Source organism: Pseudomonas sp. HR96 (assembly GCF_034059295.1).
In the GTDB taxonomy this organism is placed as follows: Bacteria; Pseudomonadota; Gammaproteobacteria; order Pseudomonadales; family Pseudomonadaceae; genus Aquipseudomonas.
Window position 1 is genome coordinate 4,080,042 of record NZ_CP139141.1, and the last position, 461,373, is coordinate 4,541,414.

General features: G+C 63.3%; 390 protein-coding genes, 13 tRNA genes and 6 pseudogenes (2 of these 409 running past the window's edge). 124 read left to right on the top strand and 285 right to left on the bottom strand.

The window, feature by feature from the left end; all coding sequences use genetic code 11:
• The 3 genes from SFA35_RS18245 to SFA35_RS18255 form a co-directional block, all read left to right on the top strand.
• Positions 1–236, top strand: the 3' end of a protein-coding gene (locus tag SFA35_RS18245) for a DUF6708 domain-containing protein (protein ID WP_320571930.1). Its footprint begins 571 nt before the window's first position; 236 of the gene's 807 nt are visible here — the last part of the coding sequence; its start codon lies beyond the left edge, outside the window; the stop codon is at positions 234–236.
• 215 nt (positions 237–451) lie between these two features.
• On the top strand, positions 452–1,048 hold the full coding sequence (locus SFA35_RS18250; RefSeq protein WP_320571931.1) for a DUF6708 domain-containing protein: 597 nt from the start codon (positions 452–454) through the stop codon (positions 1,046–1,048).
• 200 nt (positions 1,049–1,248) lie between these two features.
• A complete protein-coding gene (locus SFA35_RS18255; RefSeq protein ID WP_320579106.1) occupies positions 1,249–1,857 on the top strand; it encodes a DUF6708 domain-containing protein in 609 nt (202 codons plus the stop codon).
• 166 nt (positions 1,858–2,023) lie between these two features.
• Here the strand turns inward: SFA35_RS18255 and SFA35_RS18260 are convergent, their stop codons facing one another.
• Both SFA35_RS18260 and SFA35_RS18265 read right to left on the bottom strand, forming a co-directional pair.
• Complete coding sequence (locus SFA35_RS18260; protein ID WP_320571932.1) at positions 2,024–2,332, bottom strand: hypothetical protein; 309 nt, start codon at positions 2,330–2,332, stop codon at positions 2,024–2,026.
• A 147-nt stretch (positions 2,333–2,479) separates the two neighbouring features.
• A complete protein-coding gene (locus SFA35_RS18265) occupies positions 2,480–3,919 on the bottom strand; it encodes a transglycosylase SLT domain-containing protein (RefSeq protein WP_320571933.1) in 1,440 nt (479 codons plus the stop codon).
• Between the two features lie 123 nt (positions 3,920–4,042).
• Between SFA35_RS18265 and SFA35_RS18270 the strand changes: the two genes are divergently transcribed.
• Both SFA35_RS18270 and SFA35_RS18275 read left to right on the top strand, forming a co-directional pair.
• Positions 4,043–4,885, top strand: coding sequence for a TatD family hydrolase (locus SFA35_RS18270; RefSeq protein ID WP_320571934.1), 843 nt, complete (start codon positions 4,043–4,045; stop codon positions 4,883–4,885).
• A gap of 98 nt (positions 4,886–4,983) precedes the next feature.
• Positions 4,984–5,199 carry a hypothetical protein gene (locus tag SFA35_RS18275; RefSeq protein WP_320571935.1) on the top strand — a complete coding sequence of 72 codons (216 nt, stop codon included), beginning with the start codon at positions 4,984–4,986 and terminating at the stop codon, positions 5,197–5,199.
• On the opposite strand, the gene SFA35_RS18280 is transcribed toward SFA35_RS18275, so the two are convergent.
• The 6 genes from SFA35_RS18280 to SFA35_RS18305 form a co-directional block, all read right to left on the bottom strand.
• A complete protein-coding gene (locus tag SFA35_RS18280; protein WP_320571936.1) occupies positions 5,168–5,962 on the bottom strand; it encodes a thioesterase family protein in 795 nt (264 codons plus the stop codon). The two genes, SFA35_RS18275 and SFA35_RS18280, sit on opposite strands and share 32 nt — an antisense overlap.
• Before the next feature lie 129 nt (positions 5,963–6,091).
• Positions 6,092–6,856 (bottom strand): CHAD domain-containing protein, encoded by a 765-nt coding sequence (locus SFA35_RS18285; protein WP_320571937.1) that lies wholly within the window; start codon positions 6,854–6,856, stop codon positions 6,092–6,094.
• A gap of 6 nt (positions 6,857–6,862) precedes the next feature.
• Positions 6,863–8,872, bottom strand: a complete 2,010-nt coding sequence (locus tag SFA35_RS18290) for a DUF3488 and DUF4129 domain-containing transglutaminase family protein (protein ID WP_320571938.1) — start codon at positions 8,870–8,872, stop codon at positions 6,863–6,865.
• Positions 8,869–9,819 carry a DUF58 domain-containing protein gene (locus SFA35_RS18295; RefSeq protein WP_320571939.1) on the bottom strand — a complete coding sequence of 317 codons (951 nt, stop codon included), beginning with the start codon at positions 9,817–9,819 and terminating at the stop codon, positions 8,869–8,871. Before SFA35_RS18295 ends, SFA35_RS18290 begins: the two co-directional genes overlap by 4 nt.
• Positions 9,816–10,733, bottom strand: coding sequence for a MoxR family ATPase (locus SFA35_RS18300; protein ID WP_320571940.1), 918 nt, complete (start codon positions 10,731–10,733; stop codon positions 9,816–9,818). Before SFA35_RS18300 ends, SFA35_RS18295 begins: the two co-directional genes overlap by 4 nt.
• Positions 10,734–10,787: 54 nt before the next feature.
• The gene (locus SFA35_RS18305) at positions 10,788–11,066 is read right to left on the bottom strand and encodes a hypothetical protein (protein WP_320571941.1); all 279 of its coding nucleotides are present in this window, start codon (positions 11,064–11,066) and stop codon (positions 10,788–10,790) included.
• A gap of 141 nt (positions 11,067–11,207) precedes the next feature.
• Between SFA35_RS18305 and SFA35_RS18310 the strand changes: the two genes are divergently transcribed.
• On the top strand, positions 11,208–12,257 hold the full coding sequence (locus SFA35_RS18310) for a patatin-like phospholipase family protein (protein WP_320571942.1): 1,050 nt from the start codon (positions 11,208–11,210) through the stop codon (positions 12,255–12,257).
• 21 nt (positions 12,258–12,278) lie between these two features.
• On the opposite strand, the gene SFA35_RS18315 is transcribed toward SFA35_RS18310, so the two are convergent.
• The 6 genes from SFA35_RS18315 to kdpF all read right to left on the bottom strand — a co-directional run bounded on the left by SFA35_RS18315 (position 12,279) and on the right by kdpF (position 20,343).
• Complete coding sequence (locus SFA35_RS18315; RefSeq protein ID WP_320571943.1) at positions 12,279–12,965, bottom strand: response regulator; 687 nt, start codon at positions 12,963–12,965, stop codon at positions 12,279–12,281.
• Positions 12,966–15,599 carry a sensor histidine kinase KdpD gene (locus tag SFA35_RS18320; protein WP_320571944.1) on the bottom strand — a complete coding sequence of 878 codons (2,634 nt, stop codon included), beginning with the start codon at positions 15,597–15,599 and terminating at the stop codon, positions 12,966–12,968.
• A 325-nt stretch (positions 15,600–15,924) separates the two neighbouring features.
• Complete coding sequence (gene kdpC / locus SFA35_RS18325) at positions 15,925–16,473, bottom strand: potassium-transporting ATPase subunit KdpC (protein WP_320571945.1); 549 nt, start codon at positions 16,471–16,473, stop codon at positions 15,925–15,927.
• A 10-nt stretch (positions 16,474–16,483) separates the two neighbouring features.
• On the bottom strand, positions 16,484–18,535 hold the full coding sequence (gene kdpB, locus SFA35_RS18330; protein ID WP_414058553.1) for a potassium-transporting ATPase subunit KdpB: 2,052 nt from the start codon (positions 18,533–18,535) through the stop codon (positions 16,484–16,486).
• Between the two features lie 16 nt (positions 18,536–18,551).
• Positions 18,552–20,246, bottom strand: a complete 1,695-nt coding sequence (gene kdpA / locus SFA35_RS18335; protein WP_320571947.1) for a potassium-transporting ATPase subunit KdpA — start codon at positions 20,244–20,246, stop codon at positions 18,552–18,554.
• A gap of 1 nt (position 20,247) precedes the next feature.
• Positions 20,248–20,343, bottom strand: a complete 96-nt coding sequence (kdpF, locus tag SFA35_RS18340) for a K(+)-transporting ATPase subunit F (protein WP_320571948.1) — start codon at positions 20,341–20,343, stop codon at positions 20,248–20,250.
• 233 nt (positions 20,344–20,576) lie between these two features.
• Here kdpF and SFA35_RS18345 point away from each other — a divergent pair, with 233 nt between their 5' ends.
• The 3 genes from SFA35_RS18345 to xopAW all read left to right on the top strand — a co-directional run bounded on the left by SFA35_RS18345 (position 20,577) and on the right by xopAW (position 23,408).
• On the top strand, positions 20,577–21,338 hold the full coding sequence (locus SFA35_RS18345) for a response regulator (RefSeq protein ID WP_320571949.1): 762 nt from the start codon (positions 20,577–20,579) through the stop codon (positions 21,336–21,338).
• Positions 21,338–22,423: a sensor histidine kinase gene (locus SFA35_RS18350; RefSeq protein WP_320571950.1), complete on the top strand. Its 1,086-nt coding sequence runs from the start codon at positions 21,338–21,340 to the stop codon at positions 22,421–22,423. The genes SFA35_RS18345 and SFA35_RS18350 overlap by 1 nt, the downstream gene beginning before the upstream one ends.
• Positions 22,424–22,532: 109 nt before the next feature.
• Positions 22,533–23,408, top strand: coding sequence for an EF-hand domain-containing protein (xopAW, locus tag SFA35_RS18355; protein ID WP_320571951.1), 876 nt, complete (start codon positions 22,533–22,535; stop codon positions 23,406–23,408).
• 126 nt (positions 23,409–23,534) lie between these two features.
• On the opposite strand, the gene SFA35_RS18360 is transcribed toward xopAW, so the two are convergent.
• The 7 genes from SFA35_RS18360 to SFA35_RS18390 all read right to left on the bottom strand — a co-directional run bounded on the left by SFA35_RS18360 (position 23,535) and on the right by SFA35_RS18390 (position 29,198).
• A complete protein-coding gene (locus SFA35_RS18360; RefSeq protein ID WP_320571952.1) occupies positions 23,535–24,575 on the bottom strand; it encodes an AI-2E family transporter in 1,041 nt (346 codons plus the stop codon).
• A 41-nt stretch (positions 24,576–24,616) separates the two neighbouring features.
• Positions 24,617–25,420, bottom strand: coding sequence for a DUF4892 domain-containing protein (locus tag SFA35_RS18365; protein ID WP_320571953.1), 804 nt, complete (start codon positions 25,418–25,420; stop codon positions 24,617–24,619).
• A gap of 91 nt (positions 25,421–25,511) precedes the next feature.
• Complete coding sequence (locus SFA35_RS18370; protein WP_320571954.1) at positions 25,512–26,366, bottom strand: alpha/beta hydrolase; 855 nt, start codon at positions 26,364–26,366, stop codon at positions 25,512–25,514.
• Positions 26,367–26,378: 12 nt separating this feature from the next.
• On the bottom strand, positions 26,379–27,200 hold the full coding sequence (locus SFA35_RS18375) for an alpha/beta hydrolase (RefSeq protein WP_320571955.1): 822 nt from the start codon (positions 27,198–27,200) through the stop codon (positions 26,379–26,381).
• A gap of 143 nt (positions 27,201–27,343) precedes the next feature.
• Positions 27,344–27,799: a phosphohistidine phosphatase SixA gene (sixA, locus tag SFA35_RS18380; RefSeq protein WP_320571956.1), complete on the bottom strand. Its 456-nt coding sequence runs from the start codon at positions 27,797–27,799 to the stop codon at positions 27,344–27,346.
• Entirely contained in the window at positions 27,796–28,143 is a 348-nt protein-coding gene (locus tag SFA35_RS18385; RefSeq protein WP_320571957.1) for a DUF4389 domain-containing protein, read from the bottom strand. Before SFA35_RS18385 ends, sixA begins: the two co-directional genes overlap by 4 nt.
• 44 nt (positions 28,144–28,187) lie before the next feature.
• Complete coding sequence (locus SFA35_RS18390) at positions 28,188–29,198, bottom strand: NAD(P)H-dependent glycerol-3-phosphate dehydrogenase (RefSeq protein ID WP_320571958.1); 1,011 nt, start codon at positions 29,196–29,198, stop codon at positions 28,188–28,190.
• A 139-nt stretch (positions 29,199–29,337) separates the two neighbouring features.
• On the opposite strand from SFA35_RS18390, the gene SFA35_RS18395 reads away from it, so the two are divergent.
• From SFA35_RS18395 to SFA35_RS18410, 4 genes are all read left to right on the top strand, one after another.
• Entirely contained in the window at positions 29,338–31,239 is a 1,902-nt protein-coding gene (locus tag SFA35_RS18395; protein WP_320571959.1) for an ATP-binding protein, read from the top strand.
• Between the two features lie 256 nt (positions 31,240–31,495).
• Positions 31,496–32,011: a 3-hydroxyacyl-[acyl-carrier-protein] dehydratase FabA gene (fabA, locus tag SFA35_RS18400; protein ID WP_320571960.1), complete on the top strand. Its 516-nt coding sequence runs from the start codon at positions 31,496–31,498 to the stop codon at positions 32,009–32,011.
• Positions 32,012–32,021: 10 nt separating this feature from the next.
• Positions 32,022–33,242 carry a beta-ketoacyl-ACP synthase I gene (gene fabB / locus SFA35_RS18405; protein ID WP_320571961.1) on the top strand — a complete coding sequence of 407 codons (1,221 nt, stop codon included), beginning with the start codon at positions 32,022–32,024 and terminating at the stop codon, positions 33,240–33,242.
• Positions 33,243–33,386: 144 nt separating this feature from the next.
• A complete protein-coding gene (locus SFA35_RS18410; RefSeq protein WP_320571962.1) occupies positions 33,387–33,794 on the top strand; it encodes an OsmC family protein in 408 nt (135 codons plus the stop codon).
• Between the two features lie 98 nt (positions 33,795–33,892).
• On the opposite strand, the gene SFA35_RS18415 is transcribed toward SFA35_RS18410, so the two are convergent.
• Together SFA35_RS18415 and htpG are read right to left on the bottom strand one after the other, a co-directional pair.
• A complete protein-coding gene (locus tag SFA35_RS18415) occupies positions 33,893–34,618 on the bottom strand; it encodes a dienelactone hydrolase family protein (RefSeq protein ID WP_320571963.1) in 726 nt (241 codons plus the stop codon).
• A 75-nt stretch (positions 34,619–34,693) separates the two neighbouring features.
• The gene (gene htpG, locus SFA35_RS18420) at positions 34,694–36,598 is read right to left on the bottom strand and encodes a molecular chaperone HtpG (protein WP_320571964.1); all 1,905 of its coding nucleotides are present in this window, start codon (positions 36,596–36,598) and stop codon (positions 34,694–34,696) included.
• Positions 36,599–36,854: 256 nt separating this feature from the next.
• Here htpG and SFA35_RS18425 point away from each other — a divergent pair, with 256 nt between their 5' ends.
• Entirely contained in the window at positions 36,855–37,154 is a 300-nt protein-coding gene (locus SFA35_RS18425) for a hypothetical protein (RefSeq protein ID WP_320571965.1), read from the top strand.
• A gap of 296 nt (positions 37,155–37,450) precedes the next feature.
• On the opposite strand, the gene brnQ is transcribed toward SFA35_RS18425, so the two are convergent.
• Positions 37,451–38,764: a branched-chain amino acid transport system II carrier protein gene (brnQ, locus tag SFA35_RS18430; RefSeq protein WP_320571966.1), complete on the bottom strand. Its 1,314-nt coding sequence runs from the start codon at positions 38,762–38,764 to the stop codon at positions 37,451–37,453.
• A gap of 351 nt (positions 38,765–39,115) precedes the next feature.
• Here brnQ and SFA35_RS18435 point away from each other — a divergent pair.
• Positions 39,116–40,497: pseudogene (locus SFA35_RS18435) on the top strand (IS3 family transposase).
• 169 nt (positions 40,498–40,666) lie between these two features.
• Here the strand turns inward: SFA35_RS18435 and sucD are convergent.
• The 9 genes from sucD to sdhC all read right to left on the bottom strand — a co-directional run bounded on the left by sucD (position 40,667) and on the right by sdhC (position 52,075).
• Positions 40,667–41,554: a succinate--CoA ligase subunit alpha gene (sucD, locus tag SFA35_RS18440; protein WP_213877489.1), complete on the bottom strand. Its 888-nt coding sequence runs from the start codon at positions 41,552–41,554 to the stop codon at positions 40,667–40,669.
• A complete protein-coding gene (sucC, locus tag SFA35_RS18445) occupies positions 41,554–42,720 on the bottom strand; it encodes an ADP-forming succinate--CoA ligase subunit beta (protein WP_320571967.1) in 1,167 nt (388 codons plus the stop codon). Before sucC ends, sucD begins: the two co-directional genes overlap by 1 nt.
• Before the next feature lie 205 nt (positions 42,721–42,925).
• Positions 42,926–44,362 carry a dihydrolipoyl dehydrogenase gene (gene lpdA / locus SFA35_RS18450; RefSeq protein ID WP_320571968.1) on the bottom strand — a complete coding sequence of 479 codons (1,437 nt, stop codon included), beginning with the start codon at positions 44,360–44,362 and terminating at the stop codon, positions 42,926–42,928.
• A gap of 111 nt (positions 44,363–44,473) precedes the next feature.
• Positions 44,474–45,700, bottom strand: coding sequence for a 2-oxoglutarate dehydrogenase complex dihydrolipoyllysine-residue succinyltransferase (gene odhB / locus SFA35_RS18455; RefSeq protein WP_320571969.1), 1,227 nt, complete (start codon positions 45,698–45,700; stop codon positions 44,474–44,476).
• Positions 45,701–45,742: 42 nt separating this feature from the next.
• Entirely contained in the window at positions 45,743–48,574 is a 2,832-nt protein-coding gene (locus tag SFA35_RS18460; protein ID WP_320571970.1) for a 2-oxoglutarate dehydrogenase E1 component, read from the bottom strand.
• A 275-nt stretch (positions 48,575–48,849) separates the two neighbouring features.
• Positions 48,850–49,554 (bottom strand): succinate dehydrogenase iron-sulfur subunit, encoded by a 705-nt coding sequence (locus SFA35_RS18465; RefSeq protein ID WP_320571971.1) that lies wholly within the window; start codon positions 49,552–49,554, stop codon positions 48,850–48,852.
• Between the two features lie 11 nt (positions 49,555–49,565).
• Positions 49,566–51,335 (bottom strand): succinate dehydrogenase flavoprotein subunit, encoded by a 1,770-nt coding sequence (gene sdhA / locus SFA35_RS18470; protein ID WP_320571972.1) that lies wholly within the window; start codon positions 51,333–51,335, stop codon positions 49,566–49,568.
• A 3-nt stretch (positions 51,336–51,338) separates the two neighbouring features.
• Positions 51,339–51,707, bottom strand: a complete 369-nt coding sequence (sdhD, locus tag SFA35_RS18475; protein WP_320571973.1) for a succinate dehydrogenase, hydrophobic membrane anchor protein — start codon at positions 51,705–51,707, stop codon at positions 51,339–51,341.
• Entirely contained in the window at positions 51,701–52,075 is a 375-nt protein-coding gene (sdhC, locus tag SFA35_RS18480; protein WP_320571974.1) for a succinate dehydrogenase, cytochrome b556 subunit, read from the bottom strand. The genes sdhD and sdhC overlap by 7 nt, the downstream gene beginning before the upstream one ends.
• Before the next feature lie 374 nt (positions 52,076–52,449).
• Between sdhC and gltA the strand changes: the two genes are divergently transcribed.
• A complete protein-coding gene (gene gltA / locus SFA35_RS18485) occupies positions 52,450–53,739 on the top strand; it encodes a citrate synthase (RefSeq protein WP_320571975.1) in 1,290 nt (429 codons plus the stop codon).
• Positions 53,740–53,826: 87 nt separating this feature from the next.
• On the opposite strand, the gene SFA35_RS18490 is transcribed toward gltA, so the two are convergent.
• The 6 genes from SFA35_RS18490 to SFA35_RS18515 form a co-directional block, all read right to left on the bottom strand.
• Positions 53,827–54,438, bottom strand: a complete 612-nt coding sequence (locus tag SFA35_RS18490) for an START domain-containing protein (protein ID WP_320571976.1) — start codon at positions 54,436–54,438, stop codon at positions 53,827–53,829.
• A 61-nt stretch (positions 54,439–54,499) separates the two neighbouring features.
• Positions 54,500–54,757 carry a YkgJ family cysteine cluster protein gene (locus tag SFA35_RS18495; protein ID WP_320571977.1) on the bottom strand — a complete coding sequence of 86 codons (258 nt, stop codon included), beginning with the start codon at positions 54,755–54,757 and terminating at the stop codon, positions 54,500–54,502.
• 112 nt (positions 54,758–54,869) lie between these two features.
• Positions 54,870–55,346, bottom strand: a complete 477-nt coding sequence (locus SFA35_RS18500) for a translation initiation factor 2 (protein ID WP_320571978.1) — start codon at positions 55,344–55,346, stop codon at positions 54,870–54,872.
• 102 nt (positions 55,347–55,448) lie between these two features.
• Positions 55,449–56,909 carry a PLP-dependent aminotransferase family protein gene (locus SFA35_RS18505; RefSeq protein WP_320571979.1) on the bottom strand — a complete coding sequence of 487 codons (1,461 nt, stop codon included), beginning with the start codon at positions 56,907–56,909 and terminating at the stop codon, positions 55,449–55,451.
• 161 nt (positions 56,910–57,070) lie between these two features.
• Positions 57,071–58,015 carry an electron transfer flavoprotein subunit alpha/FixB family protein gene (locus tag SFA35_RS18510; protein WP_320571980.1) on the bottom strand — a complete coding sequence of 315 codons (945 nt, stop codon included), beginning with the start codon at positions 58,013–58,015 and terminating at the stop codon, positions 57,071–57,073.
• A gap of 2 nt (positions 58,016–58,017) precedes the next feature.
• On the bottom strand, positions 58,018–58,767 hold the full coding sequence (locus SFA35_RS18515) for an electron transfer flavoprotein subunit beta/FixA family protein (RefSeq protein ID WP_320571981.1): 750 nt from the start codon (positions 58,765–58,767) through the stop codon (positions 58,018–58,020).
• A 447-nt stretch (positions 58,768–59,214) separates the two neighbouring features.
• Here SFA35_RS18515 and SFA35_RS18520 point away from each other — a divergent pair, with 447 nt between their 5' ends.
• On the top strand, positions 59,215–60,879 hold the full coding sequence (locus SFA35_RS18520; protein ID WP_320571982.1) for an electron transfer flavoprotein-ubiquinone oxidoreductase: 1,665 nt from the start codon (positions 59,215–59,217) through the stop codon (positions 60,877–60,879).
• 96 nt (positions 60,880–60,975) lie between these two features.
• Here SFA35_RS18520 and SFA35_RS18525 read toward each other — a convergent pair whose 3' ends face one another.
• From SFA35_RS18525 to SFA35_RS18560, 8 genes are all read right to left on the bottom strand, one after another.
• Positions 60,976–61,725, bottom strand: coding sequence for a hypothetical protein (locus tag SFA35_RS18525; RefSeq protein WP_320571983.1), 750 nt, complete (start codon positions 61,723–61,725; stop codon positions 60,976–60,978).
• On the bottom strand, positions 61,722–62,900 hold the full coding sequence (locus SFA35_RS18530) for an AAA family ATPase (RefSeq protein WP_320571984.1): 1,179 nt from the start codon (positions 62,898–62,900) through the stop codon (positions 61,722–61,724). Before SFA35_RS18530 ends, SFA35_RS18525 begins: the two co-directional genes overlap by 4 nt.
• A 174-nt stretch (positions 62,901–63,074) precedes the next feature.
• The gene (locus SFA35_RS18535) at positions 63,075–63,830 is read right to left on the bottom strand and encodes an IclR family transcriptional regulator (RefSeq protein WP_320571985.1); all 756 of its coding nucleotides are present in this window, start codon (positions 63,828–63,830) and stop codon (positions 63,075–63,077) included.
• Between the two features lie 47 nt (positions 63,831–63,877).
• Complete coding sequence (locus tag SFA35_RS18540; RefSeq protein ID WP_320571986.1) at positions 63,878–65,188, bottom strand: MFS transporter; 1,311 nt, start codon at positions 65,186–65,188, stop codon at positions 63,878–63,880.
• A 131-nt stretch (positions 65,189–65,319) separates the two neighbouring features.
• Positions 65,320–66,468: a galactonate dehydratase gene (gene dgoD, locus SFA35_RS18545; RefSeq protein ID WP_320571987.1), complete on the bottom strand. Its 1,149-nt coding sequence runs from the start codon at positions 66,466–66,468 to the stop codon at positions 65,320–65,322.
• A 59-nt stretch (positions 66,469–66,527) separates the two neighbouring features.
• On the bottom strand, positions 66,528–67,148 hold the full coding sequence (locus SFA35_RS18550; RefSeq protein ID WP_320571988.1) for a 2-dehydro-3-deoxy-6-phosphogalactonate aldolase: 621 nt from the start codon (positions 67,146–67,148) through the stop codon (positions 66,528–66,530).
• 14 nt (positions 67,149–67,162) lie between these two features.
• Positions 67,163–68,158 carry a 2-dehydro-3-deoxygalactonokinase gene (locus SFA35_RS18555; protein ID WP_320571989.1) on the bottom strand — a complete coding sequence of 332 codons (996 nt, stop codon included), beginning with the start codon at positions 68,156–68,158 and terminating at the stop codon, positions 67,163–67,165.
• A 150-nt stretch (positions 68,159–68,308) separates the two neighbouring features.
• A complete protein-coding gene (locus SFA35_RS18560; protein ID WP_320571990.1) occupies positions 68,309–69,601 on the bottom strand; it encodes an MFS transporter in 1,293 nt (430 codons plus the stop codon).
• 121 nt (positions 69,602–69,722) lie between these two features.
• Between SFA35_RS18560 and SFA35_RS18565 the strand changes: the two genes are divergently transcribed.
• Entirely contained in the window at positions 69,723–70,253 is a 531-nt protein-coding gene (locus SFA35_RS18565; RefSeq protein WP_320571991.1) for a PaaI family thioesterase, read from the top strand.
• Positions 70,254–70,587: 334 nt separating this feature from the next.
• On the opposite strand, the gene SFA35_RS18570 is transcribed toward SFA35_RS18565, so the two are convergent.
• Together SFA35_RS18570 and SFA35_RS18575 are read right to left on the bottom strand one after the other, a co-directional pair.
• Complete coding sequence (locus SFA35_RS18570) at positions 70,588–71,304, bottom strand: MgtC/SapB family protein (protein WP_320571992.1); 717 nt, start codon at positions 71,302–71,304, stop codon at positions 70,588–70,590.
• 154 nt (positions 71,305–71,458) lie between these two features.
• A complete protein-coding gene (locus SFA35_RS18575; RefSeq protein WP_320571993.1) occupies positions 71,459–76,315 on the bottom strand; it encodes an NAD-glutamate dehydrogenase in 4,857 nt (1,618 codons plus the stop codon).
• Positions 76,316–76,702: 387 nt separating this feature from the next.
• Here SFA35_RS18575 and SFA35_RS18580 point away from each other — a divergent pair, with 387 nt between their 5' ends.
• Positions 76,703–77,065: a hypothetical protein gene (locus tag SFA35_RS18580; RefSeq protein ID WP_320571994.1), complete on the top strand. Its 363-nt coding sequence runs from the start codon at positions 76,703–76,705 to the stop codon at positions 77,063–77,065.
• Between the two features lie 281 nt (positions 77,066–77,346).
• Here SFA35_RS18580 and SFA35_RS18585 read toward each other — a convergent pair whose 3' ends face one another.
• The 22 genes from SFA35_RS18585 to SFA35_RS18690 all read right to left on the bottom strand — a co-directional run bounded on the left by SFA35_RS18585 (position 77,347) and on the right by SFA35_RS18690 (position 106,387).
• Positions 77,347–77,616: a hypothetical protein gene (locus SFA35_RS18585; protein ID WP_320571995.1), complete on the bottom strand. Its 270-nt coding sequence runs from the start codon at positions 77,614–77,616 to the stop codon at positions 77,347–77,349.
• Between the two features lie 92 nt (positions 77,617–77,708).
• A complete protein-coding gene (locus SFA35_RS18590) occupies positions 77,709–79,214 on the bottom strand; it encodes a contractile injection system tape measure protein (RefSeq protein WP_320571996.1) in 1,506 nt (501 codons plus the stop codon).
• Complete coding sequence (locus SFA35_RS18595; RefSeq protein ID WP_320571997.1) at positions 79,211–80,194, bottom strand: Pvc16 family protein; 984 nt, start codon at positions 80,192–80,194, stop codon at positions 79,211–79,213. Before SFA35_RS18595 ends, SFA35_RS18590 begins: the two co-directional genes overlap by 4 nt.
• A 27-nt stretch (positions 80,195–80,221) precedes the next feature.
• Positions 80,222–82,303, bottom strand: a complete 2,082-nt coding sequence (locus SFA35_RS18600; RefSeq protein ID WP_320571998.1) for an ATP-binding protein — start codon at positions 82,301–82,303, stop codon at positions 80,222–80,224.
• A gap of 30 nt (positions 82,304–82,333) precedes the next feature.
• On the bottom strand, positions 82,334–83,053 hold the full coding sequence (locus SFA35_RS18605) for a hypothetical protein (RefSeq protein ID WP_320571999.1): 720 nt from the start codon (positions 83,051–83,053) through the stop codon (positions 82,334–82,336).
• A 44-nt stretch (positions 83,054–83,097) separates the two neighbouring features.
• The gene (locus SFA35_RS18610) at positions 83,098–83,832 is read right to left on the bottom strand and encodes a hypothetical protein (protein ID WP_320572000.1); all 735 of its coding nucleotides are present in this window, start codon (positions 83,830–83,832) and stop codon (positions 83,098–83,100) included.
• Between the two features lie 43 nt (positions 83,833–83,875).
• The gene (locus SFA35_RS18615; RefSeq protein ID WP_320572001.1) at positions 83,876–86,632 is read right to left on the bottom strand and encodes a hypothetical protein; all 2,757 of its coding nucleotides are present in this window, start codon (positions 86,630–86,632) and stop codon (positions 83,876–83,878) included.
• 25 nt (positions 86,633–86,657) lie between these two features.
• Complete coding sequence (locus SFA35_RS18620) at positions 86,658–90,035, bottom strand: hypothetical protein (RefSeq protein WP_320572002.1); 3,378 nt, start codon at positions 90,033–90,035, stop codon at positions 86,658–86,660.
• A gap of 49 nt (positions 90,036–90,084) precedes the next feature.
• Entirely contained in the window at positions 90,085–90,510 is a 426-nt protein-coding gene (locus tag SFA35_RS18625; protein ID WP_320572003.1) for a hypothetical protein, read from the bottom strand.
• A complete protein-coding gene (locus SFA35_RS18630) occupies positions 90,507–90,926 on the bottom strand; it encodes a GPW/gp25 family protein (protein WP_320572004.1) in 420 nt (139 codons plus the stop codon). Before SFA35_RS18630 ends, SFA35_RS18625 begins: the two co-directional genes overlap by 4 nt.
• Before the next feature lie 8 nt (positions 90,927–90,934).
• A complete protein-coding gene (locus SFA35_RS18635; RefSeq protein ID WP_320572005.1) occupies positions 90,935–92,485 on the bottom strand; it encodes a phage baseplate assembly protein V in 1,551 nt (516 codons plus the stop codon).
• Entirely contained in the window at positions 92,482–93,267 is a 786-nt protein-coding gene (locus tag SFA35_RS18640) for a hypothetical protein (RefSeq protein WP_320572006.1), read from the bottom strand. The genes SFA35_RS18635 and SFA35_RS18640 overlap by 4 nt, the downstream gene beginning before the upstream one ends.
• Positions 93,264–93,488 (bottom strand): hypothetical protein, encoded by a 225-nt coding sequence (locus tag SFA35_RS18645; protein ID WP_320572007.1) that lies wholly within the window; start codon positions 93,486–93,488, stop codon positions 93,264–93,266. The genes SFA35_RS18640 and SFA35_RS18645 overlap by 4 nt, the downstream gene beginning before the upstream one ends.
• The gene (locus SFA35_RS18650) at positions 93,485–93,958 is read right to left on the bottom strand and encodes a phage tail protein (RefSeq protein WP_320572008.1); all 474 of its coding nucleotides are present in this window, start codon (positions 93,956–93,958) and stop codon (positions 93,485–93,487) included. The genes SFA35_RS18645 and SFA35_RS18650 overlap by 4 nt, the downstream gene beginning before the upstream one ends.
• Complete coding sequence (locus tag SFA35_RS18655; RefSeq protein WP_320572009.1) at positions 93,955–95,265, bottom strand: phage tail sheath C-terminal domain-containing protein; 1,311 nt, start codon at positions 95,263–95,265, stop codon at positions 93,955–93,957. The genes SFA35_RS18650 and SFA35_RS18655 overlap by 4 nt, the downstream gene beginning before the upstream one ends.
• A gap of 42 nt (positions 95,266–95,307) precedes the next feature.
• Positions 95,308–96,678 (bottom strand): phage tail sheath C-terminal domain-containing protein, encoded by a 1,371-nt coding sequence (locus SFA35_RS18660; protein ID WP_320572010.1) that lies wholly within the window; start codon positions 96,676–96,678, stop codon positions 95,308–95,310.
• Between the two features lies 1 nt (position 96,679).
• Positions 96,680–98,017, bottom strand: coding sequence for a phage tail sheath family protein (locus tag SFA35_RS18665; protein WP_320572011.1), 1,338 nt, complete (start codon positions 98,015–98,017; stop codon positions 96,680–96,682).
• Between the two features lie 27 nt (positions 98,018–98,044).
• A complete protein-coding gene (locus tag SFA35_RS18670; RefSeq protein WP_320572012.1) occupies positions 98,045–100,651 on the bottom strand; it encodes a phage tail sheath C-terminal domain-containing protein in 2,607 nt (868 codons plus the stop codon).
• A 47-nt stretch (positions 100,652–100,698) separates the two neighbouring features.
• On the bottom strand, positions 100,699–103,275 hold the full coding sequence (locus tag SFA35_RS18675) for a phage tail sheath C-terminal domain-containing protein (RefSeq protein ID WP_320572013.1): 2,577 nt from the start codon (positions 103,273–103,275) through the stop codon (positions 100,699–100,701).
• A 43-nt stretch (positions 103,276–103,318) separates the two neighbouring features.
• A complete protein-coding gene (locus SFA35_RS18680; protein ID WP_320572014.1) occupies positions 103,319–104,611 on the bottom strand; it encodes a phage tail sheath family protein in 1,293 nt (430 codons plus the stop codon).
• 50 nt (positions 104,612–104,661) lie between these two features.
• Positions 104,662–105,879 (bottom strand): phage tail sheath family protein, encoded by a 1,218-nt coding sequence (locus SFA35_RS18685; protein ID WP_320572015.1) that lies wholly within the window; start codon positions 105,877–105,879, stop codon positions 104,662–104,664.
• 55 nt (positions 105,880–105,934) lie between these two features.
• Entirely contained in the window at positions 105,935–106,387 is a 453-nt protein-coding gene (locus SFA35_RS18690) for a phage tail protein (protein WP_320572016.1), read from the bottom strand.
• A 543-nt stretch (positions 106,388–106,930) separates the two neighbouring features.
• On the opposite strand from SFA35_RS18690, the gene SFA35_RS18695 reads away from it, so the two are divergent.
• From SFA35_RS18695 to SFA35_RS18735, 9 genes are all read left to right on the top strand, one after another.
• A complete protein-coding gene (locus SFA35_RS18695; RefSeq protein ID WP_320572017.1) occupies positions 106,931–107,260 on the top strand; it encodes a hypothetical protein in 330 nt (109 codons plus the stop codon).
• Positions 107,261–107,634: 374 nt separating this feature from the next.
• A complete protein-coding gene (locus SFA35_RS18700; protein WP_320572018.1) occupies positions 107,635–108,594 on the top strand; it encodes a MoxR family ATPase in 960 nt (319 codons plus the stop codon).
• A 3-nt stretch (positions 108,595–108,597) separates the two neighbouring features.
• Positions 108,598–109,581, top strand: coding sequence for a DUF58 domain-containing protein (locus tag SFA35_RS18705; RefSeq protein WP_320572019.1), 984 nt, complete (start codon positions 108,598–108,600; stop codon positions 109,579–109,581).
• Positions 109,578–110,075, top strand: a complete 498-nt coding sequence (locus SFA35_RS18710) for a DUF4381 domain-containing protein (RefSeq protein ID WP_320572020.1) — start codon at positions 109,578–109,580, stop codon at positions 110,073–110,075. The genes SFA35_RS18705 and SFA35_RS18710 overlap by 4 nt, the downstream gene beginning before the upstream one ends.
• Complete coding sequence (locus tag SFA35_RS18715; RefSeq protein ID WP_320572021.1) at positions 110,068–111,168, top strand: VWA domain-containing protein; 1,101 nt, start codon at positions 110,068–110,070, stop codon at positions 111,166–111,168. The genes SFA35_RS18710 and SFA35_RS18715 overlap by 8 nt, the downstream gene beginning before the upstream one ends.
• A complete protein-coding gene (locus tag SFA35_RS18720) occupies positions 111,165–112,925 on the top strand; it encodes a VWA domain-containing protein (RefSeq protein ID WP_320572022.1) in 1,761 nt (586 codons plus the stop codon). Before SFA35_RS18715 ends, SFA35_RS18720 begins: the two co-directional genes overlap by 4 nt.
• Positions 112,925–114,553 carry a BatD family protein gene (locus SFA35_RS18725; protein ID WP_414058554.1) on the top strand — a complete coding sequence of 543 codons (1,629 nt, stop codon included), beginning with the start codon at positions 112,925–112,927 and terminating at the stop codon, positions 114,551–114,553. Before SFA35_RS18720 ends, SFA35_RS18725 begins: the two co-directional genes overlap by 1 nt.
• Before the next feature lie 62 nt (positions 114,554–114,615).
• Positions 114,616–115,854, top strand: coding sequence for an exonuclease SbcCD subunit D C-terminal domain-containing protein (locus SFA35_RS18730; RefSeq protein ID WP_320572024.1), 1,239 nt, complete (start codon positions 114,616–114,618; stop codon positions 115,852–115,854).
• Positions 115,851–119,486, top strand: coding sequence for an AAA family ATPase (locus SFA35_RS18735; RefSeq protein WP_320572025.1), 3,636 nt, complete (start codon positions 115,851–115,853; stop codon positions 119,484–119,486). The genes SFA35_RS18730 and SFA35_RS18735 overlap by 4 nt, the downstream gene beginning before the upstream one ends.
• 36 nt (positions 119,487–119,522) lie before the next feature.
• On the opposite strand, the gene SFA35_RS18740 is transcribed toward SFA35_RS18735, so the two are convergent.
• The 6 genes from SFA35_RS18740 to SFA35_RS18765 all read right to left on the bottom strand — a co-directional run bounded on the left by SFA35_RS18740 (position 119,523) and on the right by SFA35_RS18765 (position 128,116).
• Complete coding sequence (locus SFA35_RS18740) at positions 119,523–119,702, bottom strand: hypothetical protein (RefSeq protein WP_320572026.1); 180 nt, start codon at positions 119,700–119,702, stop codon at positions 119,523–119,525.
• Positions 119,703–119,873: 171 nt separating this feature from the next.
• Positions 119,874–121,019, bottom strand: a complete 1,146-nt coding sequence (locus tag SFA35_RS18745) for a lactonase family protein (protein WP_320572027.1) — start codon at positions 121,017–121,019, stop codon at positions 119,874–119,876.
• A gap of 65 nt (positions 121,020–121,084) precedes the next feature.
• A complete protein-coding gene (locus tag SFA35_RS18750) occupies positions 121,085–121,384 on the bottom strand; it encodes a DUF5629 family protein (RefSeq protein ID WP_320572028.1) in 300 nt (99 codons plus the stop codon).
• 2,790 nt (positions 121,385–124,174) lie between these two features.
• Positions 124,175–125,746 carry an aldehyde dehydrogenase (NADP(+)) gene (locus SFA35_RS18755; protein ID WP_320572029.1) on the bottom strand — a complete coding sequence of 524 codons (1,572 nt, stop codon included), beginning with the start codon at positions 125,744–125,746 and terminating at the stop codon, positions 124,175–124,177.
• Between the two features lie 39 nt (positions 125,747–125,785).
• Complete coding sequence (araD1, locus tag SFA35_RS18760; protein ID WP_320572030.1) at positions 125,786–126,778, bottom strand: AraD1 family protein; 993 nt, start codon at positions 126,776–126,778, stop codon at positions 125,786–125,788.
• Positions 126,779–126,802: 24 nt separating this feature from the next.
• Complete coding sequence (locus SFA35_RS18765) at positions 126,803–128,116, bottom strand: MFS transporter (RefSeq protein WP_320579108.1); 1,314 nt, start codon at positions 128,114–128,116, stop codon at positions 126,803–126,805.
• 186 nt (positions 128,117–128,302) lie between these two features.
• Between SFA35_RS18765 and SFA35_RS18770 the strand changes: the two genes are divergently transcribed.
• On the top strand, positions 128,303–130,051 hold the full coding sequence (locus SFA35_RS18770) for an IlvD/Edd family dehydratase (RefSeq protein ID WP_320572031.1): 1,749 nt from the start codon (positions 128,303–128,305) through the stop codon (positions 130,049–130,051).
• A gap of 195 nt (positions 130,052–130,246) precedes the next feature.
• Positions 130,247–130,969 (top strand): FadR/GntR family transcriptional regulator, encoded by a 723-nt coding sequence (locus SFA35_RS18775; protein ID WP_320572032.1) that lies wholly within the window; start codon positions 130,247–130,249, stop codon positions 130,967–130,969.
• A gap of 3 nt (positions 130,970–130,972) precedes the next feature.
• Here SFA35_RS18775 and SFA35_RS18780 read toward each other — a convergent pair whose 3' ends face one another.
• From SFA35_RS18780 to SFA35_RS18835, 12 genes are all read right to left on the bottom strand, one after another.
• Complete coding sequence (locus tag SFA35_RS18780; protein ID WP_320572033.1) at positions 130,973–133,357, bottom strand: efflux RND transporter permease subunit; 2,385 nt, start codon at positions 133,355–133,357, stop codon at positions 130,973–130,975.
• Entirely contained in the window at positions 133,354–134,325 is a 972-nt protein-coding gene (locus SFA35_RS18785; protein ID WP_320572034.1) for a WD40/YVTN/BNR-like repeat-containing protein, read from the bottom strand. The genes SFA35_RS18780 and SFA35_RS18785 overlap by 4 nt, the downstream gene beginning before the upstream one ends.
• 146 nt (positions 134,326–134,471) lie before the next feature.
• A complete protein-coding gene (locus SFA35_RS18790; RefSeq protein ID WP_320572035.1) occupies positions 134,472–135,830 on the bottom strand; it encodes a DUF1329 domain-containing protein in 1,359 nt (452 codons plus the stop codon).
• 11 nt (positions 135,831–135,841) lie between these two features.
• The gene (locus tag SFA35_RS18795) at positions 135,842–137,815 is read right to left on the bottom strand and encodes a DUF1302 domain-containing protein (RefSeq protein ID WP_320572036.1); all 1,974 of its coding nucleotides are present in this window, start codon (positions 137,813–137,815) and stop codon (positions 135,842–135,844) included.
• A gap of 561 nt (positions 137,816–138,376) precedes the next feature.
• Positions 138,377–141,034, bottom strand: coding sequence for an aminopeptidase N (pepN, locus tag SFA35_RS18800; protein WP_320572037.1), 2,658 nt, complete (start codon positions 141,032–141,034; stop codon positions 138,377–138,379).
• Positions 141,035–141,072: 38 nt separating this feature from the next.
• Positions 141,073–141,870 carry a DUF2797 domain-containing protein gene (locus SFA35_RS18805; RefSeq protein ID WP_320579110.1) on the bottom strand — a complete coding sequence of 266 codons (798 nt, stop codon included), beginning with the start codon at positions 141,868–141,870 and terminating at the stop codon, positions 141,073–141,075.
• Between the two features lie 38 nt (positions 141,871–141,908).
• Positions 141,909–142,169, bottom strand: coding sequence for a YeaC family protein (locus SFA35_RS18810; RefSeq protein WP_320572038.1), 261 nt, complete (start codon positions 142,167–142,169; stop codon positions 141,909–141,911).
• Positions 142,170–142,306: 137 nt separating this feature from the next.
• Positions 142,307–143,230, bottom strand: coding sequence for a tetratricopeptide repeat protein (locus SFA35_RS18815; RefSeq protein WP_320572039.1), 924 nt, complete (start codon positions 143,228–143,230; stop codon positions 142,307–142,309).
• 10 nt (positions 143,231–143,240) lie between these two features.
• The gene (locus SFA35_RS18820; protein ID WP_320572040.1) at positions 143,241–143,729 is read right to left on the bottom strand and encodes a hypothetical protein; all 489 of its coding nucleotides are present in this window, start codon (positions 143,727–143,729) and stop codon (positions 143,241–143,243) included.
• Positions 143,729–145,078, bottom strand: a complete 1,350-nt coding sequence (locus tag SFA35_RS18825) for an ATP-binding protein (protein ID WP_320572041.1) — start codon at positions 145,076–145,078, stop codon at positions 143,729–143,731. Before SFA35_RS18825 ends, SFA35_RS18820 begins: the two co-directional genes overlap by 1 nt.
• A 27-nt stretch (positions 145,079–145,105) precedes the next feature.
• Positions 145,106–146,092: a metallophosphoesterase gene (locus tag SFA35_RS18830; protein WP_320572042.1), complete on the bottom strand. Its 987-nt coding sequence runs from the start codon at positions 146,090–146,092 to the stop codon at positions 145,106–145,108.
• Complete coding sequence (locus SFA35_RS18835) at positions 146,092–146,982, bottom strand: NAD(+) kinase (protein WP_320572043.1); 891 nt, start codon at positions 146,980–146,982, stop codon at positions 146,092–146,094. Before SFA35_RS18835 ends, SFA35_RS18830 begins: the two co-directional genes overlap by 1 nt.
• Positions 146,983–147,118: 136 nt before the next feature.
• On the opposite strand from SFA35_RS18835, the gene SFA35_RS18840 reads away from it, so the two are divergent.
• Together SFA35_RS18840 and SFA35_RS18845 are read left to right on the top strand one after the other, a co-directional pair.
• Positions 147,119–148,072: a DUF1853 family protein gene (locus SFA35_RS18840; protein ID WP_320572044.1), complete on the top strand. Its 954-nt coding sequence runs from the start codon at positions 147,119–147,121 to the stop codon at positions 148,070–148,072.
• A gap of 28 nt (positions 148,073–148,100) precedes the next feature.
• On the top strand, positions 148,101–148,655 hold the full coding sequence (locus SFA35_RS18845) for a cytochrome b (protein WP_320572045.1): 555 nt from the start codon (positions 148,101–148,103) through the stop codon (positions 148,653–148,655).
• A 615-nt stretch (positions 148,656–149,270) separates the two neighbouring features.
• On the opposite strand, the gene SFA35_RS18850 is transcribed toward SFA35_RS18845, so the two are convergent.
• The 3 genes from SFA35_RS18850 to SFA35_RS18860 all read right to left on the bottom strand — a co-directional run bounded on the left by SFA35_RS18850 (position 149,271) and on the right by SFA35_RS18860 (position 152,843).
• On the bottom strand, positions 149,271–150,149 hold the full coding sequence (locus SFA35_RS18850; RefSeq protein ID WP_320572046.1) for a 1-aminocyclopropane-1-carboxylate deaminase/D-cysteine desulfhydrase: 879 nt from the start codon (positions 150,147–150,149) through the stop codon (positions 149,271–149,273).
• Between the two features lie 30 nt (positions 150,150–150,179).
• Positions 150,180–152,216 carry an NADPH-dependent 2,4-dienoyl-CoA reductase gene (locus SFA35_RS18855; protein WP_320572047.1) on the bottom strand — a complete coding sequence of 679 codons (2,037 nt, stop codon included), beginning with the start codon at positions 152,214–152,216 and terminating at the stop codon, positions 150,180–150,182.
• 198 nt (positions 152,217–152,414) lie between these two features.
• Complete coding sequence (locus tag SFA35_RS18860; RefSeq protein WP_320572048.1) at positions 152,415–152,843, bottom strand: methylglyoxal synthase; 429 nt, start codon at positions 152,841–152,843, stop codon at positions 152,415–152,417.
• A gap of 206 nt (positions 152,844–153,049) precedes the next feature.
• Here SFA35_RS18860 and SFA35_RS18865 point away from each other — a divergent pair, with 206 nt between their 5' ends.
• Positions 153,050–154,477, top strand: a complete 1,428-nt coding sequence (locus tag SFA35_RS18865; protein ID WP_320572049.1) for a PLP-dependent aminotransferase family protein — start codon at positions 153,050–153,052, stop codon at positions 154,475–154,477.
• Between the two features lie 34 nt (positions 154,478–154,511).
• Here SFA35_RS18865 and SFA35_RS18870 read toward each other — a convergent pair whose 3' ends face one another.
• From SFA35_RS18870 to SFA35_RS18900, 7 genes are read right to left on the bottom strand one after another with little or no spacing between them, the layout of a single operon-like run.
• On the bottom strand, positions 154,512–154,805 hold the full coding sequence (locus SFA35_RS18870) for a hypothetical protein (RefSeq protein ID WP_320572050.1): 294 nt from the start codon (positions 154,803–154,805) through the stop codon (positions 154,512–154,514).
• A 22-nt stretch (positions 154,806–154,827) separates the two neighbouring features.
• Positions 154,828–155,610, bottom strand: coding sequence for a methyltransferase domain-containing protein (locus SFA35_RS18875; protein ID WP_320572051.1), 783 nt, complete (start codon positions 155,608–155,610; stop codon positions 154,828–154,830).
• Between the two features lie 49 nt (positions 155,611–155,659).
• Positions 155,660–156,559 carry a DMT family transporter gene (locus SFA35_RS18880; RefSeq protein ID WP_320572052.1) on the bottom strand — a complete coding sequence of 300 codons (900 nt, stop codon included), beginning with the start codon at positions 156,557–156,559 and terminating at the stop codon, positions 155,660–155,662.
• A gap of 41 nt (positions 156,560–156,600) precedes the next feature.
• Positions 156,601–157,224 carry a 2OG-Fe(II) oxygenase gene (locus tag SFA35_RS18885; RefSeq protein ID WP_320572053.1) on the bottom strand — a complete coding sequence of 208 codons (624 nt, stop codon included), beginning with the start codon at positions 157,222–157,224 and terminating at the stop codon, positions 156,601–156,603.
• A gap of 2 nt (positions 157,225–157,226) precedes the next feature.
• Positions 157,227–158,438, bottom strand: coding sequence for a hypothetical protein (locus tag SFA35_RS18890; protein WP_320572054.1), 1,212 nt, complete (start codon positions 158,436–158,438; stop codon positions 157,227–157,229).
• Positions 158,438–159,637, bottom strand: coding sequence for a hypothetical protein (locus tag SFA35_RS18895; protein ID WP_320572055.1), 1,200 nt, complete (start codon positions 159,635–159,637; stop codon positions 158,438–158,440). Before SFA35_RS18895 ends, SFA35_RS18890 begins: the two co-directional genes overlap by 1 nt.
• A gap of 4 nt (positions 159,638–159,641) precedes the next feature.
• Entirely contained in the window at positions 159,642–160,382 is a 741-nt protein-coding gene (locus tag SFA35_RS18900) for an SDR family NAD(P)-dependent oxidoreductase (protein WP_320572056.1), read from the bottom strand.
• 225 nt (positions 160,383–160,607) lie between these two features.
• Here SFA35_RS18900 and SFA35_RS18905 point away from each other — a divergent pair, with 225 nt between their 5' ends.
• Positions 160,608–161,612: a carbon-nitrogen hydrolase family protein gene (locus tag SFA35_RS18905; RefSeq protein WP_320572057.1), complete on the top strand. Its 1,005-nt coding sequence runs from the start codon at positions 160,608–160,610 to the stop codon at positions 161,610–161,612.
• The gene (locus tag SFA35_RS18910; protein WP_320572058.1) at positions 161,603–162,655 is read left to right on the top strand and encodes an AraC family transcriptional regulator; all 1,053 of its coding nucleotides are present in this window, start codon (positions 161,603–161,605) and stop codon (positions 162,653–162,655) included. The genes SFA35_RS18905 and SFA35_RS18910 overlap by 10 nt, the downstream gene beginning before the upstream one ends.
• Positions 162,656–162,832: 177 nt before the next feature.
• Here the strand turns inward: SFA35_RS18910 and SFA35_RS18915 are convergent, their stop codons facing one another.
• Entirely contained in the window at positions 162,833–163,684 is an 852-nt protein-coding gene (locus SFA35_RS18915; protein ID WP_320572059.1) for a DUF2242 domain-containing protein, read from the bottom strand.
• Between the two features lie 243 nt (positions 163,685–163,927).
• Between SFA35_RS18915 and SFA35_RS18920 the strand changes: the two genes are divergently transcribed.
• The 4 genes from SFA35_RS18920 to SFA35_RS18935 all read left to right on the top strand — a co-directional run bounded on the left by SFA35_RS18920 (position 163,928) and on the right by SFA35_RS18935 (position 167,821).
• Entirely contained in the window at positions 163,928–164,413 is a 486-nt protein-coding gene (locus SFA35_RS18920; protein WP_320572060.1) for a DUF2938 domain-containing protein, read from the top strand.
• A 158-nt stretch (positions 164,414–164,571) separates the two neighbouring features.
• On the top strand, positions 164,572–165,441 hold the full coding sequence (locus SFA35_RS18925) for an oxaloacetate decarboxylase (protein WP_320572061.1): 870 nt from the start codon (positions 164,572–164,574) through the stop codon (positions 165,439–165,441).
• A gap of 22 nt (positions 165,442–165,463) precedes the next feature.
• Positions 165,464–166,873, top strand: a complete 1,410-nt coding sequence (locus SFA35_RS18930) for a DUF2252 domain-containing protein (RefSeq protein ID WP_320572062.1) — start codon at positions 165,464–165,466, stop codon at positions 166,871–166,873.
• Between the two features lie 495 nt (positions 166,874–167,368).
• Positions 167,369–167,821: an REP-associated tyrosine transposase gene (locus SFA35_RS18935; protein ID WP_320572063.1), complete on the top strand. Its 453-nt coding sequence runs from the start codon at positions 167,369–167,371 to the stop codon at positions 167,819–167,821.
• 1,020 nt (positions 167,822–168,841) lie between these two features.
• Here SFA35_RS18935 and SFA35_RS18940 read toward each other — a convergent pair.
• Positions 168,842–170,223: pseudogene (locus SFA35_RS18940) on the bottom strand (IS3 family transposase).
• 445 nt (positions 170,224–170,668) lie between these two features.
• Here SFA35_RS18940 and SFA35_RS18945 point away from each other — a divergent pair.
• The gene (locus SFA35_RS18945) at positions 170,669–171,238 is read left to right on the top strand and encodes a sigma-70 family RNA polymerase sigma factor (RefSeq protein WP_320572064.1); all 570 of its coding nucleotides are present in this window, start codon (positions 170,669–170,671) and stop codon (positions 171,236–171,238) included.
• A 2-nt stretch (positions 171,239–171,240) separates the two neighbouring features.
• Positions 171,241–172,221 carry a FecR family protein gene (locus tag SFA35_RS18950; protein ID WP_320572065.1) on the top strand — a complete coding sequence of 327 codons (981 nt, stop codon included), beginning with the start codon at positions 171,241–171,243 and terminating at the stop codon, positions 172,219–172,221.
• 61 nt (positions 172,222–172,282) lie between these two features.
• On the opposite strand, the gene SFA35_RS18955 is transcribed toward SFA35_RS18950, so the two are convergent.
• Positions 172,283–173,158, bottom strand: a complete 876-nt coding sequence (locus SFA35_RS18955) for an SDR family oxidoreductase (protein WP_320572066.1) — start codon at positions 173,156–173,158, stop codon at positions 172,283–172,285.
• 101 nt (positions 173,159–173,259) lie between these two features.
• On the opposite strand from SFA35_RS18955, the gene SFA35_RS18960 reads away from it, so the two are divergent.
• The 3 genes from SFA35_RS18960 to SFA35_RS18970 all read left to right on the top strand — a co-directional run bounded on the left by SFA35_RS18960 (position 173,260) and on the right by SFA35_RS18970 (position 178,879).
• Positions 173,260–174,078, top strand: coding sequence for a helix-turn-helix transcriptional regulator (locus SFA35_RS18960; protein WP_320572067.1), 819 nt, complete (start codon positions 173,260–173,262; stop codon positions 174,076–174,078).
• A 46-nt stretch (positions 174,079–174,124) separates the two neighbouring features.
• The gene (locus SFA35_RS18965) at positions 174,125–176,527 is read left to right on the top strand and encodes a TonB-dependent siderophore receptor (protein ID WP_414058422.1); all 2,403 of its coding nucleotides are present in this window, start codon (positions 174,125–174,127) and stop codon (positions 176,525–176,527) included.
• Positions 176,528–176,725: 198 nt separating this feature from the next.
• Positions 176,726–178,879 (top strand): TonB-dependent siderophore receptor, encoded by a 2,154-nt coding sequence (locus SFA35_RS18970; protein WP_320572068.1) that lies wholly within the window; start codon positions 176,726–176,728, stop codon positions 178,877–178,879.
• Positions 178,880–179,055: 176 nt separating this feature from the next.
• Here the strand turns inward: SFA35_RS18970 and tssE (SFA35_RS18975) are convergent, their stop codons facing one another.
• The 35 genes from tssE (SFA35_RS18975) to leuC form a co-directional block, all read right to left on the bottom strand.
• Positions 179,056–179,493 carry a type VI secretion system baseplate subunit TssE gene (tssE, locus tag SFA35_RS18975; RefSeq protein ID WP_320572069.1) on the bottom strand — a complete coding sequence of 146 codons (438 nt, stop codon included), beginning with the start codon at positions 179,491–179,493 and terminating at the stop codon, positions 179,056–179,058.
• Positions 179,490–180,029, bottom strand: a complete 540-nt coding sequence (gene tssJ / locus SFA35_RS18980) for a type VI secretion system lipoprotein TssJ (protein WP_320572070.1) — start codon at positions 180,027–180,029, stop codon at positions 179,490–179,492. The genes tssE (SFA35_RS18975) and tssJ (SFA35_RS18980) overlap by 4 nt, the downstream gene beginning before the upstream one ends.
• Positions 180,016–181,110 (bottom strand): type VI secretion system baseplate subunit TssG, encoded by a 1,095-nt coding sequence (gene tssG / locus SFA35_RS18985; RefSeq protein ID WP_320572071.1) that lies wholly within the window; start codon positions 181,108–181,110, stop codon positions 180,016–180,018. The genes tssJ (SFA35_RS18980) and tssG (SFA35_RS18985) overlap by 14 nt, the downstream gene beginning before the upstream one ends.
• Entirely contained in the window at positions 181,074–182,843 is a 1,770-nt protein-coding gene (gene tssF, locus SFA35_RS18990; protein ID WP_320572072.1) for a type VI secretion system baseplate subunit TssF, read from the bottom strand. The genes tssG (SFA35_RS18985) and tssF (SFA35_RS18990) overlap by 37 nt, the downstream gene beginning before the upstream one ends.
• The gene (locus SFA35_RS18995; RefSeq protein ID WP_320572073.1) at positions 182,843–186,184 is read right to left on the bottom strand and encodes an ImcF-related family protein; all 3,342 of its coding nucleotides are present in this window, start codon (positions 186,182–186,184) and stop codon (positions 182,843–182,845) included. The genes tssF (SFA35_RS18990) and SFA35_RS18995 overlap by 1 nt, the downstream gene beginning before the upstream one ends.
• 22 nt (positions 186,185–186,206) lie before the next feature.
• On the bottom strand, positions 186,207–187,424 hold the full coding sequence (locus SFA35_RS19000) for a hypothetical protein (protein WP_320572074.1): 1,218 nt from the start codon (positions 187,422–187,424) through the stop codon (positions 186,207–186,209).
• Position 187,425: 1 nt separating this feature from the next.
• On the bottom strand, positions 187,426–187,689 hold the full coding sequence (locus tag SFA35_RS19005) for a PAAR domain-containing protein (RefSeq protein WP_320572075.1): 264 nt from the start codon (positions 187,687–187,689) through the stop codon (positions 187,426–187,428).
• A gap of 320 nt (positions 187,690–188,009) precedes the next feature.
• Positions 188,010–189,281, bottom strand: coding sequence for a sel1 repeat family protein (locus SFA35_RS19010; RefSeq protein ID WP_320572076.1), 1,272 nt, complete (start codon positions 189,279–189,281; stop codon positions 188,010–188,012).
• Positions 189,278–190,564 carry a sel1 repeat family protein gene (locus tag SFA35_RS19015; RefSeq protein WP_320572077.1) on the bottom strand — a complete coding sequence of 429 codons (1,287 nt, stop codon included), beginning with the start codon at positions 190,562–190,564 and terminating at the stop codon, positions 189,278–189,280. Before SFA35_RS19015 ends, SFA35_RS19010 begins: the two co-directional genes overlap by 4 nt.
• Positions 190,564–192,315 (bottom strand): phospholipase, encoded by a 1,752-nt coding sequence (locus tag SFA35_RS19020; RefSeq protein WP_320572078.1) that lies wholly within the window; start codon positions 192,313–192,315, stop codon positions 190,564–190,566. Before SFA35_RS19020 ends, SFA35_RS19015 begins: the two co-directional genes overlap by 1 nt.
• Positions 192,312–194,999 (bottom strand): type VI secretion system tip protein VgrG, encoded by a 2,688-nt coding sequence (locus SFA35_RS19025; protein ID WP_320572079.1) that lies wholly within the window; start codon positions 194,997–194,999, stop codon positions 192,312–192,314. The genes SFA35_RS19020 and SFA35_RS19025 overlap by 4 nt, the downstream gene beginning before the upstream one ends.
• A gap of 117 nt (positions 195,000–195,116) precedes the next feature.
• A complete protein-coding gene (locus SFA35_RS19030) occupies positions 195,117–195,611 on the bottom strand; it encodes an Hcp family type VI secretion system effector (RefSeq protein WP_320572080.1) in 495 nt (164 codons plus the stop codon).
• A 35-nt stretch (positions 195,612–195,646) separates the two neighbouring features.
• Positions 195,647–197,221 carry an OmpA family protein gene (locus SFA35_RS19035; RefSeq protein WP_320572081.1) on the bottom strand — a complete coding sequence of 525 codons (1,575 nt, stop codon included), beginning with the start codon at positions 197,219–197,221 and terminating at the stop codon, positions 195,647–195,649.
• A gap of 9 nt (positions 197,222–197,230) precedes the next feature.
• The gene (gene tssL, locus SFA35_RS19040) at positions 197,231–197,872 is read right to left on the bottom strand and encodes a type VI secretion system protein TssL, short form (protein WP_320572082.1); all 642 of its coding nucleotides are present in this window, start codon (positions 197,870–197,872) and stop codon (positions 197,231–197,233) included.
• A gap of 20 nt (positions 197,873–197,892) precedes the next feature.
• On the bottom strand, positions 197,893–199,263 hold the full coding sequence (gene tssK / locus SFA35_RS19045) for a type VI secretion system baseplate subunit TssK (RefSeq protein ID WP_320579114.1): 1,371 nt from the start codon (positions 199,261–199,263) through the stop codon (positions 197,893–197,895).
• Positions 199,264–199,277: 14 nt separating this feature from the next.
• Positions 199,278–200,810, bottom strand: coding sequence for a type VI secretion system contractile sheath large subunit (gene tssC, locus SFA35_RS19050; protein WP_320572083.1), 1,533 nt, complete (start codon positions 200,808–200,810; stop codon positions 199,278–199,280).
• Between the two features lie 36 nt (positions 200,811–200,846).
• A complete protein-coding gene (tssB, locus tag SFA35_RS19055; RefSeq protein WP_320572084.1) occupies positions 200,847–201,347 on the bottom strand; it encodes a type VI secretion system contractile sheath small subunit in 501 nt (166 codons plus the stop codon).
• 282 nt (positions 201,348–201,629) lie between these two features.
• Positions 201,630–201,706, bottom strand: a tRNA-Asp gene (locus SFA35_RS19060).
• A 95-nt stretch (positions 201,707–201,801) separates the two neighbouring features.
• A tRNA-Asp gene (locus SFA35_RS19065) sits at positions 201,802–201,878 on the bottom strand.
• A 55-nt stretch (positions 201,879–201,933) separates the two neighbouring features.
• Positions 201,934–202,009, bottom strand: a tRNA-Val gene (locus SFA35_RS19070).
• A gap of 92 nt (positions 202,010–202,101) precedes the next feature.
• Complete coding sequence (locus SFA35_RS19075) at positions 202,102–202,869, bottom strand: SDR family oxidoreductase (RefSeq protein WP_320579116.1); 768 nt, start codon at positions 202,867–202,869, stop codon at positions 202,102–202,104.
• Between the two features lie 5 nt (positions 202,870–202,874).
• On the bottom strand, positions 202,875–204,086 hold the full coding sequence (locus SFA35_RS19080) for an O-succinylhomoserine sulfhydrylase (RefSeq protein WP_320572085.1): 1,212 nt from the start codon (positions 204,084–204,086) through the stop codon (positions 202,875–202,877).
• Between the two features lie 49 nt (positions 204,087–204,135).
• Positions 204,136–205,641, bottom strand: coding sequence for an amidophosphoribosyltransferase (purF, locus tag SFA35_RS19085; protein WP_320572086.1), 1,506 nt, complete (start codon positions 205,639–205,641; stop codon positions 204,136–204,138).
• A 45-nt stretch (positions 205,642–205,686) separates the two neighbouring features.
• Positions 205,687–206,247, bottom strand: a complete 561-nt coding sequence (locus SFA35_RS19090; RefSeq protein WP_320572087.1) for a CvpA family protein — start codon at positions 206,245–206,247, stop codon at positions 205,687–205,689.
• Positions 206,248–207,792: 1,545 nt separating this feature from the next.
• Complete coding sequence (locus SFA35_RS19095; RefSeq protein WP_320572088.1) at positions 207,793–208,452, bottom strand: SPOR domain-containing protein; 660 nt, start codon at positions 208,450–208,452, stop codon at positions 207,793–207,795.
• Positions 208,436–209,743 carry a bifunctional tetrahydrofolate synthase/dihydrofolate synthase gene (gene folC / locus SFA35_RS19100; protein WP_320579118.1) on the bottom strand — a complete coding sequence of 436 codons (1,308 nt, stop codon included), beginning with the start codon at positions 209,741–209,743 and terminating at the stop codon, positions 208,436–208,438. The genes SFA35_RS19095 and folC overlap by 17 nt, the downstream gene beginning before the upstream one ends.
• Before the next feature lie 8 nt (positions 209,744–209,751).
• Positions 209,752–210,672 carry an acetyl-CoA carboxylase, carboxyltransferase subunit beta gene (gene accD / locus SFA35_RS19105; protein WP_320572089.1) on the bottom strand — a complete coding sequence of 307 codons (921 nt, stop codon included), beginning with the start codon at positions 210,670–210,672 and terminating at the stop codon, positions 209,752–209,754.
• A gap of 87 nt (positions 210,673–210,759) precedes the next feature.
• Complete coding sequence (locus SFA35_RS19110) at positions 210,760–211,383, bottom strand: phosphoribosylanthranilate isomerase (RefSeq protein WP_320572090.1); 624 nt, start codon at positions 211,381–211,383, stop codon at positions 210,760–210,762.
• Positions 211,384–211,431: 48 nt separating this feature from the next.
• On the bottom strand, positions 211,432–212,253 hold the full coding sequence (gene truA, locus SFA35_RS19115) for a tRNA pseudouridine(38-40) synthase TruA (protein ID WP_320579120.1): 822 nt from the start codon (positions 212,251–212,253) through the stop codon (positions 211,432–211,434).
• 140 nt (positions 212,254–212,393) lie between these two features.
• A complete protein-coding gene (locus tag SFA35_RS19120) occupies positions 212,394–214,973 on the bottom strand; it encodes a FimV/HubP family polar landmark protein (protein ID WP_320572091.1) in 2,580 nt (859 codons plus the stop codon).
• 110 nt (positions 214,974–215,083) lie between these two features.
• Positions 215,084–216,088: an aspartate-semialdehyde dehydrogenase gene (locus SFA35_RS19125; protein ID WP_320572092.1), complete on the bottom strand. Its 1,005-nt coding sequence runs from the start codon at positions 216,086–216,088 to the stop codon at positions 215,084–215,086.
• Between the two features lie 139 nt (positions 216,089–216,227).
• Positions 216,228–217,340 carry an aspartate-semialdehyde dehydrogenase gene (gene asd / locus SFA35_RS19130; protein ID WP_320572093.1) on the bottom strand — a complete coding sequence of 371 codons (1,113 nt, stop codon included), beginning with the start codon at positions 217,338–217,340 and terminating at the stop codon, positions 216,228–216,230.
• An 85-nt stretch (positions 217,341–217,425) separates the two neighbouring features.
• The gene (gene leuB, locus SFA35_RS19135) at positions 217,426–218,508 is read right to left on the bottom strand and encodes a 3-isopropylmalate dehydrogenase (RefSeq protein ID WP_320572094.1); all 1,083 of its coding nucleotides are present in this window, start codon (positions 218,506–218,508) and stop codon (positions 217,426–217,428) included.
• A gap of 37 nt (positions 218,509–218,545) precedes the next feature.
• Positions 218,546–219,190, bottom strand: coding sequence for a 3-isopropylmalate dehydratase small subunit (gene leuD / locus SFA35_RS19140; RefSeq protein WP_320572095.1), 645 nt, complete (start codon positions 219,188–219,190; stop codon positions 218,546–218,548).
• Positions 219,187–220,632, bottom strand: a complete 1,446-nt coding sequence (leuC, locus tag SFA35_RS19145) for a 3-isopropylmalate dehydratase large subunit (RefSeq protein ID WP_320572096.1) — start codon at positions 220,630–220,632, stop codon at positions 219,187–219,189. The genes leuD and leuC overlap by 4 nt, the downstream gene beginning before the upstream one ends.
• Before the next feature lie 177 nt (positions 220,633–220,809).
• Here leuC and SFA35_RS19150 point away from each other — a divergent pair, with 177 nt between their 5' ends.
• Both SFA35_RS19150 and SFA35_RS19155 read left to right on the top strand, forming a co-directional pair.
• Positions 220,810–221,694, top strand: a complete 885-nt coding sequence (locus tag SFA35_RS19150; RefSeq protein WP_320572097.1) for a LysR family transcriptional regulator — start codon at positions 220,810–220,812, stop codon at positions 221,692–221,694.
• Positions 221,695–221,734: 40 nt separating this feature from the next.
• Entirely contained in the window at positions 221,735–224,272 is a 2,538-nt protein-coding gene (locus SFA35_RS19155) for an EAL domain-containing protein (RefSeq protein ID WP_320572098.1), read from the top strand.
• Between the two features lie 51 nt (positions 224,273–224,323).
• On the opposite strand, the gene SFA35_RS19160 is transcribed toward SFA35_RS19155, so the two are convergent.
• The 9 genes from SFA35_RS19160 to uvrB all read right to left on the bottom strand — a co-directional run bounded on the left by SFA35_RS19160 (position 224,324) and on the right by uvrB (position 230,751).
• Positions 224,324–224,770, bottom strand: coding sequence for an Hsp20 family protein (locus SFA35_RS19160; protein WP_320572099.1), 447 nt, complete (start codon positions 224,768–224,770; stop codon positions 224,324–224,326).
• Between the two features lie 115 nt (positions 224,771–224,885).
• Entirely contained in the window at positions 224,886–225,845 is a 960-nt protein-coding gene (locus SFA35_RS19165; protein WP_320572100.1) for a tRNA-dihydrouridine synthase, read from the bottom strand.
• Between the two features lie 48 nt (positions 225,846–225,893).
• Entirely contained in the window at positions 225,894–226,334 is a 441-nt protein-coding gene (locus SFA35_RS19170) for a thioesterase family protein (protein ID WP_320572101.1), read from the bottom strand.
• 108 nt (positions 226,335–226,442) lie between these two features.
• Positions 226,443–226,518 (bottom strand) — tRNA-Glu (locus tag SFA35_RS19175).
• 44 nt (positions 226,519–226,562) lie between these two features.
• Positions 226,563–226,638 (bottom strand) — tRNA-Ala (locus tag SFA35_RS19180).
• 53 nt (positions 226,639–226,691) lie between these two features.
• Positions 226,692–226,767: transfer RNA gene (locus SFA35_RS19185), tRNA-Glu, on the bottom strand.
• Positions 226,768–226,838: 71 nt separating this feature from the next.
• Positions 226,839–226,914 (bottom strand) — tRNA-Ala (locus SFA35_RS19190).
• Positions 226,915–227,055: 141 nt separating this feature from the next.
• On the bottom strand, positions 227,056–228,537 hold the full coding sequence (gltX, locus tag SFA35_RS19195) for a glutamate--tRNA ligase (protein ID WP_320572102.1): 1,482 nt from the start codon (positions 228,535–228,537) through the stop codon (positions 227,056–227,058).
• A gap of 198 nt (positions 228,538–228,735) precedes the next feature.
• The gene (gene uvrB, locus SFA35_RS19200) at positions 228,736–230,751 is read right to left on the bottom strand and encodes an excinuclease ABC subunit UvrB (RefSeq protein WP_320572103.1); all 2,016 of its coding nucleotides are present in this window, start codon (positions 230,749–230,751) and stop codon (positions 228,736–228,738) included.
• A 274-nt stretch (positions 230,752–231,025) separates the two neighbouring features.
• Here uvrB and SFA35_RS19205 point away from each other — a divergent pair, with 274 nt between their 5' ends.
• The 8 genes from SFA35_RS19205 (at position 231,026) to SFA35_RS19240 (ending at position 239,240) form a co-directional block, all read left to right on the top strand.
• Positions 231,026–232,222, top strand: coding sequence for an amino acid aminotransferase (locus tag SFA35_RS19205; protein WP_320572104.1), 1,197 nt, complete (start codon positions 231,026–231,028; stop codon positions 232,220–232,222).
• 80 nt (positions 232,223–232,302) lie between these two features.
• A tRNA-Asn gene (locus SFA35_RS19210) sits at positions 232,303–232,378 on the top strand.
• Positions 232,379–232,758: 380 nt separating this feature from the next.
• On the top strand, positions 232,759–233,340 hold the full coding sequence (locus SFA35_RS19215) for a fimbrial protein (protein WP_320572105.1): 582 nt from the start codon (positions 232,759–232,761) through the stop codon (positions 233,338–233,340).
• A 70-nt stretch (positions 233,341–233,410) separates the two neighbouring features.
• Positions 233,411–233,980 carry a fimbrial protein gene (locus tag SFA35_RS19220; protein ID WP_320572106.1) on the top strand — a complete coding sequence of 190 codons (570 nt, stop codon included), beginning with the start codon at positions 233,411–233,413 and terminating at the stop codon, positions 233,978–233,980.
• A 76-nt stretch (positions 233,981–234,056) separates the two neighbouring features.
• Positions 234,057–234,821, top strand: coding sequence for a molecular chaperone (locus SFA35_RS19225; RefSeq protein WP_320572107.1), 765 nt, complete (start codon positions 234,057–234,059; stop codon positions 234,819–234,821).
• 63 nt (positions 234,822–234,884) lie between these two features.
• On the top strand, positions 234,885–237,425 hold the full coding sequence (locus tag SFA35_RS19230) for a fimbria/pilus outer membrane usher protein (RefSeq protein WP_320572108.1): 2,541 nt from the start codon (positions 234,885–234,887) through the stop codon (positions 237,423–237,425).
• Positions 237,426–237,489: 64 nt separating this feature from the next.
• On the top strand, positions 237,490–238,455 hold the full coding sequence (locus SFA35_RS19235) for a hypothetical protein (protein ID WP_320572109.1): 966 nt from the start codon (positions 237,490–237,492) through the stop codon (positions 238,453–238,455).
• Between the two features lie 5 nt (positions 238,456–238,460).
• Complete coding sequence (locus tag SFA35_RS19240) at positions 238,461–239,240, top strand: molecular chaperone (RefSeq protein WP_320572110.1); 780 nt, start codon at positions 238,461–238,463, stop codon at positions 239,238–239,240.
• On the opposite strand, the gene SFA35_RS19245 is transcribed toward SFA35_RS19240, so the two are convergent.
• The 4 genes from SFA35_RS19245 to SFA35_RS19260 form a co-directional block, all read right to left on the bottom strand.
• Positions 239,204–239,773 (bottom strand): DUF1285 domain-containing protein, encoded by a 570-nt coding sequence (locus SFA35_RS19245; protein ID WP_320572111.1) that lies wholly within the window; start codon positions 239,771–239,773, stop codon positions 239,204–239,206. The genes SFA35_RS19240 and SFA35_RS19245 overlap by 37 nt on opposite strands.
• A gap of 20 nt (positions 239,774–239,793) precedes the next feature.
• On the bottom strand, positions 239,794–240,411 hold the full coding sequence (locus SFA35_RS19250) for a DUF4823 domain-containing protein (RefSeq protein ID WP_320572112.1): 618 nt from the start codon (positions 240,409–240,411) through the stop codon (positions 239,794–239,796).
• 75 nt (positions 240,412–240,486) lie between these two features.
• Entirely contained in the window at positions 240,487–241,455 is a 969-nt protein-coding gene (locus SFA35_RS19255) for a GTP 3',8-cyclase MoaA (protein WP_320572113.1), read from the bottom strand.
• A gap of 120 nt (positions 241,456–241,575) precedes the next feature.
• Positions 241,576–242,211: a TetR/AcrR family transcriptional regulator gene (locus SFA35_RS19260; RefSeq protein WP_320572114.1), complete on the bottom strand. Its 636-nt coding sequence runs from the start codon at positions 242,209–242,211 to the stop codon at positions 241,576–241,578.
• A 78-nt stretch (positions 242,212–242,289) separates the two neighbouring features.
• Between SFA35_RS19260 and SFA35_RS19265 the strand changes: the two genes are divergently transcribed.
• The gene (locus SFA35_RS19265) at positions 242,290–243,438 is read left to right on the top strand and encodes an aminotransferase class V-fold PLP-dependent enzyme (RefSeq protein ID WP_320572115.1); all 1,149 of its coding nucleotides are present in this window, start codon (positions 242,290–242,292) and stop codon (positions 243,436–243,438) included.
• Positions 243,439–243,656: 218 nt separating this feature from the next.
• Here the strand turns inward: SFA35_RS19265 and SFA35_RS19270 are convergent, their stop codons facing one another.
• The 13 genes from SFA35_RS19270 to SFA35_RS19330 form a co-directional block, all read right to left on the bottom strand.
• Positions 243,657–244,442, bottom strand: a complete 786-nt coding sequence (locus SFA35_RS19270) for a TatD family hydrolase (protein ID WP_320572116.1) — start codon at positions 244,440–244,442, stop codon at positions 243,657–243,659.
• Positions 244,443–244,451: 9 nt separating this feature from the next.
• Positions 244,452–244,817: a PilZ domain-containing protein gene (locus SFA35_RS19275; RefSeq protein WP_320572117.1), complete on the bottom strand. Its 366-nt coding sequence runs from the start codon at positions 244,815–244,817 to the stop codon at positions 244,452–244,454.
• 52 nt (positions 244,818–244,869) lie between these two features.
• Positions 244,870–245,853, bottom strand: coding sequence for a DNA polymerase III subunit delta' (locus SFA35_RS19280; RefSeq protein WP_320572118.1), 984 nt, complete (start codon positions 245,851–245,853; stop codon positions 244,870–244,872).
• The gene (gene tmk / locus SFA35_RS19285) at positions 245,846–246,481 is read right to left on the bottom strand and encodes a dTMP kinase (RefSeq protein ID WP_320572119.1); all 636 of its coding nucleotides are present in this window, start codon (positions 246,479–246,481) and stop codon (positions 245,846–245,848) included. Before tmk ends, SFA35_RS19280 begins: the two co-directional genes overlap by 8 nt.
• Positions 246,482–246,490: 9 nt before the next feature.
• Positions 246,491–247,606, bottom strand: a complete 1,116-nt coding sequence (gene mltG, locus SFA35_RS19290; RefSeq protein ID WP_320572120.1) for an endolytic transglycosylase MltG — start codon at positions 247,604–247,606, stop codon at positions 246,491–246,493.
• A gap of 2 nt (positions 247,607–247,608) precedes the next feature.
• Positions 247,609–248,424, bottom strand: a complete 816-nt coding sequence (gene pabC, locus SFA35_RS19295) for an aminodeoxychorismate lyase (RefSeq protein WP_320572121.1) — start codon at positions 248,422–248,424, stop codon at positions 247,609–247,611.
• On the bottom strand, positions 248,424–249,668 hold the full coding sequence (gene fabF / locus SFA35_RS19300; protein ID WP_320572122.1) for a beta-ketoacyl-ACP synthase II: 1,245 nt from the start codon (positions 249,666–249,668) through the stop codon (positions 248,424–248,426). The genes pabC and fabF (SFA35_RS19300) overlap by 1 nt, the downstream gene beginning before the upstream one ends.
• A gap of 111 nt (positions 249,669–249,779) precedes the next feature.
• Positions 249,780–250,016: an acyl carrier protein gene (gene acpP / locus SFA35_RS19305; protein WP_004371293.1), complete on the bottom strand. Its 237-nt coding sequence runs from the start codon at positions 250,014–250,016 to the stop codon at positions 249,780–249,782.
• Between the two features lie 195 nt (positions 250,017–250,211).
• A complete protein-coding gene (fabG, locus tag SFA35_RS19310) occupies positions 250,212–250,952 on the bottom strand; it encodes a 3-oxoacyl-ACP reductase FabG (RefSeq protein WP_320572123.1) in 741 nt (246 codons plus the stop codon).
• Between the two features lie 31 nt (positions 250,953–250,983).
• Entirely contained in the window at positions 250,984–251,922 is a 939-nt protein-coding gene (gene fabD, locus SFA35_RS19315; RefSeq protein ID WP_320572124.1) for an ACP S-malonyltransferase, read from the bottom strand.
• 113 nt (positions 251,923–252,035) lie between these two features.
• Positions 252,036–253,046, bottom strand: a complete 1,011-nt coding sequence (gene plsX / locus SFA35_RS19320; protein WP_414058423.1) for a phosphate acyltransferase PlsX — start codon at positions 253,044–253,046, stop codon at positions 252,036–252,038.
• A 4-nt stretch (positions 253,047–253,050) separates the two neighbouring features.
• Positions 253,051–253,233 (bottom strand): 50S ribosomal protein L32, encoded by a 183-nt coding sequence (gene rpmF / locus SFA35_RS19325; RefSeq protein WP_003179396.1) that lies wholly within the window; start codon positions 253,231–253,233, stop codon positions 253,051–253,053.
• A 13-nt stretch (positions 253,234–253,246) separates the two neighbouring features.
• The gene (locus SFA35_RS19330; RefSeq protein WP_320572125.1) at positions 253,247–253,774 is read right to left on the bottom strand and encodes a YceD family protein; all 528 of its coding nucleotides are present in this window, start codon (positions 253,772–253,774) and stop codon (positions 253,247–253,249) included.
• Positions 253,775–253,872: 98 nt separating this feature from the next.
• Between SFA35_RS19330 and SFA35_RS19335 the strand changes: the two genes are divergently transcribed.
• Positions 253,873–254,451, top strand: coding sequence for a nucleoside triphosphate pyrophosphatase (locus SFA35_RS19335; RefSeq protein ID WP_320572126.1), 579 nt, complete (start codon positions 253,873–253,875; stop codon positions 254,449–254,451).
• Positions 254,452–254,480: 29 nt separating this feature from the next.
• Here SFA35_RS19335 and SFA35_RS19340 read toward each other — a convergent pair whose 3' ends face one another.
• From SFA35_RS19340 to rluC, 3 genes are read right to left on the bottom strand one after another with little or no spacing between them, the layout of a single operon-like run.
• The gene (locus SFA35_RS19340; protein ID WP_320572127.1) at positions 254,481–255,473 is read right to left on the bottom strand and encodes a S49 family peptidase; all 993 of its coding nucleotides are present in this window, start codon (positions 255,471–255,473) and stop codon (positions 254,481–254,483) included.
• Between the two features lie 30 nt (positions 255,474–255,503).
• On the bottom strand, positions 255,504–256,160 hold the full coding sequence (locus tag SFA35_RS19345) for an HAD-IA family hydrolase (protein ID WP_320572128.1): 657 nt from the start codon (positions 256,158–256,160) through the stop codon (positions 255,504–255,506).
• Positions 256,150–257,106 carry a 23S rRNA pseudouridine(955/2504/2580) synthase RluC gene (gene rluC / locus SFA35_RS19350; RefSeq protein WP_320572129.1) on the bottom strand — a complete coding sequence of 319 codons (957 nt, stop codon included), beginning with the start codon at positions 257,104–257,106 and terminating at the stop codon, positions 256,150–256,152. Before rluC ends, SFA35_RS19345 begins: the two co-directional genes overlap by 11 nt.
• Positions 257,107–257,876: 770 nt before the next feature.
• Here rluC and rne point away from each other — a divergent pair.
• Positions 257,877–261,389 carry a ribonuclease E gene (rne, locus tag SFA35_RS19355; RefSeq protein ID WP_320572130.1) on the top strand — a complete coding sequence of 1,171 codons (3,513 nt, stop codon included), beginning with the start codon at positions 257,877–257,879 and terminating at the stop codon, positions 261,387–261,389.
• A 102-nt stretch (positions 261,390–261,491) separates the two neighbouring features.
• On the opposite strand, the gene SFA35_RS19360 is transcribed toward rne, so the two are convergent.
• The 10 genes from SFA35_RS19360 to SFA35_RS19405 all read right to left on the bottom strand — a co-directional run bounded on the left by SFA35_RS19360 (position 261,492) and on the right by SFA35_RS19405 (position 269,930).
• Positions 261,492–262,067, bottom strand: a complete 576-nt coding sequence (locus tag SFA35_RS19360; protein ID WP_320572131.1) for a nucleotidyltransferase family protein — start codon at positions 262,065–262,067, stop codon at positions 261,492–261,494.
• Positions 262,064–263,017, bottom strand: a complete 954-nt coding sequence (locus SFA35_RS19365) for an XdhC family protein (RefSeq protein ID WP_320572132.1) — start codon at positions 263,015–263,017, stop codon at positions 262,064–262,066. Before SFA35_RS19365 ends, SFA35_RS19360 begins: the two co-directional genes overlap by 4 nt.
• 76 nt (positions 263,018–263,093) lie before the next feature.
• Entirely contained in the window at positions 263,094–264,122 is a 1,029-nt protein-coding gene (gene murB, locus SFA35_RS19370; protein WP_320572133.1) for a UDP-N-acetylmuramate dehydrogenase, read from the bottom strand.
• Positions 264,119–264,583, bottom strand: coding sequence for a low molecular weight protein-tyrosine-phosphatase (locus SFA35_RS19375; RefSeq protein ID WP_320572134.1), 465 nt, complete (start codon positions 264,581–264,583; stop codon positions 264,119–264,121). The genes murB and SFA35_RS19375 overlap by 4 nt, the downstream gene beginning before the upstream one ends.
• Positions 264,583–265,347 (bottom strand): 3-deoxy-manno-octulosonate cytidylyltransferase, encoded by a 765-nt coding sequence (gene kdsB / locus SFA35_RS19380; RefSeq protein WP_320572135.1) that lies wholly within the window; start codon positions 265,345–265,347, stop codon positions 264,583–264,585. The genes SFA35_RS19375 and kdsB overlap by 1 nt, the downstream gene beginning before the upstream one ends.
• Complete coding sequence (locus SFA35_RS19385) at positions 265,344–265,529, bottom strand: Trm112 family protein (RefSeq protein WP_320572136.1); 186 nt, start codon at positions 265,527–265,529, stop codon at positions 265,344–265,346. The genes kdsB and SFA35_RS19385 overlap by 4 nt, the downstream gene beginning before the upstream one ends.
• Before the next feature lie 37 nt (positions 265,530–265,566).
• A complete protein-coding gene (gene lpxK, locus SFA35_RS19390; protein ID WP_320572137.1) occupies positions 265,567–266,577 on the bottom strand; it encodes a tetraacyldisaccharide 4'-kinase in 1,011 nt (336 codons plus the stop codon).
• Positions 266,577–267,005, bottom strand: coding sequence for a biopolymer transporter ExbD (locus SFA35_RS19395; protein WP_320572138.1), 429 nt, complete (start codon positions 267,003–267,005; stop codon positions 266,577–266,579). The genes lpxK and SFA35_RS19395 overlap by 1 nt, the downstream gene beginning before the upstream one ends.
• Positions 267,002–267,667, bottom strand: a complete 666-nt coding sequence (locus SFA35_RS19400; RefSeq protein ID WP_320579125.1) for a MotA/TolQ/ExbB proton channel family protein — start codon at positions 267,665–267,667, stop codon at positions 267,002–267,004. Before SFA35_RS19400 ends, SFA35_RS19395 begins: the two co-directional genes overlap by 4 nt.
• Positions 267,668–267,701: 34 nt before the next feature.
• Positions 267,702–269,930: a DNA internalization-related competence protein ComEC/Rec2 gene (locus SFA35_RS19405; RefSeq protein ID WP_320572139.1), complete on the bottom strand. Its 2,229-nt coding sequence runs from the start codon at positions 269,928–269,930 to the stop codon at positions 267,702–267,704.
• 145 nt (positions 269,931–270,075) lie between these two features.
• Here SFA35_RS19405 and SFA35_RS19410 point away from each other — a divergent pair, with 145 nt between their 5' ends.
• Complete coding sequence (locus SFA35_RS19410; RefSeq protein WP_320572140.1) at positions 270,076–270,582, top strand: DUF2062 domain-containing protein; 507 nt, start codon at positions 270,076–270,078, stop codon at positions 270,580–270,582.
• Here SFA35_RS19410 and SFA35_RS19415 read toward each other — a convergent pair.
• From SFA35_RS19415 to SFA35_RS19425, 3 genes are all read right to left on the bottom strand, one after another.
• Positions 270,579–271,358, bottom strand: coding sequence for an ABC transporter permease (locus SFA35_RS19415; RefSeq protein WP_320572141.1), 780 nt, complete (start codon positions 271,356–271,358; stop codon positions 270,579–270,581). The two genes, SFA35_RS19410 and SFA35_RS19415, sit on opposite strands and share 4 nt — an antisense overlap.
• Positions 271,355–272,287 carry an ABC transporter ATP-binding protein gene (locus SFA35_RS19420; protein ID WP_320572142.1) on the bottom strand — a complete coding sequence of 311 codons (933 nt, stop codon included), beginning with the start codon at positions 272,285–272,287 and terminating at the stop codon, positions 271,355–271,357. Before SFA35_RS19420 ends, SFA35_RS19415 begins: the two co-directional genes overlap by 4 nt.
• Positions 272,288–272,406: 119 nt before the next feature.
• The gene (locus SFA35_RS19425; RefSeq protein WP_320572143.1) at positions 272,407–273,030 is read right to left on the bottom strand and encodes a glutathione S-transferase; all 624 of its coding nucleotides are present in this window, start codon (positions 273,028–273,030) and stop codon (positions 272,407–272,409) included.
• 170 nt (positions 273,031–273,200) lie between these two features.
• On the opposite strand from SFA35_RS19425, the gene SFA35_RS19430 reads away from it, so the two are divergent.
• Together SFA35_RS19430 and SFA35_RS19435 are read left to right on the top strand one after the other, a co-directional pair.
• A complete protein-coding gene (locus SFA35_RS19430; RefSeq protein WP_320572144.1) occupies positions 273,201–275,648 on the top strand; it encodes an acyl-CoA dehydrogenase in 2,448 nt (815 codons plus the stop codon).
• A 61-nt stretch (positions 275,649–275,709) separates the two neighbouring features.
• Positions 275,710–276,120: a PA2817 family protein gene (locus SFA35_RS19435; RefSeq protein ID WP_320572145.1), complete on the top strand. Its 411-nt coding sequence runs from the start codon at positions 275,710–275,712 to the stop codon at positions 276,118–276,120.
• A gap of 33 nt (positions 276,121–276,153) precedes the next feature.
• Here the strand turns inward: SFA35_RS19435 and tssM are convergent, their stop codons facing one another.
• The 3 genes from tssM to vasI are packed head-to-tail and all read right to left on the bottom strand — an operon-like array spanning position 276,154 to position 281,798.
• Entirely contained in the window at positions 276,154–279,720 is a 3,567-nt protein-coding gene (gene tssM, locus SFA35_RS19440; protein ID WP_320572146.1) for a type VI secretion system membrane subunit TssM, read from the bottom strand.
• A gap of 15 nt (positions 279,721–279,735) precedes the next feature.
• Positions 279,736–281,163 (bottom strand): type VI secretion system protein TssA, encoded by a 1,428-nt coding sequence (gene tssA / locus SFA35_RS19445; RefSeq protein WP_320572147.1) that lies wholly within the window; start codon positions 281,161–281,163, stop codon positions 279,736–279,738.
• Entirely contained in the window at positions 281,151–281,798 is a 648-nt protein-coding gene (gene vasI, locus SFA35_RS19450) for a type VI secretion system-associated protein VasI (protein ID WP_320572148.1), read from the bottom strand. The genes tssA and vasI overlap by 13 nt, the downstream gene beginning before the upstream one ends.
• Before the next feature lie 424 nt (positions 281,799–282,222).
• On the opposite strand from vasI, the gene tssB (SFA35_RS19455) reads away from it, so the two are divergent.
• From tssB (SFA35_RS19455) to SFA35_RS19535, 17 genes are all read left to right on the top strand, one after another.
• Positions 282,223–282,747 (top strand): type VI secretion system contractile sheath small subunit, encoded by a 525-nt coding sequence (tssB, locus tag SFA35_RS19455; RefSeq protein ID WP_320572149.1) that lies wholly within the window; start codon positions 282,223–282,225, stop codon positions 282,745–282,747.
• A 72-nt stretch (positions 282,748–282,819) separates the two neighbouring features.
• A complete protein-coding gene (gene tssC, locus SFA35_RS19460; protein ID WP_320572150.1) occupies positions 282,820–284,304 on the top strand; it encodes a type VI secretion system contractile sheath large subunit in 1,485 nt (494 codons plus the stop codon).
• A gap of 2 nt (positions 284,305–284,306) precedes the next feature.
• A complete protein-coding gene (gene tssE, locus SFA35_RS19465) occupies positions 284,307–284,717 on the top strand; it encodes a type VI secretion system baseplate subunit TssE (RefSeq protein WP_320572151.1) in 411 nt (136 codons plus the stop codon).
• Positions 284,718–284,734: 17 nt separating this feature from the next.
• Positions 284,735–286,501 carry a type VI secretion system baseplate subunit TssF gene (tssF, locus tag SFA35_RS19470; RefSeq protein WP_320572152.1) on the top strand — a complete coding sequence of 589 codons (1,767 nt, stop codon included), beginning with the start codon at positions 284,735–284,737 and terminating at the stop codon, positions 286,499–286,501.
• The gene (gene tssG, locus SFA35_RS19475; protein ID WP_320572153.1) at positions 286,465–287,478 is read left to right on the top strand and encodes a type VI secretion system baseplate subunit TssG; all 1,014 of its coding nucleotides are present in this window, start codon (positions 286,465–286,467) and stop codon (positions 287,476–287,478) included. The genes tssF (SFA35_RS19470) and tssG (SFA35_RS19475) overlap by 37 nt, the downstream gene beginning before the upstream one ends.
• Positions 287,475–288,038, top strand: coding sequence for an FHA domain-containing protein (locus SFA35_RS19480; protein ID WP_320572154.1), 564 nt, complete (start codon positions 287,475–287,477; stop codon positions 288,036–288,038). Before tssG (SFA35_RS19475) ends, SFA35_RS19480 begins: the two co-directional genes overlap by 4 nt.
• Positions 288,035–288,814 (top strand): type VI secretion system lipoprotein TssJ, encoded by a 780-nt coding sequence (tssJ, locus tag SFA35_RS19485; RefSeq protein ID WP_320572155.1) that lies wholly within the window; start codon positions 288,035–288,037, stop codon positions 288,812–288,814. The genes SFA35_RS19480 and tssJ (SFA35_RS19485) overlap by 4 nt, the downstream gene beginning before the upstream one ends.
• A gap of 52 nt (positions 288,815–288,866) precedes the next feature.
• Positions 288,867–290,207, top strand: a complete 1,341-nt coding sequence (tssK, locus tag SFA35_RS19490; protein ID WP_320572156.1) for a type VI secretion system baseplate subunit TssK — start codon at positions 288,867–288,869, stop codon at positions 290,205–290,207.
• Entirely contained in the window at positions 290,204–290,986 is a 783-nt protein-coding gene (gene icmH / locus SFA35_RS19495) for a type IVB secretion system protein IcmH/DotU (RefSeq protein WP_320572157.1), read from the top strand. Before tssK (SFA35_RS19490) ends, icmH begins: the two co-directional genes overlap by 4 nt.
• Before the next feature lie 42 nt (positions 290,987–291,028).
• Positions 291,029–291,547, top strand: coding sequence for an Hcp family type VI secretion system effector (locus SFA35_RS19500; protein WP_320572158.1), 519 nt, complete (start codon positions 291,029–291,031; stop codon positions 291,545–291,547).
• Between the two features lie 73 nt (positions 291,548–291,620).
• Entirely contained in the window at positions 291,621–293,651 is a 2,031-nt protein-coding gene (locus SFA35_RS19505) for a type VI secretion system Vgr family protein (RefSeq protein ID WP_320572159.1), read from the top strand.
• On the top strand, positions 293,648–294,583 hold the full coding sequence (locus SFA35_RS19510; protein ID WP_320572160.1) for a hypothetical protein: 936 nt from the start codon (positions 293,648–293,650) through the stop codon (positions 294,581–294,583). The genes SFA35_RS19505 and SFA35_RS19510 overlap by 4 nt, the downstream gene beginning before the upstream one ends.
• Positions 294,580–297,741 carry a T6SS effector BTH_I2691 family protein gene (locus SFA35_RS19515; protein ID WP_320572161.1) on the top strand — a complete coding sequence of 1,054 codons (3,162 nt, stop codon included), beginning with the start codon at positions 294,580–294,582 and terminating at the stop codon, positions 297,739–297,741. The genes SFA35_RS19510 and SFA35_RS19515 overlap by 4 nt, the downstream gene beginning before the upstream one ends.
• Before the next feature lie 26 nt (positions 297,742–297,767).
• The gene (locus SFA35_RS19520) at positions 297,768–298,571 is read left to right on the top strand and encodes a DUF6708 domain-containing protein (protein WP_320572162.1); all 804 of its coding nucleotides are present in this window, start codon (positions 297,768–297,770) and stop codon (positions 298,569–298,571) included.
• 50 nt (positions 298,572–298,621) lie between these two features.
• Positions 298,622–298,879: a PAAR domain-containing protein gene (locus SFA35_RS19525; RefSeq protein ID WP_320572163.1), complete on the top strand. Its 258-nt coding sequence runs from the start codon at positions 298,622–298,624 to the stop codon at positions 298,877–298,879.
• A gap of 321 nt (positions 298,880–299,200) precedes the next feature.
• The gene (locus SFA35_RS19530) at positions 299,201–303,271 is read left to right on the top strand and encodes a DEAD/DEAH box helicase (protein WP_320572164.1); all 4,071 of its coding nucleotides are present in this window, start codon (positions 299,201–299,203) and stop codon (positions 303,269–303,271) included.
• Between the two features lie 101 nt (positions 303,272–303,372).
• Positions 303,373–304,341 carry a class I SAM-dependent methyltransferase gene (locus SFA35_RS19535; RefSeq protein ID WP_320572165.1) on the top strand — a complete coding sequence of 323 codons (969 nt, stop codon included), beginning with the start codon at positions 303,373–303,375 and terminating at the stop codon, positions 304,339–304,341.
• 66 nt (positions 304,342–304,407) lie between these two features.
• Here SFA35_RS19535 and SFA35_RS19540 read toward each other — a convergent pair.
• From SFA35_RS19540 to SFA35_RS19555, 4 genes are all read right to left on the bottom strand, one after another.
• Positions 304,408–304,483 (bottom strand) — tRNA-Gly (locus tag SFA35_RS19540).
• Between the two features lie 3 nt (positions 304,484–304,486).
• Positions 304,487–304,562 (bottom strand) — tRNA-Glu (locus tag SFA35_RS19545).
• Positions 304,563–304,664: 102 nt separating this feature from the next.
• A tRNA-Gly gene (locus tag SFA35_RS19550) sits at positions 304,665–304,740 on the bottom strand.
• 2 nt (positions 304,741–304,742) lie between these two features.
• Positions 304,743–304,818, bottom strand: a tRNA-Glu gene (locus SFA35_RS19555).
• Positions 304,819–305,049: 231 nt separating this feature from the next.
• Here SFA35_RS19555 and SFA35_RS19560 point away from each other — a divergent pair.
• Positions 305,050–305,832, top strand: a complete 783-nt coding sequence (locus tag SFA35_RS19560; RefSeq protein ID WP_320572166.1) for a hypothetical protein — start codon at positions 305,050–305,052, stop codon at positions 305,830–305,832.
• 92 nt (positions 305,833–305,924) lie between these two features.
• Here the strand turns inward: SFA35_RS19560 and SFA35_RS19565 are convergent, their stop codons facing one another.
• Entirely contained in the window at positions 305,925–306,416 is a 492-nt protein-coding gene (locus tag SFA35_RS19565) for a GAF domain-containing protein (RefSeq protein WP_320572167.1), read from the bottom strand.
• Positions 306,413–307,303: an ATP-binding protein gene (locus SFA35_RS19570; RefSeq protein ID WP_320579127.1), complete on the bottom strand. Its 891-nt coding sequence runs from the start codon at positions 307,301–307,303 to the stop codon at positions 306,413–306,415. The genes SFA35_RS19565 and SFA35_RS19570 overlap by 4 nt, the downstream gene beginning before the upstream one ends.
• Positions 307,304–307,418: 115 nt before the next feature.
• Here SFA35_RS19570 and SFA35_RS19575 point away from each other — a divergent pair, with 115 nt between their 5' ends.
• A complete protein-coding gene (locus tag SFA35_RS19575; RefSeq protein WP_320572168.1) occupies positions 307,419–309,746 on the top strand; it encodes a response regulator in 2,328 nt (775 codons plus the stop codon).
• A 6-nt stretch (positions 309,747–309,752) separates the two neighbouring features.
• Here SFA35_RS19575 and SFA35_RS19580 read toward each other — a convergent pair whose 3' ends face one another.
• Together SFA35_RS19580 and msrB are read right to left on the bottom strand one after the other, a co-directional pair.
• Complete coding sequence (locus SFA35_RS19580) at positions 309,753–310,238, bottom strand: glutathione peroxidase (protein WP_320572169.1); 486 nt, start codon at positions 310,236–310,238, stop codon at positions 309,753–309,755.
• A 38-nt stretch (positions 310,239–310,276) separates the two neighbouring features.
• Positions 310,277–310,669: a peptide-methionine (R)-S-oxide reductase MsrB gene (gene msrB, locus SFA35_RS19585; RefSeq protein WP_320572170.1), complete on the bottom strand. Its 393-nt coding sequence runs from the start codon at positions 310,667–310,669 to the stop codon at positions 310,277–310,279.
• A gap of 188 nt (positions 310,670–310,857) precedes the next feature.
• Here msrB and SFA35_RS19590 point away from each other — a divergent pair, with 188 nt between their 5' ends.
• The 4 genes from SFA35_RS19590 (at position 310,858) to SFA35_RS19605 (ending at position 314,858) form a co-directional block, all read left to right on the top strand.
• Positions 310,858–312,069 (top strand): pyridoxal phosphate-dependent aminotransferase, encoded by a 1,212-nt coding sequence (locus SFA35_RS19590; RefSeq protein ID WP_320572171.1) that lies wholly within the window; start codon positions 310,858–310,860, stop codon positions 312,067–312,069.
• Between the two features lie 298 nt (positions 312,070–312,367).
• Positions 312,368–313,255 (top strand): protease HtpX, encoded by an 888-nt coding sequence (gene htpX, locus SFA35_RS19595; protein WP_320572172.1) that lies wholly within the window; start codon positions 312,368–312,370, stop codon positions 313,253–313,255.
• A gap of 97 nt (positions 313,256–313,352) precedes the next feature.
• Positions 313,353–313,988 carry a DUF2959 family protein gene (locus SFA35_RS19600; RefSeq protein WP_320572173.1) on the top strand — a complete coding sequence of 212 codons (636 nt, stop codon included), beginning with the start codon at positions 313,353–313,355 and terminating at the stop codon, positions 313,986–313,988.
• Between the two features lie 102 nt (positions 313,989–314,090).
• On the top strand, positions 314,091–314,858 hold the full coding sequence (locus tag SFA35_RS19605) for a class III extradiol ring-cleavage dioxygenase (protein WP_320572174.1): 768 nt from the start codon (positions 314,091–314,093) through the stop codon (positions 314,856–314,858).
• Between the two features lie 89 nt (positions 314,859–314,947).
• Here the strand turns inward: SFA35_RS19605 and SFA35_RS19610 are convergent.
• Both SFA35_RS19610 and SFA35_RS19615 read right to left on the bottom strand, forming a co-directional pair.
• Positions 314,948–316,646: pseudogene (locus tag SFA35_RS19610) on the bottom strand (DEAD/DEAH box helicase).
• Positions 316,647–316,928: 282 nt separating this feature from the next.
• Entirely contained in the window at positions 316,929–317,630 is a 702-nt protein-coding gene (locus SFA35_RS19615; RefSeq protein ID WP_320579129.1) for a spermidine synthase, read from the bottom strand.
• 216 nt (positions 317,631–317,846) lie between these two features.
• Between SFA35_RS19615 and SFA35_RS19620 the strand changes: the two genes are divergently transcribed.
• Positions 317,847–319,202, top strand: coding sequence for a class II 3-deoxy-7-phosphoheptulonate synthase (locus SFA35_RS19620; protein WP_320572175.1), 1,356 nt, complete (start codon positions 317,847–317,849; stop codon positions 319,200–319,202).
• A gap of 3 nt (positions 319,203–319,205) precedes the next feature.
• On the opposite strand, the gene SFA35_RS19625 is transcribed toward SFA35_RS19620, so the two are convergent.
• Positions 319,206–319,418: a DUF1127 domain-containing protein gene (locus SFA35_RS19625; RefSeq protein ID WP_320572176.1), complete on the bottom strand. Its 213-nt coding sequence runs from the start codon at positions 319,416–319,418 to the stop codon at positions 319,206–319,208.
• A 95-nt stretch (positions 319,419–319,513) separates the two neighbouring features.
• On the opposite strand from SFA35_RS19625, the gene SFA35_RS19630 reads away from it, so the two are divergent.
• From SFA35_RS19630 to SFA35_RS19640, 3 genes are all read left to right on the top strand, one after another.
• Positions 319,514–320,368 carry a LysR family transcriptional regulator gene (locus SFA35_RS19630; RefSeq protein WP_320572177.1) on the top strand — a complete coding sequence of 285 codons (855 nt, stop codon included), beginning with the start codon at positions 319,514–319,516 and terminating at the stop codon, positions 320,366–320,368.
• Positions 320,369–320,554: 186 nt separating this feature from the next.
• A complete protein-coding gene (locus SFA35_RS19635; protein WP_320572178.1) occupies positions 320,555–321,028 on the top strand; it encodes a MarR family transcriptional regulator in 474 nt (157 codons plus the stop codon).
• Positions 321,029–321,160: 132 nt separating this feature from the next.
• Positions 321,161–321,580: an organic hydroperoxide resistance protein gene (locus SFA35_RS19640; RefSeq protein ID WP_320572179.1), complete on the top strand. Its 420-nt coding sequence runs from the start codon at positions 321,161–321,163 to the stop codon at positions 321,578–321,580.
• 96 nt (positions 321,581–321,676) lie between these two features.
• On the opposite strand, the gene efp is transcribed toward SFA35_RS19640, so the two are convergent.
• Complete coding sequence (gene efp / locus SFA35_RS19645; RefSeq protein WP_320572180.1) at positions 321,677–322,246, bottom strand: elongation factor P; 570 nt, start codon at positions 322,244–322,246, stop codon at positions 321,677–321,679.
• A 48-nt stretch (positions 322,247–322,294) separates the two neighbouring features.
• Complete coding sequence (earP, locus tag SFA35_RS19650; protein WP_320572181.1) at positions 322,295–323,428, bottom strand: elongation factor P maturation arginine rhamnosyltransferase EarP; 1,134 nt, start codon at positions 323,426–323,428, stop codon at positions 322,295–322,297.
• A gap of 112 nt (positions 323,429–323,540) precedes the next feature.
• Between earP and SFA35_RS19655 the strand changes: the two genes are divergently transcribed.
• Both SFA35_RS19655 and SFA35_RS19660 read left to right on the top strand, forming a co-directional pair.
• Positions 323,541–324,023 (top strand): hypothetical protein, encoded by a 483-nt coding sequence (locus SFA35_RS19655; RefSeq protein WP_320572182.1) that lies wholly within the window; start codon positions 323,541–323,543, stop codon positions 324,021–324,023.
• A 65-nt stretch (positions 324,024–324,088) separates the two neighbouring features.
• Positions 324,089–324,583: a transcription elongation factor GreAB gene (locus SFA35_RS19660; protein WP_320579131.1), complete on the top strand. Its 495-nt coding sequence runs from the start codon at positions 324,089–324,091 to the stop codon at positions 324,581–324,583.
• A gap of 102 nt (positions 324,584–324,685) precedes the next feature.
• Here the strand turns inward: SFA35_RS19660 and SFA35_RS19665 are convergent, their stop codons facing one another.
• The gene (locus SFA35_RS19665) at positions 324,686–324,940 is read right to left on the bottom strand and encodes a hypothetical protein (protein WP_320572183.1); all 255 of its coding nucleotides are present in this window, start codon (positions 324,938–324,940) and stop codon (positions 324,686–324,688) included.
• Positions 324,941–325,441: 501 nt separating this feature from the next.
• Here SFA35_RS19665 and SFA35_RS19670 point away from each other — a divergent pair.
• Positions 325,442–326,482 carry a DegT/DnrJ/EryC1/StrS family aminotransferase gene (locus SFA35_RS19670; protein ID WP_320572184.1) on the top strand — a complete coding sequence of 347 codons (1,041 nt, stop codon included), beginning with the start codon at positions 325,442–325,444 and terminating at the stop codon, positions 326,480–326,482.
• A 181-nt stretch (positions 326,483–326,663) separates the two neighbouring features.
• Here the strand turns inward: SFA35_RS19670 and SFA35_RS19675 are convergent.
• Positions 326,664–326,753: transfer RNA gene (locus SFA35_RS19675), tRNA-Ser, on the bottom strand.
• Positions 326,754–326,966: 213 nt separating this feature from the next.
• On the opposite strand from SFA35_RS19675, the gene SFA35_RS19680 reads away from it, so the two are divergent.
• Both SFA35_RS19680 and SFA35_RS19685 read left to right on the top strand, forming a co-directional pair.
• Positions 326,967–327,659 (top strand): crotonase/enoyl-CoA hydratase family protein, encoded by a 693-nt coding sequence (locus SFA35_RS19680; protein ID WP_320572185.1) that lies wholly within the window; start codon positions 326,967–326,969, stop codon positions 327,657–327,659.
• 129 nt (positions 327,660–327,788) lie between these two features.
• Positions 327,789–328,760 carry a magnesium and cobalt transport protein CorA gene (locus SFA35_RS19685; RefSeq protein WP_320572186.1) on the top strand — a complete coding sequence of 324 codons (972 nt, stop codon included), beginning with the start codon at positions 327,789–327,791 and terminating at the stop codon, positions 328,758–328,760.
• A gap of 57 nt (positions 328,761–328,817) precedes the next feature.
• On the opposite strand, the gene SFA35_RS19690 is transcribed toward SFA35_RS19685, so the two are convergent.
• From SFA35_RS19690 to SFA35_RS19735, 10 genes are all read right to left on the bottom strand, one after another.
• Positions 328,818–329,528: an amidotransferase gene (locus SFA35_RS19690; protein WP_320572187.1), complete on the bottom strand. Its 711-nt coding sequence runs from the start codon at positions 329,526–329,528 to the stop codon at positions 328,818–328,820.
• A 576-nt stretch (positions 329,529–330,104) separates the two neighbouring features.
• Positions 330,105–330,980 carry a transglutaminase family protein gene (locus SFA35_RS19695; RefSeq protein ID WP_320572188.1) on the bottom strand — a complete coding sequence of 292 codons (876 nt, stop codon included), beginning with the start codon at positions 330,978–330,980 and terminating at the stop codon, positions 330,105–330,107.
• Positions 330,977–331,927: an alpha-E domain-containing protein gene (locus tag SFA35_RS19700; protein WP_320572189.1), complete on the bottom strand. Its 951-nt coding sequence runs from the start codon at positions 331,925–331,927 to the stop codon at positions 330,977–330,979. The genes SFA35_RS19695 and SFA35_RS19700 overlap by 4 nt, the downstream gene beginning before the upstream one ends.
• 13 nt (positions 331,928–331,940) lie before the next feature.
• Entirely contained in the window at positions 331,941–333,350 is a 1,410-nt protein-coding gene (locus SFA35_RS19705; RefSeq protein ID WP_320572190.1) for a circularly permuted type 2 ATP-grasp protein, read from the bottom strand.
• A gap of 323 nt (positions 333,351–333,673) precedes the next feature.
• Positions 333,674–334,015, bottom strand: coding sequence for a ribonuclease E inhibitor RraB (locus SFA35_RS19710; protein ID WP_320572191.1), 342 nt, complete (start codon positions 334,013–334,015; stop codon positions 333,674–333,676).
• 193 nt (positions 334,016–334,208) lie between these two features.
• Positions 334,209–334,448: a hypothetical protein gene (locus SFA35_RS19715; protein ID WP_320572192.1), complete on the bottom strand. Its 240-nt coding sequence runs from the start codon at positions 334,446–334,448 to the stop codon at positions 334,209–334,211.
• A 293-nt stretch (positions 334,449–334,741) separates the two neighbouring features.
• The gene (locus SFA35_RS19720) at positions 334,742–336,820 is read right to left on the bottom strand and encodes an LTA synthase family protein (protein ID WP_320572193.1); all 2,079 of its coding nucleotides are present in this window, start codon (positions 336,818–336,820) and stop codon (positions 334,742–334,744) included.
• Between the two features lie 217 nt (positions 336,821–337,037).
• Positions 337,038–337,229: a PLDc N-terminal domain-containing protein gene (locus SFA35_RS19725; RefSeq protein ID WP_320572194.1), complete on the bottom strand. Its 192-nt coding sequence runs from the start codon at positions 337,227–337,229 to the stop codon at positions 337,038–337,040.
• A 112-nt stretch (positions 337,230–337,341) separates the two neighbouring features.
• On the bottom strand, positions 337,342–337,872 hold the full coding sequence (locus SFA35_RS19730) for a hypothetical protein (protein WP_320579133.1): 531 nt from the start codon (positions 337,870–337,872) through the stop codon (positions 337,342–337,344).
• An 81-nt stretch (positions 337,873–337,953) separates the two neighbouring features.
• The gene (locus SFA35_RS19735; protein ID WP_320572195.1) at positions 337,954–338,478 is read right to left on the bottom strand and encodes an ankyrin repeat domain-containing protein; all 525 of its coding nucleotides are present in this window, start codon (positions 338,476–338,478) and stop codon (positions 337,954–337,956) included.
• Positions 338,479–338,855: 377 nt separating this feature from the next.
• Here SFA35_RS19735 and SFA35_RS19740 point away from each other — a divergent pair, with 377 nt between their 5' ends.
• Positions 338,856–339,134 carry a DUF3509 domain-containing protein gene (locus SFA35_RS19740; RefSeq protein WP_320572196.1) on the top strand — a complete coding sequence of 93 codons (279 nt, stop codon included), beginning with the start codon at positions 338,856–338,858 and terminating at the stop codon, positions 339,132–339,134.
• 177 nt (positions 339,135–339,311) lie between these two features.
• On the opposite strand, the gene SFA35_RS19745 is transcribed toward SFA35_RS19740, so the two are convergent.
• Both SFA35_RS19745 and aroC read right to left on the bottom strand, forming a co-directional pair.
• A complete protein-coding gene (locus SFA35_RS19745) occupies positions 339,312–339,857 on the bottom strand; it encodes an acireductone dioxygenase (RefSeq protein WP_320572197.1) in 546 nt (181 codons plus the stop codon).
• Between the two features lie 4 nt (positions 339,858–339,861).
• Positions 339,862–340,959 (bottom strand): chorismate synthase, encoded by a 1,098-nt coding sequence (gene aroC / locus SFA35_RS19750; RefSeq protein WP_320572198.1) that lies wholly within the window; start codon positions 340,957–340,959, stop codon positions 339,862–339,864.
• A 161-nt stretch (positions 340,960–341,120) separates the two neighbouring features.
• Here aroC and SFA35_RS19755 point away from each other — a divergent pair, with 161 nt between their 5' ends.
• Together SFA35_RS19755 and SFA35_RS19760 are read left to right on the top strand one after the other, a co-directional pair.
• On the top strand, positions 341,121–342,074 hold the full coding sequence (locus tag SFA35_RS19755; RefSeq protein WP_320572199.1) for an alpha/beta hydrolase: 954 nt from the start codon (positions 341,121–341,123) through the stop codon (positions 342,072–342,074).
• Between the two features lie 117 nt (positions 342,075–342,191).
• Entirely contained in the window at positions 342,192–342,995 is an 804-nt protein-coding gene (locus SFA35_RS19760) for a hypothetical protein (protein WP_320572200.1), read from the top strand.
• Positions 342,996–343,003: 8 nt separating this feature from the next.
• Here SFA35_RS19760 and prmB read toward each other — a convergent pair whose 3' ends face one another.
• A complete protein-coding gene (prmB, locus tag SFA35_RS19765; protein WP_320572201.1) occupies positions 343,004–343,912 on the bottom strand; it encodes a 50S ribosomal protein L3 N(5)-glutamine methyltransferase in 909 nt (302 codons plus the stop codon).
• Positions 343,913–344,087: 175 nt separating this feature from the next.
• Here prmB and SFA35_RS19770 point away from each other — a divergent pair, with 175 nt between their 5' ends.
• The 5 genes from SFA35_RS19770 to SFA35_RS19790 all read left to right on the top strand — a co-directional run bounded on the left by SFA35_RS19770 (position 344,088) and on the right by SFA35_RS19790 (position 346,755).
• Positions 344,088–344,678 (top strand): cysteine hydrolase family protein, encoded by a 591-nt coding sequence (locus tag SFA35_RS19770; RefSeq protein WP_320572202.1) that lies wholly within the window; start codon positions 344,088–344,090, stop codon positions 344,676–344,678.
• A gap of 146 nt (positions 344,679–344,824) precedes the next feature.
• Complete coding sequence (locus tag SFA35_RS19775) at positions 344,825–345,145, top strand: hypothetical protein (protein ID WP_320572203.1); 321 nt, start codon at positions 344,825–344,827, stop codon at positions 345,143–345,145.
• A gap of 55 nt (positions 345,146–345,200) precedes the next feature.
• A complete protein-coding gene (locus SFA35_RS19780) occupies positions 345,201–345,758 on the top strand; it encodes a Smr/MutS family protein (protein ID WP_320572204.1) in 558 nt (185 codons plus the stop codon).
• A gap of 71 nt (positions 345,759–345,829) precedes the next feature.
• On the top strand, positions 345,830–346,378 hold the full coding sequence (folE, locus tag SFA35_RS19785) for a GTP cyclohydrolase I FolE (RefSeq protein ID WP_320572205.1): 549 nt from the start codon (positions 345,830–345,832) through the stop codon (positions 346,376–346,378).
• 11 nt (positions 346,379–346,389) lie between these two features.
• Positions 346,390–346,755, top strand: a complete 366-nt coding sequence (locus tag SFA35_RS19790) for a glutaredoxin family protein (RefSeq protein ID WP_320572206.1) — start codon at positions 346,390–346,392, stop codon at positions 346,753–346,755.
• A gap of 58 nt (positions 346,756–346,813) precedes the next feature.
• Here SFA35_RS19790 and SFA35_RS19795 read toward each other — a convergent pair whose 3' ends face one another.
• Together SFA35_RS19795 and SFA35_RS19800 are read right to left on the bottom strand one after the other, a co-directional pair.
• Entirely contained in the window at positions 346,814–347,413 is a 600-nt protein-coding gene (locus tag SFA35_RS19795) for a glutathione S-transferase family protein (protein WP_320572207.1), read from the bottom strand.
• A gap of 9 nt (positions 347,414–347,422) precedes the next feature.
• Complete coding sequence (locus tag SFA35_RS19800) at positions 347,423–348,589, bottom strand: PLP-dependent aminotransferase family protein (RefSeq protein WP_320572208.1); 1,167 nt, start codon at positions 348,587–348,589, stop codon at positions 347,423–347,425.
• Positions 348,590–348,685: 96 nt separating this feature from the next.
• Here SFA35_RS19800 and SFA35_RS19805 point away from each other — a divergent pair, with 96 nt between their 5' ends.
• Together SFA35_RS19805 and SFA35_RS19810 are read left to right on the top strand one after the other, a co-directional pair.
• The gene (locus SFA35_RS19805; protein ID WP_320572209.1) at positions 348,686–349,138 is read left to right on the top strand and encodes a MarR family transcriptional regulator; all 453 of its coding nucleotides are present in this window, start codon (positions 348,686–348,688) and stop codon (positions 349,136–349,138) included.
• A 99-nt stretch (positions 349,139–349,237) separates the two neighbouring features.
• The gene (locus SFA35_RS19810; RefSeq protein ID WP_320572210.1) at positions 349,238–350,428 is read left to right on the top strand and encodes a benzoate/H(+) symporter BenE family transporter; all 1,191 of its coding nucleotides are present in this window, start codon (positions 349,238–349,240) and stop codon (positions 350,426–350,428) included.
• Positions 350,429–350,521: 93 nt separating this feature from the next.
• Here the strand turns inward: SFA35_RS19810 and SFA35_RS26800 are convergent, their stop codons facing one another.
• Positions 350,522–351,403 carry a methyl-accepting chemotaxis protein gene (locus SFA35_RS26800; protein WP_414058555.1) on the bottom strand — a complete coding sequence of 294 codons (882 nt, stop codon included), beginning with the start codon at positions 351,401–351,403 and terminating at the stop codon, positions 350,522–350,524.
• 27 nt (positions 351,404–351,430) lie between these two features.
• Positions 351,431–352,486, bottom strand: a pseudogene (locus SFA35_RS26805) (methyl-accepting chemotaxis protein); the annotation flags it as partial.
• A gap of 266 nt (positions 352,487–352,752) precedes the next feature.
• Between SFA35_RS26805 and SFA35_RS19820 the strand changes: the two are divergent.
• A complete protein-coding gene (locus tag SFA35_RS19820) occupies positions 352,753–353,517 on the top strand; it encodes an SDR family oxidoreductase (protein WP_320572213.1) in 765 nt (254 codons plus the stop codon).
• A gap of 103 nt (positions 353,518–353,620) precedes the next feature.
• Here the strand turns inward: SFA35_RS19820 and pyrF are convergent, their stop codons facing one another.
• The gene (gene pyrF, locus SFA35_RS19825; protein ID WP_320572214.1) at positions 353,621–354,322 is read right to left on the bottom strand and encodes an orotidine-5'-phosphate decarboxylase; all 702 of its coding nucleotides are present in this window, start codon (positions 354,320–354,322) and stop codon (positions 353,621–353,623) included.
• Between the two features lie 228 nt (positions 354,323–354,550).
• Here pyrF and eat point away from each other — a divergent pair, with 228 nt between their 5' ends.
• The 3 genes from eat to SFA35_RS19840 all read left to right on the top strand — a co-directional run bounded on the left by eat (position 354,551) and on the right by SFA35_RS19840 (position 356,839).
• Entirely contained in the window at positions 354,551–355,915 is a 1,365-nt protein-coding gene (gene eat / locus SFA35_RS19830) for an ethanolamine permease (protein WP_320572215.1), read from the top strand.
• 103 nt (positions 355,916–356,018) lie between these two features.
• Entirely contained in the window at positions 356,019–356,186 is a 168-nt protein-coding gene (locus SFA35_RS19835; RefSeq protein ID WP_320572216.1) for a DUF2897 family protein, read from the top strand.
• Positions 356,187–356,278: 92 nt separating this feature from the next.
• Complete coding sequence (locus tag SFA35_RS19840) at positions 356,279–356,839, top strand: TetR/AcrR family transcriptional regulator (RefSeq protein ID WP_320572217.1); 561 nt, start codon at positions 356,279–356,281, stop codon at positions 356,837–356,839.
• Positions 356,840–356,857: 18 nt separating this feature from the next.
• Here the strand turns inward: SFA35_RS19840 and fabF (SFA35_RS19845) are convergent, their stop codons facing one another.
• Together fabF (SFA35_RS19845) and SFA35_RS19850 are read right to left on the bottom strand one after the other, a co-directional pair.
• Positions 356,858–358,132: a beta-ketoacyl-ACP synthase II gene (gene fabF / locus SFA35_RS19845; protein ID WP_320572218.1), complete on the bottom strand. Its 1,275-nt coding sequence runs from the start codon at positions 358,130–358,132 to the stop codon at positions 356,858–356,860.
• 556 nt (positions 358,133–358,688) lie between these two features.
• Positions 358,689–359,009: a ComEA family DNA-binding protein gene (locus SFA35_RS19850; protein ID WP_414058426.1), complete on the bottom strand. Its 321-nt coding sequence runs from the start codon at positions 359,007–359,009 to the stop codon at positions 358,689–358,691.
• A gap of 200 nt (positions 359,010–359,209) precedes the next feature.
• Between SFA35_RS19850 and SFA35_RS19855 the strand changes: the two genes are divergently transcribed.
• A complete protein-coding gene (locus tag SFA35_RS19855) occupies positions 359,210–360,418 on the top strand; it encodes an O-antigen ligase family protein (protein ID WP_320572219.1) in 1,209 nt (402 codons plus the stop codon).
• 14 nt (positions 360,419–360,432) lie between these two features.
• Here SFA35_RS19855 and SFA35_RS19860 read toward each other — a convergent pair whose 3' ends face one another.
• The 48 genes and pseudogenes from SFA35_RS19860 to acs form a co-directional block, all read right to left on the bottom strand.
• A complete protein-coding gene (locus SFA35_RS19860) occupies positions 360,433–361,299 on the bottom strand; it encodes a glycosyltransferase (protein WP_320572220.1) in 867 nt (288 codons plus the stop codon).
• 51 nt (positions 361,300–361,350) lie between these two features.
• The gene (locus SFA35_RS19865) at positions 361,351–362,247 is read right to left on the bottom strand and encodes a glycosyltransferase family 2 protein (RefSeq protein ID WP_320572222.1); all 897 of its coding nucleotides are present in this window, start codon (positions 362,245–362,247) and stop codon (positions 361,351–361,353) included.
• A 426-nt stretch (positions 362,248–362,673) separates the two neighbouring features.
• Positions 362,674–364,668 carry a nucleoside-diphosphate sugar epimerase/dehydratase gene (locus SFA35_RS19870; protein ID WP_320572223.1) on the bottom strand — a complete coding sequence of 665 codons (1,995 nt, stop codon included), beginning with the start codon at positions 364,666–364,668 and terminating at the stop codon, positions 362,674–362,676.
• A 42-nt stretch (positions 364,669–364,710) separates the two neighbouring features.
• Positions 364,711–365,763, bottom strand: a complete 1,053-nt coding sequence (locus SFA35_RS19875) for a glycosyltransferase family 4 protein (protein WP_320572224.1) — start codon at positions 365,761–365,763, stop codon at positions 364,711–364,713.
• Positions 365,760–366,722, bottom strand: a complete 963-nt coding sequence (locus tag SFA35_RS19880) for an NAD-dependent epimerase/dehydratase family protein (protein ID WP_320572225.1) — start codon at positions 366,720–366,722, stop codon at positions 365,760–365,762. The genes SFA35_RS19875 and SFA35_RS19880 overlap by 4 nt, the downstream gene beginning before the upstream one ends.
• A 175-nt stretch (positions 366,723–366,897) precedes the next feature.
• Positions 366,898–367,110, bottom strand: coding sequence for a UDP-N-acetylglucosamine 2-epimerase (locus tag SFA35_RS19885; RefSeq protein WP_320572226.1), 213 nt, complete (start codon positions 367,108–367,110; stop codon positions 366,898–366,900).
• A 396-nt stretch (positions 367,111–367,506) separates the two neighbouring features.
• Entirely contained in the window at positions 367,507–368,727 is a 1,221-nt protein-coding gene (locus SFA35_RS19890) for a hypothetical protein (protein ID WP_320572227.1), read from the bottom strand.
• A gap of 109 nt (positions 368,728–368,836) precedes the next feature.
• A complete protein-coding gene (locus SFA35_RS19895) occupies positions 368,837–370,003 on the bottom strand; it encodes a glycosyltransferase family 4 protein (RefSeq protein WP_320572229.1) in 1,167 nt (388 codons plus the stop codon).
• Entirely contained in the window at positions 370,000–371,031 is a 1,032-nt protein-coding gene (locus tag SFA35_RS19900) for an NAD-dependent epimerase/dehydratase family protein (RefSeq protein ID WP_320572230.1), read from the bottom strand. Before SFA35_RS19900 ends, SFA35_RS19895 begins: the two co-directional genes overlap by 4 nt.
• Before the next feature lie 2 nt (positions 371,032–371,033).
• Positions 371,034–372,314: a Vi polysaccharide biosynthesis UDP-N-acetylglucosamine C-6 dehydrogenase TviB gene (gene tviB, locus SFA35_RS19905; protein WP_320572231.1), complete on the bottom strand. Its 1,281-nt coding sequence runs from the start codon at positions 372,312–372,314 to the stop codon at positions 371,034–371,036.
• Between the two features lie 41 nt (positions 372,315–372,355).
• Entirely contained in the window at positions 372,356–374,311 is a 1,956-nt protein-coding gene (gene asnB / locus SFA35_RS19910) for an asparagine synthase (glutamine-hydrolyzing) (protein WP_320572232.1), read from the bottom strand.
• Positions 374,312–374,319: 8 nt separating this feature from the next.
• Positions 374,320–375,522: an O-antigen polymerase gene (locus SFA35_RS19915; RefSeq protein ID WP_320572234.1), complete on the bottom strand. Its 1,203-nt coding sequence runs from the start codon at positions 375,520–375,522 to the stop codon at positions 374,320–374,322.
• Positions 375,519–376,433 (bottom strand): glycosyltransferase family 2 protein, encoded by a 915-nt coding sequence (locus tag SFA35_RS19920; protein WP_320572235.1) that lies wholly within the window; start codon positions 376,431–376,433, stop codon positions 375,519–375,521. The genes SFA35_RS19915 and SFA35_RS19920 overlap by 4 nt, the downstream gene beginning before the upstream one ends.
• Positions 376,426–377,700: an O-antigen translocase gene (locus tag SFA35_RS19925; RefSeq protein ID WP_320572236.1), complete on the bottom strand. Its 1,275-nt coding sequence runs from the start codon at positions 377,698–377,700 to the stop codon at positions 376,426–376,428. Before SFA35_RS19925 ends, SFA35_RS19920 begins: the two co-directional genes overlap by 8 nt.
• Before the next feature lie 106 nt (positions 377,701–377,806).
• Positions 377,807–378,925 carry a DegT/DnrJ/EryC1/StrS family aminotransferase gene (locus SFA35_RS19930; RefSeq protein ID WP_320572237.1) on the bottom strand — a complete coding sequence of 373 codons (1,119 nt, stop codon included), beginning with the start codon at positions 378,923–378,925 and terminating at the stop codon, positions 377,807–377,809.
• A complete protein-coding gene (locus tag SFA35_RS19935) occupies positions 378,922–379,770 on the bottom strand; it encodes a GNAT family N-acetyltransferase (protein WP_320572238.1) in 849 nt (282 codons plus the stop codon). The genes SFA35_RS19930 and SFA35_RS19935 overlap by 4 nt, the downstream gene beginning before the upstream one ends.
• A gap of 95 nt (positions 379,771–379,865) precedes the next feature.
• The gene (locus SFA35_RS19940; RefSeq protein ID WP_320572239.1) at positions 379,866–380,798 is read right to left on the bottom strand and encodes a hypothetical protein; all 933 of its coding nucleotides are present in this window, start codon (positions 380,796–380,798) and stop codon (positions 379,866–379,868) included.
• A 15-nt stretch (positions 380,799–380,813) separates the two neighbouring features.
• Positions 380,814–381,485 (bottom strand): acetyltransferase, encoded by a 672-nt coding sequence (locus SFA35_RS19945; RefSeq protein ID WP_320572240.1) that lies wholly within the window; start codon positions 381,483–381,485, stop codon positions 380,814–380,816.
• A gap of 781 nt (positions 381,486–382,266) precedes the next feature.
• Positions 382,267–382,680 carry an FdtA/QdtA family cupin domain-containing protein gene (locus tag SFA35_RS19950; RefSeq protein ID WP_320572241.1) on the bottom strand — a complete coding sequence of 138 codons (414 nt, stop codon included), beginning with the start codon at positions 382,678–382,680 and terminating at the stop codon, positions 382,267–382,269.
• Positions 382,681–382,697: 17 nt separating this feature from the next.
• Positions 382,698–383,072, bottom strand: a pseudogene (locus tag SFA35_RS19955) (sugar phosphate nucleotidyltransferase); the annotation flags it as partial.
• A 1,032-nt stretch (positions 383,073–384,104) separates the two neighbouring features.
• The gene (locus tag SFA35_RS19960; protein ID WP_320572242.1) at positions 384,105–384,311 is read right to left on the bottom strand and encodes a hypothetical protein; all 207 of its coding nucleotides are present in this window, start codon (positions 384,309–384,311) and stop codon (positions 384,105–384,107) included.
• A 399-nt stretch (positions 384,312–384,710) separates the two neighbouring features.
• A complete protein-coding gene (locus SFA35_RS19965) occupies positions 384,711–386,072 on the bottom strand; it encodes a phosphomannomutase (protein ID WP_320572243.1) in 1,362 nt (453 codons plus the stop codon).
• Between the two features lie 151 nt (positions 386,073–386,223).
• Positions 386,224–386,760: an adenylyl-sulfate kinase gene (gene cysC / locus SFA35_RS19970; RefSeq protein ID WP_320572244.1), complete on the bottom strand. Its 537-nt coding sequence runs from the start codon at positions 386,758–386,760 to the stop codon at positions 386,224–386,226.
• 94 nt (positions 386,761–386,854) lie between these two features.
• Complete coding sequence (locus tag SFA35_RS19975) at positions 386,855–387,121, bottom strand: LapA family protein (RefSeq protein WP_320572245.1); 267 nt, start codon at positions 387,119–387,121, stop codon at positions 386,855–386,857.
• Positions 387,122–387,142: 21 nt separating this feature from the next.
• On the bottom strand, positions 387,143–387,436 hold the full coding sequence (ihfB, locus tag SFA35_RS19980) for an integration host factor subunit beta (protein WP_320572246.1): 294 nt from the start codon (positions 387,434–387,436) through the stop codon (positions 387,143–387,145).
• Positions 387,437–387,600: 164 nt separating this feature from the next.
• Positions 387,601–387,909 carry a hypothetical protein gene (locus SFA35_RS19985; protein ID WP_320572247.1) on the bottom strand — a complete coding sequence of 103 codons (309 nt, stop codon included), beginning with the start codon at positions 387,907–387,909 and terminating at the stop codon, positions 387,601–387,603.
• Between the two features lie 137 nt (positions 387,910–388,046).
• Complete coding sequence (locus SFA35_RS19990; protein WP_320572248.1) at positions 388,047–389,963, bottom strand: acyltransferase family protein; 1,917 nt, start codon at positions 389,961–389,963, stop codon at positions 388,047–388,049.
• Positions 389,964–390,167: 204 nt separating this feature from the next.
• Positions 390,168–391,862 (bottom strand): 30S ribosomal protein S1, encoded by a 1,695-nt coding sequence (gene rpsA, locus SFA35_RS19995; protein ID WP_320572249.1) that lies wholly within the window; start codon positions 391,860–391,862, stop codon positions 390,168–390,170.
• Between the two features lie 120 nt (positions 391,863–391,982).
• Positions 391,983–392,672 carry a (d)CMP kinase gene (gene cmk / locus SFA35_RS20000; protein ID WP_320572250.1) on the bottom strand — a complete coding sequence of 230 codons (690 nt, stop codon included), beginning with the start codon at positions 392,670–392,672 and terminating at the stop codon, positions 391,983–391,985.
• A gap of 47 nt (positions 392,673–392,719) precedes the next feature.
• Positions 392,720–393,622 (bottom strand): annotated as a pseudogene (locus SFA35_RS20005) (prephenate dehydrogenase/arogenate dehydrogenase family protein); the annotation flags it as partial.
• Positions 393,615–394,724 (bottom strand): histidinol-phosphate transaminase, encoded by a 1,110-nt coding sequence (hisC, locus tag SFA35_RS20010; protein WP_320572251.1) that lies wholly within the window; start codon positions 394,722–394,724, stop codon positions 393,615–393,617. The gene hisC and the pseudogene SFA35_RS20005, both read right to left, overlap by 8 nt.
• Positions 394,725–394,738: 14 nt before the next feature.
• The gene (gene pheA / locus SFA35_RS20015) at positions 394,739–395,833 is read right to left on the bottom strand and encodes a prephenate dehydratase (protein WP_320572252.1); all 1,095 of its coding nucleotides are present in this window, start codon (positions 395,831–395,833) and stop codon (positions 394,739–394,741) included.
• Positions 395,833–396,915, bottom strand: a complete 1,083-nt coding sequence (gene serC, locus SFA35_RS20020) for a 3-phosphoserine/phosphohydroxythreonine transaminase (protein WP_320572253.1) — start codon at positions 396,913–396,915, stop codon at positions 395,833–395,835. Before serC ends, pheA begins: the two co-directional genes overlap by 1 nt.
• 143 nt (positions 396,916–397,058) lie before the next feature.
• Complete coding sequence (gene gyrA, locus SFA35_RS20025; RefSeq protein WP_320572254.1) at positions 397,059–399,695, bottom strand: DNA gyrase subunit A; 2,637 nt, start codon at positions 399,693–399,695, stop codon at positions 397,059–397,061.
• 459 nt (positions 399,696–400,154) lie between these two features.
• Positions 400,155–401,147 carry a succinylglutamate desuccinylase gene (gene astE, locus SFA35_RS20030; RefSeq protein ID WP_320572255.1) on the bottom strand — a complete coding sequence of 331 codons (993 nt, stop codon included), beginning with the start codon at positions 401,145–401,147 and terminating at the stop codon, positions 400,155–400,157.
• A gap of 19 nt (positions 401,148–401,166) precedes the next feature.
• The gene (locus tag SFA35_RS20035) at positions 401,167–401,454 is read right to left on the bottom strand and encodes a topoisomerase II (RefSeq protein WP_320572256.1); all 288 of its coding nucleotides are present in this window, start codon (positions 401,452–401,454) and stop codon (positions 401,167–401,169) included.
• 21 nt (positions 401,455–401,475) lie between these two features.
• Positions 401,476–402,819: an N-succinylarginine dihydrolase gene (astB, locus tag SFA35_RS20040; RefSeq protein ID WP_320572257.1), complete on the bottom strand. Its 1,344-nt coding sequence runs from the start codon at positions 402,817–402,819 to the stop codon at positions 401,476–401,478.
• A 34-nt stretch (positions 402,820–402,853) separates the two neighbouring features.
• Positions 402,854–404,320: a succinylglutamate-semialdehyde dehydrogenase gene (gene astD, locus SFA35_RS20045; RefSeq protein ID WP_320579137.1), complete on the bottom strand. Its 1,467-nt coding sequence runs from the start codon at positions 404,318–404,320 to the stop codon at positions 402,854–402,856.
• Positions 404,317–405,348, bottom strand: a complete 1,032-nt coding sequence (gene astA / locus SFA35_RS20050; RefSeq protein WP_320572258.1) for an arginine N-succinyltransferase — start codon at positions 405,346–405,348, stop codon at positions 404,317–404,319. Before astA ends, astD begins: the two co-directional genes overlap by 4 nt.
• A gap of 82 nt (positions 405,349–405,430) precedes the next feature.
• Positions 405,431–406,471: an arginine/ornithine succinyltransferase subunit alpha gene (gene aruF, locus SFA35_RS20055; RefSeq protein ID WP_320572259.1), complete on the bottom strand. Its 1,041-nt coding sequence runs from the start codon at positions 406,469–406,471 to the stop codon at positions 405,431–405,433.
• 94 nt (positions 406,472–406,565) lie between these two features.
• Complete coding sequence (locus SFA35_RS20060; protein ID WP_320572260.1) at positions 406,566–407,786, bottom strand: aspartate aminotransferase family protein; 1,221 nt, start codon at positions 407,784–407,786, stop codon at positions 406,566–406,568.
• Positions 407,787–408,112: 326 nt separating this feature from the next.
• Positions 408,113–409,102: a transcriptional regulator ArgR gene (argR, locus tag SFA35_RS20065; RefSeq protein ID WP_320572261.1), complete on the bottom strand. Its 990-nt coding sequence runs from the start codon at positions 409,100–409,102 to the stop codon at positions 408,113–408,115.
• A 25-nt stretch (positions 409,103–409,127) separates the two neighbouring features.
• Positions 409,128–409,892 carry an ABC transporter ATP-binding protein gene (locus tag SFA35_RS20070; protein WP_320572262.1) on the bottom strand — a complete coding sequence of 255 codons (765 nt, stop codon included), beginning with the start codon at positions 409,890–409,892 and terminating at the stop codon, positions 409,128–409,130.
• Between the two features lie 18 nt (positions 409,893–409,910).
• Entirely contained in the window at positions 409,911–411,020 is a 1,110-nt protein-coding gene (locus tag SFA35_RS20075) for a M14 family metallopeptidase (protein ID WP_320572263.1), read from the bottom strand.
• A gap of 4 nt (positions 411,021–411,024) precedes the next feature.
• Positions 411,025–411,723 (bottom strand): ABC transporter permease, encoded by a 699-nt coding sequence (locus SFA35_RS20080; protein WP_320572264.1) that lies wholly within the window; start codon positions 411,721–411,723, stop codon positions 411,025–411,027.
• Positions 411,720–412,409, bottom strand: a complete 690-nt coding sequence (locus SFA35_RS20085; protein ID WP_320572265.1) for an ABC transporter permease — start codon at positions 412,407–412,409, stop codon at positions 411,720–411,722. The genes SFA35_RS20080 and SFA35_RS20085 overlap by 4 nt, the downstream gene beginning before the upstream one ends.
• A gap of 82 nt (positions 412,410–412,491) precedes the next feature.
• Positions 412,492–413,268: an ABC transporter substrate-binding protein gene (locus tag SFA35_RS20090; protein ID WP_320572266.1), complete on the bottom strand. Its 777-nt coding sequence runs from the start codon at positions 413,266–413,268 to the stop codon at positions 412,492–412,494.
• Positions 413,269–413,617: 349 nt separating this feature from the next.
• Positions 413,618–415,573 (bottom strand): acetate--CoA ligase, encoded by a 1,956-nt coding sequence (acs, locus tag SFA35_RS20095; RefSeq protein ID WP_320572267.1) that lies wholly within the window; start codon positions 415,571–415,573, stop codon positions 413,618–413,620.
• Between the two features lie 400 nt (positions 415,574–415,973).
• Here acs and SFA35_RS20100 point away from each other — a divergent pair, with 400 nt between their 5' ends.
• The 6 genes from SFA35_RS20100 (at position 415,974) to SFA35_RS20125 (ending at position 420,658) form a co-directional block, all read left to right on the top strand.
• A complete protein-coding gene (locus tag SFA35_RS20100) occupies positions 415,974–416,234 on the top strand; it encodes a DUF2790 domain-containing protein (protein ID WP_320572268.1) in 261 nt (86 codons plus the stop codon).
• A gap of 189 nt (positions 416,235–416,423) precedes the next feature.
• Positions 416,424–417,239: a phenylalanine 4-monooxygenase gene (gene phhA / locus SFA35_RS20105; protein WP_320572269.1), complete on the top strand. Its 816-nt coding sequence runs from the start codon at positions 416,424–416,426 to the stop codon at positions 417,237–417,239.
• Positions 417,236–417,592 (top strand): 4a-hydroxytetrahydrobiopterin dehydratase, encoded by a 357-nt coding sequence (locus tag SFA35_RS20110; protein ID WP_320572270.1) that lies wholly within the window; start codon positions 417,236–417,238, stop codon positions 417,590–417,592. Before phhA ends, SFA35_RS20110 begins: the two co-directional genes overlap by 4 nt.
• 50 nt (positions 417,593–417,642) lie before the next feature.
• Positions 417,643–418,785 carry an amino acid aminotransferase gene (locus tag SFA35_RS20115; protein WP_320579139.1) on the top strand — a complete coding sequence of 381 codons (1,143 nt, stop codon included), beginning with the start codon at positions 417,643–417,645 and terminating at the stop codon, positions 418,783–418,785.
• Between the two features lie 364 nt (positions 418,786–419,149).
• A complete protein-coding gene (locus SFA35_RS20120) occupies positions 419,150–419,344 on the top strand; it encodes a hypothetical protein (RefSeq protein ID WP_320572271.1) in 195 nt (64 codons plus the stop codon).
• A 114-nt stretch (positions 419,345–419,458) separates the two neighbouring features.
• On the top strand, positions 419,459–420,658 hold the full coding sequence (locus tag SFA35_RS20125; RefSeq protein WP_320572272.1) for an MFS transporter: 1,200 nt from the start codon (positions 419,459–419,461) through the stop codon (positions 420,656–420,658).
• 9 nt (positions 420,659–420,667) lie between these two features.
• On the opposite strand, the gene arfB is transcribed toward SFA35_RS20125, so the two are convergent.
• The 7 genes from arfB to SFA35_RS20160 form a co-directional block, all read right to left on the bottom strand.
• Positions 420,668–421,081, bottom strand: a complete 414-nt coding sequence (gene arfB, locus SFA35_RS20130; protein WP_320572273.1) for an alternative ribosome rescue aminoacyl-tRNA hydrolase ArfB — start codon at positions 421,079–421,081, stop codon at positions 420,668–420,670.
• Between the two features lie 9 nt (positions 421,082–421,090).
• On the bottom strand, positions 421,091–422,323 hold the full coding sequence (gene rluB, locus SFA35_RS20135) for a 23S rRNA pseudouridine(2605) synthase RluB (RefSeq protein WP_320572274.1): 1,233 nt from the start codon (positions 422,321–422,323) through the stop codon (positions 421,091–421,093).
• A 121-nt stretch (positions 422,324–422,444) separates the two neighbouring features.
• Entirely contained in the window at positions 422,445–422,636 is a 192-nt protein-coding gene (locus SFA35_RS20140) for a DUF1289 domain-containing protein (protein ID WP_320572275.1), read from the bottom strand.
• 4 nt (positions 422,637–422,640) lie between these two features.
• On the bottom strand, positions 422,641–423,456 hold the full coding sequence (gene scpB, locus SFA35_RS20145; RefSeq protein WP_320572276.1) for an SMC-Scp complex subunit ScpB: 816 nt from the start codon (positions 423,454–423,456) through the stop codon (positions 422,641–422,643).
• 26 nt (positions 423,457–423,482) lie between these two features.
• On the bottom strand, positions 423,483–424,181 hold the full coding sequence (locus SFA35_RS20150; RefSeq protein ID WP_320579142.1) for a ScpA family protein: 699 nt from the start codon (positions 424,179–424,181) through the stop codon (positions 423,483–423,485).
• A gap of 129 nt (positions 424,182–424,310) precedes the next feature.
• The gene (locus SFA35_RS20155; protein ID WP_320572277.1) at positions 424,311–424,940 is read right to left on the bottom strand and encodes an L-threonylcarbamoyladenylate synthase; all 630 of its coding nucleotides are present in this window, start codon (positions 424,938–424,940) and stop codon (positions 424,311–424,313) included.
• Positions 424,941–424,956: 16 nt separating this feature from the next.
• Positions 424,957–425,817 (bottom strand): PHP domain-containing protein, encoded by an 861-nt coding sequence (locus SFA35_RS20160; protein WP_320572278.1) that lies wholly within the window; start codon positions 425,815–425,817, stop codon positions 424,957–424,959.
• A gap of 73 nt (positions 425,818–425,890) precedes the next feature.
• Here SFA35_RS20160 and SFA35_RS20165 point away from each other — a divergent pair, with 73 nt between their 5' ends.
• From SFA35_RS20165 to SFA35_RS20185, 5 genes are all read left to right on the top strand, one after another.
• A complete protein-coding gene (locus SFA35_RS20165) occupies positions 425,891–426,484 on the top strand; it encodes a septation protein A (protein ID WP_320572279.1) in 594 nt (197 codons plus the stop codon).
• Between the two features lies 1 nt (position 426,485).
• Positions 426,486–426,785 carry a YciI family protein gene (locus SFA35_RS20170; RefSeq protein WP_320572280.1) on the top strand — a complete coding sequence of 100 codons (300 nt, stop codon included), beginning with the start codon at positions 426,486–426,488 and terminating at the stop codon, positions 426,783–426,785.
• Positions 426,786–426,790: 5 nt separating this feature from the next.
• Positions 426,791–427,468 (top strand): response regulator transcription factor, encoded by a 678-nt coding sequence (locus SFA35_RS20175; protein WP_320579144.1) that lies wholly within the window; start codon positions 426,791–426,793, stop codon positions 427,466–427,468.
• A 134-nt stretch (positions 427,469–427,602) separates the two neighbouring features.
• On the top strand, positions 427,603–428,046 hold the full coding sequence (locus tag SFA35_RS20180; RefSeq protein ID WP_320572281.1) for an LTXXQ domain protein: 444 nt from the start codon (positions 427,603–427,605) through the stop codon (positions 428,044–428,046).
• A gap of 75 nt (positions 428,047–428,121) precedes the next feature.
• Positions 428,122–429,456 (top strand): HAMP domain-containing sensor histidine kinase, encoded by a 1,335-nt coding sequence (locus tag SFA35_RS20185; protein WP_320572282.1) that lies wholly within the window; start codon positions 428,122–428,124, stop codon positions 429,454–429,456.
• Positions 429,457–429,608: 152 nt separating this feature from the next.
• On the opposite strand, the gene SFA35_RS20190 is transcribed toward SFA35_RS20185, so the two are convergent.
• Positions 429,609–430,166: an NAD(P)H nitroreductase gene (locus SFA35_RS20190; protein ID WP_320572283.1), complete on the bottom strand. Its 558-nt coding sequence runs from the start codon at positions 430,164–430,166 to the stop codon at positions 429,609–429,611.
• A gap of 123 nt (positions 430,167–430,289) precedes the next feature.
• Between SFA35_RS20190 and SFA35_RS20195 the strand changes: the two genes are divergently transcribed.
• Positions 430,290–430,604, top strand: coding sequence for a DUF962 domain-containing protein (locus SFA35_RS20195; RefSeq protein WP_320572284.1), 315 nt, complete (start codon positions 430,290–430,292; stop codon positions 430,602–430,604).
• Positions 430,605–430,610: 6 nt separating this feature from the next.
• Here SFA35_RS20195 and SFA35_RS20200 read toward each other — a convergent pair whose 3' ends face one another.
• The 11 genes from SFA35_RS20200 to recQ all read right to left on the bottom strand — a co-directional run bounded on the left by SFA35_RS20200 (position 430,611) and on the right by recQ (position 444,746).
• Complete coding sequence (locus SFA35_RS20200) at positions 430,611–430,892, bottom strand: SelT/SelW/SelH family protein (protein ID WP_320572285.1); 282 nt, start codon at positions 430,890–430,892, stop codon at positions 430,611–430,613.
• A 72-nt stretch (positions 430,893–430,964) separates the two neighbouring features.
• Positions 430,965–431,627 carry a DUF6708 domain-containing protein gene (locus tag SFA35_RS20205; RefSeq protein WP_320572286.1) on the bottom strand — a complete coding sequence of 221 codons (663 nt, stop codon included), beginning with the start codon at positions 431,625–431,627 and terminating at the stop codon, positions 430,965–430,967.
• 405 nt (positions 431,628–432,032) lie between these two features.
• Positions 432,033–432,803 (bottom strand): DUF6708 domain-containing protein, encoded by a 771-nt coding sequence (locus tag SFA35_RS20210; RefSeq protein WP_320572287.1) that lies wholly within the window; start codon positions 432,801–432,803, stop codon positions 432,033–432,035.
• 185 nt (positions 432,804–432,988) lie between these two features.
• Positions 432,989–433,678, bottom strand: a complete 690-nt coding sequence (locus SFA35_RS20215; protein WP_320572288.1) for a DUF6708 domain-containing protein — start codon at positions 433,676–433,678, stop codon at positions 432,989–432,991.
• Positions 433,679–433,970: 292 nt separating this feature from the next.
• Entirely contained in the window at positions 433,971–434,135 is a 165-nt protein-coding gene (locus tag SFA35_RS20220; protein ID WP_320572289.1) for a hypothetical protein, read from the bottom strand.
• Positions 434,136–434,418: 283 nt separating this feature from the next.
• Positions 434,419–435,081 (bottom strand): DUF6708 domain-containing protein, encoded by a 663-nt coding sequence (locus SFA35_RS20225; RefSeq protein ID WP_320572290.1) that lies wholly within the window; start codon positions 435,079–435,081, stop codon positions 434,419–434,421.
• Positions 435,082–435,428: 347 nt separating this feature from the next.
• Positions 435,429–436,220: a DUF6708 domain-containing protein gene (locus SFA35_RS20230; protein WP_320572291.1), complete on the bottom strand. Its 792-nt coding sequence runs from the start codon at positions 436,218–436,220 to the stop codon at positions 435,429–435,431.
• Positions 436,221–436,232: 12 nt separating this feature from the next.
• Positions 436,233–439,424, bottom strand: coding sequence for a T6SS effector BTH_I2691 family protein (locus SFA35_RS20235; RefSeq protein WP_320572292.1), 3,192 nt, complete (start codon positions 439,422–439,424; stop codon positions 436,233–436,235).
• A gap of 220 nt (positions 439,425–439,644) precedes the next feature.
• Positions 439,645–441,930, bottom strand: coding sequence for a FimV/HubP family polar landmark protein (locus tag SFA35_RS20240; RefSeq protein WP_320572293.1), 2,286 nt, complete (start codon positions 441,928–441,930; stop codon positions 439,645–439,647).
• A 93-nt stretch (positions 441,931–442,023) separates the two neighbouring features.
• The gene (locus tag SFA35_RS20245; RefSeq protein WP_320572294.1) at positions 442,024–442,461 is read right to left on the bottom strand and encodes a MarR family transcriptional regulator; all 438 of its coding nucleotides are present in this window, start codon (positions 442,459–442,461) and stop codon (positions 442,024–442,026) included.
• A 143-nt stretch (positions 442,462–442,604) separates the two neighbouring features.
• Positions 442,605–444,746 (bottom strand): DNA helicase RecQ, encoded by a 2,142-nt coding sequence (gene recQ, locus SFA35_RS20250; protein ID WP_320572295.1) that lies wholly within the window; start codon positions 444,744–444,746, stop codon positions 442,605–442,607.
• A 293-nt stretch (positions 444,747–445,039) separates the two neighbouring features.
• Here recQ and SFA35_RS20255 point away from each other — a divergent pair, with 293 nt between their 5' ends.
• Complete coding sequence (locus SFA35_RS20255; protein ID WP_320572296.1) at positions 445,040–445,627, top strand: YecA family protein; 588 nt, start codon at positions 445,040–445,042, stop codon at positions 445,625–445,627.
• Between the two features lie 508 nt (positions 445,628–446,135).
• Here SFA35_RS20255 and SFA35_RS20260 read toward each other — a convergent pair.
• The gene (locus tag SFA35_RS20260; RefSeq protein ID WP_320572297.1) at positions 446,136–455,423 is read right to left on the bottom strand and encodes a retention module-containing protein; all 9,288 of its coding nucleotides are present in this window, start codon (positions 455,421–455,423) and stop codon (positions 446,136–446,138) included.
• A 625-nt stretch (positions 455,424–456,048) separates the two neighbouring features.
• Here SFA35_RS20260 and SFA35_RS20265 point away from each other — a divergent pair.
• The 4 genes from SFA35_RS20265 to SFA35_RS20280 form a co-directional block, all read left to right on the top strand.
• On the top strand, positions 456,049–457,404 hold the full coding sequence (locus SFA35_RS20265; RefSeq protein WP_320572298.1) for a TolC family outer membrane protein: 1,356 nt from the start codon (positions 456,049–456,051) through the stop codon (positions 457,402–457,404).
• Between the two features lie 54 nt (positions 457,405–457,458).
• On the top strand, positions 457,459–459,627 hold the full coding sequence (locus SFA35_RS20270; protein WP_320579146.1) for a type I secretion system permease/ATPase: 2,169 nt from the start codon (positions 457,459–457,461) through the stop codon (positions 459,625–459,627).
• A 1-nt stretch (position 459,628) separates the two neighbouring features.
• Entirely contained in the window at positions 459,629–460,996 is a 1,368-nt protein-coding gene (locus SFA35_RS20275) for an HlyD family type I secretion periplasmic adaptor subunit (RefSeq protein WP_320572299.1), read from the top strand.
• Between the two features lie 336 nt (positions 460,997–461,332).
• Positions 461,333–461,373, top strand: partial view of a carboxy terminal-processing peptidase gene (locus SFA35_RS20280; RefSeq protein ID WP_320572300.1) — the beginning only. The gene runs 2,041 nt beyond the window's last position; the window shows 41 of its 2,082 coding nt (coding positions 1–41); the start codon lies at positions 461,333–461,335; the stop codon falls past the right edge of the window.

Below are 461,373 nucleotides of genomic sequence, written 5' to 3' on the forward strand. Positions count from 1 at the left end.
CCGGGACCAATATCGCCAAGGATCGATTCAAGTTTGCCGGCAGCCAAGAGGATGGCGAGTCCTTCTGGACCATCGCCCAGCTGTTCATGCAACAAGGTCCAGAAGCCATCCCCGCCTTTGACCGCTCGCCCCGCGACTGGAACAACGAGGATGACACCCTGAATATCGCCCGTCGCCTGGCGCCCAAGGTGAAGTGGCCGGAAGATATCGATCTTGAATCACGGACGGCTCCGTGATGGAGAGCATAAAAACACCGCTATTGCATCCTCGTCAACCAGGCTGGAAGAAAGATCTTCCAGGCCCGAACGAAGCACCCGGCGAAATAATTACGACAAAATACTTGTCAAATCCACCCAACTCTTTAAACAGAGTGTATCTGGAATTACCTCGAGGGACTTTGAATTTTCGCGGACCTATAGCTATTTTATCGATTGTCCTTATGATATTTAACATGTCCATGGCTGTATTCTTCACCTACGCTTTAGCCATTCACTTTCTAAATTTCAAAGGCTTACCTATGTTGGGCCTTGCTCTCGGCTGCTTTCTATTCGGCACTGCTAGCGCAATTTGGGGTTGGCGACTCGACACCGAATGCCCCCGAGACGAACCCATCCGCTTCAACAGAGCGCGTCGCAAAGTCTACGTTTACCGCTTCCGCAGCAACGCCTTCAAATTGTTCAGCCGCACCGAATGGGGCGTGCAGGTCGATGTCTTCGATTGGGACGATCTGCATGCTGAATACTGCAGCGCCTACGGGCCCATGGGAACCGGTGGCAAGATCGAGATGGTCATGCTGGCCGTCCGCGAACCCGGGACCAATATCGCCAAGGATCGATTCAAGTTTGCCGGCAGCCAGGAAGATGGCGAGTCCTACTGGACCATCGCCCAGTTGTTCATGCAGCAAGGTCCAGAAGCCATCCCTGCCTTTGACCGCCCGCCCCGCGACTGGAACAACGAGGATGACACCCTGAATATCGCTCGTCGCCTGGCGCCCAAGGTGAAGTGGCCTGAGCATATCGATCTGGAATCGCGGACGGCGCCATGTTAGGTCTCGGAGCTAAGCCGTTATTGCAGCCTCGTGCTCCTGGCTGGAAAAAAGACCTCGCCGCTCCAAACGACAGGCCTGCCGACTTGATAACCACAAGATATATATCGAATCCGCCCAACTTCTTTGACGCTATATGCTTAGAACTACCGCGCAGCACCATGAATTTTCGCGGACCGATAGCTATTCTTTCTATAATCCTCATGATATGTAGCTTACTGGGGGGGATATTTTTTTTCTATGCTCTAGCCCTACCTATACGAAATATAGAAGACTTCATCAGTGACCTCACGCTTATCTGTACTTTGCTATTTAGCGCTGGTAGTGCACTCGGGGGCTGGCGGCTCGACACCGAATGCCCCCGAGACGAACCCATTCGCTTCAACCGAGCGCGTCGCAAAGTCTACGTTTACCGCTTTCGCAGCAACTACTTCAAGTTGTTCAGCCGCACCGAATGGGGCGTGCATGTCGATGTCTTCGATTGGGACGATCTGCATGCTGAATACTGCAGCGCCTACGGGCCCATGGGAACCGGTGGCAAGATCGAGATGGTCATGCTGGCCGTCCGCGAACCCGGGACCAATATCGCCATGGATCGATTCAAGTTTGCCGGCAGCCAGGAGGATGGCGAATCCTACTGGACCATCGCCCAGCTGTTCATGCAGCAAGGTCCAGAAGCCATCCCTGCCTTCGACCGCCCGCCCCGCGACTGGAACAACGAGGATGACACCCTGAATATCGCTCGTCGCCTGGCGCCCAAGGTGAAGTGGCCGGAGGATATCGACCTGGAATCCAGGACCGCCCCGGATTGAAGCGACTCCGATTGCCAAGCCCCGGCGTCAAGGTAACGGCTTACCGGCCGCTCGCACACTCTACCCGCTCGCACCGGCAAAACGTCCGCATTGTCCACCCCCCCGCCAATACGCAGCTTCCAACCCCCACAAGCCCAGCTCCCAACACCCAGGCCTCAGCCCCACATCAACGCCGCGTAATCAAGCCCTGCCGCGCGATGCGGGTCAGGTGGGCGATCGCTTCCGCTGCCTGGCCAGCTGGCGGCGACTGCAGTACGGCCAGGTCGAAGCGGCCATCGGCGAAGCCGGCCAATTGGTCCAGGTCATCGATGAACTGCGCCATGAACGCCACTGCCTTGCCCTGGCGCCGTGGCCAGCCGTCCAGGCAGCGCAGCAGGCTGGGTTGGTGGGCGCCGACGAGAAGAATGCGCGGGTTGCGCAGGGTTGGGCTGGAGGGCAGCGGGGCCAGGCATACGGCGGGACGGGGGCAACTCATGGCAATGTTCTCGGCCTCGACTGCTGAAGCTGGGCAGCGGTGGGAGGCGTCACCGAACCAGCGCTTTAGCGGTATTTCGAGGAATCTCTTGGGTTCCCCTGGCGCCCCGCAAGTAGCTGTTTAAATCGGCGCAGGTGGGCATCCTAGTCAAGGCCCGGTGGCAGTGTCAACCCAGGCCACGCGGCGGCTCTGCGGTTCCAGCGAGTCGCGTTCGCGGTTGTAGGCCAGGTAGTACTTGTTGACGCTGGTGACGTAGTTCACCGCGTTCATGCCGACCTGTTCCATGGCGATGCGCTCGACCTGGAAGAACCATTGGTTGGGGTTCAGCCCGCGCTTGCGGGCTTCGGCGCGCATGGCCTGGACGCGTTCGGGGCCCATGTTGTAGGCGGCGATGACGAAGGCCATGCGCTCGCGCTCGTTGATGGCGCGGCTGGCGAAGAACTTCTGGCGGATCAGGGCCAGGTAGCGGGCGCTGGCCTGGACGTTGTTGTCCAGGTTCTGGATGTTGCTCACGCCGACCCGCTGGGCGGCGGCCGGGGTCATCTGCATCAACCCGGTGGCGCCGCTGCCGCCGCGTGCGGCGCTGTCCAGCGCGGACTCCTTGAAGGCCAGCGCGGCAAGGTCGAGCCAGTCCATGCGCTGTTCGCGGGCGTTGCGTTGCAGCACCGGGCGCAGTTCTTCGAGGCGCTGGCGGTCGGCTTGCTTGAGCGGGTCATGCACCTGATAGAGCCCGGCGTAGGCGCGCTTGAAGTTGGCGTCGCCGTCGGCGGGGGCCTTGTAGCTTTGCAGGAACTGCTCCAGGCCGCCTTGCAGCTGCGGCGCATCGCTGCGCACGTACCAGTTGAGCCGGGCTGGGCCGGGAAAGGCCACGCGGGCGTCGACGCGCAGCCTGGGCATGACTTTCAGCCAGCGCTCGGCAATCGGTCGCTCGACCACGGTCTGCGGGTAGATGCCGGCCTGGACCATTTCGAGCACGTCTTCAGCGGCAAGGCTGGGGTCGACCCACTCGATCTTCACCGGAGCCTGATGGTGCTGGGCCAGGCGCCGATTGAGGGCGTCGATCGCATCGCCCGCAGCGCTGCCGCTGGCCAGGGCGACGCTGTGGCCGGACAGCTGTTCGACCCGGGCCAGGTGCCGGGCGCCCTTCTGCCCTACCAGCACCAGCGGCGCCTCGCCTTGCAGCGGGGCGCTGGCGACGATGCTGGGCGGTGGCGCGGCGTCCATCAGCTCGCCAGGGGCCATCAGGTCGCCTTCACCACGCTGCAGTGCGGCGAACAGTTGTTCCTTGGCTTTGGGGATGACCTTGATATGAACCTTGCCGGCCTTGGCCGGGCCCTGGTTGTTGAGGTATTTCTCCAGCGCGGCCAGGCGCGGGTATTCCACGCCGATGGGCTGGCCCTTGACCTCGCCCGAGCTGTTGCGGCTCTGGTTGACCAGCACGCGCAACACGTGGCTGCTGCGAATGGCCGGCAGGTCGTGGGTCTTGCCCGGGTGGCCCGCAGAGGGTGGGCCGGCCGGACGAGCGGTCGCGTTCAATGGCATCAAAAAGCCTGCTGCGACCAGCAAAAAGAGAGTCGATCGAATCATACGCGCCCCGGGCATAGCCCCAATTGGCCCCAACAGACATCCTTAAGCTGTTGAAGTTTCAGTATTTATTTTCCAATACAAAGCTCTGGTATGCTGTCGGGCCTCCCCGCCCGAGCGAGAACCATGCAACTCATCGACATTGGCGTCAACCTCACCAACCCCAGTTTCGCGCAGAACGCTGCGGCGGTGGTCGAGCGCGCCCAGGCGGCGGGGGTAGTGCAGATGCTGGTCACCGGCACTTCGGTCGAAGGCAGCGAGCAAGGGCTGCAGCTGTGCCGCGAGCTCGATCCGCGTGGGCAGCGGCTGTTCGCCACGGCGGGCATCCACCCCCACAGCGCCAGCGAGTGGAACGCCGACAGCGAAGGCCAGCTGCGGGCCTTGCTCGGTGAACCACAGGTCAAGGCGGTGGGTGAATGCGGGCTGGATTTCAATCGCGACTTCTCGCCCCGCGCGCAGCAGGAAAAGGTGCTGGAGCTGCATCTGGCGCTGGCGGTGGAGCGCGGCTTGCCGGTCTTCCTGCATGAGCGTGACGCCAACGAGCGCCTGTTGGCGATCGTTCGCGAGTTTCGCGACAGCCTGGTCGGCGCGGTGGTGCACTGCTTTACCGGCGAGCGCAAGGCGCTGTTCAGTTACCTGGACCTGGACCTGCACATCGGCATCACTGGCTGGATCTGCGACGAACGCCGTGGAACCCACCTGCACCCGTTGATGGCCAGTATCCCCCGGGGCCGGCTGATGCTGGAGAGCGATGCGCCGTATCTGCTGCCGCGCAGCCTGCGCCCCAAGCCGAAGAACGGACGCAACGAGCCGGCCTATCTGGGCCAGGTGCTGGCCGAAGTGGCCAGGCACCGAGATGAAAGCCTGGAGGATCTGGCGGCGCACAGCACGGCGTGCGCGCGGGCGTTCTTCGGTTTGCCGGGCCTGGACTCGCCGGGCGTGGAGGTTCAAGAGCAGGACGCGCGCTGATCAAGCGCGGCTATCGCAACCATAGCAACGCTTGATTCGCCGCCGACCAGCAGGCGCTTTAACCTTCAGCCATGAGTTACCCACTGAAGGAAGCCAGCATGAATCCGCAAAGCCCCAACATCGTCAAACCTCTGATCATGCAACCCCTGGTCGCCCCATTGCTGGCCCTGGCCTTGCTGCTGATCGGCTCCGGCCTGCTGGAAATGAGCGTCGCGCCCCTGGCCGAAGGCTCTCTGGCGCTGGTCGCCGCGTTCGCCATGCAGCGCAAGGCGCGCAATGACCTCAACCGAAAACCGTCACCGTTTGTCTGCTGAGGGCCAGCAACTGGCCGTCGCTGCTCCAGACCCCGGCGGCAGTGTGGCCATAGCCGTCGCGAGCATGCTCGATGACTGCGCAATAGCGGCACCAGTCCTGCGTCGTCAACGCCGCTAACGGCTGCACGAACTCGATGGTCCAGCTCAGGCTGCTGCCCGGCGCAGGGGCCTTGAGGTGTGGCAACAAGGCGGGTGGCCAGGCGTCGGTCAGGACCAGCAGGCGGGCTTCGTCCAGCGGGCGGGTCGCCTCCCCGCGCAGGCGCATCCAGCCGCCCATGGCCGGGGCCGGGGTGTTGCTGAAGGGCAAGGCACCGACCCCCCAGCGCATGGCCAGATGGCGCATGTAGTGTGGAGTCACGCCTTCCAGGTAGGGCAGCTCGCGGGCCTCGTCCAGCGCCAGCATCGGCGCCACCGGGCGATTGGTCAGGGCGATGCTCGAACTGCGCGGCGCGCCGAAGCTGCCTTGCATCAGGGTCACCACCTGGCCGCCCTGGGTGGCCCGCCCGAGCAGCGAACTGACCCCCTTGCCTTCGCGCAGCACTTCGATGGAGAAGCTGATCGGCTCCTCGGCCTGGGCCGGCCCTACGAAGGTGATTGCCAGCGACCGCACGCTGCGCTCGGGGCTGACATGCTGGCGCATGGCTTCGTACAGCAGGGCAGCCATCAGGCCGCCATAGCAGGCACGGCCCTGGGTCCAGTCCTGAGGGATGCAGACGGCATCGGGCTGGGCGCGCACGGCGGCGAGCAGGTCTTCTAGATCCATGGTGGGCTCTTGTTGTTTTGTGGTTGGAGTTCGCGGGGCAATGGTGCCACGGCAGCGCGGCCACTGGTCGATGGCCGCGCCCATCATTTCCCAAGCCGAGCCTGCCGACAAGCAGCGTTCAATGCCCCTTCAACGCCCTTTCAATGCCAACAATCCATCCAGCACCTTGTCCGCATGCTTTTCGGCGTCGTGGAGCGCCACCTGCCAGCCTGGCACGCAAGGCTGCAGGTCGGGCTCCTGGCCGGCGCGGGCCAGCCATTGCCAGGCGTCGTGCCAGTCGCCAAGGGCGGCCTGGGCTTTTTTCAGGCGATTGGCGGCCTTGTCAGGCAGGCGATCGTATTCGGGGTAGGCCTCGGCCGAGTAGCGCACGCGCTTGATCAACAGGCGCAGGCGATGGCGGTCGTGGGCCGAGTCCTTGAGCGCGGCGCGCAGTTTGTGCCACTGCTTGTCCAGGCGTTTGTGCAGCTTGCCGGCCAGGCCTTTGAGCAGCCCCTGGCGTTGGGCACTGCGCACGAAGGACGGGAAGGCATCGAGTACAGCCAGCAACAGTGCCAGCTCCTGGGAGTCGGCCACCTGCACGAACACCCCGCGCATCTGCTCCAGGCGGCGCTGGCCCAGGGCGGTCTGGCCGTGCGCCAGCAGGTGCGCGGCCAGCACTTCGCGGTCACGCAGCGGCGTGGTCAGGTCGCCGACGCCTTTGGCGGCCGCTTCCAGGCGGTCGACGCCAGGCAGCTCGCGCAAGGGTCGCAACAGGCTGCGCAGGCGCCGTACGCTGGTGCGCAGGTCGTGCAGGGCTTCGGCGTCGGTTTCGGCGCGCAACCGCGCCTGGCAGGCCAGTAGCTTGATGTGCAGGCCCAACAGACGGGCGATCAATGAGTCGACGGGGGCCGACATAGGCAGTTACTCCTTGCTGGGGCCATGGGAAGAAGATCTCAGACGTTTTTTCAGTGCCCGCAACGCCTGGCCAAGGGCGTCGGGGCGCTGGTGATCAGCGGGCAGACCAGCATAGCGCTGCCGATTGAAAGCGTCGGCAAAGGCGCGGATGGCCTGGCCATGGGCCGGCAAGGCCAGCGCCGCGCGGGCGGCGAAGGCGCTCGCGCCCTCGCCGGGTACGCGGACCAGGCCGCGCCGCTTGAGCAAGCGTTCGAAGGCGTGAAATTCGCGCAGCTGCGGGTCTTCACGGCGCTGCCAGGGTTTGAGCAGCCACAGCGACAGCACCAGCAGCAAGCCGACGATGCCCAGCGGCAACAGCCACAGCTGGCGCCCGGACAGCCAGTGCTGGAAGAACTGCGACTGCTGCTCGCCCTGATAGCCCAGCACCCAGCGCTGCCAGTTGTAGTTGAGGTTGTCCCAGCCCAGCTGCAGGCCACTGAGCCAGGCCTGGCCGGGATAATGGCGGCTGGCGAACGGCGAATCGGCCAGTGACTCCTGGTCATCCTGCAACGCCTGCTCGGGGCCCGACTCGATGCGCTGCGGCGCCACGGCGGCGGTTGGGTCGGCGTTGCGCCAGCCCACCCCGGCCTGCCAGTACTCGACCCAGGCGTGGGCCTGGTACTGGCGCACGATCAGGTAGTTGCCCGCCGGGTTGAGCTCGCCGCCTTGATAGCCAGCGACCACCCGCGCCGGCACGCCGGCGGCGCGCAGGACGAAGGTCATGGCGCCGGCGTAGTGCTCGCAGAAGCCGCGGCGCGTCTGGAAGAGGAAATCGTCGATGCTGTCGCGGCCCACGGCCGGCGGCTTGAGCGTGTAGTGGTAGTCCTCCTGGTGAAACTGTCGCAGCAGCGCCTGGACGATGGCCTCCGCCGTGGCGTTATGCGCCTTGAGCTGTTCGCCCAGAAGCCGGGCCTGGGGATTGCCGGTGGCCGGCAGGCTCAGGTCGATCTGCCGTACCTGCGGGTCCAGGTCGGGCTCGCGCTGCGCTTGCGGCCAGGACTGCACGCCGTACAGCAGCGCCTGCTCCACCGGGCGTTGACGCTGCAAGCGAAAGTCGCCCAGCTGGCGCACTCCGGCCAGCGAGGTACGGCCCAGGTCGAGAGCAAACAGCCAGGGCGAACCGCTGGGCTGCTGAATGATCTGGTAGTCCAGCTGCGGCCCGCGGGGTTGCCAGGCCGGCGCGCCACGGGCCAGGTTATAGTTGGCCTGGCTCCAGCGCCTGCCGTCGAAGCGCTCCAAGGTCAGGCCGCGCCAGTACAGCAGGGGCTTGGGCGGCACCGGGCCGGCGAAGTCGGCGCGAAAGGCAATCTCGCTGGAGCGCCCCAGCTCGACCATGTCCCCGGGCTCCATGCTCTCGGCCAGCCCGGTGAGGTGCTTGCTGCCGGGCATGGGCAGCGACCACAGCGGGTCCAGCCTCGGGAACAGCACGAACAGCAGCAGCATCAAGGGCAGCGCCTGGGCGATCAGCTTCAGCGCCAGGCGCCAGGTCGCCCAGCGCTGGCTGGTCAGGCGGGTCTGTTGCAGGCCGATCAGGGCGGCGAGCAAGGCGCTGACCGGCAGCAGGCTGTACAACGCCCACGGCAGGCTGGAGTCGAACAGGTAGCCGACCACCACGCAGAACAGCCCGAGGAAGATCAACACCCGCGCGTCTCGGCTGCTGTGCATCTCCAGCAATTTCAGCAGAAAGGCCGCCACCAGCAGCGCCGCAGCGGCGTCCAGGCCGATCATGCTGCCGCGCGAGGCGTACACGCCCAGGGCCACCAACAGCACCAGCATGAGTTTCAGCGCCCGCCCCGGCACCGGTGCGCGCATGCGCAGCATCTGCACGCGCCAGGCCGTGCAGGCCAGCCACAAGGCCGGCAGCCACAAGGGCACGTACAGCCACAAGGGCACCAGCACCAGCGCCTGGGCCAGCAGCAGCCAGCCCAGGCTGATGCGCGGGATGGCCGCCACCGGCGCCGGCGCGGCCTTGCTCATGGCCGCTGCCCGAACAGGGCCAGGGCCTGCAGACAGGCCAGGCGGTGCTCGTCGCCGCTGGCCAGGGGCAACTGCTGGCCAGGCAGCTGCAGGGCAAAGGGGATACTGCGGCGCGACAGCTCCAGTACCCAGTAGCACAGCCGCGACAGGCGCTGCTCGGCATCGCCGCCCAGGGCGAGAAAATCCAGGCACAGTTGCTCGCCGCGCAGGTCGGCGAAATCCTTGAGCAGCAGCGGACCGCCGCGGGACCAGGCCTTCCAGTGCATGCGCCGCCAGGAGTCGCCGGGCTGGTACTCCTTGAGGCCCTGAAAATCGTCCACGCCCTGGCCATGGGCGATCACGCTGTGGGCCTCCAGCGGCGGATCGCTGCTCGGCACCCCGGGCAACTCGCCCTGCAGGGGCCGCGGGTAGACCAGCGCACGCTGGCCCGGGTCGACCCAGCTCCAGGCGATCAATACCCCCAGGGGAAAGGTGCTTTCGATGCGGATCCTGGGCGCGCGCAGCCAGCCGCGCCGCTCGGCGGGCAAGTGCAGTTCAAGCTGCTGGACGTGCTGGGCGTCGATGTCCACCCGTTGCAGCTCGGCCGCCGTCCAGCCGGCCGCGATGGCCTGATGTTCGCGTCCCAGGCTTTCCAGGCGCAGGGTGAAGCGCGCGTGCTCGCCGGCAAACACCGCCGGCGCAGCGCCGGCGCTGAGCACCAGGCCGGCCAGGTTGCGGTAGGTGTGCAGGATCGCCACCACGAACACCGAGCCCAGCAGAAACACCAGGCCATAGGCCATGCTGTTCTGGTAGTTGATGGCTGCCAGCAGGATCAGCAGCAGCGCCAGGCCGAACCCGGCGCCGCTGCGGCTGGGCAGGATGAAGATGCGCCTGCCGTCCAGTTCGATGCGCGCAGCACTGGGCGTGCGTCGGTCCTGCCAACGCCGCCAGCGCTGGCGCGCGGTCACAGCGCAGCGACCTCGCGTAACAGCCACTGCACCAGTGGCCCGCCACCGGCACCCGCCGGGTCGGCCTGCTCGCGCAGGCGGTGGCTGACCACCGCCGGCAGCACCGCCTGGACGTCTTCGGGTATCACGTAGTCGCGACCCAGCAGCAAGGCCCAGGCCCGGGCCGCGCCCAGCAGCGCCAGGCTGGCGCGCGGCGACAGGCCCCAGGCAAATTGCGCCTGGCTGCGGGTGGCCTCGACCAGGCGCAGCACGTAGTCGACCAACGCATCGCTGACCCGCACCGCGCGCGCCTGCGCCTGCCAATGGGCCAGCTGCGCGTGATCGAGCACCGCCGCCAGACGCGGCAGCAGATCGCGCCGCGACTCGCCAAGCAGCAAGGCCTTTTCCGCCGCGCGGGCCGGGTAGCCCAGCGACAGGCGCATAAGGAAGCGGTCCAATTGCGATTCCGGCAGGGCGAAAGTGCCACCCTGGGTGCTGGGGTTCTGCGTGGCGATCACGAAGAACGGCCGCGGCAGGGCCCGCGTGGCGCCCTCGATGGTCACCTGGCCCTCCTCCATCGCCTCCAGCAGCGCGCTCTGGCTCTTGGGGGTGGCGCGGTTGATCTCGTCGGCCAGCACCAGTTCGGCGAAAATCGGCCCTTCATGAAAGACAAACTGACCGGAATCCTTGTCGAACACCGAGGTGCCGAGGATGTCGCTGGGCAGCAGATCGGAGGTGAACTGAATGCGCTGGAAACTCAAGCCCAGCACCCGCGCCAGGGTGTGGCTGAGGGTGGTCTTGCCCATGCCGGGCAGGTCTTCGACCAGCAGGTGGCCGCCGGCGACGATACAGGTCAGCGCCAGGCGCACCTGCTGTTCCTTGCCGAGCAATACCTGGTTGATGACGCCCAGGCATTCTTCCAGTTGACTGCGCATGCGTGAACGCTCCCTGCAGCAGGCCCGGCGCCGAACGCGCCGGGCCAAGGCCGATCAACGACCGGCGCGGGACTCGCGAATGTAGAAGCGAGCCTTCTCGGCTTTCTCGTCGCAACCCTGGAAGGCTTCGAATTGTTGCTGGGTCTTGGCCCCCGTCAACAACGACAACGCCTTGGAGTAGCTGACCGTCCCGGCAAAGCCTTCGGCCTTGGCCAGGTCCAGTTCATGCCAGGCGGCATCGAGCTGGGTGGCGCAACTATCACGGTAAGCAGTCTTACCGGCACAACCTGTCAAGACCAACGCTAACAACGGCAGACAGACCCAGGCTTTCATCGATGACACCTCAAAAGGGAGAACGCGGATAGACGACGCACTTAGGACCGATGCGCAACATGAAAAGTGCCACATCCCGCATTGAGCCGACCGTCCATCGGGTGCATTGTAGAGGCCTGATGGCTCTTGGGGGAAAACCGCGTGCATAACGACAAACGAGTGGCCCTGGTGCTGGGCTCGGGCGGGGCCCGCGGCTATGCGCATATCGGCGTGATCGAGGAAATCGAACGGCGCGGCTACAACATTGCCTGCGTCGCCGGCTGCTCCATGGGCGCGGTGGTCGGGGGCATCTATGCCGCTGGCAAGCTGCCCGACTACCGGCGCTGGATCGAGAGCCTGGACTACCTCGACGTGCTGCGGCTGGTCGACGTGAGTTTTCGCCTGGGCGCGATTCGCGGCGAGAAGGTGTTCGGGCAGATTCGCAAGATCGTCGGAGAGATGAACATCGAAGACCTGCGCATCCCCTACACCGCCGTGGCCACCGACCTCACCAACCAGCAGGAAATCTGGTTTCAGGAAGGCGACCTGCACCAGGCCATGCGCGCCTCGGCGGCGATCCCCAGCCTGTTCACCCCGGTGATGCAGGGCAATCGCATGCTGGTCGATGGCGGCCTGCTCAACCCCTTGCCGATCGTGCCGGTGGTCTCCAGCCACTGCGACCTGATCATCGCCGTCAACCTCAACGCCACCAACCAGAAGCAGTACGTGCTGCCGGTGATCGAGCGCCCGGCGGCGTTCAAGCAGCGCTTCAACAGCGTGCTCAGTTCCCTGGGCTCGCGCCTGCCGTTTCGCCGCCAGCCGGCCGAGCAGCTGCTGCGCATCGAACAGGAGACCCTGCAGGTCGCCGCTGGCGACCCCTGGCTGGGCGGCCCGTTGCCGCCCTCGGCCCGCGCGGCGGCGCCCGAAGCACCCGGCGCGCCGGCGTCGGCAACCGGCTCGGTGACCATCGACAACGTCGGCCCGGCGTCGCTGCTGGACCTGATCAACCAGAGCTTCGAGGTGATGCAGACGTCGCTGGCGCAGTACAAGATCGCCGGCTACCCGCCTGATGTGCTGATCAACGTGCCCAAGCGGGTGTGCCGCTTCTTCGAGTTCTACAAGGCCCCGGAGCTGATCGAGCTGGGGCGCATCATTGCCCGCGATACCCTGGACGCGTATGAGCGCGAAAGCGAACATCAAACCGCTCGCTGATGCGCCTTCCACGGGCGGCCCTCACCCCATCAACCGATACCCCACCCCCGCCTCGGTGACGATATACCTCGGCGCCGCCGGCTCATCCGCCAGCTTCTGGCGCAGGTGCGCCACGACGATGCGCAGGTAGTGGCTGTCATCGACATGGCTCGGCCCCCAAACGTCCTTGAGCAGCTGCTGCTGGGTGATCACGCGCCCCGGATGCCGGGCCAGCTGCGCGAGCACCGCGTACTCCTTGCGGGTCAAGGCCACCTCGGCGTCGCCCAGGCTGACCCGGCGCAGGGCCAGGTCGATGCGCAGCTGGCCGACCTGCACCAGCGCCGGCGCCGCCTCGCCGGCCGGCGCCTGGCGCAGCAGGGCGCGCAGCCGGGCGAGAAATTCCTGGATGCCGAACGGCTTGGTCACGTAGTCGTTGGCGCCGCCATCCAGCGCCAGCACCTTGTCGGCCTCGCCGGCGCGCACCGAGAGCACCAGCACCGGGACCTGCGACCACTCGCGCAGCTCGGCCAGGGCCTGCTGGCCGTCCATGTCCGGCAGGCCGAGGTCGAGCACCACCAGGTCGGGCTTGTTCAGCGCTGCCTGGCTCAGGCCCTCGCCAGCGGTCGCTGCCTCCAGCACCTTGTAGCCTTGGGAGCTCAGGCTGATGCGCAGGAACTTGCGGATCTGCGGTTCGTCGTCGATGACCAGGATGGTCGCGGTCTGGCTCATTCAGCTGTCTTCGTCCGCGCCGGGTTGGCGCTGCAGCGGCAAGCATAAGGTGATCCGCGTGCCACGGCCATCGATGCCGTCGGCAACGACGATCTGCCCGCCATGGGCACCGATCATGCCTTGGCATATGGCAAGGCCCAGCCCGGTGCCCTGGCCGCCGCGATCACCACGGGCGGCGGTGTAGAACATGTCGAAGATCTGCGCGCGTTCGGCCTTGGGAATGCCCGGGCCCTCGTCGGCCACCCGCAGCTCCAACTGCTCGCCGTGCACCTGCGCCGCCACCTGCAGACGCCCGCCCGGCGGCGAGAAACGCGCGGCATTTTCCAGCACGTTGACCAGTGCCTGTTCGATCAGCGCGGCGTGCACGAACAGCAATGGCAGCTCGGCCGGCACCTGCACGCTGACCTGCAACGGCGCCAGCACCGCCCGCAGGCGGTGGGTGGCGCTGGCGACGATGTCGCCGGGGGCGACCCAGTCGCGGCTGAGCTTGAGCGCGCCATGGCCCAGGCGCGTCATGTCGAGCAGGTTCTGGATGTAGCGGTCCAGGCGCTCGGCTTCGTCGCGGGTGCCTTCCAGCAATTCTTCGCGATCGGCCCGGGGAATGGCTTCGCCCAGCGCCAGCAGGCTGTCGATGCTGCCGCGCATGGCCGTCAGCGGCGTGCGCAGGTCATGGGACACCGAGGCCAGCAAGGCGCTGCGCAACTGTTCGGTTTCGCCGTGCAGGCGCGCCGCTTCGAGTTGGTCGGCCAACCGCGCCCGCGCCAGCGCCTGGGCCAGTGGCTGGCCGAGGGCGGTGAGCAGGCGCCGACGCGGCGCCGCCAACGCCTGGTCGCCCTCGCCGCGCACGCCCAGCAGCGCCAGGGGTTGACCCTCCAGCGCCAGCGGCCACCACCACCAGCGGCCGGCGGGCAAGGTGCCGGTGCCCTGCCCCGCTGCCTGCTGATGCTGCCAGGCCCAGGCGGCAGCGGCCTGTTCGGTCTCGCTTAAGGCCAGCAGCGGGTGCCACAGGGTCTCGCCCTGGCGTTCCAGGACCTGCACCTCCACGTCCTGCCAGGCGGCGAAATGCTGGCGGGCGGCGGCCAGTACCGCCTGGTGGTCGGTGGCCGCCGCCAGGCGTCGCGACAGGTCGAGCAGTTCGCCGGTTTCCCGCCGGGTTTCCCGCAGGGCCTGCAACTGCCGGCGCTGGCGCGCGGCGAGGTTGCCGGTCAGCAGGGCCATGAGCATGAAGAACAGCAAGGTCAGCACGTCTTCCTCGCGCTGGATGCTGAACGAGAACAGCGGCGGGATGAACAGGAAGTCGTAGGCCAGAAACGATAGCCCCGCGCACAGCAGCGCCGGCCCGGGGCTGCTGCGCACCGCCACCAGCAGCACGGCGCCGAGGAACACCAAAGAAATATTCGGCAGCGGCAACAGGCTGGCCACCGCCCAGGCCAGGGCGCTGGCCAGCACCGTGGCCACCAGGGCCAGGGCGTAGTCGCGCCAGGGAGCGCTGGCGTGCAGGGTCAGGCGGGCGCTGTCGGTGCTCTCGCCGGCGCGGTCGAGCACGTTGATCTCCATGCCCTGGCCATCGCGCAGCAGGCGCCCGGCCACCCCGCCGCGCCAGCGCGAGCGACGCGACTGGCCGACCAGCAGCAGGCTGGCGCGTCGCTCGCGGGCCTGGCGCAATAAGGTCGCGGCAACGTCTTCGGCGCGCAGCTCGAGCACTTCGCCGCCCAGGCGCTCGGCCAGTTGCTGGGCGTTCTGCAGGTAGGTGCGGGCCAGCTCGTCGCGCGGCTTGCCGTCATCGACGAAGACCAGGCTCCACGGCAGGTGCCGGCGCTGCGCCACCCGGCTGGCGTGGCGCACCAGGCGCTCGGCCTGCCCGTTGCCTTGCACGCCCACCAGCAGCCGACCGCGCACGCTGGGCGGCGCTTCGCCGCGCTGGTGATAGCCCTGGGCCAGGTCGGCATCCACCTGGGCTGCGGCAGTCTGCAGGGCCAGCTCGCGCAGGGCGTTGAGGTTGGTCTGGGAGAAGAAGGCGTCAATCGCCGCCCGCGCCTGCTCGGGCACATAGACCTTGCCATCGCGCAGGCGCTCGAGCAGCTCGCGCGCCGGCAAGTCGACCAGCACCAGTTCGAAGGCCTCCTGCACCACCCAGTCGGGCAGGGTTTCGCGCACCCGCACGCCGGTGATATCGCGCACCTGATCGTTGAGGCTTTCCAGGTGCTGCACGTTGACTGTGGTGTAGACGTCGATGCCCGCGCCGAGCAGTTCCTGGACATCCTGCCAGCGCTTGCTGTGGCGGCTGCCCGGCGCATTGCTGTGGGCCAGCTCGTCGATCAACGCCAGCTGTGGAGCGCTGGCCAGCAGCGTATCCAGGTCCAGTTCCTCCAGCCAGATGCCGCGATGCTCGCGGCGCAGCAGGGGCAGTTGCGGCAGGCCGGCCAGCAGCGCCTCGGTCTCGCGCCGGCCGTGGGTCTCGACCACCCCGGCCAGCACCCCGAGGCCCTGGCGCTGGCGATCATGGGCGGCCTGGAGCATGGCGTAGGTCTTGCCCACGCCGGGAGCGGCGCCGAGGAAGACCTTGAGGCGGCCACGGCCGGGGTGCGGCAGGTCGGCCAGGAGGGCGTCGGCGCGTTGCGGGTTGGGGGGCATGCTGGGCGGGGCCTTGGGTTGAGTTGGGGGTGGGTGGATTGAGGTTGAGTGCATGTCTGGAGGCTCAATAGGGCGACCAACGGCCGCCCGCGCGGCCTATCGCCAGCTACGCCGGCTCCTACATTTGCTTCGAACGTGCCATTCCAGACAGACCACCTATGACCGCCTTGAACATCAAAGGCGGTCGGAGGCGATGCCACTGGATGCCTATGAATCAAAACAGACGTGGGAGCGCGCGCAGCCCGCGATAGGCCGCGCGGGCGGCCGGTGGTGGCCCTATTGAACCTCTCGACGGACACCAACGACCCTATTGAACCTCAAGGACCTACCGTAGCCCATCCAGCGCCAGGTTCAAAGCCAGCACATTGACCACCGGCGGGCCGACCAGGGGCGACTCGGTGTGGGCCTGCACCAGCGCCTGCAATTTCTCCTCGGGCAGGTGGCGCGCGGCGGCTACGCGCGGCAGTTGCCAGGCGATGGCTGCAGGCGGCAGGTGCGGGTCCAGGCCACTGCCCGAGGTGGTCAGCATGGCCAGCGGCACCGGGCCCTGCCCGCTCGCCTGCAACTTGGCCGCATCGGCATTGATGCGTGCGGCCAGCGCCGGGTTGCTCGGCGCCAGGTTGCTGGCGCTGCTGGACACAGTGGCGAAGGCGCCTGCCGAGGGGCGCGGGTGGAACCAGCTGTCGCCGGTGAAGTCCTCGGCCAGCAGCAGAGAGCCGCGCACCTTGCCGTCGGCGTCGCGCACCAGGCTGCCGTTGGCCTGATCGGGAAAGGCAAACTGGGCGATACCGGTCACCACCATTGGGTAGGCGACGCCGGTGATCAGGGTCATCAACACCATCAGGCTCAGGGCCGGACGCAGATAGTTGGACATGTCGTACTCCTCAAACCAGGTGCAAAGCAGTGAGAATCAGGTCGATCAGCTTGATGCCGATGAAGGGCACCAGCAGCCCGCCCAGGCCATAGATCAGCAGGTTGCGGCGCAGCAGCTGGGCGGCGCTGGCGGCCTGCACGCGCACCCCGCGCAGAGCCAGGGGCACCAGCGCAATGATGATCAGGGCGTTGAAGACGATGGCCGAGAGGATCGCGCTGCGCGGGCTGCTCAGGTGCATGACGTTGAGTACGCCCAGCTGCGGATAGATGGCCGCGAACAGCGCCGGCAGGATGGCGAAGTACTTGGCCACGTCGTTGGCGATGGAAAAGGTGGTCAGCGCGCCACGGGTCACCAGCAGCTCCTTGCCGATCTGTACTACGTCCAGCAGCTTGGTCGGATCGCTGTCCAGGTCGACCATGTTGGCCGCCTCCCGCGCCGCCTGGGTGCCGTCGTTCATGGCCATGCCGACATCGGCCTGGGCCAGCGCCGGGGCGTCGTTGGCGCCGTCGCCGCACATCGCCACCAGGCGGCCGTCGTCCTGTTCCTGGCGAATGCGCGCCAGTTTCTTCTCCGGCGTTGCCTCGGCAATGACGTCATCGACCCCGGCCTCGGCGGCAATGGCCGCTGCCGTCAGCGGGTTGTCGCCGGTCACCATGACTGTGCGGATACCCAGCCGGCGCAGCTCCTCGAAGCGCTCGCGGATGCCGGGCTTGACCACGTCCTTGAGGTGAATGGCGCCCAGCAGGCGTTGGTCCTTGCACACCAGCAGGGGCGTGCCGCCGCTCTGGGCGATGCGCTCGATGTCCTGGGCCAGGCCCACGGGCAGGTCGCGGCGGGTCTTGCCGATGAACGCCAGCAAGGAATCGACTGCGCCCTTGCGGTACAGCTGCGCGCCCAGGTCGATGCCCGACAGCCGGGTCTGCGCGCTGAACGCCACCGCGGCATAGGCCTCGCTGTGCGGCTCGGCGATGTCGTGCAACTGGCGCACGTAGTCGGCGATCGACTTGCCCTCGGCGGTTTCGTCGCCCAGCGACGCCAGCAACGCGCCCTCGGCCAGCTCCAGCGGACCGACGCCGGGGGCGGTATGCAGGGCGGTGCAGCGGCGGTTACCGAAGGTGATGGTGCCGGTCTTGTCCAGCAGCAGCACGTGCACGTCGCCGGCCGCCTCTACCGCACGGCCGGAGGTGGCGATGACGTTGAGGCGCACCAGGCGGTCCATGCCGGCGATGCCGATGGCCGACAGCAGGCCGCCGATGGTGGTCGGAATCAGGGTCACCAGCAGCGCCACCAGAAACACCAGCGGCAGGCTGCCACCCGCGAAATGGGCGAACGGCTGCAGGGTCACCACCACCAGCAGGAAGATCAGGGTCAGGCCGATCAGCAGGATGTCGAGGGCGATCTCGTTAGGGGTCTTCTGCCGACGCGCGCCCTCCACCAGCGCGATCATGCGGTCCAGGGTCGACTCGCCGGGGTTGGCGGTGATCTGCACCAGCAGCCAGTCCGACACCAGCCGGGTGTTGCCGGTGACGGCCGAGCGGTCGCCGCCGGACTCGCGGATCACCGGCGCCGATTCTCCGGTGATGGCCGCCTCGTTGACAGCGGCGATGCCTTGAATCACTTCACCGTCGCCGGGGATCATCTCGCCGGCCTCGACCCGCACCACGTCACCACGGCGCAGCGCGGTGGCGGCGACTACCTCGAAGCTGCCCTGGGCGTTGCGCCGCCGCGCCGTCAGGCCCTGGCTACCCGCCTTGAGGCTGTCGGCCCGCGCCTTGCCGCGGCCTTCGGCCAGGGCTTCGGCGAAATTGGCGAACAGCACGGTGAACCACAGCCACAGCGCGATCTGCACGGCGATGTACAACGGCACCTGGGCATCCGGCACCAGGCACAGCAGCGTGGTGAGGATGGCGGTCAGCTCGACCACCAGCATCACCGGCGCGCGCTTGAGCTGCCGCGGGTCGAGCTTGACGAAGGCCTGCAGCAACGCTGGGCGCCACAGGCTGGAGATTGCAGTGGCCGACGAGGTCGAGGCGTCGACCCGCACGGCATTCTTGACGGGCATGTTCATCATCGATTCCTTAAAAGGCCAGGCTCAGGTGTTCGGCGATCGGCCCCAGGGCCAGGGTCGGCAGAAAGGTCAGGCCGCCCACCAGCAGGATGGTCACGCCGAGCAGGGTCACGAACAGCAGGCCGTGGGTGGGAAAACTGTTGGGTCCCACCGGCGCGGTCTTCTTGATGGCCAGGCCGCCGGCCAGGGCCAGCACCGGCAGGATGTAGCCGAAGCGGCCAATGAACATCGCCAGGCTGAGCATCAGGTTGTGGAATGCGGTGTTGGCGCTGAACCCGCCGAACGCCGAGCCGTTGTTCGCCGACGCCGAGGTGTAGGCATACAGCAGCTGGCTGAAGCCGTGCGGCCCGGGGTTGCTCACCGCGCCCGCCGGCCCCGGCAGGCTGGCGGCAATGGCGCCGAGCACCAGTGTGCCGATCGGCATCACCAGCAGGGTCGCCACCAGCAGCTGAACCTCGCGGGCCTGCAGCTTCTTGCCGAGGTATTCCGGGGTGCGACCGATCATCAGCCCGGCCAGGAACACCGCGATCAGCACGTTGAGCAGCATGCCGTAGAGGCCGGCGCCGACGCCGCCGAAGATCACCTCGCCGACCATCATGTTGGCCATGGCCACCAGCCCGGTCAGCGGGTTGAGGCTGTCGTGCATGGCGTTCACCGAGCCGTTGGACGCCGCTGTGGTGGTCACCGCCCACAGGGCGCTGGCGGTGGTACCGAAGCGGGTTTCCTTGCCTTCCAGGGGCGCGGCCTGCTGCACCAGGCTGGCATCGCCACCGGGCACCGGCTGGTATTCCGACCAGACCGCCACTGCGCCGCCGATCAGCAGCAGCGCCAGCATGCAGCCCATGATCGCCCGGCTCTGGCGCAGGTCCTTGACGTAGTGGCCAAAGGTGAACACCAGCGCCGCCGGGATGAGGATGATCGCCACCAGCTCAAACAGCCCGCTCCAGGCCGTGGGGTTTTCGAACGGGTGCGCCGAGTTGGCGCCGAAGAAGCCGCCGCCGTTGGTGCCCAACTGCTTGATGGCGATCTGGCTGGCCGCCGGGCCGAGCGGGATCACCTGGTCGACGCCTTGCAGGGTGACGCTGCTTATATAGTGGCTGAAGGTCTGCGGCACGCCCTGCCAGACCAGCACCAGCGCCAGCACCAGGCACAACGGCAGCAGGCCATAGAGGGTGGCGCGGGTCATGTCGACCCAGAAGTTGCCGATGCTGCTGGCCGAGCGTTGGCCGATGCCGCGGCACAGGGCTACCAGCACCGCCAGGCCGGTCGCCGCGCTGACGAAGTTCTGCACCGTCAGGCCGGCCATCTGGCTGAGGTAGCTGAGCGAGGCTTCACCGCTGTAGGACTGCCAGTTGGTATTGGTGACGAAACTCACCGCCGTGTTGAACGCCAGGGTCCATTCCAGCCCGGGCAGATTCTGCCCATTGAGTGGCAACACGCCCTGCCCCAGCAGAATGGCGAAGAGGATGACGAAGCCGGCCAGATTGAAGGCCAGCAAGGCCAGGGCGTAGCGCTGCCAGCTTTGCTGTTCCTTGGGGTCGACTCCGGACAATCGGTAGCAACTGCGCTCTACGGGGCCGATGATCGGGCTCAGCCAGGTGCGCTGGCCTTCCATCACGCGGAAATAGAAGCGCCCGAGCAGCGGCGCGGGAAGCAATACCATGGCCAGGAAGGCGATGATCAAGGCATAGTCGTAACTGTGCATGTCAGACCTCACCCCGGCCAGCCTGCAACAGCGCCACCAGCAGATAAATAAACAGTGCCACTGCCAGCAGCAATGACACACCGTCCAGAACGCCCATGATGGTTTTCTCCGTTAGACCAATGACGGCATCTGCCGCTGGGGCTATTCTCGGAGGGAGGGCTGTAAAGGTTCGAGAACACGAGCCGACGATCGGCATAAAGATTTCGTAAAAAAGCCGACTTTTGTATCAATCTCGATACATTCCGGAAATGCCGGCAACATGCGCGGCCGCTACTGTCGCCGCACGCGACATCCCACCCCCCGGCATTTTCCCAGGCAGACGAAACAAGCATGCAGACCAACCCGCAAACCCCCGCCGACGCCAGCAAAGGCCTGGCTGACGAAGACAAACGCTGGAATACCCGCGCGCTCATCGTCGATGACGACGTGCCGATCCGCGAGCTGTTGATCGACTACCTCGCCCGTTTCGGGATCTTTGCAGTAGGTGTCAGCGACGGCGAAGGGATGCGCCAGGTGCTGCAGGAAGAAACCTTCGACGTGGTGGTCCTCGACCTGATGCTGCCGGGCGAAGACGGCCTGTCGCTGTGCCGCTGGTTGCGCTCGGAGTCGGACATCCCGATTCTCATGCTCACCGCGCGTTGCGAGCCGACCGACCGCATCATTGGCCTGGAACTGGGCGCCGACGACTACATGGCCAAGCCGTTCGAGCCCCGCGAACTGGTGGCGCGCATTCAGACCATCCTGCGCCGGGTACGCGACGACCGCACCGAGCAGCGCGCCAACGTGCGCTTCGACAACTGGCGCCTGAACAGCGTGCTGCGCCAGCTGATCGCCGCCGACGGCCTGGTGGTGCCGCTGTCCAACGCCGAATTCCGCCTGCTGTGGGTGTTCCTTGAGCGCCCGCGCCGGGTACTCAGCCGCGAACAGTTGCTGGACGCGGCCCGTGGCCGTTCCATCGAGGCGTTCGACCGCAGCATCGACCTGCTGGTCTCACGCCTGCGCCAGAAACTCGGCGACGACCCCAAGGCTCCGCAATTGATCAAGACCGTCCGCGGTGAGGGCTACCTGTTCGACGCGAGAGAAATTGGCTAATGAGAAGCCCCGATACGCTGTTCGCCCGCCTGTTCGGCGTGTCGTTGATCGCCATTCTCTTTGCCCACGTGCTGGCCTTTCTGTGGTTTCAGGAATACGGCTTCCCACCGCCCCCGCCGCGTCCCGAGCAGATGCAGATGCAATCGGAGCACCGCCAGGCAGGTGCCGATGAGGACGGCGGCGCCATCGCTGCCCAGCCCTACCCGCGCGATGAACGCCCGCCACCGCCCCGGCGCCTGTTCGGTGGGCCGATCGTGCCGCTTATGTTCCAGCTGATCACTCTGGTGGTGGCCGCCTGGTACGGCGCCAAGCTGCTGTCGCGACCGATCCAGCGCTTCAGCAATGCCGCCGAGCGCCTGAGCGAGAACCTCGACAGCCCGCCGCTGGAAGAAACCGGCCCGCGTGAAGCGCGCCAGGTGGCTTCCACATTCAACCGCATGCAGCAGCGCATCCGCGAACAGGTGCAGGCCCGCGCGCGCATGCTCGGCGCGGTCTCCCATGACCTGCGCACGCCGCTGTCGCGGCTCAAGCTGCGCCTGGAGCAGCTGGACAACGAAAAGCTGCAGAATCAGATGCGCCAGGACCTGGACGACATGATCGGCATGCTCGATGCGACCCTGACCTACCTGCACGAGCAGCGCACCAGCGAAGTCCAGCAGATGTACGACGTACAAGCGCTGGTCGAATCCCTGTGCGAGAACGCCCAGGATCATGGTGCCGACGCCCAGTACAGCGGCCATTGCGCGCCCCTGCTGGTGCAGCCCATGGCGCTGCGCTCGTGCATCGGCAATCTGCTGGACAACGCCCTGCGCTATGGCGGCGCGACCTTGATCGACATCCAGGACAGCCGTCGCGAGCTGCTGATCCGCGTTATCGACCACGGGCCCGGCATCAGCGCAGAGCAGCGCGAGGCCGTGTTCGAGCCGTTCTATCGCCTGGAAGGCTCGCGCAATCGCAATTCGGGGGGCGTGGGCCTGGGCATGACCATCGCCCGCGAAGCGGTGCAGCGGCTGGGCGGCGAACTGCGTCTGGAAGAAACACCTGGCGGCGGTTTAACGGCAGTGGTGCGCCTGCCAAGGGCTTGACGTCAGTAACCCGGGCGATACACAAGACGCACACGCCTGACAAATTGTTACCAGATGCTACGCAAGTCGACACGCAGATGTCGGCCGACCTAGCCTCCGGAGCATTCACATGATCAGCAGCGTCAGCAGTTCCCTGTCGAGCTATCTCTCCTCGACCAGCACCACGAGCACCATCACTGCCAATGCCAAGAAATTTCAGCAACAGTTGCTGAGCAAGCTCGACACCGACGGTGACGGCAAGATCACCCAGGCCGAACTGAAGACCGCGGTGTCCGACAGCTCCAGCAGCAGCTCTACGTCCGGCCAGGGCTCGGACGGCGTGCTGGTCAGCCTGAGCAAGGACTTCAGCAAACTGGACAGCGATTCGGACGGCAGCCTCAGCCTCGACGAACTGGCCGCCATGACCCCGCCACCGATGCCGCCTCAGGGCGACAGCGGCGCACCGTCCACGGACGCTGTCGACCAACTGATGAGCGCCATCGACAGCAGCGGCGACGGCAGCATCAGCAGCGACGAACTGAGCACGGCCCTGACCAAGGCCGGCGACACCACCGACAGCAGCAGCGCCGTGTTCTCGCTGCTCGACACCAACCAGGACGGCACCGTCAGCTCCGACGAACTGGCGGCCGCCATGACCCCGCCACCACCACCGCCGGCCCAGGCCACTTCGTCCAGCGCCGCGGCCAGCGACCTGTTCAGCGCCCTGGACAGCGATGGCAGCGGCAGCATCAGCGAAAGCGAACTGGCCAGCGCCTTGAGCTCGTCCAGCGACAACTCCTCCAGCGACAGCTCCAGCTCGTCTTCCAACACTTCGAGCGACAGCCTGGCCAGCCTGCTTGGCAGCACCTCGTCGACGTCCACCGACAGCGACACTGCCAAGAGCATCGAAGCTGCCGCCCTGGCCAAGATGATCGCCAGCCTGAGCAAGCAGTATCAGCTCAACGCCACCCAGTCGCTGGGCAGCCAGGTGACTACGGCGGCCTGATCGGCGCCGCTGCACGCTCTTGTGGAAGGGGGGCGCAGGCCGGTTTGATCTGCAGGATCGCCTGCAAAAAGCTTTGTGGCTGCGCCCCCCTCCCACCTATGGCTGAACCGCGCGCCCTTGAGCGGCCTAGGTCGGCTGCCGTTTGCGCGTCCAGTCCAGCAGCAAGCTGTAGGCCACCGCCAGCAGCGTCGGCCCGATGAACAGGCCAATGAAGCCGAAGGCCAGCAACCCGCCAAACACCCCAAGCAACACGATCACCAGCGGCAGGTTGCCGCCGCGGCTGATCAGGTAAGGTTTCAGCACGTTGTCCACCCCGCTGATCACCAGCGTGCCCCAGATCGCCATGAACACCGCCATGCCGTAATGGCTCTGCCACACCAGCCAGGCCGTCACCGGCAGCCAGATCAGCGGCGGGCCCATGGGAATCAGGCTGAGCAGGAAGGTGCCGATGCCCAACACCAGGGCCCCGGGCACTCCGGCGATGAGAAAGCCGACCAGGGCCAGCAGGCCTTGCGCTGCGGCCGTGCCGATCACCCCGTTGACCACCCGCTGCACCGTACCGGCCACCAGGTCGAGATAGTAGGCGGCGCGGTCGCCGATCAGGCGCTCGAGCAGGCCCAGCACGAACGCCGCCAGGCGCGGGCCGTCGCGATAGAAGAAGAACACGAACACCAGGCTCAAGGTCAGCTCCAGCAGGCCGCTGCCGATCTGCGCGCTGCGGGCCAGGAGGAAGTTGCCGACCTGACCGAAGTACGGCTTGGCGCTGGCCAGCATCGCCGCACCCTGGTGGTCAAGGGTGTCCCACACCGACACCAGCCGTTCGCCGACCAGCGGGATGCCCGCCAGCCAGTCCGGCGCTGCCGGCAGACCGTCAACCCGCACGTCGCGGATGAACAACGTGGCATCGCGAATGTGATCGGCCAGGTTGAACCCCAGCCACACCAGCGGCAGCACCACCAGCAGCATCCAGCACAGGGTCAGGATGCCAGCGGCAAGGGTCTCGCGGCCGCCCAGCCAGTGCGTCAGGTGGCGCATCAACGGCCAGCTGGCATAAGCCAGGATGGCGCCCCACAGCAGCGCCGAAATGAACGGCGCGAGCACCCACAAGCAGGCGCCAAACAGCGCCAGCAGCAGAATCTGCACCAGCAGTCGATCGTTGTTGAACATTGCAGTTGCTTACCCGGTAGAGACGGTCAGGGGATCGGCCATCAGCGTAGCCATTCTACATGCAGCCCCGGTGTGTCCGTGGTGCCGTCTTCCAGCCTGGCCGCGCGCACGCCCGCGGCGGCGAGCGCCTGACGCCAGGCATCGGCGTGGGCCCCGGAGAGGCTGACGCGCATCGTCACGTCCTGATTGAGCGTGCGCGCCAGCAGGGCCGACCAGTTGGGCGACGGCTCGCCGGCCAGCGCCGGATAGTCGAGAACGCCGGTGCTGCGCAGTTCGCGCAGTACGGTACCGGAGGTCGGCAGCAACTCGCCCAGCGGCAGGTTGCCTTGCCATTGCTCGGCATGCAGGTAGGCGCGGCGGTTGCCGCGAGTGATGCTGTACAGAGCGACCAGCTGATTGTCATCGGGCGCGGCCCGCCGCAGCAGGAGAAACGCCTGCTGCTCGTCGGCGCCATACAGGCGCGAATTGCCGAAGATCTCGTTGGCCCACAGGCTGCTCTCGCCGCACTCGCGGGCTTCGCACCAGTACAGCAACTGTGCGCCCTCGGCCTGCAAGGCCGTGCGCGCCGTGGTGAAGGCCTGCACGGCGCTGTGCTCGGCGGGCAACTCCCAGGTGAAGGAGGTCAGCTCGCCCTTGCCGGCGACCTGGGCGTCCATGCGCAGCTGGCCGCTGATCTTGCGCACGGCGCCCATCGGGTACACGCGGTCCTGCTGGCTGGTCGCGCGCGGGTCGACCACCGTGGCATCGGCTGGGGCAAGCGCGTCGAGGCTGGCGGCCTGGCTGAGGCCGGCCCAGGCGAGGGGCAAGGCCAGGGCTAGCCAGGGCAATCGGGAGAACAGACTCATCGGCGCAGGACGCCGGCTGAAGGATAAGGCAGAGGTCGCATGGCAGGCTCCGTGAATGACTGGCCAAGCCTCGACACTTGCCCGATGCAAGTCAAGGAACTGCAAAGAAGCTATTGATACAACGTGCTACAGAAGCCGCACCGGCTTCATCGTTCAAGTGCAGGTGGTGGTCACCGGGCAGCCGCTGCACGTCGAACGGCAGGCGTGCCAGCAGGTCCTGGCGCGCGGCCAGAATGCCCTGCTCGGCGACGATCAGGCACGTCGGGCAGCGCACCTGGTCGACATAGGCCAGGGCCTGCTCCTCGGTCAGCCGGGCGGGCGACGGCAGGGTCAGGCGGCTGTCACTGCGCCAGCTGTAACCACCCGGCACCGGCGCCAGGCCGCGTCCGGCGAGCAGCTCGGCGGCTTCGCGGCTGACCGGCACCTTGCCGTGCATGCGCGCCTGCACGGCGCGGTCCATGTCCACGTAGACGCCCTTGCGCTTGTTGCGCCACTGCAGTTGCGCCTGCAAGGCCTCGCCCAGGCGCTGCGCCGCCCCAGTGGCGTCACCGGTGGGCGGGATTACACCGTCGATCAAGGCCAGGCGCTCGACGCGGTCAGGCATGGCCGCTGCCAGCAGTACCGAGATGATCGCCCCCAGGGAGTGCCCAAGCAGGGCAAAGCGCTGCCAGCCCAGTTGCTCGGCGACCTGCAACACGTCATGGGCATAGTCCCACAGGGCATAGCCGGCGCCCGCCGGGCGATGGTCGGAATACCCGTGGCCGGCGAGGTCCAGCGCGACGATGCGCAGGCCGTGCAACTGCGGCGCCAGGCGCGCGAAGCTGTTGGCGTTGTCCAGCCAACCGTGCAGGGCGATCACCGGCGCGCCGTCGGCAGGCCCGTGCAGATGGGCCGCCAACTCGATGTGCGGCAGGCTCAGGCGGATTTCTTCAAGCGCATTGGGCATGGGTCGGCTCCTTCAAGCGCAGCGCGCAGCCTGCACCTGCCAGCGGCCGATGATCTGGCTGATCAACTGCGCGGTATCCTGCGGCCGCTCCAGCGGAAACATGTGCCCGCCAGGCAGGCTGTGGTGCTCGGCATTGGCCAGCCGGCGCACGGCGCTGGCGTGGTGGCGCATGATGACATCGCTGTGAGTACCTTGCACCATCGCCAACGGCACCGGCAACTGGCGAACTCGCCCGGGGCGCAGGTGCGGCACGCTGCGGTAGATGCTGATCTCGGTGGCCGGGTCGAAGCGCAGGCGCAGCCGGCTCGGCGCGTCACCCGGGCCAGCCACGGCCACCAGGCCATGGGCCAGGTAGGCTTCGAAGCATTCGGGGTCGAACTGGCGAAACAGGCGTTTGCTGGCAAAGTAGCTGCGCGCCGTGGCCAGGTCGCTGAACTCTTCGCGCCGACCCAGGGTGCGCCCGGCCGGGGTGATGCGGTCGATGAAGCCCAGGCGCTTGGCCGCCCGGATCACCCAGCGGTCGGCGAAGGTCAGCAGCGGCGAGTCGAGCATGATCACCCCGCGATAGTACTGCGGGCAACGCAACGCTGCGTGCAGGTGCAGCACGCCACCCAGCGAGTGGCCGACGCCCCACACCGGGCCGGGCTGCGCGGCCAGGTGATGGAGCAGTTCGTCGACTAGGTTGTGCCAGTTGTCATCCACCGGAAAGCGCGGGTCGTGGGCGTGTTGCGGCAAATGGGCGACACTGAACTGCGGCGCCAGCGCGTCGAACAGCTTGCCGTAGGTGCCCGATGGAAACCCGTTGGCATGGGCGAAGAATACCGCTTGCGACATGCGCCGAGCTCCTTGTTCATTCACGCAGCGATTGTCGACAAGGTGCCGGCCGCCAGCAATGACCGGATCGGCCATCGACGGCGGGATACCGGTCAGGTTGGTGGCCGGGAGCCTGGACACGGCCAGGATGCTGCGCGCGGCGGTCAAACGTGGCGGGCGCTGACCAGGGTCATCGAGCCCGCCTGCGGCGAGTCGCCGGTCAGGTGCGCCAGGCTGGCGGTGTCCATTGGCTGCGGCTGGCGATAATGACCGTGTTGCAGCAGGCCGATCAAGGCGCCTGCCAGGGGCTGGTGGCTGACCAGCAGGACGTGCTCCCAGGGCAGCTCTTCGAGTTGTTCGATGACTTCGGCCGGTTCGCTGTCCGGGGTCAGCCAGGGCATGGTGACCAGCTCGGGTGCAAAGCCCAGCACCTCGCGCACCAGCGCTGCGCTTTGCTGGGTGCGCAGGTAGGGGCTGACCAGGATGGCCTCGAGCGGCTGGCCGATCAGGTGCGCTGCGCTTTCGCGGACCTCCTCGCGGCCGCGCTCGGTCAGTTCGCGCTGGGCGTCGCTGGCCGCGCGGTTCTGTGCCTGGCCGTGGCGCAGTACCCAGAGGTTCACGGCTTGGGCTCTTCGTGGCGCTCGGCGATCGGCGGCGTGGCCACGCGGTGCGGCGCTTCGCCGTCGCTGCTACGCGGTTGCGGCCACTCGGCGAATGGCCACGGCTTGACGTCGGTATGAAAGCTGCCGAAACGGCCGATCTGCGCCAGGTACTGGCTCAGGCTGTCGCCGAAATTCATCAGGCCGCCACTCGGCGCGCCGTATACCAGGCGGTACACCAGCTGCACCAGGACCAGGGCGCCCAGCAGAAACTGCGCCACTTGCCAGACCAGGGCGAACACCAGCATCCACAGGATGCGCAGCGCCAGGGTCTCGTGTTCAGGCTCGCGGGGGGATTGGTTCATGTCCTGCTCCTCTTGTAATGATCTGCGTTGATCGCGCCGCGCGTTCAGGAAATGAAATCGACATCGGTCTTGGGCTCGGCGCGCATCAACAGCTCGATGACCTGGGCCAGGGTGCGCCCTTCGAACAGAATGGCGTGCAGGCCGGCCACCAGCGGCATGTACACCTGCAGCTCGCTGGCCTTGGCCTTGAGCACCTTGAGCGTGTTGACCCCTTCGGCCACCTCGCCCAGGCGGGTCACCGCCTCTTCCAGGCTCAGGCCCTGACCCAGGGCATGGCCGACCTGGTAGTTGCGGCTCTTGGGCGATGAGCAGGTGACGATCAGGTCGCCGACCCCGGCCAGGCCCATGAAGGTCATGGGGTTGGCACCCTGGCTCACGGCAAAGCGGGTCATCTCGGCCAGCGCCCGGGTAATCAGCATGCTCTTGGTGTTTTCGCCCATGCCCAGCGCGACCGCCATGCCGGCGATGATCGCATAGACGTTCTTCAGCGCCCCGGCCAGCTCGACGCCGAACCGGTCGCTGCTGGCGTAGACTCGAAAGGTACGCCCATGCAACGCCGCTTGCACGCGCTGACACAATACTTCGTCTTCACTGGCAACCACCGTCGCGGTCAGCGCATGCTCGGCGATCTCGCGCGCCAGGTTCGGCCCGGACAGCACGCCGATGCGCGCGGCCGGCGCGACCTCTTCGATGATCTCGCTCATCAGCTTGAAGCTGTGCGCCTCGATGCCCTTGGTCAGGCTCACCAGCAGCTTGCCGCTGAGGCGTTCGGCGTGCGGGGCCAACACGGCGCGCAAGGCGCTGGAGGGCAAGGCAACGAACACCAGCTCGCACTCGGCAAGGGTCTCGGCCAGCTCGGTGACCGGCTCGACCGCCGCATGCACCTTGATACCCTTGAGGTAACGGGGGTTCTCGCGCTGGGTACGGATGGCCTCGGCCTGCGCCGGGTCGCGCATCCACTGGCGCACGCGCAGGCCGTTCTCGGCCAGCAGGTTGGCCACTGCGGTGCCGAAGCTGCCGCCTCCCAGAACCGCCACAGGCTGCTGTTCAGTCATATCCTTTCCATTGAAGTGCTTGATGGCGATGCCGGCATTATACGGCTCGACCTGAAAATGTCGCGCGACTCGGTTAACATGCGTCGTTTGGCCCGCCCCCTAACCCTCCTCTAGAACCCGCCGGACCCCGAAGGTGCCCATGTCGCTGCGACTGAGTTGGGACATCCATACCCGCACCCAGATCCTCTGCCTGGGGCCCGCGCTGCTGCTCAGCCTGCTGCTGATCTCCTTCTTCACCTTCGTGCGCATCCAGGACCTGCGTCAGGAGCTCAACCACACCGGGCAGCTGATCGCCGGCCAGCTCGCCCCCGCCGCCGAGTATGGCGTGCTGATGCGCAACACCGACGTGCTCGAAAGCCTCATGCGCGCGACCCTGAGCACCCCTCACGTGCGCTTCCTCGAGGTCCAGGACCGCAACGACCAGATCCTCATGTACATCGAGCAGCCCAACCACGGGCAGACCCCGGCGCAGCAGGTCGAGGTGTTCCAGGCCAACATTCGCCTGCAGGCGGCGCGGCGCAACGAGGAGCGCATGCATCAGGGCGGGGCCTTGCCCAGTGCGCCCGAGGACGACTACCTGGGCCGGGTGATCGTCGGCATGTCCGACGACGCCTTCAGCCAGCGCCAGCAGGAAATCCTGCTCAAGGCCGGGGTGCTGGCGCTGTTCGCGCTGCTCTTCACCTTTCTCCTGGCCCGGCGCCTGGCGCGCAGCCTGTCGCAACCTATCGGCGCCATGGGCCGGGCGGTCGAGGCCATTCAGGAAGGCGACTACGAGGCGCCGCTGCCGATCGTCGACGACTCCGAGCTGGGCAGCCTGGCGCGCCACATCAACAACCTGGCCAAGGGCCTGGACCAGGCCGGCCGCGAGCAGCGCCTGGCCATGCAGGCCCTGATCGAAACCCGCGAGCAGGCCGAGCGCGCCAACAGCGCCAAGTCGGATTTCCTCGCCATGATGAGCCATGAACTGCGCACGCCGATGAATGGCGTGCTGGGCATGCTGCAGCTGCTGGAAACCACCGAGCTGACCCGCGAACAGCAGGAATACGCAGCCCTGGCCAGCGAGTCGACCGAGCACCTGCTCAAGGTCATCAACGACATCCTTGATTTCTCGCGCATCGAGCGGGCGGCGCTGGAGCTCGAGCACATTCCGTTCAATCTCGGCGAGCTGGTCGACAGCTGCGTGCAGTCCTTCCAGCACCCCGCGCGCCAGCGCGGTCTGGAACTGCTGCTGCGCAAGCCCGTTAGCATCGACGCCCTGCGCGTGGAAGGCGACCCCACGCGCATCCGCCAGGTGTTGGTAAACCTGATCGGCAACGCCTTGAAGTTCACCGAAGCGGGCAGCGTCGAGATCGAGGCCAACTGGCACGAGCTCGACCATCAGCTCATCTGGCTGACCTGCTCGGTACGCGACACCGGCATCGGCATCAGCGCCGAACGCCTGGAACTGATGTTCGTCGCGTTCCAGCAAGCCGACAGTTCTATTTCCAGACGTTACGGCGGTACCGGGCTGGGCCTGCCCATCGCACGCACCCTGGCCGAACGCATGGGCGGCACCCTGCAGGCGCAGAGCCAGGAAGGCCAGGGTTCGCTGTTCACCCTGGAGCTGCCGCTGGCGCTGTGTCAGCAGGTGGCGGCGCCGCCCCTGCCCAGCTATGCCCGCCAGCACGAAGGCCACGGCCTGCAAGTGCTGCTGGTGGAAGACAATCCAGTCAACCAGACGGTCATCGAAACCATGCTGCGCAGCCTGGGCTTCGCCGTCCAGGTGGTGGGCGACGGTGCCCAGGCCATCGCCCAGGCCGGCGCGCAATCCTTCGACGCCATCCTGATGGATTGCCGCCTGCCGATCGTCGACGGCTACGAGGCCTCTCGGCAGATTCGCCTGCACGCCGACAGCGCCCAGTTGCCGATCATCGCCCTCACCGCCAACGCCTTGCAGGGCGACCGCGAAGCCTGCCTGCAAGCCGGAATGAACGACTACCTGGCCAAGCCGTTCAAACGTGCAGACCTGCAACGAGTGCTGGGCCGCTGGCTGGTGTTCTGAAGCCGAGCCAAGATCGCCACCGTTGGCGGCATAACTGGCGATAAATGTTAAAATGCGGCACTCTTGACGTTTACGTCCGGCAAGGATCACCGTCGGGTAAACAATTTCAGTGCACAGGTGTACATCTTCGTCCCTGGCGCTGTGACTTTCACCACAACGCAATAGTCTATGAGTAGGCTGCCGGCCCAAGGCGCGACATGCGTTGCCGGACGGGAAGACTTGCCCCCTGCCACCCAGGGACTATTGAGGAGCTCGCATGACCAAACAACACGCCTTTACCCGGGAAGACCTGCTGCGCTGCAGTCGCGGTGAGCTGTTCGGCCCAGGTAACGCGCAATTGCCCGCGCCGAACATGCTGATGGTCGATCGCATCACCCACATCAGCGAAGAAGGCGGCAAGTACGGCAAAGGTGAATTGGTCGCCGAGCTGGATATCAACCCGGACCTGTGGTTCTTCGCCTGCCATTTCGAGGGCGACCCGGTGATGCCAGGCTGCCTGGGCCTGGATGCCATGTGGCAGCTGGTCGGCTTCTTCCTCGGCTGGCAGGGCCTGCCGGGCCGTGGCCGGGCACTGGGTTCGGGCGAAGTGAAATTCTTTGGCCAGGTGCTGCCGACCGCCCAGAAAGTCACCTATAACATTCAGATCAAGCGCGTGCTCAAGGGCAAGCTGAACCTGGCCATCGCCGACGGTTCGGTGACCGTTGACGGCCGCGAGATCTACACCGCCGAAGGCTTGCGCGTCGGCGTTTTCACCTCCACTGAAAATTTCTAAGGGTATTCGCATGCGCCGCGTCGTTATCACTGGTCTGGGCATTGTTTCCTGCTTGGGCAATGACAAAGACACCGTTTCCGCAAACCTGCGTGCAAGCCGCCCTGGCATCCGTTTCAACCCGGAATATGCCGAAATGGGTTTGCGCAGCCATGTTTCCGGTTCCATCGACCTCAACCTCGAAGAGCTGATCGACCGCAAGGTGTTCCGCTTTGTCGGTCACGCGGCTGCCTACGCCTACCTGGCGATGCAGGACGCGATCAAGGATTCGGGCCTGACCGAAGACCAGGTGTCCAACCCGCGCACCGGCCTGGTGGCCGGCTCCGGCGGCGCCTCGACGCTGAACCAGATGGAAGCGCTGGACATCCTGCGCGAGAAAGGCGTCAAGCGCGTTGGTCCGTACCGGGTGACCCGTACCATGAGCAGCACGGTCTCCGCCTGCCTGGCCACGCCCTTCAAGATCAAGGGCCTGAACTACTCCATCGCCTCGGCCTGCGCCACTAGTGCGCATTGCATCGGTACGGCCATGGAACAGATCCAGATGGGCAAGCAGGACATCGTCTTCGCCGGTGGCGGTGAAGAAGAGCACTGGAGCCAGTCGTTCCTGTTCGACGCCATGGGCGCGCTGTCGACCCAGTACAACGAGACCCCGGAAAAAGCCTCGCGCGCCTACGACGCCAAGCGTGACGGTTTCGTCATCGCCGGCGGTGGCGGCATGGTGGTGGTCGAGGAACTGGAACACGCCCTGGCCCGCGGCGCGAAGATCTACGCCGAAGTTGTCGGCTACGGCGCCACCTCCGACGGCTACGACATGGTCGCACCAAGCGGTGAAGGCGCCATCCGCTGCATGCAGATGGCCATGTCCACCGTCGACACGCCCATCGACTACCTGAACACCCACGGCACCTCGACCCCGGTCGGCGACGTCGCGGAAATCAAGGGCGTGCGTGAACTGTTCGGCGACAAGGCCCCAGCCATCAGCTCGACCAAGAGCCTGTCCGGCCACTCGCTGGGCGCCGCCGGCGTGCACGAGGCGATCTACTGCATGCTGATGATGGAAGGCAACTTCATCGCCGGCTCGGCCAACATCGACGAACTGGACCCGGCCGTGGCCGACATGCCGATCCAGACCAAAACCGTCGAGAACGTCGAGCTCAACACCGTGATGAGCAACAGCTTCGGCTTCGGTGGCACCAACGCTACGCTGGTACTCAAGCGCTGGCAGGGCAAATAGGCTCCTGCTGTAGACAAAAAGCCCCTGACCCTTTGGCAGGGGCTTTTTTCATGGCGGTTCGGTTGATCGGCTAGCATATTGAACATCGGTGCAAACTCCGCACTCTACAAGCATAGGATCCAGTGCCTCGCAAAGGAGTAGCCTATGACCATAGACGTCAAGACCCAATCACCCGACAGCTTTGTCCACAGCATTCAGATCAACGACCACCAGCTGTTCACTGACCTTCCCGAGGGCCTTGGCGGACATGACGAAGCGCCCTCCCCCCACGACTACTTCGACGCCGCCCTAGGGGCCTGCAAGGCCTTGACGCTCAAGCTCTACGCCCAGCGCAAGGGTATCCCGCTGACGGGCGTGCACGTACAGGTCAACCGCGACAATGCCGCCGAGTCCACGGGGAAATACGTGTTGAACGTCACGCTGCGCCTGGAAGGCGACCTGACCCATGTGCAGCGCAAGGAGCTGGATCGGATTGCCGATCACTGCCCGGTGCACAAGCTGATGACGACGGCCGAAGTCAGTATCGAAACCACCCTGGTCGATGGTCAGTAGGACCGAGCTTGCTCGGGAAGCGGTGCGAGCCCGTTCCCGAGAGAGCTCGGTCCTACAGGAACCGGTGTGGCGTCATTCCGAGCTCGGTCCTACAGGCTTCAAGCCTTGAACACTTCTTCCAGCAAGTTGTACATGGTCTTGAACGCGCGGTCGGAGACCTTCTGGTCGAACATCTGCACGCCCGGGTTGTTGGCTTCGGGATCGGTGAACGAGTGATAGGCGCCGCCGTAGGAGATCAGCGTCCAGTCGACCTTGGCCTCGTTCATTTCCTGAGTGAAGGCCGGCAGTTGCTCCTTGGGCACCAATGGGTCGGCATCGCCGTGCATCACCAGCACCGCGCCATCGATTTTGGTCGCCGCCGGGTTGGGCGTGTCCAGAGTGCCGTGGAAGGACACGGCAGCTTTGAGCGGCTCGCCGGTACGTGCAAGCTCCAGGGCGCAGCAGCCGCCGAAGCAGAAGCCGAAAGCAGCGAGCTTGGCCGAATCCACAGCCGCCACGGTTTGCGACTTGAGCTGTTCCAGGCCGGCCTTCATGCGCTTGAGCAGCAAGGCACGATCATTCTTGAGCGGCATCATCGCCGCGCCCGCCTGGTCACCGTTGGTGGGACGTACAGCCTGTCCGTACAGGTCCACCAGCAATACCACGTAACCCTGAGCCGCCACCGCGTGAGCGATACGCTCGGCGCCTTCGCTGACCCCCATCCAGTTCGGCGCCATGATAAGGCCCGGACGTGCCGAGACGATGTCGGCGTCATACACCAGGCGGCTCTCGAACGCCTGGCCGTCGATCTGGTAGCCCAACGATTGCACTTGTGGATTGCTCATGGATTTTTCCCCAATTAAAAAGACATCGACGAGAAATGCAAAAAGCCCGCCGAAGCGGGCCTTTCGTTCAACTGCTTAAACGGACAACTCAACCAGCAACTTGTTCAGGCGCCGCACATAGGCGGCGGGATCCTTGAGGCTGTCACCGGCAGCCAGCGCCGCCTGGTCGAAGAGGATGTGCGAGAAGTCGGCGAAACGGTCTTCACTCTGCTCGTGATCCAGCTTCTCGATCAGCGGGTGGCTGGGGTTGAATTCGAAGATCGGCTTGGAGTCCGGCACCTTCTGCCCGCTGGCTTCGAGGATCTGGCGCATTTGCAAGCCCAGATCCTGTTCGCCGATGGCCAGGATCGCCGGCGAGTCGGTCAGGCGATGGGACACGCGCACTTCGCTGACACTGTCACCCAGCGCGGCTTTCAGACGCTCGACCAGGCCTTCTTTGTCCTTTGCCACCTCTTCCTGGGCTTTCTTGTCCTCTTCAGAGTCCAGCTTGCCCAGATCGAGGTCGCCACGGGCCACGTCGACGAAGCCTTTGCTGTCGAAGTCGGTCAGGTAGCTCATCAGCCACTCGTCGATGCGGTCGGTCAGCAGCAGCACTTCGATGCCTTTCTTGCGGAAGACTTCCAGGTGCGGGCTGTTCTTGACCTGCGCGTAAGACTCGCCGGTGAGGTAGTAGATCTTGTCCTGGCCTTCCTTCACCCGGCCCAGATAATCGGCCAGGCTGACACTCTGCTCGCCGCTGTCGTCGCTGGTGGACGCGAAGCGCAGCAGGCCGGCAATCTTTTCCTTGTTGGCGAAGTCTTCGGCCGGGCCTTCCTTGAGGACCTGGCCAAAGTTCTTCCAGAAACCCTTGTACTGCTCGGGCTCGTTCTTCGCCAGTTTCTCCAGCATGTCCAGCACGCGCTTGGTCAGCGCCGACTTCATCGAGTCGATGATCGGGTCTTTCTGCAGGATTTCCCGCGACACGTTCAGCGACAGGTCATTGGAGTCGACCACGCCCTTGATGAAGCGCAGATACAGCGGCAGGAACGACTCGGCCTGGTCCATGACGAACACGCGCTGCACGTACAGCTTCAGGCCGCGTGGCGCTTCACGCTGGTACAGATCGAATGGCGCGCGGGCCGGCACATACAGAAGCGAGCTGTATTCCAGCTTGCCTTCGACCTTGTTGTGGCTCCAGCTCAGCGGGTTCTCGTAGTCGTGACCGATGTGCTTGTAGAACTCCTGGTATTCCTCGTCCTTGATCTCGGTACGCGGACGGGTCCACAGGGCGCTGGCGCGGTTGACGGTTTCCCATTCCACCGCAGGCTCGGCTTCGCCTTCGGCAGCTTCGGCCTGCTTGGGCAGCTCGATCGGCAGGGCAATGTGGTCGGAGTACTTCTTGATGATGTTGCGCAGGCGGTAACCGTCGGCGAACTCGTCTTCACCGGATTTCAGGTGCAAGACGATACGAGTGCCGCGCTCGGCCTTCTCGACGTTGGCGACTTCGAACTCGCCTTCGCCTTTCGAGGCCCAGTGCACACCTTCGCTGGCGGCGGTGCCGGCACGACGGCTGAACACTTCGACCTGGTCGGCGACGATGAACGCCGAGTAGAAGCCGACGCCGAACTGGCCGATCAGGTGCGAGTCTTTCTTCTGGTCGCCGCTGAGGTTCTTCATGAAGTCGGCGGTGCCGGACTTGGCGATGGTGCCCAGATGCGTGATGACTTCCTCACGGTTCATGCCGATGCCGTTGTCTTCGAGGGTGACGGTTTTCGCGTCCTTGTCGAAGCTCACACGGATTTTCAGCTCAGCGCCGCCTTCCAGCAACTCGGGCTTGGACAGCGCTTCGAAACGCAGCTTATCCACGGCGTCCGAGGCGTTGGAGATCAATTCGCGAAGGAAGATTTCCTTGTTCGAATACAGCGAATGGATCATGAGGTGCAGCAGTTGCTTTACCTCGGTCTGGAAGCCCAGGGTTTCCTTTTGAGTTTCCACACTCATGGTCATCACACTCCAATCAGATGGCAGAAGCCGCTCAAGCCAAGCCTTCGCGGTGGGATGTCCAACAGATGGGGTCACGGCAAGGGATTTCAAGGCCGGCCATTTTCCGCGCTGCAAAAAAAGGCCCGCCGGCCGCCGCCCGGCCCTGTTGAAAAATTGCTTACGGATCCGCGACTTGTGTATTGATAAAGGCATTGAACTTCATTCGGCAGAGGCTGCCCAAAGTGCCGTAATGAATTCATAAGGAGAAACACCCATGCGCACTACTATTGCTACTGCCCTGATGCTGACCGCTGCCCTGGGCCTCGCCGCCTGCGACAAGAAATCCGAAGACAAGCAGCAGGACGCCCAGTCCCACGCCGAGCAAGCCCAGAAGAAAATGGACCAGGCGCAGGACAAGGTGAACGACGCTGCCAAGGAAAATGCCAAGGCCCAGGACGACGCCAACCAGGCCGCCGACGCACGCGCCAAGGAAGGTACTTCGGCCGCCACCCCAGGCTCGACCATGACCGCTCCGGCTCCAGCGCCAGAGACCCAGGCGCCAGTCAAGAACTAAGGTTCTTCCAGGCATAAAAAAACCCGGCCATGAGCCGGGTTTTTTTATGCCTGGAGATGTTCTGGAACGGCCTGGGGAGGGCGCACCCTGTCCACCTCGCCGCGCTGTTTCTCCGAAAACTGGATCGTGTAGGAGCCGGCGCAGCTGGCGAGGCCATCACCTCGGTGCTCGGGGTGGATCACCTGCGGGTATCGCGACCCATGGCCAATCAAACCTGGCGTCGGGTGTTGCTTCGCTCGCCAGCTGCGCCGGCTCCTACACGACCGGTGGCAGGCACAGCCCCCCACGAACCTGAATCAGGCGGTCGCCGCGGCCGGTTTACCCAGCAGGCGATCCATCACCACCGCAATCACCAGCATCACCACGCTTGGCACCAGCCACGCCAGGCCCTGCTCGCTCAGCGGCAGATGCGCCAGGGAGGTCGGCAGCCACTCACCCAGCCCTGCCCCCTTTAACGCATCGACCATGCCGAACAGCAGCGACACCAGCATCACCGGGGCGACGATGCGCGGCTGCGAGTGCCATAGCGACGCGCAGAAGCTCAACGCCACCAGCGCGATGCACGGCGGATAGATGGCCGTCAGCACCGGAATGGAGAAAGCGATCAGTTTGGTCAGGCCAAGGTTTGACACCAGCAGCGAAAACGCCGCCAAGAGCATCACCAGCGTCTTGTACGACAGCGGCATGACACGGCTGAAGTATTCGGCGCAGGCGCAGGTCAGGCCGACGGCGGTCACCAGGCAGGCCAGCGAGATCAGCACCGCGAGAAAGCCGCTGCCCCAGCCGCCGAAAGTGTGCTGAACGTAGATGCGCAGCACCATCGCACCATTGCTGGCCCCGGCGGCCACGGCATGGCTACCGGCACCGAGGCGGAACAGGCTGACATAGACCAGCGCCAGGCCGACGCCGGCGATCAGGCCGGCGATCACCGCGTAGCGGGTGATCAGCACCGGCGACTCGATGCCGCGCGAGCGGATGGCATTGACGATGACGATGCCGAACACCAGCGCGCCCAGGGTATCCATGGTCAGGTAACCATTGATGAAGCCCTGGGAGAACGGCGCCGCAACGTATTCCGGCGTGGCGGTGCCGATCTCGCCTGCCGGCAGCATGAAGGCGGCAGCACCCAGCGCGGCCAGCGCAATGATCTTCAGCGGAGCGAGAAAGCGCCCTACCGTATCGAGCAGCTTGCCCGGGTACAACGAAACGAAGAATACCAACAGGAAGTACAGCGCGCTGTACAGAAACAAGGCCAGTGGCGTGTCACCGATCAGGGGTGCCAGGCCGACTTCGAAAGACACCGTGGCGGTGCGCGGCGTGGCGAACAACGGGCCGACAGCGAGGTAGCAGACCGCCGCCAGCAAGCCACCGGCGAACTTGCCGATCGGACTGCTCAGCGCGTCCATGGCGCCGCCGACGCGCGCCAGGGCGACCACGGTGATGACCGGCAGGCCGACCGCCGTGATCAGGAAGCCCAAGGCCGCCATCCACACATGGGGACCGGCTTGCAGGCCAACGATCGGCGGAAAAATGATATTGCCCGCGCCCACGAACAGGGCAAAGGTCATGAAGCCCAGCGCCAGGATGTCCTGGCCTTTCAACACTTTCATCGCAAGGAAACCACACAATCAGAACGGAATTGGAAGGGATTCCCCAAGGGTGTGGGAAATGTGACCGGCCGGTGTAGGGCTGGCCCTTGCAGCATGCCGAGCCTTTGTAAGGCCGAGGCAGGAAATGCGGGCGCTAGGGTAGCGAAAATGCGGGCAAAACGCACCTTTTCGGGGCTGTGAACCGATAAAGCGCACAGTTTTCAAGCGCATGCCTTGAAGTCCAATATGGCCGGCACCGGCCGCCCGCGCAGCCTATCGCGGGCTTCGCGCGTTCCTACGCCGGTCGCTAGGTACATAACTGAACTGCGCCCCTGAGATTGGACATCAAATCCAACCTTAGGGGCTTCTTGCATGATCAAGTACACCCAGCAGTTCAAGCTGACCGCCATTCAGGCCTTTTTGGAGCGGGGCTACGGCTTCCGGCACATTGCCGGAAGGTATCAGATAGATCCCTCATTGCTCTGCCGCTGGGTGCAGGCCTACCGCATCCACGGAGCTGCCAGCCTGCAAAAGCGCCTCAAACACTTCACTCCCAAGTTCAAGCTCACTGTTCTCGAACGCATGTGGCGCGAGAAACTTTCCCTGCGCCAGACGGCGGCCATTTTCAACCTCGGCAACTCCACCCAGATAGCGGCATGGCAGTCTCAGTATTACAGTGGCGCCACCAATGCCCTGGCGGCAGTTAAGAAAGGATCGCGCCCCGTCATGCCCAAACCACTCAAGCCCACAGCCAATTGCGCTGAAACCAAAGCAGTCAACGATGAGGATCTCTCCCATGCCGAGTTGCTGGACAAGCTTCGATGGGTTCAGGCGGAGAACGCCGTCCTAAAAAAGCTCAAAGCCTTAAGAGAGGAGAAGGCGAGGCTGAAGAAAGTCGAGAAGAGAAAGCCCGGATAGTTTCTGCGCTGCGTCAGGAGATCCCGCTGGATCGTCTGCTTCAGATAACGGGACTGCCTCGCAGTACCTACTACCACCAGCTCAAGTTGCTTGCGGCCGGGGACAAGTATGCGCCGCAGAAAGCCCGGATTCAGGCCATCCAGGCCAGGCACAAGGGTCGCCTGGGCTATCGTAGGATGAGCTTGGCCCTGCGTAGCGACGGCCAGGTCGTCAACGACAAGGTCGTGCGCAAGCTGATGGCGCAGTTGGGCCTCAAATGCACGGTACGCCAGAAAAAGTACAAGTCTTATCGCGGTCAGCCCGGACGTATTGCGGACAACAAGATTGAACGCAATTTCACCGCCGAGCGGCCGAATGAAAAATGGGTCACCGACGTCACTGAATTCAAAGTGGCGGGGGAAAAGCTGTACCTGTCCCCGGTGCTGGATTTGTACAACGGCGAAATCGTGGCCTACCAGGTCGACACCTCGCCGCATTACGAATTGGTCGGCAAGATGCTGGAACAGGCGCTGCTTGGGCTGCCGCAAGGCGCCAAACCCATGGTGCACTCGGACCAAGGCTGGCAATACCAATACCATCGCTATCGAGATCGACTGGAAGAAATGGGGCTGGAGCAAAGCATGTCTCGCAAGGGAAACTGCCTGGACAACGCCAGAATGGAGAGCTTCTTCGGCACGTTGAAATCAGAAATGTTCTACCGTGAGCGGTTCACGAGCACTGCCGACCTGCGTGCCGCAATCGACGAGTACATCCACTATTACAATCATGATCGAATGAAAATGACGCTTGGCGGACTGAGCCCTGTGGCGTACAGGGCCCAGGCTGCTATAGCCTAGCCGGAGACTGTCCAATCAAAGGGGCGCACCCCAAACCGTAGGAGCGCGCGCAGCCCGCGATGGGGCCCCAAAGGCAGCCGCCGACGACCACCCGTCAACTTGGAAGCTAACGCAAAAAACGAAGGCCGCCCCAAGGCAGCCTTTGTTTTCAACCGAGCAGCAAAAAGGCTTAAGCCTTCTTGATTTCCCAGCCGGTCAGCTCGGCCAGGGCCTTGCCGATGTCAGCCAGCGAACGGACGGTTTTCACACCGGCGTCCTGCAGGGCGGCGAACTTCTCGTCGGCAGTACCTTTGCCGCCGGAGATGATCGCGCCGGCGTGGCCCATGCGCTTGCCTGGAGGGGCAGTCACACCAGCGATGTAGGACACCACTGGCTTGGTCACGTTGGCCTTGATGTAGGCCGCAGCTTCTTCTTCAGCCGAACCGCCGATCTCGCCGATCATCACGATCGCCTCGGTCTTCGGGTCTTCCTGGAACAGCTTCAGGATGTCGATGAAGTTGGAGCCCGGGATTGGGTCACCGCCGATGCCGACGCAGGTCGACTGGCCGAAGCCGGCGTCGGTGGTCTGCTTCACGGCTTCATAGGTCAGGGTGCCGGAACGCGACACGATACCGACCTTGCCTGGCAAATGGATGTGGCCTGGCATGATGCCGATCTTGCACTCGCCCGGGGTGATTACACCTGGGCAGTTAGGGCCGATCAGGCGTACGCCCAGCTCGTCGCACTTCACTTTGGCGTCCAGCATGTCCAGGGTAGGAATGCCTTCGGTGATGCAGATGATCAGCTTGATGCCGCCGAACGCCGCTTCCAGGATGGAATCCTTGCAGAACGGAGCCGGCACGTAGATGACCGAAGCGGTGGCGCCGGTCTGCTCTACTGCTTCACGCACAGTGTTGAAAACCGGCAGGTTCAGGTGGGTAGTACCGCCCTTGCCTGGAGTCACGCCGCCCACCATCTTGGTGCCGTAGGCGATGGCTTGCTCGGAGTGGAAAGTACCCTGCGAGCCGGTGAAGCCCTGGCAGATAACCTTGGTGTCTTTATTGATCAGGACGCTCATTACTTGCCCTCCGCAGCTTTAACGACTTGTTGAGCAGCGTCGGTCAGGCTGGTGGCAGCGATGATGTTCAGACCGCTTTCTGCCAGTACTTTGGCGCCCAGGTCAGCGTTGTTGCCTTCAAGGCGCACAACCACCGGGATTTTCACGCCGACTTCCTTCACGGCGCCGATGATGCCTTCGGCAATCATGTCGCAGCGAACGATGCCGCCGAAGATGTTGACCAGTACCGCCGCGACATTGCTGTCGGACAGGATGATCTTGAACGCTTCGGTCACGCGCTCTTTGGTAGCACCGCCGCCGACGTCGAGGAAGTTGGCTGGCTTGCCGCCATGCAGGTTGACGATGTCCATGGTACCCATGGCCAGGCCGGCACCGTTGACCATGCAACCGATGTTGCCTTCCAGCGCTACATAGTTCAGTTCGAACTTGGCAGCGTGGGCTTCACGGGCGTCATCCTGAGATGGGTCGTGGAAGGTTTTCAGCTTCGGCTGACGGTACATTGCGTTGGCGTCGATGTTGATCTTGGCGTCCAGGCAGTGCAGGTCGCCGTCGGCCTTGATCACCAGCGGGTTGACTTCCAGCAGGGCCAGGTCGTGGTCCTGGAACAGCTTGGCCAGGCCAACGAAGATCTTCGCGAACTGGGCGACTTGCTTGCCTTCCAGGCCCAGTTGGAATGCCAGGTCACGGCCCTGGAATGGCTGAGCGCCAACCAGTGGGTCGATGGTGGCCTTGAGAATCTTTTCCGGGGTGTCGTGAGCGATCTTCTCGATGTCCACGCCGCCTTCGGTGGAGGCCATGAACACGATACGACGGCTCGAACGGTCGACTACAGCGCCCAGGTACAGCTCTTTGGCGATGTCGGTGCACGATTCAACCAGGATCTTGGTGACTGGCTGGCCATTGGCGTCAGTCTGGTAGGTCACCAGGCGCTTGCCCAGCCACTGCTGGGCGAAGGCCTTGGCGTCTTCCTTGTTGCGAACCAGCTTTACACCGCCGGCTTTACCGCGACCACCAGCGTGGACCTGGGCCTTGACGACCCACTCGGTGCCGCCGATCTTGTCGCAGGCTGCTGCAGCTTCTTCCGGGGTGTCGACTGCGAAACCCTGGGAAACTGGCAGGCCGTATTCAGCGAACAGCTGCTTACCCTGATACTCGTGAAGATTCATGCTTTTTACCGTCTTCGTTAGGTACTGCGCTTTCGGCGCTGCTCTCGGCTGCCTTGGCAGGGAGGGCCGCACCACCTGTGACTGCTGATCGCGCACGCTGTAGCCGGAACGTGGCCCGCTACCGCGCTGCGCGAGGTTGAGTCCGGCGCTCGTTCCGCGGCAGGCTTGTGGCTGCGACGGGCGGAGTGCCGTGGTTTCTTATTGTTTACCGCTTCTTGCGATTGGCGATGTGAATGGCGCCGCCATTCACTGCCAGCGCCGCTTCGTGCAACGCTTCGGACAGGGTCGGGTGGGAGAAAACCATCATCCCGAGGTCTTCGGCGCTGGTGCCGAATTCCATACCGATCGCGCCCTGTTGAACCAGTTCTGCAGCGCTCGGGCCGATCACGTGTACACCCAGTACGCGGTCGGTCTTGGCGTCGGCGATGACCTTGACGAAGCCGCCGGTGTCGTTGGCGGCCATGGCACGGCCGCTGGCGGCGAACGGGAAGGTACCGACATTGACTTCAACGCCTTCGGCCTTGAGGGTCTGTTCGGTCTTGCCGACCCAGGCGATTTCCGGGTGAGTGTAGATCACCGACGGGATCAGGTCGTAGTTCATCTGGGTCTTGTGGCCCTTGATGCGCTCGACGACCATCACGCCCTCTTCCGAGGCCTTGTGCGCCAGCATCATGCCGCGCACCACGTCGCCAATGGCATAGACGCCCGGGACGCTGGTGTTGCAGTGATCGTCGACGAAGATGAAACCGCGCTCGTCGATGTCCACGCCGCTGTCCGAAGCCAGCAGTTCAGTGGTCACCGGGCGACGGCCGACCGCAACGATCAACTTGTCGAACGTGATGGTCTTCTCGCCTTCGGCGTCGGTGTAGGTCACCACGACTTCGTCGCCGTTGACCTTGGAGCCGGTCACGCGGGCGCCCAGGGCAATCTTCAGGCCCTGCTTGGTGAGAGTTTTGTAGGCTTCCTTGGACACGGCTTCGTCGGCGGCCGGGAGGAATTTCTCCAGGGCTTCGAGCACGGTGACTTCAGCACCCAGGCGCGACCACACCGAACCCAGTTCCAGGCCGATGACGCCAGCGCCGATCACGCCAAGGCGCTTGGGCACGGCCTGGAATTCCAGCGCACCGGTGGAGTCGACGATGACGTTCTGGTCGACCGGGGCCGGCGGAATGTCGATCGGGCGCGAGCCAGAGGCCAGGATCACGTGGTCGGCTTCGACCACTTCGACCGAGCCGTCGGGACCGGTGACTTCGACCTTCTTGCCGGCCAGCAGCTTGCCGTGGCCTTGCAGGGTGGTCACGCCATTGGCCTTGAACAGGGTCGAGACGCCCGAGGTCAGGTTCTTGACGATGTTGGACTTGCGCCCGACCATCGCCGGCACGTCCATCTGCACACCGCTGTGGCTGATGCCGTGGATGGCGAAACCATCCTGGGCTTCGTGGAATTTCCACGAGCTGTCGAGCAGCGCCTTGGAAGGAATGCAACCGACGTTCAGGCAGGTACCGCCCAGCGCCAGCTTGCCTTCCTTGTCCAGGTATTTTTCGACACAGGCGGTCTTCAGGCCCAGCTGAGCGGCCTTGATGGCGGCAACATAGCCGCCGGGGCCCGCACCAATCACTACCACGTCAAATTTTTGCGACATAACAAAAGGTTCCCTTTTAGCTGCAAGCTTCAAGCTGCAAGCCCCGGGCAGCACCCGGTCGCACATCGCTGCAATGCGCGCCGGATTGCCCGCAGCTCACGGCTGCTTTGATCAGATGTCGAGCAAGAGACGCGCTGGGTCTTCCAGCAGGTTCTTGATGGTCACCAGGAAGGTTACCGCTTCCTTGCCATCGATCAGGCGGTGGTCGTAGGACAGCGCCAGGTACATCATCGGGCGAATCACCACCTGACCATTGATCGCCATCGGACGCTGGAGAATGTTGTGCATGCCCAGGATGGCCGCTTGTGGCGGGTTGACGATCGGCGTCGACATCATCGAACCGAAGGTACCACCGTTGGTGATGGTAAAGGTACCACCGGTCATTTCTTCCATCGACAGTTTGCCGTCGCGGGCCTTCTTGCCGAAGGTGGCGATGCCGCCTTCGATTTCGGCCAGGCTCATCTGCTCGGCGTTGCGCAACACCGGCACCACCAGGCCACGGTCGCTGGACACGGCCACGCCGACGTCGGCATAACCGTGATAGACGATGTCGGAACCATCGATCGAGGCGTTTACGGCCGGGAAGCGTTTCAGCGCTTCGGTGGCAGCCTTGACGAAGAACGACATGAAGCCCAGACGCACGCCATTGTGCGACTTCTCGAACAGGTCCTTGTACTTCGAACGCAGGGCCATGACTTCGGTCATGTCGACTTCGTTGAAGGTGGTCAGCATGGCCATGTTCGACTGTGCTTCGACCAGACGCTCGGCGACCTTGGCGCGCAGGCGGGTCATCGGCACGCGCTTCTCGGTGCGGTCGCCAACGGCGGTGACCACAGGCGCGGCAGCGGCGGCTGGAGCCGCCGGCTTGGCGGCCGGGGCGGACTTCTTGGCTTCGATGGCAGCAACCACGTCTTCCTTGGTCACGCGGCCGTCCTTGCCAGTGCCTTTGAGGCTGGCCAGGTTGATGCCGTTTTCTTCAGCCAGACGGCGCGCCGCCGGGCCGTTGGCGTCCTCCTCGGCGCCAGCGCCAGCGCCGGCAGCCGCAGGGGCAGTGGCAGGTGCAGCCGCTGGAGCGGCGGCCGGAGCGGCAGCAGCAGCGCCGCCCTCTTCGATGGAACCCAGCACTTCATCGGAAAGAACGGTGTCGCCTTCGTTCTTGACGATCGCGCCCAGCACGCCATCGGCGGTGGCGAGTACTTCCAGCACTACCTTGTCGGTTTCGATGTCGACGATCAGGTCGTCACGCTTGACCGCTTCGCCCGGTTTCTTGTGCCAGGTGGCAACGGTGCCATCGGCAACCGATTCCGGGAAGGTAGGGGCTTTGATCTCGATAGCCATTATCAGTGATTCCTTAAATTCGGTTTCTAGTGCGCGATGGCATTAAACGGTAAAAGCAGCGTTGAGCAGTTTTTCCTGCTGCTCGGCGTGCATCGAAGCGTAACCACAGGCAGGCGCTGCCGAAGCGTCGCGACCAGCGTATTCCAGCACGAGCGAACGCTTGTGGTTGCCGATGCTGCGACGCAAGTGATGCTGGCTGCTGTACCAGGCACCCTGGTTCATCGGCTCTTCCTGGCACCAGACCACGTTCTCGAGGTTGGTGTAAGGCGCGATGGCCTCCATCAGGTCGTCTTCCGGGAACGGGTACAGCTGCTCGATGCGCACGATGGCGATGTCTTCACGACCTTCGGCACGGCGTTTTTCCAGCAGGTCGTAGTAGACCTTGCCGCTGCACAGCACCAGGCGCGTGACCTTGGCGGCGTCGAGGCTGTCGATTTCCGGGATCACGGTCTGGAACGAACCGTGGGCTAGGTCTTCGAGGGTCGAGACGGCCAGCTTGTGGCGCAGCAGCGACTTGGGCGTCAGCACCACCAGGGGTTTGCGCAGTGGACGAATCACCTGGCGACGCAGCAGATGGTAGATCTGCGCCGGGGTGGTCGGCACGCACACCTGAATGTTGTGCTCGGCGCACAGCTGCAGGTAACGCTCCAGACGCGCGGAGGAGTGCTCCGGGCCCTGCCCTTCATAACCGTGCGGCAGCAGCATGGTCAGGCCGCACAGACGGCCCCACTTGTGCTCGCCACTGGTGATGAACTGGTCGATCACCACTTGTGCACCGTTGGCGAAGTCGCCGAACTGCGCTTCCCAGATCACCAGCGCGTTGGGCATGGTGGTGGAGTAGCCGTATTCGAACGCCAGCACCGCTTCTTCGGACAGGAACGAATCGTACAGGTCGAAACGCGGCTGGCCGTCGAACAGGTTCTGCAGCGGCACGTAGGTCGCGGCGTCCTTCTGGTTGTGCAGCACCGCGTGACGGTGCGAGAAGGTGCCACGGCCGATGTCCTGGCCGGTCATGCGGATCGGGTGGTTTTCGAACAGCAGGGTGGCGTAGGCCATGGTTTCGGCGTAGCCCCAGTTGATCGGCAAGCCACCGGCCTGCATCTTCTGGCGATCTTCGTAGATCTTCGAGACCTGGCGCTGAACCACGAAGCCCTCAGGTACGTCGAGCAGCTTGGCCGACAGTTCCTGCAGGGTCTTGAGGTCGAAGCTGGTGTCGTGACGGGCGGTCCAGGCGTGGCCCAGGTACGGACGCCAGTCGACGAAAAGCTCCTTGTTGGGCTCCTTGACCAGGCTCTTGACCACGTGCAGGCCGTTGTCCAGCGCGTTGCGGTACTCGTCGACCTGCGCCTGCACACCGGCTTCGTCCAGCGCACCGGCCTTGATCAGGCTCTCGGCGTAGAGTTCGCGGGTGGTGCGCTGCTTGGCAATCTGCTGGTACATCAACGGCTGGGTGCCGCTTGGCTCGTCGGCCTCGTTGTGGCCGCGACGACGGTAGCAGACCAGGTCGATGACGATGTCGCGCTTGAACTGCATGCGGTAGTCGATGGCCAGCTGGGTGACGAACACCACAGCTTCCGGGTCATCGCCGTTCACGTGCAGGATCGGCGCCTGGATCATCTTGGCAACGTCGGTGGCGTACTCGGTGGAGCGCGCGTCACGTGGGTTGCTGATGGTGAAGCCGACCTGGTTGTTGATCACGATGTGGATCGTGCCGCCGGTCTTGAAGCCGCGGGTCTGCGACATCTGGAAGGTTTCCAGCACCACACCCTGCCCTGCGAACGCGGCGTCACCGTGGATGCTGATCGGCAGCACCTTGTCGCCGGCCGCGTCGTTGCGACGGTCCTGGCGTGCACGCACCGAACCTTCGACCACAGGCGAAACGATTTCCAGGTGGGACGGGTTGAACGCCATGGCCAGGTGCACTTCGCCACCTGTGGTCATCACGTTCGAGGAGAAGCCCTGGTGGTACTTCACGTCGCCGGAGCCAAGCTCGACCTTCTTCTTGCCTTCGAACTCGTCGAACAGCTCGCGCGGGTTCTTGCCGAAAGTGTTGACCAGCACGTTGAGGCGGCCACGGTGGGCCATGCCGATGACGACTTCCTTGGTGCCGTACGAGCCGGACCGCTGGATCATTTCGTCAAGCATCGGAATCAGGCTCTCGCCACCTTCCAGACCGAAACGCTTGGTCCCCGGGTATTTGGTCCCCAGGTACTTCTCCAGGCCTTCGGCGGCAGTCACGCGCTCGAGCACGTGGCTCTTGCTTTCAGCGGAGAACACCGGGCGCCCACGCACGCTTTCCAGACGCTGCTGGAACCAGCTGCGCTGCTCGGAATCGGTGATGTGGGTGAACTCCGAGCCGATGGTGCGGCAATATGTCTGCTGCAACGCCTCGAGAATTTCGCGTAGGCTCGCCTCCTCCTTGCCGATGAACAGGTCGCCGGCACGGTAGGTCGTATCCAGATCGGCATTGGTCATGCCGTAATGGTTGATTGACAGGTCGGCCGGAGCCGGTCGCTTCCAGAGCCCCAGCGGGTCCAGCTGGGCCGCCTGGTGGCCGCGCATCCGGTAGGCCTGGATCAATCGCAGCACTTCAACTTGCTTCTTTTCGTGCTCGCTGCTCACGCTGCCGGCAGAAACCGGTTGCGCACGGCGCTGGTTTTTCGCCAGCAACACGAAATGGTCGCGAATGGTGGAGTGCGAAACGTCGGTGGCAGTGCTGCCTTCGGCGGGCAACTTCTGAAAGTAGGTGCGCCACTCTTCTGGCACAGCGTTAGGGTCGTGCAGGTAAAGCTCGTAGAGCTCTTCCACATAGGCAGCGTTACCACCTGAAAGGTAGGCGCTGTTCCACATGCGCTGCATCACGCTTTCTTGCATGCTTGGTCACCCTCGGTTAGGGGCCCACCATCCGTGCGCATGACAAAATGGCCCGGGCAGCCTGCAAGCCGCCAATCTACCGGGTCGTTCGCCATCGTACAGATAGTCCGGGTACCAGCCCGGATGCCCCTGCTGGTCTCATTACTTCAAGATAAAAGCGAAGGCCTTGCGGCCCTCACTCGGGTTATCGCCAGGGCGCTGGCTTCGTTACCAGCGCCTGACGGCTTGCGGTGCAACAGATTGCAACAGGTGTAGCTGAACGGGTAAACGGCGTATCAAGTACCGCTTTGCAGCAACATGTTGCGTACGTGACCGATGGCCTTCGTCGGGTTCAGACCCTTGGGGCAGACGTTCACGCAGTTCATGATGCCGCGGCAGCGGAACACGCTGAACGGGTCATCCAGCGACGCCAGACGCTCGTTGGTCTGGGTGTCGCGGCTGTCGGCCAGGAAGCGATAAGCCTGCAGCAGAGCGGCGGGACCGAGGAACTTGTCCGGGTTCCACCAGAACGACGGGCAGGAAGTCGAGCAGCAAGCGCACAGAATGCACTCGTACAGACCGTCCAGCTTCTCGCGTTCTTCCGGGCTCTGCAGGCGTTCGATAGCCGGCGCCGGGGTATTGTTCAACAGGAACGGCTTCACCTTCTCGTACTGCTTGTAGAAGATGCTCATATCGACGACGAGGTCACGAATCACCGGCAGGCCGGGCAGCGGGCGAATCACCAGCTTGTTGTTCTTGACCACCGCCGACAGCGGCGTGATGCACGCCAGGCCGTTCTTGCCGTTGATGTTCATGCCATCCGAACCGCACACGCCCTCGCGGCACGAGCGACGGTAGGAGAAGCCTTCGTCCTGCTCTTTGATCAGAGCCAGTACGTCCAGCACCATGACGTCCTTGCCACCGGTGTCGATCTGGAATTCCTGCATCTTCGGCGCAGTATCCTGATCGGGGTTGTAGCGATAAACACTGACTTGCAACATGGCGGCCACCCTCAGTAAGTCCGGATCTTGGGTTCGAACGTCGGAACTGTCTTCGGCGAGAAGTTCACGGCACGCTTGGCCACGCGTTTTTCACCCGGGAAATACAGGGTGTGGCACAGCCAGTTTTCATCATCACGATCTTCGAAGTCTTCGCGGGCATGCGCGCCGCGCGACTCTTTGCGATGCTCGGCGGCGATCGCCGTGGCCTCGGCCACTTCCAGCAGGTTCTGCAACTCCAGCGCTTCGATCCGGGCAGTGTTGAAGCCCTGGCTCTTGTCGTTGATCTTGACGTTGGCGATGCGCTCGCGCAGGCCAGCCAGCTGGGCGATACCTTTCTGCATGTATTCGCCGGTGCGGAACACGCCGAAGTAGTTCTGCATGCAGCTCTGCAGCTCTTTGCGCAAGGTGGCGACGTCTTCACCGGTGGTGCGCGCATTGAGGCCGTCGAGGCGGGCCAGGGCCACTTCCAGGTCAGTCTCGCTGGCACGACGGTAGTCGATGCCTTCGCTGAGGGCTTTTTCCAGGTGCAGGCCGGCAGCACGACCGAAGACCACCAGGTCGAGCAGCGAGTTGCCGCCCAGACGGTTGGCACCGTGTACCGATACGCAGGCCACTTCGCCGACGGCGAACAGGCCTGGAACGATGGTGTCGTTGCCTTGCGCGTCCTGGGTGATGGCCTGGCCATGAATGTTGGTGGCAACGCCGCCCATCATGTAGTGGCAGGTCGGCACGACCGGAATCGGCGCAACGGCCGGGTCGACGTGGGCGAAGGTCTTGGACAGCTCCATGATGCCTGGCAGGCGGCTGTGCAACACTTCTTCACCGAGGTGGTCGAGCTTGAGCATCACGTGGTCGCCATCGGGACCACAGCCGTTGCCGGCGATGATTTCCTTGACCATGGAACGGGCAACCACGTCGCGACCGGCAAGGTCCTTGGCGTTCGGAGCGTAGCGCTCCATGAAACGCTCGCCGTGCTTGTTGATCAGGTAGCCGCCTTCACCGCGGCAACCTTCGGTGACCAGTACACCTGCGCCGGCAATACCGGTTGGGTGGAACTGCCACATTTCGATGTCCTGCACCGGCACGCCGGCGCGCAGCGCCATGCCAACGCCGTCGCCGGTGTTGATCAGGGCGTTGGTGGTGGACGAGTAGATGCGGCCTGCACCGCCAGTCGCCAGTACCGTCGCGTTGGCGCGGATGTACGAGGTTTCGCCTGTCTCGATGCAGATGGCGATGACGCCAACGATGGCGCCGTCCTGGTTCTTCACCAGATCCACTGCGTAGTATTCGTTGAGGAATACAGTTCCGGCCTTCAGGTTGCCTTGGTACAAAGTGTGCAGCAAGGCGTGACCGGTACGGTCAGCGGCCGCGCAGGTGCGCGCAGCCTGGCCGCCCTTGCCGAAGTCCTTGGACTGGCCGCCGAACGGACGCTGGTAGATACGGCCCTGCTCGGTACGGGAGAACGGCAGGCCCATGTGTTCGAGCTCGAACACCGCTTCCGGGCCGACGGAACACATGTATTCGATCGCGTCCTGGTCACCGATGTAGTCGGAACCCTTGACGGTATCGTACATGTGCCAGCGCCAGTCATCGTTCGGGTCGGCCGACGCGATGGCACAGGTGATGCCGCCCTGAGCCGACACAGTGTGCGAACGGGTCGGGAAAACCTTGGTTACCACGGCGGTCTTGTGACCGCCTTGAGCCAGCTGCAGCGCTGCGCGCATGCCGGCACCGCCACCACCAATGATGATGGCGTCGAAAGTCATCGAATTAATTGCCATGAATCAGATACCCCAAAGAATCTGCACGCCCCAGACGAAGTACACGAACATCGCAATGCCGCATACCGCCTGAAACAGGAAACGTATGACTGTCGCCGACTTGCCGAACGCCATCGGCGTCAGGTAGTCGGTGGCGATGGTCCACATGCCAACCCAGGCATGGGCACCCAGGGCCACCAGTGCCAACAGGCTGAAAATACGCATCCACAGGGCGGAGAACAGTGCATGCCACTGGGCATATTGCAGCCCGGGGTGCACCACGAGGTAGATGATCAGGAACAGAAAATAAGCCGCGAGAACGACCGCCGACACACGTTGCGCCATCCAGTCATAGAGGCCCGAACGCGAGAGGTTCGTGACGTTGGTTACCATATCCAGACTCCTGCCAGAACGATCAGCACCAGGGAAACGGCGATGACGATTTTCGAGCCCAGTTTTCCGCCTTCCAGCGTTTCACCGATACCCGTATCCATGATCAGGTGGCGCAGGCCCGCCACCAGGTGATACAGCAGGGCGGATAACAAGGCCCAGATCACAAGCTTGACCAGCGCGCTGGTCATAAACGCCTTCACCTCGCCGAAGCCTTCCTCGGAGCCGAGGGATTTGCCCAATGCATAAAGCATGATGGCAATGCCCACGAACAGGATGACACCGGAAATACGATGGAGAATGGACGTGTAAGCAGTGACAGGGAGTTTGATGGTCCTTAGGTCTAGGTTTACAGGTCGTTGGCTATTCACGGCTTTTTTTCACACTGAAGAGCCCCTAGCAAGCAGGGCAAGTTGTCGGGAAGTGTACTGGTCAGGTACCCACCACCCAGGAAGTGACGACCCCGTTCGGCGCTTGAAAAGCCCCGGGCGGTCGGCTGCCGAGTATAGACAGTTAGGATACTAATGACAACGAGAGCGCGTAGTCATCGTACAACTGCAAAAGTCAACCCGGGTGTGCCGTACATCGACCCCGATCGAGGGTGCAAATTCGCTGAAAACCCGTCAGGATGGCGGTCTCTGGCCTGCCCCTGCGGCAAATTGACATTCGCATTTATCCCACTATAGTGGTGCGGGCCCTGCGTGGGGGGTCTGTCTGATGATACCAAGCATTAATAGGAGGCCACATGGCTGACAAAAAAGCGCAGTTGATCATCGAGGGCGCAGCCCCCGTCGAGCTGCCGATTTTAACCGGCACCGTGGGTCCTGATGTGATCGACGTCCGGGGCCTGACTGCCACGGGCCGTTTCACCTTTGACCCAGGTTTCATGTCGACCGCCTCTTGCGAGTCGAAAATCACCTATATCGACGGTGATCAAGGCATTCTGTTGCATCGCGGCTATCCAATCGAGCAACTGGCCGAAAAATCCGACTACCTCGAAACCTGCTATCTCCTGCTCAACGGCGAATTACCCACTGCCGAAGAGAAAGCCAAATTCGTCAGCACCGTGAAGAACCACACCATGGTTCACGAACAGTTGAAGACCTTCTTCAACGGTTTTCGTCGCGATGCCCACCCCATGGCCGTGATGTGCGGTGTGGTCGGCGCCCTCTCGGCCTTCTACCACGACTCCCTGGACATCAATAACCCGCAGCACCGCGAAATATCCGCCGTTCGCCTGGTGGCGAAGATGCCGACCCTGGCGGCGATGGTCTACAAGTATTCCATGGGCCAGCCCATGATGTACCCGCGCAACGACCTGTCGTACGCGGAAAACTTCCTGCACATGATGTTCAACACGCCGTGCGAGATCAAACCGATCAGCCCGGTGCTGGCCAAGGCCATGGACCGCATCTTCATCCTCCATGCCGACCACGAACAGAACGCCTCGACCTCTACGGTGCGCCTGGCGGGCTCTTCGGGTGCCAACCCGTTCGCCTGCATCGCCGCCGGCATCGCCGCACTGTGGGGCCCTGCCCACGGCGGTGCAAACGAAGCGGTGTTGACCATGCTCGATGAAATCGGCGATGTCTCCAACATCGACAAGTTCATCGCCAAGGCCAAGGACAAGAACGACCCGTTCAAGCTGATGGGCTTCGGTCACCGCGTCTACAAGAACCGCGACCCACGCGCCACCGTGATGAAGCAGACCTGCGACGAAGTGTTGAAGGAACTGGGCATCAACAACGACCCGCAGCTCGAACTGGCCATGCGCCTGGAAGAGATCGCCCTGACCGACCCGTACTTCATCGAACGTTCGCTGTACCCCAACGTCGATTTCTACTCGGGCATCATCCTCAAGGCCATTGGCATCCCGACCAGCATGTTCACGGTGATCTTCGCCCTGGCCCGCACCGTCGGCTGGATCGCCCACTGGAAGGAAATGCTCTCCAGCCCGTACAAGATCGGCCGCCCGCGCCAGCTGTACACCGGCGAGCTGCAGCGTGACGTCAATACCCTGGACGAGCGCAAGTAAGCTGTACCGTCGATAAAAAAACCCGCCGATAATGGCGGGTTTTTTATGTTCGTATCCAGTGAACAGTTACATCGCACTACCCAAGAATCACTGCTCGGCCCGCTGCTTCAATGCCTTCAAGGTATTGAACGGCGCGTCGACCACAAACTTGTTGGCAACGAACGACGGCACGCTGCCGCCTGGCTCGGTGTGCACCTGATAGGTCACCTGGGTGCTATCGGGACCTTTGGGGGTCAGCTTCCAGAAGCCCTTGACCTCGGTGACCCGCACGAATCCCTTTTCTTCAGGCAGGTAGGTCGGTACACCCTCGAGGTTGCGGGTGACGGTGCCATCTGTACCGATCGAATTGGTCACATGCAGCACCGAATCTCGCGGCGTGACCGGCCAGGGCGTATTGAACTGGGTGTAGGTCCAGGCTTCGTCGCCAGTGGTCTTGAGCAACTTCTGCTGCTTACATTCGTGAATCCAGGTGCAGGCACCCACCACATCTTCCTGCAGCGCGCGAATCTTGGCCACGCTGGCCTGGATCAGCGTCTCGCCGCGATAGGCCTTGTAGGCCGAGCCCGGTACATCGCTCAAGGACACCTTGATGCCGTCGGCATCCTTGGCCGTCTGCCAGTCTTCCGCCTGCGCCGCACCGGCCAGCAGAAGAGGCAATGCCAGGGTGGTTGCAACAGCCATTCGATGAAGCGATGCCATGGTCGTTATCCTTATTGTCTGGTCGATCGATCTCTAATCGGGTTTATGCCTGCCTGTTTCACTACGCCACCGCCGTGGCCTGCTCCCACCATGTGAGCAAGCTCAGCGCCTGCTCGTCGCTGGCACCGCACACATCCGGGTCGGCCTGAAACTGGCCGCACACCGCCGGGCGCTCGGGCAGGCCGAACAGCTGGCAGAGGTTGCCCGGGCTCAGTTGCACGCAACGCACCCCGGCTGGCTTGCCGTCGGGCATACCAGGGATGGGGCTGCTGATGGATGGAGCGATGCAGCAGGCGCCGCAGCCTTCACGGCAATTCATGGTCAAGCATCCTCGGCAGGAAACGCAGGTCGATGTTACCCGCTAAAACAGGCGTTTGAAATTGTCGCAGGCAGATTTTCGATGAAGTCTGACTGACCGGCCGGTCATCGGCTCACTGCTTGAATTCGAAGTCCAGCGCAGCGCCCTCGACCTTGCGTGCTTCTTCGTTGCGCAGTTGCAGCTGCATTTCATTGCTCAACAGGCGACCGTTGAGCTGAAAGGAGTCTTCGGATTTCTTGTCGGGAAACAGCTGCGGCAGATAGCCGTCGTGGATCGGCTTAGCGGCCTTTTGCCCGGGGGCCTGCAGGTTTTTCACCACATCGGTGGGCAGGCTGAGGTCCAGCTTGGCCTCGGGGACTGGCGCGGCGATGGCATCGGCCTCCTTGCGCGCCTTGGTCTTGCTGGCAGCGGTGGCCTTCTTCGACTTGGCAGCCGGCGTCTTGTGTGCGGCGGGCTTGGCCGCCGCTGACTTGGCCGGCGTGCTCTTGGCCGCAGGCGCCGCATCCGTGGCAGGCGTAGCCGCACTCACGCTGGCAAATGGCGTAGCGAGACCCAACAGCAGCACAACAACACAACGCAAGGCGGTCATAGATGGCAGGCGACTCAAGCAGATGACTCATATGCTCACCGCATGCGCGACGCTTGACAAGAGCCAGCTGGCGCCACATCGGTAAACCTTAGGTAAAGACGATCAATACAGAATGTCGGACAGGCTGTGCCCGGAAGCCACCTCCTGGCACAGCTGACTGGCCAGCATCCCTAAAGTCATGAGTGCGCGTTCAGCCTCGCGGTTCCACGGGATACCGCAATTGAGGCGAATACAGTGGTTGAACTGCTCGGTATTGCTGAAAATCAGCCCCGGGGCGATGCTGATGCCCTGCTCCAGGGCCCGCACGTGCAGCTCCTGGGTGTTGACCCGCTCGGGCAGGCTCAACCATAGGATGAAACCGCCGCTGGGCCGGGTGATCTGCGTGCCTTCAGGGAAGTACTGCTGGGCCGCCAACTGATAGGCGCTGAGATTCTTGCGGTATTCCTGGCGAATGAAGCGCAGGTGGCGATCATAGCCGCCGTTTTCCAGATAACTGGCAATGCCCATCTGGGTCACGCTGCACGCCGAATGGGTGGTGAAGGTCTGCAGGCGCTGGATCTGCGCCTGGAACTTGCCGGCCACCATCCAGCCGATGCGTACCCCGGGCGACAGCGTCTTGGAGAAACTCGAGCAGTACAGCACCTGGCCCAGGCGGTCGTAGGCCTTCAGCGCCTTGGTCTTGCCCTGCTCGAACATCAGTTCGCCATAGATATCGTCTTCCACCACCTGGATGTCGAAGTCGGCGACCAGGCGCAGCAGCTGCTTCATGCGCTCCTCGGGCATGGTCCCGCCCAGCGGATTGCTCAGCCGCGGGGTCAGCACCAGGGCCTTGATCGACCACTGGTTGGCCGCCAGCTGCAGGGCTTCAAGACTGATGCCGGTGGTAGGGTCGCTGGGGATTTCGATGACCTTGAGCCCGAGCAGGTCGGCCAGTTGCAACAGCCCGTAATAGGTCGGCGACTCGGCGGCGATCAGGTCGCCGGGGCGGGTCAGCACGCGCAGGGCCATCTGCAGGGCGTCGACGCAGCCATGGGTGATGACGATCTCCGAGGGATCGACCACCACTCCGGCGTCGCGCATGCGGATCGCCACCTGCCGGCGCAATGGCTCGAAACCGGGGCTGAACATGTAGCTGAACGCCCGCGGGCTCTGGAAACGGGTGACCTTGGCGATCTGCTGGTGCAGCGCCCTGACCGGCAGGTAATCGACCCGCGGGGTGGCCGCGCCCAGCGGGAACACGCCGTCTCGCCGCGACTCGTCGAGCACCTGCTGGATGATACTGCCACGGGTGACCAGGCCCGGCCGTTCGACCCGGGCGATATCCGGGGTCGCCGCCGTCAGCGCCGGCGTCTGGTGCACGTAGTAGCCCGACTGCGGCCGCGCACGGATCAGGCCCTGGTCTTCGAGGTTGGCATAGGCCTGCAGCACCGTGGCATGGCTGACATTGAGCTGCGAGCTCATCTTGCGCACCGACGGCACTTTTTCACCGGGCTGGTAGACACCCCGGCGAATGTCTTCGGCCAGTTGCTGGGCGATGCGCTGGTAAAGCAGGAGGCTGGTCATGGGCGCTGACTCGGGCGGATTGCGGACCGTACAGTTGTGAAGTGTACCGGGGCAGTTCCCTGCGATGCAAAGGGTGGTGCGATGTGGCGGAGCTTGAAGCCAAGCGGTGGATAATAAAAAGCCGGCCTTGCGGCCGGCTTCGGTGATTCCCCGGGAGGCAATCAGACCAGTTTTTCGAGCTCGGGCACAGCCTCGAACAGATCCGCCACCAGGCCGTAGTCGGCCACCTGGAAGATCGGCGCTTCTTCGTCCTTGTTGATCGCAACGATCACCTTGGAGTCCTTCATGCCCGCCAGGTGCTGGATGGCACCGGAAATGCCGACGGCGATGTACAGCTGCGGCGCGACGATCTTGCCGGTCTGGCCGACCTGCATGTCGTTGGGCACGAAGCCCGCGTCGACGGCGGCGCGCGAGGCACCGACGGCAGCGCCAAGCTTGTCGGCCAGGGCGTACAGGTGCTTGAAGTTGTCACCGTTCTGCATGCCACGGCCGCCGGATACGACGATCTTGGCGGCGGTCAGTTCAGGGCGATCGGACTTGGCCAGCTCTTCGCCCACGAAGGACGACTTGCCGACATTGTGCGCAGCAGCCACGGCTTCAACGGCAGCCGAACCACCTTCGGCGGCGACGGCGTCAAAACCCGTGGCGCGCACGGTGATGACCTTGATGGGCGCGGTCGATTGCACGGTGGCAATGGCGTTGCCGGCATAGATCGGACGCTTGAAGGTGTCGGCCGATTCCACCGAAACGATCTCGGAGATCTGGTCGACGTCCAGCTGGGCAGCCACGCGCGGCAGGATGTTCTTGCCGTTGGCGGTGGCAGCGGCCAGCACGTGGCTGTAGCCCGAGGCCAGCTCGACGACCAGCGGCGCGACGTTCTCGGGCAGCTGGTGCGCGTAGGCGGCGTTGTCGGCCACCAGCACTTTGGCCACGCCGGCGATTTTCGCGGCAGCCTGGGCCACGCTGTCGACGCCCTGGCCGACGACCAGCACGTGCACGTCGCCGCCGATTTTGGCAGCAGCCGCGACGGTGTTGAGGGTGGACGGTGCAACGGCGGTGTTGACCTGCCCTTCGGTTACATAATCAGCGATAACCAGAATAGTCATGATCAGATCACCTTCGCTTCGTTTTTCAGTTTCTCGACCAGTTCAGCCACCGACTTGACCTTGATGCCAGCGCTGCGTACAGCCGGCGCCTCGACCTTCAGCGTCTTGTTGGTGGAAGCCACCGACACGCCCAGCGCTTCAGGGGTGACGGTTTCCAGCGGCTTCTTCTTGGCCTTCATGATGTTGGGCAAGGAAGCGTAGCGTGGCTCGTTCAGGCGCAGGTCAGTGGTGACGATGGCCGGCAGGTTCAGGGCCACGGTCTGCAGGCCGTCGTCGACTTCGCGCGTGACGTTGACCTTGTCGCCGTTGACTTCGACCTTGGAGGCGAAGGTGCCCTGGGCGTAGCCGCTCAGTGCCGCCAGCATCTGGCCGGTCTGATTGTTGTCGCTGTCGATCGCCTGCTTGCCGAGAATCACCAGCTGCGGCTGCTCCTTGTCGACCACGGCCTTGAGCAGCTTGGCCACCGCCAGTGAGGTCAGCTCTTCGCCGTGCTCGATCAGGATGGCGCGGTCGGCACCCAATGCCAGAGCGGTGCGCAGTTGCTCCTGAGCGGTGGCCGGGCCTACGGTGACCACGACGATCTCGCTGGCCACGCCCTTCTCTTTCAGGCGCACGGCCTCTTCGACGGCGATCTCGCAGAACGGGTTCATCGACATCTTGACGTTGGCCAGGTCGACGCCGGAGTTGTCCGCCTTGACGCGAACCTTGACGTTGTAATCAACCACTCGTTTGACAGCTACAAGAACCTTCATGGATTCCTCGTTACTTTCCGGTGAAAAGAAAGTCGCCCGCAGGCGTCGTTCGTTGGCCCAAGGGCACCTGTAAAAACGCGGCAGGCCGTGCGTGAAGGGGGTCGCCCCGTGTAAACTCCACGACAATAGTGTCCGAAACTTGCCGACAGCGGCCTTGGCCTTGCTTTTACAGGGGCTCCTGGCTGTCGCGAATGAGCAATGTCATACGCAAAACCGACCGTATCTTGACCGCATCACTACAGCGGGTCAATACGCGGAACCCACCGGTCACGCCCTTGCCCACTGCGGTTTACCTGCCCTGCGGATAATTCAAACAAACGTTTGTATTGGACCCTCCCGGTGGTGTAGATATAATGCGCCGCCTGAGCAAAAGCGCCCGCATGCCTGCGTGCGACGCTGGTGACACCCATTAGAAAAAGGCCTGATGAGCCTGGTAGGAGAAAACCTGTGGAACGCGAATTTATGGAATTCGACGTGGTCATCGTCGGGGCAGGCCCCGCTGGCCTGTCTGCCGCCTGCCGCCTGAAGCAGAAGGCCGCCCAAGCCGGCAGCGAAATCAGCGTCTGCGTGGTGGAAAAAGGCTCCGAAGTGGGTGCGCACATCCTCTCCGGCGCCGTGTTCGAGCCGCGCGCCCTCGACGAGCTGTTCCCCGACTGGAAAGAACTCGGCGCGCCGCTCAACACCCCGGTCAGCCGTGACGACATCTATGTGCTCAAGAGCGCCGACAGTGCCAGCAAGGTGCCGGATGCCTTCGTCCCGCACACCATGCACAACCACGGCAACTACATCATCTCACTGGGCAACCTGTGCCGTTGGCTGGCCCAGCAGGCCGAGAACCTGGGCGTGGAGATCTACCCCGGCTTCGCCGCCCAGGAAGCGCTGATCGACGAGCAGGGCGCGGTGCGCGGCATCGTCACCGGCGACATGGGCGTGGACCGCGAAGGCCACCCCAAGGACGGCCTGTACACCCCCGGCATGGAACTGCGCGGCAAGTACACACTGTTTGCCGAAGGCTGCCGCGGGCACATCGGCAAGCAGCTGATCAAGCGCTACAACCTGGACAGCGACGCCGACGCCCAGCACTACGGCATCGGCCTCAAGGAAATCTGGGACATCGACCCGGCCAAGCATCAACCGGGCCTGGTGGTACACACCGCCGGCTGGCCGCTGGAAATCATGGGCCACGAAAACACCGGGGGCTCGTTCCTCTATCACCTGGAAAACAACCAGGTGGTGGTCGGCCTGATCGTCGACCTGTCCTACGCCAACCCGTACCTGTCGCCGTTCGACGAGTTCCAGCGGCTCAAGCACCACCCGGTGATCAGCCAGTACCTGGAAGGCGGCAAGCGCGTCAGCTACGGCGCCCGGGCCATCTGCAAAGGCGGCCTGAACTCGCTGCCCAAAATGGTCTTTGCCGGCGGCGCGCTGATCGGCTGCGACCTGGGCACCCTGAACTTCTCCAAGATCAAGGGCAGCCACACCGCCATGAAGTCCGGCATGCTCGCCGCCGACGCGGTGGCCGAGGCATTGGCCGCCGGCCGTGAGGGCGGCGACCTGCTCAGCGGCTATGTCGACGCCTTCAAGGCCAGCTGGCTGCATGACGAACTGTTCGCCAGCCGCAACTTCGGCCCGGCCCTGCACAAGTGGGGCGCGCTGCTCGGTGGCGCGTTCAACTATGTCGACCAGAACTGGTTCAAGGGCAAGCTGCCCTTCACCCTGCACGACACCAAACCCGACTACGCCTGCATGAAGCTGGCGAGCGAGTCGAAAAAGATCGACTACCCCAAACCCGACGGCAAGCTGAGCTTCGACAAGCTGAGCTCGGTGTTCCTCTCCAGCACCAACCATGAGGAAGAACAGCCCTGCCACCTCAAGTTGACCGACCCGAGCATTCCGATCAGCAAGAACCTGCCGCTGTACGACGAACCGGCGCAACGCTACTGCCCGGCCGGGGTGTATGAGGTGGTAACGCAGGAGGACGGCGAGAAACGCTTCCAGATCAACGCGCAGAACTGCGTGCACTGCAAGACCTGCGACATCAAGGACCCTTCGCAGAACATCACCTGGGTAGCGCCGGAAGGCTCGGGCGGGCCAACCTACCCGAATATGTAAGCCAACCGGCCTGCGGCCCCTCCCCCGCTGGAAGTGGGGAGGGGTCGAAGACCCCGAGAGGCCTTACAACATGGCGATTATGGCAAATGTGCAGCGCTAGTTCTTGAAGATAGCCTCGATAGCAAGTTTCATCTGCTGCTTGAAACCGTTGAAACTGGGCATATCAACCCTGTCTACGTCCACCTCTTGCGCCAAGGCCACTAAATCATCGCGGGTCACCCCCTGCAGGCCCAGGAGCTGAGCCAAATGAAGCTTCGGCGAACGATGCTCGGAATCCTGATTGCCCGCGAGACTGGATTCAAGCAGATGGCAATGTTGGTACGGCGGCTTTCTAGCATGGCATATGAACCATGCCTCGGACGTAGGTTTTGGAATCATGGCCACACCACTCATGCTCTGGATTTCAAACCCTTTGGCCACGCCGCTGACGATGATGCCTTGCAAGTCGGGGGTTTTGCGCAAAAGCGCTTGAGTGCCGTCAGTATCATGAAAGTACACACAAAGATTCGCGTCGCGCTCCAATGCGAGCTTACTTAAAGCCCATGCACCTTTTGCATGCTCCACACCACCGCGCCCGTTGTGATGCGTCTGGAACAGGTTGGGCTTGAGCGTCTTGGTGACCCGCGAACGCTCGCCTCGGCTGACAAGGTAAGTAGGGATTGGAATATCTGCATTCCAGTCATACAGTTCCTGATACCAAGCTGGCGAATAGAGACGGATCAACTTGTAGATCAGAACGAGGGCAGGACCAGGCTGAATGTCTGCCCCCTCACTGACCGCCAATTCTCTGCGCGAGACGCCAATATCCGTAACGCCCTCGCCGCTGACAGCAATTGCCCGAATCATTCGCTCCGCTCTCGCCTCAGACGCAAAATTTCTTCGGCCTCTTCAGCGATGACTGATTGGGGAATGTCAATCATGGCCTCTCCTGGAGACAGAGAGTCGAGTTTGCGCGAAGCAGAAGGGACATCGAATAGACGAATCGCCCGTGTTACGCCATCAGCGCGCTTATAGACAAACACAATTGCCTGCCGCGCCAGCTCATCGGTCAAGAAATTCAAGACCACCGGGGAGTGGGTAGTAACCAGACTCTGCTTGGGCGACTCAATCAAAGCATCGACCAGCATTTGAGTGACTTCGGAATTCACACCATTTTCAATTTCGTCATAAAGCAAAAATGAGTTCACGCTGAAGCGTTGTGCCGAGATAGCAAGGAGACGCATGAAACCATCATTGATGTGACGAGCTTCAGTTTTCAAGCTTTCCCCATTACCAATAGATTCCTCGATCTCAATTTTTATCCATCCCCCCGCTACTGAGGAAGTATGAATGCCGATCAACTGCGGATAGTAGCGACGTAGGTCCAGAACAATTGATTGCCTTTGCTCTGAAGACAATCCATGGAGAAACGCAGAAAGCTTTTCCCCGCCCAGCCCAATGTCCGGCAGCTCCCCAGCTCGGGAGCGTTCACGCAAGAGGTTAGGCGCCAGCAGATCAAGCGAGCGAAAACCACTGATGAAATTTCGAATCGCCAACAACTCTGGGCCCAAGACCTCTGGCCTGATCTGAGAAAAAACCGTGCCAAGAAAGTTGAAATCCACTGACCTTGGCTCACCGTCGTCAAGGCGGTAGCTTCTTTCGTTCGCATGAAATATAGTGACGGGATCCTCATCGGAATAACGACTAATATTCTCGAACGTGCAAGCCATCTTCGTGCGATTGAATCGGGCCAACCAGAAATAATACTCCCTCCCTATCCTAAATTTGACCTGAAAGGTAATAGACTGCTTTCTACCCGGTTTGAACGTCAAATCGGCGGCCTTCCAACCCCGAGCACTCAACCATCGATCAGGCGCCCCCTGAAACAAACTGGCTATAAAATCAAAGAGCTGAAGTATTGTACTTTTGCCGGCACCATTGAAACCTACCAAGCAAGTGAACTCTGCAACACGCAAATCAAACTCAACCAGCGACTTAAAGTTATCGACATAGACCGATTCAACTTCTTGCTCTCGCCGCATTTCTATATCTCGTCCGCCACCACTTGCACTGAATTTCGAAAAAGACCAACATGTCGGGCCAAGGTCTTCTCGCTCAGCCCGCACAATAGCACATGGCTCCCAGCCAAAAAATGCTGGCAAGAGAGGTGCACGGAATGAGCTAGTCAAAGTCCGAAACGACGGCCCTTTTACAGGTCACCCTCCCCCCAGCTCCCCGCTGATCCGCGCCGCCGCTTCCTGCGCCACCGGCACCAGGCCCTGCATCTTTTCCAGCGACATGTACGGCACCGTACTGGCAATGCTCAGCGCGGCGACGATCTGCCCGCTGGCGTCGCGGATCGGGGCGGCCACGCAGCGGATCGACGGCTCGTTGTCTTCCAGGTCGAAGGCATAGCGGCCGGTGACGTAATCGAGCATGCGCGCCTGCACTGCTTCCCAGCTCTGGGCCGGTTGACACAGCTCGTACAGCCGATGCCACTCCTGCGGGCTGCTGTCGAGCAGCAGCGCCTTGCCGATGCCGGTGCGCAGCAGGGGCATGCGATGGCCAACCCGCGAGCGCATTTCCGGGCCGTTGCGCCCCGGCAGCTTGTGCAGGTACAGCACTTCGTCGCCGTCGCGCACGGCCAGGTGAATGGTGTCGCCGGTCAGCGCCGAGAGCCGATCGAGAAAGGGCGTGGCCAGGGCAGCGAGCGGTACTTCCTCGCGCGCCTGAAAGCCCAGCTCGATCAGCCGGGGCCCCAGCAGATAGCCCACTTGCGGCATCACCCGCAGGTAGCGCTCGTCGACCAGGCAGCTGGCCAGGCGGTGGGTGGTGCTGCGGGTGGTGCCGATGCGCCGGGCGATCTCCTTGAGGTCGCGGGCACCGGCGGCCACCGCCTGGATCACCGCCAGACCGCGCAGCAGGGTCTGGGTACCCGTGGGGGCGGCGGGCGTTGCGGCATCATCCTGCATAGCGTGAACCTTGGGCGTGATAAGGCAGAAAAGCCGACATTATGCAGTCACAGCTCGATGCGCTCCACCTTGCCCACCAGCAGGATGTACGACAGCGCGCCGATCAGCGCCACCACGGCGATGTAGGTGATGGCCGGCGCGAACGAGTCACCGCTGGCGAGAAAGCCGATCACCAGCGGCGTGGTGATCGCCGCCAGGTTGCCGATGAAGTTGAACATGCCCCCGGTCAGACCCAGCAGCCGCGCCGGGGCCAGGGTCGAGACCAGCGACCAGGTGATGGATGCCAGGCCGTTGCCGAAGAACGCCACCGCCAGGCAGGTGATCACCAGCGCGGTCGAATTGACGTAGTTGGCGCCAATGATGCTGGTCGAAATCAGCAGGCCGCCAATGATCGGCAGCTTGCGCGCCAGGCCCACGCTGGCGCCGCGACGAATCAGCCAGTCGGAGAAGAACCCCGAGCACAGCACGCCGACGAAGGCCGCCAGAAACGGCAGCGAGGCCAGCAGCCCGGACTTGATGAAGTCCATGCCGCGGTATTTCACCAGGTAGGTGGGGAACCAGGTGAGAAAGAACCACAGCGTCGAGTTCAGGCAGAACTGGCCAATGTAGATACCCCACAGCTTGCGCTGGGTGAGCACGATGCCCAGGTCCTTCCAGCTGAAGCCAGCCTTGACCGCCCGGGCGCTGGTCTGCATGTCGACCAGGCCGCCGCCTTCGCTTATCAGCTGGATTTCAGCCTCGTTGGCGCCTTTGAAGTCGCGGGGCTCGCGGTACACCAGGTACCACAGCACGGCCCAGAGAATGCCCAGCACGCCGGTGGCGACGAACACCATGTGCCAGCCGAACGCGTGCTGCAGCCAGGCCAGCACCGGCGTCAGAAAGGCCAGGCCGACGAACTGGCCGGAGGTGTACACGCCCACCGCCGTGGCCCGCTCGCGCTCGGGGAACCAGGTGGTGACCACCCGGCTGTTGATCGGATAGGCCGGCGCCTCGAGGGCGCCCACGGCCAACCGCAGGACGAACAGGCCGATGAAACTGCCGACGAAGCCCAGCATCACCGTGGCCACCGACCACAGCAGCAAGGCCACGCTGTAGAGAATGCGCGGTGGCACGCGGTCGACCAGCCAGCCGCCGGGAATCTGCATCGCCGCGTAGGTCCAGCCGAACGCCGAGAACACCAGGCCGACATGGATCGGGTCGATGGCCAGGTCGCTGGTCAGCGCGGGCGCCGCGATCGACAGGTTGCTGCGGTCCAGGTAGTTGATCACCACGGTAATGAACAACAGCACCATGATGAAAAAACGCTTGCGGCTGGGCGTCGCCAGAGTGGCGGCGCCGGCCAGGGTGTGGGTGGACATGGTCAACCTCTTTTTATAATGGATGTCGCCAGCACGCGGTGTCTCGCAGGCAGGTGCAGGACCGAGCTTGCTCGGGAAAGGGGATGAACCGATTCCCTAGCACGCTCGGTCCCACACCTACAAAGCGCCTGTCACCACTCGGCGAAGCTGCCGTCGGCATGGCGCCAGATCGGGTTGCGCCAGCGGTGGCCGATGGCCGCGCGCTCTTTCACGTACTCTTCGTTGATCTCGATACCCAGGCCCGGGCCGTTGGGAATCTTGACGAAGCCGTCCTGGTAATCGAACACCTCGGGCTTCTTCACATAGTCGAGCAGGTCGTTGCTCTCGTTGTAGTGAATGCCCAGGCTCTGCTCCTGGATGAAGGCGTTGTAGCAGACCGCGTCCAGTTGCAGGCAGGCTGCCAGGGCGATCGGGCCCAACGGGCAATGCAGGGCCAGGGCCACGTCATAGGCTTCGGCCATGTTGGCGATCTTGCGGGTCTCGGTGATGCCGCCGGCGTGCGAGGCGTCCGGCTGGATGATGTCGACGTAGCCTTCGCTGAGGATGCGCTTGAAGTCCCAGCGCGAGTACAGGCGCTCGCCCAGGGCGATCGGCGTGTTGGTCAACGGCGCCAGCTCCTTGAGCGCTTCGTAGTTTTCACTGAGCACCGGCTCTTCGATGAACATCAGCTTGAACTCATCGAGCTCCTTCATCAGCACCTTGGCCATGGGTTTGTGCACGCGGCCATGGAAGTCCACACCGATGCCCACATGCGGGCCCACCGCGTCACGCACGGCGGCGACATTGGCCAGGGCCAGGTCGACCTTGGCGTGGCTGTCGAGAAACTGCAGCTCCTCGGTGCCGTTCATCTTCACCGCAGTGAAGCCACGGGACACGGCCTCCTTGGCGGCGCGAGCGGTGTCGGCCGGGCGGTCGCCGCCGATCCATGAATACACGCGGATGCGATCACGCACCTGGCCGCCCAGCAGGTCGCTGACCGACACGCCCAGGGCCTTGCCCTTGATGTCCCACAGCGCCTGGTCGATGCCGGCCAGGGCGCTCATGTGGATCGCACCACCGCGGTAGAAGCCGCCGCGGTAGAGCACAGTCCAGATGTCCTCGATGTTGCGCGGGTCCTTGCCGATCAGGTAGTCGGCCAGCTCTTCGACGGCGGCGGCCACGGTGTGCGCACGGCCTTCGACCACCGGCTCGCCCCAGCCCGTCACGCCTTCATCGGTTTCGATCTTCAGGAAGCACCAGCGCGGCGGCACGATATAGGTGGTCAGTTGGGTGATTTTCATGGTCTGGACTCTCACTAGTGTCTTGTTCTTGTTTCAGCAGGACGCGATGTCGCTGTCATTCAATGCAGGCTTTTCCACGCGGCCACATAAGCCTTGGCCCGCTCGGCCACTTCGGCGACGCCCAGGCCCGGCTTGTACAGCCCTGAACCCAGGCCGAAGCCGGCCACGCCGGCTTCGATGAACGGCTGCATGTTGTCCGGACTGATGCCGCCCACCGGAATCAGCTGCGTGCCCTTGGGCAGCACCGCGAGCAGGGCCTTGACCACACCGGGGTTGAGCATTTCGGCGGGAAACAGCTTGAGCACGTCGGCGCCTTCAGCCAGGGCGGCAAAGGCCTCGGTGGGGGTCGCCACACCGGGCGCCAGCAGCAGGCCGGCGGCCTTGGCGGCGCGCAGCACACGGGCATCGCTGTGGGGCATGACGATCAGCTGGCCGCCAGCGGCCTTGACCTGCTCGACCTGTTCGGGGGTCAGCACGGTGCCCGCGCCGATCAGGCAATCGGCGGGCAGGCTGTCGCGCAGGATGCGGATGCTGTCATAGGGTTGCGGCGAGTTGAGCGGCACCTCGATCACGCGGAAACCGGCGGCGTACAACGCTTCGCCGATGGCGCCCGCCTCTTCGGGGCGCAGGCCGCGCAGGATGGCGATCATGCCATTGCTGGCCAGGGCTTGCTTGAGCATGGAAAGGTCCTTGATCAGTGGTCGGTAAGATCGGTAACCAGCCCGGCGGCCAGCGCCAGGCTCCAGAGGCCGCGTTCGGTGGCCTGTGCGGCCACGTCCACGGCGGGAAATTCGCAGGCCTGCAGCGCACGGCGGTAGCGCTCGCAGAGCTGGTCGTTGCCGATCAGCATCACCTCCGGCAGCCGCGTGCTCTTGCTGCGAGCACGCAGCACTTCGCCGAGCGAGCGCAGTTCGTGGCCGATCAGCAGGCCGGAGAGGTAGTCGGGTTGCGCACGGCCCGGCAATTGCCCGGTGAGGCCCAGGGTGCGCGCGCTGAACACGGTGGACAGCGGGCCGATGTCGCCGTCGCAGCTCTGCGCCACCTGCACGCCGCGCTCGAACGCGACGCTGTCGAAGGCGCCACTGCGCTCCTGGGTACGGCCGAGAATGGTATGAGCGGACAAGGCGGCGAAGATTTCGCCGGTCATGAAGGTGTCGAAGTGGACGATGCGGCCCTCCACCACGCTCACCCACTTGGAGTGGCTGCCGGGCAGGCCGATCAGCAGGGCGTCGTTGCGACTGTCGGCCGGCAGGCCTTGCAGCAAGCCGAGCACCTGGGTCTCTTCACCACGCATCACGTTGGGCAAGGCGCTGTTCTGCACCACCCCGGGCACCACCTGCAGGGTCACACCACTGACGCTGTGCACCGGCACCATGGCCGCACTGAGGTCGGCGACCCGCGCCGGGGTGGCGCAGTACGGCGCCTGCACCCAACCCTGGGCGCTGCCAACCATGCCGCAGGCAATCACCGGCAAGCCGGGCTGGGCCCGCAGCCAGTCGCCACAGGCTTCGTCGAAGGCCAGCTCGAAGCCGTCGGCGCACGGCTGGCCGTTGACTTCCCGAGGCTGGCTGGGCAGCTGCATGATGCCGTAGCCCAGCGCTCGCTGCTCCAGCACCTGGCCACCGGCCCCCAGCTTGTAGGCCCGCAGGGACGAAGTGCCCCAGTCGAGCGCGATCAATTGCGCCTGCATCGCTTCACCTTGTCTTGTTGTTGGATGGGTCGATGTGCAGGGCAGACTATAAACCTGAAGCGGGGATTATCTCAATATGTAAATTTGGTGTTCATATAGTGGGATTAGATAAAGGCAAAAACTCGGGGCTTTGCCCCTCCCACGAGCTGGTCAGCGGACGTGGGAGGGTGCGAAGCGCCCGAGTTTCTGACTGTACAACCGCACGGTCAGCACCCCCACCCCACCCATCACCGCGCAATACCCCACACACACCCAGGGGCTCCACGGCATCAGGGCGATCAGCAGCAGCGGCGTGGTGCTGGCCCATAACGCATAGGCGACGTTGTAGGTGAACGAGATGCCCGACACGCGAATCCGCGCGGGAAACAACCCGACCATCACCGACGGCACCACGCCGACCACACCGCAGCCCAGCCCGGCCAGGGCATAGGCCAGCCCCGGCCAGCCCCAGCCGCCGATCAGGTTGGCGTACAGCAAGCCGACACCGACCGGCAGTAGCAGGCTATACACCAACAGGGCGCGCCAGGCGCCGATGCGGTCGACCAGCAGGCCAGCCAGCACGCAGCCGATATTCAGGAAGACGATGCCCAGGCTGCTCAAGGCAAAGGTATGGCTGGCGGTCATGCCAAATCGCTGCTGCATGACCGTCGGGGTGATCACCACCAACACCACCACCGCCGAGGTCAGCACGCAAGTCAGCAGCACCGCCGGCAGCAGGGATGCCCGATGCTCGCGCAGCACCGTGCGCAGAGAGAACTCCACCACCGCCTCGCGGCGTTCGCGCAAGGCCAGAAACACCGGCGTTTCGCTGAGCCAGCGGCGCAGGTACACGCCGATCAGGCCGAACACGCCGCCGAGCAGGAACGGTACGCGCCAGGCGTAGTCGAGAATCTCCTGGGGGGTGAACAGCTGGGCCAGGGCCGTGGCGGTCAACGCGCCGATCAGGTAACCGAAGGTCAACCCGGCCTGCAAAAAGCCCAGGGCGTAACCACGACGTTCGGCCGGCACATGCTCGGCGACGAACACCCAGGCACTGGGCACCTCACCCCCCACCGCCGCGCCCTGCAGGATGCGCAGGGCCAGCAGCACCAGGGGCGCGACATAGCCAATCTCGGCGTAGGTCGGCATGACCCCGATCAGCAGGCAGGGCAAGGCCATCATCAGGATGCTCAGGCTGAACACCCGCTTGCGGCCCAGATGGTCGGCGAAATGTGCCATCAGGATGCCGCCCAGCGGGCGCGCCAGGTAACCCGTGACGAAGATCCCGAAGCTCTGCAGCAGGCGCAGCCACTCGGGCATCTGCGGCGGGAAGAATAGTTGGCTCAAGGTCAGCGCGAAGAACACGAAGATGATGAAATCGTAGATTTCCAGCGCACCGCCCAGGGCGGCAAGGCCGAGGGTCTTGTGGTCGGGCCGCGACAGCAGCAGGGGTTTGGCAGTCATGGCAGGCCTGCGCACCTTCTCGATGTTTTCGGCCGCGCAGGATAACAAACGCATGGCCCGGTTGATTTATATTTTGACCGACATATTATTGAGTTCTCCCTCCTCCCATCGGAATCCGTCCATGTCCAGCACCGCCCGCGACGACCTCCTCGCCCAATGGCATGCCGCCGAACAGGCCATCCGCGAGCGCCTCGGCGCGCCTGGCAGCCTCAGCCTGGCCGAGGTCAGCGCACTGAGCCCGGCGCAGTTCTTCGAAGGCATCAGCCGCGGCGAACTGCCCTCGCCGCCGATCAACACGCTGATGGATTTCGTGCCGGTGCAATGGAGCGAAGGATTGTTCATCTTTCAGGGCAATCCCGACGGCCGCCATTACAACCCGCTAGGCAGCGTGCATGGCGGCTACGCCGCGACCCTGCTCGATTCGTGCATGGGCTGCGCGATCCATACCCGCCTCAAGCAGGGCCAGGGCTACACCACGCTGGATTTGCGCATCAGCTACGTGCGCGCACTGACCGAGCTGACCGGGCCGGTGCGGGCTGAAGGCAAGGTGGTGCACCTGGGCCGCTCCACCGCGCTGGCCGAGGGCCGCATCTATGATGTGGACGGCAAGTTGTATGCGACCGGGAGTACGACCTGCATGATTTTTTCCTGATTTGAACGTCAGGGGCGTTGCCCCGAGGAGTGGGCTCGCCAGCTTCGGCGGCTCCTACGCCAAAATGGAGCGCACCCCAGGGCGGCGCAGCTAATCCGATTTGTGCCCGTCACCCCGCCCCAGTCGTATCGCTCGCCAGCTACGCCGGCTACGCCGACCGTGTGAGCGACTGCAGATGGTGTGGGAGGGGGCAAAGCCCCCGAGAGGCCGCAGGCCGGTTTGATTTGTGGCTTGGCGGGGAAATGCGCCGCGGCCCTCGCCAGCTTCGCCGGCTCCTACGCCAAATCGGGTTGCCTGCACGGCAGCTGTAGGAGCCAGCGCAGCTGGCGAGAGATCAATCGGTGGTAATCGGGCTCCAGAACGCCTGGATGACCAATGGCGTCGTCCCCAGCCGGGCCACCAGGGCATCCAGTTCATCACCGTCCACCGAGGTCACCGCCAGGGTCGCTTCGATCTCCACGTCGTCCTCGCCAAAGCCGTGCACATCGACGTCCTGGGCCGGGTAGTTGCTGCGCTCCAGTTCACCTTCAAGCATGGCGCGCACAAAGCGCTGATGGTGGCGATGGCAGATGACGTAGACCTTGTTGGTCACCTCGGCCGAGATCACGTCCAGCGGCTGGCGGTTGATGCTGTTGACGATCGGCCGCAGCAAGGTGTTGGCCGCCAGCACGAACACCGTGCCCAGCACCGCCTCGGCGATCAGGTCGGCACCGGCACAGGCACCTACCGCCGCCGACGCCCATAAGGTGGCGGCGGTGTTGAGGCCGCGTACATTGGCGCCTTCGCGCATGATCACCCCGGCGCCGAGAAAGCCAATGCCCGACACCACATAGGCCACCACCCGCACCGCACCGGTGGCACCGTCGAGCAGCACCGCCATGTCGACGAAGATCGCCGCGCCCAGCGCCACCAGCACGTTGGTGCGCAAGCCGGCGGTGCGTTGTCGATACTGGCGTTCGAGGCCGATCAGGCCGCCGAGGATAAAGGCAGCGACGAGGCTGACGAGGGTGTCGAGAAAGGTCGCGGGGTCGAATCGGGCGATGGCTTGCATAGGCCTGCTCCTTGAGGGGAGCAGGTCGTATACGCAATTGCGGGAATGGGGTGTAGCGGGGAATTGCTACGAGGTATGACCGAGAACACAGGGCCGAAGATCAAACCGGCCCGGCGCGTGCCCCCTCCCACGGATGGTGTGGGAGGGGTCATGCTCAGCTGTTGGACTGCCCGCTCAAGGCCAGATCCATCAGCTCCCGGTTCGCCACCGCATACATGGCGTAGTCGGTCCCGGTGGCTGCCCTGAGGTCATCGAGCATGGCCTTCCAGCGCACCACCATGGTCTTGTGCTGTTCCAGCCACAGGTCCAGGCGCGCCTCGATGTCCTGCGGGGCATCGGCCATTTTCAGCACCGAGATGGTGATCGAGCGCTGCTGCAGGTCGATGTCGTCGCGAAAGGCCTCGCGGGCCAGGGCTTGCCAGTTGTTTTCCACCGGCAGGCTGCTGATCTGCTGCAGGTACCAGGTCAGCTCCAGCTTGCTGCCCACGGCGAAGAACGCCTTGGCCACGTCGGCGGCGTTCTGCCCGGTGACGTCGGAGGCTTCGATGATCGGCAGCAGGGTGTACAGGTGGCTGGTGCCGGCCACCATGCGCGCCAGCAGCTCCGGCACACCGGCTTCGACGTAGCCCTGGTAGCGTTCCTGCCAGCGCTCGCGGGTCGGGCCTTCGAGCAGCTCGTCGAGCTTGAGCCCCAGGGCGGCGATGTGCGGGCCGAAGTGGGCGACGTCGCGCCCGGCGTCCAGCTCGTTGCGGCGGCTGCGCAGGAACCAGCGGGTGGCGCGTCGACCCAGGCGCATCAGTTCGTCCATCAAGGCCAACTGCACCTCGGCGGAGACCTGGTAGTCCAGCGCCTCGATCTGGCGGAACCAGTGCGGCAGGTGGAAGATGTCGCGCACGATCACGTAGGCGCCGGCGACGTTGGCCGGGCTCATGCCGGTCGACTCTTTCAGCCGCTGGACAAAGGTGATGCCCATGTTATTGATCAGGTCGTTGGCGATCTGCGTGCTGACGATCTCGCGCTTGAGGCGATGGCGGCGCATCGGCTCGGCATACTTGCTGGCCAGCGACGGCGGGAACGCGGTTTCCATGTCGCGCGCCAGGTAGTCGTCGTCCGGCACGGCCGAGGACAGCAGCGCCTCGTTGAGGTCGATCTTGCTGTAGGAGATCAGCACCGACAGCTCGGCGCGGGTCAGCCCCTGCTGGCTCGCCAGGCGCTCGGTGATCTGCTCCTCGGACGGCAGGAACTCGATGGCGCGGTCCAGTTTGCCGCGGCCTTCGAGGTCGGCCATCAGGCGGCGATACTCGGCGATGCGCTCGTAGGCGCGGCGCGCCGCCAGCGACAGGGCCTGGGTCTGCTTGTAGTTGTTGCCCAGCACCAGGTTGCCCACCTCGTCGGTCATGCTGCCGAGCAGCAGGTTGCGCTGCTTCTCGGTCATGTCGCCGGCCTGCACCGCTTCGTTGAGCAGGATCTTGATGTTGACCTCGTGGTCGGAGCAGTCGACCCCCGCCGCGTTGTCGATGAAATCGGTGTTGGTGGCGCCGCCAAGCAGGCCGAACTCCACCCGGCCCAGCTGGGTCATGCCCAGGTTGCCGCCTTCACCCACCACCTTGCAGCGCAGCTCGTTGCCGTTGACGCGCAGGGCGTCGTTGGCCTTGTCGCCGACGTCGCTATGGCTCTCGTCACTGGCCTTGACATAGGTGCCGATGCCGCCGTTCCAGAGCAGGTCGACCGGTGCCTTGAGCAGCGCATTGAGCAGCTCGGTCGGGGTCAGCTTGTCGGCCTTGATGTCGAAGCGTGCCTTCATCTGCGGGCTGATGGCGATGCTCTTGGCGCTGCGCGGGAAGATCCCGCCGCCTTCGCTCATGAGCGCCGTGTTGTAGTCGCTCCACGCCGAGCGCGGCAGGTCGTACAGGCGCTGACGCTCGGCGAAGCTGGCGGCCGGCTCGGGGTTGGGGTCGATGAAGATGTGCAGGTGGTTGAACGCCGCCACAAGTTGCAGCTTGTCGGACATCAACAGGCCGTTGCCGAACACGTCGCCGGCCATGTCGCCGATGCCGACCACGGTGATGCTGTCTTGCTGGACATTGATGCCGCGCTCGCGGAAGTGGCGCTGCACGCCGACCCACGCGCCCTTGGCGGTGATGCCCATCTTCTTGTGGTCATAGCCGGCCGAGCCGCCGGAGGCGAAGGCGTCGCCCAGCCAGAAGCCGTAGTCGATGGCGATGCCGTTGGCGATGTCGGAGAAGGTCGCGGTGCCCTTGTCGGCGGCCACCACCAGGTACGGGTCGTCGCCGTCGTGACGGATGACGTTGGCCGGTGGCACCACGCCGCCGTCCTTGAGGTTGTCGGTGATGTCGAGCAGGCCGCTGATGAAGATCCGGTAGCAGGCGATGGCCTCGTTCTGGATGTCATCGCGGCTACCGCCCAGTGGCAGGCGGCGCGGCAGGAAGCCGCCCTTGGCGCCGACCGGGACGATCACCGAGTTCTTCACGTGCTGGGCCTTCACCAGGCCGAGCACTTCGGTGCGGTAGTCTTCTTCGCGGTCCGACCAGCGCAGCCCGCCGCGGGCGACGTTGCCGAAGCGCAGGTGCACACCTTCAATGCGCGGCGAATAGACGAAGATCTCGAACTTGGGCACAGGCTTTGGCAGCTCGGGAATCAGCTTGGGGTTGAACTTGAAGCTGAAGTACGACTTGCTCTGGCCGTTGGCGTCCGGCTGATAGAAGTTGGTGCGCAGGGTGGCCTTGATCAGGTCCAGGTAGCGGCGCAGGATGCGGTCCTCGTTGAGCACCTGAACGTCGTCCAGTGCCGAGAGAATCGCGATTTCCAGGCGTTGCTGCATGTCGCCGAGGTCGTCGCCGACCAGCTTGCGGGCCAGGTAGAAGCGCGTCTTGAACAACCGGGTCAGCTCGCGGGCGATGTCGGTGTGGTTGTTCAGGGTGCTGGCGATGTAACCCAGGTCGAAGCCCAGGCGGATCTGCTTCATATAGCGCGCGTAGGCGCGCAGCAGCGCGACGTCGCGCCATGGCAGGCCGGCGGTCAGCACCAGGCGGTTGAAGGCGTCGTTTTCGGCGTCGCCGCGCACGATGTGCACGAAGGCGTCCTGCAGGGTGTCGTTGAGCTGCTGGATGTCCAGCTTCAGGCCTTCGCTGTAGGTGAAGGCGAAGTCGTGAATCCAGTATTCGCGGCCATCACGGTGGCGCAGGCGGTACGGGAATTCACCGAGCACGCGCAGGCCGAGGTTCTCCAGGATCGGCAGCACGTCGGACAGCGCCAGCGGCGTGTCGGCGTGGTACAGCTTGCAGTGCAGCTGGCGTTCGCCACCCTGGGTCAGCGGCTGATAGAAGCTCATCACCAGCGGCCGGCTGCTGGAGAGGTTGAGCAGGTGCTGAATGTCGACCACCGCCGAGTGCGCGGCAAAGCGCTCGCGGTAACCGGCCGGGAAGCCTTTCGGGAAGTCGGCCAGCACCGCGGTGCCCTGGGCCTCGCCAAAGGTTTCGACGGTCAGCGAGTTGTAGTCGTCCTTCCACGAGCGGCAGGCCTGCACCACTTCGTTTTCCAGCTGCTGGGGGTCGATGTCGATGCGGTTCTTCGGGTCCACCCGCAGAATCAGCTGCACGCGGGCCAGCACCGACTCGGAGAAAGAGGTCCAGAATTCGCAGTCGCTGGCCTTGAGGCGCTCCATCAGCACCTGCTGGATTTTCTGCCGCACTTCGGTGGAATAGATGTCCCGCGGCACGTAGGCCAGGCAGTAGCAGAAGCGCCCGTAGGGGTCCTTGCGCAGGAACACGCGGATCTTGTTGCGCTCCTGGATCTGCACGATCGACATCACCGTGCTGAAAAGCTCGTCGACCGGAGTCTGGAACAGGTCGTCGCGGGGCAGCACCTCTACCACCTGGGCCAGCTCCTTGCCCAGGTGCGCCCTGGCGTCGAAGCCCGAGCGGCGCTCGACTTCGGCGACCTTGCGGCGGATATACGGGATCTGGCGCACGCTCTCGCCGTACACCGCCGAGGTGTACAGGCCCATGAAGCGGCATTCCTTGACCACCTTGCCGTCGGCGTCGATCTGCCGTACCGAGACGTAGTCCGGGTAGGCCGGGCGATGCACGCGGCTGGGGTGCGCGGCCTTGGCGAAGGACAGCAGCATCGGCTCCTGCAGGTAGGTGACCGCGTAGTCTTCTATATGCAGCTCTTCGTGGGTCAGGCCCGCACGCAGCAGGCGAGTCAAGCCCAGGAAGGACGACTCGTCGTACTGCAGGTGGCCGCCATCGGCCTCGTGGCTGACCACGAATTCTTCATAGCCGAGGAAGGTGAAGTGGTTGTCGACCAGCCACTCGAGGAAGGTCTTGACCTCCGATCGCTCCTGGGGGTCGACGGCGTAGGCGGTGCCGTCGACCAACGCCAGCAGCTCGTGGACCTTGGCTTTCATCGGCTCGAAGTCAGCCACGGCCACCCGCACCTCCACCAGCACCTGCTCCAGCTCGCGAGCCAGGGCGCTGAGGTCGGCGGCGCTGGCGCAGCGGTCGATCTCCAGGTACATCAACGACTCTTGCAGGATGCCCTCGCCGGCCGAACCCTTGGGCAGCACCTCAAGCAGTTCGCCGCCGGGGCCGCGGCGCACGCTGAGCACGGTAGTCTGCAGGGTGTGGATACTGTAGCCGCGACGATTGAGCTCGGTGCGCACCGAGTCGACCAGAAACGGCAGGTCGTGGTGCAGCACCTCGACGGCGGTGTGGGTAGACTGCCAGCCGTGGCGCTCGTAGTCGGGGTTGTACACGCGCACCTGTGGCTGGGCGTGGTTGAAACGCTCCAGCAGGCGCCACGCCGAAAGGGTGCAGCCGGCGAGGTCGGAGAGCCGACGCTGGGTCAGCTCGTCGAGGGAAATGATGCCGAAGAACTGGTCGGCGAACAGCGCCACTTGTGGCAGTGCCTGTTCACTGATGTGCTGGGCCAGGGCCGCTTGCAGTTGGTGCTGGAAGTCGGCCTTGCTGGCTGCCGTGAAAAACGCCATCTGTGGTACTCCGCTTGAGCTTTGTTTTTGAGTGAAGCGTCGCGTGTGTCCCGCGGGGTCGATTCATTCCGATGAAGGGGTGTTGGCTACCAACATTAGACGATCTGCCGCCACAGGCTGGGTGAACGCCCGAAATAGAGACCTGGCCAGGTGTAACGGGCAGTGGCGAAAGGTTTCTACCGGGGGGAAAGGCGTCCCTCCACCGGGCAGCTTAACGACAGACGGTCACCGCCTGCTTGCGATGCGGCGACATATTCGGTCGAAGTGGAGTTGTCGTACCAGTTTGCGGGCATATTGCAGATAAATCCTTACACGACCGGGCATATCTTTGTGCCGTGCCATCATGGCAAAATCAGCGCTTCCCTTCTCTCTCCCGGACCTTGCGCCATGCAACTGACCGCCGTCGAACTGATCGCCAACCCCTGTGACGATGAAGAAGACAACATGGCCCTGCTGTGCTGCCTGGGCCTGACCGGCGAGTCGCTGCTGCTCACGCGCTTCCCCGACGAAGACGAAGTCGGCCTGGCGCTGGACATCGAAGACGAACCCTACCTGCTGCGCGACCTCAAGGTGACCCTGAGCCCGGAGAAGCTGCTGATCGAAGTGGCGGCCGGCGACCGCGAAGCGCTGCGTGGCAGTGAGTATCTCGAAGTGCTGCATGGCACCGATCCGGCGGACTTGCCGGAGGTGCTGGAAACCTTGGTGAATATCCTCAAGGACACCGGAGTGCTGGTCAATCAGGTGGGGTGACGGGCCCGGCTTGAGGTTCAATAGGGCCACGCGGGGCCTTGCTTGAGGTTCAATATGGCTACCACCGGCCGCCCGCGCGGCCTATCGCGGGCTTCGCGCGCTCCCACGTTTGTTTCGAACGTGCCGTTCCAGGGGCATCGCCTATGACCGAATTTGATGTTCGGGGCAATCCTGGGTAATGGCGGCTGGATGCATGCGCCCGAAACCAACAAGGAGCGCGCGAAGCCCGCGATCAGGCCGCGCGGGCGGCCGGTGGTGGGCCTGGTCAGTCCAAAGGCCGGCTAGACCCTGCCTTCATTGATCGCCTCGATCCTGCGCGCCACCTCCTGGGCCGTCAGGCCTGCCGCGCCGGGCCCCTGGAAGTAGACGCGGCCGCTGCGCGAATACACGCTCAGAATCAGGCCATCGACGAAACAATACAGCAGGTTGCCGCCGCCCTGGTCATGGCGCTCGGGGGCGAAGCTGTGGATAAAGGGCAGCAAATGGTGCAGCTGCGCGCAGGTCATGGGCGCCAGCGGCATGAACGGTTTGTACAGGGTGGGTGGAATCACGGTGTGCTCCTGCGTAGTGATTGAACCACTACGCTAGCGGGGCCGTGACGGGGCAGGTAATCGGAAAATTCCTACAATTGTTTCAGAACCAGTCACCACAACCGATCGAATGGCACCCAATCCACCGCCAGCACCCGGCGCAACCACGGCAGGTCCACACGCTGCCAAGGCCATTCGAGCCGGCGCAGCAGGACGTCCACCGAGCTGGCCTCGATGCGCACCTCGAACAGTGCCTCCCAGTGCGAAAGATAGCCCTCTCGACGCAGAAACCATTCACGAAACAACTCGACACCTAGTCGGTTCAGGTCGCGGTTGGGCTCGATGACGTCACGCAGCCACTGCTCGTAGTACGCGAGGGTCTCGTCGTCCGGTGGCGGCTCGGGGTCCAGGCGCAGCGCCAGCGGCAGGTCGCACAGCGCCAGCAGCAGCGACGGCGGCCGCTCGGGCTGGCCAGGCTCGATGCCGAGGTCTTCGCCAAGCAACCAGCACAACTGGCGCGCAGCCTGTACCTTGGCGGCCTGGTCGATGAATTCGCCGTCGTCCATCATGCCCAGGGTGGTCAGCCACTCACGCAGGAACGGCCACAGCAGGATCATGCCGGCGTGGCGCACGAGCGACGGCTCGATTGCCTTGGCCTTGGCAGGTGGCGCATCAGGGCGAGGGCCTGGCGGCTCGACGGGATTCTTCGCCAGCGGCGGTAGCCGCGGCAACGCAGGGGTCTGCGCAGGCAACACCGGGTCAGCGCGGCGCTCAGGCGTTTCACGCTCGGCGACGAAATTCCAGGTACGCGGCAGCCGCCCGCCCGCCCCCGGGAGGCCGCGCACGGCCTGGTCCCAGCCGATACCGGCCGGCGTGCCCGGCACATGCGTCCTGCCCGGCACCGCACCTCTGGAAGCCTGCGGCGTAAAATGCCGGCGGGCGTAGACCAATGCGGCAGCGAACAGCTCATCACTCATGAGCATTGCTGCCCCCGTGCCCGCCCCGTCCACTTGCCCTTCACGCAGCTGCTCGGCCAGGGCCTGCAAGGTGGCCGCTTGAAAGACCTGCACCAGGCGTCCGACGATGCTCGCTTGCAAGCACCAGCGCGCGACCTCGGGCAACCAGCGCATCGGGTCGGCGAGCAGGCTCTCGAGCAACCAGCTGTCGAGGCTGGCGGCTTGAGCTCGGTCGATTTCGGCGCGCGCGTGATCGGTAATGTCGGCGGGCCGCAAGCGGCGCCGCCCGTCCTGACCGAGCGGTGATTGCAGGCTGATGGCCTCCAGCAAGTCCTGTGGCCGGCGGGTTGCCGCCTGCGCGGAGGACGCGATGTCCGCCGTGCCGATCTGCGCCAGCAGCGCCTGATACACCCCCCGCGCGAGCGCCTCACCCAGGCGCTGGTGAAAATGCTCCAGCGGTAACTCGCCTAGATCCACGTTCAACTGCGCGATGTGGATGTCCTTGGCAAACCCGGCCATGACCCTGTCGAACACTTCGGCCAACTCATCGAGCACTTCGTGGCAGGCCTCCCGCAGCTGCCGACCGATGGCATCGCTGTGCGCTCCCGGCGCGGTCACCTGCAACTGCAGCTCGGCGATTCGGTGCCCGGTTGGGGCACTCATGACCGGGAATTGCGCGTGGTTGGGGGTGCGATGCTGCGCAACTGGCGGATGTCCACCTCCTCGGCCACGAGCAACGCCGCGCCGTCGATCTCGCCGAGCTTGGGTTGGCTCTTCCACGTCGCCAATTCATCAGCCACCTTGGTGCACAAATCAGCCGCCAGTGCCCCGCTGACCGCCAACTTGACCTCGACCCTCGGTGCCTCGGAGCCGGCGTCAGGCCTTGGTGGCAACAAGACACACTCGAACAGTAGCCGACTCAACTGCGCACGCTCGAGCTCAGTGATTTCGGATTGCGCCTGCATGGCCGCCAGCAGATGCGCGGCCAGCACCTGCTCAGCCAACAGCAGCAAATCACCCATCGGCTTGTTGCCCATGCCCAGTTGCGTGGAGCGCACCAGGTGCACCGGCGCGGTGATCTCGGTCAAGCCCACGGAAAGCGTGACCGCATAGCCGAACGCCAAGCGGGGCTTGTCCCCCAACGCCTGCCAGAAATTGCCAAGGCTGTTGAGCCCCTCCTCGGGAGGAATGACCTCGGTGATGGACCCTGGCAAGTTCGGCAGCGAACGATTGTTGATCAATGCATTGAGCATCGAATTGTTGATTATCATCATGTCGCTATCGGCCTGCCCTGAGTTCTCGCCGCCTGCCTTGGCCGCCCAGTAGGTCAGCAGATACGCGAAGCGCACATTCACCCGCCGCGCGCTCAGGCGTCCATTGGGCTCCGCGTAGGACAGCAGTGAGGAACGCACCTCGAGGTTTTCGTGCACCTTGTAGAGAAACGCGTAGACCGTCGCCGAATCAGGCAGCTGATTGTCGACCGGCAGATCGAAACGTACCGGAAAGGGTGTCACGGCACGGCCGTCGTCCTCCCCCTCGGGAGAGATATCCACCTTGGGCAGATACTCCCCGAGTATGGCGGCAATGGCAGCGTTCAAATCAATGAGTGAATGGTCCTGATTCGCGAAGGGGTAGTCTGGCATGGTGCGTTCTCCCTGCAAGGTCGATCGCTACAGGACAATCCTGCCGATCTTGGTCATTTCCCGATGCAGCGCCCGGCGCAAGTGCCGAGCCTCGATACACGGCGCGTGGTCCTGCGCCGCCAGCCAGGTGGCCAGCAGAGCCGCGTTGCGGATATTCGCACCGGTGATTTCATAGCGCCGAGCCAGCTCCGCCAAATCGACGTCTGCGGCCAGTACTGCCGCCGTTGGCCAGATCGTTCGCCATAACTGCTCGCGCGAGGTGGCATCGGGTTGCGCGAAGCGCGTGGCGAAGGTCAGACGGCGGTTGAAGGCCTCATCGAGATTGGCGCGGTTGTTGGTGGAGAGAATCACCAGACCGTTGAAGTTCTCCAGCCGTTGCAGCAGGTAGGACACTTCGATGTTGGCGTGGCGATCGTGGGCGTCCTTGGTTTCGCTGCGTTTGCCGAACAGGGCGTCGGCCTCGTCGAAAAACAGCACGCCGCAGTCCTGCTCGGCGAGATCGAAGACCCGCGCCAGGTGCTTCTCGGTTTCGCCGATGTACTTGTTGACCACCGTCGACAGGTCGATCTTGATCAGGTCCACCTGCAGCTCATGGGCAATGGCCTCGGCGGCCATGGTCTTGCCGGTGCCCGAGTCGCCGAAGAACAACGCGCTGATGCCCTCGCCGTAGGCGATCTTGTGCGCAAAGCCGCTGGTCAGGGCCTGTTGCCGATGTTGCACGGCGGCCAGAATTTCCTGCAGTTGCACCGCCAGCGGCGGGTCCAGCACCAGATCGGCGAGGCCGCGACGCGGCTCGATGCGCTGCGCCAGGGTGCCGAAGTCCTGCTGCGCGCGCAGGCGCAGGGCGCGGTTCAAGTCTTCGGCGGCCAGCGCCGGCGCCAGGCGCTTGCGCCGGTAAAGCTCGGCCTCGTGCAAAGCGCCATCGAGGCTGTGCGCATCCAGGGAAAAGCGCCGCACCAGGCTCGCCGTGTCGATGTCGTCCGCGGCCTGCCAGTGCGCCAGGCGCCCACGCAGCAAAGCCTCGTCGTCACGCGCGCTGCGCTCGGGCAGCGCCAGCACCAGGTGCGGGCGCTCGCCCAGGCGGGTGGCCGGCTGGTGCAGCGAACTCAGGCTGGCCACCGCGCCAGTGTGCTGGGCCAGGCGTGCGCAAAGCCGCGCGAACAGGATCTTGCGCTCGCTCTTGAGCTCGTGAGCGGCGTCCAGCAACAACACCGCGTCACGCATGCGCACTTCGCGCAGCACCAACAGCAGCAGCGCCCAGGCGTCAGTGTCCGCTTCAGGCAACAGCGCCAGGTCGAGCAGCAGCACCGCACGCCCCAGCCGGCCTGCGGCGTGTGCCAGCACCTCGCCCCTACTGTCACCGCCGCGCCCGCGCAGTACCAGCCAAGGTGGCGCGCCGGTCACCTCGCCAGCGAGGTCCTGGGCCAGGCCGTGGGACCACAACAACAATTCGGCGCTCAACTGCGGCGGCACCGTTACCAGGCGAGCGCAAGCTTCCCATTCAAGGGGGGCAATGTCCTGGCCGAGGAGGAACGCCTGCACCCCCGGGTCGATCTGCAACAACGATGCTCCGGCCTGCCCCGCTGGCGGACTGCGCAATTGCAACAAGCCGTGGCGCAGCAAGGGGCCCTGAGGCACCAGCAACGCCCGCGCGGCTGCCTGCGCGACCAGGCCTTCGGCCAGCAGCGACAATGCGCATTCCACGCTCAGCTGGTTTTTCTGCAGATCCATCTGCAGGCAGGCCAATACCGTGCTGTAGCGGCCGTCCAGCGCCAACAGCGAGCAAAGGAGCAACAGGTCGCGCTCCATAGGTTCGAGAGCGAAGCGTTGTACCACCTGCTCGACACGATCATGCGAGCCGTGCAGATGCTCGGCAGCCGCATCGAGGTCCAGTTCGGCGCGCCATTGGGCGATGCCGAAGCATTGCTGGACCCACGGCAACAGCTCGTCGAGCAGGCGCTGGACGTCGGTCGGGACGGCGCCTGCGGGGAGCGCGGCAAGGACTTGCTCCAGGCGGGCCTGGAGGGTCTGGTCGAGGGGTTCCAGATGCAGGAGCAGCGTGGTGAGTGGCTGCTCAACCGGCCTGTCGCTATTGATCTGTCCGTTCATGCGCCCCTCCTGTGCACGGGGCAGGTATGCCTACTGGTCTTCATAAGGCAGCTTCATGATGAAGACCAATGCGTAATAAGGCAGCTCGATGTCCACCGCATGGTCGTGACTTCGTTCCTGATGATGGACGGTATGGCCATGTGGGTCACTACTGCCTGACTGGCTGGTGTATGGCACCACAGCAGGGCTGAGCGTTGTCCCGCTGCTCGTGATTAAAGCTGTCGCCACCGAGTTGGTAAGCTCCTTGCCATGCATATCTTCCCAATGGTCGTCTTCCTCGAACGTCAAAAGGAGAAGGGTAGGGACAACCCCCTTGAATCTCGGTAAAAACAGACCCGCCTCGTGCTGGTGAGCAGGCATCTGCTCTGGCGTCAACGTATGCAAACCGACGCTGATCTCGAGGTTGATATCCACTGCCGAAGTCTGTGTGATCACTCTTCCAGGTTCCAGCGGTCCGACGGTGGACGGTAGGTGCTGACCCGGTGCGCAGCCGACAATGAAACGGCGGCGCAGATCGGGCGCTCCGTTCTCTCCATCGCAGATGACCCAACCGAGGGGCGCCTCGGCACCGGAGAACATCATGATCATCCCCGGCTCGAACAGGCGAGGCCCGGTATTGGCCATATCGATCAGATCGGCAAAATCCTTATCACTGGGCACGGTTTGTGGCCCAAAGCGCGGTTTCAACTGGGCTGCGGATTGTCGTTGAGACGATGCGGCACCTTGCATTTTTTTCGCTGTTCTGGCCATCGGTGCAACTCCTCCAGACGCTTGACAGGGCTTGGTCGTGTGGTTCAGCTGTAAGGCAGCTTCATGATGAAGGCCAAGGCGTAATACGGAGGTTTGATGGTCAGCGCATGCTGGTGCTGGGGGGTGTCCACGCTGACTGTGTGGTTATGCCCTTGCACCTCGTCACTACCAATCGGTCCCGTCATCGGCATCAGCTTGTTGTTGGTCGGCTCCACGCTCAACAGATGCCCGTTACTGATCGTCATCCCAAAGCCCACGGAGGAGTACGAGCCATAGGCAAAAGATTGCTCGAGAGGGTTAACCGTCCCAGTAGGAGAAGGAGCGAATCGAACCCCCATACTGTGTTTGTGCGCCGGAATTTGCGCCTCGGTCAGTTGCGTGTCGCCCAGCGTCACGCTGACTTCTGCCGTGGCCAGCTCGGTCTGCACGTCGAGCTTCAAGTTGGCGCCCTCGCCTGACAACGGTGTGGCAGCAGACTCCGTTGGGCCGCCGGGCTGGCGGCCGATCAGAAAGCGCTTTTCCAGGTTGGGCGCACCGGCAGCTGCAGCCGCAGCGGAGCTGTCACAGAACACCCAGCCATCGGGCAACTCTGCCACCGAGCCGATAAACATCACAATCATTCCAGGGGTGAACCCGTGGGGCGCGGCATTGGCCATATCGATCAAGTTGGCAAAATCTGCCGCCGTTGGAATGCTTCCCGGCAGAAAGCGTTGTTTCAGGTCGGCTGCCGAGGGTATCCGAACACTGTTTTTAGTCACGTTCCTGGGTAACTTGGCCATTCGCTGCAACTCCCGCCTGAATGATGGATCAATCCGCCTGCTGTCAGTCAGCCGGCACATAGAACAATTCTTCGCTGCTGATAAAGGCCTCGTCCCATGGCGCGTCCGATTGCGCTTGCGTCGCCACATAGCGCGCGCCGATACCGTAGTTACCCGCAGGGGTCAGACCGATACTCAGTGCCTCGAGCAGTTGATAAGCCCGATCACCCAACGCCTGCAGATTGCTTTGCCACGCGGCGTAGTTGATGGCGAAGTCGTCAAAGGCGTTATCTTCCAGCCAGTGCATGTGCACCGTGATATGCGCGGGCACTTCAGCGCGTACCACTTCCTCGAACCAGGTTGCTTGCAGTTCCGGTTCATTGGCGTCTTTCAAGGTGGCACGGCGAAAGATGGCGCTAAGGGTGAAAGAGAACGCGTCAGGTATCTCATCCCTGAGAATGTACCAACTGTACTTGGCGAAATCGGTCGGCAAGGTGTCTGCACCTTGCGGCGCCACGACGATGCTGCCCTGGAGTGGCTCGATATGGGTGACCACAGCCTGCACGTCAGCGAAGACCCCGGCGTCAGCTTCACGGGCGCCGCCCAACTCGCTGCGCAAGGCGATGACAATCTTGTCGCCGACCGCGATCTCCAGCGGATAGGGTTCAATCGTCAGGCGCTTGCTGCCGTCCGGCACGCCTAGCTGATTGCCGTAGATCAAACGAAAGCTCATGTCCGACAGCCATTCGACACTGTTCTTCCAGGTGACCGTGTTGGCTGGCGCATCGACGATACGCATGAAATTGGTTCGCAGTTGCTGGTGATCTTCTGCGCGCACCTCGAAGGCATTGTTCAAGACGCGGCTGATCATCACCTGCTTGAGCGTCACCGCCGAGTTGTTACCGGTAGCCGGAACCGTTATATCGATCAACTGCCCAACCTTGAGCAACTGCACGCCGGTTGAACTCAAGGTCAGTAGCCAGGGGCTGACATCAGTGCCCGTTGCTGTGCTGACCTGCTGCGGCGTGTCGTAAGCCGGATCGGGTTTGGCTGGCAACAACGCGCGATGTTCGATCAGATAGAACGGCAGACGGCCCATATCCACCGGCTCATCGAACAACTGCGCGCCAAAGCCCAGACGCGCCGCGATACGCTGCTGCAGCGCCGAGACCGAATCGATGCGCAAACTGGCGCGGCTGTAGTTGATATCGGTGATGTGGCGCAGGTAGCCCTGCTGCACTTGCAGGTAATCCTCCGCACCGGCAGGCGACAACGAGAGGGTGCGGTCGGCGCGGTTTTCGCCAAAGTAGCTCAGCAGGTAATCAACGATCGCCAGTTCCTTTTCCGCGCTGTGATGCAGCGGCTCGGCATAATCATGCAAGGCCGGTTTGTATGGGCGGTGAACCTGGTCCGGTACTGTCTCCAGGTCGAACGGCCAGCGGTACTCGCCCCACACCAGGTTGTCGCCGCGGCGTTCGAAGGAGAGCAGGTCCGGCAGTTGCGCGAGCAGACTGCACGCGTCCACCAACCCCTGTTCGAACGGCAGCAGAAATCGATGCAACTGGATCTCCTGCACGATGGGCGTTTCTTCGTGCAGGCCATAGCACGCTGGCAGCCGTTGACCGGCCCAATAGTATTTCGCCGGTTTGCGCCAACGACCGAACGGGACGACCACCTGGCTGTCATCGTAGCGAGGCTCTGCCTTGAGCTTGGCTTTGACCTCCTCGCCCGTCAGCGAGACCTGCTGTCCGCGCTTGAACAACTTGACGACGGCTGCGTTCGCCAACCGGGAAAACGGGTCCGCACCCCACAGGCGAATGTACGTGCCTGCCCCCCTTTGCAAGGTCCAGACCGGCGGCTGGGCAGCGCTTGCCCCCAGATGACGGATGGCGGCCACGCCGTCTATCTGCAGAACCACTGCGGCAAGCGCCTCGATAGTGAGCGACTGGGCCGTTGGGTAGTCGAGTTCGGGCGGCATCCGCGTCATCCAGCCATGCTTGAGTCGGGGCCCCTGGAAGACTTCGTCGTTGGTAAAGCCCAGCTCATGCATTTGCGCCAGCGGGATATGCGACGCTTGTGGACTGACCAACGCCTTGCCTGCTTCATAGATCTGCGCCATGACCCGAGCGGGATCGGTGCAATCGTCCTCGAGGTCGACGATCATGTGGATGTCGGCGTCCTGAGGGGCTACCCAGACAACCTCACGCACCGCCTCACACAGGTTGCGGTTGTTCTGCAGCCACTCCTCCAGCACGGGCTCCGCCTCTGCCCGGCTCACCGCGTCGCTCGGTTCCACATACAGACGATAGGTCCCGGCCACCCTCAAGGTCTGATAATCACCCGCGTCTGCGCCAGGTTTCTTGAACAGCATTTTCTTGGTGCCCGGCTCGTAGTAATACTCGAACTGGTCCTGCGCGGTATCCCGATGTAACTGCACGTTGCGAAACAGAAAGCCCGTATCGCTGCCTGGCGTGCCATCAACGGTGTGAAGATCCAGCAACCCCCGGCGAAAATCATCCTCGGTCACCGGTCCGCAGGTCAGGGCCCGATCCGGCCCGAAGCCCTCGATGAAAATGCCGCTCTGCTCGCCCTGATCCTGCGGCGTGAGCATGTCCACCAGCGGCAGGCTGTGCCGATAGCCGACATCGGACACCGCATAGGCCAGGGCCTGCAGCAGCGTCACCCCGGGGTCGTGCTCGCCCTTGTCGGTCCACACCTTGCCGGCCAGTCGTTGCACCTCGGCCAAGGCTTGTTGGTACAGGGCGTCGAAATTGATGCGCTCGTCGATTTCGGCGAGGCTCAGCGGGCTCTGGATGCTCATGTCACTCCTTCTGCGCCTAGGCGTCTTATTCGGCCGAAAAGGTCAGGATGGGGATTACGCCACTGTGCTCGTCGAGGTCCTCACCGACCGCAGGGATAACCAGTCTGGTGACCCTGACCACGTCCGGCTGGCGCAGGATCAAGGCCAGCAGCGCGTAGTAATCCAGCGGGCCGCCATTACGCACCGTGCTGGTGTCGTCAAATGCCCAGGGCATGTAGTGGCGCGCCAGCGCCGTCTGTACCTGCTGCAAGGCATAGTCGTGGTTGATGTCAGTGGCGAATACGATGTCCATGGTGACGCGGGTGTCTACGTACACCGGGTTGATCAGACGCACCTGCAGCCAGGGCGAAGTCCGCCCCACCAGCCATTCGGTCATTTGTGCCAGGTGCGACGGGCTGAACACCGGGCGCAGCGGGTCTTGATTGTCCTGTGCGCCATGCGCCGGTATCACCACCATGGTCAACTCCCGCACACCGTCGTCGACTATCAGGGGAGCCTTGGCCGCAATGATCTGCGCGACATCGGTGAACTGAGCCAACAGCAGACCGACGATTTCCTGCGCGGTCAGGCCGCGGCCACGATTGGCCAGGCGGGCCGCGCAGCGCTCGATGAACGCGTCGGTGGTTTCGGCCGCCCGACCGCCTTGCGAAGGCCAAGGCTGCGTGACCGAGGCCAGGCCCTCGATCGGCTCCAGCGTATCGCGCACGCTGTTGGCCGGGGTGCTGCCGGCGAAATCGCTGGCGGCCTGGGGGTTGTCGAAGTTGCGAATGGCCAGGCCGGCATTGGCCGTCAGGCCGCAAATCAACGGGTATAGGTTGATGTCGGAGTCGGGCTCTGCAGGCTGCAAGCCGCTGATGGCGGCACGCAACCAGATGCGGCCTGTTGGCATGACCCTGGAGTCCAGGGTCGCATCGGCAGGCAACTGAGCGGTCCATAGACCCGAAAGAAACAACCCTTGGGTGCGGTCGTTCACCGCTCCTGCCAGACCTTTCCAGACATCGCCCGTGGCCAGATAGCTCCACTCGATGAGGTAAGACTGCGGGCTCTGCAAGCGCCAGCACAGGGAAAGCGTCTGCCGGGCCGCAGCGTTGTTGAAACCCAGGTAGAGATAGGCATTCTTTCCTTCGGCGGGCTGAGGCCAATGGAGCGCAGCGGCAGCCGCGGGACTGGCCCAGCCGGAAAAGGGGGTCGGATAATAGACTTTTTCCGGGGCAGCGTTGATCTCGCCGCTGGTCGATGGCGGGGCAGCGGAGTCGGGCTCGGGGCCGGTGACAGCGATGGAGTCCACCAGCTGCAGATTCTTCCCAGCCAGGTTGCTCAACCTGAGCAGCGGATGGGCGTCGTTGAAGCCGTCCAGCCCAGCGGGGGGCGATGCGTGCAAAGGCGCATCAGGTGCCAGATTCAGCGTGCGCGAGCTCTGCGTACTGGTGACGGAGACATCCACCCATTGGCCATTGCTGCTGACGGCCGCAGCAATCTCGGCAGGCTCCACATCCTGGCCAAAACCGACCGTTATCAGGCCAATGCCGGTAGCGCTGGTCAATGCTGAAGACACCAGAATGCTGCTGGTTCGTTGATACTGCGGCTGATCATTTGCGAAGAGTCGCATCCCCTCGGGGGGCCAAGGCACATTTGCCATCAGGTCATAGGCAACCAGGGCGCGGACATTTTCAGCATCTGGGTTGAATCGCACCCAGCGCAGATCCGTCCACTGTGCATGATTGGCCAGTACCGCCTCCTGCAGTCGATACTCGCGCACACTCCCTGTCTCGTTGCGCCCGCCATCGAGCAACGTGCCGGCCGGTATCAGCACCTGTTGCACGTCCGCCTGCGGGATGAACGAGACGATCACCTGGTCTGGCTGCGCCGGCTTCTCCTTGAGCCCCAGCTGCTTGCGGTAATACAGCTGGCGATGGTTGCGCGGCAGGCGGTTGAGCAGCCAGCGCGGCGTTTCCATCATGCGCCAGTAAGCCAGCATGAGGGCCTGGTGGGGCAGCAGATCAGGAGCTTCGTCGGTGAGGCCGTGATCGTAGAACTGTTGCAGGGAGGTTGGGGTGACCGGGCGCTCGGTGCGCCCTTGTGCGCCGAAAAAGGCTTCGGACCAGGAGTGGGTATAGGGAAAGTTGCTATAGACGTAAACAACCCCGTTCGCCGTGCCGTTCGACTTCATTGCGTAAGGCGCCGACACGGCAACCGTCTCGCTGTCGCCGCTCATGCAGACTTGAGTTCCGAACAGGGAACCAGGCCAAGGTGACGGGGGGAGAATGATTCGACGACCAATCACTTCATCTTTGAACAGTCGCACGCTGTAGACGGCGCCCGCGTTGTTCCCCGTCAGGTCGCTTTGCGGCAAGCCGATCAATACATAAGTGCCGTCATCGCTGATTGCCAAATCACTGCCAAAGCCATCTCCACCCGGAAACGTCGAAGCCAGAATACTGGTCTTGGTACTCCACAGCTCCGCCCAATGGTAAACGTGAACGCCGGAATTGCCCCTGATGAGCAGGTGATGGCCAGGCCCCGAAAGTTTCACAGCGGTACCGAATTGGTCCCCCACTCGGGGCGTTGGCGCATACAAGGTAGTGCGCCTGACAGGCTCAGGCTCCCACGTCTGGCCTGATCGCTCGAAGATATGCACGGCTCCGGCAACTCCAATCCCCTCCTGGACGGCTTGCGGTTCACCGACGACCAGAACACTGCCATCTGCACTCAGGCTCAGGGCAGCACCGAACTTCGAGCTGCCGCTTTGGTCGGTCCCGAGAGTACGCCGCTGCCAGTTATCATTGCGGCTGTAGACATGGACAAGCCCCAGAGATGGCTGTGCGTCGACCAATGTTGTGCCGTCTGCCGAAAGCGACAGCCGCCCTGAGTTGCCGAACTCTTCGGGCGTGCCCCCGGGGGGGAGTTCAAGGGTCGTTTCTGTCTCCCACTCGTTGTCTACACAGCGGTAGATGAAGACCTTGCCTGTAGGCTGCCCCTCACCATTACTTGACAGGGGACTGCCCAGCGCTACGACGCTGCCATCTGCATTAACCGCCAGCCCACTCCCCAAAAGAGATACAGACTCATAAAAGTAATGCGTTCGTTTCCAACCGGCAGGATCGCGGCGGTAGAAATAAACGGTGTTAGGCACCATCATTGTACCTACCAAAAGCGCTTGCCCATCGGCGCTGATTTTCATCTCCGCGCCGAACCGAGAAGACAGCTCATTTCTCGGCGACTCAATCGTCTGCATTTCCCCAGCCAAACCCGCCGCCAGCGGCACAACCCCCAAGTTCTCGCTGCTGTCCAACTCCACCTCGAACGGCACCTTATCCACATACCCGCGCCACTCCTCCAACCGCTGCTCAAGGCTGCGATCATCCAGCACGAACGGCAGTACCCCATCGCTTTCAATCGTCATGTCGATCCATCCTGCGAATAATGGCGTGGCTTGCAGGTGCGCCAGGCGTTCAGCCCACCGTCACAAACTTTTGCTGTGTGATGAAACTACCCGTGCCAACGCGCGGCACGTTGAACATCGGGTCGTTGGGCGTCTGCGAGGATTGGGTCGCGGGCCTTGTCCCAGTGAACTCTGCCGTGAACTGCGTTCCCATCAGCAACACGCCAACGCCCATGACCTTGCACCAGGACGGCTGCTGATCGGGTTTCAACGTCTTGATGATCGCGTTACCCGCTCCCTCCGAGGGATACGTCTCGGTAAAATACGGCCCTGGCGCAGTCACGCTGGAGATGTCGGTGACCAGGCATACAGGCTTGCCATTGACTGTCGGCCGCCAGCCCGTCGCGCGTATCGGTACGGGAGAGCGCATTACCTTCGCATCGGCAAAGGTCGGGTCGAACTTGACCCCGTCGGTATCACAGACCAGCTCTTTCATATGTGCCTCCGCGCCAGACCTTCATTAAGGTCGAGGTCCCAATTCAGCGCGCCTTCGAAATCGGCGTTGCGCACCCGATACTGCACCCGCACCTTGAGCAGGCTGGGCCGGTTGGGGTCCTGTTGCACCTGCACGCTGCTGACCAGCACCCGCGGTTCGTCGCGCTCGACGCTTTCGGTGATGCGCGCGGTCAGGCGGCTGACCAGGCCGTCGGTGACGTTCTCGAACATTAACGGCGTCAGGTCGCTGCCGAACTCCGGGCGCATCACCCGCTCGCCGGCCTGGGTGCTGAAGATGATCCGCAGGCTCTGCTCGATGTCGGCCAGGTCCACTGCCATCTTTGCCCCTTGCGCCACGCTGAAAGCCACCGGGAAGGCCCAGCCACGACCCAGCACACCACTGTTGTCGGGTTTCATCCTGCACCTCAGGTCTGTTTGAAATCGACGGCCTGGCCGACGATGGTGGTTTTTTGGGTGCCCTTGACCAGCAGCTCGTCCAGCGCGACCACGCTGACTTTTTTCGGGCTCTCGAGGCTGACGCCCTCGGCGTCCAGCACCAGCTCGCCCTGCCCCAACACCCGCAAACCGCGGGCGACCGGTGCGCCGGTCTTCGGAAAGTAGGCCGCTGGCACCGGCTTGCGTGCGCTGTACAGTGAACCGACGATCACCGGGTAGCTGAGGTCGCCGTCGAGAAACTGCAGGAGCACTTCGTCGCCGACCTCGGGGAACAGATAGAGCCCCGATTGCATGCTGGCCAGAGGTGAAGCCAGGCGTGCCCACAATGGGTCCGGCCCGATGGCGGGAATCTTCACCGCCACCTGGAAGTTGGGATCGGCCGGTTGCGGATAGTTCAGCACCACACCGATGTGGCTGGTGGCAACGTTCGAATGGGGCGTGATGACGTCGCTCAGTGGCCGCTCCAGGCCCACCCCGACGCTGGTGGTCCAGCCCTTGGCGTCACCGACATGGCGAATCGAGGTGATGGGCGCAGTGCCGTCCAGGCGTGGGCCAACGCCAATGATGGTGGCCATCTTCGCCAGTTGGTAACCCAGATGCGCGGAGCTGCCGTCGAAAGTCACCGTGCCCTGCACAGCCTCCAGTTGCCGGGCCATCTGCATGCCATCGGCCAGCGCCTGCTGGGCCAAAGGCCGCAAAGGCGCGGAGCGGCTGACGCTCAACCCGCGGTCAGCAATCATGGGCAGGTCGTAGGCGTTCAGTGAGAGCAAGCCGAATGGCAGATTGCTGCCCATTTTCGGCGCAGGCGCCATCATCTGCTCGGCCACGCTCCAGGCCGTGGTCGAGACCTTGTCGCGGCCCTCGTCGGCGAAGCGCCAGTCGAGCGCTCGGACGCCCTGGCTGCTGAAGGTCAGATGGTTGACCACCAGCGCGCCGGCGGCCGAGACGACCCCCGGCACCGGTACGCTGGGCGGCTCGATGCGATAGCCTTCCACGGTCGGCACACACCAGGCACGATTGGCCGCCACCCGGGCGCGCACGAAGTGCCAGTCGCTCTGGTCGTGCTGCACCAGTTGTACATGGTCGGCGGTGAGCCCTACGGTGACCGCCTCGAGCAGGCCAAAGGAACCGATCCGGTCGGCCAGCACCTGCATCACGATCAGGTTGTCGGTCATGATCGGCGGCGAGCCGGGGCCGCCGAACACGCGTGATTCACGGCCCAAGGTCAAGGCGAACAACCAGTGACGCAGGGTCAAGGTGATGCGCAGGGTCTGCAGGCGCAAAGACACTTGCTGGCGGGTGACGACGCCTTTGAACACCGCCTTGCCCTCGAGTTTGAGGGTCACATCGACACCGCTACGAGTGGCCTCGAGGTTTTTCTGGTTGGCGGCGCTGTGGGTCACATCGAACACCACCACCGCGTACGGGATGGCATTGATGGCGTATTCGATCTCGAAACTCTGCAGGTCGAAATCGGGCAGCTCCACGAGGCTGTTGGCGAAATAGCATTTCAGGCTCATTCCCATTCCTCACGCAGTGCGGTGCCCGCCTCAACCAGATTCGCACCCTCTTCATGACCTGGCACAATGATTAGCAAGTCGCCGGCTTCGAAGTCGTCGAAGTTGTCAAAATAGTTGGCACGCACGGTGTTGAGCATCAGCAACAGATCAGTGATACCCACCAGCCCCAACGCCAGATTGAACAGCAACGCCAGGTCGGGAAATCTGGGCAGGCTCGGAGGCCCCCCCGCCACCCATGCGGGCGCCAAGGTCACCGCGCCAACAATGTGCAGTCTGACATGCGCGCGTTGCGGGATACCGTTGGCATCGAACAGTGAATAGGAGGCGGAGAAGTCCGAGGCTCGGCCGACGAAGTATTGGTACTTCTGCCACTTGAAACAGCCCCAATCCACCTTCAGGTATGGCGGCTCTGCCCTACCACTCCCCAGCGCGGCGAACTGCATGATCGGCTTGTGGATGAGCAGGCCGAGTTCGGCGACCGCCTCGTCGACCCGCTTTTCATTGCCCATCAGTGTGGAATCGAAAATCAGCTGCAGCGTCAAGGTGCCAGGATCGGCCTCTCTGAATTGCATTGTCTGGTCCGCAGCGCCGACCGTGTCACTGAGCTCATATTGGCTCTTGTAGGCGAGGACGATGCTTGCCGGGTTGTAGGGGACATCCATGCCCCCGACCTCATCCAGCACAGCACAGTCCTTGGTCTTGAAGGCAGATATGCGCATCTTCGACGAATCGAGCATGCCGAAACCGGGCAGCGGAACGGAGCTCATGCCAGGGATGTTCATAGGTAGGCCTCACGCAGTGCGGCTCGAACCCTGCGATTGAATTGATGGTCGTCAGCGGTGGCGGTGTCGCCGCGCGCGAGGGTGGGCCGTAACTTATCGATGGCCTCGCGCAGCGCACTGTCCAGCTCCTCACGCAGCGCAGCGACCCACTGCGGTTGATCCTCGCCGACGACGCCGACGCGCACTTCGACATTCAATTTTTCAATGGTCAGATTGCTCATGTCATCGCCCCCATCATCGACATATCGCGGTAGGCGAATTCGAAGGAATTGATTAGAAACTGGTTACTGTTGGCGTTCAGCCCCGAGGTGCTCCAGCGCACTGGCGTGGCATCGATCAGGCTCCAGGTCGCCACCGGGGTCTGGGTTTCATCCAGCGCCATGATGGTCATGTCGATGCCGAACAGGCGGAACGAACCCAGGCCCTGCTGCAGGATGGTGGTCAGTGGCGTGCGCACGATCACCCCACGCTGCAGGGTGACATTGCCATGGCTTACCTGCAGGGGCAGGTGCAGCATGCCGACGTTGCGTCCACCCTCCACCCGCTTGTCCACGGCCATGCTCTGCGACAGCCCGTCGACGCTCTGGAACTCGGCGTCCATGGGGTCCGGCACGCCCGGCAGGTAAGACAGCAGCTTGAAATAGAAGCGCACCCGAAAGCGGTGCGACAGCATCGGTGGGAAGTCGATCATGACAGCGTACTCCGCGAAGTGATGGCTCGGCTTTCGCCGGTGTCGGGCACATCGTTCATGTTCAGGGTCACCGTCAGCCGAATGAACTCGGCCGGGTAATACAGCGCCACCAGCACGTTGATGAGCAACCGACCCTCGATGACGTCTTCACGGGTCATGCTCTCGCCCACGCCGATCTGCACCTGGTAGGCCAGTTCTTCCTCCTGCCCGGCCAGGCCACCGGACTGCCAAAGGCGGCGTAGCCACATGCCCAGGCCGGACTTGAGCATCAGCCAGGTGATTTCGTTGTTGGGCTCGAACACCGAAGCGGCGGCCCGGGCGCGGAGGTTGTTCTGGATGTAGGTGGCCAGCCGGCGAGTCTGCACGTACAGCCCGGGGTCGCCGAGCACCGGCCGGGCCAGGGTACGGCAGCCCCAGAGTTTCGTGCCGCGGCCGATGAAGGAGCGGATCAGGTTGATAGAAACGCCGTCGGCACTGAACAACCGCTCGCCGTCGCGGTAGCCGTATTCGGGCTTGAGGATGCTCTTGATATCGGGGCCATTGGCCGGGGCTTTCCATACACCGATATTGCGGTCGGTCAGCTGGATCTGTGCGCAGACTACGCCGCAGGGAGCGATGGCAAGGGTCGTGCTGTGTACCAGACTGCGGTCGACGGCGTAATCGCCGAGCAGCCATGGCCACCACGCAGCGCCATGCGAGGCACCGTCCGGTAGCGCGTCTTGCAGCCAGCTGCTGCAGGCCAGCGCGCCGGTCAAACTGCGCGGCGCGTCGAGCACCGCGAACAGGCGCGGGTAGCATTCGCAGGCGGCCAGGGCATTGGCCCAGGCAGTTTGCAGATAAGCCGCCTCATCGTCGGCGAACAACGCCAGGTCGGGGATCGCGACCAGGGTGATGTCGGCGATTCGATCGATGCGCGCGAACAAATCCCCGCCGCTGAGGCGTTCAGGCAGATCGGTAACGGCGCTGGCGGCCGCCTCGCTGAAGGTGCCAACCGAGCAGACGAAGCAGCCGAGCCCACCGTTGTCGAAATAGTGTCGCAGGGTGTAGTAAAGGCCGCAGCGGTCAGAACGCTTGTCTGCGACCATGGGGGCCGCGCCGAACAACTGCTGGAATTCGGCGAGGTCGGCGATCGGCTGCGGCATCGCGCCTTCAACGGCCCTGGCCGGGCTGGGCAGCGGCACCTTCTCGGTGAAACCGATGAACACCGGCACTGCCGACGGTACTTCGTAACGGCGCGCGCGCAACGTGACCTGCTGGTACTCGTACCCCGGTTGCAGGTCGCTCGATAGCAAAGAGTGGGCTGGCATGGTCTGTCCTTGGCGTAGGTGACGCCGGCACGATGGGCAAATTCAGCTTGGATCGGCCGACGCCAGGGCGCTGGTCAACTGTTCGGTGAAGACGATTTCGATGAACTCCAGCGCGCGCACCGGCGCCATGCCGACCCGCACGACCAACAGTCCGCTGTCGATTTGCGCGGCGGTCATGCTCACGCCCGCGCCGACTTGCACGTAGAAGGCTTCGTCGCTGGTTGCCCCGTGCAAGCCGCCCTCGCGCCACAGCCGTTGCAGGTAGCTGCGCAAGGCATTGCGTACGGCGCTCCAGGTGGTCTCGTTGTTGGGCAGAAACACTGCAAAGCGCAGCGCCTGACGCAGATCCCGGGCGGCAGCATCGAACAGCCGGCTGACCGCCACGTTGAGCCAGGGCGAGCTGAGCGGGTCGACCATGGTGCGTGCGCCCCAGACCCGCACACCTTCCTCAGGGAAGTCCTTGAGGGCATTGATACGGTTGGCCATCAGGCGCATCTGCACACTGGCGCTACCAGGGTTGTGCAGCCCGCTGACCTTGTTCAGCAGCACCCCGGCGGGCGCAGCCCACACGCCTTTGCGACGGTCGATCTGGCAGTAGACGCCGGCGACCGCAGCGCTGGCATTGAGGGCCACCACCGGGTAGTTGACCTTGAACCACTCGTCTACTGCGCGGCGCAGTTCAAGGTACCGCAGCGGTTCAGTGGCGCGCAGGTCAGCCAGGGTGCGCGCAGGAAGGTCGTCTGCAGGCGGCAGGCTGACCTGATCATCGGCGGGCAGCACCTCGTAGGGAGTGACCACGCCAGGGTGGTACACCGCCGTGCGTTGCGCCGTGGTGGTCGGGCGCGTCACGCCGTCGGCACTGTTGGCGATCAACAGGCCGCCACCTGTCTCTTGCAGCAGCGGTTCGAGGGCGGCGTACACCACCGCTTCCGTGCCGTCCTGCTCGGTGTAGCAGTACAGGCTGATCTCGGCACAGCGGGCAATTCGCGAAGGCAATGCCAGCAGCGCGTCGCCATCATCGAGGGCGGGCACGGGCAGCACATAGCAACGACCGCCACCATTGTCGAAATAGTGCCGCACGGCGAACGCGCCGAGCGCTCTGTCGGTACTCACCCGTGGCGTCGGGTCGAGGGTGACCGTCGCCCGCATCGCTGCGCTGAAGCGCCGCTGGAAATGCACATAGCTGGTGATGGCGATGCAGGTTTCGCTGCTCGCCAAGGTTCCGTCCAGTTCATGGAAGCGGCCGATGAACACCGGGATCGCCGTGGCGCCGGCGTTGATGCTCAGCGTCGCCAGGGCGCTCTCTTCCAGGTACAGGCCGGGCACGGCGTGGGCATCGGTGAGCGCCAGCGAGTCCACTGCCAGCTGGCCGGCCCCGCCCAGAGGGCGAGTGTGCAGCGTCGATTCGGCCATGCTAGACCCCCGCCAGCTGCTGGCTGAACAGCACTTCGATGAACTCGGCAGGGCGCACGGCCGCCATCCCGACCCGTACGACGAGTTCGCCGCCAAGGACCTGCTCCTCGGTCATGCTCAACCCCGCCCCAACCTGCACGTAATACGCCTCCTCGGCATTGCGACCGATGAGCCCGCCGTTGCGCCAAAGGTTGTACAGGTAGCCGCTGATCGCACCACGCACGGCGTTCCAGGTCATTTCGTTGTTGGGCAGGAACACCGCGAACTGCAACGCCCGCTGCATGTCCCGCGCGGCGGCGTCGAACAGTCGGCTGACCGGAATGTGCAGCCACAAGGGCGTGGCCGGATCGACGCAGGTACGGGTACCCCAGACCTTGACGCCTTCGCCGGGAAACGGCTTGAGCGCGTTGATGCGGTTGGCCATGAGCTTCATCTGCACGCTGGGCGAGACCCGTTCGGCGAGGTCGCTCACCGCATTCAGGCTGACGCCGGCAGGCGCCTTCCACACGCCTTGCTGGCTGTCGATGCGGCAGTACACGCCGGCGATCGCCGGGCTGGCCTTGAGGGTGACCTGCGGGTAGTCGGTCTTGAGTTTCTCGTCGACTGCCTTGCTCAGCCTTTTGTAGTCGGCAGGCTGGTAGCGCTTGACCAGATCGAGGGTCAGGCGCTCGGTCTCAAGGCCTGGAATGGTCAGGCCAGTGACCACGATCGAGCGGTCGTCCAGGCGCGAGGAATAGTTCGTCAACAGCGCCGGGTAATAAGTGGCGGTACGCTGCGCGGGGGTGGTCGGGCGCAGCACGCCGTCAGGGCTGTCGGCAATCAGGAAGCCGTCGCCGGTTTTGTTCAACAGGGTATTCAGCGCGTTGTAGATCGGGTCCAGACCCTCGGTGAATTCCGTGGTGCAGTACAGACTGATCTGGGGTTGGTGCGCCAGTATGGCCGCCAGGTTGGCGGTTACCGGCGGCGTAGCCACTGGCAGGATGAAGCAGCGGCCGCCGCCATTGTCGAAATACAGGCGCAGGGAGCGTGAGCCAAGTTCCTGGGTGACCGTGACGGTGGCCGCCCCGGCGGCGACAGTGATCGTTGCCGACTCGGCAAAGCGCCGCTGGAAGTCGAAGTAGCTGTCGATGGCAATGCAGGCATTGGTACTGGCCGGGGTGCCGTCGAGATTGCGGAAGCTGCCGATGAACACCGGGATGGCGGTGGCGCCGGCGGGGATGCTGAGAAGCGGGTCGTTGCTTTCTTCGGCGTAGACGCCGGGAGCCTGGACCGAGCTGACGCGCCTGGGTGCGGCGTCCGTTGGCCGATCGCTGCTGGCATTGTCGATTTCACTGATCATCACATTCACGCTCCTGTCGCGCTGCACTCACGCCGTCGCCAACATCTGGCTGAACACCACTTCGATGAACTCCACCGGCCGCAACGCCGCCATACCCACATGCACGATCATCCGGCCTTCGAGGATGTCGTCGTCGCTCATGGTCAGGCCGCGGCCGATCTGCACGTAGTACGCCTCCTCGGCCGTGGCGCCGAGCAGGCCGCCGTCGCGCCAGAGCTTGTCGAGGTAGTTGCGGATGGCCGCGCCGACGGCGGTCCAGGTGCTGGCATTGTTCGGCAGGAACACCGCAAATTGCATGGCTCGACGAATATCGCGGGCGGCAGCGTCGAACAGGCGGCTGACGTTGATGTGCAGCCACAACGGCGTCTCTGGGTCTTCGAGGGTACGCGCCCCCCAGACCTGGGCACCCTCATTGGCACTGAAACGGATGCGGTTGATGTTGTGCTCCATCAGCTCCAGCGGCTTGAAGTCAGCTGGCTGGACCAGCCCGCGCACGTTGTTCAACTGCATGCCGCCGGGGGCTTTCCACACGCCACGCTGGGCATCGGTACGGCAGTAGACGCCGGCCACGGCGGCGCTGGCGAGCAGCTTGACGTTGGGGTAGTTGGCCTGGTGCCAGTCGTCGAGCGCCTTATTGATGCGTATGTAGGTGGCCTTGTCGTCGGCCTTGATCAGGTCCAGGGTAATGCGGGCGCCTTCGGCAGGAGGAGCGCCGATGAAGGTGTGGCCCTGGACCGTGACGTCGCGGTCTGCCGAGCGCCCACTGTAGGCAGTGCTCAGGGCGGGGCTATACACCGCCGTGCGTTGCGCCGTGGTGGTCGGTACGGTGACCCCATCGACGCTGTCCGCAATCAGGAAGCCGTCGCCGACGTTGCGCAGCAAAGGGTCCAGCGCCGAGTACAGATCCTGCTGGTTGCCGTCATCCTCGGTGCAGACGAACAAAGTGATCTGCGGGAAACGCCGAATCTTGGCAGGGATCGCCATCAATTCCGTGGCGTCGGCCGGGTTTTTGATCGGCAGGATGAAGCAGCTGCCGCCGCCGTTGTCGAAGTAGAGTTGCAGGGCGCGGGAGCCGCGGGCAGCCGTGTGCTCGATTGCGATGCTGCCATTTGCTGCAAGCGTGACCAGGGTACTTTGCGAGGCGCCGAAGCGCCGGTTGAAGTCGGTGAAGCTGCTGACCTCGATGCAGCTGGCGTTACTCAGGAGATCGGCTTGCTGGTCGCGGAATACGCCGATGAAGACCGGGATGGCCGTGGCCCCGGCGGGGATGCTGAGCAGGGGGTCGTTGCTTTCGATGGCGTAAACGCCGGGGACGCCGCCTGTGGGGCTTGGATTCCCCTCTCCCTCTTCAGGTCCCTCAGGTTCCTCAGGTCCCCCGGGCTCTTCAGGTCCCCCGGGCTCTTCAGGCTCTTCAGGCTCTTCAGGTTCGCCGTAGAGGTAAACCTTACTGGCGACAGGCGTATCGTTCGACCTCAGGGCACCAGTCGCACCGATCGCCACCAAGCGACCGTCGGCACTCATGCTTAGGCTACGACCGTAATGGCCGTATGCCACTGGGCCAGCCACCGCAGTCTTGGCCTGGTCCCTCCACAAAAACTCATAAATGAAGCCGTATTCGTAATTGACGTTCGATCTCGTCTCGCCGTAGCTTCCTATCAACAATACGTCGCCTTCATCATCAAAGGCCAGTGCATCACCCATGTGCGCATAGGGTTCCGTGTTACCAGGAATCATTCGAGGACCTAGGGCGACCCAGAGCTCGTCACTCAGTTGAAAACAGTAGACCGCCCCCCAGTCCGGCCCTCGACTATGGCTCACGCCCACAGCTCCTACCGCCAAGCGATTTGCAGGCCCGTTCAACAGCACGTTGGAGCCGAATCGATCATTGCTTCGATCGGGCTCGCCGGCATCGTCTGACTCGTCGGCAAACAAGATCGACGAGGGCGCCGACGCCCAGTCTTGCGACGTGTTGGTGAACACCAGCACACGTCCAGCACTTTCCAGAAGCTCGGTAGTAAAGCCTGGATGACCAATCGCAAGCACGCCGCCCGCTGCATCCAGGCTGACCGAGAAGCCAAACTCGGTACCGGACTCGACATCAAGCGCAGCTATTGGCCACTCGACGATATCGCTGCCTCCTGTGAACACATATGCGGTATCAGCGCCGGGTGCCCCCACCGCGAGAACTTCACCATCGAGCGACAATGCCAGTGACGATCCAAACCGGTCGCCTGGCGTACTGGATTCTGGATGCACAGTAGCTTCAGGGCGCCAAATGCCGGCACTGCGGCGGTACAGGTAGACGGCGCCAGGGGTGTCTTGCTCAGCATGGGCACCCACTGCAATCAAGCTGCCGTCGCCGCTGGTAGCCACGCTGATGCCAAAGCCCACACCGTTTTCCGGTACCAGTACTTGTACAAGGTCCCATGTGCCGGCTTTGGGCACGTAGATCTCGACTTGATTAAGCTCGATAGCCGCAACTACCAACACATAGCCGTCGGTACTGATGTGTACGGCATTACCGTACTCGCACGAAGGAGTCTCCCCTTCGGGTACGGTGAGTGTCTGTACCAGGGTCGGCAGAGTAAAGGTCGATACCTTCGGCTTGAGCGCCTTGCGACGAGCTAGGGCCATGACGGTCCATCTCCTGATTCCAGTGTAGGGTTATCGGCATTCAGGCATCAGCCTGCTTGCAGCACCTGGCTGAACACCACCTCGATAAACTCCACCGGGCGCAGCGCGGCGAGGCCGACATGGACGATCAAACGGCCTTCGAGGAGGTCTTCGGCGCTCATGGTCTCGTTGCCGATCTGCACGTAGTAGGCCTCGTCGCTGGTGGCGCCGCGCAGGCCGCCGTCGCGCCAGAGCTGATACAGGTAGGCATTGATGGCATTGCGCACGGTGTTCCAGGTGATGGCGTTGTTGGGCATGAACACCGCCACTTGCAGGGCGCGCTTGATGTCGCGGGCGGCGGCGTCGAACAGGCGGCTGACGTTGATGTGCAGCCACAGCGGCAGCTCGGGCGCCTCCTGGGTGCGTGCCCCCCACACCCGGACGCCCTCGCCGGGTGCGTCGTAGAGGCGGTTGATACGGTTCTCGATCAGCTTGTCGACCACCGCCAGCTTGGGCCGTGGGTACAGCGCGCGAACGTTGTTGAGCGAAGGGCCGGCCGGCGCGTGCCAGATGCCGAGGTTGGCGTCCGTGCGGCAGTACACTCCCGCGACGGCGGCGCTGGCGAGCAGGCGCACGACGCCCTTTTCGGCGTAGTGCGTGTCCAGGGCCTCGCTGATGGTCTCGTAGAGGTCCTGGTCCTGGGCCTTGACCTGCGCCAGGGTGACGCGCTCATCGTTCTCGGACTCGAAGCCGACCACGTCGATGTCTTCGTCGGCAGCCCGGGCTGAATAAGCGGTTTCCAGCGCCGGGTAATAGACCGCCGTGCGTTGATCGGTGGTGGTCGGACGATGCTCGCCATCGTAGGAATCGGCGATCAGAAAACCGTCGCCGACGTTGCGCAGCAAGGGGTCGAGGGCATCGCAGGCCGGGTGGTATTTATCGGTCTCGGTGTCCAGGCGTTCGGTGACCACGTACAAGGTGATGTCGGGGCAGCGTCTGATCTTGCTCACCATCGCCGCCAACTCGGTCGGGTTGGTCTGGTCGTGCAACGGCAGGATGTAGCAGCGGCCACCGCCGTTGTCGAAGTACAGCTGCAAGGCCAGGGAGCCGAGGTCGGCGGTGTCTTCGACGCCGGGGACACCGTTGGTCAAGGTGACGGTGGTCGATTGGGACGGTCCGTAGCGGCGGCGGAAGTCGCTGAAATTGGCGATTTCGATGCAGGACCCGTTGCTCAGAAGCTCGCCGAACTTGTCGCGGAACACCCCGATGAACAGCGGGATGGCAGTGACGCCGGCAGGGATGGCCAACAGGGGTTGGTTGCTTTCGAGGGCGTAGACGCCGGGGACCGTGCGATTGGATTGGTTATCACTGCCCTCGTCCGCAGGAGGCTGCGACTCGCCGAAAAGGTAGACCTTGCTTACATCGGGCTTTTTAGGCTCCCCGATATGCAACATGGTGCCAGTCGAACTGACAGCTGCACACTCACCGTTCGCACTCAAAGCAACTGCATGTCCAAAGTGCGAGTGCGCGGGAAGCGTGGCAACAGTAGGTGCGGTGAATAGGGTTCTAGCACTTCCCCAAACGCACCAGTAGGCGAGGCCATATTTCCCGCTGTAATTGGTAGTACCGGCGCCTGGCGCACCAATCAGCAACAGCTCACCATCATGGGTGATTGCCAACGCTCTACCAAAATGTGGCGTCCGATCGATATGCTGGCCGACCTGAGGAGCAGATGTAGCTGCCCAGGAGCCATCTTCGGCGAGCTGGAAGAAATACACTGCTCCGTAGTTCAGATACGTGTCACTAGTACTCCCCCTTACTCCATCTGCTCCCACGACCAGACGGTCACCAACTCCAGACAATGCGACCGTATAACCGAACAGATCGTTGGCAAAACCATCAGGATCGCTAGCATGACCGACCTGTTGAGCCAACAGTTCAGTCCCTTCCTGTGTCCATGCACCTGATGTCTTGGTGAACACCAGTACCCGACCTGCTTGTTCCACATCATGGGTGTTCGCCCCAGGATGCCCCACTGCCAGTACCGTTCCATCAGCATTCAAACTCACCGAGCGCGCAAAATCCTGGCCGGCGGTCTCGCCTTCAATTTCAAATTCAGACGCCGAAAAGTTTCCGCCTATGGATTTGTACACATAGAAGGCACCCTTGGTGCCCAAGGCCTGCGGCGCACCGACAGCCAGCGTCAGGCCATCGCTGGCCATCGACAATGCAGCGCCAAATCCGTCGCCTGTCTCATCCTGGCTTAGCGTTGCAAGCAGGCTCCATGCTTCACCTCGGCGCCTATAGACATAGACCGCACCGGCCTCTTCGGCGCCAATATGCGCGCCCACTGCAATCAAGCTGCCGTTACGGTTGACCGCCACCGTCGCACCAAACTCGGTCCCCTCGGCACAATTGAGCTCACTGTGCGGGCGCCAATCGCCCTCATCCGAGACATACACCGACACTCGATTACTTTCCCTGGCACCGATCACCAGCACCGAACCATCGGCGCTGATCTGCAGCGAACTGCCAAACTCGGCATCCGCCTCGATATCTTCAGGAGCCACCAACGGCGCCTGAGCGCTCAGCGCAGGCAAGGTTACGGCGGTACGCTTAGCAACAACCTGGCGGGCATGGGCCATGGTGATCAATCTCCAATCGACTATGAATCACAAACCAATGGCATCACGCCGCCGACAACACCTGACTGAACACCACCTCGATAAACTCCGCCGGCCGCAACGCCGCCATCCCTACGTTCACATTCAAGATTCCTTCGAGCACGTCTTCATCGGTCATCGTCAGCCCATGGCCGACCTGTACGTAGTAGGCCTCCTGCGCGGTGCTGCCCTTGAGCCCGCCCTGGCGCCAGATGTTGTACAGGTAGGCGTCGATGGCCGTGCGCACGGTGGCCCAGGTGGCGCCGTTGTTGGGCATGAACACGGCCACGCGCATGGCGCTGCGGATGTCGCGGGCGGCGGCGTCGAACAGGCGCATGACCTGGATGTGCAGCCACAGCGGCGTGCTCGGCGCGACCATGGTGCGTGCGCCCCATACCCGCACGCCCTCGCCGGCAAAGGCCTTGATCGCGTTGATGCGGTTTTCCAGCAACTTGTCGAGGACACCCGTAGTGACCGGGCGCTCGACGCCGCTGACGTTGTTCAGCGAAGCGCCGGCGGGGGCTTGCCAGGGGCCGCGGTTGGCGTCGGTGCGGCAGTACACGCCGGCGATGGCGGGGCTGGCGGGCAGGTGCACAGGGTTGGCGGCGGCGTAGGCTTCCAGGTGCTGGAAGATCTGGCCATAGAGTGCTTCGTTGCTGGTTTTCAAAGAATCCAGCGTGACCGGTGAAGCCGCCCCGTCGATGGTCACCTTCAACTCGTCATCAGCGGGCCTTGGGCTGTACTGGGTGATCAGGCCTGGATAGTAGACGGCGGTACGTTGCGCGACGGTAGCGGGTTTCTCGTCACCGTTCTTTGAGTCAGCGATCAGGAAGAGACCACCCATTTCCTGTTGCAGCCTGCTCAGTGATTCATACACCGCCTTCGAAGTCGCAGTGGAGACCGTCGCGCACATCAAGGTGATATCGCTGTAGCGTTCGATGATCTCCGGCGCACCGAGAAGGTCTGCCTCCACCTTGAATGGCAGGATGTAGCAACGACCGCCGCCGTTGTCGAAATACAGCTGGATGCAGCGCCAGTTGATGTCCAGCGCACCGGTGACAGCTGCCAAGGTCCAGGCGCCAGGCTGGCCCACCACTGACGTCACCGCCAAGGTCGCCTCGGTCGGCGTCGAAAACTGCTCGGTGAAATCAAACCAGCTGGCCACTTCGATGCACTTGCCCAGCGCGATCGCCACGCCGTCCTTGCCCTTGAAATTACCGATGAACACCGGCACTGCGGTCGCGCCGGAGGGCACTGAGAGCAAGGGCAGGTTGCTTTCTTCGACGTAGACGCCGGGCACGGTATAGGTAACTGGCATGATCGATTCCTCGGGCGGAGCGCATCAGTGAATGAGCAGGCAGGCGGCACTCAAGCGGCGGGCATGTTCATGATCTGGGTGAAGCGCAGCACGATGAACTCGGCGGGTCGGGTGATCGCCAGACCGACATGAATGATCATCTTGCCTTCGAGCAGGTCCGCCTGAACCATGGTTTCGTCGAGCCCGACCTGAACGAAGAAGGCCTCGTTCTCGGTGCCGCCCATCAGGCCGCCCTGCTCCCAGATGCGTCGCAGGTAGCTGGTGATGGCACCTCTGGCGCGTTGCCAGGTCGGCTGGTGGTTGGGCTCGAAGATCAACGGGCGCAGGGCCTTGCGGATATCCTTTTGCGCGTTGAGCATCAGCCGCCGCACGGGGATGTATTTGTTTTCAGGTGTGTTGTCGCGCGTGCGCACGCCCCAGATCACCGACGGCCGCCCCGGGAAGGCGCGGATCATGTTCAGCGCTGGCTCCATGTAGTCGGCCTGGTCGCTGTCGCTGATGTGGATCAACGGCGTGACGCCTCCGCGCAGGTCGAAGTTGGCGGCGGCATGCCAAGGGCCATGCAGCCCATCGGTTTCGCAGATGGCCCCGGCGACGGCGGCGCTGGGTGGAATTTTGTTCTCGCCTGCCCAGCTCGCCTCCAGCCATGGGTAGAAGGCCGCGATATTGGGACCTTCAGGGAAGCCAGTCGGGAGGGGCAGTGGGCCGACGGGGCCGTCGAGCAGCCCAAAGCGGGTCTGGAAAGGCTTCTCGCACAGCGCTGCGATTTCCCCCGCGAGGGCCGCAGGCCCTGTACCGGCTTGGACCACCAGGGTGATGTCTTCGCGAGACTCGATTTCCTCCGCCCAGCCCTCGCCGGTGGAAACGGTATAAAACAGCCCGCCACCGTTATCCAGGTAGGTCTTGACCGCCAGGTGCAGGACATTCCCGCGGTCCAGCACGAATTCGCTGCCATCGGCAGGGCCGAATTCGCGGGTGAATGTCACCCAGTTGGGAATGCGGTGGACGATCGCGTCATTATCCAGCACCTGCGCGCCATCAGTCCCCGCAGCCGGCTGTGCAGCCTCGGCCACCCCTTTGCGGGACTTGGCCTTGCCCTTCTTGTCCGGTTTGCTTTGCTCGTTCTCTGCCGGCCCATCGAGCAACGATCCGGTCGGATGCGCATACAGGAACGCCGGCACTGCGCTGGCGCCGCTGGCGACCGTGAGAAAGGTACCGGGTGCTTCCCAAACATAGACGCCGGGTGTGGGTTTGGTCATTGTGGTCATGAATGCGCATCCTGAGGACGAGGAACGTGGCGAACGATTGGCAATCGGGCGAAGATCAATCGACGAACGTCAAATCGAATCGGTCGGCGGCAAAGTTGATGGTTTCAACATAGAAGGCCGCATTGGTGGCATCGAAAGTTGCCGCCGTGACCCCGGTCGGAAAACAATTGATCATCGTGTAGCTCAAGAACACCGTGGTGCCTTGCTCGTCGGTCAGGTCGACGGTGACGTCCTTCTTCTCGATGCGGTTCATGCGAGAATCGGCGAACCACTTCCAGAAATAATTGCGCGGCGCAACCAGCGCACGGCCCAGCGAAAAGTCCATATCGCTCAGCAGCCCCGGCGCCCGCCAGATACCGCCGCGGCCGTCGCGATAGGTCACCGCCGCGCGGCTTGGCGAGGGCGGGGTGATGGTCGAACAGGAGAGCACTTCACTGCCGAAGCGCACGATGAAACGCGCTGTCTGCAAGGGGGAGGTTTTTTCGACTTCTTCGGCGGTTTGGGCCATGTCAGCAACTCCGCAATGAATTGACCGGAAACTTCCGGGGCAGGTCACAAGCAACTTTCATGGTCAAAGTTAGTTGCGATGCCGGGCACTGACAAGGCCCCCGGGGCGAAATAATTGAAAGCTTTCTTACAATTAACACCGGGTGAATCCTGAACAAAAATCACAACTTTGAAAGTAAATTTTCGTTACTCTATCCGTGACATTCGGCGCGGCCACCCGCGCCCTCACCGGGCTGCAGGCCGAGCGGGCAAAAACGTGACCGAGCGGTCGATTTCACACGCCCCGGTCATTTATGTAGTGACCTGAAAATATCACTACATTTTTCTTGACGACCCCTTCAGCCTTTAGCATGATGGCCCCGTCTCCCCGATCGGGAGCACTGGCAAAAGGTATTGCGCAGGGCCTGGCGAATAGCCGCTTCCTGCCATGTGTTCTGCCCACAAGGCACATTGATTCCGCCTTCGAGCCGCCCATCTACGGCTCTTGAATGCCATGTTTGCGATGCACCACAGACAGATCAATTCACGCTAAAGGGGCTCCACCATGAACTTGAATCAACAACCGACCATCAACGACCTGGCCCGCCTGTTCGCCGCGCGCAAGGACACCCTCGACAGCCACATCCTGTGGGTCTGCGCAAGCGGCGAGGTGAAGATCGAACCCTTGACCCCGCATGCGGCCGAGGATGATTTCCAACAGAGCCGCCCGACCATGCGCGCGCGCCTGCGCACCTACCGCCGCGGTGCTGGCTATGTGGGCCGCAAGGCCGCCGCCGACCACGATTTTCTTGGCCGGGTGTTGCATACGTTGAACAGCGAATGGCCGGCGGTACGCCAGGCGGACGGCGTTCGGGTTGTCGACAAATATTGCTGATGCTATCGCGGCAGGTAGTAAATAAACCTAGGCATTCGGTGTTGCTCCGCTCGCCAGCTTCGCCGGCTCCTACGCCACCTGTGGCATCACCCGGATTGGCGTAGGAGCCGGCGCGGCTGGCGAGGGCAACACCTCGCTATCTGGGTGGATCATCTGCTGGTATCGCGGCCCATGGCCAATCAAGCCTGGCGTCCGGGGCCGCCCCGCTCGCCAGCTGCGCCGGCTCCTACGCCACCTGTGGCCATCGCGGACTTGCCATTTCACCCACCGATTCCTAACCACCCCCTGAATGGATTAAAGTAGTGGCCCCCGGCCAAGTACCCAGACGCACGCTCTCCCAAGTGCGCGGGCCTTCCTTTCAGGAACCCTCATCGATGGAACATCGTGAAGCGCTAATCGCGCTGCGAACCTTTCTTTCCACGCAGATCCTCGGCCAGGAAAAGCTCGTCGAGCGCCTGCTCATCGTGCTGCTCGCCGACGGCCATATGCTGGTGGAAGGCGCGCCGGGGCTGGCCAAGACCAAGGCCATCAAGGAGCTGGCCGAGGGCGTCGAGGCACAGTTCCATCGCATCCAGTTCACCCCCGACCTGCTGCCCGCCGACATCACCGGCACCGAGATCTATCGCCCGGAAACCGGCAGCTTCGTGTTCCAGCAAGGGCCGATCTTCCACAACCTGGTGCTCGCCGACGAAATCAACCGGGCGCCAGCCAAGGTGCAATCGGCGCTGCTCGAAGCCATGGCCGAGCGCCAGGTCAGCGTCGGGCGCAGCACCTACAACCTGTCGCCGCTGTTTCTGGTGATGGCCACGCAGAATCCCATCGAGCAGGAGGGCACCTATCCCCTGCCCGAGGCCCAGCTCGACCGCTTCCTGATGCACGTGAAAATCGGCTTCCCGGACGCCGCCGTCGAGCGGCGTATCCTGCAACAGGCGCGGGGCGAGGCGCTCAACGGCGAGACCAAGCCGGAAAAACGCGTCAGCCAGCAGGCGATCTTCGCCGCGCGCAAGGAGATCCTCGGCCTTTATATGGCCGACGCGGTTGAGGAGTACCTGGTGCAGCTGATCATGGCCACGCGCACGCCCAGCAAGTTCGACTCGGAAATGGCCGAGTGGATCGCCTATGGCGCCAGCCCGCGCGGCTCGATCGCTCTGGACCGCTGCGCGCGCGCCCACGCCTGGCTGGCCGGGCGCGACTTCGTCAGCCCCGAGGACATCCAGGCGGTGCTGTTCGACGTGTTGCGCCATCGCATCATCCTGTCATTCGAGGCCGAAGCGGCCGGAATCGATCAGGACCGCGTAGTGCAGCGCATCCTCGACGTCGTGGCCGTGGCCTGAGGCATGAGCCCTAGCGAAGCACTGCCCGCCGCCCCTGGCATCCGCGTGACCCTGGCCGACTTGATCGAGATGCGCCATCGCGTGCGCGAAGTGCAGCTGTTTTCCACACCCGCGCAGCGCAGCCCGTTGATCGGCCTGCACCATTCCAAGCTGCGCGGGCGCGGCGTCGACTTCGACCAGGTGCGCGTGTACCAGGCCGGCGACGACGTGCGCAGCATCGACTGGCGCGTTACCGCGCGCACCCAGGAGCCGCACACCAAGCTGTTCCACGAGGAGCGCGAGCGGCCGATCTTCATTCTGGTCGAACAAAGCCGGCGGCTGTTCTTCGGCTCGGGGCTGGCCTTCAAGTCGGTGCTGGCCGCGCAGGCGGCCGCGCTGATCGGCTGGGCCGCGCTGGGCCACAACGATCGCATCGGCGGCCTGGTGTTCGGCGACGGCGAACACTACGAGATCAAGCCGCGACGCAGCAAGCAGAGCCTGCTGCAACTGCTCAACCGCCTGGTGCGGGTCAATCAGAGCCTGCACAGCGAAGCCAGACCGGAGGCCGATGCCCTGGGCATGGCCCTGCGCCGAGCCCGCGAAGTGCTGCGCCCCGGCAGCCTGGCCATCATCATCTGTGACGAGCGCGCATTGGTGGACGCCGCCGAGCAGCAATTGAGCCTGCTGTCGCGTCACTGCGACCTGCTGTTATTGCCGCTCAGCGACCCCCTCGACCACGCCCTGCCGGCAGCCGGCCTGCTGCGGTTCGAGGAGCGCCAGGCACACCTGCAGCTCGATACCCTCAACGCCGAGCTGCGCCAGGCCTACCGCGCCCAGGGTGAGGCGCGGATTCTGCGCTGGGAGATGCTGGCGCAGAAGCTGCGCATCCTGCTGATGCCGCTGAGCACGCAGAGCTCGATGATCGAGCAGCTGCGCGAGTACCTGAATGCCGGTGCTCCCGGCAAGCACTCTTCAGGGAGCAAACACAGTCCGGGCAAGCAACCATGAGCTCGCTGCAGCAGTTGCAGCCGCTGATCGCCCCGCCGGCGATCGGCCTGTGGCCACCGGCGCCCGGTTGGTGGGCCTTGCCGGTGCTGCTCGGCGCACTCGGCTGGGCGGCCTGGCACTGGCGCGCGCAGCTGCGCTGGCGTCGAAAGGACGCTGCAGCCGCCGAGCAACCGCTCGACCCGGTGCGCAGCGAAGCCCTTGCCGAACTGGCCATGATGCCGCGCCCCTACAACGGCGCGCCGGCCGGCGCCTGGCTGCAGCAGATCAACGCGCTGCTCAAACGCCTGTGCCGCAGCCATTACCCCAACAGCCACAGCCATACCCTCAATGGCCGGCAATGGCTGGCGTTCCTCGACAACCGCTGCCCGGCCGCCGGCCTGACGCACTGGATGATCCTGGTCGAAGGCGTGTACAAGCCTGAGTGCAAACTCGATGACAAGGCCATCCTGGGCCTCAGTCAGGCGGTGGACACCTGGATTCGCAAACATGTTTGAGTTCGCCTGGCCCTGGCTGTTCGCCCTGCTGCCCTTGCCCTGGCTGCTGCGCCTGGTGCTGCCGGCAGCCGACAGCGGCGAGGCGGCGCTCAAGGTGAGCTTTCTCGCCGACCTCGAGCAATTGAGCAAGCGCCGCGCCCGGGTCGGCCTGCCCGCCTGGCAGCAGCAGGCGCGCTTCGTGCTCGTGTGGCTGTTGCTGCTCAGCGCCGCCGCGCGCCCGCAGTGGCTCGGCGAGCCATTGCCGATAGCCGCCAGTGGCCGCGACCTGCTGGTGGCGGTGGACGTCTCGGGCTCGATGGACTACCCCGACATGCACTGGCAAAACGACGACATCAGCCGCCTGAGCCTGGTCAAGCACCTGCTCGGCGACTTTCTCGAACAGCGCATGGGCGATCGAGTGGGGCTGATCCTGTTCGGCACCAAGCCCTACCTGCAAGCACCGCTGACTTTCGACCGGCACACCGTGCGCCAGTGGCTGGACGACGCCGCCGTCGGCATCGCCGGCAAGAACACCGCCATCGGCGATGCCATCGGCCTGGCGGTCAAGCGCCTGCGCCAGCGTCCGGCGCAGAGCCGGGTGTTGATCCTGGTCACCGACGGCGCCAACAACGGCGGGCAGATCCACCCGCTGACCGCCGCGCGGCTGGCCGCCCAGGAGCACGTGCGCATCTACACCATCGGCCTGGGCGCCGACCCGCAGGACAGCGGCGGTCTGGGCGTGCTCGGGGTCAACCCGGACCTGGACCTGGATGAAGCCAGCCTCAAGGAGATCGCCAGCCTCACCGGCGGCGGCTACTTCCGCGCCCGCGACGGCGATCAGCTGCAAAAGATCGGCGCCACCCTCGACCTGCTCGAGCCGGTCGCCCAGCAGCCGACCCGCGCCCGCCCGGTGCAGGAATTGTACTTCTGGCCGCTGGCCCTGGCCCTGCTCGGCAGCGCCTTGCTGGCGGTGCGTGAGCGTTGGCCGGACAACCTGCTGCGCCGCCTCTACGAGCGCCTGCCGGGCCGTCGCCGGCTGCTCGACGCTGCGTTGCTGGCGACCCCGGACTGGCACGCGCGGCTCGAGCGGCTGCGCCTGCGGAGACGGCGATGAACGCCCTGTTTGGCGGCCTCTGGCCGCACTGGTATCGCCCCCTGGCGCTGTTGCTGGTGCCCCTGCTCGGCTGGCTGCTATGGCAGCTATGGCACCGGCAACGGCGCGCCGGTCGCTGGCAGATGATCCTGCCGCCGACCTTTCATGCCGCCCTGCTCACCGGCGGCAGCGGGCGCAGCAGCCGCCTGCCGTGGGTCGTGCTCGGCCTGGCCTGGACCCTGGCGGTGCTGGCGCTGCTCGGGCCCAGCTGGCAGCGCGTGGAACAAACCGCGCAAAAGCCGGCCGACCCGCTGGTGGTGATGCTCGAACTGACCCCCGAGATGCTCGCCACCGACGTGCAGCCCAACCGCCTGGAACTGGCCCGGCGCAAGCTGCTCGACCTGCTGCACCAGCGCCGTGACGCACAGACCGCCATCGTCGTGTACGCCGGCAGTGCCCATGTGCTGGTGCCGCTGTCCGACGACCTGGCCACCAGCGCCAACCTGCTCGCCGCGCTCAAGCCATCGATCATGCCCCAGCCCGGCCACCGCGCCGACCTGGCGGTGCGCAAGGCGCTGGCGCTGCTCGACCAGGGCGCGCTGGGCCAGGGTCGGCTGCTGCTGATCGGCTCGCAGCTCGACGAAAAAGAGCGCGAGGCGATTCGCCAGAGCCTCGGCAGCCGCTCACCGCGCCTGTTGATGCTGGGCATCGGCACCCGCGAGGGCGCGCCGGTGAAACAGGAGAACGGCGAATTCCTGCAGGACAGCCAAGGCGCGATCCTGGTCGCGCAGCTGGACAGCCCAAGCCTCAAGAGTTTCGTCAGCGACCTGGGCGGCGACTTCCGCGCCGCCCGCAGCGACGACCTGGACCTGCGCGAACTGGGCCTGTACGACAACCCCCGCTCGTTGCGCGGCAACGGCCAGACCCTGCAACTGGACAGCTGGGCCGACCAGGGTTACTGGCTGCTGCTGCCGGTGTTGCTGCTGGCCGCCTGTGCCGGCCGGCGTGGCTGGCTGCTGGGCCTGCCGCTATTGTTGCTCGGTGCGCCGCAGCCCAGCTATGCGGCGAGCTTCATCGACCTGTGGCTGCGCCCCGATCAGCAGGGCCAGCAGATGCTCGACCAGCAGCGCCCGGCCGAAGCCGCACGGCGCTTCGCCAACCCGCAGTGGCAGGGCTTGGCACTGTACGAGGCCGGCGACTTCAACGGCGCCGCCAGCCGCTTCGCCCAGGGCAACAGCGCCGCCGACCACTACAACCGCGGCAACGCCCTGGCTCGCGCCGGCCAGCTGGAAGCGGCGCTGGACGCCTACGAGCAGGCGCTGGATCGTCAGCCGGACCTGGCCCAGGCGCTGCAGAACAAGGCTTTGGTCGAGCAGATTCTCGACGAGCAGCGCCGCGCCGAACAGGCGGCCAAGGCCACCGACCGCGCGCATGACGATGACAAACTGGCCGGTGCCAGCAGCGGGGGCGCCCCCGGCAGTGAAGCCAGCAGTGGCAAAAGTGACGCCGCGCAGGCCGTCAACCCAACAGAGCACTCGCCGCCAAGCGGCAAACCCGGCGATAATCCCCCGCCTCACGCCAGGCAGCAGGCCCCGGGCCGTGGCGGCGACGACGACAGCACCACCCGCGCGCCGCAACGCCCGGCCGGCGGCAGCCTGGATGCCGAGCAGCAACAGGCGCTGGAGCAATGGCTGCGCCAGGTGCCCGACGACCCCGCCGAGCTGCTGCGGCGCAAATTCTGGTACGAACTTCAGCAAAGTCAGGACACCACCCGATGATTCGCCGCGTCAGCGCCTGTTTGATCTGCTGCCTGTTGGCCCTGCTGGCCTTGCCCAGCCAGGCGGCGACCCTCGTGGCGAGCGTTGATCGCACGCGCCTGGGCGCCGGCGAGACGGTGGAGCTGACCCTGCAGAGTAACGACGTCACCCAGTTCGGCAAGCCGGACCTGACCGCTCTGGACCTGGACTTCGAGGTGCGCGACACCCGCCAGGTCAATCGCCCCGCCACCCTCGACACCGACGCCCAGGCCACCACACGCTGGATGATCACCTTGCTGCCACGCCACACCGGGACCGTCAGCATCCCGCCGTTGCAGCTGGGCGACGCCAAAAGCCAGGCCATCACCCTGCAGGTGCTGGTGGGCGATGACGCCGATGCCAACAACCTGGCACCGGTGTTCATCGACGCCAGCCTGGACGCCGACAGCGTCTACGTCCAGGCCCAGGCGGTGCTCACCGTGCGCATCTACCACTCGGTGGCGCTGTACGACGACAGCAAGCTCTCGCCGTTGCAGATCACCGACGCCCGCACCGAGCAGCTGGGCGAGCCCAGGACCTACGAAAAGCTGATCAAGGGCGTGCGCCACGGGGTCATCGAGCTGCGCTTCGCCATCTACCCGCAACGCAGCGGCGAGCTGATGATTCCGGCGCAGGTGTTCAGCGCGACGCTGGCCGATCTTGCCGATGGCGACGCCACCCCGCGCCCCGGCAAGGTGCTGCGGGTCACGTCGGCGCAGATCCCGCTGAACGTGCGCCCGCGCCCCGCCGCCTGGCCCAGCGACGCGCAGTGGCTGCCGGCGCGCAGCCTGAGTCTCAGCGAAAGCTGGAACCCGGAGCCGGCGCAGAGCCAGGTGGGCGACTCGCTGACCCGTACCCTGAGCCTCAAGGCCGACGGCCTGTCCAGCGCGCAACTGCCACCGCTGCCCGCCACCAACGTCAACGGCCTGCGTCGCTACCCCGACCAGCCGCAGCTGAACAACCTGGCCAGCGAGCGCGGGCTGATCGGCAGCCGCGACGAGCGCGAAGCGCTGGTGCCGACCCGCAGCGGCAACATCGACCTGCCGCCGGTGGAGGTGGTGTGGTGGAACACCCATGAAGACCACCTGGAACGCAGCAGCCTGCCGGCGCGCAGCCTGCGCGTGGTGGACAACCCGACCCTGGCGGTGGAAACCCCGGTCGCCGACAGCGCCGCACCGGCGCCAAACGCCCTGCTGTGGCCGTGGAAGGTGGCCACCGTGTTGTTCGCCTTCACCACTCTGCTGGGCTTTCTGCTGTGGTGGCGCGCCCGCTCGCTGCCGGCGGTGCAGCGCACCGCGCAGACCGGCCCCAGCCCGCGCAGCCTGATGGACGACATCAAGCGCGCCTGCCAGGCCAACGACACCTATGCCACCCGCCAGGCCATCGACGCCTGGGCCCGCCAGCAACCGGAAACCCTGGCCGACATGGCCGCGCGCTTCGTGCCGCTGTCCGATGCCCTGGACGGCCTCAACGGCGCCCTGTACAGCGAGGCCGGGCAGTTCTGGCAGGGCGGCGACCTGTGGCGCGCGATCAATGCCATCCCGCGGGTCGAGCGCCAGACCCTGCAGGTGGGCGACAATGGCGGGCTGCCGCCGTTGTATCCGAAGTAGGTTGTATGTCGAGCTGTTCAATATGGCCACCACCGGCCGCCATACCTTGTTAGGACCCCCCAATGCGCTTGTTCCACACCTCCGACTGGCACCTGGGCCAGACCCTGCACGGCCAGGAGCGGGACCACGAACACGCGTGCTTCCTGCAATGGCTGTTGCGCCAACTCAAGGAGCAGCGGCCTGATGTGCTGCTGATCGCCGGTGATGTGTTCGATACGGTCAACCCGCCGGTCAAGGCGCAGGAGCGCCTGTACAACTTCATCGTCGATGCCCATGAACAGCAGCCGCAGCTGACCATTGTGATGATCGCCGGCAACCACGACTCCGGCTCGCGAATCGAGCTGCCGGCGACCCTGATGCGCCGCCTGCGCACCCACGCGCTGGGTCGCGTGTCGTGGCTCGACGACGGCGTGCTCGACAGCGAGCGCCTGCTGCTGCCGCTGCCCGACGCCAACGGCGCCATCGCTGGCTGGTGCCTGGCCCTGCCCTTCCTGCGCCCGGCCGAAGTCACCGGCCAGCACCTGGGCGACGACTACCTGCAAGGCATCGGCCGGGTCCACGACATGCTCATCGCTGCCGCCCAGGCCAGGCGCCAGCCGGGTCAGGCGCTGATAGCCATCAGCCATGCGCACATGGCCGGTGGCAGCGTGTCGCTGGATTCGGAGCGCAACCTGATCGTCGGCAGCGCCGAGGCCCTGCCCGCCAGCCTGTTCGGCAGCGACATCGGTTACGTCGCCCTCGGCCACCTGCATAAACCGCAGCGGGTCAACGGCGAGGAACGCATCCGCTACAGCGGCTCGCCGCTGCCGCTGTCGTTCGCCGAAATCGACTACCCGCACCAGATCCTCGACGTGCGCTTGGACGGCGAAACCCTGGCCAGTGTCGAAACCCTGCGCGTGCCGCGCGCCGTCGAACTGCTGCGGGTCGGCCCGCTGCCGCTGGCCGAGGTGCTGGCCAGGCTGGCCGAACTGCCCGAGCTCGACCTGCTGGCCGAGCTTTTGCAACAACCCTGGCTGGAGGTGCGCGTGCGCCTCGACGAGCCGCAACCGGACCTGCGCCAGCAGATCGAGCTGGCCCTGCAGAACAAGGCCGTACGCCTGGTGCGCATTGCCGCCGAATACGCCGGCAAGGCCGACGCCAGCGACGCCGAAAGCCAACTGCTGGAACTCGGCCAGTTGAGCCCCTTCGACCTGTTCGGTCGCGCCTGGCAGGATGCCTACGGCAGCGAGATCGACGCCCAGGTCCTGAGCGACTTCGCCCTGCTGCTGCAGGACGTGCAGATGGAAGACCCCACCGCATGAAGATTCTTGCCATCCGCCTGAAGAACCTCGCTTCACTGGCCGGCCCCTTCGAGCTGGACTTCACCGCAGAACCTTTGGCCAGTGCCGGCCTGTTCGCCATCACCGGCCCCACCGGCGCCGGCAAGAGCACTCTGCTCGACGCCCTGTGCCTGGCGCTGTTCGGCGCTGTGCCGCGGCTCAACCAGACCGGGCGCGACGCCAAGGTACCCGACGGCGACGGCGAAATCGCCACGGGCGACCCGCGCACGCTGTTGCGCCGGGGCACCGGCACAGGCTTTGCCGAGGTCGACTTCGTCGGCATCGACGGGCACCGCTACCGCGCCCGCTGGGAGGCCAACCGCGCCCGCGACAAGGCTGGCGGCAAGCTGCAGCCGAGCAAGCAGAGCCTGCTGGACCTGGACAGTGAGCAGGTGGTCGCCAGCCAGAAACGCGAATATGAAATCGAGCTGGAAAAGCGCCTGGGCCTCAACTTCGCGCAGTTCACCCGCGCCGTGCTGCTGGCGCAGAGCGAATTCAGCGCCTTTCTCAAGGCCAACGACAACGAGCGCAGCGAGTTGCTGGAGAAACTCACCGACACCGCGCTCTACACCCAGCTGGGCAAGCGCGCCTTCGAGAAGAGCCGCGACGCGGAAAAGGCCGTCAAGGAGCTGCGTGACAGGGCCGGCGGCATCGCCCCGCTGGCCGTCGAGGCCCGCGATGCACTCGATGCGCAATACGCCGCTGCCCTGCTCGACTACAAGGCGCAGCAGGCCGCGCTGCGTCAGCTCGAACAGCAAGTGCAACGGCAACAGGAAGGCCAGCGGCTGACCGAGGCCAGCCAGGCCGCCGCCACGCAACTGGCCGAAGCCGAGCAAGGCTGGCAAGCCTTGGCCGAAGCCCGAGTCGAGCTGCTGCAACTGGAGCAATTGGCCCCGCAGCGGCACCTGTTCGAACGCCGCGAACAGGCACATCGACAGTGGCAGCCGCTGGCCGGGCAGATCGCTCTCCAGCAGCGCCAGCAGGCCGAGCTGCAACAACGCCAGGTCGATCTGCAGACGCGCCAGAGCAACGCCAGCGCCACACTGGCTCAGGCCCTCGAAGTGCAAAACGATAGCGAGCCGCTGCTGCGCCAGGCGTTCGCCCAACAGGCGGAATCCACCCGCCTGGCCGCGCAGACGGCTGAGGCCCAAGCCGCCGTGCACAACGCGCAGCACGACTGCGAGCAAGGCCAGGCGCAGTTGCAAGACTTGCAGCAGCGCCAGCAGGCCAGCACCGAGCAACTGGAGCAGATCGCCACGCAACTGGCGGCCAGCCAGCCACTGGCCGGCCTGGGCGACGCCTGGGACGTGCATCGGCGCGTGCTGCAGCAAGGCGTGGCCCTCAGCGGCCGGCTGCGCCAGGGACGCCACGAGTTACCGGCGCTGGAGCAGCGCGCCGGCGAGCAGTCACGCCAGGTCCAGCAGCTTGAGCAGCAATGGCAGGCGCTGCATGCCGAGGCGCAGGTCAGCCCGCAGCAGTTGGGCGAGCGCCTGCAGGAGAGCACCGCCCAACTGCACGAGCAACGCTTGCACGTGCGCGGCTTCGAAGAGCTGCAACGGCACTGGCTGCGCCTCGACGACCTGGCCCAGCAGCAACGCGAGCTGGCCGATCAGCAGCGCCAGCTGGCCGAACAACGCGAGCAGCGCACCGCCGAAGGCTTGCAGGTCAAGCAGCAGCATCAACAGGCCGAGCAAGCCCTGGCGGTCACCGTGCAGCTGCTGGGCCGCCAGCGCCTGGCGCGCAGCGCCAGCGTCGAACAACTGCGCGCGCAGTTGCAGGACGACCGGGCCTGCCCGGTGTGCGGCAGCCTGGAGCATCCCTATCACCTGCCCGAAGCGCTCAACGCGGCGCTTGGCGAGCACGACGACAGCGAGGAAGCGGCCGCCCGCTTGCAGGTCGAACGACTGGCCACGCGGCTGACCGAATTGCGCGTCGAAGTCAGCACCCTGGTCGAACAGCAAAAGCGCAACCACCAACAGGAGCAGGCCTTCGCCGAGTTGCAGACAAGCCTGTCGGCGGCCCTGCACGCCCACCCGCAGTATCCGCAACTGCCCGACAGCGAACAGGCGATCTGGCTTGGCAACCGCCTGCAGGAGGCCGGCCGCGAGATCGCGGCGCTGGAGTCGACGCAGCAACGCCTGCTGGCCGTGCAGCAGCAGGCCACACGCCTGCAGTTGCACATCCAGCAGGCCCGTGAGGCCAGCCAGGCCGCCAGCGCCGCGCTCAACGAACAGCAACGGCAGTTGCTCGGCGACCAGCAACGCCTGGACGAAGACCTCGAAGGCTTCGTCGCGCTGTTGCCCGCCGCGACCTTGCAGGGTTTGCGCGAAGAGCCGACCGCGACCTTCATGGCCCTGGACCAGCAATTGGCGGCACGCCTGCAACAGCTCGACAGCCAACGTGAGGAGCAACGAGCCGCCAGCGAACGTCAGCGCAGCATCGATCAGCTCGCCACACAGCAAGCGGCGTTGCAACAACGCCTCGCACAGGTTCGCCAGCAACACACGACACTGGCTGCGCAACGCGCCACCGTCGCCGCCACGCTGGCCAGCCTGCTGGGCGAGCATGCTGACGCCGAGCATTGGCAAAGCGCCCTGCAAGGCCGCGTGCAGACCTGCCGCGAGGAAGAAGCCGCCAGCGCCCAGGGCCTGCAGGACACCCGCACGCAGAGTGCCCTGCTGGCCAGCGAGCTCAAGGCGAGCGAGCAGCACCAGGCGGATTTGGGCAAGACCGTGCAGGCGCTGGATGAGAGCATCGCGCTGTGGCGCAGCGGCCATCCGCAGCTCGATGACGCGGGCCTGGCACGCCTGCTGACCCTCGGCGCCGACGCGCTCGAGCAGCGTCGCCTGCAGGTGCAGCAGGCCGAACGTGCCATCGAACAGGCGCGGGTGCTGCTGGCTGAACGCCAACAACGCCAACAGGCCCATCAGGCAGGCGTCGGCACAGACGTTCAGGAAGAGCAACTGCACAGCCAACTGCTTGCCACCCAGCAAGCCTGCGCGGCAGGTGAAGAGCGCTGCGCCGACCTGCGTGCACAGCTCAGCGAAGACCAGCGCCGCGTCGACGCCAACGCCCAGCTGCAACACGGCATCGACGCCGCACAGCGCGAATACCTGCGCTGGGCACGGATCAGCGAGGTGATCGGCAGCCAGAGCGGCGATCGCTTTCGCAAGATCGCGCAGGCCTGCAACCTCGACCTGCTGGTGCACCACGCCAACGTGCAGCTGCGCCAACTGGTGCGCCGCTACCGGCTCAAGCGCGGCGGCAGCCTGCTCGGCCTGCTGGTGCTGGACACCGAGATGGGCGACGAGCTGCGCTCGGTGCATTCACTCTCGGGAGGTGAAACCTTTCTGGTATCGCTGGCGCTGGCGTTGGGGCTGGCCTCGATGGCGTCGAGCACCTTGAAGATCGAGTCATTGTTCATCGACGAGGGCTTCGGCAGCCTCGACCCCGAATCCCTGCAACTGGCCATGGACGCGCTGGACGGCCTGCAGGCGCAGGGGCGCAAGGTGGCGGTGATTTCCCATGTGCAGGAGATGCACGAGCGCATCCCGGTGCAGATTCAGGTCAAGCGCCTGGGTAATGGGTTGAGTGCAGTGCAGGTGGTCGGCTGAAGGGATCGGGGGCGGCGCCCCTCCCACCAGGCGGCGTTACAGCTGGGTCTTGTGATCCAGCGCCGCATAGAAGTTGGCGCTTTTCTGCAGGTAGCTCTGGGTGTAGGTAGCGACCTGGGTTTTCTTCTCGCTGGCGACCTGGGCGGCGTGCGCCGGCAGGGCCACGGTGGCGGAAACGGCAGAAGCGGCGATGATGCTGAAGAGGTTGAAGTTCATGTCGGCGTGCCTCGAAGTCTGGGGTGAGTGACCTGCCCGTGTGGGCCATGGGTCGAACTTACGCCCGCTCCCGGCGATGCAAAAATGCTTTGCGCCGTTATCGATTATCACCGCGATCGATAGTGCGCGCCGGCTACCGCCTGCGGGGGCCGACGCGCGCTGGCGCTGGCCTTATTTGCCCGCGAGGAACTTGAGGTCCGACGGGGTATCGATGTCGAACTTCTGCACCGTCTCGCCCAGCTTGCCGGTCTTGGCGTCATGGCGGACCACGACGATCTGGCTGCTCTTCTGGTTGGCGATCAGCAGGAACTTGCCGCTGGGGTCGAAGGTGAATTCGCGCGGCTCCTTGCCTTCCACCGAGCGACGCTGGATCTCCTTGAGCTGGCCGTTTGCGGCGACCGCGTAGGCGATCAGCTCGTTGGTATTGCCACGGTTGGTGGCGTAGAGGAACTTGCCATCGGGCGACAGGTGGATGGCGCCGCCGCCCTTGCCTTCCTGCGGCTTGCCCTTGGCCATGTCGAGCAGCTGCTTCTGGATCAGGAAGCCGTCGCTGCGCACATCGAACACAGCGACCTGGGCGGCCATCTCCAGGGTCAGGTAGGCGTGCTTGCCGTCCTTGCTGAAGGTCAGGTGACGCGGGCCGCTGCCGGGGGCGAGGATGACTTCGGGGGTCTTGGCGGCGGTCAGTGGGTGCGCGGCGTTCTTCGGGTCGAATTTGTACAGGAAGATCCGGTCGGCACCCAGGTCCTGCAGGTAGACGTCATGGCCGTTCGGCGCCGAGACCACGGAGTGCACATGGGAGCTGGCCTGGCGCTCGGGGTTGACCTTGCTCGCCTCATGAGCCTCCTGCTGGATGACCTCGCCCAGCTCGCCATTGGCCTTGACCGGCAACACGCTCAGGCGCCCGCCCGGGTCGGGATGCACGGCGTAGTTGGAGACGAACAGGTAGCCCTCGCCCTTGGCCAGGCTGGAGTGGGTGGGCTCGTCGCCTTTGCTGTCGACCTCGTTGATCGGGCTGATGGCATGGCTGGCGTCGATGGCGAAGCTGCTGACGCGACCGACCACGTCGGCCTGGCCGGGGCCGTTCTCGTTGACCGCGAACAGGTGCTTCTGGTCATGGGACAAGGTCAACCACGAAGGGTTTTCACTTTTCACGGTCTGCGTAGGCTGCGCGGCGATCTGCCCGGTCTGGCTGTCGAAGGCGTAGCGGTAGATGCCCTGGCTGGTGCCGGCGGTGTAGGTACCGACCAGCAGGTCGGCTTGGGCCACGCTGCTGATGAGGGTCGTGACGACAAGCGGTAACAGGAGTTTTTTCATTGTTTGGGGACCCTGGGACTGTTGGAGTTATTGGACGTCGCATAACTTGCCAGATAAAGACTCGCTCAAGGCGTTTGGGTTTCATCCACGGCCGAGTCTTCATCTTCGTCGTCGCTGGCGCTGAAAGCGTTGAGGCAGAGCAGTTGATGGGTCCCATCAGGGCCGGCCAGCTGCCAGCCGTCGCCGGCCCCGTTGCGCTGTGCGGCGGTCAGTTGTTCAGGGCTGAAGGCCCAGCGCTTGAGTTGACGGCCGTCCATGGCCTCAAGGGTCAGGCCGGCATCGGTGAGGGTGAAATCAAAGGCGTGCAGGCCGTCGATCAGCAGCAGGTTGGCGGTCTGCAGTTCGGTGGTCAGGGAGGCGGTCATGAGCTCTGTTCGTGGCAGGGAAAGGCTCATGATAGGCGGTGCAGAGGGGTTTATCGAGGTGGCGGGCGATGCAGGCGCAGCTGGCGGCAGCCGTGATCGAATCTCAAGGCAGACGTGGGAGGGGCAAAGCCCCGAGAGGCCGTCAGGCCGGTTTGATCTTCCTGGCGCCCGGCGAAATGTCCAATATGGCCAGCGGCCGCCCGCGCGGCCGGTGGTGGCCGTGATTGCATTTCAGGCAGACGTGGGAGGGGCAAAGCCCCGAGAGGCTGTCAGGCCGTTTGATCTTCCTGGCGCCCGGCGAAATGTCCAATAGGGCCAGCGGCCGCCCGCGCGGCCTGTCGCCAGCTGCGCCGGCTCCTACATTTGTTTCGATTTATATGCAGCCAATGGCATCGCCCATGACCGCTTTTGATATTCGGGGCGGTCATCGGTGATGGCCTCTGAATGCTTACGCCCGAAACAAACGGAGCGCGCGAAGCACGCGACAGGCCGCGCGGGCGGCCGGTGGTGGCCGTGATTGCATTCCAGGTCAGACCCTGGATCTGATCGAAGATCAAACCGGCCTTGCGGCCTCTCGGGGGCTTTGCCCCCTCCCACATCACAGGCGCAACACGAGACGACGTGGGAGGGGCAAAGCCCCGAGAGGCCGTCAGGCCGGTTTGATCTTCGGGTGCCCGGCGAAATGTCCAATAGGGCCAGCGGCCGCCCGCGCGGCCTGTCGCCAGCTGCGCCGGCTCCTACATCTGTTTCGATTTATGTGCATCCAATGGCATCGCCCATGACCGCTTTTGATGTTCGGGGCGGTCATCGGTAATGGCCTCTGAATGCTTACGCCCGAAACAAACGGAGCGCGCGAAGCACGCGACAGGCCGCGCGGGCGGCCGGTGGTGGCCGTGATTGCATTCCAGGTCAGACCCTGGATCTGATCGAAGATCAAACCGGCCTTGCGGCCTCTCGGGGGCTTTGCCCCCTCCCACATCACAGGCGCAACACGAGACGACGTGGGAGGGGCAAAGCCCCGAGAGGCCGTCAGGCCGGTTTGATCTTCGGGTGCCCGGCGAAATGTCCAATAGGGCCAGCGGCCGCCCGCGCGGCCTGTCGCCAGCTGCGCCGGCTCCTACATCTGTTTCGATTTATGTGCATCCAATGGCATCGCCCATGACCGCTTTTGATGTTCGGGGCGGTCATCGGTAATGGCCTCTGAATGCTTACGCCCGAAACAAACGGAGCGCGCGAAGCACGCGACAGGCCGCGCGGGCGGCCGGTGGTGGCCGTGATTGCATTCCAGGGCAGACCCTGGATCTGATCGAAGATCAAACCGGCCTTGCGGCCTCTCGGGGGCTTTGCCCCCTCCCACATCACAGGCGCAACACGCCACGACGTGGGAGGGGCGAAGCCCCGAGAGGCCGTCAGGCCGGTTTGATCTTCGGGCGCTCGGCGAAATGTCCAATATGGCCACCAGCGGCCGCCCGCGCGGCCTGTCGCCAGCTGCGCCGGCTCCTACATTTGTTTCGATTTATATGCAGCCAATGGCATCGCCCATGACCGCTTTTGATATTCGGGGCGGTCATCGGTGATGGCCTCTGAATGCTTACGCCCGAAACAAACGGAGCGCGCGAAGCACGCGACAGGCCGCGCGGGCGGCCGGTGGTGGCCGTGATTGCACTCCAGGTCAGACCCTGGATCTGATCGAAGATCAAACCGGCCTTGCGGCCTCTCGGGGGCTTTGCCCCCTCCCACATCACAGGCGCAACACGAGACGACGTGGGAGGGGCAAAGCCCCGAGAGGCCGTCAGGCCGGTTTGATCTTCGGGTGCCCGGCGAAATGTCCAATAGGGCCAGCGGCCGCCCGCGCGGCCTGTCGCCAGCTGCGCCGGCTCCTACATCTGTTTCGATTTATGTGCATCCAATGGCATCGCCCATGACCGCTTTTGATATTCGGGGCGGTCATCGGTGATGGCCTCTGAATGCTTACGCCCGAAACAAACGGAGCGCGCGAAGCACGTGACAGGCCGCGCGGGCGGCCGGTGGTGGCCGTGATTGCATTCCAGGTCAGACCCTGGATCTGATCGAAGATCAAACCGGCCTTGCGGCCTCTCGGGGGCTTTGCCCCCTCCCACATCACAGGCGCAACACGAGACGACGTGGGAGGGGCAAAGCCCCGAGAGGCCGTCAGGCCGGTTTGATCTTCGGGCGCCCGGCGAAATGTCCAATATGGCCACCAGCGGCCGCCCGCGCGGCCTGTCGCCAGCTACGCCGGCTCCTACATTTGTTTCGATTTATATGCAGCCAATGGCATCGCCCATGACCGCTTTTGATATTCGGGGCGGTCATCGGTGATGGCCTCTGAATGCTTACGCCCGAAACAAACGGAGCGCGCGAAGCCCGCGACAGGCCGCGCGGGCGGCCGGTGGTGGCCGTGATTGCATTCCAGGTCAGACCCTGGATCTGATCGAAGATCAAACCGGCCTTGCGGCCTCTCGGGGGCTTTGCCCCCTCCCACATCACAGGCGCAACACGAGACGACGTGGGAGGGGCAAAGCCCCGAGAGGCCGTCAGGCCGGTTTGATCTTCGGGCGCCCGGCGAAATGTCCAATATGGCCACCAGCGGCCGCCCGCGCGGCCTGTCGCCAGCTGCGCCGGCTCCTACATCTGTTTCGATTTATGCCGCTTTTGATGTTCGGGGCGGTCATAGGTGGTCTGTCTGGAACGGCACGTTCGAAGCAAATGTAGGAGCCGGCGAAGCTGGCGACAGGCCGCGCGCGCGGCCGGTGGTGGCCCGCCTCCAGGCTACGCCTGCCACTCCCCATCCACCAACCTCGGCACCTTCCACGGATTGGCCTCGTGGAGCACCTCGGGCAGCAGCGCCTCGGGGTAATTCTGGAAACACACCGGCCGCAGGAAGCGATCGATGGCCCGGGTGCCGACCGAGGTGCCGCGCGCGTCCGACGTCGCCGGGTACGGGCCGCCGTGGACCATGGCCTCGCAGACTTCGACCCCGGTCGGATAACCGTTGACCAGGATGCGCCCGACCTTCTGCTCCAGCAGCGGGGTCAGTTCGGCGAACGCCGAGAAGTCCGCAGGCTCGGCGATCAGGGTGGCCGTCAATTGCCCATGCAGGCTGTTCAAGACCTGCAACAGCTGCGCCTGATCGGCGACCTCGACCAGCAGCGTGGTCGGCCCGAACACCTCCTCCTGAACCACCTCATCGGCATCGAGCAGCAGCTGCACGTCGGCCTTGAACAACTGTGGCTGAGCCTGCCGCCCACTGTGCGGATGGCCGGCCAGGTGCTCGACGCCAGGGTGCGCGCGCAGCCGTTCAACACCTTTGCTGTAGTGCGCCAGCCCCCCCGGGTTGAGCAGGGTTTGCGCCGGCTCCTCGCCGAAGATGGCCGCCAGTTGCTCGACGAACGCCGTCAACTCGGCCGACTTGACCCCCAGCACCAGGCCTGGGTTGGTGCAGAACTGTCCGGCGCCCAGCACGACCGACGCCGCCAGCTCCGTGGCGATGGCCCTGCCGCGTACGGCCAGCGCAGTGGGCAGCAGGATCAGCGGGTTGATGCTCGACATCTCGGCGAACACCGGGATCGGCTGCGGCCGCGCGGCAGCCATGTCGCACAGCGCGCGACCGCCGCGCAACGAGCCGGTAAAGCCGACCGCCTGGATCGCCGGGTGCTTGACCAGCCGCTCGCCGACCCAGTCGCCGTAGATCATGTTGAACACCCCCGCCGGCATGGCGGTGCGTTCGGCCGCGCGAATCACCGCATCCGCCACCCGCTCGGCGGTGAACAGGTGGCCGCTGTGGGCCTTGAATACCACCGGGCAGCCGGCGGCCAGGGCGGCGGCGGTGTCACCGCCCGCGGTGGAGAAGGCCAACGGAAAATTGCTGGCGCCGAACACCGCCACCGGGCCGACGCCGATCCGGTACTGACGCAGGTCCGGGCGCGGCAAGGGTTTGCGCTCGGGCAGCGCGTGGTCGATGCGCACGCCGAGGTAATCACCCCGGCGCAACACCTTGGCGAACAGACGCATCTGCCCGCTGGTGCGAGCGCGCTCGCCCTGGATGCGGCCGGCGGGCAAGGCGGTCTCGCGGCTGACCTCGGCGATGAAATCATCGCCCAGGGCGTCGAGCTCGTCCGCCACGGCATCGAGGAACTGCGCGCGACGCTCGCCGCTCAAGCTGCGGTAGACCGGGTAGGCGGACTGGGCGGCCAGCGCGGCGCGGTCGATTTCATCGGGCGTGGCCTCGTGGAACGGCTGAGCGAGGATCTCGCCGCTGCTGGCGTTGACGCTGTGCAGGACCTTGTCGCCCTCGGCACTGCGTTGGCCACCGATGTAGTTGTGGCCCTGGATCTGGGACATAGGCTGGTTCCTTATGAAATGGGTGGCAGCTCAGGCTTTTCAGAGCTTGCCCACGCTCCCCACGGCGAACACAGGCTCGGCCTGGGCAATGCCATTGACCAGCGGTTCGCCGAACTCCTTCAGGCTGATCTCGAAATGGTCACCTGGCTGTGCCTTGATGCCATCGGCGAAGGAAAGCGTAGCAGTCCCGAAGAAATGGATATGCACATCGCCCGGGTGGAGGAACTGCGCGTACTTGAAGTGGTGGAACTCCAGGTTGTCGAAGCTGTGGCACATGTTCGCCTCGCCGCTGAGGAACTCCTTCTCCCACAGCACCTCGCCGTTGCGGCGGATGCGGCTGGTACCGGCCAGGTGCTCAGGCAGCTCGCCGACCCGCAGCTCGGGGCCGTAGGCACAGTTGCGCAACTTGGAATGGGCCAGGTACAGGTAGTTCTTGCGCTCCATCACATGGTCGGAGAACTCGTTGCCCAGGGCGAAACCCAGCCGGTACGGCCGGCGGTCGTGGCCGATGACATACAGGCCGCCCAGTTCCGGCTCCTCGCCAGCGTCCTCGGCGAACGGCGGCACGGCGAAGTCGCCACCGGGGCGCACGACGATGCTGCCGTCACCCTTGTAGAACCATTCGGGCTGCACGCCCTCCTCCCCCACCGCCGGTTTGCCGCCGGCCAGGCCCCACTGGAAGATGCGCATGCTATCGGTGAGCTCGGCTTCCTTGCCGCTCTGCTGGTGCATCTTGTCGCGGGTGGCGGCGCTGCCCAGGTGGGTCAGGCCGGTGCCGGTGACCAGCATGTGCGCCGGGTCCGGGTGATCGAGCGGCGGCAGAATCCGCCCCTCGTCGAGCACCTGGCGGTAGTCGTGGTGCTGTCCCAGGCCCAGGCCATCGACCTGGCGGGCCAGGCTGTGGCCCGCCTTGATCGCCGCCAGGGCCAGCTCGCGCACGCTGCCCGCGCCTTGCACTTCGTGGACGCGGTCGCCATCGACCAGGCCGACCCGACGTTCACCGTTGTTCAATTCAAATTGCACGAGACGCATGGGGTATCCCTCTTCTGGTACGGGTTAATGAGGTCGAGCACTGGCCGAGAACTGCTCGGGGGCCAGGGCGTGCCGGCGTTCCAGGCGCTGGTAGACGACGCCGGTCAGCAGCAGGCCGAACAGCAGCACCGCCGACAGGAAATACAGGCCGCTGGCCAGGGTGCCGGTGGACTCCTTGAGGGCGCCGATGACGAACGGGCCCAGGTAGCCGCCCAGGTTGCCCACCGAGTTGATCAGGGCGATGCCGGCCGCAGCACTGGCACCGGCAAAGAAGCGCCCCGGCAAGGTCCAGAACACCGCCGTGCAGGAGAACAGCGAGAAGGCCACGAAGCACAGCGCCGCCAGTTGCAGCACCGGGGTGCTCAGCCAGGCGCTGAGAAACATCGCCACTGCGCCGATCACGTACAGCACCGCGAGGTGACCGTAGCGATCGTTCAGGCGGTCGGAGCTGCGCGGCACCACCAGCAGGCCGACGATGCCAAAAATGTAGGGCACTGCAGAAACGAAACCGGTGGTCAGGTCGCTGCCGCCGAACTGTTTGATCAACGTCGGCAGCCACAGGCCCAGGCCGTAGATGCTCAAGGTCACCGGCAGGTAGAACAGCGCCAGCAACAGCACGCGCTTGTCTTTGAGGGCATGCAGCGGGTTGCCGTGGCGGGTCTGGCCGTAGGCCGCGAGGTCCTTGTGCAGCTCGCCGGCCAGCCAGGCCTTTTCACCGTCGTCCAGCCAGTTGACCTGCTGGGGCTGGTCGGGCAGCCAGCGCAGCACCGGCCAGGTGGCCAGCACTGCCGGAATGCCGATGGCGATGAACAGCCATTGCCAGCCGTGCAGGCCGAGCACGCCGTCCATGCCCAGCAGGCCGCCGGACACCGGCCCGGTGATCATCATGGCAATGGGTTGCGAGAGGATGAACAGGCCGAGGATCTTGCCGCGATGGCGCACAGGAAACCACTGGGTGATGTAGTACAGCACCCCGGGGAAGAAGCCTGCCTCGGCGGCGCCCAGCAGAAAGCGCATCAGGTAGAAGCTGCTCGGCCCCTGGACGAAGGCCATGCCGATGGTGATCGCGCCCCAGGTGATCATGATCCGCGCGAACCAGCGCCGCGCGCCGAAGCGCTCGAGCATCAGGTTGCTGGGGATCTCCAGCAGGAAGTAGCCGATGAAGAACAGCCCGGCGCCCATGCCATAGGCGGCATCGCCGATGCCGACGTCGCTGCCCATGTGCAGCTTGGCGAAGCCCACGGCCGAACGGTCGACGTAGGCGATCAGGTACAGCACGACAAGAAAGGGGATCAGCTTGAGGGTGATGCGCCGGATAAGCCGCAGCTCCTGGCTCAGCGTCAGCTGGCTCATGGATGAGTCTCCACAGTTGTTGTTCTTATTGGGGGAACCTTCGAGTCGGGGCTCGATTTGCCAAGACTATATAGTATTACTATTTAACCAACAACCACTTCCCATCCCGACCGTTATGGCTTAGCTTTGCCATCAGCCACTCATTAAGTCTTACAATAAGAGAGCCCTGACATGTCCGAGAATACCCCTGACCAAAAGCCTCTGCGGTCTGCCCAGTGGTTCGGTACCGCCGACAAGAACGGCTTCATGTACCGCAGCTGGATGAAGAACCAGGGCATCGCCGACCATCAGTTCCAGGGCAAGCCGATCATCGGCATCTGCAACACCTGGTCCGAGCTGACCCCGTGCAATGCGCACTTCCGCACCATCGCCGAACACGTCAAGCGCGGGGTCATCGAAGCCGGTGGCTGGCCGGTGGAATTCCCGGTGTTCTCCAACGGCGAATCCAACCTGCGGCCCACCGCCATGCTCACTCGCAACCTGGCGAGCATGGACGTGGAAGAAGCCATTCGCGGCAACCCGATCGACGGCGTGGTGCTGCTCACCGGCTGCGACAAGACCACCCCGGCGCTGCTGATGGGCGCGGCCAGCTGCGACGTGCCGGCCATCGTCGTCACCGGCGGGCCGATGCTCAACGGCAAGCACAAGGGCAAGGACATCGGCGCCGGGACCATCGTCTGGCAGATGCACGAGTCGTACAAGGCCGGGCAGATCAGCCTCGACGAATTCCTCTCAGCCGAAGCCGGCATGTCGCGCTCGGCCGGCACCTGCAACACCATGGGCACGGCCTCGACCATGGCCTGCATGGCCGAAGCACTGGGCACCTCGCTGCCGCACAACGCGGCGATTCCGGCGGTGGATTCGCGGCGCTACGTGCTGGCGCACATGTCTGGCATGCGCGCGGTGCAGATGGTCAAGGAAGACTTGCGCCTGTCGAAGATTCTGACCCGCCAGGCGTTCGAGAACGCCATCCGGGTCAACGCCGCGATCGGCGGCTCGACCAACGCGGTGATCCACCTCAAGGCCATCGCCGGACGCATCGGTGTCGACCTCGAACTCGACGACTGGACCCGCATCGGCCGCGGCACGCCGACCCTGGTCGACCTGCAGCCGTCGGGGCGCTTCCTGATGGAAGAGTTCTACTACGCCGGCGGCCTGCCGGCGGTGCTGCGCCGCCTGGGTGAGAACAACCTGATCCCGAACCCCGAGGCGCTCACCGTCAACGGCAAGAGCCTGTGGGAGAACGTGCAGAACTCGCCGATCTACGGCGACGACGAGGTCATCCGCGCCATCGACAACCCGCTGGTGGCCGACGGCGGCATCTGCGTGCTGCGCGGCAACCTGGCGCCGCTGGGTGCCGTACTGAAGCCCTCGGCCGCCACGCCGGCGCTGATGAAACACCGCGGCCGCGCGGTGGTGTTCGAGAACTTCGACGTGTACAAGGCGCGCATCAACGACCCGGAGCTGGAGGTCGACGCCGACAGCATCCTGGTCATGAAGAACTGCGGGCCCAAGGGCTACCCGGGCATGGCCGAAGTCGGCAACATGGGCCTGCCGGCCAAGTTGCTGGCCCAGGGCGTGACCGACATGGTGCGCATCTCCGACGCGCGCATGAGCGGCACCGCCTACGGCACCGTGGTCTTGCACGTAGCGCCGGAGGCGGCCGCCGGCGGGCCCTTGGCCGCCGTGCAGGAAGGCGACTACATCGAACTGGACTGCGCCACCGGGCGTCTGCACCTGGACATCAGCGACAGCGAACTGGCCGCGCGCCTGGCCGACTGGCAGCCGCCGGTGAACAACCTCTTGGCGGGGGGCTATCGGCAGCTGTACGTGGACCATGTCATGCAAGCCGACCAAGGCTGCGATTTCGACTTCCTGGTCGGTTGCCGTGGGTCGCAGGTGCCGCGGCACTCGCATTGATGGCCTTGAACGGCCTTTGAACGGCCCGGTGGGAGGGGGCAAAGCCCCCGGGCTTTTCCTGGCTGATCAAGGTCAACAGCCCGGGGCCTCTGCCCCCTCCCACGCCGGCCACCGCACATTGCCCCCCTGCCCCACATCCCCCAGCCCAGATCCGCTATGATGCCCGTTCCCCCGGCCCGGACCTTCGCCTGCCCCATGGATTACCGCAAACCTTCCGACCGCAAGAGCATGCACAGCCGTATCGTCCAGGACATCGGCCTGCAGATCGTCTCCGGGCGCTTCAAGCCGGACGACAAGCTGCCCGCCGAAGCGCTGTTGTGCGAGGAGTATGCGGTCAGCCGGCCGGTACTGCGCGAGGCCACCCGGGTGCTGGTGGCCAAGGGGCTGGTGTACTCCAAGCCGCGCGTCGGCACAGTGGTCAAGGCGCGCCGTGAGTGGCACCTGCTGGACCCGGACGTACTGCACTGGCTGATGCAGAGTTCGCCGCAGAACGAATTCTTCGCCCTGCTCACCAGCGTGCGCGCGATCATCGAGCCGGCGGCTGCCGCGTTGGCCGCGCAGCATGCCACCGACGAGGAAATCGCCGGCATCGGCGAAGCCTACCAGCGCATGGAAGCGGCACCGGACACCGCCGCCCTGCTGCAGCCGGACCTGGATTTCCACAGCCGCATCGCCGACGCCACCCACAACGACCTGCTCGCGCACCTGTGCAACATGCTCTCGCTGGCCCTGCGCGAGGCACTCAAGCACTCCAACCAGCGGCCCAACCTGCACGAGCTGGCGATGCCGCGGCACAAGGCGATCCTTACGGCCATTGAGAATCGCGATGCCTTGGCGGCACGCCAGGCGACCCTGGTGCAGTTGGACGATGCGAGAAATGCGCTAAGTGTCGTGCTCGGGGCGCAGTTACATCTCTGAGAGTCAAACCACCCTGGCGGCCTCTGGGGGGCTTTGTCCCCTCCCAGGCTCCCCCCGCTGCGGATCCAGGTAGCGCACCAGCGCCGGCAGCAGCCACAGCGCGCCGAGCATGTTCCACAGCAGCATGAAGGTCAGCATCAGCCCCATGTCCGCCTGAAACTTGATCGCCGAGAACATCCAGGTGCACACACCGATGGCCAGGCACAGGCCGGTGAACAGCACCGCCTTGCCGGTCGAGCGCAAGGTCTGGTAATAGGCCTCCTGCAGCGCCAGCCCAGTGTCGAGGAAACTGCGCAGGCGGCTGTAGATGTAGATGCCGTAATCCACGCCGATGCCCACGCCCAGCGCCACCACCGGCAAGGTCGCGACCTTGACGCCGATGCCCAGCCAGACCATCAGCGCATTGCCCAGCACCGAGGTCAGTACCAGCGGCAACAGGATGCACAGGGTCGCCGCCAGCGAACGGAAGGTCAGCAGGCACATGACGGCCACGCACAGGTAGACCAGCAACAGCACGGTCAGCTCGGAATGACGGATGACTTCGTTGGTGGCCGCCTCGATGCCGGCGTTGCCGGCCGCCAGCTGAAATTGCAGGCCGTCGCGGTCGTGGCTGGCGGCGAAGGCTTGCACGGTCGCGACCACGCGGTCGAGGGTCTGCGCCTTGTGGTCACTGAGAAACACCAGCAGCGGCGACAGCGAGCAGTCGCCGTTGTACAGGCCGTCGGCGCGGGAGATGGCGCTGTCGAGCACCTGCGGGTTGCGCGACAGGGTCTGCCATTTCAGGCTGCCCTCGTTCATGCCCTTGATCATCTGCTTGGCCACGCTGACCAGCGACAGCGTCGACTGCACGCCCTCGGTGTTCTCCAGCGTCCACATCAGCTCGTCCATGGGCTGCAGGGTGGCGTAGGCGGAGCAGCCTTCGGCGCGGGTCTGGACCATGACCACCAACACGTCGGAGCTGGTCGCGTAGTGGTCGATGATGTACTGGTTGTCGCGGTTGTAGCGCGAGTCCGGGCGCAGCTCGGGGGCGCCCTGATCGAGGTCACCGATCTGCAGGTCGTGGCCGTACCAGAGGCCGCCGGCCAGGGCCAGCAGCGCCATCAGGATCGACGCTCGTGCCACCCGAGGCTCGGCGCAGCGCGCCAGCAGGCGCCAGAACGGCTGCTCGCGGCTCGCGTCGGCCTGGCTGCGGAGCACGGCACGCGGGCTGATGCCCAGGTAGGAAATCGCCACGGGCAGCAGAATCAGGTTGGTCAGCACGATCACCGCCACGCCGATGGCGGCGCCGAGGGCCAGCTCGCGGATCACCCCGATGTCGATCACCAGCAGGGTCAGGAACCCCACGGCGTCGGCGAGGATGGCGATCATCCCCGGCAGGAACAGCTGGCGGAAGGTTCGCCGCGCCGCCGCCAGGGCGCCGTCGGCGGCGCTGGACTGCTGGGCGATGCCGTTGATCTTCTGCACGCCATGGGAGATGCCGATGGCGAAAATCAGGAACGGCACCAGCATTGAATAGGGGTCCAGGCCGAACCCGGCCAGGTGCATCAGGCCGAGCTGCCAGACCACTGCCATCAGCGTGGTGCCGAGCACCGCCAGGGTGCTGCGCAGGCAACGGGTGAAGGCGTACAAGAGCACCAGGGTGATCGCCAGGGCGACGGCGAAGAACATCACCACCATGACCAGCCCGTCGATCAGGTCGCCGACCTTTTTTGCGAACCCGATGATGTGGATCTGCACGTCCGGGTTCTGCGCCTCGAAGTGCTCGCGGATCTGCGCTTCCAGGCGGTGGGAAAACTCGCGGTAGTCGAGCTTGACCAGCCGCCCCTGATCCTGCGGGTCGGGGTAGCTCTCCAACAGCGGGATGTCGATGATGCTCGAGGTAAAGTCGTTGGCCACCAGGCGCCCGACCTGGCCGGACTTGAGCACGTTGTCGCGTAGCCTGGCGAGGCTCGCGGGCGAGCCATCATAGGTCTGCGGGATGACCTCGCCACCGGCAAAGCCGTCTTCGGTGACCTCGGTCCAACGCACACTGGGGCTCCACAGCGACTTGAGCGCCGCGCGGTCGACGCCGGGCAGGTAGAACACCTCGTCGCTGATCTGGCGCAGGGTCTCCAGGTAGCGGGCGTTGAAGATATCGCCCTCGCGCACCTGCACGGCGACGCGCACGCTGTTGCCAAGGTTGGCGAGGTCGTTGCGGTGTTCGAGCATGCGCACAATGAACGGGTGTTGCAGCGGGATCATCTTCTCGAAGCTGGTGGCGGGGCGAATCGACAGCGCCTGCCAGAACAGCAGCAGGCTGACCAGCAGGCACAGGCCGAGCACCACCGGGCGGTGCTCGAAGATCAGCCGTTCGAGGGCGCCGGGCTTGGCGGCTTGCGCCTGGCTCATGGCTGCACCACCACCGGGCCGCCGTCGGCGGCACCGATATGCACGCCACCCTGGCCAACCATCAACAGCCGCCCGGGCGCCCCCTGGGTGACGGCGGACAAGGCCAGGCGGTCGGCGCGGTTGACCAGGGTGAAGCTTTGGCCCTGATCACGGCTGCGCAGCACGCTGCCGCCATTGCCGACCACCACCAGCGAACCGTCGGCCAGCAGGCTGGCGCCGGCCAGGCCGTCCTGCATGCCGCTGGGCAGGCAGACGCTTTGCCAAGTCTGGCCAAAATCGGCAGAGCGCAACAAATGGCCGCGCAGACCATAGACCAGCAGGGTGCCGGGCTGACCGGTGGCGGTCACCCCCAGCAGCGAACCATCGTAGGGGCTGGCCACCGCTTGCCAGCTCTGCCCGGCGTCGGCCGAGCGATACATGTGGCCTTGTTCGCCGACGATGAACAGGCCGGCGTCCTTGATCGCGGCGATGGCGTTGAGGTGCAGCTGCTCGCTGTTGTCCAGGCGCTCGCTGATGTCCTGCCAGTGCTCGCCGCCGTCCTCGGTGGCGAGGAAGGCGCCATAGGCGCCCACGACGAAACCGCGCTGGCGATCGAGGAACCACACGTCGAGCAACGGTGCCTGGCTTTCAAGGTTCTGGTACTGCTGGCGCCAGGTCTGGCCGCCGTCGCTGCTGGCCAGAATCTGCGCGTCATGGCCGACCGCCCAGCCGTGCTCGGCGTCGACGAAATACACCGCCGTGAGCAGTTGCCGGGTCGGCACACGGGCCTGGTTCCAGGTCTGGCCCTGGTCGTCGGAAGTGAGGATATGGCCACGGTCGCCGACCACGACCAGGCGGTTGCCGGCGTGGACCACGTCAAGCAGCAGCGCCTGGCTGGCTTTTTCGGAATGGATGGCCCAGTCGGGCTCCGCCGCCATCACGGCAACGCTGCACAGGGCCATGAGAGTGGCGAGAAGCAGGTGTTTCATTGCAAGGGGGTTCCTTGGTGTGGATCTGAAACTGTGTGGTGACCGCGCTGTAGGACCGAGCTTGCTCGGCGACGACCTTCCCCGTAGGACCGAGCTTGCTCGGTCCTACGGGGAACGGCGACAACCCGTTCCCGAGCCAGCCGGTATTACCGCGTCCCCTGCCGGCGCAGCGCCGCCGGGGTGAAATCCCCCGCATCGGGCAGCGGCTGGCTGAAATCGACCGTGGCGACCTCCTCGTTGTCCAGGTTCTGCACGTGGTAACGCCGCGCCTGCAGGTCGTGGTAGACGTCCAACGCCGACCATACTGTCGGCAGCTCGTAGTAATTCTTCAGGTAGGCCATCGACACCCGCCACAGGTCGCCACGGCCATCGTACTGGTCGACCACCGCCGCCTGCCAGCTGTCCTCGTCCAGGTACAGGCGGCGTTTGGAATACACGTGGCGGGCGTCCTTCTTCAGGGTGCCCTCCACCACCCACACCCGATGCAGTTCGTAGCGGGTGTACTCGGGGTTGAGGTGGCTGGGGGTCAGCAGCTGCTTGTAGGTGATCTGCGGGTTGCCCAGCCGGTAATTGTTGTAGGGGATGTAGATTTCCTGCTTGCCCAGCAGCTTCCACTCGTAGCGGTCCGGCGAGCCGTTGTACATGTCGGTGTCGTCGGCGGTGCGCAGGCCGTCGGCGGCAGCGATCGGCGTATCGTAGGCCAGGCTCGGCGCGCGGCGCACGCGGCGTTGCCCGGAGTTGTAGGCCCAGGCCTGGCGCGGCTCGTGGTACTGGTCGAGGGTCTCGTGCACGAGAATTGCGCCGCCGGCCAGGCGTGCCGGGCTACGGGTCTGGGTCAGGTAGTAGAACAGCCGGTTGTCCAGGCCTGCAGCGCTGACGCGCGGGTCGTAATAGCGGAAGAGCGCCTGCTGCTCGGTGACGATGGGCACGTAGCCGCCGTTGCGCTGCACCGCCACCTCGGCCGAGCGCCGGGTCAGGTAGGTGCCGCGGTAGCGCGTGATGTGGTTCCACACCGCCTCGACGCCATTGCGCGGCAACGGGAACGGAATGCCGCCGTAGGCGCCGATGAAGCCGTTGCCGCCCTCGCGCAGTTGCGCACTCTGGGCGTTGACGCGGGTGTGCTCGTACACCGACTCGGGCGCCGAGGCGCTGCGCCGGCTGACGAACACCGGCATGCGGAAGGTGCCTGGGTAGGCGGCGAACAGCGCCTGCTGGCCGGGGGTAAGCTGGCCGCGATACTCCTCCAGGTTGCTCGCGTCGATGGTGAACAGCGGCTCGTCGCTGGCGAACGGGTCGACGTGGTGCTGGCCCGAGCGTTCATAGCCGGCCGGGGCCATGGTCAGGCCGCCCTGCCAGGGCGGGATGGTGCCGGCGGCGTTGCCCTCCAGCTGCCCGCCGAGGGGCGTCAGAGTGGTGCCCAGTTGTTCGGCGGCCTCGGGCGAGCGGGCCTGCGCCTCGCCACTGAAAAGCGCCAGGGTCATGGCCAGGGCCAGGGTCGGGTACATGGTGCTTCCTCTCAGAATGAATACTTGACGTTCAAGCCGATGTTGTCGCGGTCGCGCATGGCGTTGCTCTGCCCGCCGCCGTAGAACTCGGTGTATTGCAGCTCGGCTTCCAGGCGGTTCTGGTACTGCGCGCGCACCCCCAGCGAATAGGCCTTGCGGCCCTCGATGAAATTGCCGGTCTGGTGCGAGTTGCCCTTGATGTCGTCCTTGTAGACGGCGAACGGCGAGACATTGACCCCGCCGATCAGGTCGTTCCAGGTGCCGACCAGCATCAGGGTGGCGCCGTAGGCATTGCGGGTGATCTGCGTGTCGTCGCCAAAGCCGGCGAGGTAGCCCAGGTTGGCGCGACTGCTGTAGTAGCGGCGGCTGCCGTCGAAGGCGGTGTAGCGCAGGTCGCTGCCACGGATGTGCTCGGAGGCCAGCTCGAGCACCCCGCTGAGGCCGTCGAAGCCCAGCCGCGGGCCGAAGTCGTAAAGGCTGCCGAGGGAAAAGTTGAACAGCTTGACGCGCTCGGCATTGGTGATTTCGTCGCCCAGGCGCACGTGCTGGCCGCCGATGTTGACCATGCCCCCGGCCGCCACCGCTGGCGCCTGCACCAGCAGGTCGGTGAGCAGGTCACTGGTGCTGGCGATGCCGATCGGCATGTTCGGCCGGTAGGTCAGCTCACCGAACAGCGACGCCTTGCCGAAATTGCTGTTGAAGCTGGTGCCGAACATGTGGATGTTCTCGATGTACTCGCGCCGGCCACGCACCTGGTTGGCCACGTCCAGCGTGGCCATGCCGCCCACCGCCTGGCTGACGCCCCCGCGCACCGCCTGGGCGATCGGCCCATTGGGGTTGGCGGCGATCGCCCCCTGCAGCTGGGCCAGGGTCAGGCCCAGCTGCGCGGCCACCTGCTGTTGCACCACCGGGGTGGCGGCCGCGGCCAGGCCGGCCAGGTCCAGGCCGGGGTAGGCGCCGAGGTCGGCGTGAATGGTCGGCTCCTTGGCGTGGTAGTTGACGAAATAGAAGCCGAACTCAGTATTGTTCAGTTGTTCGGCCACGTAGCGCAGCGCCAGGCCGAACTGACCGTCGTCGCGAGCGTTGAGGTCCGAACCGATGCTGGCGACCTTGAGATTGCCGCTGGCGTCCACCCCCGGGCCGCCCTGCAGACCGCCGATGCCCAGCGCGCTGAGGCTGCGGTACAGCGGGTTCAACGCGCCGAGTTCGGGCGCTGCGGCATAGGCTGTGTTGCCGCCGGCGGCGAACAGGTCGGTTTCGGCAAAGTAGGTGCCCACCGGGTCGATCTGCGATTCCTTCCAGTTGAACTGGTAGAAGGCTTCGGCCGAGAGGTTGTCGCTCAGGCCCAGGGTGAAATTCAGCGCCTCGACCGGCATCAGCACTTCCTTGAGCTCGGCACCCGGCAGGCGGAACTGTGTGATGTTGATCGGGTTGGTGGTGTTGACCCCGCCGCGGTAGAACATGCCCTCGCCCCAGTTGAACACCTGCCGCCCCAGCCGCGCGCCGAGCGGCAGGCCGCCCACTTGCCAGTTGCCATAGACATAGGCGTCGAGAATTTCTGCATGCCGCCCGGCGCGGTCGCGGGTGCCATCGGTGAAGCGGGTGTTGTCGGGAAAGTTCTGGCTGGGCTGCGGCGGCTGGTCGTTGTCCGCGTAATCGGTTCGCCGGCCCATGATGCGCGAGTCGTAGAAGGCCGAGCCACGCAGGAACAGGCCGTAGTTCTGGTACGACAGCTCGAGATCGCTGGTGACCTTGTACACCTCTGAAACCGTGCCCGGATTGAAGTTGCGATTGCCGTCATTGGTGTTGACGTCGTCGTTGTCCTTGTCACGCCCCTGCACCCGCCACAGCTGCCCATAGGACAAGGTGGTGTCGAAGGACCCGCGCAACTCGTCCTCCAGCAGGCTGAACTCAACGGCGGCGGCAGGCCCACAGGCCAGCAAGGGCAACAGCCCAGCCAGGGCTCCGGCAGGTTGGATACGCATGGGGAATCTCCCTGATTCTCTTTTTAAGAGTAAGTCTTGTTGTGTTGGCGCAAGGGAGAGTGCAAGGGAAGTGCCAGCGAAGGGCTGCGTTAGTTTGAAATATTATGGAACAATTAGTTTGGCTGAGGGGTAGCCGAGTTGTGGAGTCCGCCTCGGCAAGATCAGGTTTTATTGTCAAACAATCTTACAGAAAGATACTGAAATAGTTGCCCGCCTATCTTAGGCGATTGACGGTCAGCAACCCCATAGTTGTTTCAGAAGAAATCATACCAACTAAGGTAACTTTTCCTACAAGTAACAAAAAAGGTGTTACCTGTGATTGCAGGTAACACCTTTGGGTGTTGTGGGGTACGTCTTACGACTCAATTGTGGCCGGTGGTGGCCATATTGGACATTTCGCCATACGCCTGGAAGATCAAACCGGCCTGGCGGCCTCTCGGGGACTTGGCCCCCTCCCACGTCGGGCGCGAAACCAATGTGGGAGGGGGCGCAGACCCCGAGAGGCCGCCAGGCCGGCCTTGAGATTCAATCACGGCCACCATCGGCTAGAGCGCCCCCCCATCAAGCCAGGCTTTTACTCACCACCTCATACACATCACTGGACAGCTCCCCGGAGGCACGGATGCGCTCCAGCTCGGCCTTCATCAGCGCCTGGCGGGCGCTGTCGTATTTGCGCCAGCGGGTCAGCGGCGCCAGTTGCCGCGAGGCGATCTGCGGGTTGGTGGCGTTGAGCTGGATCACCAGGTCGGCGATGAAGCGATAGCCCGAACCGTCGGCGGCGTGGAAGTTGATGAGGTTCTGCCCGGCAAAGCTGCCGATCAGCGCGCGCACCTTGTTCGGGTTCTTCAGGGTGAAGGCCGGGTGCTGCATCAGCGCCTTGACCCGGGCCAAACCGCCAGGCAAGGGGCTGGCCGCCTGCACGCTGAACCATTGGTCCATGACCAGCGGGTTGTCCTTGAACTGCTCGGCGAAGGTTGCCAGCGCCGCATCGCATTCGGCGGTGAAGGGCGAGTTGACCAGCACGGCCAGCGCGGTGAGGCGCTCGGTCATGTTGTCGGCGTTGGCGAACTGCTCCTGGGCGGCGGCGAGGACCTCTGGCCGACCACTGAGCATCAGGTACGACAAGGCGATGTTCTGCAGCGCGCGGCGGGCGAAGTGTTCGGCTTCGGCGACGTACTCGGTGGTTTTCGAGACGCCACGGTTGGCCTGGTAACGCTGCCACAGGGTGTCGAACAGGCTGTCGGCGAGTTGTTTGCGGGCGAACTCGCGGGCGGCATGAATGGCCTCGACGTCGGCCACTTCGCTGATCTCGGTGAGGTAGGCCTCGCTGGGCAGCGACAGCAGCTCGGTGACCATGGCGGGGTCCAGCTCGGGGTTGTCCAATACCGTGCCCAGCGCCCTGATCAAACGCGGGTCCATGACCAGCGGCTGGCCGGCCTGGTGTTGGCCGATCAACTCCTGCAGCACCTGCACGGCCAGTTGCTGAGTGGCATCCCAGCGGTTGAAGCCGTCGCTGTCGTGCTGCATCAGGTACATCAGTTGGTCGCGGTCGTAGGGGAAGCTCAGCTTGACCGGCGCGCTGAAGCCGCGCAGCAGCGACGGCAGCGGTTTTTCCGGGACGTCGACGAAGGTGAAGGTCTGCTCGGCCTCGGTCACCGAGAGCACGCGGCTGGTGCCGACATCGCCCTCCTCACCCTGCAGGCGCACGCTCAGGCCGCGGCCCTGGCTGTCGAGCAGGCCCATGGCGACCGGGATCACGAACGGCAGTTTGTCGACCTTGTCCGGGGTTGCCGGGCAGCTCTGGCGGAAGGTCAGGCGGTAGGTTTGCGCGGCGGCGTCATAGGCCTCGCTGACCGCCAGGCGCGGCGTGCCGGCCTGGCTGTACCAGCGCTTGAACTGGGTCAGGTCGACGCCGTTGGCGTCTTCCATGGCCTTGACGAAATCGTCGCAGGTCACCGCCTGGCCGTCGTGGCGCTCGAAGTACAGGTCGCTGCCCTTGCGAAAGCCTTGCGGCCCCAGCAGGGTGTGGAGCATGCCGACCACTTCCGAGCCCTTCTCGTACACGGTCAGGGTGTAGAAGTTGGAGATCTCGATGAAGCTCTCCGGGCGTACGGCGTGGGCCATGGGGCCGGCGTCTTCGGCGAACTGGTGGGTGCGCAGGAAGGCCACGTCCTGGATGCGTTTGACCGTGGCCGAGTTCATGTCGGCGGAGAAGCCGGAGTCGCGGAACACCGTGAAGCCTTCCTTGAGCGACAACTGGAACCAGTCGCGGCAGGTCACGCGGTTGCCCGACCAGTTGTGGAAATACTCGTGGGCGACGATCGCCTCGACCCGCTGGTGCGCCGCGTCGGTGGCGGTTTCGGCGCGGGCCAGCACGGCGCTGGAGTTGAAGATGTTGAGGCCCTTGTTCTCCATGGCGCCCATGTTGAAGTCGTTGACCGCGACGATCATGAAGATGTCCAGGTCGTACTCGCGGCCATACACCTCTTCGTCCCAGCGCATGGACTTCTGCAGGCTGGTCATGGCGTGCTGGCACTTGTCGATGTTTTCCGGCTCGACGTAGATGCGCAGGGTCACCTCGCGCCCGGACATCGTGGTGAACTTGTCCTCCACGCACCACAGGTCGCCGGCCACCAGCGCGAACAGGTAGGCCGGTTTCATGAACGGGTCTTCCCAGGTGGCCCAGTGCCGGTCGTCACCCTCGGGGCCGCTGGCCACCGGGTTGCCGTTGGACAGCAGGATCGGGTACGCCAGCTTGTCGGCGCTGAGCGTGGTGGTGAAGCGGCTCATCACGTCCGGGCGGTCGAGGTAATAGGTGATCTTGCGAAAGCCTTCGGCCTCGCACTGGGTGCAGAACATGCCGCTGGACTTGTACAGGCCTTCCAGCGCGGTGTTGGTTTCGGGGTGGATGCGCACGCTGGTGTCGAGGCTGAAGCTGGCGCTGGCCGGGTGTACGGTCAGGTGATTGTCGTCGACCTGGTAGTCGCCGGCACTCAGCTCTTTATCGCCCAGGGCGACCGCAAGCAACTCCAGCGCCTGGCCGTCGAGCACCAACGGCGGCAGGGAAGCGTCCAGCTCGGGATTGCGGCGCATCACCAGCTGGGTGTGCACCAGGGTGTGGTCGTCATGCAGTTCGAAGGTCAGGTGGGTTTCGTCGATCAGGTAATCGGGCGCCTGATAGTCCTTGAGGTAGATCATCTTCGGCTGTTCGGTGCGCATGCGAAATTCCTTCTGTCCCTTCGGCTATGGGTTATCGGTTAGTGCTGCACGGCAAGCTGATACGCCGTGTATTTACGAATATTGATCACGCCGGTGTCGAATATCAGGTATTGACCCTTGATCCCCAGCAGCGTGCCCTCGGCCACCGGGTTCTTGTCCAGGTTGAAGCTGACCACCTTGGTCGGGTAGGCCTGCACCGGGTAGCGGATCTCCAGGGGCTGTACGTCCAGCAACGGCTGAATGGCCTGCAGGCCGAAACGCGCCTGGAGCATGTGGATGCCGGCTGCGCAGCTGTCGAACAGCTGCTCGCGCACGGCCACCAGGTCGACCTTCTGCGCATCGCCCTTGAGCAGCGCGCGCCAGTTGGTGCGGTCAGCTACCTGGGAGCGGAACAGGTCTTCGACCAGGCCGGACTGCTGGCGAGTGGCGACACGCATGATCGGCAGCGCCTGGCTGGCGCCCTGGTCGAGCCAGCGAGTCGGCAGCTGGGTGGCGCGGGTGATGCCGACCTTGATCCCGGAGGAGTTGGCGAGGTACACGACGTGGTCGGTCATGCAGAACTGCTCGCCCCAGACCGGGTCGCGGCAGGTGCCGGCGTCGTAATGGCATTTCTCCGGGCTCATGATGCACACGTCGCACTGCGCCAGCTTGGTCATGCACGGATAGCAGTAGCCCTGGCTGAAGCTGGTCTTGGTCTTGCGCCCGCAATTGACGCAGTGGATGGCACCCAGGTATTCCAGACGCAGCGTGCGGCCAATCAGCGGGTTGACCGGGATGCGCAGCTCGCCGAGGCGCAACTGGTATTGCACGGTGTCGTCTTGCAGCGCCGTGGACATCTTGTTGACCGCGCCACGGCCCAGCTCTTGGAGTTGAATCAATGGATAGCGTCCGACTTGAACAGGATGTTTTCCACCGGCACCGACTTCGACGAGCACTCCTGCGGGCCCATGTAGCCGGTGCGCTGGTCTTCGGGCAGGTTTTGCAGTTCCCAGGCGATGACCGCCTGCAAAGACAACTCTTTCTGCTCGGTGGTGAGCTTGCGGCCGTCCGACCATTTGCCGATTTCCACGGCGAGCTTGAGGCTCTCGTAGATTTCCGGGGTAATGTTTTCAATCATGTGAGCAAAGGATGACATGCGCTGGCCTCCGAAATGATGGCTGCAGTTTACCGGTGGCAGGGAAATCAGGACAGGGCCAACAGATCGGGGGCTATGCCCCCTCCCACCTGGGTATGCGATCGGCGTGGGAGGGGCACCGCCCCGGGCTGTTGATTTCAGAACTCCTTGGACAACCGCACCTGCACCAGCTCCTTGTCCAGGGCGCGCTTGAAGATCTGCGGTGCGGCGAAGGTGTAGACGACGAACGCCAGCCACACCCAATCGATGACCTGGGCCACTTGTGGGTAGCCCTGCTGGGTGATGGCGATCACCGATACCCGGAACAGCACGAACATCCCCAGCAGGATGACGATGGCGCGGGTGGTGCCGCGTTCGCTCATCCACGCATTGAGCCGCCACCAGAAGCTCAGGAACAGGCTTTCGCGGGCCTTGACCGCGGTGATCAGGTGCAGCGCGGCGCGGTCGTTGGCGTTTTCCTGCAGGGCCCAGATGGCGTGCTCGCGGGCACCGGCGGTGTCACCGCGGCGCAACAGCAGGTGGCCCAGCACCACCACCGCGCCGGGGTGGCCAGGGTCGCTCTGCAAGGCTTCGCGGGCAAACGCCTCGGCCTGCTCCCAGTGCCCCTCGCTGCGATGGTATTGGGCCATCGCGACCAGGTTGGCAGGGTCGTTGGGGCTCAGTTCGAGGGCTTTGTGCAGTTGTTCCAGGCGCGGCGCCGAGCGCCCGGTGAGGCTATAAAGCTCGGCCAGGGTGCGGTGGTACAGCGGATTGAGCGGCTCCATGTCGAGCAACTGGCGCAGGTGCTGTTCGGCGCTCTTGAACTGGCGCAGGGCCATGGCCACCACCGCCATGGCGTAGTGCGCCACTGGCAGTTCCGGGTTGAAGGCCAGCGCCAGGCGCGATTCGGCGCGGGCGGCATGGACCCGGCGCATGTTGATCAAGCAGATCGCCAGCAGCGCATGGGCCTCGGCATGTTCACCGTCTTCGGCCAGCAGCTGGCGCAGGCTGTCGATGGCGCCGTCGTTGTGCCCGGCTTGCAGGCGCTGGTAGGCCAGTTGCAGCAGGTAGGAAGCATTCATCGGCGACTCCTCAGCTCACGACCAGTAACCACAGGGTATGGGGGATCGCGCTGATGATCGGGTCGCGCAGCACGAAGGTCGCCAGCAACACCACGACGATCCCGAAGCGGTTGAGCACCCCGCCGTAGTACTGGTACAACTCGATGGTGGCGCTCTGCTGCACGAACAGCGCGTAGCCGATGGCCAGTTTCCAGATCAGCACCAGCAGCAGGGCGTATTGCCAGCTGGCCGCGCTGCGGATATAGCCCACATTCACGGCGTGCACGAGCATCAGGCCGATCACTACGCTACCGGCGATGCCGACCGCCACCAGCGTCAGTTCGCGGGTGCGAGTCGGGCTGCCGACGGCAACCGAGTTGAAGGCGAACCACGGCAGGCCCAGCCAGGTGCCGCCGAGCATCAGGCCCAGCAGCGGCCAGAGCGGCGACACGGCCAGGCGTGCCCAGGCGCTGGGGCGCGGTTCGTCGTCGATACGATAGGTGCTACTGCGCGCAGCCATCAGCGGTCCTTGGCATGTTGGTCGAGGAAGGCCAGCACTTCGTCGTACTGGTTGCCTTCGTTGGCGTAGCGCGCATAGTTGCGCGCCGTGGTCAGCCACTCCAGGGTGGTGGCGCGCACCTGCTTGAGCGCGGCCTTGAGGTGCGCGTCGCTGATCGGCTGCTCGCTGCCGCTGGCGATGGACGCTTCGATGGCCTCGTCGGCGGCGGTCTCCACCAGCTCGCTCAAGTCGGCGCCGGAGAAGCCGGGGGTGTTCTTCGCCAGGAAGGCCAGGTCGATGCCTGGCGCCAACGGACGGTCGGCCAGCATCAGCTGCAGCATGCTGGCCCGCGCTGTGCGATCGGGCGGCGGCACGAACAGCACGCGGTCGAAGCGGCCGGGGCGGCGGAAGGCCGAGTCCACCGACCAGGGCACGTTGGTGGCGGCGAGAATCAGCACGCCGTGGTTGTCGTGGGTGAAGCCGTCCATTTCCGAAAGAAACTGGCTGACCAGTTTCGACGAGGTCGCCTCGCGGGTGTTCGAGCGCTTGCCGCCGAGGGCTTCGACCTCGTCGAAGAACATCACCGCCGGCGCGGCTTTGCGCGCCTGCTCGAACAGGGCGTGCAGCTTGCGCTCGGACTCGCCGATGTACATGTCGAGCACGTCGCTGATGGCGATATTGAAGAAGGTCGCCTTGCACTCCCCCGCCGTGGCCCGGGCCAGCAGGGTCTTGCCGCAGCCCGGTGGGCCGTACAGCAGCACGCCGCCGCCGACGCGCTTGCGAAAGCGCTGGAACAGGCCGGGCTTCTGGTACGGCAGGATGATCTTCTTGTGGATGGTTTTCTTCAGTTCGTCGAGGCCGCCGATGTCGTCGAAGGTCAGGGTCTCGGCGCTGGGTTCGAGCAGACGGCGGCTTTCGCTTTCATCGGTGTCGTCGTTGGAGATCACCCGCAGCTTGGGCCGGCCTTCAGCCGATGGAAACTCCACGACCGACACGTTGAGCCGGCGCAGCAAGGCCATGTCTTCCAGCGCGGCGTTGGCGGCGATGGCCGCGCGATATTCGCCGAGGCCTTCCTTGAGCCGACCGAGGTCGGCCAGGGCGCGGGCGCGCAGCAGGCCCAGCGCCGGGTCGGCGCCATCGGCCAGGGCCAGCGCGCGCGCGGCGTCGCCGGCGTGCAGGCACAGCTGTACCGCCAGAGGTTTGAGCGCGGCGTTTTCAGGGGTGTCGCCGAGATGGCCAGGCAGGCGGTCGAGGCCGCGTTGATGCTCGCCACGCTCCAGGTAGGCCTTGAGCAACAGGCTCAGCAGCGCGGCATTGCCGGGGGAAGCGGCCAGGGCCGCTTCCAGTTGTGCGAGGGTGGAATCATCCATGGCAGGGGCCTGTGAAAGAAAATGGGGTCATGCCTCGGCGCCCGGGACAGGGGCTTGCGGACGCTGCACGTCGACCCAGACGAATTTACGCGGGTCGACCTCGGTTTCGTTGTCCAGCCGGTAGGCCACCAGCTTGCCATAGAGCACCGCACTGTAGTCCAGGCAGGCCAGGTTGGGACGAATGGCGCTGGGCCGGCCGCTGCGCCAGTAGTGGCCGACGAACAGTAGCGGCTCGGCGGCGCCGTAGCGCAGCAGAGCACTTTTCTCGGAGTCGCTGAGGGGCACGCGGGCGATCTGCTCGGGCAAGGCGTCGGGCTGGAAGACAATGTCGCCGTAGGTCTGCGGGTCGTCTTCCCAGAACTTGGTGCGAAAGAACGCCCGGGTCAGGCCGTCGCCACCGGTCAGGGTCAAGCCGTCGGGCAGGCGCATGTCGGTGCCGCGCAGCAGGCGGTCGAACACCCGGTTGGCGAAACTGCCCTTGATGCCGGCCTGCTGCACGAAGGCGGTGTCGATGCAGGCGTCGGGGTGGCGCTGCAGGAAGCTGTCGATCAGGGCATGGTCCCAGCAGGCATGCACCACGCGAAAACGCCCGCCGTCCATGCACATCGGCAGTTGGTGGAACCAGCCAAGGAAGTCCTGCCAGTCGCCGGGGTGCTGCGCGAACTGGTCGAGGGTGGCCTGGATCAGCCGTTGATGGCGCGGGGTGTGCTCGTGCACGTACTCCTTGCCCGAGCCCGGCGGCGCCAGAGTGGTCCAGCCCAGGGCGTTGAACTCATGGTTGCCCATGATGCACAGCGCCTGGCCGGCCACCACCATGTCGTGGACGATGTGCAGCGCCTCGCGAATGCGCGGGCCGCGGTCGATGATGTCGCCGAGGAACAGCGCCTGGCGCGACGGGTGGCGCCAGACGCCGGCCTGCTTGCGGTAGCCGAGCGTGTCGAGCAGATGCTCGAGGGTGTGAGCACAACCATGCACGTCGCCGATCAGATCGAAACTGCGCGCCGGATCGAGCATCAATCGCCTCCGTTGCCGAGCCGGCTGCCCCAGCCGAGCTTGGTCCGGCACACTTCGTAGTAGTTGTGGTCCAGGGGGTGGATCAGGCGCAGCTTCTGCGACTTCTTGCTGACCGTGATGGTGTCCCCGGGGGCGCAGGTGAAATGGTTCTGGCCGTCGCAGGAGACCTGCGGGTAGATGGTCATGTCCTTGGCCACGACAATCTTCAGCTCGCTGTTGCCGTCGACCACGATCGGCCGGCCCGACAAGGTGTGCGGGTACATCGGCACGATGACGATGGCGTCGAGCTTGGGGTGCATGATCGGCCCGCCGGCGGACAGCGCGTAGGCGGTCGAACCGGTGGGCGTGGCGACGATCAGGCCGTCGGCCTTCTGGCTGCAGACGAACTGGCCGTCGATGTAGATCTCGAATTCGATCATCCGCGTCGACTTGCCGGGGTGCAGCACCACATCGTTGAGCGCGTCGCCCTGGCCGATCGACTCGCCGTGGCGGCGCACCGAGGCCTGCAGCAGGAAACGGTTCTCGACCAGATAATGGCCGTCAAGGACTTCGGCGACCTTGACTTCCAGCTCATCGGGACGGATGTCGGTGAGAAAACCCAGGCTGCCGCGGTTGATGCCCAGCACCGGAATATTGTGCCTGGCCAGCGCGCGCGCAGCGCCCAAGAGGCTGCCGTCGCCGCCGACCACGATCACCAGGTCGCAGACTTCACCGAGCATCTTGCGCGTGGAGGTCTGCAGGCCGTGGCCGGGCAATACTTCGGCGATGGTGTCCTCGAGGATGACATGCAGGTGCCGTTCGAGCAGAAAGGTCTTGAGCCGGCGAATGGTGTCCAGCACCTGCGAGCTGCCGAGGCGACCGATGATGCCGATATTGCGAAATTGCTCCATGGGGATCCTGCTTGAGTCTGGGCGAGCGCTGGCGACCGCCCCCACAAGGGGGCCACCTCGATATGCACTGGATTATGGGCGAAAGCACGGGTTGGGCAAAACCCTTTCCGGTCGCGAGCGCGCTATGCTGCGCAGCATGAACCCATTCAACGACTTGCGATACCTGCCAGGCTCCCTGCGCCAGCCGGCCGTGCGCGACCTGGCCTGGGTGCTGGTGGCGCCACCGCTGCTGGCCCCCGGGGCCATGGCCCAGTGTCATCCGCTGGCCGGCAGCGACTGGGCGCAGGCACCCGCCGCGCTGGAGCAGTGGCTGCGGGCGCTCGACCGGCACGCACAACCCCTGCTCGACTGGCTCGCCCGCAGCAGCACCCGGCGCCTGGGCGTGTACTACGAACGCCTCTGGCAATTCGCCCTGGCGCACGCGCCGGGGGTCGAGCTGGTGGCGGCAAACCTGGCAATCCGCGACGCCGGCCGCACCCTGGGCGAGCTGGACATCGTGCTGCGCGACGCCAGCGGCGTGCATCATCTGGAGCTGGCCATCAAGCTTTACCTGGGCCCTGCCGATAGCCTGACAGGTGCGGACCCTTTCGCCTGGCTCGGCCCCGGCTGTCACGACCGGCTGGGCCGCAAGCTGGCGCATCTGCGCGAGCACCAGTTGCCGATGGCAGCACGGCCGCAGGCGCAGGCGGCACTGGCCGAACTGGAGGTCCAGGTGTGCCGCTCGCAGCTGTGGCTGGGCGGCTATCTGTTCTACCCCTACGGTTGCTCGATGCCGGCACCGCAGGGCGCCGCTGACGAGCATTGCCGGGGGCGCTGGGTGCACCGGCGCGACTGGGCCGCGTTGGCCGCCGAAGCCGGGCCGGGCCAGTGGCAACCGCTGCCCCGCGCGGCCTGGTTGGCGCCAGCGCGAATGGACGAGGTGTGGCCCGAGGCGCGCTTGCAGGCATGGCTGGCGGAACTCGATCCGCAGGCTCGTGCCCAACTGCTGGTTCGCCTGGTGGCGGGCGCCGATGGCAGCTGGCATGAAGCCGAACGGGTGTTTCTGGTCAGCGATCTGTGGCCCCACGTTGCCGGGAACGACATTGATTGATGAATGGCTGGACAGGTAAGGCGCGAGCATGAGCTGGAACAACACCCAGGACCGTTACGGCACCCTCTCCATTACCCTGCACTGGGTGATGGTGGTGCTGTTGGCGGCGGTGTACGCCTGCATCGAATTGCGCAGCCATTTCGACCGCGCCAGCACTGGCCGCCTGCTGCTGGGTCAGTTTCACTTCATGCTCGGCTTGAGCGTGTTCGTGCTGGTGTGGCTGCGCCTGCTGGCGCGCAGCCTGGGCGTGACCCCGCGCATCGTGCCGGCGCCTGCGGCCTGGCAACGTTGGCCGGCGCGGCTGATGCACCTCTCGTTGTACGCGCTGATGATCGCCATGCCGCTGCTGGGCTGGCTGACCTTGAGCGGGCAGGACAAGCCGATACCTTTCTGGGGCCTGCAACTGCCGCCGTTGATCGCCGCCAATCGCGAGCTGGCCGGGCAGATCGAGGATTGGCACATTCGGGTCGGTGAATGGGGTTATTGGCTGATCGGGCTGCACGCCGTGGCGGGCTTGGCACATCACTATCTGCGGCGCGATAACGCATTGTCACGCATCCTGCCGCGGCGGCGGGTCGATTGAACCGGACAGGCGGCCAGTCGGAGGCTGTGCCCTCATCCACGTCCGCCCCGGTGCACGATTCAGCGCAAGTTGCGACCTCGTGCAGGAGAGTTCGGTGTTGCCTCGCTCGCCAGCTTCGCCGGCTCCTACGCCAAAATGTGGCGCACGCCAGGGCGGCGTAGGAGCCGGCGAAGCTGGCGATAGGCCGCGCGGGCGGCCGGTGATGGTGGTGATTGAATTTCAGGACAGACGTGGGAGGGGCAAAGCCCCGAGAGGCCGCCAGGCCGGTTTGATCTTCGGGCGCCCGGCGAAATGTCCAATATGGCCACCAGCGGCCCCCGCGCGGCCTATCGCCAGCTACGCCGGCTCCTACATTTGTTTCGATTTATAGGCGGCCAATGGCATCGCCAATGACCGCTCTTGATGCTCGACGACAGACCGCCATGCACCAAGGCGATCCTGTAGGAGCCGACAAAGCTGGCGCGGACGGCGACGCATTTCCCCTGTCAAGCCATAAATCAAACCGGCCTGCGGCCTCTCGGGGGCTTTGCCCCCTCCCACGTCATCTGCGGTCGCCAAGGTTGGCGTAGGAGCCGGCGTAGCTGGCGAGGGTAGTCACTCAGTGTCCGGGCCGGTTCAGCGCCGCCCCTGCAAACCCCCGGTGTGCACGAAGATCAGCCGAGCCCCAGGCGGAAAAAGTCCAGCCTCGACCCGCTCGCGCAACGCCCACAAGGCCTTGGCCGTGTAGACCGGCTCCAGCGGCACGCCCGCCTGTTCCTCACACTCGGCCATGAACCCGAGCAACGCTTCGTCGACCTTGGCAAACCCACCCCGGCTGGCCTCGAGCAGCTGGTAGCCTTGCCCCCCTGCTAAGGCCGCCACCGTTTCGGCTACGCCGTGGCCGCTCGGCACCGCCATGGCGCCGTACACTGGATGCGCGCCGGCCTCCGCCAGCACCAGCCCGGCCAGGGTGGTGCCGGTGCCGCAGGCCAGCCACCAGCCGTGATAGTCCGCCCAGCCCAGGGCCGCCAACTGCTCACGGGCCTGCTGCACAATCAGCTTGCAGCCCTGCGCACCCAGCGGGCCGCCGCCACCTTCGGGCACCGCCAGCAGGTCGGGATACCGCTCGCGCCAGGGCGTCCAGAAATCCGGTTCATGGCGCTGGCGATAGCCGGCATAACCCAGCCAATGCAACTGCATGCCGAACCTGCGCAAATCCGCCACCGTTGGCGTTTCCTGCGCATGGCCACGCAGCAGCCCGACCGTGGCAAAACCCAGGCGCTGCCCGGCCGCCGCCAATGCGTGCAGATGATTGGAGTAGGCGCCGCCCAGGCTGATCAAGCCATTGCGCCCCTGCGCGCGCGCCGCTTGCAGGTAGGGCAACAGCTTGAACCCTTTGTTGCCGCTGATCAGCGGGTCGATCAGGTCCAGGCGCAGCACCGCCAGCTCCACGCCTGCGCCTTCGAGCCAGGCGAAGTGCAGGCGCTGCAGCGGCGCCAGGGGCAGGTCGTTCATTCAAGGCTCCATCGCAAGATGGCGCGCAGTCTACAGCTCGGCGGCCAGCCGCGAACCCTGGTTGATCGCGCGCTTGGCGTCCAGCTCCAGCGCCACATCGGCGCCGCCGATCAGGTGCACCGATTGGCCGGCGGCGAGCAGGCCGTCCTGCAGCTCGCGCAGCGGGTCCTGGCCGGCGCAGACGATGACGTTGTCGACCGCCAACAGCTGCGGCTCGCCCTCGCCCACCCGGATGTGCAAGCCGCCGTCGTCGATCTTCAGGTATTCGACGCTGTTGAGCATCTGCACCTGCTTGTTCTTCAGCCCAGTGCGGTGAATCCAGCCGGTGGTCTTGCCCAGGCCGTCGCCGACCTTGCTGGCCTTGCGCTGCAACAGGTAGATCTGCCGCGCCGGCGCCTGCGGCTCGGCCCGGATGCCGGCGACGCCGCCGCGCGCCTCCAGGCTCGGGTCGATGCCCCACTCCTGCCAGAAGGCGTCGCGGTTCAGGCTGGTGGCGACGCCCTGGTGCACGAGGAACTCGCTGACGTCGAAGCCGATGCCGCCCGCCCCGATCACCGCCACCCGCGCACCCACCGGCTTGCCCGCCTGCAGCACGTCGAGGTAACTGAGCACCATGGGATGGTCGATGCCGGGGATGGCCGGGGTGCGCGGGGCAATGCCGGTGGCCAGGATGATCTCGTCATAGCCGCCGGCAACCAGCGCGGCGACATCCACCCGGGTGTTCAGCCGCAGGTCGACACCGGTGGTCTGCAGCTTGCGCTGGAAGAAACGCAGGGTTTCGTAGAACTCCTCCTTGCCCGGCACGCGCTTGGCCACATTGAACTGCCCACCGATCTCGGCATGGCCGTCGAACAGGGTCACCCGGTGGCCGCGCTGGGCCGCCACCGTCGCCGCGGCGAGCCCCGCAGGGCCGGCGCCGACCACGGCGATGCGCTTGGCGTGGGCAGTGGGCAGGTAGTTGAGTTCGGTCTCGTGGCAGGCACGCGGGTTGACCAGGCAGCTGGTCAGCTTGCCAGCGAAGGTGTGGTCCAGGCAGGCCTGGTTGCAGCCGATGCAGGTGTTGATCTCGTCGGCGCGGCCCTCGGCGGCCTTGTTGACGAACTCGGGGTCGGCGAGGAACGGCCGGGCCATGGAGACCATGTCGGCATCGCCTTCGGCCAGCACGCGCTCGGCCACCTCAGGAGTGTTGATGCGGTTGGTGGTGATCAACGGAATGCCCACCGCGCCGCGCAGCTTGGCGGTGACCTTGGTGAACGCCGCCCGCGGCACCTTGGTGGCGATGGTCGGGATCCGCGCCTCGTGCCAGCCGATGCCGGTGTTGATGAGGGTCGCGCCGGCCTGCTCCACGGCCTGGGCCAGTTGCACCACTTCTTCCCAGACGCTGCCGCCGGCGATCAGGTCGAGCATCGACAGGCGGAAGATCAGGATGAAATTCGGCCCTACCGCTTCGCGCACCCGCCGCACGATTTCCACCGCCAGGCGCATGCGATTCTCGTAGCTGCCGCCCCAGCGGTCAGTGCGGTGGTTGGTGTGGGCGGCGAGGAACTGGTTGATGAAGTAACCTTCGGAACCCATGATTTCGACGCCGTCATACTCCGCCTGCTGCGCCAGGCGGGCGCAGCGCACGAAGTCGGCGATCTGCTGCTCGATGCCCGCTTCATCCAGTTCATGGGGCTTGAACGGATTGATCGGCGCCTGGATGGCGCTCGGCGCCACCAGCTTGGGGCTGTAGGCGTAACGCCCGGCGTGAAGGATCTGCAGGCAGATCTTGCCGCCCTCGGCGTGTACCGCGCGGGTGACGATACGGTGTTTCTCGGCCTCCTCGGGCGTGGTCAGCTTGGCCGCCCCGGCGTACACCCCACCCTCGACATTGGGCCCGATGCCACCGGTCACCATCAGCCCCACCCCTCCCCGTGCGCGCTCGGCGAAGTACACCGCCATGCGCTCGAACCCGCCCGGGGTTTCCTCAAGGCCGGTGTGCATCGAGCCCATCAGGGTACGGTTGCGCAGGGTGGTAAACCCCAGGTCCAGCGGGGCCAGCAGGTGCGGGTAAAGGGCGGCGGCCATGGGCGAAACTCCACATCGGTTCAATCACGGGATGCAAGGGCTGCCGTGGCAGGCCTTGTCGTTGTCTGAGGATGGACATTAATGGCGCGCCGCGCGCGGCTCAATGATTGAAAGTGACAGTTTGATGATTGAGAGTGACACCAAGGGCTATCATTCCTCCCCTTGAGTCTGCACGCCGCCACAGACCAACCGCGCCTTTCAGCCCGGTGTGCGAATCACCAGCGAGCGCCTGAACAACCGCGACGTGATGAGAAACTCCGCCGTACTGGCGTTGCTCGCCGTCGGAATGTTCCAGGCGGTCGCCACCCTCATCAATGCCTTGATATCGTCGTCATGGGGATGGACCGCCAGCGGGTCCCAGAAGAAGATCAGCATGTCGATGCGCCCTTCGGCGACCATCGCGCCCAGTTGCTGATCGCCGCCCAGCGGCCCGCTGAGCAAAGGGATGACCTTGAGGTTGCCGATGTCCTGAATCATTCGCGCAGTGGCGCAGGTGGCATACAGGCTGTGCTTGACCAGTACCTTCGAATGCTCCCCTACCCAGTCGCGCAGGCGCTGCTTGCATTCATCGTGGGCTACCAGGGCGATACGTTTACGCGAGGCGATCGTTCGGCATGCGAGACTCATCGGATGGCCTCCGGTCGGGCGCTGATCTTGGGCAGTATATTCAACGATGGCGGATGTATTTGAATGTTATTGCCCAATCGTCCCGCTACCGCATGCCGGGTTGCATTGCACCGGCCTCGGCCTTGGCTTACCTTTGCCGTTCGCTGGAAAGCGCAGCCATCAGGCAAGGCGCAGCCAGCTGCACAGGTTCAACCAGGGACACCCACATGTTCGAAATAGATCGCAGCAGCAAAACCCTGCTGGTCGACCAGATTCGCAGTGCCATCATCGCGCGCATCGAATCGTTCCAGTGGGTGCAGGGCTCGCGGCTGCCGTCGGTGCGGGCGCTGTCCAAGCAGCTGGGGGTCAGCAATTTCACGGTCAGCAGCGCCTATGAAGACCTGGTGGCGCAGCACATCATCGAGTCGCGGCCGGGGGCCGGTTATTACATCCTGGCGGTCAACCCGGCCGGGGTGCAGGACCTCGATACGCTGATCCCGCCGTCGAGCCTGCATGCCGGCTTTCTGTACCGCGCGCTGGACCCGTCGCAGTACGACGTGCCGGCCAGTTCCGGCTACCTGCCGCCGGCCTGGCTGGTGGATGCCGTGCCGGCCTCGGTGACCGGGCGGCTGATCCGCAATACCTTGTCGTGCAGCGTGCCGGCACCGGCGGCGGGCAGCCAGGCGTTGCGCTCGGTGATCGCCAGCAAGCTGCGTGACATCCACATCAACGCCTCGAGCAGCCAGGTGGTGGTGACGGTCGGCGCCACCCATGCGTTCTCGCTGATCCGCAACGTGATGCTGCGCCCCGGCGACTACCTGCTGGTGGAAGACCCCAGCTACCTGCTGCTGCAACTCAAGCTGATCAAGGACCGCGACTTCAACATCATCACCGTGCCGCGCCTGGACGACGGGCCGGACATCGAGGCGATGGAGGCCATGGTGGTCAAATACCGGCCCAAGGTGTTCCTCACCCAGACCCTGATCCACAACCCTACCGGCGGCAACACCTCGCCGGCCAAGGGGTTTCGCATCCTTTCGCTAGCCGAGAAGTACGATTTCCATGTGGTCGAGGACGACATCTTCGGCTCGCTGTCGGCCAAGCAGACCGTGCGCCTGGCCAGCCTCGACGGGCTCAACCGGACCTTCTACCTCAGCGGCTTCAGCAAGGTGCTCAGCCCGGCCCTGCGCCTGGGCTACGTGGCGGCGCCCCCAGCCTTCGTCGAGCGGCTGGTGGAGCAGAAGATGTACAACCTGCTGTGCGGCTCATCGCTGGACGAGACCATCGTCACCTACACTCTGGAATCCGGCCGATATCAGCACCATCTGGATGAGCTACGCCAGCGGGTCATCCAGGAACACGTGCGCGCACGCGAATGGCTTGGCAAGCTCGGCGTAGGGTTCGATGAGCACAGTGTCGACGGGTTGTTTCTGTGGGCGCGCTTTCCCGACCACGTCAACATCCGCAGCCTGATCGAACAGGCCCACGACGGACGCATCTTCATCGCCCCGGGGTCCTTGTTCAGCAACACCCATGCCTATGACCAGTACATCCGCCTGAACGTCAGCCACTGCAACGACCCACGCTTCAGGCAATTCATCGCGGCCAGGCTGGGGGCGGTGAAGGCGGTCACAGGTGCTGCCACTGCAATGTAGGCTCAAAGCAGATGCAGGGGCTGCGAGCCTCCGCCTACCGCGCGTAACGCTTGATCGGCAGCGCCTGGCTCTGCTCCCAACTGCGGAAATAATCCGCCAGCGAGGCCACCTCGCCGAGGTCTTCGAAGCAGTAGATACGCCCGCCCAATATCTGCACCTCGTCGCCGTCGCCGAGCGTATCGATGTGTGAGTCTTCGACGATTTCCGCGCCGTTGACCGCCAGGCTGATGTCGTCGACCCAGTACAGGGGCTGGCCGTCGCGGCTGGTCCAGACGCGGCGGTCGGCGTAGAAGTTTTTCAGGGCCAGGCCGTTGGTTTTCATGGTCATGGGGTTGCTCCCGGTGGTGAGGTTAACCCTTGCGGGTGGCGCGAAAGCGCAGACGCGTGGCGTCGACGCGCCACTGGCCGCTGCTGTCGAGCAGGTCCATGGCCAGTTCTTCGGTGACTTCGTCGAGAAAGCCGGCCCGCGCCGCCAGCGGCACCAGTTCCAGGTACGGCGCGCAGAAGGTCTGGACCCAGCGTTCGATGGGGTATTCCAGCACCTGCGGCTGCTCGAACCAGCTGATCTCGTTGACATGCAGGCCGGCGCCCTCCAGCACCTGCTGGTATTCCCCGGCAGTGGGCAGGTACCACAGGTCGTGCTCTTCGGCGCTGACCGAGCGCCGCTCCAGCGCGCCATGGATCGCCCGGCGAATCAGCCGCGCGTGCCCGGCCCCGGCGAACTCGCCGACGAAACGCCCGCCCGGCTTGAGCGCCATGCAGGCGCCGTACGCCACCTGATAGGCGCGACGCATCCAGTGCAGCGCGGCATAGCTGAACACCGCGTCGAATTCCTGGTGGTAGAACAGCTGCTGGGCATCGCCCAGGTGGGCGTCCACGCCGCGGCTGCGCGCCACGTGCACCCGCTGCGGGTTGTAGTCCAAACCCACCACCTCGGCGCCACGCCGTGCCAGCTCCTCGCTGAGAAACCCGTCGCCGCAGCCCAGGTGCAGCACCCGCTCGCCCGGCTTGAGCGCCAGCAGCGCCATGGCCTGCTGGACGGCACGGCCAGCCTTGCCTTCATGTTCGGCCGGTTGCATGGCGTCCCACTCCTGCAATTCGGAGGCGGGGCGAAAAAAACTCGTCGAAGTCATGGACGTACCTGCAATGGAGGACGCGCGCCGGCAGCCGGCGCGCAGGCGTTCAGATGCGTTTGGACAGCCACACCAGCACGATGACGATGGCGCACACCACCGGCGTCAACCAGTTCCACGCCTCGCCCATCAGCCAGATGGAAAATCCGAAGGTGAAGAACGGCTGCAGCAGTTGCAGCTGGCTGATGCGCTGAATGCCGCCCAGCGCCAGGGCGCGGTTCCACGAAAAGAAGCCGAGCAGCGAGTTGACCAGCGCCAGGAACAGCAGCGCCGCCACGCCCTGGGTCGGCAGGTGGCCGAGGGTATTGGCGTCGAACAGGTAGAGGCTGACCGGCAGCAGTACCGGCAGGCTGATCACCAGGGTCCAGCACATCACCTGCCAGCCCGGCAGTTCCTTGGACAGCGCACCGCCCTGGGCGTAACCGAAACCGGCCAGGACCACGGCGCCGAGCAGCGCCAGGTCGCCGACGTAGATGTCCGAGACCTTGGACTTGATCACGGTGTAGGCCAGCACGGTGAGAAAGCCCAGCGCCGAGACCACCCAGAACGCCCGCGATGGCCGGGTGCCGGTGATCAGCGTGCCGAAGATCGCCGTGGACAGCGGCAACGCCGCCAGCACCACCCCGCCGTGGCTGACGGGCACGTACTGCATGCCCAGCGCGGTGAGGATCGGAAAGCCGTAGACGATGCCGGTGGAGGTCAACAGCATGCGCTTGACCTGCGAGCGATTGGGCCGCTTGGCCCGACCGATCAGCAGGAACGGAATGGCCGCGAACGCCGCGATTACCGAGCGGAAAAAACCCACCTGCAAAGCGCTGAGGTCACCGGCGAGCATCTTCGCCGCGGGCAGGGTCATGGCGAAGGCCGCCACGGAAATCAGCCCGAGGAAATACGCCTGCATGTCCTGGTTGCGGGTCTCGGCATAGCTGGCTACGTTGGTTTGCGACATGTTCGCGTTCCTTTCTGTGAAGTGCTCGGACCTGTTGTCGATCAGATCTGTTTGTTGTTCAGGTTGGGGCGGTCCAGCGGGCTGGTGCTCAGGAAAAACACCAGCGAGGTGCGGGTGCCGCTCTGCACCTTGCGCACGCCGTGGGGGATTTCGCAGCGGTTGATCAGCACGCTGGCGTAGGAGGTCTTGAACTGCGACTCGCGGCCTTCATGCTCGATGAAGAACTCGCCGCCCTCGTAGTCCTTGCCGAACTGGATCACCACTGAATAGCGGTATTCCAGGTTGCTGTAGGTGTCGATGTGCTTGCCGATGAAATTGCCGGCCTCCAGCTGGTTGGACTGGCAGCGGCGGATGAAGCACTCGCCCTCCATGATGCCGTCGAAGAACTCGCGCCCCTTGCCCGACAGCAGGATGTCGACCACTTGCTGGCCGTGCGGGTCGTTGCGATAGACCGGCAGCTGGCCTTTCTGGTCTTCCATGAAGCGACCGACCGCGAGGAAGTTTTCCTCGCCCACGTCGCCGATCTCGATGAGCGTCTTGGGGATTGCCTGGCAGGCCGTTTCCAGGTAGTCGAGGTCTTGCAGCGAGAACAGCTGCGTCGCTTCGAGGGACGCGTAGGCCTGGGTGCGCAGCTGTTGATTGGCTGTGCGAATCGTCTCTTGCATGGTCAGACTCCTTGACAGGTGGGCGGGGTGAAATGAGCAGTGGGTTGAGGGTCACGCAGGGTGAACGGCGCTTGCACGCCGCGGCAAAGGTGGTCGCGAATCAGCTGCAGGCCGGCGACGAAGCCCCATACTTCCAGCCATGGCCCGTAGGACGATGGCTGGCGCTCGGCACTGGCGCGGTAGCGTGCGATGTCGCAGAAATGCACGTTGGGGCGGCGGTGATGAGCGTCGTGGTTGGGCAGGTCCTGGGGGTAGATGTACAGCCGCACCGGCAGGTCGCAGAGCAGCCCGCGCAGCAGCCAGCCGGCCATGGCCAGGCCGCCCTCGCGCGGCGGCCGACGCCCCTGGAAGCGGCCCCAGGTCAGGTAGCCGTAGCGTTGCTTGGCGCCTGCCGGCAGCGCTGGCTGGTAAAACCACAGGTGCTCGGTGAACAGCTGCAACCACATCGAATGCTCGAACAGCACGGCTCGCGGCAGCGCATACATCAAGGCGAAAGCCTGCAGGCCGCCGAGCGCCCACAGAGCGCCGAGCAGCAGCGCCCAGAAGCTCAGGCGAAACAGCACTTCGGCGCGCGGCGGGCGCTGCAGATTGTCGCGCAGGGTTTCGCGCCACTGGCGCAGCAGGTAGACCGGGTGAAACGGCGTGCTGACCACCCGCCACCAGTACAGCCACTCCGGCATGCCCAGGTAGAAACCCTGCGCCTCGATGAAGCGCTGGTCAGGGTCGGCGGCCGAGCACAGCACGTGGATGTTGTGGTGCTCGCGGACATGGCTCTGGTTGTAGGTGTGCCAGTCCTGGTAGAGCAGCGGCGTGGTCAGGAACCACCGGGCATAGCGCTGGGCGCGCTGCTTGTCCTTGAGCACGGCGCCGTGGGTCAGGTAGTGGAAGGTCGCCTGCAGGCTGCGCAGGCGATTGACCATCAGCACCCAGCCGAGCGGCACCAGCAACAGCCCGGCGCCCTGCCCCAGAGCCCCGGACAAGGCCGCCTGGCCGAGCAGTACCAAGGCGGCCATGGCCGACCAGGTGAACAACAGATGCGCCAGCAGAAACCGCTCGCCACGGGCCGGCGCAGGCTGCGCGTCTTCTGCCGGTGCCAGCGCCTTGCCGGTCAGCCAGGTCCACAGGCTCTGCCACGGCAGGTGCGCGTAGCTGCCGCGCACGTCGCCCTGGGCGCCGTACTGACACTGATAGAGGCCTTGCTGCGCACGGCTCATCAGTACACCCGGGTCAGGTAGAGGACCGGGATGGTGCTGTACAACCAGTAGAACGGCTGCATGCGGTTATGGTCGGCGCCGATGACGATCGGGTTGTCCCACTGCGCGGCGAACACCTTGCCGATGGCGGCATACTCGGCGCCCTGGGCGTAGAGGATCTGCATCAGTTCCTCGTTGCTGCGCTGCTGGTGCCAGGCCTGGTACAACGGCAGGCGCGCGTTGAAGATCGACGGGTAATCAAGGTCGTTGTCGACGATGCAGCCGTTGTCGTGGCGCTCCAGGCGCTGCTGGGCGTCGGCGGTCAGCGCGTGCCAGGCAGCTTCGCCACCCGCAGCGCCAGCGATCATGATCGATTCGGCCTCGCCGCCAAGCGCTTCGAGCAGCTTGCCCTGGCTGATCTGCAACTTGTGCGCGAACCCTTCGCGGGTCTCCTTGAGGCGGTTCAGGGTGCTGGCGTCGAAGCCTTCGAAATCCCCGGCGGCCACTGCCAGGCGCGCGTCGATGCCATGCTTGCGCAGCACGGCCTGCAGCTGCGGCAAGGTTTTGGCCACGCGCCCGGCGACCAGGCCAATGCCGTCGCCCAGGTGCTCGAAGGTGTAGCGCAGACGGCCGTTCTTGCTCTCATAGCCGTAGTCGGGGCACACCGGCGAGACCAGCGTGATGGTCTCCCCGGCCAGGCCCTTGGCCAGGGTTTCGGCGAAGCGCGCGACGAAGTGCGCCGCCGAAGGGGCGAACGACAGACTGTCGAAAGCCCGCTCCAGATCCAGCACCAGTGCGTCCGGCAAGCACTGCATGGCGGGGTAGCGCACCTTCAGCGCCGGAGTGGTGGCGGTGTTGTCATTGACTGCGCAGAGCAGCAGGTTGAGCAGTGAGGGCCGGCTCTGATTGATGAAGGGCTTGTCGAGGATCAGCGTCGGCTTGCCCTGGCTGGCACGCACCTGCCATTTGAAACCGGGAAACTTCGACTGGATAAACCGGTAGAACGGCATGTAGCGCGGCAGCCCGCTGCGTTCGTCGTCGAGGCTGTGAAAGCGGCTGAAGACCTCTGACAACTTGGGTACTTCGTTTTCAATGCGCAGGGCCTTGATCAAGTCCGCCGGTGGCTGCAGAAAAGAGGAGATCGGCGAGAGCACGCGCTTGCTGATCAACTTGGACGTCAGTTTGTTTCTTACATAATAATGGGCGAGCGATGGGTTCATGGGATCACCGATACGAAAGTTGCTGATCAGCGGGCATCAACTCAATACTGTTGATATTGACGTGAACGGGTTGGCGCAGGGCCCAGAGCACCGCTTCGGCGACATCCTCAGGTTCCAACGGGGTGATATTGCTGTACGCCTGGTTGGCACGGGCCTGATCGCCCGCGTGCTGCACCAGGGTAAATTCGGAGCGTGTCTTGCCCGGCGCGACGTTGGTCAGGCGCACCCGCTTGCCCACCAGCTCGGTGCGCAGGCACTGGCCGAAATGCTCGACGAAGGCCTTGGAGGCGGCGTAGACGTGGCCGCCGGCGTAGTGATAGTGCGCAGCGATGGAGCTCAGGTTGACGATGTGCCCGCGGCCGCTGTCGATCAGCCGGGGCAGCAAGGCGCGGGTCACTGCGAGCAGGCCATGGACGTTGGTGTCGAGCATCGTCGCCACCTGCTCGTCGGAGACCTCGAGCAGGCTGCCCTGGCCCTGCAACAGGCCGGCGTTGTTGATCAACTTGCTCACCCCGGCGAACTCGGCAGGCAGGCTGGCCAACTTTTCCTGCAACTTCTGCAGGTCTCGCACGTCACAGCTTAGCGGCAGAAAGTTGCCACCCAACTCGTCACCCAAGATGTGCAGTCTTTCCTGGCGACGGCCGATCCCGACAACTTTGTTACCCTGTTCGATCAATTGCCTGGCGCAAGCGAGGCCGATGCCGGATGTCACGCCTGTGACAACGACGATTTCGTCAGTGATCATTCAAACTCCTGTAACGGGCGAGGTTAGAAGTTGTGGTTGGGCAGACTAGGCAGAGTGCCGCCGGAAGTACCGGTACGCCTTGGGCAAAGCCCACCGAACTGTATGGGTGGGCGACCTGTACAGTTGCCGACGCTGCGGATTCGGCCCCCCCTCCCGCAGCGGAGTCGACGCCGCAAGCCGCAATCAGGGATACTGCCCAGGCCCGAACCCCATTAAGCCCTGACCATGCGCAAACTGCTCACCACCACCCTCCTGCTCTCGGCCGTGATCGCCGCGGGCGGTTATGGCCTGTGGGCACGGGAGCGGCCGGCGGGGCATTACCTGTCCGACCTGCGCGTGGAAATGGGCCTGGAAGCCGGCGTGCGCGGCGATCGCGGCAACCTGCTCGGGGTGCAGCCGCAGTTGTTTTCCAGCGACTATCGCAGCCGCCATCGCCTGCACCTGAAACTCGCCGCCTACCTGCAGCGCGCCCGCGAGCAAGGCCTGCTCGGGCCGCGCACGGTGGTGGTACTGCCCGAACACATCGGCACCTGGTTGTGGGCACTGGGCGAGAAGCAGGAGTTGTACGATGCCAGCCGGCGCGACGAGGCCATGCCGTGGCTCGCCCTCGGCAACCCCGTGCAATTTGCCAGCGCCTGGCTGCAGGCCGAGGGCAGCGAGCGGCTGGCGGACACCTGGCTGCGCATGAAGGCGCAGAGCATGGCGGACAACTACCAGCAGTTGTTCGGCGGCCTGGCGCGCGAGTTCGCCGTGACCCTCGTCGCCGGCTCCATCGTGCTGCCGGAGCCGGTCATTGCACAGGGCCGGTTGCAACCGAGCCGTGGTCCCCTGCATAACGTCAGCGTGGTGTTCGGCGCCGATGGCCAGGCGCTGGGCCAGCCGCAGCGGCAGGCGTCTGCCAGCGTCGTGCAGGGCGCGTTCATCGAAGGCACGTCCCCGCCTGTCCTGCAGGTCATTCAGACCCCGGCCGGGCGTGTCGGCATCCTGCTGGGCAGCGACGCCGACAATCCCACGCTGTACGCCCAGCTAATCCGCGAGGGCGCCCAGCTGATTGCCGTCAGCGGCGGCGCGCAGGCACTGCCGGGCGTGGGGGCCAGCCATGTCGGCGTGTTCCTCGGCGGACGCCTGTGGGACGAAGTCGGCAGCGGCCACAATTTTGCCGGCATGCCCAACAGCTCCCAGGTCGACGAACCCGCCGCGGTCGCGCGGCTGATCAACGTATGGCTGTGAAAGCGCCGCCGCGCATTCGTCTGGGGGATCTCTCGGTGGGCTTCGTGCACAGCCTGGCAGCCGCCTTGCGCGGCGCCGGCCACGACCCCCAACCCCTGTTGCTGCAATACGGCCTGGAGCCGCGGCGCCTGGCCGAACCCGGCGCGCGGCTGAGCATCGCCCGCTACATGCGCCTGGGCCATGCCGCGCTGCAGCTGGCCGCCGATCCGGCGCTGGGCCTGGCCATGGGCGCGTGCAGTCGCCTGGCGCACCTGGGCCTGGCGGGCGTGACTGCCGCCCAGGCGCCGAACGTGCGCGAAGCGGCGCGCGCACTGATGCGCTTCGAGCCGCTGTACGCCGCCAACTATCGCGGGCAGGCCAGCTTGCACGAAGACGCCGGCGGCGCCTGGCTGCGCTTTTATTCGATCAGCCCGTACAACGACTACAACCGCTTCGTGGTCGACTCGGTGCTCAGCGGCTGGCTGCAGCACCTGACCCAATTGGCCGGCCAGGCGGTGCGCGCCGAGCGCCTGGAGATCGAATTCGCCGCGCCGAGCTACGCCAGCGCCTACGCCGGCCTGAGCACCAACGCCGTGCAATTTGCCGCCGGCACCAACCAGCTGCGCCTGAACCAGGCCAGCCTGGCCCTGCGCAACCCCGAGCATTGCCCCGGCACCTGGCAGCAGCTGCTGGGCCTGTGCGAACAGGAGTTGGCGCAGCGCACGCGGGTGCGCACGTTGCGTGAGCAGATCATCGGTTTGATCGGGCCGTTGCTCAGCGGCGGTCGCGAGCCGAGCCTGGAAGAAGTGGCCGCACGCCTCAAGCTGCCGGTCTGGACCCTGCGTCGGCAACTGGCCGAACAGGGCACGCAATACCGTGCTCTCCTCAACGAGACCCGGCGCGACCTGGCCAGCACCTACATCAGGGACACGTCCCTGGCGTTTGGCGAGATCGCCTACCTGGTGGGGTTTGCCTCGGCCGAGGCGTTTCAGCGCGCGTTCAAGCGCTGGACCGGACAGACGCCAGGCGAATGTCGGCGGGCGCAGCGGCTTGAACAGGGATGATGCAGGCGGGTTACAGCTCGGTGGCATCGTCCACGGGTTCGAGCGGGTCGAGCTCGAACGCCCGGGCTTCCAGCCATTCCTCTTGATAATCGTCCATGGGTGACTCTCCGGCGCTATTTTCTGACTTTGGGTTCAACCGGAGCATAACCAAAAACGATTAACAAATCATGACCAGGATCACGGCGTCGTCGCCGGCACGCTGTTTTCCGGCGTGGCAGGCGCAGCCGGCGCCGGACTGGCCGCAGGCTCCACGGGCAAGCTCACCGGCGCAGCCTCGATCGGTGTGCTCTCGACAGGCGGCGTCACAGGCTCGGACTGCACGGTGGGGTCGGCCACGGCCGCCGGCTCCGGCGTTTTCACCGCAGGGGCGGCAGCGGCCGGCGGCGCTTCGCTCACCGGCTGCGCGGGTTTGGCGGCCGCCTTGGCCGGCGCCGGTTCCGGCACGCCCAACTCGTTGCCGGGTTTCTCCGGAATATGCGCAGCCTTCTTGGCTTCGGGCGGCAGGAAGTTCTCCACCAGGGCGAAATAACGGTCGTAGAAGGTGTCGGACGCCACGGTTTCGCTGGCCACCTTGACCATCGAGTCGTCGCTCGAACCGATCGGCATCGACACCGAACCGAGCACGCCAACGCCCAGGCTGGCCGACTGGTTGGTCTTCTTCAGCGCGTAGCGATCGAGCAAGGCGTTGGCGAATACGGTGGAGCTGTGGTTGGTCGCGTTGTCGCTGGCGCAGACGATGTTGAAGCTGATCTCCATGTGCGTGTCGCCGGTCTGCTGGAAGCTCTTGTGCCCGGCCACCAGCTTGGGATCGGTGCTGGTGATGATGTACCCCTGGCTCAACAGCGCGCGCCGCGCAGCCTCGCAGGAAGCGCTGTCGCTGACCGGATAGTTGCGCGAGAAGGTGCCAGCGTCATCGAAGTTCTCGTGATCGTACAGCGCCGGCTTGGACGACGAGCAGCCGCTCAGCCCGAGCAGCACCGCCACCCCGGCGGCCAGCCCGAAGCGGGTGACGACGGTAGAGTTAGACATTACACATCCCGAAAAAAATACCAACGCCTATTGTGCAACAGTTGCGCTGGGAATGGCGCATGAAATGTGGTTTCGGTATGGCGGCCTCTCGGGGGCCATGACCCCTCGCACATGAGCTTTTGCGCATGACGTGGGAGGGGGCATAGCCCCCGAGAGGCCGCCAGGCCGGTTTGATCTTTCGAGCGTTTGACGAAATGTTCAATATGCTACCGTAGCACCATAGCCCCACACACAAGGCCCCCCATGCACGCCTTCCTCCCCCACGCCATGCTTCTGGGCATCGGCGCCACCGCCCTGCTCGACCTGTGGAACCTGGCCCTCCACCGCCTGTTCAAGTTGCCCCTGCCGCCCTGGCATTTCGTCGGGCGCTGGTTTGCCGGCCTGCCGCGCGGGCATTTCGTGCATCGCAACGGCATCGCCCAATCGCCACCCGTGGCGGGCGAGTTGGCCATTGGCTGGGTCGGGCACTACCTCACCGGCATCGTCTTCGCCGCCGCCCTGCTGCTGATCTGGGGCTTGCAATGGGCGGCGCAGCCGACCTTCGGCGCGGCACTGGTGGTCGGCCTGGTGACCGTTGGCGCCGGTTGGTACATTCTGCAACCGGGCATGGGCGTTGGCGTGGCCTGCTCGAAAGCGCCCAACCCGAACCTTGCCCGCGGCCTGAACATCGCCGGGCACGTCGTCTTTGCCATCGGCCTGTATGGCACGGCCTTGCTGGCCCGAAGCTGAGGTGGTGCACCGCGCAGGCTATCGCCGGCGCATGCAAAATCGTGTCAGCAGGGGCTTGGCCATGATAACTTTGCCCATCCCTGCCCTTTGGCCCTGACGCGAGCCGTCGTCCCTTTACCGTACCGTTCGCCAAGGTTCGCCTGTTTTCGGAGCAATCCATGCCCAGAATTTCCCACCAAGGACTGCGCCGCGCATTCCGTCAACTGCTCGGTTCCACCTCCTGCTATCACACCGCCTCGGTGTTCGACCCGATGTCTGCACGCATCGCCGCCGACCTGGGCTTTGAAGTGGGCATCCTCGGCGGCTCGGTCGCCTCTCTGCAGGTGTTGGCCGCGCCGGACTTCGCGCTGATCACCCTGACCGAATTCGCCGAACAGGCACGGCGCATCGGCCGCGTCGCGCAGCTGCCGTTCATCGCCGACGCCGACCATGGCTACGGCAACGCCTTGAACGTGATGCGCACCGTGGTCGAACTGGAGCACGCCGGCGTGGCCGCGCTGACCATCGAAGACACCCTGTTGCCGGCGCAATTCGGGCGCAAATCGACCGACCTGATCTCGGTCGCCGAAGGCATCGGCAAGATCCGTGCGGCATTGGAAGCCCGAGTCGACCCTGAACTGTCGATCATTGCCCGCACCCACGCCGGCGTGCTGTCCACCGAAGAGGTCATCCACCGCACCCAGGCCTACCAGAAGGCCGGTGCCGACGGCATCTGCATGGTCGGCGTGAAAGACTTCGAGCACCTGGAAAAGATCGCCGAGAACCTGAGCATCCCGCTGATGCTGGTGACCTACGGCAACCCGCAGCTCAACGACAACGAGCGCCTGGCCAAGCTTGGCGTGCGCATCGTGGTGGCCGGCCACGGCGCCTATTTCGCCGCGATCAAGGCCACCTACGACAGCCTGCGCGAGCAGCGCGGCCTGACCCGCAGCACCAGCAACCTGACCGCCACCGAACTGACCCACACCTACACGCTGCCGGAAACCTACACCTCCTGGGCGCGCGAGTTCATGGACGTGAAGGAGTAACGGCGGCCACTCAAGGGCTCCCATGACCTCAAGCACCGACCTCATGGCGCGTGGCAAACATGCCCGTCGCCAATGCCCGCGCGCCAGCCAGGCGCTGCTGGGCGACATTCGCCGCGACCCGCTGCCGCTGATCGAGGCGTCCAGCAAGGGCCGGGTCAAGGCCCTGGTGCCGTTGCGCTACGGGCGTATGCTGGTGTCGCCGTTCACCTTCTACCGTGGCAACGCCCTGTTGCAGGCCCACGACCTGGCCGGCACGCCGAACATGGGGCTGGTCACGCCGATCTGCGGCGACTGCCACCTGATGAACTTCGGCGGCTTCGCCACACCCGAGCGCAACCTGCTGTTCAGCGTCAATGACTTCGACGAGGCGCACCCCGGCCCCTGGGAGTGGGACCTCAAGCGCCTGGTGGCGAGCTTTCTGATCGCCGCGCGGCACCTGCGCCACAGCCCGGACACCCAGGAGCGGGTATGCCGTGAAGTGGTCGGCGCCTACCAGCAGTCGATGACCGAGAGCAGCCACCTCGGCGCGCTGGCCACCTGGTACAACGCCATCACCTACGACGACCTGATCGGCGAGACCCAGAGCAAGGCCACCCTGGCCCACATCCAGCGCACCATGGACAAGGCCCAGCGGCGCACCCATGCGCGCCTGCTGCCGAAAATCACCGAGCTGGGCGAACACGGCCAGCTGCAGATTCGCGACGACCTGCCGCAGATCTTCCACCTGCACAAGAAGAGCTCACTGCTGGACGCCAATGACGACTGGTTGCGCATGAACAACTGGCATCCCTTGTATGCGGCGTTCGAACGCGACTATCGGCCGACGCTGCAGGGCGATCGACGTGCTCTGCTCGACCGCTTCACTGTGCAGGACCTGGCGTTCAAGGTGGTGGGCGTGGGCAGCGTCGGTACCCGCTGCCTGGTGGCGCTGCTTACCGATGAGCAGCAGCACCCGTTGTTCCTGCAGTTCAAGGAAGCGCGGCGCTCGGTGCTGGCCGGCTACGTGAAGCAGAAGAACCCGTGGCGCCATGAAGGCCAGCGGGTGGTCGAAGGCCAACGCCTGATGCAGGCCGCCAGCGACCTGTTTCTCGGCTGGACGCGCGGGCCCACCGGACGCGACTTCTATGTGCGGCAGTTGCGCGACATGAAGGTTTCGGCCGAGCTGGAAACCTTCGACGCCGAGACTTTCACCGGCTACGCCCGGCTCTGTGGCCGCGCCCTGGCCCGCGCCCACGCCAAGGCCTCCGGCATGGCAGCGTGTATCAGCGGCTACATCGGCAAGAGCGATGCCCTGGCCGATGCGTTGTTCAGCTACGCCACGGGCTATGCCGAACAGAACGAACGGGATTTCGAGGCGTTTCAAAAGGCCTGCCGGGACGGGCGCTTGCAGGCCAGATCGGAAGCGGACTTCGCGGCGGATCATTTGCCTTGAGGTTCAATATGCTCACCACTGGTCTGGCCCTGGATCTGATCGAAGATCAAACCGGCCTGGCGGCCTCTCGGGGCCATGCCCCTCCCACGTCGAAGGCGCAACACCCCACGACGTGGGAGGGGGCAAAGCCCCCGAGAGGCCGTTCCAGGCCTGGCCCTGGATCTGATCGAAGATCAAACCGGCCTGCGGCCTCTCGGGGCCATGCCCCTCCCACGTCGAAGGCGCAACACCGCACGAAGTGGGAGGGGGCAAAGCCCCCGAGAGGCCGTTCCAGGCCTGGCCCTGGATCTGATCGAAGATCAAACCGGCCTGCGGCCTCTCGGGGCCATGCCCCTCCCACGTCGAAGGCGCAACACCGCACGAAGTGGGAGGGGCATGGCCCCGAGAGGCCGGCAGGCCGGTTTGCCTTTGCCCGTACACACCAGGTAGCAATAGCCCGATGACGCCGTTCGCTGTTCCAGCCTATGGTTGCCCACTCACCGGGAGGACAATGGAATGTCTTACAGAAGCTATCGCCTGCGCATTGCCAGGCACTCGGAAATCGGGCGCTGCTATCTGATCACCACATCGACGTTCGAGCGTGTGCCGTTTTTTGCGAACTGGCAAATCGGCAGACTGGTAGTCGCCGAGCTCAGGATTCTGCAGGAGGCTGGGCAGGCCCGGAGCATCGCTTGGCTGCTGATGCCTGATCATCTGCATTGGCTGGTGGAGCTGCAAGCGGGTGATATCTCTACAGCGGTGGGTCGGGCGAAGAGTCGTTCGGCTGCGGCTATCAACAGGGCGAGGGGTACTACAGGCGCCGTCTGGCAGGCAGGCTTCCATGACCGGGCGATCCGCAAGGACGAGGACATGAAGGCAGTTGCCCGCTATGTATTACGCAACCCGATCGAAGCGGGGCTGGTGCGACGCATTGGCGATTACCCTCTGTGGGATGCCAGCTGGATCTGATCGAAGATCAAACCGGCCTGCGGCCTATCGGGGCCATGCCCCTCCCACGTCGAAGGCGCAACACCCCACGAATTGGGAGGGGCATGGCCCCGAGAGGCCGCAAGGCCGGTTTGATCTTCCGCGGGCCCGGCGAAATGTCCAATATGGCCACCACCGGCCGCCCACGCGTCCTGATCGCGGGCTTCGCGCGCTCCTACATCTGTTGCATTCCGTGGCATCACCGCGACCGCCTTTGCCGTCCGACAATAGACCGCCAGGCACCAAGGCGGTCATAGGTGATGCATCTGGATGCATGCGCCCGAAACAAATGTGGGAGCGCGCGAAGCCCGCGATAGGCCGCGCGGGCGGCCAGTGGTGGCCGTGATTGCATTCCAGGTCAGGCCTTGGATCTGATCGAAGATCAATCCGGCCTGGCGGCCTATCGGGGCCATGCCCCTCCCACGTCGAAGGCGCAACACCCCACGAAGTGGGAGGGGCATGGCCCCGAGAGGCCGCCAGGCCGGTGTGATCTTCCGAGCGCCTGGCGAAATGTCCAATACGGCCACCACCGGCCGCCCGCGCGGCCTGATCGCGGGCTTCGCGCGCTCCTACATCTGTTGCATTCAGTGGCATCACCGCGACCGCCTTTGCCGTCCGACGATAGACCGCCAGGCACCAAGCGGTCATAGGTGATGCATCTGGATGCATGCGCCCGAAACAAATGTGGGAGCGCGCGAAGCCCGCGATAGGCTGCGCGGGCGGCCGGTGGTAGCCGTGATTGCATTCCAGGTCAGGCCCTGGATCTGATCGAAGATCAAACCGGCCTGCGGCCTCTCGGGGCCATGCCCCTCCCACGTCGAAGGCGCAACACCCCACGAAGTGGGAGGGGCATGGCCCCGAGAGGCCGCCAGGCCGGTGTGATCTTCCGCGGGCCCGGCGAAATGTCCAATATGGCCACCACCGGCCGCCCACGCGGCCTGATCGCGGGCTTCGCGCGCTCCTACATCTTGGGGTGCGCCCCTTTGATTGGACAGTCTCCGGCTAGGCTATAGCAGACTGAGCCCTGTAAGCCACAGGGCTCAGTCCGCCAAGCGTCATTTTCATTCGATCATGGTTGTAATAATGGATGTACTCATCGATTGCAGCACGCAGGTCGGCAGTACTCTTGAAGCGCTCACGGTAGAACATTTCTGATTTCAACGTGCCGAAGAAGCTCTCCATTCTGGCGTTGTCCAGGCAGTTTCCCTTGCGGGACATGCTCTGCTCCAACCCCATTTCTTCCAGTCGATCTCGATAGCGATAGTATTGGTACTGCCAGCCTTGGTCCGAATGCAGCATGGGCTTGGCGCCTTGCGGCAATCCAAGCAGCGCCTGTTCAAGCATCTTGCCAACCAATTCGTAGTGCGGCGAGGTGTCGACCTGGTAGGCCACGATTTCGCCGTTGTACAAATCCAGCACCGGGGACAGGTACAGCTTTTCCCCCGCCACTTTGAATTCAGTGACGTCGGTGACCCATTTTTCATTCGGCCGCTCGGCGGTGAAATTGCGTTCAATCTTGTTGTCCGCAATACGTCCGGGCTGACCGCGATAAGACTTGTACTTTTTCTGGCGTACCGTGCATTTGAGGCCCAACTGCGCCATCAGCTTGCGCACGACCTTGTCGTTGACGACCTGGCCGTCGCTACGCAGGGCCAAGCCCATCCTACGATAGCCCAGGCGACCCTTGTGCCTGGCCTGGATGGCCTGAATCCGGGCTTTCTGCGGCGCATACTTGTCCCCGGCCGCAAGCAGCTTGAGCTGGTGGTAGTAGGTGCTGCGAGGCAGTCCCGTTATCTTGAGCAGACGATCCAGCGGGATCTCCTGACGCAGGGCTGAAACTATCCGGGCTTTCTCTTCTCGACTTTCTTGAGCCTCGCCTTCTCCTCTCTTAAGGCTTTGAGCTTTTTTAGGACGGCGTTCTCCGCCTGAACCCATCGAAGCTTGTCCAGCAACTCGGCATGGGAGAGCTCCTCATCGTTGACTGCTTTGGTTTCAGTGGAATTGGCCGTGGGCTTGAGTGGTTTGGGCATGACGGGGCGCGATCCTTTCTTGACTGCCGCCAGGGCATTGGTTGCGCCACTGTAATACTGAGACTGCCATGCCGCTATCTGGGTGGAGTTGCCGAGGTTGAAAACGGCCGCCGTCTGGCGCAGGGAAAGTTTCTCGCGCCACATGCGCTCCAGAACAGTGAGCTTGAACTGGGGAGTGTAATATTTGAAGCGCTTTTGCAGGCTGGCAGCTCCGTGGATGCGGTAGGCCTGCACCCAGCGGCGAAGCAGCGAGGGATCTATCTGGAACCTTCCGGCAATGTGCCGGAAGCCGTAGCCCCGCTCCAGGAAGGCCTGAATAGCGGTCAGCTTGAACTGCTGGGTGTACTTGATCATGCAAGAAGCCCCTAAGGTTGGATTTGATGTCCAATCTCAGGGGCGCAGTTCATCTGTTGCATTCCGTGGCATCACCGCGACCGCCTTTGCCGTCCGACAATAGACCGCCAGGCACCAAGGCGGTCATAGGTGATGCATCTGGATGCATGCGCCCGAAACAAATGTGGGAGCGCGCGAAGCCCGCGATAGGCCGCGCGGGCGGCCAGTGGTGGCCGTGATTGCATTCCAGGTCAGGCCTTGGATCTGATCGAAGATCAATCCGGCCTGCGGCCTATCGGGGCCATGCCCCTCCCACGTCGAAGGCGCAACACCCCACGAAGTGGGAGGGGCATGGCCCCGAGAGGCCGGCAGGCCGGTTTGATCTTCCGAGCTCCTGGCGCATAGACAAATAGCCAAGCCCCCTGCAACCGCTTATGATCCGCATTCCCATCCAGCCCAATCCCCCATGCCCACGCCCAGCCACCCCGAGCCCCTGACGCCGCCTGCCAGCGCCGAGCCTGCGAGCCCAAAGCAGGACATGCTGCAGGCGTTCGTCCAGCATCAGGGCCAGGTGCACAAGCAGTTGAGTCGCTGGGTGGCCTGCCGCGCGACAGCGGCCGACCTCTGCCAGGAGCTGTTCATCCGCCTGTGGCGGCGCAAGGACGTGCAGGTCGAGGACCTTGGCCAGTACATGATGCGCAGCGCCCGCAATCTGGCCATCGACCACCTGCGCAGCCAGCGCAGCCGCCAGCGCACCGAAGCGGCGTTACTGCCCGAGGAGCTGGTGGGGGCCGCAACACCTCTGGAAGACGCCCACCAGGCCGGGCTGCAACTGCTACAGGTCGAGGCCGCCCTGCGCGCCTTGCCCGAGCGCACCCGCCAGGTGTTCCTGCTCAACCGCATCCACGGCCAGAGCTACAGCGAGATCGCCAGGGCCCTGGAAATTTCCGCCAGCGCCGTGGAAAAGCATATGATGCGGGCCTTGCAAGCCTGCAAGAGCAGCCTCGATGCACCTGGCGCCAGGGACGGACTATGAACATGCCGCTCAGTGAGGACGTTGCTCTGCTGTGGGTGACCCGCCTGGCTGCGGAGCCCAACAACAGCACCCTCAACGAACATCGCCTGCCGCCCGACGAGCAGCGCGAGCTGCGCCACTGGCTGGCCAGCGACCCGGCCAACGCCACGGCCTACGCCAACGCCCGCCGGCTATGGCAGCTGACCGGCACGGCCGGCGTGCGCCTGGCCGCCGAGCAGGACGCCGCGCTGCAGGCCATCCTGCAACGCGGGCGACGCCGACGCAGACTGCATCGGCCGGCCCTCGCACTGGCGGCCAGCGTGCTGCTGGCCAGCGGCCTCGCCTTGTTTGGCCAGCCCGAACGCTGGCTCGACAACCTGCGCGCCGACTACCACAGCGCCTCGGGGCAGTTGCTGACCGTCGACCTGGCTGACGGCAGCCAGGTGCTGCTGGACAGCGACAGCGCCATCGCCGTGCGCCTGAGCGACCAGGGCCGCGACATCCGCCTGCTGCGCGGCGCGGCATTTTTCCAGGTGCGACACAACGGCCAGCCATTCGTGGTGCATGCCGAGGGCGGCGATATCAGCGTGCTGGGTACCCGTTTCGAAGTACGCCGCGAGCCCGCCGGGGCCCAGGTCACCGTGGAAGAGGGTCGCGTGGCGGTCAAGCCGGCGGCGGATGGTGAAGCCCAGGTGCTGACGGCTGCTCAGCGTTTGGACTACCGCCAAGGCCACGCCGGCGAGCTGCAGGGCGTCGATTCGCAGCAGGCGTTCGGCTGGCGTGAAGGCCGGGTCAGCCTGCGGCGCCAATCACTGGCCCAAGCGCTGGCGGTGGTGCAGCGCTATTACCCAGGGCGCATCCTGCTGCTCGATCAGCAGCTGGGCACGCGCCTGGTCAGCGGCGACTTCGCCAGCAACGATCCACAGGCGATGCTGGCGGCCTTTCAGGCCGTGCTGGGTTTTACCCAGCAACGGCTGCCGGGAGGCACCCTGGTGATTCGCTGAGCTTCAAGACCGGGCCGGCCTGCGGCCACTCGCGGGCTTGGCTCCTCCCGTGGTGCAGGCTTCACGGAAAATACCCGGCCTGGTCGATATCCTCGAGAAACCCGGGCCCGCTTGGGGTCCAGCCGGTCACCTGGCGGGTATGGGCGCTGGACGCTGGCATATCGGCCCCGGCGAAATCGGCGAACCAGCCAAAATGCTCGCGCCCTCGCGACTCCACCGGCAGGCCCAGCTGCCGGCCGATCACCTCGGCAATCGCCTTGAACGCCACGCCCTCGTCGGCAATGGCGTGATAGGCACGCTCGCTGACACCGCTCTCCAGCGCCAGCCGATACAGCCGCGCGGCATCCAGCACATGCACCCCGGGCCAGCGATTGCGGCCCTCGCCCAGGTAGGCCGAAACGCCTTTCTCACGGGCCAGCCCGGCCAGGATGGCCATGAAACCATGGTCGCCCAGGCCATGCACCGACGGCGCCAGGCGCACGCTGGCGGCGCGCACGCCACCTTCGGCGAGGGCGATGGCCGCCGCCTCCGAGCGCCGCGGAAAATCCGCGTGGGTCGGCGGCAGGTCGCTTTCCAACGCCAGCCGCCCGGGGGCCACCAGGGCCACCCCCGAGGTCACCAGCAAGGGGCGCTGGGAACCCTGCAGCGCGCTGCCGAGCACCTCGATGGCGCGGCGATCCTGCGCCGCGTTGGCGGCGAATCTGGAAAAATCATGATTGAAAGCGGTATGGATCACCGCGTCGCTGGCACCCGCCGCCTCGCGCAACAGGTCATGATCGTCCAGCGTGCCCTGCAGCACCCGTGCCCCGGCCCTGGCCAAGACTGCGGCCTTTTCGGCGGTACGGCTCAGGCCCGTTACCTGATAGCCGGCGCCGATCAGCTCGGCGACCAGGGCCGATCCCACCCAGCCGGTTGCACCCGTCACGAATACCTTCATTTGCCGTTCCTCACATTGGTCGAGACAGCAGTGTCGATCTGGCCTTTATGCAGGTAAAGTAGTGAGCTTATCCCGGTATAACCGCTAACAGGATCCTGTCCATGGCCAACGCCGACACCCTGGGTGCCTACCTGAAGAACCGCCGTACCAAGCTCGACCCGGCCACCTTCGGCTTCGCCGGGGGCCGCCGGCGCACCCCGGGGCTGCGCCGTGAAGAGGTCGCTCAACGCGCCAATATCAGCGCCACCTGGTACACCTGGCTCGAACAAGGCCGCGGCGGCGCACCCTCGGCCGAAGTGCTGGAGCGTATCGCCCAGGCCCTGACCCTCACCGGGGTGGAGCGCGAGCATCTGTTTCTGCTCGGCCTGGGCCGGCCGCCGCCACCGCACTACAGCGCCAGCGACCCGATCACCCCGCGCCTGCAGCGCCTGCTCGACGTGCTCAGCCACAGCCCGGCCATCGTGCGCACGGCGACCTGGGACGTGGTGGCGTGGAACCGCGCCGCCGCCGCGGTGCTCACCGACTACGCCACGCTGGCTCCGCGCCAGCGCAACATCCTGCGGTTGATGTTCAGCCACGAGCGGGTGCGCGCGGCGCAGGCCGACTGGCACGCGGTGGCGCGCTTCGTGGTGGCCTCGTTCCGCGTCGACGTCGCTCGCGCCGGGGCCGACGCCGAGGTCGCGCAGCTGGTCGACGAGCTCAGCCGCAGCAGCCCGGAGTTCGCCGAACTGTGGCAGGAGAACCAGGTGCAGGCCCACGGCGACGGGGTCAAGCGCCTGCACCACCCCAAGGTCGGCTGCATCACCCTGGAGTATTCGGCATTTGCCGTGGACGGCCGTCCGGACCTCAGCCTGATCGTCTACAACCCGGCCAGCGCAGCGGACCGGCAGTTGATCGACGCGCTGATGCAAGCAGATTGATAATGAGATATATTCGCATCCTTATTTTTTCCTGAGCCCGTCGACGATGCGCTGCCGGTTGCGACTCTCCTTGCTGGCAGCCGCCTTGAGCAGCACTCTTGCCGTCGTCGGCCCGGCCCAGGCGGCCGCCGACGCCTACCGCCTGGATCTCGCCGCGCAACCCCTGCCCGATGCCCTCGCCGCGCTGAGCCGAGTCAGCGGGCAGAACTTCGTGTATGCCGACGACGCGCCCTACCGACTGCGCGCGCCAGCGCTGGTCGGCGAATTCAGCGTGGAGCAGGCGCTGCAACGTTTGCTGGTCGGCACCTCGTTGAGTTATCGACGCCTGGACGAACACACCCTGGCCCTGCAACCCGCGCTTGCACTTGGCTCCACCCTCGCCGGCTCCGACGCCCTGCAACTGCAACCGCTGACCATCGAGGCCAATCGATCGCAGGGCTATCAGCCCCCTGCCAGCACGGCCGTCAGCCACAGCCGCGCGCCCTGGCTGGAGCAGGCCCAGGCGATCAGCCGGGTGCCGGCTGCAGTGCTGCAGGATCAGCAGCCACGCAACCTCGACGACGCCCTGCGCAATATCAGCGGCGTGACCCAGGGCAATACCCTGGGCAGCACCCAGGACACGCTGATCAAGCGCGGCTTCGGCGACAACCGCGACGGCTCGATCCTGCGCGACGGCATGCCCATGGTGCAGGGCCGCAACTTCAACGCCACCACCGACAGCATCGAAGTGCTCAAGGGCCCCAGCGCTTTGTTGTACGGCATCCAGGACCCCGGCGGGGTGATCAACGTGGTCAGCAAGACCCCGCAGCTGACCGCACGCAACGAGCTGCAGACGCGCCTGTCGAGCTTCGCCCACGGCCGCGATGGCAGCGACACGATGCTCGACAGCACCGGGCCGCTGGGCAGCGGCGGCCTGGCCTATCGGCTGATCGTCGACTATCAGGACGAGGACTACTGGCGCAACTACGGCGTGCACCGCGAAACCCTGGTGGCACCGTCCCTGGCCTGGTATGGCGAGCGCGACGAGGTACAGCTGAGCTACGAGCATCGCGAGTTCGTCACCCCGTTCGACCGCGGCACCGCCATCGACCCAGGCACGGGCCATGTCTTGAATATCCCCTACGACCGCCGCCTCGACGAGCCTTTCAACGACATGACCGGGCGCTCGCAGCTGGCCCGGCTGAGCTACCGGCATCAGTGGACCGACGACTGGGAACTGCGCGCCGCCTACAGCTACAACGAGGAGACCTACGACGCCTACCAGGTGCGCATCACCGCCGTGAACCCCAGCGCCGGCACCCTCACCCGCAGCATGGACGGCACCCTCGGTTCGGTCAGCCGCGACCAGCAGGGCGAGCTGGAGTTGGCCGGCAGCGCCCAGTGGCTAGGCTTGCAGCACGAGCTGCTGGTGGGCGTGAGTGAAGAGCACCGCCTGTACTTTCGCGGCGACCTGCTGCGTCAGACCAGCCTTGACACGTTCAGCTATACGGACCCGGTGTACGGCCAGGAGGTGGCGCCAACCCAGGTCTCGGCCAGCGCCAGCGACCAGCTCGATCGCCTGCGCAGCAGCGCACTGTACCTGCGCGATTCGATTCACCTGAATGAACAATGGATCGCCACCCTCGGCGCACGCTTGATCAGCTACGACCAGTACGCCGGGCGCGGCCGGCCGTTTCACGCCAACACCGACATCGACGGCCAGGCCTGGGTGCCGAGCGCCGGCCTGGTCTATCGCCTGGCCCCCGAATGGTCGTGGTACGCCAGCTACAGCGAATCCTTCAAGCCCAACTCGAGCATCGCCCCGCTCAATGCCGCCTCGGCGCAGATCATCGACTCGAGCATCCTGCCCGAGCGGGCCAAAGCCTGGGAGACCGGGCTCAAGTACGAGCAGGCCGACGGCCTGTCGGCGAGCCTGGCGCTGTACGACATCCGCAAGCGCAATGTGCTGGTCAGCGAACTGGTGGACGGCCTGCCAGTCAGCCGCAATGCTGGCGCGGTGCGCTCGCGTGGCATCGAGCTGGAAGCCAGCGGCGCCATCGCCGAGCGCTGGGAGCTGATGGCCGCCTATGCCTACACCGACGCCTGGGTCAGCCAGGACCCCGAGCTGCAGGGCAAGGCGCTGCAGAATGTGCCGCGCCAGAGTGCCTCGCTGACCCTGAGCCACGACCTCGGCCCGCTGCTGGGCGGCGACCGCCTGCACCTCGGCGGCGGCCCACGCTACGTCGGCGAACGCGCCGGCGACCCAGCCAACAGCTTCAGCCTGCCGGCCTACACCGTCAGCGACGCCTTCGCCCGCTACGACACCCACCTGGGCAAGCACAAGGTGCGCCTGCAGCTCAACGTCAACAACCTGTTCGACCGGCATTACTACCCCTCCAGCGTCAGCCAGTATTTCGTCTCGGTGGGCGACCCCAGGCAGGTGGTGTTGTCCAGCAGCGTAGAGTTCTGAGCCCGCAACAAGGTGCGTGGGTGCATGACTGACCGGTGGGAGGGGCAAAGCCCCGAGAGGCGCAGGCCGGTTTGATCTCCAAATCTCACAAATGAAAATTATTTTCATCCAGCAAGTGAGGTGTTCCACCCCGGCATCCGTGTAGTGAATGAAAAGCAATCTTGTTTGCATCCATTTATCTACCGGCAGAACACGAGCATGGCACTCCTCCCCTCTTCATTCCCCCTTCGCACCCTCGGCGCCTGTGCCAGCAGTGTGCTGCTGCTGAGCCTGGCGCCAGCCTCCTGGGCCGACGACGGTCTGCAGCTGGACGCGGTCAACATCGACAGCAGCAGCATCGCCCCGAGCACCACCGAAAAGAGCCAGACCAGCTACCAGGCAGTGGCCGCCAGCGTGGCCACGCGCACCGAGCAGCCGCTGCTCGAAGTGCCGGCGTCGGTCAACGTGGTCACCCACCGGGTGATCGAGGACCGCAGCCCGCAGAGCCTCGACGAGGCCATCAACGCAGTCAGCGGGGTCAAGCAGGGCAACACCCTGGGCGGCACCCAGGACGCCATCATCAAGCGCGGCTTCGGCACCAACCGCGACAACTCGATCATGCGCGACGGCATGCAGTCGGTGCAGGCGCGCAACTTCACTCCCACCACCGACCGCGTCGAAGTGCTCAAGGGGCCCGCCTCGATGCTCTACGGGGTGCAGGACCCGGGCGGGGTGATCAACGTGGTGACCAAGAAGCCGCAGATGACCCAGGCCACTTCGATCTCCGGCTGGGGCTCCAGCTTCGGCGGCGGCGGTGGCCAGCTCGACACCACCGGGCCGATCGGCGACAGCAACCTGGCCTATCGGCTGATCTACGACAAGCAGCAGTACGACTACTGGCGCAACTTCGGCAGCACCGACCAGGAGGTGATCGCGCCGTCGCTGTCGTGGTTCGGCGACGACACCACCGTCACCGCCGCCTACGAGCACATGGAATACTCGGTACCGTTCGACCGCGGCACGCAGATCAACACCACCACCGGCAAGGTCCTCGACATCCCCCGCAGCCGCCGCCTGGACGAACACTTCAACATCACCGACGGCCGTTCCGACTCGTTCAACCTCAACGCCGAACGCCACCTCAACGAACAATGGACGCTACGTGCCGGCTACGGCTACAGCGAGAACTACTACAACGATCACCAGTCGCGCTACATCTCGGCCAACTTCACCACCGGGCAGGTCACGCGCCGCGGCGATGCCACTCGCGACGCCCTGCAGAAGGCCCACACGGCCACGGTCAACGCGCTGGGCGACGTGCAGTTCTTCGGCCTGCGCAACGAGATCCTGGTGGGCGTGGACTACATGAAGAACGACCGCACCCTCGGCGACCTGTTTCGCAGCAGCAACGACACCGGCTTCAACTACAACGACCCGGTCTACGGCCAGGTGCCGCAGCCGAGCAAGGTCAGCGCCGCCAACAGCGACCAGACCGACAAGCTGCACACCCACGCGCTGTTCGTGCAGGACTCGCTGCACCTCTCCGACAAGTGGATTCTGCAGGCCGGCCTGCGCTATGAATCCTTCACCGAGCTGACCGGCAAGGGCCGCCCCTTCGTGGTCGGCGCCGACGTCGACCGCAGCAAGGCGGTGCCTCGCCTGGGCCTGGTGTACCTGATCCAGCCGGACTGGTCGGTGTACGGCAGCTACACCGAGTCGTTCCGCCCCAACACCTCGATCGCCAGCGTGATTGGCGACCTGGAGCCTGAGGAAGGCAGGGCCTACGAGATCGGCAGCAAGTTCCAGAACGACTACCTGACCGCCAGCCTCGCTGCCTACACCATCACCAAGAAGAACGTGCAGACCAGCGCTACCTGCGGCACCGAGACCTGCACCCGGCTGGGGGGCGAGGCACGCTCGCGCGGCATCGAACTGGACGTCAGCGGCGACCTCAATGAGTACTGGAGCCTGACCGGCAGCTACGCGCTGACCGACACCGAGTGGACCAAGGACCCGATCCTGCAAGGCACCCCGCTGGACGGCGTGTCGAAGAACACCGCCGCGCTGTACCTGACCCGCGACTTCGGCCACGTCGGCATCGGCGACCTGCGCGCCGGCTTCGGCGGCCGCTACATGAGCAAGTGGGGCGCCAACGACGGCACCGGCACCGAGTACTGGCTGCCCTCGGCCAAGGTCGCCGACGCCTTCGTCGCCTACAAGATGAAGCTCGAACACAAGGACCTGACCCTGCAACTGAACGTCAAGAACCTCTTCGACGAAACCTACTACGTCTCCAGCAGCGGCCTCGGCTCGCCGGCGATCGTCATCGGCGAACCGCGCCAGGTGATCGGCAAAGCCACGTTGACTTTCTGAATGTGCACCGGGAATCTGTCATGAGCATGCGTTCACTGCCCTGCCCGCCCTCACCGCCGGCGCCAGCGCCATCGCGCCGCTGACACGCGAGCCGTGGCTGGTCACGCGCGGCCAGCCTGAGGGCGTCATCAACACCCGTACCTGCGCATTGCCCATAGCGACGAGGGCCAGGCGCCCTAGGGCTCGGCCCCGAACTGGCGGCGCAGGTGGCGCAGCAGCATACTCCCTTCCGGCTGCACCAGGGTGGCGAAGGTCACCTGTTCGCCGCCCTTGAGCTGCACCTGCAGCGCGTACTCCAGGTAACCCGGCTGGCCCGACGCGAGCGTCTGCACGTCGACCCCGGCGATGCGCGGCTCGTATGCGAGCAGGGTCGCGCGCAGCGCCAGCATCAGCTGGTGGGCGGTGGCCGGCAAGCCGTGGAGGATCTCGCTGAGGTCGGGCAAGCCGTAATCCGGCAGGTGCGCCAGCGACCCGGCGCGGGCATTGAGCAGGCGCTGCAGGTTGTCGAGGATCGACAGCACCACCTGGTCGTCCTCGGCCACCTGCGCCAGCGGCACGCCGCCGCGAAAGTTCTGCAGGAGCATCTCGTACAGCGAAGGGTTGCGTTCGCTCACGATGCCTCCCCAGCATTGCCGGGCGAGCTCAGCGCCTGCTCATGCAATTCGATCACCCGCGCCTGATCGGCTTCGAGCTGGTCACGCCGCAGCAGCACATGCCAGTCATCGCCAGCCAGGTCCGGCAGCCGAAACAGCCCGACCACCGCCACGGCCTGAGTGCCCTGCGCCAAGGGCACGCGCAACTGGGCGCCCTGCCCCGGCCGGACCAGCACTTGATGCACGGCCAGCCAGGCGCCCTGCAGCCCTTGGCTGTCGTTGCTCAACAGCCGGCGCAGGTCGGCCCGGCTCAGTGTGCCGGCACTGGGCAATTGATAGACCCGCACCTGGGTGGCCAGCGCCAGCCGGTTGCCAGGGTCGCTGTTGAGCACAGGGGGCGCGGCGAAATCCAGCTGCAGGGTGGTCAGCGGTTTATTGAATATCGCCTGGGTGACGCGATGCGTGCCATCGGCGACATTGTGGGTCAGGCCGCAGCCGCCAAGCGCGCAGGCGCAGGCCAGCGGGACCAGCCCGCGGCCGAGTCTAGTAATGAACATGTTCGACTTCCTTGATGAGGGACAGAGGCGCAGCCAGGCCGTGGTAGCTGCCCAATTCGATACGGATGGACGCGTGCTCGGGGTGGCGCGCGGCGTGGTCGCTCAGGCCGAGGACGGCAGTCATGCCGAGCAGCAGGCCAGGCGCGCCGATGATCGGCAGCGGCAGGCAGCGCAGCGGCAGGTGCAACTGCAGGCGTGCGCTGCAACGCCAGCCCAGATAGACCCGCAGCAGCACCAGCAAGTCGCTGTGCAGGGGCTGGCCCGGCAGCCAGCCGCGGGCCTGCGCGCGGTCGTCGGTGAACAATTGGACGAGGATCTGGCTGTTGACGTCCACGCCCTCGCCGCCGATGGGAATGCCGTCGCCAAGGATCACCGGGTGCGCACGCGACAAGCTCGGCGCCGGCACCAGGCGCATCGGCAGCGGCTGATGGGCCTGCACCGCCACGCCAGTGCCGGGCGCCAGCAGGTCGACCAGCGCGCCGACGCCTTCGGCATTGCGCGTGGGCAGGCGCATCACCCCCAGCAGCGCGAGAAAGCGCGAGACCGGCGTGGCGATGTGGCTGGCCGTGCCGGGAATGCCCAGGCCGACCAGCCCCAGCAGGCAGCGCGAGGTCGCATCGCGCCCCCCTGCCTCGAACGACGCCGGGTACGAGTACTTGCGCCAGATGCGATAGAACTGGGTGAAGATCCGGTGGTTGAAGATGTCCAGAAACGCCTCGAGTGCCTCATGGCCCTCGACGCCCTGGGCGATGTCCTCGACGTAGTCCGAAGGCAGCGGCGAGTCGACGCCATACAGGCCCAGCAGCCAGGTGCGCACGGTGGCCGGCCGCGCGGGATGGCCTGGCGGGTATTCCAGCGAGTGCAGCTCGCTGGCCGCGAAGGCCAGGCCGCGATGCGGCTTGAAACGCACCGGATCGTCGGCCGGCGATGCACTGCTGCCCAGCGGTGCACTGCCGGGCACGGCGCGTTCGAGCAGTTGGCAGAACCGGTACAGGTTGGCTTCGCTGATGCCAGGCCCCAGCTGCTCGAGCACGCCACTGGCATTCAGCCGGGAATGTGCTGACTGTGATTTTCTGTCCATCGAAGGCATTTTCCAGAGGGTTGCAGGATCAGCGTGAGCTGGTTGAACAGGTGCACATCGGCATAGATGGCAAAGAAGCGGCTGAGCATTTCACCAAACAGGCAGATGTCGCCTTCGCCGAGAAAGCCGTTGCTGTCGAGGGTCACCTGAATGTCCACGCCGCGCTTGACGAAGTTCTTCTCCAAGCGCTGGATCAGCGCGTGGCGCACCTGGAGAATCGCCGCGAGCTGGCGGCGATTGGCCTCGCAACCGCTCCAGTCATACAGCGCCAGGGTGCCGCGCAAGACCTCGGCGTTGTCCATCATCGACAGGTAGGTGGAGCCCAGGTGGCTGAGCACGCGCCAGTGAAAGCGGTCGCGGCTGGGCGGGTAGCACGGCAACGTCGGCGCGCACAGGTTGCGCACGCGCAGCCCGCTCTGGCCAGGCTTGACCGCCGTGTCGAGCAGGGTGCTGCCCAAGGCCTTGCGCGGCAGCAGGCCGTTGGTCCCGGTCAGGTGCAGGGACAGGCTGTGGTTCACACCCAGGCTGTCGCGGTCGAAACCATCGCCGCCAAGCACCAGCCAGGTGTCGTGCAAACCCGCCACGTTGCGCTTGAGCCGGGTGTGGAAATAGCGTTCGGGCGCCGCCTCGCGGAGCATGCCACCCTTGTGCCGGAAACTGCTGAAGGGCACGTATGGCTGAAGCCCACCGTCGAGTGCCGAACTGACCCCATCCACTGAAAAGATCTCGGTATGGCCGTCCTGCAGGCGCATCGGCCGCAGCAGGTATTCGCTCTGCTGCGGCCCCAGGGTCAAGGGGTCGGCCTCCAGGGCGAACAGGTTGATCACCGGCACCGCATGCAGGCGCAGGTTCGCCGCCTCCAGCGGCAACTCGTCGGGCCACGACTCGTTGAGCACCACTTCCAGCTCGAAGCCGCTCGGTTGCCCACCGAGGTCGAGGTGCTCGAGGCCGCGCAGGGTCACGAACATGAATTTCGGGCGAAAGGTGAAGTACTCGAGCAGCAGCTGATAGCCGCTGAACGCGCCCTTGGCCAGCGGCCACAGGCGCTCGTGCTCGGCAAAGCCGCTGGCCACGAACGATGCCTCGGTGGCCCGGCGCCGGGGTTCGCCGGGCAGGCGCAGATGAATCGCCTGGGTCTGCAGGGTCAAGGCGCGGTGCAAGGCGCTGGCGATCGGCGCATCGGCGTGCAGGTAGAACGACAGGTCCGCCAGCGGCACCTGCTGCCAGTCGGCCCGCGCACCGCAGGTAAAACCCAGGCGCAGCAGCGAGCGGCCATCGGGCTCGCGCGCCACCTGCAGGCTGTCCAGCTGCAGCGGCCGCAACAGCGTGTCGCGGGTGGTGGTGTACTGGCAGCGGGTCTGCGCCGGGCCGATCGGCTGCGAGAGCACGGCGAAGCCCTTGCTGATCGGCTCGCACTGCTTCATGCGCTGCAGATCGGGCCGCAACTCGACCACCGACAGCGACGGAATCGCCCGCAGGTAGTGCGGCCACAACAGGCTGACCAGACCTTCGGTCAATTCCGGCAGATCATCGTCGAGCTTCTCGCGCAGGCGCCCCATCAAGAACGCGAAGCCCTCGAACAGGCGCTCCACATAAGGGTCGCGCGCACCCGGTTGGTCCATGTGCAAATAGGCGGCGCGGTCGGGGAAGGCTTCGGCGAACTCCTGGCCGGCCTCGCGCAGATAACGCATCTCGGCATCGAAATAGCGCAAGGTCAGGTTTTCATCTTTCATCACGACTCCTCCATCGACAGGTACTCACCACTCACCGCCGAGGTCTGAAAAATCTGCTCCGGCAGTTTGAAGCCACGCAGCTTGAGCAGCGCCAAGGGCCCGTGGCCCAGATCGGTGCGCAGGTGCCAGGTCAGCGGCAGGCCATCGGGCGCCTTCAACACCAGCCGAAAACGCGTGTCGCTGTCGTCCAGCGGCGTGACCTTGGCCAGTTCCAGCCAGCGGATCAGCCCCCAGCTGCCCTCGTACTCCCCGAACACCTGCGAATCGCGGGTCAGGCTGGTCCAGCTCAGCTGCACGCCGGGGTAGTCGTTGCGGCCCGGCCAGGCGAAGCGCTGCCAGCTTTCCATCTGGTTGAAGTACTCCAGGGTCTGGCCGTCGAGCCTCAAGGTGGTCTGCACCACGTCGCGCACCGGCTTGGCCCGCAGGTCGAAATGCAGGCCCAGGTTGCCGTCGGTGTAGAGCACCTCGGCCAGCTCGCTGAGCTGGTCCAGCGCCTTGAGAAACTGCGGGTTGAAGCGCAGCCCCTGGCTGTTGCCGCGGTCGGCGACCCAGTGCTTGCCTTCGCGGTGCAGCACGCCGCCCAGCTGGCTGGCAAGAAACTGGTCGATGTGGCCGCTGCCGCGGCGGATCATCTGGCCGAGCATCGGCAGCGAGGCATCGCTCAAGGTGGCGGCAAACGGGTAACGGCCGCCGAAGGCGCCCTCCCAGTGAGCGACGATGTTGCGCTGCCACTGGCGGTTGAGGCTGGCCGCCGAGGGCTGCAGCACGCTCTGCCAGGCCTGGCTCAGCGGCTCGACGAACAGGCTCTGGCCAAACCCGCTCCACTGCGCGCCGAGGCCGGCGGCCAGCAGGCTGCCGTAGTCGCGGGTGTCGCTGAGGTCGACGCTGCGGCCCTGGAACACGCTTTGCGCCAGCGCCTGGGTCATGGCCTGCGGGTCCGCGGCGTTGCTGATCTGCTGCAACTTCAGGCGCACGCGGGTGACCCGGGTGAGAAAGTCTTGCAGGCTGTTGGCCTCGGCGCCCTTGTCGAGCAGTTGCAGCAGCGGGCCGAAGGTCGCGTCCAGCGGCCCGCGCAGGCCGACGCCGTGCTGATCGATCGCCGGCGCCTGGCGCACGTCGACCAGACGCTGCGCCGACTGGATCAGCGAGTCGGCCAGGGCCTGGCCTTGCGCGCCGGTCTGGCCCTGGTAGGCCAGGGTGTTGACCAGCGCGATCAGCGGCGACTGGCGCACGTCGCTCATTAAGCTCAGCTGGTCGATCACCTGGGGCAGATCGGCAGCCTTGCGCCAGCGCAGACTGTTGAGAAAACCCAGCCAAGCGCCGCTGAAATCGGCGAAGTAGCGCTCGGTCAGCTGCGCCTTCAGCGCCTGCGGCGAGAGCGCTCCGGCGACGCTGCCCGGCTGGTCGCTGAGCACCCAGTCGATCTGTTCGCGACGCCCCTCGGCGATGCGCTCGATGGCCTTGCGCACCTGGCCTTCCCAGGCCTGGCGGGTGAACACCCCAGGCACCTGGCGGTCGCTGCCGAACAGGGCGGCGACGTCGGTGTCGGCAACCATCTGCGCCAGGGTCAGGTCCGGGTAATGCCGGCGCGCCTGCTCCAGCACTTCGTGGTACAGCGCCGCTTCGCCGTTGCGCTGGCCGAGCTGACCGAGCATGACCTGGCGCGCCTGGGCGATCAGCTGGCGGTCAGGCGCGATGGCCCACTGCGGGTGCGCGGCCAGTTGCTCGGCGTAGAACTGCCAGAGGCGCGGCGCCAGGGTCTGCCACAGCCCGCTGGGCACGTCGGCACGCTGCGCGTCCACCGCCGCCAGCGTGGCGGCAAGAAAGCCCGCGTCGACCTTGTCCGGCTGGGCCATCATCAGGTACGCCTTGAGCGGGTCGTAGGCCTGCTGCGCCGCCTCGGCGCGCTGCGGGCTGCTGGCCGGCAAGGCGACCAGCGCGCGCAGCCGGGCCTCGAGACGCTGGCGAGCGACGTCGCGGATCAATCGGTTGTTGCCCTCGGCATACAGCGGCCACAGACGCTCGCCCAAGGCGGCGTTGGCGTTCAAGCCCCAGTCCGTGGCCAGGCCCAGCTGCCACGGCGCGCCGTGCTCGCGCTGGTACTCCAGGCGGTCGAGTTCGCGCGCCAGCTCATGCAGGGCAAACACCTGCGCCGGCGGCTCGCCCCCCGGCTGCAGCGCCGCCAGCGGAATCTCGGCCAGCTGCGCGCGGTGGCCGGCATACGCCAGCAGCATGCCCAGCAATGCCACGCCCATGCCGGCCATCGCACCCAGGTAGGCGACCCGCGCCGGGTGCCAGCCGAGCGCCCGCCCGCGCACCCTGCGGTCGCGCAGGATGCCGAGCCAGGCGTCGTCGGTCTGCAGCAAATGCGGCAGGCCCGGGGTCGGGACCGCCTCAAGCGGCAGACTGAAAAACAGCCCGCGCAACGGCGTGCCGCGAGCAAAACCGTTGAGCAGCGGGCTCAGCGCCTGACGCCAGTCGGCGATGCCCGACTGCGCCAGGCCGACCGACAGCCGCAGGAAGAAGTCATGCCGCGCAGCCTTGTGCATCTGCTGCACGCCCTGCTCGCGCAGGGGCGTGATGAGGCTGCGCAGGCTCTTCTCGATGGCGTCCAGCGAAGCCCTGCGCGACCACAGGCAACCGGCGGGCAGGCCCGGCCGGCCGGTTTGCGGCCAATGGCTGGCGCACACCTGCCAGAGGTAGAGCGGCGGCTGCCAGCGCAGGGTGTGGGTGAGCTGGCGCAGGTGACGGGCGCCGCTGGCCATGTGCGCGTAGTCGTCGCGCTGGGCGGTGGCCAGGGCCCAGACGATGGCGTCGACGGGGCGGTGTGGGCGCAACTTCTGCAGCGTCACGATGACCTCCGAATCCAGCATCTGAGCCTGGCTGCCGCCCCAGATCAGCAGGCAGCCGTTGGCATCCAGCCAGCGCCGCGAGCACAGTGTGGGAGCGACCGCCTCGACGTGCTCAGGCACCCCCACTACCAGCAGCAAACGCGCTTTGCGGCGCCAGAGCAGACCGAACTGGTCGCGCAAGTAGGTCGCCATGCGGTCTGAATCACCCAGGGCAGGCTCGACTGGCAGGGCTTCGCAACGGCCACGACTGCCCACCTTGTCTCGCCAGGTCGAGTAGAACGCGTGTGCGCCGAGAGTCCGGCCGATCCAGCTGCCGAGTCCTCCGAGAAGGTGGGTCGCAAGCCCGAGCGCCAACAAGGCGGCCGTCCATTTGAAACTGTCCGTTTCGCCATGCGCAGGCACCAGCGGATTGTCCACCCAGATCAACAGGCCTCCGCCAAGCAACAGGCACAGCACAATGATCCAGCTACTGATTCGTTTGTTATGCACGATGAATCCTTGTCTTGAAATCTCAAGCGGGTCGAACGACACACGCTTGTAGAGAGCCGTCCTGGAGATGGCCGTCCTGGCATGCGCCGTCCTGTACCAGCAGCAATTGCGGCTCGGTGTCCCGGCCGGCACGCTCAGTGGCGATGATCAACGCGATGTTGCCGAGCGCTGCTGCGGGCATGCCGAAACAGTCGTCGAGGTCTTGCCAGCGCGACAGGTCGATGGCATTCCCAAGGCCGTTCAGCCCCAGCGCCAGCTCACGTCTGGACACCGGACCGACTTGCGAGGACAGGGTAAAAAACGCAGCTGTGGCGCCCTCGAGATTCGCCCAGCGCAGAGCCTCGCCCACCCCACGGCCTTGGCTGTCCACCGACACCGGGCGATGCAGCCATGCCTTGGGCACCCGTGCGTGATCGCTGACCCAGCCCGCCCGGGCGAGCAGGATGGCCGTTACCGACTCCGCCTGGTTGGCCACCGGGGCGGTGAACAGATTGATCTCCAGCGACAGCAGGCGCGCGGCGTTCGGCTCGCCGTCCAGCCAGGAATCAAGCCAGAGCAGGCCTGGCTGCTGGGTGAAGGTCGCGGCGCCGAACCCTGCGGCCCCTGCCACCTCATGCCACAGCGCCGCGACCTGGTCGTCACCGAGCGTGCCGTCGTGGCTTATCCGCACGTGCACCGGTGCAGCACCGAGGGGTGCGCCGAGGCTCGGCTGAAGTGTCTCGATGATGTGGCGCAGGTGGACCGCCAACCGTTGGCAATACTCGCTTTCGCTGTAGTCGAGCGCCGCAGGCTCCAGCCGATTGACGGCGACCGTTTGCCCCGTGGCCGGGAAGTAAGTCGACTTGAGCGGCTTGCCGGAGTCAGTCGGCATCTGTGCCAAATCAGAACTTCCGACTGCGGTGCAATAGGCCGTATCGAGCAGCGCAGCCCGTCGTTGCCCCTTGGCCAACAGTGCCTGCAACTGCCGACCCTGCTGCTGGTTCCAGCTTTCGATCCATTCACGGCGCCGCTCATGCGCCAACAAGGCCAAAGCACCCAACAGCAACGCGGCCAGTAACGGCAGAACCACCGAGCAGCCCCAGAACCAGGGCGACATTCGCCATGAATCCTGCGGCCAGAGCCACAGCAGCAGGCCGCTGCAGATCAGCGCCCCTGGCAACCCCACAAGACACCAGCGGCCAATGGCCGGTGCGGCAGGCATAGCCAATCGGCCCGGCAGCGCCTCGAGATCGACCGGCACCTCAAGCCTTCCCGGCGTTCGACAGCGAGCTGATCAATGCGCACCCACAGCGACAGACGTGGCCCTGCAACGCAACCGGTTTGCCATTGGCAATGAACGCACTGTCGCCCTCGGCAATCTGGTTGCGGCCATGACCCGGCAACGGGCATTGCACGAGGTCGCCCATGCACGCCGCCGGCAGCCCCATAAAGATCATGCCACTCTGCGCAGTGAGTACTTCACCGCCTGAAGTCAGTTTATCGCCCAAGCGAACTAAAGGTTGCATATGGCACTCCTTGTTTATTGTTGGATATGGATAGACGCGCAACTTTGCCATCCACGTTTAAAGATTGATACCGGTTGGCGCGAGCTCAACTATTCACGCAAGTCGAATAGAGGGCAAACTGGCCGCCACTATTGCAGCGGGCAGATTGCAGAGCAATACACAAATTACCAAAAACTCATTTCAAAGTATTACGAGCGGCCATCTATTAATTAACCGGCGCGCACGGATAAACCTCGAACAAATCGATATCAAAGAAAAGATAGTTGCCCCTGACCCGCTCAGATTTTTAAGCCAGCGACATTCAGCGTGAGATCAGCTCGTCATCCCGTCAATCTCCAGCCTATCGGCTCCAAGGTTTTCCAGTACCCGGTCTGCAGGCACAACCGTCCGCTGACGCAACCTTTGACTGGTAAATTCGACTGGTCGAATCCGGCAGCCTTGGGCATGGGTCTGCCGGTGGCGGGTTCGAGCATCTTCTCGTCGGCAAGCCGTTTGATCAACTCTTCGCTGGGTTTCTCCGGTGGGATGTTGGCGAGGCGTTCTTCCAGCCACTGGAGTTTGCCGTCCCATTCAGGCAGGGCCGCCGGAGGGAGGGGGACGATTTCGTTGATTTCGGGGACTTTCGGATGGGCGTAGGAATAGCGCGCGAGAATGCGCCAGATAGTGTTATAGCGGCGGACACGCTCCTGGTCCTCTTTCTGGCCTAGATAGTTGAGCTTGTTTGTCTCAAGCGGACCTGCGAAACCACTCTCTAGAAATCCTGCTGAGGTTTCATCGCCTGCGGCGACGCCCATCTGAAATGCTTTCACCGCTTCGGCGTATTGCTTATAAATGGATAGCTTTACACCTAATGAGGTGGCGGCATCGCCATGACCCTGCTCCGCAGCACAACGATACATGGCGTTGGCTACTAATGGTGCAATATTAATAGGAGCCAATTTTTTAGCAATATAGGCCTGTCCTTGCGCACTACCTTCGTCAGCGGACTTGCGCAAATAGCGCAATGCCATTTCGGGATCACGTGCCAGTCCAGCTGATCCTTGCTGCAAGAACTTGCCGATGAAGAAGTATCCAGTAGCGACCCCGCCAGAAATTAATTCCTGGGACAAGCGTAGGTACTCGCGCCCGCCGAGTATGAAGAAGCCACGCATGGCGCCCGACTGCAGGTTCATATTGGCCTTGTAATGACGATGCTCGGCCGCAATACGATACAGTCGCTCGATTTCTACATCCACCAATTTATCCTGCTTGAGCACGTTGTTTTTCTGTAGCCAGCGGGCGTACTTGAACAGAAGATCGGGCTCTGGGTCAGGCTCAGGAATTTTTTCATGGACGCAGGTAAACGCAAGATTGGCTTTGACATCGGCGAGGCTATCTATATCGGCTACCTTGTTAGCGCTATTTGTTTGGCTGTTGTCACAGGCAGCGATGACAAGGCAAGCTGAAGCCATAGCGCCACGAGTGAATTTAACACTCTGATCGCGTATCAGCGCAAAGGCAGCGCTGTACTTGATACGTTTACTTGTAATATCGAGTGCTCCCTCATGCCTGAATTTAAAGTTTGCCAATGAACGTCTCAGAATACCCGTCATCCCAGCAGCCCCCAATGCACCCGCTCCTCAGTAACCGTATGCTTATCGGAAAACGGCCAGGAGCGAACAAAGTAGCGCTCGGCGAAATGGGTGGGCATGATCTCGCCCTCTTTGACGTGGCGGATGACCTCGGAGTGAAGCATCCCGCGCGCTTCATGGGGCAGCCACATGGCTTTCCAGTATCCGGTCTGCGGGCAGACCTGTCCGCTGAAGCAACCTTTGACTGGAAACTTCGACTGGTCGAATCCGGCAGCGCCGGGCATGGGTCTGCCCGTGGCGGGTTCGAGCATCTTCTCGTCGGCGAGCCGTTTGATCAGTTCTTCGCTGGGTTTCTCCGGTGGGATGTTGGCTAGGCGGGCTTCAAGCCATTGGAGTTTGCCGTCCCATTCAGGCAGGGGCGCTGGAGGGAGCGGGACGATCTCGTTGATTTCCGGGACTTTCGGATGGGCATAGGAATAGCGTGCGAGAATGCGCCCGATAGTCTTATAGCGGCGGACACGTTCCTGGTCCTCTTCCTGGCCTAGATAGTTGAGCTCGTCTGTCTCAAGCGGACCTGCGAAACCACTCTCTAGAAATCCTGCTGAGGTTTCATCGCCTGCGGCGACGCCCATCTGAAATGCTTTCACCGCTTCGGCGTATTGCTTATGAATGGATAGCTTTACACCTAATGAGGTGGCGGCATCGCCATGACCCTGCTCCGCAGCACAACGATACATAGTGTTCGCTACTAATGGTGCAATATTAATGGGAGCCAATTTTTCAGCAATATAGGCTTGTCCTGCCGCACTACCTTCGTCAGCGGACTTGCGCAAATAGCGCAACGCCATTTCGGGATCACGTGCCAGTCCAGCTGATCCTTGCTGCAAGAACTTGCCGATGAAGAAGTATCCAGTAGCGACACCGGCAGAGATTAATTTCTGTGACAAACGTAGGTACTCGCGCCCGTCAAGTTTGAAAAAACCACGCATGGCTCCCGACTGCAGATTCATATTGGCCTTGTAATGATCATGTTCAGCTGCAATACGATACAATCGCTCAATCTCTGCATCCATCAATTTATCCTGCTTGAGCACATTGTTTTTCTGTAGCCAGCGGGCGTACTTGAACAGCACATCAGCCTCCGGATCTGGCTCGGGAATATTCTCATGAGCGCAAGTAAAAGCAAGGTTGATTTTTAATTCCGACAAGCGATCCATAGCAAACTCTCTTTTGTTATCTAGCACATGGGTATTGTTGTCACATGCGGTGACGACGAATAAGATCATAAGGAAGAATTTTTTCATCAATCCCAAGTCCAAGCAGTTGCATTACCGTAATAAAATTCCACCAATGACGCTGATGGGGCCTGCAGGTCTTGCATAAGCCCTTTATTCCGTTTAATGATCCTCTCCCATGCTCTGAACGTCTCTTCAATATCATCCCCCGCCCCCTCCTCCCCCGCATGCAGCTTCCACAATCTACGTCGCAAATCCGTCGTCACACTCGCCCACTCATGCGCAATATTCAGCTCACTGTCGACCTGCATACTTCGGGTGTTGATATTCGCGGAGCCGTGCGTCGTGAACACGTCATTGACGATCATCAACTTGGAATGGATATACACGGGCATCCATGGCTGCCCGGCAGGTGAATCCTTGGCTACCAGGGCACACACATGCACTTTCAGCCCAGGGATATCCTCCATCTTGATATGGCTTTTTTGTATTTCCTCGGTTTTCTTCGCCAGTTCTTCCGCGGACAACTGCTGTTTCCCAAGCTGCTCGATGCGCCGCAACTTGGTGAGTTCGGGGATGGTATCCGCCCGGCCCAGTGCTTCGAGCATCCGCTGAGTGTTTACGGTGCCTTTGCCAATGCCGTCATCAGTGGCGTTGGTGACCACGAACAAGTGCAGGGCGCCGTGCAGGCCCGGGTCCCGACCGGCCCGGGTCTGGTCCGCCGCGGCTTTCTTGATGGCCTCGGCAAGCGGAGGCCAGCGAAAGTACTGGTTTTCGATATAGATGAACTGGGTGGCATTGTTCACCGCTTGCAGGTACGCCTGCTCGATATCCCGGGCGCCCTCCTGTACCTGAGTGCGCAGCAACTGAGCCATCTGCAGCTTACCTGGAGCACACTTCAGTTGGCTGGCCAGGGCTTCCACCGGACGCTTCTGCAACAGGTCTTCGCCGGTTTCCTTTTTCCAGGCCTGGGCGAAGTTGTGGTGCAGATGCTCCAGTATCGGCCCGGTGATCTTGCTCGAGATATCCTGGCGCGGCGTAAAGCCGCGCGCCCCGCCGTTGGGTTCAGGCCAGTCATATGTACTGCGATTGAGCGCCGAGTGCGCATCGGTATCCCAGTACTCGTCGAGCATGTTGTGACCCATTACAAAGCCAACGGCGCGCTCGGGATCTTCATAATCGGCCAGCACGCTTTTCTGATGGTGGGTGGCGGTGGACATCAATGTATTGAGCATGGCAGCGCTGATTTCGGTGTCATGTGCTTCACGCCCGACCTGCCAGCCGATCTTCAGTCGCTCCAGCGCGTTGAAACCACGACTGACGAACAACGGCGTATTGCCCCCAAGGCGGTAAGCGGCTTTGTCATCCTTTACGGCATGGTTGAAGAACCATAGGCGATCATATTCATGTTGCTGGCGGGTGCTGTTTTGCAGCGCTCGACCGAACAGGTTGGGGAATTTGCCCGGCAGATTGGCTTCTCCCGCGAAGCCCGCCGTGTTCAGGAACATCTCCCAGCCCAGCACCCGCACCCGAACGCCCGCGGCGGCTTTGCTGCGTAACAACTCGCCTATGCTGGGCGCCCGATAGTCGCGAATGAAGAACATCGACGGCTGGAAACCCCAGCAGATGATGTCCACACTCTTGGTGGCTGCGGCGATGGCCAGATGCACGGCCCTGAAGGTTTCCTCACCGTTGACCAGGGCCTGGTAAGTACATAGGGCGGGGTTGTATTCAGTGCGCTGGATGTACCAGGGGGCCGTGCAATACGCCACGTTGGTTTCGCTGAGGACGGCGGGTACGACGATGTCGTCTGGTGTCATGAGTCGAGTCCTTGCAGTTCTGTCGCGTCTTGCAGGGCGGTCCCGTACAAGTTGCGGTGGTCGATGTCGGCCTTGCCGAGGTGTTTGTGCAAACCCTTGTTGGCCTGCCTGCCACGCTCAGGATTGCGGTACGCATCGGGAATCGGGATCTGGTAGGTCACACCGCTGGCCAACTGCAGACGGTATTGCTGGGTCACCACTTGATGCTGCACTTGCACCTCGCCGCTCGCGTCGAACACGCCTGTGGCGATCGCCGTACCGTCGGCAAACACCGTGTAGGGCATCCCGACCAGGCCTTGACCCGCAGCATTCGGCGCCTGTGGTGTGCGAAAACGAAACGTCTGCTGCGAAACGGCCTGTGGGTACTCGGCATGCGCCATGCGCATGCTTGCCCCAGCGCTGTACTCCCAGCGGGCGGCCTTCAGGTTCATCTCGCCATCGGTGCCGGCTTCGATGCCGGACGCCTGCAGGGTCAGGTAGCTGCCGCCACCGTTGAGGATGATTTTCTTCTTGGCGGTGATATGGATTTCGTCTTCGCTGCTGCTGATCTGCAGTCTGTTGCGGGCCAGCAGCTCGAGCGTTCCGTGCTGCGCCTGGATCTGCACGGGCCCCTGATTGGCGACGATCTTGATGCCCAGCTTGTGCACGAACAGGCTGAGGCCTTGGCCGATGCCCATGAACAGCCGCCTGACCACGCTCATGTCGGCGTGCCCGCCGGCGTTGAGGATCAGATTGTCTTGAGCGGCCAGCTGCAGGTGCTCGCCGCTGGTCAAGGCCACGCCTTGCGGGGCGCTGAGCAGGAGCACTGATGCCTGGAGCTGCTTGAGATTGTCCTGCAGCAGATTGACCTGCGCTTGCAGGTTGGCCGGTCCGGCGCTGGCGGTTTCGGCGGCGCTGGACACTTGTTGCATCTGCTCGACGGCCTGCTGCAAGCGGCGAATGGCGTCGTTCATCTCGAGCATGTCGCCCTGCGCCAGGCGCTGCTCATCGGCGCTGATCAACAGCCCCTTGCCAGCCCTGATCGCCCCATGCCCGTCGCTGCGCAATTCGAAGCCGGCGCCGCGCTGCTTTTTCTTCGCATCGACCACATGCCCCAGGTTGAGCTGGCTCTTGCCGGCGTGCTCGGTGCTCAGCTTGACGTGCTCACGGCCGCGGTCGTCTTCCATGCGCAGTTTGTTGTTGGCCGGGGTGCGCAGTACGTTGCGCCGGTAGTTGTCGAGGGTCACCGGGTCGGGGTTGCGGTTGTCGTGCAGGGCGTGGGCGATGTAGGGGCGGTCGGGGTCGCCGTGCTCGAAGGCAATCGCCACCTCGGTGCCCTGGATCAACGGCAGGTGCAGGCCGTGGGTGTCGCCGGCATAGGGGCGGGCCAGGCGCAGCCAGGCGCTTTCGCCGCCGAGCGGCCAGGTGTCGCGGTCGAAGAGGAAGTTGACCTTGTAGCGGCCTTCGAGATCGATGTGGCCGTAGGGGTCGTCTTCGCGGCTGCTGGTGACGCGGGCGGGGATGGTCCCGGCGATCTGCGGCTTGGCCGGGACCGGCGGGCGAAAGCACATCTGCTCGGTGCGCGGGATGGCTTCGAAGGTCACGCGCAGGCCGCTGTCGCGGGCGGCGCGGCTGGTCAGGCTGACGATCACCGCGCGCTGGGCGAAGGCCTCCGGCGGCGTGCCCTGGATGCTCAGGATGCGCCCGGGCAAGAGCGTCGCGCTGCTGCAGTCGCCGCTCAGGCGGGTCTGCTGGTTGAGGTAGCGCTCGTGCTGCAGGCGGGCGTAGAAGAAGCCGCTCTCGCTTTGCAGAAAGCTGTCGCGGCGGATCTCGTCGCCGATCTCGCGGTAGGGCTCGGCGTAGAGGTAGGCCTCGCCGTAGGTGGGGGTGACGGCGCGGTGGCCCTCGACCTTGCCGTCCATCCAGGCGGTGATGTCGCGGTAGTCATAGGCGCGCACGCTGACATCGCGCTCGACCAGGCGGTGGCGCACGGCAAGGTTCCACACGCAGTCCTGATCGCCCTGCAGGCCGGCCGGCGGGATCACCGGCAGGTTCATGTCGGGCAGGTAGTGGTGGCGGTCGTCGCGCAGTTCGAGGACGTCGATGCGCAGGCGGTCGTCCATGCCGAAGTAGTACCAGATACCGACTTCGGCCAGCAGGCGCTGGATGAAGGCCAGGTCGCTCTCGCCAAACTGGATGACCTGCTCGCGGTCGGGGTACTGCCGGGCGAGCTTGAACTGGAAGTGCTGGCCGCGAAACTGGTGGCGGCTGCGCAGGATGTGCTCGACGATCTCCGGCACGCTCTGCTGCTGGTACACCGCGTAGTGGCGGGTGCGCTCGAGGCGGGCCAGGCGCGGCTGCAGCACGACCCGGTAGCGCGCCTCCTCGACGGTGGCCGAGAGCCGCTCGAAGGCGGTGATGTAGCCGTACACGGTGCGCAGCGGCACCACCGGCGCCGGGGTGCGGTAGCGCATCAGCCGCGAGTAGGGGATGGGCGGCGGGTACAGGCTGAAACTGGCGCCGCGGCCGAGCAGGCTCTGCACGGCGAGGTCGAGCACCGGGCTGGTGAATTCGATGGTGTAGATGAAGGGCTGGCTGAGGAAATCCCGGCCCTCGAACGTGAGCACGTCGAGGGGCGCATCGAGTTGCTCGACGCGCAGTTTGTGCCGGGTGTGGTCGATGAACAGCGGACGCGGCTGTGACATGTGGCTCCTGCCTCCAGGTGGGCTGGGCTTTGCTCGGGCGTGCAGGGGCCGACCCGGTTGGGCCAGCCCATGCACGATGAGGAAAAGCAGGCGGCGCGAGCCGCCTGCAGTCAGCGTTTAGCCCGCTGCCGAGCGTTCGTTCCAGGCGTCGGAGTGCTTGATGGTGCCGTCGAGGAACAGCCAGGTGATCTTCTCGTAACGCAGTTCGATCTCCTCGAGGTGGTTGTGCTTGTGTTTGCTTGGGTCTTTGATGTCGTGCATTTTCGGCGCGACCTTGACCACTTTTACCCCTTCGAGCAGCTTGTTGAAGTACTCGACTTCCTGACCGTTGTCGTCGATCCGGTAGTACTTGAACTCCGCGCTGTGCAGGCTCTGGCCCGTGCTGACGGCCTTGTACAGGTACGCGCTGCTGGCATCGACCTCCTTGGTGAACCGCAGCGGTTCGTGAATGCGCGTACCGGTCAGCTTGCCGCTGTTGTTGTCGGTGGGAATGCTCAAGGCGTGGTCCAGCGCCAACACCTCGATACTGCCCTGACGCCCCTGCACATCGACCGAACCCTTGAGCGGCGAACCGCCGTCATCTTTCAGCCACAGGTAAACGGGAATTGCCATGTGAAGCTCCTTTTTACTTTTTATGGGTCGCCCGTTCATTGGGCGATCGTTGAGTCCGCTACCACAGGAGCGCGCTCGCAGGCGCCCTCCTCCGGTACCAGACGGATATCGACGCGGCGGTTGCGGCTGCGGCCGACCGCGTCGGTATTGCTCGCCACGGGGCGGGTTGCACCGTGGCCTTGTACGGCGAAACAGCTGTCGGGGATCTCGCCCATGCGCTGCATCCAGTCGCGCACCGCCTGCGCCCGCTGGCGCGACAACTGCAGGTTGCGCGCAGGGTCGCCGGTGGCGTCGGTGTGCCCGGCAACCACGATCAGCCACCCCGGCTGCGCCTTGATGCCCATCAGTGCCTTGATCAGCAAAGGCTCGGAGCCCGGCTTGAGTTCGGCGCTCGCGACGTCGAACAACGACAGGCTGTCGAGCCTGATCGGCGCGGCCGGCGGCGGCGGCGCCGGCAGCGGCGGCAGGCGATGCGCCGCGACCAGGTCCAGCAGCGGCAGGCGCATCGCGCCGAGGCTGTAGAAGCCCAGGCCCAGGTAGGGCGGGACGCCGTGCCGGTAGTGCCGATCCAGCAGCGCGGCGTCTGCGCGCAGCGCCGCCAGGGCCTGTTGCTTGCGGGCGAAGACCGACTGAGCGCGACTGAGCGGCGTCGGCACGGCGTGATAGCGCCGCACGTCATCGCTGATCTGCCGAGCCAACAGGGTGTTCTGCCAGGCGGAATTGGCCATGGCGGCGGCCACCAGCACCGCGCCCAGCCACACCCCCCGCGCCCACGCACGTCGGCTCAGGGGGTTGCCGCGCCGGCGTGGCAGCAGGTGCATCAGCTCGTCGGCCAGGGGCAGTTGCGCGGCGCGGACCTCGACGGCGGCAATGGCCGGCAGCCCGGTTCGGCGAGCCAGCCATTGCTGCCAGAGATTGCCGGGCACCACCTGGGGCCAGCTCGGCACCACCCGCACCGCCCACGCCAGGGCGAGACACGGCGGGCTGTCGCCATCGGCCTCGAGCAACGGCGGCAGCACCGTCTGCTGCCACCAGGCCAGCGCGCTGCTGACCTGCACCAGGGCCTGCAGGCGGGCGCCGCGCTGCTGGCCGTTGCCGGGCAACTGCTGCCAGTGCGCCAGCGTCCGCCAATGCCCCGCCTCGACCACCTTGAGCGGATGCTGCCCGGCCTGCTGGCTGAACCACTGGGCGGCCGCGTGCTGGCCCGGCAGGTAGCCGGTCAGCAGCAGCGGCAAGCGCCAGCCGCCACGTTGCAGCCGCGCCAGTTGCTGGCGCAGCGCCTTGAGCGCCGCGAGCAACACCGCGCGGTCGCTGTGCTCGGCCGGATTGACCACCCACTGCAGCGCCAGTTGCCCGCGCCACTGCGGGCGCGCCGCCAGCAGCTGCTCGACCCGCTCGGCCAGTTGCTGCGCCGAGCCAACGGACACGTAGCAGGCCTGCTCGGTCACTCGCACCAGCAGGTTGTCGCTGCGCTCTTTGCTATCGGCCGGCAGATCCTGCGCAGCGACCTCGGCGGCGAACAGGGCGCCCAGACCATCACCGCCCACCAGCACCACCAGCTGGCGGTACTCGGGCGGCGGCAGGCCGTGCTCGGCAAGCTTGGGAAGCATGGACACTCCTCAGGCCACGGCCGGCAGGTTGGCGATAGCGCTGCCCAGTGCGGCGTGCAGCCCCCACCAGACGCCCGCCAGCACCAGCGCGGCGGCGCAGGCGTGACTGAGCGGCGCGACCGTGTCGAGCCAGTCGCGCCAACGACGCGGCGCGGCGAGCAGCGCCACCGGTGCCAGGGCCAGCGCGGCCACCCGCTGGTTCAGCGCCTCGAACAGCTGCTGACGTTGCGGCGCGTCGAGGTCGCTGTGGCAACCGCGAAAACCGAGCAGCAGCAAACGCTGATAGCAGGTCAGCACTCGCACGTCCGCGGCGGGCTCGGCCAGCACCGCGCGCATGTCTTCGTACACCTGAGTGCCAGCGTCCAGGTTCTTGAAGAAGTGCCCCTGCAGCGGCTTCGCCGCCCAGCTGGAATGACTCTCGTGGTCGGAGCGGCCGAGCACGCATTCGTCGATCAAGGCGCACTGCGCATAGGTGATCAACGCCACCGAACGCTCGGCCATGCCCGCCTCGAGCAGACGCTGGCGACAGTGCTCGACCTGTTCGGTGCAATGGCCCCACAAACCTTCCGATTCGAGCAGCGAGTCGCGCTCGCGAAGCTCCACGGCCAGCAGCCAGGTGTCCTGCAGCAACGGGTCGATGTCCGTGGCCATGGCCTGTCTCGACAAGCGGCTCATGAGCGCAGTACCGCAAACAGTTCCAGCTGCACATCGGCAAGCGTCGCTGGCACATGGAACGCACAGACCCCGGCGTCGAGCATGGCCCGGCCCTCGGCGTGCTCCAGGTCGAGGGCGAAGTACTGGTTGCCCAGGCGCATGGCGATCGCCGCCGGCACGTGGGCCAGGGAAATCAGCGGGATGCCTTCCAGCGCGGCGTTCACCAGACGGTCCACAGCGTCCGGCGCGCCGGCCTTGCACAGGCGCGGAAACTGCACCTGCAAGGCGGCCGCCGGCATCGGCGAGCGCACCGACAGGTAGAAGTCGACGCCGTCGGGTTCGCGCAGGCGTGGGTCATGCAGCGCCACCTGCCAGCGATTACCGCCGCCCGTCAGCGCCAGGCTGATCACCCGCGACGGCAGGCTGGTTTCCAGCAGATTGGCAATCAGCTCCAGCAGCGGCATGAACACCCGGTCCAACTGCCGGTGGTCGTAGGCCGGGATGACGCACGCTGCGTCGTCCAGCGAGAAGGTCGACAGACTGCCGGCCAACCGCGCCAGTTCGAGGTAGAGCGCTTCGGGGTGATAGTCGGGGTGGGCAATGAACTCCGCCAGCACCGGCTGACAGCTGTTGAGCGCATTCAGCAGCCAGAACAGCGAGACATCCGCCACGGCGAAGTCGGCCATGCGCTGGTGGCTTTCGCGGCGCATCCCCATCAGGCGGGTACGCTTGGCCACCAGTTGGCTGTGCAGGTGCTGCAAGCGCAGCAACAGCCCGGCATGCGCCGCCAGGCACAGCAAGGGCGGCACGAACTGGGTGTCGAGCGCCCAGCCGGCGTTGCCGTCGCGTACCAGCCGCAGCACCGCGCAGGTGGCGAACTGGGCGTTCTCGCCCGCCTCGCCCGGCCAGGTCGATTGCAGGCGCAATTCGACTCGCGGCTCGAGCACCGCGATGGGCTGCCGACCGTCGTCATAGGCATCCTGCAGGTCGCGCCAGACCTGACGGTAGCGCACCGCTCGCGCCGTCTCGCTGCCGTCCATCACGCAGTTGCCGCCATTGCCATGCTCCAGCGGCAATGCCACGAGGAACACGGCGGCCTGCGCCTGACTGTCGAGCGTGCTCGCCAGTTCGACTGCCGGCGGCAGCGCGTCGCCTGCCGTGCTGTCGATGAGGCTGCCGTCGGGCAGGCGCACATTCAGCTCGGCGAGCTTGAGCACGCCCAGGCGCAGCGCCGTGGCGTCGACGCTGACGTGGCGCACGCCCCACGGGTGGGCCCGCGCCAACTGCGCGACGCATTCGTTGGTGCGTGCTTCCCACGCCGCCTGCTGCTGGAAGGTCTGCGGGGCGAGGCTGATGCCCGAGCCCCACAACGGGCGGTTGATGCTGATCGAATGCCCCATGCTCACACCTGAGCCTTGGGCATCTGCGACACCAGCGAGAGGTTGACGTCCATGCCTTCCACCTGGAAGTGCGGCACCGCGTAGAGCTTGACCCGGAAGAAGCCCGGGTTGTCGTCGATGTCTTCCACCGTGACCCGGGCATCGCGCAGCGGGTGCGAGGCCTGCAGGTCGTCACCGGGGTCGGTCATCTCGGTGACCAGGCTGCGCACCCAGGTGTTGAGCTCCAGCTCCAGCACGCGGCGGTCCTTGGTGGTGCCGATGTTTTCGCGCTGGATCAGCTTGAGGTAATGCGCCACCCGCGACAGCAGGAACAGATACGGCAGGCGCGAATTGATGCGGCTGTTCGCGGTGGCATCGACGGTGTCGTACTGGGCCGGCTTCTGCGCCGAGTTGGCGGAGAAGAAACAGGCGTAGTCACGGTTCTTGTAATAGGAAAGCGGGATGAAACCGAGGTTGGCGAATTCGAACTCGCGAGTCTCGCCGATCATCACCTCCGAGGGGATCTTGCCCTGGCTGCCGATGCCCAGGTCGTACAGGTGGATCGGCAGGTCGCTCACCGCGCCGCCGGCCTTGGGCCCGCGAATCTGCACGCACCAGCCATTGTTGACGAAGCTGCGCACCATGTTGGCGGCGAAGGCGAAAGAGGCATTGGTCCACAGGTATTTATGGTGGTCGGGGCCCTTGACGCTTTCGATGTAATTGAAGCTGCGCACCGGCACGGTGTCCGGCCCGTACGGCAGACGGCCGAGCACCCGTGGCAGGGTCAGGCCGATATAGCGGGCGTCGTCGGTGTCGCGAAAGGCCTTCCACTTGAGGTATTCGGCACGATCGAAGTAGTTGCCGATGTCCTTGATCGCGGCCACCTGCTCCATGCTCTGCTTGCCGAAAAAAGCCGGCCCCACCGAGCCGATCACCGGCATGTGAGCCGCCGCGGCAACCTGCGAAAGGCTGCGCAGCAAAGCGATGTCCTGCGGGCTGCGGTCGAACTCGTAGGTGGAGATCGCCGCAGCGATCGGCTCCCCGCCCGGCGTGTCGTACTCCTGGGTGTAGGTCTGGAAATACAGGCCGCTCTGGGCAATTTCCGGGGCGTCCTCGAAATCCTCGATGAGGTCGCGCTTGCTGACATCGAGCAGCTCGATGCGCACGTTCTGGCGAAAATCAGTCTGGTCGACCAGGGATTTCAAGCCGCGCCAGACCGATTCGACGCGCTGGAAATCCTCGTGGTGCATCACTTCGTCCAGCTGCCGGCTGATCTGCCGGTCGAGCTCGGCGATGTGCCCGTCGAGCAGCGCGCGGTCGAGTCGTTGCACGGGTTGTGCGGTGTCTTGCAGCAGGTCGAGCAAGACGCTGACCCCGGCGGTCACGCGTTCGTCGGCTGATACTTCGCACAGCGCATCGACGTCCTGGAAGGCGTCGACGCGTTGCAGCGCGGCGACCGGGCTCATGTCGATGCGGCTGAACAGATGGGCGTAGACGCCCGGTTGTTCTGGCGTGACGACGTCAGTGGCAGGCGTGCCAGTTCCTTGTACGGTCATGGGGTTCCCTCTCTTGTGGGTGGGGTGGATGGCGGCTTATCGAGCGTCTGCGGCCAGGGCGGTCAGTTCGGCGCGCAGGGCGTTGCTCGAAGCGGCATCCTTGAGGATGAGCTCCAGTTCGCGGCGAAAGGTGGCGTTGTCGAGCAGGTTGGATTTCAGGTCACGCAGCAGGATGCGCATGGCCAGCAAGGTGCGCAGTTGCGGAATCTGCCGCGCCACGTGCTCGGGCGAGAAATCGGCGAGGCGCTGGAAGCTCAGGTTTACAGCGGTCTCATCGCCGTCGGCGCTCAAGGTATTGGCGACCGACAGGTGCAACTGCGGACAGAACTCGGCAACCACGTTGTCGAAATTGTTCTTGTCGATGTTGACCTTGGGCCGTTCGCTGAGCGGGCGCTGCTCACGGCCGTTGCTGTAGTCGCCGAGCACCATCAACTTGAGTGGCAATTCGACGCTCTGCTGCGCCCCGCCTGTGTGCAGGTCGAGGCGGATATTGATCCGCGCCTTGGGTATTTCGTTCTGGAAGCTGTTGCTGGACATCGTCATTCCCCTTCAGATGAGTCGCTACCCGGAATGGCTCAGGCCAATTTTGGATCCGGGGTAACGACGAGGGGAAAGACTGTAGGTTGGATCAACCACAAAAATATCTAGGAATTTTCCGAAGATGAGCACGGATTTTTCCTACACACATTTCAAGCTTCTGCAGATCGCGGCGCCTGCAGAGCGCAAAGGCAAAACCCAGACAACAAAAAAGCCCCAGGTCTCTCGACCTGGGGCTTTTTTGTTGCGCTTCGAAGAGTTCAAGGGCTTCGGAGCTATGTATGGCGCAGCGGACGGGACTCGAACCCGCGACCCCCGGCGTGACAGGCCGGTATTCTAACCGACTGAACTACCGCTGCGTATCGCTCGGACTTGCGTCCGTTTGAAACCTGGTTGATCCGCAGGCATGAAGCCTTTGAACCGCAAGCCGGGCAAACCCGACTTGTACATAAGATGGCGCAGCGGACGGGACTCGAACCCGCGACCCCCGGCGTGACAGGCCGGTATTCTAACCGACTGAACTACCGCTGCGCTAAGTGTTGTCTCTCAGAGACGGTGAAGCATCACGTACAACATTCTCAGGAAGTGGTGGGTGATGACGGGATCGAACCGCCGACCCTCTGCTTGTAAGGCAGATGCTCTCCCGGCTGAGCTAATCACCCTTTGCTTCGCTGAGGCCGCGAAATTTACGCACCTACCGAACCTAAGTCAATAGCCCACATAGGTTTTTTTTTGAAGACCGCTTTTAGCGGCTTCACGAGTAGATCATCTTGCGCGTCATGCCGCCGTCCACCACGAACTCCTGGCCGGTGACGAACGCCGCATTCTTCGACAGCAACCACGCCACCATCGCCGCTACATCTTCCACGGTGCCCACCCGCCCTGCCGGGTGCTGGGCGTGGTCCGCTTCGCTCAACGGCGCGTCGCGGCGCTCGGAAAGATCACGGGCATCGATCCAGCCGGGGCTGACGGCGTTGACGCGGATCTCCGGGCCCAGGCTCATGGCCAGCGCGTGGGTCAGGGCCACCAGCCCGCCCTTGCTCGCCGCATAGGACTCGGTGTCCGGCTCCGATTGCCGCGCGCGGGTGGACGCCAGGTTGACGATGGCCCCGCAGTGGGCGCGCAGGTACGGCGTACAGTGCTTGGCCAGCAACATCGGCCCGCTCAGGTTGACCGCCAGCACGCGGTTCCAGTACGCCAGGTCGAGGTTTTCGAGCATGGTGTGGTGCGGGTCGGTGATCGCCGCGTTGCACACCAGCGCATCGAGGCGGCCGAACTGGCCCAGCACCTGGGCCACGCCAGCCACCACCTGATGCTCGTCGGCGACGTCCATGGCGATGAACAGCGCGTTTTCGCCCAGCGCCGCCGCAACCTGCGGACCACGGTGGCGATCAACGTCGCTGAGCACCACTTGCCAACCCTCGCTGATCAGCCAGGCGGCGATGCCCAGGCCGATGCCGCGCGCAGCCCCGGTCACCAGGGCAACGCGACCGTTGTGGCTGCGGGCGGCGCCGAAATCCATCTCGCTCACAGGGCGGCCAGCCCGCGGGCCAGGTCGGCTTGCAGGTCGATGACGTCTTCCAGGCCCACGGCCACGCGGATCAGGCTGTCGCGGATGCCCGCCGCCTCGCGCTCGGCCGGCGACAGGCGCCCGTGCGAGGTGGTGGCCGGGTGGGTGATGGTGGTCTTGCTGTCGCCCAGGTTGGCGGTGATGGAGATCAGCCGGGTGGCGTCGATGAAGCGCCAGGCGCCCTCCTTGCCGCCCTTGACCTCGAAGCTGACCACGCCGCCGAAGCCACGGGTCTGGCGCTTGGCCAGTTCGTGCTGCGGGTGGCTCGGCAGCCCCGAGTAGTGGACCTTCTCGATGCCGTCCTGCTGCTCCAGCCACTCGGCCAGCACCTGCGCGTTGGCGCAGTGCTGGCGCATGCGCAAGCTGAGGGTTTCCAGGCCCTTGAGGAACACCCAGGCGTTGAACGGGCTGAGCGATGCGCCGGCGGTGCGCACGACGCCGACCATTTCCTTCATGTGCTCGGCACGCCCGGCCACCACGCCGCCCATGCAACGGCCCTGGCCGTCGATGAACTTGGTCGCCGAGTGCACGACGATGTCGGCGCCCAGTTTCAGCGGCTGCTGCAAGGCCGGCGTGCTGAAGCAGTTGTCCACCACCAGCAATGCGCCCTTGGCGTGGGCGATTTCGGCCAGCGCGGCGATATCGACCAGTTCGGCAAGAGGGTTGGAGGGGGACTCGACGAACAGCAGCTTGGTGTTGGCCTTGATGGCCCGGTCCCAGCCGTCGAGGTTGGCCAGCGGCACGTAGTCGATCTCGATGCCGAAGCGCTTGAAGTATTTGTCGAACAGGCTGATGGTCGAGCCGAACACGCTCTGCGAAATCAGCACGTGATCGCCGGCGCTGCACAGGCCCATGGCGATGGCGGTGATGGCGGCCATGCCGGTGGCGAAACCGACCGCCTGCTCGGCGCCTTCCATCGCTGCCATGCGCTCTTCGAACGAGCGCACGGTGGGGTTGGTGTAACGCGAATAGACGTTGCCGGGCACTTCGCCGGCAAAGCGCGCGGCGGCATCGGCGGCCGTGCGGAAGACATAGCTGGAAGTGAAGAACAGCGGGTCGCTGTGCTCGCCTTCCGGTGTGCGGTGTTGGCCGGCGCGCACGGCGAGGGTGTCGAACGAGACGCCCTCCAGATCACTGTCCAGCCGACCGGCGTCCCATTCCTGTGTCATGTAAAACTCCTTCTACGGGCCGGACCTCACGGCCCGGACCCGTGCAGACTTAGTTGTTGTACAGATCGATGATCGCGCTCACGGCCTGGGTCTTGACCTTGGAAGCGTCGTTGCGCGCCTGCTCGATCTTGTTCAGATAGTGCTCGTCGATGTCGCCGGTGACGTACTTGCCGTCGAATACCGCGCAATCGAAGGTGTCGATCTTGACCTTGCCGCCGCCGACCGCTTCGATCAGGTCCGGCAGGTCCTGGTAGATCAGCCAGTCGGCGCCGATCAGGTCGGCCACTTCCTGGGTGCTGCGGTTGTGCGCGATCAGCTCGTGAGCGCTCGGCATGTCGATGCCGTAGACGTTGGGGAAGCGGACTGCGGGCGCCGCCGAGCAGAAGTAGACGTTCTTGGCGCCGGCTTCACGGGCCATCTGGATGATCTGCTTGCAGGTGGTGCCGCGCACGATCGAGTCGTCCACCAGCATCACGTTCTTGCCGCGAAATTCCAGCTCGATGGCATTGAGCTTCTGGCGTACCGACTTCTTGCGCGCGGCCTGGCCGGGCATGATGAAGGTCCGGCCGATGTAACGGTTCTTGACGAAGCCTTCGCGGAATTTCACGCCCAGGTGGTTGGCCAGTTCCAGCGCCGAGGTGCGGCTGGTGTCGGGAATCGGGATGACCACGTCGATGTCGTGGTCCGGGCGCTCGCGCAGGATCTTCTCGGCCAGCTTCTCGCCCATGCGCAGGCGCGCCTTGTACACCGAGATGCCGTCGATGATCGAGTCGGGACGCGCCAGGTACACGTGTTCGAAGATGCACGGGGCGTACTGCGGGTTGGGCGCGCACTGGCGGGTGTGCAGGCGGCCGTCCTCGGTGATGTACACCGCTTCGCCCGGGGCAAGGTCACGGATCAGGGTGAAGCCGAGCACGTCGAGGGAGACGCTCTCGGAGGCGATCATGTACTCCACGCCTTCGTCGGTGTGACGCTGGCCGAAGACGATCGGGCGGATGGCGTTGGGGTCGCGGAAGCCGACGATGCCATAGCCGGTGATCATCGCCACCACGGCGTAGCCGCCACGGCAGCGCTTGTGCACGTCGGTGACGGCGGCGAAGACGTCTTCCTCGGTCGGCTGCAGCTTGCCGCGCACGGCCAGCTCGTGGGCGAACACGTTGAGCAGCACTTCGGAATCGGAGTTGGTGTTGACGTGACGCAGGTCGGACTCGTAGATCTCCTTGGCCAGCTGCTCGACGTTGGTCAGGTTGCCGTTGTGTGCCAGGGTGATGCCGTACGGCGAGTTGACGTAGAACGGCTGCGCCTCGGCCGAGGTCGAGCTGCCGGCGGTCGGGTAGCGCACGTGGCCGATACCCATGTGGCCGACCAGGCGCTGCATGTGGCGCTGATGAAACACGTCACGCACCAGGCCGTTGTCCTTGCGCAGAAACAACCGGCCATCATGGCTGGTCACAATACCGGCAGCGTCCTGGCCACGATGCTGGAGAACGGTTAAGGCGTCATAGAGCGCCTGATTGACGTTCGACTTACCGACGATACCGACGATGCCACACATGCGACGCAACCCCTACTTTATGAATCTGGACTAAGTGCCTGCGCCCTACTGCCCTTTTGCGGCAGTGGGAAACAGGTGCTCCTTGAACGGAAGGTCCACCGGTGAGGTGATTCCGCTGGCAAGCCACTGGCTGGTCATCCCCAATACGAGGTTTTTCGACCAGTCGGCGACCAAGAGAAACTTGGGTAACAAGGCGGACTGTTGCCACCACAGATCTTGTTGTACGGGGCCCAGGCTCAACAGCCCGGCCGCCACGACCACCAACAGGCCACCGCGCGCCGCGCCGAACACCATCCCCAGAAAACGGTCGGTGCCGGACAGCCCGGTGACTCGAATCAATTCGCCGATCAGATAGTTGACCAGTGCGCCGACCAGCAAGGTGGCGACGAAGAGTACCGCACAGCCGGCAATCACACGTGCCGACGGGGTCTGGATGTAGTTGTCGAAATACGGCGCCAGACCGCCGCCGAACATCCAGGCAACGGCACCGGCAACGATCCAGGTGACCAGCGACAGCGCCTCTTTGACGAAGCCGCGGCTCAAGCTGATCAAAGCAGAGATGGCAATAATCGCGATTATTGCCCAGTCGACCCAGGTAAATGCCACGTTGCAGCCCGCATGCGGTTAAGGCGGCGCATTTTAGCAGAGCGCTGGCAGATGGGTAAGCGGTGATTGTCCGGGCGGGCGATGGTTCAATTCTATGGAACCCGCAGAACAGCGCCTGGCGAAATGTCCAATATGGCCACCACCGGCCGCGCGATAGGCCTGTCGCGGGCTTCGCGCGCTCCTACATCTGTTGCACCCAGTGGCATCACCGCGACCGCCTCTGCCGTCCGACGATAGACCGCCAGGCACCAAGCGGTCATAGGTGATGCATCTGGATGCATGCGCCCGAAACAAATGTGGGAGCGCGCGAAGCCCGCGATAGGCCGCGCGGGCGGCCGGTGGTGGCCGTGATTGCATCCCAGGTCAGACCCTGGATCTGATCAAAGATCAAACCGGCCTGCGGCCTCTCGGGGGCTTTGCCCCCTCCCACATCACAGGCGCAACACGCCACGACGTGGGAGGGGCATGGCCCCGAGAGGCCGCCAGGCCGGTGTGATCTTCCGAGCGCCTGGCGAAATGTCCAATATGGCCACCACCGGCCGCGCGATAGGCCGTGATTGCATTCCAGGTCAGGCCCTGGATCTGATCAAAGATCAAACCGGCCTGCGGCCTCTCGGGGGCTTTGCCCCCTCCCACATCACAGGCGCAACACGCCACGACGTGGGAGGGGCATGGCCCCGAGAGGCCGCCAGGCCGGTGTGATCTTCCGAGCGCCTGGCGAAATGTCCAATATGGCCACCACCGGCCGCGCGTGCGGCCTGTCGCGGGCTTCGCGCGCTCCTACGGCTGTTTTGAACGTGCCGTTCCAGCGGCATCACCGATGACCGCTTTTGATCTTCGGGGCGTTCATCGGTGATGGCCTCTGAATGCTTACGCCCGAAACAAGCGTTGGAGCGCGCGAAGCCCGCGATAGGCCGTGATTGCATTCCAGGTCAGGCCCTGGACCTGATCGAAGATCAAACCGGCCTGCGGCCTCTCGGGGGCTTTGCCCCCTCCCACATCACAGGCGCAACACGCCACGACGTGGGAGGGGCATGGCCCCGAGAGGCCGCCAGGCCGGTGTGATCTTCCGAGCGCCTGGCGAAATGTCCAATATGGCCACCACCGGTCGCGCGATAGGCCGTGATTGCATTCCAAGTCAGGCCCTGGATCTGATCGAAGATCAAACCGGCCTGCGGCCTCTCGGGGGCTTTGCCCCCTCCCACATCACAGGCGCAACACGCCACGACGTGGGAGGGGCATGGCCCCGAGAGGCCGCCAGGCCGGTGTGATCTTCCGAGCGCCTGGCGAAATGTCCAATATGGCCACCACCGGTCGCGCGTGCGGCCTGTCGCGGGCTTCGCGCGCTCCTACGTCTGTTTTGAACGTGCCGTTCCAGCGGCATCACCTATGACCGCTTTTGATCTTCGGGGCGTTCATCGGTGATGGCCGCTGGATGCATACGCCCGAAATAATCGTAGGAGCGCGCGAAGCCCGCGATAGGCCGTGATTGCATTCCAGGTCAGGCCCTGGATCTGATCGAAGATCAAATCGGCCTGCGAGTTTTCAGCCGCGCTCGGGCTCGAAGCGCACCAGGATGCCTTTGAGGTTCTGCTGGCGGGCGATGACGTCGCGCACCCGCTCGGCTTCGGCGCGTTCGACCAGTGGACCGACGAACACTCGGTTCTTGCCATCGGCTGAACGTACATAGGCGTTATAGCCCTGGCTGCGCAGGGTTTTCTGCAGGCTGTCGGCGCTGGCGCGGCTGCCGAGGCTGGCCAGCTGGATCGACCAGCTGATCGGCAAGCCGTTGGTATCGATCTTGGCTGCGGTGTCCGGTTTGGCCGGGGCACTGGCCACGGCGGCCGGCTTGGCTGGAGCCTGCGCGGGCTGGGTGGCGGCCGTGGCCGGCTTGGCCGCCGGTTTGCTGGCCGCCACTGGCGCTGCGGGAATGGCCTTGATCGGCGCCGACGGCGCTTGCGGCGTTTCGTCGGGCTGCTCCTCGATCACCGGCTGCTCGGCCACCGGCTGCTGCTGCGGCACTGCCACCGGGTCGATCTTGACCTCGGGCACCACCGGCGCCTGCGGGGCGGCGGGGGCATCGACGCGCACCTGGCGCAACTCGTCTTCGCGGGAGAACAGCATCGGTAAAAAGATCACCGCCAGGGCGATCAGTACCAGCGCGCCCACCATCCGCTGTTTGAAGACGTTATCCAGCAAAGCCATTGGCCGCATCCTCCGGGGCGTGCCGCGCCATCCATTCGAGGGCCTCGGCGACGCTGTAAAATGATCCGAATACGAGAATTTCGTCCTCGGCGTCCGCCTGCACGCACTGCGCCTGCAGTGCGGCGGCGACGCTGCCATAGGACGCCACCAGGGCGCCAAGGTTCTGCAAGGTCTGCTGCAACTCTGTTACAGGACGTGAGCGTGGCGTCGGCAAGGGCGCCACCGCCCAGCTCTGGATGGCGGGCAGCAGCGGCGCGATCACCCCGTGCAGGTCCTTGTCGGCCAACAGGCCGAACACCGCCAGACGCTTGCCGGCCAGCGGCTGGGTGGCCAGGCGGCGGGCCAGGTACTCGGCGGCGTGGGCGTTGTGGCCAACGTCCAGCAGCAGGTGGATGTCACGCCCTTGCCATTGCACCCGGCGACGGTCCAGGCGCCCGGTCACGCGGGTCTGCTTGAGGGCCCAGGCGATACGCCCGGCATCGCGCGGCAGATCCATCAGGACGAACGCTTGCAGCGCCAGTGCGGCGTTTTCCATGGGCAGGTCGAGCAGCGGCAAGGACAGCAGCTCCACCGCCTCGCCCTGGTTGTCTACGCCACGCCACGACCAGTCATCGCTGCCGATCTGCAGGTCGTACTGCTGGCCACGGCCGTAGAACGGGCACCCGAGCTCGGCGACCTTGTCCAGCAGCGGCTGCGGTGGCAAAGGATCGCCGCACAGCGCCGGACGGCCGGCACGCAAGATCCCGGCCTTTTCCACGGCCACCGATTCACGGGTGTTGCCCAGCCATTCGGCATGATCCAGCCCAATGCTGGTGACCAGCGACAGGTCGGCGTCGATCAGGTTGACCGCATCCAGTCGCCCGCCCAGCCCCACTTCGAGGACCACGGCATCCAGGCCACTGCGCTCGAACAACCAGAACGCCGCCAGGGTGCCCATCTCGAAGTAGGTCAGGGAGATGTCGCCACGGGCCGCTTCAACGGCGCTGAAGGCTTCGCACAACTCGGCGTCGCTGACCTCGCGGCCCTCGATCTGCACGCGCTCGTTGTAGCGCAGCAGGTGCGGCGAGCTGTACACGCCAACCTTGAGCTCGCGGTCGGCAAGCAAGGCGGCGAGAAAGGCGCAGGTCGAACCCTTGCCGTTGGTGCCGGTCACGGTGATGACCCGTGCCGCCGGCCGGCCAAGGCCAAGCCGTGCGGCGACCTGCTGCGAGCGTTCCAGCCCCATGTCGATGGCCGACGGGTGCAGTTGCTCAAGGTAGGCCAGCCACTCGCCCAGGCTGCGTTCGGCCATGCGCTGGGTCATACCGTGGCAGGCGCCGGCGGAATGACCAGCGGTTCGACCGGTTTGGCGACGAAGCTCGGCGTCGGCAGGCCCATCATCTGTGCCAGCAGGCTGCCCAGGCGCGGACGCAGTTCCTGACGCGAGACGATCATGTCGATGGCGCCGTGGTCGAGCAGGAACTCGCTGCGCTGGAAGCCTTCCGGCAGTTTTTCGCGCACGGTCTGCTCGATGACCCGCGGGCCGGCAAAGCCGATCAGCGCCTTGGGTTCAGCGACGATGACGTCCCCGAGCATGGCCAGGCTGGCGGACACGCCACCGTAGACCGGGTCGGTCAGTACCGAGATGAACGGCAGGCCTTCTTCGCGCAGCCGCGCCAGCACGGCCGAAGTCTTGGCCATCTGCATCAGCGAGATCAGCGCTTCCTGCATGCGCGCACCGCCGGAAGCGGCGAAGCAGATCATCGGGCAGCGGTTTTCCAGGGCGTAGTTGGCCGCGCGCACGAAGCGCTCGCCGACGATGGCGCCCATCGAGCCACCCATGAACGAGAACTCGAACGCGCTGGCCACCACCGGCATGCCCAGCAGGGTGCCGCTCATGGAGATCAGCGCGTCTTTTTCACCGGTCTGCTTCTGGGCGGCGGTGAGGCGATCCTTGTACTTCTTGCCGTCACGAAATTTCAGGCGATCGACCGGCTCAAGGTCAGCGCCCAGCTCGGCACGGCCTTCTTCATCGAGGAAGATATCCAGGCGCGCGCGGGCACCGATGCGCATGTGATGGTTGCACTTGGGGCAGACGTCGAGGGTCTTTTCCAGCTCCGGCCGATACAGCACGGCCTCACAGTTCGGACATTTGTGCCAGAGGCCTTCAGGCACCGAGCTTTTCTTGACCTCGGAACGCATGATCGAAGGGATCAGTTTGTCTACCAACCAGTTGCTCATGCTGTTTTTCTCCAGTACCGGCAAATCGAATTCATATCATGGGTGAAGCGAACGTTAGTGGACGGTTCGCAGGCGAGCGCCGTCACATCAACCGGCGGCGCGAACCGCGGCCATGAACGCCTCTATCTTGTGTGGGTCCTTGATGCCCTTGGCCTCCTCTACCCCGCCGCTGACGTCTACGGCGTAGGGGCGTACCCGGGCGATTGCCTCGCCGACGTTGGCGGCCGACAGGCCACCGGCGAGGATGATCGGCCGGCTCAGGTGCGCCGGCACCAGTGACCAGTCGAACGCCGCGCCGGTGCCCCCGGGCAGGCCGGGGACGAAGGTGTCGAGCAGGATGCCACGGGCGCTGGCGTAGCGCTGGCATTGCGCCTCCAGGTCATCACCGGGGCGCACGCGCAGGGCCTTGATGTAGGGCCGCCCATAGCGGCTGCACTGCTCAGGGCTTTCGTCGCCGTGAAATTGCAGCAGGTCCAGCGGCACGGCCTGGAGAATCTCCTCGAGCTCACAGGCGCTGGCGTCGACGAACAGGCCCACGCTGGTCACGAACGGCGGCAGCGCAGCGCAGATGGCCCGCGCCTGCTGCACGTCGACGGCCCGCGGGCTCTTGCCGTAGAACACCAGGCCGATGGCATCGGCTCCCGCCTCGGCGGCAGCCAGAGCATCCTCAATGCGCGTAATACCGCAGATTTTGCTGCGAACGGCGGACATGTCGTTGGGACCTCGGCAGGGGCATCAAACCCCGGATAGTAGCAAAAACTACTCGGGCAGGTCGAATCCGGTCAAAAAGTGTGGACCGATGTAGCGCTGCGGCAGTTCAAACTCGTCGCGGTACTCGACCTGCACCAGGTACAACCCGAACGGGTGCGCGGTGACCCCGCCGGTCCGCCGGATGCGGCTCTCCAGCACCTCACGCGCCCACTGCGGCTCGCGCTCGCCGGCGCCGATGGTCATCAGCACGCCGGCGATGTTGCGCACCATGTGATGCAGGAAGGCGTTGGCGCGGATGTCGAGCACGATCATCTTGCCGTGCTGGCTGACCCGCAGATGGTGAACCTGCTTGACCGGCGACTTGGCCTGGCACTGGCCGGCGCGAAAAGCACTGAAATCATGGGTGCCGACCAGGTGCGCCGCGGCCTCGGCCATGTGGGCGACGTTCAGCGGGCGATGGTTCCAGGTGATTTCCTCGCCCAGGTGCGCGGGGCGGATCTGATCGTTGTAGATCACGTAGCGATAGCGCCGGGCGATGGCCTTGAAGCGCGCATGAAAGTGCGCCGGCATCTCCCGGGCCCAGCTGACGCTGACGTCGTGGGGCAGGTTGATATTGGCGCCCATGACCCAGGCTTTCATGCTGCGCACGGCCTGGGTGTCGAAGTGCACCACCTGGCCGCAGGCGTGGACACCGGCATCGGTGCGCCCGGCACAGAGCAGCGACACCGGCGCATCGGCGACCTTCGACAGGGCGTTTTCAAGGGTTTCCTGCACGGTGAGCACGCCGCTGGCCTGGCGCTGCCAACCGCGGTAGCGCGAGCCTTTGTATTCCACGCCCAGGGCGATGCGGGAAAAGCCCGCAGCGGCCATTTCAGCCGCCGCGGTGTCGTCGAATGTGTTCAAGAAGGTGTTGCCTGTCGATTGCAGCGAGGGCGCGCATTATAGCGGGATGGGCAGGCGATGTGGGAGTTGGGGAGCGACGTGGCCACCCCCCGGCTCTGGGTCGACGATCAGGCCAGGCGGCCGATCATCTCCTGTGCTTCCGCTTGCTGCTTGGCGTTACCCTCGCGCAGCACCTCTTCGAGGATGTCGCGGGCGCCTTCGGTGTCGGCCATTTCGATGTAGGCACGCGCCAGATCGAGCTTGGTGGCGGCTTCGTCGGCACCGGAGAGAAAGTCGAAGTCTTCTTCGTTGTCCAGCGAGGCCAGTTCTTCCGGGCTCGGTGGCTTGGCGAAAGGTTCCACCGGGCGACCGAGGCTCTCGGACAGGCGATCGAGCTCGGCGCTGACCCGCGCATGATCGGCTGCGGGTGGCTGCGGCTCGGGGTCGTCGGCCAAGGCCAGGTCGAAGTCGTCGGGCAGGTCAAGATCGTCCACCTCCTCGGCCGCCGGCTTGGGCTCGGGCACATCGAGGTCGAAGTCGCTGAGGTCCTGGTGATCGACTTCGGCGGGCTTGGCGGCCTGCTGCTCGGCGAGCATGGACTCGAAGTCCAGGTCGTTGTCGAAATCACTCGGTTTGCGATCTTCGCCCTGGCTCTCGAAGTCGTCCAGGCTCAGGTCGAAATCGCTGTCGAAGGTGTCGTCGATCGGGTCGGCGGCGCCCGGCTCGTCGTTCAGCAGATCCTTGACGTAGTCGGCGTCCATCTGCGCGGCCACGGCGGCCGCCCCGGCGGTGGCTGCGGCGATGCCGAGCATGGCCGGGAAGCGGTTCTTCAGGGCCTCGACGTCGGCGTGGTTCTGGCCGTTGGCGACCAGCATGCGTTCCTGGCCGATGAAGCCGTCGCGATCGCCCTGGCGGCCGTAGACTTCCATCAGCTTGAGGCGCAGGTCGCTGCGCTTGGGCTCGCGGTCGATGGCGCCTTCCAGCAGCTCGGCGGCGCGGTTGAGGCGGCCGAGGGTGATCGACTGTTCAACCTCGGGCAGTACGTCGACCGGCTCGTCGGCGCTGGGCTTGAGCGGTGGCGTCGGAATGACGGTCTGCGGAGGCGGTGCGGCGAAGCTCACCGGCGTGTGGTTGGCGGCTGCCGCCGCCGCAGCGGCAGCGGCGGCGGCCGAGGCGGCAACCACAGCCGGCGCCAGGTGCACGTTCGGACCCGGACGCTCCAGACCGTCGAAGCTGCCCTCCGGCGCCTCGAAATCCTGGTGCGGGTATTCGGCCTCTTCAGCGAGCGCGCGGGCCATGCGCGTGTGCTTTTCGGCTTCGAGCTGCGCCTTGCGCCGGCGCGCCAGCAGCAACAGCAGGAGCAGTACCACCAACAGGCCGCCGCCGGCGATCAGGCCGAACAACAGCGGGTTGGCCAGCAGTTTGTCGGTGTCGCTGCGGGTGTCGAGCGGCGGCTGGCTGGCCTCCAGGGGCTTGTCGGCTGGCGCTGCCTGCGGCGTCGCGGCGTCCGGGTTGGCCGCCGGGGTCGGGGTGGGCGCCAGCTGGGCGTTGATCGGCGCGTTGGCGGCGGGGGCCGCGCTGCCGTCAGCGGCCGCAGGGGGCGCGGAGGTCGCCGGGGCTGCCGCGCCGCCGGCCGGTGTGGCCGCGGCCGGTGCCGCTGCAGCAGCTTCGAGACGCGCCAGCTGGTCGTTCTTGAGCTTGAGAATCTGCTGGATCTTGTCCAGCTGGCTCTGCAGGTCGGCGTTGCGGCTTTGCAGCTCCTCGTTGGCGCGCTTGGTGGTGTCGAGGCTTTCCTGGGTGGTGGCCAGCTTATCGCTCAGCGCGCGGGCGTCACCGGCGCGGCCTTTGCCGGCCTTGCCGTTGCTGCTGCCGGAGACCAGGCTGAGCTTGTCGGCCGGTTGCACCGGCGCCGGTGCCGGGCTGCCAGCGCCGCGCCGGGTGGCGTCGACCTGCTGGGCGCGCGGGCCGAGGCGCCGGCCCTCGCGCCAGGCGGCGTTCTGCCGGGCCACTTCGGCCACCGCCTGGTTCTGCGGCAAGGCAGTGCTTTGCTGTGGATCGGGCAGGCGCAGGACCTGGCCGGTCTTGATCAGGTTGATGTTGCCATCGATGAAGGCATCGGGGTTCAGCGCCTGGATGGCCAGCATGTTCTGCTGCACGCTGGCGCCCTTGCCAACCTTCTGCGCGATGTCCCACAGGGTGTCGCGCGGCGTAGTGGTGTACTGGCCGCTGGTTGTGGTGGGTGCGCTGACGGCTGGGGTCGGCAGGTTCTGCGCCGCCTGGGTGGCCGCCTGGGCTGCCTGCGGCGAGAACTTGGTGGGGTCGAGCAGCATGCTGTAGTCACGCAGCTGGCGCCCGCTCGGCCAATTGACCTGAACGAGGAACTTGACCAGCGGCTCGCTGACCGGCTTGCTCGAGGTGATATGAATCACGCTGCGCCCGTTGGGGTTGATCACCGGGGTGAAGGTCAGGTCGTCGAGAAACGCCGGGCGCGGGATGCCGGCCTTGCTGAAGTCGGCGGCCGGCGCCAGCGCAGGCTTGATGTCGGTGGCACTCAGGTCGCGCACATCGAGCAGCTCGATATCGGCCGAAAGCGGCTGGTTCGCGCTGGAGCGCAGGGTCAGTTCCCCCAGGCCCAGTGCATGCGCCATACCGGAGGACAGCGCCGTAGCGGCGGCAATTGCTAACACCAGCTTGCGAACTTGAACCATGACCTCATCCTTTGTTTGAACATTCCTCGGCTAGCGAGAACAAGCCAGCGCAACGACCAGCGTAGCTGCGCCAAGCTAGAATCGTTATGCAAATTGCACCCAAGTATCTTTTACACAAGGTCTTTTATCAACAACTCGGCGATCTGCACAGCATTCAGTGCACCGCCCTTGCGCGCGTTGTCGAGCGTCGCCCACAGGTTCAACTGGTGATCGTCGTCGATACCGCGGCGCACGCGACCGACATACACCACGTCCTGGCCCACTGCGTCGCCCACGGCAGTCGGGTAATCGCCGGCCTCCACGCGCTCGATCGCCGGCATGGCGTCGAGCTGGCGCTGCACGGCAGCCAGGTCGATCTTGGCGCCGCATTGCAGCGAGATACTGAAACTGTCGCCGAAAAACACCGGCACCTGCAGGCAAGTCACGGAAATTTTGAGTAAAGGCGCACCGAGCAATTCGCGCAACTCCGCCACCAGGCGCCGTTCCAGGCTGCCGTGGCCCTGCTCGTCGGACTTGCCGACCTCGGCCAACACGTTGAAGGCCATCTGCCTATCGAAGAAACGCGGTTCGAGCGGACGCACGTTGAGCAGCTCGGCGGTCTGCCGGGCCAGCTCGGTGACCGCCTCGCGGCCCTGGGCCGAAACGGCCAGGCAGGCCGTGACATCGACGCGCTCGAGCTTGAGCTGCTGATGCAGCGGCGCGAGGATCACCGCCAGGGCAATCGCCGCAGAGCTCGGGCTGGCAACCTGCAGAGGCGCCTTGAGCGCGGCGAGCGCCAGGGCATTGGCCTCGGGAACGATGTTCGGCGCAACGTCCAGGCCGGCGGCCAGGTCGATCACCGCGCAACCGGCCTTGCTTGCGCGGGGCGCGAAACTGCGGGTCACGCCCGGCCCTGCGGCGAAGAACGCCAGGCGCACTTTGGCGAAGTCGAACGCGTCGACCTCGCGAACCCGCACGTTCTTGCCGCGAAACGCTACCGAATGCCCTGCCGATTCGCTGCTGGCCAGCAGGTACAGCTCGCCGACGGGAAAATCGCGCTCTTCGAGAATTTGCACCAGCGTCTCGCCAAGGGTGCCGGTGGCGCCGATCACGGCGATGTCGAAGGTCTGGGTCATGGTGAGGGTCCTGTGGCGTGAAGGGGCGCACTTTAGCGGTTTTTTCGGCTGTGCGCGCATATCTGGCTTGCCGGCGCGAAACCGAAAAAAAACCCGCGCTTTTCGCAAGGCGCGGGTCTGTTTTGCAGCTTTCAAGCGATCAACGTTCCAGCAGGATCCGCAGCATGCGTCGCAGCGGTTCGGCCGCGCCCCACAGCAGCTGGTCGCCGACAGTGAAGGCGCCCAGGTACTGCGGGCCCATGTTGAGCTTGCGCAGGCGCCCGACCGGGATGTTCAGGGTGCCGGTGACCTGGGTCGGCGACAGCTCCTGCATGCTGATTTCACGGTTGTTGGGCACCAGCTTCACCCAGGGATTGTGCTGGCTGATCATGCCTTCGATGTCGGCCAAAGGCACGTCCCTGTTCAGCTTGATGGTCAGCGCCTGGCTGTGGCAGCGCATGGCGCCGATGCGCACGCAGATGCCGTCGACCGGGATCGGGTTGCCGAAGCGCCCGAGGATCTTGTTGGTCTCGGCCTGGGCCTTCCACTCTTCGCGGCTCTGGCCGTTGGGCAGTTCCTTGTCGATCCACGGGATCAGGCTGCCGGCCAGCGGCACGCCGAAGTTCTCGGTCGGGTAGGCGTCGCTGCGCATGGCCTCGGCCACCTTGCGGTCGATGTCGAGGATCGCGCTGGCCGGGTCGGCGAGTTCGCCGGCAACGGCGGCGTGGGTCGCGCCCATCTGCTTGATCAGCTCGCGCATGTTCTGCGCACCGGCGCCCGAGGCCGCCTGGTAGGTCATGGCGCTCATCCACTCCACCAGGCCGGCTTCGAACAGCCCGCCCAGGCCCATCAGCATGAGGCTGACGGTGCAGTTGCCGCCGATGAAGTTGCGCGTACCGGCGTCCAGCTGCTGGTCGATGACCTTGCGGTTGACCGGGTCGAGTACGATGACCGCGTCGTCCTGCATGCGCAGGCTCGAGGCGGCGTCGATCCAGTAGCCGTTCCAGCCGGCTTCACGCAGCTTGGGGAAGACTTCGCTGGTGTAGTCGCCGCCCTGGCAGGTGAGGATGACGTCCAGGCTCTTCAGCTCTTCAATGCTGTAGGCGTCTTTCAGGGAAGCGACGTCCTTGCCCACGACCGGGCCTTGCCCGCCGACATTGGAGGTGGTGAAAAACACCGGTTCGATAAGGTCGAAGTCCTGCTCTTCCAGCATCCGCTGCATGAGCACGGAGCCGACCATACCGCGCCAACCGATCAGACCAACACGTTTCATGTGCTACACCTTTACAGATAAAGTGGTCCGCCATTCGCGACCCATGCCTGACGGCGGGCCCTGCAACTGCGGCGGACCCAAGAGATTACAGATTCCGCAGCGCGGCGACTACTGCATCACCCATTTGCCGGGTACCGACCCGGGTGTTGCCCTCGGACCAGATGTCGCCAGTGCGCAGCCCCTGGTCGAGGACCAGACTCACGGCTTTTTCGATGGCTTCGGCCGCAGCGGCCTGGTCGAGGCTGTAGCGCAGCATCATCGACACCGAGAGGATGGTCGCCAACGGGTTGGCGATGCCCTGCCCGGCGATGTCCGGCGCCGAGCCGTGGCATGGCTCGTACATGCCCTTGTTGTCGGCGTCCAGCGAGGCGGAAGGCAGCATGCCAATGGAACCGGTGAGCATGGAAGCCTCATCCGACAAAATGTCGCCGAACATGTTGTCGGTGACGATCACGTCGAACTGCTTGGGCGCGCGCACCAGCTGCATGGCGGCGTTGTCGACGTACATGTGCGACAGCTCGATGTCCGGGTAGTCCTTGGCCACCTCTTCCACCACTTCACGCCACAGCTGGCTGGACGCAAGCACGTTGGCCTTGTCCACCGAGCACAGCTTCTTGCCGCGCACGCGGGCCATGTCGAAGCCGACGCGGGCGATGCGGCGGATCTCGCTTTCACTGTACGGCAGGGTGTCGTAGGCCTGGCGCTCGCCGTTGTCCAGCTCGCGGGTGCCGCGCGGGGCGCCGAAGTAGATGCCGCCGGTCAGCTCGCGAACGATGAGGATGTCCAGGCCGGCAACCACCTCGGGCTTGAGCGAGGAGGCGTCAGCCAATTGCGGGTAGAGGATGGCCGGACGCAGGTTGGCGAACAGCCCCAGTTGCGAGCGGATTTTCAGCAGGCCGCGTTCCGGGCGAATGTCGCGCTCGATCCTGTCCCACTTCGGCCCGCCCACGGCGCCCAGCAACACCGCGTCTGCGGCACGGGCACGGGCCAGGGTCTCGTCGGCCAGCGGCACGCCATGCTGGTCGATGGCCGCGCCGCCGATCACGTCATGGGCAAGCGTGAGCCCCAGCTGGTACTTGTCGTTGGCCAGTTCCAGCACCTTGACCGCTTCGGCCATGATTTCCGGACCGATGCCGTCGCCTGGGAGAATCAGAATCTGCTTGCTCATGGGGTATCCGTATTCGTTCGTTGAATGGTGTTTGGGATCAGGCGTCGCGGAACAGCCACGGCTGCGCAGCCCGATGCTTGCCCTCGAACGCCGCGATCGCATCGCCGTCCTGCAGGGTCAGGCCGATGTCGTCGAGGCCGTTGAGCAGGCAGTGTTTGCGGAACTCGTCGATCTCGAACGAATAGGTCTTGCCGTCCGGACGGGTCACGGTCTGGGCGGCGAGGTCGACGCTCAGCTGGTAGCCCGGTTCTGCTTCAGCCTGCTTGAACAGTTCGTCGACTTCGGCGTCGCCGAGGATGATTGGCAACAGACCGTTCTTGAAGCTGTTGTTGAAGAAGATGTCGGCATAGCTCGGCGCAATGATGGTGCGAAAACCGTATTCCTCGAGGGCCCACGGCGCGTGCTCGCGGCTGGAGCCGCAGCCGAAGTTTTCCCGGGCCAGCAGCACGCTGGCGCCCTGGTAACGCGGGAAGTTGAGGACGAAATCCTGGTTCAACGGGCGCCGCGAGTTGTCCTGGTAGGGCTGGCCCACGTCCAGGTAACGCCACTCGTCGAACAGGTTCGGGCCAAAGCCGGTGCGCTTGATCGACTTGAGAAACTGCTTGGGGATGATCTGGTCGGTGTCGACGTTGGCCCGGTCGAGCGGCGCGACCAGGCCGGTGTGCTGGGTGAAAGCTCTCATGCTGCGCTCCCTTGGCTGATGACGGGGCTCAATTGGCGAACGTCGATGAAACGACCGGTAACGGCGGCGGCGGCCGCCATGGCCGGGCTCACCAGGTGGGTGCGGCCACCGGCGCCCTGGCGGCCTTCGAAGTTGCGGTTGGAAGTCGACGCGCAGTGCTCGCCCGATTCCAGGCGGTCAGGGTTCATCGCCAGGCACATCGAGCAGCCCGGTTCACGCCACTCGAAGCCGGCTTCGAGGAATACCTTGTCCAGGCCTTCCTGCTCGGCCTGGGCCTTGACCAGGCCCGAGCCCGGCACCACGATGGCCTGCTTGATGGTGGCGGCGACCTTGCGGCCCTTGGCCACGGCGGCGGCGGCGCGCAGGTCTTCGATGCGCGAGTTGGTGCACGAGCCGATGAACACGCGGTCGAGCTGGATATCGGTGATCGCCTGGTTGGCCGTGAGGCCCATGTATTTCAGCGCCCGTTCGATCGAGCCACGCTTGACCAGGTCGGCTTCCTGGGCCGGGTCCGGCACCTTCTGGTCCACGGCCAGAACCATTTCCGGCGAGGTGCCCCAGCTGACCTGCGGCTTGATCTGTGCGGCATCCAGGCGCACCACGGTGTCGAACACGGCGTCGGCGTCGGAGACCAGGTCTTTCCAGGCCTCGACCGCCTTGGCCCAGTCTTGGCCCTTGGGCGCGAACGGCCGGCCTTCGACGTAGGCGACGGTCTTCTCGTCGGCGGCCACCAGGCCGACCCGAGCACCGGCTTCGATGGACATGTTGCAGATGGTCATGCGGCCTTCGATGGACAGGTCGCGGATGGCGCTGCCGGCGAACTCGATGGCATGGCCGTTGCCGCCGGCGGTGCCGATCTTGCCGATGACTGCAAGCACGATGTCCTTGGCGGTGACGCCGGCCGGCAACTGGCCCTCGACCAGCACCTGCATGTTTTTCATTTTCTTGGCCACAAGGCATTGGGTGGCCAGCACGTGCTCGACTTCCGAGGTACCGATACCGTGGGCCAGGGCACCGAAGGCGCCGTGGGTCGAGGTGTGCGAGTCGCCGCAGACCACGGTCATGCCCGGCAGGGTGGCGCCCTGCTCCGGGCTGATGACGTGGACGATGCCCTGGCGCACGTCGTTCATCTTGAATTCGGTGATGCCGTATTCGTCGCAGTTGTCGTCGAGGGTCTGTACCTGAATGCGGGAGACCTGGTCGGCGATGGCCTCGATGCCGCCCTTGCGTTCCGGCGTGGTCGGCACGTTGTGGTCGGGGGTGGCGATGTTGGCGTCGATGCGCCACGGTTTACGACCGGCCAGGCGCAGGCCTTCGAAGGCTTGCGGCGAGGTCACCTCGTGGATGATGTGGCGATCGATGTAGATCAGCGCCGAGCCATCGTCGCGCTGCTTGACCAAATGCGAATCCCAGAGCTTGTCGTAAAGCGTTTTGCCGGCCATCAGACTTTCCTCATCAGCGTGCTTCGATGCATTTTTTCATGCATGTTCCGGTGCCAATAACCGCTTGGCTTGTGGGGATGATAGTAAAAGCTTAGATTGGATAACTCAAATTCATCTTTTTTATGCTTTGGATAACTTTCAGGAATCCGGGCACGAACTCAGCTGGAACGCATGACCATGGACCTGGCCAACCTCAACGCCTTCATTGCCATCGCCGAAACGGGCAGCTTCTCCAACGCCGGCGAGCGCCTGCACCTGACCCAACCGGCGGTGAGCAAACGCATCGCCGGGCTCGAACAGCAACTCAACGTACGCCTGTTCGACCGTCTGGGTCGAGAGATCAACCTGACCGAAGCCGGCCGTGCGCTGCTGCCGCGCGCCTATCAGATTCTCAATGTGCTGGACGACACCCGCCGGGCGCTGACCAACCTTTCGGGCGAAGTGACCGGGCGTCTGACCCTGGCGACCAGCCATCACATCGGCCTGCATCGCCTGCCGCCGGTGCTGCGCGCCTTCACCCGGCTCTACCCGGCAGTGGCGCTGGACATCCAGTTTCTCGATTCAGAGGTGGCCTACGAGGAGATCCTCCATGGCCGCGCGGAACTGGCGGTCATCACCCTGGCCCCTGAGCCGCACGCGCTGGTGCGCGCGGTGCCGGTGTGGGACGACCCGCTGGACTTCGTGGTGGCCCCTGAACATGCGCTGGCGCGCAATCCCGGGGTGAGCCTGGCCGACATCGCCCGCCACCCGGCGGTGTTTCCCGGCGGCAACACCTTCACCCACCACATTGTCCAGCGCCTGTTCGAGGCCCAGGGCCTGACGCCGAACATCGCCATGAGCACCAATTACCTGGAAACCATCAAGATGATGGTGTCGATCGGCCTCGCATGGAGTGTGCTGCCACGTACTATGCTCGATGAGCAGGTCGCACGCGTTGCCTTGCCGGGCATCCAGCTGAGCCGCGAGCTAGGCTATATCCTGCACACCGAAAGGACGCTGTCGAACGCAGCAAGGGCATTCATGGCCCTGCTGGACGCCCAACCCGGCGGCCGGCAAGCCTGAAGCAAGGCTGCAGGGAAGCCACTCAGCACAGGTCTGGTCCATGCCCTACTCCGCTAGCCGTCCAGCCCTGCCGCGCATCCAGGCCGGCGACCCGCACGAATCCGAGCAGGCCTGGGGCAATGCCCCGCAGCTGCTCGCCGCGCTCAACGCTGCGCACCTGGGGGCCTGGCGCTGGCGCATCGACGAAGGCACCATCAACTGGTCGCGGCGCACCCAGGCGTTGTTCGGTTTCGACCCCGACCAGCCCCTGGCGGGGGACATCGACTACCTCGACCTGCTCCCCGCCGAGGACCGTCAACGCACCATCCATGCATTCCAGGCCGTGCTGCGCGGCGAACCGCAAGCCCAGGCCATGCGCCACCGCATCCGTTGGCCGGACGGCACCCTGCACTGGCTTGAGATCAACGGCAGCCTGATCCACGACAGCGACGGACGCCCGCAGATGCTCGGCGTGGTGCGCGAGGTCACCCGCCAGCGTGATCGCGAACTGGCCTTGCTGCATTCGGAAAAACGTTTTGCCACGCTGTTTCACCTGAGCCCCAACATCGTCGTGCTGACCCGGCGCAGTGACGGCATGATCGTGGAGGTCAACAAGGCCTTCGAAAACCTGTTCGGCTGGCCCGCCGCGCAGATCGTCAACCGCACCACCGCCGAGCTCAACCTGTGGCTGGACGAAAGCCAGCGCCAGCGCATCCTCGACGCCCTGCAGGACAGCAACGACCCCTACACCCAGGAGCTGTCCGTGCGCACCGCCACCGGCCGCGTGGTGCACGGCCTGCTGGCCACGCAGAACATCGAGATGCAGGGCTGTGCCTATCTATTGAGCACCTTCACGTTGAGCACCTTCAACGACAGCTCGCAGCAGCAGCGTGCCGAGGCGGCACTGAAGGCCAGCGAGGAGAAATTCGCCAAGGCCTTCCACTCCAGCCCCGACGCCATCGTCATCACCGAGCGGCGCAGCGGCCTCTACCTGGAGGTCAACCAGGGCTTCACCCGGCTGACCGGCTACGCCCCCGAGGAGGTGCTGGGACGCACGGTCAGCGACATCGACATCTGGCCCGACGCCGCCCAGCGCAGCCAGCTGCTGCGCGACCTGCAGGACGATGGCCGGGTGGTGCTGCGCGAGATGCTCGGGCGCAACAAGCGCGGCGACATCCTGACCATGGAGGTGTCGGTGGAGCCGATCAACCTGGACGACACCGCCTGCCTGCTGATCACCGCGCGGGACATCAGCCAGCTGAAGAACGCCCAGGCGCAGATTCGCCACCTGGCCTACCACGACTCGTTGACCAACCTGCCCAACCGCGCTCTGCTGATGGAGCGCCTGAGCCAGCAGATCAGCCTGCTCAAGCGCCAGGAGCAGCGCGGCGCCCTGCTGTTTCTCGACCTCGACCACTTCAAGCACATCAACGATTCGCTGGGCCATCCGGTGGGCGACGCCGTGCTGAAAATCATCACCGCGCGGCTCGAAGCCAGCGTGCGCCTGGAAGACCTGGTGGCGCGTCTGGGCGGCGACGAGTTCGTGGTGCTGCTGACAGGTCTGCTCGGCAGCCGCGAGGAGGTCGCCGCACAGGTGCAGGACGCCGCCGACACCCTGCGCGAGCTGCTCGCCGCGCCCATGGCGCTGGACGGTAATCGCCTGCAGGTGACCCCGAGCATCGGCGTGGCGCTGATACCCGATCACGGCCAGACCCCGGCGGACCTGCTCAAGCGTGCCGACATCGCCCTGTACCGGGCCAAGGACGCCGGGCGCAACGCCACCCAGCTGTACCAGCACAGCATGCAGAAGGCCGCCAGCGAACGCCTGCAGATGGAAAACGACCTGCGCCTGGCATTGGCCCGGGGCGAGTTGAGCCTGCATTACCAGCCTCAGGTCGACGCCCGCGAAGACCGCATCGTCGGCGCCGAGGCGCTGCTGCGCTGGCACCACCCGCTGCTGGGCCAGCAGTCGCCGGGGCAGTTCATCCAGATTCTGGAAGAGAGCGGCATGATCCTGGAAGTCGGCAGCTGGGTGCTCGACGAGGCCTGTGCCGCCTGCGCGCAGTTGATCGGTGACGGTTTGGTCGACCGCGACACCTTCAGCCTGTGCGTGAACATCAGCCCGCGGCAGTTTCGCCAGGCCGATTTCGTCGAACGGGTCGCGCGCAGCCTGGCCCAGCACCAATTGCCGTGCCGCTTGCTCAAGCTGGAGATAACCGAAGGGCTGGTGATCCAGAACGTCGAGGACACCATCGGCAAAATGCGCGCCCTAAAGGACCTCGGGGTGAGCTTTGCCATGGACGACTTCGGCACTGGCTATTCGTCGCTGACCTACCTCAAGCGCCTGCCGGTGGATGCGCTGAAGATCGATCAGTCGTTCGTGCGCGATGCCACCCACGACCCTAATGACGCCGAGATCATCCGCGCTATCGTCGCCATGGCGCGCAGCCTTGACCTAGTGGTGATTGCCGAGGGGGTGGAGCAGTCCGAGCAGCTGGATTTCCTGCAGCGCCTGGGCTGCCATCTGTATCAGGGTTACCTGCACAGCCGGCCGATGCCGCTGGGGTTGTTTCGCCAGCTGTTGGTGGAGGAAAGGTAACGCCAATGAAAAAAGAGCGCCACCTGGGCGCCCTTTTTTCCAGCAGAAAACTTACTGCAACACAGGCTGCTGCACGCCGCCGATCGGGATGCGCTTGGCTTTGGCCTCTTCCGGCACCAGACGCAGCAGGTCGATGTTGAGCAGGCCGTTGCTCAGGGCCGCGCCCTTGACTTCGATGTGGTCGGCCAGGCGGAACGACAGTTTGAACGCACGCTGGGCAATGCCCTGATGCAGGTAGGTGACGCTGTCGGTCTTGGCTTCGCGCTTGCCACCGGTTACGGTCAACACGCCCTTCTCGACCTGCAGCTCGAGGTCGGCTTCCTGGAAGCCGGCGGCGGCCACAACGATGCGGTACTGATCATCGCCGTGTTTTTCCACGTTGTAGGGTGGGTAGCTGCTGGCCGATTCATTGCGGGCGGCCGATTCGAACAGGTCGTTGAAGCGGTCGAAGCCGACGGAATGACGGAACAGCGGTGCCAGGGAAAATGCGGTGGTCATGGTGTGACTCCTGAAAGTTTCAGCAAGGTTTTATCTCCGCGACCCGACTTCGGCATCGCGTACAAAAGAGATAGGGACCTTCAGAAAATCTTCAAGAGTGGCCACGAAAAAATTTTCAGGCGGCTTGCGGCTGACCCAGGCCGACCAATTCACCGACCCGGGCGCAATCCGTTTCGCGCCGCAGCTGGGTGAACAGCTGCACTGCCTCGGGGTAGCTGCGGGTCAGCATGGCTACCCATTGCTTGAGGCGCCCGGGTGCCTGGCGCGGGGTCATGCTCGCTTCGGCCTGGCGCCAGAAGTCCTGGATCAGGGGCAACAGCTCGGCCCAGGTCATCTCCACCACCTCTTCGCCGGCGCGCGCTGCGGCGATCTGCCGGGCCAGGTCGGGGCGCGAGACCAGGCCGCGGCCGAGCATGATGTCCTCGGCACCGCTGATCTCGCGGCAGCGTCGCCAGTCGTCGACAGTCCAGATCTCGCCATTGGCGAACACCGGCACCTTGACCACTTCCTGCACCCGCGCCACCCATTCCCAATGCGCCGGCGGCTTGTAGCCTTCGACCTTGGTGCGCGCATGCACGACGATCTGCTGGGCGCCGCCACCGGCCAGGGCGCGGGCGCAATCGAGGGCGACGTCGGGGCTGTCGAAGCCCAGGCGCATCTTCGCCGTGACCGGAATCTCGGCCGGCACCGCGCGGCGCACCGCTTCAAGAATGCGATAGAGCAGCTCGGGCTCCTTGAGCAGCACCGCGCCACCGCGCGACTTGTTCACGGTCTTGGCCGGGCAGCCGAAGTTGAGGTCGATCACCGGCGCGCCCAGGGTGCAGGCGAATGCCGCGTTCTCGGCGAGGCAGCCAGGATCCGAGCCCAGCAATTGCACGCGCAGGGGTACGCCGGCAGCGGTGCGAGCGCCCTGCTTCAATTCCGGGGCGAAGCCATGGTAATAACTGGCCGGCAGCAGGCGCTCGGTGACCCGGATGAACTCGGTGACGCACCAGTCGATACCGCTGACGCGGGTCAGCACATCGCGCAGGATATCGTCGACCAGGCCTTCCATGGGCGCGAGGGCAATTTGCATGGGGAAGAATCTCGGCTTGCGGTGAAAAAAAGGGCGCCGACGTATGGCTCAGCCAGTCGTTGGCGAAATCGCCTGGCCGTAGCCGTCGATGAATTCGGCGGGCATGCGCTTGGGCCGGCCGCTGGACAGTTCGATGCAGACGAACGTGGTCTGGGCGCGCAGCAGCGTGGTGCCGTCGCCGGGGCGAATCAACTGGAAGCGCCGGGTCATGCGCAGACGCTGGTCCCAGTCGACGATCCAGGTGCCCATGTGCAACTCGTCGCCCTCGTAGGCTGCCGCCAGGTAGTCTATTTCATGACGAACCACAGCCATGGCGCGATCCAGCCGCCGGTACTCGGCCAGGTCCAGCCCCAGGCGCTGGCTATGGCGCCAGGCGCAACGTTCAAGCCAGGTGACGTAGACGGCGTTGTTGGCATGGCCGAGCCCGTCGATATCGTCGGGGCCCACCTGCAGGTCGAGGGTGAAAGGCGTTGCGCGGTCCCAGTTCATGCCGCAGGCACTCCCCATACAGGTATCGAGCTTTTGCTGGAGCAGAAAAAACAAAAGGCTCATTCAACTAAGCGAATGAGCCTTGAAATCCCGCAGAGCGGGTAAAAGTGGCGTCCCCTAGGGGACTCGAACCCCTGTTACCGCCGTGAAAGGGCGGTGTCCTAGGCCACTAGACGAAGGGGACGCAAAACCTTCGAGCCGATCCGCCTGAAGCGAACCGTGGCAAATTGGTGGAGCTAAACGGGATCGAACCGTTGACCTCTTGCATGCCATGCAAGCGCTCTCCCAGCTGAGCTATAGCCCCGAATTTATCGCCCTGCGGCGGGATGGAAACTTCACTTTCCATCTCTGTGCAACTGGCGTCCCCTAGGGGACTCGAACCCCTGTTACCGCCGTGAAAGGGCGGTGTCCTAGGCCACTAGACGAAGGGGACAGACCTTCTACCATTTGATCAGTCTGGATCTGATCTGCTTGAAGTCAAACCGCAACTTCAAGCTTGGAAATTGGTGGAGCTAAACGGGATCGAACCGTTGACCTCTTGCATGCCATGCAAGCGCTCTCCCAGCTGAGCTATAGCCCCAAACAGTGTGTTGCTGTGTGGACGGGGCGCATATTAAGACTGCTCCCCTGCCCTGTCAAATCTATTTTCGATTTTTTTTGATTTTTTTTATCGCAATAACAGGGGGTTAGCAGCAACCCCCGGTTTTGTTGGGCGAGAGGATCAGGCAATTGCCCCCAACAGCTTCTCCCATTCCTTGTTCTCTTTCTTCGACACGCCGCCCAGCAGGTCGAGTGCCTGGCGCAGGCGGAAGCGCGTCAGGTCCGGCCCGAGGATTTCCATGGCATCGAGCACCGACACCGAGCTGGCCTGCCCGGTGATGGAGGCGAACATCAGCGGCATGGCGTCGCGCAGCTTGAGCCCCAGCGACTCGACTACCGCCTGGATGGTCGCGGTGATGGCGTCCTTCTCCCAGTGGCGCAGGGCCTCGAGCTTCCACAGAATCAGCTGCATCAACTGCCTGACCTGGTCGCCGGAAAGCTTCTTGTGTTCGAACAGGGCGATGTCCGGGTGCACACTACCGGCGAAGAAGAATCCGCCCAGGGGAGCGATCTGGCTGAAGGTTTCCACGCGGCCCTGCACATGCGGGGCGATCTTCATCAGGTAGTCGGGGTTGAACGCCCACTTCTGCACCCGTGCGGCGAACTCCGCTACCGGCAGCTCGCGCAGCCATTGGCCATTGAGCCAGGACAGTTTCTCGATGTCGAAGATCGGCCCACCCAGGGAGACCCGGGACAGGTCGAAGTGTTCAACCATCTCGGCCAGGGAGAACTTCTCGCGTTCATCGGGCATCGACCAGCCCATGCGCCCCAGGTAGTTGAGCATCGCCTCGGGCATGAAGCCCATGCGCTCGTAGAAGGTCACCGAGGTCGGGTTCTTGCGCTTGGAGAGTTTGCTCTTGTCCGGATTGCGCAGCAGCGGCATGTAGCACAGCTGCGGCTGTTCCCAGCCAAAATATTCGTACAGCTTCATCAGCTTGGGCGCCGACGGCAGCCATTCTTCGCCGCGCAGCACGTGGGTGATGCCCATCAGGTGGTCGTCGACCACGTTGGCAAGGAAGTAGGTCGGCAGGCCGTCGGTCTTCATCAGCACCTGCATGTCCATGCGGTCCCACGGGATCTCGACGTCGCCACGCAGCAGGTCCGGCACCACGCACACGCCTTCGGTCGGCACTTTCATGCGGATCACGTGGGGCTCGCCGGCGGCCAGGCGGCGCTGCACTTCCTCGGCAGGCAGCAGCAGCGCGCGACCGTCGTAACGCGGGGTCTCACCGCGAGCCATCTGCTCGGCGCGCATCTGGTCGAGTTCTTCGGCAGTGCAGAAGCACGGGAAGGCATGGCCGAGATCGACCAGCTGCTGGGCGTACCTCTTGTAGATCTCGCCCCGCTCGCTCTGCCGGTACGGGCCGTGCGGCCCGCCAACGTCCGGGCCTTCGCTCCATTCGATGCCGAGCCAACGCAGGGCGTCGAAGATCTGCTGTTCGGACTCGCGGGTGGAGCGCAGTTGGTCGGTGTCTTCGATGCGCAGGATGAACTCGCCGCCGTGCTGTTTGGCGAAGCAGTAGTTGAACAGGGCGATATAGGCCGTGCCGACGTGAGGGTCACCCGTGGGCGAAGGCGCGATGCGAGTACGAACGGTGGTCATTGCAGGGTCTCGAGCAGGTGTAGATGCAAACGGCGATGGTAACAGGGTGCGCGGGGGCGGCTCCAGTTTCTCCAGATGCGTGCGCACCGTGGGAAGGGGCCAAGCCCAAGAGCTATTGATCCCCCTCAAGCTCAGGCCGGCCTTGCGGCCTCTCGGGGGCTACGCCCCCTCCCACAGGGGGTCGCCATTTCGATGAAACTACACCTTCAACAACCGCTCGCGCAGCTTGCCGATTTCGTCGCGCATCTGCGCGGCAGCTTCGAACTCCAGGTCGCGGGCCAGTTGGTACATCTTTTCTTCCAGTTGGCGAATGCGCTTGTTGATCTCGCTCGGCGAGCGCAGTTCGGCCTCGTACTTGGCGTTCTCTTCGGCGGCCTTGGCCATGCCCTTGCGCTTCTTGCTGCGCGAACCCGGCACAGTGGCACCTTCCATGATGTCGGCGACGTCCTTGATCACCCCTTTGGGGGTGATGCCATGCTCCAGGTTGAAGTTGATCTGCTTCTCGCGGCGGCGCTCGGTCTCGCTGATCGCCCGCTCCATCGAGCCGGTCATGCGGTCGGCGTAGAGAATGGCGCGACCGTTGAGGTTGCGCGCGGCGCGGCCGATGGTCTGGATCATCGAGCGCTCCGAGCGCAGGAAGCCCTCCTTGTCGGCGTCGAGAATCGCCACCAGCGACACTTCGGGCATGTCCAGGCCCTCGCGCAGCAGGTTGATGCCCACCAGCACGTCAAAGGTCCCCAGGCGCAGGTCGCGGATGATTTCCACCCGTTCCACGGTGTCGATGTCCGAGTGCAGGTAGCGTACCCGCACGTCATGGTCGGCCAGGTAATCGGTCAGGTCTTCGGCCATGCGCTTGGTCAGGGTGGTGACCAGCACACGCTCGTCGATGCCGACGTTCTTCTTGATCTCCGACAGCAGATCGTCGACCTGGGTCAGTGCCGGACGTATTTCTACCTGCGGGTCGACCAGGCCGGTGGGGCGCACCACCATTTCGATGATCCGCCCGGCGTGCTCGGCCTCGTAGTTGCCCGGCGTCGCCGAGACGAAGATGGTCTGCGGGCTGACCGCCTCCCATTCGTCGAAGCGCATCGGCCGGTTGTCCAGCGCCGAGGGCAGGCGGAAACCGTATTCCACCAGGGTTTCCTTGCGCGAGCGGTCGCCTTTATACATGGCGCCGACCTGCGGCACGCTGACGTGGGACTCGTCGATGATCAGCAACGCGTCGGGCGGCAGGTAATCATAGAGCGTTGGCGGCGGCGCGCCGGCCGGGCGCCCGGAGAGGTAGCGCGAGTAGTTTTCGATGCCGTTGCAGTAGCCCAGTTCGAGGATCATCTCCAGGTCGAACCGGGTGCGCTGCTCCAGGCGCTGGGCTTCCACCAGTTTATTGCTGTCGCGCAGGTAGGTCAGGCGCTGCTGCAGCTCTTCCTTGATGCCTTCGATGGCCCCCAGCAGAGTCTCGCGTGGCGTCACGTAGTGGCTCTTGGGGTAGAAGGTGAAGCGCGGCAGCTTGCGGATGACCTCGCCGGTCAGCGGGTCGAAGGCGGCGATGTTCTCCACTTCGTCGTCGAACAGCTCGATGCGGATGGCCTCCAGGTCCGATTCGGCGGGGAATACGTCGATCACGTCGCCGCGCACGCGAAACGTGGCGCGGGCGAAGTCCATCTCGTTGCGGGTGTATTGCAGGTCGGCCAGGCGGCGCAGCAGGGCGCGCTGGTCGAGTTTGTCGCCGCGGTCCACGTGCAGGACCATCTTCAGGTAGGTTTCCGGGCTGCCCAGGCCGTAGATGCACGACACCGTGGTGACGATGATGGCGTCCTTGCGCTCCAGCAAGGCCTTGGTCGCCGACAGGCGCATCTGTTCGATGTGGTCGTTGATCGAGGCGTCCTTCTCGATGAAGGTGTCCGACGACGGCACGTAGGCTTCCGGCTGGTAGTAGTCGTAATAGGAAACGAAATACTCCACGGCATTGTTCGGGAAGAATGCCTTGAATTCGCCGTACAACTGCGCGGCCAGCGTCTTGTTCGGCGCCAGCACCAAGGTCGGGCGCTGCACCTGGGCGATCACGTTGGCAATGGAGAAGGTCTTGCCCGAGCCGGTCACTCCGAGCAGGGTCTGGTGGGCCAGGCCGGCCTCGATGCCTTCGACCATCTGACGAATGGCCTCGGGCTGATCGCCGGCAGGCTCGAAGCGCGTGACTAGCTGGAATTCGGACATGGCGGGGCCTCGAGGTGCGGTACTGTATCTTTATACATATAAGGGTTGGCTAGCCATGTTTCAAGGCGTGACGGCAAACGCTGACCAATGCAACTAGCCTGATCGGTGGAACGCGGGTCGTAAAAAAACCCGGTGAAACCAAGTGCAACCTGTCGCCGTGTCAGGCAACTGTCTCTATACTGACTCCCCGTTTGTGCACCGCTCCAGTGCATCGGAATGGAGCGGTGGCCGCCTTGCATAACTCCAACCGTCACTCCAACAGAGCCGCGCAAAAATGAGCTTGTTCTCCGCTGTCCAATTGGCACCCCGCGATCCTATCCTGGGCCTCAACGAAGCATTCAACGCCGACCCACGGGCCACCAAGGTCAACTTGGGCGTAGGCGTGTACTGCAACGAAGAGGGGCGAATTCCCCTGCTGCGTGCCGTGGTCCAAGCCGAAACCCAGCGCGTGGCCCAGCATGCCGCTCGCGGCTACCTGCCGATCGATGGCATCGTCGCCTACGACCAGGCGGTGCAGAAACTGCTGTTCGGCGCCGAGTCGCCACTCCTGGTCAACGGCCAGGTAGTCACTGCGCAAGCCGTTGGCGGCACCGGCGCCCTGAAGATCGGCGCCGACTTTCTCAAGCAGCTCAACCCCGACGCCGTCGTCGCCATCAGCGATCCGAGCTGGGAAAACCACCGCGCCCTGTTCGAAACGGCCGGCTTCGAAGTGCGCAACTATCGCTACTATGATGCGACCAGCCACGACGTGAACCGTTCCGGCATGCTCGAAGACCTCGACGCCCTGCCCGCCGGCGCCATTGTCGTGCTGCACGCCTGCTGCCACAACCCGACCGGCGTCGACCTGACCCCAGCCGACTGGGCCAGGGTGCTGGAAACCGTCAAGGCCAAGGGCCTGGTGCCCTTCCTCGACATGGCCTACCAGGGTTTCGGCGCCGGCATCCACGAAGACGCCGCCGCTGTACGCCTGTTCGCCGAGTCGGGCCTGAGCTTCTTCGTCTCCAGCTCGTTCTCCAAGTCCTTCTCGCTGTACGGCGAGCGGGTCGGTGCGCTGTCCATCGTCACCCAGTCGCGCGAAGAAGCCGGTCGCGTGCTGTCCCAGGTCAAACGCGTGATCCGCACCAACTACTCCAACCCGCCGACCCACGGTGCCACCATCGTTGCCAGCGTGCTCAACAGCCCCGAGCTGCGCGCCCAGTGGGAAGCCGAGCTGGGCGAGATGCGCCAGCGCATCCGCGGCATGCGCGAGCAGATGGTCGCCGACCTCGCCGCCCAGGCACCCGACCACGACTTCAGTTTCGTCGCCCGGCAGAACGGCATGTTCTCCTACTCCGGCCTGAGCGTGGAGCAGGTCGGCCGCCTGCGCAGCGAGTTCGGCATCTACGCGCTGGACACCGGGCGCATCTGTGTGGCGGCGCTGAACCAGAACAACATCGAGCAGGTGGTCAAGGCTATCGTTGCGGTGCTGTGACCGCAGTGGCTGACGTGGCCTGCGGTCGCGTCAGCCACTGCTTGACTTTGCCTTAGCTATCAGTAACATACGCGCCAGATTCCGCGATAGCTCAGTCGGTAGAGCAAATGACTGTTAATCATTGGGTCCCAGGTTCGAGTCCTGGTCGCGGAGCCAATATTTCCCCAAAGCCCCTCTTTTAGAGGGGCTTTGTCGTTTCTGCGTCCCGCGAATCTATTCCCCCCCTGCGCAGCAAAAGGCTACGCGAGCAAGTGTCCTTTCCGACAATCGGGACCGATGCGTCCTGCGTTCGGGGCAAGCCGGCCGCGCCGCCTTTCAGAGGGGCGTTATGGTCGTGCGCGATAAGCAATTGTCGTGATCGTGGCTCAAACCTCATACGGTAATTTCTCCTACAAATCAAAACGCATTTTCTGAGTGATCCAGCCTGGGTTTCCTACAGAAACTGACTCCCGCGCCCAACTCCACAATCCTTCGGCAACTCTTAAAGTATCTTCGCTTCAACTCGAAGCGATCACTACTTCCGAGAGACACTTGCGATGAAAAAAACACTGTTGTTCACTCCGCTGGCCATGTTGCTTGGCGCCAGCCTGGCTCATGCCAACTCCGGCAACATGGCCTTCGAAGGCAGGATCAATGCGGCCACCTGCATTGTCACCCCCGGGGCCGGCGCTGGCGGTGGTGCCGGCAATATCGCGGTCGACCTGGGCACTGTGGCACTGACGGATGTCGGCAGCGGCTCCACCATCGGTAGTGGCTCCAGCTCGTTCAGCCTGAACGTCAATTGTGCCGACGGGGTGGCAGGGCTGGATACCGTGCACATGTCCTTCGATCCGCGCTCCGGCTCCGGCATGGACCCCGACGCCCCAGCGTTGCTGCAGATCGCCAACGCCGGCGCGGCTGAGTCGGCAGTCGGCGTCGGCATCGGCCTCTTCGATGCCACCGATACCCTTCTGGCGCTCAACGCCAACGGCGTAATCACCGCACCGCTGACAGTGGATGGCGCTGGTGCAGGCACCGCAACCATGCAAGTCAAAGCCGGTTACATGTTCAACACCGTGGCGAGTCCTCGAGGCGGCGCGGCCGACGGCGTACTCCCTTTCACCCTGAAATACGAGTGATCCCTACTGCGTTTTCAGGCGCTCGGCACACCGGGCATTGATGTTCTGTCATTTATCTACCGAGATCTTCATGAAAAAAATCCTTTTGCTGACCACTCTGGCAGTCGCCCTTGGCAGCCACGGCCTGGCCCAGGCCAACACTGGCACGATCAATTTCACCGGCAATATCACCACCTCTACCTGTGAAGTTCGCCCAGGTGCCGGTACCGGGGGCAGTTTGGACAACATTCTCGTGCCTATGGGCGAAGTGTCTTTCCATGACCTGGGCTCTGTGACCGAACCGGTGGGTGGCGCCGTGGCCATCAACCTCGAACTGACGTGCGATGGTATCGACGACGTGACCGACGTGCGGATGTCCTTCGACCCACGCAGCGGCTCGGGCCTGGATACCGATCCACGCTTGCTGAGCGTCACCACGGGTGCCGGCGCTGCGGCTGGGGTTGCCGTCGCAATCGTCGATGACAGCAACAACATCGTCAACCTCGGGGCCGGTGAAGGCATCGAGGCCAAGCTGATCATCGGCGCCGGCGGCACCGCCACCGCCGACCTGAGCATGCGCGCAGCCTACGTGCTCAACGGCACCGCCCCGGTGCCAGGCGACGCCAACGCCCATATGCCGTTCACCCTCAGCTACTTCTAGACCCCACTGCATTCGTGGTGCGCTGCGCGCGCCACGAATGTTCATAGATGACCTTTTTTCTGGAGAGGAGTTGGGAATGCTTCGCAAGACCCGCAACATCGTTGCCTTGGCCGCTGCCTTCGCATTGGCGGAATCTGCCCATGCCGCAATGACGTTGAACACCACCCGTGTGATCTTCGACACGCGCTTCAAGGAAGCCAGCCTTGAAGCCTTCAATCGCAGTGGCCAGCCTATCCTGCTGCAATCCTGGCTGGAATCGGATACCGACGCCCAGGCGCCAGTGCCGTTCGCGGTCAGCCCGCCGTTGGCGAAAATGCCCGGAGAAAGCCGGCAGAAACTTCGAGTGCTATACCAGGGCTCGGGAGTACCTGGCGACCGTGAATCGGTGTTCTGGCTCAACGTCCAGGAAATACCGCAAAGCAGCCAACAGCAGAATGTGTTGCAGCTGGCGATACGTCAACGCATCAAGGTCTTCTACCGACCGCCAGGCCTGCAGGGTACGGCCAACGAAGCGCCTGCGCAGGTCGCCTGGCAGCTGGTGTCCACGCCAGCCGGCACCGTGGTCCGCGCGCACAACCCTTCGGCTTATCACGTCAACCTGGCCCAGCTGAAGCTGGCAGCCAGCGGTTATGCCGGCGAGATGACCGAGAGCCTGATGATACGACCCGGCGAAACCCGGGACATCGCCATCAACGTTCCGGCTCCGCGCACCCAGGTGCGCCTGGACGTGCGCACGATCAACGATTTCGGTGCCAGCGTGGCCCACTCGGGCCAGGTCAATTTTACCGGGACGAGCCATGTCGCGGCCGGCAACGCCAGCACCGACAACTCCAACCCGTGATTCTCAACCCATCTCTACCGTGTGCCAGGAGGGCTGACGGTTGCCTGCCGCGAGTCGATCTGCATGAGCAATAACCTCCCATTCATCGCTTCCTCCACAGCCGTTCTGCCGTTGGGAACTCTCTGCCTGGCCTTGGCGCCGGCCAGCGCGACCCTGGCCTATGCCCAGACGCTGCCCGAAGTCACCGAGGAGCGGCGAGCCAGCGCCCCTGTGGGTTTCAATACGCGCTTTCTTTTTGGCAATGGCCAGGACGTGGACCTGCAGGCCTTTCTGGAGGGCAGCCAGGTCGCGGCGGGTGTGTATCGCGTCGACGTCACGGTGAATCGCGAGTCCATTGGCCGCCACGACGTGCGTTTTGCGCCCGCCCCTGGCAGCGATGAGGTGCAGGCGTGCCTGCTCCCGGAATTGCTCGAGCTGAGCGCCATCGATCTGGTCGCGCTTGAACGCCGAGGACTGATCGACCTCAGTGCAACCGACACCTGCATCCGCTTGCCCGAGGTCATCGCATTCAGCACGGTGGACTACAACCCCAATGCGCTGACCCTGAAGATCAGCGTGCCGCAAGCCTCCATCACCCGCCGCAATCGGGGTTATATCGATCCCTCGCTCTGGGACAGCGGCGTCACTGCCGGTTTCATCAACTACGGCCTGAGTGTGCGTCACGGCCGCAACCAGGGGCAAAAATCCGAAGCTGCAACACTGACCACCTTCAATGGTTTCAACATTGGGCCCTGGCGGCTGCGCAACCAGTCCACTTTGCACACCGCGACCCACACCGCTTCGGACTTCTCAAGCAACCGCACCTATGCCGAACGCGACATAACGCCTTGGAAAAGCCAGCTGGCTGTAGGCGACACCTATGACACCACGCAAATCTTTGACAGCATTCGCTTTCGAGGGGTATCGCTGCGCTCCGACGACGCCATGCTGCCCGACAGCCAGCGCGGATACGCGCCGGTCATCCGCGGCACAGCGGAAACCAACGCCACGGTAGAGGTCCGGCAGAACAATTTTCTGCTCCTGAGCACCAACGTATCGCCCGGGCCCTTCGAGCTGACCGAGATCTTCCCCAGTGGCTCGAACGGTGACCTGGAGATCACCATCGTCGAGGCTGACGGTCGGCGCCGGCAGTTCACCCAGAGCTTCTCGGTATTGCCGCGGATGGTCCGCGAAGGCATGCTCAAGCACACCCTGGCGGCGGGCAAGGTCGCCAGCAACAACACCGACCAGGCCGAACCTGGCTTCGTGTCTGGCACCCTGACCTACGGCCTGCTGGCCGACACCACGGTCTATGGCGGGCTGCAGTGGGCCGACGCCTACAAGGCGCACAACATCGGGTTGACCTTCAACACCCCCATCGGGGCGATCTCTTCCGACGTCACCCGCTCGCAAAGCGAGGTACAGGGCAGGCAAAAAGTGGGGGCCAGCTCGCGCCTGCTGTATGCGCGAACCTTGCACAGCACCAACACCTCGCTGGTGCTGTCGAGCTACCGTTACTCCACCGAAAATTATCGGTCGTTGAACGAGCACGTCAACGACGTCAGTTTTCCTCACCGTGCGACAGGAGTTGGCCGGGCCCGCTCACGTTTTGATGCCACCGTGAACCAATCCCTGGGCAGAGCGCAGGGCTCGCTGTACCTGACCAACATTCAACAGCGCTATTGGAACCTGCCTGGCGGATCACAAAGCCTGCAGGCAGGCTATTCGAACAACTGGAAGGACCTGACCTATAACCTTTCTGTCAGCCGCGACAAGAACCCTCAAGGCATGAACGGCGAAGGCGATACTCGTTTCATGCTGTCCCTGAGCCTGCCGCTGCACGGCTATGGTCGAAATACCCGCCTGACCTCGACAACCAACACCCGTAGCAACGGCGACTACCAAACCAACGACGGCCTCTCCGGCTCGGCCCCCTACGCCGACACCACCTACTCGCTGACGGCGGGGCACGACCGTCACGGGGGCAGCTCGGGTTCGGCTTCCGGCCACAGCCGTACTGATGCCGCGGCCTTCAATGCCGGCCTCTCCGTAGGGCGCGATTACGAAAACTACAACGCAGGCATCAGTGGCTCGATCGTGGCCCACGCTGGCGGCATCAATCTTGGTCACACGGTAGGCGAAACCTTCGCCCTGATCGAAGCCGCCGGCGTGCCGAATGCCCCGATCTCCGGCTATGAATCGGTGACGACCGGTCAAAACGGCTTCGCCATTGTTCCCCATGTGACCGCGTACCGCTCCAACTGGATCGGCCTGGACACTCGAGATCTCGGCCCCGATGTGGAAATCGAAACTTCGAGCCAGCAGGTCATCCCCCGACGCGGTTCGGTGACCCAAGCGTCCTTCACCACCAAGCAAGGGCGCCGGGTGCAATTCAGCCTGCAGGATGCGCAGGGACGGCCGCTGCCGTTTGGCGCCGTTGTTGTAAATGATGCTTACGAGACACTGGCCGTAGTCGACCCCATGGGTCGCGCATTGATGCTTGTCGATAGTGACAAAGGACACCTGAAAGTGAAGCGGGGGAATGAGGAATGTGATCTGACGTTCAACCTTCCGCCCAAATCCGCAGAAGCGTTCTACGAAGAAATAACTGTTGTCTGCCAATGACTTTGTTTCACTTGCGGCCCGCTTGCTCTGTTGGCGCGGCGCTCAACCACTCAAGGGTTTCAAGATGAGCATCACCAAGTCCTCCATGACGCTTTCGGCAGTGCTGGGTCTGCTGGCCGCAATGGCCAGCCCTGATGCCCAGGCTATCCCCATTGGCGTCTGCGACATTGTCCGCACGAATGCCCAATCGTATTTTCTGCCTTCTTACGGGATGTACAGTCACTTGGGTTGGACTCGCCTGGATTTCCGGCTGACCTGCCCAAGCAGTATCCCCTTTCTTGATACGGCCAAGATATTGCCCCAGGCGCATTGGGCGCATTATCCTGGATACTGCGTCGGCAGTCCGTACGGGTATGGTTTTCGCATGCGCTATGACGTCGACTGTCGGCACGCCACTTCCCCTGAGATTCCTGGCTCTCAGGGGTGGTTTGCAGGTGGTGTCCGCAACTTCAGTGTGCACTTCGATTGGTACGACGCTGCCGGCCCTGGACCGGGGCGACACACCCCGCAACCGGGCGTCAGCCCATACACCATTGGCATTCAATACTGGCTGGCCGGGCGCTATCATCACCAGTACGCAAGCGCCATGGGCGGCTGGGGTGAACAGACCATCAGCAGTTGCTCGCTGACCAGCCGCAATGTGCCGGTCGACTTCGGTCGCTCGGCGGCACCCGGAGACGAACGCCCCTTCTCCATCATCTACGGTAGCTGCACGGATCAAGCCGACGCCGAGCGCTACAACGACGCCATCTCCCTGCGCTTCACCTCGGCGCAGATCAATCCCGATGGCTCACTGAACAACAGCAACTGCGGCGATTGCGCAAGCGGTGTGCGCATCGCCATCCAGGACAGCAACGGCACCCCTATCCCTCTCACTGCGAACTACAAACTCAACACCAACCCAGGTCGACTGATTGACGCCGGGGGCGTTCGCTATGAATTTCTGGCGCAGCTGCAAGACAAGCCGGGGGAAAGCAAAAAAGCCGGCCGAATAGACACCCAATTGGTGTTTGAAACCATTATGGAATAATGCACATGCGCACATTTACCTTGGCCCTGGTGGCTGCGCTGCTGCTGCCGCTGGCCTCGCCGGCCAACGCTGCCATTACCCTGGCCTCAAGCCGCCTGGTCTTCGAACACGGCTTGAAGGAGCAGACCCTGATCGTCATTCACGAGGGCAGCGAACCTGTTCTGCTGCAAGCCTGGCTGGACGGCGGCACCACGGCCGAGGGCCTGGTGCAGGTCCCCTTTGCCGTCACGCCGGCTTTGGTCAAGATGCCTATGCAGCATCAACAAACCCTGCGGGTGTTTTACCAGGGCAACGGCCTGGCCGAAGATCGTGAGTCGGTGGTGTGGCTGAACGTCCAGGAGGCTCCTCTGGCCCGAGAAGACAGCAATGAGCTGCAGATCGCCATGCGCCAGCGGATCAAGGTGTTCTACCGACCCAAGGGGCTGGACGGTGATCCTTTCGCGGCCACGGCAGCCTTGCAGTGGACCCTGAGTGAAGATGGCCGTCGCCTGCATCTGCACAATCCGAGTAACTACCACGTTTCCATGTTGCGGCTGGCGGTGGAGGCGGCAGAACCCGAGGAGATCGTCGATCGGTTGATGATCGGCCCGCAGCAGGAGCACAGCTTCGAGTTGGCCGGCGTGCTGGGCAAAGGCGCAGCCGTGACGCTACGCAGCATCAACGATTTCGGCGGCCAGGATGATTATCGAGTCACCCTGAACACAGGATTGGCCGCGCAGGCGGAAAAGGTCACGAGTGCGCCGGTTGCTCAAAAAGCGGCGGCACAGGCGCCTATGGAAAAGTAGCGGCCCTGGCTCCAGACGCCAAGCGCCTGCTCATCCGGGTGCTGCGCTGCCAACGCCAGCTCGACCAATTGATAGAACACATTGCGGTGAATCAGCGCATCGAGGTTGCCGCGCACATTCAGATACGGCCTGGGCTCCTCGGTGACCGGGTCGAACTCGAACCGCAGTGGATGCTCGGGCCCCGCCTCGACTACCTCGTCGACTTGAGTAGTAAAGCGCAACACCTGCTGCTCCCCCTCCCCTTCAACCTCCAGGGTCACCGCCACGAACGGCGCATCGTCCACCTTGATACCCACCTTCTCCACGGGCGTCACCAGGAAATAATCCTCGCCGTCACGGCGGATGATGGAAGAGAACAGCTTGACCATCGGCTTGCGCCCTATCGGCGTGCCCAGGTAGTACCAGGTGCCGTCGCGGGCAATGCGCATGTCGATATCGCCGCAGAACGGCGGGTTCCACAGATGCACCGGCGCTGGCCCCTTGCTTGCGGGGATCTGCCCTAGCAGGTCATGGGGCTTGGCGGTGTCACTCATGGGCGCGTCCTTGAAGAACTTTAATTGAAGTCGGGGCGGTCACTGCTGCCCAATAGCTGACGAGCGTATTCCCTGAGGGGGGGGCCAAGCAAATCGGCCGGTTTGTGATCGTGCATCGTCAGCAATCCGCCGCGCATGCGGATGGTCGCGGTGTCGATCAGGTAGCGGGTGCTGGTCTCGATGACCATCACCTGGATCACCCCAGTGTCGACGCCCAGGCGGTCGACCGCTTCCTGGTCGGCCCATTCGTCATAGTTGCCGATACGGTCATCGGCGCGTGCGAAACGGCAGTACAGCAGGTAATGCGCGCCGGCTGAACGCGCTTCGCCCAAGGCGGCGTCCAGGCCCAGCGGGCCACGGGCGCGGCGGACCATGGGGAAGTATTCGACGAAGCTGTTGAAGGCCTCTTCGGCCACCACATTGGGCCGCGGGTAGGCGTTGCCCGGCGGGCCGAAGGCGCCCTGGCCGATGTAGATGTAGGAATCGGCCTGCAGGCGGAAGTTGTTCGAGCGCTGGGTCTTGGCATGGTCGAGCACGCCGGCATCGCTCATTTCGTCATGGACCACCTGGCCCATGTCGCTGACACTCATGCACCCACCCAGCGACAGCAGCGCCAACAACAGAACCAGGTTACGCATCATTCCTCCAGGGGCCGGTGACGGAAAACCGGCGAATACCTGGGCTTTGCAGAATCTGCGCCATGTCGGCGCTTCCTAGCCGCCGATCACCTTCATGACCGTCGCCCCCCCGGAAAAGGCCAGCTCCTGCTTGTCGGCCAAGGCCTGCACCAACAGCCGTTGCAGCGCCGGCAACGCTTGATGGCGCGGTTTGTCGAACAGGTCGCCAACCTGATGACGATTGCTCGACGACAGGCAGCCATGCAGCCAGCCGGTGGACGACAGCCGTAGCCGCGAACAAGTCCGGCAGAACGGCACGCTTTCATTGGCAATCACACCAAAAAAACCTTTGCCGGGGATTTCATAGCGCAGCGCAGTCGCGTCCAGCGGCGCTTCGGCCTGCTGAAATGGATGGCGCTGGCCAATCAGCTCGAGCAGCTGCTCGAGGCTGGCGAACTGCTGGTTGAAGGCCTTGCCGTCGCGGGCCAGGTGGCCCATGCGCATCAACTCGATGAAGCGCAGTTCGAAGCCGCGCGCCAGGCAGTAGTCCAGTAGTGGCAGGACCTGATCGAGGTTCTGCCCGCGCAGCGGCACCATGTTGATCTTGATGCGCAGGCCAGCGGCGGCCGCTTGTTCGATGCCTGCGAGCACCGTGGCCAGATCGCCGCCGCGGGCGATCGCGCGAAATGCCGTGGCGTCGAGGGTGTCCAGCGAGACGTTGATCCGCCGAATGCCGGCGGCCAGCAACACCGGGAGCTTGCGCGCCAGCAATTGGCCGTTGGTGGTCAGGCTGATGTCCTGCAACCCGAGAGGAGCCACGGCTTCGAGCAGGGCGTCGAGCTTGGGGCTGATCAGCGGCTCGCCACCGGTGATACGCAGACGCTCGATGCCCGCTGCCTCGATCAGATAGGCCACGCCGCGGCCCAGCGCTTCGGCCGACAGCTCATGCTGGGCGGCGACCAGGCGCTTGCCGTCGGGCACGCAGTAGGTGCACGCATAGTTGCAGGCGGAAGTAAGGCTTACGCGAAGGTTGCGCAAGCGCCGGCCTTGGCGGTCGACGATCATGGGAGCTCCAGCGGGAAAAGATCGGGCTGGCGTAAGTTGACCAAAAAGTCAGGAATTTGCAACTGGTTTGAGATCAAGTGCAGCAGAGAAAGGGGGCCAAGCCCCCGTGCCCTCGATTTTCTAGGCTGCCGGATCCGGCTCGCGCTTGCGCTTGTTGCCCATACGCACGCCAATGTCCATCAGGAACTGGAAGAAGCCTTCCTGATCTTCCAGCACATTGCTCCAGAACGGCGAGTGGTACAGCGCCACGGCGCCATGCACCAGTGCCCAGGAGGCGCAGTAGTGGAAATACGGCGGTACGTCTTCGAGCTTGCCTTCCTCGATGCGGCCCTTGATCAGCGAGGTCAGGCGTTCGAAGTTGGACGCGCGGATCTTGTGCAGTTCCACGACCATCTCCGGCACCTGGTTGCCCTTGACCACTTTCTCTTCCAGGCGGTCGAACAGGCGGTAGCGTTGCGGATCGCGCATGCGAAACTCGAAGTAGGCCCGCGACAGCGCTTCCTTGTCCCGATCGATGTCGGAGGAATGCAGGAGTTCGTTCAAATCGCGCTCGTAGTCGAGCATCAGGCGCAGGTAGATTTCCGCCTTGGATTTGAAGTGCTTGTAGATGGTGCCTTTGCCGATGCCGACGGCATCGGCGATCATCTCGACGGTGACGCTGTCTTCGCCCTGCTCCAGAAACAGCTTGAGCGCGGTGTCGAGAATCTCTTGCTCACGGCGACGAAACTCACGGACCTTACGAGGTTCTTTTTGCATATGAATTGTAATGACTGGGTCAAAATCGAAGCCCGGTATTATGCCTAACTTGCGCCAAAATGCACGGATCATCCGACCATGACCCCAGTTCTCGATAAAATCCTGGCCCAGGAGTTTCCCCAGACCCCAGGCCTGTGCTACCTCAATCACGCCGCCGTGGCTCCTTGGCCGCAACGCTCCGCCGAGGCGGTCAGGCGCTTCGCCGAAGAAAACGTCAGCCGCGGCGCGCGCGACTATCCGCAGTGGATGGTGGTGGAGCAACGCTTGCGCGAGCGCTTGATGCGTCTGCTCAATGCGCCCTCCACCGACGACATCGCACTGGTAAAGAACACTTCCGAGGCGCTGTCGTTCGTCGCCTTCGGTCTGGACTGGGCCGAAGGCGATCAAATCATCATCAGCGACGAAGAATTCCCCTCCAACCGGGTGGTCTGGGAAGCCCTGGGCAGTCAGGGAGTGGAGGTGATCAAGGTCAACCTGCAGGGAGACGACCCCGAGGCCGCCTTGTTGGCCGCTTGCACCCCGCGCACCCGCCTGCTGTCGATCAGCGCCGTGCAATTTGCCAGCGGCCTGCGCCTGGATCTGGCCCGCCTGGGTCGCGGCTGCCGCGAGCGCGAGGTGCTGTTCTGCATCGACGCCATCCAGCAACTGGGCGCGCGGCCGTTCGACGTGCAGGCCTACGACTGCGACTTCGCCATGGCCGACGGTCACAAGTGGCTGCTGGGGCCCGAGGGCCTCGGGGTGTTCTATTGCCGCGCCGCCCTTCGCCCGCAGCTCAAGCTCAATGAATACGGCTGGCATATGGTCGAGCACGTCGGTGACTACAGCCGCAGCGACTGGCAACCGGCCGCCAGCGCCCGGCGGTTCGAATGCGGCAGCCCCAATGTGCTGGGCTGCATGGCATTGGAAGCCAGCCTGGCCTTGCTGGAAGAGGTGGGCCTGGAACAGGTCGGCCAATTGATCGAGCAGCGCATTGGGTGGCTTCGCGAAGGCCTGGTGCAGATTCCCGGGGTGCGCCTGCACAGCCCGGCCGACCCCGAGCGACGCGCGGGGATTCTCTCGTTCAGCATCGCCGGCCAGGACAGCCGCGAGGTCTGGCAGACCTTGATGGCTCGCCAGGTAGTGTGCATTCCGCGCGGCCCTGGCGTGCGCTTTTCACCGCATTTCTATACCACTCGGGCGGTTATCGACGAAACACTGCGAATCGTCCGCGAGGTAGCGCAGCAATGAGTGCTCAGCAGCGTCCCACGTATTCCAAATCTGTTTAAAAAACGCTCAATGACGGGTGGAATAGTGCCAGCGCTGACCAATACTTGAACTGTCGGCACGTCATACCCCCCAAATGATGTGGCCGATAAGGGTGTCGACGGACCGCGCACCTTTGTATTACTCCTAATGGTCTTAACCCGGATTCACCCCCCAGAACCCGGGTTTTTTTTGCCCGTGATTCAGGCTGCGACGCTGGCCAACGGGAACAGGCGGCGGAAGTTGGCGGTGGTCTGCTCGGCAAAGCGCTCGTACGGCTCGCCGCGCAGCATGGCCAGATAGTCGGCGACGTCGCGGACGTATTCCGGCAGGTTGGGTTTGCCCCGATGTGGAATCGGCGCCAGGTACGGCGAGTCGGTCTCGACCAGCAGGCGGTCGGCCGGTACCTGGCGCGCAACATCGCGCAAGGCATCGGCGTTGCGGAAAGTGACAATGCCCGACAGCGAGATGTAGAAGCCCAGGTCCAGCGCCGCCCGGGCCATCTCCCAGTCTTCGGTGAAGCAATGCAGCACACCGCCTTGCGGCAACTGCGCCTCGCGCAGCAGCTCCAGGGTGTCGGCACGGGCGCCGCGGGTGTGCACGATCACCGGCTTGCCGGTTAGCTGCGCGGCCTGCAGGTGCAGGCGGAACGACGCCTGTTGGATCTCGGCAGATTCTGGCTCGTAGTGATAGTCCAGCCCGGTCTCGCCAATGGCCACGACCTTGGGATGATCGAGTTCCTCCAGTAGCCAATCCAGCGCTGGCAGCGGGCCAGGGCTGACATCCAGCGGATGGATGCCCACCGAGCAATCGACGTCGGCATAGCGGCTAGCCACCTCGCGCACCGTGGCGGCATTGTCAGCGCTGACGCCGATGCACAGGAAATGACCGACGCCTCGGGCGCGCGCTGCCGCCAGGGCAGCGTCCAGCGAACCGTCGTGCTGGGCCAGGTCCAGGCGGTCGAGATGGCAATGGGAATCTACAAGCATGGTCGGATTTTACATCGTGTGAGTAGGACGATCGGCCTTGAGGGCGCCCGCCAGGTAGGTTTCGATCTTGTTGCGCGCGGTGTTGTCACCGTCGTTGAACTGCACGCCGACCCCCGCCGCGCGGTTGCCCTGGGCGCCTTTTGGGGTGATCCAGGCGACCTTGCCGGCCACCGGAATCTTCTCCGGCTCGTCCATGAGGTTGAGCAGCATGAACAGTTCATCGCCCAACTTGTAGCTCTTGTTGGTCGGAATGAACAGGCCGCCGTTCTTGATGAACGGCATGTAGGCGGCGTATAGCACGGCCTTGTCCTTGATGGTCAGGGACAGGATGCCGTTGCGTGGCCCGGGACCCGGTGGGGTGGCTGGCTGATTCATTGCTATTCCTTGACTACAGCGCGCACGGTCGTGGTTGCACAGGATGCGCCTTTCAGGCATGGCCGGGCAAGGCGGCCCATGACACCAATAAAGCTTCGAGCAGCAAGACCCGGTTAAGGTTCGCCTTGCCGAGGACTTTCTGCCGCTGGCCAAGTATCCAGTCCTGGATGCTCAGCACCTTGGCCTGGGCGCTTTTCTGCGCCAGATACTGCAACACCTTGTGCATGTCGCTCAAGCCCAATGCGCCGCAATCCTGCGTCATTTGGTAGCGCAGGATCAGGTTCGACCAGTCGCAGAACCAGTCGAACAGCAAGAGCAACGGGATGGCGTTCCAGGCCTCGGCCAGCTGCGTCGGCGTCTGTTGTTGCTTGAGCAGCTTCTTGACGCCCTCCACCACCAGCGCGCGCTGCTCCAGCACCCCCTGGGCATTGAGCTTGACGGCGGTCAGCGGCGAGCCCGCCGCCAGGGCCAGCAGCTCCTGACGCTGCTCGGGCGAGCTCTCGGGCAAGGCGTCGGCCAACCACTGCACGCTCATCGCCGCACCCGGCAATGGGCAGGCCTGCTGCACACAGCGGCTTTTCACGGTGGGCAGCAAGCGGCTCGGCTGGTGGCTGACCAGCAGCAGCACAGTGTTGCCGGAGGGTTCTTCGAGGCTCTTGAGCAGGGCGTTGGCTGCGTTGAGGTTCATCGCCTCCACCGGCTCGATCAGCACCACCTTGCGCCCGCCCATCTGCGCGGTCTGCACCACGAAGCTGACCAGGTCGCGAACCTGGTCGACCTTGATCGCCTTGTCGGCCTCCTCGGGCTCGAGGATGTAGTTGTCCGGATGGCTGCCGGCGGCCAGCAGCAGGCAGGATTTGCACTGGCCGCAGGCCTGCGTACCCGGCCGCTGGCACAGCAGCAGAGCCATCAGCCGTTCGGCCAGCGCGCGCTTGCCGATGCCTTGCGGACCGTGCAGCAGGTACGCATGGGCATGCTGGGTACGCCCGGCCAATTGCTGCCAGAGGCCATCCTGCCAGGGGTAGGCTTCAGCCACGGGCGTTCATCTCCAGCACCTGCGGCAGCAAGGCGTCAAGGCTGCGCTGGACCTGCTCGAGGCTTTGCGCGGCATCGACCAGGCGATAGCGCTGGGGCTCGGCGGCAGCGCGTTGCAGGTAGGTGTTGCGCACCGCGTCGAAGAAGGCCCGGCCCTCCTGCTCGAAGCGGTCGAGGCGACCACGGGCAGTGGCGCGCGCCAGGCCGATTTCCACCGGCAGGTCGAACACCAGGGTCAGGTCTGGGCGCAGCGTACCCTGCACGAAGTCTTCCAGTGCCCCGATGCGTGGCAGCGACAAGCCCCGGCCGCCGCCCTGATAGGCGTAGGTGGCGTCGGTGAAGCGATCGCAGAGCACCACCGCGCCCCGCGCTAGGGCCGGTCGGATGACCTGGGCCAGGTGCTGCGCGCGCGCAGCGAACACCAGCAGCAGCTCGGTATCGGCATGCATGGGTTCATCGCTGGGGGTCAGCAGCAGCTCGCGGATACGCTCGGCCAGCGGCGTACCGCCGGGTTCGCGGGTCAGTACCACATCGAGGCCGGCGCGCCGCAGGTGTTCGGCGAGGTATTCACGGTTGGTGGTCTTGCCTGCGCCTTCCGGCCCTTCGAGAGTAATAAACAAGCCGCTCACTGGCAGTCCTTATGGTTTGTCTGGTGTGGAAGGCGGCACAGCGGCCGGGGCGTCCGGCTCGGGCTGCGGCGCCGCAGGCGGCAAGGAGGCCGCCGGGGCCGGGCTGGAACGGTAGTCGGCGCGGCGCTTGAGCTGGAACTCGCGCACGGCGTTGTTGTGCGCGTTGAGATCGTCGGAGAAGACGTGGCTGCCATCGCCGCGGGCGACGAAATACAGGCTGCTGCCGGCCACCGGGTTGAGCGCGGCATGGATCGCCTCGCGCCCGACCATGGCGATCGGCGTCGGCGGCAGGCCGGCGACCACGTAGGTGTTGTACGGCGAAGCGTCACGCAGATCGGCCCGGCTGATCTTGCCGGTGTAACGCTCGCCCATGCCGTAGATGACGGTGGGGTCGGTCTGCAGCAGCATGTTGCTCTGCAGACGGCGCACGAAGACCCCGGCGATTTCGCCGCGCTCTTCGGGCAGGCCGGTTTCCTTTTCCACCAGCGAGGCCATGATCAGGGCGTGATAGGCGTCTTCATAGGGCGCATCCGGCGAGCGCTGCGCCCATTCCTTGGCCAGCACGTCGGCGAGGCGGTTGTAGGCTTGCACCAGCAACTCCTCGTCAGTCATGCCGCGCACGTATTTGTAGGTATCGGGGAAGAAGCGCCCCTCGGGAAATTCACCGGCATGGCCAAGCTTGCTCATGACCTCGCTGTCGCTGAGCCCGGCCAGGGTCTGCTTGAGTTTCTCCTGCCTGGCCAGGGCGGCGCGCACCTGATGGAAGGTCCAGCCCTCGACCAGGGTCAGGTTGTACTGCACCACTTCGCCGCGCTGCCACTGGCCGAACAGGTCGGCCATGCTCATGCCCGGAGTGAGGCGGTACTCACCGGTATGCAGCGGTTGGCCATTGCGGTTGAAGCGCCAGTACACCCGCAACCAGAACGCATCGTCGATCAGGCCGTCTTCCTGCATGCGGTTGAACATGCCGATGGGCGTCGAACCGCTGGGCACGTCGAGCAATTGCTCGGCATCGACCCGCAGCGGCTGGGCCACCGAAGCGTGCAGTTTCCAAGCCGCGAAGCCGGCGAACAGGCAGGCCAGCAGGACCACGAGCCCCAGCAGCTGGAAGATTCTACGTCTCAATTTCAGGCATCCAATAGCGTACGAGCGAAAGCCTGCAGTTTACGGGTCACCGGGCCGGGCGACCAGCGAAGGTCTGTAAAACTCTGTACCGGCCAAACGCCGTAGACGCTGTTGCAGAGGAAAACCTCGGTGGCCCGGCGCAGATCCGCCGGCCACAGTTCGCCGACCACGGTCGTGATGCCCAGGGCGGGTGCCTGGGCCAGCAAGGCGCCGCGCATCACTCCGGCCACGCCACAGCGCGACAGGTCGGCCGTGCGCAGCACCCCGTCATTTACCAGGAACAGATTGCTGTACACGCCCTCGATCAGGCGTCCGCCGGTGTCCAGCATCAACCCTTCGGCAAAGGCCGGGTCGCGCCATTCGGCGCGGGCCAGTACCTGCTCCAGGCGATTGAGGTGCTTGAGCCCTGCCAGCAGCGGTTGCTCGGCCAGGCGGGTCTGACAGGGAAACAGGCGCACGCCCTGCTCGGCATGCCCTGGCGGGTATACCGGCAAAGCGCTGGCCTGAAGAATGCGCCGTGGCGGGCTGGCCGGGTCGGTCGCGTAACCGCGCGGACTGTCGCCGCGCAGGAGCATCAGCTTGAGCACGCCCTCGCCCATCAGTTCGGCGTAGCGCTGCACCTCATCGGCCAGCAGCGCCATGTCCTGCTCAAGGGCCAGGCGCTGGCAGCCACCCTGCAAGCGTTGCAGGTGGCGGTGCAGCAACAATGCCCGGCCGCCGCGCACGGCGAGGGTCTCGAACAGACCGTCGCCGTAGGCCAGGCCGCGATTGCGCAGCCCGACCGCCTCGGCAGGCTGGCCGTCGAGCCAGCTGTCCATCAGTCGTTGAACCGACGGAACACCAGGGAGCCGTTGGTCCCGCCAAACCCAAAGGAGTTGGACAGCACCACGTCGATCGGCATGCTGCGCGCCACGTGGGGGACGAAGTCGAGGTCGCAGCCTTCGTCCGGCTCGTCGAGGTTGATGGTCGGCGGCGCCATCTGGCTGTTGATGGCCAGCACGCTGAAAATCGCCTCCACCGCGCCCGCCGCGCCCAGCAGGTGGCCGGTCATGGACTTGGTGGAACTGACCGCCAGCTTGTAGGCGTGCTCGCCAAACACCGTCTTGATCGCCGACACCTCTGCCATGTCGCCCGCCGAGGTGGAGGTGCCATGGGCGTTGATGTACTGCACCTGGTCCGGCTCGATGGCTGCGTCGCGCAACGCATTGGCCATGCAGCGCGCGGCGCCGGCGCCGTCTTCGGGGGGCGAGGTCATGTGGTAGGCGTCGCCGCTGGTGCCGAAGCCGATCAGCTCGGCGTAGATGGTCGCCCCGCGGGCCCTGGCGTGTTCGAGTTCTTCGAGCACCAAGGCACCGGCACCATCGGACAGCACGAAACCGTCGCGGCCCTTGTCCCACGGACGGCTGGCACGGGTCGGCTCGTCGTTGCGCGTGGACAGTGCCCGCGCCGCGCCGAAACCACCCATGCCCAGCCCGCAGGCGGCCATTTCGGCGCCGCCGGCGATCATCACGTCGGCTTCCCCGTAGGCGATGTTGCGCGCGGCCATGCCGATGCAGTGGGTGCCGGTGGTGCAGGCCGTGGCGATCGCGTAGTTGGGGCCCTGGACGCCCAGGTGGATCGACAGGAACCCGGAAATCATGTTGATGATGGAGCCAGGAACGAAGAATGGCGAAATCTTGCGCGGGCCGTCATCGTGCAAGGTGCGGCTGGTTTCCTCGATATTGGTCAAGCCGCCAATACCCGAGCCCATGGCCACGCCGATGCGCTCACGGTTGGCGTCGGTGACTTCCAGGCCGGCGTTGCGCACGGCCTGAAACCCGGCAGCCAGACCGTACTGAATGAACAGGTCGAGCCTGCGGGCCTCTTTGACCGACAGGTACTCTTCGACGTTGAAGCCCTTGACCGAGCCGCCAAACCGGGTGGAATAGGCCGACAGATCGGTGTGTTCGATCGGACCAATGCCGCTGCGGCCAGCCAGAATGCCCTGCCACGTGCTCGGCACATCGGTGCCCAGTGGCGACAGCATACCCATACCAGTGACCACGACGCGTCTACGCGACACAGCACTCTCCTTAATTCTATGGAAGACGCTTCGCTGCTCGTTAAAGAAAAAACCGCACGCCAGCAATGGCAGTGCGGTTTTTCCATGACAAGAAGCGACGATTACAAAGTGTTACGCCTGGTGGCTGGTAACGTAATCGATGGCGGCTTGAACAGTCGTGATCTTCTCGGCTTCTTCGTCAGGGATCTCGGTCTCGAATTCCTCTTCCAGAGCCATCACCAGCTCAACGGTGTCAAGGGAATCGGCACCCAGATCTTCTACGAAGGAAGCGCTGTTGGTCACTTCTTCTTCTTTCACGCCCAGTTGCTCGGCAACGATTTTCTTGACGCGTTCTTCGATGGTGCTCATACCTTGTTTTCACTCCTAATGGACATAGTCAGGCAGATGGATGGTGTGCAAGTTTATAGAAAGGCCCCCGGTTTTCAAGCCGAAAGCGCGTTCCATGTGTGACGCCTGCCATCTACCCCGAATTCGGATGCAGCTTTATAACGGATTTTTGCGCCGCTGGCGTGACATTTTTTCAATCCAGCGGTCACTTCCGCCTTACATATACATGCCACCGTTCACTGGGATTGTAGCCCCTGTAACGTAGCCTGCACCTTCCGACGCGAGGAAAGCGACCACTTGCGCGATCTCCTCGGCCTGGCCCAGGCGCCCCAACGGGATCTGGGTCAGCAATGCCTCACGCTGCGCTTGCGGCAGTTCGCGAGTCATGTCGGTGTCGATGAAGCCTGGCGTTACCGAGTTCACGGTGACGCCACGCACGCCGACTTCACGGGCCAATGCACGGCTGAAACCTTCCAGACCGGCCTTGGCTGCCGCATAGTTTACTTGACCACCGTTGCCCATGGCACCCACCACCGAGCCGATGCTGATGATTCGCCCCCAACGGGCCTTGGTCATGCCGCGCAGCACGCCCTTGGACAGGCGGAAAAGGCTGTTCAGGTTGGTGTCGATGACGTCGTTCCACTCATCGTCTTTCATGCGCATCATCAGGTTATCGCGGGTGATGCCGGCATTGTTGACCAGGATCGCCGGCGCGCCGAACTGTTCCTGAATCGCCGCCAGGGCAGCGCTCACCGACGCTTCGTCACACACGTTCAGTGCCAGGCCCGTGCCGGTCACGCCGTGCTCTTTGAGGGTGGCCGCGATGCGCTCGGCACCCGCAGCGGAGGTCGCGGTACCGATCACGGTCGCGCCCAGACGGCCCAGTTCCAGGGCGATCGCCTGGCCGATGCCACGGCTGGCGCCGGTGACCAGTGCTACTTTGCCTTGCAGACTCATGCAAGCTCTCCTTGGATTTGATGCCTTGAATTCAAGCCTGGGCCGCCAGCGCAGCGGCGATGGCCTCAGGGGTATTGATGTTGGCGGTGCTGACGCCTTCGGCGCAGCGCTTGTTGAGCCCGGCCAGGACGGTACCCGGGCCGCACTCGACCAGACGCGTGGCGCCTTGGGCGGCCAGGCACTGAATGGTCTCGACCCAGCGCACCGGCATGTACAGCTGCGCCAGCAGGTCGCGCTTGAGGGTCTCGAGGTCGCGCACCACCTGGGCGCTGACGTTCTGCACCAGCGGGATCTGCGGCGCCTGCCAGGCGATGGCCTGCACCGACTCGGCGAAGCGTTCGGCAGCAGGCTTCATCAGCGCGCAGTGCGACGGCACGCTGACCGGCAGGGGCAGTGCCCGCTTGGCGCCACGGGCCTTGCAGGCCTCGATGGCGCGCTCGACTGCGGCCTTGCTGCCGGCGATGACCACCTGTCCGGGGGAGTTGAAATTCACCGCGCTGACGACCTCGCCGTTGGCAGCCTCGGCACAGGCGGCGATCACATCGGCGTCCTCCAGACCGAGAATGGCGGCCATGCCGCCCTGACCGGCCGGAACGGCTTCCTGCATCAGCTGCCCGCGACGCTCCACCAGTTTGACCGCGTCAGCCAGGTTGAGGCTGCCAGCGGCCACCAACGCGCTGTATTCGCCCAGGCTATGGCCGGCCACGAAAGCTGGCGCGGCGCCGCCTTCGGCCAGCCACAGGCGCCACAGCGCCACGGAGGCGGTGAGAATCGCCGGCTGGGTCTTGTCGGTCTGATTGAGCGACTCGGCCGGACCTTCCTGGGTCAGCGCCCAGAGGTCGTAGCCCAATGCATCCGAGGCCTGCTGGAAGGTGTCGAGGACCAGCGGCTTTTGCGCGCCGAGGTCGGCAAGCATGCGCAACGACTGGGAACCTTGCCCCGGAAACACGAACGCGAGGGATGCAGACATAAAAATCAGCCCTTATTGATCTTGTCGAAAATCACCGACGGCCTGCGCCGCCGGCGAAGAAAACTGACGATTGGATGGCCAAGGCGACCCAGTGGTCACATTTAAGCACAGCTTCAGGGTGCCACCGCCGGCAGCACCTGGGCCAGCCGGCCCGGGATATTCTCGCGAATCTCGATGCAGGCGCGGTCGATGGCGCTTTGCAGGCCCTCGAGACCAGCGCCGCCGTGACTCTTGATGACAATGCCCTGCAGACCGAGAAAGCTGGCGCCATTGTAGCGCGCCGGCGCCAGTTCGTTGCGCAGGCGACGCAACAGCGGCAGCGCCAATGCGCCGATGGCCCGGGCCATCAGCCCCCTGCTGAACAGTGCCTCGATCCGCTCGCCGATCATGCCGGCCAGGCCCTCGCTGCTCTTGAGCAGGACATTGCCGACAAACCCGTCGCACACCACCACGTCCGCTTCGCCTCGGTACAGGCCATCGCCTTCAACGAAGCCTACGTAGTGCAACGCGCTGCTGGCCTGCAACAGGCCGGCCGCCAGCTTGACCTGCTGATTGCCCTTGATGTCCTCGGTGCCGATATTCAGCAGGGCCACCCGCGGGCGCTCGATACCCTGCGCCTGGGCAACCACCGAACCCATGAGGGCAAATTGCAGCAATTGCTCGGCGCTGCAGTCGACATTGGCGCCCAGGTCGAGCAATTGGCAGTGACCGCTACGGGTGGGAATCGCCGCGACCATCGCCGGCCGGTCGATGCCGGGCAGAGTGTCGAGCACATGGCGCGACAGCGCCATCAAGGCGCCGGTATTACCGGCACTGACCACGGCCTGCACTTTGTCATCACGCAGCAGCTGCAGCGCCACGCGCATCGACGAGTCGGGTTTGCCGCGCAGCGCCAGCGAAGGCTTGTCATCCATGCCGACGACTTCGCTGGCCGCAGCGATCTGCAGGCGCGAGCGAGCCTCGCCCGGGCAACCGGCGACAAGTTCAGCAAGGAGTTGAGGGTGACCGACGAGGGTCAGGTGCAGCGAGGGGTTGGCAATGAGGCGCGCAAGACAGGCCTCGACAATGAGACGGGGACCGAAGTCCCCGCCCATTGCGTCGATCGCGATGATCTGAGCGGACAAGAAATTACTCGTCAGCGCCCTTGTCGATCACTTTACGACCACGGTATACGCCTTCTGGCGATACGTGGTGGCGCAGGTGAACTTCACCGGTGGTCTTTTCCACGGACAGGGTGCTAGCCTCGAGAGCGTCGTGCGAACGGCGCATGTCGCGGGCAGAGCGGGATTTTTTGTTCTGCTGAACAGCCATAATTGATTAACTCCTAAACGTTTGGGTCACGCTTTAACTGCGCCAAAACACTGAACGGGTTGGACCGCGTTACCTCGTCCTCGCTCGGTTCGGGCTCATCTGCTCCCGCCGGCTGCTGGCATTCTTCCGGATGATGAGCAGGCACAATGGGCAAGGCGAGCAACAGCTCCTCCTCGATCAAAGCCTGCAGATCCAAAGGATCTTCGCCCAGTTCCAGCACGTCATAACCTTTCGGTAACGACTGGGTATTCGCACCCTCCTTCACCACCGCGTAACTGCATTCGCTGTGGATCGGCAGGGTGACCAGCTCAAGACAACGCTGACAAACCATTTTGACTTCGACGTCCAGCGAGCTGTGGATAACCACGGCTTTTCGTTCGTCTCGTTCGAAAACGAATTTGGCCTGCACCGTCCCGACGTCGTCGGAAAGCGGGTCGCAGAGTCTCTCCAAATCGGCCAAGGGCAGCGAACCTTCGAGGGTTACGCCACGATCTGCCAATTTGCGCGGGTCAACGTGAGGTGGAATCGGGTCATTCAACATAGGCGCAGCATTCTAGGGATGCCCCCTTCGCCTGTCAAAGGAAATTCGGGCCTGTACAGCGTGTTAGCATTGCCGTTCATCATCGGGAGCCTCTTTAAATGCCCACCTTGCTGCTTGCTTCCAGCTCGCCCTACCGGCGCGAACTGCTAAATCGTTTGCGCCTGCCGTTCGAGTGCGCCTCGCCGGACATCGACGAAAGCCGCCTGCCGGGGGAAACAGCGCAGGCCCTGGTCAGCCGACTGGCGCGGCAAAAGGCCGAGGCGCTGGCAGGCACCCATGGCGCGCATCTCATCATTGGCTCGGACCAGGTCGCGGTGCTCGGTGACCAGGTACTGGGTAAACCGCACTGCTTCGAAAAGGCTCGCGAGCAATTGCTTGCAGCCAGCGGGCGCAGCGTCAGCTTCCTGACCGGCCTGGCCTTGCTGAACAGTGCCAGCGGCCGCTGCCAGGTCGACGTGGTGGCGTTTACTGTACATATGCGCCGGTTGAGCCAGGCGCAAGTCGAGCACTATCTGCACGCCGAGCAGCCGTATGACTGCGCTGGCAGCTTCAAGGCCGAAGGGTTGGGTGTGAGCCTGTTCCAGCGCACCGAAGGAGTGGATGCCACGAGCCTGGTCGGGCTGCCGCTGATTCGGCTGGTGGATATGCTGCTGGCCGAAGGAGTGGCGGTGTTATAGGACCGGGCTTGCCCGGTCCTGCAACCGGCTCAGCGCAAGGCCGGCCCGGTGAAGCCCATCCACATCGCCAACTGATCGGCCACGCTGGTGCCCAGCTTCTTGGAGAACCGGTCGAACGGCGACTCCTCGACGGTGAAGTCGACCAGTTCCTTCTCGCCGACCACATCGCGCGCCACCGAGCTCGCATTGCCCAGACCGTCGATCAGGCCCAGCTGCAAGGCCTGCTCGCCGTTCCAGATCAGGCCGGAGAACAGCTCCGGGTGGTCCTTGAACTTCAGGCGGTCGCCACGCCCCTTCTTCACGACATCGATGAACTGATTGTGGGTGTTGTCCAGCACGCCCTGCCAGAACGCGGTTTCATCCGGCTTGGCTGGCTGGAACGGATCAAGGAAGGACTTGTGCTCGCCCGAGGTATAGGCGCGGCGCTCGACACCAAGCTTTTCCATAGTGCCGACGAAGCCGTAGCCGGCCGCAGTGACGCCGATGGACCCCACCAGGCTGGCCTTGTCGGCGTAGATCTGGTCGGCCGCGCTGGCGATGTAATAGGCACCGGAGGCGCCGATATCGCTGATCACCGCATACACCTTGATGTCCGGGTGCAGCCCGCGCAAGCGCTTGATCTCGTCCCACACGTAACCGGCCTGTACCGGGCTGCCCCCGCCGCTGTTGATGCGCAGGACGATGCCCTTGACCTTCTTGTCATCGAAGGCGGCGCGCAGGCTGCCGACGATGTTGTCGGCGCTGGCCGATTCCTTGTCGGCGATCATGCCGCGGATCTCGATCAGCGCGGTGTAGTTGTCACCCAGCCCGGCGCTTTTCTCCATCTTCAGCATCGGCAGGAACATGAACAGCAGGCCGAACAGGTAGATGAAGGTCAGCACCTTGAAAAAGATGCCCCAACGCCGCGAGCGGCGCTGCTCCTGCACGCTGGCGAGCAGGGTTTTTTCCAGCAGCTTCCAGCTCCGGGCGTCCTCGCCTCGTGGCTCGTCGCTGGCACGCGGTGCTTTCCATTCATCCGACATTATCGCTACCCCAAAAGCCTAGAAAGAGAGTTATCGACGCGCCAGCCAGTCGGCCAGCTCGCTGAAGCGTTCGACCGCCAGCACCGGCTGATATTCGCGCAGCGCGTCGAGCGGCAGCGCGCCATAGCCGACCGCCACCGAATCCATGCCGGCGTTGCGCGCCATCTGCAGGTCGAAAGCCGAGTCGCCGACCATCAGCGCGCGCTCCGGCTTGACCCCGCAGTGTTGCAGGATCTGTTCGAGCATCAAGGGGTCAGGCTTGCTGCGCGCCTCGTCGGCACCGCGGGTGATGTGGAAGTAGTTTTCCCAGCCATGCGCCTTGAGCACCCGATCCAGCCCGCGGCGCGCCTTGCCGGTGGCCACGGCCATCTGGTAGCCGGCCACCTTGAAGGCTTCCAGCGACTCGGCGACGCCTTCGAACAGCTGCGACGGCTCGCGATCGAGCGCCATGTAGCACTCGGCATAGTGCTGGCGAAAGACCGCCACTTGCTCGTCGTCGATCTGCGGGTAAAGGGTGCGGATGGCTTCCGGCAGGCCCAGGCCGATGATGCCCTTGACCGAATCGTCGTCGCGCACCGGCTGCTCGCTGCGCAAGGCGGCCAGCTTCATGGCTTCGACGATACGGCCAATGGAGTCGCTGAGGGTGCCGTCCCAGTCGAAGATCAGCAAGTCGTAGTCAGCTGGCACTCAAGCGCTCCACGGTCTTGGCCCACATTTCATCCACCGGCGCCTCGACCTTGAGTTCGCCGCCATCGGGCAGCGGCACGGTCAGGGCATAGGCATGCAGGAACAGGCGCTTGCCGCCCAGGTCGCGAATTTCCTTGCTGAAGTTCTCGTCACCGTACTTGCTGTCGCCGGCGATTTCATGCCCGGCGTGCAGCGCGTGCACGCGAATCTGGTGGGTACGGCCAGTGATCGGCCGCGCCTCGACGATGGTAGCGAAGTCGCCGAAACGGCGCAGCACCTTGAACAGGGTCAAGGCTTCCTTGCCCTCTTCATTGATTTCAACCATGCGCTCGCCGGAGCGCAGGTTGCTCTTCTGCAGTGGCGCGTTGACCTGCTTCTTGGCCGTCGCCCAATGCCCGCGCACCAGCGCCATGTAGCGCTTGTCGACGCCATCACCGCGCAGCGCGGCGTGCAGGTGGCGCAGCATGCTGCGTTTTTTCGCGATCATCAGCAGCCCGGAGGTGTCGCGGTCCAGGCGGTGCACCAGCTCCAGCTCCTTGGCATCGGGGCGCAACTGACGAAAGGCTTCGATCACGCCAAAGCTCAACCCGCTGCCGCCATGCACGGCAATACCGGCCGGTTTGTTGAGCACGATCAGCGCCTTGTCTTCGTAGACGATGGCGGCCTCCAGGCGCTGCAGCAGGCCCTGGGCCACTGGCACCGGCTCGTCGCGCTCGGGCAGGCGCACCGGCGGTACACGAATGATATCGCCGGCCTGCAGTTTGTATTCCGGCTTGATCCGACCTTTATTGACCCGCACTTCGCCTTTACGCAGGATGCGATAGACAAGCGTCTTCGGCACGCCTTTGAGCGCGGTAATAAGAAAGTTATCAATGCGTTGGCCGGCAAGTTCCGGCGCTACCTCGATCAGCTGAACGCCGGAGGTAGGGGGTGTCGTAGTCGTCATGCCGCAGATGATAACAATTTTTTATGGATTTGAAGCACTTAATGATTACTGTTATAGTCGCGAACGCCGCCAAAAGCGGCTGGGAAGCGGACCCGCCGTGCCTTGCTCGTAACGGAGCGGACAACAGGCCAGCGGTCAGCCGGTAGTAGACCGGCACTTTCCAACGCAATTCAAGAGGACGCGAGGCCGTCCGACGGGGTTTTTGCCAGTTTACGCAGCGATTGCAAACGTAATCAGCGCAGACGAGAGAAGTCCGAACAGCGCAGCACGCCCTTTGGCTTCCTGCGATGTTTCGAAGCCACCTCCTCCGCGCGTTCGTTCTCGCTACGTTCGGCGAATACTTCGGAAACATAGAGCCTTAGCCACAACGCGAGCGCTCCCGAACGGAACGCCCGCTAATGCCAACCCGTTGCGGATACAGCGCGCGGCAGCACCCGAATTATCAGGGATACGTGTAGGGTGGAGATGCACAATCGTCGGACCCTGTTGTATGGCGTTCTCTCGGCAAGTGGCCACGGGCCTTTGCGAGACTACCCCCGGTCCAGTTCAAGACGCCTGACGGTGTTGGCAACCGACGGTTGATTCCTCCTCCTGACTGAGTGCTTTTGACACCACAGCAAGCAGGACGCGTCGTCGCGACAACGGCCCCACTGGCCGAGCCTCGCTAGACACTGAAGTGGTCACGCCACTCCTGACGCACCTGACACCGACCGTGAGAAGTCGTGTGTGCCGAACGCTGTTTCCGGCAGCCCGGAAACCGACGGTACTACATGAAAAGAATGCTGATTAACGCCACGCAACCCGAAGAGTTGCGTGTGGCACTGGTAGACGGCCAGCGCCTCTACGACCTGGACATCGAGTCCGGTGCCCGCGAGCAGAAAAAGGCCAACATCTACAAAGGCCGCATCACTCGCATCGAGCCCAGCCTTGAAGCCGCTTTCGTCGACTTCGGCTCCGAGCGCCATGGCTTCCTGCCTCTCAAGGAAATCTCCCGCGAATACTTCAAGAAGTCGCCCGAAGGCCGGGTGAACATCAAGGAAGTCCTGAGCGAAGGCCAGGAAGTCATCGTTCAGGTAGAAAAAGAAGAACGTGGCAACAAGGGCGCGGCTCTGACCACCTTCATCAGCCTGGCCGGCCGCTACCTGGTTCTGATGCCAAACAACCCGCGTGCCGGTGGCATCTCGCGCCGCATCGAAGGTGAAGAGCGCAACGAACTGCGTGAAGCCCTCAACGGTCTGGTGGCTCCGGCCGACATGGGGCTGATCGTGCGTACTGCCGGCCTTGGCCGCAGCAGCGAAGAAATGCAGTGGGACCTCGACTACCTGCTGCAGCTGTGGACCGCGATCAAGGAAGCCTCCCTGGACCGCTCCGCGCCTTTCCTGATCTACCAGGAAAGCAACGTGATCATCCGCGCCATCCGCGACTACCTGCGCCAGGACATCGGCGAGGTGCTGATCGACAGCGTCGAAGCCCAGGACGAAGCCCTGACCTTCATCCGCCAGGTGATGCCGCAGTACGCCAGCAAGATCAAGCTGTACGAAGACAGCGTGCCGCTGTTCAACCGCTTCCAGATCGAAAGCCAGATCGAGACCGCTTTCCAGCGCGTGGTCGAACTGCCTTCCGGCGGCTCCATTGTCATCGATCCGACCGAGGCCCTGGTGTCCATCGACATCAACTCGGCGCGCGCTACCAAGGGTAGCGACATCGAAGAAACCGCCCTGCAGACCAACCTCGAAGCGGCCGAAGAAATCGCTCGTCAATTGCGCCTGCGCGACATCGGCGGCCTGATCGTCATCGACTTCATCGACATGACCCCGGCCAAGAACCAGCGCGCCGTGGAAGAGAAGGTCCGCGAGAGCCTGGAAGCCGACCGTGCCCGCGTGCAGATCGGCCGCATCTCGCGTTTCGGCCTGCTGGAAATGTCCCGTCAACGCCTGCGCCCATCACTGGGCGAAAGCAGCGGTATCGTCTGCCCACGCTGCAATGGTACCGGCATCATCCGCGACGTTGAATCGCTGTCGCTGGCGATCCTGCGCCTGATCGAAGAGGAAGCCCTGAAAGACCGTACCGCCGAGGTGCGTGCTCAGGTGCCGATCCCGGTCGCGGCCTTCCTGCTCAACGAAAAACGCAACTCGATCACCAAGATCGAACTGCGCACCCGTGCGCGCATCGTCATCCTGCCGAACGATCACCTGGAAACGCCGCACTTCGAAGTGCAGCGCCTGCGTGACGACAGTCCGGAAGCCGCCAACAACCAGTCCAGCTACGAAATCGCCGCCGCTGCGGCCGAGATCGAAGAAGTCCAGCCGGCTGCCGCCACCCGTACCCTGGTGCGTCAGGAAGCTGCCGTGAAAACCGCTCCGGCGCGCACCGCCGCACCGGTTCCGGCCACCGTCGAAGCGCCGGTGCCAGCACCGGTCGCACCGGCCGCGCAGCTGGCCGAGCCAAGCCTGTTCAAGGGCCTGGTGAAGTCGCTGGTGAGCCTGTTCGCCAGCAAGGAAGAGCCTGTCGCGGCCCCGGCCCCGGTCGAGAAGCCGGTCGCTGCCGAACGCACCCCGCGCAACGAAGAGCGCCGCAACGGTCGTCAGCAGAGCCGCAACCGCAACAGCAGCCGTCGCGACGAAGAGCGCAAGCCACGCGAAGAACGTGCCCCTCGTGAAGACCGGGCACCTCGTGAAGAACGTGCGCCGCGTGAAGAGCGCGCCCCTCGTGAAGAGCGTGCGCCGCGTGAACTGCGTGACGACAGCGCTGCACCGGCCGCCCGTGAAGAGCGCGCGCCACGTGCACCGCGCGAAGAGCGTGCACCGCGCAACGAACGCCGCCCGCGCGGTGGTGACGAGCGTGTGGAACGTGTCCGCGAACTGCGTGAACCGCTGGACGCCATTGCCCCGGCGATCGCTGCCGTAGCCGCTGCCACGGCCGCCGAAGAGCGCGCCGAGCGTGCTCCTCGTGAAGAGCGCGTTGCTCGTGAAGAGCGTGCTGCTCGTGAAGAGCGTGCTGCGCGCGAAGATCGCGCGCCTCGTGAAGAACGTGCGGTGCGTGAAGAGCGTGCGCCGCGCGAACCTCGTGAAGAGCGCCAGCCGCGCCCACCGCGTGAAGAACGTCAACCGCGCAGCGAAGAGCCGACCGAGACGCTGGAAGCCGATGAAGCGCTGACTCAGGACGAGCAACTGGACAACAGCCAGGACGACAGCCAGGACGGCAACGAGGGCGATCGCCCACGCCGCCGCTCCCGTGGCCAGCGTCGCCGCAGCAACCGTCGTGAGCGTCAACGCGATGCCGACGGCAACGTGATCGAAGGCTCGGAAGGCGCCGAAGGGTCGCAGGGCGAAGAAGCCGGCGAAACCCAGCCTGGCAGCGAAGCCCCTGCCATCGTCGCTGCGGTCGTCGTGGAAGGCGCCATCAGCGCGCAAGCCGAAGCCCAGGCTCACCAGCAAGCCGAGCGTGCCAACGCTTCGCTGCAGGAAAGCGCCGAAGCGAGCCCGGTTGCACCTAGCCCGGCGGTAGAGGCTGCGGCCTTTGCAGGCGAGCTGGCCAGCCCGGAAATCGTTGCAGCCCCTGCCCAGGCGCCAATGGAGTTCCACCATACGCCCGAAGCCGAAACCACCTTCGAAGCGCCGCAGCCGGCAGTCGAAGCACCCGCTGATGTCCAAGCTCCTGCCCGTGAAACAGCTGCACATGAAGCGGCTGCACATGAAGCAGTGATCGAAGCCGCGCAGGCCGAGATCGTGGTCAGCCACTCGACGTCGGTGGTGGAAGAGTCCATCGAGCAGCAGGCTTTCGAACAGCCGGTCGTTGAAGAGCCAGCCGTGCAAGCCCCTGCCGTGGCGGAGCTGCCAGCGGTCGAGCAGCCGGTCGTCGAGCAGCCTTATGTGGCTCATCAGCCCCAGGAAGTTGCCGCCGAGCAAGCCGCTCAGCCGGTCGTGGAAGCCGCCCCGGTCAGCGCGCCGGAGCACATCCACGCCGCCGAGGCCGAGACGGTGTACGCCGCGCCTGCCGAGCCTGCGCCGGCTGCCGAAGACGGCCAGTTCGTCGAGGCCCAGCCAGCCGCCCCCCACGTGGTCGAGATCGCCCCTGCGGCGGCCTTCGAACCCGTCGTGGTTCAGCCGAGCGAAGCCGTCTCTACGCCGGTCGACCCGGCACCGGTGGTAGGCAGCAACGGCCGTGCGCCAAACGACCCACGTGAAGTGCGTCGTCGCAAACGCGAAGCCGAAGAAGCTGCCCGCCTGCTGGCCGCCCAGCAGCAAGCCCAGGCCGAGGTCGAGCCCAAACAGCACGACTGACCGCCAAGGCAATGAAAAAGCCCCCGCTACCTTCTGGTAGCGGGGGCTTTTTCATGCGCGGATGGATTTAAAAGCAAAAGCCGCCGAGGGGCAGGTTTGACGTCAAAGATCTCCTGGCAGATCCACGTCCCGATAGATTCCCTGATCCTCCACCCAGAGCTCGCGCACAGTGTCGGCAGTCATCAGGCGCCGGCCGCCCTGGTCCCCTGACAACGCCAGCAACCGCGCAGCGAATTCACGCCCGAACCCCACCGGATGCCCCCTGCCCCGCGCACTCATCGGCACACTGACGGTCCCCGCGGCGATATCATCGGCTACTGCACGCAGGGTCTCGGGCAGCACCCAGGGCATGTCGCCCAGCACCACCAGCCAGCCCTCGCTGCCCGCACTGGCCTGCACCGCCGCCGCCAGGCTGTCGCCCATGCCGTCGGAATCGATCAGCAGCAACTCCAGCCCCGCCGCGCGCACCAATGCGGCCCGCTCGGGGACGTTGGCACGGGTCACCACCAGGCAGCGCAGGCCTGCCTTGGCGACGTTGCGCAGGACCTGCTGCAGCACGGGCCGCGACACGCCATCGAGCCCCACGCAAGGCTCCAGCAACTTGTCGCGGCCGCTGCCGGCCGCCTCGCGAAAACGCCTACCATGTCCGGCAGCCAGTATCACAGCCGTGCAACTCATCGCAGCGCCACTCCATTTTTCAGCGCCACGATCTCGGCCAGCAAGGACAGGGCAATCTCCGCCGGGGTGTGACTGCCAATGGGAATACCGATAGGGCCGTGCAGGCGCTCGATGGCCCCGCTGCTCAGCCCCAGCTCGCGCAGGTTGCCGCGACGCTTCTCGCTGTTGACCCGCGAACCCAGGGCGCCGACGTAGAAGGCACGAGAGTCGAGCGCGGTCAGCAGGGCCATGTCGTCCAGGCGCGGGTCGTGGGTCAGGGCGACGATGGCCGTGCGCTCGTCAGGCTGGATCGCCAACACGGCGTCGTCCGGCATTCCTGGCACGAAACGCGCCTCGCGGTGTTCCCAGCCGTGGCTAAACTCCTCGCGCGGGTCGCAGATCAGCACCTCGAAATCCAGCATGCGCGCCATCTCCGCGACGTAGCGCGACAGCTGCCCGGCGCCGATCAACAGCAGTCGCCAGCGCGGCCCGTAGATCGCGCGCAGACGGTGCTCGTCGAAGCTCAGGACGTCGCCGCGCTCGGCCGGGTGCAGGGTCACCGCACCGGTGTGCAGGTCCAGTTCTCGGGCGACCAGCAGGTGGTCGGCGCAGCGTTGCAGCAGCTCCTCGACCCAGGCGCCGTCGTCGACCCACTCCTGGGTCAGGCGCAGCGTGCCGCCACAGGGCAGGCCGAACCGCGCCGCCTCCTCGCGGCTGACGCCGTAGGTGATCAATTCCACCGGCGAGCCACGCCGCAGGCGGCCGTCTCGCAGGCGTTCGATCAGGTCGTCTTCGATGCAACCGCCCGACACCGAGCCGATGACGACGCCGTCGTCACGCAGCGCCAGCATCGCGCCGGGTGGCCGCGGCGCGGTGCCCCAGGTCTGCGCCACGCTGTACAGGACCACGCCATGGCCGGCTTGCTGCCATTGCAGGACGCTTTTCAGGACGTTGAGATCGACGCTGTCCATCACAAGCGCTCCATTTCAATGAATAAGGCTTGAGACCGGCGCGGCAGGCCAACAGTTCGCTGCCTGCTCGCGCACCCTACTGCTGTGGATAAAGATTCGGCTCCATTTCCAGCTGCACGCCAAAGCGCCGCAGGATATCCGCCTGAATGGCCTGGGCCAGCTGCTGGATCTGCGCGCCACTGGCCTGGCCATAGTTGACCAGCACCAGAGATTGCAGGCGATGCACGCCGGCGTCTCCTTTGCGATGGCCTTTCCAGCCCGCCTGCTCGATAAGCCAGCCCGCCGCCAGCTTGACTCGGCCGTCGGCCTGTGGATAAGCCACCAATCCGGGGTAGTCGAGCCGCAAGGCCTCGGCCTGGGCGGCGTCGACCAGTGGATTCTTGAAAAAGCTGCCAGCATTGCCGAGCTCGGCAGGATCGGGCAATTTTTCCCGGCGGATGCTGCAGATGGCCGCACTGACGTCGCTGGCGGTCGGCTCGGCGATGCCCAGCTCGGCCAGGCGCTGGCGCACCGGGCCGTAGTCCAGGCGCAAGTGCGCGGTGCGTTGCAGGGCGAAGCGCACGCGCAGGATCAGCCAGCGCCCGGGCTCCTGCTTGAACACGCTGTCACGGTAGCCGAAGCGGCAGTCTTGCAGGCTGAACTGGCGGGTCTCGCCGCTGTGTCGATCGAGGGCGGTGAGCCCGGCGAACAGGTCCTGGATCTCCACGCCATAGGCACCGATGTTCTGCATCGGCGCGGCTCCCACGGTGCCGGGAATCAGACTGAGGTTTTCCAGGCCCGCCAGGCCCAGCCCAAGGGTGTGCAGGACGAAACCATGCCAGGGTTCGCCGGCTTCGGCCTCGACCACCACCCGCTCACCGTCATCGTCGAGCAGGCGAATGCCGCGGGTGGCCACGCGCAGCACCAGCCCCGGGATGTCGCCGGCGAGCAGCAGGTTGCTGCCGCCGCCGATCACCAGCACCGGCCATTGCCGGGCCTGGGCCACGGCCAGGGCTTCGACGATCTGCGCCTGGCTGCTGGCTTGCACCAGCCAGTCGGCGCGCACGTCGATGCCGAAGGTGTTGAACGGCTTCAGCGACACATCAGGTTGCAACTGCAGACTCATAGCCTTCCTTTTATTTCACGTACCAGCTCGCTGCAGGCCGCCTCGATCAGGTCCAGTACCTGTTCGAAGCCTTGCTCGCCTTCATAATAAGGATCGGGTACCTCGTCCACCGCGCCCTCGTAGCGGCGCAGGAACAGATCCAGCTGCGCCCTCGCGTGGGCCGGCCGCAGCCGCTCGAGGTCGCGCAGGTTGCTCTGATCCATGGCCAGGATCAGGTCATAGGCGGCGAAGTCGCCAGCGCTGACCTGCTGCGCGCGTTGCGCCGAAAAGTCATAGCCGCGGCGCGCAGCGGCCTTGAGGGTGCGCGAATCCGGTGGCTTGCCGACGTGCCAGTCGCCGGTGCCGGCCGAAGCGACCTCCACTTGCGTGGCCAGCCCGGCCAGCTGCAGCTGATGGCGCAGCACGCCCTCGGCTGTGGGCGAGCGGCAGATGTTACCCAGGCAGACGAAGAGGATACGCATCAGACGGCCAGCAGGCGCCGCACGCGCTCCAGATCTTCCGGGGTGTCGACGCCGGTGGGTGGTGCCTCGATGGCGTCGGCCACGTGAATGCGCACGCCGTGCCACAGCGCGCGCAACTGCTCCAGGCTTTCGCAGGTTTCCAGCCAGCACGGGCCCCAACCGACGAAATCCTGAAGGAAGCCGGCCCGATAGGCGTAGATGCCGATATGGCGACGATAAGGTACCCCGGCGGGCAGCTGCTCGCGGTCGCGGGCGAAATCATCCCGCGCCCAGGGCAACGGCGCGCGGCTGAAGGTCAGGGCCAGGCCGTTCTGGTCGGTGCTGACCTTGACGATGTTGGGGTTGAACAGCGCGGCCACCTTCTCGATCGGCTCGGCCAGGGTGGCCATGCCCGCCTCGACGTGGGCCGCCAGATTGCGGGCGACCTGATCGATCACCACTGGCGGGATCAACGGCTCATCGCCCTGCACGTTGACCACGATGGCGTCGGCCGCCAGGCCCAGGGCCGTGGCCACTTCAGCCAGGCGATCGGTGCCGGAATTGTGCTCGACGCGGGTCATCAGCACCTCGGCGCCGAAGGCCTGGCAGGCCTGGACAATGCGTGCATCGTCGGTGGCCACCACCACCCGGCTGGCGCTGCTCTTGCGCGCCTGCTCCCACACCCACTGCACCATGGGCTTGCCGGCAATCAGTTGCAGCGGCTTGCCCGGCAGGCGGCTGGAAGCGAAGCGCGCGGGAATCACCACGGTGAAGGCGCTGGTCATTTTTCCAGGCGCTCGTCGTCGGTCAGGGTGCGCGCTTCGGTTTCCAGCATCACCGGAATACCGTCGCGGATCGGGTAGGCCAGGCCTGCGCCTTTGCTGATCAGCTCGGTCTTGTCGGCGTTGAGTTTGAGCGGGCCCTTGCAGATCGGGCAAGCGAGGATGTCGAGCAGTTTGGTGTCCATGGGTATTCCTTGAGAAAGCAACGGCGCCGCACGAGGGTCAGCGCATCAGGCGATCGAGTTGCGAGTCCAGCCAAGCGACGAAGGCCGGCGACGGCGCGGCGTCGACGGCCAGGTACCACCAGTCTGGCACGGCGAAGCTGACACATTTGACCGCATCCTTTTCGGTCATCACCAGCGGCAGCGGCGGGCTGAAGTTCAGCACCTGGGCCGTGTACTCGGCGTGGTCGGCAAAGGGATGGGCTACAGGCTGCCAGTGTAACGCTTGCAGGGTGTCGAAGAAACGCTGCGGGTTGCCGATGCCGGCCACCGCGTGCAGCGCCTGGCCCGCCGCGAAATGGGCGAGCGGGCGGCGCTCGCCGCTGGCCAGGTTGACCAGCGCGGTGGGTTGCAGGGTGAAGCCATAGCCGCGCTCGCGATCGTGGGTGGCACCGTTGTACAACAGCGCATCGACACTGGCCAGCCGTTCGGCCGGCTCGCGCAGCGGCCCGGCGGGCAGGCAGCGGCCGTTGCCCAGGCCGCGGGCGGCGTCGATCAGCAGCAATTCAAGGTCGCGGGCCAGGCGATAGTGCTGCATGCCGTCATCCGACAGGATGATGTCCAGTGGTTCACTGGCCAGCAACTCACGGACGGCGCGGCTGCGATCGGGGTCGATCATCAAGGCCACGCCAGTACGCTGCACGATCACCAGCGGCTCGTCACCGGCGCAGCTGGCCGGCTGGTCGGCACGCACCCGCCAGGGCAATGACGGCGGGCTGGCGCCGTAGCCGCGGCTGACCACGCCGACGCGCAGGCCGCGGCGCTGGCAATGCTCGATCAGCCAGAGAATCATCGGCGTCTTTCCGGTGCCGCCGACGGTGATGTTGCCCACCACCACCACGGGCACCGGGGCGCGGTAAATGTCGCCCTGCCCGGCCAGGAAGCGTTCGCGCTTGCGCGTGACGATCCTTCGGTACAGGCACTCCAGCGGACGCAGCAGGCACAGGGCCGGGTGGCCGCGGTACCAGGCGTCGAGCAGTCGGTTGGCCAAGCGCGTCTGGGGAGCCGCCATCAGTTGCCGCTGCGCGCCTCGATGGTGGTCATGCTCAGGCGACTGAAGCCCAGCTTGCCCGCCGCGTCCATGGCAGTGATCACCGCCTGGTGGGGGGTCTTGCCATCGGCGCTGATCGACAGCGGCAGGCTGGTATCGCCGGCCGATTCGTTTTTCAGGGCGTCGATCAGGGTGGCCAGGTCACTCTTGGGCAGCAGCTTGTTGTTCAGCGAATACACGCCTTCGGCACTGATGGCGATGTCGAGCTTCTTCGGGTTGGCGTTCTGCTCGGGCGTCCCGCTAACCGCCTGGGGCAGCTCGACGCGCAGCTGGGTCTGCCGGGTGAACGTGGTGGTGACCACGAAAAACAGCAGCAGGACGAACACCACGTCGATCAGCGAGACCAGGTTGAGCTCGATGTTTTCCCGGGATCTGCGGCGAAACTTCACGCTTTGTCCTCGACTTGATCAAGATCACGTTCGCCCTGGACCACTTCAACCAGCTTGATCGCCTCCTGCTCCATGCCCACCACCAGGTCATCGATGCGCCGTTGCAGCAGACGGTGGAAGAACAGTGCGGGAATGGCCACGATCAAGCCCGAGGCGGTGGTCACCAGCGCCTTGGAGATACCACCGGCCAACACGGCGGGGTTGCTGGTCATGTCGGTGCCCATGAACGAGCTGAAGATATCGATCATGCCGATCACCGTACCCAGCAGGCCGAGCAGCGGCGCCATGGCGGCGATGGTGCCGAGGGTGCTGAGGTAACGCTCCATCTCGTGGACCACCCGCGAGGCGGCCTCTTCGATGCTTTCCTTCATGACTTCGCGGCCGTGCCTGGAATTGGCCAGGCCTGCGGCGAGGATTTCACCCAGGGGCGAGTCGGTGCGCAGCTCCTTGAGCCGCTCCTTGTTCAGCTGTTTGTCCTTCAGCCAGCGCCACACCTGGCTGAGCAGTTGCGGTGGAGAAACCCGGCTGGTGCGCAGGGTCCAGAGACGTTCGGCGGTGATTGCCAGTGCTGCGATAGAGCTCAAGATGATCGGCAGCATCATCCAGCCGCCCGATTTGACCAGTTCCCACACAGTGCCAACCCCCTCGAAAAAGTCCGTCACTCTACCATAGGGGTTTGCTACGTCGAAGGCCGGGTTACGGGGCTGGCACATCGTCATCACGCCAGAAGCGTCGCTGCTGCCGCTGGTAGAACGGCTCGCCGAACCGCCCCAACTGCACACGGATGGCGCCGTGCAGCGCGGTGTCGTATTGGCGGATGCCCAATGCGTGAAAGCGCGCGCTAACCTGTGGGTGGGGATGACCGAAACCGTTGCCGTAACCACGGGAGATCAGCACCGCCGCAGGCCGCACCGCCTCCAGCAGCGGCGCGGTGGAGGACGTGCGGCTGCCGTGATGGGGAGCCTGCAGCCAGTGCGCGGCGACGTCGATACCGCTGGCGTGCAGCGCGCGCTCGGCCGCCGCTTCGATATCGCCGCCCAGCAGCAAGGCTTCGCCGCTTTGCGCGCGTACGTGCAGTACGCAGGACGCCGAATTGCTGTCTGTCGCCCCCTGCCATTGCCACAGCGCGAACTCGACGCCGTCCCACTGCCAGCGCTGGCCGCTGCGGCAGGCCTGGGCCTGCAGCTCAGGCTCCATGGCCAGAGGTTCTCCGGCCAGGGTGCGCGAGACGGGCAGGCCGCGAGCCAGAGACAGCGCGCCACCGGCGTGGTCGGCGTGGGCATGGCTGAGGATGAGCAGGTCGAGCCGCTCGACCCCCAGGGTGCGCAGCACCGGCAGCAGCACGCGCTCGCCCGCAGCAGCAGGACCTGCGTCATAGACCAGACTGTGATGCCGGGTGCGCAGGACAAGCGCCAGGCCCTGGCCGACGTCCAGCTGCCAGACCTCCACCTCGCCCGGCGGCACCAGGTTTCGCGGGGGCAGTACAGCCAGCAATAGCAAGGGCCAACCGAGGACGCGCAACGGCACCCCCGCCGGCAACAGCAGCAGCAAGGCACCCAGGCCGATCAGCACCAATAGCCAAGCGGACCGCTCGCCCGAGTGCCAAGGCGGCAACGCCCCGCCCAGGCGTTCGAGAACAGCGAACAGCAGGTTCAGCAGGCCGCCGGCCAGCCACAGCAGCGCTTCACCCAGCACTGGCCACAGGCCGAGCAAGGCCGTACCGAGCAGGGCAAGCGGTAACACCAGCAGGCTGATCCAGGGCACCGCCAGCAGGTTGGCCAGCGGCGCGCTGGGGCTGACCGGCAGCGCCAGGGCCAGCAACCCGGGCAGCAGGCCGATTGCGATCAGCCATTGGGCGCGGGTCCAGGCCTGCCACCAGCGCCAGCCGCCGAGCCGTCCGGCGAACACCAGCAGCAAGACCGCTACCGCCGCGAACGACAGCCAGAAGCCCGACTGCAAGCTGGCCAGCGGGTCGAGCAGCAGCACCACGACAAAGGCCACCAGTAGCGGCCAGCCGATGGCCAACTGGCGGTAGCGCAGGCGCCAGCACAGCACCAACGCCAGCATCAGACAGGCACGGCGCACTGGCACCTGGAAGTCGGCCAGCCAACCGTAGGCCAGGGCACCGAGCATGGCCAGGGCGCAGGCGCAGGGTAGCCAGGGCAGGCGCAGGGGCCAGGCGCCAAGCCGCGCCAGCCCGGCCACCAGGCCATAGAGCAAGCCGGCCAGCAGGCCGATGTGCTGGCCGGAGATGACCAGCAGATGCACGGTACCGGTGGCCTGCACCGTCTGCCAGTCCTGCCGCGAGACGGCCGATTTGTCGCCCAGTACCAGCGCCGCCAGAGTGCCCTCCCGGCCCTGGCTGTCGACCTGCAGCAGGCGCTGGCGCAGCGCCTCGCGCCAGCCGGGTTGCGGCGCGCTCAGCTGCTGCCCCGCCTTGACGCTGCCGGTGGCGCCAGCCCCACGGGCCAGCAGCCAGGCCTGGTAGTCGAAGCCGGCAGGGTTGACCTGGCCACGGGGGCGCTTGAGCGTCACCGCCAGCCGCCAGCGTTGCCCTGCGTGCAAGGCCGGCGCCGCGCGCCAGTTCAGGCGTAGACGTGCAGGCAATGCCCCGTGCCGCGAAGTGGCCTGGACCAGCTCGAAGCGCACCACCCCGTCGCCGGTCTCGGGCAGCCCTGCCACGACGCCTTCGAGCCACAGCGTGCGGCCATCGAGCCCAGGTGACAGGCGATCGTCCAGGGCCCAGTGCGCCGCCAGGCAGGCCCAGCACAAGCCCGACAGATACAGGCCCACCCCAGGCCAACGGCAAAGCAACGCGGCCCCGGCCAGCAGGGCAATCATGAGCAACAACCAACCCGGCGGCAGCGCCGGCAGCCAGCGCAGGGTCACCAGGCCCAACGCCAGCGCGATCATCCCTGAGCGCATGGAAACTCTTCCGGTGAGTGTTCAGGCCCAGAAATAACCCGAAGCGCCGCGTCACGCCGCTCATTAATTGTCACAAACTCTGACCAAGACTTTCGTCAAACCTCGGCATACTGGCCCGCTCCTTCGTCTGGGGCCCGTTATCCCGATGCCACGTCGCCTTTTCAAACGCTACCTGCCCGATCCCTCGCGGCTGCGGGGGCACAAGTCGTTACTATTGCTCGGCGGCCTGCTTGACCGTCCCAACCTCTGGCACCTCAACCGTCACTCGGTGTCGCGAGCCATGGCCTCGGGAGTCTTCTGCGCGTTCCTGCCGATTCCCCTGCAAATGCTGGTCGCCGCCCTGCTGGCCGTGGCCTGCCGCGCCAACCTGGCGATCTCGGTGAGCCTGGTGTGGCTGACCAACCCGCTGACCATGCCGGTGCTGTTCTATCTGACCTACCGCGCAGGCGCGTGGCTGCTGGGCACGCCGCCACGGGAGCTGCCCGAGCATCTGAGTTGGGAATGGGTGAGCAGCCAACTGGCCACGCTGTGGCAGCCGTTCGTGTTGGGTTCAGTGCTCAGCGGCTTACTGCTGGCGGGCGTGGCCTATGGGGCCACGCTGCTGTACTGGCGCTGGTGGGTCGTGCGGCGCTGGCGCCGGCGCCGCCGTTAGGTGCGCATGCCGCGGCCGCTGACCAGCAGCCGGGCGCAGGCGATATACAGCACCACGGTGGCGACCACCATGAAGGTGATCGCGGTGCTGATCTTGATGTCCGACACCCCGAGGATGCCGTAGCGGAAGGCGTTGACCATGTGCAGCACCGGGTTGGCCAGGGAAATGGTCTGCCAGATCGGCGGCAACAGGGTGATGGAATAGAACACCCCACCCAGGTAGGTCAGCGGCGTCAGCACGAAGGTCGGAATGATCGAGATGTCGTCGAAGTTGCGCGCGAACACCGCGTTGACGAAGCCCAGCAGGGAAAAGATCGTCGCAGTGAGCAGCACCACGATAACCGTGATGCCCAGGTGATGGACCTGCAGGTCGGTGAAGAACAGCGACAGCAAGGTAACAATGATGCCCACCATCAACCCGCGCAACACGCCGCCCACGACATAGCCGATCAGAATGGTGTGTGGCGACACCGGCGAGACCATCAACTCCTCGATGGAGCGCTGGAACTTGCTGCCGAAAAAGCTCGATACCACGTTGCCGTAGGAGTTGGTGATGACCGACATCATGATCAGGCCGGGCACAATGTACTGCATGTAGCTGAAGCCACCCATGCCGCCGATCTGCCGACCGATCAAGTTGCCGAAGATCACGAAGTACAGAACCATGGTAATGGCCGGGGGCAGCAAGGTCTGTGGCCAGATACGCATGAAACGACGCACTTCGCGATAGACAATGGTGTTCAAGGCGACCAGGTTGTATTGGAACTCGCTACTCATATCGCCACCTTGCTCAAGTTTTTCTCCACCAGTGACACGAACAACTCCTCAAGTCGGTTGGTCTTGTTGCGCAGGCTCGTCACCTCGATGTGCTGCATGGCCAGCTGGCCGAACAGCGCGGTGATGCCGACGTCCTTGTCCACTTGCACTTCCAGGGTACGCGGGTCGACCAGCCGGCTCGGATAACCGGCCAATACCGGCACCTGCGCCAGGTCCTGTTTCAGGTCGAGCAGGAAAGTCTCGACGTGCAACTTGCCGAGCAGGTTGCGCATGCTGGTGTTCTCGACAATGGTGCCGTGGTCGATGATGCCGATGTTGCGGCACAACTGCTCGGCCTCTTCCAGATAGTGCGTGGTGAGAATGATGGTGATGCCTTGCTGATTGAGTTCGGTGAGGAAGGTCCACATCGAGCGGCGCAATTCGATATCGACACCCGCCGTCGGCTCATCGAGGATCAGCAACTTCGGCTCGTGGATCAGCGCGCGGGCGATCATCAGGCGGCGTTTCATGCCCCCGGAGAGCGAACGCGAAGGCACATCGCGCTTGTCCCACAGGCCCAGCTGGGTCAGGTAGCGCTCGGCGCGTTCCCGGGCAATCTTCGCGGGAATACCGTAATAGCCGGCCTGGGTCACGACGATGTCGAAGGTCTTTTCGAACTGGTTGAAGTTGAACTCCTGGGGCACCACGCCAATGCTGCGCTTGAGCGCGGCAGGCTGGCGATCAAGATCATGGCCGAAGATTTCGACGCTGCCGCTGGTCTTGTTCACCAGGGTCGAGAGGATGCCGATGGTGGTGGATTTGCCGGCGCCGTTGGGGCCGAGCAAGGCGAAGAAGTCACCTTCGGCCACTTCCAGGTCGATGCCGCTGAGGGCCTGAAATCCGTTGCCGTAGGTTTTGGTCAGCTGCCGAATGGACAGAGCAGAACTCATAAAGAATCAATACCGGTAGGAAGGTTCATGAATAAGGGTGGTCGGTCATTGCATAAGCTTATGACCGATGGTGCTGGCTCATGATTCACATGAACAACAAAGGCTATTGATAGTGACTATCACGTCAGCGCGGTCATCACCGCCTTTTGGTAGGCGGGGCGCGCCTTCAGGCGCTCGTACCAGGCCTCCAGGTGAGGCATCGGCGCGCGCTCGATGGGCATCTCGAACCAGGCGTAGGCGAAGCTGCCCAGCGGAATGTCGCCCATGCCCAGCTCGCTGCCGGACAGGTACGGCTGCTCGGCCAGCGCCTGCTCAGCCACCAGCAGGTGTTGCGCGCAGGTTTTCTGGGCGGCGTTGATGGCGACCCAGTCCTGCTGCTCCGAGGGCGTTCGCAGCACGCCCCAGAACAGCGGCTTGAAGGGCTCGGCCAAGGTCGAGGTGGTCCAGTCCATCCAGCGGTCGGCGCGGGCACGGGCCTGCGGGTCGCTGGGGTACCAGGCGCTGTCGGCGGCATGGCGCGCGGCCAGGTAGCGCACGATGGCGTTGGACTCCCACAAGGTGAAGCCATCGTCGTCGATCAACGGGACCCGACCGTTGGGGTTCAACGCGCGGTATTCGGGCGTATCGACCACGCCGAACGCGCCGCCGGCTTCGATCGACTCATAGGGCAGCTTGAGCTCTTCGAGACACCACAACACTTTACGCACGTTGGAAGAATTGACCCGACCCCAGACCTTCAGCATGTTCGACTCCCTTGAAGTTGTCCGAGCAGTCTACTCCGAGGGTCGCTGCGATGGCCCTCGCGGGCGTTTTTTTTTGCGCCTTTTTGTCCACAATGGCCTGCGAACTCCGGGTACGGGCCAGGGTCACTATCCCAGCGGCGCGCTCGGCGCCCAGTCCTGGAGGAATCCCTATGCTGTTGTTGTGGATCGTGGTGCTGGTGCTGGGAAGCGCCTGGCTGGCCCATCGCCGAATCGCCGCACTGCCGGCGCTGGGTATCATTGCCGTCTACCTGCTGGCCATGGGCATGTTCAGCCGCGCACCTGGCTGGCTGATGACGTTGCTGTGGCTGGTCCTGCTGGCCGCTGCCCTGCCCCTGCTGCTGCCCGACCTGCGCCGCAGCCTGTTCAGCGCGCGCCTGTTCGCCTGGGTGCGGCGCACCCTGCCGCCGATGTCGCCGACCGAACGCGAAGCCATCGACGCCGGCACGGTGTGGTGGGACGGCGAGCTGTTCAGTGGCCGCCCCGATTGGCACAAGCTGCTGGCCTACCCGAAGATGCGCCTGAGTGACGAAGAGCAGGCCTTCATCGACGGCCCCACCGAGGCATTGTGCGCCATGGTCAGCGACTGGCAGATCGGCCAGGACATGGACCTGCCTCCGGCCGCCTGGGCCCATATAAAGGACAACGGTTTCTTCGCCCTGATCATCCCCAAGGAGTACGGCGGCAAGGGCTTCTCGGCCTACGCCCACTCCCAGGTGGCGATGAAACTGGCCACACGCAGCGGCGACCTCGCCTCCACCGTGATGGTCCCCAACTCGCTGGGCCCGGCCGAATTGCTGCTGCATTACGGCACCCAGGCGCAACGCGATCATTACCTGCCGCGCCTGGCCCGCGGCGAAGAAATCCCCTGCTTCGCCCTGACCGGCCCTCTGGCCGGCTCCGACGCCGGTGCCATGCCGGACACCGGGGTGGTGTGCAAGGGCCAGTGGCAGGGCGAGGAAGTGATCGGCCTGCGCCTGAACTGGGAAAAGCGCTACATCACCCTCGGCCCCATCGCCACCCTGCTGGGGCTGGCGTTCAAGGCCTACGACCCTGAACACCTGCTGGGCGAGCGGGATGAGCTGGGCATCAGCCTGGCGCTGATTCCCACCGACACTCCGGGCGTGGTCATCGGCCAGCGCCATCTGCCGCTGGGCGCCGCCTTCATGAACGGGCCCAACTCGGGCAAGGACGTGTTCATCCCGCTGGACTTCCTGATCGGCGGCCAGGCCATGCTCGGCAAAGGCTGGATGATGCTGATGAACTGCCTGTCGGTGGGTCGCTCCATCTCCCTGCCGGCGGTGGGCACGGGCGCGGCCAAGTACAGCAGCCTGGTCACTGGCCAATACGCGCGGGTGCGCGAGCAGTTCAACGTGCCCCTGGCGGCGTTCGAGGGCATTCAGGAAGCGCTGGCACGCATCGGCGGCAATGCCTGGCTGATGGACAGCGCGCGCATGCTCACCGCCAACGCGGTGGACCTCGGCGAGAAGCCCTCGGTATTGTCGGCGATCCTCAAGTACCACCTCACCGAGCGCGGCCGCGAGTGCATCACTCACGCCATGGACGTGCACGGCGGCAAGGGCATCATCATGGGCCCGAACAACTACCTGGGGCGCAACTGGCAGGGCGCGCCGATCTTCATCACCGTCGAAGGCGCCAATATCCTCTCGCGTAACCTGATGATCTTCGGCCAGGGCGCGATTCGCTGCCATCCGTTCGTGCTCAAGGAAATGGCTTTGGCCAGCCGCGAGGACCACGCCCAGGCGCTGGTAGAGTTCGACGCCGTGCTGATGCAGCACATCGGCTTCGCGGTCGGCAACGCCGCCAGCACGCTGATGCTCAACCTGGGCATCGGCCACTTCGAGCACGCCCCGGGCGATCGCGTCAGCCAGGGCTACTTCCGCGCGCTGAACCGCCAGAGCGCCGCATTCGCCCTGCTTGCCGACCTGTCAATGATGCTGCTGGGTGGCGAATTGAAACGCCGTGAACGCCTGTCGGCGCGCCTGGGTGACGTGCTCAGCCACCTCTACCTGGCATCGGCCGCGCTCAAGCGCTACCACGACCTCGACGCGCCGGAGCACCTGCAGCCGCTGCTGCGCTGGGCCATGGAAGAGAGCCTGGGCAAGGCCGAGAGCGCCCTGGACGGCATCCTGCGCAACTTCCCCAGCGCGGTGATGGGCGCCGCCTTGCGCGTGGTGGTGTTCCCGTTCGGGCGGCGGCACAAGGGCCCTTCGGACCGTCTGGACGCCGAAGTCGCCGCCGTGCTCGGCCGTACCAAAGGCGACCCGACCCTGGAAGAGCTGCTGGCCGGCTGCTATCGACCGACCGACGCCGCAGACTCGGTCGGCGCCTTGCAGCAGGCCTGCGATCTGCTCGATGCCGCGCAACCGCTGCATAAAAAGCTGCACAGTGCATTGCGCGCCGGCCAGTTCGTGCCGGCGGCAGGCGAGCCTGCCATTGACGCGGCCTTGCACGCCGGGGTATTGCAGGCGGGCGAGGCGCAGACCCTGCGCAACGCCGAAGCTGCGCGGCGCAAGGTCATCGATGTCGACGACTTCAGCAAGGAGCAGCTGCAGTTGGCCGAAGGTCGGATTCGTTAGGGACATTGGCAGGCGCGGGACTTATACTCCCGCGCCTGTTTTTCTTTGTTGAGGACCTTCCATGGCCAACTCCTATCTCGACCACCAGATCGCCCTGCTGCAACACCTGCGCGGGATTCTGGTTGCCCTGGGCGAAGCCGAGCAGGTGCCCGAGGAAAGCCACGAGCTGTTCCTCGAACGCTACGATGAACTGCTCGCCCTGCTGCCCACCGACCCGGTGGAAAGCCAGTACCTGGGCCAGGACCTGCTGACCCAGGTGATCCAGCGCTACCCACAGATCGCCCACCTGGTACCGCGCGACCTGCTCTGGTTCTTTGCCGGCGACTGCCTGCACTTCATGCCCGACGACGAGATCGACCTCTACCAGGCACTGGAAGAACGTCGCTACGAGGCCGAGCAGAACGACGAGCCGTTCGACTGGAACCAGGAGAAGCAGCTACTGGCGATGTCGGCGGGGGACAGTCGTCACTGATCCGCAGCCCGCCGCGCTAGGCAGCCGCCTGGGCTATCGGGTAGCCTGCAACTCGCCTCTTTGCAGCAGGGTACGCGGCAACTCGAACCCCTTGAACGGCCGCAGGGTAAAGGGGTTCAAGGCCTTCTCCGCCGACACCCGATAGCGCATCACGCCATCGCCGATGCGAAAGCTCAAGTCCACGCTGGTGGCGGTATGGCCATACAGCTGCGCGCTGCTCAACAATCGAAACAGCGACCATGGCCCCTGGAACCCCAGGCTGCTGGTGTTGCCCGCAGCATGCACCAGGGCCAGCTTGCTGCCCGGGCCGGCCGTCAGGGTGTTGGGCCAGATCAATCCGATGCGGTTGCTGGGCCCATGGCTGTAGGGGATCAACTGGCCGTCCAGCGCCAGCACGCTGCTGCGCTTGTTGCCACTGAGCCCCAGCGGTTCCAGGCTGAATTGCACGCCCAGCGCGCCGCGATTGTCGAAAAAGGTTTCGCGGATGCGTTCGGCCGCCTGCAATTGGTCCAGCACTTCTCCGCGCACCAGATAGCCGCCATGGTTGACGCTCTTCAGCGCGTCGAGGTTATCGCGCACGAACAGGTTCAGGTACTGATCCTGAAACTGCTGCAAACGCCCTCGCGGCCCGAAAAACGCTTCGAAGTCCTCCAGCGAAGCGTCGCTGCCGCTGGCACTGAGCGGGTAGCGCCCGGCCAGTCGCTGTTGATAGAAACCGTAGACATCGCTGTGCCAGCGTTTCTCCAATTCACGCAGCGCCTCGACCATCAACACCTGCGCCGTCTGGTCGGCCAGCTTGCGCACCTGCAGATTGAGCGGTTCGGGCAAACCGGCAGCCGTACGTTGCAACGCGCTGATGGGGTCGGGGCTGTTGAGAGCAAAGCGGGCCATCACCGCAGCCAGTGCCGCCTTGCCACGGTCGGGGCTGTCCTGCACCGCCTTGGCGTATTCATAAAGACCGTTGATGGTGCCCAGTACTTGCTCGTAGTACGCCGGCTTGTCGCCCTTCTCTTCCAGCAGCTTGACCAGCCCGGCGAATTCGCGCTCGATCGCGACCTGTTGCGCAGCCGGAGGCGGCGCCAACCCGGTCAGCTCCAGTGCCGCGGGCAGCGCGGAAAGGTGGGCATTGTCGCCAACGGTTTCCAGCAGGCGCCGCAGCGGAGCGGTCGGCCCGGTGACTTCCTCGAGCACCACCACCGCATGGGTCAGATCACTGAAATCGGTCACCGTCAGCCGATTGAGCACGCCGCGCCAGCTGTCGATGTAGTCGGCGCTGTAAAGTCCGCGCAGGCGATCTGCCAGGGTCTTGAGGTCTTGCGCCGAATAGTCGAGCTGCCGGCGCTCGCCCAGCACCCATTGATCGACGATGGCCAGGCGGGCAAGGTCATCGCTGCGGGGTTCGAAATACTCTTGATAACCCTTGGCGGTCAGCAGCGCCGGAAGGTTCATCAGCTGCGGCTGCGCCGAGTAGTAGACCACGTCGAACGCCGGCCCGATCTCGTTGCGCAGGTCCAGGTCCTTGTGCAACTGCTCGGCGGCGTGCTGCTTGAGGCTCAGGTAGACCCGCTGGGCCATGGGAATCTGCCGCAACTGCTGCTGCACGGCGGCGACCCGCTCGGCATGCTCGGGCAGCTGTGCATCGGCATACTTCAGCGCGTAGGCCAGATGGCGCCGCAGCCCAGCCTGCAACTGGCCCTCGCCGGGGTACGCCGCCTGCCAGCGCCGGGCCATCCAGTCCAGCACCAGGTCAGGCTGGCGGTTGGCTTTATCCTCGATCATTCGATACACCCGCAGCGCCGCCAGTTGCTCGTCACTGCCGGCGGGCGCAGCGTCCATCTGCTCGATCACGCCAGCGGCGATGGCCGGCAGAAACCTTCGCGAAAGCAGGCTCAGGTAGGCTTCGTCGACCGTCGGGCCAATCACCCGTCCCTGATACAACCCGAAATCACTGACCCCCGGCCAGGCATCGCGGTAATCGCCGTACACCGCCAGGGCGCTGCGCAGCGGGTCCAGCGAACTGAGCAGATTGCGCCCGGTGGCGTCTTCACGGGTGTCGACGGCATTGACGCCGAACTCCTGACTGCGGGTCAGCACCGTGGTGGCCTGGTCGCGGTTGGCGGCAAAGTAGTGGTGCCAGCCGGCAGTGGCCAGCAAGGTCGCGAGGCTGGCCACGGCACAGCCGCCGAAGAGTATCTGGCGCTTGTGACGGGCGACCTTGATGTTGTCGCCTGCCAGGCCGGCTTCGGGGTAGATGGCTTTCTGGAAGAGGGACTGGGTGAAGTAGGTGAAGTCGGGGCCTTTGGGTTTGACGGCGTTTGGTTGGATCGGCAGATCGTAGTTTTTCGCAATAGCCTTGATATAAGGGTTGGACAACGTCCCCTGCTGGGTCACCGAAGAAAAGTAGACACCCCGTAACAAGGTCGGGGTAGTGAAGCGATCATTGCGTATTACTGCGCTTAGGAAAGCCACCAGAAGGGCACGCATCCCTGATAACGAGCACTGCAGCGATAGCAGATTCTGCCGCGCCGCTCGGGTCGGCACCCTGGGCTGCGCGTCGATCAATCGATCTTCTAGCCCCCCTACAAAAGTATCAAGTTGCTGATCGAACGCTCTGAACCAGTCGTCGAGATTACCTGACGAATCGAGAGCAAAACTAAATCCTGTTGCGGCCTCGCGGGAGGACTCGGGCAATGGGTCGAACAATTCCTTGAAACCGACCAGGAGGTCCAACTGGCTCAACACCACATAGACCGGTAACTGCGTGCCGAGCTCTAGAGTCAGGTCCCGCAAACGAGCGCGCAATCGTTGCGCAAGATCACTGCGCTTCTCTATGGTTTTGTTCAACAGGTCGGGCAGACTGATGACCACCACCACACCACTCAGAGGGCGTTGACTGCGATGCTGACCTAGCCACAGCAGAAGATTCCGCCATAACCGAGCGTCGAGGTTTTCCGGTAAACCTGATGCACCGGGCGCGGTCATTTCCTCACCGAGAGCACCGGTGGCGCCGGGTCCTCGCACAACGAACTGGCCTGGCGGATCGATCAGCACGGCGTCACTGCCGACCCACCATTCAATCGACCTAACCTGGGTGGCAACTGGCGATTCGTCTGCAGCGACATGTTCGGTGAACGGAAGACCCGATGCCCCAAGGGCAACCAAAGCGCTCTTGCCAGAGTTCGATTCACCGAGCATCAGGTACCAAGGCAAGCGATGCAACGACCGGCGCCCCCCCAGATGTTCAAGAAGACGCTGCAGCTGACGCCCCAGGAAATGCTCCTGTTCATTGACATGCGCCAGACCCGGATCGGCCACCACCGCCGCCGCACGCTCGCGCTCACGGTGCAATTGCGCATGCCGGTGTCGCAGCGACAGCGACCAGAGCAGCAGCGGCACCATCAGCACCAGTACGCTGGCCAACATCCGCATGCTGAGCTCGGCCAGTGGCCGCTCATCCCGCCACTGCCAATGCGGCCCCAGCCACCAGATACCAAGCAGCGCCAGGGCCACGGCAAGCCCCAGCAGCACCGGCATCGCCGAGCGGAACTGGCGCACGACCGACAGGCCCCAGCGCTTGAGGTGAGTCCAGACTAACTGCATGCTGTAGCTCCTGAATTATTGTTTTTTGCTGGGGGCGGCGCCAAGGTGGCCGCCGTGCACCAGACGTCGATACAGATCCGGCTCCCAGGCATCGGCCGAGGTCGCGGCCATCAGCCGGGCCGCATTGGCGTACAGATCGTCCGCCAGCCAACTCAAGCCACGGGCTCCCAGCAAATCAGCGGCGATGACACTGGCGTGGCAACGCTGGCGCGGCGCGCTGTGCCCGGCCTGCATGGCCTGCAGGCGCAACAGCACCACCTCCACCCCTTCGTTGCCCAACTGCGCCACCAACTCCTCGCGCAGGACGCCATACTCCTGCGCCGCGCCGCCAGCGGCATCGGGGCCACGGGCGGCCGTGAGCCAGGCGCGGGTCTGCTCGTCGACAAACGCGCTGCCATCGCTGAAACACAGATTCATCAGCCCCGGCACCCGGCGCACGAAGCGCACGCTGGCCAGATGGATGGCGGCCGCCACGTCCTCCATGGCCAGACGCACCGCAGTGGCCGATGCCAGGTAGCTGCCGCGAATCCAGAACGGCGCGGCGGCCACGCTGCGCTCGATACGCAGCAGCAACGCCGGCTCTACCGCAACCCCGGCCAGGGCTTCCTGATAACCCTCGACGAGGTCCTTGGGCACTGCCGTCAACTCGGTCAACCGCTCACGGCGAGCACTCGGCGCGGTGTGGATATGCCCCCACAGGGCAAAGCGCCGCAGCTGATACCCGGTAGGGTCGTAGATGTCCTGCTGGTTGATCAGATCGGCCATCGCCAACGCCGCACGCCGGGTCTCGCGCTCGTTGCCCAGGCCCGCCGGCTTGCAGGCCGAGCCCTGCACCAGTTCGTGCAGGGTGCCGGGCTGCTCGCTGGCGGCCGTTTGCTCAGGCTGCGCGCCGCGCTTGTCGAGCAGTTGGCCCAGTGCATGCAGCGGCTCCTCGGGCAGTTGCGTCAGGGCCGCGCAGGATTGCAGTCTTGCCAGCGCGCCCTGGGCCTGCCGCAAGGCCTGCGCACTGAAGCTGTCTGCGACCAGGCCCGGCAGGGCTTCGCTCAGCCGCTCGACCATCTGCTGGACCTGCCTGCGCTTGGCCGGCAGGCCCGTCGGACCGGGTTTCGGATAAGCGCTGAGCCAATAGTGTTCAACCAGGCCCGCGAGCAGGGCCAGCGAATCGCTCCACGCCGGCCACTGCCCAAGGCGCAGCCAGGCCGTCAGCAGATGGCCGACGATACGCAATTGTTTGCACTGCCCGGTGAGGTAGGCGCAGGACTCGCCCTCGATGAACTCCCAGTCGATGGAAGCCTGATGCAGGCCTCCGACCTTGATCATCTCCTGATCGATGGCCTGGTAGGTCTGAGCCTCGATATCGAACAGGCCGGCAGGCGCCTCGACGGACACCGGCTGGAGCAGCGACAGCACCCGGGCTGACATTTCGGAATTCACCAGTGACATGCCTTGCGCTCCTCTTCGATCATCGGTGCCAGGCCGGTGGCGTCGAACTGCAGCCCATCGAGGCTCGGCTCATCGCTGCGCACGCTGATACGGCTGCCCTGTCCGAGACGGCGGATCAACTCAACCGCCGGCAGCCCGCGCCCGGCGTCGATCACCCGGCCATCCTCCAGCACTCGCCAATGGCGCGGCGGCGCCACAGCGCGTTCGTCGACCAGCAACTGCAGCGATACCGCATGCCGCTTGAGCGGCCGCTCAAGCAACAGCTGCAACCGAGAAATGTCAGCCTGACAGCTGATGACCAGGTAGCGCGCGTCGTCGAAAACCTCGACGGCAGGCGCCGAGATCAACACCCGCTGTTGCGCCGAGCCAGGGGCTTCGGGATCGATGGACATGACAAACCCGCGCTGTTCGGGGTCGCGCTGACGCTCGTTGGCCACCAGCCAGGCAAAGGCCTCCGACGCCCGCGGCGGGGCCTTGCGAGGTGGCTCGAGCGCCGCCGTACCTGCCACCTGGTCAAAGCAGGCCAGGCGCTCTAGCCCGGACACTATGGCGGTGCAATCGCGGGTCGCCGCAACACTGTTGCGGGCGCCGATCAACAGCGCGACCCACAAGACAAGATAGATATATCTGTTCATGCCAAAAGGCTCCCTGCCCCGCTCACCCAAGGGCCTCGTCGAAGTTGAAACTGGCCAGTCAGGCGACCTGCAAGCGCTTATGTACTGAACGGTTAAAAACATCGAAACCGCCGAATTGGCGGCAATATAGTCCAGCACCCGGGCAAATCACAAAACAAATATCCTCTTACACTTTCGCAACAAAAAGTCCTTGATCGACCTCTCTTCTAGCGCTCAACCTAATTAGGTCAAAAACAACCAGACCCCCAACTATTTCATAGGCGCTATTTGTAGGAAAAGTTACCGGCACCAGGGAATTTTTCCACCTCTGCGAAGGAAATTTCCTACAAATGACAGCTTGCCTCGCTTCTGAAAACTGGCGAGCAAACGACATGAACACTGCATTTAAAACAACAACTAACACATTCATTCAGGAAGCACACCGATGTCCAAAACCTCCGGTTCCGTCGCCCCGAAAGAGCGGATCAACATCAAATACGTGCCCGCCACGGGCGACCAGCAGGCGGAGATCGAGCTGCCGCTCAAGCTGCTGGTCACCGGTGACTTCAAGGGCCAGCCCGACCCGCTGGCGCTGGAGGCGCGGCCATTGATCGGCATCGGCAAGGACAACTTCAACGAGGTGCTGGCCAAGGCCGAGGTGCGCCTGGGCATGACAGTGCCAGCCCTGCTCGGCAACGCCGATGACGACGAGCTCGCAGTGCAGTTGCGCTTCGACAGCCTCGAGGATTTCAGCCCCGACGGCGTGGCCCGGCAGGTGCCGCAGATGCAGAAGCTGCTGGAGCTGCGCAACGCCCTGGTCGCGCTCAAGGGCCCCATGGGCAACGTCCCGGCGTTTCGCCGCAGGCTCCAGGCGCTGATGGCGGACGAACAGGGCCGCCTGCAACTGGCCGGCGAACTGGCGGCCGCGCAGCCCGCCGCGCGCCAGGCCCAAGGCCCCGCCGCTGAATGAATCGGGCGGTGTGCGTCGCTGTGGCGCCGCCTTCTCGCACTTACCTGGAACAATCCGAGGCACGACCACGACATGACCAGTCAAACCCGTTCCGAAGCCGCCGTTGCACACGACTTCGCCCCAGCCCCCGACCTGCTCGACCAACTGATGGCCGAAACCCTGCTGCGCCCCGGCCAGGAGGGATACCAGGTGGCCCGCCAGGGCGTTCAGGCTTTCATCAGTGAGGTCATCAAAAACGATGACCCGGTGCAGGCCGTCAACAAACAAATGGTCGACCAGATGATCGCCGACATCGACCACGCGCTGGGGCGGCAGATGGATGTGATCCTCCATCAGGCGCAGTTCCAGGAGCTGGAGTCGGCGTGGCGTGGGCTGAAGCTGCTGGTGGACCGCACCGATTTTCGCGAGAACATCAAGCTGGAGATACTCAACGCCAGCAAGGAGGACCTGCTCGATGACTTCGAAAATGCAGGCGACATCACCCGCAGCGCCTTGTACAAGCACGTGTATACCGCAGGCTTTGGCCAGTTCGGCGGCGAACCGGTGGCCAGCATCATCGGCAACTACAGCTTCGGGCCGTCGGCGCCCGACATCAAATTGCTCAGTTATGTTTCCTCGGTCGGTGCCATGGCCCACGCCCCCTTCATTACCGCTGCCGGGCCAGAGTTCTTCAACCTCGAGGGCTTCGAAGCGCTGCCAAATCTCAAGGAGGTCAAGGACATCTTCGACGGCCCCCGCCATGCCAAATGGCGCGCGCTGCGCGAGTCCGAGGATGCCCGTTACCTCGCGCTGACGCTGCCGCGCTTTTTGCTGCGCCAGCCCTACCATGCCGAAGAAAACCCCACCCGCAGCTTCGTCTACCAGGAGTTCATCGACGGCCAGCACCAGAACTACCTGTGGGGCAACACCGCCTACTTGATGGCCACGCGCATCACTGACAGTTTTGCCCACTACCGCTGGTGCCCGAACATCATCGGTCCGCAATCGGGTGGTACTGTCGACGACTTGCCGGTACACCTCTACGAGTCGCTGGGCCAACTTCAAGCGAAGATCCCTACCGAAGTACTGATCTCCGACCGCAAGGAATATGAGCTGGCCGAAGAAGGCTTTATCCCGCTGACCATGCGCAAGGACAGCGACAACGCAGCCTTCTTCTCGGCCAACTCGATACAGAAAACCAAGGTGTTCGCCAAGACTCCAGAAGGACAACTCGCCCAGACCAACTACAAACTGGGCTCGCAACTACCCTATTTATTTATCGTCAACCGCCTGGCGCACTACCTGAAGGTGTTGCAGCGCGAGCAGATCGGCAGCTGGAAAGAGCGCCAGGACCTTGAAAGCGAGCTCAACCGCTGGATCAAGCAGTACGTCGCCGACCAGGAAAACCCCTCCGCCGACGTGCGCAGCCGTCGCCCCCTGCGGGCTGCACGAGTGCAGGTGCACGACGTGGCCGGCAACCCGGGCTGGTATCAGGTGGCGCTGTCGGTACGCCCGCACTTCAAGTACATGGGCGCCAGCTTCGAGATCTCCCTGGTCGGCCGGCTGGACCTGGAGTGAGCATGCACCACGGCGCCAGCCTGTTCGAACGCCTGGGCGCCGCGCCCAGGCCCTTGCACAGTCGAACGCCCGAGGCGCAGTTACGCGAACGGGTCGCCGCCATCAAGGCGCATCTGGAGCAACTGCTCAACACCCGCCAGGGCTGCTCGCAAAGCAGCCCCGAGCTGGGCCTGGCCGACTTCAACAGCCAGACGGGCAGCACTGACCTGATGACCCGCATCGGCGCGGATATCCGCCGCACCCTCGGGACCTATGAACCGCGCCTGCAGATTCTTCGACTGCATTCGAGCAGCGATCCCGGCTCGCCGCTGGAGCTGAACTTTCGCCTGGACTGCCAGGTCCTGCTCGACCAACGCCATCAACCGGTGCAGATCGACCTGACGGTCGATCACCGCCATACCCGGGTGAAATAGACCTAGATGAGACTGCCATGCCCCTGAAACGACGCTTTCGCGAGGAGCTCAGCTACCTGCGCGAGTCGGGTCGCGAATTCGCCGCAGACCACCCGCAGCTGGCGCGCTTTCTAGGCGAACAGAGTGGCGATCCGGACGTCGAGCGCCTGCTAGAAGGCTTTGCCTTCCTCACTGCCAAATTGCGCCTCAAGCTCGACGACGATCTGCCGGAGCTGACCCACGGCCTGCTGCAGATGCTCTGGCCCAACTATTTGCGACCGCTGCCCAGCGCAACCATCGTGCGCTTCGAGCCGTTGAAGCAGGCGATCAGCCGGCGCCAGGTGATGCCCAAAGGCACGCGGCTGTTCTCGGTGCCTGTCGACGGCGTCAGTTGCGAATTTCGTACTTGTACCGAGGTCGCCCTATACCCGCTGGAGATCCGGCAAGTGCGGGACACCCATTCGCGTGACGAGTCCGTAGTGCAGGTAGACCTCACCCCCTTTGGCGAGCAGCCGCTCAACGCCATGGGCTGCGATCAGCTAGACCTGCACCTGAGCGGCGACGAAAGCACTGCACTGACGCTGTACCTGTGGCTGGCCAGATACCTGCATCAGGTGCGTATCCATTGTGACGATCAGATCCGCAGTCTGCCCGCCAACGCTCTGCGCTTTCCTGGCTTCGACCCCGAGCAGGCACTGCTGCCTTACCCGCGCAACGTCTTTGATGGGTACCGGATACTGCAGGAGTATTTCGTATTCCCACAACGCTTCCACTTCGTCACCCTCACCGGCCTGGCTGACCTGTGGCCGAGCAGCCACGTCTCACGGGTGCGCCTGGAGTTTCAGTTCAAGCGCCCGATGCCAGCAGGGATCCGGATCGGCGACGACGATATCTGCCTTTACTGCGCCCCTGCAGTCAATCTGTTCGACCACAGCGCCGAACCCATCGACATCGACGGGCGCAGCGAACACGTAGGCCTCAAGCCCAGTAATGCGCTGCCGCATGCCTATGAGATATTCAGCGTCGACGAGGTCGTCAGCTGGCGTACCCAGAGTGTCGGCAAACAGGGCGGCCAACTACGCGTATTCACGCCGTTCGAATCCTTTGCCCATGAAATCGAAACCGCCCATGGCCGTACCGCGCTTTACTACCGCTGCCGTATTGAAGACGCCCTGGACAAGCGCGGTTTTCAGCACCGCATCGCCTTCGTGCGCGGCGACGAAAGCGCCTACATTGGCGAACGCGAGACAGTATCGGTCCAGCTGACCTGCACCAACCGCGATCTGCCCTTGGCGCTGGGCGTAGGCGACATCAGCGTATCGAACGAAGCAACCCCGACCTTCGCTACCTACCGCAACCTGCGGCGTCCTACCCGTCCCTGTCGCCCAGTGCTCGATGGCAGCCTGCAGTGGACGCTGATCTCCAACCTGTCGCTCAACTACTTGTCGCTGCTGTCGGCCGAGCCGCTCAAGGCGGTACTGCGTGCCTATGACTTTGCCGCATTACATGACATCCAGCAGGCGCGCACTCATCGCAAACGCCTGGACGGCATCATCGAGGCACACACCGCCCCGCTGGACTGGATGCTCAAGGGACTGCCCATCCGCGGCCTAGGTACTCGCCTGCAACTGGACCAGCAGGCCTTCCTCTGCGAAGGCGACCTGTATCTGTTCAGCAGCGTGCTGGCGCAATTCTTCGCCCTCTACGCGAGCATCAATTCGTTCCATCAGCTGGACGTGATCAATACCACCAACAATGAGCATTACACATGGCCACCGTTGACCGGCAGACAACCATTGATCTAGCCGAACGCCTGCTGGCCGATGCACGAAACTATTCGTACTTCCGCCTGCTGGAACATTTGCACGACCTGCACGGCGACGATCTTGAGGGGCTGATACCGTCGCGTAAGGCTCATGGGCGGCTGCGGCTGCACACCTCGCCTGCCCTGGCCTTTCCTGCGTCCGATGTGGTCAGCGCCGCCCGGCTCGGGGAAACCGAGCGTTATCGAGTGCAAGCCAGTTTCTTCGGCCTGCATGGCAGCGACTCGCCCCTGCCCGGCTATTACCTGGATGCCATGGCGTGGGAACACGCCCAAGGCGAGGGTATCCAAGTCGCATTCCTCGACTATTTCAATCACCGTCTGCTCGGGCTGCTGCATCAAGGCTGGCGCAAGTACCGCTATTACCTGCGGTTCCAGGAGCAAGCCAAAGATCGCTTCTCCCGGTACGTGTTTGCTCTGATTGGCCTCAACGACGAGCAGCTGCGCGGCAGCACTGCCCTGCCCTGGGGGCGGCTACTCAGCTTCGCCGGAGTGATCGCCAGCCGCAGCCGAGCGCCGGCGACAGTCGCCGGTATCATTGCCCATTGTTTCGACCTGCCGCAGGTGTCGATCCGTGAATTCGAGGTGCGCAAGGTGGCGATCGCCCCTGGCCAGCGCAACGCCCTCGGCCGAGCCAACTGCGCATTGGGTCACAGCCTGGTGGCGGGAGAGCATGTGTTCACCCGCAGCAGCAAGTTCACCGTGGTCATCGACGAGTTGACCCAGAGCCGTTTTCGCGAGTTTCTGCCCAGCGGCCTGAACTACCCCCGGCTCGCCAGCCTGATCGAATTTCTGCTTCGCGACGCCACCGCCTATGACCTGGAACTGCGCCTGCAACCCGAGGCGGCGCCCCCCTTCAGCCTGCAACGCGAACAAGGCAGCCACCTGGGCTGGACCACATTCGTGCCGGGCTCAGCAGCTGTGCAACAACCGCGACTGCGCATTCAGGTGCGGGCATGAGCGCGCATATCACGTTGGTGATCACCAATCCCGGACGCCTCATGCAGGGTTGCCGAACGTCCCACCGCTTCGACTGGCGGGGTGGCACCGTAGGCAGTCAGCAGTGCGACTGGCCGCTGTTCGATCGCGCTCAGGGCATACAACCGCTGCACTGCGAGGTGCGCTGGCGCGAAGGCACTTTCTGCGTCATCGATCGTTGTGGCCGAACCTTCATGAACGATGCCAACGCCAGCTTGCCCCCTGGCTTGTGGGTGCGCCTGGGAGCAGAGGACAGCCTGCAGATCGGCGAATACCTGATTGCGCTGTATCTGGACGACACGCACCTCACTGGCGAGGGCCGACACCTGAGCCAGTACTCGGTCAGCGAACTTCTCCAATACCGCCAATGCCCATTGGACGAACTCGGGCGGCCTCTGCCTCGCGCATCCGGCGCGACCACGACAGATCGGCCATGCGCTGATCCGCTGGCGGCGCTGGATGCCTGCGCACGCCTGGCCCGCCCCCGGTGCCCGATTACCGATGTGCTGGAAACCCATATCCGCCACAAGGAGGCACCATGAGCCCACGACAAACCCTGCTGGCCCTGTTGCTGACCAGTTGCGCCGGGCTCGGCGGCTGCAGCGCGCTAGGCAAGATTGGTCAAGTGATGCTCAATCCGTCCATACCGGTGGGCGCGCCAAGCGAGCAGCCCAGTCGATTTTCCTTGAGCCTGTACGCCAGCCCGACGCTAAATCTCAACCCCAGCAGCACCCTGGCCGTGCCTCTGGCCGCCGCTGCCGAGGCGGCCCCCCTTGCTGTCAGCATCGATGCCAGCAACCCGATCGAGCTCACCGACAAACTGCAAGAGCTCCTCGACAGTCTGCGCGAGCAATACCCGGCGCGCTCCGCTCTGGAGATCGATCAGGCACCCCCTGCCGCCATGTCGACATTCGCCGAAGTCGGCAGCTACCGCGACGCTTCGGTGCATATGACGTTTGCCGCCCAACCGCTTCGGCCAGAGCAGGTGACCACCCCTATCGCTTTTCAGGTGCTGCAACTGAAGGACGACTCGATGCTGCTCACAGCCTCCTATGAAGCACTCGCCGAGGACCTGAAAAAGTCCCTGGGCAGCACCTTGCTGCAGGTCGACGACTACCGACTGATGCCAGGGCAATTCAAGTTCGTCGAATTGGAAGAGATCGACCGGTCGACCCGCTACCTCGCCGTCATCGCTCACTACCACGGCGGCGCTGACATCGAGTGGAAGCGCGTGCTGCCGATCGCTCCCCGCGGGCACCAGCACGCCGTGCTGGTGCAGTTCGAAGACAGCGGCGTCGTCCTCAAGGGGCAAGGCTGATGACCGTTTGCCCGCCACCCGAAGCCGCTCCGCCACTATCGAAGGAATCGTCATGAGTTCGCGCAATCCCGTGTTATGGAAGGAAGGGCTGTTCGTCAAACCGCAACACTTCCAGCAACTGGAGCACGCTGCACAGGCCAGTGTGCAACAGAAGATCAGCAGCCTGAGCGACGTCTTCTATGGCTTCAGCGAGTTGCGGCTGAACGAGGAACACCTGGGGTTTGGCAAAATTTCGATCATCAGGGCCCGGGGCATCATGCCCGACGGTACTGTGTTCGATATTCCAGGCGACATGCCGGCGCCACCGCCGCTGCAGATCTCCAGCGAAACGGCGAACCAGCTCGTATACCTGTGCCTACCACTGCGCAGTGCCGACACCCTGGCCGTGCGATGGCCGGATAGCGAAGCCAATTGTCGCTACCTGGCGCAATCCTCGGCCATCAAGGACACCCACACACCCGGCGGCGATACCGAGACCCTCGACCTCGCCGTGCCCAATCTGCAGCTCAGGGTCGGGCACGAGAACCTCAGTGCGTTCACCGTACTTGCCGTAGGTCGAGTTCTGGGCAATGGCTCGGACAGCAACATGCTGCTTGACGAGCGCTTCTACCCGACCTGCGTGGCGGTTGCGGCAATACCGCCACTGCAACGGTTTCTGGATGAGGTCACCGGCATGCTGCGCGAGCGTGCTCGCAACATTGCTGCCCGCGTCTGTTCGCCGGGGCAGTCAGGAGTGGCCGACGTCAACGATTTCAATCTGCTGCAGGTGATGAACCGACTGCATCCGCTGTTCCAGCATCTGGCCCGGCGCCGCAGCACTCACCCCGAACAGCTGTATATCGCCCTCAGCCAGGCCTGCGGTGAACTGCTGACCTTCACCGACGACCAGCGCCTGCCCGCCGAATACCCGGCGTACCAGCACGACAACCTGAGCGCCTCGTTCGATGTCTTGGAAACCACGCTGCGCCAGGCACTCGGCACCGTACTGCAGCCCCGAGCGATACCGCTGACGATCCAGGAGCAGCCGTACGGTGTGCGAACGGCGATGCTGGACGATCTGCGCCTGCTCGATGGGGCGCAGTTCATCCTGGCGGTGCGCGCGCGGATGCCCGGGGAGCAATTGCGCCAACGCTTTGCCCACCAGGCCAAGGTTTACTCGATCGAGAACATTTCCGAACGCATAAGCCGCCAACTGCCAGGCATCACCTTGGTGCCCCTGCCCGTGGCTCCGCGCAATCTGCCTTTCCATGCCGGATTCACCTATTTCGAGCTAGATCGCCAGGATCCTGCATGGGACACCATGAAAGGCAGCAGCGGCTTCGCCTTCCATGTAGGGAGCAACTTTCCTGACCTGGAGCTGGAATTCTGGGCCATCCGCGAGGACGTGAAATGAGCGAAGCAATCGTAAAGAGAACCTCGCAACACTCACGGCCTGACATCAGCCCTTATTCACTGACGCCGTCTTCGGCCGACGCGCAGTTCACCCTTCGCGGCGCGTTCAAAAACCCCATGACGGATGCTGCTTCACCACTCTTCGGTTTGTCGATCCGGCTCTCCACTCTGGAACAGCACAGCGACATACCCAAGCTGTATGTGGAAGTCAGCAATCAGATCCGCAATATCCTCGAAGAGATACGCCAGCACGATTATGACGACGCCTCGTACAAAGCCTACTCGTATTCGCTGTGCCTGTTCATGGACGAAATCGTCATGGAGAAGTCTTGGGGGGTCAATTCAAGCTGGAGCGCCAGATCTCTGCTCAGCGAGTTTCACAATGAAACCTGGGGCGGCGAAAAATTCTTCACGTTGCTCGAACGCATGTGCACCGAAGCCAGCAAGTATCACCATGTGCTGGAGGTCATGTATTTCTGCGTTTGTCTGGGCCTCAAGGGCAAATACGCCGTTCAAGAAAACGGCGATGAAGAGATCCAGAAAATCATCGTGCGCCTGCATCGCATCATCCGCGAGCTGCGGGGCCCTGTCGTGGAATTCCCAGATCCCCTGCACAACGTCGCCCCGCGCAACCTGCGCCTTAATCGCCAATGGCCTTGGTGGTCGCCCTGGCTGATCGCCGGATTGGCCATGACCGTCATCTATACCGCCTATTCCATGCGCCTGAACAGCATCACCCAAGAGGTGCTGAAGTCGCTCGAACCCATTCTCAAGCTCTGAATGTGACACCCCATACCCGGTAACAACCACAAGGAGATTCACATGCCAACACCCGCCTACATCAGCATGACCGGCACCACGCAGGGCGCCATCACCAGCGGTGCTTTCACCGCTGATTCGGTCGGTAACGTCTACGTCGAAGGTCATGAAGACGAAATCCTGATCCAGGAAATCCAGCACCGCATCGGCGTGCCAACCGACCCGCAAAGCGGCCAACCGTCGGGCCCGCGCGTGCACAAGCCCTTCGTCTTCACCAGCGCCCTGAACAAGGCCACACCGATGATGTACCAGGCGTTGGCGAGCGGCGAGAAGCTCAGCAACGTCAAGGTGCGCTGGTATCGCACGTCCACCGAAGGCAAGCAGGAGCACTTCTTCAGCACCGAGCTGGAGGACGCGACCATCGTCGACATCGACACCGTGCTGCCCCATGCGCAGATGGAGATCAACAAGGACTTCACCCAACTGATCAAGGTCAGCCTGGCCTACCGCAAGATCACCTGGACCCATGAGGTGTCGGGCACCGAGGGCTCGGACGACTGGCGCAAACCTGTAGAAGCTTGACCACCTGCACCGAAAATCGGCCTGGGCGTGCCAAGCGTCCAGGCCCCATCGACAATAAAAAGGACAGGACTCCATGGCACGCCAATCAGACCTGCGCTACACCTTTGCGGCCCTCGCCAGCGAGGCGAAATTCGAGGTTGTCAGCTTCGACCTCACCGAAGGCCTTTCCCAGCCCTTCCTCCTCAGCCTGACCCTGTCCAGCCATGACCCCAACATCGACTTCGCCGGCCTGCTCGACTGCGCCGCGCTGTTCACCCTGTGGCACGGCGACACCCCGGTCCGCCACGTCCATGGTCTGATCAGCACCGTGCAGGTCGGCCAGAGCGGCTTTCGCCGCACCCAATACCAAGTGGTGATCGAACCCCAGCTGGCGCGCCTGGCCCTGTGCTCGAACTGGCGCATCTTCCAGCACCAGAGCGTGCCGCAGATCATCGACCAGGTGCTCGGCGAGCATCACCTGCTCAACCGCGAGCAACACCTTACCTCGCCTCACCAGCCCCGCGAATACTGCGTACAGGCCGGCGAAACCGACCTCGCCTTCCTCGCCCGCCTCGCCGCCGAAGAAGGCCTGCTGTACAGCTTCGAACACGATGACAAGGGCCACCGCCTGGTCTACACCGACCGCATCCTGTGTCTGGCCGCCATCGGCGAAAAAGACGCCTGCAGTGTCCTCTACCAGGGGGCCGCAGGCGGTGATCAGCCGCAGCCAGCCCTGAACCGCTTCAGCTACACCGAAAAGGTCTGCACCGCCCGCCAGGTGCAACGCGACTACACCTTCACCCACCCGCGCTACAACCTGCAGCACTCGCACCAGGGCCGCGACCTGCAACGCCAGGGGCCTGACTACGAGCGCTTCGACTACCCCGGCCGCTACAAGCGCGACGCCGCTGGGCAGCCCTTCACCGAGACGCGCCTGCTGGCCCTGCGCAACAGCGCGCGGGTGGCCGAGGCCACGGGCGATGATCCACGGGTGCGGCCGGGCCGCGAATTCCAGTTGGTCGAGCATCCGCGCCAGGCGCTGAACGCCTGGTGGCGGCCCGTTTATGTCGAGCACCAAGGCGCCCAGGCCCTGAGTCAGGAAGAGGACGCCGTGGGCGCGCCCTCAGGCACCTACTACACCCAGACCGCCCAACTGGTCGATGGCCGCGCCGAGTGGAAAGCCGAACTGCTGCCCCCACCCCGCATCAGCGGCACTCAGACCGCAACCGTCACCGGACCGCCCGGCGAGGAGATCTATTGCGACGAGTGGGGCCGGGTCAAGGTCAGCTTCCCCTGGGACCGCGAGAGCAGCAACGACGACAAGAGCTCGTGCTGGGTGCGGGTCAGCCAGGGCTGGGCCGGCACCATGTGGGGTGCCATGGCCATTCCGCGAGTCGGCCAGGAGGTGCTGGTGGGCTTCAATGACGGCGACCCGGACCAGCCGATCATCATCGGCCGAGCCTACCGTGCCGACAACCGGCCGCCCTATGAACTGCCCAGGCACAAGACGCGCATGTCGCTGAAAAGCCAGACCCACAAGGGCGAAGGCTTCAATGAGCTGCGCTTCGAAGATGAACTGGGCCAGCAGGAGGTATTCATCCATGCCGAGCGGGACCAGAACAACCGGGTCAAGCATGACGAAACGACCGAAGTCGGGCATGACCGTACGGAGAGCGTCGGGCATGACGAGCGGGTGAGCGTCGGCAACGATCAGTTCATCAACGTGTTCAACAATCGAGCCCTGAATGTGCATGGCCACCAGCACTCGACAGTGGTCAAGGACTGGCACGACAACGTCGAAAACAGTCGTTACCAGACCACCACCGCCGACCATCGCAGCGAGGTAGGCGGCAACAGTGAAGGGCTGATCAAAGGCCAGCGGACCCTGACCATTGGCGGGGGTGGAAAGCTGACCACTACCACCTATCGACTGGACACCAGCGAACGCCTGGTACTCACCGGTCCCGGAGGCAGCATCACGATCGATGCCGGCGGCGTATTCATCGAGGGGATAACGGTCAACGTCGCAGGACCCATCACGGCTGGCAGCAAGGGCAGAGGCAATGACCTGGGCTTGCAATTGTTGGCTGCGCAGACGAAGACCTGCGAGGGCCTGACACCATGAACTCAAGCATCGTCCTCGACTTCGTCAGCCATCAACATCAGCCCGACGCATGGTTGTACCTGCTCCTTGATCCTTTGGCGGAAATCCCGTCGGACGATCCTCTTCATCTCGATGCGCTGCGCCTACGCCTGGGCCAGGACGCCCTCACCAGCCTGCCAAGACCGGATCTGGAGTATGACATCCAGCACCATCCGGTGCTGATCACCATCGCCTCGCCGGGCGGTGCGCCGGCAGACGATCTGTTGCGCCTGTCCGGCTGGCATGCCCAGCGGGACGATGCGAGACATCACCGCTACGTATGCGGTTGGCTAAGCAGCACTGCCGCTGCACAAACCGTCAGCCGCCATTTGCAGGCGCTGAGCCTGTTGCCGACTCCAGCGGGACAGGCCTATCAGCCACTGCATGAACCCCTGCGTCTCGAACTGATGGCGGGTGTCATCGGCGCCGGCCACCCCGCCCCCTGGTGGCCAGTGAGACGCTGGTTGATCCCGGCCAGCAGCGGTGATGGTCTGGTACTTGAAGGGTATCCGGAATTCCAGGCGGTCACCGACCTGGAGCTGGCAGATAGGCAGGAGGACATTCCTTTGGCCAGCGCTTTGTTGGATATCTGGCGCAGAACGCTCAGCACCCTCGAAGGTTACGCGCCGGGCCGTTGGACTGGCCCCACCAGCCTGCCTCCCTTCGCAGTGATGCAGGCCCTTGCACAGATTCAGCAGGCGCGAACGCTGGAGCTGACCGACCCCGAAGACATCCTGCAACTGGCTATTCACCGGTTGATGCTGCATCCGCGCTTGCACTGGCACCCGAGGGTGCGCCAGCTCATCGGCAGCGCAGCTCGGGATGAGATACCGCTCGCCGACTCATTCGATCATTACCACGACCAGGACTGGGAGCTGATCGTCAACGAACTGGAAGAAGGGGCTGCCCAATGACGCTTGCTTCGCATACGCGCATAGCCACCACCGAATGTGCTCCTTCTATCAAAGGTTGCCGAGTCTGCCGACGCCAGGGCCTGGCAATTCTTCCTTTGCGCCGTTCACTGCTCCCCAAGCCGCACATCTGGAAGCACCTGCCCGAGCCGGAAATCTCCGACACTCAACTGGGCATGCGCATTCTGCGCGCCGGTTTCCTCTATGTGTTGCTGGATGACCGGATCTGGCAAGCCTATCAGGTCACCGTCGACGGCTACCTGCGCCAGTTCAACCCCTACCAGCCGCGGCACTGCAACGAACGTCGCCTGACCCGGGCCTGCGTGAATCAGGACCACGACATCCCTGCCTCATTTCTCAACATCGACACCGATAAATACCGCACCGCCTCTTTCGCTTTCTCCAGCGATCCCTGGCCGGTCAGTGTGTTGGACGCCTACAAAGCGCTGCGCAACATCGAGAGAATGCAAATGATCGATCTGGCCACAGCCCGGGACAACCCGACCCAGTACGGTAATTACCTCACCACTGACGAGCCTTGGGTGCAAAAGCACGTTTATGAATACCGTGACTTTGTGCCCGGCTTCACCAGTGTCCACGGCTTCCATAGCCGTGCTCACCGCCAATCCACGTTCAGAAACTACCTGCGCACGGCCCGGGTACACCCCACGCTAGGGCCCGGCGTGCTGGCCATCGAGGTGGATGACGACGTCGGCCTGGTTCAGGAATACAACGCCATGCGCGCCAGCTGGGCCCATGCGCGGCAGGTGTGGCTGGAGGAGCCGGAGCGGGCGTATCAGCATCAGACTTCACAGATTCTGTTGGCCATTCGGCAGTTGCATCGACAATGGGCAGACTCCAAGGTGAGGGTCCCCCCCCTGCCACCCGGCTCGCCCATCATCCCGGGAGCCTGGGAAAAAGCGCGCGCCCGTCGTGTGGACGAACGGGCTGCAAAAAGTGACGCCCGGCTGGAAGAACGCTACGACGAATCGAAGCGCGCGGCCTTTCAGACTACTTACGACACCGTGCTCGGGCTCTATCAACAACACATTGATGAGTACGGCGCACTGTATGCCCAGGCCTTCGACTCTGCCGACTTCCGGGTGGCGATGGAGCACGACTACGACGGGAATGACCGCCAATCGGGTATCGCCTACAGCAAGACGATGGCGTTGTGCCTTCGTGGTGGAGTCAGTGAAGCCGCCAACAATGACACTGGGCCCACGGCAATGCTGTGGCTGCAAATGCTCACCGATCCGCAAAGCCCGATCTACCGAGCGATGTTGATGCGCGACAAGCACCTGCTGGCAGAGCTACTGCCAAGCTTCAATGCTACGGGCGTTGAGGACTGGAATGATACCGGCAGGCTTTACGCGGTGATGAAAGATGTCGTTGGCAGCGATGAAGGCAAGGAAATGCGGCGGCAACAACTGCAGACCGCCTTGGCGGAAATAATAACGGCGGTAAACGCTGCCAACCTGCGTCTGAAGGCCCTTACAGGGCCCGGCGTGGAATGTGCCCTGTCCCGGCTCAATACCGCCAGCCAGTTTATCTATAACGGTGTGTCGATGATGCAAATCCACATCCCGATAAAGCTCGGCGAATATTACGCATTGCAGTCCAAATACATCCGCAGTCTGCAAAATCGACTGAGTGACAGCTACCCGGGCAAACACCAGAAAGCTCGCCCGATGATCATCGGAGGCCTGCTGAGCCTCTCGGTGATGGATCCGAGCGTTGCCGACCGGGTGGTCAATGCTTCGCTCTGGGTAGAGGGCACCCTTGAAGAGCTGCAGAAGTCGCTCGCAGGAGCGAAGGACGCTGCGGCGAACGAACTTTCGCCCGTCGAACCCTGGCCTGGCCTGGTGGCAGTCAGCGTAGGACTCGGCACGCTGGACCCTTCGGTCCGACACGCCATTGCGGGGCTGAAGATAAACACGCATCAGGCAAAAAAATGGGTTTCGGCAGGCTTCACAGGCCTTAGAGGGATTGCCGGAAGTGCCGATTTTTTGCTTGCTCTCGGCGGCCTGTATTTTATGCATGATGCTTTGGTCAAGAACCTGAAAGCGGCTAATGAGATAATCGGCGAGAGGCCTAGAGAGGCTGCGTTGGCATTGGAGGGTAGTTCCCTCGCCGTACTTGGTGCCGCAGCTGAAATTACTGGTATCGCGCTTAAATCAGCAAAATATGGACTGGAGGCAAACAGATTAATTACGAGCACATCAGTGATTGCAACCCAAGCCGCTAGTTACGCCGACCAGCTAATAAAACTGGGTGGCCACACGCTTGCATTGACAGGGTTTGTGGATGCAGCTCAGACGGGATTTGCGGCATACCGAACTTACCAAACAGGGGATCATACATCTATGTATATCTACCTGAGCTCATCCACATTGTCCGCCCTTAGCGCTGGGACTGGCTTAAAGTCCGTAAGCACAAACCAACTAAATCTACGAGGGGCGCTAGGCTGGACCATACTTTTTTCTATCGGAGCATTTGCTCTATCGAAAATAGCAGAAATTAAAGAATCATCAATGCTAGAGTCATGGGCGAAACGTTGTTTTTTTGGAACAGGCGGCGAAATTTTTGAAGATCATTGGAGCACTTCGGAGTCAGCAGCAACGGCATGGGCAGAATTAAATGCGATCACTACCGGGATGCGCGCCATAATACAATTTAAGCGCGAGAAATCAGCTCTCGGATCGACAGACTTGGCAATGTTACAACCATCCATCTCTTACAAAATTATATTCCCCTATTTTGATAAAAACCGGGCAAGTTATCGATGGGCTTTATTTTTGCACCGCCGTGACGACGAAAAATCACACAATTATATTTCTGGGGAACCCATTTTCGAGCAAGAGCACAATCCAACAACCGCAACAACCCCGGCAATAACCAAACAATCCAAACTGTTACGCACAAGGGAGTACGATTACCCTGACTACGATATACCCGTAAACACCCCACTTTTGGAAAATCGAGTCATCAAATCAGAAGGCGAGGGCATGGTTGCATTTCTTGATATTTATGGACAAATCAAGACACATCTATACATGAACCCGAATCGCATTACGGGAGTCTCCTTTTACGTGACCTACTGGCCCGACAAAGAGACCCCGGACGTATATGCAGAATTAGTACAGACAAAAAAAATCTAGAACTAAACTGATAAAATGAGACTGCAATGACGCGCACTCGTGAAGCTGAGAATCCTTTTCGCGCCCTTGGCTGGAAATATAATCTACCTAACCCAAACGAAACGCCCTCAAAGACACCAAACGCGAAAACCTTAACAAAACATCCCCGCCATATGGATAATATTTACATGGAATTATCCAGAGAAACAAGCGCGAACCGTGAAGCAGGTATTCTATTAACAATTAGCGGGCTTGTCATATTGGTTGTCTATCTTGCCATAACAATCACTTTAGTAGACTTTAACAGAATCGAGACTTCATTGATACTGGCCGGAGTGTTAGTTTTTTCATGCACTGTGTGCCTATTCTATTATTTCTGGCGCATTGACACTGAGACTCCAGTTGATGAACCCATTCGCTTCAATCGAAAACGACGAAAAGTTTACGCATACAACTTTCGACCCAATGGAAAAAAATTCTACTGTCGCAAGGGATGGGGCGCCACTCCAGTTGTCTATGACTGGGACAATCTGCGCGCGGAGTTCTATAGCGTTTATGGTCCTATGGGAACTGGCGGTCTGGTGGAAAACATATACTTGGCTGTGGTCGAGCCAGGAACCGGAAAAATCATAGATCGATTCTTCTTCGCCCACGGGCAGTCTCAAGGTGAAATGTACTGGGCATTGGCCCAAATATACATGCAGCAAGGGCCTGAAGCTCTTTCCGATTTCGGCAACGCTTCTGAAGCCTGGGCCAGAATGTACGCTGTTGAAAACCTAAGCCGCCGAATCGGCCCCAAAGTGCAGTGGCCGCACGCAATGGACGTGGAATCCAAGACAGCACCCTCATGACTCTCCCAATAAACACCGGATCCCGCTCCACACCGAAAGGAAGCCCCCCAATGAAACCCATCGTCCTGGTCGGCCACGCCCACCACTGCCCCATCCACGGCGCCGGTGAAGTCATCACCGGTTCCTCCACTACTTTGCTCAACGGCCGCCCGGTCGCTCGAGTCGGTGATGAAATCAGCTGCGGAGCCGTCATCGAAACCGGCTCGCCCTATCATTCAGACCAGGGCAGGCCCATCGCCAGAGTCGGAGACAGCACCGATCACGGCGGTACCCTGATCGAAGGAGATGGCGACTGGGTGCTCGACTGAGCGCCGCTCAATGGAGGGCCCAATTAGCCTCCACTATTTGCATTACCTAGTTACAAAATACTCAAACGCGCACCCACAAATGCCAGCCCCGACAACGCCGCCGCCAACAACAGGATACATCTTGTCAAATAACCAGCTGTTAAAGCTCTACCCCTTCCAAAAAAGTGAAACAATATTTTTCTAAACATTTGCAATATTTTCACACTACTGAGAATCAAGCCAAACAGAGTACTCAACAAAGGTCGACAACTGATCCAACCTGATGAAAACTAGCCAGCTCCTCACCCCCCTCATTCAGCTTCCTGCGTTCATAGGCCCCGAATGTCCCAATGCCCCCTTACCCGCGCCGACCTGCCCTATCACTGCCAAGCCGTTCTCTTCGGGTTGATCACCGCGTTCCCCGGCAGGGGCAAGAACTCGTTGCTCAAGATTATCCGCGCCATGGACGTCACCGATGAAAGCGGCAGGCTGCTGAATATCGACACCTTGCTGGAGACACTGGAGTGGCTAAAGGCCGAGGGTTGGGTCGTGGGCGAGCAGCGTCAGGAGGGCCATTACTACTGCGTCGCGTTCGAGCGGCGCAACCAGGTGCTGTTGAGTCTGACCTATGCCGCCGACGGCTCCTATTGGTTGCAGGCGATCACCGATCATATGCCGGCAAGCCAGCCGTGGAAGCTGTTTCCGACATTGCAGGAGCTGTGGCTGTATCTGCTGACGAACAACATTCGGCGGTTCGAGAATTCATTGCGCATGCTCGGCAGTTTTGCCCAGGACATGCCGGCCTGGCATCCCATGCACCAGCTGCAGGGCGACGCTGCCGGGCTGGAGTTCATGGCGTTCAAGGGTAACGAGGTCAGCTTGATGCTGGTCGAGCACTATCTGTACCTGAACAACTTGCGCTTGGGGCCTGTAGGTCCCTGCTATCGCCTGGCCGTGGAGCAGCTGCGGCGCACGCCCAATTCCGCATTGGGGCTGCAGTTGCAGCTGCAGGCGATCTGGCGTGGCGATCAGCGCGTGCTCGACAGCTTCAGCGACCAGATGCCGACGCTGCCCAAGGTGATGCACGGCCTGTGTCGTGGCCAGGTGGACCAGGCCTTGGCCTTGTTGCGCGGCATCCTCGTCGACCAGCGCAAGGAGACCCGCAAGCGCCGCATCGACTTCCCGCCCGTGCTCAATGGCCTGTATTGCCTACTGCTGTTGGCCGAGAACGATCCCAAGCAACGTGCGGCGCTCAAACAGGCGCTGACGCTGGGTATCCAGGAGAGTTTCGGTGCGGCCTACCCGGTGCTGTACAAGTTGTACGAGCAGTTGCAGGGTGGCAAGGCGCAGCTGTCGGCCGAGCTGCCGGACACCCTCAACGGTCTGGACGGACTGATGCTGGCCCTGGGGCTTTACTGGCTGGATGCGCCAAAGGCCAGGTTGCAGCGCTGGTGCACGCGGCTCGAAGCCTACCGCGAGCAACTGCAGGATGAAGGCTACCTATGGCTGGCGGCGGAGTTCGATGCGCTGATTGCCGAGCAGTTCGGTGGGCCGCGGCGCCTGGCCGAGGTGCATGAGCGCGATGGTCTGCAACCGCTGGTCGGGTTGTTTATGCGCCAGGAGACCTGGCAGCATGCGCTGAGTGCCTTGAGTCAGCTCAAGCCGAGCAAGGCCTCCACCGTGACGGCAGAGGGCGATCCGAGGTCGCGCCTGAGCTGGTTCATCGCCATGGACCGCTACCCGCACCAGCTCGAGCCGCGCGAGCAGAAGCGCAACGCCAAGGGCGTGTGGAGCAAGGGGCGCCCGCTGTCGCTCAAACGCCTGGCCGAGGACGGCGCGGGCCTGGACTATCTGTGCGAACAGGACCGCCAAACCATCGCGGCCATTCAGGTGAGCAAGGCCTATTACAGCAGCATTCACTATGAACTGCCGCTGGAGCTGGGCTTGCCCCGGCTGGTCGGGCACCCCGCACTGTTTTGGGAGGATGCGCCGGATGTTCGCATCGACCTGCTCGAAGGCCAGGCCAGCTTGCGCCTGCAAGCCGGCAAAGGCGCCATCAGCCTGCAACTTGAGCCGCCCGGGGTCGTCAACGCTCAGCAGATCTTCCTCGACAAGGAGACGCCGACCCGCCTGGTGGTGTACCCGCTGAATCGGGAGTTGCGGCAGATTGCCGAGATCATCGGCGACGGGCTGACCGTGCCGCAGTCGGCCAAGGCGCAGTTGATCGCGGCGGTGAACGCGATCGCCCCGCTGCTGCCGATTCATTCCGACCTGCCGGAGTTGACCGGCCACCTGGACCGCGCGGCCGCCGACACGCGGCTGTATGCGCACCTGCTGCCACTGGCCGAAGGCCTGCGCCTGCAATTGCTGGTGCGGCCGCTGGCCGAAGGCAGCTGGTTGCGTCCGGGCCAGGGCGCGGAGAATCTGCTGGGCGAGCGCGATGGCAAGCCACTGCAGGTGCATCGCGATCTGGCAGGCGAGCGCCAGGCCCTGCAACGAGTGTTGCAGGCGTGCCCCGGCCTGGCCGATGCCGACAGCGACGGCCATGAGTGGCAGCTCGATCAACCGCAGCGCGCCTTGCAGGTGCTCAGCGAGTTGCAGGCCATTGCCAGCGAGCAACTGCAGTGCATCTGGCCGGAGGGCGAGCGCATGCGCATCGGTGGGCGCAGCAGCCTGCGCCAATTGAAACTGGGTCTGCGCCAGCAGGACGACTGGTTCATGCTGCAGGGCGAGATTCCCCTGGACAACGGCAAGGTGCTGCAGCTCCGCCAGTTGCTGGCACTGTTCAAGGCCAACCCGGGGCGCTTCGTCAGGCTCGACGACGGCGACTGGCTGGCACTGGATGACAGCCTGCGCAAGCGCCTGGACGAGTTGGGCCACCTGGCCGAACGGGTCACCGAGCAGGGTTTGCGCCTGAGCCAGTTGACCGCGCCGTTGCTGGCCAACCTCGCCCAGGAGGTCGGCGCCTTCGAGGCCGACCAGCGCTGGCAGGCACACCTGGACAAGCTGCAATCGCTGCGCGACTTCCAGCCCCAGGTGCCGGCCACCCTGCACGCCGAACTGCGCGGCTATCAACGCGAAGGTTTCGCCTGGCTCTCACGGCTGGCGCACTGGGGCGTGGGCGCCTGCCTGGCCGACGACATGGGCCTGGGCAAGACCGTACAGACCCTGGCCCTGCTGTTGGAACGCGCGACCAGGGGTCCGCAACTGGTGGTGGCGCCGACATCGGTGACGCTCAACTGGCAAGCCGAATGCCAACGCTTCGCCCCACACCTCAACGTGCGCGTCTACCAGCAACAGCGCAGCTTGACTGACCTGGGCGCCAACGATCTGGTCATCGCCAGCTACGGCCTGCTACAACAGGAAAGCGCTGCCTTCGCCGCCCAGCCCTGGACCAGCGTGGTCCTGGACGAAGCCCAGGCGATCAAGAACGCCCAGACCAAGCGCTCGCAGGCGGTCATGGCGCTGAAGGCCGACTTCCGCCTGGTGGCCACGGGCACGCCGCTGGAAAACCACCTGGGCGAGCTGTGGAATCTGTTCAACTTCATCAACCCCGGCCTGCTCGGCAGCCAGGAAAGTTTCGCCACCCGTTTCTCCATCCCCATCGAGAAAGGCGATGGCGCGGCGCGTCGGGCGCTGAAGGCGCTGATCCAGCCGTTCATCCTGCGCCGCCTGAAGAGCCAGGTGCTCGACGAACTGCCGACCCGCACAGAGATTACCTACAAGGTCCCGCTGTCCGAGGACGAAGCACACCATTACGAGGCGCTGCGCCAGGCGGCTGTGGATAATCTTGCGCAACTGAACGCGACGGCCGGAAAGTCCATGCAGGTGTTGGCCGAGATCACCCGGCTGCGGCGGTTCTGCTGCCACCCGACCCTGGTGCTGCCAAGCGCGAATCTGCCGGGCAGCAAGTTTCAGGCGTTTACCGAGATCGTCGGGGAGCTGTTGGAGAACCGTCACAAAGCCCTGGTGTTCAGCCAGTTCGTCGACCACTTGAGCATTGCCCGGGCCTGGCTCGACCAGCAGGGCATCCGCTACCAATACCTCGACGGCTCGACCCCGGCCAAGGAACGGCAAAACCGCGTCGAGGCTTTCCAGGCGGGCGTCGGCGATATCTTTCTGATCAGCCTCAAGGCCGGCGGCAGCGGTCTCAACCTGACCGCCGCCGACTACGTCATCCACCTCGACCCCTGGTGGAACCCGGCCGTGGAAGACCAGGCCAGCGATCGCGCGCACCGTATGGGCCAGCAAAAGCCGGTGACCATCTACCGGCTGGTGGCCGAGCACACCATCGAGGAGCAGATCGTCGCGCTGCACGCACGCAAGCGCGACCTGGCTGACAGCCTGCTGGAAGGCGGCGAGATCAGCGCCAAGCTGGATGCGGATGCGTTGCTGGAGTTGCTCAAAGGGTAAGGACGACTGAGGTATGTACGCCATCTACCGCGTCGTTGGCGCGTGTAAATTTGCCAGTCTTATAACTGTCATTATCGACAGCTGACGGGTCACTGACAGCCATGGAAGATGTCACCTGGGCTCTGCAGTGGATGAGCCTGGTCGCGTCCTGTCCACTAGCGAAAGGTTTGAACGTCATGTTTAACCTCGTTCAGGTGCTGAACAAATGTCACGAGGAGATGCAAGGCGGTATTTTCAGTCTTGGCTTCAACGAGCTGCTGGATTCCCTCAATGAGTATCGTCTCGCGGTAGACGAAGATACCTGGCTGAACCAGATAGTCCCGACCTGCCGATCTCATCCGATTACCGACATTCTTCATCAGGATCCCTATACCCGCCGGGCGCTGGACAGGCCCCGCGGGTATGCCGGGGATGCCGTGATGATGGACTATGTGTATTTCCAGACGCCGCCGCACTGCACCGTGGCCGGCAAAACGGTGTTTTCAGCGCTGACTACGAGCACCAATGGAGACAGCGTAAGATGGCGGCGGCTGCATATAGCTGACCTTATCCGCGACCTGGCCGCCAAAGGCTCGGGACTTTCGGTGATGAGCGTTGCCTGCGGGCACTGTCGAGAGGTTCAGTTGCTTGACCTCGCCACGCTAGGCAAGATTGCCCGATACGTCGCCGCGGACCAGGACCCGCTAAGCATTCAGGTCGTGCAGGAGAGTACCTGCGCGCCGGTAGTCGTACTTCACACTTCCGCCAAGGCACTTGCTCATGACAGCAGCCTGCAGAGCTTCGACTTCATTTACTCGGCAGGCCTGTTCGACTACCTGGCAGATCGTCCCGCTCAAGCGTTGAGCCAGGCTCTGTGGGCCAAGGTCAAGCCCGGCGGCAAATTGCTCCTGGCCAACTTTACACCGGACAACTGCGGGCGGGGCTATATGGGGGCATTCATGGACTGGGAGCTGGTAGTGCGCACGCGAAATGACATGCTCAAGCTCCTACCACGTGAATCGGTAGCAAACTCGTATCGTTATTTCGATCCCTATCGCAATGTCGTGTACCTGCAGGTCATCAAAGCCTGAAAGCAAATCATTTTCCAGGCACACACAAAAACGCCGCTCATCTCTGAGCGGCGTTTTCGTACAAAATGGAGCGGGAAACGAGACTCGAACTCGCGACCCCGACCTTGGCAAGGTCGTGCTCTACCAACTGAGCTATTCCCGCAAATGGCGTCCCCTAGGGGACTCGAACCCCTGTTACCGCCGTGAAAGGGCGGTGTCCTAGGCCACTAGACGAAGGGGACACGCTAACTGAAACACCATGGTGTGTGGTTCAGTGCCCAGCACCACACCGCAGTGTGACGCTGGCTTCACTCAACCTCGCCCGAAAGCAAGGCTGTATAAACTGGAGCGGGAAACGAGACTCGAACTCGCGACCCCGACCTTGGCAAGGTCGTGCTCTACCAACTGAGCTATTCCCGCAATGGCGTCCCCTAGGGGACTCGAACCCCTGTTACCGCCGTGAAAGGGCGGTGTCCTAGGCCACTAGACGAAGGGGACACACTACAACTTCACTGCCTGCCGCGCTTCGCTGAGTGCTTTACGCTGCAAGTGGCGCGCATTCTAGGGATGCTTTGAGGGGTCGTCAACCCCCTGGTATAAATTTATTTAAATCAACGACTTCGCCCCGGTTTGCGGGCACCGACAGGCGGTTGTCCAGGGGCGGCCTCTATCCGCCTGTATTGGAAGGCTCTACACTCGAATGACGATATTCCGATTGAGGTCCCGACGTTGAGCGCATTCACTATCACCATGCTGATTCTGGCAGGGGTGGCGATTCTGATCGCCATCGGCTTCCTGAACAATGCAGTGGAAGCCAGCAAGATACAAAAAGCGCGCGCCAGGCTGGACATGGCCGATCGGCTGCGTCGTTGCGTGGAAATCAACGAGACCTTTCCGGGGCAATTGGTGACGCCGGATTTGAAGTTGCTGTTCCTGCGCCTGGAGCTGAACCTGGTGCAACGTTCATTGAAGATGGACAAGCGCAACGGCATGCACCGTGAGCGTGCCGAAGAGCTGGAGAAGTTGATCGCGCTGGGCGACAAGAAGATCAAGGTGGACAACCCGAGCGTGCCGATCCTCACCGAGGACTATGCCAAGCACATCAGTTATCTGCTCGAGAGCCTGCACAGCCAGATCACTCGGGCGGCCAAGGAAGAGTTCCTCTCGCATACCGAGACCAAGCGCTGGGTCAAGGAGATCAAGCACATCCTGGTACTGGTGCACATCGAGTTCTTCAACAACCTGGGGCAGCAGGCCCTGGCCGACGACGAGCCGGGGCAGGCGCGGCTGGCGTTCGAACGCGGTGTACAGTACTTGAAGAACCAGCCGGAGCCGGCACTGTATGACGAGCAGCTCAAGTACCTGCAGAAGTTGCTGGCGCGCACCAACAGCATCGTGCTGACCAACGTGCAGCACAAGGTCAATGAAAGCAGCGAGCTGACGGCGGGCCTGCAGGAAGAAGCCAAGGCCGAGGAAGAAGCCGATGGCGAGTGGAAGAAGAAGCGGATTTGAGGGCGGGCGCCAGGATCACAACGGCCTGGCAACCTCTCAGGGGCTACCCCCCCTCCCACACCTGATTCAGAACATCGCCCGACAGCCAGGCATCAATACCCGCTGCAATCGGTCAATCGCAGAAATATCTCGGCCAGTTTCTCCAGCCCCTGCTGATCTTCGGCGCTAAAACGCGCCAGTGTCGGGCTGTCGAGGTCGAGTACGCCGATCAGGCGACCGTCCTTGACCAGCGGAATCACCACTTCACTGTTCGACGCGCTGTCGCAGGCGATATGGCCGGGGAAAGCGTGCACGTCTTCCACCCGCTGGGTCTGCCGGGTGCGCGCGGCTGCGCCGCAGACGCCTTTGCTGAAGGGGATGCGCACGCAGGCCACCTGGCCCTGGAACGGGCCCAGTACCAGTTCTTCGTTGCGGTTGAGGTAGAAGCCAGCCCAGTTCAGGTCGTCGACCTGGTTGTAGAGGAAGGCCGAGAATTGTGCGGCGTTGGCGATGAAATCGTGTTCGTCGGCGAACAGCGACTCTACCTGGGCAGCCAGCAGGCCGTAGCCGGCCAAGCCGTCGCCGGCACTTTGCAGATCGATCATGGATGTTGCTCCAGCAGTTTCAGGCCCACCCAATAGCGGGCAAATTGATAGGCGCAGCGGCCGTTGCGGTTGCCGCGGCCCGTAGCCCAGCGCACCGCCAGTTTCTCCAGCTCTTCGTCACGTTGCCAGCGCAGCCCGGCCTTGCCGGCCAGTACGCCGACCCAGTGCTCGACCACGTCGAGAAAGTGCTCCTGGGTAAAGGGGTAGAACGACAGCCACAGGCCGAAACGGTCGGACAGGGCAATCTTGTCTTCGACGGCTTCGCTGGGGTGCACTTCGCCGTCGACGGTCTGCCACTTGTCGTTGTCGGTCTGCTTTTCCGGCACCAGGTGGCGACGGTTGGACGTGGCGTACAGCAGCACGTTGTCCGGCGCCTGCTCCAGCGAGCCGTCGAGCACGCTCTTGAGGATACGGTAATCGCCCTCGCCCGCCTCGAAGGATAAATCGTCGCAGAACAGAATGAAGCGCTGCGGCAACTTGAGCAGTTGCTCGACCACCCGCGGCAGGTCGGCCAGGTGATCGCGTTCGATCTCGATCAGGCGCAGGCCCGCAGCGGCGTGTTCGGCCAGCAGCGCTCGCACCAACGAAGACTTGCCGGTGCCGCGCGATCCCCACAGCAAGGCGTGGTTGGCCGGCAGGCCGTCGAGGAACTGGCGCGTGTTGCCGGCCAGTTGCTGACGCTGGCGGTCGATGCCCAGCAGGTCGTCCAGGCGCAGGTCCAGGCTGACTTCCAGCGGCAGCAGGAAACCGCCGCGGCTGTCACGCTGCCAACGGGCGGCCAGGCTGTGGTTCCAGTCGATGGTTGGACGAGGCGCGGGCAACAGCGGCTCCAGACGAGCCATGAGGCGGTCGGCACGTTCGAGGAAAGCGGTCAGCCGAGGATCCAGCGAAAAAGAGGAAGACTCCACGAATTTGTTTCCTTAGTGACGGGATCCGGGGCAATGCCGCGCGCTGATCGGCTATGCTTGCCAGCGCACGGAACCCGAAGTTGACTTGAGACCCATGGATATAAAATTCACCCACCGCCTGTCGTACAAGCAAGCCAGACTGACGGTTGTGGTCGGTTTTATTCTTGGCACGTTACTCAGTATCACGCAAATCTGGCTCGATTATGCCAGCGTCCACGATGCCATCAACCGCCAGATGCGCGCCCTGCTCGACATCAGCCACAATCCGGCGTCGCGCATCGCCTACAACATCGACGCCGACCTGGCCCACGAGCTGGTCCAGGGTCTGCTGCAATCGGAATCCATCGTCGGGGCGCGGCTCAGCGACAACGAAGGCGTGGTCCTGGCCAGTGTCGACCGGCCGCGCGAGCCCAGTCCCTATCGCTGGCTCAGCGAATGCCTGTTCGGCGCCAACCTGCAATATGACGAGCCGCTGTTTCTGAGCTTCATGCCGGACGACCGGCTCGGCACTTTGCACGTCGACGTCGACACCCTGGCCATTGGCACGCGCTTCGTCCAGCGCGCCGAGATCACCCTGCTCAACGGTTTTCTGCGCAGCTTGATCCTCACCGGGCTGCTGCTGTTGATGTTCTACACCATGCTCACCAAGCCGTTGATCAAGGTCATCGAGGCGCTGAGCAGCAATGACCCGCACCTGCCTCGCCCGGCCCGGCTGGACTACCCGCCCGGCCACGAGCACGACGAGATCGGCGTGCTGGTGAAGGTGGCCAACCAGCAGTTCATCAGCATGTCCACCGAGATCCAGCAGCGGCGCACGGCGGAAAACCGCCTGACCGAGTACCTCGGCGAGCTGGAGAACATCGTGTCGGCGCGCACCACCGAACTCAAGGCCAGCAACAGCCGCCTGAGCCAGTCAAACGAGGAACTGGAGCGGGCGCGGCGCACCGCGCTGGACATGGCGCAGGCGCGAGCGGCGTTCCTGGCCAACATGAGCCACGAAATCCGCACCCCGCTCAATGGCCTGCTGGGGATGATCGCACTGTCGCTGGACAGCCCCCTGAACGGGGAACAGCGCCAGCAGCTGTCGATCGCCCACGACTCGGGCAAGGTGCTGGTGGAATTGCTCAACGATATCCTCGACCTGTCCAAGTTCGACGCCGGGCAGCTGGAACTCGAGCGCATCCCGTTCGACCTCGGCGCCCTGGTCGAGGACACCGCCAACCTGCTCTCGCAGAATGCGGCGCCCAGCGTCGAGCTGACCTGCCTGGTGGACCCGCATTTCCCGGCCATGGTGCTCGGCGACCCGACCCGCGTGCGGCAGATCGTCAGTAACCTGCTGTCCAACGCGCTGAAGTTCACCCGCTTCGGCCGCGTCGATGTGCGCCTGAGCAGCCGCACCGGCGGGGTGCGCATCGAAGTTTGCGACACCGGCATCGGTATCGCCGAAGAGGCCCAGGTGAAGATCTTCCAGCCCTTCACCCAGGCCGGCGCCGGCATCACCCGGCAATTCGGCGGCACCGGCCTGGGCCTGGCCCTGACCAACAACCTCTGCGAGGCCATGAAGGGCCGCCTCACCATCAGCTCGGAGGCCGGTTTCGGCAGTCAGTTCATCGCCGACCTGCCGCTACCACCCCACACGCCGGCCCACAGCCTGCCGAAACTGCAGGGCAGCGTGATCGCGGTGAGCGCCGCCAGCAGCGGCCTGGCCGAGCTGCTGGGCAAGCTGCTGCCATTGTGGGGGGTGCGCTACCAGCGCTACGACAAGGATGCCGACCTCAGCGGGCTGACCCCCGACCTGCTGATCACCGATCACCTGGAGCGCCTGTTCGAGATGCGCCCCACCATCCGTGCGCCGATCCTGCTGGTGACCGCCTACGGCAATTTCCTGCCCACCGAGCAGGCCAATGCGGTGATGCCCTTGCAGCAACAGGCCCGCCCGCTGGCGCGCAATGCCTTGTACCAGGCGCTGCGGCGCATCCTCATGGGCGAAGAAGGGGCGCGCAGCGAGGGCCCGAGCGGCCAGCCGCCCTCCCCCGAGTTGCGCGCGCGCATCCTCCTGGTGGAGGACAACCCGGTCAATCAGCTAGTGGCCAAAGGCATGCTCAGCAAGCTCGGCTGCGAGGTGACGGTAGCGGCCCATGGCGGTGAGGCCTTGAGCGAGCTGGAGAATGGCGAGTTCGACCTGGTGCTGATGGACTGCAACATGCCGGTGATGAATGGCTACGAAGCCAGCCGGCGCATCCGCCAGAGCGGGCGCTGGCCACAATTGCCGATCGTTGCCCTGACCGCCAACGCCATGCCTGAGGAGCGCGAACGCTGCCGCGCCGCCGGCATGAGCGACTACCTCTCCAAGCCGTTTCGCCGCGAGGAGCTGGTGACCCTGATCGACCAGTGGGTACCGCTGATGTCCGGCCAGGACTGACCGGCGTCAGACCTTGAGCAGTGCCTCGATCTCGTCGCCCAGGTCCTGCGGCTTGGTGGCCGGAGCAAAGCGCTTGACCACCTGGCCGTCGCGGCCGACCAGAAACTTGGTGAAGTTCCACTTGATTGCCTTGGACCCCAGCAGCCCGGGCGCGCGCTCCTTGAGCTGGACGAACAGCGGATGCGCCTGGTCGCCATTGACCTCGACCTTCTTGAACAGCGGGAAGCTGACGCCGTAATTCAACTCGCAGAACTGCGAGATGGCGCCCTCGTCGCCGGGCTCCTGATGGCCGAACTGGTTGCAGGGAAAGCCCAGCACCACCAGGCCTTGCTCGCGATAGCGCTGCCAGAGCTCTTCGAGCCCCTTGTACTGGGGGGTGAAGCCGCACTTGCTGGCGGTGTTGACCACCAGCAGGGCCTTGCCTGAGAAGTCGGCGAGGGTTTTCTGCTCGCCGGTCATGGTGGTGCAGGGAATGTCGAGCAACTGGGTCATGGCAAGGGCAGGTCCTTATGGCAAGCCGCGAGGCGTGGTCAGCGTGGCTCCAGGTTCAGGCACACGGAGTTGATACAGTAGCGCAAGCCGGTCGGCTTCGGTCCGTCGGGAAACACATGACCCAGGTGGGCGTCACATTTGGCACATTTGACTTCGGTGCGGATCATGCCATGGCTCATGTCGCGGATTTCGGTCATGGCCGCCTCGGCGATCGGCTCGTAGAAGCTGGGCCAGCCGCACCCGGAGTCGAACTTGGCTTTGGAGTCGAACAGCGGCAGCTCGCAACAGATGCAGTGGTACACGCCATCGGTCTTGGTGGTGTTGTATTTGCCGGTGAACGGCCGCTCGGTGGCGGACAGTCGGCAAACGTTGTACTGCTCTGGATCGAGCATGGCTTTCCACTCTTCCAGGGTTTTTTCGATCTTTTCCATCAGCACACCTCGGTATCTTAAAAAGCCTGATCTGTATCTTTTCCACCGATCAGGTGGCACGTATAGTTGCGCCTTTCCAGGACTGTCTGGACCCATTGGACGTCAGTCTGTCATCCGCGTTTCGCCCGTTCAAATTTTCATTTTCATGGCGCCAGCGCGGCGATCTTCATATTTACCGGGATCACATCATGCAGTTCAGCAAATCGAACAAGCTTGCCAACGTCTGCTACGACATCCGCGGCCCGGTGCTCAAGCACGCCAAGCGCCTGGAAGAGGAAGGCCATCGCATCCTCAAGCTGAACATCGGCAACCCGGCCCCCTTCGGTTTCGAGGCACCGGTCGAGATTCTTCAGGATGTGATCCGCAATCTGCCTACCGCCCAGGGTTACAGCGACTCCAAGGGCCTGTTCAGCGCCCGCAAGGCGGTGATGCAGTACTACCAGCAAAAGCAGGTCGAAGGCGTCGGCATCGAAGACATCTACCTGGGCAACGGCGTTTCCGAGCTGATCGTGATGTCGATGCAGGCCCTGCTCAACAACGGCGACGAAGTGCTGATCCCGGCCCCCGACTACCCGCTCTGGACTGCCGCCGTAAGCCTGGCCGGCGGCAATGCAGTGCACTACCTGTGCGACGAACAGGCCAACTGGTGGCCGGACCTGCAGGACATCAAGGCCAAGATCACCCCTAACACCAAGGCCATGGTGATCATCAACCCTAACAACCCGACCGGTGCGGTGTATTCGAAGGAAGTGCTGCTGGGCATGCTGGAAATCGCCCGCCAGCACAACCTGGTGGTGTTCTCCGACGAAATCTACGACAAGATCCTCTACGACGATGCCGTGCATGTATGCACCGCCTCGCTGGCCCCGGACCTGCTGTGCCTGACTTTCAACGGCCTGTCCAAGTCCTACCGTGTGGCCGGTTTTCGCTCCGGCTGGGTGGCGATTTCCGGGCCCAAGCACAATGCCCAGAGCTACATCGAGGGGATCGACATCCTCGCCAACATGCGCCTGTGCGCCAACGTGCCGTCGCAGCACGCGATCCAGACGGCGTTGGGCGGTTACCAGAGCATCAACGACCTGGTGCTGCCGCCAGGCCGACTGCTGGAGCAGCGCAACCGCACCTGGGAGCTGCTCAACGATATCCCAGGGGTCAGCTGCGTAAAACCCATGGGCGCGCTGTATGCCTTCCCGCGCATCGACCCGAAGGTCTGCCCGATTCTCAACGACGAGAAGTTCGTGCTTGACCTGCTGCTCTCGGAGAAACTGCTGGTGGTGCAAGGCACGGCGTTCAACTGGCCATGGCCGGACCACTTCCGCGTGGTCACGCTGCCGCGCGTCGATGACCTGGAACAGGCCATCGGGCGTATCGGGCACTTCCTCAAGTCGTATCGGCAGTGACTCTCGGGCGATGGCAGCTGCCCGGCTGCCATCGCCGGTTGACCCTTCGAAAAACCCGATAGCTCCCCTCTTGCGACATCGCTTGAAATATCTCCGAACATTCCGTTACACAAACGCTGGGCGTATCCACGCTTTCACCCCCTTCCCCTCGCCGATTTGCCGCTAGAATTCGCTCGGTATTCAGTGGAGACGCCGCTTGAGACACAGCTTGAAATAGTCTCTTGGTTGAATCGAAGCGAACGGCACCTTATATACCCCGCATACGCAGCCTTTTATCCGTCAGGAGAACGTTACAACCATGATGCGCATCTTGCTGTTCGTGGCCACCAACCTTGCCGTGGTGTTCATTGCCAACATTACGCTGAGCCTGCTGGGCTTCAACGGGATCATGGCGGCCAACGGCGTGGACCTCAATCTTCACTCGTTGCTGATCTTCTGCGCCGTGTTCGGCTTCGCCGGTTCGCTGATTTCGCTCTTCATCTCCAAGTGGATGGCGAAGATGAGCACCGGCACGCAGATCATCAGCCAGCCGCGCACCCGCCATGAACAATGGCTGCTGCAGACCGTCGAGCAGCTGTCCCGCGAAGCCGGCATCAAGATGCCCGAGGTCGGTATCTTCCCGGCCTACGAGGCCAACGCCTTCGCCACCGGCTGGAACCGCAACGACGCCCTGGTCGCGGTCAGCCAGGGCCTGCTCGAACGCTTCTCGCCGGACGAGGTCAAGGCGGTGCTGGCCCACGAGATCGGTCACGTCGCCAATGGCGACATGGTCACCCTGGCACTGGTGCAGGGCGTGGTGAACACCTTCGTGATGTTCTTCGCGCGCATCATCGGCAACTTCGTCGACAAGGTCATCTTCAAGAACGAGGAAGGCCAGGGCATCGCGTACTACATTGCGACCATCGTCGCCGAGCTGGTCCTGGGCGTGCTCGCCAGCTGCATCGTCATGTGGTTCTCGCGCAAGCGCGAATACCGCGCCGACGAAGCCGGCGCCCGCCTGGCCGGCACCGGCGCGATGATCGGGGCCCTGCAGCGCCTGCGCTCCGAACAGGGCGTGCCGGTGCAGATGCCCGACAGCCTGACCGCCTTCGGCATCAACGGCGGCCTCAAGCACGGCCTGGCCGGGCTGTTCATGAGCCACCCGCCCCTGGAAGATCGTATCGAGGCGCTGCGCCGCCGCGGCTGACCTCCAGTGAACCGGCCTGGCGACAGCCAGGCCGGGCGATTCGATGAACCCGCTTGCCCCCCTGCCGGTCCAAAGGCGATCTCACCTGGACCCTGCCATGCGCCTGATCCTGATTCTCCTCGCCAGCCTGCTCCTCAGCGGCTGCCAGACCGGCTACTTCGCCCTGATGGACAAGGCCGGCATCTCCAGACGCGAGATGCTCGTCCACCGTGTACAAGATGCGCGCGATGCCCAGGTCAAGGCGCGCTATGCCTTCAGCCGCGCCGAAGATCGCTACCAGGCGGCGCTGCATCCTTCGGGCAATGCCCCTGAAGTCACCCTCGAACAGCTGCACAAAGCCTATGCCGACAGCGACAAGGCTGCCGCCGCAGTGGCGCCACGGGTCGACAATATCGAGCAGGTGGGCGACGCGCTGTTCGCCGAATGGCGTGACGAACTGGGGCGCTACAAGGATCCCAATCTGGCCGCCAGCAGCCGCGATGAATACCAACGCAGCCTCGCCCAGTATCAGCAGATGCTGCGCAGCATGCGCGACGCTCAGAGTCAGGTGGCTCCCGCACTGGCCGGCATGAGTGATCAGATGTTGCAGATCAAGCATCGACGCAACGCTCAGGCCATCAGTGACCTGGAGGATTCCGAGCGCTCGGTGGAAGGCGACCTGCAGCCGCTGCTGATCGACCTGCAGCGCTCCATCGACCAGGCCGCCGGCTTTGCACAAACCCTGCAACCTTAGAAACGCATCAAGATAGCCGATCAATCCATGCAAAACGTTGACATGGATTTCGATGGGTCAGCGGCTCATGATGGGGTCATACCCCGTTCAGGACCTTCACTCATGTTGCCCAGCCTGTTCATCTCCCACGGTTCCCCCATGCTCGCCCTGGAGCCCGGCGCCAGCGGCCCAGCCCTGGCCCGTCTGGCCGCCAGACTGCCACGCCCCAAAGCCATCGTGCTGGTCTCCGCCCACTGGGAGAGCCGCGAATTATTGGTCGCCAGCAGCCCGGCCCCAGAGACCTGGCATGACTTCGGCGGCTTCCCTGCGGCGCTCTTCGCCGTGCAGTACCCCGCCCCCGGCGACCCGGCGCTGGCCGCACAGGTGGCCGACCGGCTGAGCGCTGCCGGCCTGCCGGCCCGCCTGGACCCACAGCGGCCGTTCGACCATGGCGCCTGGGTGCCGCTGTCGCTGATGTACCCGGCGGCCGACATTCCCGTGGTGCAGGTCTCGCTGCCGAGCCAAGGCGGCCCTGCGCTGCAGCACGCCGTGGGCCAGGCGTTGGCCGGCTTGCGCGGTGACGGCATCCTGCTGATCGGCTCGGGCAGCATCACCCACAATCTGCGCGAACTGGACTGGCACGCCGGGCCGGAAAGCATCACGCCCTGGGCGCGGGCCTTTCGCGACTGGATGGTGGAGCGCCTGCAGGCAGCCGACGAACCGGCCCTCTTTGACTACCGCAGCCAGGCGCCCCATGCCCAGCGCAATCACCCGAGCGACGAGCATCTGCTGCCGCTGTATTTCGCCCGTGGCGCAGGGGGTGAGTTCGCTCTGGAACATCAGGGGTTCACCCTGGGGGCTTTGGGGATGGATATCTACCGGTTCGGTTGAAGACCGGATGGCTGACCTGCAGGACCGACCTTGCTCGGGCATAAAAAAATCCCCAGCCTAGGCCGGGGATTTTTTCATTTCAGCAAAGATCAATCTTCGCGATAGCGACGCAACTTCAACTGCTTGCCGGCCACGCGAGTGTCCTTGAGCTTGGTCAGCAGCTTCTCGAGGCCATCTTCCGGCAGCTCGACCAGGCTGAAGCTGTCGCGCACCTGGATGCGGCCGATGGCTTCGCGGGCCAGGCCGCCTTCGTTGAGGATGGCACCCAGCAGGTTCTTCGCGGCGATACCGTCGCGAGCACCCAGAGCGGTGCGGCAACGCGCACGGCCTTCACCCAGCGGCATGGGCGCGCGACGCTCGCGGTCACCACGCTCGGGACGGTCGGCGCTGCTGCGTTCACGTGGAGCGCTGTTCGGCACCAGCGGCTGCTCGGCCTGCACGGCGTCCAGGGTCAGGGCCTGACCGTTGGTAGCCTTGCGCAGCAGCGCAGCGGCCAGGGCACGAGGGCTGCAGCCGATGTCGGCGGTCAGACGATCGAGCAGGTCGCCATGGGTGCTTTCGGCATCAGCAACCAGCGGCGCGAGGCTGTTGGTCAGCTTGCGGATGCGCGCATCCAGCACGGCCTGGCCGTCAGGCAGGCGTACTTCGGCTACCTTTTGGCCAGTGACACGCTCGATCACCTGCAGCATGCGGCGCTCACGCGGAGTCACCAGCAGCAGCGCGCGACCTTCGCGACCGGCACGGCCAGTACGGCCGATACGGTGCACGTAGGACTCGGGGTCATACGGCATGTCGACGTTGAACACGTGGGTGATGCGCGGAACGTCCAAGCCACGGGCGGCGACGTCGGTGGCGACGACGATGTCCAGGCGACCATCCTTGAGCGAGTCGATGACGCGCTCGCGCTGGTTCTGGGCAATGTCACCGTTCAGCGCGGCAGCCTTGTAGCCTTTGGCTTCCAGGGCGCTGGCCAGGTCCAGGGTGGCCTGCTTGGTGCGCACGAAGGCGATCAGCGCATCGAACTCTTCGACTTCCAGCAGGCGCAGCACGGCTGAGACCTTCTGGTCGGCGTGAACCAGCAGGTGAGCCTGCTCGATCGCGGTGACGGTCTGGGTCTTGGTCTGGATCTTGACGTGCTGCGGGTCTTTCAGATGACGCTCGGCGATCGCGCGGATCGACTGCGGCAGGGTCGCCGAGAAGAGCACGGTCTGGCGAGTTTCCGGCATGGCCTTGAAGATGACTTCCAGGTCGTCCATGAAGCCAAGCTTCAGCATTTCGTCGGCTTCGTCGAGCACCAGGTGATTCACGGTGGCGAGCACTTTCTCGTCACGGCGCAGGTGGTCGCACAGGCGGCCTGGGGTGGCGACGACGATTTGCGCGCCGTTGCGGATGGCTTTCAACTGCGGGCCCATCGGGGCACCGCCATACACCGCTACCACGGTGACGCCTGGCATCTGCTTGGCGTAGGTTTCGAAAGCGGTAGCGACTTGCAGCGCCAACTCACGGGTTGGCGCCAGGATCAGGGCTTGCGGCTCGCGCTTGCTCGGGTCGATGCGGCTCAGGATCGGCAGGGCGAAGGCGGCGGTTTTACCGGTACCTGTCTGCGCCTGACCAATCATGTCGTGACCGGCAAGGATGATCGGGATCGATTGCTGCTGAATAGCCGAAGGCTCTTCGTAGCCGGTAGCGATAACGGCTGCAACAATAGTGGGGTGAAGTCCGAGACTGGCGAAGCCGCCGGTTTCCTGGGTCATGGGTCTGCCTCTAAGTGCATCCGCAAAGACCCATGCTCCAAAGCTGCGCATGCCGTGTAAGACTCGAGAGTCACCCTGGCAGCTTTGTCGGCGGGGATTTGCGAAAACGATTGAAATGAAGGAATCGTCAGGGAGTGTCCGCGAGTACGGACGTTGCAACCGAAGCGGGCTTCGGGGATTGCGCTACCTGAACGTGGCCTTGTTAAAGGCCGGCGCGCACTATACCTGAAATCCCCGCTTACGTGAGGATTTTTTACAGGATCGCAGCCAACGGGTCCAGTTCGCTGAACCCTTTCATCCTGTTTTTCATGAGGGCTCAGGAAGCAGGCCGGATCTGCGCGATCAGCGTCTCCAGCGAATAGCCCAGGCGCGGCGCCAGGGCAGCGGCGCGCTGACTCAGCCCGGGCAGGTCCAGGCTCTGCTCCAGGTCCGCCGGCACCAGCACGATCACATTGCCCTCCTTCACCGGCAACTCCCAGTAGTGGCGATGGTAGAGGCCGCGCAGCAATGCCGCGCCCAACGGCTTGCCGTCGTCGCCAGCCCACTGATTGATGACCAGCCAGCCGCCGGGGTTAAGGCGCTGCTGGCAGCTTTCCAGAAACCCCCAGCCCAGATGTGCCGGGGCCGGCCCGTGGTCGGTGTAGAGGTCGACGAAGATCAGATCCGCAGGCTCGGCCGTCGGCAGCAACTGCACGGCGTCACCGACCCGGACGTAGAGCCGCGGGTCGTCGTCCAGGCCCAGGTACTCGATGGCCAGGCGCGGCACGTCGGGGCGCAGCTCGATGCACTCGACGTCCTCGAGCGGCAGAAACTGCAGGCATGCCTGGGTCAAGGTCCCGGCGCCAAGGCCGAGAAACAGCGCGCTGTCCGGCTGCTCGTGGCACAGCGCGCCAATGAGCATGGCGCGGGTGTAGTCGTATTCCAGCCAGGTGGGGTCGGCGGTAAACACGCAGCTCTGCTCGATGGCGTCGCCAAACTCGAGAAAGCGGTAATCCTCCACCTCCAGCACGCGGATCATGCCGAAGTCATCGTGGACCTCGGCGAGGATGCGTTCGACGCGCTCGGGCGCGCTCGCAGTCAGATTGTCGTCTTGCACCGTGGCGGCCTGTTACCAAGGGTAAAAGCGGCGATTGTCGGACACCCAGGGCAATGGAGCCAGGCTTTTTTTGCGCCTCACCACTGATGCCAGCCTGATAAGATGCCCTCCTCTTCCAAAAACAACAGAGCCCAGCCCGTGACCACCCAACCCTGGAGCCCCGCCAGCTGGCGCGGCTTGCCGATCGAGCAGCAACCGCAGTACCCCGACGCCGCGCACCTGGCCAAGGTTGAACAGAGCCTGGCCAGCTACCCGCCGCTGGTATTCGCCGGGGAAGCCCGCGAGCTGCGTCGCCAATTCGCCGAAGTCACCGAAGGCCGCGCTTTCCTCCTGCAGGGTGGCGACTGCGCGGAGAGCTTTGCCGAGTTCTCGGCGGCGAAGATTCGCGACACCTTCAAGGTGCTGCTACAGATGGCCATTATCATGACCTTTGCCGCTGCCTGCCCGGTAGTCAAGGTCGGGCGCATGGCCGGACAGTTCGCCAAGCCGCGGTCGGCCAACGACGAAGTGATCAACGGCGTGACCCTGCCCGCCTACCGCGGCGACATCGTCAACGGTATCGGCTTCGACGCTGCCAGCCGCGCCCCCGACCCGGAACGCCTGATCCAGGCGTACCACCAGTCCACCGCCACCCTCAATCTCTTGCGGGCGTTCGCGCAAGGCGGCTTTGCCGACCTGCATCAGGTGCACAAGTGGAACCTGGATTTCATCGCCAACTCGGCCCTGGCCGACAAGTATCATCAGTTGGCCAACCGCATCGACGAAACCCTGGCATTCATGCGCGCCTGCGGGATGGACAGCTCGCCGCAGTTGCGCGAGACCTCGTTCTTCACCGCCCACGAGGCTCTGCTGCTCAACTACGAAGAAGCCTTCGTGCGCCGCGACAGCCTCACCAACGACTATTACGACTGCTCGGCGCACATGCTCTGGATCGGGGACCGCACGCGCCAGCTGGGCGGCGCCCACGTCGAGTTCCTGCGTGGAGTGCACAACCCGATCGGGGTCAAGGTCGGCCCGAGCCTGCAGCCCGAGCAGTTGCTGCGCCTGATCGACGTGCTCAACCCGGACAACGACCCGGGCCGCCTCAACCTGATCGCGCGCATGGGCAACGGCAAGGTTGGCGAGCATCTGCCGGGGCTGATTCGCGCCGTGCAGCGCGAAGGCCGCAAAGTGCTGTGGAGCAGCGACCCGATGCACGGCAATACCATCAAGGCCAGCAGCGGCTACAAGACCCGGGATTTCGCGCAGATACTCGGCGAGGTCAAGGAGTTCTTCCAGGTGCACCAGGCCGAGGGCAGCCATGCAGGCGGCATTCATATCGAAATGACCGGGCAGAACGTCACCGAATGCATCGGCGGCGCCCGCCCGATCACCGAGGATGGCCTGTCGGACCGCTACCACACCCACTGCGACCCGCGCATGAACGCCGACCAGTCGCTGGAACTGGCGTTCATGATTGCCGAGACGCTCAAGCAGGTGCGACGCCCGAGCTGACCGTCACTTGCCCAGCGGGTCGTCCCAGAAGTGGCGCTCGCTTTCCTGAAGGATATCGGCCCGGCTCAGGCCGATATCCTTCAGGTCGCTTTCCGACAGTTTCGCCAGCGCCCGGCGTTGCCGCGCCAGTTCGTACCAGCGGCTGATGTGATGCCAGATGCTGGCGGACACAGCGCCTGGGCGCGCTATCAGTGCATAACCTTTTTGACCTTTCATCGTCTTGCCCTCCGAGTGGATGGCTCAAGTGTCGAGCTGGGGATAAGATCAATCCAACGAATGTTTCTGATGCAGTGCATCTCGGAGATTGATGTATGTCCCAGTACCAGAGTATAGACTCCGAAGTGCTGCGCACCTTTGTCGCCATCGCCGACCACGGTGGCTTCACCCGCGCCGGCGAATCGGTCAACCGTACCCAGTCGGCGGTGAGCATGCAGATGAAGCGCCTGGAGGAAGACATCCTGCAGCGCCGCCTGTTCGAGCGCGACGGCCGTCAGGTGCGTTTGACCGCCGAGGGGCAGATCCTGCTGGGCTACGCGCGGCGCATCCTCAAGCTGCACAGCGAGGTGTTCACCACCCTGCGCGAACCGCACATGGTCGGCACCGTGCGCATCGGCACCCCCGACGACTACGCCATGCGCTTTCTGCCCGGCATCCTCTCCGGCTTCGCCCAGGCCTTCCCGCTGGTGCAGGTCGAAGTGCACTGCGAGAGCTCCCGGCAATTGCTGCAACGCCAGGACCTGGACCTGACCATCGTCACCCGCGAACCGGGCCACGACGTCGGCCAGTTGCTGCGCCAGGAGCGCTTCGTCTGGGCCGAGGCGGCCGGCTTCTACCCGCACGAGCAATCGCCCATGCCACTGGCCATGTTCAACAATGATTGTTTCTGCCGGGCCTGGGCCTGCAACGCGCTGGACGCCGAGCAGAAACCGTACCGGGTCGCCTACAGCAGCCCCAGCCTGTCAGCCATCATGGCAGTCGTCAGCGTCGGGCTGGCGGTCACGGCGCAGTTGCAGAGCCTGATCCCTGCCGACATGCGTGTGCTCGGCGCCGCCGAGGGTCTGCCGCTGTTGCCGGTGGCCAATATCATGCTGCTGCGCAACCCCGCCACGCAGTCGTCGATGACCGAAACCCTGGCCGAGCATATCGCCGAGGGTTTCCGCCTCTGACCCGCTTGCCTGACCACGCCATGCCTTGCGTAACCTCGAACGAACTCTGCGCGCACTTGCATGCTCGAAACGTACAGGAGCCGCTGTATACCGACTTTGTATACCGATGCGATCCGGCTGGTTACTATCTGCCGCGTTAAAGGTCTGGACGCTAAATTCAGACGCACCATGGAAACAAGGATCAGCATGAACACCGACCGCTCGTTGACCGACAAAAGCAAAAGCAGCTGCGATAACCTGCTGCTCGACAGTCAAATGTGTTTTGCGCTGTATTCCACCTCGTTGTTGATGACCAAGGTCTACAAGCCGCTGCTGCAGGAACTTGGCCTGACCTACCCGCAGTACCTGACGATGATGGTGCTGTGGGAAAAGGACGGCCTCACCGTCGGTGAAATCAGCACGCGCCTGCTCACCGACCCCGGCTCGTTGACACCCCTGCTCAAGCGCCTGGAAGTGGAAGGCCTGCTCAGCCGCACGCGCAGCCGCGACGACGAACGCGTGGTGATCGTCGAGTTGACCGAACAGGGCCGCACCCTGCGTGACAAGGCGTTGCATATTCCCCAGTGCATCCTCGACGCCACGGGCCAGTCGCTGGAGCGGCTGCAGGCGTTACAGGCGGAACTGGTGCAGATGCGCACACACCTGCAGGACACTCTTTAAGCAGTTGGCGATGACCGTTCGTCGCCAGGCTTACTGATTTGAAAATTTAGCTTGCGCGCAAGATATTAGCGCGATAAATTTAATTCACCTCTTCAACGCAACTCCCCCAAGACATCCACCGAGGACATCAGCATGGAATCTCTCTACATCGCCGAAGCAACTGCAACCGGTGGCCGTGACGGTCGCGCCATTTCCAGTGACAAAGTCCTGGACGTCCAGCTGTCCACGCCCAAGGCCCTTGGCGGCGCGGGCGGCCCTGGTACCAACCCCGAGCAGCTGTTCGCGGCTGGCTACTCGGCCTGCTTCATCGGCGCCCTGAAGTTCGTTGCCGGCCAGAAGAAACAAGCCATCCCAACTGACGCCTCGATCACCGCCAAGGTCGGTATCGGCCAGATCGAAGGCGGCTTCGGCCTGGACATCGACCTGCACATCAGCCTGCCGGGCCTGGAGCAGGCTGCTGCCCAGGCGCTGGTCGACGCTGCTCACCAGGTATGCCCGTACTCCAACGCTACCCGTAACAACGTCGACGTACGCCTGCACGTAACTGTGTGAGGGTGCAGGGTCCTGCCAGCAGGACCCTGAAACGAAAAAACCCGGCCAGGCGGCCGGGTTTTTTCGTTTGCGAGCGAAGCAATGTCGATAGGACTATTACTTGGCGCGGCCCTTGTAGGAGCCACCTTCGCGGGTGTCGATCTCGATCATGTCGCCGATCTCGATGAAGTCGGCCACGCTCAGCTCGGTGCCGTTCTTCAGTTTGGCAGGCTTCATGACCTTGCCGGAAGTGTCGCCACGAGCCGAGCCTTCGGTGTAGTCGACCTGACGCACGATGGTGGTCGGCAGCTCTACGGAAACCAGACGGTCTTCGAAGAACACAGCTTCGCAGACGTCGGTCATGCCTTCTTCGACGAATGGCAGAACGGCTTCGATGTCTTCAGCGTTCAGTTCGTACATGGTGTAGTCGGTGGTGTCCATGAACGTGTAGCTGTCACCGCTGATGAAGGACAGGGTGGCTTCCTTGCGGTCGAGGATCACGTCTTCCAGCTTGTCGTCGGCGCTGTAGACGGTTTCGGTCTTGTAGCCGGTCAGCAGATTCTTCAGCTTGGTCTTCATGATCGCGCTGTTGCGACCCGATTTGGTGAATTCTGCCTTTTGCACCAACCACGGATCGTTATCGATCTTGATCACGGTACCGGGTTTCAGCTCTTTACCAGTTTTCATACTTGAATCCGAATTTGAATGGGGATTTACAAAATTCCAGGCCGCGTATCATATCCAATTTCGGTAAAACTGCACCAGCGCTGCGGCAAGGTCTGGCTGAACGGCTAATTGTTCGCACCAGCGCCGGGCGTGGGTACGCAGTTCCTGTTCGTGCTGCAACAGAGCCGGCCAGGCCTGGCCCATGCCCTGCCCGCGACTCCAGGCGTGCATCAGTTCACGTAACGCCTGGGCTGCGCCCGCCCCGAGCTGCGCGCAGTACAGCTCGAGCCAGGCATCGAGTTTGACCAGATGCGCGTCTTCTTCCTGTGGATAAATGTGCCAGAGCAACGGCTGCGCCGCCCAATGTGCGCGAATGAACGAGTCCTCGCCGCGCACGGCGTTGAAATCGCAGCACCAGAGCAGTCGATCGAAACGGTCCTGCGATACAAACGGCAATACATTGATGGTCAGCTGACCGCGCACCTCGCGCTGGCCACACTCCAGGCGTTCCACCCCCAGCCAGCGGCGCACGTCGCCCAGTACCCGGCCCTCCGGCACTAACAACTGAGTCGGCTCGGCACCGGCGGCCATGACTTCCAGCCACTCCAGCACTGCGGGGTTCTCGTAGGCGAACAGCGAGACCAGCCGGCCTTCGCCGTGCCAGTCCACCCCCAGCTCGGCCAACAGCGCGCGCCTGGCCTGTGGATCGGCCTGCAGCCGGTCGCGTTCGACCAGCAGCCGCGCTTCGCGCAACAAGCCACCGGTGCCCGGCACGAAGCCGGGAAAGAAGAAATACTTGTGCAACCGGCTCGACTGCATGGAGGGCAGCCCGTGGCAGCCGACCACCCAGTCCTCGGCGCTCAGGTATTCCAGGTTGAGCCACAGGCAGGGCCGCTCGCGAGCGGCCATGGCGTCAATGTACTCGGGAGGAATCTTGCAGGCGAAAGCGCCGATGACCACATCGGCAACCGCCGTGTCCTGCCACTGCGTCGGCCAGCGGCGCACCTCCACGCCCTCCACCAATTGCCGATCGGCCTGTGCATCAGCGCCCGGGCACAGGCGCGCGAACGGCTGCAAGTCGTCGACCCAAAGACGCACCTGCACCTGATGCTCAGCCTGCAGCTGCCGGGCCAGACGCCAGGTCACACCGATGTCGCCGTAGTTGTCGACCACTACGCAAAAAATATCCCAGCTTGGCCGCACGGCATCTCCCCCACATTAAAAGACCTATTATGCCAGCCTCGGCAGGCAGCCTTGGCCGAACGTGCGACAATCAACCTGTCGCCTGCCCTGCCCCGAGTCTTTGGAGGTCGCCGTGCCCACCCCTCACCCGCTTGCCCCATCCCGCCGCCGCCCGCTGGACCTGCAGTTCAACGGCGCCAAGCTGGTGCTCTGCATTGCCCTGGGCGTCTGGCTCGGCGTCAGCGCCGTGGCCGGCACCGCCTGGTATGCCTACAAGACCCTTTACGGCACGCCGCCGTCGGTCCCGGTGGCGTCGGGCAAGGTGATCCGTCCTGAGCCGCCGATCAACTATCAACCTCAGGGCGACACGCCGGACAGCGCGGCCGCCACGCCGGAACCCGATCTGCCGGCAGCGCCGCCTGCCGGCAACGACAGCGGCGCCATGTTCGATCAATACCAGCGCAACCTGCACAACCAGCAACTCGCCCAGGCCGAGCAGGAGGCCCGCAGCAACCCGCGCAACCAGTCCAATGCCAAGTGCCAGTTCTGGTTGCAGCAAGCGCAAACGGCGCCCAGCCAAAAAGCCCGTGAAAACATCGCGCAGTTCTGCGAGTGAAATGGCCTAAGCGCCCTCCTGGGCCTGAATCACAGTAAAAGACAGTTGGATGACCGATGTCCCCGATCGACAAGCAACGGCTGCGACAGCTGATCGTCGAGCGCCTGAGCGCCGACCTCGAAGTGGCCCGCCGCGCGGCGCAGACCGCCTATGAAACGGCGACCCATGAAGAAAACGTTGCCGAGAACAAATATGACACTTTAGGGCTGGAAGCGTCCTATCTTGCCACCGGCCAGGCCCGGCGCATGGAAGAAATCCGCCAGGCGCTGCAGCTTTATGAAAAATCACCATTGACGCCTTATGCCCCGGCGCTCGGAATCGCCACCGGCTCGCTGGTGCTGCTGGAGGACGAAAACGGCCAACTGCAACACTTGCTTTTGGGCCCGGGTGCGGCCGGGTTGAAAATCGAGATCCAAGGGCAGATGGTCACACTGATCACCGCCCGCTCGCCGCTGGGCCAGGGTTTGCTGGGCAAATTCCCCGGAGACGAGGTGCAGATCCGGGTCGCAGCCAGCCATCAGCGATACCTTGTGGTGCAGGTCGATGGCGTTGGCGATTAGGCCCTCTAACACCTGCATGACCACGCAAAGCGCCTGATAGAAGCACCGCTCGTCTGGAATATGGATCCGATCAACCAGAATCCCAGGCAAGGCATTTAGCCACTATCGAAGACTTGGCATCGAACCTGCAAAGCCCTGAGCAAACGTTTGGGCCGCAGTTTCATTGCCAGCGCCTGGTCTGCCGGCGATTTGAACGAGGGCTTGAAACGCCTGAGCAGTGAATTTGCCGACGAACGGCTTCATGGCGACGGCCGTGCTGCCGATATAAACATCGAAGAGTTCATCTTGACGACGGTAGAGGGGGCCATTACCCTGCCACCACCGTGTTAATTGGTTCACGATTGTGTCGTCAGTCATCGTGTCACAAGAAAACGGTACACCCCCTGACATTGGCAGGTCCTACCGATATGATTTGGTCGGCGGCAGTCCGTGCTCCGGGTAGTTTGGTGATACTTCGGATGATCTACGCCGAGTTGGGTGATTCTATAAAAGACAAATGAAATTGATTCTCGAATCAATTGACCTAGACGACTGCCTGCCTGCCTGCCGACCAGCAAGCATAACTAATGATATCCGCTGCAAGTTTGCAAGAATATCTTCAAGACCGCGTTTTGAGGGGTGCTCCTGTCTGCGTAGTCACGCATCACTCATGAATTACGCAAGTGACGCATTTCGTCACTGAGTGCGTACTATTGACATTGGAACCAAAGGAAGGGTGCCGCGCTATTAATAGCAGGCGCCGGGTTAATCGAACTTATCAGGGCACCGCTCATGGCAATTCAGCTTTTTGTACCTAAATTTCGTGTTGACGAGTGTCTCGAAGCAATTCGCGAATGCCTTGAAAAAGGCTGGACCGGAATGGGTTTCAAGACCGAAGCCATGGAAGCCGACTGGAAGGCCTATACCGGCCTGCCCAACGCGCACTTCCTGAGCTCCAACACCGTGGGCCTGCACCTGGCCATCGAGCTGTTCAAGAAAAAGAACGGCTGGGCCGATGACGACGAAGTCATCACCACTCCCCTGACCTTTGTCTCGAGCAACCACGCCATCCTGTACGCCGGCATGCAGCCGGTGTTCGCCGACGTTGACCAGTACCTGTGCCTCGATCCGCAAAGCGTCGAGCGCCGCATCACCGCCAAGACCCGCGCCGTGCTCTTCGTCGGCATCGGCGGCAACACCGGGCAGTACGAGAAGATCGCCGAGCTGTGCCGTGCGCGCGGCCTCAAACTGATCCTCGACGCCGCGCACATGTCGGGCAGCCGCCTCAATGGCAAGCATGTCGGGCAAGACGCCGACTGCACCGTGTTCAGCTTCCAGGCCGTGAAAAACCTGCCGACCGCCGACTCGGGCATGATCTGCTTCCGCGACCAGGAAGACGACGCACAGGTGCGCAAGCTGAGCTGGCTGGGCATCAACAAGGACACCTATGCGCGCACTGCAGCGCAAGGTGCCTACAAGTGGATGTACGACGTCGAAGAGCTGGGTTACAAGTACCACGGCAACTCGATCATGGCGGCCATCGGTATCGTGCAGCTCAAATACCTTGACCAGGACAATGCCTACCGTCGTCAATTGGCCAACTGGTACCGCGAAGGCCTCGCCGGCCAACCAGGTATCCATATTGTCGAAGTGGCACCGGGCTGTGAATCCTCGACGCACTTGCTGCAGATCCGAGTGAAGAACCGCGATGCACTGTTGACCGTCCTGAACAGCAACGAAGTGTACCCGGGCGTGCACTATCGTGATAACACCGAATATGGCCTGTATTCCTTTGGTGCCGGCACTTGCCCCGCCGCCAAACAAGCCAGCGAAGAAATCATGTCGCTGCCGTTGCACATGAGCCTGAGCAAGGCCGATGTTGACACCGTCTGTGAACTGTTGATCCGTTTCACCAACTGACAGCAAGTTGCTTGACGTTTTCCAACAGCCCGACACGGCTCGCAGTTTGTAGCCGTGTCCGGGCTGTTTTTTTATGCGTGAACGTCGCACTCGGCGCCACAGGTCGCCTAGACAATTGACCTGGATTTTTTGCAGGTCAAAACAAAAAGCCCCGCAGAGCGGGGCTTTTTGTTTTTGAATGTGGCGGTGAAGAAGGGATTCGAACCCTTGATACAGTTTCCTGTATACACACTTTCCAGGCGTGCTCCTTCAGCCACTCGGACACTTCACCGTTTCTCGACCTACCTGTTCGGTCTGTCGAGGCGCGCTAATGTAGTCGAAAGCGCCACCAATGGCAAAGCTTTTTTGCAAGATTTTCATGCGCTTAAGCCGAGCCACAAAAGCGCGGCAGGTGCGCGGCGTGACCCATCGGTCAGTCACGGCGCTTTACCTGTTCGCTGGCGGTGGGTACCTTCTGCGGCACAACATTACAAGGAACATGGCCATGACCGAGTTGCTCGATTACCTGCTGGAAGATGGTGTTGCCACCCTGACCCTGAACAATGGCAAGGTCAACGCGATTTCGCCGGATGTGATCAGCGCCCTCAACAGTGCCCTCGACCGCGCCGCACAGGACCGCGCTGTGGTGATCCTCACCGGCCAGCCGGGCATCCTCTCAGCGGGTTATGACCTCAAGGTCATGACTTCCAGCCCGCAAAACGCCGTCAGCCTGGTGACTGCGGGCTCCACCCTCGCCCGCCGCCTTCTCAGCCACCCGTTTCCGGTCATCGTTGCCTGCAGCGGCCATGCAGTGGCCAAGGGCGCGTTTCTGCTGCTGTCGGCGGACTACCGCATAGGTGTCAGCGGACCGTTCCAGATCGGCCTCAACGAGGTCCAGATCGGCATGACCATGCACCACGCTGGCATCGAGCTGGCGCGTGATCGCCTGGGCCGCTCGGCTTTCCAGCGCTCGGTCATCAACGGCGAGATGTTCGGCCCCGACGCGGCGCTGCAGGCCGGCTTCCTCGACCAGGTAGTGGCGCCGGAGCAGCTGCGCGAAACGGCGCTGGCGGTGGCCGGGCAACTGAAGAAGATCAACATGACGGCCCATCGCAACACCAAGCTCAAGGTGCGCAAGGACCTGCTGCAAAGCCTCGACGCGGCGATCACGCTGGACCAGCACCTGCCTTTGCACTGACCGCACCCGCCGCGGCATGGCGGCTGGAACTGCCCTCGTGCGCCAGGTTCTGATTCTGACAAGGGCGCCGAGCGGCTCGCCGTCGCGGCATCACAATAAAACGCTGCAGCCTGATCAAGAAGCCATGCCATGGGTCGAATCGTCGCCTCCGCCGTGTACAACGGCGGCCGCAAAGTCTGCAATATCAACCTCGAAGACGGCGCCAAGTGGGCGCACACTCCCGGTCACTTCGTCTGGATCGGCCTGGAGCAACCCGACCAGGAGCAAATGACCCTGCTGCAAAGCCAGTTCGACCTGCACGAACTGGCCATCGAGGACTCCCTGGAAAAACACAGCCGCCCCAAGCTGGAAACCTTCGGCGACGCGCTGTTCATCGTCACCTATTCGCCGATCCGCGAGAACGGCGTGCTGCAGTTCATCGAAACCCATATCTTTGCCGGCCGCGGCTACGTCATCACCTGCCGCAACGGCCATTCGAAGTCCTACGCCCAAGTGCGCCAACGCTGCGAGGCCCGTCCCTTGCTGCTGGAACACGGCGAGGACTTCGTGCTGTACGCCCTCCTCGATTTCGTCACCTCCTGCTACCAGCCGGTGGGCGAGTCGATCCACGCCGAGGTCGAGGTGCTGGAGCGCAATGTGCTCAATGCACCGCTGGTGGAAGCCGACATCCAGAAGCTGCACAGCCTACGCCGCGATCTGCTGCGCCTGCACCGCTACGTCGCACCCATGGTCGAGATCAGCGAAGAACTGCAGCGCCTGGACTTCCCTTTCATCGACAAGAACATGCGCCCGTACTTTCGCGACGTGCAGATTCACGTCAACCGGCAGATGGAAGACTTCAACACCATGCGTGACATCGCCAGCCAGACCATCGAGATTGGCGTCCTGCTGGAGTCGTCGCGACAGAGCCTGGTGCAACGCAAATTCGCCGCCTGGGCGGCGATCCTGGCCTTCCCGACCGCCATTGCCGGCATCTACGGGATGAACTTCCAGAACATGCCCGAGCTGAGTTGGCACTACGGTTATTACACCGTGCTGGGGGTCATTGTGGTGGGCTGTGTCAGCCTGTATGCGAGCTTCAAGCGCTCGGGGTGGCTGTAATATAACGGCCTGGCGGCCCCTCACCCGTCTGCGGGAGGGGGCCAGGCCGGGCGACCGTCACGCCGACGCCACGAACCTCATCATCCACTCGGCCACCGCTTCACCGTGGTGATCGCGCTCCAGGCTGGCGATGGCGTTGGCGTAGAGCTCTTCGCCCAGGCGGTCCTGGCGCAGTTCCAGCAGCGCCCGGGAGTAGTCATGAATGAACTCCGGGTGCCCCTGGAAGCACAGCACCTGATTGCCGATGTGGTAGGCGGCGAACGGGCAGAACGAGCTCGATGCGACCACCTCGGCGCCCTCCGGCAGGCGCGTGACCTGGTCCTGGTGGCTGATCAGCAGGTCCAGTTCATCGAGCTTGGGCGACATCCACTGCGCTGAGCCCTTGACCTCATATTGGTGGACGCCCACACCCCAGCCCTGCACGGCCCGCTCTGTCAGACCGCCCAGCGCCAGCGCCAGCAGCTGGTGGCCGAAGCAGACGCCAAGCAGCTTGTCACCGCGCCGATAGCGCTCGACCAGGTAGTGCTTCAGCGTCTGAATCCACGGGTCGCTGCCGAACGAATCGGCTTTGCTGCCAGTCACCAGGTAGGCGTCGAATTTTTCCTCGTCAGCCGGGTACTGCCCCTCGACCACGTTGTAGATGCTGAAGTCGGCGGCAATCGGCTGGCGGGTGAACAGCTGTTCGAACATGCGGCCGTAGCCTTGATAGCGCTCGACGAACTCGGGACGCAGATCATCGGTTTCCAGAATGCAGATGCGTAGCGACATGAATGGGCCCACACGATAAAAAACGAAAAAGAACGAATCAAGCGTGCCCCGGATTGTGTTCGCAAAGCAATAGGGATCGATCAGGCCAGCCAGATGAACGGTCGAACGTCAGCCCATTCAGCGATTTAGCCTGTAACCCGTCTAGCCGGGGCGCTCACGGCGACATGGCCCGAGGCCTTATTGCAATCATGCCTTTAAATTTCAGTTCACTATACAAAACGATTCTAAGCCAAGCGTGACGCGGGTCCCAAGGGCGCTCTAAGGTTAAATCAGCATTCGCATTCGCCAAGCGCGGTCAGCAAGTGTGCCCATGGCCTAAGGCTTCTTCGCCTTGCCGCGCTCGGAAAAACAACAACAAAGGCAACAGTCATGTTCAAACATTCGAAAGTACGTCAGGCCGGACTCATCGTCGCTGCCACCACCCTTCTGCTCATTCTGCCCAATGTCGGGCGACTTTTTGGCTGAGACCTGCTGGCCGAGCCCGGGTCGAGTCAATCGGCTCGAATGCGCAAGCGCTGAAACGACGCTGCCGCCCGAAGGCGGCAGCGTTGGGTGCCAGACAGCGTAGCCGGAAAATCAGCCCTGGGTCTGGCTACCGGTCAGATTGGCGGTCTGGGTCTGGCTTTGCCCCTGACTCTGCGACTGCCCAGGCCCGAAGCCCTGGCTCTGCACGCCCGGCGTGGGGGTCACCACCACTTTGGCGTGCATCTGCTCGAAGCCACCGCCGCGGCGCATGCCACGCACCGGGCAGGCGTCCAGGTAGTCCAGGCCCACGGCCAGCTTCAGGTGCCGCTCGGGCCGCGCCAATTGATTAGTCACGTCAAAGCTGTACCAGGCGTCGTCCAGCCAGGCCTCGGCCCAGGCATGGCTGGCCAGGTGCTCGCTGTTCTCGCTGAACAGGTAGCCCGACACGTACCGCGCCGGCACCCCCAGGCTGCGCGCGCAGGCGATGAAGGCGTGAGTGTGGTCCTGGCAGACGCCGGCACGGTTGGCGAAAGCCTGGGCCGCACTGGTTTCCACTTCGGTGGCGCCGGGGGTATAGGTGATGTGCTGGTTGAGCGCCTGCATCAGGTCGATCAGGGCGTTGCGATCCTTGTGCTTGCACTGCTCGGCAGCGAACGCGCGGATGGCTTCGTCGGCATCGGTCAGACGGGTGAAGCGCAGGAACGGCAGCGGCGACTGGCTTTCGTGTTCGGCCTCGCGGGTTTCGTCGATTTCAACCTGGCCGCGGGCGCCGATGATGATCGCATTGTGCGGGTCGTCGATGGTCAGCACGTGCAGGATGTTGCCGAAGGGGTCGACCTGGGCCTTGACCGGACGTGGCAGGTCGAGCTGCCAGCTGAGCACGTGCTGGCGCTCGCTGTCGTGCGGGGTCAGGCGCAGGTACTGAATGCTGGCGCGGACTTCATCGTCGTAGTGATAGGCGGTTTCGTGACTGATCGAGAGTCTCATACAGCCTCCAGGTAAGAGCTGTGAATAGCGTTGCCCAACTGTGCAACCAGCGGGATGAATTCGTTCAACCACTCGTGCAGACCCTCGTCGAGGATCTCGCCGATGCCGGTGTAACGCAGGCGTGCATCCAGTTCGGCAGCCATGCGCTGCGCCGGCCGGCCGTTGGCGCCCGGCAGCACGCCGAGAATCTGGTCGATCTCCTCGGTGCAGGCGCGCAACGAGCGCGGCACGTCGGCGCGCAGCAGCAGCAACTCGGCCACCGGGCGTGCCGCCGGGGCATCGCGGTAGATCTCGGTGTAAGCCTCGAAGGAGGACAAGGCGCGCAACAGCGCGCTCCATTGGTAATAGCCGCGCGCCGAGCTGTCGTCCACCGACTCGGCTTCGTCGCCAAGCATTTCGTAGCGGGCATCGAGCAGACGCAGGGTGTTGTCGGCGCGCTCGATGAAGGTTCCCAGGCGAATGAAGCGGAACGCGTCGTTGCGCATGATGGTGCCGTAGGTCGCCCCGCGAAACAGGTGCGAACGCTCCTTGATCCACTCGCAGAAGCGGCTCATGCCGTAGCGGCTGAGCCCCTGCTCGGCAATGCCGCGAATTTCCAGCCAGGTGGCGTTGATGTTTTCCCACATGTCGGCGGTGATGCGCCCGCGCACCGCGTGGGCCGAAGCCCGTGCCGCGCCCAGGCAGCTGTAGATGCTGGCCGGGTTGGCTGCGTCGAGGGCGAAGAAGTGCAGCAGGCGCTCGGCGTGCAGCTGGCCGTGGCGCTCGAGATAGTCGTCCAGGGTACCGGTGATCAGCAGCGGCATGGCCATCTCGTCGAGGCCATCACCGCGACCGTCCTGGGGCATCAACGACAGCGAGTAGCTGACGTCGAGCATGCGTGCCAGGTTTTCGGCACGCTCCAGGTAGCGCGACATCCAATACAGATCCGAGGCAGTTCTACTTAGCATTTGGCACGCATCCTTAGTCCTCGACTACCCATGTATCCTTGGTCCCGCCGCCCTGGGAGGAGTTCACCACCAGCGAGCCCTCGCGCAGCGCCACGCGGGTCAGGCCGCCCGGGACCACGCGGGTTTCACGCCCGGCCAGGACGAAGGGGCGCAGGTCGATATGGCGCGGCGCGATGCCGTTTTCGACGAAGGTCGGGCAGGTCGACAGACTCAGCGTCGGCTGGGCGATGTAGGCATGCGGACGCGCCTTGAGGCGCGCACGGAAATTCTCGATTTCAGCCGCCGTGGCGGCCGGCCCCACCAGCATGCCGTAGCCGCCGGAGCCCTGGGTTTCCTTGACGACCAGATCGGGCAGATTGGCCAGCACGTGGGACAGCTCGTCGGGCTTGCGGCATTGCCAGGTCGGCACGTTCTTGAGGATCGGCTCCTCGTCCAGATAGAAACGGATCATGTCGGTGACAAAGGGATAAACCGACTTGTCGTCCGCCACGCCAGTACCAATGGCGTTGGCCAGCACCACGTTGCCCGAGCGGTAGGCCGAGAGCAGCCCCGGCACGCCGAGCATCGATTCGGGGTTGAAGGCCAGGGGGTCGAGGAAGGCGTCGTCGAGCCGGCGATAGATCACGTCCACTGCCTTGGGGCCGTCGGTGGTGCGCATGAACACCTTGTCGTCACGCACGAACAGATCCGCGCCCTCGACCAGCTCCACGCCCATTTCCCGCGCCAGGAACGCATGCTCGAAGAACGCGCTGTTGAACCGCCCAGGGGTCAGCACCACGACACTGGGGTTGTCCAGGGGGCTGGAACTCTTGAGGGTGTCCAGCAGCAGGTTGGGATAATGATCGATCGGCGCGATGCGCTGCGCGGCAAACAGCTCGGGGAATAGGCGCATCATCATCTTGCGGTCTTCGAGCATGTAGCTGACGCCGCTGGGGGTGCGCAGGTTATCTTCGAGTACGTAGTACGAGCCGTCACCGTCGCGTACCAGGTCGACCCCGGAGATGTGCGAGTAGATGTCGCGGTGCAGGTCGAGACCTTGCATCGCCAGCTGGTACTGCTCGTTGGCCAGCACCTGCTCGGCGGGGATGATCCCGGCCTTGATGATGCGCTGGTCGTGATAGAGGTCGGCGAGGAACATGTTCAGCGCCTTGACCCGCTGGATACAGCCGCGCTCGACGACACGCCATTCGCTGGCAGGGATACTGCGCGGAATGGTGTCGAACGGAATCAGGCGCTCGGTGCCCTGCTCATCGCCATAAAGCGTGAAGGTAATGCCGGCGCGATGAAATAGCAGGTCGGCTTCGCGCCGGCGCTGGGCCAGCAGCTCGGCCGGCGTATCGGCGAGCCAGCGCGCGAACTCGCGATAGTGCGGGCGGACCAGGCCGCCTGCGTCGTACATCTCATCATAAAAGGTGCGGATCATGCCGTACTCCTTGTCACCCGGACCCATGAGCCTTCGCAAGGCCCGTGCCATCGGCATAAATTGTTTTAAATCAACCAGTTGGAAAGCCATTGCAACAGCCTCGCACCATTCCTGTGCGGTTCTTGCGCCAACTGAACGGAGGGCGCTTCATTGCGAAGCGCCGCTGGTGTGGCTTTTTACTATGACCTGCATAGACAGAGTTGATTTCAACAACCTGCGTGCGCCATCGATAATGACAGCATTCGAGGAGAGTTTTCTGACGCGACACTCCTCATCCCAACTTCCCTTTGTGGCCACCTGTTACCAGGTGGCCATTTTTTTGCTCAGACCGGCTTGCGCGGCAGCTCGTGCTTGACGCCCCAACCCTCGATCTCGCCGCCCAGGGGTTCGATGACCGCTTCGAAGTCATGTTCGAATTCGCCTATACCTCCATACGTGGCGTACATGAGTTTGCTCAGTTCCAGATGCCATGCCCCATCATCGCGCTCGCTGACCTGGGCGTTGAGCGATTCGCCACGAAATTTCCCCGCCGCCTTGCGGGCACGGTCTTCGTCGGGGAAGGTGGCATAGAACTCGATGGGGTGAATGCGGGCGAAGTCGAAACCGCCCTCTTTCATGCGGCGTAGCACGTGGGTGCTGATGTCTTCTTGATGGGCTGTGCTCATGAATCGTCCTCCTCACGTTTAACGACGGATAGACTTTCAATACTGCGGGGAAACGTCAGCCGACGGCATGCACGTATCCCTTTCATCCACGACGACGGTGGCTGGCTTCAAGCGGACAGGACAGGATGATGACCATCCGCCTGCAGAGTAACGCGGGGTTGGCGCCAGTGCCAGCTGGCGCCAAAAAAACGTTTCAGGCAACCGCCTCGGCAATGTCAGTGATTGCCACGGCGTTTTGCGCCTTGAGGGTCCGGGCCGTGGGGGCAGAGTCGCGACCCTCGAAATCGTTGAGGTCCAACTCGGCGGTTACCGGAAACAATCGGGCACGAACCAGCTGGGCCGCCTCTTCGATGGAGGGGCAATCGGCGAACTCGACGTCCATCTCACGGGCAACGCCATCTTGATCGCTGTAGCTGATTTTCCACTGTTTCATTGTTGTGTATCTCCTCGTCTGGAAGATCGGAGTGGTGCGGCTTACAACAATCTTGACCGAGGGGTGGGGGGTTCGTTCAGGTGGGGTGCTCAAAGGCAGGAAGGTTCGAATCTGCAGCTGGGAGAGGGCCGCGCGCGGGGCCTGATCGCGGGCTTCGCGCGCTCCTACGCGGGTTTCGAACGTGCCGTTCCAGGGCGCCTATTGGTCGAAACAAGCGGAGCGCGCGAAGCCCGCGATAGGCCGCACGGGGGCTTCGCTCCGGCCCCCCGTGCAAGCCCACAACCTGAAAAGGTTTACTTGGACGGCTCCACCCCAGCGGTGTTGTCCAGCAGGCTCTTGGTCGCCGTCTGGATGAACGAGTCGAGCTTGCGCCGCAGGTCCGGGATGTCCGGGGCGTCGATGATCTCGGCCTTGGGCGTACGGCCCAGCTCGTAGCGGTAGAGTTTGGGCGGCATGTCCTTGGGTTCGACCAGGATGCGGTCACCGGAAACAATCGCCACGGTCTGCTCGTTGCCCGAAGGCTTGATCACGCCGAAGCCCTTGTCGCCATCCGGCAGGTTGAGCAGGTCGCGGCCCCAGCACTGGTTGCGGTTCTCGCCGCCGAGGCGGCCCATGATGGTCGGCACGATGTCGATCTGCGTGCCCACGGTGTGGCTGACGGCGCCGAACTTGTCTTGGATGCCGGGCGCGATCATCAGCATGGGCACGTTGAAGCGGCCCAGGTCCATTTCGGTGATCTGCTGATCGTTGCCGAAACCATGGTCGCCGACCAGGATGAACAGCGTGTCCTTGAAGTAGGCCTCCTTGCGCGCCTTCTCGAAGAATTGGCCCACTGCCCAGTCGGCATAGCGCATGGCGGTCAAGTGCTGGTTGAGCGAACCCTTGTCGGTCACCGGTGGTACCGGCAGGTCCTTGGGCAGGGCGTACGGGGTGTGATTGGACAGGGTCTGCAGCAGTGCATAGAACGGCTTGCCGGTCTTCTCGCGGGCAATCAGCTCCTGGTTGCCACGGTCGAACATGTCCTGGTCAGACACGCCCCAGGTCGGGTCGGAGAACACCGGGTTGATGAAGTCATTGCGCCCGATGAAGGTGGTCATGCCCTGGTTGCTGAAGAACCCGGACTGGTTGTCCCAGGCGAAGTCGCCGTTGTACACGTAGACGTCGTCATATTTGCGCCGGCTCAGCAGCGCCGGCAGGCCGGACAACTTGTGCGCGCCTTCCGGGGTTTGCATCAGGTATTCGAAACCGGGCAGGTTGGGGAAGCAGCCCATGGTGGCGAACATGCCCTGGTGCGTGTGGGTACCATTGGAAAAGAAGCGGTCGAACAGCAGGCCCTGCTTAGCCAGCTGGTCGAACGCCGGGGTGATGTTGGACTCGTCGCCCAGCGCACCGACCGAATGGCCGGCGAAGCTTTCCATGAGGATCACCACCACATTCTTGATCGGCAGGGTGTTCTGCTCCGGCGGCGTGGTGTCGCGGCGTACTGCAGCGGTGTCCGGGTCAACCAGCTTGTCGTTGACCGTCAGCAGCATGTCGCGCACGGTCTGCTGGGCCTCGGCAGGCGGCAGAGTGCCCTTCCAGATATTGTCGCGGTCGTCGGACATCCGGCTTTTGGCAGCGTTGATCAGTTGCAGCGTGCCGTTGAGGCCCAACTGGTTGGCGAAATTGGAGTCGGTGGTATAGGCATCACCCCAACGCAGCGGCGGGCCCTGGCGCAGGGTACCGCGGCCGGCCAGCACGATGATCGCGAGCACCAAAACCATCACGCCGATGCGCAGGTACCAGGGCGCCAGGCTGGCGCGAGCCAGTGTGGCATCGGCGTGGACGCCGCGCGGCCGGGTCAGGCGATCGATGCCTTTGAACACCAGGCTCAGCAGCCAGGTGACGATGACCCAGGCCAGCAGGTAGCGCACCACCGGGTAGCCGTACCAGAGCATGCTCAGAACGGTTTTCGGGTCTTCCTTGACGTACTGGAACACCAGGCCGTTGAGACGCTGGTGGAACTCGCGATAGAAGTCCATTTCCATCAGGCCGAGGAACAGCATGATGCTCGAGGTGAGGGTCAGCCAGAAACGCCACAGCCCGCGCAGCGCCATCAGGCCGGGCAGCAGCATGGCCAGGGCCAGCGGAATCAGGGTGTAGACAACCAGGCGCAGGTCGAAACGCAAGCCGTTGCCAAAGGCCTCGACGAAGGTCGAGGCCGGGGTCGACTGGATCATTTCCCGGTTGTAGGCCAACAGGGCCAGGCGCAGCAGGCTGAGCAGCAGCATGATGGCGGCGCCGCTGAGCAGCATGTAGGCGAGATGCGATTTGATGGTCGGTGGCGGGCGTTGCAAGCCGCGCTTCTGACCCAAGGCGTCCGGTTTGGCCATGTCGGGGAAGGATCCGTAGTGTTTTTTGAATTGAAGGGTGCGATACAGCGGCGCACATCTTACAGAGCCGGCGATTGTCAGGGATGAAATGTGAAAAAGTTGTTGAGATTTCGCGACTGATTTGCCGACAACCCGGCTGGGCAACACCCGGAAACAAAACCGCCGCCAGCGAGGGGCTGGCGGCGGTCAGGTGTGACGCGAAGAGCGGGGATCGGCGTTACAGTCGAACGTTGCCGCGCGGTCCGGCGATGGCCCAGATGATCAAGCCCAACACCGGCAGCAACAGGATCAGCAGGACCCACAGCACTTTCATGCCGACCTCGGCGGAGCTTTTGAACACGTTGATGATGGCCCAGATATCCAGGGCAAGAATGATCAGGCCGACCAGGCTATTGAAGGTAGAACCCATGAGACTGCTCCAGAGGATGAATTGCCATCATTAGGATAGCGGCCGCAGGCAAGGGTTCCATGAACACTTGCCTCTGCGCAGTGGTGCGCCCCTTCCACCTCGGCCCTTCACACTACTGATGCACCGCGATCTTCAACGCCTCCAACGCCACCGCCGCATCGATCTGCAGCCCGGCGCACAGCTCCAGCACCCGCGGCACGTCCTCGCCGAACACCAGCACCACTTGCAATTCGTCATCCAGCAGCCGGCTGAAGTTGACCAGGGTGTAGCCACCGCGGTCCTGGCTCAACGCACTCATCTGCACCTGGATGCGATTCAGCGCGGTCAACGCTTGGGCCTTGGCCAACTGCTTGGGCTTGAGATTGAAGGCAACCCCGGGGCCGAACGAGTCGATGATCTGGGCCAGCAAGTCGGTGTAGGTGTCGGCCTGAAACAGCACGGTGTCAGGCAGGCTGCCGACTACTACCCATTCGCCGAGGCTGATCGGGAAACTGTCGTCGTAGTTGATATCGGCATTGGCGGCGAGAAAGGCCTGGGGATCGGCATAGGCCTGGCTGGCTTCATCGGCGATGCGCAGGATCGCCTCTTCGGCCAGGCAGCCCGAGCTGATCTTGCCAATCAGCTCGACGAGTTGTTGCTTCATATCGGTGGGCATGGGCGCCGGCCTGATGCGGGAAAGGGCGCGCATGATAGCGGCTATCGCGCCCTCGAAGTAGCATCAGCCTCAATGGACCAGACGCTGCAGCTGCGCGGCGGTGTCGTTGGCCCCCATGGCCTGGGCGGCGCCCAGCGCAGTGATGCCCTTGGCGTCCCGGGTCTCGGGGTTGGCACCGTGGCTGAGCAGGTAGTCGACGATGGCCACGCGGTTGAACATCGCAGCCATCATCAGCGCGGTACGACCATCGCCCGCCGAGCCTTCGACCTGGGCACCATGCTCGACCAGCAACTGCACCACAGCCAGGTCGCCTTTGAAGGCGGCACCAGCAATCGGGCTCTGGCCGTTGTCATTGCGGATCTCCGGATCGGCCTGATGCTGCAACAGCACCCGCACTGCCTCCTGATGGCCGTGATAGCTGGCCAGCATCAACAAGGTGTCGCCTTTGTGGTTGCGCAGGTTGGCTGGCAAACCGTTCTGCAGCAGACGCTCGAGCATCTGCGCATCGCCCTTGCGCGCCACGTCGAACACCTCGGCGGCAAATTGAGCGGTTTCGTCGTCGGTCATCTGCCGGGCATCTTGCATGGTGGACATGTGAATCTCCTGGGCCGCTGCTTGGCTGAAGGTGTGAAGAATGACGCCAGTCTCGCCAAACCCTGACCACATCTCCAACTGGCGTTGGCTATCGGTGCACTGCATGGAATTAATGAGCCTTGTGAGGTCATAGACAGTACAAGCGCCGCAAAAATTTCCTCGCCCGACCTCTCCACTGCCATCCTTTTGTCAGCTGCCCATTCGCGCTCCGCTCATATTGCAGGGTGCCTGGTGGCCGTTCATGCAAAATGCACGAGACGTAAAAATTCGCACACTCATAAATTACTGATTTTAAAGGGTTTTTTATTTTACAAAAGCTGGCACGTTGACTGCACTCCTTACTCACAAGTCTGCCAACCTAGAGTCAGGAGCTTTCCATGAACTTCCTTCAAGAAAAATTCGCATCCGTTTTCGCTGAATACGATGTCGTCACCCAGCCTCGCCCAGACGGCGCCGTGCTGCTGACCCTGCGTGATGGCGAAGGCAAGCAGATCCGCCGCTCGATTTCCTACGCTCAGCTCAATACCCCGGAACAACTGTCCTGGGTGATCAGCGCTATCCGCCGCGACCTTGCCGGCCAGGCGAGCGAACTGCCAGCCATCAGCCTGCTGCAAAGCCAGAACCGTTTCGCCCTGCCGACCTATCACTCGGCCTGATCTCGCGCAGACTTTTTGCAGGGCCTGCTTCTCATTGATGAGTGGGGCCCTGTGAAGTCGAGCAGCGATTCAAGACCCGCCTTCACACATTCTGACAGCCAGTGCGGCGAACGGTTCACAGGCACGTTACGCGACCCGTGATCCACTGCATGCTGGCCCTGCGTCAATGCCGGCCGTTCAGGCTTCGAGCGTAGCGAACAGACTGGCGATCTCCTCGCCGGTGAATTGCATCCCCTCCCCCTCCTGGGCATGACCCAGCCAAATGGCGACATAATGCGCCGCTTCACCCATGTCCAGCCAATGCGCCGTGCCCGCAGGAATAGTCAGTGCATCGTTCTGCTCGCAGAGCAAGCCGTAGACATACTCGCCAATGTGCAGGTAGACCAGGCCGCGCCCGGCCGCCCACACCCGGGTATGGGCATGGGGCAGGCGATGCTCGCCACGCAGCCGCGCGCGCCACTCCGGGTTCTGGGGATGTTCGCGGTTAGCACGCCCCACGTGCAGATGGGTATAGCCCGCCGCCTGGTTCAAGCGGTCGATGCACGACTGGTACGCAGCGGCAATGTCCGCATCACCGCTTTCACGCGTGATCGGCGCCTGGGGTTGCCAGCGGACCAGAGTCACGCCCAGTTCGGCGAGAGTGGCGGCCATGTCTTCAAGGTGCGTCAGCACCTTGTTTGGCAACTGCGGGCTGCTTTGGTGGTAGACCGTCAGGTAGCCCATGCCGTCATTCCTCGAATTGACCCAGCACCGGCGTGGTGACCCGTACGTCGGCGTTCTGCCCGCGATGGCGAAGGAAGTGGTCCATCAGCACGATGGCCATCATTGCCTCGGCGATCGGCGTGGCGCGAATGCCGACGCAGGGGTCGTGGCGCCCTTTGGTGATGACCTCCACCGGCTGCCCGGCAACGTCGATGGAACGGCCGGGCGTGGTGATGCTGGACGTCGGCTTGAGCGCCAGGTGGGCAATGATCGGCTGGCCGGAGGAGATCCCGCCCAGCACGCCACCGGCGTTGTTGGAGAGAAAACCTTGCGGCGTCAGCTCATCACGGTGCTCGGTCCCGCGCTGGGCGACCGAGGCGAATCCGGCGCCGATTTCCACGCCCTTGACCGCGTTGATACTCATCAAGGCGTGGGCCAGGTCGGCGTCGAGCCGGTCGAAGATCGGCTCGCCCAGCCCCGGCTTGACGCCTTCGGCTACCACGGTGATCTTTGCCCCGACTGAATCCTGGTCGCGGCGCAGCTGATCCATGTAGGCCTCAAGCTCCTCCACCTTGTCCGGGTCAGGGCTGAAGAAGGCATTGTCCTCCACGCTATCCCAGCTCTTGAAAGGAATTTCAATGGGGCCCAGCTGGCTCATGTAGCCGCGAATGACAATGCCTTGGGCGGCGAGAAATTTCTTCGCGATGGCGCCGGCGGCCACGCGCATGGCGGTTTCCCGCGCCGAACTGCGGCCACCGCCGCGGTAATCGCGCTCGCCGTATTTGTGGTGATAGGTGTAGTCGGCATGAGCCGGGCGGAACAGGTCCTTGATGGCCGAGTAGTCCTTGGACTTCTGGTCGGTGTTGCGAATCAGCAGGCCGATGGAGGTGCCGGTGGTGCGCCCCTCGAACACCCCGGAGAGAATTTCCACTTCGTCCGGTTCCTGACGCTGGGTGGTGTACCGGCTGGTGCCGGGCTTGCGCCGGTCAAGGTCACGCTGCAGGTCGGCCACGCTCAGTTCCAGCCCCGGCGGGCAGCCGTCGACGATGGCCACCAGGGCCGGACCGTGGCTCTCGCCAGCGGTGGTGACTGTGAACAGCTTGCCGTAGGTATTGCCGGACATGCAGGACGCTCCGCGAAATCAGCCAAAACAATCAAGGCCGGCCAGTATACGCAGGCGCAAGCGTGACTTCATCTTTCCAGACCGAACGATGGGTCAGGCTGTCAGTCCTATCCGGACCTACAGCGGCCATGCGGCCGTCACTTGAATCTACAGGCGGTACGATGTTGCGGTTGCTCGGCTTTGTTTTGTGCCTGTTCACCAGCCTGGCCCAGGCGGCTCCCGCAGTGCTGCAGCGCCCTGTCGAGCTGGCGGTAGACGGCGGTGCCGGCCAGTTGCACGGCACCTTGATGCTGCCCGCAGCCGATCACCCGGTGCCGGTGGTGCTGATCATCGCCGGCTCGGGACCCACCGACCGCGATGGCAACAACACGGACGGCGGCCGCACCGACAGCCTCAAGCGCCTGGCGATTCTACTGTCGCGCAACGGCATTGCCAGCGTGCGCTACGACAAGCGCGGCGTGGCGACCGGCCGTGCCGTCACCCCGGACGAACGCAACCTGAGCCTGGACAGCTACGTGGCCGACGCCGTGAGCTGGGGCAGACAACTCAGGCAGGATTCGCGTTTTGGCCCGCTGATCATGCTGGGCCATAGCGAAGGCGCCCTGGTGGCCGCCCTCGCCGCCCCGGATGCCGGCGCCAGCGCGGTGATCTCCCTGGCCGGCAGCGGCCGGCCGATCGACCAGGTGCTGCGCGAGCAGATCCGCGAGCAGCTGCCGCCACCGCTGGTGCTGCGCAGCGACCAGATCATCGAACGGCTCAAGGCCGGGCAATTCGACACCGAGGTGCCCGCCGAGCTGCAGGTGGTGTTTCGCCCCAGCGTGCAGCCCTACCTGGTCTCCCTGCTGCGGCAGAACCCGGCGACCGCTTTCGCCCGCCTGCACATGCCCGCGCTGATCGTGCAGGGGCGCAACGACATGCAGGTCGGCGTCGCCGACGCCGACGCCCTCAAGGCCGCCAAGCCCGACGCCCAGCTGGTGCTGATCGACGGCATGAACCACGTCCTGCGCATCGTCCCTCGCGAGGTGCGCGCCCAGCGTGCCTCCTACGAAAATCCCGAACTGCCGCTGGCCGACGAGCTGGGTCGAGTTTTGGTGGGGTTCATCAAGAAGGTTTGACCACACTCGTCAAATGGCGACCCAACCTGTAGGACCGAGCTTGCTCGGGAAAACCTGCGCCGCCCTAAGGTCCTGCGTACCCCAGCCGATACATTGGCGTGAACGAGGATCGCCCCGATGATTGAAGCTACCGAACGAGAAGACGCCCCCGAGCAGCCGGCCGAGGCCGAGCAGCCGCCCAAACCGGAGATGCCCTGGGGCGATGTGCTGCCTGATCACTTCCGTATGCTGCGGCTGGTGCCGCAGCCGATCGACCGCGCCACCGGGTCGCGGCCGCTGCGTTTCGTGCAGTTTGGCCGGGTGGAGAAGCACAGTGTCGAGCGCAGCCTGCTACGCATGGAAGTGCAATTGCCCGGGCAGCGCCTGAACAAGGAAAAGAACCGCCTGGATGTGTGGGCCGACCACAAGACCCATGTGGTCTTCTTCCAGCCTGACGGCGGCCTGCAACTGGAACCGGCCAACCGCGGCCTGGGCCGTTTCATGATCGCCCAGGCCACCCATTGGGCACAGCGCCGCTGGGGCAGCTATCGTATCGAAAGCACCGCCCTGGCGAGCAAGGACGGGCTCAACGAAGACACCCGCCTACGCCGCGACCATGTGCTCAAGACCCACGGTTTCGAAGTGCAGTACGCCGACCCGCAGCACCTCAAGGGCAGCTTCAAGAACGCCACGGTCGGCGCCCTGCTGCCCACCTGGAACACCGACAAGGTGCAGGTCGTCGAAATTCTCGAGGCCGCGACCATGCTGCAGGTGGCCGAGCAGAATCTGCAGGACATGGAAAACAAGCTGCGCCAGCAGGAGGAACGCATCGGCAAGTTCAAGCGCGAGGACAGCAGCCTGCGCTTTACCATTGCCTGCCTGGTGACCTTTGCGGTGTTCCAGGCCGGGCTGCTGATCTGGATGGCGACCCACCACCGCTAGGCCAGGCGTCAGACTCGCGAGGCGAACAGTGCCTGATGGGCGCGGCACTGCTCGGCGCTGAGCATGAACACACCGTGGCCGCCACGCTCGAATTCCAGCCAGGCGAATTCCACCTCGGGGTACAACGCCTCGACGTGCACCTGGCTGTTGCCCACCTCGACGATCAGCAGCCCCTTGTCGGTAAGATGGTCGGCCGCCTCGGCCAGCATGCGCCGCACCAGATTCAAGCCATCGTTGCCGCAGGCCAGGCCCAGCTCGGGCTCGTGCTGATACTCGGCGGGCATGTCGGCGAAATCCTCGGCGTCGACATAGGGCGGGTTGGACACGATCAGATCGAAGCGCTGCCCCGGCAGGCCGTCGAAGCCGTCGCCCTGCACCGAGTACACCCGGTCGTCGTGGCCATGGCGCTCGATATTCTGGTTGGCCACTTCCAGCGCCTCGAACGACAGGTCGGCCAGCGCCACCTCGGCCTCGGGGAACACTTCGGCGCAGGCGATGCCGATGCAACCGGACCCGGTGCACAGGTCGAGAATACGCGCCGGCGGTTGCGCCAACCAAGGCGCGAAGCCTTTCTCGATCAACTCGCCAATGGGCGAACGCGGTACCAGCACGCGCTCGTCGACAATGAACGACAGGCCACAGAACCACGCCTCGCCGATCAGGTAGGCGGCCGGCACACGCTCCTCGATGCGCCGCTGCAGCAGGTGCTGCACATGCACCAGCTCGTTGTCTTCCAGACGGCAGTCCAGGTAGCTGTCGGCGATTTCCCACGGCAGGTGCAAGGCGCCCAGCACCAGCAGGCGGGCTTCATCCCAGGCATTGTCGGTGCCGTGGCCAAAGAACAGGTCTTCCCCGTGAAAACGGCTGACAGCCCAACGGATATGGTCGCGCAGGGTGCGCAGGCGGGAAGTGATCACAGTGAGCTCCAGATTGAACGAGCAGCGATTCTAGCAGCAAGGCTCAGCGAGATCTTTTACAGCTTCTGTTCAGGGCGTTTATGAGAGGCATTTTCAGGTTCTGCGCAGCAAGCGATTCACAGAACGGCTCCAGCAGAGGAGAATGCGCCAAAAGCCCTACCCAAAGGAGCCCCCGATGTCCGCTTTGAAGACGATGTTCCAACTCAGTGGCCGTGGTTACCCACCGGCCCATCTTGCCCATGCCACGCTGATCATCATCGATGCACAGAAGGAATACCTGTCAGGGCCATTGGCGCTTTCAGGCATGGACGAGGCTGTGGCCAACATCGCCAAGCTCAGCGCCGCAGCACGCGCCCTCGGCCGGCCCGTGGTGCATATCCGCCACCTGGGCACGGTGGGCGGGCTGTTCGACCCCCAGGGCGAACGCGGCGAGTTCATCGCCGAACTGCGCCCTGAAGGTGACGAACCCGTGGTGGAGAAGCGCCTGCCCAATGCCTTCAACGGCACCGGGCTGGACAGCCTGCTGCAGAGCCTGGGCCACCTGGACCTGATCGTCTGCGGCTTCATGAGCCATTCCAGCGTCAGCACCACGGTGCGCGCCGCCAAGGACTACGGCTACCGCTGCACCCTGGTGCGCGACGCCTGCGCCACCCGCGACCTGCCCAACGGCCAGGGCGTGCTCAGCGCCGCCCAGGTGCACGAGACCGAGATGGCCATCATGGCCGACAACTTCGCCTCCGTGGCCCTGACCAAAGACCTGATCTGAGGCGATTGCCAGCCGGTCTGAAGCTCGGCTGCCCGCCCCTGCCCTCTCCAGCTCTGCTGTCCCGTCGGGAACCGCCTGGCCTGGCGCGAGTCGAAGCCCAATTACCCTGGGCTATCGACAGCCCCGTTACCCATTGAGGAATCGGAATGAAGTCATCCGATGGTTTCAACGCTCGCCGGCTGCGCCCTCGGGGCCAGAGCAACTGGGGCCTGCGCCTCGGTGCGGCGATTGCCGCCGTACTGGCCACTGTGGGCGTGCTGTTGAGCCTGGCCGGCCTGGCCACCCTGGCTGGACACCCGCCACAGGCCACGGGTATGGACCTGTCCAACAGTGGCGCGGCCATCCTGGTCGTTTGCGGGCTGGTGGTGCTATACCTCGGCGTCACCCTCTGGCGCCGCTGCCGCCGGCGCATGCGCCGCAGCGGCGCACTGGACATGGCCCCGCACCTGATGAAGAAGCACGACTGACAGCCGTTGGCAGACTGGCCCGATATGGCAGAATGGCCGCCTACGGAGGCGTGCCATGCAAGATGACGATTTTTCCCTGTTCACCAGCCAGATGCGCGGCGTCAAGCCGATCAAGCATGATCGCGCCGACACCGGCAAACCCAAGGTCGACCGCAAGCACCTGAAAACCCTGCGCCAGGCGGCCACCGTACGCCAGGGCGAGACCCTGGTCGACGGCCTGTCCGACCAGTTCGTCATCGACGTCGGCCCCGAAGACGACCTGCACTGGGCCCGCGACGGCGTGCAGGAAAGCCAGATGCGCAAGCTCAAGATCGGCCAGATCCCCTTCGAGGGCAGCCTCGACCTGCACGGCATGAGCGTGGAAAAGGCCCGCGAAACCCTCTGGGCGTTTCTCGCCGAAGCCACCGGACTGGAAGTGCGCTGCGTGCGGGTAACCCACGGCAAGGCGGTGCGCCTGGACGGCAAGCGGCCGATGATCAAGAGCCATGTCAACACCTGGCTGCGCCAGCATCCGCAGGTGCTCGGCTTCACCTCCTGCCAGCCGCGCCACGGCGGCGCCGGCGCGGTTTACGTGATGCTCAAGCGGACCATGCTCGAAGGCCGCGACGAATAGACACATCACTTGCCTCACCGCCCGCGTGGCCGTAACCTTCGCCTCTGCGAAAAATCCCTACAGGTAGATCCATGTCCCTGGAACAGAATTACTCGGCCATCCTCGGCCAGATCGGCGAGGACGTTTCCCGCGAAGGCCTGCTCGACACGCCCAAGCGTGCGGCCAAGGCCATGCAGTACCTTTGCCGTGGCTACCAGCAAACCCTCGAAGAGGTCACTAACGGTGCCCTTTTCAGTTCCGACGCCAGTGAAATGGTGCTGGTCAAGAACATCGAGCTGTACTCGATGTGCGAACACCACATGCTGCCATTCATCGGCAAGGCTCATGTAGCCTACATTCCCAACGGCAAAGTGCTCGGCCTGTCGAAGGTCGCACGCATCGTCGACATGTACGCCCGCCGCCTGCAGATCCAGGAAAACCTCGGCCGGCAGATCGCCGACGCGATCGAGACCGTGACCGGCGCCCTGGGTGTGGCTGTGGTGATCGAGGCCAAGCACATGTGCATGATGATGCGTGGCGTGGAGAAACAGAATTCGTCCATGGTCACTTCGGTGATGCTCGGCGAATTCCGTCAGAACGCCCTGACCCGTGGCGAATTCCTCAGCTTGATCAAGCAATAAAGGCCACTGCCATGTTGATGAAAGCCCTGCGTGTCGGCCTTGGCCAATTGGTCGTGGTCGGTGACCTGCTGACCCGCCCACGCAAACGCCAGCGCACCGCCGCCGCGCAGGCCGAGGTCGACCAGGCCGCCAAGGGGCTCAGCCTGTACCAGTTTCACGCCTGCCCGTTCTGCGTGAAGACCCGGCGCACGCTACACCGGCTTAACGTGCCGGTGGCGTTGCGCGATGCGAAGAACGACGAGCAGGATCGCCAGACCTTGCTCGCTGGAGGCGGCCGCATCAAAGTGCCGTGCCTGCGCATCGAGGAAGGTGGCCAGACCACCTGGATGTATGAGTCCAAAGCGATCATCGCGTACCTGGACCAGCGCTTCGCTTGATTCGCTGAAAGCTCGGGGGCTCTGGCCCCCGAGCCCTACTGGCAACCCAATCTGCCCACTAGCGCATCGGCACATGCCGCGGATGGCTGGCCACCCGCTCGATCCAGGCCTGGACCGCCGGGAACTCGCTCAGATCGAAGCCGCCTTCATGGGCCACATGGGTATAGGCGAACAGCGCGATGTCGGCGATCGAATAGTGCTGGCCCACCAGGTACGGGGTAGCCTGCAACTGCTTTTCCATCACCCGCAGGGCCTTGCGCCCACGGCGCTGGCACACCTCGTATTCCTCCAGACGATCAGCCGGCATGTTCAGGTAAAACTGGATAAAGCGCGCCACCGCCACATACGGCTCATGACTGTACTGCTCGAAGAATTGCCATTGCAGCACCTGGGTACGCAGGCGCGGCTCGCTGGGCAGAAACTCGCTGTCGTCGGCGAGGAAGTTGAGAATCGCGTTGGACTCCCATAGATAGGTGCCGTCCTCCAGCTCCAGCACTGGCACCTTGCCATTCGGGTTCATGGCCAGAAACTCCGGGGTCTCGGTTTCGCCCTTGAGGATATCGACCGGCTGCCACTCATACTCGGCGCCGATCAGGTGCAGCATCAGTTTGACCTTGTAGCAGTTGCCTGACTGATAATCGCCATACACTTTGAACATGTTCTACTCCTAGGCCGCGCGGGCCGGTTGTGCCTCGCGGATCACCGCTGCCAGGCGCGAGAGCCCTTCGCCAAGGCGCTCGGGTGAAACGTGACTGAAATTCAAGCGCAGATTGCCAAAATTGCGCTCCGGCTCGGCAAAAAAAGGCTCGCCGGGCATGAACGCGACATTCCGCGCCATGGCCGCCGGCAACAGGGTACGCGTGTCGAGCGGCTGTTTGAGGGTCAGCCAGAAAAACAGCCCACCTTGCGGAACGTGCCAATCGGCGAGGTCGGAAAAATAGCGCAGCAGCTCGGCCTGCATGGCATCGCGCCGCGCCCGGTAGAACTCGCGCAGTTCAGCCAGGTGCCGCGTATAGCGCTCACTGCCCAGCCACTGCAGCGCCTGCCACTGGCCGACCCGGTTGGTGTGCAGGTCGGCCGACTGCTTGAGCCGCAGCAGATGGGGGAACAGGTCGGGGCTGGCGATCAGGTAGCCGACCCGCAACCCCGGCAACAGAGTCTTGGAGACGGTGCCGGTGTAGATCCAGCTGGCCTTGCGCAAGCGGCTGACGATGGGCAGCGCCTGGACGCCGTCGTAGTTGAGGTCGCGGTAGGGGTCATCCTCGACCAGGGTGACGCTGAACTCGTCGAGCAAGGCCGCCACGCCATCGCGCACAGCTTCGCTATAGCGCGCGCCCGAAGGGTTCTGGAAGGTCGGAATCAGGTAGGCGAACGCCGGCTGATGCTGTTCCAGGCGCGCGCGCATGGCCACCAGGTCGACGCCCTCGGCGGTCACCGGCACGCTCAGGCAATCGGCGCCGAACAGCTGGAATATTTGCAGGGCCGCCAGGTAGGTCGGCCCCTCGAGCAGCACCTGGGTGCCCTTGTCGATGTACAGCTTGGCGGTCAGGTCGAGGGTCTGCTGAGAGCCGCTGACCACCAGTACCTGGCTCGCCTCGCAGGGCACGCCCAATGCCCGCGCCTGGGCGGCCAACAACTCGCGCAAGGCCGGCTCGCCTTCGCTCATGCCGTACTGGCCCATGCTGGTGGGCATGGCCGCCCAGTCCAGCGCCGGCAGCATCGCCTCGGCCGGCAAGCCGCCGGCGAACGACATCATCTCCGGCCGCTGCGCCGCCGCGAGGATCTCGCGGATCAAGGAGCTCTTCAAGCGCTCGACACGTTCCGAAAAAACCATGGCATCCTCCTGTGGCAGGGTAGCGGGGAAATGGGTCAAACTGCTTGACCGAAACAGCAGACCTGAAACTACGCCGCCGAGGCCAGATACGTCAATATGTTTGACCTTAAAAACACTCACACCCAACAAGCGGCCATGGAAGCCTTCTTCTATGGCTACCAGGCCTTCACCGCCAAGGCCGATGAAATGCTCGCGCGTCGCGGGCTGAGCCGCGTGCACCAGCGCATCGTGTTTTTCGTCTCGCGCTACCCGCAGCTCAGCGTCAAGGAGCTGCTGGAAAAACTGGGGGTCAGCAAACAGGCGCTGAACACGCCGTTGCGCCAACTGCTGGAAATGAACCTGGTGCTCAGCCTTGCCCCACCGACCGACAAGCGCAAGCGCCTGCTGCAGCTGTCGGCAGAAGGCGCCAAGCTGGAGCAGGCGCTGCGCCGCGAGCAGGTCAAATTGCTGCAACGGGCCTTTGCCGAGGCCGGGCCGGCCGCAGTCGAAGGCTGGCTGGAGGTCAATCTGAAACTGGCGCATGGGCAACGCGAGCAGGTCGACCGCTGACAACCACTGTATGGCCAAATGTTTCAGCTGCTGTATCGCAGTGCCCACCCTGCGCTCGGTTTAGGCTGTGGCACTTTCGCCATGACAGGGATTATCGGCATGAGCCTCTCCAGCACTGCGCGCCTTCGGCCCTGGGCCGACACCTCACCATCAGCCATCGTGGCCGGCTTCATCGCCATGCTCACCGGCTACACCAGCTCCCTGGTGCTGATGTTTCAGGCAGGCCAGGCGGCCGGGCTGAGCAGCGCGCAGATCTCGTCGTGGATCGGCGCGCTGTCGATCGGCATGGCCGTCTGCAACATCGGTCTGTCGCTGCGCTATCGCATGCCGATCACCGTGGCCTGGTCGACCCCCGGCGCGGCCCTGCTGATCACCAGCCTGTCGGCGGTCAGCTACCCGGAGGCCATCGGCGCCTACGTCACCAGCGCGCTGCTGGTGCTGCTCTGTGGCCTGACCGGCAGCTTCGAACGCCTGGTCAGGCGTGTGCCGGGCTCGCTGGCGGCGGCCCTGCTGGCCGGCATCCTGTTCAAGATCGGCATCGAGATCTTCGTGGCCGCGCAGCACCGCACCGGCCTGGTCCTGGCGATGTTCTTCAGCTATCTGCTGATCAAGCGCCTGAGCCCGCGCTACGCGGTGCTCGGCGCACTGTTGGTGGGCACGGCCATTTCGGCGGCGCTGGGCCTGCTGGATTTCAGCGGCTTTCATCTGCAGGTGGCGCATCCGGTGTGGACCACGCCGAGCTTCTCGATCGCCGCGACCATCAGCATCGGCATTCCGCTGTTCGTGGTGGCCATGACCTCGCAGAACATGCCCGGCATGGCCGTTCTGCGCGCCGACGGTTACAACGTGCCGGCCTCGCCGCTGATTTCCGTCACCGGCCTGGCCTCGCTGCTGACGGCGCCCTTTGGCTGCCATGGCATCAACCTGGCGGCCATCAGCGCGGCCATCTGCACCGGCCCGCACGCTCATGAAGACCGCGACAAGCGCTATACCGCTGCGGTGTGGTGCGGGATCTTCTACGGCTGCGCGGGGATTTTCGGCGCGACCCTGGCCGCGCTGTTCGCCGCCCTGCCCAAGGAGCTGGTACTGTCGATCGCCGCGCTGGCACTGTTCGGCTCGATCGGCAACGGCTTGACCCAGGCCATGAGCGAACCGCGCGAACGCGAAGCCGCGCTGATCACCTTCATGGTCACGGCCTCGGGGTTCACCCTGTTCTCGGTAGGGTCGGCGTTCTGGGGGTTGGTGGCGGGGGTGGTGACGTTGCTGATTCTCAATTGGCGCAAGGCCTGAGGGCTGCCCCTCCCCTGTAGGACCGAGCTGGCTCGGGAACGGTGTTTACCCTTTCCCGAGCAAGCCGGGTCCTACAAAGGACAGCGGACAGCTTCACAATCTGAAATGCCCCACCATCCCCTTCAACTCGCTGCCCAACTGCGCCAGCTGCACGCTGGACGCGGCATTGCCCTGCATGGCCAAGGCTGACTGGTCGGCGCTGGCGCGGATGTTGGTGACGCTGCGGTTGATCTCCTCCGCCGTTGAGCTCTGTTGCTCGGCAGCGGCGGCGATCTGCTGGTTCATCTGCTGGATCATCGACACCGCTGCAGCGATGCTGCCCAACGCACTCTCGGTCTGCAGAGCGTCGCTGACCGCCAACTTGACCAGTTCGCCACTGCTCTGAATCTGCGTCACCGACAGCTGCGCGCTGCTGCGCAGGGTACTGACCAGACGCTCGATCTCCTCGGTGGACTGCTGGGTACGCTTGGCCAGGGCGCGCACTTCGTCCGCCACCACGGCAAAGCCACGCCCCTGGTCACCGGCCCGGGCCGCCTCGATGGCGGCATTGAGCGCCAGCAGGTTGGTCTGCTCGGCAATGCTCTTGATCACCGCCACCACCGTGCCGATGTTCTGGATCTCGTTGCTGAGGCTCTCGATGCTCTGGCTCGCGGTCGTCGCCGAGCCCGCCAACTGCTCGATGCGCTGCATGCTGCGGCGCACCACCAGCTGGCCGCTGTCGACCTTGTCATCGGCGCTCTGGGCGGCCAAGGCCGCCTCTTCGGCATTGCGCGCGACGTCGTGCACCGTGGCCGTCATCTGGTGCATGGCGGTGGCGACCTGCTCGGTCTCCTCCTTCTGCGAGCCGACTTCCAGCGTGGTCTGCTCGGTGACCGTGGACAGCGATTGCGCGGAACTGGCCAGTTGCTCGATACCCGCCTGCAGGCCGCTGACGATGCCGGCCAGGCCGGCGCTCATCTGCTGCATGGCCGCCATCAGCTGGCCGATTTCATCACGCCGGTCCACGGCGATGCTGGCGCTCAGGTCACCGGCCGCGATGGCTCGAGCCCGGGCGATTACCAGGCGCAAGGGGCCGACAATCAAGCGGGTGATCAGCCAGGCGGCCAGCACGCCCACCAGCAGGGCCAGCGCCGAGGAGCCTATGATCAGCAACGAGTTTTTCCGCAGCTCGGCCTGCATGGCCGCATCCTGCGCGGCGTAGGCCTGATCGACCCGCGCCACCACCTGATCGGCGCGCTCGCGCAACTGCTGCTCGACGAGCTTTTCCTTGCTCAGCAGGTCGGTGTATTCGCCCAGCTTGTCGCTGAACGCACCGATGTGAGTGACCACCTCTTCGAGCACGCTCTGATACCCGGCGTCTTCGATCTGGCTCTTCAGGTCGTTGGCCTGCGCCAGCGCCTGGTCGGCCTCGCCGATCTTGCCCTGGTTGGCGCTGTCATCGCCCTTGCGCGCCTTGTCCAGACGTACCCGCGCCTCTTCCATCGCCTGCAGCATCAGCCGCGAGACCTGGCCGACCTGACTGGCCTGGGTAATGAACTGCGAGCCCTTCTGGCCCTGGGAATCCTTGAGGGTGAAGGTGCCATCGTCGGTCAGGCCGCTCTGCAGCACGTCAAGGTTGTTGGCCACGCTGGATACCGACCAGCTGGCCATTTCCAGGGCCAGGTCCTTGGCCTGACTGATATCCACCGACTGGTTGAAGGCTTTGAGGTAGTCGGCCAGCGCCTGCTGCACTTCGCCCATCGCCGCCACGTTGGCGGCCGAGTCGAGCTTGAGGGCTTCGGCCTGGGCCTTGAGCTGGTCGACGCTCTGGCGCAGGGCATCGGCGTCCTTGGGGTCGGCGTGCAAGGCGAAGCGCTGTTCGAGCAGGCGCACCTTGAGCACACTGCTGTTGAGCAGCGACATGGCCTGCAGGCCATCGAAGCGTTGGCTGACCAGTTGCAGCGACCAGACGCCTATGGCCGCGACCACTGCCGTCAACAGCAACACCAGGCTGAAGCCCAGTCCCAGTTTCCTGGCCATGCCCAGGTTGGCAAAACGAAACGACTTCATATGCGCCATGCCTCGTGAAGAATGAACGGGCCCAGAATGCAGAGCTCCATTCAATATTCGTGCAGAGTCGCAAGGGAAACCGACGATGGACAAGCGCTTGGCGTCGGAATAATGGCTAAGCGCCAGAAGCTGTCGCTTACAGCTATGTGGAGGGCGTTACTCGGCAGGGTCGCCAGGGATGCCGGGGCGCTCTGGACGCATCGCAATGAACCCTCGGTGCACCAAGGCCTCCCATGATGACTGCTTGATGCTCATTTCCATTGCGAGGCACTGCCATGAAACGCTTCATCGATAAAGTCGTCATCGTCACCGGCGCCGGTTCCGGCATGGGCGCCGCCACCGTCAAGCGTTTTGCCAGCGAAGGCGCGCGGGTGGTGCTGGTCGGTCGTTCGGTGGACAAGCTCGAAGCCGTGGCCGCCGGGCTGCTGCCGGGGCAGAAACTGGTGTACCCGGCGGACGTGTCCGACTGGGAGCAGGTGCAGGCGCTGGTGGCCAGGACGGTCGAGTATTTCGGCCAGCTCGACGTGCTGGTCAACAACGCCGGCGTGGCGCCGATCGGCAAGATCACCGAAGCGTCGATCGAGGACTGGCACAAAGTGTTCGCCATCGACGTCGATGGCGTGTTCCACGGCTGCCGCGCTGCCATGCCGCACTTGATCAAGAGCGGCGGCTGCATCGTCAACGTGTCGTCGGTGTCGGGCCTGGGCGGCGACTGGAAGATGGCGTTCTACAACGCCGCCAAGGGCGCAGTGAGCAATTTCACCCGCGCGCTGGCGCTGGACCATGGCGCTGACGGCGTACGGGTGAACGCCGTGTGTCCCAGCCTGACCCGCAGTGACCTGACCGACGACATGTTTGGCGATTCACAACTGATGGCCAAATTCGCCGAGCGCATCCCGCTGGGGCGCGCCGCCGAACCTGAAGAAGTGGCCGATGTGATCGCGTTCCTGGCCAGCCATGATGCGCGCTTCGTAACCGGTGTGAATCTGCCGGTGGATGGCGGGTTGTCAGCCTCGAACGGGCAACCGCCGCAGAACTGAGCCACGGTTGTTTGCCGGTAGAGCTGGGCTTGGTCGGGAACGGCGCAAACTCACTTCCCGAGCAAGCTCGGTCCTACAGGTACTGGCTATGGCATGGCCGGGATCAGCCGTTGAGCTCGGCCACCACCCGGGCCAACGCTTGGGTCGGGTCCGCCGCCTGGCTGATCGGGCGACCGATCACCAGGTAGTCGGAACCGGCATCCAGCGCCTGACGCGGGGTCAGGATTCGCCGCTGGTCATCCGCCACGCTGCCCGCCGGGCGAATGCCCGGGGTCACCAGTTGCAGCGCCGGGTGCGCCGCCTTCAGCGCCTGGGCCTCCAGTGCCGAGCACACCAGGCCGTCCAGACCCGCCTTCTGCGCCAGCGCAGCGAGGCGCAGCACCTGTTCCTGCGGTTCGATGTCCAGGCCGATGGCGGCCAGGTCGGCGCGCTCCATGCTGGTCAGCACGGTCACCCCAATCAGCAATGGCTTGGCACCGCTGCGCTTGTCGAGCTCTTCACGGCAGGCCGCCATCATGCGCAGGCCACCGGAGCAGTGCACATTGACCATCCACACGCCCATCTCGGCCGCAGCCTTGACCGCCATTGCCGTGGTGTTCGGTATATCGTGGAATTTGAGGTCGAGAAACACCTCGAAGCCCCTGTCGTTGAGCGTCTCGACAATACCCGAGGCGCTGCTGGTGAACAGTTCCTTGCCCACCTTGACCCGGCATAGCTTGGGGTCCAGTTGATCAGCCAGCTTCAGGGCGGCGTCACGGGTCGGGAAATCCAAAGCGACGATGATCGGAGTCTGGCAAACGGACATGGGCGGGGCTCTCAGGGGCATTGACGGGGCGGTGGAGAAATCGGCGCGCATTGTAGCAGACCGCCCCGGCACGCCCCAATTCAATGCGCTGCGCCTACCTGTTGCCTGCTCGACACTGGCCAACTTCGCCCATCACGACGCTTTCTTCTGCAAAACGACTGCACGAGCGCGGCTGGCACGGCCACTGCAACAGTCGCCGGGAATGTCCATCAGCTCAGGAAGACTGCTATGAACACCAAACTCAAGCCCACGTTGGGCACGCTGCACTTGTGGGGAATCGCCGTCGGCCTGGTGATTTCCGGTGAATACTTCGGCTGGAGCTACGGCTGGGGCGTCGCCGGGACCCTGGGCTTTCTGGTCACCTCGCTGCTGGTAGCCTTGATGTATGCCTGCTTCATCTTCAGCTTCACCGAACTGACCACGGCCATTCCCCATGCGGGCGGCCCGTTCGCCTACAGCCGTCGAGCCTTCGGAGAAAAGGGCGGGCTGATCGCCGGCCTCGCCACGCTGATCGAATTCGTCTTCGCCCCGCCGGCCATCGCCCTGGCCATCGGTGCCTACCTCAACGTGCAGTTCCCGGCGCTCGACCCACGCCATGCGGCATTGGGCGCCTATATCGTATTCATGCTGCTGAACATCCTCGGTGTGCAGCTGGCGGCCACCTTCGAACTGGTGGTGTGCATTCTTGCCGTGCTCGAACTGCTGGTGTTCATGGGCGTGGTCGCACCCGCTTTCAGCTTCAGCAACTTTGCCCTCAACGGCTGGGCCGGTGACAGCAGCTTCAGCCCGGCGGCCATCGGCGGCATGTTCGCGGCCATTCCCTTCGCCATCTGGTTCTTCCTGGCCATCGAAGGCGCTGCGATGGCGGCCGAAGAAGCCAAGGACCCCAGGCGGACCATTCCCAAAGCCTACATCAGCGGCATCCTGACCCTGGTGCTGCTGGCCATGGGCGTGATGTTCTTCGCCGGCGGCGTGGGCGACTGGCGCACTTTGTCGAATATCAACGACCCCTTGCCCCAGGCCATGAAGGCCGTGGTCGGCGAGCGCTCCGGCTGGCTGCACATGCTGGTATGGATTGGCCTGTTCGGCCTGGTCGCCAGCTTTCACGGGATCATACTTGGCTACTCGCGGCAGTTCTTCGCCCTCGCCCGCGCCGGCTACCTGCCGGCCTCGCTGGCCAAGCTGTCGCGCTTCCAGACCCCGCATCGCGCAATCATCGCCGGCGGCATCATCGGCATCGCTGCCATCTACAGCGACAGCCTGATCAACCTCAGCGGCATGACCCTGACCGCCGCCATGATCACCATGGCGGTGTTCGGCGCCATCGTCATGTACATCATGAGTATGCTCAGTCTGTTCAAGCTGCGCCGCAGCGAGCCAGGCCTGGAACGCAGCTTCCGGGCGCCAGGCTACCCGATCGTGCCGGGCATCGCCCTGGTGCTGGCGGTGGTCTGCCTGATCGCCATGGCCTGGTACAACACCCTGATCGGCCTGATCTTCCTCGGCTTCATGGCGGTGGGCTTCATCTATTTCGCCTTGACCAAGCCACTGCGCGCCGCTGCGCCGGCCGACGCCATGCTGACCGGGGTCTGAAATACCTTGCTACGGAACCAGTGCAGCCGTTCGTCGATCCAAATGACATCAGCGGTTATCCTGCGAAACCCTTTCGCTGCGCCGCTGCTTCAAGGAGGGTGACATGCCCTGGTATGCCTGGTTGATATTGGTGGTCGCGATCGGTTCGATCGTGGGTGGCCTGATGATGCTGCGCGACAGCGCCAGCAAGGTCGAGCTGACCGACGAAGAACGTAGACGCGTGCAGCAACGCAATGCCGAAATGGACGCGAAGGAAGCTCGCGACCGTTGAACCGACTGGTGGCGGGTTGCGGCCCCCACCAGTTTTTTCGACTCTGTTAACATGTCACCTAACATTCAATGAGCCATGCAGTGGAGGCTCCCATGCGTTATTCCCAGGATCACAAAGCACAGACCTATCAGCGCATCGTCAAGGAGGCCTCGGCCCGATTTCGTCGCGACGGGATCGGCGCCACCGGCCTGCAACCCCTGATGAAAGCCCTGGGCCTGACCCACGGCGGCTTCTATGCGCATTTCAAGTCCAAGGACGACCTGGTCGAAACCGCCCTGCGCGATGCCAGCGAGGAGTCGGCCAACCGCGCCGTGGAAACCTTCGCCAAGCCCGACGCGCTGAACAGCTTCATCGACATGTACCTGAGCCAGGCGCATCGGGAAAACCCGGATCGCGGTTGCCCGTTGCCGACCATGGCCGCAGAGTTGGGCCAGCGTGGCACGCCCAGTGCGACCGCCGATGAAGCGGTGCAGCGCCACCTGACCCGCCTGGCCGCGGCCCTCGGCGGAGACGACGCCGACGCCAGGAGCGTGATGATGCTCTCCTCGCTGGTGGGCGCCTTGCTGCTGTCGCGCAGCGTCCAGGACCCGGCCCTGTCGGACCGCATCCTCAACACCGTGCGCGAAGCGCTCAAGCACGAGGCCCAGGCCTGAAGGCCCGGGCCATCGGTATCAGGCCTGCCAACGCTTGAATAGCACGCTGGCATTCACGCCGCCAAAGCCGAAGCCGTTGGACAGGGCGTACTCGATGGGCATTGGCCGGGATGCGCCATGGACGATATCCAGTTGCCCGACCGCCTCGTCGGCATGTTCGAAGTTGAGGGTGGCCGGCGCTACCTGATCGCGGATCGCCAACAGGGTGAAAATCGCCTCGAGCCCACCCGCGGCACCCAGTAGATGCCCAGTCGCCGATTTGGTGGAAGTGATCGCCAACTGCGGCGCCTCGCCGAACACCGCGCGGATCGCTGCCAGCTCGCCCTTGTCGCCCACCGGCGTTGAAGTGGCGTGGGCGTTGAGGTGCTGGATCTGTGCCGGGGCAATGGCCGCCTGAGCGATCGCCGCCTGCATGGCTCGGCGCGCGCCACTGCCGTCCTCGGGGCCGGCGGTCAGGTGATAGGCATCGGCGCTGGTGCCATAGCCGACCAGTTCGGCCAGCGGTGTTGCGCCCCGCGCCAGGGCGTGGCTAAGCGACTCGATCACCAGGATGCCCGCCCCCTCGCCCATCACGAAGCCGTCGCGATCGCGGTCGAATGGCCGCGAGGCCTTCTCGGGAGTTTCATTGAAGCCACTGGACAGTGCCCGCGCCGCAGCGAAGCCAGCCAGGCTGACTCGGTCGATGGCCGCCTCGGCACCGCCGCACACGGCAATGTCCGCCTCACCGGCGCGGATCATCCGCGCAGCATCGCCGATGGCCTGGACCCCGGCGGCGCAAGCAGTGACCGGCGCGCCCATGGGGCCTTGCAGGCCGAACTCGATGGACACATGGCCGGCCGCCAGATTGACCAGAAACGAGGGAATGGTAAACGGCGACAGGCGCTTGGGCCCTCGCGCGTCCGTGGTGCGCACCGCATCGGCGATGGCCGGGAAGCCGCCGATGCCGGAGCCGATGATGGTCGCGGTACGTTGCTTCTGCTGTTCGGTCTGCGGCTGCCAGCCGGCCTGGGCCAAGGCCTGCTTGGCCGCCGACATGGCGAACTCGATGAAACGGTCCATTTTTTTCTGGTCCTTGGGCGCCACCGCCCAATCGGCGTCGAAGCCACCTTCGGCATCCTCTGCCAGCGTCGGCACCACACCGCCAACCCGGGCCGCCAGGCCTTCAACCACGTCGTCGGGCAGCACCCGCAAACCGGAGCGCCCAGCGAGCAACCGCTGCCAGACCGTTTCGATACCCGTGCCCAAGGGCGAGACCACGCCCATGCCCGTTACCACTATTCGTTCAAAGCTCATGAGTACCTGCCAGGTTATAAGGCCTATCCAAACGCGCACGCCCCGCGACCAATGGAAAAATACTGAAGGCAGCGACCCATCTGGTCTGCAGGGCAGCAGCGCAAATAGAAAAAGCGCGCGTATCCAGACGGGTTTTGCAAAGCAAATTCCATGGTCTATCCTCTCGAATATGGAGGCAGTGCCTTTTGGATTACAATTATAATTCAAAGCCTAATACAAAGCATGCACTCCATCATGTCATGGTTATCCCGGTGCCGGTGCGTCGTTCCTGGTGAGATAGGCCTCCCCAAATGACGGACACCCTCATGTGCAACACGGCCACAGACGACGACCAGACAAAGCCCTCGCTTAGGAGTGTCGTCAATGGCTGCCTTTCTGATGTTCTGGAGTGTTCTTTCCGTGGTAGGTGTGTTTCTGGCCGTTATTCTGGTCAGAAGTGGCCACCCTGAGGAGTCGCAACGCAGGGCCCATATGCCCGTGAAACCCAGGAGTAAATCCCCCGCCAGCCAGTAAGTCATCGGCGACAGCCGCGTGCGCGGCTGTCGCGGGGGGCGGGCTACTCGATTGTCAGCTTGTCGATGTTGCGATCCAGCAGTGACTTGCCAATGCCGTTCACCTCGAGCATTTCGTCCACCGAGGTGAACGCGCCGTTGGTATCACGGTGGGTCACGATCGCCTGCGCCTTGGTGGCGCCGATACCGGACAGCTCGCGGCGCAGGGTTTCTGCGTCCGCCGTGTTCAGGTTGACCTTGACCATGGCACTCGCCGGTTGCGTGGTGTCGCTTTGCGGCAGACTGGCCGAAGCCGGTACGGCGGCGTGGGTGGCGACGGACAGGGTGGCGAGCACGGCAAACAGGATCGATGAGAGGGTACGCATGATGAAGCTCCTTGATGGGGTTGGGTCGTGCGGCTTCCTTGTGGCCGCATGAACAACCCTAGCCCAGCGCCCGGTACCTGTCAGCGGCGCAGGCACCCGGAAGTATTGCCACATGTGCCGGCCGGCAATCATTCATGGAACCGTTTTTGCAAAAATGACATTATCCTCGGCACCGCCTGCAATTGGACTGAGAGCAATCAATGGGTACCGTAGTATCGACCCTCACCCTGCGTGAACGCAGTGCTGAGTTTTTTTTCAAATATCTGATTCCGCTGGGCTGGCTTGTCATTCTCACGAGTATGTTCATTGCCGGTGACAGGGGGCGGGTTCACCAGCTTTTTTACATCTTTCTGGCGCTTCCTACCCTGCTCGCAGTCATCTTACGGCCAGCTGTACTCAAGCCGTTGATATGCAACCCTCTGTTCGTGGCCATCGCCGTGTTCAGTTGCTATACGATGGTCACTGTGGCTTGGTCCAGCACCGAAGACACTGCGCTGTCACTCATGCGACGTCCGCTATATATCGCATTGTTGTTGTTCTGCGCCGGGATAGTCGGCATGCGCTCCGCTGAGCGACTTAACGGACTGACGCGCTATGCGGCTCTAGTGGCAGCGCTTGCAGCAGCCATTTCGCTGGCCTACTTCATACTCGTACGCCTGCCTGCCGGTAGTGAGCGTCTCGACGGCTATGGAGCGCTGTACAACCCCCTGCTCAGCGCACATGTCTTTGGAGCATTCGCGACGTTCTGGTTGGCAACCTTGTTGCAGAGCCGCAAACTGCTCGATCCAACACCGCTTCTCTGTCTGGCTTTGCTGATGGCCGCTGTCTTCGCCACTGGCTCCCGTACACCTTTGGTAGGCATAGGCGGTGCGCTAATATGGCTGGTATGCGTGGGCGACCGACGCAAAGGGCTCGTGTTAGTGCTTGGAATCGTCGCAGCGATGGCAATGTTCGTCTCGCTGCACCCCGAGGCAATCACGCAGCGTGGCCTTTCACACCGGCCGGAAATCTGGTTGGAATCATGGCGGCAGATCAAGGAAAAACTGTGGTTCGGCCATGGCTACGATGCCGATATGATTGTGCTGATACCGGGCGTGGGATTGCTGGCCGACCCACATAACATGGAGCTTGGCGTCATGTACTCAGGGGGTGTGGTGGGCTTGCTCCTGTGGATTGCCATATACGCTGTAGCACTTAGGTTCTGCTGGACTCACCGTTCGAATCCCGGTATCAGCCTTGCCACCGCCTGGCTGATATTTGGCATTGGCTCCGGGTTGACTGAAGGTATGGCTTTCCTTTCACGCCCGAAAGAACATTGGTACCTGATATGGCTGCCGTTGGCGTTGATCTACGGTCAATGGGTCTTACGCGAGCAGGCCTGGCGGATTACGGACATCCGCCGGGGGTGAACGCTACGCGCTGCTCAGGATGTCACTAGACGCAAAAGGCCACGGAAGGTCTTTTTGTTCCAGAAGCGAAGCGGGATCTGGGAAAGGATTTCCCTTGATAACTTTTTATCCCGACCCGCTGTCTTGAGCATCATGGAGTTACGAAAGTCCATGCAGATGTGCTCGTAGGCAGGATGACTCTTGTACATCGCATAGGTCTTGAGCACGTTCTCATACATAAACCGCTGGTTCTTGTAAGTGTTGGTGGCGTGTTTGCGATACTGTGCCAGCGGTTCCCCCAACACATCGATGAAATAGCCAGCGTGGGCCACGGCGAGTTCGATGTAGAGGTCCTCCAGGCGTATGTCAGGGTCGAACCCTCCTGCTTTCTGCAACGCCTCAACGCGAAACATCAGCGTGGCGGCCATGGGCCCGGGCTTGCGGTCTAGGAAGAGATCATCGAAATCGAGGCGGCGAAATGCAAGGTTTCGCTTGCGCTGCTCTCGCCCGCCCATCACAACACCGTCCTGGTCGATTATTTCAATGTTCGCCGAACAAATTCCGACCTCCGGTTTTCCCTCCATGTATTCGACTTGGGTGGCAATTCGGTGTGGAAACATGATGTCGTCCGAACCGAAGGGAACAATCAAGCTCCCTTTGGCGCGGGCAATCGCCTCGTTCAGCGTTCGCGACAATCCCTTGTTGGCTTGTGCGATGAAGTCAAAGCCGGCCTCGGCCTGCAGCGCCTGCAGCAATTCCACGCTGCCATCTTTCGATCCATCATCGACCACCAACAGTTCTATGTTTGGATAGGTCTGCTGCAACACACTGCGTACGCTCGCTTCAATGTAGGGAGCGTGGTTGTAGCTGGCGATGATGACGGTAACGAGTGGAAGAGACATGCCGATTGACCCCAGTTTAATGTTAAGAGCTACTGCCGAGCATTCGCACGACTACCATTTGAAGAAAAGGCGGCGTAGCCGTTGCACGGTGACTCTGTTCCACTGAGCGACAGGTAGACTCCGAATCAGCTTTAACGCATGGGCCTTGTCCTGCAAAACAGCATACTTCAAGGCCTTGTGGATGATTTCCCGCCTAGCCAATGGGTAGGCGAAATGATCCATATACGGCGCAATGGCTGCCATATCCGCTTCGAGTACCGGCAGATAGCGTTTGGACAGGTTATTGGGATGGCGCCGATACAGGGTGATCAGGACAGGTATCACATCAATGAACCACCCGAGATGGGCAATGCGCAGCGTTATCTGAAAGTCTTGGACCTTGATCGACGGATCATAGAAATTCGCCGCCTTGAGCGCTTCCATTCGATACAAGGCTGCCGGCGCCCCGCAAACCCGAGCGTTGGCGAGGATGTCGGCGAAATCGTAACGGCTCGGATGCTTGCGGGGTTCGTCCTTCAGCACTTTACCCTCAGGATCAATGTAGCGACTGTTGGCGCCTACCAACCCTGCATCTGGATGCTCCTCCAGGTATGCCACTCTTACCGCTACCGAGTTGGGCAGCATAATATCGTCCAGGTCGGGCGTCGAAACGTATTTGCCCCGAGCATGCTGCAAGCCGTGGTTGAGTGCCGCGCTCACACCTTGGTTTGCCTGCCGGTAGAGCTGGAAGCCGTGCACCTTCTGCAAAGCTTCGAGCATCTCAATGCTCCTGTCGGTGGAGCCGTCATCGACTATGATCACTTCGAAATTGCGATAGCTTTGCGCGTAGATGCTGGCTATCGCCAGATCAAGATATTTCTCTGCGTTGTAGCAGGGAGCAATGATCGAGACAAGGGGCATGCCTATCGCGTCTTGATCACTCGGCGATGCTGAAACCAGGGTGGTCATTGGTCAGTCGGAACCCATAATGCGTCGGAGGCCTCGCGCCCAGACAGAACAAAAAGATCCATCTTACATGATCGGCGCTGCGCCGCCGACCTGATTGTTCGCTAGTTTTCCTGGCTTGGGCAATGAACAACGGGTCGATGAACTCTCTATCTGGACTAGGGTCCGTCAGAAGATGACGCAGCAGCTGCCGCACCAGCTCGTCGACTGTGATGCAAATCGCCATCAACCGATCAGAGAGCTTGGCTTTATCTGGCCATAGGAACATGAGCTTGGTGGTAGCACATAGCCATTATGCGTGGAGCAGCCGCTTTGTCATCTACTCTTCATAGAGCTTTGTCGGTGGAGACCAGCGCAAAATTGACGCCGCGTTGAAGGATGCCTGTGCGGCATTTACAGCTCCACCACATCGGGACTCGGCTACCTCTTTCACGAGTCTGTCCGCTGCTGCATGTGTATCCAGTCGACTATCTCCCCATCTGGGGCATAACCAGTCACAATCTCCCTCAACAACAAGCGAACATGGTTATAGTCGTCGGACTCTACCGAATCCACCAATTCGGTCAGCTTAAGCTTCAGCGATGCCCAAGACAAAAACTCTTCTTGTGCAGCCATGATCATAGGGTGTCCAGTCAGCTCAACATTATCCCCAATGAGCAATTCTTCGTACAGTTTCTCGCCAGGACGCAGACCAGTAAACTCAATGACGATATCGCCGTGAGGGTTGTTTTCAGAGCGAATGCTCAAGCCGGACAAATGAATCATCTTCTCGGCCAACTCGACAATCTTGACTGGCTCGCCCATATCAAGAACAAACACATCCCCACCCTTGCCCATTGAACCGGCCTGAATTACTAGCTGAGCGGCCTCTGGGATTGTCATAAAATATCTAGTGATATTAGGATGGGTGACGGTTAACGGGCCTCCAGATTTTATCTGCTTATGGAACAGCGGAATGACCGAGCCTGACGAGCCCAGCACATTGCCGAATCTGACCATTGTAAACCGTGTCTTATTAACAGTTGGAATATTATCAGCAAACCGATACAGAACAGGGGCAGACTCTGCGCTCAACGCCTGGAGAATCATTTCAGCAAGACGCTTGGTGCTGCCCATTACATTCGTTGGCCTCACGGCCTTATCGGTCGAGATAAGCACAAAATTCGCCACCCCGGCACGCAATGCCGACTGCGCTGTGTTCAACGTGCCGATGACATTGTTTAAGACGCCCTCCGCAATATTGTGCTCTACCATCGGTACATGCTTGTAAGCAGCAGCATGATAAACCGTATCGATGCTCCAATTTCGCATCACGTCATGCAATTGATCCGGATTACGGACCGAACCAAGGATGGGCAGCAGACGGACATTAAGAGATTCGCGAGCAATACGCTGTTCAAGCTCCGACAAGATAATGTAGAGATTAAATTCACTGTGATCGAACAACACTAGCGTGGTAGGCCGCTGAGTTAAAATTTGTCGACACAGCTCGGAGCCTATCGAGCCCCCTGCCCCGGTTACCATGACGGACTGTCCTGCAATGCATCTTTCGAGCAAATTTTCCTGGGCAGGTACAGAGTCTCGCCCTAATAGATCCGCAATATCTACCTCTTGGATATCATCGACTTTGACACGGCCGCTGGCGAGGTCCATGAACCCTGGAATACTTCGAACGTGCAGAGGAAACTGCTCTAAAAAATTCAGAATTTCGCGTCGGCGGGCACGCGACGCAGAAGGCACTGCCAAGAGCACTTCCTGTGCACCGCAGCTGTCGATAAGTTTTTGTATATGCCGTGGCTTAAACACCTGCAGGCCGGAAATTATCGTGTTTGCAATGTTGGTGTCATCGTCTATGAAAGCGACGGGGCGCATCATTCGCCCCATTCTCAAGGCTGCCACCAATTGGTTGCCGGCCGCCCCGGCTCCATAGACCGCTACGCGCAGCAGGCCATCATCCTTTCGGGTGAAAGGCGCATGGATAGCGGCAGCAAACCAATCGCCGAGAAAATACTGCCTCATCGCTAGACGTAAACCTCCGAGCAAAATAAGGCTCAACCACCAGTAATTGAAGATAATGGATCTCGGCACCACTTCTTCGTGATTGCTATGCCAGTAAACAATAAGCGCTAACACAAGTGATGACAGAGTAACGGCTTTGCTGATCGCGATTAACGCTTCATTTCCAAAGTATCGCATCACCGCGCGATACATACCAAATCGGATAAAAATAGGTATCGATACAGCGGGGGCGGCTGTGAAAAGCCACGGATGATCGGACAACGGGTTGCCGGACTCCTCAAAACCCAAACGAACGACAAAGGATGACCACAATGCAAACCAAACCAGACAGATATCAGTGGTCACTTGAATAAGACGTTTGGAGCGTCGTGACAACCCCAGCAAGGTGCTTCTTAATTTATCCATGTATTCAGAGCTCCTCCCAGAGCATCCTGCTTGGCCCAGGCTTCAAGGCCTTGGGTCGCGTGGGGATTGAGGACGTGAATCGATGGTTTCGAGCTGCCCCGCCTTGAACTTCCAAGCCATCCAGGTAAGCGGCAAATACGCCACTAAACACGTGACAAAACCATCCCATTTAAATACCAGCATGCCTACTGCCAAGGGTATGAGCCACACTACGTTGATGAGCAGCACAGCTAGAGTTACTGGTAAGTGCTTTCCGCACTCACGAGACGCATATTGATATGCATGGCTGCGATGCGCTTCATAGACACGTTCGCGGCGTAGGAGTCGGCGGCAGAGAGTGTATGTTGCGTCAACTATGAATACCCCAAGCAAGACAAGCCAAACCCAGAAAAATTCAGGCAATGCCCAAGCTGCCTGCAGTGACAGCACGCCAAAGGTGATACCGAGAAATCCACTCCCGGCATCACCCATGAATATTCTCGCGGGTGGAAAATTCCAGAATAGAAACCCCGCTACCGCTCCAGCCAACAGCAGAGGAGGTCCTATCAAGCCAGGATAACCAGCGATGCTGTAAACGACACAGGCGCCTAGGCTGGCGCAGATAGCCTGTACGCTGGCGATTCCGTCTATACCGTCCATGAAGTTATACAGATTCAACAGCCACACCAGATAAATCGCACCGACGCAGAGCCCGGCAACACCAAGATCAAAGTCAAAATGGAGCAGTTTGATAGATGGAAATCCCGACATCCAGAACAGTGCCCAGCCGCCGGAAAGGAAATGCCCCAACAGCCGCCACCGCGCCGCGATATGGCCATGGTCATCCATGAAGCCTATGATCGCAATCAACAAGCCAGCACCGGCCAAGCCCAGATAGTCTCGCGAACCAACAGTGCCCTGAGCCAACAGCATGCACAGCGCAACCAAAAAAGTGATCACAATGGCCACTCCACCGCCGCGTGGAGTCGGTATCACGTGCGAACTTCTGCTGTTGGGTATATCCATAATGCTCTTGGATACTGCATACCGGCGTAGCAAACCAGTGAGCAACAACGAAAGCATGGCTGCCCCAGGGAAAAGCAACCAGTAAGTCATTGGCCGTAAGTTTCCTTGAAATGTTTTGCGGTAACAGCGAGTGCCTCGTTGACAGACAAAGGTGGGACCCAGCCCAACAGCTGATAATTCTTCGAAATATCGACCGTCAAAGAGCCGCACAATCTCTGAGAAATAGCCTGCTTGCCCATGAGCCTGGCAACAAACACCAACAGAGCGGCTGGCACTGGAATAAGCCTTGATGGCCTATTCAGAGCCACTGCTACCTTCTTTAATAATTGTGTAGTTGACAAGTCGTCACCGTCGCTAACCAGAAACCGCTGATTCACCGCATTGGGATGATCAAGACATGTAGCTATCAGACCAACAAGGTTGTCGAGTGCTACGAGGCTGCGGCGATTATTAATAGCGCCGAAAGGCAAAACAATCCCTTTTGCCGTGTACCGCATCATCGATAAAAAATTTGCCTTAACACCAGGGCCATAAACAAGAACGGGGCGAATAACCACGATCTCTAGTCCCGTTTGTTCCCCCATAGCCATCAGCTGTACCTCTGCTTCAGCTTTGGAGATTCCATAAGGATCGCAAGGATTAGGTTCATCGTCTGCCTGGTAGCTTTTGCCAGGAAGCGTGCCTTCACCATTGACCTTGATAGAACTGATGAAGACGAAACGCTTCACGCCGGCTGCTGCAGCTGCGTGGGCCAGCGCCAAAGTGCCTTGAACATTAACCTGACGAAAAGCTTCGAGGGGATTCGCTTCCTGGTCATCCATGACGTGCACGCGGGCGGCCGCATGGACAATGACGTCAATTTTTAGATGACTGCCGAGTTGTAATGCCAATTGCTCAAGGCTGCTCGCAACCAGAAGGCCGTCTGCACAGGCTAGAGATGCGCCGGGCGTACGCGTCGCAGCCGTCACAGTGATACCGGGACGATGAGACAGAGCCCCAACCACCCGCCCGCCGACGAACCCTGAGGCTCCAGTAACCAGCACGTGCATAACAATTCCTTAGCTTTTTTGACCAAACAGTCCGATTTATATGATCAGTATAACTCAGCACCGTCCGTACTACTTCCTTGGATACCGCACCACCCTCGTAGTCCGGCACCCCACGCATGGCCAGCTTGTTGCGATCATGCTGGCTGCCGACAACCTTGATCGGGTCCATTATCGGCTACGCCTTCAACCCGCGCGTGACCAACGTCCTTTCATCCATGCCTTCAGGGCGCTCATGAGCGTTGCGGATCTTGACAGACAGAAAATTAAGCAGGGAGGCTTCATAGGTGACAGTACCGCTGTCTGACAAAACGCATTCAGCTGTCATTTGTTGCCGGATGTAATCAAACAGCGCGACCGGCTTGACGACGCGTATCCACGGATTGTCCACAAAACCGCTAAGTCCACGAGTCCCTTTCGGGTTCGAGGGTGAGTAGAAACCACCACCGGCATATCACATTCGACCACCAACGCATCCAGTAAATCAAGCAGATCATGGAGATTCGTAAGCTCGATGCGCCCCACATTCCAAGCGCTTATCTGATGCTAGATCCTGTGCTCCCTATTCTCCCTGGAACCTGCTTACCATGATGCGGCCCGATGCAAAAGTCGAAAAGGTCTATTTCTACCCTAAACCCATCGACTTCCGAAATCCATTGACGGCCTGGCTGCCTTGGTCGAGCTGGACATCAAGGTCGCAGTCTTGGATCTCTCTCACACTCTAAACTGATTGTTGCACGCAGGCAGATTAAAAAATGCTGAACGTAATTTACTGCAAAAAACAGGGTCACTCGGTCCCGCTTTTCATTGCGCCAAGATTGTTTATTGCCCAGCTTCGCACAAGCGCGATCAGCAGTCCCAAGAAAAAGCCTCCTGCCAACGCTATAAGCAGGGCGGTAGACATATTAATAGCAGGACGGTTTGGTAGCGTAGGCCCCGCGACAAATCGGCAGTTCTTGAGATACAGGGCTTCGGCTTTTTGAATAGTGATGCTCAGAGTGTTGTAGACTTCGAGAACGTCATCGTCCTTCATGTCCTTCCCTTCAAAAAATTTGCTTAACACTACTGGCATATTGTTCAAGAAAATTTCGCCGGACTGAACTTCTTTATGCATTTTTAGCGCGCTTTCGTTAAACATACTCATCAGCATCAGCTGCTTCTTCTCATGCTCCAGATCCATACTGGTCTCGTTCAGTTGATCCAACTGTATCTCGGTAGCTACGAGTTGAGTACCTGCGGGTAGGAACGGAACGTTCTTTTCATCTACAGTGATCAAAGTTTGTGCGCTAGTAGCTTCACTATTTTTCGGTTCACGCTTAACAATTTCCTGCAGGACTGCCTGACGGCGCTTCAGCGCCGCTGTTTCGAGCCTGTTTTCCAACATTTCATTGTCGATTTCAAGAGAACGTACGGCGTTATCGGTGTTATCTGCTAGCAACTTTTCAGTAAATGCATCATACGCGATCACATCCATAATATAACGCCCTACCAAGCCCACCATCTGCTGAGCTACTTTAGGATCGCCATCTTTCAGATGTATACGCAGCCCAAGGATATTGTTACCTACATCTTTAGGCGTGAACAGAGTCTTAGCGTCGGCCTGTGTGAAAGAATGCAGCGGTTCGATTTGCTGACCGATGCCACCGAATGAATCGAATGTGTCCTTAAGTACTTGAAGGCCTGGGGTTTCCGCGATCTGCATCGCATTGACGTAACGCTCAAATCGGTCGGACTCCTGCATCGCCGTGGCATAACGTTTATAGTCGGACAATGTAATACCTATACCTTCGCTTGAATCCAGAGGAATAGGTCCACCGAACTGGTATAGCCCACTACTCTCATATTTCTCATGGGTACCGACGCTGATTGCAGTGATCGCCATTATCACCATGGTCGTGCCAATGATAACCCATCGTGAGGACCAGAGCGCGCGGATGATGTTTGATAAAGAAATATCAACCGTAGCAGGGGGCATTGCGGATTTTTCGCGAATAGTTGAACTGGCCATGGTATTTTTTCGAAATGAGTGAAATATGTGACAAATCGTGTGCTCAGCCTTTATCAGACCGACAAGCCTGAAATGCCAAGCGAGTTGTGGCAACAGGAGACATACCTAATCAGGATACTCCGGATTCGAGTCGAGCCGGCAATTTGCCCTGCGCCGAATCCAGGAGTTCCCGATAGATCTGCAAGTGTTGCTCCACAATTTTGTTGATCGCGAAGGCCTCCTCGGCCAATACCCGACCTGCCTGCCCCATCGCGCGGCGACCGTTGGCATCCTCCATCAACTCCTGCAGCGCGTCAGCCAGCGCCGCTGCGTTACCTGCCGGCACCAGCAAGCCGGTAACATTAGGCGTGATCGCATCACGGCAACCGGCAACGTCGGTGGTCACCACTGCGCGACCACACGCTGCAGCTTCCACTAGCGCCTTGGGCAGCCCTTCGCGATAGGAGGGGAGACAGACGATGTTCGCCTCCGCATACTGTCGAGCTATGTCCGTACGGTGTCCCATAAGCTCGACATCTCCCTCCTTTCGCCAGTGAGCCACCTGCGCTTCGGAAACGGTGGTCGAATTGCCCGGATCGACGGCTCCGATCAGACGCATGTCGACTTGCAGGCCGCGCGCGTGCAACAGACGTGCTGCTTCCACGAATTCCACCACGCCTTTATCGCGCAACAGACGTGCCGCCATAACGACTACCGGCTTTCCCGCTGGCTCCGGCAAACATGGATAATCGGCCAGGCTGACACCCGAGCCGCGGATCAGGCGTGCTTGCTCCGGCGCGAGAAGGCCGAGCGTTAGTAAGACCTGTCGATCATCCGGGTTTTGGAAAATGACGGTGAGATTGCGATGACCGAAGGCGGCGCCGTACATGCGTCTGACTAAAGCGCGCCGTATTCTCGCCCTCAAGGATTGCGCCATGAACACAGTGCCGAGTCCCGATACAGCCGCCACCACCGCAGGCACCTGCGATAGTCGAGCAGCTATGCCGCCATAGATCACTGGCTTGATGGTGACCAAGTGCACCAGTTGCGGACGCAAGTGGCGGAACAGCCTAATCAGTGAGCGGATGGTTTTCAGCTCCTGCAGAGGGTTGTGCCCCTTGCGCTCGAAAGGAACCGCATGGTGCGTGAAACCGAGTGCCCGGATGGCCTGCACGCTTACGCCATCGGACGTCGCCACATGTACAGCATAGCCCGCCTCGCGCGCAGCAATGGCCAACGGTAGCCGGTGCGACAGGAAGAATTCCGGCGCGTTGATCACAAAAAGGATCGTCTTCATGCTGCGGGCTCGCAATTGGCAATGTACCAAGGCATTGCTTTAGCTACGCCTTCAGTGATCCTGTACTGAGGCGCGTATCCTAGACGCGAAGCCGCTTTGCTGACATCTGCCTGAGAATGGCGCACATCGCCTGCACGGAAATCGCGGTAACAGGCGTTTCGGCCATAGCTGACCCCGTTACCGGCCATTGCGACCTTCAGCGCTACAAACAGGTCGTTGAGGGTGGTGCGATCCCCCACCGCCACGTTGTAGATCTCATTCTTGGCCTCATCGGGCGCAGTCGCAGCCAGCAGATTGGCCTGTAAGGCATTTTCGATGAAGCAGAAGTCGCGGCTGGTCTCCCCGTCTCCGTTTATGAATATGTCCTCGTCGTGGATCATTGCAGCGGCCCATTTCGGGATCACTGCAGCGTATGCACCGTTTGGGTCCTGACGCGGACCGAAAACGTTGAAATAACGCAGGCCAATTGCCTTGAACCCATAGGTCCGGGCAAACACCTCGGCATAAAGTTCGTTGACGTACTTGGTCACTGCGTACGGCGACAGCGGGCGACCGATATTGGCCTCCACCTTGGGTAAAGCCGGATGGTCGCCGTAGGTCGAGCTGCTGGCCGCATAGGTGAAGCTCTTCACCTTGGCATCGCGTGCAGCTACCAGCATGTTCAGGAAACCGCCGATGTTAGTGCCGTCCGTGAGGATCGGATCATTGACTGACCGTGGTACCGAACCTAGCGCAGCCTGGTGCAGAACATAGTCGACGCCCTCGCATGCGCGCTGGCAGTCCGCTAGATTGCGGATGTCTCCTTGGATGAGCGTGAAACGGGACCACTGCCTCTCGGTAACCAGCAATCGAACTTCGTCCAGATTGCGTTGGTAGCCGGTGGCGAAATTGTCCAAGCCGAGGACCTGCTGATCTAGTTTGAGAAGATGTTCCAGCAGGTTGGAGCCGATGAATCCGGCCACGCCGGTTACCAGCCATTTTTTCGGAGCGCCGGGGAGCGCCTGGAGCAATTCTGCGTATGCGGTCATAGTTACAGCCTCAGGTCGCTGTGCTCGGCCGGGAGCAAGTATTTCAGGTCATACAACACATGGGATGGCTTGCCTAGCGCATGGATCTTCTCCGCCCCCATTTCGGCGAACTCACGGTGCGCCACTGCCAGAATGATCGCGTCATAGATGCCGTCATCGAGTGCTGAGATCGGCGTTATGCCATACTCATGTTCTGCCTCGGCCGGATTGATCCAGGGATCGTAACAATCTGCGTGCACACCGTAGTCTTTCAGTTCAGTGATGATGTCCACCACCTTGGTATTGCGCAGGTCCGGGCAGTTCTCCTTGAACGTCAATCCCATCACCAGCACGCGCGCCCCTTCTACATGCAGGCGCTTCTTGAGCATCGCTTTCACGAGCTGACTCACCACGTAGATGCTCATGTTATCATTCAAACGGCGGCCAGCGAGGATCATTTCCGGGTGGTAGCCCACCGATTGCGCCTTGTGCGTAAGGTAGTAGGGATCCACGCCGATGCAATGCCCTCCTACCAGTCCCGGACGAAAAGGCAGAAAATTCCATTTGGTGCCGGCCGCCTTGAGTACCTCTTCGGTATCAATTCCCAATTTGTTGAAGATCATCGCCAGCTCGTTGATCAGACCGATGTTCACATCTCGCTGAGTGTTTTCGATTACCTTGGCCGCTTCGGCTACTTTGATCGAGCTGGCCTTGTGGGTGCCGGCGGTGATAATCGAGCGATACAGCTGATCCACAATCTCGGCCACGTCTGGCGTAGACCCGGAAGTCACTTTCTTGATCGTGGTCAAGCGGTGCTGCTTGTCACCCGGATTGATGCGCTCGGGACTGTAACCGGCGAAAAAGTCCTGGTTGAACTTCAGACCGGAAACCTTCTCCAGGATCGGTACGCAATCTTCCTCAGTGGCGCCAGGATATACCGTCGATTCATAGATCACGATGTCCCCCTTTTTGAGCACCTTGCCGATGGTCTGGCTAGCCCTAATCAGCGGCGTCAGATCGGGCTGATTGTGCTCGTCGATCGGGGTGGGCACCGTGACGATGAAGACGTTGCATGCCGACAGCGCATCCAGTTCATCGCTGTACTCCAGCCCCGAGGCCAGCACCAGTTCTGCGCTATCGACTTCCAGCGTGCTGTCGTGCCCACCACGCAATTCATCTAATCGCGCCTTATTAATATCAAATCCAAGTGTCGGATAGGCTTTGCCAAACTCGACCGCTAAAGGCAGACCTACGTAACCAAGTCCGATGATTGCCAATCTGATTTTGCTGAGTTTATCGTTCATAAAGATGTGTGCAAAGTTCCAAACAGTGCGCAAGCGCGTCGTTATCGTTGTTCCAGCCAAGCTTGGAACATTAGGATATTCCACAGATGATACTGCCAGTTCTTCTTTCCACCGAGGTGCTCATTCCACATCGCGCGCACCTGCTTCGCGCAGAAATACCCTTCGTTGCGCAAACGAGTTTCGGCCAGCAAGGTCTCTGCCCAATCACGCAAGGGGCCACGTAACCAGCTATCGAGCGGAATACCGAAGCCGGTTTTCGGTCTTTCGATCAATTCGCGCGGCACGTGGCGATACAATACCTGCCGCAACAACCATTTACCTTGGCCTTCGCGGATTTTATAACTAATCGGCATGCTCCACGCTAGCTCGACAACCCGATGATCTAGCATTGGTACACGCGTTTCTAAACTGTTGGCCATTGCGGCTCGGTCTACCTTGACAAGGATGTCATCCACCATGTAGGTCTGCGCATCCATGGCCATCATCGCATGTTGCAGGCAGTCCGTGGCAGGCCATCTCGACGGATCTGTAGCGAGAGTGCGAGGCTCGCGGGCCCCGAGCACGACTGACTCTGGATCGGCCCAGTGACTGGTCAATTGCCGGTAGAAATCCTTGCCATCGCGCAGGGAAAGCACATCTGCGAGCTTGCGCGCCTTCTCGCCGGCCATCGAAAGCTGGAGGCTGCGTGGTAACACAGGCCGCAGCTTGTCGAATAATTGATTCCAGCGCGCTGGCGAAAGACTGCGCAGACCGCCAGCAAGGAGGCTGCGCAAAGCCATCGGCATACGCTGTACCGGGTCCCATATCTGATCGACGGCAAGGTAGCGATTGTAACCACCGAACAACTCATCACCGCCATCACCGCTCAACGCCACCGTGACCTGCTGCCGTGCCATCTGGGATACCAGGTAAGTCGGGATCTGCGAGCTGTCCGCAAAAGGTTCACTGTAGATCGACGGTAAATTTGGAATGACCGCGAGCGCGTCCTGCGCACGCACGATCAGCTCAGTATGGTCAGTCTTGAGATGGCTCGCTACCGCAGCCGCATGCGGGGATTCATCGTATGCGGGCTCGTCAAAGCCGATGGTGAACGTCCGAACCGGCTTGGCCGATCGCGCCTGCATTAATGCTACGACGGTCGAACTGTCGACGCCGCCACTTAGGAAAGCGCCCAGTGGCACGTCCGAGAGCATCTGATCGGAAATGGACTGCCCCAACTGGCGCTCAAGTGCGTCGACCGCTTCAGCGGGCGAACCGGAAAACGGACTGGCCAGTCCATTGGCGACCACATCATTCATGGACCAGTAAGGTTGCGAGACCGCCATTTTGGCGGCGGTCGTTCCACTACCCAGCGGCAGGCTCAAGATGTGCCCCGGCATCAGTTTCGCAATGCCTTCATAGATGCTGTATGGGGCAGCAATGTAAGAATGGCGCAGCAAAAGCGTCAGCGCATTGCGGTCAATTGTTGGCTCGAAGGCAGGATGTGCTTCGAGCGCTTTGAGCTCTGAAGCGAACAGCAGCACGTCGCCGGCCCACCCCCAATACAGCGGCTTCTCGCCTACACGGTCGCGCGCCAGCACGAGCTCGTGCAGTTGCCGATCCCATAAGGCAATCGCAAACATCCCCACCAGTGATTGGAGAGTCTTAATCAGGCCCCAGGCAGAGATGCAGGCCAACAGCGTCTCGGTGTCTGAATGACCGCGCCACTGGGGTGCAATCCCTTGCGCGCCGAGCATTTTACGGAGTTGCAGATGGTTATAGATCTCGCCGTTGTAGGCTACCGTGTAGCGACCACAGGCAGACGTCATGGGTTGTTGTCCGGCAGGCGACAGATCCAGGATCGCCAGGCGCCGGTGACAGAAAACGACCGGCACGCCAGGATCGTGCCATACCCCCACGCTGTCGGGCCCCCGATGCGAGATCGCATCGCCCATGCGCATGGCGATGGCGTTGAGATCCTGACCTGATTGACGGGAAAAACCTGCTAATCCGCACATAATTGAGTCTACTTGTAATGAAACGTGTGGAGCGCGCTTTGAGTGTTACCCCGGCTACACGGTTTCCAGTGGTTTGTTGAGGCCTGTGGAAAAAATAACTGAATGTAGAAAAAAGCGAAAAATATGAAAAAAGTTGACGTGTAGTAATCGTAAAAAACCCCCAGCACGATCAACACATATGACATGGCGCAAAACACGTTGGTCCGGGGGCTGTGTCGGTATAGAGCCAGATAATACACGAGCGCAGATAGAAACGAGAAAAAAAACATAAAACACAATAAACCCCATAGTCCATAATCGAGAAAATATACACCGAACACGGTGAAGACATTGGTTGGCATAGGAGTGTTGATGTTGTCTAGCGCGACCAGCGAGGCTTGCACGATGTCTAGCCGTTCAAGAATCGGGTGAAATATGCGGAATGAAAGAAAGCCCGGCGCGTAATGAATGGCACCGCTGAAAATCAAATCGAAAGCGTGAATCGGCGAGAGGATGTAGAAAAAAATCTTGTCAAAACCTGCTTTCCCAACCAGAGCGCCAATGGCTCCAAACAAGGTAAATAGCAAGAGGAACAGGTAAGCGAAGTACCGAATTCGGAACTTGTACTGCAGGATCACGAAGAAAGTTAGCAGCAACGGGAAGAAAATCGCCGAACGCGCGGTGCTGAGATAAACGAACATGCAGAAGCACACCAATCCGGCGATAAACAGGGGCCATCGAAATCTCTCAGTGGAAAACGCCCAAGAAGCAATGAATGCAGGATAAAAGAAAAAAAAGAAATTAAAGAGCGATACCCACGGAAACTTTGGACTACCACCCTCCATCGTCAGAATGATTCGGTACTGCATGACGCCGTCGGGCAGCAGGAAGCCCGGCCCGACCCACAGAAAATGATCGGCTCCAATGACCACCAGCGCAAATAGCATGCAGGCCAGGAAAATACGCGACGTCTGGTAAAAACTTGCCAGTTTGCGCAGATTAAAAGGATTGCGCACCCGGAAATAGGGCGCCGGAATGAATGATGCGCATACAAATCCCGCCGTCCAGCAAAGCAGAACAGCAACAGCAAGGTAGAGCAGGCTCATCGAAAACGGGTAGAATGGCTCTCCCAGCGCCAGACCATATATTCGGTCAAACAGGAGAACTACAAGCCAGGTGCCGACGAACACGCACACCGGATTCAGGATAAGATACTTTTTTTCTATCTTCATCGTTTAGCAAACACGAACTTGAACAGGTTGCTCGAAAATAGCAGGATCGCTCTAGGGTGCTGCACCATTCCGCTTACGAACGTCGTTATCCCCCTTATGAAATGCCTTCCAATTAAAAATTTAACACCATAAGTCATCATCCTTTCGCCACGTATTTGGGAGACTAGTGTCGTCTGGCCAGGATAGCGTCGTGTCAGCAAATCGAAGATATGCATGACTTCAGCATAGGCCAAAGCGCTATCGGTCTTGGTGATATTGCCGGAGTGTCGCCTGTACTTCGCCAAGACCTCAGGGATGTAGTGAATTTTTCCTTTACTGGCGTAGAGCATATCGATGTAGTGCAGCCAGTCCGACGCATGGCGAATTTCGGTATCGCAGTAAACCTTGGGTTCGGACCGTACCATGTTTGCACAACCGCAGTTGAATGACTGGTGGCGGATCAATACGTCGTACCCCCCGTTTCGTGGCACATGTCGCTCACTGTAGAAATAAAGATGGGCGTTACTCGACGACTCGAACACGTCCACGTCGTGGTAGGAGATGAAGCATTCCGGGTTTTCTGCCATGTATCGCACCTGCGTTGCGACCTTGCCAACATGCATCAGGTCATCACCGGCGAAAAAACACAGGTATTGGCCCGTGGATTGCTCGATAAGGAAGTTGACGTTTGGAGAGATTCCTTTGTTGAGCTCATTGCGATAAAAGCGGATCACATGTGGACCTTCATACGCAACTAGGAATTGCTCAACCACCGTCGCTGTCTCGTCCTTAGAACAGTCGTCGCACACCAGGATTTCCAGATTCGGATAATCCTGATCGCAAATCGATTGCAATGAGGCCGCAACGTATTGAGCCTGATTGTAAACCGGCACAATCACCGAAACTAGGGGCATTGGGTTTCGATTATCCATGTACATTTCCCATGCAACGCATTTCCTTGACGAAAAAGATATAAACACAAAGGCAAAACAACGCCGAATTAATCACGGAGGCATAGAAAACACCATATAAGCCGAAATGTGGTGTCATAATCCATGTCTGCAGAACAAGCAGCATCCCGAAGACTAGTTCGAAAAACAGGAATGCACGCACCTTTGATTTGGCTATCAGGTAATACGAAAATACCCACGACACAATCTTGAAAATGCTTCCAATCAACGCGATGCCGAAATAATCTGTCGTTACCATGAAAGAGTCGTCTAACACTAACCGCACCAGAAAGTGGCGGAAAAAATATATAAATAGCGTGATCGGCATCGATACTGCAACTGCGAAACCGCAAATCGTGTATACCAGGTTTTTGGTCTCTCTGACCGTGTGGCAGCGCCCCAGCTTGGGTATATAGTAAGTCAGCATGGCCCCGGTGATAATGACCAGATAAAGCTCGGTAAATCGGGTGATGGCGTCCCAATACCCTGCGGATTCGATGCCTAGAGCATTAACGATGATATAACGTGTGACGCTCATCACCAAAGGGGTAGAAATTACGCCTGCCAGGGCCATTAGCCAGAAAGAAAACAGACGACTGCGCCAGACCGCCTTCCAATTAGCCCAGAACTGCACCGGGTTGTAATCGAAGATTCGCCGCATGAACGCCGCCACAATTAGAAAGCCGGCCGCATTGATCAAAATATAGACATAAAAAAATGTCTTGATATCATATAGCCATATGGTCAGAACAGAACCCGCTATAAGAAATAGGCTCAATAGTATTTTCGATAGAATAAATCGCCTGATCAGACCCATGCCATTAAGGACCGACAACGTAAAGATATTCAGCGTCATGAAAATCAGGCAGACGGAGAGCATGCGGAAGACACCCGCGAAATCTGGTCGCGCAAAAATAACTATGGAGAGTTCCTGTGCCAGCGACAGACATATCAAGCTCAACAAGGATGTCACCAGCACTGAAAAGAACATAGCCTCGTTAAGGAAGAGGTTCATCTCGCCGGGCGCGTCATGATATTGCGCAGTGTACCGCACGCCGCCGGTCACCAGCATGCCGGAAGCGATCGCAATGGTTGCGGCATACATGTTCTGGAATTGCCCGAATAGCGCCATTCCGTTTGGGCCGTATGAAAACGCAATCATCTTGATGATAGCCAGCCCAAGCAATAGCTTGACAAGGTTCTCCATCCCAGAAAGAGCTGAAGTCTTGAATAAGGTAAGTTTCGTCACAACATGGTCCGATATCTGAATCCCAATCCCCTGCGCCGACATCCCCGCTTTGCTTGCCCTGCGGCAGGCCGCGCGTGCGAGACGGCGTAGAGGGCGTAGCCGGCATTTATGCGAAACTATTTACCGCGGATATCACATCCTGAACTTGGTCGTCGCTCATAACGGGGCTAATAGGCAAACTGAGCACTTCCTCATGAATCCGCTCGGTCAGCGGGAGATGACCCAGGCAACTCCAAGACATGTATGCTTTTTGTGCATGCGGCGGAATCGGATAGTGAATGATGGTCTGTACGCCCTGTTCGTTCAGATGCTGCTGCAATTCCGCGCGTCGCGCGCTGCGAACAACATAAAGATGAAATGCGTGGTTTCTCAGATCTGTTAGAGACAAGCCTGCCGCAATTGGCTGAACCAATTCCGGCTGCCGGATGCCCTCAGCGTATTGCAGCGCAATCTCACGGCGACGGTGTGTCTGGCTATCTAGATATTTCAATCGCACGCTCAGCAAGGCAGCTTGCATTTCATCTAAACGGCTGTTGACGCCCTGATAATCGTTTTCGTATTTCTTATGGCTCCCGTAGTTACCGAGGGCTCGAATCGTGTTTGCCAATGTGGCGTCATTGGTGGTGACAGCCCCGGCATCGCCCAGAGCGCCTAGATTCTTCCCCGGATAAAAGCTGAAGCCTGACGCATGCCCCCAGGCACCGGCTCGCTTGCCATCGGTCATGGCACCGTGGGATTGCGCCGAATCTTCTAAAACGAGCAACTGATGCTGATTTGCCAAGGCCATGATTTGCGCCATCGGCGCAATGCGGCCATAGAGATGCACAACTAGGATGGCTTTGGTCGCTGGCGTTAGGGCGGCAGCGATGCTTGCGGCGTCCAAGTTATAAGTTGTCTCTACAGGCTCAACCAGCAATGGTTTAAGCCGATTTTCGGTGATTGCTAGAATGCTAGCGATATAGGTATTGGCCGGGACGATTACCTCGTCGCCATCTTTTAGGAGCCCAAGCTCCTTCCACGCGCGCAACGTCAAGGTCAAGGCGTCCAGACCATTAGCCACGCCAATGCAATGCTGTACGCCGCAATAAGCGGCGAACGACTCTTCGAAGGCGCGAACCTGCGGCCCCTGAATGTAATAGCCGGAATCAATAACCTTAGTGGCAGCATCTATCAATTCCGCACGGCATTGTGCGTTTAGGGATTTCAAGTCAAGAAAAGGGATCATATTATCGTGATATCGTAGAAATCATGGATGATGGCCCTGGCACCGAAACCCTCCTTCTGCGCCAGCAAACCTTCGTTGAGAACGGTGCCTGCTTCTTCGGTCGAAATGCCGAAGCTGACGTAGCGCGCAGTGTCAGCAAACTGATGCATCAACTGGTCAATTACCAGATCGAGTGCACAATGTAATCGCCCCAGATCGGAATTGGCCATGTACTGCGTATGCACAACCATACCGTTGATGAACACTAATGTTCCTGCAATCAGTTCATTGCTGCCTGGGAGTGTAGCGCCGAAGACCTTGATATTATCTGGAAAAGCAGCTTGCAGCCGGCTGATCTCGTCAAGTGTGTGCACCGCTTTGGTATCGTGCTGTTTCTCCAAAACCGCATTTAGCAGCGGCCAGTACGCCGCAAGATCGGCGACTTCCCTAACTACAATGCCTGCTTTCTTCGCCTTGTTAACGGCCCACTTTCGCCCTTTGGTATAGCTATATCTCTCAGCTAGGCACACCGCCGACCCTAAATCACGGCGCGTAAGGACCGCACCATGTCGGAACAGCGCGTACAAATCTTCCTGCGCGGGAATAGCAGAATAAATATCCGGAAGGCGTTTGTAGACGATGCGTGAGACCCTTTCCGCCCGTGCGAATTGCACCAGCGCCTCGAAAATCTCGAGCACGGCCGCGCCGGGCAGCTTCGGCGTCATGATCAACCCACCAAAGCTGAGCCCCTGATGCGAGATCATTACGCCGTCGCGCAGGTTAGCGGGGATTACGGCCAATATCCGCCCTTTTTCGTCGCGGAATACGCAGGAAAAGTCATCAAAGCGATCTGCGTGGTAATCCATGTAAGCTCGTGCAAACATGAAATGACCGTTCTTAGCTTGGGCAATGAACTCGTCCCATTGGTCCTTTTGGTCGGTCTCATAGCGCCTGCATGAAATCACACGACATCCTCGCCGACCAAGGTTGCATAACCAAAACCATCACGGCCCATATTGTTACCGTTATAGAAAACGTAAGTCAGGCCGCAGGGCACACGCAGCACAGACGGGTAGCTAAGATGCAAGGAATCCCAACCTTCCGGCGCAAGACTCAGCCCGAGTTCGGCGTCGTCCCGGCGCCACGCCACGCCATCGTGGGAGCGTGCTTGACCCGCCTGATAGCGGCCATCAGTGGTTCCGTAGGTGTAATTAATGATGTAACCATCAGCATCCCGGTAAGCGCGCGGACGCCCGATACGGTATTCATTGTTAGCAGCATCATTCTCGATGACTTTCACGCCCGCATTGGCAAAGGACTTGCCGTCCTGGCTCTCGATATAATTGATGTCGTACTGGGGAAAATCCTTGCCGTCGATCTTTTCCCAACCGTTTCCCGTAGCGTACCAAGCCTTGAAGACGCCATCTTCATAGATTACCGAATGCACAGCGCGGATGTATTTGGCCTCATCCGAGCGGTCCATCACTGGCGCTTCGGAATGGCGCACGAAATGGTAACCGCCGTCGGTACTGATGGCCAGACCGGTATAGGCCAAGAACTTAGCCTTCGTTACCAGCTGGAAACCTACGTAGTACATCCAGATCTCCTCGCCGACGCGAATGACGTCCCCGAGGATAACGCCATTGTCATCAAACATACCGGGACGGCCGATGTCGAGCACAGGTGTTTCGGCGATGGCCAGCACCTGCGAGGGGTCACGGGCATCGACATCCACGTAGCCGATGCGGCTGACACCTGAAGGATCGCGCATGGCCGCATAAACCCGGATGACTTCCTCGTTCAGCAGGAATGCCGTCGGCGTCAGCGCAGAGTTGTCCTTCCACCCACCGTCATGAGGCGGCGCGTAAATCAGGCCTTGTTTGGTCCACTTCATCTGGTGTACTCGCTCCTACTCTTTGATTCTGAGCAATTTGTGGGTCTCGACTTTGGACAGCTCGGTTGGCTCTTCCTGGTAGAAGGCTTTATCCGGCGTGGCCTTGCGGATCAGGCTCCCGGCACCGAGAAAATTATCCTTTCCTATTTTCACATTGTCTTCCAACGTGCAATTGACACCAAGAAAGGAGCTGTCTCCGATGTCACAGAACCCAGAAATTACGCAATGGGATGAAATGAAACAGTGATCGCCAATGACCGACCGGTGTCCGAGATGGTTACCGCTCCACATGACAACATTGTTACCGATCTGCGTAAAGGGCTGAATCGTATTGTCTTCTAGGATAAAGCAGTTCTCTCCAATACTGGCATTGGGCCAAACGAACGCCTTGCTGCTGATGTAGGACACCAAGGTGTAACCCATGTCGCGCGCCTTTTCGAACAACTGCCGGCGGACCCGATTGAGCTTCGTCGAACTGGCGGCCACAAAGGCGTGGTACTCCGAGCACGGAAATCGCTGCGTCACTTCATCGATTGCCACTATTGGCAAGCCCATCAGTTCGGACTGTTCCATATACTCGCGATCCATAGAAAACGCGACCACGTGATAGTCGGAATCATGGGTGAAATACTCATACGCCAGCAGCGCCGTCTCGCCCCCGCCAAAAATAATGATGTCCTTACTCATAGATACTCCCTTTCAATTTGTAGAGAATTTAGGCACCCATACTGCCGGGCTCGCATCCGCCTACAGCGCGCAATCGCCTCGACCCCGGCAAAATTGACGCGCTTATAGTAGCTCTGATCCGCTCAGGCCCAAGAAATCGCTTCCATTCTTCTAGCAACGACAGCGGATGCTATGTACAGCCGTTCTTGCCCAATCCTGCTCGTGCGGCTCACGTCCTGGCCGTTCAGTCAGCCGTGGCTGCAGGCGATTTGTGCAGGCATTGCAATCTTGTACCTCGGCCGCATCCCCTCGGTTGATCCCGACAATCTTTAGCGCTCAGCGGTCCAAACCTCCGGTCTGCGTGACCAACCCCCAAGTTATCATGGAAGCGCGCTAGGGCGGGATGCTCTGCACGGAGCAATACACCGACATCGCTGCTATTGCACTGCCACCCTTGTTGCCCAACCACCTCACTCGCCATACCGGTCAGAAGGATTTCACCAATCCCCACCGCAAACGGGCGATCACTGGGTTGCCGAAGACTACCTGCAACTGGTCCGACACCGCGTTTGTGACCAGGTTGAAGCGAATATCACGCATACCGGCGAAAACGATGCCCCTATGAGGTTTTGCATTGCTTTTTTTCTCTGCCCCCAGCCGTCCCTCCCACTGCTGCCCTGAACGCTTGGGAGGAGGTGAAAGGGCAATGACATCATAATGATTGCTGCTATCTGCGAAGAACCTGCACACCGCGCCTGTCGCCCGACATGTGCAAGGTGCAGATGCTAGCTCTCCCATCACGCTAGCCGCGCTTCATCGCTTCTGTCATCGCCAAAAACTCGTCATAATTCCGTATGTAGTCCGACTCGTCGTAAAGCCGGTTCGCCAGCACCAAAAGCACGCAATCGGGACTGAAGTCGTGCATTTCACGCCAAATCCCGCTCTCAATCAGCAGTCCTCTAGCCGGGTTGTCTAACCAGGTTTCTTCGCGTTGCTTACCGTCGTCCAGCACCATCCTGCATTTTCCGGCAACACACACTGCCGCTTGCTTGAGATCTTTGTGCGCATGGAAACCACGGCTTACACCAGGCTGTGTGCGGTAGATATAGTAGACACGCTTTACCTCAAAAGGGATGGTGCGGTCCTGCTCCAGAGCAACTAGATTGCCCCGCTCATCACCCAGCTCGGAGAATTTAAGCCAGCTCAGCAGACTCATGCTGCGTCCTCAAATAGAGATTTCGCTTCAACGGTCTGCATCACCGGACCGAAGCTCTGGCCGTAGAAGATGTTCTCACCCAGCATTCGGCAGGCGCCGTCGTCACCGCTGCATTCTTTGCCAATCAAGAAAGCTTGCGCCAACCCATCTGGACTGGGTTGCTCGGCATAGGTGATCGAAATGCACAAGTCACTACCATCGCCGAGCAAACGCTGGTAGGCGGCGATGTCATCGGGGATAAGCAGGACGTCCCGGATCTGTGCAAGCATCAGCGCGGACCGCTGGTAGTGGATCATCGACTTGTAGTACACGGGCTGCAGTTGCTTAGAAACACCTATTGTAATCGGATGGAGCCATGTACCGGAACCTCCGGCGGGAACAATGCCCTTCATGATATGCCTTGTATTTTTTTAGAGTGAGATTCCAGTCGCTCGCGGTTATGGCTTCCGTCCTGAGCGTGACGACATCAAACCTGACTGGCTAGATACCTAAGCATGGTCTTGAGCATGCTCGGACCCAGAGCTCTTCCTGAAGCCATCCCAGTTCGCGCTTAAATTTTGCTAGCATCGATTTCATAGCACAGATCATGTCTAGGCCGGTGTTTTACAAAAGTGCTCAGCAACACAGAACCTCAGGCAGTGCCGCTGACGCGCGAATGCAGATCTGGTATGAGCTCATCCGGGGTGGCGCAAATGGTTTCAGCGACATTGAGATTCTGCTTTTCGTTATGGTCGTCAATACTATAGCCTTCGAGGACCTGCTCTAGCTTCACTACCTTGAATAATGTGCGCGCCCGGTCCCTCACAAATGACCACTGATGGATCCGGTCCGCCCTTGGCGTAAAGGAGCCACGTCTTACGCCTCTGCGAGACTAAAAACCGCTAGTGTAATCGGCTTTTCAGGAAAATGATAAGGGCCATAGTTGTCAGAATAATTCGTGATGACGATGCGCCAGGCGGCAGCCCAGTCTCGCTTGATCTACCACGGTATGGCCGCCCAGGCAATCAGCGAGTTGCCGAGACTGCTCGCGCCCCGGGCACAGCAGAAATGGCAATCGCTGCCGACAACGCTTGCACGGTGCCGTAGCCGACGCTTCGACCGGGTGTATGGCTGGTACAGGGACACCCCCTGCGATCGGCGCCAGTTTGAAAAATGCCCCAGCACCGAGGTCCAGTTCAGCCGCAGTACCCCTACCGGTATCAGCGCCCAGATCCACAGCGAGGAATGACCACGCCAGGCGCGTGGCCGCGGCGCGATCGAGTCTAGCGCCGTGATCGATGATTCCTCATAGCCTGCGCCGTTTTCCCATAGCGATCTCGTAGAGCCATGCATTCACCTGTCCTTGGCTCGGCGCATTGCCGGTCTGACATCGTTGGCGGAGTGTTCGGCCATGGCCCTGAGGCTGGGCCGTGACAATCGGCAGGCTATCGCCCCGCGTCGGCCAGGCATTCCATTTTTGCCGCATCGCGCACCCAGCTGGTTTCCGTCATCAAATAATGAGGGATGCTGTCAAAAATATCCGCCAGACGACTGACTTTAGCGTGCAGCGCGCTGTTTTCTTGCCGGCGCACGCCCTGCAGACGACTGACCTCGGCGGCATGGATGTCGGCAAAGCGCGCCTGCGAGTGCAAGTGACAACTGCTTACTGTGACCAAAGTTGATGTCGATGATATCACTTTCACACGGCGGAACCACCCAAGCCCTGGACTCGTATCGAGATGCTCTGACCATAGCGTAGAGTGCCGTGATTGCGACGCAAACAACAATTTTCCAAACAACCAAAATCGGCCCCGTCACACTGCTCTTCCTCGAGCAAATCGACCTGGAACGTCCAGGCATGGTGCTAGGTATTCGCACTCATCCATGTTTCCTTAGGTTTATGACTCAAAGCATTTTACTTTAGGGTTACCAATCCGCTCGACTGTTCCGGCGGCGTTTTTTGAGGTAGACAATACCTTAAAGTTGATTAACCGAAGTACGGCACAACCGTGTGAGCCTGCCGCGCCACACACGGTTGCCAACCCCGAGAGTTAAGCCTCAATCAACCCCTCGATCTCCCCCACCTTCTCATCCACCAGCTTCTCGCTCCCGCGGCTCTCTACGTTCAACCGCAGTAATGGCTCGGTGTTCGACCCGCGCAAGCTGAAACGCCATTCAGCAAACTCGACACTGATCCCATCGGTCCGATCCACAAGTGGGTTTTGCGGCGCATAAAAGGCCATGATTTTTTCAATCTTGCCCTTTACATCATCAACCTCGTAGTTGATCTCGCCGCTGCAAGGAAACTTCTCGATGCGCTCATCCACCAGCTGCGCCAGTGACTTGCCACTGACGCTCATCAGCTCGGCCACGAGCAGCCATGGGATGTTGCCGCTGTCGCAGTAGGCGAAGTCGCGGAAGTAGTGGTGCGCGCTCATTTCGCCGCCATACACGGCGTCTTCAAGGCGCATGCGCTCCTTGATGAAGGCATGCCCGGTCTTGCTCTGGATGGCCACGCCGCCGGCTGCCTCGACCTGCTCGATGGTGTTCCAGGTCAGGCGTGGGTCGTGGATGATCTTGCTGCCGGGGTGCTTGATCAGCAGCATTTCGGCCAGCAGGCCAACCAGGTAGTAGCCCTCGATGAAACGGCCCTTTTCGTCGAAGAAGAAGCAGCGGTCAAAGTCGCCGTCCCAGGCCAGGCCCAGGTCGCATTGGTGTTCGAGCAGGGCACTGCGGGTCAGCTCGCGGTTCTCCGGCAACAGCGGGTTGGGCACGCCGTTGGGGAAGTTGCCGTCAGGCTCGCCGTTGATGATGACCAGCTCTAGCGGCAGTTTTTCCGCGAGCAGTTTCAAGGTCGGGCCAACTGCGCCGTTGCCTGGGTCGGCCAGCACTTTGAGCGGCTTGAGGGACTTGACGTCGATGTAGGTCAGCAGGTGGTCGATGTAGGCGGACTTGTCATAGGCCTCGCGAATCTGGCCAGGGGTGGCGGCCTTCTCGTCGAAGCGCCCCTCCTCCACCCGCAGGCGCACGGCCCCGAGGCCGGTGTCGCCGCTGATGGGCTTGGACAATTCGCGCACCAGCTTCATGCCGTTATAACCCTTGGGGTTGTGGCTGGCAGTGATCATGATGCCGCCGTCGGCCTTGAGGTGGCTGGTGGCGAAATAGACTTCTTCGGTGCCGCACAGGCCGAGGTCGAGCACATCGGCGCCAGCTTCGGTGAGGCCCTTGATCAGTGCGGCGGCCAGGCCCGGGCTTTCCAGGCGCATGTCGCGACCTACTACATAAGCCTTGCCGTGCAGTTCGGAAACCAGCGCACGGCCGATACGATAGGCGATGTCGTCGTTTAGATCAGCAGGTACCTGGCCACGGATGTCATAAGCCTTGAAGCAACGGGTCTGGATAGGTGGGTACATGGCGCTCACTCGCTGAATTGTCGGGACGTATAGTTTATGCAACGTCAATTGACAGGGCTGCTACCGCTTTGTTGCTGCAGCGGTTGATATTTCCTTGCAACGCGCATTCTGACCCAGGCCGTAGGCCCGGAAAAGAGAAACGTTGCGTCTTTCAGCCGCGATTGCGTCTGTTCAGGTACTCGCTGATCTGGCGAACGATGTCTTGCACGGCACTGCCAAGCGTTTGCACCCGGATGTCGGCACAAAGAGGCGCCTCGTAGGGTGAATCGATGCCGGTGAATTGCGTGACCAGACCGCGACGCGCCCTGCTGTAAAGCCCCTTGGGGTCGCGCCGCTCACATTCGGCCAGTGGCGTGTCGACGAACACTTCGATGAACTGCTCGGGCCCGACGACGGCGCGAGCCAGCGCCCGGTCTCGGGCGAATGGGGAAATGAAGGCCGTAATGACGATCAGCCCGGCATCGACGAACAGGCGTGCGACCTCGGCGACGCGGCGGATATTCTCTTCGCGGTCGGCGTCGCTGAAACCCAGATCCTCGCACAACCCCAGGCGAACGTTGTCGCCATCGAGCAGATAGGTGTGCTGGCCCTGGCTGCACAGGTAGCGTTCCAGGGCGGTGGCGATTGTCGACTTGCCGGCCCCACTCAGGCCCGTGAGCCAGATGACGACCGGGCGTTGCGCTTTCATCCGCGCACGTAGCACAGCGTCGACTGCAGGCAGTGAATCTTCTGGCGCCACCATGGCAGGTTCCTTTTACCAGGCAGTTGCCGGCACGTTCAGCCTAAGAGGGCACGACGGTGCTCTGAGCCTTGACCACCCGGGTCTTGCGCCGCAGGCGCAAGCGACGACGGATACCGAACAACAGCGGCCCGATCAGCATGCCCAGAAGGATACCGCAGAGGATAAACACCGAAACAGGTACATCCGGGGATGACCAGGTAAAGAAATTCAATACGACGGACTGCTGATTCTGCAGTACGAACACCAGACATGCGATGCCGACGATCAGCAACGCGATGATCAGGATCAGCTTTCTTAGCTTGCCCAACTGATGACTCCTTATGCGCCCTCAAGCATGCTTTTCATCCTCGTTCACCCGGTCACGCAGCTCTTTGCCCGGCTTGAAGTGAGGAACGAATTTACCGTCCAGGCTGACCGACTGCCCTGTCTTGGGATTGCGGCCGACCCGTGGAGAACGGTAGTGCAAGGAAAAGCTGCCGAAGCCGCGGATTTCGATACGATCACCGGTGGCGAGGCATTGGGACATTTGCTCAAGCATTGTCTTGATAGCCAACTCGACATCCTTGGATGAGAGTAGACCTTGATGGGTGACAATACGTTCGATCAGATCCGACTTCGTCATATTTTTCCCTTCTTTATCAAGCAGCTAGGAAAGCGCTTCAAAGGTTTTAGCATGACTTGACGGATTTGAACAGCCCGAGTATTGACTTGTTTGTGTCCGGTAGGTTAGCACGGCGGATTTGCACGAATTTACTGCACGAAACCCTTGCTCATGGCAGCCGTGCTTCAAGATGGGTTGTCCCCGGAGGCCGGGTTGCAGTGCACGATCAGCGTACGGCTGTACATGCCAGGGGTCCAGCCCATGAACCCGTCGCCGGGATCGTCGGCATAGTCGGAGCTTTTGCCAAGGACGCGATAACCATTGGGCCTGCAGACTTTTTCCGCTTTCCTCGTGCACTTTTCCCACGAGGAGCCCATTCCGGAGCAGCTGATCTTGACGCTCTCCTGGCCGCGGATCTTGTGAACGGTCACCGGCGTGGTGCATGCCGCCAGCGTGCCGAGAACCATAAGCAACGGGAAGTACTTGGAAATCATCCGAAACAAATCCTTAAAGGCTTTTTCCTGCTTGAACGGTCAAGCAAACTCGAAAAACCCGTGGCGTAAAGCCTGATGATGCTTGCGCTTTGCGAGGACAACAAGGCGCAATATGTTTTCAGAACGTTTCTCCAGACCTATTGCGCTTGCGCCAACCCTTTGTTCTGGAACAGCGGGGCAAACACCGGTGCAAGAATCAGGTTGCCGGCGTCGACCAGATGATTGTCATCGGCATAAAGCGGCACGCCATTGCGCGAGCCGGCACAACGCCCTGCCGCACACAATGCTGGCAGCGGATCGATCACCTGGGCATGACAGGTCCTGGCCGCCTGATCGATAGCCGTCAGCACCGCCTGATTGCGTCGGTAGTAGTCGCCAAGCGGCGCAGTGATATCGTTCGCCCGACCAAAGATGGCGCGCTGCAGGTACAGCCCTTTGTAGACGTTGAAGGGCATGTCCGGGACCGGTTTGACGAGGTACACCGGATGGTGAACAGCGATGTCGCAGACGGTGCGAGTGTATTCATCGCGGTAGCTTGCACCTTTGCTGGCCTGCTGGCTGACGCCGCCGGCGGAGATGACGTAATGGTCATTGGAGCGATCGGCGTCGGTATACAAGGCGGCGCGGCTGAGCAACACCACCGGCACACCGGCGTATTCATGCCTGAGCCGGTTGAACTTGTCTTCATTGAACTGCTTGCACTGCAGCTCCTCGTGCTTGTCCCGGGCCTCGAATTGGCCGAGGGTCGGGCAACCGCCTTTTGACCAGGACAGGGAGGCGGCAGGGTTCTCGAGCTGAACCGCCGCAGCCACCGCAGCTGCGTGGCTGTCACCCAGCATGATCACCGACACCGCCCCCTGGCCCAGCTGGCACTCGAAAGCTCCATAAGGGTTGTCGGTGCACTGGCGGGTAGACAGTTCGCTGGCGTACCGCGGAGGCACCGGCGCCGTGGAAGCGAAGCGCAGCTGCGGGTACTCCTTGACCAGGGAGGCCAGCGTAGCGCTCAGACCTATCATCAATCCCGTGACCACCGCGTAGCCCAGCAGCGTGGCCGACTCCTTGGCCGGCCGAGGCGTCCGCGACTCGACCCAATGGTACGACAGCGCACCCAGCGCCAGCGCCGCGATCATGCCGCCGATGACGTAGCCAGGCAGCTGCAGCAATCCGCAGCTGTACAACAGCACCACCACCGGCCAGTGCCATAGATAGGTGGAGTAGGAGATTCGGCCCAAGTACTGTGCAGCTCGATTCTCCACCAGGCGACCACCGGTGCCGGCCGCAATCACGAGTGCGGCGCCGGTCACCGGCACGATGGCCAGATAGCCGGGCCAGGGGTCGGAGGCATCCAGGCCGGCGACGGCGATGCCTATCAGCAGCAGGCCAGTCACCTGCAGCACACCACGAGCCGCCTTGCCCAGTGTCAGGGGTGTGAGATACACCCAGCCGCCGACGAGCATTTCCCAAGCTCGGGTCGGCAACAGGTAGAACGCCGAAACAGGATCCCGGGGGGTCACTACCAACGAGGCTACCAATGATGCAATCAGCAGCACGAGCAAGCCCGGCTTGATCGCAGCGCGCCCCAACCACAGATGCACAACCCGCAACAGCAGCGGGTACAGCAGATAGAACTGCCACTCCACCGAGAGTGACCAGGTGTGCAACAGCCAGTTTTCCTTCAGCGGCGCGGCAAAATAGCCGGCAGTGTCGGCAAAGGTCAGGTTGGAAGAGAACAGCAACGCACTTCTGAGGGTGCGCAGGTATTCGCGGTAGTCCGCGAGGGGCAGGTAGAGATAGCCGAATATCGCCAGGCCGACGCCCAGCACCAGCAACGCTGGAATGATCCGCCGCGCTCGGGCGGCGTAGAAGCTCGCCAGGGAGAACTGCTGGCGGTAGAGCTGCTCCACGACCAGGCCGGTCATCAGGAAACCGGAGATGACGAAGAATACGTCGACACCGGTAAAGCCACCGGAGAAGCCCGGCACGTTGAAGTGATAGAGCACGACTGCGGCAACGGCAACCGCTCTGAGAAAGCCGATATCCTTTCTGAAAACCATGGTGTCCTTGATACAACCCTTACGTCATGTGTGCGGTCGAGCTCGCCGACCGACCTTGTTATTCTGCGCAGTATTGTATCGAGGCGTATCAAGATGGACATGAAATATCGTCCAGAAAGTACCAGAATGAGAGGCGCCGCCTGGCAAATCGCGCCCACAAAAAAGGGCGCCCGAAGGCGCCCTTTTTCTATGGTCTGACAGAACTTAGTTCTGCTTTTCCATCTGAGCACGCAGCAGGTCGCCCAGAGTGGTTGGACCAGCAGCGATATCCGAAGTGGCTGGCTTGTCGCGCAGGCTCTGGATAGCTTCTTTCTCGTCTTCAACGTCTTTCGATTTGATCGACAGTTGGATGACGCGGGACTTGCGGTCAACGCTGATGATCTTGGCTTCGATCTCTTCGCCTTCCTTCAGAACGTTGCGCGCGTCTTCAACGCGGTCACGGCTGATTTCGGAAGCTTTCAGAGTGGCTTCAACGCCGTCGGCCAGGATCACGATAGCGCCCTTGGCATCAACTTCCTTGACGGTACCTTTGACGATAGCGCCTTTGTCGTTGACAGCAACGTAGTCAGACTGTGGGTCTGCTTCCAGCTGCTTGATACCCAGGGAGATGCGCTCGCGCTCTGGATCTACGGACAGGATAACGGTATCCAGTTCGTCGCCCTTCTTGTAACGACGTACGGCTTCTTCGCCCACTTCGTTCCAGGAGATGTCGGACAGGTGAACCAGACCGTCGATGCCGCCGTCCAGACCAATGAAGATACCGAAATCGGTGATCGACTTGATGGTGCCGGAGATCTTGTCGCCCTTGTTGAACTGACCGGAGAAATCTTCCCACGGGTTCGACTTGCACTGCTTGATGCCCAGGGAGATACGACGACGCTCTTCGTCGATGTCCAGAACCATGACTTCCACTTCGTCGCCGACTTGTACGACTTTCGAAGGGTGGATGTTCTTGTTGGTCCAGTCCATTTCGGAAACGTGCACCAGGCCTTCAACGCCTTCTTCCAGCTCAGCGAAGCAGCCGTAGTCGGTCAGGTTGGTGACGCGCGCCATGACGCGGGTGTGCTCTGGGTAACGAGCCTTGATAGCGACCCATGGATCTTCGCCCAGCTGCTTGAAGCCCAGGGAAACACGGTTGCGCTCGCGATCGTACTTCAGAACCTTGACATCGATCTCGTCGCCAACGTTGACGACTTCCGATGGGTGCTTGATACGCTTCCAGGCCATGTCGGTGATGTGCAGCAGGCCGTCCACGCCACCCAGGTCGACGAATGCGCCGTAGTCGGTGAGGTTCTTGACGATACCCTTGACCTGCTGGCCTTCCTGCAGGGATTCCAGCAGAGCTTCGCGCTCGGCCGAGTTCTCGGCTTCGAGGACACTGCGACGGGAAACGACAACGTTGTTGCGCTTCTGGTCCAGCTTGATGACCTTGAACTCGAGCTCTTTGCCTTCCAGGTGGGTGGTGTCGCGCACAGGGCGGACATCGACCAGGGAACCAGGCAGGAACGCACGGATGCCGTTAACGTCGACAGTGAAGCCGCCCTTAACCTTACCGTTGATAACGCCCTTGACCACTTCCTCTGCAGCGAAAGCCGCTTCCAGAACAATCCAGCATTCGGCACGCTTGGCTTTTTCACGGGACAGCTTGGTTTCGCCAAAGCCGTCTTCAACCGCGTCCAGCGCAACGTGCACTTCGTCACCGACCTTGATGGTCAGATCGCCAGCGTCGTTGTGGAACTGTTCCAGCGGGATGAGGCCTTCGGACTTCAAACCAGCGTGAACGGTAACCCAACCAGCCTGGTAATCGATATCAACGATGATTGCCGTGATGATAGCGCCAGCCTGAAGGTTCAGGGTTTTTAGGCTTTCTTCAAAGAGTTCTGCAAAGCTTTCGCTCATTTTAATTCCTGTAGATTTGGGCGAAGTAGACGCCCATCAGCCACGCTCCAGACAACGTGGGTTTCGTTCAAGTAAAAGAAAGCCTACGGGACAAGGACTGGGGGCCCGTACGCTTCTTGGTCACCCGGCGATATCGCGAAGCGCGAATTCGCTCATGATGCGTTCCAGCACCTGCTCGATGGAGAGTTCGGTGGAATCCAGCTGTATCGCATCGGCCGCCGGCTTGAGCGGGGCCACTGCGCGCTGGGTGTCACGCTCATCGCGTGCACGTATCTCATCTAGCAGACTCGACAGACTAACATCATCGCCGCGCTGCTTCAACTGCAAGTAACGGCGGCGCGCCCGTTCCTCGGCGCTGGCGGTCAGAAATATCTTCAGCGGTGCGTCAGGGAACACCACGGTGCCCATGTCGCGGCCATCGGCCACCAGGCCCGGCGCTTCCTGGAACGCGCGCTGGCGCTGCAGCAGGGCTTCGCGCACTGCCGGCAAGGCGGCGACCACCGAGGCGCCCGCCCCTACCGTCTCGTTGCGAATGGCCTGGGTCACCTCCTCGCCTTCAAGGATGATGTGCTGCGGCTGCTCGGCGGTGGCGGCGATGAACTGCACGTCCAGATGAGCGGCCAGCAGGTGCAGCGAGGCCTCGTTGCTCAAGGCCACGCCGTGATTGCCGGCGGCGAACGCCAGCAGGCGGTACAGGGCGCCCGAGTCCAGCAGGTTCCAGCCCAGGCGCTTGGCGAGAATGCCCGCCACGGTGCCTTTACCTGAACCGCTTGGCCCGTCGATGGTGATTACTGGGGCCTGAAAGTTCACGATTTACCCTCTTTGGCTTGAAGCGCATTTTCTTGAGACGGATGGGGCGAGTGCAGCAATCTGCCGAAATGCTCGCGCGCCCTGCGCGCGCGGGTGAATACGCCTAGCAACTGCTCGCCGTCGCCCGCATCCACGGCCTGGCGCAGGTCGTCCAGATCGGTGCGAAACGCGTCGAGCGCGTGCAGCACGGCCTCGCGGTTGGCCAGGAAGATGTCGTGCCACATCAGCGGGTCACTGCCGGCGATGCGCGTGAAGTCGCGAAAGCCGCCCGCAGCGTAACGAAAGATCTCGAGGTTCTCGTTGCGCTTGGCCAGTGAATCAACCAGGCCGAATGCAAGCAAATGTGGCAGATGACTGGTCGCCGCCAGCACCTCGTCATGGCGTTCGACCGGCATGTGCTCGACGTCCGCACCCAGCGCCCGCCACAGCGTATCGACCACTTCCAGCGCCCGCGGGTCGGTCTCGGCCAGGGGCGTGAGGATCACCTTGTGGCGACGGAACAACCGCGCGTTCGAGGCCTCGACGCCGCTCTGCTCGGAGCCGGCGATCGGATGGCCCGGGACGAAACGCGGCAGCTTGGCGCCGAATGCCTCGCGGGCCACTCGCACGATATTGCCCTTGGCGCTGCCGACATCGGTCAGCACCGCCTGGCCCAGGTCCAACTCGGCCAGCGCGGCCAGAAGCTTTTCCATGCCGAGGATCGGCACCGCCAACTGGATCACGTCGGCACCTTCGCAGGCCTTGGCCAGATCTTCCTCGCAGCGGTCGACCACACCCAGCTCGACCGCGCGCGCGCGCGATGGCGCGTGCCGATCAACGCCCACGACCTCGCGGCACAGGCCGCTTTCACGCACACCTTTGGCAAAGGAGCCACCGATCAGGCCGAGGCCGATGACCACCAGGCGGCCGATGATGGGCGCGCCGGGTTGCCGTTGCATGACATCAACCACGAGCCAGCACCTTGCCCAGCGCTTGCAGGAAACGGCTGTTTTCTTCGGCCAGGCCGATCGTCACCCGCAGGTGATTAGGCATGCCGTAGTTGGTCACCGGGCGCACGATCACGCCTTCTGCGAGCAGGGCGTTGTACACCGGCAGCCCCGCCGTACCGACGTCCACGGCAATGAAGTTGCCGCGCGACGGCACCCAGCTCAGGCCGAGGGCGCGAAAGCCCTCCTCCAGCTGCTGCATCCCGGCGGCGTTCAGTTCGCGGCTCTGTGCCAGGTATTCGCTGTCGCCCAGGGCGGCGCCGGCGGCGGCCAGGGCCAGGCTGTTGACGTTGAACGGCTGGCGCACGCGATTGAGCACGTCGGCGATCACCGGCGAGGAAATCGCATAGCCGACACGCAGCGCCGCCAGGCCGTAAGCCTTGGAGAAGGTGCGCGAAACCAGGAGGTTGCTGTGCTCCGCAAGAAACTCCAGGCCATCGGGCAGGTCGCCGCCCTGGGCGTATTCGATGTAGGCCTCGTCCAGCACCACCAGCACGTGCTCGGGCACGGCATCGAGGAAATCAGCCAGCGCCTGGGGGCCGAACCAGGTGCCGGTGGGGTTGTTCGGGTTGGCGACGAAGACGATGCGGGTCTTGTCGTCGATGGCCGCGAGCATCGCCGGCAGATCGTGACCATAGTCCTTGGCCGGCACCACTCGGGCGCCGGCGCCGACGGCCTGGGTGACGATCGGATAGACGGCGAAGGCATGCTCGCTGAACACCGCGTTCAGGCCGGGCGCCAGGTAGGCACGGGTGACCAGTTCGAGGATGTCATTGGAGCCGTTGCCCAGGGTGATCTGGTTGGCCTGCACGCCGTAGCGGTTGGCCAGCGCAGCCTTGAGGTCGAAACCGTTGCCGTCGGGGTAACGGGTCAGCTCGTCGAGCGCCTCGCGAATCGCGGCCAGCGCCTTGGCGCCTGGGCCCAGCGGGTTTTCGTTGCTGGCCAGCTTGATGATCGACGCCGGGTCGAGCTTCAGTTCGCGGGCCAGTTCGTCCACCGGTTTGCCGGGAACGTAGGGCGAGAGTTGCTGCACGCCCGTCTGGGCCAGGGCGAGGAAATCGCTCATGTGATTCAAAACCTTTATAGGACCGCTTTCGGGTACGAACCCAGCACCTTGAGTGCCACGGCTTCTTGACTGATCTTCTCGAGCACGGCCTTGATCAGCGGATCGCGATGGTGGCCGACGAAGTCGATGAAGAACACATAGGTCCACTTGCCGCTGCGCGACGGACGGGTCTCGATCCGGGTCAGGTCGATGCCGTTTTCGTGGAAAGGCACCAGCAGTTCATGCAGGGCGCCTGGGCGGTTGCTCATGGAGACGATGATTGAGGTCTTGTCGTCGCCAGTCGGCGGCACTTCCTGGTTGCCGATGATGAGGAAACGCGTGGAGTTGTCCGGGCGGTCTTCGATCTTTTCCGCCAGGCGGGTCAGGTCATAGAGGCTGGCCGCCATGTCGCCGGCGATCGCCGCCGAGTTCCATTCGCCCTTGACCCGCTTGGCCGCCTCGGCGTTGCTCGATACGGCAATGCGCTCGACGTTCGGGTAGTGCGCGTCCAGCCACTTGCGGCACTGCGCCAGCGACTGGGCGTGGGAGTAGATGCGGCTGATGCTGTCGGTCTTGGTGTTTTCGCCGATCAGCAGATGGTGGTGGATGCGCAGCTCGACTTCACCGCAGATCACCATGTCGTGCTCAAGGAAACTGTCGAGGGTGTGGTTGACCGCACCCTCGGTCGAGTTCTCCACCGGCACAACGCCGAAATTGACCGCGCCGGCCACCACTTCGCGGAACACTTCGTCGATGGCGGCCATCGGCTTGGTGATCACCGCATGGCCGAAATGCTTCATCGAGGCCGCCTGGGTGAAGGTCCCCTCAGGGCCCAGGTAGGCCACATGCAGAGGGTTTTCCAGGGCCAGGCACGAGGACATGACTTCGCGGAACAAGCGCGCCATCTCTTCGTTGCTCAGCGGCCCCTTGTTGCGCTCCATCACCCGCTTGAGCACTTGGGCTTCACGCTCGGGCCGGTAGAACACCGGCACCTCGCCTTCAGCCAGAGCGGCCATCTTCACCCGCGCCACTTCTTCGGCACAGCGCGCGCGGTCGCTAATCAGTTCGAGGATCTTCTCGTCGAGTGCGTCGATGCGCACCCGCAGTGCCTTGAGCTCGTGTTCGGACATCAGCCGTTTTCCTTTTCGAACTCCGCCATGTAGCTCACCAACGCTTCGATCGCGTCCTGGCCCAGAGCGTTATAGATGGAGGCGCGCATACCGCCCACCGAGCGATGGCCCTTGAGGTTGAGCAGGCCGCGCGCGTCGGCGCCGGCAAGGAAGGCCTTGTCCAGGCGTTCGTCGGCCAGGCGGAACGGCACGTTCATCCACGAGCGGGCACTCGGCTTGATCGGGTTGCTGTAGAACGCGCTGGCGTCGATGAAACTGTACAGGCGGTCCTTCTTGGCTCGGTTCCGTTGCTCCATGGCCGCGACGCCGCCCTGCTCCTTGAGCCACTCGAAGACCAACCCCGAGAGGTACCAGGAATAGGTGGCCGGGGTGTTGTACATCGAGCCGTTGTCGGCGGCGACCTTGTAGTTGAGCATGGTCGGGCAACTCGCGCGCGCACGGCCCAGCAGGTCTTCGCGGATGATCACCACCACCAGGCCGCTGGGGCCGATGTTCTTCTGCGCGCCAGCGTAGATCATGCCGAACTTCGACACATCGCACGGGCGCGAGAGGATGTCCGAGGACATGTCCACCACCAGCGGTGCGTCGGTTTGTGGAATCCAGTCGAACTCCAGGCCGCCGATGGTTTCGTTGGAGGCGTAGTGCACATAGGCGGCGCCTGGGGTCAGGCTCCACTCGCTCTGTGCCGGGATGTCGAGGTAGTCGAGCGGCTTGGCGCTGGCGGCAATGTTGACGTTGCCGTAGCGGCGCGCCTCGTCGATGGCCTTCTTCGACCAGATGCCGGTCTCGATGTAGTCGGCGGTGCCGTTCTCGGGCAGCAGGTTGAGCGGGATCTCGGCAAACTGCTGGCTCGCGCCGCCCTGCAGGAACAGCACCTTGTAATTGGACGGGATGGACAGCAGATCGCGCAAGTCCTGCTCGGCCTTCTCGGCCACGGCGACGTAGTCGTCGCTGCGATGGCTCATTTCCATGATGGAAAGGCCTTTGCCATGCCAGTCCAGCAGCTCGGCCTGGGCGCGCTGCAAAACGGCTTCGGGAAGCGCGGCAGGGCCGGCGCAGAAGTTAAAGGCTCGATTGCTCACATCAACTCTCGCTCTGCTTGAATGCTTTGACCGGTAGGATGGGCGGCGGCAGGTTCCCGAGCAAGCCTGGTCCTGCAGGATTCAGATGACCCGCAGGACCGAGCTCGCTCGGGAACCTGCCGCCGCAGGTCCCACTGAAAAATTTACTCCTGCGGCGCCTCTTCGTCGGCCGCCGCCTCATCAGCGTCGTCTGCCAGCGGCGCTTCGAAGCCTTCCTCGCCTTCGAGCAGTTCATCGCCCTCGACTTCCGATGGTTCCTGCACGCGCTCAAGACCGACCAGGGTCTCGTCGCTGGCCAGTTTGATCAGCGTCACGCCCTGGGTGTTGCGGCCCAGGCTCGACACTTCGCCGACACGGGTACGCACCAGCGTGCCCTGGTCGGAGATCAGCATAATCTCCTCGCCGTCAAGTACCTGCACGGCGCCGACCAGGCGGCCGTTACGCTCGTTGCTGACCATGGCGATCACGCCCTGCCCGCCGCGCTTGTACTCGGGGAATTCGGCGATGGCGGTGCGCTTGCCGTAGCCACGCGCCGAAGCGGTGAGGATCTGGCTGCCTTCTTCCGGGATGATCATGGAAATCAACTTCTGCCCTTCCGGCAGGCGCATGCCGCGCACGCCGCGGGCGGTACGGCCCATGGCGCGGACGTCGGATTCCTTGAAGCGGGTAACCTTGCCGCCGTCGGAGAACAGCATCACTTCGCGCTCGCCATCGGTGATGGCGGCCGAGATGAGGATGTCGCCTTCGTCCAGCTCCAGCGCGATCAAGCCGACGCTGCGCTGACGGCTGAAGGACTCCAGCGGGGTCTTCTTCACGGTGCCCTGGGCGGTGGCCATGAAGATGAAGTGCCCTTCGGTGTAATCCTCGACCGGCAGCATGGTGGTGATGAACTCGCCATCGTCCAATGGCAGCAGGTTGACCAGCGGACGACCGCGGGCAGCCCGCGAGGCTTCCGGGATTTCATAGGTCTTGAGCCAGTACACCTTGCCTTTGCTGGAGAACAGCAGCAGCGTGGTGTGGCTGTTGGCGACCAGCAGGTGCGAGATGTAGTCCTCGTCCTTGACGCCCGAGGCCGACTTGCCCTTGCCGCCGCGACGCTGCGCCTGGTAGGCGGCCAGCGGTTGGGTCTTGGCGTAACCGGTGTGGGAAATGGTCACCACGCGGTCTTCTTCAGGAATCATGTCACCCAGGGTCAGGTCCAGGCGCGCATCGAGAATCTCGGTGCGGCGCACATCGCCGTATTCGGCGCGGATCAGTTCCAGTTCCTCGCGGATCACTTCCATCAGGCGCTCGGCGCTGTTGAGGATGCGGATCAGCTCGGCGATCTGGTTGAGGATCTCCTGGTACTCGGCCAGCAGCTTTTCGTGCTCCAGGCCGGTCAGGCGGTGCAGACGCAGGTCGAGGATGGCCTGGGCCTGTTCCGGCGACAGGAAATACTTGCCGTCGCGCAGGCCGTATTGCGGGTCGAGGTTTTCCGGGCGCGAAGACTCGGCGCCGGCGCGCTCGACCATGGCGGTAACGGCGCTGGATTCCCACGGCGTGCTGATCAGCGCTTCCTTGGCCTCGGACGGCGTCGGCGAGGCCTTGATGAGGGCGATGACCGGGTCGATGTTGGACAGCGCAACGGCCTGGCCTTCAAGGATGTGCCCACGCTCGCGGGCCTTGCGCAGTTCGAAGACGGTGCGCCGGGTCACCACTTCGCGGCGGTGACGGACGAACGCTTCGAGCAGGTCCTTGAGGTTGAGGATGCGCGGGCGGCCGTCGATCAGGGCGACGATGTTGATGCCGAACACCGCCTGCAGCTGGGTCTGGGCGTAGAGGTTGTTGAGGATCACCTCCGGCACTTCGCCACGGCGCAGCTCGATGACAATGCGCATGCCGTCCTTGTCGGACTCGTCGCGAAGCTCCGAGATGCCTTCGAGCTTCTTCTCCTTGACCAGCTCGGCGATCTTCTCGATCAGCCGCGCCTTGTTCAGCTGGTACGGCAGCTCGGTGACCACGATCTGCTGGCGGCCACCGACCTTGTCGATGTCCTCGACGTGGGAGCGCGCGCGCATGTAGATGCGCCCGCGACCGGTGCGGTAGGCCTCGATGATGCCCGCGCGGCCGTTGATGATGGCGGCCGTTGGGAAGTCCGGGCCAGGGATGAACTGCATCAGCTCATCGATGGTCACGTCCGGGTTGTCGATCACTGCCAGGCAGCCATCGAGCACTTCACCGAGGTTGTGCGGCGGAATGTTGGTGGCCATGCCCACGGCGATACCGCTGGAACCGTTGACCAGCAGGTTGGGGATACGGGTCGGCATGACCGCCGGGATCAGCTCGGTGCCGTCGTAGTTGGGCACCCAGTCGACCGTCTCTTTGTGCAGGTCGGCCAGCAACTCGTGGGCCAGCTTGGTCATGCGCACTTCGGTGTACCGCATGGCTGCGGCGTTGTCGCCGTCCACCGAACCGAAGTTGCCCTGGCCGTCCACCAGCAGGTAGCGCAGCGAGAAAGGCTGCGCCATGCGTACGATGGTGTCGTAGACGGCGGTGTCACCGTGCGGGTGATACTTACCGATCACGTCACCGACCACACGGGCCGATTTCTTGTAGGGTTTGTTCCAATCGTTCCCCAGTTCGCTCATTGCGAACAGGACGCGGCGATGCACGGGCTTCAAGCCATCACGCGCATCGGGCAGTGCGCGACCGACGATCACGCTCATCGCGTAGTCGAGGTAGGACTGTTTCAGCTCGTCTTCGATATTGACCGGTAGGATTTCTTTGGCCAGTTCGCCCATGAGAAGCCTGATTCCTTTTTCTGGTGAAACTCCGCCACATCCTTACGAGACGAACAGAGCTCGCCGCTGCAGGGCCTGTGCCGGGCAGCGACTTACGACAAATCAACAAGTTATGCCATGGATCTGCGCAGTTGGGGCCACGCCTGAACGCGACCCTGGAAACCGCCGGATGTTAGCACAATCGCGTTCAGGGACCTATCCCCCCGAAGCCTGGCATTACCATTAATCGATCAATGATCGTGCTTTACAGGGGCTCTGAGGAGGTTTTGGGGGATTTGGGCAAGATGCACATGGCGATATGCTCAATATGGCCACCCCCGGCCACCGAGTCGATGCCCTCGCCAGCTGCGCCGGCTCCTACGCCAAATCGGGTGACCCCACAGGTGGCGTAGGAGCCGGCGAAGCGGGCGACCAGGCCGCGTGGGCGGCCGGCAGCCTTATTGAACCTCAAGCCGGGTGCTACCCAGCCGGCACGATCAGGATGCCAGCGCGCAAACCGTTAGCCACTTTGGGGTTGGGGAAGATGATCCGGGCGCCCTGCTCTTCGACGACCCAGCGGCTGCCGCCGGCGTCTTCGGCCAGGAGGTAGCCCGGCGCCAGTTCGCTGAAGTTCTCGATGTCCGCCGGCAGGTGCAAGGTGAAAGCGTCGGTGCGCTTGATCACCTCGCGCGAGACCTTGAACACCTGCATACCCTGCAGGTCTCCGCCGTCCTGGGTATCGCTGCCGTCGATCAACTGCGTGAGCAGAGTTTTCAGCCGACTGACGTCGACCTGTTGGTTGTGCCCGAACGGCCGCGCCTTGCCCAGCTCGAGGGTGAAGGCCTCGGCGCCGAGGGTTTCGTAGGTGTAGGCGCTGAAGGTGATCGACGAGCGATTCTGCAGCAGGATCGCCGCCATGCCGCCACGCGCCAGGCGGGCCATCTCGCGGGTGGAATGGGCGCGCCCCTCCTGCCACGGGTACAGGGCGAACTGCTCGATCTTCGAGCCGCGGATCGCCGTGTGCAGGTCGTAGTGCAACCGAGTGCGCCCGGTGGCCTGGAAAAAATTGGCCGCCAGGCGCTCCAGCTCGGCGGCGCGCAGGGCTTCCGAACCGCTGGATTGCAGGTGCCGACCATTGAACAGACGGTTGACGTCCTGCTGCAGATAGCGCTCGCCGCGTCGAATGGCCTCGGGGTTGCCGAGCAGGAACAACACGCGGGCCGCTGGCACCAGTTCGCCACGGGCAATGGCGTGAATCAGCTCGTCGAGCAGCTCGATGGGCGCGGTCTCGTTGCCGTGGATGCCGGCCGACAGCAGCAGGTCCAGGCCATTGTCACGGGCCGCCGGCGGGCTGACCTCCAGCGCGCCTTCGCCCAGCCAGCGCATGCGTACGCCCGCCACCGTCAACTGTATCTGCTGGGCCGGCTCGCGGCGGGCCAGGGTCAGTTCCAGCAATTTGCCGAGGGCGAGCATAGGCGGGTTTCCTTGGGGCTTAGTGGTTGCAGTCGGGACCGTGGACGTGACCGTCCTCGTCGTCGCCGGCTTCGGCCGGTTCCATTTCCAGCTGCAGGCTGACCAGGTTGGTGGCCAGCGGGCGCAGCAGCAGGTTGGCGTATTCGGCGTCACCTTCCTCGACGTCCACGCCGATCAGCAATTGCCCACGCCCATCGTGCTGAATCCACAGCTCCTTGCCTTGCCACATCACCGCCACGCGGGTGCAGGAGGTTTCCAGCTGAGTGCCATCGGTGTCTTCGAGTATCAGCTGCAAGGTGTCGGACATGATCGTGTTCTCTAGGCAAAATTACAGTTGGAAGGGGTAAACCGAGCCCAGTTTAAGGATTTGTGTCAGCTCGTCCAAGGCCGCTCGGCATTCGTCGAGCAATTGCGGGTCGGCCAGGTCGCTTTCCACCAGACGGTCACGGTAATGCTGGTCGACCCACTCGGTCAGTTCGTCATACAGCGCCGGGGTGAGGATCACGCCGGGGTTGACCGCCGCCAGCTCCCGCTCGTTGAGCGCCACGCGCAGGCGCAGGCAGGCAGGGCCGCCGCCGTTCTGCATGCTCTGCTTGAGGTCGAACACCTTCACTTCGCGCACCGCCCCGCCCTGGGCGGTGAGGCCTTGCAGGTATTGCCAGACCCGCGGGTTGGCGCGGCATTCTTCCGGCACGATCAGCAGCATCGAGCCGTCGGCACGGCTGAGCAACTGGCTGTTGAACAGGTAGGAGCGCACCGCATCCTCTACCGAAACCTGCGCGCGGGGCACGCAGATGGCCTGGAACTGGCCACCGCGGGCGGCCAGCTTGCGGCGCAGCTCTTCGAGCAGCGCATCGGTGGCCAGGAAGGCGTCTTCATGGTGGAACAACACTTCACCATTGCCCACGGCGATCACGTCGTTGTGGAACACCCCCTGGTCGATCACTGCCGGGTTCTGCTGGGCGAACACCACACCCTCGGCGCTCAGGCCGTGCAGCCGGGCAACCGCCTGGGAGGCTTCGAGGGTCTGCCGGGCCGGGTATTTCTGCGGCGCCGGATAACGGTTGTCGAAGGCGCTGCGACCGTAGACGAAAAACTCCACCCCGGCCTCGCCGTAGCCGCGGCAGAAACGCGTGTGGTTGGCCGCCCCTTCATCGCCGAACTGCGCCACCGCCGGCAAGGCAGCGTGGTGGGCGAAGTGTTGCGCATCGGCGAACATGGCCGCCAGCACTCGACTGGTGGTGGGGTGTTCGATGCTGCGGTGAAATTTGCAGTTGAGGTTGGCGGCGGTGAAATGCACGCGGCCATCGGCCGTGTCGGCGCTGGGGCTGACCGTGGCGGCGTTGGCCACCCACATGCTCGAGGCCGAGCAACTGGCCACCAGCAATGGCATGGCCTCCTGGGCGGCGCGGTAGATGACCTGATCGTCCGTGCCACTGAAGCCCAGGCTGCGCAGGGCCTGCACATCCGGGCGTTCCTGCGGGGCAAGCACGCCCTGGACGAAGCCCAGCTCCATCAGCGCCTTCATCTTGGCCAGGCCTTGCAGGGCCGCCTCGCGCGGGTTGGAACCCTGCTGGCTGTTATTCTGCGAGGCGACGTTGCCGTAGGACAGGCCACCGTAGTTGTGGGTCGGCCCAACCAGACCATCAAAATTCACTTCATAGGCTTTCATCGGCCAGGCTCCGTCGTTCTTGTAGGTCGGGCAATCACAGGGTCACGCCAGGGCTGAGGCTGGCTGGCAGGGCCACCTGGGCCACTTCCAGCGAAGCCACCGGGTAGGCGCAGTAGTCCGCCGCGTAATAGGCACTGGCGCGGTGGTTGCCCGAGGCGCCGACGCCGCCGAACGGCGCACTGCTGGCGGCGCCGGTCAGCTGCTTGTTCCAGTTGACGATGCCGGCGCGGCTGTGCAGCCAGAACTCGCGGTAACGCGCCTCGGAATCGGACAGCAGCCCGGCCGCCAGGCCGTACTGGGTGGCGTTGGCTTCGGCGATGGCGCCGGCGAAATCGCTGTAGCGCAGCACTTGCAGCAGCGGGCCGAACAGTTCTTCGTCGGGCCGCTCAGCCACACCGGTGACGTCGAGAATCCCGGCCGTGAGCAAGGCCGCGCCCGCTTGTGGCTGGGTCATCGCCAGCAAGGCCACCGCGCCGGCGCTCAGCAACTGGGCCTGGGCGTCCAGCAGCGCCTGGGCCGCGTGCAGGGAGATCACCGAACCCATGAAGGGTGGCGGCTGCTGGTCGAACGCGCCGACCACCAAGGTGGCCGACACGGCGACCAAACGCTCCAACAGGCGATCGCCCCAGGCCCCTTCGGGCACCAGCAGGCGGCGCGCACAGGTGCAGCGCTGCCCGGCAGAAATGAACGCCGACTGGATGATGGTGTACACCGCCGCGTCGAGGTCGGCGACTTCTTCGACGATCAACGGGTTGTTGCCGCCCATTTCCAGCGCCAGGATCTTGTCCGGGCGACCGCCGAACTGCTGGTGCAGCAGGTTGCCGGTGCGGCTCGATCCGGTGAAGAACAGACCGTCGACACCCGGATTGGCGGCCAGCGCCATGCCGGTCTCGCGCGCGCCCTGCAGCAGGTTGAGTACGCCGGCCGGGAGGCCGGCTGCCATCCAGCATTGTACGGTCAGCTCGGCGACTTTCGGCGTCAGTTCACTGGGTTTGAACAGCACGCAATTGCCTGCCAGCAAGGCCGGCACGATATGCCCATTGGGCAGGTGCCCCGGAAAATTGTACGGACCGAATACGGCCACCACGCCATGCGGCTTGTGTCGCAACACTGCGGTAGCCTCGGCCAGCGGGCCGCTCTTCTCACCCGTGCGCTCGCGGTAGCTCTGCAGCGAGATGGCAACCTTGTTGACCATGCTGGTGACTTCGGTGGCGGCTTCCCACAGCGGCTTGCCGGTTTCCTCGCCAATGCAGCGCGCCAGTTCGTCGGCGCGCTGCTTGAGGTTGGCGGCGAAGGCTTCGAGCACCGCGATGCGCTGCTCCAGCGAACGCGAAGCCCAGCCCGGGAACGCCTGACGGGCCGCCTGCACGGCCTGTTCGACCTGCGCGGCGCTGGCGCCCTGGCCCTGCCAGACCACGGCCTGGGAGACCGGGTTCAGCGACTGCAAGGCTTCGCCCTGGCCAGCCAGCCAAGTGCCATCGATGTACAGACCGTTCATTATTTGACCTCCCGCGCAGCGTGCGGCGACATTGGCACCGCGCGCACTTGATCACCGACGTTCAGGCGCAGGCGCTTGGCGGTGAGCGGGTCGACCACCAGGGTACCGGCGGCCAGCCGCGCCGGGGCAGCGGTGACGCGGCACTCCTCGCGCTTGCGGTTGTGGATGAGAAAAGGCGTGGCATCGTCGCCTGGCGTGCCGATGGCCAGCACCAGCGTCTGGCTTTCGGCCACCGCGCGGATCTTGCCGGTCTCGCACTCCACCGCCGGGCCCGCGTCGAAGATGTCGACGTAGCCCTGATAGCTGAAGCCTTCGCTTTTGAGCATGCTCAAGGCCGGCTCGGTGTCGGTGTGCACCTGGCCGATGACCGCCCGCGCCGCTTCGGAAAGAAAGCACGAGTACAGCGGAAACTTGGGCATCAGCTCGGCGATGAACGCCTTGTTGCCGACCCCGGTCAGGTAGTCGGCCTGGCTGAACTCCATCTTGAAGAAGTGCCGGCCCAGGCTCTCCCAGAACGGCGAACGGCCCTGCTCGTCGGAGATGCCGCGCATCTCGGCGATGATCTTGTTGCCGAACAACTGCGGGAATTCGGCGATGAACAGCAGCCGCGCCTTGGCCAACAGGCGGCCGTTGAGGCCGTTGCGATGGTCGTCACGCAGAAACAGCGAGCACAGCTCGGAGTTGCCGGTCAGGTCGTTGGCCAGAAACAGCGTCGGAATCTCGCGGTAGATGTCCAGCTCCTGGGAGGCGCTGACCGTGAGCCCGACCCGATAGTTGTACCAGGGCTCGCGCAGACCGACCGCACCGGCGATGGCGCTGATGCCGACCACCTGGCCGGCGTCGTTCTCCAGCACGAACAGGTAGTCGGCGTCACCGCGCCCGGCTTCGCCGCGAAAGGTCTTCTCGGCCCAGCCGACCCGGTGCGCCAGGCGCTCCTCGTTGGCCGGCAAGGTGGTCAGGCCGGCACCGGTGCTGCGGGCCAGATCGATCAGCGCTGAAAGGTCGCTGCTGCGTACGGGTCGAACGATCATGCTTTCTCCTCGAGCGAACCGCGCACCTGAGCGCCATTCGCAGAAACCGGCCGGGGGCCTGCTGGGTACAAACCAACGCGCCTCAAACGGCGACCAGGCGCACACTGGCGCCCTCGCCCACACCCAGCGCTTCGGCAGCGGCCAGGCTCAGGAGCACCGGCTTGCCGGGCACCCAGTCGAGCTCCAGCAGCACCGCGCGGTAATCCTGCAACTGCCCGTTGGCCACCAGGTACTGCCGGCCCGAGCCGTTGCTGCGCTCGTCGCCGGAGCCGCCACCGGCCTCCAGGCGCACTGGCACCACGCGACTCTGGGCGATCGAGCGGATGCTCGAAACCCGCGCGTGCAGGGTCGGGCCGCCGTCGAAGATGTCGATATAGTGATCGGTCTCGAAGCCCTCGCGCATGAGGATGTCGAAGGTGATCTGCGCGCGCGGATGCACCTGGCCCATGGCTTCCTGGGCGGCGTCGGGCAGCAGCGGCACGTAGATCGGGTAGTGCGGCATCAGCTCGGCGAGAAAGGTGCGGCTCTTGAGCCCGCACAGACGCTCGGCGGCGGCGTAGTTGATATCGAAGAAGTTGCGCCCGATGGCGTCCCAGAACGGCGAATCGCCCTGTTCGTCGCTGTAGCCGACGATCTCGGTGACCACCGAATCGGCGAAGCGCTCCGGGTGGTTGGCGACGAACAGCAGGCGGCCGCGGGAGTTGAGCTCTGACCAGGGGCTGCCGACCAGCTCTGGCACCACATAGAAGCTGGTGAGCAGGCTGTTGCCGGTCAGGTCATGGCACTGCGAAAGCACGTGGATCTTGTTGTGGATCTTCAGCTCGCGCGAGGCGTGCACGAAGGTCTCGTTGCGAAAACTGTAGAACGGCTCGGAGTAGCCGGCCGAGGCGACGATCGCCGAGCAGCCGACCAGGCGATTGCTTTGCGGGTCTTCGAGCACGAAAAAATAACTCTCTTCGCCGTTGAAACTGACCTCGGCGGCAAAGGAGTCCATGGACGCGGCGATCTTGTCGCGCAGGCGGTCGGCGTCGTCCGGCAGCGAGGTGACACCAATCGGGCTGTCGGCAGCCAGACGCTGGACCTCATCCAGGTCAGCCATTTGCGCAGGGCGCATCACCAGCATGGTGTCACTCCTTTGAATCCATAAAAAAACGGAGCTTGAAACCGCTCCTGAAAAAGACGGGCGCCCATGCGCCCGTCGCTGCAGCCGCCAGCGATCAGGCCTGGGTCAGGGACGCCACGGCACGCTCGAAACGGTCCAGACCTTCGTCGATGTCGACATTCTCGACCACCAGGCTTGGAGCGAAACGCACCACGTCGGGGCCGGCCTGAAGAATCATCAGGTTGTGTTCGCCGGCGGCATTGAAGAAGTCCTTGGCCTTGCCCTTCCAGGCGTCGGTCAGCACACAGCCGAGCAACAGGCCGAGGCCGCGCACTTCACTGAAGACGCCGTACTTCTCGCCGATCTGCTGCAGGCGAGTCTTGAAGCGTTCATGGCGGGCCTTGACCCCGGCACGCATTTCTTCGGTGTGGATGGTGTCGATCACCGCTTCGGCGACCGCGCAAGCCAGCGGGTTGCCGCCGTAGGTGGTGCCGTGGGTACCCGGCTGGAAGTGCTTGGCGAGCTTCTCGGTGGTCAGCATGGCGCCGATCGGGAAGCCGCCGCCCAGGCTCTTGGCGCTGGTGAGGATGTCAGGCGTGACGCCGTAGTGCATGTAGGCGAACAGCTCGCCGCTGCGGCCCATGCCGCTCTGCACTTCGTCAAAGATCAGCAGCGCGTTGTGCTGGGTGCACAGTTCGCGGGCGCCCTGCAGGTAGGCCAGGTCGGCCGGCAATACGCCACCCTCGCCCTGCACCGGCTCGAGCACCACCGCGCAGGTCTTGTCCGAGACCGCAGCCTTGAGGGCTTCGAGATCGTTGTACGGCACATGGCTGATGCCGGTGATCTTCGGGCCGAAACCGTCCGAGTATTTCGGCTGGCCGCCGACACTGACGGTGAACAGGGTGCGACCGTGGAAGCTGTTGACCGCGGCGATGATTTCGTACTTTTCGCTGGCGAAGTTATCGAACGCGACGCGACGGGCCAGCTTGAATGCGGCCTCGTTGGCCTCGGCCCCGGAGTTGCAGAAGAACGCGCGCTCGGCGAAGGTGGCGTCGACCAGCTTGTGCGCCAGGCGCAGGGTAGGCTCGTTGGTGAACACGTTGGAGACGTGCCAGAGCTTGTTGGCCTGCTCGGTCAGCGCCTTGACCAGTACCGGGTGGGCATGACCGAGCACGTTGACGGCGATGCCGCCGGAGAAGTCGATGAGCTCACGGCCGGCCTGATCCCAGACGCGCGACCCCGCGCCACGCACCGGAATGAACGCGGCGGGGGCATAGGTGGGGACAATTACCTGGTCGAAATCGGCGCGTTGCACCTGAGCATGCTCAACGGACATCGGAGTCTCCTGAAGAGGAACGTGGCCTGGTTTGGCCGACGATGGGGGGATTGTAGGGGCTGCATGACCTGCGGCATTGCCGCCAAGCGACAACTTCTTATAGCGCCAAACCGCGCCTTGCCGGGGTTGTCGGAGATGCGACATATAGCGTCACAAAGGCGCAGTTTAAACCCTTGGCGAGGGGAAGCGTAGGCTGCGAGCTATCGATCAAGCGCTAGCGTAAAACCGGCCTGCGGCCTCTCGGGGGCTTTGCCCCCTCCCCCGTCGGCAAGCCATGCGGCGGACCCTATGGGAGCGGGCAAAGCCCGCGAGCTTTGGACCTCAGGTCACCCGCGCTCCGCCGGCACCGACGACAACTCGAACGGGCTGCTGCTGCGGCGCTGGTTGCGGTCTTCGCGCGGGGTGGCACCGAAGAAATTGCGGTAGGCGCTGGAGAAGTGCGGGCCCGAGGAGAAGCCGCAGGACAGGCCGATCTGGATGATCGACTTGCTGGTCTGCATGAGCATCTGCCGGGCCTTGTTCAGGCGCAGTTCGAGGTAATACTGGCTGGGTACGCGGTTGAGGTACTGCTTGAAGATCCGCTCCAGCTGGCGACGCGACACGCAGACGTGCTGGGCGATCTCGTCGGTGGTCAGCGGCTCCTCGATGTTGGCCTCCATCAGCAGTACCGCCTGGGTCAGCTTCGGATGGCTGGAACCGAGGCGGTTCTGCAGCGGGATGCGCTGGCGTTCGCCGCCCTCGCGAATGCGCTCCACCACCAGCTCCTCGGACACCGCCCCGGCCAGTTCAGCCCCGTGGTCACGGGCCAGCACCGCCAGCAGCAGGTCAAGCACCGACAGCCCGCCACAGGCGGTCATGCGGTCGCGATCCCAGTCGAACAGATGGCTGGTGGCGATGACCTTGGGAAAGCGTTCGGCGAAATCGTCCTGCCAACGCCAGTGGACGGCAGCTCGATAGCCGTCGAGCAGACCCAGCAATGCCAGCGGATAGACCCCCGCCGACAGCCCGCCAATGGCACTGCCACCGCGCACCGCGTGCTTGATGGCGCTGCCCAGCGCCGCCGCCACGCTGGCGGGCGGCTCGTCAGCCAGCAGGAACAGCTTCTGGCAGCCGTCGAGCTGGCCCTGCCAAGGCAGGCCAGGCAACTGCCAGCCCCCGGCCACCTGAGCGTCCGGCGCCTCGGCCTGGAAAAACTGCAGCTCGTAGGTCACCTCGGGATGCACTTTCTGCGCGACGCGCAGGGCTTCCTCGGCCAGCGCCAGGGTCAGGGCCTTGGTGCCGGGCCAGACCAGAAAACCGATTCGTTGCGTGCTCATGAAGGCATCCGGACTCTGTGAGGGCTTATTTCAAGCTGCCCGAAAGGAACTGCTGCAGACGCTCGGACTGCGGGTTGGCCAGCACCGCGCGCGGCTCGCCGCGCTCTTCCACCAGCCCCTTGTGCAGGAAGATCAACTGGTTGGACACCTCGCGGGCGAAGCCCATCTCGTGGGTCACCACCACCATGGTGCGGCCTTCCTGGGCCAGCGACTGCATCACCTTGAGCACGTCGCCGACCAGCTCCGGGTCGAGCGCCGAGGTCGGCTCGTCGAACAGCATCACCTCAGGCTCCATGGCCAGGGCGCGGGCGATCGCCACACGCTGCTGTTCGCCACCGGACATATGCCCCGGGTAGGCATCCTTGCGATGGCTGACACCCACCTTGGCCAGGTAGTGCTCGGCCTTTTCGATGGCTTCCTTCTTCGACAGGCCGAGCACGTGCACCGGCGCCTCGATGATGTTTTCCAGCGCGGTCATGTGCGCCCACAGGTTGAAGTGCTGGAACACCATGGACAGCCGCGAGCGCAGGCGCTGCAATTGCTTGGGGTCGGCGGCGCGCAAGCCGCCTTCACGGCTGGCGACCAGCTTGAGCTCTTCGTTGTTGAGCAGGATCTTGCCGGCGTGCGGCTGCTCCAGCAGGTTGATGCAGCGCAGGAAGGTACTCTTGCCCGAGCCGCTGGAACCGATGATGCTGATCACGTCACCGGCCTTGGCCGCCAGCGAGACACCCTTGAGCACTTCGTGGGTGCCGTAGCGCTTGTGCAGATCCTGAACTTCAAGTTTGTTCATGTGCTTTCTCTTGTTCGATCAATCGCTGAGCAGGCGCCCGCGACGAAGAGGTTGGCTGCCCGCGATCTTCGCCAGCCAGAAGCCGGGTTGGGCGTAACGCAGTCGTTCAATGGCGAACAGCACGCCGGCAGTGCCGGCGCACACGGTGCTGACCTGGTCGGACAGCGGGTCGATGACCTCGAACAGCGGGTCACCCACCTCGACCCATTCGCCGGCGGCGCGCAGGAAACTCACTACACCCGGATGCGGCGCATACAGCAGCTCGGTGCCCTCGAACGGCACGGCCTCGCAGCAATCCTGAGCCTTGGGCCAGTCACCCTCGATCAGGCCCTGCTCGGCGAGGAACGCCAGAATGCCTTCGGCGTGGGCCACCGCCTGCTCGCGATCGGTGTCGGCCTGGCCACCGAGCTCGACGGTGGTCGCCAGGCAGGCCAGGGGAATCTGCGCCTGCGGGAACAGGCGTGCCAGGCGCAGCCAGGGCAACGAGCAGGCCTCGTCGAACGAGCTGCCGCCAGAATCCTCGGCCAGCAGGCCGACCTTGACCCCCAGATGCCCGGCCAGCGAGCGCCATTGCGGCCACTGTTGCGGCAAGGCATACATGTGCAGCGCGGCATCGGCGTCGCAGTGCAGGTCAAGCACCACATCAGCTGTGCAGGCATGACTGAGCAGCAGCCGCTGCAGCCCCTGCAGTTGACTGCTGGCCGGCGGCAAGGCGGCCAGGGCATCGAGCATCGCCTGACGGATCAGCAGCACATTGGCGTGACCGTCTTCGCCAAGCTTGCCTTCGAGCAACTCGGCCACCGGCTCGCTCAATTCGAAGAAGTCACGGTTGAAGTTCTTGCCGCTGCCGAACTCGAAGCGGCCCTGGTGAGCGCCTTGCAGCAACTGGCCAAGGCCGATCGGATTGGCCACCGGCACCAGCTCGACCACGCCCTTGAGGGCGCCGGACGCCTCCAGCTGGCTCAGCCGTTTTTTCAGCTCCCAGGCGGTGCGCATGCCCGGCAGCTCGTCGGCATGCAGGCTGGCCTGGATATAGGCCTTGCGCTGGCCACTGCCGAAACGAAAGACGCTCAGCAGACGTTCGGTGCCGAGGGTGCTCCACGGCAGGGATATATCGGTACGTTGCATGCGGTCAGCCCTTGCGTGGTGCCAGGTAGCCCAGCCAGCGGCGCTCGGCCAGCTTGAACAGGCGTACCAGGATAAAGGTCAGGCACAGGTAGAACACACCGGCAGTAATGTAGGCCTCGAACGGCAGGTAGAACGTGGCGTTGACCGTCCGCGCCGCCCCGGTGATATCGAGCAGGGTCACGATACTGGCCAGGCTGGTGGTCTGCAGCATCATGATCACCTCGTTGCTGTACTGCGGCAGCGCCCGGCGCAACGCCGAGGGCAGCAGGATACGCCGGTACATCTTCGCTCGCGACATGCCCATGGCCTTGGCCGCCTCGATCTCGCCGGCCGGCGTGGCCTTGAGGCTGCCGGCGATGATTTCGGCGGTGTAGGCGCTGGTGTTGATGGCAAAGGCCAGGCAGGCGCAGAAGGTCGCACTCGACAGCCAAGTCCAGAAGATACTCTGGCGCACCGCTTCGAACTGGGCCAGGCCGTAGTAGATCAGAAACAGCTGCACCAGCATCGGGGTGCCGCGGATGACGTAGGTGTAGAGCCAGGCCACAGCGTTGACCACCGGCTGTTTCGACACCCGCATCAGCGCCAGCGGCAAGGCCGCGAGCAGGCCGAAGGCCAGCGATATCAGCAGCAGCTTGAGCGTGGTGAGCACCCCGCCCAGGTACAGCGGCAGGCTCTGCCAGACCACCATGTAGTTGAAGATCATAGGTCAGCCGCCTTGACGCCTGCCGAGTAGCGTTTTTCCACGACCCGCAGGATCAGCAGCGAGATGCTGGTGATGATCAGGTACAGGGCCGCCACGGCCAGGTAGAAGGTGAAGGGTTGGCGGGTGGCATCGGCCGCCTGTTTGGCCTTGAACATCATGTCCTGCAGGCCCACCACGGATATCAGCGCGGTGGCCTTGGTCAGCACCAGCCAGTTGTTGGTGAAACCGGGAATCGCCAGGCGGATCATCTGCGGCACCAGCACCCGAAAGAAGATCTGCAGGTTGCTCATCCCATAGGCCATGCCGGCCTCGGCCTGGCCCTTGGGGATGGCCATGAACGCACCGCGGAAGGTCTCGGACAGGTAGGCGCCGAAGATGAAGCCCAGGGTGAAGATCCCGGACAGCAGTGGATCGAGGTCGATGTAGTCGTCATGCCCCAGCAGCGGCGCGACGCGGTTGAGCAGGTCCTGACCGCCATAGAAGATCAGCAGGATCAGCACCAGGTCGGGGATCCCGCGGATCACCGTGCTGTACAGGTCGCCCAGCCGGGCCAGCCAGCTTACCGGCGACAGGCGCAGGGCCACGCCGATCAGGCCGAGCACAACGGCCAGTGCCATCGAGCACAGGGCCAATTGCAGAGTCAGCCATACGCCATCGAGGATGACGGCTGAGTAGCCTTGCAACATGAGAGGATCCTCGACCGTGAAAAAAGAGCAATGGCGCCAACCCCAGGGTCACTGCGGCGGCGCCATTGCGGGACGGCAGCGGTTACTGACCGTAGATATCGAACTTGAAGTACTTGTCCTGGATCGACTTGTACGTGCCGTTGGCACGGATCGCGGCGATGGCGGCGTTGATCTTGTCGAGGTTGGCCTTGTCACCTTTGCGTACGGCGATGCCTACGCCGTCACCGAAGTATTTGACGTCGGTGAAGGCAGGGCCGGCAAAAGCATAGCCCTTGCCAGCGTCGGTGTTAAGGAAGCCGTCCTGCAGCAGGGTGGCATCAGCCAGGGTGCCATCCAGACGACCGGCGGCAACGTCCAGGTAGATTTCGTTCTGTGAACCGTAAGGCACCACTTCGGCCCCCAGCGGCTTGAGCACTTCGGTGGCGAAGCGTTCGTGGATCGAGCCACGTTGCACGCCAATCTTCTTGCCCTTGATTTCGGTCAGGCCAGGGCTGATCTCGGTGCCGCTCTTCATCACCAGGCGTGCCGGAGTGTTGTAGTACTTGTTGGTGAAGTCGACCGATTGCTTGCGCTCGTCGGTGATCGACATGGACGAGAGGATGGCGTCGATCTTGCGCACCTTGAGGGCCGGGATCAGGCCGTCGAACTCTTGCTCAACCCACACGCACTTGACTTTCATCTCGGCGCACAGGGCGTTGCCGATGTCGTAGTCGAAGCCGACGATGCTGCCGTCCGGCGCCTTCGAGGCGAACGGGGGGTAAGCAGCTTCGATGCCGATCTTCAGCGGTTTTTCATCGGCGAAGGCAGAAAAGGACAGCACCGACAGTGCCAGGGCGCCAAGCAGGGCGAGTTTTTTCATCAGGGGTAACCCATTCGCGAAAGGGAACAAAGGCGCCGACCAGTCAGCGGGTGACCGGCATTCTAGCGACAGGGGGGAACTCGATATTTCTTCAATGCGACAAGTAGTTACAGAAGCATCAAGGAAGCAGATAGAGGGTGTTGACAGTCATCGCAGGGTGTGTAGCGCAAACAGCAGTGAACCGATCTATCAAGCAAAATACGCGCCCATTATTGGCAAAGCCTTGCAGGACGGCAAGTGAAGTGTGTTGCGAGGGTTGGAGAAACAGGAAGTGTGCAACATTTTGTGTCGTAACGCCCCAGGAAGGGGCGTTGCGGTAACACCGATGAATATCGGGTTGGACGGCAGATCAGGCCACCTTCATCTGCCGATGCGTCTCTACCAGATGCTGCACCACACCGGGGTCTGCCAGGGTCGAGATATCGCCCAGGGCATCGTACTCACCGGTGGCGATCTTGCGCAGGATGCGCCGCATGATCTTGCCCGAGCGGGTCTTGGGCAGGCCCGGGGCCCACTGGATGACGTCCGGCGAAGCGATCGGGCCGATCTCCTTGCGCACCCAGTTCTTGAGCTCCAGGCGCAGCGCTTCGCTGGGCTCTTCGCCTCCGTTCAAGGTCACGTAGACATAGATGCCCTGCCCTTTGAGGTCATGGGGCACGCCGACCACCGCTGCCTCGGCGACTTTAGGGTGGGCGACCATGGCGCTCTCGATCTCCGCGGTGCCCATACGGTGCCCCGAGACGTTGAGCACGTCATCGACCCGGCCGGTGATCCAGTAGTAGCCGTCTTCGTCGCGGCGCGCGCCGTCCCCGGTGAAGTACATGCCGCGGAAGGTCTTGAAATAGGTGTCGACGAAGCGGTCGTGGTCGCCATAGAGGCTGCGCGACTGGCCTGGCCAGGAATCGAGGATGACCAGGTTACCCTCGGCTGCGCCTTCGATTATGTTGCCCAGGTTGTCCACCAGCGCCGGTACCACGCCGAAGAACGGCTTGGTCGCCGAGCCTGGCTTGAGGCCGATGGCGCCCGGCAGCGGGCTGATGAGGATGCCACCCGTCTCGGTCTGCCACCAGGTATCGACGATCGGGCAGCGCTGCTGGCCGACGGTGTTGTAATACCAGTTCCAGGCTTCCGGGTTGATCGGCTCGCCCACCGAACCGAGCAGGCGCAGGCTCGAACCGTCGGCGCCCGCCACGGCGGCCTTGCCCTCGGCCATCATGGCGCGGATGGCGGTGGGTGCGGTGTAGAGGATGTTGACCTTGTGCTTGTCGATGATTTTCGACACACGGGTGATGTCGGGGTAGTTCGGCACGCCCTCGAACAGCAAAGTGGTGGCGCCGTTGGCCAGCGGGCCGTAGACAATGTAGCTGTGGCCGGTGACCCAACCGACGTCGGCTGTGCACCAGTAGATGTCGCCGGGCTTGTAGTCGAACACCCGCTCGTGGGTCAGGGCGGCGTACACCAGGTAGCCCCCGGTGGTATGCAGCACCCCCTTGGGTTTGCCGGTGGACCCCGAGGTGTAGAGGATGAACAGCGGCTCTTCGGCGCCCATCTCCTTGGGTGCGCAGTGAGTGGAGGCGACTTTCATCAGGTCTTCGTACCAGATGTCGCGATGCGGGTGCCAGGCGATGTCGCCGCCGGTGCGCCGGCACACGATGATCTTCTGCACGCTGGCGGTTTCCGGGTTGGTCAGCGCCAGGTCGACGTTGGCCTTGAGCGGCGTGCGCTTGCCGCCACGCACCCCTTCGTCGGCAGTGATCACGATCTTGGACTTGCAGTCGATGATGCGCCCTGCCAGCGCCTCCGGCGAGAAGCCGCCGAACACCACCGAGTGGATGGCGCCGATGCGCGTGCAGGCGAGCATGGCCACGACCGCCTCGGGGATCATCGGCATATAGAGCGTCACCACATCGCCGCGGTGCACGTCCTGCCCGCGCAGAGCATTGGCGAACTTGCAGACTTCGGCGTGCAGTTCCCGGTAGGTGATGGTGCGATGGTCGGCCGGGTCGTCGCCTTCCCAGATGATCGCCACCTGGTCGCCGCGCTCGGCGAGGTGGCGGTCCAGGCAGTTGTAGGAAACATTGAGGGTGCCGTCGGCAAACCACTTGATATCGACGTGGTGATCATCGAAGGAGGTCTGCTTGACCGCATCGAAGGGTTTGATCCAATCGAGACGCCGGGCCTGTTCGCGCCAGAAACCATCGGGGTTGATGACGGACTGCTGGTACATGGCCTTGTAGGTGGCCTCGTCGGTCAGCGTGGTGGCCGCCACCTCGGGTCGTACTGGATACAAAGAAGCCGCACTCATCTTTCTTACCTCGGTGGAATGTTGTTTTTGTAGGCCAGCTGGCAAGGGTCCTGTTGTAAGGGCTGCCAGGCAACTTGACCATTCGACGATGGTATTAACATCGACCATACCCCTCTGGCCCGGCCTTGTCAGCCCCGTTTCGATGAACATCGCCGGCCTGCGGGCGAGGCCTGGCACGTATTGTTGCCAAATCGGATAAAACTGTTTATCAAAAGCGTCGCTGTTTAGCCCCGGGCGCACCGCCTAGAATCCCCATCGCCAGCAAGGCAATACGATCAACCCGTTGACAGGCCCCCACGAAGGCACGTTGATCGCACTTTTAAATGTTTCAACTTCTCGTTCCACTCGCGGCCTCACAAGGGCTGCGTGCCCCCTTTCGACCTCAAGAAGGCAAAGTAAAATGACAGCTTTAGTTGTTTTGGCGCTCAGCAGTTTCTGTACCTTGGCCCTGGCCGATGGCAACAACACTGAAGTTGCACAACAACCGCCTGTTGAAAACTATAACTACGGTATGCACCTGGATATCGCCAAGGTCATCTCGACCAGCGATGTGCCCTACAAGTGCGAAGTGGTGCCGATGCGCATGACCTACGAAGACTCGGCGGGCCAGCGGCATGTACTGGCGTATCAAGTGATGGGCAATGGCTGCTCCAACGGCTGATCAAATCCACTCCAGAGAATCGATTGAATCGATTCCCTGCAGGACCGAGCTCGCTTGAGGAGCGGATTGAACCGGTTCCCGAGCAAGCTCGGTCCTACAGAGGCGTTTCAGCATGTAACCAGTCCACAACTCTCCATCTTTTGAGCTATTACTTAGGTAACGGCCAAAACAACAATAACGGAGAGCCCCATGACTCAGTATGTCGCTCGAGAACCCGATGCCAAGGGTTTCATCGAGTATTCGCCGGTCGAACACGACACCTGGCGCAACCTCATCCGCCGCCAGCTCCAGCTGCTCGAAGGGCGTGCCTGCGATGAATACCTGCAAGGCATCGAGCAATTGGGCCTGGCTCAGGCACAGATCCCCCAATTGGCCGATATCAATCGGGTTCTGCAGCAGGCCACCGGTTGGCAGGTGGCGCGGGTGCCGGCACTGATCCCCTTCCAGCGTTTCTTCGAACTGCTGGCGAACCGGCAGTTTCCCGTGGCCACCTTCATCCGCACCCCGCAGGAGCTCGACTACCTGCAAGAGCCGGACATCTTCCACGAGCTGTTTGGCCACTGCCCGATGCTGACCAATCCGTGGTTCGCCGAATTCACCCACACCTACGGCAAACTGGGCCTGGCGGCGAGCAAGCCGCAACGGGTTTTTCTGGCGCGGCTGTACTGGATGACCGTGGAGTTCGGCCTGGTCGACACGCCCCACGGCCGGCGCATCTACGGCGGCGGTATCCTGTCATCGCCGCGCGAGACGCTTTACAGCCTGTCTCAAGCCCCTGAACATCGCCCATTCGACCCCGTCGAATGCATGCGCACCCCTTATCGTATCGACACCCTGCAGCCGCTGTATTTTTGCCTGCCGAATCTGCAAAGCCTGTTCGAGCTGGCGGGCCAGGACATCATGGCCCTGGTCGAGCGCGCCATGCAGCTGGGCCTGCACGCCCCGTTGTCGCCACCCCCTTCATCAAGCCCTGTCGCCCAGGCAACCAAGGAAGCCCATTCATGAACGCCCTGTCCCAAGCCCGCTGCGAAGCCTGTTCGGCCGATGCCCCGCAAGTCGACGAAGCCGAACTGCCGGGGCTGCTCGCGCAGATTCCGGACTGGAATATCGAAGTGCGCAGCGCCATCATGCAGTTGGAGAAGGTCTACCGCTTCAAGAACTTCCGCCAGGCGCTGGCCTTTACCAACGCAGTGGGACAGATCGCCGAAGCCGAGGGCCATCACCCTGCCCTGCTGACCGAATGGGGCCAGGTCACCGTCACCTGGTGGAGCCATTCGATCAAGGGCCTGCACCGCAACGATTTCATCATGGCGGCGCGCACCGATCAGGTCGCCGACACCGCCGAGGGCCGCAAGTGACACATTTCAACCAGATTACCCGGGTGCCGGGCGACCCTATCCTGGGGTTGATGGACGCCTACGCCAGGGACGGCAATCCACGCAAGTTCGACCTGGGTGTCGGCGTGTACAAGGATGCCCAGGGCCTGACCCCGGTGCTGGCCGCCGTCAAGCGGGCCGAGCAGCAACTGCTGGAGCAGCAGTTGAGCAAGACCTATGTCAACGGCCACGGCGATGTCGCCTATGGCCAGCTGCTGACGCGCATGGTGCTGGGCGACGACTCGCCGCTGCTGGCCGCGTCCCGCGCCGGCGCCACCCAAACGCCCGGGGGCACCGGCGCCTTGCGCCTGAGCGGCGAGTTCCTTCGCCACTGCCTGCCGGGCCGCGGCATCTGGCTGAGCGACCCGACCTGGCCCATTCACGAAAGCATCTATGCCGGGGTTGGCCTTGAGGTGCACCACTACCCCTACGTCGGCGCCGACAACCGCCTGAACGTCGAGGCCATGCTGGCCTGCCTGGAGCAGATCCCCCAGGGCGACGTGATTCTGCTGCATGCCTGCTGCCACAACCCCACCGGTTTCGACTTGAGCCACGCCGACTGGCGGCGAGTGCTGGACGTGGTCAAGCGGCGCGAGCTGTTGCCGTTGATCGACTTCGCCTACCAGGGTTTCGGCGATGGCCTGGAAGAAGATGCCTGGGCCGTGCGCCTGTTCGCCGATCAGCTGCCGGAAATGCTGGTGACCAGTTCGTGCTCGAAGAACTTCGGCCTGTACCGCGAGCGCACCGGCGCCTTGATCGTCTGCGCCAGCACTGAGTCCAAACTGCTGGATGTGCGCAGCCAACTGGCGTCACTGGCGCGCAACCTGTGGTCGACACCGCCGGACCACGGCGCCGCCGTGGTTGCACAGATCCTTGGTACCCCCGAACTGAAAAGCCTGTGGGCCGACGAAGTGCAGACCATGCGCTCGCGCATCGCCCAGCTGCGTCGCGGCCTGGTCGAGGCGCTGGAGCGCTACGGCCTGGACCACCGCTTCGGCTACATCGCCGAGCAACGGGGGATGTTCTCCTACACCGGCCTGACGCCGAGCGAAGTGCAGCAGTTGCGCGAACGCTACAGCGTGTACATGGTGAGCAACGGCCGCGCCAACGTCGCCGGCATCGACGCCTCGCGGCTGGACGAACTGGCGGCGGCCATTGCCGGGGTTTGTCGGTAGGCGCAGCCGGGTACGGGGTACGCACCACCCAGGCCACATAACCGACGTTTAATCCAAAATGTCACACCACTTGGGGTATCCTCTGCCCCCGGCAACATCCCTTCAGCCCGCAGTTGTGAACTTGAGAGGAGTGACGACGATGCACGAGATCCCCAACTTCCCGTTCCCAAGCCTGTACCAACCTGAACCTACGCCCGCTGCCCAAACGGCCGGTCACGCACCGACCGATGCCAAACGCAGTGATAAACCGCAGACGCGTCACGCCGATCGCAAGGATCGGGCACGCTAAACCCTCGACAACGTGGAAACTGCAGCGGCCCACCGAGGGTCCCGGTTTCCACTGCTCAGGTGCAGGAACTTCATGATGAACGACTCTCCTACCGACTCCCTCGACGAAGCGCAGGCCTTGCGACTGGTAGAAACCGCGCAACAGATGATCCAGATCTGGGACCGCCTGCCGGTGGAACGCCAGGCGGCACTGCTGCAACGCTTCGGTACTCGCGAGAACGCCTTGGCGGCCCTGGTGGCGACCCGACTGGTCAGCGACAAGCCGCAATAACCTGGTGATCAAGCGACGCTGAACAAATCACCTGCGACAGCGCTCTATGCTGTGTCCTCGACAGCCCGCTCGGGCGTCTAGACTCTCTCTTTTTGCAAACCTCTGGATTGCCACATGCCCAACCAGCGCCCCATGGCGGTCACGCTGCAAGTCGTTTCAATCGTTGTGTTCACCTTTATCGGCTACCTGAACATCGGCATCCCCCTGGCGGTGCTGCCAGGCTACGTGCACACCGACCTGGGGTTTGGCGCGGTGATCGCCGGCCTGGTGATCAGCGTGCAGTATTTCGCCACGCTGGTCAGCCGCCCCACCTCGAGCAAGATCATCGACAACAGCGGCAGCAAGAAGGCGGTCATCTATGGCCTGTTCGGCTGCGGCGCCAGCGGCGTATTCATGCTGTTGTCGGCCTGGACCCAAGCCTGGCCGATGTTCAGCCTGGCCAGCCTGTTCGTCGGGCGCATCGTGCTCGGCTTCGCCGAAAGCCTGGTCGGCGCCGGCGCCATCGGCTGGGGCATCGGCCGGGTCGGGGCGGCGAACACCGCCAAGGTGATTTCCTGGAACGGCATCGCCAACTACGGCGCGCTGGCGATCGGCGCACCGCTGGGGGTGGTGCTGGTGCATGCCCTGGGGCTGTGGAGCATGGGTGTGGCGGTGATCCTGCTGTCGGCCATCGGCGTGCGCCTGGCGTGGCACAAGGAAGCGGCGCCGATCGTGCCGGGCGTGCGCCTGCCGTTCATTCACGTGCTGGGCAAGGTGTTCCCGCACGGCATGGGCCTGGCGCTGGGCGGCATCGGTTTCGGCACCATCGCCACCTTCATCACGCTCTACTACGGCTCGCACACCTGGCCCAACGCGGCGCTGTGCCTGACTCTGTTCGGCTGCAGCTTCATTCTGGCGCGGCTGCTATTCGCCAGCTTCATCAACCGCATCGGCGGCTTTCCAGTGGCCATCGGCTGCCTGAGCGTCGAAAGCATCGGCTTGCTGGTGCTGTGGCTCGCGCCCAGCCCGGAGGTGGCGCTGATCGGCGCCGGCCTCAGCGGGTTCGGCTTCTCACTTGTGTTCCCGGCGCTGGGGGTCGAGGCGATGAAGCTGGTGCCAGCGTCCAGCCGCGGGGCCGCAGTAGGCGCCTACTCGCTGTTCGTCGACATGTCGCTGGGCATAACCGGACCGCTGGCCGGGGCCATCGCCTCAGGCTTCGGTTTCTCGTCGATCTTTCTGTTCGCCGCGATCGCGTCGATGAGCGGGCTGGGCTTGAGTTTTTATCTGTTCAGGCAGGCGATGACGCAGCCGCATCATGCCGAGGAGAAGCTTTGAGGCGGTGCTTCAGAAATCGACCCTGCCGCGCCCGGCCTTGATCGAGCCGCGCTGGCTCTTGGCGTCCAGGCGGCGGACCTTGGAGCTGCGGGTAGGTTTGGTCGGGCGCCGGGCCTTTTCCACTTTGACCGCCGCCACGATCAGCTCGCGCAAACGCTCCAGGGCGTCGCCGCGATTCTGTTCCTGGGTACGGTATTGCTGAGCCTTGATGACGATCACGCCTTCGCCGGTGATGCGGCTGTCGCGCAGCGCCATCAGCCGCTCCTTGTAGAACGGCGGCAGCGATGAGGCCTGGATGTCGAAGCGCAGGTGCACTGCGCTGGAAACCTTATTGACGTTCTGCCCGCCGGCCCCCTGAGCGCGGATGGCGCTCAGTTCGATTTCGCTGTCGGGCAGTTGCACGCTGTTGGAGATTTCCAGCACGTGCCCTCCTTATTCCGGCTTGGGCTTGCGCTTGCCGAAACCTGGGCGCTGGCCGGTGCCGGCTGCGGGGCCGCGGCGCTTGGCCGAAGGCGCGTCATCCACCAGACGGATGCCTGGGCGCTTGGCGGCCGGTTTGGCCGGGCGCTTGCTGTCGACCGGACGATCGGCCACCGGGGTACCGCGCGAGTCCTTGCGGTCGGCCGGCTTGCGCGGCGCCTGGCCACGGGCGTCATCCTTGCGCGGCGGGCGCCGGCTGCCGTCCTGCTGCTGTTCCAACGGCGCGCGCGGGGTGCGCGGTGCAGAGGGCGCACGCGAAGGACGCTCGCCACCGGCGGCCTCGTCGTGGGCTGGGCGCAGGGTACGCACCACGCGCTCGCCACGGCCCAACGGGCGCGACGACTTGCGCTGCAGGCGCTCCATCTTGTCCTTGGTCTTGGCGGTCATGCTCGGCATGGCCACCGGGGTCAGGTTGACTTCGCCGGCCAGGATATCGACTTCGCCCTGGGTCAGTTCGCGCCAGCGGCCCATCGGCAGGTCGGAATTGAGGAACACCGGGCCGAAACGCACGCGTTTGAGGCGGCTGACCACCAGGCCCTGGGATTCCCACAGGCGGCGCACTTCACGGTTGCGACCTTCCATCACCACGCAGTGGTACCAGTGGTTGAAGCCTTCGCCGCCCGGTGCCTGCTGGATGTCGGTAAAGCGCGCCGGGCCGTCCTCGAGGATCACGCCGTTCTTCAGGCGCAGCAGCATGTCGTCGTCGACTTCGCCTCGCACGCGCACGGCGTATTCGCGGTCCATCTCGAACGATGGGTGCATCAGGCGGTTGGCCAATTCACCGTCGGTGGTGAACATCAGCAAGCCGGTGGTGTTGATATCCAGGCGGCCGATGTTGATCCAGCGGCCTTCTTTCGGGCGTGGCAGGCGGTCGAACACGGTCGGGCGGCCTTCCGGGTCGTCACGGGTGCAGATCTCGCCGTCGGGCTTGTTGTAGATGATCACGCGGCGTACGGTTTCGGCGGCCTCTTCGCGTTTGATCACCTTGCCGTCGACGGTGATGGCATCGTGCAGGTCGACGCGCTGGCCGAGGCTGGCCTCAACGCCGTTGACCTTGATCCGGCCCTGGGCGATCCAGGCTTCGACGTCGCGGCGCGAGCCCACGCCGATGCGCGCCAGCACCTTCTGCAGCTTTTCGCCGGCTGGACCGATTTCCTGACTCTCGGATTGATCTTTCGTACTCATGCCAAGCACCTCCCGGTGGATTTGATAGCGGTTTGCAAAATGGACGGGCAGCGCGAGGGGCTGCCGCGGGGTCGCGAATCATACGCTGATGCCGCGCGCCGCGCACCCGCACCTGGCCGCTTTATTTCTTTTTACGACGAGCGCCGCCCTTCATGGCCTTGAGCCGCGCCTTGGCCTCGGTAACGACCTCGCTGCGCTCGTCCTTGTCCATCTTCTTCCAGCCCTTGGCCTCGCGGCGCGTGCGCCCGCAGCCGATGCAGACCTCGTCGGGGAATTTGCACAAGCCGGTACAGGGGTTCTTGCTGGAGCTCATAAGCTTAGTCGCGCCTCTCGTCGTCCTCGGCAAAAGGTTGCTCGAGGTGCAGATCGTCGTCTTCGCGTTCATCGAACGGCGCCGGGGCGTCGATCAACAAATCGTCGAAGTCGGTCTTCAGACCCTGTTCCATGGAGTCCAGTTCGACCAGCAAGGTGCGGAAGTTGGTCTGCTCGCGCGGCGCCTGCTCTTCGTCCAGTTCCGCGCTGGCGTCGGCCAGCGCCTGCAGATGCGCAGGAACCGGCGGGTCGTCAACGTCGGGCAGCTGCAGGATCGGCTCGGGTTCGAGTTCGCGCAGCTCGGCCAAAGGCGGCAGATCGTCGAGGTTCTTCAGGTTGAAGTCATCGAGAAAGGTCTTGGTGGTGGCGAACATCGCCGGCCGGCCGGGCACGTCGCGGTAGCCCACCACCCGCACCCACTCGCGTTCGAGCAGGGTCTTGACGATGTTGCTGTTGACCGCCACCCCACGCACATCCTCGATTTCGCCACGGGTGATCGGCTGGCGATAGGCAATCAGCGCCAAGGTTTCCAGCAGCGCGCGCGAGTAGCGCTGCGGGCGCTCCTCCCACAGGCGGCCGACCCAGGGCGCGTACTTCTCGCGAATCTGCAGGCGGTAGCCGGTGGCCACTTCGACGAACTCGAAGGCACGGTTGTCGCAGGACTTGCGCAGCAGCTCCAGGGCCTTCCTGAAAACCGCCGGCTCCGGCCGCTCGGCTTCCTCGAACAGCTCATACAGGCGTTCGAGCGATTGCGCCTTGCCGGAGGCCAGCAGAAACGCCTCCAGCAGCGGCGCCAGGTCACGGGGTTCGGTGAGATTCATCTGTCTATCTTTACTCTACTCGGGCGCTACTCGATCCGGGCCCGGACATGGATAGCGGCAAAAGGCTCATTCTGCACCAGTTCGACCAACTGTTCCTTGACCAGCTCGAGCACGGCCATGAAGGTCACCACCACGCCGAGCTTGCCCTCCTCGGCCGTGAACAGCTCGACGAACGGCACGAAGCCCGCGCCGCGCAACCGTTCCAACACCTGGCTCATGCGTTCGCGGGTCGACAGCGCCTCACGGCTGACCTGATGGCTCTCGAACATGTCGCCGCGGCGCAGCACCTCGGCCATCGACATCAGCAGCTCGGCCAGGGTTACCTCGGGCAACAGCTTGCGCGCCTTGGCCTGGGGGGCGTCGAGCCTGGGCACATAGATATCGCGGCCGACCCGCTTGAGGCCGTCGATGTCCTCGGCGGCAGCCTTGAACCGCTCGTATTCCTGCAGCCGTCGGATCAGTTCGGCGCGCGGGTCGTCCTCCTCCTGCTCGGCCTCGGCAGAGCGTGGCAGCAGCATGCGCGACTTGATCTCGGCGAGCATGGCGGCCATCACCAGGTATTCGGCCGCCAGCTCCAGGCGCACGGTCTTCATCAGTTCCACGTAGCCCATGTACTGACGGGTGATTTCCGCCACCGGGATGTCGAGGATGTCGATGTTCTGCTTGCGGATCAGGTACAGCAGCAGGTCGAGCGGGCCTTCGAAGGCTTCGAGAAAGACTTCCAGCGCGTCGGGCGGGATGTACAGGTCGACCGGCAGCTGGGTCATGGCCTGGCCATAGACCAGCGCCAACTGCAGTTGATGCGGCTCGGCCAGCGGCGCCTGGGCCAGCGCGCCTTCTTCGGACGAGCTCACTCAGGCCTCGACCAGAAACGGTGTTGGGTCGCCACAGCCCACACGCACCACTTGCGGGTCGCCGTCGGCCAGGTTGATCACCGTGGAAGCGGCCACCCCGCCAAAGCCGCCGTCGATGATCAGGTCGACCTGATGCTCGAGCAGCTGGCGCATCTCGTAGGGGTCGATCATCGGTTCGGATTCACCGGGCATGATCAGGCTCACGCTCATCAGCGGCTCGCCCAGTTGCTCCAGCAAGGCGTGGGCGATGGGATGGCTGGGCACGCGCAGGCCGATGGTGCGGCGCTTGGGGTGCAGCAACAGGCGCGGCACCTCGCGGGTGGCGTTGAGGATATAGGTGTACGGCCCCGGGGTATGCGCCTTGAGCAGGCGAAACGCGGCGGTGTCGACCTTGGCGAACAGGCCCAGTTGCGACAGATCACGGCAGATCAGCGTGAAGTTGTGCTTGTCGTCCAGCTGGCGCAGGCGCCGCACGCGCTCGATCGCGCCCTTGTCGCCGATCTGGCAGCCGATGGCGTAGGACGAGTCGGTCGGATAGATGACCACGCCGCCGCCCCGGATGATCTCCACTGCCTGCTTGATCAGGCGCGCCTGGGGATTGTCGGGGTGAATCTGGAAAAATTGACTCACGTCGGTTACCTGTTCATCAGACGGGAAGTGATTGCTCATACTTGAACCGGGCCCACAAGGGCGGCAGGTCCTCGGGCAATGCCCGGTAGACGCCGATCTCCGACCAGGCGCCCGGGCCATGAAAATCACTGCCGGCACTGGCCAGCAGACCGAACTCGCGCGCCAGGATGGACAGGGTGCCCACCTGCTCGGCTGGCGGCATGCCATTGACCACTTCGATGGCATGGCCTCCCGCTTGAATATAGTCGGCAATCAGTCGACGGCGCTTGCCACGGGTGAAATCGTAGTGCAAAGGATGCGCCAGGCTCACCCAGGCGCCGGCGTCGCGCAGGGTCTGCACGGTAGCTTCCAGGGTCGGCCAGTGCAGCTTGACGTCGCCCAGCTTGCCGGCGCCCAGCCACTTGCGAAATGCTTCCTGACGATCGGCGACGTAGCCCTGGCGCACCAGGAAATCGGCGAAATGCGGCCGGGCCGGCGCATTGGCGCTATCCCCCAGCTCCTGCTGAATGGCCCGCGCGCCCTCCAGGGCGCCTGGCATTCCCTTAAGGGCCAGCTTGCGGCTGATCTCCTCGGCGCGCAGCCAGCGCCCGCCGTGCAGGCTCTCGACCGCCGCCAGCAACGGCGGCGCCTTGAGGTCGAAGCCGTAGCCGAGCACGTGGATGGTTGCGCCACCCCAGGTGCAGGACATTTCCACGCCGCTGATCCACTGCATCTGCCGCGCATGGGCAGCGGCACGGGCCTCTTCGAGGCCCTCAAGTGTGTCGTGATCGGTCAGGGCCAGCGTGCGCACGCCCTTGTCGAACGCCCGCTCCACCAGCGCCGTGGGCGACAGGGCGCCATCCGAAGCGGTGCTGTGGCAGTGCAGATCGATAGTCATGGCAGGTGCTTTCGCTTTCGCAGTCATTGATGTTTGTTATTATGCCCGTCACACCCTGCTTCTGGTTGCCATTGTGAAACAACTGATCGATTTTATTCCGCTGATCCTGTTCTTCATCGTTTTCAAGACCGATCCGCGCGCCATCGACTTCGCCGGGCATACCTTCATGCTGGGCGGTATCTTCAGCGCCACGGCGGTATTGATCGGCGCCTCGATCCTGGTCTACGGCATTCTCTTCATCACCCAGCGGCGCCTGGAGAAAGGCCAGTGGGCGACCCTGCTCGGCTGCCTGATCTTCGGCGGCCTGACCCTGGCCTTTCACAGCGAGACCTTTCTCAAATGGAAAGCGCCGGTGGTCAACTGGGTGTTCGCCCTGGCCTTCATCGGCAGCCACTTCATCGGCGACAAGCTGCTGATCAAGCGCCTCATGGGCCATGCCCTGACCCTGCCGGACCCGGTCTGGACGCGTTTGAACATTGCCTGGATCATCTTCTTCATCTTCTGCGGTGCGGCCAACCTGTTCGTCGCCTTTACCTTCCAGGCCTACTGGGTGGATTTCAAGGTGTTCGGCAGCCTGGGCCTGACCCTGCTGTTCCTGGTGGGCCAGGGCATCTACCTGTCCCGCCACCTGCACGACGCCGAGCCCTCCCCCAAGCCCAAGGATTGATATGCTCTACGCCATTATCTCTACCGATGTCGCTGACTCCCTGCAAAAACGCCTGAGCGTGCGCCCTGCCCACGTCGAGCGCCTGAAGACCCTGCAGGGCGAAGGCCGCCTGGTGCTGGCCGGCCCGCACCCGGCCATCGAGAGCAACGACCCGGGCGAGGCCGGTTTCACCGGCAGCCTGATCGTCGCCGAGTTCGATTCGCTGGCCAGCGCCCAGGCCTGGGCCGACAGCGACCCCTACATCGCCGCAGGTGTGTACGCCAACGTGCTGGTCAAACCGTTCAAGCAAGTGCTGCCTTGACCACCATGAGCGACCTGCTGCTGATCGACGACGACGTCGAGCTGTGCGAACTGCTGAGCAGCTGGCTGGGCCAGGAAGGCTTCCAGGTGCGCGCCTGCCATGACGGCCAGAGCGCCCGTGCGGCGCTGGCGGAGATGGACCCGGCTGCCGTGGTCCTCGACGTGATGCTGCCCGACGGCAGCGGCCTGGAGTTGCTCAAGCAGCTGCGCAGCGAGCACCCCGACCTGCCGGTGGTGATGCTCTCGGCGCGCGGCGAGCCCCTGGACCGCATTCTGGGTCTGGAACTGGGCGCCGACGACTACCTGGCCAAGCCCTGCGACCCACGTGAACTGACCGCGCGCCTGCGCGCCGTGCTGCGCCGCAGCCACCCCAGCGCCGCCCCCAGCCAGCTGGAACTGGGCGACCTGTGCTTCAGCCCGGCACGCGGCGTGGTCAGCATCAACCAGCACGACATCAGCCTGACCATCTCCGAAAGCCGCCTGCTCGAAGCGCTGCTGCGCCAGCCAGGCGAGCCGCTGGACAAACAGGAGCTGACGCAGATCGCCTTGGGCCGCAAGCTGACCCTGTACGACCGCAGCCTCGACATGCATGTCAGCAACCTGCGCAAGAAGATCGGCCCACACGCCGATGGCCGGCCCAGGATCGTCGCGTTGCGCAGCCGTGGCTATTTTTATTCGGAGTAGGCTCGACGGCGGGCTGCCAACAGCAACCCGCTCTTTACCGAAGCTTTACCCAAGCCTGACCGCGCCTGACCTTGATCTCCCTAAACTGAGCTCAATCCGGTAAATCACCGGGAACGAGACCAAGGAGATTCACCATGCGCAAGACTCTTATCGCACTGATGCTCGCCGCTGCGCTGCCCGCCGTTGCCATGGCGGCGCCCCAGGACGACGGCCCTGGCCCGATGGGCAAAGGCCCGGGTTTCGGTCCCGGCCAGCACCGCGCGCCCTACGCCGAGCTGAACCTGACCCCCGAGCAACGCCAGCAGATCGACAAGCTGGTCGGCGGTGAAATGCACGGCGACCGCGAGATCACCCAACGCTACCTGGAAAAGCTATCGCCAGCCGACCAGCAAGCCATGAAGGACGAGATCAAGGCCAAGCAGGACAAGACCCAGGCCGACATCCGCGCCCTGCTCAAGCCTGATCAGCAGAAGCAGTTCGACGCCATCAAGCAGAAGCAGGACCAGCGCCGCGCTGAATGGAAGGAATTCCAGGCATGGAAAGCCTCGAAAGGCGAAGCGACGCAAAAAACCCAGTAAGCTTTACCGCTCACAAGCCCGGCCATTCCCCAAGTTGGCCGGGCTTTGCGCATTTCCGGATCGGGAGAAAGACCTTTGCGTTCATTGTTCTGGCGTATCCTGGCGAGCTTCTGGCTGGCCATCGCCCTGGTGGCCGGGCTGTCGATCCTGCTCGGGCACATCCTCAACCAGGACGCCTGGATTCTCAGCCGCCACCCGGGCCTGCGCGATTTCCCCGAACAATGGACCGAACTGTACGAGACCCAGGGCGCCGACCCGGCCCAGGACACGCTCGAACAGTTGCGTCGGCGTTATCACATCGACACCCAGGTGCTCAACGACAGCAGCGAATCGGTGGTGCCCGGCACCTTCACCCGCCGCGCGGCCGCCCTCGAGCAACGTCAGCACAACGACGAGCGCCAGCTGCCATGGCGGCGCCTGACCGCCGAGTACGTCAGCCCGAAATCCGGCGACACCTACCTGTTCATCTACCGCATTCCCCACCCGGAGCTGGAAGCCTGGCACCGCGAGAGCCTGATGTGGCCCCTGAGTGCCCTGGGTATCGCCCTGGTGGTGCTGACCCTGTTCAGCCTGCTGGTGACCCTCTCCATTACCCGCCCGCTAAGCCGCCTGCGCGGGGCGGTGCATGACCTCGGCCAGGCCAGTTATCAACAGCAGAGCCTGGCTGAGCTGGCTGGCCGACGCGACGAGTTCGGCGTGCTGGCCACCGACTTCAACCTGATGGGCCAACGCCTGCAGAGCCTGATCGGCAGTCAGCGCCAGCTGTTGCGGGACGTCTCCCACGAACTGCGCTCGCCGTTGGCGCGGCTGCGCATTGCCCTGGCGCTGGCCGAGCGCGCCGAACCCGAGCAGCGGGAAAAGCTCTGGCCGCGGCTGACGCGCGAATGCGACCGGCTCGAAGCGCTGATCAGCGAAATCCTCACCCTGGCCCGGCTCGATGCCGAACATGCCACCGCCGAGCCTGTGGATATCTCCGCATTGCTCGGCGGCGTGCGTCGCGATGCCCAGCTCAGCGCCCCGGATCAGGAAGTCATGATCGAAACCCAGCCCGGCCTGACCCTGCGCGGCTGGCCGACGATGATCGAGCGAGCTGTGGATAACCTCCTGCGCAATGCACTGCGCTTCAATCCACCAGGCAAACCTGTGGAACTGCGTGCGCGGCTGGATGGCGAGCGTATCGAATTGAGCGTGCGCGACCACGGGCCGGGTGTGGCCGATGCGCACCTGGCGCAGTTGGGCGAACCTTTCTTCCGTGCTCCGGGGCAAACGGCGCAGGGCCACGGCCTGGGCCTGGCCATTGCGCGACGGGCGGTGGAACGCCATGGTGGGCGGCTGCTACTGGGCAATCACCCGGCCGGTGGCTTCCTGGCCACGCTGGAACTGCCGCTGGCGCCGCCGACTGATTCTTGAGCGGGCAGCGTTTGTCTCTATAGGACCGAGATAGAAGGACCGAGATAGAACCGAGCTCGCTCGGGAAGCGACCGGTCGCTAAAACCTGGATCAACCAGCGTTTTCCCGAGCAAGCTCGGTCCTACCGGGAAAGCATTACCGGCAGGGCCGGATCAAGCCGACCACACACTCACATAATCCGCCAACTCCACCTTCGGCGCCTCGCGCGGCGGGTTGACTGGCGTGCCCAGGTAAAGGAAACCAATCACCTGCTCGTTGTCGAGCAAGCCCAGGCTTTCAGCCACCACCGGCGAATAGGACAACTCACCGGTGCGCCACACAGCCCCGATGCCCTGTGCATAAGCCGCAAGCAGAATGCCATGGGCGGCGCAGCCAGCCGCCAACAACTGCTCACTGGCCGGAACCTTGTGATGCTCCACGAGGCTGGCGATCACCACCACCAGCAGCGGCGCGCGCAACGGCATGCCGCGGGCCTTCTGCATCGCCGCTTCACTGGCCTCGCCGCTCGCCTGCACCGCCTGAACCAGCACTTCGCCCAGCTGCTCGCGCGCTGCGCCTTCGACGGTCAGAAACCGCCAAGGGCGCAACTGGCCATGGTCCGGGGCGCGCAGCGCGGCCTCGAACAGGATTTCGCGCTGCACCTGGGTCGGCGCGGGCTCCACCAGGCGTGGCACGGATACACGGTTGAGCAATACGTCGAGAGCCTCCATCGGCTACCTCCTTGGGAATCGAGACAAGGATTGTAGACCCAGCCGCCGCCTGGCCGCTGTTTTTTCCCCCCGCCGCAGGTTCATACTGCGCAGGTGCCATTACGCTTTCGACGGAGGCCATCCATGGATATTTCCCGCCATCGCTTCAATAGCTTTGCCGAGTTCTACCCTTTCTACCTGGCCGAGCACCGCGACAGCCGCTGTCGCCGGCTGCATTTCGTCGGCACCAGCCTGGTGATCGCCCTGCTCGCCTACACCCTGGCCAGCGGCGTGTGGTGGCTGCTGTTGACGGTGCCGGTGGCCGGTTATGCGTTTGCATGGATCGGGCACTTGGTGTTCGAGAAGAATCGTCCGGCAACCTTCCAGCACCCCTTCTACAGCCTGCTGGGGGATTTCGTGATGTACCGCGACATGCTCCTGGGCAAAGTGGATTTCTGAAGCCGCTCAGGGCCGATCGTTGTGGCCCAGATCACGCTGCGGGTCGATCTGGTCGCGCACGCGCTGCTTGAGCACCTTGGCTTCAGGAAAGCCACCGTCGGCCTTGCGCTCCCAGATCTGCGTGTCGTCGCAGGTGATGCGGAATATTCCCCCGGTACCGGGTACCAGCGAAACCTTGCCGAGATCGTCACCGAAGGTGCTCAACAGCTCTTGCGCCAGCCAGGCTGCGCGCAGCAGCCACTGGCATTGGGTGCAGTAGGTGATACAGATTTCAGGTTTACCAATCACGCCTATTCCCCTGTCGAGTGACTCTGCACCGCTGTTCCACGTACCACGGACCACGGACCACAGCACGAGGTCTCACGGAGCAGATCTGGATTCTACATCCATTGTCTCCGGCCATTTCACCTTCGGAGCAAAACGGCGGGCGATGTTCTCGAAGTGGGTTTCGTTATTCCAATCGCGTGGTGGTTTGTCGAATTTCGGAACAGCGTCGGGGCCTTGCTGCATGAAGAGCTGGGCCATGGCCCAGTACATTTCACTTTGCTGACGGCCTTGGCTAAAAATGAAGCGGTCAAGGACATTTCCCGTACTGGGATCAACGACCGCAAGATTGACGAACTGCACCAACCCCCCTGTTCCCATAGGACCGTATAGGCTACAGAACTCAGCTCGCAGGTGGTCCCAATCGTATTCCTCGGCAGAGACCCCCCAAGCCTCACGACTAAGAGGTTTGTAACCATTATAGCGAAAGCGGTATACATAAATCCGGCGCCGAGCCCTGTTGAACCGTATAGGCTCATCAACGGGAGCTTCCATATCCATTCGCCACATATATATGGGCACCCAGCCGAGCATGATAATAAGCACTAGACAAATAATAGACTCGGCAGTAACGGGACCTTTCTGGTATATAAGGCCGCACACATAAAAAACCACAAGGCAACCCAAAAAAATTGCAGACATCATCGCCATATAAGCCGCACCTCCCCGTGCGCTTAGTGTAGAGCGTGGCAATTCCATAACAACCTCATCAAGGAAGTTAGGCGGATTTGGGAGAAACTCTGCGATAGGCACGGTTGCTGGCTGCGCATTTGGACCAGGCAAATCATATTTCCAACCAACGGGACGGAAACTTACCGAGCGCTTACTATTATTTATCACTCGATAACCCTCTTATGCCTTATACGTTACTTTCTCAACCAATGTCATAAGCTTGTCCTTGACTCGATATCCATAACAGTTGGCCATTTTACTTTTGGAGCCAGACGCCTCGCTATGTTTTCGAAGTGAATTTCGTTATTCCAATCCCGAGGAGACGCCTCAAATTTCGGTACTGCACCTGGACCTTTTTGCATGTACAGCTGAGCCATTGCCCAGTACATCTCGCACGGAGCTTATGGATTATCGCCTCACCACTCGACACTCCTAACCTCTATCGTCTATTGACTTCACTTTCTGCAAAGCTGCTTTACCTTGATTATGGCCAGCGTGACTATCTGGCGTGGTTTCTTCAGAACTCGACTGACTAGAGGCATCAGGAGCACTCCTTGATTCAAGGTCCATCTCCTCAGGCCATTGCACCCTCGGAGCAAAACGGCGAGCGATGTTCTCGAAGTGAGTTTCGTTATTCCAATCGCGTGGTGGTTTGTCGAATTTCGGAACAGCTTCGGGGCCTTGCTGCATGTAGAGCTGGGCCATGGCCCAGTACATTTCACTTTGCTGACGGCCTTGGCTAAAAATGAAGCGGTCTAGGACTTTTCCCGTAATGGGATCAACGACAGCAAGATTGACGAACTGCACCAACCCCCCTGTTCCCATAGGACCGTATAGGCTACAGAACTCAGCTCGCAGGTGGTCCCAATCGTATTCCTCGGCAGAGACCCCCCAAGCCTCACGACTAAGAGGTTTGTAACCATTATAGCGAAAGCGGTATACATAAATCCGGCGCCGAGCCCTGTTGAACCGTATAGGCTCATCAACGGGAGCTTCCATATCCATTCGCCACATATATATGGGCACCCAGCCGAGCATGATAATAAGCACTAGACAAATAATAGACTCGGCAGTAACGGGACCTTTCTGGTATATAAGGCCGCACACATAAAAAACCACAAGGCAACCCAAAAAAATTGCAGACATCATCGCCATATAAGCCGCACCTCCCCGTGCGCTTAGTGTAGAGCGTGGCAATTCCATAACAACCTCATCAAGGAAGTTAGGCGGATTTGGGAGAAACTCTGCGATAGGCACGGTTGCTGGCTGCGCATTTGGACCAGGCAAATCATATTTCCAACCAACGGGACGGAAACTTACCGAGCGCTTACTATTATTTATCACTCGATAACCCTCTTATGCCTTATACGTTACTTTCTCAACCAATGTCATAAGCTTGTCCTTGACTCGATATCCATAACAGTTGGCCATTTTACTTTTGGAGCCAGACGCCTCGCTATGTTTTCGAAGTGAATTTCGTTATTCCAATCCCGAGGAGACGCCTCAAATTTCGGTACTGCACCTGGACCTTTTTGCATGTACAGCTGAGCCATTGCCCAGTACATCTCACTTTCCTGGCGACCATGCGCAAAAATGAAGCGATCAACGACTTTGCCGCTAGTCGGTTCGATCACGGCAATTGTCAGAAATTCTACGAGACCGCGTACACCCACAGCACGGATACTACAAAACTCCGCTCGCAGATCATCCCAGTTATAGACCTGGGGATAGACACCCCATGCAGCGCGGCTCAAGAGCTTCAAGGCGTTGTGCCGGAACCGATAGACGTATATTTTCCGTCGAGCACGATTGAAGCGGATAGGCTCATCAAGCGGTGTTTCAGTATCCAACCGCCAAAAATACAGTCCAGTCCATGAAATCAATATGACAATGCCCAACTCCACCAGCGAAGCATATTTCAGAACAACAGCGTCCGGACCAATCCAACTGAAGTAACACATATACAAAACAAGCGGAACCAGCGTGAGTGAAGCCCAAGCGGCTATACCTCGCACTTTGAAGTCCGAACGGGGCAGCTCCATATAATGTTCATCTATATAATTAGGAGGATAACTCATATCTCCAGGCACCGGGCTTCTTGCAGCTGGCTCGTTAGGTCCGGGCAAATCATAAAGCCATCCGGGAGCACGGACTCTAAACATGGATCCTGGTACTAAGATCACGGTTCTTTTACCTCAATCAGATCATACATATCAGTCCTCTAAATGCCGAGTTAAAGCCGTCCAATACTATGGCGCTGATCGTTCCGGCCCCGCTGGAGCCATTGCGTCAGACTCGACAATCTGCCCTTAGCAGCCCCTCAAAAATATTTCGCGCCTTGCACCTACAATCACTCCACCGTAAAACTAATCAAGCTTCGCACAATGCCGATGAGCGATAGTTGTTGAGCGTCAATGCGGCGCACCCATCAGCAACTTTTTCATCTGATCCAAACATAATCGTAAGCGGCCCCTCGATCCGGCCGATTGATTTGAGACCCTGCTGAACTGAGCCCATTATTTCGAGAAACTCCATTTTATACTCACTCAATCCCTCCATTATCCGAATCGTAGGCGAGCGCTTCATAACTACGTACCATCCATCTGAAGGGGTCTCGTGCAGTGCGCCGTGTTCCGAGCCAGAAAAATCTGAATCAGTAATATCCGAAGAACCTTTTTAACAACCAGCCTGCACTATCCCCCCTCTACTCCTGACTATTGACTATTGACTATTGACTATTGACAGAAATACTCCTACAGACCATGAAATTCCATTTATAGGAATACGCTGAAGCTTGCTAAGGCGAGATTGGCCGTTCCTATGGAGCTGTGCGCGATTCGAGGTCCATCGCCTCGGGCCACTTCACCTTGGGGGCGAAGCGCCGCGCAATGTTTTCGAAGTGGACTTCGTTGTTCCAATCGCGAGGGGGTCTGTCAAACTTGGGTACGGCTTCGGGGCCTTGCTGCATGTAGAGCTGGGCCATGGCCCAGTACATTTCGCCCTCCTGCCGGCCATGGGCAAAGACAAAACGATCCCTGATCCTTTGGGACCCTGGCTCCAAAACTGCCAAGGTTACGAAGCGCAATGCGCCTCCTGTACCCATGGGACCATAGGTACTGCAGAATTCCGCCCGCAGATCTGCCCAATCATAGGATTCGGTAGTTACACCCCACTCATATTTATTGAAGGGCTTGAGCCCATTGTGACGAAAACGGTACACATAGATTTTGCTACGGGCTCTATTGAAGCGAATCGGCTCATCAACAGGCGCTTCTACATCCATTTTCCAAATATATAACAAAAGCCAGGATACGACGATAATACTTACTAGCATGAGCACATCAGCAACTTCGGGAGACCGGCCATCGGAAGCCACGATGTACACCCAGAAAGCCAGAGCGCCCACAGGCAACGGACTTGTACCTATAGCCAACCACGCTCCCACACCCCGGCCTCTGTGCGTAGCGCGGGCAAGTTCCATGTATGTCTCGTCCATATAGTTCGGCGGATTGGATAGAACCGGGGGATAAGGCATGACCGCAGGCGTTTCATGCGGGCCCGGCAAGTCATGCCTCCATCCGGAGGGGTGCGTTTTTACCGAGCTCATTCCATAGGCATCCGTTAGTAGATTAGGTATTTAGACAAATAAGCAGTCAGCGATCAGAAACTGAATATTTCTTAAAACATAAAATGAGACCAAACCACTGATAAAGGGTTCTTTCTAGAGGTTCTTTATTGCAATTTTCCTAGGTTATTAATTTTCGCTTACAATCAGCAGACATCTAAATGATGCCATCAATGGAACCCGCGACCCGTGATTGATCTGCATCAGCCCGCCGATCTTGATTCTATATCCATCACCTCAGGCCATTTCACCCTTGGAGCAAAACGACGAGCGATGTTTTCGAAGTGAACCTCGTTATTCCAATCGCGAGGCGGTCTGTCAAATTTCGGAACGGCATCGGGACCTTGCTGCATGTACAGCTTGGCCATGGCCCAGTACATTTCACCCTGCACCCTGCCGTGTGCAAAAATGAGACGATCAAGAATCTTCCCGGTCCGGGGATCCACTACCGCTAAATTCACAAATTGAACAAGTCCACCTGTACCCATGGGCCTATAAATACTACAAAACTCCGCACGGACCGCGTCCCAGTCGTAAGCCGCCGGATAAACGCCCCACTTGGTCCGGTTAAATAGATTAAGGCTGTGCCGAAAGCGGTACACATATATCTTGCGGCGAAGTCTGTTGAACCGAATAGGTTCATCAACAGGCGCGTCCATATCCATGCGCCAAATATAGGCGCTCATGTAAATGCCGACCGCCAGAATAGCCAGGAGGAATAAATGAGACCACCCGAATGGTGGTGTGCTTTGTTGACTCAGTAAGTCCATGACGAAAAATAAGATAGCCGGACAAATGCATATAGTTAGCCACACACCAAGACCTCTAGCCTGCAACGTCGCGCAAGGTAGCTCCATATAGACCTCATCGAGGTGGTTCGGGGTAGAAAGTAGAGAGGCGTGGGGCTGCGTGACACTCTCCTCATTAGGTCCTGGCAAATCATATTTCCACCCAAACGGGCGGAACGGCAAGCGATTCTCAGCTTTGTTAGACATTGGCACCGTCGCTTACGATTTAGAATTTTCAGAACTATTTACTTTCATCATAGTAATCTCGGCGTAGCCGTTCTCGGCATTTCGATCAGGCCAGTACGTCAATGACAACGTGATGGATTGGATAGCGCTCTTGCCCGGATTGAATACATGCTTCACTGCTCCTGCAATTTTAAAAGATTTCGCACCTTCGCTACCTCCACCTCCGACTGATTGTTCGAGATAGGATTCCACACTCAGCAGCTCGTAATCCGCCCCTTTAGGCTTATCAGCTATTACCAGCTGACTTATCCAATCGCTAGCAGCTGTGGCCACCTCTAGAGAATTATACTCGCCGCGAGCAACTACCTCACCAGCTATATGCCTCCCCCCTAAAATATCGTCTTGGCGATGAACAATTAAAGACCATCGGTACGCCGATTTAGCACTGTCATAATTGGGCAAAACCATCTTATAGATCCAGAGCGGCCGAGCCATCGGAATGTCCCCCGGCGCATTACCGAGATGCTCCAGTTTGAGCTCAATTCCGGCTTCAATACCTATAGTGGCAGCGTTTAGCGCCGCAAGCGCTCGCTGAGCCGACTCGGATGTATCCCAATGAATTCTGGGCTCTTCATTTGCGAGTCCAAAGTAACTGCGCCTAACCCAAAAATCCAATGCTGATGATTCGTTAGACTCCGCTCTTTTATAAAAAAGATAAGCTACCAATGCAAACCCGATAGCGACTCCTAGCGGCCCCATCAGAACAGTGGCCCTAATAACCGCAGTCCACAATCCAAATCCACCAGCGAAAGCAGATGCAACAACCGAAGCTGCATAGTGAACCTTCGCCCACCCATCCCCGGCCCTATTCGCCCTACTTAAGGCAACTGCAGCCTGTATAGCATCATAGAAACTTGTTACTGCAACAATTGACCATCCTACTCTGATCATACGATCACTTAACGTCGCCACCTGTTTAGCTCTCACGGACTGAGTGGTAATCAAGTTGGTGTTGCTTGGCTTAATTGCTCCCTCCATGGCAATTCCCAGTAACTCGATCCCTCCCCCAATCACCGCAAGGGTACTTCCCTCTAGCGCCAAAGATGCCTCGGCTGATTTATCACCGATTGCCTTCCGAGCATTTTCAAAATTCTTGCTCATAGAGTCGTGCATGAAATACAGAGAACCGGCCGCGATGAGGAAGTTGCTGCTGCTAGCGACCGCGAAAACACCACCAAACCCGGCCCTCACCCATTTCCGCGCTTGTGGCAAGGTCATTTGCACCCCCTCGAGCGCCTTGCGCGCGGCAGGGTCCAACGTAGCCAATCCAACCCCTACCGGTACCAAACGCGCGCTGGCGTCGAGACCCAGGTCGCTGGCCGGCAATCTGCTTTCGGCGTTCAGCGCTTTCTTCAGGTCCTCCACCGTACCCTCGACCCAGAGTGAAACCTGCACTACCAGATCGGCGATCTTCGGGTTCATCACCGAGAGGCTCAATACGCCACCGAGGATCAGCGGCTGCACCTTGTCTCGCGACTTTGGCCGGGGGCGGTCTGCGCCGTTGGCGTGTTTATGTTGCAATTCGCGGATGTGCCTGGACTGCAGCGCGTAGTAGTCCCCCAGCCTCATCGGGACATGCAGTTCGATCAAGGACAACCCGTTGTAGAGAAACTGGGTTGCGCTATTGAGGCGCGACACGGCGCATTCCACTCCGGCCCCCAGTACCGCCTTCAGGCGCGTGCTGGCCGCGTTGAGTGCCGCGAGCATCTGCGCCATCGCTTCCTGCAGGTTCCTGCGCTTGAACTCCCCTGCTTCATCGCTGTTGATGGCAGCTTGCAGGGCCGCATAGAGCTTGCCGCTGTCGTTCCAGTCATCGACGCCGGTGGCGTCGAAGCTCGGCAGCAAGGCGGCCACCAAATGTTTGTCGCGCATCAGCAGCGCCTTGTAGATCGGGCTCTGCGGGTCCTGCAGCAGCTCCTGCCAGAGCATCACCGTCGGGCCGCTGGCATTGCCTGGGGCCTCGCTGATACCGCCGCTCAGGCACAGCGCCATGGTCTTGCTGTAGGCAATCGCCGATTGCCTGTCGTCCGGGTCGTAGTCGTGGGCCATGGCCACATGGAAGTCGGCGGCAAGGAACGCCTTGGCATAGCGCTCGCCGTAGTGGTCGATCTGCTTTTGATACACCTGCAGAACGGTGTCGTAGGTCTTCTGGAAGTCTGCCCGTTTCGGTTCGTCGTAGCGCTCTTCCAGACGCTCGTCCGATTCCAACGCCAGCTGGTCGACACGCCGCTGGCGCTCGATGGCCCACGCGCCCGGGATCACCCAGTCCGGAGGCATTACATTGGGCTCCTTGACCGGCACTTTGGCGTTCGCCCATTGCCGATGCAACGCGCGAATCGCCAGCAGAATCTGCGAAGTCTGATGCTGATACGCCCGCTCCGGCTCCTCCAGCCACACCTGCCGCGCATGGGCCCAACTGGCGCGCATGGCGTTGTATTCCTGGACCAGGCCGACGTCGTCATCCACCTCGATGGCCAGCACGCCAGGGCCGAGCGTCGGGTGCACGCGGGCCGTGCGCAGGTAGTTTCGGACGGCGCTCTGGCGATGGCCTCGGCTGTGGAAGCCATGGACACTGGGGAAACCCGGGACGAAGTCGCGGTATTCGTAGACCTGCTTGAGTATCCAGGGGTCCTCGGGGGTCAGGTAGTCACCATAGCGGGTCGGGTTGTCCCGGGCCGTGGCCAGATCGATCATCTGCATGCGCTCGATGTTGCGCAGCGCCTTGTAGGCGTCCAGCACGCTGACTGGCCAGGGGTCGCTGGAAAAGGCGAAAGAGGCCGTGCGGTATTGATCGGTGTCGATGTTGAGAAATGAGGCAGGGATATCGTGGTCCCGATTGACGCAGGCCCGGGTCAGGCGACGTTCGTTGCAGTACCGCGGCTGGTAGGGGTTGAACTGGCGCAGGTAGCCGTCGACGGTCACCTGATAGGCTTGCCAGACCCGGTCGTCCAGCAGCACGTAGAGGTAGCCCGCGCGCAGCACCCGCAGGCCGAGCTCGGTGTCGGAGATCTCCGGCTCGGGCAGGTGCTTCCACACGTGCGGCTTGGGGACCAGCGAACGGCGCAGCGGAAGAATCGCCAGACCCGGACGCTGGCAGACCCGGCAGCCTTTGATGGAAGGCGCGCATTCGGTGGTGGCTGTGCGGGTGTGGGAAGCCAGGGTCATCGGCGTTGTCCGCTCTCATTGTTGACGGCGGAAAACTGACACAGCTAAGACTAAAACCCAAAGCCTGAATTGTAAGCAAATGATGAAGGGGCGCGTTCGCCTCGGCCATTCGCCCCTGATTACAATGGGTTCGCTTATTAGCTACCCGTTCCCCGCGCCACACCCTGCAACACCCTGTCGCGCCGAGCCAGTCCGTGAAACTACGCCACCTGCGCGATGCCTAGGAGAGGCTGGCGAGAAGTTGCCTCGCACTGGCTTTGCATGAATCATCCCCGTCGCGTAGCAACTCGTGCAACAGATCGCTTGCGCCCTGGACATCACCCAGTTCGATCATGCCCTGCGCCTGCTCCAGCTTATCCGCCGAAGCCTGCTGGCTTTCCAGGCTGTCGAAATCGACGCTCAACGAATCCAGGGTGAAATCCGCGTCATCAGCAAAGCTGTTGAGGAAATCGTTGTCGATATCGTCCTGGCTCAGCGATAGCTGGTGCTCTACCACCGGTTCGCTCTGCAACAGCGGCTCGTCCAGATCCAGGGCGCCGAAATCACTGAGAAACTGGTCCGTCTCCTGGTCTTGCTCCGGCACTTCGTACACGTCCGGTAATTCATGGAGGTTGGTGTTGAAGATCGGGTCGATCTCTCCAGGTTCCTCGATGATCTCGGGTTGCGCAGGGACAGCCTTGCGGTTCGGTGCGGGGACGGGGTCGAAGGGGCTGACGGCGGCCCAGTCGGCGTCCATCGACAGGTCGTCCAGGTTCAGCTGGAATTCCTGCGCGGCCGGCTCGGCCTGGGGATTGTCGTCGAGCAGCGGCAGGTCCTCCCCGGCCAGCGACTCCAGGTCGAAATCGAAATCGGGCTCCGGAGCCGGGTCCGACAGGGCCAGTGGCACGTCTTCGACCGGCTCCGCTACTTCTGGGGAGGGTGCCGGGGTGGGCGCCGCCGATGCCGGCTCGCGGGGTTGATGGCTGGCCTCGACCGCCGCTGCAGCGGCCGCCACCGTGGCGGCGGCGACCACGGCGGGCGTGACGGCACTGGCGGCAGCGGCGGCTTTGGCCGCCTGGGCCAGTTTCGGCGATTGCGCGCGCACCTGCTGAATCTTCTCGGCGCTGAAGCCGATGGCGAGCATTTCGGCCTCTTCGGCGTTGAAGCCCTCCAGGTCACCCTGCTGGCCGAGAACTTCGAGGATGCGCAGGCGCAGGTCGGTGCGATCGGGCTGCTTGATGACGCCTTCGCGCAGAATGCCCAGGGCTTCATTGAAACGGCCATAGGCGATGTAGATGCTCGCGCCATCCAGGGCGTCGGTGGCGGCTGCGGTTTCGCGGCGGGCGGCGGCCACGGGCTCCTGCTGGGCCAGCGAGCGCGAGCTGACGGCGGCGACCACGGCATCGTCGCCCTGGGCCGGCTTGATCAACGCGCTGTCTTCGTAGGCCGGTTCCTCCTCGGCGACCACGGCGGTCTCGTTGCGCTGGCGGTTGCGGCGCACCACCAGCAGCAAGGCCACCAGCAACAACAGCAGTGCGCCGGCGCCCAGCAACAACAGCCAGGAGTTGTCGTCATCCACGGGCGTCGGCACCAGGGTGACGACCGGCTTGGCGGCCGGCTTGGCAACGGGTACCGGGGCAGGCACAGCGACACTGGCGGCCGGCGCGGCCGGGGTCACTGTTGACGGCGCAACCGCCGGGGCATTGGCTGGCGCCGCCGGGGCAGCGCTGCCGGTGGCCGGCGCGGCGGTGGGTGCAGGCGCGCTGCTCGGCGCCGGCGCAGCGGCGACAGCAGGAGCCGTCGCCGGTGCAGCCTTGGCCTCGGCCAGCTGGGCCTGGAGGTCGGTGACCTGCTGTTCCTTGATATCGACCTGGCTCTGCAGGGTCTGCAGGCGGCCACGCAATTCGTCGAGGCTCTTCTGTACCTGTGGGTCGACCGCCGCCGCAGCCGCCGCCGGACGTGCAGCTGGCGCTGGCGGTGAAGCGGTGCGGGCAGCCGGGGCGGCGGCCGGCGCTCGCACCGGGGCCTTGCTCGGCGCCTTGGCCGGCGCTGGTGGCGGCGCCAGGGCCACGGTGCCCGGTGGGTCGAGCAGTACCGTGTAGGCTCGCAGCAGCTCGCCGCCCGGGCGGGTGACGGTGATCAGGAACGTCAGGTAGGGCTCGGTCAGCGCCTTGCTGGAGCTGACGTGAATGACCTTGCGACCGCCGCTGAAGTCCGGCGTGAAGCGCAGGTCATTGAGAAAGAAGATGCGCTCGATCCCGGCCTTGGCGTATTCGTCGGGCGAGGCGATGGCGGCGCTGACCTCGTCAGCCTCCAGACCGGCGGTGTCAGACAGCTCGATATCGGCCTTGAACGGCTGATTCAGATAGGAGCGCAGGGTCAGCTCGCCCAGGCCCAGGGCCGAGGAAACGCTGGAAAAGCACAGAGCGCCGGCGGCCAGGGCCATCGGCAGCGCGCGGGCCAGCAGGGTCTTGCGCGCGGTCAGCGAAGAACGGCGCCTGGAACTGCGGAGTAAACGCTCTAGCATGAGAATCCCTTGAAGGAACAGCATCCGATACTTTTATATAAGCTGTATAGCTCGCCACTTGCGCTTTCTCAAAGACCGGCGGGCAGGCCGGCTTCAGCCCTTTTTCTCGAGATTGGCGAGAATCTGCGAGTGCACGCGCATCGCTACGCGCAAATCGTCCTCGGCGACGCCGGCGAACAATTCGTCACGCAGGGTATCGGCAATCGATTCGATTTTTTCAATCAATGGCAGCGCAGAGGCGCTCAACGCTATTTTTTTGGCTCGGCGATCTTCCAACACTGCCAGGCGTTTGACCAGCCCCTGGGTTTCCAGGCTGTCGAGCAACCGCGCCAGGGTCGGCCCTTCCACCCCTACGCTTTGCGCCAGTTCGCGCTGAGTCGGCGCTTCATCGAAGCGCGCCAGGTGCAGCAGTACCAGCCAGCGAGCCTGGGACAGGCCCAGGCCGATCAGGCGGCGGTCCAGCTCGGCGCGCCAGCCGCGGGACATGTGCGCCAGCTGCATTCCAAAACGATGTCGGTCGGTCAACGGCATATTCAACTCGAGATAAAGTCAGCAACTATCAATTAGGCAGCTAACCATGGCTGCTTGACCTACGCAAGAGTCATGCCGAATGCTTTTATCCTAAAATGAAATTGCCATCAGTGCCCTCGACCATAAAGCCGGGGGGACTGAATTCAGACTTCGAATTCCGACTGCAGCGCCGCCCTCACGCAGTACAACACCCCTTCCGGTACCCGCCCGGCGAACTGTTCCTGGATCTGCGCCACCGGTGGCAGCTCGCCTTCGCCGTCGAGGAACGCGTCCTGGATCTCCCCCAACAGGTCCTCGGGCAGGTCCAGCGCCTGCTCCAACGACAGCTGCTGCTGGCCGATGGCCTCGGCCAGCAGGCTGTAGACATTCTTTTCGCTGCATTGCAGCTGGCTGGCGATCTGGGTTGGCGTCATGCCGGCGCTGGCCAGGCTGACCAACTCGTGACGCAGGTCGGCCACCGACGCTGCAGCCGGTGTGTCGCTGCCGCCCAGCACCTTGAGGAAGGCTTCGCCATAGCGCTCCAGCTTGAGCGCGCCGACGCCGCTGACCTGGGCCATCTCGCTCATGTTGGTCGGCTGGCTGCGCAGCATCTCGAGCAGGGTCGAGTCGGGAAAGATCACATAAGGCGGCACCGCATGTTCTTCCGCCAGCTTGCGCCGCAGCGCGCGCAGGGCCTCCCAGCCTTCGCGCTCGTCGCCGCGGACCAACTGGCTGGCCGGGCTGCCGCCGCTGCTGGAGCTGCCACGCGGGGCGCTGGCCTGCTTGATTTCCTTGCGCAGCTCCAGGGTCACTTCACCGCGCAGCAGGGGCCGACAGGTGGCGCTCAGGCGCAGGCCGCCGTAGCCTTCGAGATCGACATCGGCCAGGCCGCGGGCCACCAGCTGGCGGAAAATGGTGCGCCACTCGCTTTCGCTGCGGTCCTTGCCAACGCCGAATACCGAGAGTTTCTCGTGGCCGAAATTGCGCACTTTTTCGCTGTCCTTGCCCAGCAGCACGTCCACCAGGTGGCCGACGCCGTAGCGCTGGCCTGTGCGGAAGATCGCCGAAAGCGCCTGGCGCGCCGGCTCGGTGGCGTCCCAGGTCTGCACGCCGTCAACGCAGTTGTCGCAATGGCCACAGGGGTTGGGCAGGTCTTCGTCGAAATAGCCGAGCAGCGACTGGCGCCGGCAGCGGGTTTCTTCGCACAGGGCCAGCATGGCATCGAGCTTGTGCTGCTCGACGCGCTTGTGCACCTCGTCGCCTTCGGAATTCTGCAGCATCTGCTTGAGCATCAGCACATCCTGCAGGCCGTAGGCCATCCAGGCGTCGGCGGGCAGGCCGTCACGGCCACCGCGCCCGGTTTCCTGGTAGTAGGCTTCCAGCGACTTGGGCAGGTCCATGTGCGCGACGTAGCGCACGTTGGGTTTGTCGATGCCCATGCCGAAGGCGATGGTGGCGACCATGATCAGGCCTTCTTCGTTGAGAAAGCGCTTCTGGTTGGCCGCACGCACGTCCGAGGGCAGCCCGGCGTGGTAGGCCAGGGCCGGGAAACCCTGCTCGCAGAGAAACGCCGCCAGTTCGTCGACCTTCTTGCGCGACAGGCAATAGACGATGCCGGCGTTGCCACGACGTTCGTTGAGGAACGCCATCAGCTGCTTGCGCGGCTGGTCCTTGGCGACGATGCGATAGAAGATGTTCGGGCGGTCGAAGCTCGACAGGAAGCGCTCGGCGTTCTGCAGGTGCAGGCGGGTGACGATTTCTTCGCGGGTGCGCATGTCGGCGGTGGCCGTGAGGGCAATGCGCGGCACGTCCGGGAACTGCTCGGCAAGCTGACCCAGCTGCAGGTATTCGGGACGGAAGTCGTGGCCCCAGGCCGACACGCAGTGCGCTTCGTCGATGGCGAACAGGGCGATCTGCAGGCCGTGCAGGAAGTCCAGCATGCGCGGCTGCACCAGCCGCTCGGGGGCCACGTAGAGCATCTTGATCTCGCCACGGCGAATGCTCGCGGCCAGTTCGCGCTGCTGTTCGGCGCTGAGCGTGGAGTTCAGCGCCGCAGCGGCGACGCCAAGCTCCTGCAAGGTGGCGACCTGGTCGTCCATCAGGGCGATCAAGGGCGACACCACCACCGCCAGACCCTCGCGCAGCAGGGCCGGGACCTGGAAGCACAACGACTTGCCGCCGCCGGTAGGCATGAGGACCAACGCGTCGCCGCCACTGGCCACGCGCTCGATAATGGCACCCTGGCGACCCCGGAAGCTGTCGTAACCGAAGATGTCCTTAAGGACGCGCTGAGCCTGTTCGAGCATAGAAACTCCAAAAATCGCCACGCTCTCACGAGCAAGAGCCGTGCACAGCCGAGGCTGGATGAAAAACCGCCGCACTTCACCTGAAAATAGGTAAGCGCAGGTTGCATGGGGCGCCAGGTCGGGTCCCCGGGCAAGGTCGCGCATTATACCCGAGCGCCCCACAGAACAGGGCACCACCGGCCAATCGGCCTGAAAGCCGCGTTTTTACGGGTCTCTTTTGCCTGGCGGGTGGCGCCGAGGGCCTAACAGGGCCTAGAATTCACAATCGTTTATTCCTTCAAGGTATGCCCTTCATGTCCTTCGCCGAGCAACTGACCCGCCTGCAAGCCTTCCTCGACGCCGACGAGCTGCATGACGAGGCGCTGGACTACGTCGCCGCCCACGGTTACCTGACCGCCCTGTCGATCTGCGCCGAGGAGGTGCCGGAACGTGAATGGATCGACGCGTTGTTTGCCGAGGAGCCGCATTACACCGACGACGCCCAGCGTCAGGACGTCGAAGCCACGCTGATCCAGCTCAAGGCGCACATTGCCCGGCAGCTGGCCAGCGACGAGGAGTTCGAGCTGCCCTGCGAACTGGACCTGGGCGAAGAGCCCGATGACTCCGAGCTGCGCGGCTGGTGCATCGGCTTCATGGAGGGGGTGTTCCTGCGCGAAGCCGCCTGGTTCGAGACCGCCGAGGACGAAGTCAGCGAGATGCTGCTGCCGATCATGGTCGGCTCGGGGCTGTTCGACGAGCAGCCGGAGTTCTCCGACATCGCAGCGGACGCCAACCTGATGGACGACATGATCGTGCAGATTCCCGAAGCGCTGACTGCGCTGTACCTGCTGTGCAACGCACCCGACGAAAAGCCTGCACTGCTCAAGCCTCGTCACCACTGATTGCACCGCCAGCAGCAGATCGGGGGCTCTGCCCTCTATCCGAACAAGCCAATTCCTTGTTCGAAATGGCCCATTTAACCGGTCGTGCCTTGCGCCTCAGGGCTCGCAGCACCCGGCCACCGAGGTGAGGCCGTCGCCAGCTGCGCCGGCTCCTACAACAGTCCGTGGTGCACCACAGCTGGCGAGCGAAGCAACCCCGAATGCCAGGCTTGATTGGCCATGAGCCACGATATCTACAGATGATCCACCAGGCCACCGAGGTGATGCCCTCGCCAGCTGCGCCGGCTCCTACAACAGTCCGTGGTGCACCACAGGTGGCGTAGAAGCCGGCGAAGCTGGCGAGCGAAGCGACCCCGAATGCCAGGCTTGATTGGCCATGAGCCACGATATCTACAGATGATCCACCACGCCACCGAGGTGAGGCCCTCGCCAGCTGCGCCGGCTCCTACAACAGTCCGTGGTGCACCACAGGTGGCGTAGGAGCCGGCGCCCGCCGAGCTTTTTGGGCTTACACCGTGTCCACCTTGAGCGAATGATCGGTCAGCATGCCGTTGATGATGGTCGCCGCGTCGTTGCTCGCCACCGCCCCGCTCGCCCCCGCCGCCACACCGTATTGATGCGCCAGATTGACCCCTTGCAGGTCGATGGTCTGGGTCGGCGTGGCAGCTGCGCTGGAGCTGACCTGGATGGTAGTCATCAGGTTGTCGCCGGTGCCGGTCACCTGAAAGTGCAGGTAGTCGTCCAGCGAGTTGGCATCGCTGTGACCCTGCAGCAGCTGCGACAGGTCCAGGGTGTTGCTGCCCGGCTTGAAGTCGGTGACGGTGTCGTGGCCAGTGTTGCCCTGTTGCCAGAGGAAGGTGTCGCTGCCGCCGCCCCCCGTCAGGGTATTGTTGCCCATGCCGCCGATCAGCGTGTCATTGCCGCTGCCACCGATCAGGGTGTCATTGCCCAGCCCGCCATTGAGCACGTTGCCTTTGTCGTTGCCGATCAGTACGTCGTCGTGTGACGAGCCGATCAGGTTCTCGATCGAAACCAGGGTGTCGTACTTGCCGTCCATCACGTTCTGCTGCCCGGCAATGGCAAGGCTGACATGCACTCCGGCCGTGGCGTTCTGATAGCTGACCGTGTCGTTGCCGTCACCACCGTTGAGCAGGTCGTTGCCGCTGCCGGCGATCAGCAGATCGTCGCCTTTGCCACCGAACAGTGAATCGTTGCCGGCACCGGCGGTGAGCACGTCATTGCCGTCCGAGCCTGCCAGCACATGGTCACCGGTACTCGCTGCGGTGAGGGTCGCCGCCGTGGTGGTATCGGCGGCCACCGCGTAATGGGCATCGGTGGCCGTGCCGGTGGCGGTATCGGAGGAGTAGATCGCCGTGGTCGCGCCGATGGTCACCCCCAGGCTGTAATCCTCGGCGGTGCCCGCCGTGCTGGCATTGGTCACATGCAGTGTGTAGGTGCCGTCCTGGGTCGCGGTGAAGGCATGATCGGCGCTCAAGGTCTGGGTCGAGCCATCGGCCAGCACCAGCTGCAGCCCCAGCTGGGCACTGTTGGACGGGTCCAGGGTGAGGGTTTCGCCCTGCTTGAGGCTGACGCTGAACGACTCCTGGTCGACCTGCCCGGCCGCCGTGGTTGCCGCCAGGTAGCCGGTCACCAGCAGAGCCGCCGCCATGCCGCCGGACAGCGCGGTGAAGTCGGCGCGCTCCAGGGTGCGCAGGGATTCGCCAAGGTTCGTGCCGGCGCCGGTGAAGGCGATGGTCTGCAAGGTGCTGGCGGTGAAATCGCTGCTGTTACTGGCCTGGGTGACCGCCGTACCGCTGGCAGTGCCGCTGTCGTCAGCCACCACCAGGGTGCGGAACACCGTCACCACCGGCGCTGCGCCACCGGAAATCTGCACCTGCAGCCGCGCGGCGCTGGTGTCGCCATCGGCGTCGCGCAGGGTGTAGGTGAAGTTGTCGGTGGCGAACTGGCCGCTGGCCAGGGCCTTGAAGTCGGCGTCGTTGGTGTTGAGGGTGTAGGTGTAGGTGCCGTCGGGGTTGAGCACCAGGTTGCCGTAGGTACCGGTGAAATTGCCCGACACCACCGGCCCGCCGGCAACGCGGTCGGCGCCCAGCACGTCGTTGCTCAGCACGTTGCCGCTGACCGTCTGGCTGGTGGCGCTGACCAGTGCCCCGGCCACGTCGTTCACGGCAATCGGCGCGTCATTGATGATGTTGACGCTCAGCGTGCTGCTGGCAGTGCTGCCGTCGCGGTCGGCGGCAGTCACCGTGAACAGCTCGTTGATCGCGCTGGCACCCGCCGCCTGCAGTTCGTTGCTGTTGAGGTGGTAGCTGTAGCTGACCACGCCGGTGGTGGCGTTGTAGCCGGTGATGGTCAGGGTGTTGCCCAGCGCGCCGGTGATCGCCGGCAACGTGCCGACCAGGGTGCCGTTGCTGACCAACGCAGTGCCGTTGATCGTCAGCGCCGAGAGGCCGTCCGGTGCGGTTACCGTGAAGGTCCCGGTACGGGTCAGGCCGGCGCTGTCCGGGCTGCTGCCGTTGGCCAGGTTGGCCTCGAACACGGTCACCTGGGCGCTGTTGCCGCCCAGGCCGCCGATAGTGACCGGGTCGTTGAGGTTGTTGATGTTCAGGTTCAGGGTGGCGGTGCTGGTGTCGCCGTCCGAGTCATTGAGCGTGTAGACGAAACTCTCGGCTGCGGAAGTGCCGCCCAGCAGCGACTTGAAGGCACTGCCATTGCTGTTGAGGGTGTAGGTGTAGCTGCCGTCGGCGCGCAGCACCAGGGTGCCGTAGGTGCCGGTGAAAGTGCCGGCGCTGATCGGCCCGGCGCTGATGCGGTCGGCGCCCTGCACGTCGTTGCTCAATACGTTGCCGGTCAGGGTCAGGTGGCTTTCATCGGCAGCGGTGGTGTTGCTGTCGTTGACCGCCCGGGGCACGTCGTCGATGACGTTGGCGACGATGCTACCGACCACCGACTTGCCGGTGCTGTCGGTGGCGGACACGGCGATGTTCTCGGTCACCGTGTTGGCGCCGGCGACGGCGGCGTTGGCGGTGTTGCCGGTCAGCTTGTAGCTGTAGGTCACGGTGCCGGCGGTGGCGTCCAGGCCGGTGACGGTGATGGTGTTGCCCAGGGACGTGGTGATCGGCTGGTTCAGGGCCACCAGCACGCCATTGGTCAGGATCGCCACCCCGCCCACCGACAAGCTGCTGAGGCCGGCGCTGGCATTGACCGTAAAGGAATGACTCTGGGTCAAGGCGGCCGCGTTGGGCGCCGAACCCAGGGCCAGGTTGGCCTCGTTGACGGTAACATCGTTGCTGCCAATGCCGCCGATGACGATGGTGCTGGTGGATGCGCCGCCAACGTCGATGCTCAGCACGGCGGTGCTGGTGTCACCGTCCGAGTCCTTGAGGGTATAGGTGAACGTCTCGGTGCCGTGGGCGCCGTTGGTCAGCGCCCGGTAGGCGGCCGACCCGGTGTTGAGCGTGTAGGTGTAGGTGCCGTTGGCGTTGAGCAGCAGCGTGCCATAGCTGCCGTTGAAGCTGCCGCTGGTGATCGGCCCGCTGCTGATGCGGTCGGCACCCTGGGTGTCGTTGCTCAGCACGTTGCCGGTGAGGGTCAGGTGACTGGCGTCGGCCGTGGTGCTGTTGCTGTCATTGACGGCGGTGGGCACGTCGTCGGTGACCTTGACCACGATGGTGCCGCTGGCCGTGGCACCGGCGCGGTCGGTGGCGTTGACCGCGAGGTTTTCGGTCAGCACGTTGGCGCCGTTGCCGGTCGGGTGCGCCTCGTTGGCCACCAGGGTGTAGGTGTAGGTGACCACGCCGTTGGAAGCGTTCAGGCCAGTGATGCGCAGGGTGTTGCCCGAGGCAGTGGTGATCGGCGCGCCATAGTTGACCAGGTTGCCGTTGCTCAACACGGTGACCCCGGCGATCGACAGGTTGGACAGCCCGGCACTGGTGTTGACGGTGAACGAGCCGCTCTTGGTCAGCGCGGTCGAATTGGGCGACGAGCCCAGCGCCAGGTTGGCCTCGTTAAGCGAAACATCGCCTGCACCGTTGCCGATGCCGCCGATGGTGATGGTGCTGGCCGGGCCGCCGACGTTGATCACCAGGTTGGCCGTGCTGGTGTCGCCGTCGGAGTCGTTGAGGGTGTAACGGAAGGTTTCGGTGCCGCGGCCATTGGCGCCCAGCGCGATGAAGTCGGCATCGCTGGTATTGAGGACGTAGCTGTAGGCGCCACTGGCGCTGATCGTCAGGGTGCCGTAGGTGCCGCTGAAGGTCCCGGCGGTGATCGGGCCGTTGTTGCCGCTGATGGCAATGCGGTCGGCGCCCTGCACGTCGTTGGTCAACAGGTTGCCGGTCAGGGTCTGGTGGCTGGCATCGGCCGTGGTGCTGTTGCTGTCGTTGACCGCCGTCGGCACGTCGTCGGTGACCTTCACCACGATACTGCTGCTGCCGGTGGCGCCGGCGCGGTCGCTGGCAACCACCGCGAGGTTCTCGGTCAGCACGTTGGCGCCGTTGCCGGCTGGATGCGCCTCGTTGCCGTTGAGCGTGTAGGTGTAGGTGACCACACCGTTCGAGGCGTTCAGGCCGGTGATGCGCAGGGTGTTGCCCGAGGCGGTGGTGATCGGCGCGCCGTAGTTGACCAGGTTGCCGTTGCTCAGCACCGTGACCCCGGCGATCGACAGGTTGAGCAGGCCGGCAGTGGTGGTCACGGTGAAGCTGCCGCCCTGGGTCAGCGCGGCGCTGTTGGGCGCCGAGCCGAGCGCCAGGTTGGCTTCGGTGATGGTGACGTCGCCCGCGCTGCTGCCGATGCCGGTAATGGGCAGGCTGGCACCGCTGCCGGTGACATTCAGGGTCAGGGTCGCGGTGCTGGTGTCGCCATCGGAGTCGCGCAGGGTGTAGGTGAAGGTTTCGCTGCCGGTGCGGTTGCCCAGGGCCACGTAGTCGGGGTCACTGGTGTTGAGGCTGTAGGTGTAGCTGCCGTTGGCGTTGAGCACCAAGCTGCCGTAGGTGCCGTTCAAGCTGACGGCGTTGATCGGGCCGGTCGTGGTGCTGGTGGAAGCGATGCGGTCGGCGCCCTGCACGTCGTTGCTCAGCACGTTGCCAGTGAGGGTCACATGAGTGGCGTCGAGGTTGCTGGCGCCGGTGTCGTTGACCGCCCGTGGCACGTCGTCGACGACGTTGGCCACCAGGCTGCCGCTGCTGGTGTTGCCGAGGCTGTCGGTGGCCCGCACGGCAATGCTTTCACTGACGGTGTTGGCCCCGGCGGCCACCACGTTGGCGACGTTGCCGGTGAGCTGATAGTTGTAGGTGACCAGGCCCGTGGTGGCGTCCAGCCCGGTGACGGTGATGGTGTTGCCCAGCGAGGTGGTGATTGGCTGGTTGAGCGCGACCAGCACCCCGTTGTTGAGAATGGTCACGCCGCCGATCGACAGGCTGGAGAGCCCGGCGGTGGCGCTCACGGTGAAGGTGTGGGTCTGGGTCAGCGCGGCGGCATTGGGCGCCGAGCCCAGCGCCAGGTTGGCCTCGTTGACCGTGACGTCGCTGCTGCCGATGCCGGGAAGGCTGATGCTGCCGGCGCGCCCGGCCACCGTCAGGGTCAGGGTCGCGGTGCTGGTGTCGCCGTCCTTGTCGTTAAGCGTGTAGGTGAAGGTCTCGGTGCCCGAGCGGCTGCCCAAGGCGATGTAGTCCGGGTCGTTGGTGTTGAGGGTGTAGGTGTAGTCGCCGCTGCTGTTGAGCACCAGGCTGCCATAGACGCCGTTGAGGGTGGTGGCGGTGATCGGGCCGGTGCTGGTCCCCGTCGAGGCGATGCGGTCGGCGCCCTGGATGTCGTTGCTGAGCACGTTGCCGGTCAGGGTGGTGTGGGTGGCATCGAGGTTGCTCGCGCCGGTGTCGTTGACCGCCCGTGGCACGTCGTCGGTGACGTTGGCGACGATGTTGCCGGTGGTCGACAGGCCGCCGCGGTCGGTGGCCACCACCTGCACGTTTTCACTGACCACGTTGGCGCCGGTCCCGGCGACGTTGTTGGCGGCGGCTAGGCGATAGCTGTAGGTCACCAGGCCACTGGTGGCATCGAGCCCGGTGACCGTGATGACGTTGCCAAGGCTGGTGGTAATCGGCTGGTTGAGCGCCACCAGCACGCCATTGGTGAGCACAGCCACGCCGCCCACCGACAGGCTGTTGAGCCCGGCCGAGGCATTCACGGTAAAGGTGTGGCTCTGGGTCAGGGCCGCCGCGTTGGGCGCCGAGCCCAGCGCCAAGTTGGCCTCGTTGACCGCGACGTCATTGCTGCCGATGCCGCTGATGGTGATGCTGCCACCGGTGCCGGCGATGTTCAGCACCAGGTTGGCGGTGCTGGTGTCGCCGTCGGAGTCGCGCAGGGTGTAGGTAAAGGTCTCGCTGCCGGCACGCCCGCCGAGCGCCACGTAGTCGGGGTCGCTGGTGTTGAGGAGGTAGGTGTAGCTGCCGTTGGCATTGAGCTGCAAGGTGCCGTAGGTGCCGTTCAAGTTGGCGGCGGTGACCGGCCCGGTGGTGGTGCCGGTGGAAGCGATGCGGTCGGCACCCTGGGTGTCGTTGGTCAGCACGTTGCCGGTCAGGGTCTGGTGCGTGGCGTCGGCCGCAGTGCCGTTGCTGTCGTTGACCGCCGTGGGCACGTCATCGGTGACGTGGGCGACGATGGTCGCGGTAGCCGTAGTGCCGCTGCTGTCGGTGGCCACCACGCTGATGTTCTCGCTGGCCGTGTTGGCCCCGGCCACTTGCGCGCTGGCGGTGTTGCTGGCCAGGCGATAGGTGTAGGTGACCAGGCCGTTGGTGGCGTCCAGCCCGGTGACCGTCAACACCCCCAAGGCAGTGTTGATCGGCTGGTTGAGCCCGACCAGCACGCCATTGGTCATGATCGCCACGCCAGCGACGGACAGGCTGGCGAAGCCGTTGCTGGCAGTGACTACAAAGGTGTCGGTCTGAGTCAGCGCGGCGGCGTTGGGCGAGGAGCCCAGCGTCAGGTTGGCCTCGTTGACGGTGACGTCGCCGGAGCTCGAGCCGATGCCGCTGATCACCACCGAGCCGGGGGCGCCGGCGACGTTGATGGTCAGGGTCGCCTGGCTGGTGTCGCCGTCGGCGTCGTTGAGGGTGTAGGTGAAGGTTTCGCTGCCGGTGCGGCTGCCCAGGGCGACGTAGTCGGGGTCGTTGGTGTTGAGCGTGTAGATGTAGTTGCCGCTGCTGTTGAGCACCAGATTGCCGTAGGTGCCGGTCAGCGTGGCCGGGGTGATCGGCCCGCCGGACATGCGGTCGGCACCTTGCACGTCGTTGCTCAGCACGCTGCCGGTCACCGTCTGGTGCGAGGCGTCGGCGGTGGCGGTGTCGTTGACCGCCCGTGGCACATCGTCGGTGATGTTCACCGAGATCGACCCGGTGGCCGAGACATTGGCCTTGTCGGTGGCCGTGACGCTGATGGTTTCCGGCAGGCTGTTGGTACCGTTGCCGCTGGCATGGGTCTCGCTGCGGGCCAGGGTGTAGGAGTAGGAGACCACGCCGGTGGTGGCATTGAGCCCAGTGACCGTCAGGGTATTGCCCAGCGCCGTGGTGATCGGCTGGTTGACCGCCACCAGCACACCGTTGGTGAGCACCGCCACGCCGTTGATCGACAGGCTGTTGAGGCCGGCGCTGGCGGCGACGTTGAAGGTGCCGTTCTGGGTCAACGCGGCGCTGTTGGGCGCCGAGCCCAGCGCCAGGTTGGCCTCGTTCACCGTCAGCGGGTTGCCCACCGGGGTGATGCTGATGCTCGAGGTGGAGGTGCCGTTGGCCACGTTCAAGGTCAGGGTGGCGGTGCTGGTATCGCCGTCGGCGTCTCTGAGTGTGTAGGTGAAGGACTCGGTGCCCCGCCCGCCTGCTCCCAGAGTAATAAAGTCCGGGTCGCTGGGGGTGAGCGTGTAGGTGTAGCTGCCGTTGGCGTTCAAGGCCAGGGTGCCGTAGGTCCCGGTGAAGGTGCCGGCGGTGATCGGCCCGGTGCTGGTGCCCGTAGAGGCAATGCGGTCGGCGCCCTGGGTGTCGTTGGTCAGCACGTTGCCGGTCAGGGTCGGGCTGGCCGCCGTGGCGGCAGTGCTGTTGCTGTCGGCGACGGCGCGCGGCACGTCATCGGTGAGGTTGACGGTGATCGAGTTGCTCACTGCCGTGCCGTTGTTATCGATGGCCACCACCGACAGGCCCAGCGCCAGGTTGTTGGCCCCGCCGCCGCTGGCATGGGTTTCTGCGCCGTTGAGCTTGAACGAGTAGCTGACCACCCCGGTGCTCAGGTTGACCCCGGTGACGGTCAGGGTGTCGCCCAGCGCCGTGGTGATCGGCTGGTTGACGCCGACGATGGCGCCGCCGCTGACGATGTCGGTGCCGTTGATCGACAGGTCCGACAGCCCGGCGGTGGCCGCCACGGTGAACGACGAGCTTTGCGTGAGGGCCGCTGCGCTGGGATTGGAACCCAGCGGCAGGTTCGCTTCGTTGACCGTCACGCTGGAGTTGCTGATGGTGATGCTGTCGGCGTTGTTGACCTGCACCGTAAGCGTCGCGCGGCTGCTGTCGCCGTCGGAGTCGGTGAGGATGTAGTTGAAGGTGTCGTTGCCGCTGCCGCCATTGCCCAGGGCGATGAACGCCGGGGCGTTGGGGTTGACCGTGTAGGTGTAGGTGCCATCGGCGGCCAGCACCAGGGTGCCGTAGATGCCGGTAAAGGTGCCCGGAGTGACCGGGCCATTGGCGACCACGTCGGCGCCCTGGATATCGTTGTCCAGCACGCTGCCGAAGGCGGTCAGGGAGTTTTCGTCGACGCCGTCGGTGTTGACGTCGTTGACCGCCGTGGGCAGGTCGTCGGTGATGTTGACCGTGATCGCGCCGGTGCCGGTGGAGCCGTTGCTGTCGCCGGCGACCACCGGGACGCTTTCCACCAGGTTGTTGGCGCCATTGCCGGTGGGGTGAGTCTCGTTGCTCTGCAGGGTGTAGGTGTAGCTGATGGCGCCGTTGGCGGAGTTCAGCCCGGTGATCGTGATCAGGTTGCCCAGGGCCGTGGTGATGGGCGTATTGAGGCCGGTCAGCACGCCGTTGGTCAGCACCGCGACGCCGGCGATCGACAGGTTGGTCAGGCCGTCGGGCGCGGAAATGGTGAAGCTGCCGCTGCGCGACAGGGCGCTGTCCAGCGGATTGGAGCCATCGGCCAGGTTGGCTTCGCTGACCGTACCGGCGGCGCTGGTGGGTACGCTGACCGGGTTGTCGACCACGGCCACGGCATTGGTGGTGGCGGTAAGCGGGTTGACGAACAGCGCGGCGGTGGCCACGGTGCCGGTCACGCCGGCGGTATCGAAGCCTACTGTGGGGGCCACGGCGCCGCCCACGGCGTCGAGCAGGACGAAACTGTGGCCCCCGCCGGCGCTGGTGCCGGTGGCTGCAGCCGGCGTGGTACCGGCGGCGGTGGGGTCGGCATCGACGGTCGGGTCCTGGCCGGCGGCGATGGCCGCCTGAATACGGTCCACATCGACCAGCGGCGAGGCGCTCGGCGCACTTAGTGCGGACGCCACCTCGACGTGGGGCACGGTGTTGGTGGCCAAGGTATCGGCAGACATATGCACCGTGCTGTCTCGGCCCAGAAGCATGTCCTGGCCGTTTTGCAGGTGCACGGCAACCGCCCCGCTATCTCCGGTTTCCAGCACATCGCCGGCATACAGCCGATCCCCATCGACAAGCGTTCTGCGCGTTCCGTCCGCAGCAATGGCAATTACGTTCCCGACTACCTTGCTCACTACGCCAATCAATTGGGCCATCTTGCCGTCTCCTCGGTCGTTGGTCTGTGGTTCGTGACAGACCACGGGCGAACGAACAACGGCAGCACACTCCAGGTTCTACAGGCTTCCAGCGGCGACTCGTCTACCGGGGCTGTACGTCGCGCACAGCCCATGCAGACGCGCGATCCTTCGCACGTATCCTTGATCCAGCTTGGTAGCTGAAATGACAACAGTCGGAAATATCCAAGCTAAATCAGACATATCCTGACACTATCCCAACCAGCACATTGGCAAACGGAAGTTTCTTTTCAGAGGTGCCATTTTCTTGTCACAGCCAGGCTGGACTCGGGCCACGCCCCCGTTTACCGTCCCCTCAAGCGACTACTCCGTCCTTCGCTGCTCAGAAATTGAACTTTTCCAAAACCCGATAAACCATGGTATAGCTACACACCACGCGGGTTACGATGAAAACAATGTGCTGAAAACCAGGCACCGCATAAGTTTTTTTTGGCATAAGTGTTATTCGAAAAGAATCTAAAACCGGATGGAACTTGTGGCCAAACTCATTGTTTAGCCATTGTCACAATTTTTACAATAAATTATCGCCATAAAATTGGCGGAAGCTTGACCAACATTGAAGAGAACATTCAGGGAGAAGTACCCAATGCGCGTTTTGACCCCGCTGTGCGGCGCGATGCTGATGTCGATGGCCTGCGCGAACGCCAACGCCATGTCCTTGGCTCAAGCGATCCAGTCCACTGTAGATAACCATCCGGAACTGCAATCGAGCATCAACAACCGTCTTTCGGCAGACGAAGACGCCAAGGCCGCGCGCGGCGGCTATCTGCCGAGCGTCGACCTGGTGGCCGGCTACGGTCGGGAAAAATCCGACAACCCGACCACCCGCTCGCTGGGCAACAACCACACCGAGACCCTGAACTACACCCAGTCCGAGCTGCGCCTGCGGCAGATGCTGTTCGACGGTTCGGCCACCACCAACGAGGTGGGCCGCACCACCTCTATCGTCAACTCGCGCGCGTACTACGTACAAGGCACCGCCCAGGACCTGGCCCTGCGTGCCGTGGAGGTCTACCTCGAAGTGCTCAAGCGCCGCGAGCTGCTGGACCTGGCCAAGAACAACCTGCAGGCGCACCTGCGGGTCAATGACCAGATCGGCCTGCGCAGCCAGCGCGGGGTCGGCAGCACCGCCGACGTCGATCAGTCGCGCGCTCGTCGCGCCTTGGCCGAAAACAACTTCTACACCGCCCAGGTCGACCTCAACGACGCCGAAGCCAACTTCTTCAGCGCCACTGGGCGTATGCCCGACGAGCTGGAGCCCTTGGCCTCGATCAAGGGCGAAATGCCCACCGACCTGCAGACCGCCAAGCAGGTCATGCTGGAAAACAACCCGTACCTGAAGTCGGCCCAGGCCGACGTGCAGTCTGCCGAGAAGCAATACGACGAGGCCAAGTCGGCGTTCTACCCGACCGTGGCGGCCGAAGCCGCCGTGGGCGCGAACAACAACCTGTCGGGCGAGGAAGGCCGCAACAACGATTGGCGCGCCGGCGTGACCCTGAACTACAACCTCTACCACGGGGGTAGCGACAAGGCTCGCCTGCAGTCCAACGCGCACAAGATCAATCAGGCCATGGACATCCGCAACAACGCCCTGCGCCAGATCAACGAAAACATGTCGCTGGCCTGGAACGCGATGAACAACGCCCGGGTCCAAACGCCGTACGCTCGCGAATACGCCGAAACCACCACCCGTGTGCGCGCGGCCTATCAGGATCAATTCGGCCTTGGCCAACGTACCCTGCTCGACTTGCTCGACAGCGAAAACGAGCTGTACAACGCCGCCCGCAACTACGCCACCCTGCGCTACACCGAGGAATACTCGATGTACCGCGTGCTGGCCAGCGAAGGCATTCTGTTCAGCAAAGTCAAAGTGGTCTTGCCGGCAGCTGCCGTCGCCCAGAACGACGTGAAGAGCGATGCGCACCTGCCCGAGATGAAGTAACCCCTCCCCGGACTGGAGTGATGCCTCTTGAGCAATTTGCAATCGGCGGGGGGCATGGACCCTCGCCAGAGTTTTGATGACCCATTGCTCGACGGTCTGCTGATCCTCTGCAAGTTACATGGATGTACCGTCAGTCGGGCCAGCCTCAGCGCTGGCCTGCCGCTCAAGGAGCAACGCCTGAGCCTCGAGCTGCTGCCCCGCGCAGCAGCGCGCGCCGGCTTGCAGGGCCGAGTGCTGCGCCGCGACCTGGGCGCCATCTCGGCCCTCAACCTGCCGGTGCTGCTGATTCTCGCCGACGGCCGCTGCGCGGTGCTGCGCCGCTGGGCAGAGGACGGTCGCGCACTGATCCTGCCCTGCGAGGCCGACGGCGGCGAGCAGTGGGTCAGCCGCGAGGAATTGCAGGCGGCCTACAGCGGCCAGGCCCTGTTCGCCCGTCCGCGCCACGAACTCGAAGACTTGCGCACACCGCTGATGCCGCGGGTCACCGCGTGGTTTCGCGATACCCTCAAGTTGTCCAAATGGCTGTACAGCGATGCCATCCTCGCCAGCCTGCTGATCAACCTGCTGGCCCTGATGATGCCGCTGTTCGTCATGCAGACCTACGACCGTGTGGTCCCCAACCAGGCCACGTCGACCTTGTGGATGCTGGCGATCGGCTTGCTGGTCGGCACGCTGTTCGAGCTGGTGTTGCGGGTGGTGCGCTCGCACCTGCTGGACCAGGCCGGGAAGAAGACCGACCTGATTCTCTCCGCCACCCTGTTCGAACGCATCACCGGCATGTCGATGAAAGCCCGCCCGGCCACCGTCGGCGGCTTTGCCCAGAGCATCCACGACTTCCAGGGCCTGCGCGAATTTCTCACTGCCGTGACCCTGACCAGCATCATCGATCTGCCCTTCGCGGTACTGATGCTCGTGGTGATCGGCCTGCTCGGCGGCTGGCTGGTTTTGATACCGCTGCTGGCGTTCCCGATCACCATCATTTTCGCCATGCTCATCCAGCGCCGCCTGCGCGACACCGTGCAGCGCAGCCTGATCCTCGCCGGCGAGCGCCAGGCCCTGCTCATCGAGACCCTCGGCGGCCTGGAGACGCTCAAGGCCTGCGGCGGCGAAAGCGAGCGCCAGTACAAGTGGGAGACCACCCACGGCGCCCTCACCCGCCTCGACGCTCATGCCCGCAACCTCTCGGCGGTCGCCTCCAACGGCACCCTGTTCATCCAGCAGTTCTGCGGCATGGCGACTATCGTGGTCGGCGTCTACAGCATCATCGGCGGCAACCTCAGCGTCGGTGCGCTGGTGGCCAGCTACATGCTTGGCAGCCGCGTACTGGCGCCGCTGGGGCAGATCGCCGGGCTGATTACCCGCTACCAGCAGGCCCAGCTGACCATGCGCAGCACCGATGCGCTGATGGCCCTGCCGCAGGAACGTGACCCCAGCCAGCGTCCCCTGGACCGCACCCAACTGGAAGGGGCAATCGCCGCCAGCGAGGTCGGCTTCCGCTACGCCGGCCAGGCCGCGCCGGCGCTGGACGGCGTCAGCTTCAGTCTCAAACCGGGCGAACGGGTCGGCATCATCGGCCGCAGCGGCTCGGGCAAGAGCACCCTGGGCCGTCTGCTGATGGGCTTCTATGAACCCGAGCAGGGCCAGTTCCTGCTCGACGGCCTCGATCTGCGACAGCTGGATGTCGCCGACCTGCGCAGCCAGATCGGCTACGTCGCCCACGACCTGCCGCTGCTGGCCGGCAGCCTGCGCGACAATCTCACCCTCGGCGCGCGCTACGTCAGCGACTCGCGGATGCTCGAAGTGGCGCAGATGACCGGCGTCATCGACCTGGCCCGCCAGCACCCGCAAGGCTTCGACCGCCCGGTGGGCGAGCGCGGCCAACTGCTGTCCGGCGGCCAGCGCCAGGCCGTGCTGCTGGCCCGGGCGCTGCTGCTCGACCCGCCGATCCTGTTGCTCGACGAACCCACCAGCCACATGGATAACGCCAGCGAGGACGCCCTGCGCACGCGCCTGCACAACTGGGTTCCGGGCAAGACCTTGCTGCTGGTCACCCACCGCACCTCGATGCTCAGCCTGGTCGATCGCCTGATCGTGCTGGACAACGGCAAGGTGCTGGTCGATGGCCCCAAGGACGCCGTGATCGAGGCCCTGCGCAGCGGTCGGGTCGGCGCGGGCAACGCCCCGGCGCCAGCCAAGGGCACCGCCACCGAGCAGGAGATTTGACATGCCACTGCCGAGCAATCAGCCCACCCGCCAACGCAGCTACCTGGGCAGCTTCAGCAAGACCGCCGAGAGCGAATTCCTCCCGGAGCTGGCCAGCGCCGCCCTGCCTGACTCGCCTCGCCTGCTGCGCCTGACCGTGTGGATCGCTGCCGCGCTGCTGGCCGCCGCCTTGATCTGGGCCAAGTTCGCCGTGCTCCAGGAGGTGACCATGGGCGAAGGCAAGGCCATCCCGTCGAGCAAGGTGCAGATCGTGCAGAACCTTGAAGGCGGCATCGTCACCGAGATCTTCGTCCACGAGGGCCAGATGGTGAACAAGGGCGACGTGCTGCTGCGCCTGGACGACACCCGCTTTCGCTCCAACCGCGGCGAGAGCGAGGCCGACCGCTATGCTCTGACCGCTCAGGTCGCACGCCTGCAGGCGGAAACCGACGGCACGCCATTCGTGGTCTCCGACGAGATCAAGGACAAGGCGCCGCAGGTGGCCGCCGACGAGATGGCCTTGTATCAGTCGCGCAAACGCCAGCTCGACAGCGAGAAGAACACCCTCAACGAGCAGCTGGTACAGAAGACCCAGGAGCTTGCCGAATACCGCTCCAAGCAGGGCCAGTACAGCTCTTCCCTGGCCTTGCTGCAGGAAGAGACGCGCATGTCGACGCCGTTGGTGGGCACCGGGGCAATTTCGCCTGTGGAAATATTGCGGCTCAAGCAGAAGACTGTCGAAGCCCGCGGCATGCTCGACGCCACCAGCCTGGCGATACCCCGCGCGCAGGCAGCAATCGCCGAGATCCGCAGCAAGATCAACGAGTCGGAACAGACCTTCCGCGCCAGCGCGGCCAAGGACCTCAACGACAAGCGCACCGACCTGTCGAAGATCACCGCCAACAGCATCGCCATCGACGACCGGGTCAGCCGCACCACGGTGACCTCGCCGGTGCACGGGGTGATCAAGACCATGAAGGTCAACACCATCGGCGGCGTGGTGCAGCCGGGCAGCGACCTGGTTGAGATAGTGCCGCTGGAAGACAACCTGCTGATCGAGGCCAAGGTGCGGCCCCAGGATGTCGCCTTCCTGCACCCGGGGCAATCGGCGATGGTCAAGTTCAGCGCCTATGACTACACCATCTACGGTGGGCTCAAAGCCAAGCTGGAGCTGATCGGCGCCGATACCGTGACCGACGACAAAGGCAACGCCTTCTACCTGATCCAGGTGCGTACCGATCGCAACCACCTGGGCAGCGACGCCAAACCGCTACTGATCATTCCGGGCATGACCGCGACGGTGGACATCATCACTGGCGAGAAGAGCGTGCTGGACTACCTGCTCAAACCGGTGCTCAAGGCGCGCACCGAGGCGCTACGGGAACGGTGACAGCAGTGTGGATGTGGTCGCCGAAAGAACCGACTGTGCGGCCACCTACTTGCTTGGATTACAGGGTGCTTGGATTCCAGGGCGCTTCGATTCCAGGGCGAAGCGCCAACGCAAACTTTCACTTGACCTGCGTCTGGCAGCGAATCTGGCGGCAGCGGCCACCGCACTTGCCGTTCAACGCCTTGCAATGCCTTCGCGCTGCCTCCATAGTTGAGGCAGGACTGAGCCCGCAGCTTCGCTACGGGCTTTTTTGCATTATGCGACCGGCTTCATCGGAACCGGCGAATTCAAAGACGGCCTAATATGCGTGATCAATTGCCCCCACGTCGAATCAGCATGAAGCACTTCTTCCCCAGCACCGCACTCGCACTCTGCAT

What these genes read in the sequence shown, in the direction of transcription:
- htpG (WP_320571964.1), bottom strand. Translation starts at nt 36,598, where the DNA reads ATGAGTGTGGAAACTCAAAAGGAAACCCTGGGCTTCCAGACCGAGGTA.
- fabB (WP_320571961.1), top strand. Translation starts at nt 32,022, where the DNA reads ATGCGCCGCGTCGTTATCACTGGTCTGGGCATTGTTTCCTGCTTGGGC.
- SFA35_RS19880 (WP_320572225.1), bottom strand. Translation starts at nt 366,722, where the DNA reads ATGCACGTGCTGGTTACTGGAGCCTCAGGGTTCGTCGGCGGGCGGGTG.
- SFA35_RS18280 (WP_320571936.1), bottom strand. Translation starts at nt 5,962, where the DNA reads ATGGATCTAGAAGACCTGCTCGCCGCCGTGCGCGCCCAGCCCGATGCC.
- SFA35_RS19260 (WP_320572114.1), bottom strand. Translation starts at nt 242,211, where the DNA reads ATGCAAAAAGAACCTCGTAAGGTCCGTGAGTTTCGTCGCCGTGAGCAA.
- SFA35_RS20215 (WP_320572288.1), bottom strand. Translation starts at nt 433,678, where the DNA reads ATGAGTTATCCTCCTAATTATATAGATGAACATTATATGGAGCTGCCC.
- SFA35_RS19095 (WP_320572088.1), bottom strand. Translation starts at nt 208,452, where the DNA reads ATGGCTTTGCTGGATAACGTCTTCAAACAGCGGATGGTGGGCGCGCTG.
- hisC (WP_320572251.1), bottom strand. Translation starts at nt 394,724, where the DNA reads ATGAGCGATTTCCTCGCCCTGGCCCAGACGGGCGTGCAGCAACTCTCG.
- SFA35_RS20035 (WP_320572256.1), bottom strand. Translation starts at nt 401,454, where the DNA reads ATGTCCGACACCTTGCAGCTGATACTCGAAGACACCGATGGCACTCAG.
- murB (WP_320572133.1), bottom strand. Translation starts at nt 264,122, where the DNA reads ATGAGTCTGCAGTTGCAACCTGATGTGTCGCTGAAGCCGTTCAACACC.
- msrB (WP_320572170.1), bottom strand. Translation starts at nt 310,669, where the DNA reads ATGGAAAAGATCGAAAAAACCCTGGAAGAGTGGAAAGCCATGCTCGAT.
- SFA35_RS18370 (WP_320571954.1), bottom strand. Translation starts at nt 26,366, where the DNA reads ATGCCCAATGCGCTTGAAGAAATCCGCCTGAGCCTGCCGCACATCGAG.
- SFA35_RS18955 (WP_320572066.1), bottom strand. Translation starts at nt 173,158, where the DNA reads ATGAAGGTATTCGTGACGGGTGCAACCGGCTGGGTGGGATCGGCCCTG.
- SFA35_RS18375 (WP_320571955.1), bottom strand. Translation starts at nt 27,200, where the DNA reads ATGTCGCAAGCGGTATTCTTCGCCCATGCCAACGGGTTTCCATCGGGC.
- SFA35_RS20125 (WP_320572272.1), top strand. Translation starts at nt 419,459, where the DNA reads ATGCCCAACCAGCGCCCCATGGCGGTCACGCTGCAAGTCGTTTCAATC.
- SFA35_RS19420 (WP_320572142.1), bottom strand. Translation starts at nt 272,287, where the DNA reads ATGAGTTCTGCTCTGTCCATTCGGCAGCTGACCAAAACCTACGGCAAC.
- SFA35_RS18865 (WP_320572049.1), top strand. Translation starts at nt 153,050, where the DNA reads ATGTTCGAAATAGATCGCAGCAGCAAAACCCTGCTGGTCGACCAGATT.
- SFA35_RS19150 (WP_320572097.1), top strand. Translation starts at nt 220,810, where the DNA reads ATGGACCTGGCCAACCTCAACGCCTTCATTGCCATCGCCGAAACGGGC.
- SFA35_RS19840 (WP_320572217.1), top strand. Translation starts at nt 356,279, where the DNA reads ATGCGTTATTCCCAGGATCACAAAGCACAGACCTATCAGCGCATCGTC.
- tviB (WP_320572231.1), bottom strand. Translation starts at nt 372,314, where the DNA reads ATGAACGATAAACTCAGCAAAATCAGATTGGCAATCATCGGACTTGGT.
- SFA35_RS19030 (WP_320572080.1), bottom strand. Translation starts at nt 195,611, where the DNA reads ATGGCAATTCCCGTTTACCTGTGGCTGAAAGATGACGGCGGTTCGCCG.
- phhA (WP_320572269.1), top strand. Translation starts at nt 416,424, where the DNA reads ATGACTCAGTATGTCGCTCGAGAACCCGATGCCAAGGGTTTCATCGAG.
- SFA35_RS18815 (WP_320572039.1), bottom strand. Translation starts at nt 143,230, where the DNA reads ATGAATGCTTCCTACCTGCTGCAACTGGCCTACCAGCGCCTGCAAGCC.
- tssM (WP_320572146.1), bottom strand. Translation starts at nt 279,720, where the DNA reads ATGCAGTTAGTCTGGACTCACCTCAAGCGCTGGGGCCTGTCGGTCGTG.
- SFA35_RS19270 (WP_320572116.1), bottom strand. Translation starts at nt 244,442, where the DNA reads ATGCTTGTAGATTCCCATTGCCATCTCGACCGCCTGGACCTGGCCCAG.
- acs (WP_320572267.1), bottom strand. Translation starts at nt 415,573, where the DNA reads ATGAGTGCGGCTTCTTTGTATCCAGTACGACCCGAGGTGGCGGCCACC.
- SFA35_RS19015 (WP_320572077.1), bottom strand. Translation starts at nt 190,564, where the DNA reads ATGAAAAAATTCTTCCTTATGATCTTATTCGTCGTCACCGCATGTGAC.
- argR (WP_320572261.1), bottom strand. Translation starts at nt 409,102, where the DNA reads ATGAGCACGCAACGAATCGGTTTTCTGGTCTGGCCCGGCACCAAGGCC.
- SFA35_RS18315 (WP_320571943.1), bottom strand. Translation starts at nt 12,965, where the DNA reads ATGAGCCAGACCGCGACCATCCTGGTCATCGACGACGAACCGCAGATC.
- astB (WP_320572257.1), bottom strand. Translation starts at nt 402,819, where the DNA reads ATGAAAGCCTATGAAGTGAATTTTGATGGTCTGGTTGGGCCGACCCAC.
- SFA35_RS19035 (WP_320572081.1), bottom strand. Translation starts at nt 197,221, where the DNA reads ATGCTTCCCAAGCTTGCCGAGCACGGCCTGCCGCCGCCCGAGTACCGC.
- SFA35_RS18530 (WP_320571984.1), bottom strand. Translation starts at nt 62,900, where the DNA reads ATGCGGCGAGAGCAAGAAGTTGAATCGGTCTATGTCGATAACTTTAAG.
- SFA35_RS18920 (WP_320572060.1), top strand. Translation starts at nt 163,928, where the DNA reads ATGCACGCCTTCCTCCCCCACGCCATGCTTCTGGGCATCGGCGCCACC.
- kdpC (WP_320571945.1), bottom strand. Translation starts at nt 16,473, where the DNA reads ATGTCCAACTATCTGCGTCCGGCCCTGAGCCTGATGGTGTTGATGACC.
- SFA35_RS18915 (WP_320572059.1), bottom strand. Translation starts at nt 163,684, where the DNA reads ATGTCTAACTCTACCGTCGTCACCCGCTTCGGGCTGGCCGCCGGGGTG.
- SFA35_RS19240 (WP_320572110.1), top strand. Translation starts at nt 238,461, where the DNA reads ATGCGCACATTTACCTTGGCCCTGGTGGCTGCGCTGCTGCTGCCGCTG.
- SFA35_RS19520 (WP_320572162.1), top strand. Translation starts at nt 297,768, where the DNA reads ATGACGCGCACTCGTGAAGCTGAGAATCCTTTTCGCGCCCTTGGCTGG.
- tssG (WP_320572071.1), bottom strand. Translation starts at nt 181,110, where the DNA reads ATGGACAGAAAATCACAGTCAGCACATTCCCGGCTGAATGCCAGTGGC.
- kdsB (WP_320572135.1), bottom strand. Translation starts at nt 265,347, where the DNA reads ATGACCAGCGCCTTCACCGTGGTGATTCCCGCGCGCTTCGCTTCCAGC.
- SFA35_RS19965 (WP_320572243.1), bottom strand. Translation starts at nt 386,072, where the DNA reads ATGTACCCACCTATCCAGACCCGTTGCTTCAAGGCTTATGACATCCGT.
- SFA35_RS19755 (WP_320572199.1), top strand. Translation starts at nt 341,121, where the DNA reads ATGTTGCGGTTGCTCGGCTTTGTTTTGTGCCTGTTCACCAGCCTGGCC.
- rluC (WP_320572129.1), bottom strand. Translation starts at nt 257,106, where the DNA reads ATGACGACTACGACACCCCCTACCTCCGGCGTTCAGCTGATCGAGGTA.
- truA (WP_320579120.1), bottom strand. Translation starts at nt 212,253, where the DNA reads ATGGCCGCTGCGGGCTTTTCCCGCATCGCCCTGGGCGTGGAATACAAA.
- SFA35_RS19505 (WP_320572159.1), top strand. Translation starts at nt 291,621, where the DNA reads ATGGCACGCCAATCAGACCTGCGCTACACCTTTGCGGCCCTCGCCAGC.
- SFA35_RS18410 (WP_320571962.1), top strand. Translation starts at nt 33,387, where the DNA reads ATGACCATAGACGTCAAGACCCAATCACCCGACAGCTTTGTCCACAGC.
- leuB (WP_320572094.1), bottom strand. Translation starts at nt 218,508, where the DNA reads ATGAGCAAGCAGATTCTGATTCTCCCAGGCGACGGCATCGGTCCGGAA.
- SFA35_RS19005 (WP_320572075.1), bottom strand. Translation starts at nt 187,689, where the DNA reads ATGCAACCTTTAGTTCGCTTGGGCGATAAACTGACTTCAGGCGGTGAA.
- SFA35_RS19165 (WP_320572100.1), bottom strand. Translation starts at nt 225,845, where the DNA reads ATGCAAATTGCCCTCGCGCCCATGGAAGGCCTGGTCGACGATATCCTG.
- SFA35_RS19740 (WP_320572196.1), top strand. Translation starts at nt 338,856, where the DNA reads ATGAACTTCCTTCAAGAAAAATTCGCATCCGTTTTCGCTGAATACGAT.
- SFA35_RS18810 (WP_320572038.1), bottom strand. Translation starts at nt 142,169, where the DNA reads ATGTCATCCTTTGCTCACATGATTGAAAACATTACCCCGGAAATCTAC.
- SFA35_RS18570 (WP_320571992.1), bottom strand. Translation starts at nt 71,304, where the DNA reads ATGCAAGCCATCGCCCGATTCGACCCCGCGACCTTTCTCGACACCCTC.
- SFA35_RS18745 (WP_320572027.1), bottom strand. Translation starts at nt 121,019, where the DNA reads ATGAAAAAACTCCTGTTACCGCTTGTCGTCACGACCCTCATCAGCAGC.
- SFA35_RS18500 (WP_320571978.1), bottom strand. Translation starts at nt 55,346, where the DNA reads ATGACCGCCTTGCGTTGTGTTGTTGTGCTGCTGTTGGGTCTCGCTACG.
- SFA35_RS18895 (WP_320572055.1), bottom strand. Translation starts at nt 159,637, where the DNA reads ATGAACCCATCGCTCGCCCATTATTATGTAAGAAACAAACTGACGTCC.
- SFA35_RS18575 (WP_320571993.1), bottom strand. Translation starts at nt 76,315, where the DNA reads ATGGCGTTTTTCACGGCAGCCAGCAAGGCCGACTTCCAGCACCAACTG.
- SFA35_RS18600 (WP_320571998.1), bottom strand. Translation starts at nt 82,303, where the DNA reads ATGAACGGACAGATCAATAGCGACAGGCCGGTTGAGCAGCCACTCACC.
- gltA (WP_320571975.1), top strand. Translation starts at nt 52,450, where the DNA reads ATGGCTGACAAAAAAGCGCAGTTGATCATCGAGGGCGCAGCCCCCGTC.
- SFA35_RS18935 (WP_320572063.1), top strand. Translation starts at nt 167,369, where the DNA reads ATGTCTTACAGAAGCTATCGCCTGCGCATTGCCAGGCACTCGGAAATC.
- efp (WP_320572180.1), bottom strand. Translation starts at nt 322,246, where the DNA reads ATGAAAACTGGTAAAGAGCTGAAACCCGGTACCGTGATCAAGATCGAT.
- SFA35_RS19480 (WP_320572154.1), top strand. Translation starts at nt 287,475, where the DNA reads ATGAGCGCGCATATCACGTTGGTGATCACCAATCCCGGACGCCTCATG.
- SFA35_RS20080 (WP_320572264.1), bottom strand. Translation starts at nt 411,723, where the DNA reads ATGATCTTCAACTACATGGTGGTCTGGCAGAGCCTGCCGCTGTACCTG.
- SFA35_RS19375 (WP_320572134.1), bottom strand. Translation starts at nt 264,583, where the DNA reads ATGCGTATCCTCTTCGTCTGCCTGGGTAACATCTGCCGCTCGCCCACA.
- folC (WP_320579118.1), bottom strand. Translation starts at nt 209,743, where the DNA reads ATGGCCGAACGCAGCCTGGGCGAGTGGCTGGCCTACCTTGAGCAACTG.
- SFA35_RS19335 (WP_320572126.1), top strand. Translation starts at nt 253,873, where the DNA reads ATGCCCACCTTGCTGCTTGCTTCCAGCTCGCCCTACCGGCGCGAACTG.
- tssJ (WP_320572155.1), top strand. Translation starts at nt 288,035, where the DNA reads ATGAGCCCACGACAAACCCTGCTGGCCCTGTTGCTGACCAGTTGCGCC.
- SFA35_RS18750 (WP_320572028.1), bottom strand. Translation starts at nt 121,384, where the DNA reads ATGACCGCCTCCCTGACCACCGAACTGCAGACCGCCAACCTGCTGCTG.
- leuC (WP_320572096.1), bottom strand. Translation starts at nt 220,632, where the DNA reads ATGGCCGGCAAAACGCTTTACGACAAGCTCTGGGATTCGCATTTGGTC.
- tssE (WP_320572151.1), top strand. Translation starts at nt 284,307, where the DNA reads ATGCACCACGGCGCCAGCCTGTTCGAACGCCTGGGCGCCGCGCCCAGG.
- SFA35_RS19680 (WP_320572185.1), top strand. Translation starts at nt 326,967, where the DNA reads ATGACCGAGTTGCTCGATTACCTGCTGGAAGATGGTGTTGCCACCCTG.
- SFA35_RS18845 (WP_320572045.1), top strand. Translation starts at nt 148,101, where the DNA reads ATGAGCTGGAACAACACCCAGGACCGTTACGGCACCCTCTCCATTACC.
- SFA35_RS18555 (WP_320571989.1), bottom strand. Translation starts at nt 68,158, where the DNA reads ATGCAGGCGCAATTGATCGCGCTCGACTGGGGCACTTCGTCCCTGCGG.
- pyrF (WP_320572214.1), bottom strand. Translation starts at nt 354,322, where the DNA reads ATGTCCGTTTGCCAGACTCCGATCATCGTCGCTTTGGATTTCCCGACC.
- scpB (WP_320572276.1), bottom strand. Translation starts at nt 423,456, where the DNA reads ATGAATCTCACCGAACCCCGTGACCTGGCGCCGCTGCTGGAGGCGTTT.
- SFA35_RS19430 (WP_320572144.1), top strand. Translation starts at nt 273,201, where the DNA reads ATGCTGTTGTTGTGGATCGTGGTGCTGGTGCTGGGAAGCGCCTGGCTG.
- SFA35_RS19405 (WP_320572139.1), bottom strand. Translation starts at nt 269,930, where the DNA reads ATGCGCTCAGGGATGATCGCGCTGGCGTTGGGCCTGGTGACCCTGCGC.
- fabF (WP_320572218.1), bottom strand. Translation starts at nt 358,132, where the DNA reads ATGAGCTTTGAACGAATAGTGGTAACGGGCATGGGCGTGGTCTCGCCC.
- SFA35_RS19715 (WP_320572192.1), bottom strand. Translation starts at nt 334,448, where the DNA reads ATGAAACAGTGGAAAATCAGCTACAGCGATCAAGATGGCGTTGCCCGT.
- SFA35_RS18670 (WP_320572012.1), bottom strand. Translation starts at nt 100,651, where the DNA reads ATGGCCCTAGCTCGTCGCAAGGCGCTCAAGCCGAAGGTATCGACCTTT.
- icmH (WP_320572157.1), top strand. Translation starts at nt 290,204, where the DNA reads ATGAGCGAAGCAATCGTAAAGAGAACCTCGCAACACTCACGGCCTGAC.
- SFA35_RS19640 (WP_320572179.1), top strand. Translation starts at nt 321,161, where the DNA reads ATGGAATCTCTCTACATCGCCGAAGCAACTGCAACCGGTGGCCGTGAC.
- SFA35_RS18305 (WP_320571941.1), bottom strand. Translation starts at nt 11,066, where the DNA reads ATGAAAGCCTGGGTCTGTCTGCCGTTGTTAGCGTTGGTCTTGACAGGT.
- rluB (WP_320572274.1), bottom strand. Translation starts at nt 422,323, where the DNA reads ATGAGTACGAAAGATCAATCCGAGAGTCAGGAAATCGGTCCAGCCGGC.
- tssB (WP_320572149.1), top strand. Translation starts at nt 282,223, where the DNA reads ATGTCCAAAACCTCCGGTTCCGTCGCCCCGAAAGAGCGGATCAACATC.
- SFA35_RS19945 (WP_320572240.1), bottom strand. Translation starts at nt 381,485, where the DNA reads ATGAGTAAGGACATCATTATTTTTGGCGGGGGCGAGACGGCGCTGCTG.
- SFA35_RS20120 (WP_320572271.1), top strand. Translation starts at nt 419,150, where the DNA reads ATGAACGACTCTCCTACCGACTCCCTCGACGAAGCGCAGGCCTTGCGA.
- SFA35_RS19695 (WP_320572188.1), bottom strand. Translation starts at nt 330,980, where the DNA reads ATGAGACTCTCGATCAGTCACGAAACCGCCTATCACTACGACGATGAA.
- rpsA (WP_320572249.1), bottom strand. Translation starts at nt 391,862, where the DNA reads ATGAGCGAAAGCTTTGCAGAACTCTTTGAAGAAAGCCTAAAAACCCTG.
- SFA35_RS19170 (WP_320572101.1), bottom strand. Translation starts at nt 226,334, where the DNA reads ATGAACTGGGACCGCGCAACGCCTTTCACCCTCGACCTGCAGGTGGGC.
- SFA35_RS19670 (WP_320572184.1), top strand. Translation starts at nt 325,442, where the DNA reads ATGGGTTTCAAGACCGAAGCCATGGAAGCCGACTGGAAGGCCTATACC.
- SFA35_RS18655 (WP_320572009.1), bottom strand. Translation starts at nt 95,265, where the DNA reads ATGCCAGCCCACTCTTTGCTATCGAGCGACCTGCAACCGGGGTACGAG.
- eat (WP_320572215.1), top strand. Translation starts at nt 354,551, where the DNA reads ATGAACACCAAACTCAAGCCCACGTTGGGCACGCTGCACTTGTGGGGA.
- SFA35_RS18595 (WP_320571997.1), bottom strand. Translation starts at nt 80,194, where the DNA reads ATGCCAGACTACCCCTTCGCGAATCAGGACCATTCACTCATTGATTTG.
- SFA35_RS18780 (WP_320572033.1), bottom strand. Translation starts at nt 133,357, where the DNA reads ATGAGCCAGGCGCAAGCCGCCAAGCCCGGCGCCCTCGAACGGCTGATC.
- SFA35_RS18640 (WP_320572006.1), bottom strand. Translation starts at nt 93,267, where the DNA reads ATGAACATCCCTGGCATGAGCTCCGTTCCGCTGCCCGGTTTCGGCATG.
- SFA35_RS18610 (WP_320572000.1), bottom strand. Translation starts at nt 83,832, where the DNA reads ATGGCCAAGTTACCCAGGAACGTGACTAAAAACAGTGTTCGGATACCC.
- SFA35_RS19515 (WP_320572161.1), top strand. Translation starts at nt 294,580, where the DNA reads ATGACGCTTGCTTCGCATACGCGCATAGCCACCACCGAATGTGCTCCT.
- SFA35_RS18755 (WP_320572029.1), bottom strand. Translation starts at nt 125,746, where the DNA reads ATGTCCCAGATCCAGGGCCACAACTACATCGGTGGCCAACGCAGTGCC.
- folE (WP_320572205.1), top strand. Translation starts at nt 345,830, where the DNA reads ATGTCCCTGGAACAGAATTACTCGGCCATCCTCGGCCAGATCGGCGAG.
- SFA35_RS19705 (WP_320572190.1), bottom strand. Translation starts at nt 333,350, where the DNA reads ATGATCCGCACCTTTTATGATGAGATGTACGACGCAGGCGGCCTGGTC.
- SFA35_RS18625 (WP_320572003.1), bottom strand. Translation starts at nt 90,510, where the DNA reads ATGAAAGAGCTGGTCTGTGATACCGACGGGGTCAAGTTCGACCCGACC.
- SFA35_RS18385 (WP_320571957.1), bottom strand. Translation starts at nt 28,143, where the DNA reads ATGAACCAATCCCCCCGCGAGCCTGAACACGAGACCCTGGCGCTGCGC.
- SFA35_RS19425 (WP_320572143.1), bottom strand. Translation starts at nt 273,030, where the DNA reads ATGCTGAAGGTCTGGGGTCGGGTCAATTCTTCCAACGTGCGTAAAGTG.
- odhB (WP_320571969.1), bottom strand. Translation starts at nt 45,700, where the DNA reads ATGGCTATCGAGATCAAAGCCCCTACCTTCCCGGAATCGGTTGCCGAT.
- SFA35_RS19725 (WP_320572194.1), bottom strand. Translation starts at nt 337,229, where the DNA reads ATGGGTTCTACCTTCAATAGCCTGGTCGGCCTGATCATTCTTGCCCTG.
- SFA35_RS18690 (WP_320572016.1), bottom strand. Translation starts at nt 106,387, where the DNA reads ATGGCCCAAACCGCCGAAGAAGTCGAAAAAACCTCCCCCTTGCAGACA.
- SFA35_RS18850 (WP_320572046.1), bottom strand. Translation starts at nt 150,149, where the DNA reads ATGAACGACCTGCCCCTGGCGCCGCTGCAGCGCCTGCACTTCGCCTGG.
- SFA35_RS18605 (WP_320571999.1), bottom strand. Translation starts at nt 83,053, where the DNA reads ATGGCCAGAACAGCGAAAAAAATGCAAGGTGCCGCATCGTCTCAACGA.
- SFA35_RS19745 (WP_320572197.1), bottom strand. Translation starts at nt 339,857, where the DNA reads ATGGGCTACCTGACGGTCTACCACCAAAGCAGCCCGCAGTTGCCAAAC.
- SFA35_RS19865 (WP_320572222.1), bottom strand. Translation starts at nt 362,247, where the DNA reads ATGACCACCCTGGTTTCAGCATCGCCGAGTGATCAAGACGCGATAGGC.
- kdpA (WP_320571947.1), bottom strand. Translation starts at nt 20,246, where the DNA reads ATGCACAGTTACGACTATGCCTTGATCATCGCCTTCCTGGCCATGGTA.
- tssJ (WP_320572070.1), bottom strand. Translation starts at nt 180,029, where the DNA reads ATGTTCATTACTAGACTCGGCCGCGGGCTGGTCCCGCTGGCCTGCGCC.
- SFA35_RS19630 (WP_320572177.1), top strand. Translation starts at nt 319,514, where the DNA reads ATGTCCCAGTACCAGAGTATAGACTCCGAAGTGCTGCGCACCTTTGTC.
- SFA35_RS18890 (WP_320572054.1), bottom strand. Translation starts at nt 158,438, where the DNA reads ATGAGCCGTGCGCAGCAAGGCCTCTATCAGTGTCAGTACGGCGCCCAG.
- SFA35_RS19330 (WP_320572125.1), bottom strand. Translation starts at nt 253,774, where the DNA reads ATGTTGAATGACCCGATTCCACCTCACGTTGACCCGCGCAAATTGGCA.
- SFA35_RS19155 (WP_320572098.1), top strand. Translation starts at nt 221,735, where the DNA reads ATGCCCTACTCCGCTAGCCGTCCAGCCCTGCCGCGCATCCAGGCCGGC.
- SFA35_RS18415 (WP_320571963.1), bottom strand. Translation starts at nt 34,618, where the DNA reads ATGAGCAATCCACAAGTGCAATCGTTGGGCTACCAGATCGACGGCCAG.
- SFA35_RS19605 (WP_320572174.1), top strand. Translation starts at nt 314,091, where the DNA reads ATGTTGCCCAGCCTGTTCATCTCCCACGGTTCCCCCATGCTCGCCCTG.
- SFA35_RS19510 (WP_320572160.1), top strand. Translation starts at nt 293,648, where the DNA reads ATGAACTCAAGCATCGTCCTCGACTTCGTCAGCCATCAACATCAGCCC.
- SFA35_RS18685 (WP_320572015.1), bottom strand. Translation starts at nt 105,879, where the DNA reads ATGACCACAATGACCAAACCCACACCCGGCGTCTATGTTTGGGAAGCA.
- SFA35_RS18540 (WP_320571986.1), bottom strand. Translation starts at nt 65,188, where the DNA reads ATGTCCACCCACACCCTGGCCGGCGCCGCCACTCTGGCGACGCCCAGC.
- SFA35_RS20140 (WP_320572275.1), bottom strand. Translation starts at nt 422,636, where the DNA reads ATGAGCTCCAGCAAGAACCCCTGTACCGGCTTGTGCAAATTCCCCGAC.
- SFA35_RS19915 (WP_320572234.1), bottom strand. Translation starts at nt 375,522, where the DNA reads ATGAAGATAGAAAAAAAGTATCTTATCCTGAATCCGGTGTGCGTGTTC.
- ihfB (WP_320572246.1), bottom strand. Translation starts at nt 387,436, where the DNA reads ATGACGAAGTCGGATCTGATCGAACGTATTGTCACCCATCAAGGTCTA.
- tssB (WP_320572084.1), bottom strand. Translation starts at nt 201,347, where the DNA reads ATGTCCAGCAACAGCTTCCAGAACGAAATACCCAAGGCGCGGATCAAT.
- SFA35_RS19385 (WP_320572136.1), bottom strand. Translation starts at nt 265,529, where the DNA reads ATGGACACCAAACTGCTCGACATCCTCGCTTGCCCGATCTGCAAGGGC.
- fabA (WP_320571960.1), top strand. Translation starts at nt 31,496, where the DNA reads ATGACCAAACAACACGCCTTTACCCGGGAAGACCTGCTGCGCTGCAGT.
- SFA35_RS19245 (WP_320572111.1), bottom strand. Translation starts at nt 239,773, where the DNA reads ATGAGTGACACCGCCAAGCCCCATGACCTGCTAGGGCAGATCCCCGCA.
- SFA35_RS19870 (WP_320572223.1), bottom strand. Translation starts at nt 364,668, where the DNA reads ATGGATAAATTAAGAAGCACCTTGCTGGGGTTGTCACGACGCTCCAAA.
- SFA35_RS19635 (WP_320572178.1), top strand. Translation starts at nt 320,555, where the DNA reads ATGAACACCGACCGCTCGTTGACCGACAAAAGCAAAAGCAGCTGCGAT.
- uvrB (WP_320572103.1), bottom strand. Translation starts at nt 230,751, where the DNA reads ATGTCCGAATTCCAGCTAGTCACGCGCTTCGAGCCTGCCGGCGATCAG.
- SFA35_RS19500 (WP_320572158.1), top strand. Translation starts at nt 291,029, where the DNA reads ATGCCAACACCCGCCTACATCAGCATGACCGGCACCACGCAGGGCGCC.
- SFA35_RS18770 (WP_320572031.1), top strand. Translation starts at nt 128,303, where the DNA reads ATGTCCGAGAATACCCCTGACCAAAAGCCTCTGCGGTCTGCCCAGTGG.
- SFA35_RS20225 (WP_320572290.1), bottom strand. Translation starts at nt 435,081, where the DNA reads ATGGAACTTGCCCGCGCTACGCACAGAGGCCGGGGTGTGGGAGCGTGG.
- tssG (WP_320572153.1), top strand. Translation starts at nt 286,465, where the DNA reads ATGGCCACCGTTGACCGGCAGACAACCATTGATCTAGCCGAACGCCTG.
- SFA35_RS18525 (WP_320571983.1), bottom strand. Translation starts at nt 61,725, where the DNA reads ATGATTCGGGCAATTGCTGTCAGCGGCGAGGGCGTTACGGATATTGGC.
- SFA35_RS19235 (WP_320572109.1), top strand. Translation starts at nt 237,490, where the DNA reads ATGAGCATCACCAAGTCCTCCATGACGCTTTCGGCAGTGCTGGGTCTG.
- gyrA (WP_320572254.1), bottom strand. Translation starts at nt 399,695, where the DNA reads ATGGGCGAACTGGCCAAAGAAATCCTACCGGTCAATATCGAAGACGAG.
- SFA35_RS18265 (WP_320571933.1), bottom strand. Translation starts at nt 3,919, where the DNA reads ATGATTCGATCGACTCTCTTTTTGCTGGTCGCAGCAGGCTTTTTGATG.
- SFA35_RS19990 (WP_320572248.1), bottom strand. Translation starts at nt 389,963, where the DNA reads ATGGTTTTCAGAAAGGATATCGGCTTTCTCAGAGCGGTTGCCGTTGCC.
- astE (WP_320572255.1), bottom strand. Translation starts at nt 401,147, where the DNA reads ATGCTCGCCCTCGGCAAATTGCTGGAACTGACCCTGGCCCGCCGCGAG.
- SFA35_RS20235 (WP_320572292.1), bottom strand. Translation starts at nt 439,424, where the DNA reads ATGACCCTGGCTTCCCACACCCGCACAGCCACCACCGAATGCGCGCCT.
- SFA35_RS18360 (WP_320571952.1), bottom strand. Translation starts at nt 24,575, where the DNA reads ATGTTCAACAACGATCGACTGCTGGTGCAGATTCTGCTGCTGGCGCTG.
- acpP (WP_004371293.1), bottom strand. Translation starts at nt 250,016, where the DNA reads ATGAGCACCATCGAAGAACGCGTCAAGAAAATCGTTGCCGAGCAACTG.
- SFA35_RS18535 (WP_320571985.1), bottom strand. Translation starts at nt 63,830, where the DNA reads ATGCAGGATGATGCCGCAACGCCCGCCGCCCCCACGGGTACCCAGACC.
- SFA35_RS19530 (WP_320572164.1), top strand. Translation starts at nt 299,201, where the DNA reads ATGTCCCAATGCCCCCTTACCCGCGCCGACCTGCCCTATCACTGCCAA.
- SFA35_RS18860 (WP_320572048.1), bottom strand. Translation starts at nt 152,843, where the DNA reads ATGAGTCTCGCATGCCGAACGATCGCCTCGCGTAAACGTATCGCCCTG.
- SFA35_RS18735 (WP_320572025.1), top strand. Translation starts at nt 115,851, where the DNA reads ATGAAGATTCTTGCCATCCGCCTGAAGAACCTCGCTTCACTGGCCGGC.
- SFA35_RS18630 (WP_320572004.1), bottom strand. Translation starts at nt 90,926, where the DNA reads ATGAAACCCGACAACAGTGGTGTGCTGGGTCGTGGCTGGGCCTTCCCG.
- SFA35_RS18855 (WP_320572047.1), bottom strand. Translation starts at nt 152,216, where the DNA reads ATGGCCGCCGCCCTTTACCCGCACCTGCTGGCCCCGCTGGACCTGGGG.
- SFA35_RS18720 (WP_320572022.1), top strand. Translation starts at nt 111,165, where the DNA reads ATGAACGCCCTGTTTGGCGGCCTCTGGCCGCACTGGTATCGCCCCCTG.
- SFA35_RS18675 (WP_320572013.1), bottom strand. Translation starts at nt 103,275, where the DNA reads ATGGCCCATGCCCGCCAGGTTGTTGCTAAGCGTACCGCCGTAACCTTG.
- SFA35_RS18580 (WP_320571994.1), top strand. Translation starts at nt 76,703, where the DNA reads ATGCAACTGACCGCCGTCGAACTGATCGCCAACCCCTGTGACGATGAA.
- SFA35_RS19600 (WP_320572173.1), top strand. Translation starts at nt 313,353, where the DNA reads ATGCGCCTGATCCTGATTCTCCTCGCCAGCCTGCTCCTCAGCGGCTGC.
- SFA35_RS20100 (WP_320572268.1), top strand. Translation starts at nt 415,974, where the DNA reads ATGACAGCTTTAGTTGTTTTGGCGCTCAGCAGTTTCTGTACCTTGGCC.
- SFA35_RS18615 (WP_320572001.1), bottom strand. Translation starts at nt 86,632, where the DNA reads ATGAGCATCCAGAGCCCGCTGAGCCTCGCCGAAATCGACGAGCGCATC.
- SFA35_RS18495 (WP_320571977.1), bottom strand. Translation starts at nt 54,757, where the DNA reads ATGAATTGCCGTGAAGGCTGCGGCGCCTGCTGCATCGCTCCATCCATC.
- SFA35_RS20170 (WP_320572280.1), top strand. Translation starts at nt 426,486, where the DNA reads ATGCTCTACGCCATTATCTCTACCGATGTCGCTGACTCCCTGCAAAAA.
- SFA35_RS18390 (WP_320571958.1), bottom strand. Translation starts at nt 29,198, where the DNA reads ATGACTGAACAGCAGCCTGTGGCGGTTCTGGGAGGCGGCAGCTTCGGC.
- SFA35_RS19205 (WP_320572104.1), top strand. Translation starts at nt 231,026, where the DNA reads ATGAGCTTGTTCTCCGCTGTCCAATTGGCACCCCGCGATCCTATCCTG.
- pepN (WP_320572037.1), bottom strand. Translation starts at nt 141,034, where the DNA reads ATGCGCACCGAACAGCCGAAGATGATCTACCTCAAGGACTATCAGGCG.
- SFA35_RS19800 (WP_320572208.1), bottom strand. Translation starts at nt 348,589, where the DNA reads ATGGTTTTTTCGGAACGTGTCGAGCGCTTGAAGAGCTCCTTGATCCGC.
- SFA35_RS19835 (WP_320572216.1), top strand. Translation starts at nt 356,019, where the DNA reads ATGCCCTGGTATGCCTGGTTGATATTGGTGGTCGCGATCGGTTCGATC.
- astA (WP_320572258.1), bottom strand. Translation starts at nt 405,348, where the DNA reads ATGATCGTTCGACCCGTACGCAGCAGCGACCTTTCAGCGCTGATCGAT.
- SFA35_RS18510 (WP_320571980.1), bottom strand. Translation starts at nt 58,015, where the DNA reads ATGACTATTCTGGTTATCGCTGATTATGTAACCGAAGGGCAGGTCAAC.
- SFA35_RS19795 (WP_320572207.1), bottom strand. Translation starts at nt 347,413, where the DNA reads ATGTTCAAAGTGTATGGCGATTATCAGTCAGGCAACTGCTACAAGGTC.
- SFA35_RS18515 (WP_320571981.1), bottom strand. Translation starts at nt 58,767, where the DNA reads ATGAAGGTTCTTGTAGCTGTCAAACGAGTGGTTGATTACAACGTCAAG.
- lpxK (WP_320572137.1), bottom strand. Translation starts at nt 266,577, where the DNA reads ATGGCGGCTCCCCAGACGCGCTTGGCCAACCGACTGCTCGACGCCTGG.
- SFA35_RS18650 (WP_320572008.1), bottom strand. Translation starts at nt 93,958, where the DNA reads ATGATCGACTTCCCACCGATGCTGTCGCACCGCTTTCGGGTGCGCTTC.
- SFA35_RS18925 (WP_320572061.1), top strand. Translation starts at nt 164,572, where the DNA reads ATGCCCAGAATTTCCCACCAAGGACTGCGCCGCGCATTCCGTCAACTG.
- SFA35_RS19075 (WP_320579116.1), bottom strand. Translation starts at nt 202,869, where the DNA reads ATGGATTTCGGCGCCGCCCGCAGCCACAACGGTCGCGTTGCCCTGGTG.
- SFA35_RS19820 (WP_320572213.1), top strand. Translation starts at nt 352,753, where the DNA reads ATGAAACGCTTCATCGATAAAGTCGTCATCGTCACCGGCGCCGGTTCC.
- SFA35_RS19590 (WP_320572171.1), top strand. Translation starts at nt 310,858, where the DNA reads ATGCAGTTCAGCAAATCGAACAAGCTTGCCAACGTCTGCTACGACATC.
- SFA35_RS20260 (WP_320572297.1), bottom strand. Translation starts at nt 455,423, where the DNA reads ATGGCCCAATTGATTGGCGTAGTGAGCAAGGTAGTCGGGAACGTAATT.
- SFA35_RS18900 (WP_320572056.1), bottom strand. Translation starts at nt 160,382, where the DNA reads ATGATCACTGACGAAATCGTCGTTGTCACAGGCGTGACATCCGGCATC.
- SFA35_RS20265 (WP_320572298.1), top strand. Translation starts at nt 456,049, where the DNA reads ATGCGCGTTTTGACCCCGCTGTGCGGCGCGATGCTGATGTCGATGGCC.
- SFA35_RS18785 (WP_320572034.1), bottom strand. Translation starts at nt 134,325, where the DNA reads ATGAAACACCTGCTTCTCGCCACTCTCATGGCCCTGTGCAGCGTTGCC.
- SFA35_RS18825 (WP_320572041.1), bottom strand. Translation starts at nt 145,078, where the DNA reads ATGGATGATTCCACCCTCGCACAACTGGAAGCGGCCCTGGCCGCTTCC.
- araD1 (WP_320572030.1), bottom strand. Translation starts at nt 126,778, where the DNA reads ATGCGTCTCGTGCAATTTGAATTGAACAACGGTGAACGTCGGGTCGGC.
- SFA35_RS18250 (WP_320571931.1), top strand. Translation starts at nt 452, where the DNA reads ATGTCCATGGCTGTATTCTTCACCTACGCTTTAGCCATTCACTTTCTA.
- SFA35_RS19025 (WP_320572079.1), bottom strand. Translation starts at nt 194,999, where the DNA reads ATGTCACAGCCGCGTCCGCTGTTCATCGACCACACCCGGCACAAACTG.
- SFA35_RS18805 (WP_320579110.1), bottom strand. Translation starts at nt 141,870, where the DNA reads ATGTCCACGGCGCTGCAAGACGACACCGTGCAATACCAGTTGCGCCTC.
- SFA35_RS19935 (WP_320572238.1), bottom strand. Translation starts at nt 379,770, where the DNA reads ATGGATTACCACGCAGATCGCTTTGATGACTTTTCCTGCGTATTCCGC.
- pheA (WP_320572252.1), bottom strand. Translation starts at nt 395,833, where the DNA reads ATGTCCGAACACGAGCTCAAGGCACTGCGGGTGCGCATCGACGCACTC.
- SFA35_RS20075 (WP_320572263.1), bottom strand. Translation starts at nt 411,020, where the DNA reads ATGCAACGTACCGATATATCCCTGCCGTGGAGCACCCTCGGCACCGAA.
- SFA35_RS19615 (WP_320579129.1), bottom strand. Translation starts at nt 317,630, where the DNA reads ATGATCCGCGTGCTGGAGGTGGAGGATTACCGCTTTCTCGAGTTTGGC.
- SFA35_RS18300 (WP_320571940.1), bottom strand. Translation starts at nt 10,733, where the DNA reads ATGCGCAGTCAACTGGAAGAATGCCTGGGCGTCATCAACCAGGTATTG.
- sdhD (WP_320571973.1), bottom strand. Translation starts at nt 51,707, where the DNA reads ATGGTAACCAACGTCACGAACCTCTCGCGTTCGGGCCTCTATGACTGG.
- SFA35_RS19120 (WP_320572091.1), bottom strand. Translation starts at nt 214,973, where the DNA reads ATGGTTCAAGTTCGCAAGCTGGTGTTAGCAATTGCCGCCGCTACGGCG.
- SFA35_RS26800 (WP_414058555.1), bottom strand. Translation starts at nt 351,403, where the DNA reads ATGGCGGCCATGCAGCAGATGAGCGCCGGCCTGGCCGGCATCGTCAGC.
- SFA35_RS18660 (WP_320572010.1), bottom strand. Translation starts at nt 96,678, where the DNA reads ATGGCCGAATCGACGCTGCACACTCGCCCTCTGGGCGGGGCCGGCCAG.
- SFA35_RS18820 (WP_320572040.1), bottom strand. Translation starts at nt 143,729, where the DNA reads ATGGCTGCGCGCAGTAGCACCTATCGTATCGACGACGAACCGCGCCCC.
- SFA35_RS18700 (WP_320572018.1), top strand. Translation starts at nt 107,635, where the DNA reads ATGGAACATCGTGAAGCGCTAATCGCGCTGCGAACCTTTCTTTCCACG.
- SFA35_RS19580 (WP_320572169.1), bottom strand. Translation starts at nt 310,238, where the DNA reads ATGACCCAGTTGCTCGACATTCCCTGCACCACCATGACCGGCGAGCAG.
- SFA35_RS19265 (WP_320572115.1), top strand. Translation starts at nt 242,290, where the DNA reads ATGACCCCAGTTCTCGATAAAATCCTGGCCCAGGAGTTTCCCCAGACC.
- SFA35_RS19985 (WP_320572247.1), bottom strand. Translation starts at nt 387,909, where the DNA reads ATGATTTCCAAGTACTTCCCGTTGCTTATGGTTCTCGGCACGCTGGCG.
- SFA35_RS20195 (WP_320572284.1), top strand. Translation starts at nt 430,290, where the DNA reads ATGGATATTTCCCGCCATCGCTTCAATAGCTTTGCCGAGTTCTACCCT.
- sdhA (WP_320571972.1), bottom strand. Translation starts at nt 51,335, where the DNA reads ATGGCAATTAATTCGATGACTTTCGACGCCATCATCATTGGTGGTGGC.
- SFA35_RS18870 (WP_320572050.1), bottom strand. Translation starts at nt 154,805, where the DNA reads ATGACCATGAAAACCAACGGCCTGGCCCTGAAAAACTTCTACGCCGAC.
- pabC (WP_320572121.1), bottom strand. Translation starts at nt 248,424, where the DNA reads ATGGACAGCTGGCTCGACGGCCAGCCTGCCGAGGCGGTCGGGCTGCGC.
- asnB (WP_320572232.1), bottom strand. Translation starts at nt 374,311, where the DNA reads ATGTGCGGATTAGCAGGTTTTTCCCGTCAATCAGGTCAGGATCTCAAC.
- SFA35_RS18590 (WP_320571996.1), bottom strand. Translation starts at nt 79,214, where the DNA reads ATGAGTGCCCCAACCGGGCACCGAATCGCCGAGCTGCAGTTGCAGGTG.
- aruF (WP_320572259.1), bottom strand. Translation starts at nt 406,471, where the DNA reads ATGCTGGTGATGCGCCCTGCGCAAATGGCTGACCTGGATGAGGTCCAG.
- SFA35_RS18290 (WP_320571938.1), bottom strand. Translation starts at nt 8,872, where the DNA reads ATGAGCAAGGCCGCGCCGGCGCCGGTGGCGGCCATCCCGCGCATCAGC.
- SFA35_RS19535 (WP_320572165.1), top strand. Translation starts at nt 303,373, where the DNA reads ATGGAAGATGTCACCTGGGCTCTGCAGTGGATGAGCCTGGTCGCGTCC.
- SFA35_RS20090 (WP_320572266.1), bottom strand. Translation starts at nt 413,268, where the DNA reads ATGAAAAAACTCGCCCTGCTTGGCGCCCTGGCACTGTCGGTGCTGTCC.
- brnQ (WP_320571966.1), bottom strand. Translation starts at nt 38,764, where the DNA reads ATGAAAGTGTTGAAAGGCCAGGACATCCTGGCGCTGGGCTTCATGACC.
- SFA35_RS20060 (WP_320572260.1), bottom strand. Translation starts at nt 407,786, where the DNA reads ATGTCCGTTGAGCATGCTCAGGTGCAACGCGCCGATTTCGACCAGGTA.
- SFA35_RS18695 (WP_320572017.1), top strand. Translation starts at nt 106,931, where the DNA reads ATGAACTTGAATCAACAACCGACCATCAACGACCTGGCCCGCCTGTTC.
- SFA35_RS18885 (WP_320572053.1), bottom strand. Translation starts at nt 157,224, where the DNA reads ATGCAAGAGACGATTCGCACAGCCAATCAACAGCTGCGCACCCAGGCC.
- xopAW (WP_320571951.1), top strand. Translation starts at nt 22,533, where the DNA reads ATGATCAGCAGCGTCAGCAGTTCCCTGTCGAGCTATCTCTCCTCGACC.
- SFA35_RS19930 (WP_320572237.1), bottom strand. Translation starts at nt 378,925, where the DNA reads ATGATCCCTTTTCTTGACTTGAAATCCCTAAACGCACAATGCCGTGCG.
- SFA35_RS19810 (WP_320572210.1), top strand. Translation starts at nt 349,238, where the DNA reads ATGAGCCTCTCCAGCACTGCGCGCCTTCGGCCCTGGGCCGACACCTCA.
- dgoD (WP_320571987.1), bottom strand. Translation starts at nt 66,468, where the DNA reads ATGAAAATCACCCAACTGACCACCTATATCGTGCCGCCGCGCTGGTGC.
- SFA35_RS20180 (WP_320572281.1), top strand. Translation starts at nt 427,603, where the DNA reads ATGCGCAAGACTCTTATCGCACTGATGCTCGCCGCTGCGCTGCCCGCC.
- SFA35_RS19230 (WP_320572108.1), top strand. Translation starts at nt 234,885, where the DNA reads ATGAGCAATAACCTCCCATTCATCGCTTCCTCCACAGCCGTTCTGCCG.
- SFA35_RS18790 (WP_320572035.1), bottom strand. Translation starts at nt 135,830, where the DNA reads ATGTACCCGACCCTGGCCCTGGCCATGACCCTGGCGCTTTTCAGTGGC.
- tssA (WP_320572147.1), bottom strand. Translation starts at nt 281,163, where the DNA reads ATGTCACTGGTGAATTCCGAAATGTCAGCCCGGGTGCTGTCGCTGCTC.
- SFA35_RS18795 (WP_320572036.1), bottom strand. Translation starts at nt 137,815, where the DNA reads ATGCGTATCCAACCTGCCGGAGCCCTGGCTGGGCTGTTGCCCTTGCTG.
- SFA35_RS20210 (WP_320572287.1), bottom strand. Translation starts at nt 432,803, where the DNA reads ATGGAATTGCCACGCTCTACACTAAGCGCACGGGGAGGTGCGGCTTAT.
- SFA35_RS20230 (WP_320572291.1), bottom strand. Translation starts at nt 436,220, where the DNA reads ATGTCTAACAAAGCTGAGAATCGCTTGCCGTTCCGCCCGTTTGGGTGG.
- kdpF (WP_320571948.1), bottom strand. Translation starts at nt 20,343, where the DNA reads ATGGGCGTTCTGGACGGTGTGTCATTGCTGCTGGCAGTGGCACTGTTT.
- SFA35_RS19900 (WP_320572230.1), bottom strand. Translation starts at nt 371,031, where the DNA reads ATGACCGCATACGCAGAATTGCTCCAGGCGCTCCCCGGCGCTCCGAAA.
- SFA35_RS18715 (WP_320572021.1), top strand. Translation starts at nt 110,068, where the DNA reads ATGTTTGAGTTCGCCTGGCCCTGGCTGTTCGCCCTGCTGCCCTTGCCC.
- SFA35_RS18910 (WP_320572058.1), top strand. Translation starts at nt 161,603, where the DNA reads ATGGCTGTGAAAGCGCCGCCGCGCATTCGTCTGGGGGATCTCTCGGTG.
- SFA35_RS18710 (WP_320572020.1), top strand. Translation starts at nt 109,578, where the DNA reads ATGAGCTCGCTGCAGCAGTTGCAGCCGCTGATCGCCCCGCCGGCGATC.
- SFA35_RS18345 (WP_320571949.1), top strand. Translation starts at nt 20,577, where the DNA reads ATGCAGACCAACCCGCAAACCCCCGCCGACGCCAGCAAAGGCCTGGCT.
- tssC (WP_320572150.1), top strand. Translation starts at nt 282,820, where the DNA reads ATGACCAGTCAAACCCGTTCCGAAGCCGCCGTTGCACACGACTTCGCC.
- SFA35_RS19710 (WP_320572191.1), bottom strand. Translation starts at nt 334,015, where the DNA reads ATGAGCACAGCCCATCAAGAAGACATCAGCACCCACGTGCTACGCCGC.
- SFA35_RS19770 (WP_320572202.1), top strand. Translation starts at nt 344,088, where the DNA reads ATGTCCGCTTTGAAGACGATGTTCCAACTCAGTGGCCGTGGTTACCCA.
- aroC (WP_320572198.1), bottom strand. Translation starts at nt 340,959, where the DNA reads ATGTCCGGCAATACCTACGGCAAGCTGTTCACAGTCACCACCGCTGGC.
- sucD (WP_213877489.1), bottom strand. Translation starts at nt 41,554, where the DNA reads ATGAGCGTCCTGATCAATAAAGACACCAAGGTTATCTGCCAGGGCTTC.
- SFA35_RS20190 (WP_320572283.1), bottom strand. Translation starts at nt 430,166, where the DNA reads ATGGAGGCTCTCGACGTATTGCTCAACCGTGTATCCGTGCCACGCCTG.
- SFA35_RS19735 (WP_320572195.1), bottom strand. Translation starts at nt 338,478, where the DNA reads ATGTCCACCATGCAAGATGCCCGGCAGATGACCGACGACGAAACCGCT.
- SFA35_RS19365 (WP_320572132.1), bottom strand. Translation starts at nt 263,017, where the DNA reads ATGGACAGCGTCGATCTCAACGTCCTGAAAAGCGTCCTGCAATGGCAG.
- SFA35_RS18665 (WP_320572011.1), bottom strand. Translation starts at nt 98,017, where the DNA reads ATGATCAGTGAAATCGACAATGCCAGCAGCGATCGGCCAACGGACGCC.
- SFA35_RS20275 (WP_320572299.1), top strand. Translation starts at nt 459,629, where the DNA reads ATGCCACTGCCGAGCAATCAGCCCACCCGCCAACGCAGCTACCTGGGC.
- SFA35_RS20110 (WP_320572270.1), top strand. Translation starts at nt 417,236, where the DNA reads ATGAACGCCCTGTCCCAAGCCCGCTGCGAAGCCTGTTCGGCCGATGCC.
- SFA35_RS18260 (WP_320571932.1), bottom strand. Translation starts at nt 2,332, where the DNA reads ATGAGTTGCCCCCGTCCCGCCGTATGCCTGGCCCCGCTGCCCTCCAGC.
- SFA35_RS18275 (WP_320571935.1), top strand. Translation starts at nt 4,984, where the DNA reads ATGAATCCGCAAAGCCCCAACATCGTCAAACCTCTGATCATGCAACCC.
- SFA35_RS20220 (WP_320572289.1), bottom strand. Translation starts at nt 434,135, where the DNA reads ATGGAGTTTCTCGAAATAATGGGCTCAGTTCAGCAGGGTCTCAAATCA.
- SFA35_RS20115 (WP_320579139.1), top strand. Translation starts at nt 417,643, where the DNA reads ATGGACGCCTACGCCAGGGACGGCAATCCACGCAAGTTCGACCTGGGT.
- SFA35_RS19875 (WP_320572224.1), bottom strand. Translation starts at nt 365,763, where the DNA reads ATGACTTACTGGTTGCTTTTCCCTGGGGCAGCCATGCTTTCGTTGTTG.
- fabG (WP_320572123.1), bottom strand. Translation starts at nt 250,952, where the DNA reads ATGAGTCTGCAAGGCAAAGTAGCACTGGTCACCGGCGCCAGCCGTGGC.
- SFA35_RS20245 (WP_320572294.1), bottom strand. Translation starts at nt 442,461, where the DNA reads ATGCCGTTGACCGACCGACATCGTTTTGGAATGCAGCTGGCGCACATG.
- SFA35_RS18560 (WP_320571990.1), bottom strand. Translation starts at nt 69,601, where the DNA reads ATGACTGCCAAACCCCTGCTGCTGTCGCGGCCCGACCACAAGACCCTC.
- SFA35_RS19575 (WP_320572168.1), top strand. Translation starts at nt 307,419, where the DNA reads ATGGATATAAAATTCACCCACCGCCTGTCGTACAAGCAAGCCAGACTG.
- SFA35_RS18970 (WP_320572068.1), top strand. Translation starts at nt 176,726, where the DNA reads ATGGCACTCCTCCCCTCTTCATTCCCCCTTCGCACCCTCGGCGCCTGT.
- SFA35_RS19250 (WP_320572112.1), bottom strand. Translation starts at nt 240,411, where the DNA reads ATGCGTAACCTGGTTCTGTTGTTGGCGCTGCTGTCGCTGGGTGGGTGC.
- SFA35_RS20205 (WP_320572286.1), bottom strand. Translation starts at nt 431,627, where the DNA reads ATGGAATTGCCACGCTCTACACTAAGCGCACGGGGAGGTGCGGCTTAT.
- SFA35_RS20085 (WP_320572265.1), bottom strand. Translation starts at nt 412,409, where the DNA reads ATGTTGCAAGGCTACTCAGCCGTCATCCTCGATGGCGTATGGCTGACT.
- tssF (WP_320572152.1), top strand. Translation starts at nt 284,735, where the DNA reads ATGCCCCTGAAACGACGCTTTCGCGAGGAGCTCAGCTACCTGCGCGAG.
- SFA35_RS19125 (WP_320572092.1), bottom strand. Translation starts at nt 216,088, where the DNA reads ATGACCCAGACCTTCGACATCGCCGTGATCGGCGCCACCGGCACCCTT.
- SFA35_RS18565 (WP_320571991.1), top strand. Translation starts at nt 69,723, where the DNA reads ATGTCCAGCACCGCCCGCGACGACCTCCTCGCCCAATGGCATGCCGCC.
- gltX (WP_320572102.1), bottom strand. Translation starts at nt 228,537, where the DNA reads ATGACCACCGTTCGTACTCGCATCGCGCCTTCGCCCACGGGTGACCCT.
- SFA35_RS18635 (WP_320572005.1), bottom strand. Translation starts at nt 92,485, where the DNA reads ATGAGCCTGAAATGCTATTTCGCCAACAGCCTCGTGGAGCTGCCCGAT.
- vasI (WP_320572148.1), bottom strand. Translation starts at nt 281,798, where the DNA reads ATGAACAGATATATCTATCTTGTCTTGTGGGTCGCGCTGTTGATCGGC.
- SFA35_RS18880 (WP_320572052.1), bottom strand. Translation starts at nt 156,559, where the DNA reads ATGTCGCAAACCAACGTAGCCAGCTATGCCGAGACCCGCAACCAGGAC.
- SFA35_RS19780 (WP_320572204.1), top strand. Translation starts at nt 345,201, where the DNA reads ATGCAAGATGACGATTTTTCCCTGTTCACCAGCCAGATGCGCGGCGTC.
- recQ (WP_320572295.1), bottom strand. Translation starts at nt 444,746, where the DNA reads ATGCTCGAACAGGCTCAGCGCGTCCTTAAGGACATCTTCGGTTACGAC.
- SFA35_RS18365 (WP_320571953.1), bottom strand. Translation starts at nt 25,420, where the DNA reads ATGAGTCTGTTCTCCCGATTGCCCTGGCTAGCCCTGGCCTTGCCCCTC.
- SFA35_RS19890 (WP_320572227.1), bottom strand. Translation starts at nt 368,727, where the DNA reads ATGGCCAGTTCAACTATTCGCGAAAAATCCGCAATGCCCCCTGCTACG.
- SFA35_RS18740 (WP_320572026.1), bottom strand. Translation starts at nt 119,702, where the DNA reads ATGAACTTCAACCTCTTCAGCATCATCGCCGCTTCTGCCGTTTCCGCC.
- SFA35_RS19020 (WP_320572078.1), bottom strand. Translation starts at nt 192,315, where the DNA reads ATGACACCAGACGACATCGTCGTACCCGCCGTCCTCAGCGAAACCAAC.
- SFA35_RS18320 (WP_320571944.1), bottom strand. Translation starts at nt 15,599, where the DNA reads ATGCCCCCCAACCCGCAACGCGCCGACGCCCTCCTGGCCGACCTGCCG.
- SFA35_RS19220 (WP_320572106.1), top strand. Translation starts at nt 233,411, where the DNA reads ATGAAAAAAATCCTTTTGCTGACCACTCTGGCAGTCGCCCTTGGCAGC.
- SFA35_RS18645 (WP_320572007.1), bottom strand. Translation starts at nt 93,488, where the DNA reads ATGAGCAATCTGACCATTGAAAAATTGAATGTCGAAGTGCGCGTCGGC.
- SFA35_RS18465 (WP_320571971.1), bottom strand. Translation starts at nt 49,554, where the DNA reads ATGTTGCAAGTCAGTGTTTATCGCTACAACCCCGATCAGGATACTGCG.
- SFA35_RS18830 (WP_320572042.1), bottom strand. Translation starts at nt 146,092, where the DNA reads ATGCTCGATCCGGCGCGCAGTTTCGATCTGATCGGCGACGTGCATGGT.
- SFA35_RS20255 (WP_320572296.1), top strand. Translation starts at nt 445,040, where the DNA reads ATGTCCTTCGCCGAGCAACTGACCCGCCTGCAAGCCTTCCTCGACGCC.
- SFA35_RS19850 (WP_414058426.1), bottom strand. Translation starts at nt 359,009, where the DNA reads ATGCGTACCCTCTCATCGATCCTGTTTGCCGTGCTCGCCACCCTGTCC.
- SFA35_RS18460 (WP_320571970.1), bottom strand. Translation starts at nt 48,574, where the DNA reads ATGCAAGAAAGCGTGATGCAGCGCATGTGGAACAGCGCCTACCTTTCA.
- SFA35_RS19565 (WP_320572167.1), bottom strand. Translation starts at nt 306,416, where the DNA reads ATGATCGATCTGCAAAGTGCCGGCGACGGCTTGGCCGGCTACGGCCTG.
- SFA35_RS18350 (WP_320571950.1), top strand. Translation starts at nt 21,338, where the DNA reads ATGAGAAGCCCCGATACGCTGTTCGCCCGCCTGTTCGGCGTGTCGTTG.
- SFA35_RS18550 (WP_320571988.1), bottom strand. Translation starts at nt 67,148, where the DNA reads ATGCTCAAGCAAGCCCTGGCCAGCAATGGCATGATCGCCATCCTGCGC.
- SFA35_RS19625 (WP_320572176.1), bottom strand. Translation starts at nt 319,418, where the DNA reads ATGAAAGGTCAAAAAGGTTATGCACTGATAGCGCGCCCAGGCGCTGTG.
- purF (WP_320572086.1), bottom strand. Translation starts at nt 205,641, where the DNA reads ATGTGTGGCATCGTCGGTATCGTCGGTAAGTCGAACGTCAATCAGGCG.
- SFA35_RS19340 (WP_320572127.1), bottom strand. Translation starts at nt 255,473, where the DNA reads ATGTCGGATGAATGGAAAGCACCGCGTGCCAGCGACGAGCCACGAGGC.
- rpmF (WP_003179396.1), bottom strand. Translation starts at nt 253,233, where the DNA reads ATGGCTGTTCAGCAGAACAAAAAATCCCGCTCTGCCCGCGACATGCGC.
- SFA35_RS18950 (WP_320572065.1), top strand. Translation starts at nt 171,241, where the DNA reads ATGCCGCTCAGTGAGGACGTTGCTCTGCTGTGGGTGACCCGCCTGGCT.
- SFA35_RS19690 (WP_320572187.1), bottom strand. Translation starts at nt 329,528, where the DNA reads ATGTCGCTACGCATCTGCATTCTGGAAACCGATGATCTGCGTCCCGAG.
- SFA35_RS18255 (WP_320579106.1), top strand. Translation starts at nt 1,249, where the DNA reads ATGATATGTAGCTTACTGGGGGGGATATTTTTTTTCTATGCTCTAGCC.
- SFA35_RS20070 (WP_320572262.1), bottom strand. Translation starts at nt 409,892, where the DNA reads ATGAACAAACTTGAAGTTCAGGATCTGCACAAGCGCTACGGCACCCAC.
- SFA35_RS19720 (WP_320572193.1), bottom strand. Translation starts at nt 336,820, where the DNA reads ATGGCCAAACCGGACGCCTTGGGTCAGAAGCGCGGCTTGCAACGCCCG.
- sucC (WP_320571967.1), bottom strand. Translation starts at nt 42,720, where the DNA reads ATGAATCTTCACGAGTATCAGGGTAAGCAGCTGTTCGCTGAATACGGC.
- SFA35_RS19855 (WP_320572219.1), top strand. Translation starts at nt 359,210, where the DNA reads ATGGGTACCGTAGTATCGACCCTCACCCTGCGTGAACGCAGTGCTGAG.
- SFA35_RS18730 (WP_320572024.1), top strand. Translation starts at nt 114,616, where the DNA reads ATGCGCTTGTTCCACACCTCCGACTGGCACCTGGGCCAGACCCTGCAC.
- tssF (WP_320572072.1), bottom strand. Translation starts at nt 182,843, where the DNA reads ATGAAAGATGAAAACCTGACCTTGCGCTATTTCGATGCCGAGATGCGT.
- SFA35_RS20270 (WP_320579146.1), top strand. Translation starts at nt 457,459, where the DNA reads ATGGACCCTCGCCAGAGTTTTGATGACCCATTGCTCGACGGTCTGCTG.
- SFA35_RS19950 (WP_320572241.1), bottom strand. Translation starts at nt 382,680, where the DNA reads ATGAGTCTGCTGAGCTGGCTTAAATTCTCCGAGCTGGGTGATGAGCGG.
- SFA35_RS19665 (WP_320572183.1), bottom strand. Translation starts at nt 324,940, where the DNA reads ATGACTGACGACACAATCGTGAACCAATTAACACGGTGGTGGCAGGGT.
- htpX (WP_320572172.1), top strand. Translation starts at nt 312,368, where the DNA reads ATGATGCGCATCTTGCTGTTCGTGGCCACCAACCTTGCCGTGGTGTTC.
- tssK (WP_320572156.1), top strand. Translation starts at nt 288,867, where the DNA reads ATGAGTTCGCGCAATCCCGTGTTATGGAAGGAAGGGCTGTTCGTCAAA.
- SFA35_RS19920 (WP_320572235.1), bottom strand. Translation starts at nt 376,433, where the DNA reads ATGGATAATCGAAACCCAATGCCCCTAGTTTCGGTGATTGTGCCGGTT.
- SFA35_RS18285 (WP_320571937.1), bottom strand. Translation starts at nt 6,856, where the DNA reads ATGTCGGCCCCCGTCGACTCATTGATCGCCCGTCTGTTGGGCCTGCAC.
- SFA35_RS18960 (WP_320572067.1), top strand. Translation starts at nt 173,260, where the DNA reads ATGGCCAACGCCGACACCCTGGGTGCCTACCTGAAGAACCGCCGTACC.
- SFA35_RS19415 (WP_320572141.1), bottom strand. Translation starts at nt 271,358, where the DNA reads ATGAGTAGCGAGTTCCAATACAACCTGGTCGCCTTGAACACCATTGTC.
- SFA35_RS19410 (WP_320572140.1), top strand. Translation starts at nt 270,076, where the DNA reads ATGCCACGTCGCCTTTTCAAACGCTACCTGCCCGATCCCTCGCGGCTG.
- asd (WP_320572093.1), bottom strand. Translation starts at nt 217,340, where the DNA reads ATGAAACGTGTTGGTCTGATCGGTTGGCGCGGTATGGTCGGCTCCGTG.
- SFA35_RS18425 (WP_320571965.1), top strand. Translation starts at nt 36,855, where the DNA reads ATGCGCACTACTATTGCTACTGCCCTGATGCTGACCGCTGCCCTGGGC.
- SFA35_RS19940 (WP_320572239.1), bottom strand. Translation starts at nt 380,798, where the DNA reads ATGAAGTGGACCAAACAAGGCCTGATTTACGCGCCGCCTCATGACGGT.
- SFA35_RS18505 (WP_320571979.1), bottom strand. Translation starts at nt 56,909, where the DNA reads ATGACCAGCCTCCTGCTTTACCAGCGCATCGCCCAGCAACTGGCCGAA.
- SFA35_RS19700 (WP_320572189.1), bottom strand. Translation starts at nt 331,927, where the DNA reads ATGCTAAGTAGAACTGCCTCGGATCTGTATTGGATGTCGCGCTACCTG.
- SFA35_RS18490 (WP_320571976.1), bottom strand. Translation starts at nt 54,438, where the DNA reads ATGGCATCGCTTCATCGAATGGCTGTTGCAACCACCCTGGCATTGCCT.
- SFA35_RS19730 (WP_320579133.1), bottom strand. Translation starts at nt 337,872, where the DNA reads ATGAAGCAACAACTCGTCGAGCTGATTGGCAAGATCAGCTCGGGCTGC.
- SFA35_RS18395 (WP_320571959.1), top strand. Translation starts at nt 29,338, where the DNA reads ATGTCGCTGCGACTGAGTTGGGACATCCATACCCGCACCCAGATCCTC.
- SFA35_RS19225 (WP_320572107.1), top strand. Translation starts at nt 234,057, where the DNA reads ATGCTTCGCAAGACCCGCAACATCGTTGCCTTGGCCGCTGCCTTCGCA.
- SFA35_RS19160 (WP_320572099.1), bottom strand. Translation starts at nt 224,770, where the DNA reads ATGACCACCGCATTTTCCCTGGCACCGCTGTTCCGTCATTCCGTCGGC.
- SFA35_RS19215 (WP_320572105.1), top strand. Translation starts at nt 232,759, where the DNA reads ATGAAAAAAACACTGTTGTTCACTCCGCTGGCCATGTTGCTTGGCGCC.
- SFA35_RS19805 (WP_320572209.1), top strand. Translation starts at nt 348,686, where the DNA reads ATGTTTGACCTTAAAAACACTCACACCCAACAAGCGGCCATGGAAGCC.
- SFA35_RS20160 (WP_320572278.1), bottom strand. Translation starts at nt 425,817, where the DNA reads ATGACTATCGATCTGCACTGCCACAGCACCGCTTCGGATGGCGCCCTG.
- SFA35_RS18875 (WP_320572051.1), bottom strand. Translation starts at nt 155,610, where the DNA reads ATGACTTCGACGAGTTTTTTTCGCCCCGCCTCCGAATTGCAGGAGTGG.
- cysC (WP_320572244.1), bottom strand. Translation starts at nt 386,760, where the DNA reads ATGAAAGCGCAACGCCCGGTCGTCATCTGGCTCACGGGCCTGAGTGGG.
- SFA35_RS18835 (WP_320572043.1), bottom strand. Translation starts at nt 146,982, where the DNA reads ATGGAGCAATTTCGCAATATCGGCATCATCGGTCGCCTCGGCAGCTCG.
- SFA35_RS19525 (WP_320572163.1), top strand. Translation starts at nt 298,622, where the DNA reads ATGAAACCCATCGTCCTGGTCGGCCACGCCCACCACTGCCCCATCCAC.
- tssL (WP_320572082.1), bottom strand. Translation starts at nt 197,872, where the DNA reads ATGGCCACGGACATCGACCCGTTGCTGCAGGACACCTGGCTGCTGGCC.
- kdpB (WP_414058553.1), bottom strand. Translation starts at nt 18,535, where the DNA reads ATGCCCGTCAAGAATGCCGTGCGGGTCGACGCCTCGACCTCGTCGGCC.
- fabD (WP_320572124.1), bottom strand. Translation starts at nt 251,922, where the DNA reads ATGTCTGCATCCCTCGCGTTCGTGTTTCCGGGGCAAGGTTCCCAGTCG.
- SFA35_RS19860 (WP_320572220.1), bottom strand. Translation starts at nt 361,299, where the DNA reads ATGTCTCTTCCACTCGTTACCGTCATCATCGCCAGCTACAACCACGCT.
- SFA35_RS18705 (WP_320572019.1), top strand. Translation starts at nt 108,598, where the DNA reads ATGAGCCCTAGCGAAGCACTGCCCGCCGCCCCTGGCATCCGCGTGACC.
- SFA35_RS20240 (WP_320572293.1), bottom strand. Translation starts at nt 441,930, where the DNA reads ATGCTAGAGCGTTTACTCCGCAGTTCCAGGCGCCGTTCTTCGCTGACC.
- SFA35_RS19760 (WP_320572200.1), top strand. Translation starts at nt 342,192, where the DNA reads ATGATTGAAGCTACCGAACGAGAAGACGCCCCCGAGCAGCCGGCCGAG.
- SFA35_RS19360 (WP_320572131.1), bottom strand. Translation starts at nt 262,067, where the DNA reads ATGAGTTGCACGGCTGTGATACTGGCTGCCGGACATGGTAGGCGTTTT.
- SFA35_RS19895 (WP_320572229.1), bottom strand. Translation starts at nt 370,003, where the DNA reads ATGAAGACGATCCTTTTTGTGATCAACGCGCCGGAATTCTTCCTGTCG.
- lpdA (WP_320571968.1), bottom strand. Translation starts at nt 44,362, where the DNA reads ATGTCGCAAAAATTTGACGTGGTAGTGATTGGTGCGGGCCCCGGCGGC.
- SFA35_RS19080 (WP_320572085.1), bottom strand. Translation starts at nt 204,086, where the DNA reads ATGACACAGGAATGGGACGCCGGTCGGCTGGACAGTGATCTGGAGGGC.
- SFA35_RS19790 (WP_320572206.1), top strand. Translation starts at nt 346,390, where the DNA reads ATGTTGATGAAAGCCCTGCGTGTCGGCCTTGGCCAATTGGTCGTGGTC.
- SFA35_RS18775 (WP_320572032.1), top strand. Translation starts at nt 130,247, where the DNA reads ATGGATTACCGCAAACCTTCCGACCGCAAGAGCATGCACAGCCGTATC.
- SFA35_RS19275 (WP_320572117.1), bottom strand. Translation starts at nt 244,817, where the DNA reads ATGAATCAGCCAGCCACCCCACCGGGTCCCGGGCCACGCAACGGCATC.
- SFA35_RS18620 (WP_320572002.1), bottom strand. Translation starts at nt 90,035, where the DNA reads ATGACGATTGAAAGCGATGGGGTACTGCCGTTCGTGCTGGATGATCGC.
- SFA35_RS18965 (WP_414058422.1), top strand. Translation starts at nt 174,125, where the DNA reads ATGCGCTGCCGGTTGCGACTCTCCTTGCTGGCAGCCGCCTTGAGCAGC.
- SFA35_RS19435 (WP_320572145.1), top strand. Translation starts at nt 275,710, where the DNA reads ATGGCCAACTCCTATCTCGACCACCAGATCGCCCTGCTGCAACACCTG.
- SFA35_RS19775 (WP_320572203.1), top strand. Translation starts at nt 344,825, where the DNA reads ATGAAGTCATCCGATGGTTTCAACGCTCGCCGGCTGCGCCCTCGGGGC.
- tssC (WP_320572083.1), bottom strand. Translation starts at nt 200,810, where the DNA reads ATGACCGTACAAGGAACTGGCACGCCTGCCACTGACGTCGTCACGCCA.
- SFA35_RS19110 (WP_320572090.1), bottom strand. Translation starts at nt 211,383, where the DNA reads ATGTCCGCCGTTCGCAGCAAAATCTGCGGTATTACGCGCATTGAGGAT.
- leuD (WP_320572095.1), bottom strand. Translation starts at nt 219,190, where the DNA reads ATGAGAGCTTTCACCCAGCACACCGGCCTGGTCGCGCCGCTCGACCGG.
- SFA35_RS19010 (WP_320572076.1), bottom strand. Translation starts at nt 189,281, where the DNA reads ATGACGGGTATTCTGAGACGTTCATTGGCAAACTTTAAATTCAGGCAT.
- SFA35_RS18945 (WP_320572064.1), top strand. Translation starts at nt 170,669, where the DNA reads ATGCCCACGCCCAGCCACCCCGAGCCCCTGACGCCGCCTGCCAGCGCC.
- SFA35_RS19255 (WP_320572113.1), bottom strand. Translation starts at nt 241,455, where the DNA reads ATGATCGTCGACCGCCAAGGCCGGCGCTTGCGCAACCTTCGCGTAAGC.
- SFA35_RS18905 (WP_320572057.1), top strand. Translation starts at nt 160,608, where the DNA reads ATGCGCAAACTGCTCACCACCACCCTCCTGCTCTCGGCCGTGATCGCC.
- SFA35_RS18270 (WP_320571934.1), top strand. Translation starts at nt 4,043, where the DNA reads ATGCAACTCATCGACATTGGCGTCAACCTCACCAACCCCAGTTTCGCG.
- SFA35_RS18680 (WP_320572014.1), bottom strand. Translation starts at nt 104,611, where the DNA reads ATGCCAGTTACCTATACCGTGCCCGGCGTCTACGTCGAAGAAAGCAAC.
- accD (WP_320572089.1), bottom strand. Translation starts at nt 210,672, where the DNA reads ATGAGCAACTGGTTGGTAGACAAACTGATCCCTTCGATCATGCGTTCC.
- SFA35_RS19685 (WP_320572186.1), top strand. Translation starts at nt 327,789, where the DNA reads ATGGGTCGAATCGTCGCCTCCGCCGTGTACAACGGCGGCCGCAAAGTC.
- SFA35_RS18930 (WP_320572062.1), top strand. Translation starts at nt 165,464, where the DNA reads ATGACCTCAAGCACCGACCTCATGGCGCGTGGCAAACATGCCCGTCGC.
- SFA35_RS20175 (WP_320579144.1), top strand. Translation starts at nt 426,791, where the DNA reads ATGAGCGACCTGCTGCTGATCGACGACGACGTCGAGCTGTGCGAACTG.
- rne (WP_320572130.1), top strand. Translation starts at nt 257,877, where the DNA reads ATGAAAAGAATGCTGATTAACGCCACGCAACCCGAAGAGTTGCGTGTG.
- SFA35_RS18840 (WP_320572044.1), top strand. Translation starts at nt 147,119, where the DNA reads ATGAACCCATTCAACGACTTGCGATACCTGCCAGGCTCCCTGCGCCAG.